Raw genomic sequence first — 461,373 nt, 5'->3', positions numbered from 1 at the left:
TTCTACCGACGTTTTAGCTGAAGGTGTAAACTTACAGGATGCAGATTTACTTATCAATTTTGACCTTCCCTGGAATCCAATGAAAATTGTACAGAGAGTGGGTAGAATCAATCGTATTGGTTCTGAAAATAAAATTAAGGTTTTTAATTTTACACCTGATAAAATTTTAGAGCGTTTTTTAAAGTTACTCGAAATCTTAAGTGCTAAAATAAGCCAGGTAAATACTCTTTTAGGAAAAGAAATGGCTATTTTAAGTTCCGATGAAGAAGAGATCAATCCACAGATTATAGGTGAACAACTTAAAAAGAATTATAATGCCAATTCCGTAAGTGAATATGAAATAAACAGTAAAAGTAATTCTCTTTTTTCCGGTATAGAAGGAGAAACGGAAGAAGATTTCTTTAGAGCGAAGCTATTCGTTGCAGCTAAAGAAAATCATCTCAGGAGTTCTGATTTTAAGGGTGTTCCTAAAAAGAAAGCTGAATATTATACTATTACCAATAAAAATCCTAACACCATCTATAAATTATATGAAATCTATGGAGAACGGAATCAGAATAGAGACCTTCTTTCCCGTGTATTCTTATGTAAAAAAGGAAATGAAAATGTAGAATATGCTTTTCCGGAAGAGTTCTTTGAAAAGGCTAATCTTCAGTCAGAGGGTTTTACACGTGTGGAAGTGGAAAATAAAGAATGGGTGGAAAAGGCAGAAGAAGAGATAAATCTTGCATTTAAAGAAATCTTTATTGAAAGACTTAAAGAAGCCGATCCTCATAAGGTTTCTCAAAAAGTGAGTTCCGTGAAGGGGATTCAGGTTCAACTTATACAGACTTTGCAGGGTTTAAAAAAACAAAAAGCTCTTTTCGTGGAAGAGAACTTTTTTGAGTTTGCTAAAACAATTCGAGAAGATGCAGAGATTGTTTTTAAAGAAATGATGCAAATACTGGGAACGACTCAGCTTTCTTCGGATAAAGCAAATAAATTAAAAGATACTTTAAATAAATATAATATTAACATTAAACAGGTTCCTAAAGTCGCTTTTAATGATTTTGCTTCCGCTCTATTTACATTCTATAATGAAGTGATTTTAGAGGATTCCAGTATGAGAGGAAGTCTTTACAAAAGTTCGGAAATTCATAGCCAGTTAGTATTAAGTATTTATATATAGAAAGGATAGAATATAAAAAAGAGATATATATGATTTCTATAGAAGATGTAAAAGAGAAAATGTTTGCTTATGCAGCAGATAAACCTATAAAAAAAGTTTATTTATTCGGTTCTTATGCAAGAAATGAAATGGATCATGAAAGTGATCTGGATATACTTTTAGAATTAGAACCTGAGCAAAAAGTGGGGCTTTTGTTTTCAAGAATGATTTTGGATATTAAAGAAATGTTTCCCATAGAAGTAGATGTCATTTCCAGCGGTGCATTATACGACAATCATAATGAAACACTTGATTTTGCTAATAGAATAGAAAAGGATAAGATTCTAATATATGAGAAATGAAAAACTTTCAGATATAGATAGGCTAAAACATATTTTAGATAATACTAAAGTTATACAAATATTTGTAAAAGGACTGAGTAAGCAAGATTTTCTGAATGATTTAAAAACAAAATATGCTTGTGCAAAAGCTTTACAGGATATCGGAGAAGCAGCTGCAAGAATTTCAGATAAAATGAGAATAGAATACAATAATATTGATTGGAGAAGTATTGTCGGTGTTCGAAATATCATAACTCATGAGTACTTTGGTATTGATTATCAGGTTGTTTGGAATATCATAACAGATGATATTCCAGTTTTAGAAAACCAGATTAAAGAAATCTTAAACTCTCTTCTTTTATAAATAGGAAAAGAACTCAGCATCAAAGAGTTTATAGAAGTGTAAACGTAAGATATATATAAATATGGTCATAAACCCAGAGGTAATGTAATGTCCAAGGTAGAACAGCTTAAGAGCAAGTTTTTAGAAATTCAATCCATAGATGATGTGTATAACTATTTTTCTTTTTTGGGTTTTCAGGTCAGAGAAAATGATGGAGCATTCATTTTTAATATTGCAGAAGACGAATTTATTGAAATATTCTTCTATGAGGAAAAATCTGAAATAAACAAACGTATCAATTCCTTTACATATAATCGCTATTGTGTTTTAGCCGTTCCGCAAGATTTTTCTTCTATGACTTTTGTTAAAATAGGTTATGAAGGAAAATCAAAAATTGTTCGTTATACAATAAAAAAAGAAGAAATCAGAAATAGAGAAAACCCAATAGGGATTCAAAGGGTTTCTAAATTAAAATACGAGCAGATTGAAACCTTTGATGACCTATTCGATAGAAAAGATGTTTCCAAAAGATTTTATACAGACTATTCCAAAAAAAGACTACAGCTTGTAAAACAAATCCAAGGAGTAGCAGATCCGGATGATAAGAGATTATATGCACAGGTCTTATTGGATAGAATTATCTTTCTGTATTTTCTCCAGAAGAAACATCTTTTAGAAAAAGATGAAAGGTATCTGGTCCGCAAGCTTGCGGAATATGAGAACAAGAAAAGTAACTTCTATGAGAATTTTTTAAAACGATTTTTCTTAGAAACACTCTGTGTCAAATTGGAAGATAGGGATGCTTCCTGGATTCAAGAAACCGGTGAGTTAATTCCTTATCTCAATGGAGGACTTTTTTTAACGCATGAATTGGAACAAAAACATCCCGACATTTCTATTCCCAATAAAGCCTTTCAGGAAATCTTTGCATTTTTAGAAAGCTGGTTATGGTATTCGAGTGAACGTTCTGATACCGATGAAGATGTAATTGACCCTTATATTTTAGGTTATATTTTTGAAAAATCACTGGGTGAAAACAAGTCTCAGGGTGTGTATTATACTCCACCTTTCTTGAGTTCCTTTCTTTCCAGGGAAACAATTGAAAATTTTCTTTTATATTTTATTCAGAATAATCTAAAAATAAAGTGTATAAAAGTATCGGAGTTTCTTTCTTCGGCTTCTGAAAAAGACCTCCTTGCTTATTATGAAAAGCTATCGAATATAACCGTATGTGACCCGGCCTGCGGTTCCGGTCAATTCTTGATTGAAGCTTTGCATGAACTTTCGGAATTACATTTAAACTTACTCGAAGTAGTTAAGACGAATAATCTGGAATCACTGAAAAAAGAATACAAGAAGGATATGGATAGCCCTTCTCCATCTATCTATACAATTCGAAGATTTATAGTCAGTAAAAATATTTATGGAGTAGACCTTCTTCCGGAAGCAGTCGAGATTGCCAAACTTCGTCTGTTTATTGCAATGATAGAGGGTATTACCGATAAGGTAGAAGAACCGCTTCCGAATATTGATTTTCATGTTGTCTGCGGGAATTCTCTTGTCGGTTTTACTTCTTCTCCTTTTGAAAATACGGGTAAAGCAGAGCAACAGGGATTATTTCCGGGAGCTAAGAAACAACAGACCGAAAGACTATTTGATTTTTATGATATTCGAAAGTCCTTTGAAGAGAGAGAAGATTTAATAAAGGCTTACTTTTCAGTGGAGAATCCAAAGGCTGCTCTCAAGAAAAGAGATGAAATTCACCAGAAAACAGGTGCATTAAAACAACTTTTTCATAAGGATTTTAATACCAAGATTTCAGGTGTATGGAAAGTAAAGCCCAAGAATAAAATTGATTTTATAGACTTGAAGAAAGATACTTCAGCTATAAAACAATTTAAGGAATTCAAGATACAGGCAGAAGACTTGAATGCTTTTCACTGGGTGATGGAATTTTCGGAAATCATGAACAAGGGCGGGTTCGATATTATGCTACTCAACCCTCCCTGGGAAACCTGGAAACCCAATTCACAGGAGTTCTTTGAAAAGCACTTAGATGGTTATCGTAAATTGGATAAAATTCAGGCCAAGAAAAAAGTAGAGGAAACACTCAAGAAAGATACTAAGCTGAAGAAACTCTGGATGGAATACAGCATGGGCCTTTCCTCTGTGTCGGAATACTTTAGAAGTTGTGAAGACTATCCGGCGAGAGGCAAGGGAGATATAAACCTCTACAAACTTTTCTTAGAAAGAGCGTTTTACTTATTAAAAACAAAAGGAAGTCTTGGAATTGTAATGCCATCGGGGTTTTATACAGACCTTGGCTGTAAGGAATTACGAGAGTTATTCTTTGCAGAATCTAAAGTTCAGTTCTTATATGGCTTTGAAAATCGAAAGAAGATGTTTGAGGATGTAGATAGTAGATTTAAATTTGTTGCTTATAACACCATCAAAACCAAAGAAGGAACCAAAGACGTTCCCGCTGCCTTTATGATGCTAACAGAAAACGAAATGATGCAAGCACATAACAGGAAAGGAAAATACGTTAGTGTAAACCTCGAAACACTAAAGAAATTTTCTCCCGATTCATTATCACTCATGGAGTTTTCCTCCAAGAAAGAATCCGACATTACAGAAAAAATATATGCAGAGTATCCACTATTGGGAGAAGAAATCGAAGGAACATGGAATGTGAAACTTATTTCTGAATCACATATTACAAATAACTCTTATTTATTTAATAAGAATAAAAATGGAATTCCACTTTTTGAAGGTAAAATGATTTGGCAATACGATTCAAATTATGATAAGCCAAAATTTTGGGTAGATAATAAAATGTTAGAAAAAGTCAGTCATTATAACTACAATTATTATAGATGGGGGCACAGAAGAATAGCTTCAAATACTAATGAACGAACTTTAATTTCGAGTATAATTCCTAAAAAATCGTTATCAGAAGTAAATTGTGCTACTATTAATATAGAAAAATCTAACATTTCTAATTCTCAGCAGTTATTTTTTTCATCCATAATGAATAGCTATATCTTAGACTATACAATTAGACTTAAAGTATCAGCTACATTAAATGTTTTTTACTTATTATCTCTTCCCATTCCGCGGTTTCAGTCGGATAAAGACCATCCTTACTTTTCTAAATTAGTCGAAAGAGCTGCGAAGCTTGTGGGAACTACAGAAGAATTTGACGAGCTTTTGGAAGAAGTGGGTTTGAAAGGGAAAGGCAGTAAGAAGCCTCATGAGGTTCATGGTGTGAAAGTCGAAAAAGAACGACAGGCTTTGAAAAACCAGATTGATGCTATGGTTGCAAAGATTTACAAACTAACAAGAGAAGAGTTGGAATACATTCTCAGCACATTCCCACTGGTTAAGGATGAAGTAAAGCTGGGTGTTTTGGAAGAGTATGATAGGCTGTGAGTTTTTTTTTACTTGATGATTTTAACATACTATATAAATAATAGGTGATAAGGTATAACAATGGCCAGTTCAAAACTTTTACGCAAGATGATTCAATTTGGCACTTCTGGAGATAAAGACTCATTCAAACAGGTTGCAGAGGAAATAATCAATGAGGAAAGAGCTAAAAAGCATCACTTATTAGCAAATGATTTAGAAAGAATTTTATATGGAAAAGAACCAGAAAAAAATTCTTTTCAAATATTGAATCTTGAAATTCCGAATGATAAAGAAAAAGGTTTACCATTAATCCATATAATTACCCCTACCCGCTCAATAGATGAGATTATTCTTTCTGATGAAAACAAGTCAATTATGGAAGAAATTTTATTGGAGCATAATCGAGGAGAGATTTTAAAACTACATGGTTTGAAACCGGTAGACAAAATATTATTTTATGGCCCACCGGGTTGTGGCAAGACAATTTCAGCAGAAGTCATAGCATTCGAGTTAGAATTACCTTTGGCAATCATTAGAATAGACTCAATCGTTTCATCCTATCTTGGAGAAACCTCGGCAAATCTTAGAAAGGTTTTTGACTTCATCAATAAAACAAATATGGTAGTACTATTTGATGAATTTGATGCTCTGGGTAGAGAAAGAGCCGATAATTCAGAGCATGGAGAAATAAAGCGAGTAGTCAATGCTTTATTGCAAATGTTAGATAGTTATCGTGGAAATAGCATATTAATTGCCGCTACCAATCATGAAAAAACATTAGATAGTGCAGTATGGAGAAGATTTGAAGAAGTTTTAAATTTCAGCTATCCTAATAAAGAACAAATAAAAAAACTGATTGAATTAAAACTAAGGGGTGTCAGAAGAAATTTACGTACAGATATAAATGAGTTATCGCAGAAGTTTAAGGGATTATCACATGCTGATATAGAAAGAATTCTTCGTAGAGCAATTAAGGAAATGATAATGCAAGGAAAAGAATTTTTGGAAGATAGATATATAGAAACTTCATATCTACGAGAAGAATCAAGACAAAATATATTAAGAGAAAACAAATAATGCCTGAAATTTACGAACATATTCAATTCCAAAGAGAAACAGTAATTAACGAGCGAAGAGGAAAACCTTTTAATCCTAAAAAATTTACCGGGGATAAAAGTGCACATGCACAAAAATTAAAAGATGAATTAGAACTTATTAAGATAATAAGAAAATCAGAAGAAATATCCGGTTTTGATGATAGACTATTATTAAAATTAAAAACTATGGAAAGTTTTGATCCGACAGGTTTTGAGTCAATAGAAGGTATAACAATTGTAAGCCAAGAAAGTAATGAAATTGTTCTTTTATTTGCTTCTGAAAATGCCTTGGAGGAATTTGAAAAGCGTTTATCTACTTTTGCTTCAACAGGAAAAGTTACTCGAAAAGAATTGATTGAAGCATCAAGGGAATTTAAACTATGGACAGAAGAAGATAGAAAAGGCGAAGTATTAAAAAGAGAAGGCTTACCCGATACTGAAGACTTTTTGTTAGATATAGAATTATGGCCAACAGAAAATAATTATCATAGAGAACAAATGATTTTTGCATTTAAAAATTTTGTTTCTAAAAATAATATTCAAATCTTAGATCAAATTTCTAAAAAATTTCTTACAATCTTACGTGCCAAATGCAATCATTTTAATTATAAAGAATTATTTAAATATCGAGATGTACGTACTATTGACGTACCTCCAAATTTTACCCTAAAGTATTCTCTATTAAATTTTGATATTGAAAACATAGCACAACCAGTTGCTCCAGATGATAAAGCTCCCAGAATTGCTATTTTGGATAGTGGTATTTCTTCAGGACATCCATTATTATCACCTTCTATTGGAGATACAAAGTCATATATAAAAGGATTAGCCTCTGAAGATGAAAGTGGCCATGGTACATCTGTTGCCGGAATTGCTTTGTATGGGGATGTTGCTGCTAATTTAGAAAATAATAGTTTTATTCCAGATTTTTGGATAATTAGTGGAAGGGTGTTGGATCGAGAGAGTGCATATCATCCTGAATTTATAGAAAACCAAATCGAATTTGCAGTAAGAGAACTTCATAATGAATATAATTGTAAAATATTTAATTTATCGATAGGAGATTCCAAAAGACCTTATAAAGGAGGTAAACCGAGTTCTTTATCTATGATATTAGATAATCTTGCTCATGAACTTGGAGTATTATTTATTATATCTACCGGAAATATTGACTCCAGCATTATAAAAGATGAAATTCTTAACGGATATGATTATCCAGAATATTTTTTTAATGGCCATAATATTCTGGAACCTTCAAACTCAATAAATTCCCTTACAGTTGGAAGTATCGCAAGATATGATCAAACGAGATCTTCTATAAAATATCCTAATGATCCTTCTTACCAACCGATTGCACCAAGAAATTCTCTCTCACCTTTTTCTCGAATTGGTTTCGGTATTGCTGAAAGTATAAAACCAGAATTAGTAGCTTATGGTGGAAATTTAGCATTTGATTATAGAACTAGTTTGATTCACAAACATGGACTTGGTGAATTATCACTAAATTCTTCTTTTTTGGATGGAAAAATATTTTCAGAAAACTGTGGAACAAGTTTTTCTACACCATATATTACTAATTTGGCAGGAAAGTTACTGGTACAAAGTCAAATCGAAAATATATTATTAATAAGAGCTTTATTGGTAGGAATGGCGGAGCATGATAATATAGTTTTTTCTGATAGCATTGAAGATGAGAAAAAGATTAAAATGGTAGGATATGGAAAAGTAAATGAAGATTTTTTATATAAATCTGGAAATGATGTTATAGTTCTTTATGCGATAGAAAGTATTGAAAATAATAAAAACCATTTTTTTGAGCTTCCTTTACCAGATGAATTTTTCTCAGGACAAAGAAAGAGAGAAATTACAATTACTTTATCTTACTTTTCTCCAGTTAAAAATACTCGCGTCAAATATCGTGCAGTTAGAATGTTCTTTAAATTAGTAAGAGGTAATAATTTAGAAGAAATAAGCACAATGTTTGATAAATCGACTCCAAAAGATGAATATAAGAACATTCCAGAAGTAAATAATAATCGTAATATCTCTTCAAAATTAAGAGGTAAAGGAACTATTCAATCTTCTACTTGGTCGTTTATGAGTTTTAAAGATTTCTCTAAATATTATGTTGTAGTTACAAGAAATGACTTTCCTTGGGCAAAAGATATTACAAATGAATATGAGAATTATGTATTATCAATTATCATAAAAGATAAGGAAGCTTTAAATTATGATCTTTACAATAGAATTTCAAATTTAATTCAAGAAAGAATACAGAATATTACTTGAAAAAGTTTTAAACAAAATTGAATTACTACTCGTTTAAATATTTTGTAATAGTACTGAATGCGGGGTATATTAAAAATACTTTTTTAAATACAAACAATGGATAATTACTACGAAGAAATAGATTACAGGGAAAGAATAAATATCTTGAGTTCTCAAGTAAAAGAAATGAGAGAGTTAGGATACTATAATTCTTCTATTCTTGCTGATATTGAAAATAGAATTGATAAAATTTCCTATTTAGAATATGAATTAGAAGATAGTGAATGCTCATCACTAACAGAAGAATTATTTGAGAATTTATATCACATGGTATTTAATCTTTGTTCTATAGCATTGGATAGCCAAAGAAATTCGAGAGATATATTAGATAAGCTGAATAAGTTGGAAGAAATTGTTAAGTCAATAGAACGCAATACAACTACATCCGCCAGTATTTTAGAAGGGATGATAGAAGAAAATAAAGATATTGAGGAAGATACTGATAGGCTCCTCTCTTGATTAACTGCGACGGCTGAGAGAGTGAAATGAGCCGAAGCCAGGCTTCCGCTTGAACTGGTTTACTTTGAGGAATGTGATGCTTTTTATCGAGAAAAACAAATACAGGGCTGGAACGAAAGAAGCTCTCATCAATGGAGAACTCAAAGAACTACATCTGCTTGCGGAGTGCAAGAATCATACGCATTTTAAAAATAACAATAGTATTCCCTTCATCTCTTCAGGGAGCGGTTTGCAGTCAATGATTAATGGTGAATTAAGAATTAAGAAAAAGCTACTTAAGGAAGGAAAACCTTTTTAGACAATATCTATTGACAGAAAAAGAGAGTCTAAAATATTAGCATTTACGGATTGCGGGATGTAGCGCAGGGGTAGCGCATCTGCCTTGGGAGCAGAGGGTCGTTGGTTCAAATCCAATCATCCCGATCCATTTGACCCGGTAGCTCAGCTGGATAGAGCATCTGCCTTCTAAGCAGATGGTCAGGGGTTCGAATCCCTTCCGGGTCATAGATATATGGTGGGCGTAGCTCAGTTGGTAGAGCACCAGATTGTGGCTCTGGTGGTCGCGGGTTCAAATCCCGTCGTTCACCCATCTTCACTCCTGTTCTTTCGCCAGAAATCTAATGAGACAGAATCTTTTTTTTTGTTCATAAAAAAATTTATTTTAAAAAAAACCTGTTTCCGATAAATATAATGGTTGTACATTTTTTCTCTATTGACATTATGGATAATCAATTACTAAAGAGATATAATTCCCTGAGATGGAAAGTCCTGAATTAGAAATTAAGCCTCCGGGGAAAAATTGGAATTTTCTCAAGGTCAACGTAATTTTGTTTATAGCTGCTTCCTGCATCTATTTCATTTACGATCTGGCCATGGGAGACAGGATTAAATCGCGAGATTCTGTGGAGAAAATCCTGATTACGGGACATAAGAAGTTAAGTAAAGAAGAGATTATTCATTTATTAGACTTAAAACAGGGTCTATCCATTAAGGATTATAACCTGGATGAAATAGAAGAACGGGTAAAAGAGCATCCCCGGATAAAGGATGCAAGGTTGGTGCAGAGATCGGGAACCAGGCTTCTGCTCTCAATTATTGAGAGAGATGCCAGGTTTATTGTAAATACAGGAGACAACCTCTACGAGATAGATGAGGATTTCAATATCATTTCCTCAAACTTCGTTGTAGATACCTCCGTAATCATTCTCAGTGGTGACTTTAGCTTTAATCCGAAAAACAACAAGGACACGAAATTCCGGGATTTTGCGGAAACTGTCTGGGAAAATTTTGGACAATTTCCTGTTCTTATGGATAGGATTTCGGAAGTTGTTCTCGGTTCCGATGGAGAGATCAGTATCTTTATCTATCGACCTATGAGGATGAAAGTTCTTATGGGAGATACTCTAAATCGGAAACAGGTGAGGAAGTTATATTCCTCTTTGGCTTACTTTGAAAAGAAGAAAAACAAGGTAGGTCTTTTAGATCTTAGGGGAGATGACGCGGTTTATTATTAAGGGATTATGCAAGATTTATACAATGGAATAGCTGCACTGGATCTGGGTTCCTCTTTAGTCAAGGTTGTTGTAGGGAGACCGATTAAGGAAAACGAAATAGAAATCATCGGAACCGGTACGTCTCGATGCACCGGCATTAAAAATGGTGCCATCATTAACCTCGAAACAACTACCAAATCAATTATTGAAGCCATCGATGATGCAGCCCTGATGTCTGGTCAGGATCTGGATAGTGTAATCGTAAACATTACCGGTAAAACTATCAAAGCAGACAATTCAAGGGGCGTGGTGGCCATCACAAACAAAGAACGTACGGTAATTGAAAGTGATGTCAGAAGAGTCATAGAAGCCGCCCAGTCCATTCGCATCCCTACCGACCAGCAAATCCTGCATGTACTTTCGAGGGAATTCGCAGTTGATGACCAGACAAATATTAAAGAACCTCTCGGAATGACCGGAGTTCGCCTTGAAGCCGATGTTCACATTGTTACTGCAGGCATTACTACAATTCATAATATAGATAAATGTCTGGAAATGGCAGGACTTTCCCAGATAGACAAGGTTCTCTCCAGTTTTGCTTCCTCGGAAGCAGTACTTACCAGTGGAGAAAAAGAACTCGGAACGGCTGTAGTAGATATAGGAGCCGGCATTACAGATGTAGTGGTTTATATCGATGGAGGAATTGCCTTCTCCTGTGTAATTCCCTTCGGTGGAAACCACATTACAAATGATATTTCTATAGGTTTAAAAACCCCTGTTGAAGCCGCAGAACTTATCAAAAAGCGTTACGGCCATACTATGATTAATGATGTGGATCCTACCGAGAAGATCGAAGTTCCCGCTACCAGCGGAAGAGTTCCCCGTGTAGTTCTTCGTCAGGATTTAATTCGAATTATTGCCCCCAGGGTAAAAGAAATTTTAGAACTCGTGAATAATGAATTAGAAACCTCCGGTAAAAAATCTTTCTTAGCGGGGGGAGTTATTCTCACGGGTGGAACAAGTCTCTTGCAGGGAATTGATGTTTTAGCAGAAGAAGTTTTAGAATTATCTGTCGGAAGGGCCAAGCCGGCAGGACTTACTGGACTTGCAGAACGAGTGGCTTCACCGGAGTATTCAACTGCGGTAGGACTCATCAAGTATGTGGCCAGAAGTTTACAAATAGATACAAAACGGCCCCAAAAACTATATAACTCACAGGAAAAAGATAGCTGGTCTAAAAAGGTCTGGCGTTGGATGGAAACTAATTTATAAGGTGTTGTCCTATGATGTACATGGAAGAAGAAAGAACCAGTCCGGTAACCATTAAGGTTGTGGGTGTTGGAGGAGGCGGAATGAATGCGGTGAGTCGCATGCTGAACTCCAATCTCAGGGGTGTTGAATTTATTATTATGAATACAGACCAGCAGGTGCTGGCAAAGTCGAGCATAGAAAATAAGCTTCAGCTCGGACATAAAATAACCCGCGGTATGGGGGCCGGTGGAGATCCTGAAATTGGGGAAAAGTCTGCTGCAGAAGATAAAGACAAGATCACCCAGGCCCTTAAGGGTGCAGATATGGTTTTTATCACTGCCGGTATGGGAGGCGGAACCGGTACAGGTGCAGCTCCGATTATCGCAGAAGTAGCAAGGGAATTAAAATGTCTTGTAGTGGGAGTTGTAACCGTTCCTTTTGCTTTTGAAGGTAGAAGGAGAGGCGACCAGGCTAAACGCGGTCTCGAAAAAATGAGACAGCATGTGGACACGCTTATTACAATCAAGAATGATTCGATTTTTAAGGTAGTAGATCGTTCTACTTCCATTGATATGGCTTTTAAAGTTATTGATGATATTCTGGTGAATGCAGTAAAAGGCATCAGTGATATTATTAATAATCCAGGAATTATCAACGTAGACTTTGCTGATGTTCGCACAATTATGAAAGATACCGGTGATGCCATTATGGGCGTGGGTGAAGGTGAAGGTGATAATAAAGTAGCCAATGCAGTTGAGAATGCTATAAACAATGTTCTTCTGGAAGAAACTTCAGTTTCCGGAGCCACTTCACTTCTTATCAATGTGAGTGGTGGAACGGATCTGACTATTCACGATTGGAACGAAGTTTCCCAAATTATTACTTCTCAGGTAGATTCTAATTCGAATATCATCATTGGCTTAAATTCTGATTCTTCTCTTCAGGATAAAATACGCGTAACGGTAATCGCTACCGGTTTTAACCGTAAAACAGCTTCCAATGTTACTCCTATAAAGAAAGACTTTCGTGAAAAAGAAGAAATTAAACACGAAATGCCAAATCGTCAACGTGTAATTGGAATTCCTAAAGAGAAAGAAAAAGAACCCGAAAAAGAAACTATTGAGATTACAAGGTCTATCCGCGGTCAGAGGGCCGGTAATCCTTATAATTTCAATGAAGACTACGACATACCTACATACTTAAGAAGACCTATGAATAATTAGACAGAACTGTCTACTCCTGTGATAAGCTCTCGGAATCGAGAGCTTTTTTTATGTACCCATAATTTTTGAAATATAAGATTTTATTCATTGCTATTTTTTATTTCTTTGCAAAACTGAAAGTTGCGCATTCTTTAGCCGGAGAAATTCATTGAAAAGTGTTTCGTTTAAGTACCAAATCCTCGCATTATTTTTATCCCTTATGTCTTTAGGTGCAATTCTTATTGCTACCTTTTCTTATTTCACCTTTCGGTCAAAGTTGATGGAAAATGTTCATAATAAACTCAAGACAGATCTGGCTCTTGGAAGAGCTTATATCGAAGCAAAGATTCCGGGTGATTGGTCATTTCAGGAAGGGAAATTATATAAGGGTAAGACTCTTATCAATGAGAATTATGAAATTGTTGATAAAGTCCGGGATTTAACGAATGGAGATACTGCTACTATTTTTCTGGGTGATGTAAGGGTTTGTACCAATGTGAAGACTTCTTCCGGGGAAAGAGCTATCGGAACCAAAGTATCCCAAATTGTAAGTGATACAGTTTTAAAAAAGGGTGAGGCCTATATCGGGGAAGCAGTTGTTGTGGGAGTTTTAAACCAGACTGCCTATGAACCCATTCGAAATAAAGAGGGAGAAGTTATAGGTATCTGGTATGTTGGAGTGCCGGCTTCCTCTTTCGAATATCTTTTTAAAGGTTTCCGGAAGGCTATGGCTATATTTATCCTGGCAATTCTCAGTCTTGGCTGTGTATTGGTTTACTTTTTTGTTTCCAGACAAAGCAGGCCTTTATTGTTACTTTCCTCTGAAGTTGAAAAAGTTTCTGGTGGAGTTTTAAAAACTTCTATAGATGTGGAAAGTGCCGTTTTTGAGATACAAAATTTAGCCAGAAGTTTTCGGATAATGAAAGAAAATTTGCATTCTGTCTTACAAAACCTGATGGGCTTAATTGAGAAAAATAATACATTTGTAAGTATGTTGAAAGAGCATTCTAAAAATTTAAACCATTCTTCTTCTGAACAGATGGAAACTTCTCATAATTTTACCCGGACTGCTGAGAGCCTTTCTATTGCTTCAAAGGCCATTTATAGAAGTGTAGAGGATTCAAATCATCAGACTGTTTCAATAAAAGATAATTTGGAGAAGCACCTCGGAACTATTGAAGAAAGTAAATTGATTATAGACAAATTTTCTGAAACTATGGATAAGATTATGCTTAAGATTCAGGATAATGAAAAGAGTATCCAAACTTTAAACCAGGCTATGAATGAGATAAAGGATAGTACAGGCCAGGTGAGTAACTTTATTCAAATTATTACAGAGATTTCAGATAAGACAAATTTACTTTCATTGAATGCCTCGATTGAAGCTGCGAGAGCCGGTGAAACCGGAAAGGGTTTTTCCGTAGTAGCACTGGAGATTACGAATTTAGCAGATAAGACCATTTCAAGCGTAAAGGACATTAAATCTACTATTGATAAAACAGCTAAGTCGGTAGAGAATGGTAAAGAAAAAGTAGAAACTACTTCCAAGTTTTTAAAAAATATGTTAGAAGAAATAAAAGAAGTGAATGATTTTAACATTCAGATTCAAAAAAGTTTTAGCACCCAACTGGAAGCCAGTCATATTATAGAAACTTCTATTCAAAAGATTTCAGAGTCCTCAAAACAAATTCAGGAAAATACTTCCGGACAGGAAAAATATATTCAGTCTGTAAATACATTTTCAGAGAGTTTATTGCAATCTGCTAAGTCTATTTTACAGGAGTCTGAAAAGCTGGAAAAACTTTCTTCGGGACTGGATGATTCGAGCCGTGAAATAGGACAAATTCTGGCTAAATTTGAACTGTAATTTTTTTCTCGCAGGCGAACCACCGGTGGTTCGCCTTCTATGTGCTTCGCCTTCTATTGTACCATTTTCAGTTGAAACACTTCGTAAAACTCTTTAGACTGAAGAATTTCCCCTGGTGTTCCTTCTATTAAGTTTTGGTCTTTATCTATCAGGAAAAATCTGTTTGCATATCGAGCGGCCAGTTCCAATTCGTGACTCGAAAATAATATGGTTTTACTTTCATCCCGGCATAAACGAAGAAGTAAATCCAGAATAAGAATTCTTCCCGGATAATCGATGTGGGCGGTTGGCTCATCTAAAAGAAGCAGGGGAGTGTCCTGAGCAATGGCTCTCGCTATATAGGCTCTTTGTTTTTCTCCATCACTTAATTCATCCAGTTTTCTAAGGGCGAGTTCTGAAATTCCCGTAATTTCCAGAGCTTTATCTATTAAATTTTTATCTTCTTGCTTTAGTTTTCCAAACCAACCTGTGTGCGGATACCGTCCCATAGAAACTAAATCCAGAACATTCATATGTCCGGCATTCCCGTTTGAACTAAAAACGATACTACAAAATCGGGAGAGTTCTGAAATGCTTAATTGCGTTGTATCTTTATTATAAAGATAAATTTTTCCCGAAAGTGGTTTATGTATTCCTAATATAGTTTTAATCAGGCTTGACTTGCCGGCTCCGTTAGAACCTATAAGACAGACCAGTTCACCCGGATAAAGATTTAAGTTTATATTTTTTAATACACTGACTTCTTTACGTCTGGAAGGTTTATAGCCAATATTTAAAGAGATGGTTTTTAATATTTTCTTTGTATAACATATACTCATATACGAAACCTCTTTTTTTTCAGGAGCACAAAAATTAAGATAGGAGCAGAGAAAAGTGCCGTAACTGAGTTGATGGGAAGAACCATATAAGAACCTGGAAGCCTGGAAGCTATATCGCAGAGTAACAATATAGCAGCACCACAAAAAATACTACCCGGAATTACCAGTTTATGATCCGAACTGGAAAACAGTGTTTTTACTATATGCGGAGAAATCATTCCAACAAAAGCAATGGGGCCGCAAAATGCGGTGATGCTTCCGGTCAAGAGAGCGGTTATAAAGAGTATGCCTATTCGCAGAAAAGCTATATTTACTCCGAGGCTCGCAGAATAGTCTTCACCCAAAAGTAGAGAATTTAAGGGTTTAAAAATTAAGAAACTTAAAAATAGTCCAAATATGATGATAGCACAGAGTATGAATAGACTTAATTCCCGGCAGGAACCCAGACTACCAAATGTCCACATCAGATAATCCTGAATGGCCTCCGGATTACTGAAAGATTGCCAGATACTCACAAGGGATAGGGTTAGATTCGAAATTAGAATACCTATAATGAGTAATACAACATTATCTTTGACTATGCTGGAAAATGCTAAAAGTACTAAAGATATACCTATGGCGCCGGCTGTAGCAAAGAAAACAAGGGGGACACCTCTATTTAAAGTTAAAAAACCTTTACTGAGATTTTGTATACTTCCACCCATATATAATAAAAAAAAGGCTACACCGAGACTGGCTCCGGAGCTAATGCCGAGAATCGAGGGACCGGCCAGAGGGTTTCGAAACAGAGTTTGCATGAGAAGACCGGCAACAGAAAGACCGGCCCCTGCAAAAGCTGCTGTGGTTGCTTCCGGTATTCGAACTTTAAAAATAATTCCTGTATTCGAAATGTCTGTAGATTTACCCAGGAGAATATTTAAAATTTCAGAAGGAGATATGTAAACAGAACCCCATATAACTGCTGCTAAATACAAAAAGATACTTAAAAAAATAAAAATAAGTAACCAGCTTCTATGTTGCAAATCTATAATCATTTTACTTTATCGAAATATATCAGTTGATGATCCGGAAGTAAGTCGGGATGAAATATTTTAATAAGATCAGATAAAATTTCATGAGGGTTTATCATACCTCTTTCCCAGTATGCATTTCCTCCATTTTGGTTTGTAAGTTTGTTATAATTGTAAATTCTTCCGGTTTTATAGGAAAGGAAATCCTGAAAACGTTTATCTATTTGTGCAAGCTCTGTACGAGTTTTTACGATACCCGGAGCCAACCAAAATTCGGAACTAAGACCTCTCGGATAGACGGTTTCAAAATCCATTGGAATACTTCCTCTTTCTTTTGTAAAAGACCAGTAATAATTAACTCCTGCATCTTTATAAAATTTTGCCATATAGCTATTGCCTCCCGGCATATACCAGACTCCCTTATAAGGAAGAGAGTGTATAACTCCGGGTTTATCAGTTACAGAGGATACTTTTTGGACCAGTAAATTATATTGATCTTTAATATATTCAAATTGAACAGAAGCCATGTGGTATTTTTGATAAAAATGAGAAACAAATTTAATCCATTCGGCTCTACCAAGAGGAGTATCTTCCAGCCAGTCTGCATTTTGAATAACCGGTATGTTAGACTCTCTTAATACATCATATACACGACTTTCTGCTACAGAAAATCCGGAAACCATAAGCATATCAGGCTTTAAAGAAAGGATTAACTCTATATTAAGATTGTTTGGAAAACCTACTTTCGGTATCCTTGTGTTTTGAATATGGTCTTTAATTTTTAAATCATAAATGATTTCCGGATCGGAAAGACCGACAAGAGTTTCTTCTTCTCCTAAAAAACTAATGATCCCGGCATGTGTAGCTGATAAACAAATTACCCTTTTGACGGGAGTCCTGATTATATGTGTGCGAGGAATGGAGTCCGGAGGATTGGGTTTATCCTTATCTACTAAAATATAGGTTTCAGTAAGATCTTCATTTTGAAAAGGTTTTACTCGAAGAATCGTATAGTCCTCATATTTTTGAATTTGCAACCTTTTGGAATGAGATATCAAAGAATTAGGGTTATAGAATATACTTTTATCCTCAGAGACTGCTTTTTCTTTACAGGAAAAGAAAAAGAGGCAGAGAAGGAACAGAAATTTCAAGTTAGCGAGTTCCCAGGGTTCTGGCAATAACTCCATCTATATCCGGACCTGTTCCAAAAGCACTCTGGTCAGAAGGAAAATATTTTTGTGTAAGGGGGTTGATTCGAGCTGATGCAGACGTTAAGCGAATATAGAGAAAACCTTCTTCCTGTATGGTTTTTACTTCAAGCAGAGTGCAATCTTGCCCTATAGCCGAATTATTTCCGGAGTATAAATCATCCAGATCAAAATGATCACCACCGGACTTTGAAGGGATGAATAAATCTTCTAATGAAAGATTATTTGTACCCATGTTATAGAACACAGGTTGAATTCCGGCAAAATTCGTCCAGGCTGACCTATCGGTATTATAGCTCTCCTGGTTTCCATCCTTCCCTGCATAAGCAGGTAAAAACCCACACCAGTGAATCATATCGCGGCTAACTTCAACCAGCAAGGGTTCCATAAAATAGGTGTTTTCATCCCCGTATTTAAAAGGATTTTCAAAAACAATGAAGTCTGTTCCTTTTGTATTTAAAACTTTTTTATTGTTCCAGGCAAGGATGATACTGGCCCCCTCTCCGCTTGTGTCAAGGGTGAAGACGTCCGTAGAACCGGAGGTTTCTCCTCCTCCGCAAATACCGTTTACAGCTTTAGATGACCTGCGAAAATCTGCATCTCTTGCTGCCGGAGCTGATACAACCGTATCAGCCAGGAATATATTTTCCGGTAAGCGAGCAGGAGGACATTCCGAATTATCATTGTTAACCTGCGAGTTCGGATTGGAAAGATTCGCATTTTGTAATATAGGAATCAGTAGACTTTGTTTCTCTGAAGTAGTTTTTTTTGTATTACAAAAACTGCAAATACTGATAAAAAAAATGATAAACAAAACTCTCATGTTCTATCCTCAGTTTAAACTTACCTTACTCCAAGTAAAGCCTCCGCAGGTTTTGGAACTTTCACTTTCGAAGGTATAGACTTTTGTTGTATCGGATTGAACAGCCTCAAGACTTATTCCATCGTAAATTTCTATACAGTAATAAAATACTTTATTTGCAGGTTTTGTATAGCGTATTCTTCCAAATTTATTCGGATTATAAGTAGCGTTGTAAGCATTCTGGTAATAGAAAACTCCGGAATTATTATTGAATTCATATATAGCATTTCCGGAATACTTATCTCCCAGTAACTTCCAGACCTGCCCGTAGTTGTCGGTTCCGGTTCCGGCTATGCTGATATCTACCTGCATGTATTCCGGAGCCAGGGACATAATCGACCAGCTAAAGCCTCCGCAGTTAGCTGTTGTATCGGAAGAAAAGGTATAACTGGTATTCACCGCTTTTGCCTCTTCTAAACTTTGCTTCCCGTAGGTCTCGATGCAATAACGGAAGTTACCGTAGGTATCCACCGAAGTAAAGCGAATTCTCGAATAGCCGGCTACATAAGCAGTTTCAGTTGTATCTTTTATGTATACAACATTGTTATTCGAATCGATTTCTTCTATAGTGGATAAGCCCCAATTTTTCGTGGTGATCTTGTTAAATCCTCCGAAATTACTTAACCAGGTATAGCCACTAAGACCTGTAAAACCACTTGCTTTGTTGAAAGCAGAGCCAATTCGGATGATGCTCACTTTTAAACCACTCAGATTTTCCGGTTTCGGTTTATCGGAAGCACTATTTACATTTAGAGTGAAAGAGCCTACTTCTGTATCTGAGGAGTTATATACCCGTATCTTGTAGGAACCAGCAGATAATTGAATGCTAAAATATCCCGAGGTATCGCTTGTATAAGATGTTCCCTGTGTAGAAAAACTTGGATTCTCGATCCGAGAAGAAACATTTGTACTTAAAACCAGTTTGTGTGTGGATAAGGCAGTACCGGAAGTATCGCTTAACTTACCATTGATTTCAAGGAACGTAGCCTGGTTTTGTAAAAGAAGGAAAGCAGCACTGAGTGTTTCTTTGTCTTTTTTATCCTGTTCGTCGTTTTTACAATTGGAAAGGGTGATGCCTATACTTAGAAAAAGCATAAGGCTGAACTTTAAAGTTTTCATGTTGGTCTCCATTTCGTGAAACTTCAGATTTTAGATGAAAGAAGTCCACGGATTTATCTATCTTCGGGACCCCGTTCACCTATTTTCAGGTGAGTTTGTATTACACTCAATCCACGAAGCGCGAATACAGGGGAAGATCTGGCTTATCCACTAGGGCATTACAGTTGCGGGACAGCGCAGGAATTGCACCTGACTTCCTCCCTGAAGACTATAGCCATAGTTTTTAAGTCCTGAATTTTTGTCAAAGGTTTTACAATCGATTAGAATCAACAATGATAATATAGGAGAGTGTTTGCAAAAAAATATTGCATTTAGAGTAAATACGGATACCTGTATATTTATGATGACTATTCTTTCTTTGCAGGAATTTTTAAAACTGTTTCCCAATCCTTCTATTTTAGATACACCTTCCCGGCTGGATTATTTCTGGCATCTGGAATTAAACTGTTCCGCCGAAAAACTATGGCCGGAAATAATTGATACATCTAAAACGAATAAGCTTTTAGAGCTTCCCGAGATGCAATTTAAAGAAAAAGGTGGAAAGCTTTATGGAAAAACAAAAAACGTCGGGATTGAATTAGAATGGGAAGAAGTTCCCTGGCAGTGGGAATATAAGCGTTTTATTGAAAACTCAAGGAAGTATACAAAAGGTTTTGCAAAGTATGTTCGAGTCGTGGGTTATCTGCAAGAATTGGGAAATAATTCGCTGCGTTTGTATTTTTATTTTGCCTGGCTGCCTGCAAATCTCAGGGGTAAATTACTTTTAAGAATGGCGATGCCCCGCATGGAAAAAAAATACAGAGTTGTATTTAAAAACATCGCAAATAGTTTGCAAGTGAAATCTCAGATTAAGATAAAAACAGAAAAGGTTCAATTAGAAGAAGGAGGAAAAAGAATATTAGAAAATGCAAAAGTATCACTTATGAAATTATTTCCAAACGAAGTATTCGTTCAAAACTTTTTAGAGCATCTTGAATATGGAACGGAAGAGGAGCTTTATCGTCTGCGTGTAAAAGAATTAGCCCTAAGGTGGCAAGAAGAGGAAAGGGAAGTTTTAAAACTTTTCTTACAGGCTACCCGACTGGGAGTATTACAGATGAGCTGGGATGTCGTTTGTCCGCATTGCAGAGGGGTTCGGGAAGAATTGAAACACCTTGGAGAAGTGCCTCCAAATGCAAGCTGTGAAGTTTGTGAGATTGATTTCCGGACAGGTGGAATGGACATCTTGGAAATAACCTTTCATATCCATCCTTCGATTCGTAAAGTAGCAAAACGTTTTTATTGTAGTGCAGAACCCTCAAAAAAATCTCATATTATTTTACAGAAAGCTTTTACTGCAAATGAGAAATTTAGAATTTCCTGTGATTTTTTACCCGGACTCTATAGGATGCGTACAAATACAAGAAAAGAATACAATTATATGCAGGTTAAAGAAGATGCAGATTCTAAACTTCGAGAATTGACCCTCGAAGAGTTGATGAGTAAAAGAGAGTTTGTTATTTTTCAAAAAGAAAACTTGGGTTTATGGAATCATTCAGATAGTGATAACGTTCTAATATTAGAAAAAACTGAACCTGATACTTTTGCTTTAAGACCTAAAGATTTATTTTTATTACAGGATTTTCACGATATATTTTCGGAAGAAGCAATACAAATTGGAGTAAGTCTCGATGTGGGGGTTCAAACCATTCTCTTTACCGATCTGGTGGGTTCAACGAAATTATATTCCGAGCTTGGAGACGGACAGGCTTTTTCTCGGGTAAAACAACATTTTGTCTGGATATACGAAGAAGTTACTAAGCACCAGGGAGCTCTGACCAAAACGATTGGAGATGCAGCTATGCTTGTATTTCCTTCGCCTGAATTGGCTATGCGGGCGGCTTTTGAAATGCAGAAACGCTTTCATGAAAAAAACGACCTGGGTTTACGTATTCGCATCAGTCTTCATAGTGGACCCTGTCTTTCGGTAAACTTAAATAGTAATATTGATTTTTTTGGAAATACCGTGAATCTTTGTTCGAAGATCCAGAGTCTTTGCGGAGCCGGAGAGATAGTTTTTACAGAGACTGTAAAAAAGAATATAGAAGAATTTTTATATACAAGAAATCTAAAGTTAGAGGAACTCGTTTATGAGAGAAACTGGGATAAAGAAAGACTCAAGGTTTTTAAAATAAAGGTTTCTTAGTAGAATAGAAAGACTTAAGCTTCGCTTTTTTATAGGTACAGGTTTCTTGCTTTACTTTAAAAATAAGAATAATAAGCTGGGTAGATAGAGAATGTGTATCTTTCCGAAAAGGTCAGGATACGAGTTATACAAGGAGTGTTTATGTTCGATAAGGAGTTATCAATTTTTGAAGACCTCGGTGCGAATCTGTTTCCTTTTTCCATCCAGGTAATGGGCTATAAAAATATAGCCTGGGTTCTAAAAGAAACCGCTAAAATATTGCCATTTCCTAAACCGACTTTATTTTCGGGTCCCGGTTCATCTATTGAGCTTTGTAGGGCTATTTCTAAAATGGGAACAAAAAAGATATTTATTGTGACCGATGAAACCCTTGTTAAGATTGGAATTCTAAAAAATATTTTAACTGCCCTCGAAGAAAATGGGGTTGCTTATGAAATCTATGATAAAATTTTACCGGATCCTACTTATGATCAGGTAGAAAATGGACTCGAGATTCTTAAAAATACAAATTGCGATGCCATTTTAGCCATAGGAGGAGGCTCTCCTATTGATGCAGCCAAGGTTTTAGCAGCAAGGGCCACGAACGATAAAAGTATTGCCCAGCTCGCCGGTCTTTTTAAGGTCTGGAATGCAATTATGCCTCTTTATGTAATCCCCACAACAGCCGGGACCGGTTCTGAGGCCACAGTCGCCGCGGTAGTATCTGACCCGGTAACCCATGCGAAAACTCCTCTCATGGATCCAAAGTTAGTTCCGTCAATGGCAGCCCTTGACGGAGAACTCATGATCGGTTTACCTGCCGGGGTAACTACAGCTACCGGTATGGATGCATTGACCCATGCGGTAGAAGCTTTTATTTCCTCCAATGCCTTACCCGATACCGACAGGCATTCATTAGCCGCTGCAAAGCTAATAGACGAAAACCTGAGAGAAGTAGTAAAAAATCCCGGCAATGTCCAGGCCAGACAAAATATGGCTCTTGCTTCCTATTTTGCGGGTCTTGCTTTTACTCGTGCCGGAGTAGGTTATGTTCACGCGATTGCACACAATTTTGGAGCTTTATATAAAACACCTCACGGATTAGCCAACGCGATTGTATTACCCTATGTCCTGGAATTTTCTCTGGACTCAGCCAGTGATAGATTAGCCAAACTCGCCGAAACCTGTGGTTTAAAACAGAATGGAGACTCGGAAATAGTTCTGGCTAAAAAATTCATCCAATATGTAATCGACCTGAAAAAAGAGTTTGGAATTCCGGATAAGTTAAAAGATTTAAAAAAGGAAGATATTCCAAAAATTGCGAAAGCAGCCCTGAAAGAAGCCCATTTCACCTATGCCGTACCCAAATATATGGATCAAACAACCTGCGAAAATTTAGTGGCAAAAATGCTCCCTTAGACTTTTTACCTATCCCCCTCTCCTGGCCTGGCTTCGGCTCAGACTTACGTCATCGCTCAGCCGGCGCGACTACTGAGCGAGCCAACGGCGAGTTGCAGGAAAGGGGGAAGTTTTAAGATATATACCTCACTTTCAATCATCTTTTTTCTTACTTTTGAGTCAGAAAATTCTTTACGAAAGTTTTGCTTTGAATAAACTGAATTTCGAAAGTGAATCCCATGGAAAAGAACGCATTTACGGAATATCGAAAGTATTGGAAAGAACTGGTTAATTTACAAAATGTCATCAGCATCCTGCACTGGGATTCTGAGGTTACCATGCCTCCGGAAGCCAGGCCGGAGAGAGCCGGACAAATTGCCCAACTATCAGCCCTGCAACATAAGAATTTTACCGGGAATCATTTCTTGCGTTTAATTGATGAAGCCGAGGAATTTATTCGCCGAACCAAACCGGAAAAAGAAAGTTTTTATCTTCGTGAAATAGAGGTTCTTCGAAAAGAAAGAAATCGTGCCGTTACCCTTCCGGTAGAACTTGTAGAGAAATTTAGTCAGAAAACGAACCTGGCTCATGGAATCTGGGAGTCGGCAAGAAAGAATAAAAACTTCAAAGAATTTGAAGGAATACTTTCTGAGATTGTAGAACTTTCTATAGAAATGGCTGAGTGTTACGGTTATGATCGCAATCGCTATGATGCACTCTTAGAAGGTTATGAAACCGGAATTAATGTAGAAAAACTGGATCCTCTATTCATGGGTTTGAAAAACTCCCTGATTCCTATGGTGAATGAAGCAAGAGAATTCCCCAATCCTTTTAAATCGGAAATCTCGGAAAGAAGGCAGGAATTATTCAATCGAAGGCTGCCGGCTGCTCTTGGTTTGCCCGAAGATATGAGTCGTTTGGATAAAAGTTCCCACCCCTTTTCTACCAATCTGGGAAGAAAAGATTTTCGGATTACTACACGGTATGATGAAAAAGATCCCATTTCTTCTATCATGGGAGTTCTGCATGAATCAGGACATTCCCTGTATGAAATGGGAGTAGGAGAAATGGAAGATTATCCGAGTCCTCTTACCGCTTCGGTATCTTTCGGGATCCATGAATCTCAAAGTCGACTCTGGGAAAACCAGATAGGTCGTTCCCGTGCATTCTGGGAATATTATTATCCGAGTCTTTGTAAAGATTTTGAAATCAATCACTATGATTTACCTTTTGAGGATTTATACAACTACCTGAATTCATCAGCCAAAACAAAAATTCGGGTAGAAGCTGATCAGTTAACTTATAACCTCCACATCATTCTTAGATACGAGATTGAGAAAGAACTGATTTCTGAAGGCCTGCCTGTGAGAGAACTACCGGAAAGATGGAATGCAGGGATGAAAGAACTATTTGACCTCCAAATTCATAATGATGCAGAAGGAGTCTTGCAGGATGTGCATTGGAGCGGAGGAGGCTTTGGATATTTTCCTACCTATACCCTCGGCAACATCTATTCTGCCCAGTTTTTCCACAAGTTTTTGGAGGATACGCCTGATTTCTGGAAAGGTCTTATGCAACATGGAGACCTTTCTCCTCTGTCGAATTGGCTAAAGAAGAACATTCATTTACAGGGAAAAATTTTAGAACCGGATAAGCTTATAGAGAAGGTATGCGGAGCCAGGCCAAAGCCTGAGTATCTTGTAAAATACTTAAAAACCCGCTTGAAGGAGTTTTTCTGATGTCAGGAGGAGATGAAAAGATTTTAAAAAAGTTTGAGGATCTATCTTATTTTGATAATAGAGCTTTATATTATCTCTGTAATGAAACTCCTCCACCGGTTTTAGCCCTGGCTTTTTTGCATGGCAATGAAAAGGTGGTGGGTTCTATGCTCGGTGTTTTAGAACCAAAAAGAAGGGAGTATATACATCAGTTGATGTCCGCAGGAAAGGAGGAACCTTTGAAAAAAAAAGAGGAAGCGGTTACGGGACTTCTTTTGATTGCCGAAGGTTTAATTTCTCGGAACTTAATTCAAAAAAAAGGGCAATATTACTATGGTTTGGAAAGATCTAAATAACTATTAAATCAACAATGAAATTTATATATAAATTTTTTCTGCCGCCCCTCTTCTTTTTAGGAATCTTAATTCTTAACTTTCTCTTATCTTTTTATATTGTTCACTTAAAAGAAAAAGACGCCCTGGAAATTAATCTTTCCGGAAGGCAAAGAATGCTTAGCCAGAAGATGTTAAAAGAATTGAGTCTCTTTTTACATTCAAATGATGAATCTTATCGAGAAGAACTGGAGAATACGATTCAACTGTTTGATACAAGTTTGAAAGCCCTTAAAGATGGAGGAGAAGCTTCTCTGGATCTTTCCTGGAAAAAGAAGGTGTATTTATTGCCTTCTGAGGGAAAAACAAAAGCTCAATTGGAAATTGTAAGTCAATACTGGTTGAAAAACCAGAGGCTGATTCAGATTACAATAAGAGAAAAGCAGATTAGTAAAGACTTATATCATAGCAATATAGTTCTTCTCAAAGAAATGGATAAGGCTGTTCAGTTGATTCAGGGTGTTTCTGAAAAAAAACTTACTTACCTTAAGATATTGCAGGTATTTGTAATTTTTATTATTCTTACCGGATCTATAGGTGTATTAATATATTACAATAAGCTTATTCTTTTTCCTTTGAATAATCTAATTGCCAGGATGAGTTTATTAGCTAAAAATGAGGGTGACTTAACCCAGAGGATTCCTGTTGTTTCAAAGGACGAAATCGGGAAGCTTTCACAGGATTTTAATTCTTTTTCGGAGGTTTTAAGAGGAAAATTACTGAAAATATTTTATACTTTTAGAGAAATTATTGTGAAGGTGAGTTTAATCATCCGTGAATTATATATTTATTCACAAAATTTTATCTCAATTGAAAGAGACATGGATAGGGGAAAAGAAGAGTTAAATGGTATTGAAGCTACCATTCGTTCACAGGATAAATCGATTGCAAAGAATGCGGCTTTTTCTCGAAATTTGACTGAGGAAATCAACCGGGTAATGTCCTTAACGGAAGAATCTTCGAAAAAAGCTTCATTAGGAGAAGAGAAGATTACCCAGATCAGGAATAGTATGGATCTGGCTATTTCTGCTATGGATGAAATGCTCAGCAAAAATAAAGAATTAACAGATAAGGTGAACCTTATAGAGAGAACCATACAAACCATTCAGGAAATTTCAGAAAAAACCAATCTTTTAGCTTTGAATGCTTCCATTGAAGCTGCCAGGGCCGGTGAATCCGGGAGAGGCTTTTCTGTAGTAGCTTCTGAAATTGGAAAACTGGCAGAAGGAAGCCGGGAAGCAGTTGAAGGTATTAATAAAAATCTAAAAGTTATATTAGAAAAGATTTATTCAAATAATAACAGCAGTGAAGAGGTTTCGCAAAAAATTATTGAGATTTCAAATGATACAGGGACTGCTATGGAGAAGATTTCGGAGGTACTACAGAATATTCATGAAATGAATAAGATTACGGCTACAATATCTGATAGTTCGGTTGTATTAACCGATTCGATTGATGAGGTTTCGAAGAATTCAGAAGTAATCACGAAAAATGTCTTAAATATTAATCAACGCTTTAATTCAATTAATGATTCCAGTAAGAGAATTCAAACCAGGCTTGAATTAATTACACAGGATACAGATGAAGTCATACATATTTCTTCTTCTATGTTTAAGCTGATTTCTTCTGTAAACTTGATGACAGAAGATGATTTTTTCTTAGAAGTCGAATCCGCGATTACCGCACATAACACCTGGATGGAAAAATTAGAAGCGATTATTGAGCATGAGGAAGAAAGAAATATTGAGTTAGAGCATACGCGTTGTCGATTCGGAATTTTTTATCACTCTTCTGCTATTCCTAAATCAAATGAAAAAATATGGAAGGAAATTGATGGAATTCATAAAGGAATTCACAACTCAGCCCAAACCATATATGATTTATTGGATTCAGGCTATAAGGATAAAGCAAGGCAGGAGTTGCAAAAGACCAAAAACTTGAGCGAAGTCTTGAAGAAAAATCTCATGGCTTGTTGTAGTATAAGATAATTCTTTTTACTCGTATCGGAGAGCTGTAATTGGATCGAGGTTAGAAGCTATTCTTGCAGGCCAGATTCCGAATAGAATACCGGTAATACTGGAAAACAGAAAAGCGAAAAAGATAGCTTCCGGGGAAACGGATGTTGTCCACTTGGCCCAGAAGGTTAAGAAATAACTAATTAGTCTTCCCAAAATAATTCCTGCAAACCCACCGAATAAACTGATTAAGACAGACTCAATTAGAAATTGTAAAAGAATATCTTCTTTCTTTGCACCGAGAGCTTTACGAAGTCCGATTTCTCGTGTTCGTTCCTTGACCGATACCAGCATGATGTTCATAATACCGATCCCTCCAACCAGAAGAGATATGGTAGCTACTCCGAAAAGTAACATAGACATAGTTTTACTGGATTCGGAAAGAGCTTCCTGTATGTCTGACATATTCTTAACCTCAAACATTTTTCCCGAATTTTCACTCAAACGATGACGCTTGTACATGAGAGAAAGAATTTTCTCCTCTGCCTGTTTTATTTCTTCGGTTTTTCGGATTTCTATCTCAATCCTATCCACCAGATCCTTTTTGAATAACCTGTGCATGGCGGTTTGGAGAGGAACGAGGATAACATCATCCGGGTCTTTCCAGTTACTCCCTCCTACCTCCGGAAGTACTCCGATTATTTTGAAATGGGTTCTGTTTACCTTGATATATTTTCCTACTGCATAACCTGTACCGAATAGTTCTTGATTTACCCTGTGACCGAGAACAGCAAGCCTTTTCCTGTCTTTGTCTTCTGCTTCGTTTATAAATCTACCTTCAAGCACATTCAGACTTCTCATCGCTGCATATTTGGCTTCTACACCGATGATATTTGTATTCCAGTTTTTATTTTGAAACACGGCCTGGGCTCTACCGCTTACGGTGCTACTGAGCCTTGCGACTTCCGGAATCGAGGTTTGAATGGCCAGCCCATCTTCATAGCTGAGTCGGGTGACAAGTCCCGCTTCCATAGAAACTCCTGCCTGCTTTTTGGCTCCTGATTTTAATATGAGCAAATTGGAACCAAGGGACAATAAGCGTTTTTCTATACTTTTCTTGGCACCTTCTCCGAGTGCCATAACAACAATAAGGGCAGAGACCCCGATAAGGATTCCTATTGTAGATAGGGTAGTCCGAATTTTATTTGCCAGAAAAGTTTTTATTGCATAATAAAGGTGAAGGCGAATCGTTTTGAATATGCCCGGCTTTTTATAGTTGAGGATATCAGTTGTGCCTTTCGGAAGTTTATTATTTGTTTGCTTTATTGTGTTTTTCTTATCTTCTAAAACCTTTCCATCACTGAAAGAAATCATTCGAGAGCAGTATTCGGCTATTTCCTGCTCGTGGGTCACCATTACAATGGTAATGCCACTTTGATTGAGTTTAACTAAAAGTTCCATAATATCTTTCTTACTTTTGGAATCAAGATTACCGGTTGGCTCATCGGCAAAGATGATTTTAGGTGAATTAATTAAAGCTCTGGCTATGGCTACTCTCTGCTGTTGTCCTCCGGAAAGCTCATTGGGTCTGTGTTCAATCCTGTCCTCTAATCCAACAAGAGCCAATAAGGATCTGGCTCTTTCTCCTGCATTTTCCAGACCGGAATAAATCGAGGGAAGGGAAACATTTTCTACGGCTATCGTGCGGGATAGGAGATGAAACTGCTGGAAAACAAAACCTATGCTTTTCGCTCTTAATTCGGCCAACTTCGCATCACTAAATCCGGCTACATTTTCACCGAATAGTTTATATTTTCCTCCGGGGTTCGGTATATCTAATAAACCTAAAATTTGTAACAGGGTAGATTTACCGGAACCGGAAGCACCCATAATAGCTACAAATTCTCCTTCTTCAATACTCAGGCTTACATCATTTAGAACTTTAATTTCTTCGGTTCCGGGTTTATAGGATTTACTTAAGTGATGAACTTCGATAATGGGCATACTTACCTTCTTTTTTTGAAAAAACTGGGGACGAAAGGATTTTTCTCCTTGTCTTTCTTGGACTTTTTCTTTTCTTTGATTACAATTTCATCCCCTTCCTGCAAGCCTTCTATAATTTCTACAGAAGATTCATGTGCATAGCCGGTTTTCACAAAAACCTTATCCATCTTTTTCTTGCTTTTAGAAGAAGGATTTAGTTTCAGAACAAACTTTTCTCCTTTCTTGTTTTCATACACTGCATTTTCCGGAACCATCAGGGTTTTTTCTCTTTCTAAGAGGACGAAGTCTACTGTAGCGCTCATTCCGCTTCTTAGGAAATCAGGTCTTTGTTCCGGTTCAATAAGTACTTCGTATGTAGTAACTGAATTTTCTGTTACAGCTTCAAAGGCAATATGTTTTACCCTGGACGAAATTTTTTCTTCAGGAAAGGAATCGATAGTAATACTGGCCTTTTGTCCGTTTTTTATCCTGGCAATATCTGTTTCATCTACTTTTGCTTTTATAATTAAAGCATCTGATAATACAAGAAGAACATCCTGTTGGGTAACCATTTGCCCCGATTTTATATTGTTAGCAATAATCATTCCTTTTAGAGGAGCAATGACGGGTGTGGGTCTGTACATGTCTTCCCACTCTTTCATTTCTCCTTTTCCCCTTGCTCTCGCAGCATCTAATAAAGCGGCTCTTTCGGTAGAACTCATCCAGGCAAGGATAGAACCTTTATTCACAAATTTTCCTTCTTCGATAAGAACTTTCTCAATCCTGCCGGCTACCGGAGGTTTTATCTCCAAACGATTGGTTGGACTGACCAGGCCGGAAGCGCGGGTGTTAACTTTTAAAGAGGAATAACTTAGCTTAAAAGTTTTTACCTGTTTTTCTTTTTTCTTACCGGGTAAAAAAAAGAGAGATAAAAGAACAAGGATTATAAGGGCAGGTATTATGAATTTTTTCTTCATGGTATAAGGCTTTCTCCTTTATTTTTTTTCCAAATATATTCTGCAAGACTTGCTTCTTTTTGTCCGGTAAGTAAATTCTTCTGTCTTTGGATTACATCACTTTCAATAATGTCCCAGTTTTCAAAGCGTAAAAGTCCATTAGAATATTGAACTCTTGCAATCTTGGCTCGCAAAGAAGAAGCTTCTAAATATTTCTCCAAAACTTTTATTTTCTCAGAGAGAACTAAAAAACTTTGATAAGACTTTTCAAGATCAAAGAGAAGCTGGTTTTTCTTAGAACGATAGGATTGAATAGATTGTCGATATAAAGTTTGATTTATTCGAACATTATAATAATCTTTTCCTCCACGGAAGAGAGGATATTCAAAGCTTAAAGAATAATACATGGATTTCTTTTTGGGAAACCAGTCGGTATCTCTCTGGGAAGCACTGAGGCTCAGGTTTAATTCCGGGTAAAATTGACTTTCCGCTGTATCTACAGCAAGCCTGGCCATTCGCATTTTATATACTTCGGATAAGATTATGGGATGAGAGGACGCCAGTATTTCGTAATCGGGTATGTTCAACTCAGATTTGGGTATTAATTCTCCCTGAAGTTTGAAAGTCCCGCCTGGCTTTTTTCCGAGAACACGGGAGAGATCTGCCAGGTTAATAATGAGATTTCTTTTTGCAAGTTCTAACTCATACTCAGCCAACTTTAAACCGGCCTCACTTAATTCATAGTTTCCCCTGTGTTCCTTGCCGCCTTCGTAATAAAGTTGCACCAGTTTTTTATTGAGTAACCTGCGCTTTTGAATCTCTTCTAATAGATTAATTAGTAATTGTGAATATAATGTTTCAATAAAAGCATTGGCCAGTTCATAAGAGATTTGTAGTTTTTTATCCCTCAGGGTCTGAACCGAAACTTTAACATTCAAATCCAGACTTTTTAGCTGATTTTTATCTCGAAGTCCGGCAAAAAGATTCTGATTTGCATTTACACCGATACTATACTGGTTGGAATAGGGAGAACCGGAGTTACTGTTTGTTGTGCTTGTATTGTTGCTGTTAGAGGTAGAGGAAGTTGAGCTTATAGTATTGGAGAAAGGACTTTGATTGAATTGCCTGCGATAAGTTGTAAAAAGACTGATTTCGGGCAGGAAGTTTGAGTAAGATTTCTTGTATTCAAAGATAGCTTTTTCATAGTCAAGCTTTGCAGATAAAAGATCCGGATTGTTTAAGGAGGCCTCCCGAATGCAGTCTTCTAATTTCAGGGTTTCGAAAGCATTCACAGAAGGAGGAGATAAGCAAATAAAAGTAAAAAAGAAAAGTAAAAGAGGTTTCATAGGTAGTGGAGCCATTGCTCTATAGGGTATATTTTCTATGAAAATCGTAAAATTGCAAGCTTTTTCTGCCCTCCCGGATTTATATTTAATTTAAATAGATTGCGTTCCTTTTTTAAAGACTTTTTGATTATTTCTTTATTTTTCGGAGAATTTAAACCCTATGCTTATTACAAGTCCTTATGAAATATATAAGATATATCTAATAAATTAGTTAAAGGAGGGGAATTTTTCTTATCTAATAATTTAGAAATTAGGTGAAGAACACTTCTTATTGTATTCAATGCATTATTCTAATATATGTTCATTTCGACTTCACTCAATAAACACTTGGCTTCTACTTGTTTCACTCTCTCAGCCAACAGAGTGGCTCCTGAGCGAACGTAGTGAGTCGAAGAGAACTACTGCCTTTATCATGCAGAAGGATAATTTCATCAATACTTTTCTTTAAGGTATACAATAAGAAATTTATACTCTCTCTTAGAGCAAATTGTACATGGGGATTATTTACATATAAACTCTTTGATACTGAGTTCTTTTCCTTTACCCCAGGCTTTCCTGTTGAAATAGGTTTCATACAATCGTTTGGGAGAATACTCCCATTCTTCCTTTGCGGTTTTTTTGGATATATGCATCTTTAGAAGTTCATCAGATGATACAAATACCCGTTCTGAGCCAAAGGTTTTTGTATTTAATGCAGAGTTTTTAAGGCTATTAAAAAAAAGGAATGTAAGCAGTAAACATAATAAATACATAAAAAAGTATGAGACATAATATTTTTACCGAACTCAATGCCCTATAGAATTCTTGTCACAGGGAATGATCGTGGCCATTCCCTGGTGTATAGGTTTGCCTGTTACAAATTCACCGGGATAGCTTTTGGAATCAGGCGGTAGTTAAACTCCTTCGGGATATGTCCTTCTTCTATGTCTCGGATTTCGCCGTCAAGCTCCTGGGTACTATAGCCTTCCGGGATTACCTGAATTTCACTTCCTTGATAAAGGGTAACACCGGACATTTGGGAAACATTTCCCGAATATACCTTGTGTGATTCAAAAAACAATCTCCATTTGGATATAGCTTTTACATGGACAATTTCAAAGTTATCGGCTGTCAAACTTGCGTTTGGAGCCCAGTGCATCCCGCCTCCGCTAAATTGTGCATTACAAACGAAAAAGTTTATCAAACTGGTATTAACTTCTGTCCAGTTTTCTTCTCCTGTTTTACGTATTCTTAATGTACAGGCGGGGGGGGTGTATTTAATCAGCATTTTTATACTGCTATAAAAGAAAGCAAGGGTTCCCCATCTTTGCAGATTGGAAGATTTTAGCGATTTATTTACATCTCCACCCAGTCCTACAGAACTAATATTCATAAAATACTGGGGACTTTTTCCTTCTTCATAATGTGTGATGCCGCAATTTACTTTTGTAAAACGGTTCTCTTTTAGAGCCTGCATATAATCCGGGCTTTCAATATGGAGTGTTTTTATAAAGTCTCCACCGGTACCCAGATTTATGACACCGAAAGGAATGTTGGTATCAATAAGTTTTCCTTCATCAAAATAACCGTTCGTAGCTTCGTTCACGGAGCCATCTCCGCCGGCTATTAGAATCTGGTCATATTGTTTATGAAGAAGACAGGTTCTTACCCGGCTCGTACAGTCTTTGGGAGCTTTGGTTCTGTATACATCAAAATCTCCCAGGTTCTCTCTCAGAGTCGGCTCTATTTTCAGAAAAGCTTTTTCTGCTTTACCATTTTTACTTTTTGGATTAATAATGAGAAGGCGCTTCATTTACTTGCTTCCTTTACTCTTTTAATTACTATATAAATACCTGCAAAAAAACCTACAAAGCTGCACGCTAACAATAGGTAAGGTGCATATCCAAATTTTCTATCAAGGTACTGACCTAAAAAAGCAAAGCCTGCCATGATAACCCCCATCTCAATTCCGAGAGAAGAAAGTTCCCAGAGGGAACGGGCCGATACTTTTTTGGTTCCGAAATTTTCTACTTCAGGATTTTTCCGATTCTCTTCCATCTAAATTCCATCCGGGCAAAGCGGTACCATAGGGTTTTTTCTATCCAGGACTTCAGAACTCGAAAGCCTCTTTCCGGCTCCTGAACATTCAACTCCGAAGGATGGCAGATTTTAAGCAGTTCTTTTTCATCCACATCATCTACGGGTAGTCCGTGAATAGCTCTTGTATACAACTGGCTACATTTACTGTCTTTCCAGTTTATAGAAAGATAAATAACCATAGCTTTTCCTAATATATCTTCTCGTTTGACAAGACCCCAGTACCGTGAATCGCTGGAATCCTCCCGGTTATCTCCCATTACAAGATAATAGTCATCCGGTATAGTCCCTATTCTTTCGTTATTACAATAAGACTTTAAAAATTCAATATTTCCTGTACTATAATCATCCGGTATCGTTTCTTCCCGGATTCCGGCTTTATCCATTTCGCAATGAGCAAATAGAAATCGAAAATTACCCCGACCTTCCCCTTCTAAAACAAAGTGCTGGAAGTTCTGTTTTTTCTCCAAGAAGAGTGATTTGTCCATTGCCCATACGTTATCCAGATCCTTCAACTCATTACCCGGTTCAATAGCAACCGGGCTATAATCTTTAAATTCTTTTGAGCCTTTTTCCTGGTATTCGAGAATCGTATAGTTTATAACTTTTCCTTTTATATCTTTGATACTTCTTGTGCTGAATCGAATTTTGTCTCCCGGCATTCCTAATACGCGTTTCACAAAGCGCTTGGAGAATAAACTCGGCATTATTTTCCGAAGAACCCGTCTGCTAAAAGTTTCTCCGTAGTATTCACCGGGCATAGCGGAGGGAGGAGGAGCGAAAGTAACAATATCCCCCCTTTTAGGGTTATCAAAACGAAATACTTCGTCTTCCGTAAAAGGCATTCGAAACGAATACCGCATTTTATTTACAAAAAGAAAATCTCCAATCTTTAAGGTTGGAATCATGGAACCTGAGGGAATATTATTTGCATCCAGAAAACTGGATTTAAATGCAAAAACCAGAAGAAGCATAAAAATCAAGGAACGGGTCGAACCCCCCTCTTTCTTTTTTTCTACCTTTTCTTCTTTTTCTGTATTGTTGGCTTTATTTTTCATATTGAACCGAGTAAATTAAATAAAATAGGCTATAAAAACGTCCTGAAAGTATTAGTTTTCAGGACTTCTTTTCTGTCAATAGTTTGTAAAAGCCTAATCTGTGAGGAAAAGTGAAGGTTGTATTTCTTCTAATTGTTGAATCGGAATACCGGTATAGGCTTCCATCAGCTCCTTCTGGTATTTTTTTATGATGGCCAGATCCTTATCATTCGTGAGAGGACGCACAAATTTCATCGCAATATCTGCGTATTTTTTATTATTCTTATAACTGTCCTGAAGCTGCTTCAAACTTTTCTTGAGTTCTTCTTTCGTTTCTTGTGGCACATCCGGGTTATGAATTGCTTCTATAAGTTGTTTTTCACTGTCCTTTTGGAGTTTATCGAAACGAAGCATACCGATTTCTCCCTGCGAAACATTCCATGCCCAGGCAATTTTTGCATTGACCCTCACATAATCTGCAAAACTTTTAAATCCACCTTCTTTTATTGCCGTTTCTATTTCTTTGAATAGTTCAGTTCCGCTTTCGATGCCTTCTCCTTTTTTAGCCAGTTTTTCCGGAATGCCTTTTCCAAATTTATGCAGGGCTTTGGTGACTTTTATATAGTTTTTTATGGTTTCATCATTTAGCTCTACACCCGATACATTTTCGTGATAAGTGTCATACAATTTTTTATCCGGTCTATCACAGTATAATAATGGTATTATAAGAGGAAGTATTAGAAATAACTTATTCATGCTTATCCATCCTTATCCTGTCCTGTTTTTCCCTGAGAATTTCAAGGGCCTGGTTTAAAACCAGTGTAAAAATATTTCCCTCTCCTTTTTCGCCCTGTATAATATTGTATCGAACGTCTCCCATATTTTCAGTCATAGCAGAAATAATTTGAGGTAAGGCTTTATCTATAAATTCCCTTTCTAAACTATAGGGGCTGCCGTTCTTTTCTATAGACAGACGTTTTTCGAGATAGCTTAACTCTTCTCCATGTAGAATACTACTGGCTTCTGCTTTTTTTCTCTCGCTGTCTGTTTCAAAATCCAGAACTTTTTTCTTAAGCTCCAGGTCTTTATTTTGCCGAAACTCTTTTAGTTTTTCTTCTTCTTCTGCCCGGTACTGATCCAGTCCAAATTGCTTTTCTTCGTTTTTTCGACTCAGTATAATTTCATTTTCTCTCAATTCGGCTTTAATTTCCTGCTTTTCCAGTTCTGCTGCTTTTCGGTGTTCACCGAGGGCTTTTTCATTGCTCAATCGACGAATTTCCAATTCTTTTTCTGTTTGGATTTCTGCTAATTTGGATTCGCGGATTTTATCGCTTTTATACAGCATTTGCATAGCCTGGAAGATTTCCAGATCCTGGATAAAAATATCCTGCACATTTACTGTGACTATTTCTACACCCCAGCCTTCATTTTCCCTGCTTACTACATCAGAAAGACTCTTTTTTAAAGTTTCAGCTATACCTTCTTTACGTTTTCGAATACAGTCTTCTACGCTTAAAACAGCTACCAGCTCTTTTACATAGGAGCGACACATATCGGCTATCATATGACCCAATTTTTCTTCAGCAAGCGGACGATTGGAAAAGTTAATTAACTTATATATTTTCAGAGGGTTATTGATTTTATAAACTACCATCCCTCGAACTTTTATATCCACATTGTCTGAGGTAAGCTGGTTGGCTTTAAAAACAATCTCTTTCATGCTGGTAGGGATTATAAAAACGGTATCCCTCGGCCACTTAAAACAACTGGCACCCTGACCGCTACTTTTCTCATTCAATTTTCCTTTTTTAAAATGAATCAGGTATTCACTCGGAAGGGCGGTTATATAACCCCAGCGCTTAGAACTTCTGGGATCATCCGGGGAATTGGTAATCATGCTGAATTCTTTATCAAAATCAATCTTGGAATTTTCCTGGTCTTTCATGGGTATCTAAAATCCTTACCCTTAAATACTTTAGTTTTTTTGAATAAAAGTCCAGTATAAAAAAATGAGAGAAAAGAAATCACATAAAAAAAGAGAAACACCGCTATTTCCTTTACAAAAGATGAAAACAAAAAATATTTTGAATTATATGGAAAAAGCAGTTTATAAGATCTTACTGGCAGATGATGACCCATTTTTGCGCTCAACTATGAAGCAGGTTCTCTCCAGCGAAGATCCCTATATTTTCTACGAGGCAGAAAACGGACAGGAAGCTATTCAAATTGCCACTCATAAAATGCCCGACCTCATAATTATGGATTGGATTATGCCCGAAATGGATGGCATTGCTGCTATAAAAAAAATCGCTTCCTATAAAGAAACCAAACAAATCCCGATTATTCTTTGTTCGGCAAGAGAAGTAGATTTGAAAGAATGCAAAGCTTTCCTCGAAGCTGGAGCTGTGGATTTTATCCAAAAACCCGTAAAATTTGCCGAGTTATTTTCCAGGGTTCGAGCCATGTTAAATCTCTCGCAGTCCATTAAAACAATAAAAGAACAAAAATCCGATCTGGAGATTTATCAAAATCATCTACAGGAGTTAGTGGATATGAAAACCCGGGAATTAAAAAATGCAAATGCCAAACTTACTGCTTACCAATCTGCCCTGAATACTTCTGCTGCTATTGTATATACAGACAGAAATGGAACCATTACTTCAGTTAATGATACTTTCTGTAAGATTTCTCAGTATAAAGCAGAAGAAATTATCGGGAAAAATCCGAGGGTGATGAAATCTGATGTTCATCCGAGGGAATTTTTTGAAGATTTATGGAAAACAATTCTTTCCGGTAGGGTCTGGAAAGGAGAAATTTGTAATGCAGCAAAAGATGGTTCCACGTACTGGCTTGATACAACTATCATTCCTTTTGTTGATGAAAAGGGAGAGCCCTTTCAGTTTCTTGCCATTCGTTTTGATAATACGGTACAGAAGAAGGCAAGAGAAGGAATTAACCAGGCTTTGATAAAAGAGATCGAATTGAATAAGTTAAAAACCGCATTTATCTCGACTGCATCGCATGAATTTAAAAACCCCCTCGCTACCATACAATCCTGTGCAGAAATCATTGCCCTGCTGGCAAAAAAGCAGCTCGATGCAGAAACCAGTGGAAATTTTCAGAAATACATTGATAGAATTATATACGGAGTGGAAAAAATCAATACCCTTTTAAATGATATTCTTTTACTCGGCAGGGCTGATTCGGGAAGAATCCAATTCAATCCAATTAAGACAAATTTAGCTCCTCTTATCCAAAAAATAATGGAAAATGATTTCTCCCAGTATGAGAGGGTGAAGGATATTGATTTAGAAGAGGAAGGAGATATTCGGATGATCTCGGTCGATCCGGTTCTTTTTGGTCATATTATTAGTAATCTCTTAAGTAATGCCCTGAAGTATTCTCAGGATAAAAAGGCTCCTGAAATAAAGATAGAGTATCAGGAAACAGAAGTGAAAATTCATATAACAGATTTTGGAATCGGAATTCTCAAATCCGAACAGGAGCAGATTTTTTCTTCTTTTTTTAGGGGAAGTAATACAAAAAAAATTGTCGGAACCGGACTCGGTCTTGTTATCGCCAGACAAATGGTTGAATTACATTCAGGAACTATTTCCTTTGAGAGCTTGCCCGGAGAAAAAACCACCTTTACAGTATCTTTTCCGAGTCTTTAGGTTTTGCGAAGAACACACCATCGAATATCGAAGTATCCGATGGTGATGTACGGAGTATCGTTCTATCTATCTTTCTTTATTCTTATCTGTTAAGCTATTTAAGAAAGTAACAATTTCTTTAATTTCATTATCTTTCAACTCGATTCCTAACTGGTGAGTTCCCATTAGTTTTACAGCATCTTCGAGAGTTTTTACCTTGCCATCATGGAAATAAGGGGCTGTTAATGCAATGTTTCTTAAAGAAGGAACTTTAAATACAAATTTATCTTCTTCCTTTTTGCTTACATTAAATCTTCCGAGATCCTCTGTTTCGTATGGTTTTACCTGGCCTAATTTGCGGAAAGAATTTCCCCCGAAAAGCGGACCGTTGTGACAGGACTGGCAGCCCTTTGCCATGAAAGTTTCAAAGCCTTTGAGTTCTGCTTCAGTTAGAGCCTTAAAATCTCCGCGAATAAAATCATCAAACCTGTCATTGGTTTTCAGAGTTCTTTCAAAAGCAGCAATCGCTTTTGCTATATTATCATAAGAGATCTTTTTCTCATCTTTGGGGAAAGCTTTTTCGAAAAGGGGTTTGTAGTCTGCTATAGAAGTAATTTTTTCTTCTACTACAGCTTCATTTAACATGCCCATTTCAATCGGGTTCGTAATCGGTCCTTTGGCTTGCCCGATTAAGTCAGCTACTCTTCCGTCCCAGAATTGAGCTGTGTGATAACCGGCATTTAAAACGGTAGGAGAGTTTCTGTCTCCACGTTTTCCCAGTGCTCCCGGAGAAGTAGGTTCGTTATCTACTCCGCCTTTCTTATTCAGAACATCATGACAGCTATTGCAGGATTGTGTATCGTTAACCGAAAGCTTCTTCTCAAAAAACAGCTTTTTTCCGAGATCGATTAAATCCTGGGTATCATTTTCTGAACCGGGCATTTTTGCCGGAATTGCCCCGAAAGATTCAGCTTTTTTTTTCAAATCTTTCATCTTTTCTGAGGGCCCGCAATTTATAATAAATACAAAGAGGCTAAAAACCAAAATACTTATTCTCATATTTTCTCCTTTTTCCTTGACCTGAGTTCATTATTTATAGATTAAGAAGAGTTTTCCTGTAAACCTTTCTTATTTTGGGAGTTTTTAGAATGAGTCTAAAAAATCAAATCTTTTTCTTTCCTTATTTTCTTTTTCTTTCTTTTTTTGAGCTTTATCCCCAGAATCTATCTATTGTCGAAAAACCTATTCCCGTTGCTCCGAAAGAAAGACTCAAACTCATCCGGGAATATGCAGATTTACACTACGGAAAGGGCTTTATAAGGGCTGATGGAAAAATAGAACCTCGTTTCATCGTGATTCATTCAACCGAAACTCAGGATTTTTCTTCCACCTATCAAATTTTTAACGGGAATCGACTTCAGGGTAGAGAGGACATTCGTTCCGGTGGAAACTATAATGTGGGAACACCTTTTGTTGTAGATAAAGATGGGACTATTTACCGGATTTTTCCGGAAATTCTTATGGGAAGGCATTGTATTGGCCTGAATCACATCAGTATAGGAATAGAAAATGTCGGATTTCATGCGAAGGGCCTAAGTGAAAAGCAGTTAGAAGCGAACCTGGCGCTGGTCGAACATCTTTTAAAAAAATATCCAAAAATAGAATTTCTCATAGGCCATTATGAGTATACAGACTGTGAAAAAAATCCCTTCTTCAAAGAAAAAATGCGAGATTATCGAACCGAAAAAACGGATCCCGGAAAAGATTTTTTACAAAAGCTCCGGATAAGATTGAGAAATAAGGGAATTACTTTAAAAAGTTGTAGTCCGAAAGCTTGAGTTTCTTTCCTATTATGCGACATCAGGAAAAGGTAATACAGAAGAAGGATGGTAGGAGTGGCGGTAAATACTCCTTAATTCTTTCATCTCCTTACAGGAAAAAACTCCATTGTTTCCCAGAATCCACTGGTCTTTAAGCTCGACTTCAAGTTGAGAAAGAAGAGAATACAGGTTTTGGAATAATTCGAGGTCTTCAGGGCTTGGCAGGCAAGAATGTCCGGGATGGTTATGCGAAATAATAGCAGAAGCAGCCCCATCATCCAGAATAAGTTTTACCAGGTCCCGGCAGTAGATTCCAACCTCTCGAAGACTTCCCCTTGCAATCAGTTCGAGGTTAATCAGTTTATCTTCACAATCGAAAGTTAATAAAAAGAAACATTCTCGAACTTCCCTTCTCGAACGAAGTAATAGAAGTTCTATGATACTATAAAAATCTCCGGACCTGCTTTCTTGATGAAACAAACCAAAGAGTTTGAGACGATTCACGATTTCGCGGGCTGCATAAAGATTGGCAATTTTTGCTTTTCCCATTCCCAATTCTTTTTCCAGTACACTGACCGGTGTATTCAGAAGGTTATAAAGACCATTAAAACGAGCCAGAAGGGTACGAGATAGCTCCTCCACACTGTACCCCCGGCTTCCCTTGCCGAGGAGTATAGCTATTAATTCCCATTCTTCGAGGCTCTCCGGGTTTTTTAATACCCTTGAGCGGGGATCTTTCATAAAAATAATGACTTAAGAAAGCTCCGGTAGTTGAAGATTTCGTCTCATCATTTCAGAAAGATCGGTTGAAAACAGGTTTCCGGTTTGTACCAGTTGACCTTCAAAAAGATCTTTCAGGTAATCTTCAAAGGTGAGTCCCAGAAAGGGAGAATCCATCACTCCCTCAGGGTTTAAACCTCTGCCTTTCAAGCCACCTCTTCTTCTCCTGTATACCGGGCTTTCTATAGCACGAATAATCATCTTGGTCCTCCATCCCTCTTTATATTAGACATAATTCTTTCAAAGTAAATGTAAGCTTTTTGAAAAATAATAAACTACCTAAAAGAATACTAAACATATAACTATCACTAACTTTATATTTAGTTCCTGTCAAGCATTTATCCTAATTTTTCTACTTACTTTCTAAAAATTACTATAACATTTGTGTGGGACAAAATAGAAACTGCGGGCTAATTTTTTTTTATTTTTTATCCAAAAAATCCATCTGGAACCTTCCTTTTTTTACCTATTCAGGTATGAAAGCACTGATTTCGCTTATTCAGTTCCTGTTGATTTTTATATATGCTTTTTGCCTGTACGCAAAAGAAGAAAGAGAACCTGTATCGACCGGAAAATCTATCTATTTTTTCTTTGATTTACCTTCTGTTATAGAAAAGAAGGAGAAAAAGAAAGCACATGTACAGGTAAAAAAGTCTTTTAGTAAAAAGAAGCCCCAAAAAAAATTTTCAAAAAAAGTGTATCCCTTTACAGTTTCAGAACTTTTACAAAAGAAAGTTCCCCTGAGCTTTGCCCTTCGAATCGCAAAAGCCAGTCGAGATTCGAAAAATTACCAAAAGCTAATGTCTACCCTCCCCTTAAAACTTCAAAAGCTTATGAAGGCTTTACAGTATGAAAAACGAAAAAAAGATAAAGCCCTTCCAAAAAAAGAAGAAAAAAAAGTTATTAGACCCGGACAAAACATCCCCAAAAAAACAGGTACAAAGAATCAAAAACCAGGCGAAGAAAAAAAATTTCTTATAGGTCTAAATACCAGCTACTACGATAGTCGATATACCAGTTTTGATAGAAATACTAAGGAAAATTTTTTTGGAGCTTTTCAAAAAAAAGACTACGGTCTCTTTCTCGAAAAAAGAAAAGAGAAAGCTTTATTTTCTTTTTATCATACTTCCCGGTATCATTATCTTTCTATAGGCCATCGCTATAGTCCATTTTCGAACTTTTTATTTGCTCCGGATCCGGACTTTTATTCCAATCTCAAAGAGGCCAAAATTCCTTCTCCCAAAAAAGCTTCCGCTTTTTTTTCTTTATTCCCGGCCCGATTATCACCCGGCGTTTTTCTCGCTTCCGATTTTGCAGAAAAAACCCCCGGTATATTCTTTTCTTTTCCCTCTAATATTCTGACTTTTGCATATTCCTTTGAAACAAAACAGAACTATCTCAATTTAAAATTGAAGGGAGAAAAAAAACAGGGTTTAGAGGCTTACGGACAGGCTGAACTAAAAGGGAATCGGGATCATTATCGAAGTTATGCGATTTTCTATTATCCACTACCAGCCTATAAGCTCGAAGTTTACTCCCTGCACAGGGAAGAGAAATCGAAGGATAGCTTAGAAACCAACAACCCTGATTTTAATACAGGTAGCAATTTTTTGCAGGTTCAATATGGAAAAATATCCTATAACCATTTCACTTCTACATCCTATTTGTTTCAGAGGAATATGGATTTTTTTAGAACTTATGCTTCTTTAGACTTCTTGCTTTTCTCCTTAAGTTTACATACAGGACTGGTTATAGGAACCTTTCAACAACGAAAGCAATCGGTTTATTCTTCTCAGTATCTCAGCACAGAAGGCTATAGTCTTGCCCTGATGTACAGAGATTATCGAGACAAAGCCTCTCTAAAACTGGAAAAATCAATAAGCTCCGAGGCCAGGCTTTATTTCTCTTATTCCTTATATTTCTTAAGAACGTATTCTTTCCATTTTGCTTTTTTATTGGCTCGCGAAAGAAATGCCTTTCTTTCCCCATTTATTGGGGGAGAATCTTTGAGTCCGTATCGCTTAAGTTTTACAGAGAAACCAGTTTTTCTGTCAATACGCCTTTCTTCGGATTTGTTCAGCCTCAATCTGAGTACCGGCAGAAAAAAAGACGGAAAAGGAGATACCTACTTTGCAAACCTGCAATTTGCAAAGGAATTTTAGGAATATCACTTGCGGTCTATTCGAGTGATATTTTTATAATCTTAGTTATTATGAAAAAGATAAAAATCAGTACCATCAGTCTCAAAACGACTCCCCTGGATATAGAGGGAAACCGCAGGAATATTATTAATGCCCTGCAGGATAAGCAGGTGGAAAACTCCGGGATTATTCTTTTCCCTGAGCTCTGTCTCACAGGCTATGGTTGTGAAGACGCCTTCTATAATAGTCATCTCTGGAAAGACGCTATGACTTCCCTTATCAAAATCCTTCCCCATACTGTGGGTAAATTTGTCGTAGTGGGCTTACCCGTATTTTTATCTCCTTACCTGTATAACTGTGCAGCTGTCATTTGTGACGGAAAAATAGCCGGTTTTATCCCCAAACAAAATCTTGCCAATACAGGGATACACTACGAGAAACGCTGGTTCAAAGAAGGTTTTAATGAACATGAACTTGTTTCTTATTATGATATGCATATTCCTTTCGGAAATTACCTCTTTGAACTCGGAGACGTTATTATAGGAGTAGAAATTTGTGAAGACTCCTGGGTAATGAATCGAACTTCCCACCTCCATTCTCAGAATGGAGCGAACATCATCCTTTCCTCCGGAGCTTCTCATTTTTCCCTGGGTAAACATGAAATAAGAAGACAAATTTTCTTAGAAAGCTCCCGTAATCAAAACAATATCTTTGTTTATTCTAATTTAAATGGAAACGAAGCGGGAAAGGTTGTTTTTGATGCAGGTTGCATGGTCTGTCAAAATGGAGAATTGTTATCCGAGGGAAAACGCTATCACATGAGCGATTACGAAATCTTGAATACGGTAGTGGATATTGATTTAAATCATCATAACCGTTCAAGATATTTTAGAGATAGCTATTACGATAAGACAAAACCTATTCGGATTATACAACTGGAATATGAATTAGAGGATACACAGGAAGACTTAAATCGACCGATTGCGGTTCAGGATGAAGATCCCTTCGAAGCATTTTCCGAGGTGGTGAGTCTCGGTCTTTTCGACTACATGAGAAAAACAAAGACGAAAGGCTATACCCTCTCTCTTTCCGGTGGTGCGGACAGTGCAGCCTGTGCCTGTCTGGCTTATATCATGAAACACCGAATCGAAACCGAGTTAATGGAAAGTGAGAAAGAAAAACTTAAATTAGATTTATCTAAATATCTCTGTACTATCTACCAGGGAACGAAAAATAACTCGGATACAACAAAAAATGCAGCGGCCCTACTCGCTAAAGAACTGGGTGCTATTCACCACGATATAGAAGTAGATGCACAGGTTGAACTGATAGTAAAGATGATGGAAAACCTACTCGGATACGAACTGAATTGGAAAGACCATGACATCCCCTTACAAAATGTGCAGGCAAGGGTGCGCTCTCCGAATGTCTGGTTTTTAGCCAATGTGCACAATCATTTACTCTTTTCTACAGGAAATAGAAGTGAAGGCTCAACCGGTTACATGACTATGGATGGGGACTCTTCGGGTTCTGTGGCTCCCCTGGCCGGCGTTAGCAAAGAGTTTGTTCTGGCCTGGCTTCGCTACCTGCATGAGGGAAAGTATAAAAAAATTGGAAAAATAGAGGCTCTCGGTTCCATTATAAATCTGAAACCCAGTGCAGAATTAAAACCTTTATCGGAAGCCCAGGAAGACGAGAAAGATTTGATGCCCTACTGGTTATTGCAAAAAATCGAATATGAATTTGTAGTGAACGGAAGGAATAACAGAGAGATCTTTGAAGCCCTGCATCCTGAAATTAAGAATATGAGTGAGTTAGAACTCATGAAGCATATTGACCGCTTCATTTCTCTTTTTAAACGTTCCCAGTGGAAAAGAGAGAGAGTTCCGCCTTCTTTCCACCTCGATTCTTACGGTCTGGATCCGAGGTACAGTTATCGTTTTCCAATTTTATCGGTATAAGTTTGGTGAAGATAAACCGGGCATTAGCCCGGTTATTATTGTCTCAGGACTTATTGTATTCGGGTTTTTTCCGTTTATGGAATGATTCCATAGCCACATCAAACTCGTGGGAATACAAATAACTCGAATTCCAGAGAGCTACATAACGAAGGCCTTCTTCCAAAGTTTTTGTTGTTAGTTCTCTCATAACTTCTTTTACACCCACCTGAACAAACATTGGGTTTTCAGCAATTTCATTGGCTACTTTTCTTGCATAATCCATTGCTTCATCAAAGCTCGGAAGTATATTAGAAACAAGACCCATACGTAAAGCTTCTGCTGAGGAAATGTCTTTTCCGGTCAAAGCTAATTCCCTCGTATTTCCCTGTCCTATAATTGCCGGAAGGCGATTCAAGCTTCCCATGTCAGCTACAATAGCCACTTTAATTTCTCTCAAAGAAAAGCTGGCATCGGACGTGCAGTAGCGCATATCGCAGGCGGATATCAGATCAAGCGCCCCACCAATACAATGTTTATGTACGACCGCAATCGAAGACTTATTGGAATCATAAACAGCATTGATTCCTTTTTGCATATCAAGTATAAGCTGCATAAGCCTGGCCCTGGAATCGGCAGTTTTACTGTGGAGAATATCTTTGAATTGAGCGGTAAAACTGGCTATGTCCAGACCGGTAGAGAAGGATTTTCCCCTGGCAGCGATAATAAAGGCCCGGATAGAAGGCTCTCCATTGATTTCTGCTACAGCATCCGGGAGTTCCGACCAAAAATCCCAGTCCATGGCGTTACGTTTTTCAGGTTTATTAAGATAAAGGATAGCAATATTTCCTTCCTGCACGATTTCGAAGAAATTGAACTTTGTTTTCATGGTACCTTTATCTTGCAAATAGAAGAACTGAAAAGCCTTTTTCTTCCTGAATTAAGAGAGTCAGCTCTCAATTTTTCCGACAAAAGCAGATCAGTTTCAAGAAGAAATAGATACAATATTTAATCAGGAATTTTTCGATGCTTTACCTGTTCTCCTAAAAAATTAGGCCTGGAAAATTTTAAAAAAACCAAAAAATTATTGTAAAGCTTTTATCCCTATTATAGGCTTATTTTATCAATCAGCCCGGAGAAACTTATGCCTGAAGAAAGACAAAGAGAACGTGACCTTATTTTATCACCCAATGAATATGCCTTTATTTCTGACCAGACCAAGGGTAATATCAATGTTTACGTAGGACCCTATAAAGCGAGCTTATCTACTACCGACCAACCCATTACCTTTGATATGAAATCCAAGCGCTTTGAAAAGTGTATCCTGGAAACATCCATTCTTCCTTTTGCTATTGCACCGGAAGGCTGGTATTTGACCCTAAAAAACCCATCCAAAGATGATTCTCATCCAAAAACCGGTACTGTCAATAGTATGCTGGAACTCAATGTCGGTCATAAGATTAATATACCGGGTCCGGTTTCATTTGCTCTCTGGCCGGGGCAAATGGTGGCTGTTGTAAAAGGGCATCATTTACGCTCCAACCAATACCTTCTGGTTCGGGTATATGATGAAAAAGCAGCAAGAGAAAACTGGAATAAAGCCGTTATAAAAAGTCAATCCGAAGATGAGAGTGGAAGTAGTCAGTTCGATGTTAGTAAACTGACTCTCGGAAAGCAAATCATTATAAAGGGAACCGATATTTCTTTTTATATTCCTCCAACCGGTATTGAAGTAGTGAAAGGCGAAAAAGGGGAATATATTCGTAAAGCTGTAACCCTCGAACGTCTGGAATACTGTATTCTTTTAGATGAGAACGGAAACAAGCGTTATGTTCGCGGACCGGAGGTCGTTTTTCCGGAACCTACCGAGTCTTTTATTGAAACCGATGGAATCCGTAAATTTCGAGCCATCGAGCTGAGTGAAATCAAAGGGCTTTATATAAAAGTGATAGCTCCCTACTCCGAAGGCGGAAAGGAGTATAAAGAAGGAGATGAACTCTTTATTACCGGTAATGATATGATGATCTATTTTCCGCGTAAGGAACATGCTATCATCAAATACGGAACCAATGAAATCCATTACGCGGTCGCCATTCCTGCCGGAGAAGCCAGGTACGTGATGAATCGTTTAACCGGGGAAGTGAGTCTCCATAGAGGCCCGGATATGCTCTTGCCGGATCCGAGAAAGGAAGTCATTATTCGCCGAATCCTCAGTGATAAGCAAGTAAGTTTATTATTTCCCGGTAATATTCGAGCCAAAGAAGTTAACGAAGAACTAAGAAAGCAATTGCAGATTCAGCAAGCCAAGGGTAAAGCTAAGAAGAAAGATTCGCCTATGCAGGAAATGGAAGAAATCCTGGCTGCCGATGATGAAGGCATGGGCACTATGGAAAAATTCTCAGGAGATACCTTCCAGAGAAATAGGGCCTATACTCCTCCGAGAACGATTACTCTCGAAACCAAGTATGATGGGGCAGTTTCCTTAAGTATTTGGACGGGTTATGCCATTATGGTGGTTGGAAAAACGGGAGAAAGAAAAGTTGTGGTCGGGCCCAAAACTTATCTATTAGAATATGATGAAGAAGTTCAGGTCTTTTCTCTTTCTACCGGAAACCCCAAGTCGGACGAAAATCTATTGCAGGATGTGTATCTCAGGGTTCTAAATAATAAAATCTCTGACACTCTTGAGGTGGAAACAAAGGATTTTGTCCGGGTATCTATTGCCCTTTCTTACAGGATGAATTTTGTAGAAGAGCCGGCCAAATGGTTTAATGTTGAGAACTACGTAAAGTTTTTAACAGACCGTTTCCGTTCCATTCTCAGAAGCAAGGTAAAGTCTTACACCATAAATGATTTCTATACCAATGCTTTTGAAATCATTCGCTCTACAATATTAGGAAGTGAATATAAGGGTTATCTTTTCCAGGAAAATAACCTGCATGTCTATGATACAGAAGTTTTGAATATTAAGATATTAGATACAAATATTGCCAAGTTACTGATGGAAGCCCAACAAACTTTGATACAGGAATCTGCAACTCTTACCCGTGAGAAATCACGTTTAGAAATTACCAAATTTTTGGAAAATATCAAGCAGCAAACAGCAAAAGCCCAGTACGGCACGCGTAAACTTCTGTATGATTATGATAAAGAGGAAGTGGAAAAGAAGAAAGAATTAGAAGTATCTAAGATTCTTTCCGAAACAGAAGCAGCCAAATTAAAGTTGAATAATGAGTATCAGGAAGAAGAAATCTATGGCAAAGTAAAAACTCTGCAATTAGAAAGAGAGAAAGTGAGTAACGAGCAGGATCTGTATTTTAGAACCAAACAACAGGAACTGAACGAAAAAGAACTGGCTGCCCAGATTCGTGCTGTTGCAGAAAAAGCAAAAGCGATTTCTCCGGATTTAATTGCAGCTTTGCAATCCTTTTCCGACAAAGAACTCTTACAAAAAGTGGCAGAGTCTATGTCTCCTCTGGCCATACTGGGTGGAGAGTCTGTATCTGATGTTTTTGCAAGACTTTTACAGGGAACGAAGCTGGAAAGCGTGTTCTTAAATATCGGTTCGGAAGGGATAGGAAAAATTATTCAGAAAAAATCAGAATAATCAACTAATAGTTTGTAGCGTCATGGAGAGTCATCTGCCATGACACTACAGATTTTAAAAGTTAGAAAAGTTAGAAAAGTTAGAATATATAAATATTCTAAATTTCTCCCCGGTTTAAAGCGAGAAGCCAGTGTTCAGCTTTCAGCCAGAATTCCAAATCCTTGTTTTGTGGACAGCCTTCCTTTTGCCAGAAGAAATAGGCAACTTCCTGTATCCTCTGTGCATCCGGTCTATCCTCTCTATAATAATCACAGGTACCCGTTTCAGAGTGAAAAGGGGGCTTTCCGAAAAAATCCTGCCTCCCGGCCACAAGCATTGTATAACGCAGACAATGTTCTTTTATTGGACAAAAGTCCCCCGTACATCTTAAAAAATCAGGACTCATAAGCTCCTCCTTACTTCCTTATTCCTTTTTATAGAACTACAATAACAAAATTCCTACAATCCCAAGTCTTTAATTTTCCTATACAGGGTTCTTTCGGAGATTCCCAGAAGTTTGGCTGCCTTTTCTCTGTTTCCGTCTACAAATTGTAGATTGATCTCTATAATATTTTTTTCATATTCGAAAAGACTTATACCCGGAACAATTTGAAGTTTTCCACCCGGCAGAGGTGCATCCGAAAGAAAACCGGGAGGAAGCTCTTTTAAACTGAGAGTTCTTTTGGAAGCAATGGCAACCATTCCTTCTAAAAGATTTTTTAGTTGGGCCACATTGGCAGGCCAATGATAGGTTCGTAAAAACTGGGCCAGATCGTCAGCCAGTTTTCCCAGGCTTTTATTATATTTTTTTGTAAATTCAGTTAAGAAAAAATTTACAAGAATCGGAATGTCCTCTCTCCTTTCCCGAAGTGGTACAATTTCTAATTTATATAAAGCTAAGATACGGAACAGTTCCGGTCGAAACGAATTATCTTTGAGTTTGTTCGCAATTACCGGTTTAGAAGAAAATAAATAGAATATATTTTTAAAGCTATACTCTTTCTTTTTATCTGAGAGAAAAAGCCCCCTATCTAAAAGACGATACAAAACATTCTGCTCTTTTTCGGACATGTTTTCAATACTATCCAAATACAAGCAAAGCGAATCTATAGTCGGGTTTTCCCCCCGTTTCTTTTGGATCTTTTTTTCTTTATCTAATTTCAGAATGAGGAGGTTTAATTCATCTTCCAGAGAGTAAGTATCAATCTTATAAAATATCGGATGGCTGTGTTCAAACCTTCGGTATAGAATTTCAGCCACATAGTCTCTACCCGTACCTTCCTCTCCGTTAATTAAAGTATGCAGGTTCGGAGAGGGATGTTTAATAATTCTCTCTTTCAGATGCCTGATAGAATTTGAAATTCCTAATATTTCTTGCTCTTTTTTCTTATTCCCAGGGTTCTTCATCCTGACTCTCCCAGAGATACCACGAAAGGATACTCCTGTAGGGTGAATATCGTTTTATATGAGTTTCAATTTCCGATTTGTTTTCTCTCGGTATGCCATAGATCTTTTCAACTCCCCGGCGAAGCCCCAGGTCTCCAATCGAAAAAATATCGAGACGGTTCAGGGCAAACATCATCACCATTTCCGCCGTCCAGGGTCCGATTCCCTTCACAGAACAAAGCTCTTTCTTTAGTTCATCATCTGCTAATGTCCGGAGTTTTTTTTCTGTCCATTCCCCGGAATGAAATTTATCCGCAATTCGTTTTAGAGTTCCTGTTTTTGTACGGGAAAGGCCCTGTTTTCTGCAAGTTTCTTCATCGATTGTTAAAAGGCTTAAGGGAGAAGGAGGAGTGTTTTTTCGTTTTACACCGCAGGCTTTAAATAATCTTTCCTGTATGGCTCTTGCTGCCTGTAGAGAGAGCTGCTGGGCAATGACAGATTTAATCAGTGTATAGTAAGCGTTACCTATGGATTGAAAACGACAATCTCCTACCGAATCGATTAATCCGGCTGTAGCCTTATCCCTTGCACATAAAAAGGATAAAGCTTCCTTGAAGTTGTAAACGATACCTTGTTTCAGATTTAGCGGTAATTCTTCTGGAGTTTTTTCTCCATCTGGGATTTTTTCTTATAATAATTCACCAGCTTTTCCAGCTCATGAAGATCCAGACAGCGAATTTTCCCCTGGTCTAATTTTAAAAACTTATTCTTAGCTAAAAGATCGAGAAATATTCTTTCATCCCGGTTTTCGGCCAGGCCAACCATTTTTAGAACATCGCGAACACCTACATCGTAAGTATGGGCGACTTTCGGTCCAACTTTAATACGGTTTTTCTCAACAAGGGTAAGTAGAGTATCGGCAATTCTTCCTGCCGGATCGGTAATCATAAGGTTAGCGAGCTGTTTATAAGCGTGCCAGATACGTTCTGAGAGCAGGGTAATAATCTTGGTCGCCAACTGGGGTTGTTTTTTTACCATTCCCTCGAAGTTTGCCTTATTAATAGCTAAGAGGTCCACATCTCCGAAGGCAATTGCAGAAGCCGAGCGGGGAGCATTGTCCAGAATAGCCATTTCTCCAAAAATATCCCCTTTCTGGAGTACAGCAAGCATGACTTCATTATTATCTACAATTTTAGTAATCTTTACTTTTCCATTTTGAATGATATAGAGTTCTTTTCCGGGCTCATGCTCACAGAAAATCATGGAATTATCTTTATAACGGCGGTTAAACTTGGTTAAATCAATGGGAGGAGTAGCAAAGGGCTGACCTAATCCCTGAAGTTTCATTTTAGCCTGGGTTAAAAACTTCCCATTCTTCATGTATTTCAGGTAAGCTTGAAAGGAATAAGTCGCGTGTTCTGTATTTCCCTGTGAATAGTAGTATTCTCCCATGTGATAAAGCTGGTTCAGGTCATCTACAGGGGCATTTCTAAAAGAAAGGCGTAAAATCGTCTGGTCAAACTGACGTAGCTTCATAGAGAAATAGCGGATAATCTTCATGGCTACCGGAGTATTCCTCTGGATGAGGGTTCCGAACTGGTCGAAACTGACCGCTATTAGAGAAACTTTTGTAAGAGAACGAGCTGTTTCGATTTGAGGGTGTTGACTCATAGCAGCCACCACACCGAAAAAGTCTCCGGGTCCTAAAATCTGGGTAGGTTCCTCACCGACAACCGGGTTTTCTCTTCCTACACCTACCTTCCCTTCCCTGACAATATAGAAATCGTTCGCTTCTTTTTTCCCTTCTACAATAATGTAGGAGTTAGCAGGGAACGCTTGCATGTGAAATGAAGGACCAGCCATTAAAGCCTCTCTTTCTGTGGTTTTATTTGACAGTTAACCATAGCTACTGACGTTTTCTTTGTTTCAGATTCACTCCCAGAATTTTAAAAAACAATGGTATGTAAATTTAAAAAATCTCGGTTCCCTTTTTTTTTAATTTTTTAAGGGAATAGAATCAAGCGTTTTTCCATTTTCTTTTTTCTCATTATCCTGAAAATCATTTACAGGAAATTTTTCTTTTATTTCCTGATTTACCGCCGGTTCAGGAGAGCCCGTAAGCGGATTTTCTACTGTATTTTGTGTAATCTTTTGTTTGTTCTCTAAAATGTCCAGTTGCCTGAGTTCAATGTCGGCGTCTTTTGCCAGTTTAGAGGAAAACATCTGATTCTTTACATATTCCAGAATTTCTCTTCCCTTTTTCGTGTTGCCTATCGTAATCGATTTTCTGGCTGCTTCCAGATAAGCACTTAAACCGGACTCAGTAGTAGAATTATCCTTAAAAATCTTTAAATCGACCTCAATGGCTTTTTGCAGATCATCATTTTTTACATAAGCCTGGCTTAAAAGCTGAAGGGCTTCGAGCTGAGAAGGATGCTTGGGATAGAGCTGGGAATAAACCTTTAATTCTTCTATACAGGCATCAAAAAGCCCATCTTTGTAGTATTCATTGGCTTTATTAAAAGAATAGACCCCCTGCCAGTATCTTTGCTCTCCAAAAATTTTAATATAACCCCTGGTGGAGGAAACAGTGCTATCCTTATGACTTTGAATTCCCGGAAGCTTATTTTTGGCATCAACCCCATCCTGAGAAAACACGGAAGCGGAATAAAATACCAGGATACAAATAATTAAAAAACTTTGAAACATAGCCTTTTTAAATATCGGAAAAAAAATAGAAAACTTGGACTTTCTATCAGGATATTTTTATTTCAGGTTTGGATTTATTGCCCGGAAATGTTTCCATTCCAATCACCCGCGCAACGCTTCGCTTAAAACAACCTGCATCAAGCTTTCTGCATACTTTTCGCGTTTCTCCACTTCCTGTTCCAGCTCCTTCACCTGAGCAAACAACACATCCACCCGCCGCACGATTTCTTCCTGCTCGGCGAGGGGTGGGAGTGGGAGTAACGCATTAATAACTATATCCTGATTAATTTTTGGCATTGTTTTTTGTGCACCTTTAGCATTTGCTCTAAAGTAATTTCTCATATAAGGAGAAGACAACAAAAGATGTAAGCTTTTAGCTGAAATAATAACTGAACGAATTTTCATCATTAAATCCGGATAAATAAATTGAAAATCTTCTCTATCGTATACTGCACTCACTCCGACATAATCTAAAGAATTACTTCTTTGAATTAAAATATCTCCATTTTTTAACCAATATGGAGATTCTTTAGGAATAACTTCATCTATATATTTGTATTCATTTGAATTAAAAGTTCCCCAAGTTGTAGCTCCTAATTTTAAGCTCTTAATTTCTGTTGGATAGCTAACTTCTTTAGGTGAATAACCATTTTTTGGTTTGTCATCAATCACCACCCCCAATCTCGTCCAAACCCAACCCGCTGGCAAGTCAAAAGGTATCTCTTCCTGTTTTATCGGTGGTAACGGTTTCTGTTTTTTTATCTTGCCCTCGGCGATGAGCTTTTCTTTCTCTGCTTTGATTTGCTCCAAGAGTTCTCTGGCATTGCCTGCGTTTTTTCCCGCTTGGGTCTTTCGCCAATCTTCTGTTAGCTTTCCTGTGACAGCATCCTGCAAGATTGCCTGTTTAAGTTGCTTGATATAGGATTTTTGGTTTTGTATTTCGGCGGTAAGTTCTGTGTGCTGTGCTTGGATGGATTGCAATTTGGCTGAGATTCGCTTTTGTTCGGATAAGGGAGGTAGGGAAATTTCTAAAGGTAAAATATGCTTTGGTTTTACTTCTGTTTTAATACCACCGGGAATTTGTTCTTGTAATAATCGTAAAAATTCCGAACTTCGTAAAAAACTTTTAAAATAATCCAAATATAATTCTTTTTCGTTTAATGTATAGGAAGAATAATGAATAGTAGCAGATACTTCTTCCGTTCCATTATAAACTGCTAATGCACCTTTTGCAACATTGATTCCTGAAATTACAAAATCACCCGGTTTAATTAAAATCATATCCGTTTTTGATGGATTGTTTGATAAAAATATATTTCCAGTAAAATCAATTTTATCTATCCTTTGTAACTTTGAAATATAATCGTCATCAGGTTTATACCGTTCATTCCGTGCTGAAATCACATCCCCCAATTTCACCTTTCGCCATTCGTTTTTATTCATTGGATTTTTTCCTGTTTTCTGTCACGGGAATCATACACGGATTGCCATTTTTTTGGATTGTTTTTTATATATTTCCGTGTGTTATGTAATTCCGGTTCGGTTCGGATGACACGATCATAAAAACGGGATTGCCATTCAAATTCACAACCGATTTCTGTATGGATTCGATTGGTACAGGATGATTTAAATCCACGGACAATATGCGATATATTTTGGATATATACGTACGAATAATGCATCATCGTAGAGACGCATTGCAACGCGTCTCTACGATGATGCAACGCGTCTCTACGATGATGTTTATAATCAATTTGGATAATTCCATGAATATGGTTGGGCATGATAATAAATTCATCCAAATATATATTCGGACGCATGGATTGGGTTTTGTACCATTCATCGTGAATGATTTTTCCCACAGGATTTAATTCCATGATTCCATTTTTTATTTCACCAAAATAATGTTTTCTGTCCCTGGTGCATATCGTGATAAAATAATATGCCGGGCTGGTATAATCCCAATTCTTTTTTCGGGCAGATTCGATGCGGTATTTATTTTTATACAAAGACATTTATTTTCCCTTTGATGATGTATTCCCTCAGCCTTTCGGTAGCCCACTGGCGGAAACGAGTCGCAATAGACGATTTAATCCTGTAACCGACAGAGAGAATCATATCCAGATTATAATGGTCAATATCACGCGAAACCTGTCTTTTTCCCTCCTGTTGAACTATCCGGAAATTCCGGATAGTTGCCTCCGGTAGAAGCTCTTCTTCTGAATAGATGTTTTGAATATGTTCATTAACCGTTCTCACATCTTTTTGATACAACTCCGCCATTTGCTTTTGGGATAGCCAGACGGTTTCTTCTTCCATTCGGACATCGATCCGGGTATCTCCCAACTCGGTGGTATAAATGATAAACTGTGATGCAGGGTTATCCAACTTTCAATTCCTTTTGGATTACCTTCAAAATTTTATCGCTTTTGGAAAATGATTCTCCGAGCATGGAGATTAATTCCTTGCTGGTATACTCGTGCTCTTCTTCTTTTTTATTGGGGTTTTTTATATCGAGGTCATAACCGCGAGCTTCGATTTCCTTGATATTGACTTTCCAGCAAACTTCACTCTCTTTGCGTTTATTCCACCACTTCTTGATCGGGTCAAATTCATTCACCTGAATGGGTTTAGTTTTGCTGTAGGACTTTTGACCTTCGGGCAGGGTATGTTCATAATACCAAATATCCTTTGTAGGTGTTCCTTTTTCAAAAAACAATAAATTTGTTGCTACCGAAGCATAAGGCTGAAAGACCGAATTTGGCAGCCGAATGATTGTATGTAAATTGCACTTCGTCATCCAGAGTTCCCGTATCCGCTGTTTAACGCCATCACCGGTAAGCGAGCCATCCGGTAGAACAATAGCAGCCCGTCCACCTTCTTTCAATAGATTGATAAATAGCACAAGAAACAAATCCGCACTTTCTTTTGTCCTGTAGTTCAAAGGAAAGTTCTTTTCGTATCCTTCTGTCACTACTCCACCAAAAGGAGGATTGGCAAGGATGATGTCTACACGATCTTTTTCTTTGTATTCCGTAACTGGTTTGTCCAAAGAGTCCCTTTCTTCAATCGAAGGAAGAGCCACATCGTGCAAAATCATATTCGTAACTGCTAACATATACGGAAGAGGTTTGAACTCTATACCCATAATATTTTTTTGGATAGAGTCTCTCTCCTTTGTAGTCTTTGCTAAAGTTTTCAACTTCTCTACACAGGCAGATAAGAAACCACCGGTTCCACATGCCGGATCCAAAACTTTTTCACCGATTTTTGGGTCTACTATATCGGTCAAAAACTGGGTTATAGCTCTCGGTGTATAAAACTCTCCACTCTTTCCCGCACTTTGCAATTCTTTGAGCATGGTTTCATAAATATCACCAAAAACATGTTTATCCTTTGCTCTGTTAAAATTAATTTCATCCAGTTTGTAGATTACCTTTTTCAAAAGCGTGCCGGACTTCATATAATTATTATTTCCTTCAAACACATTCTTGAGAAGTTTGACTCTTTCGTTTCCGGTGCTTATATCCAACTCTTTTAAATCTTTAAATAATCCCTGATCAATAAAGGTTAAAAAATCTTCCGCTTTTTCGGTATCTGCATATTTCTTAATATTCTCCCAATGATATTTTTCCGGTAAGGGTGACTTATACTTTCCATTGGAAGTGAACTGTAATTCTTTATCCTTATCACTGAAGATTTTTAAAAAAATCATCCAGCCAAGTTGTTCCAATCTCTGTGCATCACCGTTCAAGCCTGCATCCTGACGCATAAAATCCCGAATCGATTTTAAAACACCCGAAATATTAACTGACATTAAGCCACCTCATAAATATAGTTTTCTATTTCTTTAATTGTCTTGTTATAATCCTCAAGTCCACCAAATTCTTCAATGATTTCCATCGGTGAACCGTATTCACTAAAAGGTTCTAAATAAAGAACCTCACCACTTTCCAGATTTTCAAATCCACCATCGGAATATTTATCAATCAGAGCGTCTATCACCTTGCGGGCGGTTTCTCCATACTTGGTAAAGTAGTTTCTTTTCTTGACGTTATTCGCTCTTTCCCTTCTGGTCAATGGAGGCATATCATAAGCTATATGACAGATAAGATCAAAAATATCTACATTCTTATCAACAGCTTTTTTAAGCTCTTCGATAAGGACACCATCCGCTTCGAGTTCTTTGATAATGGCGGTTTTTCTTTCTACAGAGTTCCACTTTTTCAAGAAAGCTTTGAGTGTTTTGAATTTCTTCTGGATGATAGGTTTTGTATAATCCACCAAACTTTCTGTAATAGGCCTTCCTTCTCTATCAAAGAAAAGATTTCTTTCCAAAAGAAGAGTGACGTTAATTCCATTCACATATACTTTTTCTTTTTTGGGTGGTCGTGGTGGTTTAGGCGATTTTGTTGAAGAATGTGCTTTTATAAGACCGGGGTTTTTCTTCTCTGATTCTAAAGAATCCTTATCATTTTCCAAAGAACCTTCCTCTTCAAAATCGGAAAGGTCTTCATTTTCTGTACTAATTTTGATTTTAACAGGTTCTCCATCAAACTCCTCATCTTCAAATAATTTGGTAACATTTCTAAAATCTAATATTGTAAAATATCTCTTATCATAATCTTCATCAATCCTCGTACCACGACCGATGATTTGCTTAAACTCTGTCATCGACTGAATGTTACTATCCAAGACAATTACCTTACAGGTTTTTGCATCTACTCCTGTTGTCAATAGTTTGGAAGTGGTAACAATTGTGGGATATGGCTCTTCGGGATTGGTAAAATTATCCAGTTCCCTTTTGCCTTCCTCATTATCCCCGGTAATTTGCATAACGTATTTATCATTCGATCTACAGATGTCCGCATTTGCGTTGATAAGTGCGGTCGTCATTCCTTCGGCGTGTTCTATATCCACACAAAAAAGGATCGTTTTCGCATAACGTTGTTTATTGCCTTTTAGATATTCGGTGATTTTTTGTGCAACTACTTTCCTGCGTTCTTCTACTACAAGATTTTTATCAAAATCTTTCAGGTTATAGATCCTATTTTTAACCGGTTTGCCTTTTTTATCCAAATAACCTTTCGGTGGTTGCCAACCATCCTTATCAATATTTAACGTTAAACGAATCACTTTATAAGGAGCTAAAAAGCCGTCATTGATTCCCTGTTTGAGCGAATAGGTATAAACAGGATCACCAAAATATTCAATATTGGAAATCTTTTTTGTTTCTTTAGGAGTCGCGGTCATACCGATCTGGGTTGCCGATTGGAAATAAGTTAGTATTTCTCTCCAAGCACTATCAGCTTTGGCACTTCCCCTATGGCACTCATCCACGATAATCAAATCAAAAAAATCTCTCGGAAAATCTTTATAAGCATCTTCGATTCCGTCGGCATCGCTTAAACCCTGATACAAACCGAGATAAATCTCATAAGCCTTGTCGGAAGAATCAATGCCTCTTTTCTTGTTGGAAATTAACCTTTGTTTTCCGCCCTGCTCAATTACTTTTTTCTTGATAACCGTCAGGTTGTCTTTGAAGTGTTTAAAATCTCCCCTGCGTGTCTGATCAATCAATGCGGTTCTATCTGCCAAAAACAAAATCTTTTTCTTGCTACCATTTTTCCAGAGACGATACGCAATCTGAAAAGCGGTATAGGTCTTTCCGGTTCCTGTTGCCATGACAAGCAAAAGCCGGTTTTTTCCTTTGGCAATTTCTCGAATTACTTTGTTGATAGCAACCTGTTGATAATACCTCGGCTTTCTATCGCTACCATCAAAATAAAAGTCCTGCTCAATCACTTTTACCTGTTTTTCTTCTGTTATCCCATGATAGATTTTGTATTTTTCCCAGAGTTCTTTTGGCGAAGGAAATTCATCCATAGATAGTTCTGTTTCGATTTCTCCATCGGCTACAGTTTTATCATGAAAGATAAAGGACTTTCCATTCGTGCTAAAAACAAAGGGCACATCCAGCATAGAAGCATAATCCAATGCCTGCTGCAAACCCTTTCTGGCAGATTGATTTTCTTCCTTTGCTTCAATGATAGCAATAGGAATATTGGGTTTGAAATACAAAACATAATCCGCATATCGGGCATCTTCTCTCCGTGTCAAAGTGCCATTGACTAAAATTTTCCCATCGGTCAGCTTTACTTCCATGCCAACCTGTTTTTCAAAATCCCATCCCGCTTTTTTCAAAGCCGGATCAATTAATTTTTCTCTGGTTCTCTTTTCTTTTGGAGAGGTTTTCATGGTTTGTTTTGTGATTTCCCCTTCTATAGATGTTCCGGAATACTGTACAGCAGAAAATTTTATAGGTGGAACTTTTAAAATTCCAGAATCTGCAATATATCCTTTAGCATCGACATGATAGGGTAATATTATGACAGGTTACTATAAAATAAAAGTAAAAAACATATTTAGAGATTTTTTTTTAAGGATATCTATAACGGCTTTAATTATTCTAATTGCAAGTAATCTATGTTTTTTTGATTTTGGAGTATCCGCTTAAAAAACCTGGTAGACATTCCCTTGACTACCCGTATAAACCGGTAGTCAATAGGAGTTTTCCAGAAAAACCAGTAGTTTTCATCCCCCTTCTTACTTAGTTATACTTCTCAGCTCTTTTGATAAGTTTCTCCAGGTCTTTCTCTTTCTCATCCCAGGGTTTACCCGGATGTATAATGCCTGCGGAACACTTTTCAGCAGCTTTCACCATATCTTTGAAAGGGCCTCCCCTGGGGTTTTTTACTATAGCCTGTTTCTCCGAATTATAAGCAAAGATGTTCCGGTTAATCGTAACACACTCATCACAGGCAGTACAGAGACTTGAGTCTATCCAGAGTTCTTCCTTGGGTTTTTCAGAAGGTCCGGCCTGCGGCTGTTGCGGCTCAGAGGAAAATGCCTTTCCATTTGAAAGGGAAGTATAACTCAGATTGGATACCAGCTCAGTTATGCCGGCTCCATTTTTATTTAGAAGATTAACAACCAGGTTACGAAAGCTCTGACTTAACAACTTTTCTTTTTCTGCATCTTTTTCTTCTATAATTTTGGCAGCCTGCTCCTTTAATGCCTGCTCCTTTTCCAGTTTAAGCTGTATTTTTAAAGCTTTGAGCTTCTCTTCAAATTCAGGATTGGCTATACCTGCCCAATTTTGCATAACTCGCCAAATTTTTGCATGTTCTACAGAAAGTGCAACTATAACCTGAGATACAAGCCAGGATTTTCCTTTACTATCATGAGCAATCGGATAGTAATGTTCCCGGTTCCAGCGATCCAGATCCAGATATTCACTGACATCTATAGGACGCTTTTTTCCCTGGTTCTGTGGTTCCGTAAAATGATCCTTTGCTAAACCTTCCCTGCATAGAAAATCAGCAAAAGATATAGTAGCCCGATGGGAAATACTTCCCTGTCTTGCAATTTCTTTTCCCCAAATTTCGTTTAATTCCAGGTTTCCTTCGAGGCTAATACAAGAACTAAAATTAAAATCTATACCCGGATTATATTCAAAATAAGGAACATAACGACCGACTGCTGCCAGATAAGGATTTTCTTTCCCTAAATAGAGCCTGATAAAGCTTGAATAATGTCCCGACCAGCAGTTCTCTAATTTCTTCTGAAAAATTTCCCTATCTACTTCTACAGGACTTTGAAAATAGTGTATTTTCTGGAGAGCAGGAGCTAAAAGTGCCAGATCGGTAGGAACTAAATGAGCGAAATATTCCTCGGAGTCTTCTGAAGCAGGCGGCAGAACGGGCTCGGTTTCTAAAAACATTAGTTTTATAGGATATTCGGATTTACTAATTTCTCTCAATACAGAGAAAAAATCTACCGGGCTTTCTAATTCTCCCATTTTCCAGACTACAAAACAGGAAGTTAATTCCCATTCCATCTTTGTTAAATTCACACTTTTTAATATTTCTTTCTCATAGAAAGCTTTGTGTTGGTTAAAGCTTGCATTCTTTTCAAAATCATAGATACGGTAGGCGTAAAAGAGTTCGTTAAATGGATGAAAATGCTCTTCTATAGAAGGAAGTAAATTCTCATAATCGGAATCAAAAGAAAACTCTTTAAAGAATGGGGAAGGCAAACCCTGTTTATTATATTTTTCTAAAATATCAATGGCTCTTTGAATCCCTTTCTTTCTTTGTTCGGGAAAGTCTTTGTGTTTTTTCTTATCCAGGATTTTAGAAAGAGAAGAAGTATCAAGAAAACTATCAGCAAATTCTCCAAATTTATCTAAATGGTTTTCAGATTCTACCTGGTTTTTCTCCAGCATCTCTTTGAAAAACAATAAGATTTCCTGGTTTTTTTCTTTCAGGACAGTTTCTTTACTATACCAAATTTTTGTTAACTGTTCTTGAATCATTAAATGTAATTTCATTTTTCCCTCTTTCTATTACACAAGGTATTTATCTAACTCGCGGTTGAAATCTGCAACTTTCTCTTCCGGAGATTTTTGTATAACTTTTGAATGCCGTATTTGATTATAACTGGGAATTTCCGGATTATAATATAATAGCCCCATAGGCTCCTTTTCTTTGTCACCGGCAATTTCCCTGGCATGTTGCAGGTCAAAAGGATTATGTTCTACGACCTCTCCCATTCTTTCGAGGTTAGAACTCACCGAGATACCCTTCGGATTCTTTAAAAAACGCATGGGAACCGTCACCTTATTTCCCTGCATAAACGCATCGGGTGAAAATATGGGGCAGCGTTGTAAAATACGCACAAAAGACAATCCTTCATGATCCCAAGCCTTTTCAATGGTCTCACTCAGGTGGGCCGGTAGCCAGGTAGCTGTCTGGGCAAGAAAGGAAACGTTGGTAACACCGAGTATGGTAGTAAGGGGATTCAAAGCTTCGAGATAAGCTCCTTTAGGACTCGTGTTCGTTGCAACTCCCATCTTTGTAGTGGGAGAAGCCTGCTTCTTTGTTAGAGCATAAATTTCATTATCAAAAACAAGAACCGTTAGATTAACATTATAACGCAAAGCGTGAATCCAGTGACCGGCACCAATACTGAAACAGTCTCCATCTCCCATTACGGTAATAACATGCAAATCTGAGCGGGCAAGGGATACTCCGGTTGACAGGGGCAGAGCACGTCCGTGAATTCCATGAAAACCATACGTTTTTAAGTAATAAGGAAAACGGGAAGAACAACCAATTCCCGAAACGCATACAACCGACTCAGGATTAATTTGTCTTCCTCTCAGGATTTTTTGCACAGAACTTAAAATGGCATGATCTCCGCAACCCTTGCACCAGCGAGCAATTTCCCCTTCGTAGTCTTCTAAATAAAAGCTATGTTCCAGTTCACATTCGTGCTGTAAATATTCATCGATTTCGGCAGAATACATTTATTTTATCTCCTTTAAAAAACCACTCAGGGCTTCTTCAATCTCACCAGGCATAATCGGCCTTCCTAAAACACGGGAATAGCAGTCAATGTCGGTCAAAGTATGTGCTCTTAAATAGAGTGCCAACTGACTCATACGTCTATTTTCAGAGTCGATGTAGGGAGCTATTTTGGGATCACTATAATTTAGCTCAACAGTCATCACTTTTTTAAATTTTTGAAAAACCTCTTTTAAACCGGAAGGAAGAGGACATATAAATCTTAAATGTAAGGAAGATATTTTATGACCTTTTTCTTGTAGAGAACGAACGGCTTCTTCAATGGCACCTTTTGTCGAACCCCAGCCCAGAATCAGAAGGTCTCCTTCTTCTTCTCCCATGATTTCGGGTAGTTTCAAAGATTTTTGTAAAACCGCTAACTTCCTACTTCTCATAGTATGACCGAGTTCATTCGTTTCCGTATCATAACGCACAAGCCCGGCACGATTGTGGTTGAGTGAGGAAGTCATGCCTACTCCATTTTTTTGACCGGGTATAAGCCTTTGAGAAAGACCGGTTTCTGCATCCCAATCAAAACCCAGACTACCCGGTTCCAGGGATTCGCGGGAAGGAGCCGGAGGAATACTCCCTTCTTTTACTTCAGGACGTGGGAATAGTTGAACGCCAGTAGCCAGATTGGCATCGGAAAGAATAATCACAAGCATACGAAAATCTTCCGCAATCTTACGTGCGGTTTTCATTATATAATAACACTCTTCGATGGTAGCCGGTGCAAGAATAACTTTGGGTGCATCTCCGGGAGTACTATACAAAGAAGCTAACAAATCACTCTGCTCAATTTTAGTAGGTAAGCCGGTACTGGGACCTCCGCGCTGTACATCGACTACAACCAGAGGAGTTTCGGTCATAACCGTAAGCCCCAAAAATTCGGTTTTTAAGGCCATGCCCGGGCCGGAAGTAATGGTGAGAGCAGGCTTTCCGGCATAGGCAGCCCCAACAGCTACTCCTATAGCAGCAATTTCATCTTCCGCCTGATGCACAAAACCACCAAAGCTTTCAAATAGGGAAGAAAGAAAATGTGAAGCAGATGTGGCCGGAGTAATGGGATACATAGAGCAGAGTTCAAAACCGGCAGCTATAGTACCGAGAGCAATAGCCTGGTTTCCATTCATGGCTACCATGGGTTTTTCAAGGGGAATCGAGTCGATTTCAAACTGATAATCAAATATTTTTTCAGCGAAGTAATAACCGTTTTCTACAAGAGCAATGTTCTTTTCCTGAACTGAGTCTGACTTCTTCTCAAATGTATCACTTACGCATTGACGTAGAATCTCCAGGTCCCTGGAATAAAGAAAACTCAGGACACCGAGGGCAAACATGTTTTTTCCCTGTCTCGGATCATCCAGTATCTTCTTTGTTTCTTCTTCAATGGGAATCTCGTAGATCCGGGCACCTTTATCCTTCAAATCATTCAGGATTTTTCTATAGCCCTCCCGAATTTCCATTAACTCATGAGTTGCCCACTGATTGTCTATTATAACAATTACATCCTCAGATAAAGCATCGTTCTGAACACGAGAAAGAAGAGACATTTCATTAAAAGCTAATACCACATTGGCTCTATTCCCTCCGTTCGTGATGGTTTTTGTACCCAGCCGAATTCTATTTCCGGAAGCACTTCCCACTGTATGAGGAGGAGGTTGTATTTCAGAAGGAATAATTTCTACTGTCCAGAGACTATTCCCCATCCTGGCGGAGACTTTTGCGAAAGTTACTCCGGCTTTTTGAGCTCCCTCTCCTGCATCGGAAACAAATTCGACTACATGATCTTTTACCGCGATCTTTTTAATTTCTGCCACCTGAGTCATATCGGCCTCCTTATGCAACCTGACCCGAAGCCAATTGCAGTAGTGATTGGGTGAATTTATCTACCATTTCAGATTGCACCTGCTTACGAATATCATTTTCGCTAACTTTTTCTTGTTCAGCACCGGCGAGAAAAGTAATGGTTTTCCAGAAGTTTACCCTGTCCATTGTAGCGGCTACGATTTCAGAAGAAACGAGTAGCCTATCTAAACCTTTTTTGGCATCAATGGCCCAGATATAAGGATATTTATCTTTTTTCTCTTCTTCGTTCAAGTCTATGAATTCTGTAAGAGGAATCATTTTGTCATCATCCCAGGTTTCGTGTGGAGCATGCCGAAAGTGATTCCGGAAACGACCTTCAGTTGCTGCATAGTCAGCAAAAGTCATTTCAATTTTCATATTTTTTTCGACTCCTCTTTCATCCCGGTAACGTAATTCATATTCGGGCCAGAGCTTGTCAGGTTCCGGATTTCCTTCAATATCAAAGCAGTCCTGAATGTTTGCTCCCCGGTCCGGGTTATAACGGAAAACCGGGTAAGCACGGGATTCAAGAGCCAGACGGGCCTGATCAAAAGTCACATCATCTGCGACTCCGTGTTCTGCCGGACAGCTACAGAATACATTGAAAATAGCCGGTCTTTTGGAGCGAATTCCTTCAATAAAACCTTCTATCAGGTGAGTAGGATTGGCAACACTACTTTGCAGGACATAAGAGGTTCTATGAGCAAGGGCGATGAAACCAATTTCTTTCCGGATTTCTTCTTTTCCGTGATTTTTCTTGCCATAAGCCGCCATATCGCTTATCTGACCCGGGAAACCGGAAGTACAGGCCTGGCCTCCTGTATTCGAATAAACCTGGGTATCTAAAATTACGACCTTAATGGGTTTTCCGCTCATCATTAAACGGGATAGGTTCTGGAAACCGATGTCATACATGGCACCATCTCCACCTACAGCGATAACCGGTGGACAGAGATGGAATTCATCATCGGTGAACTTTTGCCAGTTAAAGTATTTCAAATCTTCCTCGGGACGAAGACCGAGTTCCATTTCTGCCTGACGGATGATTTTAAATTGCTCGGCCATTTTTCTCATATGACCTTCAAAAATTCCCATAGCAATAGAAGGACTATCCTGAAACAGATGATTGGTCCAGGGAAATGGGTAAGGGTTAATCGGATAGGTGGAACCCCAGACCGAAGAGCAGCCTGTTGCATTGATCATACCCATGGAAGAACGACCCTTGCCGCTCGTGCCTGTGGCGTAACGCCATTGAATTTGCTTTAATTCATTTACCAGATGGGCAAGGACTTTTAATTTTTCAGAATCTATAGCCACCTTTTGTTCTTCTAATTCGGCAGAAATTTCGGAACGAGTCCAGGCGGTATGGCCAGGGCTATTTAAAATTTTCTCTAAAATCCCCGTATCTTTTAGCTCCGGAGTGAGGCTGGATTTGATTTTTTCTTCTAACTTGAGAGTCAGGAGGTTTACTTTCTCGAGGTGCTCTACTACGCGCTTTTGCATCAGGGCCGTTACTGTTGCCGTAAACAAATGCAGAACTGTTTTTTCCGCACAACCCAGACAGGCTCCGTCCCCGCTCACAATAGAGAGATAGTTATTCTTATTCAGAAGTAAAGTTTCAAGAGCTCCGATACCTTCTTCGAGGTCATCAATACGGATATACCTGGAATTTGTATCGGGTAAATCCTGCCAGAATTCCCAGTTTTGTTGTAGAATCCTTACCGATTCTTCGGTTTGTGTCTGAGGAACAAGTGCCTTATCATTACAAACATCCACACATTCCATGCAACCCTTGCAGGTATAGGGGTTTATATTAATGGTCAGTAAACCTCCTGAACCCTTTTCCGCTTTTTCCATGCGGTTGTAAAAAGGACGGGTAATAGAGAATTGTACATTCTTAATTTCTGACCAGAAATTTTGAAACTCGGCTTCCATGTCTCTTTTTTCTTCCGGTTGAAGCCCTGGTGATTTAGTAATTTCTTTTATTGCAAATTTCAAATGATCCAGAAAGGAGTAGCTTACATCACCGGTATCGATTTTATTACGAACATTTTTTTCCAGGGCCGGTAAAACAGGACTGATATACTGCACAGATTTACCCTGCTTCTTAAGACGCTTAACAACAGTTCCAAAGACCTGTTTTATTTCGCTGACAAGACCGGGAATTGCAGAGTCAGGACACATCGTCCAGCAACTACCACAGCCGGTACATTTTTCTGCAATCCACTGAGGATGCTCAAAACGAATGTTTGTCATGTCTCTAAAAATTCCTGTAGCAGCCGGAATCAGACTCATGCCAATAAAAGGATCTGCAATTACATCATTGCCAAGTCCGTTTAAATAAAAATAACCGGTTTGCTGCCAGAATCTATGTATGTCTGTTTTGAGATTGGAGTTAACAGGCATTTTTTCTAAAAGAGTCGGCATGCCCTGTACTTTTAAAAGAGTTTTGGGTTCTTCGGGCTTCAGGATGAGTTCTGTAATGCTCTTTGTTTCTTCATAACCACGCAGTACAACTCTCAGGTTATCTTCAATAACCCTTTTACCTTTTGAGCCAAATTTTGATTCTATCTGCTCCCGGATCTTTGTAAAAAGTTCCGATTCGCTTAACGTTCCTTTTAGCTTTTCTTCTACGGCAAAAAAACTTCCCTGGAAAGCCATTCCCTGCATTCTGAATTGAAGTTCTGCATCAGTAGCTTCCTCTCTGGCGATTTTAAAGGCATCGATGAAGTATATCTTGATTTTGTTATCAATTATAATTTTTTGATATTTGTGCGGAATCGTATTCCATACTTTTTCCGGATCTTTTAAATCGCTCTGTATGATAAAGGTTCCCCCTTTTTTTAAACCGGCGAGGGGATTGGAATGTTTGAAGACATTCGGGTCCGGTGACAATACCGCGTCAACATAGAAAAATTCACAGTTTACCCGGATAGGTTCGGGCGCCACAGCGAGATAATACGTGGTGGGTTGTCCTTTTTTTTCTGAACCGTATTTCGGATTGGATTTAATGTAATAACCGAGGATATCAGAAAGGGTCATGGTTAAATTTTTTCCCGTAGCCATAGCACCCCAGCCGCCAATGGAATGAATTCTTACTGTGATAGCTCCCTCCGGCATTAAATCAGGGTTTTCAGTACCTCGAATGGCTAGATCTTTCAGGTTCGGATATTTAGAGAGGAGTTCTTTTTGATAATCTTCCTGGTTTTTGGTTATAGATTTTTCCCGAACAAAATCTATGGAAAGATAAAACATCTTTTTGTTTTTACCACCGGGTAAGACATTTTCTACAGCACCGATAAGTGCTTCAGGTTGTGTATCTCTACTTCCCAGTCCGTAAGAAGCTGAATAGAGTTCCGGTGAATCGTTTAACTGATTGTAAGTATCGTATTTCGGATAGGGCTTTTCTCCTTCTGCTCTTCCATTTTCATAAGCCTTATTCAAAGCTGAACGAATTTCTCTCATTAAAGGCAGATCTTCTGCCAGGGGCTGATCTGTTCTTTCAAGAACTATCACTTTTTTCTTATTCTTTAAGACTTTACTTATATAGCTTCCGGGGAAAGGACGGAACATGGTAAGATTGACAACCCCAACTTTAAGTCCCCGGCTATTTCTTAAATAATCACTTACAGCCTCAGCATTCGGGATTACGCTTCCCTGCCCTACAAAAAGAATATCTGCATCCTCGGCCCTATAGGTTTCGATGAGTCCATACATTCTACCTGTAAGCTGGTAAAATTCCTCCATGGCTTTCAGGGTTAATTCTTCTATATGATCAAAAAAGAAAGGACGCTGAGAGGCTACACTTTGCATATAGGAGTCCTGATTCTGTACGACACCTGCCATCACCGGGTTGTCTACATCCCAGAGTTCAGGAATACGTCTCCTCGTTTTACCGTAGATAAGCTCCTGGGCTAGTGTAGGAGTTTCAATCAAATCATCCGGTCTTCCTAAAAATTCCGCGATTAATTCTCTTTCCGGGAGTCGTAAGGACTCGATAAGGTGGGTGGTTAAAAAACCATCCTGGGCCACTATGCCCGGTGTTAGTGCCAGTTCTGCAATTTTATGAGCAATAATATTTAAGTCGGCTACCTGCTGGACGTTCTTTGCGAAAACCTGGAAAAAACCGGTATCATCGATTGCGTGATAGTCGTCATGCCCGGCATGTACGTTTAAGGTAGCTTTGGTCATAGCCCTACAACCCATATTTAAAACATAGGTAAGCCTTTTACCTACGGCTGCATATAACGATTCGTGCATGTAGGCTATCCCCTGACCGGAAGAGAAATTCGTTGAGCGTAAACCCGTCATGGATAAACCTGCGGTTACTGCCGCTGCTGCATGTTCTCCTTCCGGCTCAATAAAAATCAAGGGCTTCCCGGAGATATTCAGATGTCCATTAGCAGATTCATAGGCCCAGTATTCTCCCATCTGGGTTGAAGGTGTGATGGGGTAGGCTCCGGCAGCATCCGATGACTCCCTCTCACACATGATGGCAGCTGTGTTTCCATCCATAGCCTCCGGTATTCCCGGATATTTAACCTTTCTTTCTTCTATCATCCCAAGTCCCCCTTATGTTTCAGTGTTTATTTTGCAAGAAATATGCCAATAGAAAGAGCAGGAAATACACATTCCCTTACATCAATTAAAGCACATTGTTCATATGGTAAGCAATATGATATTTTTGCGTGCTTTTTGAATATTACATTGCCTATATAAGCCGAAAAATTGCAGGCTTTTTTTTGGATAAAATAATATTGTTTACCTTTCCTCTTAGAAGTAATATAGTTAAGCTTACAAATGAACGAGGATTCGGAAGAGTTATATGGCATTATTCGCAGGGCGGTAACGAAAGCGGCTGCAGTCGGTATTTCAGAAAGTGACCTGCGCCCGGACAAACACCTGTACTATACCTACGGAATAGACTCTATGAGCATACAGGTTCTCATTCTGGAGCTGGAAAAGGAATTGGAAATCCAGATACCCGAAGATCACTACGATACGAATTATTTTAGCACGATAGGAAGTATTTATACATATCTCTTAATGGGATTGTATAATAAATAAAAACGGGCGAAAACTTTTTACCGGTCAATGCCTGCGGGTTCTATTCCAGAATAGAACTTGACAAATAGAAGGAGTCTAAATTATTATAGGACAGCCAGAGAAATTTAGAGGCCGGTATCAATTTGTTTATAAAAAGAATGATTCGGATTTTTTTCAGTCCGGTAACAGTCCATATTTTACGAGCCCTGCTCGTTGTTTCTATTCCAGCATCCTTATTTTTGTTATATATCTGGCAAAACGTAAACTACGCAAGCTTAAATGCAAAAGTGCGCATTCTCAACCGTCAGAAAGAGAAACTGGTAAAAAAGAATAATGAACTACGTATCGATGTAGCTTCCTCAACCTCGGCAGAAAGGATAGAAAACCTGTATAAAAAGGTATACAACTACCTTCCTGTTCCCGGTGGCAATCGAATCATTACCATTACCTTACCCACAGAAAAAGAACTTCAAGACAAACAAAAGTGAAATTAGAAGAATTACTAAGTGATTATCCTGAAATTTCGATTCTCAGGACTCAATCCGATCCCGATATTCAATATATATACTCCGATTCACGAGAAACCGGTAAGAACGATATTTTTTGTGTCTATGACTCTTTCGGAGAAAAAACCCGGAGCTATCTCGAAGATGCAATTAAACGGGGTGCTAAAGCGGTTTTAATCAGCAAAAAAAACCTTTCTTTACCAGTACCGAAAGACTTCACAACCGTTCTGGTGTCGGAGTCCGATCCGGCCTACTTCCATGGCCCTCTTGCTTCCTGTTTAAAAGGGCATCCTTCCCAACAGCTCCAGATAGTAGCCATCACCGGAACTAACGGTAAAACCTCGATGACCTATATTCTTTCCGACCTCTTTTCAAGGGCCGGCTTAGAATACGGAATCATCGGTACCATACAGGTAATTTATGGAAACCGGGTTTTACACACTGGTTACACCACTCCCGGACCTTCAGAACTCCAGAGCATTTTAAAAAACATGCTCGATGCAGGTGTGAAATACGTCTTCATGGAAGCCAGTTCTCATGGTTTAAAACTGAATCGGATGAACGGTATACACCTGAAAGCAGCCATTTTTACCAATTTAACCCGCGATCACCTTGATTTCCATGAAAACATGGAAGATTACCTGAATAGTAAATATAAGCTTTTTAAACTTCTCTCCAATTCCTATCATGAGGAAAGACTCGCCCTAATTTCTACAGATACAAAGGGAGGAAGGGACATCCTGGCAAAAATAAAAAAAGAAAAACTCCCTCTCAAAACCCTTGCTTTCGGAAAAGGAAAGGACTACGAAGGAGAAGTAAAAAGTCTGAGTCTGAATGGAACAGAATTTTTCCTGAAACCCAAAAAAGGCAGCCCAATCGACTTACAAACAAACCTTCTCGGAAACTTCAATTTCCTAAACGTGTCCATGTCCTATATCGCGGCCCTGCATTTAGGTCTGGAAGAAGAGCTGATCCAGGATTCGATTAAAAACCTGCACCCTGTAGATGGACGTTTCCAGATCGTTTATAATCGAAGACGAAACCGGCTTGCGGTAGTAGATTATGCCCATACCCCTGACGCTCTTCTGAATGTATTGAAGAGCCTGAAAGAAATTCCTCATAGTCGCCTTATCTGCCTTTTTGGTTGTGGTGGAGATAGAGACCATACCAAGAGACCTATCATGGGAAAAATTGCTGCCGAAAACTCGGATATGGTCATTCTGACTTCCGACAACCCGAGAACCGAAGATCCGGAAAAAATCATCGATGAAATTGAAGCCGGATTTCCTAAGGGTTTTACTTCCTATATTCGTCAGAGTAACCGCAGGCAGGCTATTTTAAAAGGAATACAGGTTCTTCCGGAAGAAGGCTTCTTACTGGTAGCCGGTAAGGGGCATGAAAACTATCAAATCATTGGCTCCTCAAAAGAAAATTTTAGTGATACAATTGAAATACAGAACGCTTTTGAACTGGACGAAGAAAGCAGGAGATAAAAATATAATTACAGATGTTCTTATACTTTTTCCATGATCTACTCGGCCCCGACCCGGGCTTCTTTCGAATTTTTGGCTATGTTACCTTCAGAGCCCTCATGGCGGGACTCACCTCCATGTTTCTAACTTTCTTTTTAGGAAAACGAATTATCGCCTACCTGTATAAGATTCGCTTTAAAGAAAGTATCCGCCCCGATGGTCCGGCTTCCCATGAGGTAAAATCCGGCACTCCTACTATGGGCGGTCTGATGATTATTTCAGGGCTAATTGTATCTACCCTGCTCTGGGGAAACCTGAAGAATCTCAACGTGCTTTTAATTTCTGTTTTCAGTATTCTTTTCAGTGCCCTTGGCTTTCGAGACGATTACGAAAAGGCGATTCTGAAAATAAAAGGAGGTATGAAAGCGAGAGTCAAATTCGGAATCAGCATTCTCCTTGCTTTAAGTTTCTGCCTGCTGTTTTTTTTAGTCACCGGGGAACCCTCAAATTCCAGTAAGGGAATTACCTTTGCCCTGACAGACCTTTTTCTACCTTTTCTCAAAGGCCCGATCCTGTCCCTGGAAATACTCTTTGCCATTCCCTTTTCTATCTGTGTTATTATCGGGACTACTCATGCAGTCAATCTTACAGACGGTCTGGATGGACTGGCAACCGGCACAGTAGCCATCTCCAGCATCACTTTCGGAATTATCGCCTATGTATCCGGAACCCCAGTAGCTGCTAATTACCTGAATATTCCTTACCTTCCAGAAGCCCATGAATACTCAGTTTTCATTTCTGCCCTTACAGGTTCATTAATCGGCTTCCTGTGGTTCAATTCCCACCCGGCAGAAGTTTTCATGGGAGATACAGGCTCCCTCTTTTTAGGTGCTACCCTCGGTATGATTTCCATCCTGTTAAAAAAAGAACTTCTTCTGGTCGTTTTAGGAGGAGTTTTTGTAGCAGAAGCCCTGAGTGTAATTTTACAGGTAGGCTCCTTTAAACTCCGGGGAAAACGAATCTTCCGAATGGCACCCCTGCACCACCATTTTGAACTGGGAGGAATGAAAGAAACAAAAATTGTTATCCGTTTCTGGATAGTGGCAATTATTCTTGCACTCATATCCCTTTCCTCATTAAAGATCCAGTAAGAATGAATAAAACCAATTCTCGCTTATCGTCTTTTCTCAGTCCGGGTAAGTATGAAGTAGACTTACCCCTTCTATATTCAATTTTCATCCTGCTTTTTTTGGGTCTGGGCATTATGTTTTCGGGCTCCTCGATAACCGCAAGCAGAGAGTTTCAGGACCCCATGTACTTTGCCAAAAAACAGGCTGCCTGGACAGTACTTTCTATTTTTGGTTTTATACTGATTGCTAATATAGATTATCGTTACTATAAACGCTACGCCAGCCAACTCATTCTTCTTTCTCTTTTTCTCTTAGTTCTCGTTTTTATTCCGGGTCTCGGAAAATCGGTTCATACTTATTACGGAAGAAGCTTTCATCGCTGGATAGGAATAGGTTCTTTCCAGCTCCAACCTTCTGAATTTGCTAAAATTGCAATCGTTACCTATCTCGCAGCCTTTCTCGTCAAGATGAATGAGACAGTCCACAGAACCTATAGAAATTATATCTTACCCGGTTTCTTAGTCCTTTCAGTAATTGCCCTTATCATTATTGAGCCGGCTTTCGGGACCACCCTCGAAATCATCTCCATGATTATTGCTCTGATTTTTATTGATGGCTTTCCCATTCGAAAGCTTCTTTTTGGATTTATCTCATCGATTCCACTTTTGATGATCCTGATATATAAAGTGGGTTATAGAAAGAAGAGAATCGAAGTATGGTTAGACCCCTATAAATACCGCTACGATGAAGGACACCAGCTTGTATCTTCCTTCCGAGCCTTTAATGATGGAGGATGGTTCGGAACCAATGTGTCTACAGGATATTCTCATCGTTACCTGACATATAGCCACACCGACTTTGTTATGGCCACTTATGTTGAAGACTTCGGATATATAGGTTTTTTATTTTTATTTTTTCTATTTATCTTTTTAATCCTCAGAAGTTTTATGCTCATCCGAAGAGTCAATGAACCCTTCGGATTTTTACTGGGAGTCGGGATTATATCCATGATTGGAGTTCAAATACTGATTAACCTGTTTGTAGTTACCGGTGTTTTTCCGATTACGGGTATCAGCCTTCCTTTTGTTAGCTACGGAGGTTCTTCCCTGCTCACGGTCATGCTCTCCCTGGGGATTTTATGTAATATAACCCGAAAAGAGAATTTACAGGTATGAAAACAATTGTTATTGCCGCCGGAGGAACAGGTGGCCACATTTCACCGGGTGTTGCCCTTGCAGAAGCCCTGATGCAAAATAAAGAGAAATATGGTTTTGAGAAACTTTACATCCACTCCCTGAACCGAAACCGGGACAATCCGGATTTAAAGTCTGCTCCCTGTGAACTCATCTGGCATAACTCTCCTCCTATTACGAAAATGTTTTTTCTTTTTCCATTTCCTTTTATCTATAACCTGATAAAAACGATTCTCCGCTTCCAAAAAGAGAAGGTGGATTGCGTCATCTCCATGGGGGGCTACTCCAGTGTTCCGGCACTTTTATATGCCTTATTTTTCAGAAAGAAAATATTCCTCTGTGAACAAAACCGGGTAATCGGAAAAGTAAACCGAATTTTTCTAAAATATGCGAATAAAATAGCCTTTAGCTTTCCTCCCATAACACAAAAAGAAATAAGAGTTCCCCATATTGTTGCAGGTAACCCGATTCGTTCTAAAATATTACCGGAATCAAAAACAAAAGAGTTTCCGAAATCTCCGGAAGAAAGAATCCATGTACTGGTCATGGGAGGTTCTCAGGGAGCCAGACAGATTAATAATATGGTTTTAAACTCTATGGAAAATCCGGAGATTAGTAAAAACTTTCTCTTTCGAATTTTAACCGGGACAGCTCTGTATGAAGAAACCATTACCAAGATAAGAGGTCCGATAGAAAAGGATAATATTATCTCCTATTCCGTAAACATGAAAGAACACTACGACTGGGCACATCTCGTTATCGCTCGTTCAGGTGCAGGAGTGATTTCCGAGTGCATCGCTTTCGGTCTTCCGATGATACTTATCCCCTACCCTTATGCTTCCGATAACCACCAGATGGAAAATGCGAAGTTCTGTGAAGAATGCTGTGGTGCCAAAATCATTGCCAGCAAGGAAGAGGATAGCAGTATATTAATAAAATATTTATTAGAAATCAACCAGAATCCCGAATTGCTCTCGAAAATATATGCGCAGACCTGCAAAGATGCAAAATTGCAATCTTCCGTAAATACTATAGACTTTTTCTTTTTATCCCAAGATGAAACTTCCAGAAAATAAGAATGCATTCCTACTCGGTATCGGTGGATCCGGTATGTCGTCTATCGCCCACATCCTTTTAGATAGAGGAATCAGGGTTTTTGGCTACGACAAGAACGATTCGAAAGTAGTAAGGGATTTACAGAAGAGAGGAGCAGAAATTAGCCCGGAACCTTCCGATAAGATTCTCTCCGAACAGGATTACTTTATCTACTCCAGCGCTATAAATCGCAAGAACCATCCGGTTTATAGAAAATTAGAAGAAAGAGGAATTCCTTCCTTTCACCGTTCTGAGATACTACAGAACTTATTCCAAGAAAAGAAATGCGTAGCAGTAGCCGGCTCCCACGGGAAAACCAGCACAACGGCTATGGTTTCTCGAATCCTCCTTCATGCTAAAAAAGATATATCGATTATGGTAGGTGGGAATCTACCATTTTTACAAAACCGGGGAGGACGCTCCGGTAATAGTGATTGGGCTGTTTTTGAAGCCGATGAATCGGATGGAAGCTTTTCAATCTATACTCCCAGGATAAAACTACTCAGTAATATTGATAGAGACCATCTCGACTATTATGGTACCGAAGAAAAGCTTACCGAAGCTTTTGCCAGATTTATCGAGAATAAAGGAGATAGCCTCTCCATAGTCAACCTTTCCGATCCCGGTGTGAGGAATATGTTAATAAAAACCGGGCTAAAAAAAAATATCCTGAGTTTCTCCGAGGATGATAAGCAAATAGAAGGAATTCCGCATTATAGGATTTCCATATATACAAATAAACTTATATTTAAAGAGGATGAAAATTCTTACGAATTAAGCTGTCCCTTTCCAGGAAGACACTATTTACATAACGCTTTCTTAGCTTATCTTGCCTGTAAGCAAATCGGGATAGAAACAAAAACCAGCTTAAAGGCCCTTTCCTTGTATGAAGGAGTTGAGCGCAGACTGGAATTTTTAGGGGATTGGAAAGGTGTAAGACTCTATGATGATTACGGCCATCATCCGACAGAAATCAGTGCTGTATTAAATTCTTTAAATATATTAAAAAAAGAGTATTCTTCTCGTTCCATTGTCCTGTTCCAACCTCATCGTTATACCCGGACTAAAGAATTATACCGAGAATTTGCAGAATCTCTAATTAAGGCTGATAAAATTTTTCTTCTCCCTATTTACTCAGCAGGTGAAGAGGCCATAGCCGGCATCCATACAGGACTTATTGCACAGCGCTTACCAACTGAAAAAACGAGCCTTCTCAGCGGAAAGATAGATGAAGATATACAAATACTGCAAAAGGAATTACAAAAAGGAGATATATTTTTAAGTATAGGAGCCGGTAATGTAAGAAGCTGGGCTGAAAAACTGAAACTAATTTCTTAAGTTTTCCATTTGACCCTCAATTCCCTATACGCTAATCTGGCCTGAAGCTTGAATTTAAAGGGGTATTTTCCATGAAACGTATACTGAAACTTTTTGCTATAGCCATTGCGGGTGTTATCCTGGGGATGACACTTATTTTCATAAGCCTTTACTTATATTTTTCAGGAGACTACAAAGTATTAAGTACCGTAGTTCAGGATCCGAACCTTCCTAAAATTACCGTTAACGGTGTAGTTTTGCACGCGGAAGCTTTCGGGAATCCTAAAAACAAAACACTTATCGTCCTGCACGGAGGCCCCGGAAATGACTACCGCTACCTCTTACCCCTACAGGCTCTTTCAGATAAATACTATGTGGTTTTTTATGACCAGAGAGGAACGGGACTTTCCAAACGACTTGATGCTAAAGCTCATACTCTGGAAGAATACATAAAAGACCTCGATGAGATTATAAAGATCTATTCTCCTATAAAAAAAGTCTATCTCATAGGACATTCCTGGGGAGCTATGTTAGCTACTGCTTATATAGCAAAATTTCCCGATAAGGTAGAAAAAGTCGTACTGGCAGAACCGGGCTTTTTGAACCCGGAAACAGGCAAAGAATTCTTAGAGAAGACCAATTATATGGTTCCTGCTTTTACCTGGTCGGTTGTGAAACACACAACAAAAATCATGTTCCAATCTCTTCATGTAGATGGCCCTGATGATCATGCCCCTCAGGACTTCGCCATGTCGCTTCTCTTATCCAATCCCGATATAGAGGGAAACCCGATTGAGTCCTATTATTGCAACAAAGATTTAAAAACAGCCAGTCTTCCCTATTGGAGAGGAGGATTTGTAGCGAACCGAACCATGTTTCGTGCTGCTATGGATGACAGAGGTAATATCAAGATAGATCTTACCAAAGGATTAGAAAATTATAATGGAAAAACTCTCTTTTTGAATAGTGAATGTAATACAATTATAGGGAAAGAAACACAGGAAAAACATAGTAAGTTTTTTAAGAATCCGGAAACGAAGACCATTCCCGGCGCCGGTCATACTATGATAGGAGAAAAGCCGGAAGAAAGTTTACAGGCTATCCGAGAATTTCTCTCTAACAAGTAAGATTTAGACTATGAAAATTGCCATCTTAGGAGCCGGTGCTGCCGGCTTTTTTTCTGCTATAAACATAAAAGAATTCTTTCCGAAACATGAAGTTGATATATTAGAAAAATCAGATAAAGTTTTACGTAAAGTCCGCATATCCGGAGGAGGCAGATGCAATGTAACGCATTCCTGTTTCCAAGTAGAGGACTTAATTAAAAACTACCCGAGAGGTCAAAAAGAGCTTCGCTCAGCCTTTCATATCTTTCAACCCGAAAATACAATCCAATGGTTTGCAAAAAGAGGAGTAAAACTTCACACGGAAGAAGATGGACGCATGTTTCCTGTAAGTAACTCTTCTGAAACAATTGTTAATTGCTTCTTAGAGGAGATAAAAAAGAAACAGATAAATCTCCTGACAGAGATGAAGTTACAGGGAATTTTCAGGGAAGGAGACTCATTTCTCCTGCAATCAGAAGAAGGCTTTCAAAAAAAATATGACCGGGTATTATTCGCAACAGGTTCAGACAGAACTTCCTGGAAATGGCTAACAGCTCTCGGCCACAGCATTATTGAACCGATCCCCTCCCTTTTTTCTTTCCATATCCACGACGAATCCCTGCAATCTCTTCAGGGTCTGAGTATTGACAAACTAAGCCTGAGCCTGGAAGAAAAGAAATACAGGCAAAGCGGAAGCCTTCTTTTCACACATGAGGGCCTGAGCGGTCCGGCGGTTCTCAAACTCTCTTCTTTTGCAGCTCCCTACTTTCATGATAAACAATATAATACCAAATTGTTTATCCACTGGTTAGGAGATAAAAATCTCGAAGAAATCCGAAATGTACTTACTCTAATCAAAATCAGGGAAGGAAACAAAAAAGTGAAAAATACAAATCCTCCTGAAATCCCAACGAGGGCCTGGGAAATGCTCTGCGATAAAGCAGGTATAGAAAAAGATACAACCTGGCCCCATCTTTCCAAAAAGCAGTTCCAGACTCTCCAAGAACTACTCTATAAAACAGAATACAAAATATGCGGAAAAAGTACTTTCAAAGATGAGTTTGTTACCTGCGGAGGAGTCCACTTAAAAGAAGTAGACTTTAAAACCATGCAAAGTAAACTCATCCCCGGAATTTACTTTGCCGGGGAAGTTTTAAATATTGATGGGATAACCGGTGGCTTTAATTTTCAGAATGCCTGGACCGGTGCCTACATCGCTGCTCTTAATATAGGGAAGCCCTGACTCAGGGCTTCTTTCCCACCGCCATAAATACAGGATAGATCTTATCATTTTTCTCGACTTTACAAGAAATTTGAATCTGAATATCCTTAAAACCCACATCTTCCATGATATTCCGAATATAATCCAGGGAAAAACCCTGATGGTGATAATCTGCATCTTCCGGGTGAAAGCTACCATCTTCCTCCTCCAAATCTCCTGTGCATAGATAGCCACCGGACTTCAGGCTAAGAAAAGCTTTTTGGAAATAAACTTCAGGCTTATGAATATGATGCAAAGCCATACTCGAAAACATCAGGTCAAATGTATTAAGCGGTAGAGGATCCGTATCCATATTATGAGTTTCAGCCCTGACATTCAAAATCCCGGCTTCTTTCACTTTTTTTTGCAGAACTTCAATCATCCCTTTCGAGAGATCCATACCCACGACCTCTTTCAAATCTCCGTGCAGGTGTAAAAGAACGAGACCTGTACCACAACCATAGTCCAGGGCTTTCATTTCAGGATGTAAGGGTACAATTTCCCTGATCGCCTTTGCAGCAGAAGAAGAGAGAAGCCGCCTCATCGGGCTTTCGTCCCAGCTTTCTGCTAATTTATCAAAACGGTTTTCTTCTAACATAAAACCAGTTCATAAAAAGGCTTCAAACAGGCTATCAGAAATATTTTAGTTCAAAATCCTGTATATAGTGTAAGCAGATATAGAAATATCCAAAAAGGAAAAAATATTGCTAATTTACTCTCGAGCCTCATAATAGCTGTAGATATACAATTCTTATTCAAAAATAGAATGCAACTGTATCGAGTTTAGATTTTCATTGTAGAAAGTATCGGCACGATGGAGGACTCGTCGAGACAATCGAAAATTGGGATCGAAGGAGTCGGATAGAGATAGAAGAAAAATTTGAAATATTAGATATGATGATTGCAAGCGGATTAGATATCAATCATCAGGACAAAGATGGTAATGCAGTTTCCATTGCCTTTGATGAAGAGAATTACGATGTGGTTAAGTATTTATCCCAAAAAGGATTTTCATTAGATCCTATAAATAAATCAAATTATAGTACCGTCATGATGAAAGTAATGTTCATCAAACCAACCAATGAGGCTTTACTTTGGAGTAAACCACGCTTTACTTTGGAGTAAACCACGCTTTACTTTGGGACAAAGCACGCTTTACTTTGGAGTAAACCACGCTTTACTTTGGAGTAAACCACGCTTTACTTTGGGACAAAGCACGCTTTACTTTGGGACAAAGCACGCTTTACTTTGGGACAAAGCACGCTTTACTTTGGGACAAAGCACGCTTTACTTTAGGACAAACCACGCTCTGGTTTAGAGAAATCACGCTTTGCATCAGAACCAATCAGGCTTTGGTTTGGAGAAATCAGGCTCTGGTTGACTGCCCTCCCTCTTTAGTGTTTAGGTATTAGTGTTTAGTTTCAACGAATTACAAGCCTTATCCCAGCCGGATGGTTTATTGTTCGGCTGAACGGGAAGGGCGAAATTAGATTTCCGAAAGTCTCTTTTTGCAATCAAAAATACTATCTAAAAAATAGCGATGCACCCAAAGAAACACAAATTCCAGAATAAGGCTTTACAAAGAGTAAAAAGACCGTTTAATGGAAGAAGGGTTATCATGGTCTTCTCAATATTTAATCTCTTTGAAAAAAAAAACGAGGGTTTAAAGGCTTCCGATAGAATCGCGTTTATCTATTCGCCCCAGTACAACCTCGCCTTAGAAGCTCATGTGTTCCCGGCTCATAAGTTTGCAAGCCTTCATGATTTTCTCGCAATGGATGAAGAATTATGCGATGTGCCATTTTTTGATCCGGAGCCCGCAACAAAAGAAAACTTACTCCTGGTACACACAGAAGAGTTATTAGATGACCTCGAAGAACTCAAGTACAGCTACAGAACCAAACGCTCCGAACTTCCCCTGACCCATACGCTTATTGAAAACTTTAAATACGGAGTGGGAGGGACCATACTCGCCATGCAAAAGACAAAGGAATACAAATTTGTATTTAACACAGGAGGAGGCTTTCATCATTCCTACCCTGACCATGCAGAAGGCTTCTGCTATTTAAACGACGTGGCGGTGGCTACGAGAGTATATCAAAAAGAAAATCCGGGTAAGAAGGTTCTCATACTGGATCTGGATTTGCATCAGGGAAATGGAAATTCTTTCATCTTCCAGCAGGATGATACCGTATTTACATTTTCTATGCACCAGGAAAACCTATATCCCGTAAAAGAGAAGTCCGATCTGGATATTCCTCTGTATGATGGCTGCGAAGATACCGAATATCTTTCCGAATTAAAAAGAGCTCTGCATAAGCTAAAAAATTTTCAACCCGACCTGATTTTTTACCTTGCAGGTGCTGATCCCTTTGAAGGAGATAAACTGGGAAGTCTGCGTTTAAGTTTTAAAGGCCTGCAAGAAAGAGATAGGATAGTAAAAGCTTTTGCAGAAGAAATGAAGTGTCCCGTTGTCATCGTGACAGCCGGAGGCTATGCTGTGAATTTCCAGGATACCGTAAAAATCCATTATAATACAGCCAGAGTCTTTGCTATCGATACTTAAATTAGGAAGTTTCTCTTTAAAAGCAAGCGACCCTCCGGAGGGTCGCCTGCTCCCCGAAAAAAATGAGGACTTACTAGAGTTTTTACTCTAAATTGATAAACTCTCTGGGATCCATAGAAGGTTCAGAGCCAATATGCACTTCATAATGCACATGGGAACCGGTAGCTTTTCCGGTTGCACCCATTAGAGCTATGAGTTGTCCCCTTTTTACTTTCTGACCTTCCCTTACTTTAAATTCGTAACAATGGCCATACAGAGTATAAATTCCGTTTCCATGATTAATCCTAACACTTCGGCCCAGACCTCCGGGAGTCTCCCTGAGTTCAGCAATAATACCGGGACCGGTGGCATAAATTGGAGTTCTGTAGGATGAAGCAAAGTCTATTCCGCTATGAAACTCTCCTTCTCCCAGTCCAAAGGGGTCATTTCTCTTGCCAAAAAGAGAAGTAATAAATCCCACACCGGGAGCAAGAGGCCTACCCTGAGGCATAGACTGGTAAATTCCTTCCCGTGTTTCTAAAAACTCTATGGCATTCTCAAAACCAGGTTTTAACTGTTTCAATCTCTGGGAAAGCTTCCTTACTTTTTTTACCGTACTTCTGTAAATTTGCATATTGGAAGAAAGTTCTTCCTGTTTCTCCGAAAAAATCGAATTAGGAATCCAATCCCTCCAATTCAGGCTAAAATAATCCAGAGCGGAACTCTGTTTCCAGATGGTACGATGAAGCCTACGGGTCTTTTTTATGAGTATATCTACCGTGTCGTCCATCTCATCTATCATCATATCCTGATGAATAAAATAGAGACGATTGCGACTGCTGCTCTCATAAAGCTCCCTATGATTCTCCGGAAAAGAGATATATTTCAAAGAATAATAAAAACTGGCTAAAAGAATAAAGGCTGCTGTTAAACCCAGAAAAAAAAGTAAATTAATGGAGAGCTCAATTTTATAAATTTTTTCCTGACTGTGAGGGATGAGTAATAAAGAGAGCCTCGTTTTTCCCAGCTCCTGAACGCGCGAAATGGCCTTTTTACTGCGTTCCAGGAATAAAATCAGCTTTTCCTGGGGCTTTAACTTATATTGAAGACTGCTCATACCGCACCTTTGATTATTAAAAAAGAGATATGATATATGTCAATTTGTTGTTGATCTTTTCCAGAAAATAAACACCATAGCAATACCTATGTTTAAGATAATCTCAGATCTTTTTAAGAAAAAAACTCCGACAGTAGATAATATTCTACTCTTTCCGGAGGGAAAGAGATACTATAGAGATTCTCACATAATTCGAAAAAACCATATCGACGAAGACGTTCAAAAGATAATCTATCGGCTTTCGAAGTTCGGTCATAAGTCATTCTTAGTAGGTGGTTGCGTTCGGGATATACTTCTCGGTCGCAAGCCCAAGGATTTCGATATTGTGACCAGTGCGACTCCTAATCAATTAAAAAATATCTTTAACAATTGCAGGATCGTTGGCCGAAGGTTTAAAATTGTTCATGTTATATTCAAGAACAAGATTATCGAGGTTTCGACTTTCCGTTCTCTACCGGATCACCGTTTAGAGAAACCGGAAGGCAACAAAGATTACCTTTTACGGAAGGACAACAACTACGGAAACCCTAAAGAAGATGCAGCCAGAAGGGATTTTACAATTAATTCCCTTTATTTCGACCTCAGAAATGAATCCATTATAGATTTTGTGGGAGGATACGATGATATACAGGCAAAAATTCTAAAAGTAATTGGGGATCCGGACATTTCTTTCAAAGAAGACCCGGTAAGAATGCTTCGAGCAGTCAAATTTGCTAAAATTCACGGACTTGAGATTGACAAAGCCACCCAGAAAGCTTTGAAAAAGAATCGCTTTGAGATCCTCAAAGCCTCAACTTCAAGAATGCTCGAAGAATATAACAAGATATTCAGAACATGGAAAGCCTCCGAGATCTTTAAAGGACTCGCAGAAAACTTTCTTTTAGATGTTCTGTTTTCCGAAGCGTTAGAACACGTAAAAAGGCAAACCAATTGGAGAGAAGATTTCCTGGAGACTTCTGTTGGTAAAAGACTTGCTATTGCAGACCGCCTGCTCAGTGAACGTGAGGAAATAAATTCAACTATCTTCTACTCTATCCTATTCTCAGACATCGTAAATGAAGCTCTAAAAGGTGATAGCTCAAAAAATATGATTCAAACGATTAAAACAACCCTTGAACCCATTTTTTTAAAGCTTGAACACCCCAGAAGGGAAAGGGAAAAAATTGTAAAAGTTTTCGCCAGTCAGCAAAGATTTTTTAAATCAGAAGACCGCAACAAGGCACATTCAGAAGTATTTAGAAATAAAGACTTTTTCTATGAAGCTTTCATGCTCTTCAAGATCAATGCTATGGCAGAAACGGATGAAGATGCACTTCAAAAAGCTCTTTACTGGGAAATCTCCTCTGCTGTAACCTCTTCTTCGGAAGAACAGAGTTCCCGTAAGAAACCCCCCAGAAGCAATCAGCAAAAAACCCATAAATCAAAAACCCATAACTCAGGTCATAAAAAATCTGTAAAAAAAAGGGTTGTGAAAAGTGGAAATAAGCCAAGAAATTCTGCGGAATCCGAAAAAACAGGTGGTGAAAAAAGAGAATCGCATAACAGGTCCCAGAGACAGGGGCCAAGAGAAAAGAGAGAAGATAAAAAAAACAAAGACTCCTTAGCAGCAGCTAAAGAGTCTGAACAGAAATAAATCAGGCTTTTTCTTCGGTATCGAAGTTATGGCCCGCAGTTTCGTCTTCGAGTGAGGAATCGTCTATAGGCTCTGTGCTATAGGTTCCAACTTCATCGTTGGAATCTTCAGCACTTCCTTCCAGACCTTCAAACACTTCCAGGGCCTCCTGCACGGTTACTGTGGAACCTGTAGGAGGTATTAAGACCAGAGTCTTTTTCCCGGCTCTCTTAAATTTGGGAACAACGAAACTTATGTTATTTGGATTTTCAAATTTAGCAGGCACCGGAGAAAGACCCTCAAACATTACCTGAGTTCCATCCACAAAACCACTTCCCACTAAATTTACAGCTATATCCGTTTCACTCAAGTCAACTTTTGGAGGAGTTACGATATTAATTCTCACCGAATCACTCATCACCTTACCACCCAGGTATCCACCCTGACTCACGCCTAAAAGACTTAAAAGTGTAGGTGGCATATCAGGAAGTCCGAGTAATAGATTTGAAGTATATAAAGTATATAGGTAAATGATAATTGAGACTATAGTAAAACCAAACATCTGTAGCCTCGGAAGACTGATAACACCCCCTTCCATAATAAGGTTACTCAATGCCGGAGGTGTATCACTTCTCTCATTCTTGGTCTTTTTATTACCGAGGGTATGAGAGGTTAAAAGCCCACCGTAACTGATAGAAAGTAAGATAAGAAGGGAAGAATTAAAGTCCGGTATCTGCCCGTTTCGAAGCAAAAGTCCGTGACTGATAGCAAGATAAAAATAAGCACCCATCAAAACAATGGTCCAGGAGGCAGCCTGAAACCGGGAAAGACTATAGGTATTCGTAGTGCTTTCCAGTAAAATCATTTCATAGTAATTCCAGCGTTTCATAATAAAGGCAATAATTCCCAGAATAATAAGCATTACTACGATACTTAAAAAACCGGTGCGTATCTTCCAGGTAGGTGGTAAAATACTGAGTGTATTATAATCAGAAGGTCTTCCTTTTACAATTACCCTGATTTTTACCTGGTTACGAAATATAATGACTTTCTTATTACCTCTTGTATCAGGTTGATCCTGTAAAAGATTTCTTCCTACCGGGATAGAAAACTTCAGAGTCTGCACTCCCTTTTCCGGTTTCGAAAGATAGAAAGGTTTCAGATCAGTAATAAAGCGTTCAAAAGTCAGACCATCATCGTTGACATAAGGCTCGTTCTCAACAAACTCAATACTTATATCATCAATATCCTCACCAAAATTTTTCCCCACAACTGTAACGGTAGCACCTTCTGCTCCTCCCTTAGGATCCAGTTTATCAATGAGAGGTTGCTTGTCAGGACCATCATCGCCCGTTTCTACTTCATAGAAAGTTTCGGCTACTACTGACTCATAATCCTTATCCAGTTTATATAGCTGTACCGTTACTCTTCCGGTTTCTTTAATATTATGGTAAGCGATAACCTGAAAATTTACCAGTTCCGGATTGTCCGGATCTGATTCAGCGGTTCCCCTGATTACATCTGTTTTTACTGAACCAATTTGAATACGGAAGGGAATCATGGCTTTTTTAGCATCATGTCCCTCTTTTCCATGATCCCCTTCACCGTTTAATTCTGCGATCATCTTCTTCGGATTTTTACCGAGAACGGAAACCCAGTAGTAGTTTTTTGAAAGATCCCTCACTGCAAAGTATTCAATGGAATAATCACTGGGAACTGTATCTTCCTTTTCATTGGGCTTTTCGGTTTCTTTAGCAGGTGGCTTAGTCCCGGTATCCTTAGGCTCTTCCCCTAAAAGGCCAGACACCATAAAAAAAGTCAAAAAAAGTAAGCCTGTTAGTCTAAGAAAAAATTTCATGTTATCACCTTATCTATCTTGTTTCTTAAATATTTTTATAAGTGTATAGATTGTAAATACAAAAAGAAAAATGTATGATATTGCATTTCCAAAAAGCATATAAAATGTAGAACCGGACTGTAAAACACCTACCTTATGCCTGTATACATCGGAAGATAAGATATCTGTAAACTTATTATCCACAATTCTTCCAAGATGATCGACAAATGTAGAAGTTCCGGAATTTGTTGAACGAACCATCCACCTGCGAAATTCAATAGAACGTAGTCTGGCCAAATCCATATGCTGATAGGACTCTACAGTCCTTCCGTACCACTTATCATTGGTGATATTTACAATAAAATCGGGAGCACCGGCTTTTGCAAACTTACGCACAAACTCAGGAATTATTACCTCATAACAAATAAGGGGAAGAAATTTTCCTTCTTCTTTTAATTCCACATTATTATCCCGGTAGTAATCCTTTAAATACGACATAGTCATCGGTTTTGTTTCTATCCAATTAATATGTGACTTAGAAAAAGAGGTACGCTTTGTTAAAGGTCTGTAATAGGAAATGAGTTCCTGTTTATCGCCGGGTAAAAATCGTCCGACCTGCGGTATAATAGAATACAAAAACTCAAAAGTTTCTCCAAGGGGAATGTATTCTCCGAAAGCAAGTAAATAAGATTTAGCATATGAATTTTTCCGTTCCCCGTTTGGATCATACAAAACTGAATGATTGTAAGAACGATGGTTTTTTGCTTCAGCCTTTCCATTTACAAAAAAGCTATCGATTTCATTGAAATAAACATTTGCCTTAAATCTCTGGTTTAAAAGAAAGATAAGAGCTTCAAAACGATACCAATAACTGGGAAAAAAAGAATTGGTAGCTTTCGTATTATGCGCAGAAAAAAAAGGAACAGCTGATTCAGGAAGCACGATTAAATCGGGATGAGTATCTCCTTCCCCCCCTTTTTTCGCCAATTTTTCAATTCGTTTAAATAGAATTTCCATACTTTCTTCAATGCTTCGTCCATCTCTAAATTCTAATGGAGCATCAGGTTGAATCATCATCACATCCACATATTTTGTGGGTTGTTGTTTTTCCCAATATAGAAACAAACCCGAACCTAAAAGAAAAAAACCGAGCAACATAAGAGGAATACTAAAAGTAAATAATCGATGTTGTTTAAAGAAATTTAGCCAAGTCTTCTTTCTATGAAGTAATCGAAAAATAAAGGGAGAAAAAGTATATAGATAAAAAGAAACGATGAAAACTAAAAAAGAAAGCCCGTAGACTCCGAAAACTTCAACAGTCTGTGCGAATATTAGGTTTCCGGCGATCAGGTTTCCAAAATGCCAGGGGAAAAGCTGATAAATAAATAATTCAGATATTAAAATAGCAAAACCGGCAAGAAAAATATTTCGCCCTATTTTTTTTCTTAAAAAAGAATACAGAATTAAAAAAACTGGGAATTTGAAAGAAGCTATAGAAGCATACAGGAAAAATAAAGGTAAAGCTATAAAAACCGGCAAACCACCAAACACAACAAACATGTATATAAGCCAGTAAAAAGAAAAACTCGTAAAAAAAAGAGAAAAGCCCATCCCCTTAAAAAGAAGTTTCTTATATTGCCCTCTGTATTTAGCCTCGACAGCAAAAAGGAAAAAGGGAACGAACCAGACGAAATGACTGAGTCCATAGGGAGCAAAAGAAAGGGCTGAAAAGAAAGCCAGGCCAGCATAACAAAAATAATCAAAGAGCTTAGTTCGTTTAAAACGAAAAAAAAATGGATAGAATTGTTTCATAGTGATAAATGGAACTAGCTTATACCTGAAAGTATCTGTCCATTCATTCTCTATAGATTAAAGTTTTTTAAAAAAGAAAGGAAGCGAACCTAAAAGTTCGCCTTATTTTCTGGTAACTACTGACTTTACTTTGCTTAATTTTCCGCGCAGTCTCATCACGGCTTTAGTGTGAAGTTGAGAAATCCGGGACTCGGTGACTTCTAAAACTTCTCCGATCTCTTTTAGAGTCAGATCTTCGTAGTAGTAAAGTACGATAACTTTTTTTTCTTTATCAGGAAGGGTCTTGATGGCTTCCACGATAATATTTTTTATTTCCTCTTTTTCTATAATGACATCCGGATTCAGGTTTTGTGGAGATTCCAGTGTTTCCATAAAAGAAACTTCATCATTCTCATCACCCAGAAACCAGATATCATTTAAGGATACTAAAGATGTGCCGCTAATTTTGGTAAGTAAGGATGAATACTCACTCATGGAGACCCCTAATTCGCGAGCAATGGCCTCATCATCTACTGTTTGACCTTCTTTGTTCTCCAGCATTCCGATAATTTGTTCGAGTTGCTTGGCTTTCTGACGAATAGAACGAGGAATCCAGTCTACGGAACGAAGTTCATCAAAAATACTTCCCCGTATTCTCGTCATGGCATAGGTCTTAAACTTAATTTCACGGTTGGGATCGAACTTTTCAATCGCATCTAAAAGTCCAAAGATTCCATAGCTCACCAGATCATCAAATTCAACATTCTGGGGCATTCCAATAGCTACCCTACCGGCAACATGCTTCACAAGAGGAGAATATTTCTCTACAAGATAATCACGTATCTCTCCCCTCTTAGTTGCCCTGTATTCTCTCCAAAGGGACATTTCATCAATCTGGTTATATTTCTCTAATAATTTGGACATACTTACTCTGACTCTCTTATAGAAACCCCGATTTTCTTGTATTTATCTCTTAGAGTGCAGATAACAAATTCACATCTACCTTATTGAATATAAAAAAAAAGGATAGTCTTTTTTTTATATTATGTAGCAAAAATAATCAAAAAATTTGTAGACCTTCCTAATTTTTAGGAAAATCCTCATGTCCTGCACTCAGGTTTTATCAGGATATTTTAATAGTAAATTTAAAAGGTAAATTTGTACAATCAATTTTTTTATTCGGAATCATTTGCCATCATAGTCCGAATCGCTTCTGCCATCAACTTGGGTTCGTTTCGAATTGGAACATTATCAACGATTATATGGTCTCCGTAGTTACCATCCGGTTTTTTAGGTCTTACAGGTTCCGGAGTAGATTCTTCCGAGGAAGCAAATTTTCCTGTTTCTTCTTCAAGATTAAATCCCTTATCTGACTGTGCGGAATAATCAGGTTCTGAATCCTCGGAAGAAAAGGATTCCTCACCCATTCCCCTCGCATGGGAAGTGCCCTCAAAAAAGTCGATAACTTCGGGAACATTTCTTTGCATAAAAAAATAGATTAAAAATCCGAGAGCGGCAAAAATCATAGCAGCCAGGAGAGCCACCATCAAAACATAACCTGCATGATTTCCAACAGAAAAACCACAGAGAGAACTCACGATAAAGGCCAGGACAGAAAGAAATATGATGAACTTAATTTGCAGAATCTTACCTTTATATTACCTTTTTTTTATATTCCTTATCTTTACTATCAAGGAAATTAAAGAATTTTTTAAAAAAATCCCCAATCCTGAATTCGGAATCTTCGTCCTCATCCATTTCTAAAATACGATTTTTGATTGCATTTACACAGGCTGAAGCCTTGCTCTTCGGAAATAGAGAAATAAAAGGTTTTTGTTTTCTTGCACTTAACTCAACCTCATCATCAAGATAAACCATACCTATACAACTTATATTGACTCCTATAAATTTAGAAGTTATATTTATTAGCCTTGAGGCAACTTTATTCCCTTCTTCATCGTTACGAACACGGTTTATCACCAGTTGAATTTTCTTATCCCTATCGTATAGGAGTACCGATTTGATAAGTCCGTAAGCATCTGTAATGGAAGTGGGATCCGGAGTGGTTATCACTAAAAGCTCTTTAGCCGAGGTCAAAAGTCCCATAACATTGGCTCCAATTCCGGCTCCTGTATCGATGATGATGAAATCATAATCCTCACCAATTTCTCCAAACTTTCGGATTAATTGATTTCTTTCAGTTGAATCCAGATCAGCCAGCTGTGTATATCCATTTGCACCGGGAATGATGTCGATTCCCTCGGTAGTTTGTACAATCACTTCCCGCAGGGTTTTATGACCTTTAATTACATGCAGTAAATTAAATCTTGGAATAATCCCCAGTAGCACATTGACATTTGCCAGACCCAAATCCCCGTCAAATACGAGAACTTTTTTGCCCTCTCTGGCCATAGAAATAGCGAGATTGATAGAGATAGTAGACTTTCCTACCCCTCCTTTTCCGGAAGCGATTCCAATCACCGTACTCTTAGGCCTTTCACTCAGAGCGGTATTTCTGGCTTCTCTAAACTCTCTTAATTTTCTAAGTCCTTCTGCTTGATCCATCATACTACCCGGAAATCTTATACTGAAAAAACCTCTCCCTTAATATCCTTCATCTTTTCCGGATGAACTATCACATCTGCCAGAAGTGCTTTTGAAGCGGGAATTATGTCAAAAGGAACTTCCTGTCCGGTGCTGAAATAAGTAAATGCTTTATTCTTTATATCTGCAAGTTCCATAAAGGGACCTACATACTCCGTTTCATCCAATTTTGTTAGTATTAGACGCTTGTAGTCCAAGTTTTCATACGCTTCCATAACCGATTTTGCATTATTATAGGAAACAGTTGAGGATAAAACCAGTATATTCTCAACATCGTCTTTTTCCCCGAAAGCTTCACTGAATGCCTTCATTTTTGCGTGGAAGTCCGGATTTTTATGGCTATAGCCTGCCGTATCAATCAATATCAACTCAGAACCATCTCTCTGTAAGTTTTCCTTAAACTTACGAATATCCTTTACAGTATAAAAAGGTATATCCATTGTATCGGCATATCTCTTTAACTGCTCAATCGCTGCAATTCGGTAATTATCGGTAGAATACAGGGAAACAAGACGATTCTGGTGTAAGAAGTATTTTGCAGCTAATTTAGCGATTGTGGTAGTTTTTCCACTGCCGGTAGGCCCAACAAAAAAGATTATTTTCCTTCTGCCCCTGCCCACTCCGGAAAGTAAATCCGTATCAACACTGACTCTTTCCTCCAGAATTTTAGCTGTTTTCTCAATTACAACAGCATTCTTCGATTTTTCTATAAAAGACAGGTGTTTTTCAGCTTTATGAATAATTTCAAATACATAATCCTGACTCATCCCTTCCGAACAAAGCCTTTCTTTTAGACGATAAAGATGAATCGAATCAAATTCTCTCAGATTATCCAGGTTTCCTGGCTTATTGAGAACTTCATCTTTAAGTGGATGCAGAGCATCTTTTCGAGATTGAAGGTTATTAGAAATATAAAAATGTTTTCCGGGCGCATCCTCCTCTTCTCCAGATCCCGGATCCGTTTCTCTGGCCAGAGGCTTCATATCACCTAAATTTTTTTTCTTTGGCTCAGCACCGGTTTTTTGTCGTAGTAATTCTTTTAGATCCTGTAGTTTCTTCTCTACTCTATCTTTAGAAGTTTGCTGCTCCGGAATACCGATAGCAATTTCATAGGTTTTTTTAGCGAGGAATTTAGTACCAAACAAGCCCCCTTCCGAAATTACTCTCTGGTCATACACATGAGCCTCCGGTCCATATTTCATTTTCATTTGCATGAAGCAATCCTGAATATCCTTGCCTCTAATTTTAACAAAGTCCATTTTTTTCCTCTATATCTCTGAATAAATACTATTGTCCTACATAAGTGGTAGTTGTACTGACCTTTTGTCCGGGTTCCGGTAAATTCATGCTGATAGAAGCATCAATCTGGGTTTTAACCGAAGAATGAATCTCCTCAACCGCCAGAACTGCAAAATTCCGGGGAGGTAATTCTTTTGCTAGCATATAAGAGAAAGGCAAACGAAGCACCCTTCCTACCACAAAAATTGGGAATTTTCCCTCGCCATGACAGCGACTATATTCTTTTATTACCAGTTCCAAAAGCCGATTATGAAACTCAGGGGATATTGAAATCAAGCTCCCCTCTATCGGATCCATTACTATATTTTTACTCAAACGCTCTGTTATTTTATGGTCAAGAGTAACCACATGAAGTTTTCCATCATGATGTAAATAATCGCTCACAATCTGACGGGATATAGCCTGCCTCGCATTTTCAGATAAGAAATACGAATCCCTCGAATCACTATTCGCAATCGACTCGAGAATGGAAACTATATTACGAATTCCCAGGCCTTCTTTAAGTAAATTTTGCAGAACCTGCTGAATAACACCCAGACCCACTTTTTTTTCTTCCAGTTCTCCCACAAGAGTAGGATGAGTAGCCCGAACGTGTTCCAGAAGGTTTTTCACTTCTTCTCTTCCCAGTAAAGAGGCCGCATGGTTGGAGATAAGCTCTTTCAAGTGGGTTACGATTACAGTAGATGGATCGACTACCGTATAACCTGTATTCTCTGCCTCAATTTTATCTGCCGGGTCTATCCAGAGAGCCTTATATCCGAAGGTAGGCTCTATAAACTCTTCACCGGTAATCTTTTCCTGCACTTTTCCGGCAGTATCGAGAGCCATTAATTTACCGGCTTTCACCTTACTACTTCCTACTACAATTCCATTGATTTTAATTGCATAGGAATCGTGATCCAGTTCGAGGTTATCCAGAATTCGAACCGCAGGTATTACAAGGCCTATATCCACAGCAAATCGTTTACGTAGATTGGAAATCTGATCCAGTAAAACTCCACCCTGATTCGTATCTACGAGAGGTACCAGATTAAGGCCCAGTTCCACTTCAATGGGATCTGTACGGAGTTCTTTGTAATAATCCGGTTTTTTCTCTTCCTGACTTTTGGTTTCACTCTTCGCCTTCTCAATGTTGGCAAGGGTTTCTTCTGCGTTTTTCTCAATCGTATAGGCCAGATAAGCAAATGACAGTGCGAAAAAGAGAAGGGTAAAAAAAGGTAAACCCGGAATAAACCCGGCAAAAAATAAGCTTCCCGCGATAACATAGAGAATCTTGGGTTTTGTAAAAAGCTGGTCTTTGAACTCGGTAGCCAGAGCCTTATCCGAACCTGCACGGGTAACAATCATACCGGTCGCTGTTGTGGCCAGAAGAGCCGGAATCTGGGATACGAGACCATCCCCAATGGTAAATTTGCCGTAATTTTGAATGGCCACGACGAAAGATTCGTTGCGGATCGAAGTTCCGATAATAATTCCACCCAAAAGATTAATGGCGGTAATAATCAAGCCCGCACGAACATCCCCCTGCACGAACTTACTCGCACCATCCATGGCTCCATAAAAATCGACTTCTCTCTGAACTTTTTTCCTTCGCTCTTTCGCTTCTTCTTCTGTAATATTTCCACTTGAAAGTTCTGTATCAATGGCCATCTGCTTTCCTGGCAAGGCATCCAGAGTAAACCTGGCAGCTACTTCCGAAATACGAGTGGCACCTTTTGTGATCACGATAATCTGAACGATAGTAAGAATTAAAAAGATAATAAATCCGACCATATACTTGGATAGGCCCGTTCCCCCACCGATTACGAAGGTACCGAACGCATCTATAATATGGCTATTGAAACTGGCTCCCTGGGTTAAAATTTGCCGTGTAGTAGATACGTTCAGGGCAAGTCGAAACAGGGTTGTTATTAATAGTAGGTTAGGAAAAATAGAAAAGTCCGAAGCTTCTTTCACAGACATAGACGTTAAAAGAATCAGAAGCCCCATCGCAAGACTCACCACAATCAGGATATCCAGAAGAAAGCCCGGAAGAGGGATAATCAACATTGCAACAATAGAGATAGCCCCTATCCCCATAATCACATCTGATTGCATATACCATTTTTTATCCATCAAGCAACTCTCCTGTATTTATCCAGTCTCGCAATGATCAAGGAAACTGCACGGAAAAATTTTACCGGAATCGGCATGTCCAGCTCGGCCTCATCATACAACATCCGGGCCTGCATCCTATCTTCAATTATCGGCACATTATTATTTTTGGCTATCCGGCGTATCATCAGGGCAAATTCATCCATTCCTTTAGCTACTACTACCGGAGCATCGTGAACCTTCGGGTCATAACTCAGAGCTACAGAAAAATGCGTGGGATTCACAATCACTACATCAGCTGTTTTTACTTTCTGTAACATTCCTTTTCGAATAAATTCTCTCATCATGTTTCGTCTACGGTTCAGAAGAGTTTTATCCCCTTCTGCTTCTTTATGCTCCCGTTTGGCTTCTGAAGGTGTAATTTTTAAATTCTCTTCATACTCGTATTTATTATAGAAAAAATCAGCAATCCCAATAATAACAAGAAAAATTCCTATGAAAAAAAATAATTTAAAAGAGGAAAAGAAAATTAACTGCATAGCTTCTTTAATCCCCATCTGACCGAGAAGAAGAAGATCCAGAAAATCAAAGGAAATAATGATATACGAAATCCAACCGATTAAAACCACTTTGGCTAATGATTTTATCAGGTTAAAAATGGTCTGTCGTGTCGGGAGAACTTTCTTGAAATTTGGAATGATTTTTTTAAAATTAAAACCTACTGCTTTCGGAGTAAATAAAAAACCTACCTGCACCACATTCCCTACAATAGCAGCCACAAGAGTAATCATAAGGGCAGGTAAAACGAGAGTAATTACATCCAAAGCACCCACTTTCATTAAATTAGCAAAACTCTCCGCGGTGAAAGAATCATAATCTTTGAAGTTTCCAAAGTAGCGGGTTATGATAGCGACAGCATTTATAAAGAGATGTTTTCCAAAAAAATAAAAGGCAATTACAGAAGCGAGTAAAACCACAGCTCCCGGAAGTTCCTGGGATCGAGGAACATTTCCTTTTTCCCTTTCTTCTTTCCTTCTCCTATCAGAAGGCTCCTCGGTTCTTCCCTCATCCTCAGCAGAAAATAATTGGAGATCTATTACAAAAGGATTTAATCCTGCCTGCTTGAGAAACAAGAGGGAATCGTTCTCGAAATCACGAACTATCATACTAACCCGCAGGCCACTCCCGGAGAAGGATATTTAACCTATCAAAAGCAATCACAATAGCATTTTCCATCTGTTTTATAACAAAAGGACTTACAATAATCAAAACAGAAAGACCGATTGCAATTTTTGTAGGGAATGCCAGTTGCAGGATATTTAACTGCGGAGCTGCTTTCCCCATAAGGGCTTCGGCAATAGAAACCAGAATGAGAATTCCCAGAATAGGAAGAGAGATTTGGAAAGCAACTACAAACATCGAACCGATGGCAAGCTGCAAAGCTTTAAAAAGCCCCTGATTAATTTCTGCTGTAAATTGTAAAACCTGCACCTTTTCAAAGGAATAATGTAAGGATTCAATCAAAACTCGGTGAGCACCGAGTACCAGGAATAACATCATTCCAAGAAGATTCTTTAAAGTACTGATAACGGGTAAATTCGATTGGCTGACCGGGTCTAAAACTTCCGTATAACCAAAACCTATAGGAACCGAAAAATACTGACCTGCCATCTGAAAGGAAGCAAAGATGATACTTACCATAAAACCCATAAATAGTCCCACGAGTAATTCGGATAAGATTAAAAGGTAATAGTCACCCATATGAGTAGGAACCCCGGGCAAAAATTTAGCAGACACAGGAAACAGAACCAGAGAAATAAAAAAAGCCAGAATCATCCTTGTAGAAACTTTCATTGCTGCAGAAGCGTAAATAGGTGCGGAACTAAATAGGCCCACGATTCTTGCAAAAAGTAGCATAAATAATTGAAAATGTTCTACAAAGGTTTCTATCATATTTTTTCAATCATCATAAACATAATGGTAGTATAATCCATCATTACCCTTACAATCCAGGCTGCAAAAATTACGATCACAATGAAAATCGCAAAAAGCTTGGGAACAAAAGCGATGGTTGGCTCCTGAATCGATGTGGTAGTTTGTAAAATCCCGATAAAAAGACCCACCACAAGAGCCACCAACAATATGGGAGAAGAAACTTTCATCGTGATAAACAAACTCTCCCGTAAAAGCGTTATTACATCTACATCTGTCATTTATAGCTCCTGACTAACTCATAAACCAAGAGGTTCCAACCATCCACCAGGACAAAAAGAATTAACTTAAAAGGTAGACTTATCATTACCGGTGGAAGCATCATAAGCCCCATAGATAAAAGAGTGGCCGCCACCACAAGGTCAACCACTACAAAAGGTATAAATAAGTAAATCCCGATGATAAAGGCCTTTTTTATTTCTGAAAGCATAAAGGCCGGAACCAGGACATAGGAAGGGACATCATCATAAGACTTAACGTCTTTAATTTTCCCTATTTTCAAAAACAATGCTACATCCTTAGTGCCCTTATCTCCAATTTGTTTTATCATAAATTTTCGGAGAGGTATCATCGTTCTATCAAAGAACTTGCTTGTATCGATTTTACCATCCAGATAAGGCGTCAAAGCTTTTTCATTAACATCTTTCAGGGTAGGTGCCATAATAAAAAAAGTCATAAAAACAGCCAGACCCATCATCACCTGGTTAGGGGGAAGGTTTTGAATCGCGAGGGCTCTTCTTACAAAATCCATCACTATGACTATCTTGGTGAAAGAGGTGACAGACATGATAATGGCCGGTGCTATAGAAAGGATGGTAATAAGAAAAAGAATCATCAAAGAAAGACTGGTTTCTTTGGGATTCTTGGCTTCGTTGATATTAAAATTCAAGTTAGGTATTGGAATCCGGGTACCGGTATCCTGGGGAAAAATAGCCGAGGATAAAAGAAAAAATAAACCGAAACCCACAAGTGGCCAGATAATCTTTTTTGTTTCAGTAAGTGAAAAGCTAAAGTTCATGACTATTTGCCCGGTGTTTTATTTTTCTTTTCAAGCTGGTTCCGTTCTTTCTTTAATTTTTCCAACCTATCCAACTGTCTTTGTTTGATTTCATTCACAACGTCTTCCTCTGATTGAGCCTCTGACCGGGAATAAAAGTCTACAGTTTCCGGCTCTTCCTTTACACGAAACCCTTCCTCTCGCTTAACAACAGGAGTCTCATCTACTTTGGCTTCGGCTGGCAATTTGATACCTGTTTTCAAATTTTTCAACAATATTTCTAAAAAATTTTCTTCTACCGGCTGAATTTCATCGCGTTTCATATAAATTCTTTCTTTAATTTCAGGTGAAGTTATCTCAGTTATCAGGTTGATAGAACCATCTGCCACACCTAAAACCATAAGGATGCCTTCGACATCTACGATCTGCAATTGTTTACCCGGGGCCAGAGGAAGGCTGGCCAGAACCTGCATAGAATCTTTTACCGGAAAACCCGCAATGCGACTTTTGGAGAGAAATTTCAGAGCATAGTACATAACAGCGCTTAGAAAACCGAAAACCAGTATAATTTTAAATAAGACCCAGGTTAAAGAACTACCCTCTTCTTTAGGCTTATAACGCTCTTCTACCGGATTTATTTCTTTGGTTTCTTTTGGGTTTTTGTCTTTGGTTTCTTTTTTGTCCACCGGACTTTCCTGCTTGTCCGGCTCCAATTCTTTTTTTAGAAGGTCATTTAAACGCTCGGTTTCGGATTCAGCCAGGAGAGAAAAACCGAAACAAAGGAAAAAAATAACAAAAAGAGTTCCTTTTTTAAGTGATTTATGTCGCATTTATTAACCCGATATGATTCACAAGCATATTTCCACAAGGGATTTTGGAAAGAATTTTATTTCAGGAATAGAATTTTAATGCGCAAAAAAATTATGTGACAGACAGCTCACCTATTCAAAGCGAGCACATCAGCAAGAGTCCAGCCCTTATATTTCTGTTTCTTCGCGTTTATTTAAAGACTTTGCCGGAGCCTCATCGGTAAAGATTTCACGACTCGAAACCCCAAGCCAGGCCGAGATGATTTTTTGGGCCTCAGGAGGAACCGGTTTCTTCTCTTCTATCCAATCTTCGATAACCTCCGGGCTTTCTTCTACAAATTGACTCAATTCTCCCGGTTTTTTACCTGTCTTCTGCATAGTTTCTTTTAAACGTACCGCCCAGCGAGAAAGTGTATTGGTTTCCGTAGAACTAAAGAAGGACTGACCCGTGCGATAAATTTTCTCATAGGCATGTTCGGATAACATCCCGGAGATAATGGCAAGGAAAGAGACAAAGAAAGGGTTCAAAGCTCCATCATTAACTACATTGCCGGAGGAATCCGTGATAATAATTTGGCCCGACTTAACCAGAACAAATATAGCAATCGCTGTTACCATTCCCAGAAAAGGTCGAAATAAAAACCAGAAGAGGGAACGGTTTTTCCCGGAAGGTCGGAAAAGCTCTCGTGTCAGATAAATAAGACTTCCAAGGGCACCCATAGATAAAGTCAGAATAAGTGTTAGAAGCTGCGTAGGCATGGTAGCAAGTAACTTAAACTTGAGATAGGTTAGATACCTGAGTTCTACCAGTAAATCCTTTACATCTCCTTCGGCGACTTCCCCAAGTGCATTCTGGCTTTTTTCGTGCTGCCTGATAGCAGAAACCAGGGAATCCAGAGTTTTAACCAGGGTCTCTTCTGAACTTTTCTGACTTTTTTCATTTTCAACGAGATTCTCAGTTATCTTTCCGAGCTGTACAATCAATTGACTGTGTTTAGATGTAGAAGTTTCTAATTTTTGAATATACTTATCTACTTCGGTTTTAGTAAGTTCTGAACCCGGTGGAAGATTCGTATCTTTAACTTCTTTAACTTTGACTTCGGTTTTGATAGCATTGCGAAGGCCAAGCCAATTTGTATAGACCTCTTCAAATTCTTTACCGAGGTCGCCGGAAATGGATTTGAAATTAGTAATAATGTCAACTCGCTGTTGTCGGAGTTTCTTTAATCTCTGGTCTTCTTGAGTTAGATAAGTTTCCTGGGTATTGACTTCTGTTTTTAAAGAGGTGAGATTTACAAGACCTGCTTCGTACTGCTCTACAAGGCTCATGAGTTGAGGAACGGAATAGCGTTTTTTGGTCTGAGGGTCCACGTATTTATATACCTTTTCCTGAAACTGTTGGGAACTAAGGGTTCCGAGAACCAACCAGGTAGATACAAGATAAAGAAGGACGAGCCAGAGAATTTTAGTAGAGTATTCAATATTATCAAAAAGTTTTTTAATAAGAGATCGAAGAAAATATTTATAGGTTTGTTTATCGGATTTTACTGTTTGTTCCTGCATAAAAAGATTAAATACAAATAGGAAGTTAGAAAGCAATATTTTTTTTTGCAGTTTTTTCTCTTAGACTCAGTTATTTAAATATAAGATTACTTTGGTTCCCTTATTGGGCTCTTCTTCTCTGGACTGTATATAAATTTTTCCACCAAATTCATCCATAAAATTTTTTATAAGAGGCATGCCATAACCGGTTCCGATTTCTCCTTTTGTACCGCTGCGACTTGTGGGCTTGGAATAATCAAATATATTTTCCAATAAACTTTCAGGCATACCGATACCCTCATCCTTTACTGTCATTTTAACCTTATTTTTTATTACTTTAGCTTTTATTATAATAGTTTTTCCTTCTTCGGAAAACTTAATAGCATTGCTCAGTAAATTCATAAATACCGAATACATAAATACCGTGGGATCTAATTTGATGGTGATATTTTGCGGAACCCGATTTATACAGGTAAGTCGTTTATCATTTATCTTTTGTTCCATTAGCTTGATAGAATTTGCAACGGTTTCATATAATTTTATCTCAGAATCTTTTAATACTAGTTTACCATCCTCTAAAGCTCTCATATTCCTAACGCTATCAATGATGTCAAAGCAGGATTGAAGACTTGAAGATAAATGCGGCATAAACTGTATAAATGCTTTTGGATCTGTTTCTGCAATTTCAAAAGCAGACTTTAATCCGGAAAGCGGATTACTTAAGTCATGCAGCAGAACCCTGAGTAGTTCTAAAATTTTATGCTGTTTTTTTTCTAAATTTTCCTTTTGGTTTTTTAATTCCAATTGAAGTTTCACTCTCAATAATAATTCATAGGTGTCAAAAGGTTTAGTAATATAATCACTGGCTCCCATTTCCAAACCTTTTATCTTTTCTGATTGCTCTGATTTGGCCGTCACGAAGATGATCGGAATGTCAGAACAGGAAGGCATCTTCTTAATTTCCTGAAAAGTTTCATATCCATCCATAAACGGCATATTTATATCGAGTAAAATTAAGTCCGGTTTTGCATTTTTTAGAGTATTGAGTGCTTCTTTGCCACTCATAGCAATAGTTATCTCGTATCCTTTTGCTGCTAAGATATTTCCTAATATTTGAATATTCTGCGGCATATCATCTACTAATAATATTTCCTGTCTTTTTTTCATTCTAAGCCATCCTCATATTAGATCATATTTTTTAGTTTATCCAAGCACTGTGGAAATTTACTCAACTCTTCTTTTAAGGTAACTATATCAAAGGAATTAGCTGCCTTTAGTAGCTCCTCAGACCAGTCTTTCAAAGAAGAATAATCATAATTTATAGAAATTTTTTTGGCTTTCTCGGCAAAACTTATAATCCTTGAAATATTATAATATACTGTAATTTCATTATACTTTTTTGATAACTTTTTTTGTAGAACATCATATATAATTCGTGCCTTTTCTTTATCAAATTTATCTTCAACTACTTGAGTAAGCACTTCTTCCGATCTCAGAAGAATTTTAAGCTGCCTCAGCAAATCACGCATTACAAGAGGCTTATATAAATAAGCATCGGAAAAATGTTCCACTTCTTCTTTTGAAAAATTCAATACAGAAGCAGTTACAGCAATGATAGGAATATTTTTTGTTTTATGTAATGATTTAAGATGTTTAATTGCATCAAAACCATTGATTTTTGGCAGGTTTAAATCCATAATAATCAAATCCGGATAACACTTTTCAGCTTTATCAATCGCTTCTTCTCCATCAATAGCTTCTATATATTCCAATTCAGGGATTTTTTGCAAGTATGTGATAATTAACTCACGATTAATATCATCGTCATCCACAATTAAAACTTTGGTTTTACCAAATTTAGTCACTATTTCTTCTGAACTATTTGAAGGAATTAAGTTAAATTCAGATTGTGAGATGATTGAAACTTTATCTATCTGAAGTGTAAAAATCGAACCAAAATTAGGCTTACTATAAACCCAAATATCCCCTCCCATTAATTTCGCTAATTTCTTTGATATACTTAAGCCCAATCCGGTTCCTGAGTATTTGTTAGAGTCTTTAGTTTTTCCCTGTGAGAAAGAATCAAAAATGCTGGATAATTGTCCTTTCTCAATTCCGATACCGGTATCTATAACCTGTACCTGTAATTTAGCGTTATTATAGCCTTCTTCTTTTCTTCTGATACTTACCTTTATTTTTACACTACCCGCATCTGTAAATTTTATTGCATTACCAATTAAGTTTAATAGTATCTGTCGAATCCGAAACTCATCGAGCAAAAAATTACGAGATAAACTTTTGGGGTAATCCAGACTTAAACGAATTCCTTTTCGATTGACAATTTCTTGAAAGATAAGTAATAACTCATTTATCATTTCTTTTAAGTTAACCGGTTTTAGTTCAATCTCAATTTTATTGGCTTCAATCTTTGATAAATCTAAAATATCATTTATGAGGTTTAATAAAATATTTCCGCTCTTATGTATTCTTTCTGTATATTTTTTTAATTCGGGCTCTCTCGTTTTTTGATCTATAAGTTCTGCAAAACCTAAAATGGATGTCATAGGAGTTCTGATTTCATGGCTCATATTAGCCAAAAATTCGCTCTTTGTACGATTAGCAGATTCCGCAATTTCTTTGGACTTTATAATACTTTCTTCGTATTTTTTCCTAACCGTTATATCTGATACAATAATAAAAATACCGCGATTTTCTCCATTCTCAAAATGAGGAATATAAGTTACTTCTACATCATGGGAAAGCTTATCTTTATCATAAAGTATATTATCATATACAACAATATTTCCTTCAAAAGCCTTTTGTAGATTTATTTCAGAACGCTGGAAAGATTCTTCTCCAATGATCTCAGCAATTTTTTTTCCTATTATATCATTTCTCCCGAAGAAATTTATATAAGCCCGATTCGCAAATTTATATCGATAGTTCCTATCTACGTGACTGACAAGTACGGGAATATTATTATAAATAAGCTCTAATTCTCTTTGACTTTCCTCCAATCTGATACTGGTATTTTTAATATCATCAATGTTTTCGTGTATAGAAATCCATACCCTCCCGTACTCATAGTGATCAAACTCGGAAACCTTTGCCCGACTCCAAAATAAGCTTCCATCTTTTCTCTTATTTAAAACTTCTCCTTCCCACTTCCCACTCTTAATTAAAGAATTGATAATAATCTCATGAATCTCAGGATTATTTGGATCGTTTAAAATACTTACATGTTTTCCTATAAGCTCTCCCTTATCATAACCAAACATTTCTTCCATAACCAAATTTGTATATGCTATCGTATTATCTTTTACAAAGACTATATGAAGACCGATAATCATATTTTGCAATACCTGGCTTTGAAAGCTTAGCTGCTTTTCTATCCTGATTCTTTCTGTTTTATCCCTGGCATGAATACTGATTCCTTTACGATTTGGAAATACATTTACTTCATAAATTCTATTATATGTCTTGAAGGGGATTGTTTGTTCAAAACTGATAGGTGTTTTACAATGAAGGAGTGTGTCTAAAAGCGTTCTAAGCTCTAATAGTTCTTCGGTTAAAGGAAAAATTTGTTCAATCTTTTTTCCTAAAATATCTTTCTCATCTATACCGGATATTCTTGCAGCTTCTTTGTTCCAATACGTAACTATACTTTTATCATCTATAGTTATAACAACATCTGTAAAGCTTTCTAACAAATTCCTGTATTTATCTTCACTTAATTTTGTATGATATTCTTTAGTTTTGAATTTTTGAATATTGAAAATCGAAACATATACGTCATCCCGATTGTTTTGAAGCTTCATATCAACAAATACCCGGAGAGGACCTATTGCAGGACTCTGTATTTTAATTTCAAAACCCGAAACCTTTTCCCCTTGCTTAACTCGGCTCTGCTTAGAAAAAAAAATATTTAAAAACTTTTTATGTATAAAATGAGTAATTTTCCGTTTAATAATTTTGTTTTTTGGAAGTTTTACTAAATCAGAAAATGTTTTATTAACAACAATTATAGAATTATCTTTCAAAATAATACAGGCATTTGGTGCATTTTCAAATAATTCATAATAATCTTGATTCAATTCATCCATCATTTACTATGTTACGAATAATTCTTTATTCGGCAATCTTAAATATTCATTGCTATTTTTAATACTGCTTAATTCTAATGGTATTTCGTATGTTAATGAAAAACAAATTTATACTTCTAATCCTTCTCGGACTATCTTTTCTTTTGAATGGTTGTATGAGCGTTATTGTGTTGCAGAATTATTCTCCAACTCCTAATGATTATTCCTTAATCTATAAAGGTGCCAGAGAAGGCTTAACTATTGGTTTTTCCCCAACACCCTCCTACCACTATTACGGCCCTCCCACTTTCTTTTATCTATTTGATGTCCCTTTTAGTTTTATATTAGATACAATCTTACTTCCCTATTCCGGAACAAAAACTTTATATTACAGATACAAATTCAACAAAAATCAGGATTTATTCAAACTAATCAGAAATAATGATCTTAAAAAACTACAGGCTCTGTTACCCTCAAAAAGAGACATCAACTCCAAGGATTATGAAGGGAATACCCTACTTATGGAAGCTTCCAAAATAGGAGCCGTAGATATAATTAAATTCCTCCTTGAAAAAGGTGTAGATATTTCTACTCCGGATGCGAATGGCAAGACGGCCTTTTCTCTAACTTTAAGTGATACCAGTAATTATGAGGCTTATAAAACCTTCCTCTCCTTTGATGAGAAACTAATAAGTTATAATGATTATGCCTTTTTATTTGAAGCTATCGGACTCAGAAAGATAGAAGTTGTAAAAGACTTACTGACTCGAATTCCCAATATCGAGAAAATTAAAAACCAGACAGGACAGAGTGTCCTGCTATATGCGGTTCAAGCAAATACAGATGGGGAAATAGTTCATCTACTATTAGAGAAAAAATTTAACTTATCAGACAGAGACGATGATGGATTTGGCTTACTCCACTATGCAGTACAAAATAGCGATCTGGCTATGGTATCTTATTTTGCAAAAAACAAGGTAGATATAAATTCCGTAACCAAAAGTAAGGAAACTCCCCTTTCCCTGGCCCTGCAAAACGAGGATGAAGAAAAAAGAAAAATTGCCGCATTTCTTCTCGATAATACTGCAAACATCAATTACAAAAATGCTGATGGACAAAGCCTCTTACATCTAAGTGCACAATTTGGCTATCTTGATATAGTAAAAAAAATTATTCAGAAAAAAGCTGATGTTAATGCAAAAGCAGCAAATGGTTCTACACCCTTAATGCTTGCTCTATATGCACAAAAAAGCAATGTGGTAGATTACCTGAAAGATTTATCCGACCTAAATGTAATCGATGAAAAAGATTCAGGTTTGATTCATTATGGAGCTGAGTATGGAACTGCAAAATTTATTCAATTTTTGATTTCAAAAAAAGTTGATATTAATGCTCGAACAAAATGGGGACAAACAGCTATATTTCTGGCATTGAATAGTTATACAGAATACGGTCCGGAAATAGTTAAATTACTGATTCAGAATAAAGCAGATGCAACATACAAAGACGATTCGGGATGGGAAATGATTCACCATGCCGCCCATCATGGGAATGCAGATTTACTTCGTTATTTAATTTCTCAAGGGATCGATCTTCATAAAAAAGAGCCTGAAAATGAAACTCCCATTATCCTGGCGTTTAAACAAAAACATTGGAAGGCAGTTACAGTTCTGGCTCAGAATGGAGGAGATATTAATAGTATAGATAAAGAGGGTAAGAATGCACTCTGGTATGCAGTCGAAGATAATAACCCGGAAGCAGTAAAAGAACTGGTAGACTTAAAAATAGATGTTCACAGTTCTAAAAGTAAGGACGCCTACAGTCTGGCTAAAAAATATAAGTATTCGGATCTTTACAAATACTTTCAATAAGCTCTCGCCTAAAAGGAAAGCAGGAGTTCTAATTGCTTAACAAAACTTTGCAAATACTTAAACTTTGTTTCTATGTCAGATAAGTTACTCAGGCCATTTGACCCCGAAGAACTTTTGGGTGGAAGAAACTGGGCTTTCTTCGAGGGAAAGCTCATCTTTTTTGATGAGGCTTCACAGCAATTCCTCATGGCCGAGATACTGGAAGGAAATAACTATAACTTCGAGGATTATTTGAGCCTGCCGGAAGGTGCACCCTTCCAACTGATAGAGGGAGAACTTACTTTTATGGCAGCATCGGAAAAACAGGGAAGGTTCAATCCAAAGCCATTGAAGGTTTCTCCCTTGATGTAAGCGAGATTTTTTAAGCTCTCCGGGAAGACGAGCCTTCGGAGTGTCGCCTGCAATTCTCATTGTCTTTCGAAAGAGCAGGTGAGCAAACGCTTTCTGTTAATTTATATATGTCTAATGTTTAAATTATGTTCTCATTTTCTAATACATTATTCATTCGTTCTAAAAGAATTAAAAGTTCTTTAGAAATAGTCTCCAGTTCTTTCATTTGCCTTTTTGCCAGGTCTATATCTGAATTCTTAATGCTTAAAACAGCTGCTTTTGCAACTGCGTGTAAATCTTTATGATGTTTCTCAAATTCTCTTGCAGTATCTGTAGTTTTATTTATCTGCAATTTATTATACCAGACACCCAGTCGACAGGTATTACTATCTGCTATATTATTCGGATCTAATATTTCAAAACCCATCATATAATTATATATTTTCCACTTCCAAAGTAAATGATCCATTTTGGCAAGCTGTAAATATCTCTGAAACCGAATATTTGTATTTTGAGGAAGAATGGATAAACGAAATTCATCCAACAAACAACTCAATCTATAAATAGAAGCCCCTGTATCTTTTGAGACTTTTTTCAGAGTATCTGCCAATGTATTTATCTCGGAAGCGTCATTCGTAACTTTCCTGGACAATTCTAATTGCTGGGTTAATGTTTTCGAAATCCCCTCGTTTGCATTTAGCATAGATCGCGTGATGTCCAAAACTCCATGAACTGCTTTGCTGGAATTAGATACTGAATTTCGATTTTCCTGAAGTGATTTTAAAGAAATACTCCCCTGTTTGGTAATTTCATCGGACTCTTCAAGAAGCTCATTAATTTCATTGTACATTTTCTGTACTGAATTTTGAATTTGCTCTGCCATCTTCTGAATTTCTTCAGCAACCACAGAAAAACCTTTCCCGTAATCTCCGGCTCTTTCCGCTTCTATACTGGCATTTAAAGCTAATAAATTTGTCCTCTTGGAAATCGAAGTAATAAGTTTTACGAGTTTAGAAATATTTTGTAGCTTAATGTTAAAGGTCTGGAATGCTTTTATATTCTCTTCGATTAATTCCGTTGAGTTCTGAAATTCCCGTATAGACTTATTCACTTCTTTTTCACTTTTATAAATAACTGTTTCACTCTCCTCTGCTTTTGCAGTAATAATTTCTGCATGACTATTAATATCCCGGATACCAGAATTAAGAGTCTCAATAGAGAAATGGATACTATGAATCTTTTGATCCTGCTCATCTGAAAAATGAACCAGATCCTGTATGGTATCCAGACCGGTCACATATTCTAATATCTCTGATGCTTTTTCCAGGTTAAGTCCGAAAAATATATCATAATAGTATTCTACTACCAGTTGCATATCCAGAGAAAAACGTTTATTTAAGGCATTCATATAGAGTATAAACTTGTTTCCGGATTTGACGTATTTATAAAGATACTTTAATAAACTCTCTCTTAATACTTCATAAGAACCTAAATAGAAATCTATGGGAAGATTAATTTCATAGTGCTTTCTGGCAATTCTGGAAATATATTGTATATATTCTTTATCTAAAGTTTTTCTATGAATAGAATTTAAGTATTGTACAAAAGTAAATTCTAATTTAGCAATAGATGAATTTTTTTCGATAATTCTCTTAGCTTTTTCAGTTTTTAAAATTTTAGTATAAAAGTTCTTAACTATCTCTTCCTTTCTCATATCTACAAAGGGCTTTAGTTCATTTAGTAACTTTAAATCCTTTTCTGTAAAATCTAAAAAATCCGCTTTCGTCCTCACGAATTCCAGACTGTAAATATCTCTATCACTCTCTTTTTTAAAAAACATGTTTTCCCTCAATTTCTTAGCTTAAAAAGATTCATTGCATTTTCATAATAAAGTTTTTTTAATACTTCCTCTTCAAGACCGATTCCGTGTATCTTCCAAAATCCTTTTCTGGGTTTATGTGACGGAAAATAGTCAAAATATTCATCCTTTGTTTCCAGAAATCGAGTATAAATTTCCAACTTCTTTCTATCCGGAGGACCATCTGTTCCAAAAAGAATCCTGTCCTGATACTTTGTAAAGAATCTCCGGCTCGTATAGGGTTGCCTTCCGAGTTCATCAATTCTTGCCGCTATATCCACATATACATTGGGAAAATTATCCAGTAAGAAAGAAACTTCTTCCAAATTGTGCCCGGATGCAGCCATGTGTACGGCAATAAATCGTAAGCCGGGATGCCTTTTAAATAAGGCATTTCTTTCCTGAATTACAGTTTCTCTTGAAGGGAAATCAGTCCCGGTAAAGGACCACTCAGGCCTTCGTATCAATTCCGGATAACGTTCGTTTGTTTCATCTATAGGCAGGAAAAAACTGGGAGGATCTACCGTATGAATGGCTACAATCAGTTTTTCTTTTTCACATTCCTCAAATAAAGGCTTTAAGGATGGTTCATCGATATGCAAGCGATTTCCATTGAGATCTTTTAAATTAAGACCAAAATTTTTCCAGAGCTTAATCCCCTTAGCTCCATTTTTTATATCTGCCCTCAGGTCAGAGAGCATAAGAGAAACATAATTTTTCTCTTTCTTTTTTAAATGTTCCCAGTTAAAACCAGCAAAAAAGAACATTCTATTATCCTTATATTCATTTTGTAAGTTTAAGAACTCCTCTCCTGTTTGAAAATTCAAATTAGCAAAGCCCTGTATATTGAGTTCATCCAATTGCTTGAAAAACTTTTCAGGCTCAGTTTTGAAAAATTTACCCAGATGCCCGTGTGCCTCGAATACAGGATATTTAGCCAGTTTATTCAATCTTTTATCCCGGTTATCGAGCATAGACACCGGCTCAAAAGAGCTTAAAAGGAGATCGTTCTGAAAAGAGGGTATTTTCCCGGGTGGTTCAAATCCCAGTAGATAATAAGCTACGAACCTGAGACGAATTCGAAAACTAGAACTCTGGTATAAAACTAAAAAAATATTGAGTATAAGGGATAGTATAAGAGCCTGTCTGAAAATGAAGCAGCAGGCTCTTACAGCTTGCTTCTCTTTTATAGATAAGTCTATTTTAAGACACGCTGTAAGAAAAACTTTCAGAATCCCGGGTTTTCTCTCCATGAAAATATACTATAGAGCTTAAGTTTCCTGTCTATAAGAATTCAATTCGTTTCTTTAAAATTCTGATTTACAAAACCAAGTATAAACAATTAACTTGAGCTTATTATTACGGGGGATTTATGAAATTTCACTTAAGAGTTTTACTTTTTTTATTTGCTTTGCTTCCATTTTCCATATACTCAGCTCCGGGCCTCAGCCTGTTTTCTCCAACAGGGGAAGTAAAAGATATTCAGCAGGTCAAAGTTATTTTTTCAGAACCGGTTGTTGCTTTTGGAGATCCATCCGCAAATACTGATATTTTTCAAATTTCCTGTTCTGCAAAAGGTAAAGCACGCTGGGCAGATGAAAGAACTTACCTTTACGAATTTGAAAGCAAACTTGGCTCTGGACACGAATGCACTTTTACCTTAAAAGATTTTCCTACAGCTTCCGGTCATACCATTCGCGGAGGAAAGAAATATTCGTTTTCCACAGGAGGACCGCAGGTTTTATATACATCTCCCTACATTGGCTCTGATGTTTCCGAAGATCAAATCTTCTTATTACAAGTAGATGGTCCTGTAGATATGCCTTCTCTTGAAAATCATATTAATTTTATAGTAGAAGGTATTGCAAGTCCTATAGATACCCAAATCCTTTCTCCTGAAGATATACCTGAAATCATTAAAGCTAATTATGGTAAAAATATACCGGAAAATTTAGTTATCGTCAAAGCTAACAGGACCTTTCCCAGCGGAAAAAAAGTAAGCCTTATCTGGCAATCAGGTATTCGATCCGTTTCGGGAGTTTCGTCTACTTCAAGGCAAGTTTTAAATTACAAAACAAGGGATGATTTTACAGCAAGCATACATTGTTCTTATGCATCTAAAAAAGGTGATTGTATTCCACTCCTACCGATTACTCTATCATTCTCATCTCCTATATCTATAGAAGATGCCTTAAAAATAAAATTTCAAACCGGTTCTAAAATCTGGAAATCCGATCTTGACTTAAAAGCCGAAAAACCTACATCTGTAACAGAGATCAATTTTTCAGGCCCTTTTCCGGAGGAAACCAATTTTACCTTAAGTATTCCGGCTTCTATTAAAGATGATGCGGGTAGAATTTTAAAGAACTCTTCAGACTTTCCCAGGTCTGTGAAAATTTCCTCCTTTCCCCCTTTAGCCAAATTTTCTGCAAAATTCGGTATACTTGAACTGAATGCAAATCCCGTACTTCCCGTTACGGTTCGAAACATTGAAGAAAAAGTAAAACTCAGACTCCTACAGCTAAACCCCCTGAATTCTAAAAGTTTTGGACCTTTAGAAGGAAAAAAGGTAGGAGTGAAACCGGAGAATATAGTTTTCTGGCTTCAAAAATTATATTCCTCAAAGATAAGCCGCTCCGTGTTTAAAGATATAAAGCAGGGCAAGAAGTTTCTCTTACCACGAAAGAACGGTATTAATGCTTTTGAAGTAGTGGGAATACCTCTTAAAAAGCCCGGCTTTTATGTACTTGAACTTACCAGTCCGGCTCTGGGTGTGCATGTAAATAAAACCGGTAAAAGTGCTTATGTTGCAACTTCCGCTCTCGTGACCAATATGGCGGTCCATTTAAAAAAAGGTACTGAGAATAGCCTCGTTTGGGTCACAAGTCTTGATAAAGGTGAAGGCATTGCAGGAGCTACAGTTGAAGTGCGAAACTGTGAAAATAAGGTTTTGATACAGGCCCGAACAAATGAAGAAGGAATTGCTATATTTTCTTCAAAGAATATTAAAGAACCGAAATACTGTTCTTATAAAAACTATGCGAATGGCCTTTTAGTTTCAGCAAGCAAAGGAAACGATTTCTCATTTGTTCATTCTTCCTGGGAAGATGGAATTGAAAACTGGAGGTTCAACCTCTCTTCCGGAGAAATAGATAACAAGGAAATATATCATTCAATCCTGGATCGAAGCTTATTACGAGCCGGAGAAGAACTTCATATAAAGAATCTGGTTCGTTTACACACCGGAAAAGGAATGCGTTATCCGAAACTTGATACAGTACCGGAATTAATGGAAATCGAACATATAGGTTCCGGTCAAAAATTTCGCTTTTCTTTAAAATGGGAGACAAATAGAACGGCTGATGCCAGTTGGAAAATTCCTAAAGATGCAAAATTGGGTGAATACCAAATCTATCTTATGTATCCTAAGGATAAAAATAACTCTTATGAAAGGAAATATAGTACAGAAAGCTTTAGAGTAGAGGAGTTTAGAATTCCCCTAATGAAGGCTGATGTAAAGGTTCCAACGGAAAAAATAGTTTCAAAAACAAATTTTCCTGTGAACCTGAGCATTTCTTACCTTTCAGGTGGAGGAGCCGGAAATCTTCCTGTAAAATTTAAGTATTTTGTTAAAGATGATTATTATACAAGCTTTCCTGATTATGCAGATTTCTCCTTTGATTCAGAAAAAATTATCCCGGGAAGATTCCGTACAGATAGAGCTGAAAATGAAGATGAATTAAAAATTGAGAAGATTCAACAAATCAAACTTGATGAGACCGGTGGAAAAACTATTACAATCAGTGGTTTGCCCACAAAAGATACACCCTATAACGTTTTGACCGAGTTAGAATTTGCAGATCCAAATGGAGAAATCCAAACCGTAAGTAAAAGAATACCGGTTTATCCAACAGAATACGTTATTGGGATTAAACAGGATAGTTGGATTGCTTCCAAAGATAAGTTGAAAATTATTTCCCTGGTTTTAGATCTAAGGGGTAAGCCGGTTCGCGGACAGAAAGTTAATGTGGATATGTATTCCCGGAAGTATTTCTCACACAGAAAAAGACTCGTAGGTGGTTTCTATTCCTATGAAAGCTATAGGGAAATAAAAAAATTAGGAGAGTTTTGCTCCGGTCAGACAGATGAAAAAGGAATGCTTATCTGTGAAGGTAAAACAACGGAAGAAGGGAATATTCTCTTTTCCGCAAATACTATTTCAAGCTCAGGAAAAGAAGCACGTTCAAATACAGAGATTTGGATAGAATCTCCTAATTCCTGGTATGCGGGCAGCGACCATGACAGGGCTGATTTAATTCCTGTAAGAAAAAAATATGAAACTGGTGAAGAAGCTGAATTTCAGTTTAGAATCCCCTTTTCAGAAGCGAGGGTACTGGTTACCGTGGAAAGAGAGGGGATCCTTGACTCTTACATACAAAATGTGAAAGGACGTAATCCGAGCATTCGTATTCCTATAAAAAACAACTATTCGCCAAATGTTTTTGTTTCGGCTATGGCAGTCAGGGGTCGTGTAGGAGGCATACGTCCTACAGCTCTTATTGACCTGGGAAAACCATCCTATAAATTAGGAATTGCTGAAATAAAAGTTGGTTGGAAGCCACATGAATTAGAGGTGAAAGTAGAACCTGATAAAGAAGTTTACGGGGTAAGAGAAAAAGCAAATATTCGAGTAAAAGTATCTCCTTTAATACAATCAAAACTTCCGAAAAATACGGAACTCATTGTGGCTGTAGTGGATGAAGGATTATTAGAATTAAAGAATAACACATCATGGAACGTATTAGAAAAAATGATGGGAACCAGAGGTAATACAGTGCAAACCTCAACTGCCCAAATGCAGGTTGTAGGTAGACGACACTTCGGACTAAAAGCTATTAAGCAGGGAGGTGGAGGAGGTACCCAAAATACCAGGGAATTATTCGATACTCTTCTTTACTGGAAAACCGGTATTAAACCAAATCCATCAGGTGAAGCTGAATTTAGCTTCATCACCAATGATTCTCTTACCTCATTTCGAGTAGTCGTCATGGCTATCGGAGGTTCTTCATTATACGGTAAGGGGCATACGAAGATTCGTAGTACCAGAGACCTCATGTTATTCTCCGGTATTCCGCCCATTATTCGAGAAGGAGACATTTTTCCAGCAACCTTTACCCTGCGGAATGCCGGTAAGGAACCTTTAAGCGGAAATATAAGTATCCAGCTTCAGGATGCATTTAAAGGTTTACAACAGGATAAATTTTCTCTGCAAGCCGGGGAAGCGAAAGAATTCTCCTGGAAGATAAAAATTCCAAGGGGAAAAGAAAAAGCTAGTTACTTAGTAACAGCCAAAAGTGAAAATGGAAAAACAGACACAATTCGGGTATCACAAAAAATATTACCTTATTTAAAACCCACTGTCAGACAGGCAAGCATCGTACAATTAGAAAACACTTATAACCTTCCGGTAGAAAAACCGGAAGGAGCTGAAGAAGGAAAAGGTGGTCTTCGAATTATTTACTCGCGCTCTTTACTCCGCAGTCTATCAGGTGTAAAAGAATACATGAGAGACTACCCCTACTCCTGTTTTGAACAGGAAGTTTCCAAAGCGATAAGTCTTCGTTCAAAAGACCATTGGGAAAGAATCATGGCTAAAGCACCGGCTTATCTTGATTCGGAAGGTTTTATAAAATACTTTCCATCCCTCTCTTTCGGTAGTCCGATTTTAACCTCCTACGTACTTTCTATTGCAAAAGAAGCAGCATACCCGATTCCTCCTGAAGTCTTCAGTCGCATGACCTATGCTTTGCAGGGTTTTATAACAGGTTCTATCCATAGAAATTCGGTCTTATCCACACCGGATCTCAGTATTCGTAAAATAGCAGCCATTGAAGCCCTGAGTCGTTATGGCCTTGCAAAAAAAGAATACCTGGAACCTCTTGATGTAATACACAACCTACTTCCGACATCTGCTTTAATCGACTTATGGAATATTTATAATCGCTTACAGGTTACCCATAAACCGATGCTAATGGATAAAGTAGAAACTATTCTCAGGGCAAGGCTGGATATGCAGGGTACCGTAATGAGCTTCAGTACAGCAAAAACAGATAACCTATACTGGCTTATGGTTTCCTCCGACGTAAATGCAACCCGCTTACTTCTAAGCTTGTTGGAAATGAACACATGGAAACGAGACATTCCAAGGCTTGTAAGAGGAATCGTTTCACGACAAAAACGCGGAGCCTGGGATTTAACTGTTGCAAATGCCTGGGGAGTTCTTGCACTGGAAAAATTTGCAGCCAAATTTGAAAAGGAAAAAGTAACAGGTTACAGTATAACGTCTTATGCCGGAAAAAATAAAAAAATGCCCTGGTCAAAAGTTCGCTCAGCAGCCAGACATGATTTCCCCTGGTCTTCATCAAAAATGAATCTTACTATAAAACACGATGGAAAGGGTAAGCCCTGGGTAAATATTCAAAGCCGGGCAGCTATCGCATTGAAAAAACCCTTTTCAGCGGGCTATAGCATTACGAAGCAACTCATTCCTGTTGAGGTAAAAAACAAAGGAAAATACAGCAAAGGAGATGTGTGGAAAATTCGTCTTATAATCAAGGCAAACTCAGCTAAAGCCTGGGTAGTCTTAAACGATCCGATTCCTTCCGGTTCAACCATTCTGGGCTCGGGACTGGGTAGAGATTCAGAAAGTTTAAGCTCGGATAATAATAAAAGTTGGAGCTTATATTCTGCATTCACAGAAAGAAGGATGGATGCTTACAGAGAGTATTTTACCTATGTCCCGGAAGGAACCCACAATATTGAGTATACAGTCCGACTCAATCAGGATGGAAAATTTATGTTACCACCATCCAGAATTGAAGCCATGTATTTTCCGGAAATGTTTGGAGAGTTTCCCAATGGAGAATTTAACATAGAGTAATTATATTTTAACGAAAGCAACAGGAACATCCAAAAAATTATTGAATTTTTATGAGAATCCTGTATGCTTTCGGTCTGTAAAAAGGAGTAAACATGGAAAAACAAAATTTATTTGCGGGTTTAAAAGGAAGTGTTCAGATAGACCACATGCTGCGTTCTCTATACCAGCAAACCAGTCATTTCAGTTCAATGGCAGACCATAAAGCTAACATCATCTTAGGCGCTTCTTTTTTAATCTTCACTTTAACCCTCAATATGCTACAAAAAGGCGAATATTCTTATAGTCTAATAGCTCTCACATTTTTCTCGATAATATCTTCCTTTTTTGCGATCATAGCAACTATGCCTTCCATACAATATGGAAAAGATTCTTCCTTCAAACCGAATGAAATAAATCCTCTATTTTTCGGTTCCTTTCACCGTATAAACCAGGACGAGTATTTGAAACTTATGTCTGAGTTTTTGCGTTCCGAAGAAAAAATGTATGAAGCTATGGTTAAAGATATATACAATAGTGGTCTCGTACTTCAAAGAAAGAAATTTTTTTATTTAGGAATTAGCTATAGAATTTTTATGGCAGGTCTGATTCTGTCTTTCATTGGTTCTATGTTAGAATACATAACACTCAAGTAAATATTAATTCTACAAGTACCGGGCTTAATCTTACATAAAATACATGCAGTTTTTCTAAAATAAGACCGAAAACCGCCCAGATAGGAAAGTAGTCCCAGCGGATATATTCATTAATCGCAAACCGGCTATAAGAATAATCCCAGGGACAGGAACCGGAAACTTTCTTAATTAAAAAACCGCTAATAAACTCGATTCCTGTAATTCCTAAAGACCAGATAATAAATCGAAGTATTATAGGAAAATTTAAAATAAGCTCATGAACCGGTTCAAATAAAAAAACAGCCGAACCATAGACAAAAAACATCCAGAGATACGTTTTTCCTGTCAAATTCCAGTCTTTCTTATGGTAACTATCGATAATAGCTGTATATACAAGCTCCACACACCAACCGGTAAGACCATATAAGACAAAGCGAACAAAGACTTCCTTCATAGCTGATAGAAAAAGCTTAAGATTTTTCTAATACTATAAGGCATTCAAAGTGTTGTGTTCTGGGAAAAAAGTCAAATAAGAGACAGTCTTTCACTTTATATGTTTTGCTTTCAATTAGAGGCCTTATATCCCTGCTAAGAGTAGCATAATTACAGCTCGAATAAATAAGGGTTTTGGGTTTAAATTTCAGGATCGTTTCAACTATCAACTTGTCCAAACCTGCACGTGGTGGGTTCATTATATAGACATCTCGTTTGGCATCCTGCTCTTTTATTTCTCTATGGTATAAATCAATTTTAGTAAAATCTATATTACTAATTTTATTAGCCTCAGCATTAATGTAAGAGTATTTTACACTATTCTCATCCAGTTCATATCCACGTAGAGATTTTATCTTGTCCGCAATATACAAGCCGATTAGACCGCAACCACTGAATAATTCTAAAACCGCAGCGGATACCGGAACGAAAGATTTTATTTTATCTAACCAGCCCGGAATTAAAAAACGGTTTACTTGGAAAAAACCATTTGCAGGCACACGAACCGATATATTTCCATATTTATATTGAGATTCTTTTTTAGCGTAATTTATGATTCCCTTATCATCTAAACGAAGTTTATATTCGGTGATTTTCTCCTGTCTTTTGGCATAAAACTTATTAAGTTCAACAGGAAGATTTTTACAACCCAGTTCTCTGATGTTTACGAGTTGATTGGTATTATACCTATAAAAACCAATGGCAGGATAATCCACTTTAAGTTGAGCATTATTACGATAGCCCTCGGGTTCTGCACTTATAATTTCAGTAGGCCTGAGACCCGTTTGTTCAATAAAAAGTTGTTTCTTGATTTCTTTTTCTTCCGTGTAGGAAATATGTCGATATGCACAGCCTCCACAGTCAAGAAAAACAGGACAGTCAGATTCAATACGTTTATCAGATGTTTCTAATACTTTTTTAACAACTGCCTGCTTGAATTTTTTTGAGTTATAAATTAATTTAGCGAGAACTTTTTCCCCCGGAATAGCCCCGGAAAGAAAATAGGTTTCCCCTTTATAAAAAGCAAGGCAATAACCATTATGGACCCATTTTTCCGCTTTTAATTCAATAAGATTTTTGGGCTCAGGCATGCATATTACTTCGTTTTACTGAAAAATGATAGCGAACCTTATCCAGGATCGGTAAAGCTGCCTCTTTAGCTTTTTGTTTACCTTTATCTAATACTTCTTCTACATAATCGAGATTCTTAGAAAGGTCTTCTCTTTTTGCACGATACGGAGAAAAATACTCTATAATTTTTTCCAGTAGCTCTTTCTTTATATCCCCGTATCGTAAGCCGGGAGTTAAAAATCTATCCCGTAAAACAAGTTTTTCTTCTTTGTTTAAAAAAAGAGAAAATATAGCATAGATCACACTTTTGTCCGGATCCTTGGCTTCATCAATCCCGGCAGAATCACTAATAATCGACATCACCGACTTTTTCAAAGCCTTTTCAGAATCAAAAATATTGATTGTATTGCCGTAGGATTTTGACATCTTCTGTCCATCGGTTCCGGGTACAATAGCTGTATCTTCATCGATTTCGGCTTCCGGAACAACAAAAACTTCGCCAAACTCAGAATTAAACTTTTCTGCGATATCCCTGGTAATTTCAAGATGTTGTTTTTGATCTTTCCCAACCGGTACTCGCTCTGAACCATATAAAAGAATATCCGAAGCCATAAGTATAGGATACAAAAAAAGACCCGCAGTTGGATTAATTCCTTTAGCCACCTTATCCTTGTAGGAATGTGCTAAGGAAAGTTGATTTACAGTCATATAACGACTTAAATACCAGGTTAGCTCTGTAACTTCCGGAACATCGGATTGGATCCAAAAAGTAGCTTTGTCCGGATTCATGCCCAGGGCTAAAAAATCCAGAACCGCATCATAAGTATTTTCCTCCAAACTTTTCCTTCCGGAAAAAGTTGTGAGTGAATGAAGGTTAGCAATAAAGCAAAATAAATCCGAAGACTCCTGGTAGGCGATCATCTTTTTCATCGCAGCAAAATAATTGCCGAGATGAAGTTTTCCTGAAGGTTGAATACCGGTTAAGATTCTCATTCAGCCTCCACTTTTAATTGAAAATCCTGACCGGTTAGACGTTTATAATCCACATACATTTTCTTTAACTCTTCTTCAATTTTCTTATGAGCGGTCAACTGCCCGGTAATTGTTCTATCTTTAAAAATTACAGAATAGTTAAATAGTAAGCGGGTTAATTCTGTAAATAGATCTAATACCGTATAGGCATTCACCCTATTTTGACTGACAATTTTAGATTCATAATAGGGGATAAATCTCGGACCAATTTTCAAATCGTCTATCGGTTTTTCTTTAGTGAGCAAAACTTTATCATTTAGTCCGTTAACTTTCTCTAAGCGATCTGCTTCCCTGTGATTTAGAAGAATGACATTTAATTTCTTAGCAAACTTTGAAAACAATTCACCGGCATCGGTTAGAATTTTCAAAAGCTGCATCTCAATTTGATCCTGTGAGCCTTTTTGAATCCCCTGGGAAAAATCCTGAAAGGTATACTGAAAACTACTAAATTTTCTCTGAAAAGCTTCTACAGCCCTCAGGAAAGAATTTATTTTATCAAGTTCTGAAAAGAATAAATTATTCTGAATGATCAATACTTCATGAACCTGAACGTCTTCTACTTTTATGTAACCTTCAATAAGAACAAAATAAATGCTCTGTAAATCCCGACATAATAGCTGTAGAAGCCTATGAGGATTCGTCTTGTAAGTAGACCTCATTGTTTCTATTTGACCTTCTGCATAGTAACGACTCACATAATCATCTATAAGGGTCGCAAGAAAATCAAAACTCACTTTTCCCGAATCAGTTAGTTTGAAAAAGTCATTTCGAATTTGGTTTAGTTCTTCTAAAATTAATAGCCTTTCTTTTATCTCATTGCTTAACTTACTAACCTGAAGCTCTATTTGCTTGGATATTTCGGCAGAAGCAATAAACTTAAACTCATCTACCGGAGCTACCTTTAGCATTTTCTCAATTTCAGGCCAGGTCACAAGTTTTTTCTTCATTACTATATAAAAGGCACAGATACAATCAGTAAGACTCGGCCTTCCATTTTCCAGACTCAGGGCATAGTTCAAACCATGCAGAATTTGGTTTCTTCTTATTTTTAACTTATCTTCCTGATCAACAAATTCCATCACATTTTTAATGATTATATCTTTGGAATCCGGTCTGGACAAAAGTCGAACGTAATACATCTGCATCTTTGTTGAACGACCCAGGAAAACCTCAGCGGAAATTTCATCTCGAAAAAGGGAGTCAAGGGAAATGAAAGAGTTGAAAAAGCGACCAAAATTCAGAACCACGTTATAAGTCAAGGGATTCCAGTATTTCCAACCCACCTGCTCGCAAAACTTCAAAGCCTGTATAGTAGAAAGAATTTGTTCTTCCCGTAAACCCCGGAAAAGCTTTTCCACATTTCTGGATATAGTTACTTTTCTCCCGAAAAGACCGATATCCAGTGCCTTCGATTCTTTAGCAAATCGATTTATGACACTGGCCCCTCCAAAAAGCATTTCTAAAAAACCAATTCCTCCGCCGCTTTTTTGCTCAGGAGTTTTTTTGTCTGAATCACCCGGATCTTTTTTAAGAGCTAAATTTCGCTCCTCTGATTCATCAAATTTATCCTGGATAATTTCTTCATTTAGACTTCTTTTTATCGAAGTTTCTTCAGGAGGATCTGCATCATCACCCTTTTTTCTTTCTCCCTCAAAATACTCTTCATCCAGTTTTTTAATGAGGTCGATCCGGATAAAAACATCATTGGAACGGGTGATAATCTCATCGACTTTCTTCTGGTGCTCCGGCGAGCGCTTCTTTCTATATAAGTTCGCAAATACTTTATGGGCATCGGTTCTGGAGGTTGTCATCATTACTCCTTCTGATTCAAAGGATTTTCCACTATCTGTGCACTCGATGGTGGATGGAAATTAAAAAGGTTAGAGGGCAAACCAATATTAGTAGCAGAAATAGATAAATTTATAGTTTTGGAGGACTCGGAACCTTTTCGTTTCATTCTAATTGACCGTATCAGATGATCAGGACTTACGACAACTACTATTTCACTATAAGCTTTCGTATTTGATTTTAGAGTCAAACGGTTTCCGGAAGATGTCACGCTTTCATAACCACTCAAAAGCCCGCTGATTCCACCGGTTCCTCCTCGCAAATCCTGTCTACCTGCTATCATTCTGGACGGAGAATAAACCCAAATTATATTTTTATTCGCAGAAATAATTCTACCATCCGAAAGTTTTACGTGAATATTATAGGGTCTCTGATAATATAACTCGCCGGTCAGGGTACCGTCAATGTTTATTCGGGCTTTCAGGCTCTGAAGTCCATTCATTTTCGCAATAACAGAGGATAAAAGTTCATTACCGGATTGGGCAGCAGTATATTGAAAAAATGAAAAAATTAAGTAAAATAGAAAACTAAAAAAAGATTTTAGGGCCATAATCCAAGATTACAGCCCTAAGATTTGAGGAAAAGTAATTTATCCCAGAACTTTTTTAAATTCTTTTGTAAGTTCAGGAACTACTTCAAATAGGTCAGCCACTACACCATAAGTAGCTACTTTAAAAATTGGGGCATCCGGGTCTTTGTTAATTGCCACGATGTATTTAGAAGATCCCATCCCTGCCATGTGCTGAATAGAACCGGAAATTCCGCAGGCAATATAACAATTCGGAGAAACTGTTTTTCCTGTTTGTCCTACCTGATGAGAGTGAGAAATCCATCCTGCATCCACAGCAGCACGAGAAGCTCCCATAGCTGCACCTACGATGTCACAGAGTTCCTGGAGCATCGGGAAGTTTTCAGGGCCTTTCATTCCACGACCACCGGAAACAATAATAGAAGCTTCAGCCAGTTGAACTTTACTTCCTGCTGCTGCATCTTTACTCAGAGACTTAGTTTTTACATCTCCGAAACCGGCAGAACTACTTTCTACAGTTCCGGCACCTTTACTGGAACCTACTTCCTGAGAATTCGGACGAACGGTGAAAAGCTGTAGATCGGTGGAACATTTAATGTTTGCATAGGCTTTTCCTGAGTATACAGGTTTTTTTGCTACAACTTTAGCACCATCTACTTTCAGTTCTACTACATCCGCAACGATAGCAGCTTTTGTTTTAGCAGCTACACGGGCAGAATAATCTCTTCCGTAACCGGTGTGCGGCATTAAAACAACGGAAGGTTTTTTTGCGTTAATTACTTCACTAATAAGGTTTGCATAACCTTCTGCTGAAAATTCAGAACCGGCTGCTGTGATAACAACATCCGCTCCAGCTTCAGCAAGTTCAGCGGCAAAACCAGCTGCATTATCACCGATTAAAAGCACTTCTACCTGTCCACCAAGAGAAGAAGCAATTTTCTTTCCGGCTGAGGTAATTTCTTTAGAAACTTTTTTTAAAGCTCCGTCTTTTATTTCTCCAACTACAAGTACATTAGCCATAATTATAAGTTCTCCTTCCTTCTTAGATAACCTTAGCTTCTTCTCTGAGGGCTTTTACAAGCTGAGCGGCAAAACCGGCTGCATCACCAGCTTCTAATTTTCTACCGGGAATACGCGGAGGTGGAGGCTCGAGTGAAACTACTTCTATGCTACCTGCACTCACACCAAGATCAGCAGGAGTTTTTACATCGATAGGCTTTTTCTTGGAAGCCATAATACCTTTTAGAGAAGGATATCTGGGTTCGTTTAGACCTTTCTGAGCGGTAAGTACTGCAGGCTTAGGACACTCAACCGTCTGGGTCCCACCTTCTATTTCCTGAGTAGCTTTGAATTTATCACCATCAATCTCTAATTTTATAGCGAGAGAAACATGTGGAATTCCGAGTTTCTCAGCTACCTGAACCGGTACCTGGGAACTATTTGTATCAATGGCCTGTCTTCCGGAAATAATAAGATCGGCGTTCTCAGCTTTTGCAAAATTTGCAATCAAGTCGGAAGTAAACATAGAGTCAAAAGTGTTGTATTCAGGTACGTTAATTTGCACTGCTTTATCAACGCCCATAGCATAGGCAGTTCTCAGTGCGTCTTTTACCCTATCCGGACCAACGGAAACCGCAATTACTTCCCCGCCATTCTTTTCTCTAATCTTAATGCCTTCTTCAATAGCAAACTCATCATAAGGAGAGATGATCCACTTTATACCAGCTTCGTTTATCTGTTTATCCCCTAATTTTAGATTTGCTTCTGTATCGGGGACTTGTTTTACAAGGACGATAACTTTCATTTAGCCTTTTGCTCCTTAAATTTCATGTTTAGACTTGCTCTATTTACTAAAAATAGAAAAGGTATCTAATGAAAAGTGTTTTTTTATCGGATTTTTTTGACCCTAAGAAGGAAATCATAAGAATGTATTTGAACAGACCCTCCTTAACTCTCCTATTTTCGCTTTATTTAGCCATTTCCATGCCCTTTCCTGTGTTTGCAGATTCTTACGAAGAAAAAGTCTTTATGATGATGAGAAAAATCAATAAGCATTCCCAGATACTCAATATGACTTTATCCCCCAATCGAAGCCTATTGGCGATTCTTCGTAGCTTAGAAAATGAGGTTTGGATTGATGTGGTATACACCTGGCCACTGATGAAAAAAGGTTATGAAAAAAGAAAACTTCGAATCGACCCCTTTCCAGGAACGATATTTTTAATGCACTGGGATAAAAAAGGACTCTTTTTCAAATCTGATAGGCTTTTGAGCATGAGAAATGCCTTTCATAACCGGGCAATCCTTGAACTGGCAGAAAGAGAAACCTTCGTGATGGACGTAAGAAACCATAGAATAAAACCCCTGGATAAAAGTCTAAAATATCCAATTTTTTACTATATCAAACTACTCAGTAGCAAACAGAAATGCAACCGACGCCTGGCTATTTCTGAACTGGTAAAGTTTTACCATATTGCCAGGATGAGAAAAAACGAAGCGAGCATTGACTTCGAAGCCGTTCAATCGGCCTTTCCTAAATCCTTTCAAAAAAGTAAGGCCCTATTACAGGAACTTTTACAAAATGCAAGTATAGAGGCGGTAAAAGAAGATCTGGAAAAGGGAAAAAAAATCATCGAGTATATAGAATTAGAAATGGAAAAAAATTAGAAACTAACTTACCGCCCGCTTATCAAGTGTTTTCCAGAATATAAAACCCTGACCCGGAGAAATTAACGAATTGCTTGAAATATAAAGCACTACTTCCTATAATTAATTCATACCAGAGGAGATATCTGCTTATATGGATTTTATAAATGAACTTATTATAGCCAATATTGCTTTATATTTCTTAATTATCGCTCTTCTGGTCTCTAACTACAAAGAAAGACAGGGCTGGTATTTGCTCGGTATTGTATCTATTCTGGCATCCTTTTCTATATTGGGCTTATCTTTTTTAACCTCCGGAAAACTACTTGTTTACTTTCCATTTTTGGTTTTTCCCATCTATTTTCTTCTCGGACCTCTAGTCTTTTTTTATACAAGATCTATCTTATATTTCAGAGAATTTCATCTTCATAAAGATAAAAAGGTTTTCATTCCTGTTATACTCATGTTTCTTATCCATCTGTTCATGTATTTCCTATTTGAAGAATTAAGGGATCCTCTAAGCATTAAAAAACAGGTAAAAGTTGTAAGAATTTATACCTATGCCCTGAGTTTTTTAAATGGTTGTTATAATCTTTCTTTTTATTCTTTATCTTTCAAATGGATAAAAAAGTACCAGTTTCATTACGATAAATTATTACCCCTTATTCGCTTTCATATTTTTTATCTTAAGATTATTATTTCAACACTATCTGTTTGGGCTCTTCTTGCGATCGGAATTTCAATTCTTGACATGTGGAAAAGAACTCCTTTATTTCCCATTAGCTCCCCGGGAGCAGGGATTACATTGTTTCTCAGTTATATTCTGGTTTTCTATTATATTAAAAAGCCATTCATTCCTTCTTCAGAGAAGAAAAGTCAGGCGAAATATGCGAAACAAAGCCTATCACCGGAAAAAAGAACGAGCTACCTCAAAAAATTAGAAATCTATTTAGAAAAAGAAAAGCTCTTTCTCGATGAAAATTTAACACTGGATATACTGGCAAAGCAATTAGATATATCTCCTTACCACCTGACTATGGTCATTAACATAGAAAAACAAATGAACTTCTTTAAGTATATAAATGATTGGCGAATCAGGGAAGCAAAGAAGTTACTCGAAAACCCAGAAAATAAAAATGATACAGTATTGAATATAGCCTTTCGCTGTGGGTTTAATTCAAAATCAACATTCAACCGCGTTTTCAAAGAAAGTTTTGGTCTTTCTCCTTCAGAATTTCGAAAAAAAAGTCCTAACTCATGAGCGAAGACGACAAAAACAGGAAAAGTGGTAAACTATAGATTAATTTAAAAGTTCATAGGAGCTTATGCTTTGAGAATTCTAATCTATTTTCCATTTTTTTTTCTTTTATCCTGTAAGATTACTTCTTCAGATGGGAAGGATTCTTTGATACGTCTTTTCTTTTTGCAAAATGATAATAAGCAAAAAGTATCTATGTCCATCAAGGGCAAGCTAAACGATGCAAATGGAAAACCTATCTCAAACTCTGTACTCATCCTGAACACAACAGGTATTTCCAGCAGTCTTTCCAAAAAGGGAAGGCAGAATTCAAATGATACTATTCGTTGCGTTGATTACTCTTTCAAAAAAAATTATCTACGATGTGTGAAAATCATTCAGCCGGATTTATTTGAGCAGAAGTCTTCAAATGCTTGCTATGAAGTTTATTATGGGAGTAGCACAAATAAAAAAATTCAGTCCATTGCAAAGCTGAACAATATTCGCTCAGGTCAATCTATTGTTTATTATTATAATAATGAGATCCAGGCCGAATCAGATAGATTCACGATTTTCTCCTGTACCGGAGACCTTCTTTCAGAAGGAATCATCACTGATAACACGATAGGAGGCCTAACAGACAGTAATGGAGAATATACAATAAATTTAAAAGCCGGAAAAATAAATACAATTTCGGTTAAAACTCCGATTAAAGATATGGGAGATATTAAAATTGATTTAAGCTCTAAAACAACCAAAGAATCTCTCGAAGAAATCAAAAATGATACTACGAAATTGGATATTACAATTCCTTCTAATATCCAAATAACTTATGAAGTAGCTACAATTACAGAAGATACAAGCACTCCTTCATCCGTAGACCAAAACCCTGATACTACCACAACTACAAACGATACTCAAGTGGATTCAAGCTCATTTATAAATTCCCTAATGGAAGAAATTAAAACAGAAATACTCCTCGGTATCGCCTACCCAAACACAAGTTATAATTTATCCCAGAATATTGCTGTAAGCATAAGTCCGACTTTAGTAGGAGCAATAACTACTTGTAGCGTATCTCCTGCTCTGCCCTCAGGCTTGAGTTTAAATACGACTAATTGCACTATAAGCGGAACTCCAGATACAATTACTGCGAGCCAAAATTATACAATTACAGCAGCAAATAGTTTCGGAAATATTAACACAATTCTTCCTATTACAATCAAAGATGGTGTCTGGATACAGGATGCCTATTTAAAAGCCAGCAATAATGACGCGAGTAATGGTTTTGGTTCCAGAGTTGCAATTGATGGTGATTATGCGGTAGTTGCAGTAAATTCTGAAGACAATAGCTCCACTACTATCAACAATACCGACAATGCCAGTTTTATAGATGACAACTCGGTTGCTGACTCGGGTGCTGTCTATGTATTTAAAAGAGATGCGACTACAGGTGATTGGATTCAGGATGCCTATTTAAAAACAACAAATGCTGAGGCTGTAGATAATTTTGGCTGGCAAGTTGCCATAAGTGGTGATTACATCATTGCTGGTGCACCCGATGAAGATAATGGCTCGACTTCTATCAACAATACCGACAATGGGAGTATTACCGATACCACATTTGTCAACGCTAGCGGTGCAGCCTATATCTTCAAAAGAGACTCTTCCGGCAACTGGATTCAGGATGCTTATTTAAAAGCTACCAATGCTGGACCCGTAGATAAATTTGGTACCGGTGTTACAATAAGTGGAAACTATGCAGCCGTGGGAGCATCCGGAGAAAGCAGCAATTTTACTTCCATAAATAATACAGATAATGCGAGTTTTACAGATGACGATTCAGCTGCAAGTGCCGGTGCTGTCTATGTGTTTAAAAGAGATTCGACCACAGGTGATTGGATTCTGGATGCTTATCTGAAAGCCTCCAACGCAGAAGCAAGCGATTCATTCGGCCAGAGACTTGCTATGAGTGGAGACTATTTAATCGTTGCTGCTATTACCGAAGACAATAGTTCAACTTCTATTAATAATGTAGACAACAGTAGTATTGCTGATGACAACGCAGCTACTGATTCCGGTGCAGCTTATATTTTTAAAAGAGATCCGACTACAGGTGATTGGATACAGGATGCCTACCTGAAAGGAAGTAATACAGCCGCCGGGGATAATTTCGCCAGTTCTGTTGCTATCAGTGGAAATTTCGCTATTGTCGGAGCCCGAACTGAAGATAGTAATTTTACAGGGATTAACAACACAGACAATGCCAGTTTCACAGATAACGACTTATCTACAGACTCCGGTGCTGCCTATATTTTTAAAAGAGATGAAACAACAGGAAACTGGATACAGGATGCCTATTTAAAACCCACCAACACAGGTGTCGGTGATAAATTTGGCGTAAACTCTATCTCTATCAGTGGTAATTATGCCGTAGTTTCTGCCTATTTAGAAGACAATGTATCTACGACTATCAATAATACTGATAATGCCAGTTTTACAGATGATGATTCGGCTACAGATGCCGGAGCGGTTTATGTTTTCAAAAGAAACGTGGTTACAGGAATCTGGACACAGGATGCTTACCTGAAAGCAACAAATACTAAAGCAGGGGATCAGTTCGGCCAAACTGTTTATATCAGTGGTAAATATATCATAGTCGGTAGTTCTCGTGAAGACAATAATTTGAATACAATCTATAACACAGATAATGCCAGTATTACTAATGATAACGCAGCTACTGATTCCGGTGCCGCTTATATTTTTAAATACCAATAGGGCTTTACCGAAATGTAAGGTACATAGTTTTTATGATTTCAGTCTTTTAAAAAACAGGGAAACAATAGGATAAAAGAAAGCGACTTCCTTTTGGACAGTCGCTTATTTTGTTTTTATTTGCCTTCGGTTTTGAGTCGGTCGGTTGGACTCACAATATCCGTTACCCGCACACCGAAGTTTTCATCGATTACCACAACCTCACCTTTAGCAATCAGTTTTCCATTCACAAGGAGGTCAACCGGCTCGCCGGCCAGTTTATCCAACTCGATAATAGAACCCTCTCCGAGACCCAGAATGTCTTTGATATACATCTTGGTTCTTCCGAGTTCCACTGTAAGGGACATCTGTACGTCCATAAGCAGGTTCAGGTTTCCTCCCTGCTGTGGAGCACCTGCTGTAGATAAAGAAGGGAAACCCACTCCCTTTATTGGAACCTGTTGCGCCTGAGACATTCCACTATAAGCAGAAGCTGCCGGATTATGCTGAATATTAATGCCTCCACCTCCCATATTATGAACTTCTTGGGCCTGTTGCTGGGTAACCTGGTGCTTTCGGGTTAATGCAAGAATATTTTCAGCAGTTGGAAGGCTTAAGAAAACATTCATTTTAAAAGTAGGCAGACCATCCACTTCCAGATTAAATATCATCTGAACAATCTGATTACCTTCCGGCATGGGTATGTCATTCGAGGAAGCTGCTATATTTGCATCATACGAAGAAACAGGAAGAATAATCCCAAGTTTCTGTTGTATAACACTATTTGCTGTATTCAAAACCGGTTCCATACAGCTTTTCAGGTCTTTCATTCGGCTTGCTACATCACCTTTTGCCATTCCCCCCATAAAAACACTGGCCAATTTGGAAGCATCATCAGCTGGCATCAATAAGGTAAACTTCCCGCTGACTTCCTGGGAAAGGAATTTGGCACTTACATAGGCGTTATTATTTCCGAGAGAACGAGTTAATTCCGCCGGCTTTTTTACCTGAACATCTATCGGAGAAAACCTGGATTGCTTGGATAAAAGCGAAGAAAGCGTTCCCGAACCCATCTGAAAGGCAGAATTATAGATATCAGCCAGTAGCTCTTTATCTACCGGAGACATAGGAGGTACAATTGTGCTACCGCCACCACCTCCACTTCCCGGATCAGCGAAAGGAGTATCATCGGCACCTGCCAATAGTGCATCTATCTCGTCTTGCGAAAGTGAGCCTTCACCCATAGCATTTAAACTCCAAATTAGATATTCTTCAGGATAATAAATCTAAGAAATTTGTCACCCGATTTTCCGGCCATAGTTTTTTCACGTACCGGTTCGCTATTTAGTATCGTCATTTATTGAAAAACCTTAAAACAAGAAGATAGGTTTCTTTCATTATCCGTATCCATAAGCGCTATGAATACAGCCTTTTTTTTCAGTTTTATTAAATAAAATACGAAAAAAATCAAAACCACCGGTTTCTTTCGGCCTATATTTTTCGGTTCTGTATTCCTCTATTAAATCGGGGGAAAAATCAGGGAGTTCTTCACATCCAACAGGTGAAGACTCCTTAGGAGGATAGGGTTTTACCATATCTGCTTTTCCCGGTAATAGCTTAAAGTTCCGAATCAACTTTTGGACTTCTTCTTCATTGATATCAATTAGGCAGGTGAAAATTCTGCTACCATCTAACATCCTACACTCGAGATTTTTAGTCGGAAGACCGGCCTGTTTCATGAAATTTGACATATCCGTTTCTGCCCCCCTCGCATTATAGTAATCAATAGCCCGAATACAGGAAAAAAGGAAGAATAGAGTTAAAATGAAGAGACTGTAGATTGATTTTTTCATCCTCAAAAACCTCAAAATTATGTTTCATCCAGAACAATTATCTATCGTTTGGGTTTATCCTTAAAAAACCGGAAGTTTTTCTTTAATTAAAAGAGAGTCAGCTAAGAACAGAAGGAATTCGGCCCTATGTGTAAGGTATATACTTATTTCTAATCAAAAATCCCTACTTACACGCTTTTGTAAATTTAGCAATTACTTTAAAATCTACAAGAGGCCAGAGATAACTCAAACCATCCTTACCTTTATGGGTATCTGTACAGGCAATGTTTAGCTTATGAAGAGCTTTTTGAGCATTCCATTCCGTGAGATCCAAAGTTCCGCTTACTTCCAGTTGGTCTTCTCCGATAATCGAATATTTAACCGGGGTCTTGATTTTCTTCTTATTCATACTCAAAACTAATTGGGCTGAGTCTGAATAAATATTTCGAAATGTTCCATAAATCTTTTTTCGTCCTTTCAGGTTTCCGAAGAAATGGCGAAGAATCACTCGATCCCTGGTTTTATTCATTGTATTAATGCTCGCCGGGTCAATAGCAAAAACAATTCCACCAACCGTTTTCATAATGGACTCAGAAGGTCTCAGATTTTTTACTTTAAACCGGCTAAATGTACCATCAACCCCTATTTTCTCTGTAAATTTATAAGCCGTCCACTGTAGATGCGAGTTATATCTATCAAAAAAGAATTTACATTCTTTTGAAAACAAAGGCTGAAGGCTAAAAAACAGGATATAGAAGCTGAAAAAGTATCTCATATTATTCACATTTTTTTTGAAAAGTTGAAACTACTTTGATTTCTACATCCGGCCAGAGTTTTGAAATTCCATCTGTTCCGGTATGTAGATCTTTACAAATCGCATTTAATGAATCAAGTGCTTCTTTTGCATTCCAATCTAAAAGGTTGATTTTGGTTTTTAGGCTTACCCTGGTCTCATTTTCTATACTGTATTCAAGTGGTATTGTTTTTTCTTCATTATTGATTTTCAATACTAAATCAGCTTTGTTTAAGCCGACATTTTGAAATTTACCTTCTAAGGTTTCTCCCTTAAGAAGTTTTGCAAAAAAGTATTTTACAAGCTTTGCATCACGTTCCGGAAGCTTGGTATCAACACCGGAGGTTTTAATGGAAAATGTTAAATCGGTCACCGATTCTTCTATAGTTTTACCTGCTTTCAAGCCCTTTACATCTACATCTTTAAAACTTCCTTTCACACCCAGCATCTGGGTAAATTTATAGGCAGTCCATTCGAGATTAGTAGTTTTAGGTTCGTAAATAAAGGAACAGGTTTTCGTAGAAGGCTTACAATAAGAAAGCAAAAAGACAAGAAATAGAAAAAAAGCAATTTTTTTAAACAAAATTATCCTCCGAAATGAATCTTTCACTCATACTCTCTTTCCCTCTTTGCCCTGTCAAGAAGAGATTCGGATAATTAAACTCACTTTATGCCTACTCAATAAAAAAAGACAGGAATTACCGATTCATTATTTATGAATAGAAGAAAATTAAACTATTTCGATAGAGTCTAATGTAGATGAATAAAAGTATAAGAAAAATTCTATTGTTTACAGTGTTATTCTTATCCGCTCATTGTTCGAGCGTTCCGAGGCAACTGGGGATACGGAATGTCCCTACCGAAGAATTATGCCCCTATACCTTATACAACAAAGATGCAAATGATTGTAAACCTACTCAGGGCTTCTGGCAGAAGGCTCATGAAATTACTTATTCGGAATTTTTAATTGATCCGAATGACATTCACAATCAGGATATTAAAGAGGATGTAAAAAAGCTCAAAGAAGAATCTCATAAAATAGATAGAACAGGTATCTTTGAAAAGTTGGCTAAAAAAGTCTGGTCTAATTATATTTATCAGGTGATTAATAAAAGTGAACGAAGTCGAAATCTTTTTTCCGAGCAACTCGAATACAGATCCTGCCATAGTAGTCACTATGATGAGTTTACAAAATATGCAAGAATTTCTCAGCATCCAAAATCTATCTCTCTTTCCCAGATTTATAAGAAAAAAATAATAACTTCCCTCTCTGCTGATTTCGAAAATACCCTGAAAACTGAAGATAAAACCCTGGATAAAAAACATCTGGCGGAACTCAGTAGTATTTTCCGAATCCAGATAGATAATGAATTGGATGAACAGAGTACCACTAAAGCCGAATTGTTATACATTGAAATCGGAACCCAGACTCAACCTAAAAATATATCGCCAAATTTTCAGGACTATTCCAATTGCGTAAACGAAAGGGGAAAGAAAGAGTTTGTAGGTGTCATTACCGGCTTGACCGGCTGGTTGATTATTAACCTGCACAGAGGCACGGAAGCTATTAACATTCAAACGGTTAAAAAAGTAATAGAAGCTACTCTACAGGGAAAAGAAGAAAAAATCAAAAATGCAACTCTTAGTGCAAGCGTAGTCTGGGTTCAAAAAATAAATGAAGAAATTACAACCTACATCGACATTGATAAATCTAACCAGTTAGGTTTTATTCCGTATTATATAAGGTTGGACTAATGAATACGCCTCGCTTCCTGCAATTTTTTATTCAGTTTGGTTATGTAGGAATAGAGGTTGTCAGAAATATCATCTATATTCCCGGACATATTTTTTAGCTTGGTGGCAAAGCGGTGAAGCTGTTTCTTTCTATCTTCAGAACTCGAAAGCCGGGAGAGGTTTTCATCGGCCAATAAATCAATTTCCCTCGACTCCTGGCTGGAAATATCAAGATTTCTTACTAATTTTGATATATTCTCTTCCTGTCTCTTTACCACTTCCCCAAAAGTAGTGAGAAATTTTTTATCGCTTTCAATAAACATACTGATTTCACTGATAGAATAAGAAATATTTTTAATACTCTTAGAAGCCTCATTAATTGTTTGTATAGAAGAATTGATAATTCCCCCAATTTCTCTCGATGACTCCATACTCTTGTCTGCCAGTTTCGAAACTTCTCCTGCAACCACTACAAAACCTTTTCCATGTACACCGGCCCTGGCCGATTCAATAGAAGCATTCAGAGAAAGAAGATTTGTTCTATCAGCTATTTCATTTATTGATCTCGAAATTTCTTCTATTCGCCTGGATTCCTGTTTGAGTCTATCTATTGTATTTCGAATTTCCTCTAATTTTACAATACTCTCTTTGCCGGCAGAAAAAGCCTTATTCGTTTCCATATTGGCTTTTGAAGCAATCGTGCTGCTGACTTCCAATTCTCCCTGAACAACAGTAACAAAGTTTTTCCCCTCATTGTTTAAGCGGATTTGCTCTTCCGTCTTATCTTTAAACTTCTTAAAAGAAGAAAGTAGGTGTTCCTCGATTTTTTGATTGTCTGCAAATATAAGCATTTGCCTGTCTACCACGTTTTTTAAATCATTAGAAAAGGTAGTTAAAACTTCTCCGCTTACCTTTACTTCCTTAAGCAAAGTTTCAGATTCCTGTATAATTCCTTCTACCATTTCTACACTTTGCTTATAGCGTTCTCTTTGCTGTTTTTCGAGAGAAGTTTTTTTCCAGTGAGAAAAACGGAGTCTATCCATATAGTAAATTAGGAAAAACGCAAATATTACGACTCCAATAAAATCAGCAATCTGGTAAACACTTTCGTAGCCACTTAGAGTAGAACCAAAAAAAAGTGCAAAAATTGAGAAACTTACAAGAGAAATCATAAGAATCAGGTATGCGTGCATTCTCTGAATCGGAAGAATAACAGGGGCAAGGATAACAAAGTAGTAGCCTCCGATATAAACGGGTTTACACTTGGAAATTCCACTTATCAAACCGGTAGATACTTCGAGATAAAAAAGAAGGCAGGCCAGAAGTTTTGTCCTGTGTTTTTGGAGAGAAGGTAAAAATTGCAAACCAAGAATAATTAAACTCACAAGACTTAAACCCAGGCGTAAAAAAGGAACTGAAGGTTCCGAGCTTAAAATAACTCTATCAAGAGAAATATACGGCAACCAGATAAAAGTTCCTACCACACAGGCAATGATCAAAACTTTCTTTGCCTGTATATTTAATTCTTCCGAATAGCTTTCTCCTAAGTCTTCTTCTCGGAGGAAAAAGTCCTTAACTCTCTCTAAAAACTTCGCAACCATTACTTCTATTTTCGAACTATCATTCCATACTCAAGATAGATTTTTAGAGGAAAAAAAGAAAAGAAAGGAACTGCCTATCTCAGGCGAGCCACCAATGGCTCGCTTAATCGACTGAAAAAATGAGGACTTTCTAATTGAGACTAAATCGAATAGGAACCAGGACTTTTACAGTAATCGGTTTACCATCCAGAATAGAAGGAGAGAATTTCTTCTTTCTGTAGGTACGGATGGCTGCTTCCTCAAGACCAAAACCGAGCTTTTTTCCCACCGAGCGCACCCGCAGAACTTCCCCCGAATCGGCAATTATCACCTCCAGAGTAATCGTTCCCGTGATACCGTTTGACCTGGCCTCTGCCGTATACTCCGGTCTTGCCGTAGGACTTAGATCCACAGGAGCAGTTGCACCGGAAAAAACAGCGTCCTGTGCACCGGAGATTCTCGGATCCGGCTCATCTTTTTTTATTATCTTTTTATCTGTCAGCTCTATTTCTCCATCATCCGGGATATCAGGAGCATTGGTCGTAGGTGCCTGTAAATTCACATCTACAAAGGCGATATCTTCCGCTACATTTTTTGTCTTATCTTCCAAACTAGGTTTTGGGACATACCAGAAAAATAGCAACAGGAGCTGTAAAATCAGAGAAAGGCTTAAACCTACGTTCATCCTGTTTCGGTCGATAAACCGATGCGTTTTTTCGAGAGCGGTTCTTCTTCTGCCCTTTTTCTGCGGAACCGGATTAGGTAACTCTTTTTCCATAATGGCTAAAGACATTACTCACCTCCCGGTGCAGTCTGTGTAACCAGAGAGACTTTTAAAGCCCCGGCCTCCCGGAGTAATAAAAAGGCCTTATCCACTTTTTCATATTCGATTTCTTTGTCTGCATGAATTAAAACCCGCAGGTCAGGAGTCGTTGCTAACTTGGCTCTTACATAATTCACGGCTTCCGGCATAGAAACCCGCATAGTATTATAGAAGATAGCACCATCTTTACTCAGATAGATATTCGAAATTTTCTTCTTTAATTGCTTCCCTCCCTTCACTTCGGGAACAGCAATTTGAACCTCCGGATCGGTTTCCAATACCGAAGTCACCATGAAGAAAACAAGCAGAAGAAATGCAATGTCTGCCATAGAACTAACGGGAATGTTAGGTGCGTTCTTTTTTCGTCTTCGAAACATATTATTTCCTCTTTACCGAGATCTTCTTAAACCCCTTTTCTTGAATTGCTGAAAGAACCTCAAGCATATTACCGTAAGGAGTTTTTCCTTCTGTTCGAATCAGGGCTACCTTTTCCGATAAATTAGGAACTTCTATTTTAGATAACTCTGTTTTAAATTCAGCAAAAGTTCCATAGGTTCTTTTCTTACCCAGAAGTTTATTTTCAAGGCTTATCTCTTTATTTGTAACAATGAAGTCATACAAATCTTCTTTCATTATTTTCTGAGCATTGGCTTTCTTTCTCGGAAGGTCTATATCCAAACCTTCTTTCACAAAAAAAACAGCCGTTACCATGAAAAACACGAGAAGTAAGAAGGCGATATCGGACATGGATGCTGCCGATATTTCTTCCATTTCTGTTTTCTTCCTGAGAGAAATCATATTTAACTAACCTTCGTAGCCTGCTTTTTCAGGTATTCTTTATATATACGGTTGGCAGCTTCTTCTACCTCGGCAGCAAATGCATTTACCTTACCTGTAAGATATTGATAAAAGGCCATAGCAGGTATGGCTACAATAAGACCGGTGGCAGTAGTAATCAGAGCTTCTTTAATCCCTCCGGCAACCACCTTTGCATTCACCTGATCGGCATTGGCAATTGCATCAAAAGCATTAATCATCCCGGAAACAGTTCCCAAAAACCCGATAAGAGGAGCAATCGTGGAAACAGAAGCAAGAACTACAAGTCCTCTTTCAAGGGTTACTAAAACTTCTCCGGCTTCTCTTTCTATACCTTTGGCGAACAGATCCGGATCTTCCCTGGATACATCCATTCCATTTACCAGAACTTCCGAAATTTTATCTTTCTTATGTGTCTCAATAAATTCTTTAGCACCTTCCAGACCTTTCTCTTCGATAGCATCTACAAGCCCCTGGTTGTAACCTTTCGAAATAAGGCGGGTAGCAAAAAAGAAATATAGCCTTTCAAAAGCAACTCCGAGCCCGATAATAGAGGCAAGGGCCAGAGGATACATGGACCAGCCACCTTTAAAAAACAGGTCTACAAGACCGGGTGATTTACTTTCAGCCTGGCTTACTTCTTTTTTTTCTTCAGTTTTTTCAGGGGTCTTTGCCGGTGTTTTTTCAGCGGGATTGGTAACCTTATCCTTTGTATCCGGTAAACTCTGAGAAATTAAAACCGGTGAGGTAAAATATAAAGCAGATAATAAAAGGGCTGTATACGCGATTGCCCTCGTTGTCATCTTCGAAAACGGAATTTTCATAAAAAAGATTCTCCTAATAAACTATCTTTATCAGGCAAAATTTTTGTTACAATTAAATTACATTCAAGTTAATATCAAGTAAAGAATACAGCCCTACACGTATCCGCTAAAAAAGATAGTTTTCTATTTTTGTTTATTTCGTCCGATTCTTTCTTAACAATAGATTAGAAATTGCTTATTGAACCGGGTTTCCGTGAATAAGAGTCTTTAAAACCCGGATATTCCTTAGCTTTTCAATGGGGATGCTGAGAGGATTATCATCCAAAAGAATTAAATCTGCATATTTGCCTTCTCGAATAGAGCCGAGTTTATCTTCCATGCCGATTTGCCAGGCAGCCATTGTTGTCAGAGACTTCAAGGCTGTAAGTCTATCAATGGTTTCATCAGGATTTATAACAAAGCCTTCTCTTGTTTGTCGTTGAATGGCTGTTGCCATCAAGGAAAAAGGCTCACTTTCAAACATAGGTTGATCGGCATGTAATGAAAAGGCCAGGCTCGTATCCGTAATAGAACGCAAAGGCAATATTTTTGCAGTCCTCTCTTTTCCTAAAATGGAATCCTGTAGAGCAAGGCCATAGTAGTAAATGTGGTTAATGTGAAGACTCGGAGAAAGGTTTACTTGTTTCATTCTTTCAAGCCAGGTTTTATCCAGAAGCAGGCAATGTTCAAGTCGATGCCGCAAAGGACGAATATCTACAGTCTTTTGTACCTTTTCAAAAGCTTCTAAACTTTCCCGTATAGCCCTGTCTCCCTGAACATGAATCAGAATCTGCCACTTATCCTCGCTATACTGCTTTATTAAATCTTCGAGTTCTTCTTTTTCGAGAAGGGCCTTTCCTCTATGACCTGAAGAAATATGCAGTTCCTTCTCTGTTAGCTGAGAACGAAAATAGGGTTCTTCGAGATACATAGAACCGGTATAGGGAGAGCCATCATACCAGAGTTTTAGGCCGGCTACCCGGAAAAAATCATCTCCTTTTTCAGAAGGAAGGGGAAGAAGTTTTGTTGCATCTTTACGTAAGTAGACGAAATGTCTCGGCATGGGCTTTCGCTTCGGAAAAATTCCAAATAGAGAAAGAAGCGAAGAAGAAAAACTAGGTTTTTTTGCGGAAAGGTGCTCATATAATTTTAGGATAATCTTATCTTTAGAAGTAAGGCCCGCTGTGACTATAGTAGTAAAACCCCTTCTGGCATAGGTGTCCATCACGGTTTCTACATTTTTCATAAGCCTACTTTTCGGAGTAGCTTTTAACATGGCTTCCCGTATAGGACCGAAAGCTTCCTGCTCTACGATCAATCCGGTCAAATTTCCTCTCTCATCTTTTTCATAGAAGCTTGATTGGGAGGGTGCCGGAGTATCTTTTGTTATTCCTGCATCCTGAAAGGCTTTTGTATTTGCCCAGTAAGAATGTAAACTCTGGGATAGAATGACGACCGGATTTTCAGGAGCTATTTTATCCAGATAAGAAATGTGGGGTGTTTTTAAATCCGGAATTAAAATTGAGTCCAGACCCTTGCATAAAATCCATTCTCCCTTCTTATATTGTTTTACACTTTTTTCAAAATGAGCCCAAACTTCTGCATGGGTTTTGTGCTTAAAGCCGGATAAATCCACCATTCCGTGCAGAAAGGCCGAAATATCGGGATGCGTATGAGGATCTATAAAACCGGGTAGAAGAAATTTTCCCTTCATATTCACAAGCTTTGTATTTTTTGTTTGGAGTTTAAGAATATCTTCATTTGTCCCTACAGAGCGGATAAGTCCATCTTGAATTAAAACAGCCTCGGCTTTCGGATTAGAATCTTCGAGAGTAATTACGTTTCCGTTGTAATAGATGGTTTCCTTCTCTTTTGGAAAATCAGCATTAAGGAGTATATAAGAAAGATAGATGATTCCTATAAGAAGTATAAAGAGGGATAATTTTTTTTTCATTTAAGGAGAGATTTTTAAAAACAAGTAGGCGAGAAAATGCTTTCTCGCCTGCATTTATACCATTTTCAGATATTATCTTATAGGCTGGATGGTTGAAAAATAATCCAGCTTAAGGAAACAATAAGAATCCCCAGGATAGAAGTAAAAGAGAGGCCCCAGCTTGCAGGAATACTTTCTTCAACAACTTCTCCGGTTTCTTCTGTCATGAAAGCGTTCACAGTAAGTCTCAAGTAATAGAAAATCGCGATGGCAGAGTTAATAACCCCCGTGATAAGTAAGAAGCGATTTAAAGGACTATCCGACTCGGCAATTTTTTGAAATAGGAACAACTTTGTCCAGAATCCACCTAAAGGAGGAATGCCACCTAAAGAAAAGAAAAGAGCAACAAGCCCTATAGCCGACCAGGGTTTGGTTTTTACCAGGTAACGCAGACTTGAATAGGTAATGATATTCTTTCCGTTTTCGAGATAAGCGATAATCGAGAAGGCCGCTATATTCGTAAATGCGTATATAACCAGATAGTAAACTACTTCCAAGTTCGCTCCACAGGCGATCCCCGCTACCACATAACCGGCGTGAGAAATGGAAGAGTAAGCCAGAACCCGCTTGAGATTATCCTGCTTTAGAGCAAGAATATTTCCGAAAGTCATAGAGAGAAAAGCAAGGCCCCCTATAAGAATATTCCAGGAAGTATTCTGAATTACCGGGAAGAGATACTGGAAGATAATTAGCATAAGCCCCATAGCTGCTGCTTTCGGAGCCGAAGCCATAAATCCTGTCATGGTAGTCAGGGCTCCTTCGTATACATCCGGGGTCCAGGAGTGAAAAGGAACCAGGGCGATTTTAAAAGCCACTCCCACCAATAGAAGTCCGAGACCGATTTTGGAATAGGTAGTTGCGGTTCCATCTATGATGGGTTGAAAAGCGGTTATCATCAAAGTAGAACCGCTTCCTCCGTATAAGAAGGCGATTCCCATGAGCATAAACCCGGAAGTAAAGGCTCCTAAAAGAAAATACTTCAGGCTCGCTTCCAGACAGGACATTTCGTTTCTTGCCATTCCAATCATTACATACAACGCAATAGAAAGGGTTTCCAAGCCTACAAACATCAGGATTAAATCTGAAGCTGAGGTCATAAAGAACATCCCGGTTGTAGCAAAAAGAAGAAGCGGATAAAATTCGGGAAAGTTTACATTATGCTGCTTTAATATTCTCGGAGAAGCAATAACTGTCAGAAGGGCTGTAATTACATAAAGAAGATTTAGCCAGCTCGAAACTGTAGTAAAGGTAATTTGGTCACGAAAATAACGACCGAAGCCCGGATAACCAAAACCACTATCCAGTGTTTTCCAGAGGGCTATAGTAAGAATCAGACCGGTGAAATATCTCGGTAATCTCCTTTCTTCAGACTTAGAAAAAAATTGCAAGACAAGAAGAATCAGACCGCCTCCGCTCAGAATCAGAGCGGGTAAGATTGAAAGTATATCAGCTTTTGCAGGTATAATATTCATAATTACTAATCCTCTTAATGAGTATCCTTATGTACATCCGGAGTTTTTGGTTTTTCCGGCTCGGAATGTCCCGGTTCTTTCTTAGAACTCTTTTCAATTAAAAGAGCATATTTCCCGGTATAACCTTTTAAACGCTCTTCAAAAGAACCGGGTTTTACACCAAGACTTATGTAGTCTTTGTATGTTTTTTCTTCGAAAGATTTAGCATTCCTTTCAGTAATGGCCTTTACCGAAGCCGAGTTCAGGTAAACATTCACAGAAGGCTTTAGATAATCCATAAACGGTTTGGGGTATAAACCAAACCAGAAAATTAGAATTACCATAGGAATCAAAACCCCAATTTCTCTTGCATTTAAATCAGAAAGTGATTTATTGTTCTCATTTGTAACTTCTCCAAAAAGAAAACGCTTGGTGAACCAGAGAAGATAAGCCGCAGCCCAGACAACCCCCGTTCCGGCAAGAATTCCGAGAACCACATTGGCTTTTAAAGTTCCGAGTAAAACCAGGAATTCTCCCACGAAACCATTCATACCGGGAAGGCCTACAGAAGAAAGCATGGCTATCATAAAAAATATGGCGAAAGTTGGAACTACCTTCGCGATTCCACCGTAATCGGCTATCATTCGGGTATGAGTTCTCTCGTAAATCATCCCGATCATAAGGAAGAGCATACCGGTTGAAACCCCGTGGTTTATCATCTGGATCATTCCACCCATAACGCCTTCTTCCGTAAAACTCATAAGGCCCAGAAGACAGAAGCCAAGGTGAGAAACCGAACTATAGGCAATCAGCTTCTTTCCATCTTTCTGAACCATGGCTACAAGTGCACCGTAGATAATGCCGATAACCGCGAGAGACATGATAAATCCTGCATATTCCAGAGAAATGCCGGGAAAGAAAGGTATACAGAAGCGGATAAAACCGTAGGTTCCCATTTTCAAAAGCACTCCCGCAAGAATTACGGAACCGGCAGTCGGAGCCTCGGTGTGTGCATCAGGTAACCAGGTATGTACCGGGAAAACCGGGATTTTGATGGCAAAGCTCAGGGCAAAAGCAAAGAAAAGGAAGAGCTGAAGTTCATGAGAAATCTCGTATAAGGGAGAAGTAGAAAGTTCTTCTATCGTTATAATTCCCGTTTTGAAATACAGGATAAGAATAGCGGCCAGCATAAGAACCGAACCTGCCATGGTATAGATGAAAAACTTGATGGCTGCATACAGTCTGTTCGCTCCTCCCCAGATACCGATGAGAAGAGCCATAGGAATAAGCATGAGTTCCCAGAATACATAAAAAAGAACGAGGTTCCCGGCAGAGAAAACTCCGAAAACTCCTACTTCAAGCAAAAGAAGAGAAATGTAGAATTCTTTCTGACGTTTTTTAATATAGGTCCAGGAAGCTACACTGGAAATAAAAAACAAAAAGGAAGTCAGGACAAAGAGTAGTAGAGCCACTCCATCAAGACCCATATAGTAGTCAATTCTCAGGTTCCCGGAGACAATCCAATCGGGAACTCTGTGGATAAACTGTAAACCGGAATGGCTTTTATCAAAAGCTTTCATTAGGGGTAGACTTATCACAAAACTCAAGAGGGTGATAAGTGCACTTGCCCATTTGATAGCCGTTTCTTTTTTTAAAAAGGCAATGAGGAAAACTCCCAGGAGGGGAGAAAATGTGATGAGGGTTAATATAGATTCTGGCATGTCGAATTAAGCTCCACTGAAGAGTAAATAAGCGATCACAAGTATAGTTCCGATTACAATCGAGAAAGCATAATCTCCAACGATACCCGTTTGTAATTTCCGAACTCTTTCCGAGATAGCAAGAAAAACCTTCCCGGTTCCTTCTACGATTCCATCTATCACTTTCTTATCAAAGAAAGCGGATAACCAGTTAGAAAGCTGGATTAGAGGTTGGATAAAAGCGGACTCATAAATCTCATCCACATAGTATTTGGCATAAATGGTTTTAGGTAGACCCTGCATATCTTCGTCTTTCGGAGGTACCTGTGCACCTGAAATAAACTTCTTATAGGCATAAGCGATACCGATGAGAGCAATTGCAACCGAACCAATTAAAAGTCCCCATTCCAGACCCGCACTGAGATGATGAGGTTCCTGTTTGATTCCCCAGGCAGCTACAATACTTTCTCCCTGTGAAAAAATGGGTTTAAAATAGCTTTCTAAGAGATGGTTTCCGCCAAATAGGATGTGAGGAATCTGAACCAGTCCCATCACAGCTGCAAAGAAAGCAAGAATCATGAGAGGCAAGGTAATGGTAATCGGCGATTCGTGCATATGCTCTTTTGTGTGATGGTCGATTCTTTCTTTTCCATAAAAGGTAAGAAAAACGAGGCGAAACATATAGAAAGCCGTGCAAATGGCTCCGGAAATTCCCAGAAGCCAGATAACTTTTCCGTAATGATGATAGGTAAAAGCCTTTTCTAAAATCAGGTCTTTGGAGAAGAAACCACTAAAAGGCGGAATACCGGCAATGGCCAGGGTTCCGATGAGAAAAGTAAACCAGGTAATTTTCATATACTGTTTCACATTCCCCATATTTCTCATGTCCTGCTCGTGGTGCATGGCGTGAATCACAGAACCCGAACCGAGGAAGAGGAGGGCTTTAAAAAAAGCATGGGTCATCAAATGAAACATTCCCGCCGTATAGGCTCCGACTCCCATGGCAATAAACATGTAGCCGAGCTGGGATACGGTGGAATAGGCCAGAACTTTCTTGATGTCATTCTGGAAAATCCCTATAGTCGCTGCAAAAAAGGCAGTAATGGCTCCTACAAAAGCAATGAAGGTGCTCGCGGATGTAGCAGCTAAGAAAATCGGGTTAAGCCTCGCTATCATGAATACACCGGCTGTCACCATAGTCGCTGCGTGGATAAGGGCAGACACGGGAGTCGGTCCTGCCATCGCATCGGGAAGCCAGACATAAAGAGGAATCTGGGCCGATTTACCCATGGCTCCGATAAAAAAGGCAATCGCTACAAAGTTAATAATTTCTTTAAAACCTTCTGCTGCCGGCATAGCCTGTAAGATTTCGGAGTACTTCACGCTTCCGGTATACCAGTAGGTGAGGATAATTCCTACAGCAAAACCCACATCCCCGATACGGTTCGTGATAAACGCTTTCATTCCGGCATTGGCCGCGAAATCCTTGTCATAGTAGAAACCAATTAGAAGGTAAGAACAGAGTCCCACACCTTCCCAGCCTAAAAACATCAGGACAAGGTTATCTCCTAATACCAGGTTCAGCATGGAGAAAATAAAAAGGTTCAGATAGACAAAGAAACGGTTGAAGCCCTCTTCTCCGTGCATATAGCCAATACTATACAAGTGAATCAGAGAACCGATTCCTGTGATAATCAAAGTCATGTACAGAGAAAGCTGGTCTACCTGATAGCCAATATTAATCTGAAAATTCCCGGCCTGCATCCACTCGAAAAGAGTGAAATAATGTGGTGCAGTAGCCGTAAGAGGTTTATACTCCAGAAAAGCTCCCAGGGTAATAAAGAAAGGAATCGCTACAGCCAGAGTGCCCAGGGTAGCAGCCAGCTTTTCCGGCATCTTTTTATAAAGAAGACCATTAATTAAAAATCCGGCCAGGGGTAAAAGAACAACAAGAGCGAATAGATCTAACATAGGTTTACCACTTTAAGAGATTAATCTCATCCACATTGGATGTCTTTTTCTGCCGGTATATGGCAATGACAATGGCCAGACCCACTCCTGCTTCAGCTGCTGCAATCGCCATTACAAAGAATACGATTACTTCACCATTGATAGAGGACAGTGCCTTGGCAAAGGTAATGAAAACGAGGTTTACGGAGTTCAACATGAGTTCTACCGCCATAAAAATTACAACGGCATTCCGCCTGATTAATACACCGAGTACCCCGATAGAGAAAAGAATACCGGCAATCGCAAGGTAAAAATTCACCGGTACACCGGAAATAAGTGTCTGCAATCTGAACTCCCCTAACTGTTTTCTTTTTGTGTCGGTTCTTTTTTTGCTATGATTACCGCTCCGACAACAGCGGCAAGTAGTAATATGGAAATAAGCTCAAACGGAAGTAAATAATCCAAAAAGGTAGAAGCTCCTACCGAAGCTGTGTTTCCTTTGAGGCTGACTTCCTTTTCTGCTTTTACTTTATATTCGTAATGGATCGAATCCGAAATAAAATGGCTGCTCTTAGGAATCTGAACGACCTCCGAAGAATGACTTCCCCTTGAAAGTAGCACCGAAATCAAAAGGAAGGAATAAAAAGCGACAACGGCCATAATGATAGTCTTTTTTACCGGTTTATCCCAGATGTCTTTCAGGGTTTCTTCCCGCAAACTGAGTAACATCAAAACAAAGATGACCAGAACCATAATGGCTCCCGCATACACTACAACCTGCATGGTTGCAATGAAAACGGCATTCATCACCCCGTAAAGGCCCGCAAGTGAAAAGAAGGACAATACAAGGAAGACCGCTGAAATCACCGGGTTTTTGTGAAGAATCACAAAAAGAGCCGAAGCTATGGTCAGACCTCCGAAAAGAAAAAACAGGACTTGCTGTGGTTGTGTAATTTCTATCATTTCTTAGTTAAAAATCCCTTTCCAGGAATCCCCCCAGTAAACTACATAAGTGGCAGCTAATACTATATTAAAAAGGCACCAGGGAATCAGTTTTTTCCAGCCCAGTTGCATGAGTTGATCATAACGAAACCTCGGAAGCGTCCAGCGTACCCACATAAAGAGAAAAGCAAAAAAGAGGACTTTTACGGTGAAGAAGAGAAGTCCTGCCACATGAACAAATGGACTATTAGCAAAAAGTCCGAAAGGAACATTATAACCACCGAAGAAGAGCAGACTCACCACACAGCTCATGGTGATCATGTTCATATATTCCGCTATGAAAAAGAGAGCAAATTTAAAAGCCCCGTATTCCGTATGGAATCCTACAACCAGTTCCGATTCTGCTTCGGCAAGGTCGAAGGGAAGACGGTTGGTTTCGGCAAACATGGCAACTGTAAAGGTTAAAAAGGCAATAAAACCGGGCAAGGTAAATATGAACCAGAGACCTTTCTGGGCTTCATTTATCTCGGTAAGCCTTAAAGAACCCGCTAATAGTACTACGGCTACTACGGAAAGGCCGAGAGGAAGTTCGTAGCTAATCATTTGGGCTGTAGAACGAATTCCACCCAAAAGGGAGTATTTGTTATTGCTCGACCAGCCGGCAAGAATGACTCCATAAACAGCTAAAGAAGAAATCGCAAATAAAACCAGAATCCCGGTGTTGGGATTGGCTACCATAAGCTGGAGCTGGTTAAAGCCCAGTATTTTCGCCAGACCTTCCGGTAAAGGAATCGTTCCTCCGAGAGGAACAATCGACCAGGCCATAATCGCACAGGTAGCTGAAATCGCCGGAGCTATCAGGTAGGTAATTTTATTTACATGAATGGGAAAAACTTCTTCTTTAGTAAGAAATTTCACTCCATCCGCTAAGGGCTGAAAAATACCGAATGGACCCGCCCGGTTTGGTCCCGGCCTTCTTTGAATAAAACCGGCGACCTTTCTTTCGGCGAGGGTATAGTAGGCACAACCCGTGATGATAATTACAAAAAACAGGACTGTCTTTACAATCCAGACTAAAAGCAGGCTTAAATCCATAAATAATCCTTCGAATATCCCTTTCTATGATGTCGGCTGAAGCCTCTTCTCAAATTCCGGCCTGAATTTTTCTATAGTAGGCCTGACTGCACCCACGCAGGCATCTGCCAGCGGACAAATGGTAGTTCCTCCTTCCATATTCACAGTAAGTGATAGGATGAGCTCAAGGTCTTTCTTACTACCCAGACCATCCCGAATTTTGTGAAGAAGGTCTTTGATCCAGTGCGTTCCTTCCCGACAGGGAGTGCACTGTCCGCAGGATTCATGCGCATAAAAACTGGCCAAGCGATAAGTGGTTTCTACCAGGTTCGTTTTATCAGAAAGCACGATTACCGCACCACTTCCGAGCATGGTTTTATGTTCCATCATGGATTCGAAATCCATATTGGCAGTTTTACATTCTTCTGCGGTTAAAATAGGTACAGAAGAACCACCCGGAATAATAGCTTTCAGCTCATGTCCTTCTGCCATTCCTCCGCAGAGGTTATTAATAAGTTCCATGAGAGGTGTGCCGAGTTCGATTTCATACACACCGGGTTTCTTCAAAGGTCCCGATACACTGAAAAGACGGGTTCCGGTAGACTTGGGTGTTCCCATCTTAGCATACCATTCTCCACCATTATTGATAATATGCGGAACCGCACTGAAAGTTTCTACGTTGTTTACAACGGTAGGGCAATTATAAAGCCCTGCTACAGCCGGGAAAGGCGGTTTTAAACGGGGATGACCTCTCCTTCCTTCGAGAGAATTGATAAGAGCGGTTTCCTCTCCGCAGATATAGGCACCGGCACCGGCATAAAGACCGAGTTCGAAATCAAAACCGGAACCCATAATGTTTTTTCCGAGAAGTCCGGCTTTGTAACACTCGTCTATGGCTGCCTGGAGTATATCATAACTTTTTTTGTATTCACCGCGAATATAGATAAAACCTGTATGGGAATCAATGGCTTTAGCTGCAATTACCATTCCTTCAATAATCTGGTGGGGTAATTGCTCCAGAAGAACCCTGTCTTTGAAAGTGCCCGGCTCTCCCTCATCTGCATTGCAGAGAAGATACTTCGGCTTATCAGTCTGAGGAATAAAAGACCACTTCATGCCGGTAGGAAAACCCGCACCTCCCCTTCCTCTCAATCCGGATTTTTTTACTTCATCAATGAGTTCTGCACCTTTCATGGAAAGAGCTTTTTTTTGAGCGGTGAAACCTCCTACCGATTGGTAGTGTTTTAAAGTTCCGCAGCCTTCTTCTCCAAGGTGTTTGGTTAATAATTTCAATTCCGCCATTCTTTACTCCAGAGAATCCAGAATCCTGTCCACTTCTTCAAGGTTCAGGTGTTCGTAATACGTATCATTAATTTGCATCATAGGACCGTAACCGCAGGCTCCGAGGCACTGCACTTCGCTAACAGTAAATTTCTTGTCTGCCGTAGTTTCTCCTTCTTTGATTCCTAATTTCTTGCAGACATGGTCGGTTACTTTGTCCGAACCCATGACATAGCAGGAAATATTGGAACAGATCTGGATATGAAACTTGCCTACGGGTTTTTTATTATACATTGTATAAAACGTAGCTACACCGTAAACATTCGCCAGAGAAATAGGTGCCCCTATCCTATCCGCGATATATTGCATACTTTCTTTATCTACAAATCCTTTCTCTCTTTGCACGAGGTAAAGGGCCGGAAGTATCATGGAGCGTTTATCGGGAAACATTTCCAGAAGCTTTGTAAATCTCTTTTCTGATTCTTGTGTGAATTGATATGCCATTTTAACAGTCTAACTCCCCGGCGATAACATTTAAAGAACTCATGGTGGCAATGGAATCGGCAATCAGGCCTCCCTTGACCAGCTCAGGAAAAGACTGGTAATACCAGAAACAGGGTCTTCTCACATGCACCCGGTAAGGAGATTTTTCTCCTTCTGATACAATATAAAAACCCAGTTCCCCGTTCGCAGCTTCGGTTGCCATGTAGTATTCACCCGGCGGAACACTGATTCCGTGCATGATGATTTTGAAGTGATAGATAAGCTCTTCCATGCTGCTGTAAACCTTTTGCTTTTCCGGGAGAAAAACAGTCGGAATGTCTGCATGAAAAGGACCGGAAGGAATATTATCGATTAATTGCTCAATAATACGGATAGACTGGCGCATTTCCTCGATTCGAACCAGAGTTCTGTGCAGAGCCGAGCCATCTTCTCCAACAGCTACATCGAAGTCGACCTTATCGTAGAACATATAAGGTTCATCTTTACGAACATCCCAGTCTACCCCGGCAGCTCTCAGATTCGGACCGCTGTAACCGTAGGCTACTGCGTCTTCCGCTGAAATTCCACCGATACCGGCAGTTCTTTCATTAAAAATACGGTTATTAATCAAAAGGTTAACAAACTCATCAATTGCAGGAGTAAGACCCTTGATAACCAGTTTTACTTCCTTTTCAAATTCAGGATACAGGTCTCTTTCCATCCCACCAACCCGACAAAAGGTAGTTGTAAGCCTTGCGCCTGTAAGCTTTTCGAGGATCTGGTAAATATTTTCGCGGTGATGAAATAAATACAGCATTCCGGAAAAAGCACCTAAATCCACCCCGAGAATCGTAGTGCAAATAATATGATCCATAATCCGAGAAAGTTCGGAAATAATCATACGAACATAAGTTACTTTATCGGGCACCTGAATTTGTAGCATTTTTTCTACGGCAAGGATCCAGCCGATATTGTTCATCGGGGTAGAAACGTAGTTCATCCTATCCGTACAGACTAAAAACTGGTTGTAGTCATAACGTTCACCCAACTTTTCAAAGCAGCGGTGAACATAACCGATAATCGCTTCTGCTTCTACGATCCGCTCTCCATCGAGTTGAATAACATTCTGTAAAATTCCGTGGGTTGCGGGATGAGAAGGGCCGAGGTTGATAAGCATGTGGCCTTCCGGGAGGTTTTGAAACTTTCCCTTAAACCGTTCCGCTGTTTTTTCATACATTGCCATACGCTTATATTTCCTCCTGGTGAATCTGTAAAAGATCGGAAATTAAATAATCCTGGCCAAAACCTTCGAGTGGGTAGTCTTTTCGCAGGGGATGACCCTGAAAGTTATCCGGCAAAATTAGCCTTTCCATGTAAGGATGCTCGGAAAACTCGATTCCCATCAGGTCATAGACCTCCCTTTCCGGCCAGTTAGCACCTTTAAAGATGGAAGTGATACTCGGAACTGAATCTCCTTCTTCTACCGGAACTTTTAACATCACTCTTGCATGTTTATTGGAAGGAGAACGAAGGAGGTAACATACTTCAAAGCGAGGCTCCTTTTTTCCGAGCCAGTCTATGGCGGTGAGGTCGTTTAAAAAAGTAAATTGCAGGTCTTCTTTCAGTGCTTTCACAACTTCCCGAATTCCCTCCGGTTTTATAAAAAAGACCGGGATATTAGATTTTACTTCTTCTTCCCTATAGATAGAACTTGAAAATTTGCTTTTTAATAAAGACTGTATTTTTTCTTTCATTTTACGATCTGGGGCCTGTTTCTTTCGTTGATTTCCTGAATTTTCTGCATTACTTCTTTACGCCTTTCTTCAAGGCCCTGAGTTTTTACTTTTTGTTGAAGTTTTACAAGAGCATCAAGGATGGCTTCGGGTCTGGGCGGACAACCGGGAATATAAAGGTCTACAGGTAAAAACCTGTCAATCCCCTGAACCACTCCGTAGGTATCAAACATACCACCGGAAGAAGCACAGGCTCCTACACTGATAACGTATTTCGGCTCGGAAAGCTGGTCGTAGATCTGTCGGAGTACCGGTGCCATTTTGTAGGTAATCGTTCCGAGAACGAGTATCATATCTGCCTGTCTCGGAGAAAAAGAAGGTCTCTCCGCACCAAACCTCGCAATATCATTATCCGAACAGGCAGCTCCCATAAACTCAATTCCACAACAGGCAGTTGCAAACGGATAGGGCCAGAGAGAATAACTTTTCCCCCAGTTGATAAAAGTCTCGAGATTGGCAACCTGTGCAAAGTCGCCGAGGGCCTGACCGGGGTTTTTTAGAACTTCAGCTAATCCCATTCCAGAGCTCCTTTCTTCCAAATATAATATAAGCCTACGACAAGTATAAAGATGAATAGAAACATTTCGAGCATGACAAAGTTGCCGAGTCCCGCCTCTTTAAATTTCCGTAAATTGACAGCCCAGGGATAAAGAAATACAGCTTCAATGTCAAATAGAATGAAAAGAACGGCAACCAGATAGAATTTTATATTAAAAAGTCCTCTCGCATCCCCGTAGTAGGTAACACCACACTCAAAGGTATCATGCGGCTTACTACGTTTTTTTGGGCTGATAAGAAGGGCTAAACCTAAAATTACAACAGAAAATCCTATACCAAAAATAAGCTGAACGAGAAGCGGACCAAGGCCTTCCGGAGCTAATCCCATTAATTCCCCCTGAAACTGACTAATAGGAGGATTTCTGTTTCTTTTTTTCGTGTCAATTAATATTCTTAGAAACTGCGATTTATCATCTTCAAGAACCGAGATTTTTCACTACACCCGGTTCTGACACGACAGGCTTCCATTCAGAGCAACTGTTTTTTCAAGTATTCAATATACTCGTAAAAAGATTCGAGAGATTTCTCTAAAGCTTTTATATCAAAAAGCTCGGCTTCAAATTTTACTCTTTCTGCATATATCTTCAATCTCTGCCAGTGATGAATTTCAGAAAAGTATTGAATCTTATCGGCAAACTTAATAAGCTCATCAAAAATCATTCTCTCCTTAAGTCCCGAAAATTCAGTTTCAAAAATCTTTTCTAAAATTAAAAGTAACTCTCTCCAGGTTTCTTTATTATCTCTTTCATCCGGATTCTCAAGAGTTTCCGCCTTCGTTTCCTCTTCAATATGATGCGGCAAGAAGCTAAATAACTCCGATAAAAGTTCCGTCCTCCGAATCGGTTTTCGTAAATATTTATTAAATAGCTCATTTTCCTCTTCGTTTAAAATCGAAGCTGTAAGGGCAATAAGACAGACATCCTTACTGTGCATACGAATTTTCCTTGCTGCCTCATTCCCATCCATTAAGGGCATACGAATATCCATAAGGATTAAATCCGGATTATGTTTATGAAACTGTTGAATGGCTTCTATTCCGTTTTTTGCCTGGTATAATTTTAAGTTTTCAGGTTTTAAATATCCTATAATCAAATTCCGGTTACTTTCTATATCATCAACCAGTAATATTTTAGATCCCTTAAACTTGTAGTTTATAAATTCATTCGATTTCTCCTCTTCTTTTTGCCAGACCTCTCCGATACGAACCCTCGGAAGATGAATGGTGAAAATACTTCCTTCATTCTCTTTGCTGCTGAGTATGATTTCTCCCCCCATAGTCTTTACCAGGCGATTACTAATTGTTAAACCCAGACCCGTTCCACCATGTTGATTCAAGGTTTTTTGACTCTGCCGAAACTCATCAAAAATCAGCTTTTGCTCCTCAAAAGAAATCCCGATTCCCGTATCCTGTATGGATATAAACAACTCTATATAACCTTCCATATCATAAATAGGCTTATACTTTACTTCTAACTTTATAAAACCTTCACTGGTAAACTTGACAGCATTCCCTACAAGATTAATCAAGACCTGCCTCAAGCGAATTTCATCCAGCATAAGACCCGGCATTTCCGGTTCAATAGATAAGAGGAAATCTATTTTTTTTCGGGTAATTGCATGAAAGAAGATATTTTTAATTTCTTCAAAAATAGAATAAGGGTTTACCATTTCATAAGATAATACTAATTTACCGGCTTCAATTTTTGATAAATCTAATATATCGTTAATGAGAGCCAAAAGGGCCTTGCCACTTGTTTTAATAGAATTCAGATAGTGTTTTTGTGTGGTTTCTTTTACTAAATCTTCCAATAAATCTGTAAATCCAATAATTGCATTTAGAGGAGTACGTATTTCATGGCTCATGTTGGCTAAAAATTCACTCTTGGCTTTATTCGCTTTCTCGGCTTCTTCTTTTGCTTTCTTCAGGGCGAGATTCGTTTCAACCGTTTCCTTTTCGGCCAGCAATCTCTCGGTTACATCATGCACAAGACTTGCAACACCAATAATATTTTTTTTATCATTGAATAAAGTAGTAGAATACCAATCACAGATAATCTTTTTACCATCTTTTCGTAGCGATACACTGGTTGTATTTATAGAATCCTTATCATTATAAATTAATAAATCATCCTGAGGATAATTCCTAAGCTCCGGAACCTGTTTAAAAAAGTAAAAAATATCCTTCCCGAGCACTTCCTCCTTTTTATATCCAAATATTCTCTCAGCAGAAGGATTCCAGGCCTTCACAAGACCGTATTCATCAATTTCGATATAAGCCAGAGGTGTATTTTCTATATGCAAGAGCAATTTGTTATTAACTGTCCTTAGTTCTTCCTGTTTTATAGCAAGAGCCCTCGTTCTCTCCATCACCCTAGCTTCCAGAACTTCATTTAAAGCTAAAAGCTTGGATTCTGCTTCTTTCTTCTGGGTAATATCCATAAAATGGCCCACAATATGTAAAGGCTTTCCTCTATGTTCCTCGATTACTTTTCCGGCAGCATATACCCAGATTAAGTCCCCGCCTTTTTTTCTCAGTCGAAATTCAACCTCGAAACGAGAGGTCTTATTCCGAAAATGTACAAAGAATTCTTTTTTTAGTTTTTTTATATCTTCCGAATCAACAAACTTCTTCCATTGATTATGCAAAGGTTGAATTTCCATCTCGGAATACTCCAAAAACTTCAACCAGTTTTCACTTAAATTAACTCGATTATATTTCCGATTCCAATCCCAGATCCCCTGCCCCGTTGATTCAATAGTTATCATAAGCCTGGCCTGACTCAAGCGCAATTCAGCTTCTGTTCGCTTTTGCATTTCCAGCTTCATTTCTAGGGTACGATTTTTTTCTTCCAGCTCTATTAATAAAAGTTGATTTTTCTTTTTCAAAGAATAGAGTTCAAAGGCAGAATCCAGCGTAAGTTTAAAATCATTCGCAATATAGGGTTTGGTAATATATCGATAGACTTCTCCCCGATTGATAGATTGGATAATGGCATCCACATCGCTGTAGCCGGTTAATAAAATTCTGGGTAACAAGGGATACTGCCTTGCAACTTCTTCTAAAAATTCTACTCCGCTGATATCGGGCATTTTCTGGTCAGCAACTACAATATGGATTTCCTCTTCCTTTAAAATTGCCCTGGCTTCTTCCACCTCATCACAGGTATAAATTTCATAGTACGGACGGAAGAGGGCTTTAAAACTACTGAGGTTCTCAATTTCATCATCGAGATATAAAATTTTAGGAAGTTCCTGCGACATAAATCTACCTTTTTCATTTATATCCCTCTTTTTACTCTTCCTGTAAAGAAAAAAAGAAATTTCAGTTTTGAAATTCCTGCTTGCAGAGAAAACAAAGTCTTAATAATTTCGGAGTATGCAAATCAATATTACAACTCCCGCACTTCTCTTCCCGGCGATCTCCTTATTACTTCTCGCCTACACCAACCGTTTTTTAGCCCTCGCTTCCCTAATAAGAGGGCTTGCCGGTAAAATTCCGGAAAAAGATACTTATATTCAAAAACAAATCGCCAATCTTCGTCTCAGGATTCAGCTCATTAAATTCATGCAAGCCTTCGGAATCGCCGCCTTTACTTTCTGTGTAATTTCCATGATATTACTCTTTCTGAATAAAGAATTAGCGGGAAGATCTGTATTCGGAGTTTCCTTATTTCTTATGCTCATTTCCTTAAGTATCAGCTTCTGGGAAACCCTTGTGTCCGGAAAAGCCTTAAGATACGAATTAAAGCGGTACGAAGATATAAGGTAAGTATATGAATTTTATAAGCAGACGAAAAGAAATGTTGGAAACGATTAAACAATATGGAGTTGTAAATGAATCTGTGCTTAAGGCCATGATGCAGGTTGAACGCCACCTTTTCATTCCGGAAGATCTACTTTCCAAAGCTTATGGAGACTATCCACTTTCTATAGGTTATGGCCAGACCATTTCTCAACCCTTTATCGTTGCCTATATGGCCGAACTTTCAGAAGCTTCTAAATCTTTGAATATATTAGAAATTGGTTGTGGTTCCGGCTATGAAGCAGCCGTATTAGCGAATCTTTATAAACAGGTTTACAGCATCGAAAACATTGCAGCCCTGGCTGAATCCAGCTCTCATCTTTTACAACAATTGAAATATGATAATGTTTCGGTAATATACGGAAATGGTTTTTTAGGCTTAGAAGAGAAAGCTCCTTTCGATAGGATTATTTTATCTGCCTGCCCGCCGGAAACACCCGAAAGACTGATTCAACAACTCAAAGAAAATGGAATTATGGTTCTACCCGTAGGAGAAAAGAAACAGAAACTACTACGAATCACAAAAAAAAAGGAAGGCTTACAAAAAGAGTATTTCGGAGATGTTCGTTTTGTCCCCATGCTCAACCGGGTCTACTGATTCAGCTTAAATTCAAGTATAACCGAATATCGCTTGTAAATTATCCGAAACTATAAGAGATATAGATTTTTAATGCTAAGTTAATTTCTCAAATTTCATCTTTCTTACTTTTTCTACTTTCTCGATAGGTACAGAAAACGAATTATGGAAAAACACCCTTCCCTTCTATTTTACCACAACCCTGTCAAAACCAATGAACACAATACTTAAGGGGTGTATTTCAAAATCACTCATATCTTTAAAAAAGGGATTATGGTTAAGAAATCTCTTCTCCAAACGTTCTTTGTAGATGGACAGTTGTTCATTAGCTTCTTTCAGTTTTGCCTGAATTAGAGGAAGGTTTTCCAGCTCTTCATAAGAAAGTTCTTTTATTTCTTTCTGTGTAAGTTCCAATTCTGAGAGTTTAATAAACTTGAACTCGATTAATATATCTTTTAAACCATATTTCTTTCGAGTATCTCCGCGACCGAGGTAGAAAAGGTCGCAATAGCCACGTAAGATTTCCTTTTCGCTGTCTATGATATACAGCTCTTCCCGCATCATCAGGGAGAGAAACATTATTTTCATAGAAAGTTCATTGGCCTGGATATAGTCACGGTTGGATAGGTAAGGTAATACCGTTTTCTCTAAAAAGGTTTGTAATTCAGACAGGTTTAGATCTATGAAGAAAGATTTGTGAATCTGATTGGCATCCAGCTTCGGAGGAAAACAGGCTGCACGAATTCTATCATAATAAAAACGACGAGAAACAATATTAGGAATTTTCAGAATAATATTAAAAGCATCTACTCCAGCAAAGGTTAAGATGCCATGATAAAACAAATACGACCAGAGAAAGTTATCCGCCTGTTCGTCCATAGTAAGGAGTTCTTTCAGTTTAAATTCTTCGACTATATGTGAAATGCTTACCTTTTCTTCATTTTCTAAAAGAGCAAATACCTTGTTATGCACGGAGCTTAGCTTTGTAATGTGCTCCAACTTATTGATGTCCATATCGAGGTTCTTATCAAAAAACTTTTTAGGAATTTTACGTTCTTTTAATAGGGCCTGAAGATAAAACAAGGTCAGGGTCGGGTTATAAATATGCTCTTCGCTTTCCTCATGAAAAATATAGCCATCATAATAGTATCTCATCTGAGAAAGAATTTCTTCTTTTTTAGGCATCAGATCAATTTCTTCTAAGACCCTTTCGAGCATGGCTTCTACTTCCTCTTCCGTAAAACCCATCAAGGAATTAAACTCTTCTTTAAAAGTGATGTGGGTAGCAATATTATAGGCACTGGAAAGATCAGTTAGAGTGATGGGTGTAACTCCTGTCACAAAGGTTCTATCAATAGCACCTATGTTTCCGGCTTTCAGAACTTTGAAGAAGGATTTCAGAAAGCCATCCCCTGTAACCAGATCCGAATAGTCTTTCGACCTATTGGTGCTGATGAGTTCGTTGGTAAAATTATCATACTCATCTATTAGAACATATAACTTGTGACCGGATAGTTTTACAGAACTTAAAAGTTGATCCAGGGAATGATTTGCTTTTTTGGAACTGAAATCAATTGAATAATCAATCAGGAAATCTTTATAAGTTATCAAAAACTCACGAATAATATTTGTTATATAATCATTAAAACTACTCTCAATCTCTTCTACTGTTTTGCCCGGTTGAATCTTCGAAAAATCGAGCCTCAGGATAAGATAAGAGTTTCGCCTTGATGTTGGATGTTTCCCTACGTGAAGATTTCCGAACAAGTCCTCAAAACGGTTTTTCTTTAGAATATCGTAATAACTGGCCAGGGTATCGAGCCAGAGAGTTTTTCCCATACGCCTTGGTCGAACACAGAAAAGGGTGCTGTTCGAGTTTTCGCATTTCTCTATAAAGGCCGTCCTATCCTGATAGAAATAGCCACCTGTGATAATTTTATCAAAGTCCATGATACCGTAGGGAAACTTTATCATAATAGAACTCATTTCAACCTTTGGATTTTATGAGTCAAGTAGATTTGGAAGTGTTGAAAAAAAGAAAAGATGGTTTCAGGTTTCAAGAGTTGATAAGCACTTCTCCGAACTCTTCCCTTTATTTCACCACTACCCTGTCAAAACCAATAAACACAATACTTAAGGGGTGAATTTTAAAATCACTCATATCTTTGAAAAAGGGATTATGGTTAAGAAATCTCTTCTCCAAACGTTCTTTGTAGATGGATAGTTGTTCTTTGGCTTCTTTCAGTTTTGCCTGAATTAGAGGAAGGTTTTCCAGTTCTTCATAAGAAAGATCTTTTATTTCTTTCTGTGTGACTTCCAATTCTGAGAGTTTAATAAATTTGAACTCGATTAATATATCTTTCAAACCATATTTCTTCCGAGTGTCTCCGCGACCGAGGTAGAAAAGGTCACAATAACCACGTAAGATCTCCTTTTCGCTGTCTATAATATACAGGTCTTCCCGCATCATGAGAGAGAGAAACATTATTTTCATAGAAAGTTCATTGGCCTGGATATAGTCACGGTTGGATAAATAAGGCAATACCGTTTTTTCTAAAAAGAATTGTAATTCAGAAAGGTTTAGATCTATGAAGAAAGATTTGTGAATCTGGTTGGCATCCAGCTTTGAAGGAAAACAGGCGGCACGAATTCTATCATAATAAAAACGGCGAGAAACAATATTGGGAATTTTCAGAAGAATATTAAAAGCATCTACTCCACCAAAAGTTAAGATGCCATGATAAAACAAATACGACCAGAGAAAGTTATCAGCCTGTTCATCCATAGTAAGGAGTTCTTTCAGTTTAAATTCTTCTACTATATGTGAAATGCTTACCTTTTCCTCGTTTTCTAAAAGAGCAAATACTTTGTCGTGAACAGAACTTAGCTTTGTAATGTGCTCCAACTTATTGATGTCCATATCAAGGTTCCTGTCCAGAAGTTGTTGTGGTATATCTTTTTCCTCCAATAAATTATTCAGAAAATACATGGTCAGGGTGGGATTGTAAATATGCTCTTTAGCTCTTCTGCTAAAAGTATAACCGTCATAATAATATTTCATAAGAGATAAGATTTCTTTTTTCTTGGTTATCAGGCCAATTTCTTCTAAGACCATTTCGAGCATGGCTTCTACTTCCTCTTTCGTAAAACCCAATAAGGAATTAAACTCTTCTTTAAAAGTGATGTGGGTAGCGATATTATAGGCACTCGAAAGATCGGTTAGAGTGATGGGCGTGACTCCTGTCACAAAGGTTCTATCAATGGCACCTATGTTACCGGCTTTCAGAACTTTGAAGAAGGATTTTAGAAAGCCATCCCCTGTAACTAAGTCCGAATAGTCTTTCGACCTGTTGGTGCTGATGAGTTCGTTGGTAAAATTATCATACTCATCTATTAGAACATATAACTTGTGGCCGGATGATTCGACGTAATTACATAAACTATCGAGAGAACCTGTACAGCTATCTTTATATAGATCTAATTTATCTGATTCAATAAAATCTCTGTAATCTTCTGAAAACTTCTTAATTGTTCTGTAAATATAATCATTAAAACTACTCTCGATTTCTTCTACTGTTTTGCCCGGTTGGATCTTCGAAAAATCGAGCCTCAGGATAAGATAAGAGTTTCGCCTTGATGTTGGATGTTTCCCTACGTGAAGATTTCCGAACAAGTCCTCAAAACGGTCTTTTTTGAGAATATCGTAATAACTGGCCAGGGTATCGAGCCAGAGAGTCTTTCCCATGCGCCTTGGCCGAACACAGAAGAGAGTCTTGGCTGTATTTTCGCATTTCTCTATAAAGGCCGTCCTATCCTGATAGAAATAACCTTCTGTGATTATGTCAGAAAAATCCATGATACCGTAGGGAAACTTTATCATAATAGAACTCATTTCAAGGTTTATATTCAGTAAGTCAAGCGGGTTTTACTACTACCCTGTCAAAACCAATGAACACAATACTTAAGGGGTGAATTTTAAAATCACTCATATCTTTGAAAAAGGGATTATGGTTAAGAAATCTCTTCTCCAAACGTTCTTTGTAGATGGATAGCTGTTCTTTGGCTTCTTTCAGTTTTGCCTGAATTAGAGGAAGGTTTTCCAGTTCTTCATAAGAAAGTTCTTTTATTTCTTTCTGTGTGACTTCCAATTCTGAGAGTTTAATAAATTTGAACTCGATTAATATATCTTTTAAACCATATTTCTTTCGAGTATCTCCGCGACCGAGGTAGAAAAGGTCACAATAACCACGTAAGATTTCTTTTTCACTGTCTATGATATACAGGTCATCCCGCATCATGAGAGAGAGAAACATTATTTTCATAGACAGTTCATTGGCCTGAATGTAGTCACGGTTAGATAAATAAGGCAGTACCGTTTTTTCTAAAAAGGATTGTAATTCAGAAAGATTTAAATCCAGAAAAAACTTCTCCTGCATTTCAGATATATCTAGTTTCTTCGGAAGGATACTATAACGAATTCTATCATAATAGAAATGTCTGGAGACTGTATTCGGTATTTTTAATTGGACCCTTGTTCTATCTATTCCACCAAAGGTTAAGATGCCATGATAAAACAAATACGACCAGAGAAAGTTATCAGCCTGTTCGTCCATAGTAAGGAGTTCTTTCAGTTTAAATTCTTCTACTATATGTGAAATGCTTACCTTTTCCTCGTTTTCTAAAAGAGCAAATACCTTGTTATGCACGGAGCTTAGCTTTGTAATGTGCTCCAACTTATTGATGTCCATATCAAGGTTCCTGTCCAGAAGTTGTTGTGGTATATCTTTTTCCTCCAATAAATTATTCAGAAAATACATGGTCAGGGTGGGATTGTAAATATGCTCTTTAGCTCTTCTGCTAAAAGTATAACCGTCATAATAATATTTCATAAGAGATAAGATTTCTTTTTTCTTGGTTATCAGGCCAATTTCTTCTAAGACCATTTCGAGCATGGCTTCTACTTCCTCTTTCGTAAAACCCAATAAGGAATTAAACTCTTCTTTAAAAGTGATGTGGGTAGCGATATTATAGGCACTCGAAAGATCGGTTAGAGTGATGGGCGTGACTCCTGTCACAAAGGTTCTATCAATGGCACCTATGTTACCGGCTTTCAGAACTTTGAAGAAGGATTTTAGAAAGCCATCCCCTGTAACTAAGTCCGAATAGTCTTTCGACCTGTTGGTGCTGATGAGTTCGTTGGTAAAATTATCATACTCATCTATTAGAACATATAACTTGTGGCCGGATGATTCGACGTAATTACATAAACTATCGAGAGAACCTGTACAGCTATCTTTATATAGATCTAATTTATCTGATTCAATAAAATCTCTGTAATCTTCTGAAAACTTCTTAATTGTTCTGTAAATATAATCATTAAAACTACTCTCGATTTCTTCTACTGTTTTGCCCGGTTGGATCTTCGAAAAATCGAGCCTCAGGATAAGATAAGAGTTTCGCCTTGATGTTGGATGTTTCCCTACGTGAAGATTTCCGAACAAGTCCTCAAAACGGTCTTTTTTGAGAATATCGTAATAACTGGCCAGGGTATCGAGCCAGAGAGTCTTTCCCATGCGCCTTGGCCGAACACAGAAGAGAGTCTTGGCTGTATTTTCGCATTTCTCTATAAAGGCCGTCCTATCCTGATAGAAATAACCTTCTGTGATTATGTCAGAAAAATCCATGATACCGTAGGGAAACTTTATCATAATAGAACTCATTTCAAGGTTTATATTCAGTAAGTCAAGCGGGTTTTACTACTACCCTGTCAAAACCAATGAACACAATACTTAAGGGGTGAATTTCAAAATCACTCATATCTTTAAAAAAGGGATTATGGTTAAGAAATCTCTTCTCCAAACGTTCTTTGTAGATGGATAGCTGTTCTTTGGCTTCTTTCAGTTTTGCCTGAATTAGAGGAAGGTTTTCCAGTTCTTCATAAGAAAGTTCTTTTATTTCTTTCTGTGTGACTTCCAATTCTGAGAGTTTAATAAATTTGAACTCGATTAATATATCTTTTAAACCATATTTCTTTCGAGTATCTCCGCGACCGAGGTAGAAAAGGTCACAATAACCACGTAAGATTTCCTTTTCGCTGTCTATGATATACAGGTCATCCCGCATCATGAGAGAGAGAAACATTATTTTCATAGAAAGTTCATTGGCCTGGATATAGTCACGGTTGGATAGGTAAGGTAATACCGTTTTCTCTAAAAAGGTTTGTAATTCAGACAGGTTTAGATCTATGAAGAAAGATTTGTGAATCTGATTGGCATCCAGCTTCGGAGGAAAACAGGCTGCACGAATTCTATCATAATAAAAACGACGAGAAACAATATTAGGAATTTTCAGAATAATATTAAAAGCATCTACTCCAGCAAAGGTTAAGATGCCATGATAAAACAAATACGACCAGAGAAAGTTATCCGCCTGTTCATCCATAGTAAGGAGTTCTTTCAGTTTAAATTCTTCTACTATATGTGAAATGCTTACCTTTTCCTCGTTTTCTAAAAGAGCAAATACTTTGTCATGCACGGAACTTAGCTTTGTAATGTGCTCCAACTTATTGATGTCCATATCGAGGTTCTTATCAAAAAACTTTTTAGGAATTTTACGTTCTTTTAATAGGGCCTGAAGATAAAACAAGGTCAGGGTCGGGTTATAAATATGCTCTTCGCTTTCCTCATGAAAAATATAGCCATCATAATAGTATCTCATCTGAGAAAGAATTTCTTCTTTTTTAGCCATCAGATCAATTTCTTCTAAGACCCTTTCGAGCATGGCTTCTACTTCCTCTTCCGTAAAACCCAATAAGGAATTAAACTCTTCTTTAAAAGTGATGTGGGTAGCAATATTATAGGCACTCGAAAGGTCAGTTAGAGTGATGGGCGTAACTCCTGTCACAAAGGTTCTATCAATAGCACCTATGTTTCCGGCTTTCAGAACTTTGAAGAAGGATTTCAGAAAGCCATCCCCTGTAACCAGATCCGAATAGTCTTTCGACCTGTTGGTGCTGATGAGTTCGTTGGTAAAATTATCATACTCATCTATTAGAACATATAACTTGTGACCGGATAGTTTTACAGAGCTTAAAAGTTGATCCAGAGAATGATTTGCCTTTTTGGAACTGAAATCAATTGAATAATCAATCAGGAAATCTTTATAATTTATCAAAAACTCACGAGTAATATTTGTTATATAATCATTAAAACTACTCTCGATTTCTTCTACTGTTTTGCCCGGTTGAATCTTCGAAAAATCGAGCCTCAGGATAAGATAAGAGTTTCGCCTGGGTGTTGGGTTTTTCCCGATATAAAGACTTCCGAACAAGTCATCAAAACGGTCTTTTTTGAGAATGTCGTAATAACTGGCCAGGGTATCGAGCCAGAGAGTTTTTCCCATACGCCTTGGTCGAACACAGAAGAGAGTCTTGGCTGTATTTTCGCATTTCTCTATAAAGGCCGTCCTGTCCTGATAGAAATAAGCTTCTGTGATTATGTCAGAAAAATCCATGATACCGTAGGGAAACTTTATCATAATAGAACTCATTTCAAGGTTTATATTCAGTAAGTCAAGCGGGTTTTACTACTACCCTGTCAAAACCAATAAACACAATACTTAAGGGGTGAATTTTAAAATCACTCATATCTTTGAAAAAGGGATTATGGTTAAGAAATCTCTTCTCCAAACGTTCTTTGTAAATGGATAGTTGTTCTCTGGCTTCTTTCAGTTTTGTCTGAATTAGTGGAAGGTTTTCCAGTTCTTCATAAGAAAGTTCTTTTATTTCTTTCTGTGTGACTTCCAATTCTGAGAGTTTAATAAATTTGAACTCGATTAATATATCTTTTAAACCATATTTCTTTCGAGTATCTCCGCGACCGAGGTAGAAAAGGTCGCAATAGCCACGTAAGATTTCTTTTTCACTGTCTATGATATACAGGTCATCCCGCATCATGAGAGAGAGAAACATTATTTTCATAGACAGTTCATTGGCCTGAATGTAGTCACGGTTAGATAAATAAGGCAGTACCGTTTTTTCTAAAAAGGATTGTAATTCAGAAAGATTTAAATCCAGAAAAAACTTCTCCTGCATTTCAGATATATCTAATTTCTTCGGCAAAATGCTATAACGAATTCTATCATAATAGAAATGTCTGGATACTGTATTCGGTATTTTTAATTGGACCCTTGTTCTATCTATTCCACCAAAGGTTAAGATGCCATGATAAAACAAATACGACCAGAGAAAGTTATCCGCCTGTTCATCCATAGTAAGGAGTTCTTTCAGTTTAAATTCTTCTACTATATGTGAAATGCTTACCTTTTCCTCGTTTTCTAAAAGAGCAAATACTTTGTCATGCACGGAACTTAGCTTTGTAATGTGCTCCAACTTATTGATGTCCATATCGAGGTTCTTATCAAAAAACTTTTTAGGAATTTTACGTTCTTTTAATAGGGCCTGAAGATAAAACAAGGTCAGGGTCGGGTTATAAATATGCTCCTCACTTTCCTCATGAAAAATATAGCCATCATAATAGTATCTCATCTGAGAAAGAATTTCTTCTTTTTTAGCCATCAGATCAATTTCTTCTAAGACCCTTTCGAGCATGGCTTCTACTTCCTCTTCCGTAAAACCCAATAAGGAATTAAACTCTTCTTTAAAAGTGATGTGGGTAGCAATATTATAGGCACTCGAAAGGTCAGTTAGAGTGATGGGCGTAACTCCTGTCACAAAGGTTCTATCAATAGCACCTATGTTACCGGCTTTCAGAACTTTGAAGAAGGATTTCAGAAAGCCATCCCCTGTAACCAGATCCGAATAGTCTTTCGACCTGTTGGTGCTGATGAGTTCGTTGGTAAAATTATCATACTCATCTATTAGAACATATAACTTGTGACCGGATAGTTTTACAGAGCTTAAAAGTTGATCCAGAGAATGATTTGCCTTTTTGGAACTGAAATCAATTGAATAATCAATCAGGAAATCTTTATAATTTATCAAAAACTCACGAGTAATATTTGTTATATAATCATTAAAACTACTCTCGATTTCTTCTACTGTTTTGCCCGGTTGAATCTTCGAAAAATCGAGCCTCAGGATAAGATAAGAGTTTCGCCTGGGTGTTGGGTTTTTCCCGATATAAAGACTTCCGAACAAGTCATCAAAACGGTCTTTTTTGAGAATGTCGTAATAACTGGCCAGGGTATCGAGCCAGAGAGTCTTTCCCATACGCCTTGGTCGAACACAGAAGAGAGTCTTGGCTGTATTTTCACATTTCTCTATAAAGGCCGTCCTGTCCTGATAGAAATAAGCTTCTGTAATTATGTCAGAAAAATCCATGATACCGTAGGGAAACTTTATCATAATAGAACTCATTTCAACCTCTGGATTTTATGAGTCAAGTAGATTTGGAAGTGCGTGAAAAAAGATCGGATACAGAAATACAGAGTCAGGGTAACAGAGTTTCTTTCCTGAATCACAGAGTGCTATTTATTTTCTATCATCCAAGTTATTTCTTACAGCCTGTTATATAGATCTACTTCATCAGGATGTATTTTTACATTAAAAAATATATCAACACTAAATCATTCTTCATTCCCTTCTATAACAGATTGAATCCAATTCTTCATTTCTTCTATCCCCGGTATATGATAGCCTTTTTTTTCCAAAGCTATAATCGTTTCATAAGCTTCTTTTAAATATTCTATTGCTTTTGATTCATCATCTTCCAGTTGAGCAATACTTATTAAAGGAAAAATTATACTTTGCTTATAGTTGTAATTTTCGGGAAATTTTTCAACCAGTGCTCGGCTATAATTTATAGATTTTTCAATTACTTCTCTGGCTTTTTCTGTTTCTTCTTTTTCTAAGTAATCATTGCCAAGCATAGAATAAGCATTCGAAAGCATCATCAAAACATCCGGATTATCTGCTTGAATTTTATGAACTTCCAAAAGATTTTTAATAGCCTTATGTATATATTTTCTCTGTTCACCCGTTTCTAAATTACCAGATAATACAGCTAAGAGAAAATTAGACTTTCCTAATCCATTTAGCACTTGTATATCGATTGTGCCATATTCTTCCTTTAGTTTCTCCCATAAGGAAAGGGCTTCCAGAGAATAACTGAAAATTTTATCAGAATCCTGTTCTTCAGAATCCATCATAGAGACCGTAACAAGACCCTGTAGCACTTCCGCCTTGAGTTTTGTAAAAAATATAGATACATCTATAACATCCACATTTATAAGCGATAAAGCTTTTTCATAACTACTTTTTGCTTTTCCTACATCTCCTTTGAAGATCAAGATATTACCTTTCTTAATTAAACTATGAACAATGTCTCTTTTATACTGAGTGTTATTGGGTTCGGAGTTTGATAATTGTTCTGCAATCAGTAGAGATTCGGTGTAATACTCCAGAGCTTTATCGGTCTCTCCCCTCGATACATACACATCAGCAATTCTGTCATAAGAAACCGAAATGTCTCTTTTATACTGAGTGTTATTGGGCTCCGAGTTTGATAATTGTTCTGCAATCTGTAGAGATTCGGTGTAATACTCCAGAGCTTTATCGGTCTCTCCCCTCGATACATATATATCTGCAATGTTATTAAAGGAAACCGAAATGTCTCTTTTATACAGACTGTTATTGGGTTCGGACTTGGATAATTGTTCTGCAATCAGTAGAGATTCGGTGTAATACTCCAGAGCTTTATCGGTCTCTCCCCTCGATACATACACATCAGCAATCTTATTTAAATAAATCGAAATGTCTCTTTTATACTGAGTGTTATTGGGTTCCGAGTTTGATAATTGTTCTGCAATCAGTAGAGATTCGGTGTAATACTCCAGAGCTTTATCGGTCTCTCCCCTCGATACATACACATCAGCAATCTTATTTAAATAAATCGAAATGTCTCTTTTATACTGAGTGTTATTGGGTTCGGACTTGGATAATTGTTCTGCAATCAGTAGAGATTCGGTGAAATGTTTCAGAGCTTTATCGGTCTCTCCCCTCGATACATACACATCAGCAAGTCTGTCATAAGAAACCGAAATGTCTCTTTTGTACTGAGTGTTATTGGGTTCGGACTTGGATAATTGTTCTGCAATCAGTAGAGATTCGGTGAAATGTTTCAGAGCTTTATCGGTCTCTCCCCTCGATACATACACATCAGCAAGTCTGTTATAAGAAACCGAAATGTCTCTTTTATACAGACTGTTATTGGGTTCGGAGTTTGATAATTGTTCTGCAATCAGTAGAGATTCGGTGAAATGTTTCAGAGCTTTATCGGTCTCTCCCCTCGATACATACACATCAGCAATTCTGTCATAAGAAACCGAAATGTCTCTTTTATACTGAGTGTTATTGGGTTCGGACTTGGATAAAGCCTGTATCAATTCCAAATTTAAGAAATGAAGAGAAGCATTCCAGGTTGTATCATAGCCCTTGTTTTTCTTTTTCTCGATTATCTCAGTCAAAAACAGGAAGTAGCGATAACTAAAGATAGCCGGAATCTGACTTTTTAAAAAAGTCAGCATAAATTCAGTTTCATTATAAGGCTGATTCTCCATCATCCAATAAACCATGGCTTTCAGGGGCTTTTTCCAGAGTCTGTATTCTTCCTCTTCCATAGAAAAAATTTCGGCAAAAATAGTATCGAATTTCTCTTGATAACTTTTCTCGGATTGTGCCCATTCGTAGAGGTGTAAACCGAGGTAATTCTTACAGTAGAGAAAGTGAACTCTCTCCTCCTCGTTTTCTGCATAGTCTCTGTACTGCTTAAGATACCGAAAAAAAGTTGCCCGGAAATCTCGAAGACCTCCTTTTCCCTGATACTTTTCTTCCAGGTATCTTTCATAGCTTCGGTGAAAGATTCGAAAGTTTTGATTTTCATCGTATTCGAGGACTTCCCGGATAACAGGAAGAATGTCGTCCTTTAAAACATCTATCAGGTCGGCCTCTATATCCGTATGATACTCTCTTTCCAATTCCTCGTATAAAATTCGGGCCAGATGTGCAGCCGAAAGATAGTCCTTTGCCAGCACCAGACAAAACAGAACCTGTTTTACAATTTTATTTTTGGATTTTACCAGCTCATCATAATAATCAAATAATTCCCTTTCAAAACCTTCTTTGGAAAAGCTATGCAGCCTCTCTTTCAGTTCCTCCCGCCTCATCTTGGCTGCCCGGCCTTTTTCAGCTACTAAAAGCCTGCGGATAAATTCTACATAAATGGGGTAACCACCGGTTTTTTCATGGAGTAATGCGGCTTCCTCTTCTGTCAGTTCCGGACTCACCTTCCATTCCTGAAAGAGAGCCCGAATATCATCTTTGGAAAACTCTGCCAGCTTATAGGTTTCTGAGCGAAAGAACTGCCTCTGCTCATTATAAAAGCTTTCCCAGCGCGGATTTTGGGGTCTACTCGATAAAATATACTGAAACCGCCCCGGCAGACGGTTGGTCAGGACATAGTGTTCGAGTTCTATAAAATTCCTGTCGAGAGCATCGACTAAGAAAACGACCTGTTGCTTTTTTTGTTCCAGCTCAGGATAAATTTCGTGGCAGAGCCGGATAAAACGGTCGGTGCTTTTTTCTTCCGGTGCTTTATCCACTTTATGAAACGCAGCACAGAGGATTTGGACAAAATAATCGGCTATGTCCTGAAAATTAAGCTCGATGTTTTGTTCTTCTTTTGTCTTCAGTGCCCTGTTGGTTTCTCTTTCTTTTACTTTTGCCTTGTCTTTATCATCAAAAAATACCGGGATGCAAAACACGTTTCCCGGTAATTCACTTTCCGGGATATTATCGTTCAGAGCATCACAGATATAAGCCAGAAAGGAGGATTTCCCCATTCCCGGTGATGATTCGATATAAAGGATTTGCTTATCCGAGTGTAAGAAATCCTTAACTTTTTGTAAGTTATCAGAAAGAGCTATATGGTGATAACGTTTCCTTTCTAAAAGAGCCATCATGGAATCACCGATATGCAGCCTGTCCGATTTGGATTCCCGATAAATCGAGTCATAGTCCAGTTTATCGGTTAGCTCGATAATGTTTTTTCTACAGGTATCCGCAGCCAGAAGGGAGAAATTCCACTTATCTTGAAAAGCTTCTTCCTTATCCATTTTCAAAAAGGAAAAGTAAAACGAAGACAGAGAAGATAGGTAGTTCTGGTATATAAGCTTTTTCTCAATTCCCAGTTCGGCTAAATCACGAAAGACATAGCCTCGAAGCTTGAAAAAGATAGTAAAGATATAGCTAAGAGCTTCATTACTTATAACAGCCGGATCCGCTGAATTGATTTTTACGAGCCTGCCCCTGTTCAGGGCATCTATCAGCCTTTTAAAGGATTGAAAGAAAACTTCTTTAGAATTTGAGCTTTTACTTAAATAGCTGAAATAATACAAAAACATCTGGGCTTCAAAGCGGCTAAAATCAAAAAGCAGGGGAAGCCAGTTTTCTCCCCTTTCATTCTCTTTATACTGCATTTCAAAAAAGTCAATCAGCATAGGACTGATGATTTCATTCCTATCGCTATCTTCCCCGATAGCCAGTAAGATATTGTTAGGATTCAAATCCTTATGGATAGCCACACCGGAGAGTAAAGCCCTGCAATCGGGAAAAGTACTTAAGAAATTTAGAAAACTCTCATATTCCAGACCGGTATCTAAACAGACTTTTTTCAGTCTTTCGGAGAAAGTTCCATTCGGACTGGCTTTTGTTTTATCGTCTAAAACCTTTAAGTCCGTCTTACCTGCATAAAGCCCGCGAAATGAGTCCTGAGAAGTCCAGTGAGCATTCGGCGTATGATACAGTTTATCCCGCATATCCCGGTAGACAATCCCGGTATGATTCGCGAATACTTTGGCATAAAATTCCAGCATTCTTTCGTTCTGCCCGTATTTATCGAGGATAAACTTGATAGCACTGAAAACCGTGATGGCACTCTTACTCTCGATAGCAGAACGCATGGTTAAAAGAGCCATCCCATTTTCAAAAGCCTGGGCTTTTTGGATGTCCGGAAAGACCGACTCTCCTGATTTTATAACCATTCTAAAGTTTTGAGACTCAATTTCTATATTTTCCTTCTCGTCGTATTTACAAACAACCACTTTGGGAGTGGCTATGTCCCCGCAGATATCGACCTCGCAGCGAAATACAGAAGCAGCGGTCAGGCCGGCTGACATAAAGCGAATCGTAAGTGTAAAACCTCTCTCCGGTTTAAATTCTCGCAGATCTTCCAGCCAGAATTCCTTTAGATTCTCTACAAATTCTTTATAAGCTTCTTTGGAAATCTCTCGAAAAAGATTCTTCTCTACTTTTTCTTTCATGAAGCTTTGGGCTGTAGTGTAGTCTTTTTCTGCCAGTTCCTCGATGGAAAAACGGCTATAGTCAAGAATGATTTCTGAATTCATTACCGGCTCCTGTCATCAGTAAAAGTTATATTCGAGTCTTTGTCTACTGAAAATTACTATGATAATTTTCAATTTTACTTAAATAAACATCCACTAAAAAAATTTTCCTATAAGGAAATGTATAGAGTTCGGGATAAATTATCTAAAAAGCAAGGGAAAATCGATAAACTATCAATCTCTCACAGATTTCCTTTTTGCTCTACTATAAGGAATTGCGAATAAACCAGGGAAGGTGTAGAATAAGCTCAAGGTTGTTTTAAAAAGGATAACATTTACTCTTACTGACTGCCGGTTTAAACCGAAAGTCAGGGAAAGGTTTTTGAACGGTTCTGTTTAAAGCAACAAATAAATTTGGAGAAAAGACCATGAAAAAGTCAATCGTTTTATTGATAGTTCCTTTCTTCTTTTTGAACTGTCCGGGAGAGAAGAAAGAAGATTTGGCAAATACATTTATTCATTCTTGCGTTCTGTCTCAAACGGGACCCTGTGCAAAGCCGGATACAGTAGCACCTAAATTTGCTGGAGTTTTGACTTACAAGGCAGATTCAGCCACGAGCGGAATTCTTACTGTGCCGGAAGTCACGGATGATCTTACAAAGAAAGAAGACATTCGGGAGATAATACTCAAAACTTCCGATGAACCCAAATCGACACAGGAACTCAGGACGCTTATAGAAAAGAATACGATTCTCTCCGGGAAAATGTTTGGAAAAGTTCCTTTAGATAAGCTAAAGCCGGGAGACTACATTACTCTTGTTGCAGAAGACCGGAGTAAGAACCTGAGTTTTATTTCAATCAAAATTCCGTCTTATATTCCACCGGTCGGAGGAGAATCGTATGATGAAACTCCGGTAAAAGGTGGAACAGGCACAGGAACCGGCACAGGAACTGGAACAGGAACAGGAACAGGAACAGGAACAGGAACAGGAACAGGAACCGGAACCGGAACCGGAACCGGAACCGGAACGAATCCACCCGTGGCAAATAATGATACCTACACAATAGCCTATAACAGCTCTGTATCAACGAATATATTAGCAAATGATACACCATCTTCCGGATTGAGTATTGCTTCTGTCAATACAGCCGGACTCAAGGGAAGCTATAACCAGGCAAATGGAATCTTTACCGCACAGGCTAATTTTGCCGGCACCACATCGTTTACCTACACAGTTAAAAATGCAAGCGGTCAGATTTCTAATGTAGCAAACTGCTCGTTTACGATAACCTGTCCCCTGGATAGCCACGAGTCAAATAATACCTGTGTTAAAAACGAGTTAGTCTGTCCCTTAAACACACATGAAGAAAATAACCAGTGTCTGCCGAACACAAAAGCCTGTTCGGGCTCGAACGGAACAGGAACCATGAGCTGGTCTAATGGAAGCTGGGGAAATTGTATATTAGATTCATGTAATACAGGACATTACCTTTCAGGAGGGTTTTGCTACCCCTGGGTCTGCACGCCGAACTCTACTACAAGTTTTTCCTGTTATGTTCCCTACGGAACCGGAAGCTACACAAAAACCTGTAACTCCACCGGCAGTGCCTATAGCAGCCAGACATCCTGTCAGGTACTTAGCTGTGATAGCGGACGTGAAATTGTAAATGGAAGCTGTCAGTTAAAGAAGATTTGCACTCCCGGCTCTACAAAACAGGTAAGCTGTTCTGCGAAATACGCCAGCTCCGCCTATAGAACCGATACCTGTTCTTCCGACGGTATGAGCTGGATAAGCGGTACAAAATGTGTAATCTCTTCCTGCCAGTCCGGCTTATTTCATGATACACTATCAAATAAATGTCAGGACATCAGCGTTACATCAGACTCGACTGTATATGCTTATGAGTCAGTAGAAAATACTATCGCCGGAAGATACTATACAGCAGAAAATGATTACCTGCTTCATGTCCTGGTAGAATTGAAAAAGCTCGATGGTACCGGGGTGAAATGTCCGGGAGTCATTAAGGTCTATGAAACCTCCTGCTACTACAGCACAAGCGATCCGGAATTAGTAGGAAGCTATGTTTCAACTAACTCGTACGGAGCCGGCTCTTTTCCCTATGCTTACTTACGCCCCGGAACAGACGGACAAACCAAGTGCTACAGGTTAAAAACCATAGCCGACGCAAATTCCGTTTGTGAAGGTTCAAAAACGTTCTCAAAATATCCTTTCAAAGTAATAGGAAGGTTTTAAAAAGGTAAGTGAAAACGGGACTGTCTTCTATAGGTTGCCGCTCTTCGATACGGTCTTTGACCTACTCAGGGATCGGCAACTCCAGTTCGATATCCGATGGTGTATCGAAACGACTTTTGAGACAGCCCCTTTTAATGAAATAACATGAAACGACAAATTGAGGAAAACATGATAAATCGAATCAGCATTGGTGCCGGGGTTCTTTTGTTTGTAGGAGACAAATTATTGCTGCAATACAACCGGAGATACGAACGCTATAACATCATCAGCGGACACTATGAAAGAGAACTCGATGATTATTCCATTAAAAATACCTGTATTCGAGAAGTTCAGGAAGAACTTCCGGGCCTGCGTTATTTGATTGATTTCAAACTAAAAACCCTGCATTCAAACCGTATTCTCTGGGAGGCAGAGACCATACGGGATGGAAAAGTATATCAGACCCTATACATCTTCAAGTTTTTCCTGGTAAACTTACTTTTTCGGGAGAAAGATTTTCCAGAACGTCTTTTGGCTTCGGAAAAAGAGGCGGAAGAGTTTTTTACGAAATCAGGTGAGAATATCCTTGTACCCAAAAAAGACCTATATTCGATTTTGAACACAGAGGATTTACCGGAAAGTAAGCTAAGCTATTCCGATAAAACGATTACTATCGGGCTTCCGGTAAAAAAAGCCTGGGAAGTGTACAATAGCAGGCATACAGAGAAACAAGAGGATATGATTTTACAAAAAGAACTTTTACATTCCAAAAGTTTTATGCTGAGTAACCCTGAGCCAGCACTAAGATATAGTAGTATATTAAAAAATTCAGATATTCCTCTAAACAAAGAAGAATGGGTGCAGGACATCCAGAATCAGGGAGGCCTTGTCTGTGTGAATTGGGAACCAGCCCATCCTTATTTTAAGAATAGCCCCTTGCAGGTACTAAAAGATTTACAGGAAACCGGGGTGGATATTATTCTCTACCCGGAAAGAGAAATCACTCAGGAAAATTTGGATTTATTGGAACTCTTTGAGTTTATTTACCTGTGTTCCGACAGAAACTTTTTTAGACTCGGACAATAACTTGCATCTCTTCAAGTTTCCAGTTCTTTTTTCAAGGTTTCATAAAGCTCTAAAAATTCCTGAGGAAGCCTTTCTGCTTCATAAAAAGGCTGTAGGGTTTGTAAGGCTTTACTTAAAAACTCATTTTCTTTTGAGAGAGAAAAAAGCCGGACATAAAAACCGAAGAGAAGTATAGCAGACTTGATGTGTTCCGGTTCCTTTTGCAACAGCGATTCAGCTATCATAAGGGCTTCTTCTGTCTTGATTGTCCCTTTTTCATTCTCACCGGCTTCGTATAGAAGGAAGCTTAAAAAGAAGAGCGAACTCGCATAGTCTCTTTTGAAATCGGTTCTATCGGGTTCTAAGGCTATTAATTCTTTCCTAATATTCAGAGAGTCTTCAAAATAGAACAAAGACCAGCTTGATTTAAAACCAAAGTCCTCAACTCTCTTTCCCATACTTCCCAATAATTCTGCAAATTGATATTTAGCCTGAGAAGATAAACCCCGGGTCTTTAAAGAACTCAGAAGATTCTTAAATATGAATTCCTCTTTCCAGTTCCGGTGTAAAACAATAAAATACCCGGATTCGCCGAGCATTTTCTTCCATATTTTATGCTGTTCTTCCTCCAGGTTAAGAACCGAAAGAAATAAGGTATGCAAGGCCTCTTTGTATCTTTCTCCGTATTTTTCAGCCCATTCGTAGAGATGAACACCGCCAAATTGTATACAATACAGGAAGTCTTTAGTCCCTTCGGGATAATCCGCATAGGATAGTAAATACGCACAGAAGCCTTCGATAACCTTTTCAAGGCTCTGCTTATACTTCTCTCTCAGGAACTCTTCAAAAGTCGGATGAAACAAACGATATCTTCCACTCTCATCCTTCAATACAATTTCGGATATTTTTTGAAGCTCGGATCTTAACTCGTCGAGAGCATCCTCTTCAAATTCCGAAAGCTTTGCTTTGAGAGAATGAAGATTAATCCTATAAAGCTGTTCAATACTCAAGGGAGAATGGGCGAGACTTAATGTTAAAAGGAGCCTTTTCGCTATATCTTTTTCCCCAGACTTAGCCCTGATATTCTCATTAATTTTCAAATAGAACTCATAGAGACCGCTGTAGTCGTCCTCGCTTACATGCAAGTTTTGTAAATCCTCCTTCAAAGTTTCCTTATGTAACTTGGCGGGTTTTCCCTCTTCTTCGAGAAGCATTTCATAGATTACTTTTACCGCAACCTGTAAGCCCCCTGTTCTTTGAAAGATAAGCCTGTATACATCTTCCTCCAGGTTCATTTCGTTTCTTTCAAAGAAATGAATAAGTTCGGTTTCCGAGAAATGCTTTATCTCCATATACTCATGCTTAGTGGATTTTAAAAATTTTCTTAGCTTCTCGTTACCGGGACGGGTACTCACGACCAGCCTGACATCTGAAGGGTAAATATTCGAAATCACATTCTTGAGTTCGAGTCCCTCATATTCATTGATAGCATCAAACCAGAAGATAAGCTGACTCTTATCTTTCAGGTGTTCGTGGTAAACAAGATTCAGTATCTTGAAAAACTTTTTCGATTCGTCTAAAGAGTTTTCCAGTTCCTCAGGCAACCTGACAGGAAAGGCCTCTAAAAGCTTCCTCGAAAATACAGGGTAAATTTCTCTTTCATTACAGAGATTTTTATCACTTCCAAAGAAGAAAGGCAGACAAAACGTATCGACTTCTAAACTCTTTTCCGGGATTTCTGCGTTTAAGAAAAGTGACATATATTTGGAAAGAGACGTTTTTCCGACCCCCGGCACACCTTCAAGAATTAAAAACTGTTTTTCTTTTTTCTTCAAAAAATCTAATATAGCTTCAATCTCATCTTCAGGTGGAAGGTAAGTATCTTTTTCTTCTTCCAAAAAACTCAAAAGCGAATCGTCTATAGAAAGTCTGTCCACTTTTCTCATCCGGAAGAGAGTAAAAAATTTCAAATTACTTAAGCTTTCTAAAGTACGCCTGTGTACAAAAGCAGCCTTTAAAGCAAAATGTCTTTTGATTTCCATGCCGTTCTCACTCGTAAACTTTAAAAAGAAAAACGAGAAGGACATGGCAGCATAGATATAGTTTGCATAGTATTCTTCTATATTTTCATCAGGACAATTTTCTATAACAAACTTTCGCAAGGAATATAAGATTCTAAAAATATACTTGAGAGCATCAGAGTTTAGATTTTCCGGCTTAGAAGACTGAATTGCCCGGTATTCTCCTGAATTCAGCAAGACCATCAGCTTTTCAAACTCGCTTAACAGCAGTCGAAAGGACGCTTCCGTTTTGTCTGTCTCTTCTTCGTAAAGAAAATGAAAGTAATAAAAAACAATCTGGGATTCGAGACGGGCAAAGTCATGCAAAAGGGGACACCAATCATCCTTTGAAACAAACTTAATTTCAAAAAAGTCAATGAGCATGGGCCGAATTTCTGTCTTCTTATTTTTCACAGCGAGTAAAATATTAAAAGGATTTAAGTCCCCGTGGATGGCATGTCCTGTTTCAAGAGGCCGGTAGGAAACCTCCGGGTTTAAAAAGGTTTCATAGATGCTAACATCTTCCCCTAAATATTTACAGCTGGCTTCAAAATAGGACCTGTGTTCGTCCGCCTTCGGGTTTAACTTTTTTAGATTAACCTTGGGATAGTAATACTCATACAGACTTTTACCTTCAACAAAATGAAGCCCGGTTTCAATCCGGTAAAATGTGTGAAATAGACCTTCGTATACCTGTTCAATGGCTTCAGCAATCATGCTTCCCCTGTGAAAGAGATGGTTTCTCTCACTCTTATATTTTTGCCAGAGAAACTCAATCACACTGTAGGAACTATCCGCCCCTGAAGAATCGTTTGCTGATTTCATGGGAAGAATCGCTTTTTTACGGGGAAGCTTTATGATGACTTCGAGACCGGGATAAATTTCTTCTCCTTTATGAACGGTATTCTTAAAATTCTCAATTTCCTTTTCAATGTTCTCTGCCATGTCATATTTCATCACCCTGACATGAGACTCGGCTGTGCCTTCAATCAGGGCTTCACAACGAAAAACAAGAGCCGTTGTCAGACCTTCTCCAAAGAAACGTACACGGTTTTCTAAAACCGCCGAACCTCTGGCAAGTTCATAACTCTCCCAAAAAAATTGCAAGTTATCCCGAAAGTCCCTGTAGGTGTCCCTATCGAGTTTAACACGATTTTTAATTTTCTCATATTCTTCCTCTGTATAATCACAATTCGGAATGATAATTTCTTTTGAATGACTCACCGGCATAGCCCCCGCTTTTTAAATCATTGACAATCTGAAAACAAGACAGGTATAAGAAAACTATGGAAAAGGATGGAAAAAAATCTGTAAAGTCGGTTTTAAAAAAAAGTTTTGTTCAGAAATTGAGAACCATACTGGACAATAAAAACATAAGTCAAAAACAATTTGCCGAACAGATGGGAAAAACTACAGCCCAGGTAAGCCAAATATTGAACGTGGAACATGCGGCTTTACCTACATTCGACTTTCTTGTCAAGCTAAAAGAAATCTACACAATTGATCTGAACTGGCTTCTCTCAAACGATGAACTCCAGGTCAAACCCGCTCTACAAAATCCGCACATGTCTGAAATCGTGTTGAGAAATACAATCAATAATGATTGGTTTACTCCCTTTATACCCGGTGAAGTACGCTATATCAAAGAAGAACTGAGTAATGGTATGGATATAAACAAATTCTTTCATAAAATGGAAGAAGTGGAAGGTAGAGTCTACATCAGCAATTCTTTTCCTTCAGGCTTGCACCGGGAAGTAAAGGTCAAGAATAACAAAAAAGACAGTATAGACGAGGAAAGACAGGAAGTTTTAAGAAAAAACCCTGATTTACGCAACTGGGAATTCTATACGGTAGTAAGTCTGTTGCAATTCGGTTTCGGAAGGTTTGCCGAAAGGTTTTACTCAGAAAACACCAAAATTCGGATTTTGAAGAGAATGATGGATTATTTCAAAACGGGGAATAAAAGAGAACTTTATTTTTTAGATAGCAGCCATTCCAATCAACCCGATAACTTCTTTTACGGCTTTCCAATAACAAGGCTTGTGAATCATGACCACATCATTTGTACGGAAACCAATCGTTACTTTCGGGTAGAAAGAAATGAAAAGAGATACAATGAAATCTTAAAGCTTTTTACGGAAAAAAAAGACATTGTCTTTCTTAATTCCAGCAATTCTCTTGAATGCATAGAAGTCCTGAGAAACTGCCTTATAAATAAAAAAGGGAATGTAAAAAGTTTTCTATCAGGACTTTCATCTGAAACCCGGGAAATCTTAGAAAGAAGTTACTCAAATCCATTCTGATTGTTAATTAATGATTTATAAAATATTAATTATTAATTAATCTACATATAAGAATGTGATTAGCTATAAGTTAATGTTGACTTTCGAAATTAACTATGGTAAGTTTGCTTTATCAAGCCTGTAAAGGAGAAAAAGCAAATGAAACGTCAAATAACAAAGACCCTCACCACAGCAGCAATGCTTCTTCTTATTGTTTTCAACAGCCATTGTGCTGATGAAAAAGAGGATGGTTTCTTCGAATTACTCTTCGCAAAAGTAACTTCAGATACGGGAAAAGCTACAGGTACAAATACTCCGGATGGACCCGGTACGAATCCCGAACCTCCACCTCCAAAGGGAGAACAAACTTTCACTAAAACAGCAAGCTTCTACATAAATAACCAAATAATTACTCCGGAATTACAAACGGTGAACCCGGTAAACCCAAAAAGAGTTCTTCCAAACACACTTGCCAATAGCAGCAATACCAAAAAAATAAACTTGAAAGCCATGACCGGCGAAAACATCTACCTTGTGAAAAAAGACGGATATGACCTCGGTCTTTTAAGGTTCAAGCTCGATGAAAATGGTAAGATGGAAAGTCTGGAAAGGAACCTTCTTAGTCAAAGCGGTTTTCAGGTTGTCTTCGATGACGGCAACAAAGCGATAGACGAGTTCTACCAGCCTCTTCGGGAGGGTGAGTATAAATCTACTGACTATGACGGTAACGAAAACGGTTTTCTAAACGATTACAGGGGAAACAAAACCTACCACGATGGTAGAGACTCTTTCCGAGTAAATTCAAATGTCTACCCTGAAGTCTTCTCTTCTTCCAATGGGAAGGTGGTCAAAACCTATTCCTCCTGTAAAGAAGGGGCGCAAACCGGTTGCAATAATGGTCTCGGTAACCTTGTAGTAGTGGAAAGCTACAGCGAAGAGAAAAAGAAAAATCTTTATTTTGTCTACTGGCACCTCTCTGAGCTTAATCCGAGAATCAAGGTAGGTGTTAACGTAAGTCATCAAGATGTTCTCGGTAGAATGGGTTCAACAGGTAGCCGAATATCTTTCAAGTATGGTGTTCATCTTCACTTCAAAATCCAGACAACACTTAACTATGAGGCCTGGGGCTATGCAGACAAAGCTTCTATAGAAAAATACTACATCGACCCCGACAAAATTGGTCTTATTAGCCGAAACGGAAGCTACCGCTCCTTTTACGGAATTGAAACTACAACTCTTTCGGTAAAGTTAGGGGCAAAAATCAACCTTAGCTATAATACCATAGGAAACATTAATTCCGTAATAATTAGCCTGAAGAGAGATTCAGAGAAGGGTGATGTTCCTAATAAAAATTTTTATAGGCACGAAGTAGATCTTTCGAACAATGGAAAAGCAAGTTTTGATGTTCCTAATAATCTTAATCCCGCCAATGACTGGAAACTCTACCTCAGAGATAGAGAAACCGGCATTTTTAACTCATCTCTATTCAACCTGACGGTAGAACCCATAGATACAGGTGATGGAACGACACCTCCCGGACCCTGTAAGCCGGGAGAATCGAAAACTCTTATCTGTGAAGAGCCAATTTCGAATGGCATGATGATAAAAACCCAGAACTGCAATACAAGCGGAATTTGGATACTCACTCCCTGTGCACCAAATTGCAACACCGGCTACCACCTTGAAAATGATATCTGCATTTTGGACGCAGCCTGCTCACCCGGGCAGGTAGATACCCAGAGTTGTGGCTACCTCTTAAATGGTACTTCCACAAAGTCAAGAACCTGTGCCTCAAATGGGCAATGGGGTAATTTCTCAACCTGTATCACCAACTGCAACAGTGGTTACCACCCTGAAAATGGAGTTTGCATTCAGGACGCAGCCTGCTCACCCGGGCAGGTAGATACCCAGAGTTGTGGCTACCTCTTAAATGGTACTTCCACGAAATCAAGAACCTGTGCCTCAAATGGGCAATGGGGTAATTTCTCATCCTGTATCACCAACTGCAATAGCGGTTACCACCCTGAAAATGGAGTCTGCACTCAGGATGGGATCTGCACTCCGGGTCAGCAGGAAAGCCAATCCTGTTCGATAGCAAATGGGAGTGGTTCACAAACAAGAACCTGTGGTAATGATAGGTACTGGGGAAGCTGGTCTTCGGTTTGTTCTCCCACAAGTTGCTACTACAATTACCACAAGGAAAATGATTCCTGCATTCTGAATGAGAAGAGCTGCTCGATCTCAAACGGAGCCGGGAAACAATATTGGCAAGGAAGTTATTGGGGCACCTGCACGGTGATAGGCTGCAATAGCGGATACATCCAATCAGGAAACTCCTGCGTGCAACAGTCTGCTTTGGAGATTATCTCAGGCTCTACAAGCTACGGAAGTATGACAACCTGGCCTTATGATAGCAACGTTTTCAAAGCTGTTTCGGTAATCAATGCAAGTGGAAACCTTGTTGTTACGATAAGCAAAACAAATGGAGCGGGTCTTACAAACCCGGGCTGGTATACTGTCTATGATAACACTACGGGAAACGGCATCACCTCCGGAACATATTCAGGGGGAAGCATTATAAGCATCACTATCTCCAGAAGTTGGTTAAAGATAGGCGACAATCGCTTGAAAATCCGCCTGAATACAGATCCTCCGATTAATGCAGTCAGTGTAAGCGATACTGAAATCAAAGTGAAAAGAAACTACTAAAATACCATTCTATCAGATGGGGTGAGAGATTCTCACCCCTTTTTTTGGCAAGAATAGATAATAATACTCACTCTACCTTAGCCACCTCTCGCTTCGCTTCTTCTATTTAGAATGCCTACTCATTCCTTCGACTTTAGAAACTCCTATCTTCGACTTTTCCTTCAGCTCATCCGGTTGCTGTCCTTCGGCTCAGGCTTCGGCTCATTTCATTCGCTCAGCCAGCGCCGAAGTATTGGCACATCCGGTTGCTGAGTAAACGAAGTGCATCGAAGCACGCTCAGGAGTCGCTGCCGGCTGAGCGAGAGAATCGAGCCGAAGCCAAACAAAAAAGGAGAAAAACATGGCTTTATTTGAAAACACAATTTTTTCTGGCATAAGGGGCAGTATTGATACGGTAACGTTTTACAGGCGTAAAGGTAAAACTTATGTCAGACGAAAGATTATGCGGCGAAAGGCTCCTACTACTCCGGCGCAAACAAAGAATGAAACAAGGTTCGGTCGCTTTCAAAAAACAGTAAAAGCTTTTAAAGAGATTATTCACTTAGGTTTTTCTGATAAAGATGGTAGCCGAAGAAAAGGCCGGTTCAACAGTTTAAACCTGCAACACTTAAAACTCCTTAACGGTCTCGAATGTCTCGATTACAGTTCTCTTCAAGTAAGTGAGGGAAGCCTGGAAAAACTTTCCGACCTACGCTTACAGACAAAAGGAAGAACCATTTTTCTTTCCTGGAAAGTGGAGGAAGAGGTAGCTATAGAACAGAAGACGATTATCTGTATCTTTAACCAGACTCGACATAAAGCTATTTATACAGAAGTTCTAAGTACATCCGGTCAGGCTGAATATACTCTGCCGGAAGACTGGGAGAAAAAGGACTGTCATATATATCTTTTTTCTATGCTGGGCAATAAGCGAAGTGATTCCCGGTATCTAAGTTTTTATTCTTTTTCTCTGCGAGTATCTAAAGATTTTCTAAAAATACCTTTCAGGAAGAGTATAGTCTCTCTTCGTTCTATAAAAGAAACATCTCAATTTTTTGGAACTTCTTTTGTCTTTTACGGACACCAAACAAAAGAGTCACATAAAACAGGTTGGAAAGATATTGTATTCTCAGGATTGGCCTTATAAACATTCTAAAATGATATTTCGGTTGTTGTTTTTTGAGCAATATCAGTTATATATCTTCGGATAAGTTATTCCTGCAAGCTTTAATATACTCTTCGTTAGGATTCAGTTTATTTATAAATAGTTTGATAGCTTTCAGATTATCCATGTTTTTGGAATTTGCTTTCCATTCTTCTAAGGTCTGCATCATTACTCTGAGAAAATGTTTTCCTTCAATCATATTCTTTTTGTTTTCAAATTTCTCTTTTAATGTATTATACCTGTAATTGTTTCTTTCAATTCGTAAACCACGATAGGGTTCTGTAGAAACGATATAATCATCATCTAAAAGCCTTATAGTGGCATAGCCATAGAAATGAGAATCTTCTTTTTTACTTGTGTCTAAAAAATGAATAAAACGTTCCTTTTTTAATTCTATTTCTGCTTCTATTTGTTTTCTTTCAATCTCATTCAATTGCTTAAACTCAGATGCCTGGGTATTAAAGTAATCATTTGCATTTTTCATGATCTCTAATTTCTCATCCAAGGAATAAATTCTATCTCCTACCATTCCAAAGGCAAAGTGCAAAAATGAAGCGAGAGTATAAATTTCTTCATTCATCAAAGACTTGTCTTTAAAAATAGAATTTCTTTCCTTATCTTCCCCTGTTCTTTCCGGTCGGTGGAGTCCGGATGGAAATATATTAGAAAAGTAATATCTACCTTTTCTCCCTTCTAATTCTCTCAAGAAAGGATTCGAATCTTTTTTAGGCTCCTTTTCTTTGAAGTAAGAAACCGTATTCCATTCCAGACCGAGGTTTAATTCTCTATCCGATTCATCAGGAAAATTAATGACTGTAACAAAAGGGCCATCAGAATAAAAGGAAAATCCTTTCGTTTTCGGAATTATATATTTATTTAAATCAATAATGGGATATACTTCTTTTAATTTGGATATAAACTCAAGGCTTATGCTGTTCGTTTTAAAATAGGCTTTGAATGTTTTTTCTTCTATGCCGAATTTACCTGCAAAGCTTTTCACATCTTTGATTTCACTGCCAAATAAGCCGCTTTCTATATCTTTCTCTATCAATTCTTCGACATGTTTTTTTATTTTAATATTCTGAATAAGCTTTATAAACTTACTGATAAAATCTATAGTTTTGTTTGTAAATGTTTCATCTCCTAATAAAGATATAGCTTCTACAAGAGCTTTTTTTCGATCTGAGTTTATCCTTGATTTTAATTCGGGAAGAGAAAAGGATTGAAGGGATTTCAGTTCATCCATACCATAAAATTCTATGTGCTTACTTTTCTCTTTATTAAGTAAGCATAAAGATAAAAATTCAATGATTGCCGATTTTCTCTCTTCTCCTTTCTTATTCAGTTCCCTATGCAGTCTATTCGTTTCAGGAACTTCTATTACCTTGCCTTCGCTTTCGAATATCCACTTAGCCATATTCTGTTTGAATAAAATTTGTTTACTTCCTTTTGATATAGGAGTGTCTGAGTTACCTATAAGTAAATCGTAATTCATAAAATCGATTAATACCAGAAAATGACATTCCTTCATCTCTGAAGGTGTTTTAGAATCGTCTACTGTATTCTTTGGAGAAAGAACAATGGAATTCTTTTGTAGTTGTCTAACATGGTGGTAAGTCCAATAATATACATACAGGAGTTTGATTTCTTTATTTTCTTCTGTACTTAAAAACTTTACAGTTAGGCCTGTATCTTTTTCCAAAAAATATTCTTCCATCTTTTTCTCCGTAGATAAATAGTTCCTGTCGAACTGCATTATAAATTATAAAAAAAATCGAACTTTTTCGCTAAATTATCAATTCAGTAAGAATTTGCTCTTTCCTGATTCCTTTCTACTATCCTTTACATACCGGTATGATAATCTAAGTAGCAGAACAATGAAACTTGTTCTAATTAAAATTTGGAGTAAGATAATGAAAACAACTTTTTTATTTTTATTTATCATCTTTCTCTCCTTCTGCTCAAAGGGTAAGGAGCCTGAGAAAAGCTCAGTCTTCACACTCCTGAATGTTCCAAAAATGGAGGAGTATTCTGAAAGACCGGTTCCTCGTAGCCAGAGAGGTCGAAGCCTCTTTGCCGACGAAAAGGAGATTTCGAATGCCGCAGCGATACAAGCCGCTCTTAGTTCAGGAACGATTCTTCAGACTATTAGTACCGTGTCAAATGGATCGATTCCTTCCAGAGGGAAGCTTCAAATTAAGAACGGAAGTTATTTGAAATCTTCCAAGAGTATAAGATTTCAATCTTACGATGGAAGTCTCAATAAGAAGTTTTCTTGCGAGCTGACAGGCAGCATTCCGGGAAATTACGAGATTCCAGGCTTATCTTTACAGAGTATAGATTATATACACGATTGTTCGTATGATCTGGGTTCCTTTTCAGGGCCAGTGCATCTGGGGGTTTTAAATTACCTTGGGAATAGCGGGTTTCTGTCTTTTATTAGCAGCGGTGCTGTTCCGGCAGGAGCCACTGTGGATGGAACAAAAGGTATGAGACTCAATGTAGTTTCCCTTTCCAGAGGTTATCTACCTGAAGATTTTAAGCCATCGAGCGAAGAAGAACTGATGCAGGGAGGAGTGCTGGTCACTTCTATAACTCACCCTCCGCTTATTACACCTCTAATCAATCAGGTGGTGGGATACACTCTCGAAAGTTACCTACCCATTACTTCGAGTCTCTCTTCTTATGCACCCGATAAGGAGAACAATAGCACATTCCCATCGAAACTTATTTCCACAAAAGAAGGGAATTATAAAATTAAGGAAATTGTTACTAAACAATATACCTTTAAATCTACCTTTTTTGCGACTCCTGATACAGGAACCCATCTTGGTTTCTACAACAACAATTCAGGAATTGCCAATCTTTACAGCTTAATCCCGGAAGGAGTTTACAGCGGTAAAATGGTGGACGATTCAGGTAAACAAATTGATGTATCTCAGAAAAACATCTATTTCGGTCAGGCTTATACTGGAACCTATCAGAATGCAAACTGCGGTGCCAGTGCATCTAAAATGGCCTGTGCCATCCTTGGGGCTTGCGAGAATGTTTCGGTAGCTGATATTCGAAACTACATCATAAGCAAGTCCAATGCCACCGGTTATTTAACCTGGACTCATATAGATTCCATAATGAATAATTATGTGGGTAGTTCCGTCTATTCTCGAAGGACTAAAACTTCAAATATTCTTGAAACTGACATTGATGCTGAAATAGACAATAACCGTGTGGTTATGGCACTCATCCAGACGGTAGAATTGAGTAAGGACACAAGTGATACGACCTTTCCCATTACGAAACGATATTACTCCTTTGAGGGAAATCATTACGTTGTCATTGCAAACAAGACGGAACTTGATGGAGTGAAGTATTATGTAGTCTTAGACCCAAGTTCCTGGGAGACTTACACAGAAAATGGAAAAACTAATTACAAGGGTTATGGGGTTTACTACAAAGCCTCGGAACTCTTGCGGGCCATGAATCACGTTGATGTGACCTGGAGTGCCGGAAACAGAAGCTATGCAACGGTTCAGTACTAACTTACTCGCCTTGTGGGGAATTTGTCCCCACAGGCTTTTGAATTTTATGAAGGAGAAAAAGTCATGAAAAATATACTTGTTTTTATAAACCTCTTTCTTTTTTTGCTTACTTGCAATCAGAAAAAGGAAGATAGTTTTACTTCGAATATCTCTGGTTTTTGTATTATTCTGAAGTCGCCCGCTTGCAACGGAAGCCAAAATCCTGTAGATACAAAAGCACCCGAGTTTAACGGAAATCTGGAATATACTTCTACCGGTATAAATTCAGGAAAAGTAAAGTTTCCAATAGTCAAAGATGATATTACCCCGAATGAAGATATTTATAAAATACTCATAAGGACATCTACGCAGCCAAAAACCATTCAGGAAGCAGAAACTGTTTCAGAAGATAAGATTCTTATCTCAGGAAAGGGAATTGACAGAGCCGATGTGAATTATATACTCGAAGGAGAATGGCTTACGCTTCTTGCCAGAGATAACACAGATAAAAAAGCCATTACTTCTATAAGGGTACCCAAAACAGATACTACTTCTATCCCTGAGGAAATTCCGATTCCGAATGGAGATAATACAACAGACGGGGATACAACAGACGGGGATACAACAGACGGGGATACAACAGACGGGGATACAACAGACGGAAATACAACAGACGGAAATACAACAGGTGGGGATACAAGTACCTCTATTTATCAATTTACAAAAAGCCAGCTCCCCGCTGTCGGTAATCTGATTTCAGCTATAGACACTGAGGGTAATCTTTATGTAGCAGGTTCTTTCTACGGCAAACATAATTTTGCTAAGGCCTGGGGAGGGGAAGTCTGGAAGCAATCCCTTGGCTTTGACGGAGACATCTACCTGCAAAAAATAAATAAGGATGGAAGCTTTGGCTGGCTTAGAAGAATCGGTGGAAGCGGTAGAAACTTTGTTAGAAAAATTATCACTGACTCAGGAGGTAATATTCTCCTCTTTGCTTATTTCAATGGAGATATAAACTTTCGTGCAGATTTTGGAGGCACCGATAGTCGCTCTTCCTATTTCCAATCTGCCTTCATTACAAAGATTGGCCCTGATGGTTCCTACCACTGGACAAAGCTGATGCAGGAAAAGGATGACAACAAAGAGTTGGATATTGTTTCCGCTGTAAGAAGGAATAATACCAATTTTGTATATGCCTGTACAAATTTTTGGGGGAATTATAATCCGAGACAGGATTTTGATTCCACAAGTGAGTCTTTTTCTTCTTATAAGCAGCAGATACTGATTAGTAAGTTTAATGGAGAAAGTTACTATAAATCTTTTAAAATAGGCACGGGCAATACGGAGGTTCTCTGCAAAGATATGGCTACAGATGCCTTCGGAAATATTTATGTTCTGGGATCATTTAATGATACCGGGACTACAGATAAAGTAGACTTTGGTTCTGCATTTGGTTCCTCGGCTATCCGACAGACAAGCGATGGTGAAGACTATTTTCTTTTGCGTATTAATCCGGATGATTCATTAGGTGATGTAAAAGTTTTTAAGGGAGCCCTGCGTTATCAGAAAATGGCGGTAAGCCCCGCCGGAGTTTTGTATCTGTTAGGAGATACAAACGGACTCGTATATCCGGGATTGGACTTTGGGAACGCAAGCCCCTTTCCCGATACCGGTACCATTACCACTAAGATACAGGCGTATTCCCCTATTACAAGCGAAATGCAGTATCTCTGGTCAAAGGAAATTATTCCAGACAGGTTTAGTCTCTGGATGGGAAACCAGATCCATGTGGATGCTTCCGGCAACGTATACATCGGAGGAGAATATGATCACTGGAATATGGGTGATTTTAATTTCGGACAAATGTTCTCTCAAGACATTTACTTCAATAACGATGGTCAGAGTGGTGATGGTGTTTTAGTAAAAATGGATAAGGAGGACAGGCTTATTTATGTGAAATTCTTTGAAGGTCTTAATTGTGAAAGTATAGTGAATATCGAGAGCTTTGAAACTACAACCTATATTATGGGAATTGCGGAAAGCCAGATGATTGATTTCGCTAAGGCCTTTGGAAGTAGTGATCCTATTGATAGGGGTAAAAAAGATTACTATCGTTTTATCACAAAAATAACAGAGTAGGATGTATCCGCTCCCTGATTACCGGCTTAAACCGGTAGTCAAGGAAATTTCTTCCTGTTTTTTTTAGCGAATACGAAGATTCATAAGTAATTTATCAAAAAACTACCTGATTATTTACAAATTATAGAATGTTTTCTATTTCATCTTTTTGCTTCAAAATCCTTGCTGCAAACATTTTGAACTGCCTGTAATATAGACTTATTATTAAGGAGAATGAGATGAAAAAGATTAATTGCCTTGGCCCTGCTTTTAGCAATACCCATATAGCCGGTTTGAATCGATATCCGGATAGTCAATATGAGTTTTTAAGCCAGCACCTCAGTTGTTTGCAACTTAAAAAAGGACTGGCTGATATAGCCATTATCCCGCTTCGAAATAATCATGAAGGTTATGTGGATGACTCGATTAAAGCTATACTAAAAAATAAAGATATTGTTATCTTTGATAGAGTTGAACTAAAAATCAAACACAACCTGATCAGTCGCTCTAAAATTGAAAACATTCAGAGCATTTGCTCTCATCCCAAAGCACTGGCACAATGTGAGAATAGTATAAAGAAACTATATTCGAACTTAAATAAAAAACCAAAAATCGTTCCGCTAAGCTCTACTTCGGAAGGAGTTCTTTTAGCCAGTAAGGATTCCACTGTTGCTGCCATAGGAACTTATGAGGCAGCAAGTTATTACAACTTACCCATACTGGCAGAAAACTTTCAAGACCATGATGATAATGCAACCGAATTTATTTTCTTAAAAAGAGGTAGAACGATTCAGGCCAGTACTGATTGTAACAGTGTCTTCCTTGCTGAGTTGAATAAGCAGTCTAAGAAAATACTGTTCGGAATGTTCGGAAAGCTTTTGATAAAACCTTTCGATTTTTATCCTATTAAAGGATTACAAGACTATTATTTTATTACTATCAGCGGTCATCCGAAAGATATGAGTCATCCTCTAAGTTCTCTATATCACTTTTTTAAGAAGCGAGAGAGATTCGGTTCTAATCGAAAATTAAAATGGGTAGGTACTTATTTACTAAAAAGAGCTTGTTAAAAAAAGCACATACATATATTTTAGTAGTATGATGGACAATTTTCGAGAAGGAATTGCTGGCACTGTCATCATACAATTTAAAAAAATTAGAGAAGTTAGTTTATTAGAATTAAGAAATAATTATCAAAAAAAACGGGGATGATTCTTTTACTCTTTATCGAAGTAAATTAATGGACGCTCTTATGAACCGTGATGTGACCATAGATCAATATGAGAATATTAAAAGCTCTTTTAAAGATAAATATCACCTTACAATTCTTTTCATGTTTCTAAAGCAATTATAAAGTAACAGCATTGGCTTTTTTTAACATTATAATGAATCTTCTTGACAAAGAAAGAATAGGATATTAGTTTCCTTTATTTCACTACTACCCTGTCAAAACCAATAAACACAATACTTAAGGGGTGTATTTCAAAATCACTCATATCTTTAAAAAAGGGATTATGGTTAAGAAATCTATTCTCCAAACGTTCTTTGTAGATGGATAGTTGTTCATTAGCTTCTTTCAGTTTTGCCTGAATTAGAGGAAGGTTTTCCAGTTCTTCATAAGAAAGTTCTTTTATTTCTTTCTGTGTGACTTCCAATTCTGATAGTTTAATAAACTTGAACTCGATTAATATATCTTTCAAACCATATTTCTTTCGAGTATCTCCGCGACCCAGGTAGAAAAGGTCACAATAGCCACGTAAGATTTCCTTTTCGCTGTCTATGATATACAGGTCTTCCCGCATCATGAGAGAGAGAAACATTATTTTCATAGAAAGTTCATTGGCCTGAATGTAGTCACGGTTGGATAGATACGGCAGTACCGTTTTTTCTAAAAAGGTTTGTAAGTCAGAAAGATTTAGATCTATGAAGAAAGATTTGTGAATCTGGTTGGCATCCAGCTTTGGAGGAAAGCAGGCTGCACGAATTCTATCATAATAAAAACGGCGAGAAACAATATTAGGAATTTTCAGAAGAATATTAAAAGCATCTGTTCCAGCAAAGGTTAAGATGCCATGATAAAACAAATACGACCAGAGAAAGTTATCCGCCTGTTCGTCCATAGTAAGGAGTTCTTTCAGTTTAAATTCTTCGACTATATGTGAAATGCTTACCTTTTCTTCATTTTCTAAAAGAGCAAATACTTTGTCATGCACGGAGCTTAGCTTTGTAATGTGCTCCAACTTATTGATGTCCATATCAAGGTTCTTATCAAAAAACTTTTTAGGAATTTTACGTTCTTTTAATAGAGCCTGAAGATAGAACAAGGTCAGGGTCGGGTTATAAATATGCTCTTCGCTTTCCTCATGAAAAATATAGCCATCATAATAGTATCTCATCTGAGAAAGAATTTCTTCTTTTTTAGCTATCAGGCCAATTTCTTCTAAGGCCCTTTCGAGCATGGCTTCCACTTCCTCTTCCGTAAAACCCATCAAGGAATTAAACTCTTCTTTAAAAGTGATGTGGGTAGCAATATTATAGGCACTGGAAAGATCGGTTAGAGTGATAGGAGTAACTCCTGTCACAAAGGTTCTGTCAATGGCACCTATGTTTCCGGCTTTCAGAACTTTGAAGAAGGATTTTAGAAAGCCATCCCCTGTAACCAGATCCGAATAGTCTTTCGACCTATTGGTGCTGATAAGTTCGTTGGTAAAATTATCATACTCATCTATTAGAACATACAACTTGTGGCCGGATGATTCGACGTAATTACATAAACTATCGAGAGAGCCAGTGCAGCTATCTTTATATAGATCTAATTTATCTGATTCAATAAAATCTCTGTAATCTTCTGAAAACTTCTTAATTGTTCTGTAAATATAATCATTAAAACTACTCTCAATCTCTTCTACTGTTTTGCCCGGTTGTATCTTCGAAAAATCAAGCCTCAGGATAAGATAAGAGTTTCGCCTGGGCGTTGGGTGCTTCCCAATATAAAGATTTCCGAACAAGTCCTCAAAACGGTTTTTTTTGAGAATATCGTAATAACTGGCCAGGGTATCGAGCCAGAGAGTTTTTCCCATACGCCTTGGTCGAACACAGAAAAGGGTGCTGTTCGAGTTTTCGCATTTCTCTATAAAGGCTGTCCTATCCTGATAGAAATAAGCTTCTGTAATAATTTTATCAAAGTCCATGATACCGTAGGGAAACTTTATCATAATAGAACTCATTTCAACCTCTGGTTTTTATGAGTCAAGTAGATTTGGAATGTAGGTATCAAGTTCCCTTCCTCCGGCTCTCCGGCTTCGCTACTCAGTCTCCGATGATTCCTCCATTAAAATCAACCAGCCCGAAGGCCGAGTAAAGCCCCACTATCACCTACTTTTTTCTTGTTAAAAAATCAATAATTGCAAAAATACTTGCAAGTACGTTTAAGATGAAAACGATCAGTTGGATATAATCTTTTAAGTTTCCAAATGTCTGTAATAAGGCCAGACCCAATGAAAGATAAAGTGCTCCTATTAGAATATATAATTTCTTATTGCTAATCATTTATTCTTTAGGTTTACTTCCAAATTCCTGATTCTTTCCTCCAAAACAGCGATTTTTCTATTTTTAGAGTCGAACTTCTCTGTAATTAAACCAACAGAGCCAACAACAATGAAATAAACGGCCAGTGTGATACTCCAAACAAATAAAATTAAAGTAAAAATATCCATTGTAAAACTCTCCCTTTTCTTTCGTCTCCCATCAGATAGCGAAATGCTACATCATAGATAGGATTGGCGATCTGCATAATGGTCAATTATGCCGCTTTACAGAAAAAAGAAAAGCTGAAATTGAGGGTCTTAAGACCAATGTCAAATTTATAGAAGAGGTATAAAAAGGCGGCCTGGGTGGGTTCAGGTATCAATAATTGATAAGCACTTCTCCGTATTCTTCATATTCCTGCATATCTTCAATTCCGAAGGCTCAATGGTAGCCATACCAAATTGTAGCTCATCTTCCATGACTATCTTCTTTCATCGAAGATATAGTGTAACTTAATAACTTTGAAGAATATCCTTCTTTAAGAGATTTATAATTTTGATATGGATTATCATTAAAGATTCCTGTTCCATACTTGTTTATACTTTTTTCAAATTCAGTTTCTATTCTTTCATTTTCATTTTTAAATTTATTCTTGAATAACGATTTAATCTCATCTATATAAGTAAGCATTTTCATTTGCAGATATTCTTCTAAAGTGCTGCATGAATATTTCATCAATCGTCCCATAAACTGATCATATATCAAACGTTCATTATTATTATAATCATGGGTTAATCCATTAGGTTCAATTAAAAATAATTTTCTTACTTCAAAATCAATAGATTTTTCAAGATCCTCATTCTTTACTTCGAAGAAAAGACCATATCTCATTAAGTCTCCAGTATAATCTGGATTTTTATCTAAGATATTAAAAAAATCTTTAATATGAATTAGTTCATGTTGGATCGAAATTTCTTGGTTTATTAAGTTTTGAATAACTTCCGGGTGACTGTCAGAAAAGCTTATAACCGGTAAATAAAAGTTTTCTTGTTCATAATCCTTAATAATATTTCTAATATCAATTATTAGACCAAAATATTGAGCAGCATGATAGTAGTCGAAATCACTGGTAAAAAGTATATATGGCATTTCATTTTGTGTAAGTAACTCAACTTTTTTTACTTTAAGAAATTTTAAAATATCTTCTTTTTCAAAAATGTTTTTTAGAATTTCTAAATTCTCTTTTTTTAATAATTGGTAATATAAGTCTTTATAAGCCATTTCTGTATTCCTGTATATATATTCCCTATTATTTTAAATTTCTAATATTCCACCTGTGCTTTTCTTCCATTCCGCCGCTTTTGCGGAAATTTGATACCCTTTATAACCGGATAAAGTTGTATCATTAAACATTTTTTTAAACCATGTAAAAAGATTTTTTGCTGATTCAGTAAAACGTTCGTTTTTTTTTCTCAGTTCACTATTATCATAAAATACATCTGTATAATAAAGTCTGCCTCTTTTTATTTTTTTATCTTCCGGAGCTTTTGATATATATGTGAATTCGATTGCAGGATTTTTATCATTCAATCCAATCAAATGATACCTATGTGTATCAATGTATGATAACTCTATATTTTCCAAATCATTTTTAGAAACTATATATTTTTCAGGACGTATTTTCTCTCCATTGTCTGGAGAATATAGGAGCGAATCTATAAGCTCTATTTTATTTTTGTACAATGGCTGGGGAATAATCACGAATTCATTTTCAGATAAATATTTATCCAATTCTTTTACATCTTCCGGAGTCAAGAAAAAGTTTATTTGTTTTCCTTTCATTGTTTATTCCTTGTTATAAGGATGAAATTGAGGTTTAATTCCTTTTGCTTGGTATACTTCCTCTATTGCATCTCTTTCTCTTTTAACTGGTATCCCAGATTTAGTTTGCTTTCCAATTTGGTGAAACTCTTTTTCATCCAGATTATAATCGAGAGCTGCTACATCCACATACCTTTTTTTACCACTAACTAATTGGATGAAATATTCTAGCCTTGCAAGAAAGCCTCTTTTTTCTATATCTTTTGCCACTTCATTCACTTTTTCTCGATGCTTTGGACTACCCAACTTTCCATGTGGATTCGGAACTTTTTTCTTTTTCACAGCAATCTCTCAATATCAATATAGTGCTTCATAATTTGCCACCTACACCCTTAAACTTTTCTACAAAATCGGATATTTTCTTAAAAACATTTTGCTTTTTGGTTTTGTATTGGGGATTGAGTGGACTCATCTTGGGGAGAGTGGAGTTTAGCTCGGTTCCATGTTCGCTGGCATATTCTCTTTTCAATGATGTTAGGATATAACGTTTAGCCGCATCTTCATTTAGATTTTCTGAACGAATAAGCTCATCCGCTTCCCGTTTTTGTTCTGCCTGTGCAAAGGAAAAGAAAGCTTCAATAATACTTGCCTTATCTATAATTTCATCCAGGTTTGTTTGATTTATAAAATCAACAATTAAACTTTCTTTAGCCCGATTACCTAAACTGGCTCGAATCAAACGACGAACTTCTTCAATTAACTCCGCTTTATTTTTGTTTTTCTTGTTATGTTCAAAAATTAATTCCAGAATGTAATCAAGATTGATTTCTTGGGATTTAAGCAAGTCCACTTCAAAAACCACATCATCCCAATCAATGCTCGAAGGTTCTTTTTCGTCTCCGGCTCTTTGGCGACGTAACCAATCGCGAGTATCGTTATAAACGGAACGATAATCTTGGATCGTTCTTTCTGCCGGTACCTCTATCGTTTGCATCGTATTTAAGTCTTCATCGTTCAAATAATATTTAGCTTTAAATTCTTCAACAGCTTCCGGATCATCCATATCTACATTTTGCAGGGCTTTTAGTCCGGCAAATTCATCGTAGTTTTGTAATACATTTTCAACGCGCAAATATTCACCGAATAATTTTACAAAGTCTTTTTTATCCTGTTCTTTAATGATCTCATCAGGTTTTGGAAAACGTCTTTGCAGTTCTGATACTACTTCCAAATAACCACGACGAGCTTCTCCGGTTACCAAATCAGTAAAACCTTCCATATATTCTTTATAGCTTTTTTCTAATACAATATTTTTCGTATTTTTATCACCAAATAAAGTAATTGCATCAATTGTAGCTTTTTCCAAATCCCGAAAGGTAACGATATTTCCAAAGGTCTTTGTTGCATCATAAATTCGATTGGTACGGGAATAGGCTTGTATTAAGCCGTGGTAACGTAGGTTTTTATCCACAAATAATGTATTCAATGTGGGGGCATCAAAGCCTGTTAAAAACATTCCTACAACAATCAGCAGATCTACTTCCATATTTTTAACACGCTTCGCAAGGTCGCGATAATAGTTTTGAAAGCCATTGCTATCTACAGTAAAATTGGTTTTGAATGCTGTGTTATAATCGTCAATTGCTGCACGTAAAAATTCTTTTGCACTGCTTTCCATAGCCGAGACTTCAAAGCTTTCATCGGATATTTCTCCGACGGCATCCTGTTCTTCATTGGCAACAAAGGAAAAGATTGTAGCAATGATGAGAGGTTTATTTCTTTCAGCTTCCTTTTGGGATTTTTTAAAAGCTTCATAGTATGACTTGGCTGCATCCACACTACTCACCGCAAACATCGCATTAAAACCTTTGCTACCCGTGTGGAGTCGGTGTGTTTTTTGTTTGAAGTGATTTAATATGTATCGAGAAATCTCACGAATACGTTCGGGGTGCAAAAATGCTTGTTTGTTTTCGGCAGCACTTAGCTTCTTCTCATCTTGTTCTGTTTCAATCGTTTTGAACTTTGGGCGCACATCATTATAGTCCACTTTAAACTTCAATACTTTTTCATCCCGAATGGCATCGGTGATGACGTAAGAATGTAGTTCTCTACCAAATACACTGGCAGTGGTATCGGCACCCAAGGCATTTTGTGGAAAAATCGGCGTACCGGTAAAGCCAAATTGGTAGTACTTTTTGAACTTTTTCTTTAGATTTTTTTGTGCTTCACCAAATTGGCTACGGTGTGCTTCATCAAATATAAACACAACTTGTTTCTGATAAATAGGTAAATCATTTTCACTTTTCATTAAGTTGTTGAGTTTTTGAATCGTGGTAACAATGATTTTATTGTCTTCTTTTTCCAGATTACGTTTTAATCCTGCGGTACTTTCCGAACCATTCACACTATCCGGTGAAAAACGCTGGTATTCTTTCATCGTCTGGTAATCGAGGTCTTTACGATCAACGACAAAGAACACTTTATCAATAAAATCTAATTCTGTAGCTAACCGTGCTGCTTTAAAACTGGTTAGGGTTTTTCCTGAGCCTGTGGTATGCCAGATAAAGCCACCACTTTCTGTCTTACTCCAGTTTTTAGCCTGGTAGGAACTTTTGATCTTCCATAATATACGCTCGGTAGCTGCAATTTGGTAGGGACGCATAACAAGTAGGGTATTGTTTACATCAAATACCGAATACTGGATGAGGACATTCAATAAAGTGTTTTTTTGAAAAAACGTGGCTGTAAAGTCTTTTAAGTCTTTAATTAATGTATTATCAGCCTTTGCCCAATTCATGGTAAAATCAAAACTGTTTTTATCGCGCTTGGTTGTATTCGCAAAATAGCGAGTATCTGTACCATTAGAAATTATAAATATTTGTAAATACTTATATAATGAATGTTCGCTGTTAAAGCTCTCTTTGCTGTAACGGTGTACCTGGTTGAAGGCTTCCCGAATGGCAACACCACGTTTTTTTAGCTCAATTTGCACCAGTGGCAATCCATTAATTAGGATCGTGACGTCATAGCGATTTGTCTGCATTCCGGTTTGTTCGAACTGGTTTATCACCTGGCAGTGATTGCGTAAGATGTTTTTTTTATCTATAAGATAAATGTTTTCGATATGGCCATCATCGAAGACAAAGTCATAAATATAGTCATCATGAATTTTTCGGGTTTTTTCGACTATGGTATCGCTCGGCTTATCTAAATATTGTTCTACAAAGCGTGACCATTCACTTTCTGAAAATTGAACATGATTTAAGTTTTGTAGTTGTTTCCGTACATTTGCCAGCATTTTTTCGGTAGAGTTTATTTCTGTTAGAATTTCATAGCCCTGATTTTTTAGATCTTCGAGCAGCTCCCTTTCTAAATCACTTTCACTCTGGTAGCTTTGATTGACCTGCCATTCACTTGTGTATTTGTCTAAGACGATAAAGTTTTTTGATTCTACGATGGGCTTTGTGGATTTAACCATTATTTTCTCCTTGCTGCCAAAAGCCATAGTTACTAATTAAATTATTTAGTAAAAACTTAACGGTTTGCTTTTCCGGTTCGCTTGGTTCGGCAACTTCTTCATTCGATAAGGTGCGATGGCTGGTAAACTGAATGATGCGATTTAAATAAGCTTGCTTGTCACCCGGCAATAATTCAGACCATCTGGGGTAGCCAAGAAAGCTTGCTGTTTTTTCATATAAATTACGTAATAACATAAAATGGTATCTTTGAATTTTATTTCCTTCAATGGCTTCCTCGATGGTCTGTTTTAAATATAAGTGATAAGAAAAACTCTTATTTGAATCCCCATGTTTTTCATCTAACTGAAACGTTCCATCCTCATTTTTTAATAGCATATAACACCCTTTCGTCTTTAGCTCATTGAATAATACATTATAGAAAAGCGGATTATGAGTCGTGATTATAAACTTTAAAGTTGAGCTACTGGATGTAATCAAAGCTCCTAATTGTACCGCCAATTCAATCAAATGGTTTTCATCTAAAGAGCTTACAGGATCATCAACAAAAATGTATTCCAATTGATTGAACTGATCTGTCTCCCGTTCAATGGGTTCGGCAACATTTAAAATACTAATGACCTGTTCGAGTAAGGTAAAAAAAACACTCCAGATAAAGACGCTTTCTTCTCCTTTGGAGATTTTTAGATTTCCTGAACTTGCATCATCTCCGCGTTCAAGAGAAAAACTCACCGCAGTAAAGTCATCAATAAAAAGAGGTGTTAGTTTATCATTTGTATAACGTTGGAAGTTTGTAATAATATTTCGATCTTGTCCCTGATCTTTCAGTATCCAATCGGTAAAGGAATTTGGCTGAATCTTTAATTTGGGTTCTGTATCCTGTCTTAAATCGTTGTCCCAATAAAATAGGTCTTCTGTAAAAGCATTATAATACAGGATTTTTCTCGGTGAAAGTTCTGCTTCATCACCATCACTTGTAGGAGCGATTAACTGCTTAAATTCCCGCGAAAGGCGTGTTTTCCCCGTGCCGTTAAAAGCATAGATGAGCTGCACTTTTTTGTTGTTTGTTTTTAACTTTTGTGCAATTTTTATTAACGTCTGACTCATACTAGGCATTTACCTCCGGCTTGGGGAAACTCAACAGTAAATCGCGGTAATACTCATATTGCTTTTGTCGTAAATCAATTTCGCGGGGTAAGCCTTCGGTGATAGAGTTGGTGAGGGCTTCAAATTTGTCGAGGATAGTGACTATTCGGGCTTGTTCATCTGGTGAAGGTATGGGGATTAGTATTTTGGCTAAATTATCAGCGTTTACTCGCCTTACTTTTGCACCCGTAATATACTGTCTTTTTTGTTTATTAAACTGCTCTGTTTGGAAAAAATAAGACACATATTTGGGGTTCAAAGTATGCCTATAGAAACATGCATCACTACTAACGGCAATCTCTCCTTCACCAATCCAAGCGACGGCTTTACAAACATCATCGTCGTTCTCACTTGTTGTGGCTATAACCAAATCGCCTGATTTTGCTCTGCGAGCTTTTTTAGCAAAATCTTCTGAAACAAATGTTTTAGTTTGATCTGTATATGTACCGTAATATGTGTGAATCTGACCATAATGAATACAGCCAACACCCGTTTTGGTAAAATCTTTTTTCAGTAACCCACTACCTCGAATAAAATCACCAACACCCTCTTGTCCCATTGGTAAGTGTATAACGTCCTCTTTATCAAAAGAAAATAGCTGCTCTCGATAGTAGTTGTATTGTTTTTTCCGCAAGGTAAGTTCGGTGGTAAGTTCGGTGGTAAGTTCGGTGGTAAGTTCGGTGAACGCGTCCAGAATGCGGACGATTTCAGCTTGGATTTTGAGAGATTTTTCGGGATTATCGGGACAGGGAATGGGGATTTGAATTTTAATTAAACTATCTTTCGAAACCCTACGAACTTTCGCCCCATTAATGTACTTCCTTTTTTGTTCTTGGAATGCTTCTGTTTCAAAATAATAGGCTAAATACTTTACATTTTGTTCATGTCTAAACAACATCATATCACCAGAAATAGCAACTTCATCTCCAAGCCATGCTAGTGGTTTTACTACATCCTCATCATTCTCTGATGTTGTTGCAAGCAATAGATCATTGTTAATGGCTTTTCTTAATTTTTTAGCAAACTCATGAGACACACAAGTAAAAGCTTTATCAGCTGATAAGCCATATTTAGTATGAAGTTGACCATAATGAATGGCTGGAAAACCAGTATCAATTAAGTCCTTTTTAAGTATTCCGTTACCACGAATAAATTCTCCTACTTCTCCCAATTGCTTCCATTCCACTTCAACCCCATCCAGCAGCTTTTCCATAAAGCTTAAATTACTCATTTTTTACGGCTCTCTTTTTTGGCCTGCTTTTCTAATGCGGCAATAGTTTTCAGGTAGTCTTTTTCTACGTTTTCCAGCGTTCTGGCCTTGTATTTCTTATATTCCAGTTTTGCTTTTTCTTTGGCAGCATCATGAGAGACGTTGCCGGCATTGTCGAGCAATTTACGTCCGGTTGAACTGAGGATATTGTCCAACTCACGCACATAATCGACCATGCGCATTTCACGTTCTTCGATGGCGTTTAATTCGGCCAAATCGAAATAGGCGGAGACAAGGTTGTTCAGTATCCGTAATTCCTGCTCACTGAGGTAGTTTTTGGCGATCATGGCTTCGGCTTGTGTTGGCTGGCTCCCCTTGAAGTTGCTTAAACCGGCAAAAGGTTTGTCGCTATCAACCCGCAGGTAGATGACTTCGCTGGCAGTATGACCATGGGCAGCGTAGTGCAGTTTGTTTTGTACGATTTTGAAAAACGTCAGGCTCTCTTCGCTCTGGGGGTCGTAATCAGTGGCGGTGGCGTAGAGTTCCAATACCTGGCGGTACATCACTTTTTCGCTGGAGCGAATATCGCGAATCCGGTCGAGCAACTCTTTCCAGTAGTTCCCGCCGCCGAGGTTTTTCAAGCGTTCATCGTTGAGAGCAAAACCCTTTTCGAGATACTCTTTCAATACCGTGGAGGCATAGCGCCTGAATTGAACACCGCGCAGCGAACGCACACGATAACCGATAGCCAAAATCATATCGAGATTATACAAGATAATGCCGCGTGAAACCTCACGTTTGCCTTCTTTTTGAACTGTCAACTCCTGGTTGACAGTTGCCTGCTCATACAGCTCATGATCATCATAAATAGCCTTTATGTGTTTGCTGATATTTTGCTTGCTGGTTTGAAACAGTTCGGCAATTTGCAGTTGCGACAGCCAGACCGTGCCGTCTTCCAGACGCAAATCGATTTTTGTGGAGCCATCATCAGTTGTGTAAATAATGACATTACTCATGCTTCATTCCCCTCAATCTCGGCGACAATTGCATCAATATCCTTTCGCAGCTGGTCTATCTTTTTGACGGTGGTTTTCAGTTCAGCATTCAGCCTGGTAATATCAATCACCTCACGGTTATCTTTGGCTTCTACATAGCTACTCACCGATAGATTATAATCATTAGCGGCAATAGTCTCAAAAGGAATCAATTTGGCTATATTTTCCACATCGTTTTTGCTATCAAACATATCCATAATCTTTTGAATATGGTGATCGGTTAATATATTATTATTGGTTTCCTTTTTATAAAAATCTTCACCGCTCGCATCTATAAACTGGGTGTTGGTGTTGGTTTTGTGCTTGGAAAGCACAAGGATATTCACAGCGATGGTAGTACCAAAAAATAAGTTGGGTGCCAGAGAGATCACGGTTTCCACATAGTTATTGTCTATCAGATATTGACGAATTTTCTGTTCGGCACCACCGCGGTAAAAAATACCGGGGAAACAAACAATGGCAGCACGACCTTTGCTGGAAAGGTAGCTCAAAGCATGGAGCACAAAGGCAAAATCGGCTTTGGACTTGGGCGCCAAAACGCCGGCGGGGGCAAAGCGCTCATCGTTAATCAGGGTTGGATCATCCGAACCTATCCATTTCACCGAATAAGGCGGATTCGAGACTATGGCATCGAAGGGTTTTTCATCCTTAAAATGCGGATCGATTAGGGTATTGCCCAGTTGAATATTAAATTTATCGTAATTGATATTATGCAAAAACATATTCATGCGTGCAAGGTTGTAAGTGGTATGGTTAATTTCCTGACCAAAGAAACCATCTTCAATGATATGATTATCAAAATGCTTTTTCGCCTGCAAAAGTAAGGAGCCGGAACCACAGGCAGGGTCATAAATTTTGTTGACACTGGCTTGCTTGTGCATGGCAAGTTGGGCAATCAGCTTGGAAACGTTTTGCGGAGTAAAAAACTCACCGCCTGATTTACCGGCATTGGCGGCATAGTTTGAGATTAAAAATTCATAAGCATCGCCAAATAAGTCAATTTGATTATCCTGAAATTGACCAAACTTTAGCCCTGCCACTCCTTTTAATACGGAAGCCAAGCGGGTGTTTTTATCTTTAACAGTATTTCCCAGACGGTTACTGGTAGTGTCGAAATCAGCGAATAGACCTTTGATGTCCATTTCTGATGGATAGCCATTTGCGGAGTTTTCTATTGCTGCAAATATAGTGGCTAAATCCGTGTTTAGGTTCTCGTTATTATTCGCACCCGCGACTATCTTCTCAAAAAGTTGACTTGGATAGATGAAATAGCCTTTCGTTTTGATGGCATCGTCTTTAATATCGTCGGTAATAACATCATCAGAAAGCTCAGCATAGTGAATACTTTCATCTCCGCCTTCAATGTAGTTTGCGAAATTTTCACTTATAAAGCGATAAAACAGCGTGCCTAAGACATACTGTTTAAAGTCCCAGCCATCTACTGAGCCTCGAACATCGTTAGCAATTTGCCAGATTTGCCGCTGAAGTTCTGCACGTTGTTGGATACTAGTCATGATTGTATTCCTTTATTACGGTAAGAAAATAATCTATTCAATATAGCCACCTAATTAATTAACTGGAAAGATTCTGTTACTAAGCTCTATTAAGTTTACTTTTTTTCAACCTCAAAAAAGTAAGCCCTTCAATGCTAAAACTATACAGAAAAAGACAGAAACAAAGCAGAAAATGCCCCTCTGACTGCCGATTTATGCTTCGGCTCTGACAAATGCACTCACCGAAACTGCCAGAAGCCCGGTATCCACTCATACGATAAAGCTCCTGATTTAGGGCTTGTCTCTTAAGGCTCTATTTTGAAAAGTGTGTGTTAAGAGTCTATGAAATCCATTACCAGCTATATCTCAGTTACAGGGCTTTTTTGTATGTTTTTCTCCTGCTCTTCGGTTCAGAGGATAAACGGGAAAACCTTTCAAATACCGGCCCTTCCGGTTCTCGAAAAGGCCCGTGAGGGCTTAATCACGGGAAATAAAGGTTCCGGTGGAAAAGATTATAAAGAGCGAAAAAAAAGCAGCGGTATCCCGGTTTATACCTTTGCTCCCATTTTGTTTCCGGAAGGATTTTCTGACCTGGATAAACGCATCATTGAACAGGAACTCAAACTCCTCTGGAAAAATTCTTCCTTTCAAGAAGTGGAACTCCCTTTCCGGGTCTGGGTAGACAGGGATAGTTTACAAAAGGCCAGTATGAAAAAAAATATCGATGCTTATATATATACGAATATCCTAATAGACAAACCGGAGAAAGAAAAAACTGATAAGATAAGTTATACGATCAAACAGGACTTGAAAGACCCGGTAAATGCAAGTCTCTTCGGAAGTCTCGAATATAAGCTGGAGGTTTTAAAAGATACCGAAGAAGACAAGAAACCATTTGAACGTATTGAACTCGTTCGCTCGAAAGACAGATACCGTCTTTTAAGTGAAGAAAAAGTTCCTGAGTTTTCTTTTTCCAGGCAAGCTTCTAAGGAAGAACTAAAAACCCTGCTTTTAAAAAGTATATCCGGTGTTTTACAAATTAATACTGTATCGAGTGACTGTGAATTTTATCTCGATGGTAAGGAAGCCGGAAAGCTTCCGGTAAAAGACTTTCCCATTTTAGAAGGTACTCATAAACTAAAAATCTACAAAACAGGTGCGGAAGAAGTAGAAAGAGAAGTTACTGTTCGAGCTGGCGATTCTCTGAATCTTTTCATCGAATGGAAAGACGATTTCAAACTTTCTTCTATGGGTATCAGTACCTATCCTTCCGGCTTGAAAGTCGCCTGGAACAGTGAAATTCAGGGAGAAAGCCCTCTATACTTAAACAATTTACCTCCGGCTCGCTATAATATAAACATACTGAAAGATCTAAAAGAAAAGAAGAACTCTTCTCTTTTTAAATGGAGTCTGGAACTCAAAGCCAAGGATTCTTCTTATATTTCTTTTCCCTTTTATTTGAAAGATGCTGTGGGTGAAGAGGCACAGGATTTCTGGACAGTTTCGGGTAATGGTTCATTGGAACCTAAACTTGGGGGTGGTCTTTTATTTAAACGAAAAAAAGAGAGAGAAAGTTCCGGCTGGAATGGAGTTTTCTCCAAGCCTTTTCCCCCGGCTTCTCTTAAATTGGAAGCAGCCTTTCCTTTCATGGAAAAAGAAGAGAACCTGTATTTTTGCTTTTTCGAAAAAGATAAACCAAGATTCATTATCGAAACAGTAGGAGAAAGGGTAAGTTTGTATGATACAAAATTTGGTCTTAAAACTATGGACTCCTTTACCTTTAAAAAAGAAAAAGATAAAACCGACAGGGCTTTTCATCTCGAAATTGATTCAGATTCGGCTAAGGCCAAATTGGGTCTTGGTGGCAGGGATCTTCTTTTTGCAGAAGTTGATACAGCTTCCGAATGGCGGCTTGCTGTCCTTGTCCGGGATATGGACTCAGAAGAACTTAAAGCCCTGAATTCTCTCTCCCTGACTTATACAGAATTTACAGACCTATTTATAATCCGGGATAAAGAGGAGGATAAAAATAATGATAAGGAAGACTAAGCTTATCTATCTCTTAATTTCGTTTCTTTTGCTTTCCTGTTCTATGTTTCAGAAAAAGAAAGTTTTCGAATCATACTCCGTTCAAAAAGACAGCATCGTTATTAAAGACAGGAAGAATTATAAAAAAGCCAGAAAATATTTGAGTATAGGGAATCGTTATTTCCAGGAAAAAAATTATGAAAAGTCCAGGGAATACGCGAATAAAGCAATAGGACTCTATCCTGACGGCCCGAGCTATTATCTTCTGGGCATCAATGAATTTGAACAAAAGAAATTCGATAAAGCACTGGAGGCTTTCGGGAAAGCAAAAGACCTGTCTCCGAATTCAGAACAAATTCGCCTTTCGTATGCCTATTGTCTTACAAGCCTCGGAAAAAGTGAAGAAGCTCTTAAGGAATATAATAAACTTCAGAAGGACTTTCCTTCAGAACCTATTTATCCTTTCAAGGCCGGGGTTCTTTTAAAAGAGCTCGGGAAAAACGAAGAAGCATATAAAACCTTTCTTTCAGTTAAAGCCGAATCATTCTCGGAACGCTCCCAGCTTTATATGCACTTAGGAGATGTATGCCTGCAACTAAAGAAATATAAGCAGGCCGATGAATACTTTCTGAAAGCCAAAAAAGAAAACCCGGATTTGAAACAGGTTTCCAACTCCCTGAGCGCGAGTAAGAGAGCGGGTCTTATAGAAAAAGGAAATGAGAGTTTAAAGCGCAAGGATTATGATACGGCGATTCATTACTTTGAAGAAGCTGCTAAAAAATCAAAAGAACCATCCATACCGTATTTACTCATTGCCAATACCTATCTTTTAAAAGAAGATTACTCTAAGGCAGAAGCAAATGCTCTGCGCTCTTTAAAATATAACCCTAAAAATAGGGAAACTTATCTGAGTCTAGCCAGCGCTTATTCGGGGAATGGTTTATACTCGAAAGCCATTCAAACTCTAAAAGAGGCCCTGCAAAAAACGCCGGAACACGCTTCTGTCTATAATAGCCTCGGACTGGCCTATCAGAACATAGGACAGAATAAGCAGGCTATGTTAGCTTTTCTGAAAGTAAAGGAATTAGATCCATCTTCCCAGAGTGCCTATATAAACACGGGAAACCTGTTCTTATTGGAAGGAAGGTATTTAGAAGCCAGAAAAGAATACCTGCAAGCCAAAAAACTAAAAGGGAAAGATAATGCGGATAAATATTTACAAATTTGTGATATTTACATTATCCTTGATGCGGGAGATACACAACTCAGACAGGGAAACTTCAACAAAGCTTTACAGGAATACAATAAGGCCTTACAGTTAGACAAGGGAGAAAATATCATCTATAACGCTTTCGGTAGGGCTTTCTTTTTAATGAACCGCTACAAAGAAAGCGAAAAGAACTTTTTAAAAGCTCTATCTCTACAGGCGGACAGCATTCCCTCTTTACAGGGACTGGTTCGTCTGTATGCCAAAACAAGAAATCCTCGCTTTTCTGAATACAAGGAAAAGCTAAATGTTTTGGCAGGAAAAGATCCACTGGCTGCAATTGCCATAGGCAGGATTTATGAAGACGAAGGAAAATTAGAAGAAGCAGAAACCTTCTATTTAAGTATTTTAGAAGAGGCTAAAAAGAAAAAACAAAATGCAGAAGCCATTCATTACCGCCTCGGAACTCTATACTACAAAATGGCACTGCGAGAAAACTCTCTCAAAAACTATGATTCTGCCCTCGGTTTCTTATCAAAGGCAGAAAAGAATAACCCGGACATTCCGGAGCTTGCCCAGACCAGACGGATTATAGAAGAGAACAAAAGCTTCTTAAGCATTCTTCCTATCATAGAAGAAGCCAATGAGCATTTCAATAAGGAAGATTACGAAACCGCTATGCATCATTATGAAAAAGCGTATAAGCAGATGAAGCGGACCTCCCTGATTATTAAAATTGCCGATTGCCTGATAGGTCTCGGTAGAAATGAAAAGGCTCTGGCACTTTTAAACCACGAACTTCAAAAGAACCCGGAAAGTAAAATTGAACTACAGGAAGCCATTAGCTCTTACTATATTAAAACCAAAGACTATGATAAAGCAAAGGAAATGTTGGATAATATCTTAAAAATAAAACCGGACGCTTACTACAGTACCTACCAACTGGGTTTGTTATTTCTAACAGAGGAAAAAGAAAAGGCCATACAGTATTTGAATCGCAGTATCCTGGTAAGGCCCGGTTTTGCACCTACCTACATTGCCCGCGGCATTGCCTATTACGGAATCGGGGAGAAAGGAAAGGCCAGGGAAGAGTTTGAAAGGGCGGAAAAATTAGATTCAGCGCTCGAATTAGCACCTTATAATATTGGAGTTCTTTATTTTAACGAAGAACTCTACGAAGAAGCAGAGAAAGCCTTTGAAGGTCTGGTGAAAAAATACCCGGATTTTCCTGATCCGAGATACCATCTGGCCTATATAAACTATGACAGAGGCAATTTAGATAAAGCAGAATTGCATATTCGAAAAGCCTTAGAACTTAAAAGGGATGCTAAAAATCTCTTTGCCTGCATCACTGTCCTTGACGCCTTAATCCGGGATAATAAACGAATGGAGTTTAAAGAAGAAGTGGCGTCTTTGAGTAAAGAGTTATTAGAGAAATTTCCTGACAGCAAACAGGCCAGGCAATCAGAAAAGTTTTTGCAATCTTATGAAGACAAACCTGTATATATACAAAAGTATCCTCTAAAGGATCGCTTTCTCGGCCTTCCGATTCTTGTAAATGGAAAATTAATCGTAAACTACGGTCGCTCAATTGCAGTCTATCGAAACACAAACAAATCTTTATTGTGGAGAAAAGAAAGCTCCACTCCTTACAAAAAACTGGCAGTTAACGGAAGATTATATGCCTTTTCCAAAAAAGGGATCGAGCAGATTGATTTGAAAACGGGAAAATCCTTAAGTAGAATCAGTTTAAAAGTTCGAAAGCCTTTACAATTAGAAGCCGGAACCTATATCTATGCCTCTTACATTGATACAAAAGGAAAATACAAACTCCAGAGTTTTAGCTTTTCCTTAAAGACTCTGGCCCGTATCAGCTTAAAGAAAAATGCGAAATGGTCCAGTGCAAAAGATGGCAAGCTCTACATGGTTTTTGATGATAAAGAAAAAACATCCAAATGGCTTATCCTGAACCCCTTACTAAAACCTCAAACTCCGCTTCAAACCCTTGCGGAAATAGGAGAAGGAAGCTCTCATTTATTAAAAAGTACAGAAGAATACTCTATGCTTTTAAAAGGTACAAAACTTATCAGACTAAATACGGACAAAACCTATAAAGTCATAGAGGAGTTCCCTAAAAAAATGGAAAGCCTCGGAGGCTTTGGAGAGTTTTCCTTCCTTCATTCGGATAATGTTATATATGCTTACAACTATAAAGAAAATAGCTTACATACCCTAAAAAGACCGGAAACCTTGAAGGGCAACTTACTTCCCTATAATAAGTATTTTATACAACTTGAAAATAATAAAGAAATTTCTTTTCATGAAGATGATGGAGACCTAATCTGGAAGGAAAATATGCCGGAAAACAAATATAGCTTCGGAATCTATTCTCTTGTATTCAGACGCAAAAATTAAAGGATATTCAAAATGACTAAACGACTCAGTATCTTACTCTTTTTATTTTTTATCTCCTGCTCTTCATTTCAGGAAAAAAAGCTTCCTTCTTGTAGCCGTATCGATGCTATCCCCGGGCCGGAAGACTTTGCCCTCAACGAAGCAAAAGGACTTTTATATATTAGCAGTCATAATAGAAGAAAACCCGAAGAAGATGGAAAGATTTTTCTATTAAATCTCAACGAAGATATGCCCCGACCTACAATATTAAATTCTTCTTACCCTCCTGGTTTTAAACCGCTGGGAATGAGCCTTGTTAAAAAAGATACAGAAGAATTGCTTTACGTAATTTCAAGACCCCTAAAAGAAGAAGAGAATCACAGGATAGAAGTTTTCAAAATACAGGATAAGAAACTTGAATACATAAAACAGATAACAGATCCTTCAATCATTAGTCCGAATGAACTCGTGGCTTTACCTTCCGGAGAAATCTTCGTTTCAAACGATAAGAGCTCGAGAAGCGAATCTTCTATGCTCATAGACGCAATATTCGGCTTAAAACGAAGTCGAATCGCCTACTTTGATGGAAAGAGCTGGACTCTCCTCGAAAACGCAGTAGGAGGAGGAAACGGGATTCACTATCTTAAAGAAAAGGACGAAGAATTTTTATTTCGCACGGCCATGTTTGATAAAAAACTATATAAGTATAAGATAATACGCATAGATGGCAAACTCAAGCTAAAAGAATTGCAGGAGTATGAGCTCGGTGGAGCCGGAGATAATATAACAGAAACCGAGGATAAGTCCTTACTTTTTACTTCACATCCTTCTTTCTCCGAATTTTTATCGCATAAAAAATCTAAAGAAAATATTTCTCCTTCTGTAGTTCATATCCTGAGACCCGGTTCCCAAAAGCCGGAAATCCTGTATGCCAACTCCGGAAAGGAAATTTCTGCGGCCAGTACTGCCCTTATCTATAAAGATAAACTTTACCTGGCTCAAATTTTTGATTCTTTTTTAATCCGTTGTCCTCTATCAGTACAGCTAAAGGAGTAAAGTGCTTGTATTCTTATCACACTGTAATAGGATGAAAATAGATTTGAGAGGAAAGCCATGCGAACAATTTACCTGATTCTTAGTATCCTGCTATATACTTATATAACCGAATTGCGGTCTGAAGAAAAATGGAATGTCCCGGAACTTATGGATAAGGCTTTTTCTCTTCCTGCCGGCTATTATAAACTCAGGCACTATCTGAGGGAAGCGAAACCTATCCCGGTTCGACCGGATGCTCCCTCTACATTAACTATGCGAGATACCTATATCAACAAAGAGGAAAAAATCATTCATCTCTTCGTAAATGCGAAAAAGAGAGAAGCCAATGCGGGTGAGCTATTTTATATCTGGGAAGATGTGACAAAAAAAGTCAAACGTAAACTCTTTATTGACTCTAAAAATCGTATCTATTTATATAATACAGATTCAGGGTCTTTACAGGAAATCAGGGAAGAAGAAAAGATGCAGACTTTTCCGGGTTCTTTCTTCTCCTATCTGGATTTAAGTTATTTCTCCTTTCGCAAACACTATAAGGAAGTAAGGCGAGAAGAATTTGACTACGAGAATGTTGAAAAATGGGACTATCGTTTAGACCCTGTAGAAACGATAGAAGAAGAACAGTCTTATCAAAAACATTTGCTTTTAGGAATCTATCCGTATTTTTCTGACAAACTAAAAGGGAAGAATCCCCTGAAAGCAGCAGAAAAGGGAGATCCGTTTTCCATTTTCGAAACAAAACCTTCAAAAGGTCTAATAGAAGAATCTCCTTATATACTGAATTATAAATTTACCTACCGGCGACTTGTAGCCGCGATTCGTCCGAAAGAGAAAAGTCTATTTCGTATCGATTATTTTTTTCACGACGGAAGGGTCTATAAATCTTTGTACCCGGAAATAGGAGAGATTCCTTTAAAAGAAAAAGGAGAAAAGAAAAAGCAGGTTCTAATGAAGAAATTGAGAATACTCCATCTCGACGATGCAAAAGAATCTATTTTAGAGTTTATAGAAGCCAGTAGGGATATTTCTCTTGTAGAGGAATTCTTCAGTTTGAAGAATATGCGCTAAGTTTTACACTACTCAGCATTTATTACAGTTCTTACCCGTAAATTGCTTTCCGGAATAAAATTCCCCGAATAAAAAATTTATTTCCGATATTAAAGAATAAGAAAACATCCGGTCTTTTTGACAGACTCAAAATATGCTTATTTTTAGAGCAGAACCGGAAGCAAAGATAAAAAGTACGTGCTTTTTTTTAAAATAGGTGTATAATAAGTGAAGGTTGAATGAGAAAATTTTTATTGCCTATTAAGGGACAAAAAAAATACTTTCCCTTGGGCTTGTACCGAGGTGGGATTATGAATACGGAAAAATTAACGGATAGCCAATTAGAAGAAATTATTAATAGTTTTGAAGGTTTGGCCCTTGTTGTAGGAGAATCTAACGAGAAAGCTATACGCTCTTCGTTTAACACCAAGGTAAAAGATAACCATCCGGATTCCACCCAGGACCCGGTTTTAAAGCGCCTTTACGAAGACAAGCTCAAAGAATACATCAACTACCGGGATATTTGTCTAAAATACTGGAACCGAGAAGGTCTGTCGGATGAAATTGAATCCTACAGGCTAAAAAAGAAAATTACCAGTACGTTTTTAACCTATTACCAGAAATCCAGGCCGGTTCGTTATGTGGCCTTAAGTTTTACCCTTTTAGCCGGTTTTATTTATCTTTTTGATTTAAAAGGTGTCTGGAAAGACATTTCGCGTGGAGCCACCTACACTACCCAGGGGAAAACTCCTCCCAAAGTCGAAAAAAATGAAAAAGTGCCCGAATCCAAACCTGAAGTAGCCAGTGCCAGTTCTCATGTTGTACCGGAGCCCAAGGACGATCCGGAAATGTTCCCGGAAGGAGTGGCTTTTATTGAAAAGTTTGTCGTTCATAAAACAGGACTTGCAATAAAGCGAGAACCTACTTTCACCTCTCAAACAGTTACCTTGCTTCCTTTCGGAACAAAACTTACAGTGAAAATGACGAAAAAAGTCATCAAATTGAGTGGAACGTACGCAAACTGGTATTATATCAAGGAAGTAAATGGTTATGCTTTAGGAGAATATCTCGTTGGTTCGGAACCTAAAGATAATTTTCCTTTGAATCTCATAGAAAATACCTTGAACAATACCTATACTACAAATTTACGTATAAAATACGGTAGTAATGTAATTTCCTTATACAAAAATAAAGTATTTTATTATCCCAGCCGTAATGATAGGGATTATACCGAGGTGGGTATTTATCATATCAAAGATAATCAGATCTTTATTCAGTTAGAAGATAGTGAAATTGTCTTGAAATATAAAGCCGCCAATGAATTTGATATAGTATCCGCTAAATATTAGGAGGTTCTGGCTTGGAGCAGGCCGAACTCGAAAAAGTTTATTTCAAAAGTCAGATAATATTTGCTTTAAAGCAATTATTTCAGGAAGCAGAAGATCTTTTCACCTCGTTTCAGGATGAAGATTTCTTCGTAAAGCCCGATTTTGGTTGGTCTCCGGCTCAAAATCTGGAGCACCTTTCCAAGTCGACTTCCATTATTCCTATAGCCCTTCGTTTACCCCGCATCGGCTTGCTGGTTTTTGGTAGTGGAGGTAATAGTTCTCGTGATTATGCCGAAATCCGAAATACTTATATTGATAAACTGGAAAAAGGTGCAGGAGCCGGCGTTTTCTCACCCGGGTACCCCGGCGAAAGTGTAGGCAGAAAACGAATGATAGACCACTGGGAAAAGATCGGCCATGATTTTGATCCGTCTTTAAAAACCTGGAAAGAGGAAGAATTGGACAAATACAGGCTACCGCATCCCATACTCGGTCTCATTTCTATACGGGAAATGCTTTTCTTTACCATGTATCACATTACCCGCCATGTGGACAATGTAAGAAAGAAAAAGGAATCTTAGCCCTGAGATGAACTGGAAAGAATTACTAAAATTTTCTTACAAGAAACCCCAGCTTTCTGAGGAAGAAACCAGGGCTTTACAAAAGCGAGAGACTCTTTATCAAAAAATTGAAAATGCTTATTCAAGGTTGGAATCTATAGAGATTCTAAATAGCAATTCTAAATACGAAGATTCCACTATCCTTTCAGGAAAACTGGCTCTCGATGTCTTGAACATCGGACTTTTTTTAGAAGATGAAGCTCCCATCCGGTCTCTCATGGAAAGGGAAACCTGTAAAAATAAAATAAAAGATACGAAGTTAACCCAACTTATAGAAGATAATGAAATTCAGTTTCAAAAGCTTAGTGGAGACTCTCCTCCCAGCGGAGAAGAAGCTGAAACCTTCGAAACTTTTCTTTCTCAGATTTTATACTATGAAGAAAAAATACTTAAAAAGTTAAAAAACGAAGAACTTCATACTCCTATAGATGATTATAAAAAAAGACTTACCTTACATTCTATTCTCGCGTTGTTAATTCTCGGAATGGGCCTATACATTCCTGCTAAAACCTATTTGAAATACAGGATTCAAGCAGATACTGTAAACCTGTATTATTTTAATGAAAAATTCCCTCTGACTGAAAATCCGGGAACAGAAAACAGGATACAACAGGCCCTCCTTATTGATTCAAACTGGCATGATTACACTTTTGCACTTCCGGCTCCCCTACAGGTAAGTTCAATACGATTTGAACCCCTGCACCAGGATGGAGTTAAGTTTCAAATAAAGTCTTTGAAACTTTTGGACGCTCAAAAAAAGGTTCTTATGCTAAAAGAATTTGTGGTAGGAAATAATAACCTCCTGAAAGAACAGTCTGCTATAAGCAAAGTTAACCACATTATCCCCTCCGGGAAGGCTCTCCCGGATCAACTTGCAACCTTCCAATCCAAAGGAAACAATCCTTTTTTCTATTTACAGATAGAAAAAACCGAGAATGTTGCTTTTATTGAGCTGAAAATGCGCATAACGAAAAGAAAGCAATTCTCGGAGTAAAATACTATGAGGTTGCCAGATGCAAGAATTAACGGAATCGGAATATAAAGCCGAGAAGAAGAAGCTATTTTCTGCTAAAACTCCGGATAAATACATCGATAAAACCATTCAATCCCGCTTAAGTCGGGGGATGAGGGCGAAAATTACAAGGGAATGGTTAGAAAAAACAGGATATACAATAGAAGATATTCAGTATGCAAGAAACAGGCATCCCTACTGGAAAAAAAAGAAAAGTAAGGGAAGTTCGGAAAGGCAGGTGGAAAGGTTAAAGAAATTTGATTTTCGCGAAAAAGGTGCAGCGAACCTTATTTGGACGGATGAAATGCTTAAAGACTTCTTAAGTAAAAATTCTTCTATGTCTGATCATGAGCTGGCAAAGTATTTTCAGACTACTCTACCAGCTATTAACCACATCCGTCGTAAAATTAAGCTATCCGAAAGGATTTTAACCGCTACAAAAAAAAAGGTAAGTGTAAAATCAATTATTCCACTTATAAAGCGAGCTGAAAAAGGCTTAAAAGCAGAATTACTTGAGCTTGAAAAATAATTGGCATGGTTATTGCTAATATATTAGAAAAGAAAATCGGACATTTTGGATCCGGTTGATTGAAAATATAAGCCATCAAAAAAAGATGGGGTATATAGAAGTTTTAATAAGGAAGAAGGAAACAATATGGAGCAAATTACAGCAAGACAGGAAGCTATTTCAATCATCACAAACACTGAAGTAAGGGAAGCGGAGATTGATTACACAGAAATTCCTGTTACGGAACTGTTTGGTAGTAAGGTATTTAATGATGTAGTAATGAGAGAGCGCCTGCCCAAGAATATCTATAAGTCTTTGAAAAAGACCATAGACCTGGGTTTACCCCTGGAAGCGGAAGTAGCTGATGTTGTCGCTACTGCCATGAAAGACTGGGCAATTGAGCATGGAGCTACCCACTATACCCACTGGTTTCATCCATTAACAGGCCTTACTGCTGAAAAACACGATTCTTTTATTAACCCTACCGGAAGTGGTAAGGTGATTATGGATTTTGGTGGAGATCAATTAATTAAAGGCGAACCGGATGCTTCTTCTTTTCCTTCCGGAGGAATTCGGGCAACATTCGAAGCAAGAGGTTATACCGCCTGGGATTGTACCTCACCTGCCTTTATAAGAGGCACTACACTGGTTATTCCTACAGCATTCTGCTCATATACTGGAGAAGCTCTTGACAAGAAGACTCCTCTTCTTCGTTCTATTGATGCTCTATCTCAACAGGCTCTTCGTATCCTGAAGCTTTTTGGAAATACAACCAGCCCTCGTGTAGTAACCACAGTAGGACCCGAGCAGGAATATTTCTTAATCGATAAGAATTTCTACAATTTAAGACCGGACTTGATTGCAACCGGAAGAACTCTATACGGTGCAAGACCGATTAAAGGACAGGAATCTGAAGACCATTACTTTGGTTCTATCAAAGATAGAATCCAGGAATATATGGAAGATGTAGAATCTGAACTCTGGGCCTTAGGTGTAACAGTTAAAACCAGACACAATGAAGTAGCACCCGCTCAGTACGAAATTGCTCCGATTTTTACCACTACTAACGTAGCTATGGACCATAACCAGTTAGTAATGGATATCCTGAAAAAAGTAGCAAATAAGCACGGTCTGGCCTGCCTTCTCCATGAAAAGCCTTTCAAAGGGGTAAACGGTAGTGGAAAACACAATAACTGGTCAATGGCTACTACTGACGGACATAACCTTTTAGAGCCAGGTGATAATCCCCACGAAAACGCTCAATTCCTCGTATTTCTTGTAGCGACCATTAAAGCTGTAGACATGTTTGGTGATTTACTCCGTGTATCGATTTCTAACCCCGGTAACGACCACCGCCTCGGTGCAAACGAAGCTCCTCCGGCCATCCTTTCTGTTTTCTTAGGAGACCAGCTTAACGACATCATCGAGCAAATTGCGGAAGCAGGTGGAGCCAAGTCTTCTAAAAAAGGAAGCTTCATGCAGGTTGGAGTTTCTACAATTCCTTCTTTACCCAAGGATACTACTGACAGGAATAGAACCTCTCCTTTTGCTTTTACCGGTAATAAGTTTGAATTCCGTGCAGTTCCTTCTTCTCTTTCTATTGGCGGTCCGAACCTTGCCCTGAATACAGCTGTAGCTTATACACTGGATCTCATGGCAACCGCTATCGAAAAAGAAATGTCTTCCGGTAAGACACTTGAGAAAGCTGTAGAGGTTGTTCTGGCTGATGAAATCAAGAAGCACAAGAAAATCATCTTCAACGGGGATAACTATACAGAAGAATGGCAAAAAGAAGCAGCTAAAAGAGGTCTTCCTAATTTAAAAACTCTCGTAGATGCCCTTCCTGTTCTAAAAGAAGATAGAATTGTAAACCTTTTTGGTAGATACAGTGTTCTTTCTGCTCGTGAAGTGGAAAGCCGCTATAATATTATCCTCGAAGACTACAACAAGTCTATCGTAAGAGAAGGAATTGCTACTCATGATATAGGAAAGACTAAGATTCTTCCTGCCTGTATCAAGTATCAAAAAGACCTCGCTGATAGTATCAATGCTTCTAAATCTGTTCTTTCGGATGCAGATCTGGCACCTCAAATTGAACTCTTAAAAGAAGTTAGCCTGAAAACCAGCAAGCTCAAGTTGAAATTAGACGAGCTAAATAAAATTCTCGCTCACGAAGATAGTAGTGATGATGTTCTGAAACATGCTACTTATTGCAAAGATAAGATCATCCCTGCTATGAACACAGCAAGAGAGATAGCCGATGAACTCGAACTCCTGGTAGATACAGCTCTCTGGCCTCTCCCTACTTATTCGGAAATGCTTTTCATCGTGTAAAAAACAATCCTCAGAAGGTGGTGTACGCCACCTTCCTTTCTAAAAATCTATTTTCAAAAAAACCTGATATAAAAATCTGTTCAGAGGTATGGAACAGAACACTAAGGTAAAGATCTGCGGCGTAAAAGACCCGGATATAGCCATGGCCTGCCTCGAATATGGAGCTGATTTCATTGGCTTTAATTTCTCTCCCTTTAGTAAGCGCAAAATTGAACCCGATAACTTATCCGAAATCTTTTCTATCTTTACCGGTTTAGAAGAAAGGTCTGCGAAGTTAGTGGCTCTTTTTTACAAAAATTCAGAAGAGGAAATTACCAGCATTCTCTCCGAATTTTCCTTTGACTATGTTCAATATGTTGTTCAGGAATCCTTTGAACTCCCCCTTTTTTTAGGAAGCTTTGGAATTCCGCTTCTTCCTCAATTTCAGGTAAAGGATGATTTCATTGTAGAGGACATAGAGTTATTTACAAATGAATACATGATTCTGGATAGCTACAGTAAAGATGCGGGTGGTGGCACCGGTGAAACTTTTAATTGGGATTTACTGAGAGGTATTCAAAGAAAATACTTCCTGGCCGGCGGTCTAAATCCGGGTAATGTAAGAGAAGCTATCCAAAAAGTTAAACCCTTTGGTGTTGACGTAGCTTCAGGAGTAGAATCACTCCCCGGAAAGAAAGATAGGAATCTTATCAAAGAGTTTATACAGAATGCAAAAAAATGATCCCATGAATACTCCTGCCATGAGGCAGTTTCAAGAAATCAAGGCCAAATATCCTGATGCCATTTTATTCTTTCGGATGGGAGATTTTTATGAAATGTTCGGGGATGATGCAGTAGAAGCCTCTGCTATCCTTGATATTGCTTTAACAAAACGACAGAATAAGATTCCCATGTGCGGCATCCCCTATCATGCAACGGAAAACTATATATCAAGGCTTATTTCGGCCAACCGTAAGGTTGTTATTTGTGAACAAATAAAAGATACAACAGGTAATTCCAAGTTATTACAGAGAGAGGTTGTACGGGTTTTAAGCCCCGGGACAGTAGTTGAAGAAAACCTTTTAAAAGGTTTTTCTAATAATTATTTTTGTGTTATCTATTTTGAGGAAAACTCGGTATTTTTAGGATTTGCCGATGTTTCTACCTCAGACCTGTACTACTGCCACTATAGTAAAGATAATTATCTTAAAGCTCTGGGAGTTATTGCCAAGTTTTCTCCAAGCGAAATTATCCTCTGCCAACACCAGAAAGAAAAATTTCGAGAGTTTTTAACAGAACCTCCCTGTCTCCTTTCTTATATCAATACCAATTTAATTTCTTTTGATGGAGAAACGGAAAGTAAGTTTTATAGATTGAAAAACATTATCCGTTTTGTTCTCGATGAAAACTTTAAAAATCATAGCTTTGAATTTAAAAGTCCGGTTATCATCGATGATAAAGAATATCTGGAAATTGATGAACAAACAGCGAGAAATCTTGACTTAGTAGAAAACCAGATTTCAAGAGACAAGCAATTTAGCCTTTTTTCTGTTCTGAACCACTGCTTTACAGGCATCGGTAAACGTATTCTTGTGAATCGTATTCTCTTTCCATTTCGAAACCGACTCATGATCGAAGATACCTGGGATAAAATCGAAAAACTACAAACCGACAAGAAAACTCGCAAAGCCCTCGCTGAATTTTTATCCTCTTTTGCTGATACAGAACGGATATTAAACCGCTTTCGTGCCGGTAGGGCTTTACCCAGAGATTTTAGGACTATCAGAAAAAATATAGATATAGCTTCTTCTATTCATAATCTTTTAAATGAAAAGCAATATGGTTTTATTTTCCCTGAATCGGAACTTTCACAATTAGACTCTTATATCGCCGAAAGACTTTCCGAGGGAGAACTTCCGGCCATTTTAGGTTCCGGGGGAGAGTTTATACGTAAAGGTTTTAATGAAGCCCTGGATCGAGCCAGGGAGGCCAGGACTAAGGGTAAGGACTGGATCTTAGACTTAGAAGAAAAAGAAAAAAAGAAAACAGGACTCAACACCTTAAAAATTCGATACAATAAGGTAGTGGGTTACTTTGTAGAAATTTCCAGAGCTCAGGCCAAATCAGTTCCGGCTAATTATATAAAAAAACAGACCCTGGTTACATCGGAGCGCTTTTCCTTTTCTGAATTAGATGAGATCGAAAGAACTATTTTAGAAGCAGATGATATTATACTGGAAATTGAAAAAATAGAATTTGAGAATATGCTAAATAAATGTCTCGAATTTTTTCATACACTCCTGAATCTTTCCAAACAGGTGGGAGAGCTGGATTTTATTTTATCTCTCTGTATCTGCAATGACAAATATTCCTGGATAAAACCGGAAATTTGCGAGGATGGCAGTCTTTCCCTACAAGATGCAAGACACCCCGTCGTAGAAGCCTATCTTCCTCCGGGAGAGCGTTTTGTTCCGAATACCCTTGAACTGAATCGCTACGATGCAAGCATTGCCATTCTTACCGGTCCCAATATGGCGGGCAAATCGACTTTCATGAGACAGGTGGCCATTTGCCAGATTTTATTCCAGATGGGTTCCTTTATCCCGGCCAAAAAAGCGAAGTTAGCCCTGGTAGACAAGGTCTTTACACGAATTGGTTCCGGAGACAATTTGACTTCCGGCGAATCTACTTTCTTCCTGGAAATGAAAGAAACAGCTTACATCTTGAAAAATAAAACCAAAGATAGCCTCATTCTTTTTGATGAAATTGGAAGAGGAACCTCCACGTATGACGGGATGAGCCTTGCCTGGGCGATTATTGAATATTTAAATCATAACTCTGAACCGGGAGACAAAACGAAAACTCTATTTGCCACTCATTACCATGAACTCACGGAGTTAGAAAGAGAAACCGGAATTTTTAATTTATACATGGATGTAGTAGAAAAAGAAGATACAATTATCTTCATGAGAAAGGTTCGGAAAGGTAGGGCCAGGAAATCCTTTGGAATATATGTGGCAAGGCTTGCCGGAGTTCCCGTATCAGCAATACAGAGAGCAAAAGAAATTTTGGAAGGTTTAGAATCCCGTAAAAAAACAATACAGTTCAAATCAAATGAACCAACTCTTTTTAATATGGATGCTATCAAGCAGGAGGCAGAAGAAGATACTCTGAAACAAGAAATTCTTTCTTTGGAGATTGAAAAAATGACTCCTCTTGAAGCTATTTCGGTTCTAAACCGCCTCCAACAGGATCTTCTAAAGAAAAAGGGAAACTGATGCAAGACATTAAATCTAATTTAACCACTATCCATGCTCGTATAGAAAAAGCTTGTAGAAAAGCGGGAAGAAAAAAAGAAGAAGTCAAACTACTCCTCGCAACTAAAACCGTCCCGGCAGAAAGAATCTTGATAGCAGGCGAATGTGGTGAAAACTTAATCGGAGAAAATAGAGTCCAGGAAGCAGTAGAAAAGTTAGAAGCTATCGAGCACTTTCCATTTGAAAGGCATTTCATCGGCCACTTGCAATCCAACAAAGTGAAAGATATTCTAAAATACGCACATACGATTCAGTCTATAGATAGGTTAAGCATAGCCGAAAAATTGGAGAATCACCTGCAAAAAGAAGGACGTTCTATAAATGTTTTGATTCAGGTTAACTCTTCATACGAAGAAAGTAAATTCGGTATGGAGCCGGAAAAAGCTATCGAACTACTTCGCTCTGTTTCTAAACTCTCCTGTCTCAGGATAAAAGGACTCATGACTATTGGAGCCAATACGGAAGAAGAAACTCTCATTCGGAAAAGTTTTCAAATTATAAAAAACTTACAAAAACAAATTATAAAAGAAGGTATAGAAGGTGTATCTATGGATATTCTTTCTATGGGAATGTCTTCCGATCTGGAACTGGCCATAGAAGAAGGTTCCAGTCTGATTCGGGTAGGCTCGGCAGTATTTGGAAATAGAGGATAAACTTCCTTTATCCCTGATTAAGTAAAATGTAATGAAGCGAATAATCCTATCTTTTTTATTTTTTTTTATTAGTTGTAATATAAAAAAAGAAGACTCTTTAACTGTCTCGGCTGCCATTAGTTTAAAAGACTCCTTAAAAGAAATTACAATTCTTTATCAAAAAAAGTATCCCCAAAAACTCTATTTTAATTTTGGTGCATCAGGAACCCTTCAAAAACAGATCTCTGCCGGAGCACCTGTGGATATTTATATCTCAGCCTCTGAGAAATTTATGGATATTCTTCAGAATGAAGGTCACATTCTTACCGGTACTCGAAAAATATTACTTGAGAATGATTTAGTTCTCGTTACTCACAAAGGGAGTAGTTTTAAAATATCTAAATTAGAAGATATTTTACAATACCCACAATTAAAAATAGTTATAGGAAACCCGGATACAGTTCCTGCCGGAAAGTATGCAGTAGAAACCTTGCAGTCTTTAAATCTGTATGCAAAAATAAAATCTGATTTAATTTATGCAGAAAATGTTAGACAGGCATTCAATTACGTTTTAACAAAAGAAGTAGATACCGGCTTTGTATACTATTCGGACCTCTACAAATCCGAGAATAAAGCAAATTTGGCATATAAGATTCCTTCACGTTTACATAAACCCATTACTTACCCGATTGCCATTATAAAAGATTCTGCAAAAATTATAAAAGCAGAACAGTTTATAAAATTTCTCGATTCCGAGGAAGGAAAAACCATATTTAAGAAGTATGGCTTCAGGATAAAATAGTATGTTTTTATTTGATGAGTCGACTCTATTTTCCTTAAAACTCTCTTTAAAAGTTTCCTTTTTCTCTACTCTATTCGTGCTGATCGTGGGAATTATCATAGCCTATATTCTGGCCAGAAAATCTTTTTTTGGTAAAGAATTTCTGGATATACTTTTTACTCTTCCCCTGGTTTTTCCTCCTACCGTAACCGGTTACTATTTAATTTTACTTTTTGGTCGAAATGGATACATAGGAAAAAGTTTATATGCTATCAGTGGGTTTAGTTTTATGTTTTCCTGGCAGGGAGCCGTACTTGCCTCTTTTGTTGTTTCTATTCCCTTAATGATTAAAACAAGCAGAGCTGCTATCGAATCGGTAGACAGTCACTTGATTAATGTGTCTTACTCCCTTGGTAGATCGGAGTTTGATACAGCTATTAAAATTATATTACCTTTATCTAAAAAAGGGATTATAGCAGGTGCAATTCTATCCTTTGCACGATCAATGGGAGAATTTGGTGCAACATTAATGATAGCCGGAAATATACCGGGAAAAACCAACACCATGCCCCTGGCTATTTATACATATAATAGCAGCGGAGATTATAGGGAGGCTAATATATTAGTAATCTTCTTTACCCTCATATCGGGAAGCTTTCTTTATCTTGCCAATCGACTCACAAAAAAGGTAATATAAGATGAAGCTATCCGTAAAGGTTCAAAAAAAATTTCCTTCCTTTACCCTCGATGTAAGCTGGGATGCCTATAATGAGATAAGCGTATTATTTGGTTCTTCGGGAGCCGGAAAAAGCATGACTCTTAACCATATCAGCGGCTTTTCAAAGCCCGATACCGGACAGATTATATATGGAGATAAAGTTTATTACGACTCGGATCTAAAAATAGATATTCCTCCGCAAAAAAGACCTTTCGGCTATGTATTCCAGACAAATTCTCTTTTCCCTCATATGACAGTCGAAGAAAATATTTGTTATGGGCTAAAAGACTTACCCAAGAAAGAAAAAAAAGAAAGAGTGATGGAAATTGCTGAACAAATGCAGCTCAAATCGCTACTGCATCGTTCTTCACAGGAAATATCCGGAGGGCAAAAACAAAGGGTAGCTCTCGCACGTTCCCTTGTTCGAAAACCGGAGCTTCTCCTACTCGATGAACCTTTCTCATCTTTAGATACTCCCATACGAATAGAAATGCAAAATTTATTGAGAGATATTCGGGATAATTATAATATTCCTATCGTCCTGATTACCCATGACATTCTGGAAGCTCGTAGAATTGCAGACAGAGTAATAATTTATTCAGAAGGAAGAATTTTGCAGGATGATACGATTGAGGAAGTTTTTCGGCATCCTAATCATGTTCTCGTAGAACAGCTAATACAACCCTATCCTTTTTTAGATATTTCTAAAAAAGGATAAAGTGAAAAACGTCTCTATTACTTCTCAGTTTTTGGAAGCTTATATTTCAGTAACCAGCGATACAGCTCCGGATTCTCATAGGTTTCTTCCCAGGAATTGTGTTTTGCTTCCGGATAAATGGTAAATATAGTATCCTCTTTTCCGCAATCTTTTAGAGCCTTCACCATCTCTTCCGATTTTTGGAGAGGTACTACTGTATCTTTAGCCCCGTGAAACACCCAGATAGGCTTATCTTTCAAAACACAAAGATTCTCTGTTTCTCCACCACCGCAAATGGGGTTGAAGGCAGCAAAACTATCGGGATATTTTTTTGCCATAGCCCAGGTGCCGTATCCTCCCATACTCATGCCACTCAAATAGATCCTGCGGGGATTTATTCGATACGTTTGTTGTATCTCATCTATTAGTTCTTTGAGTTCGTCTATTCTATCCGGCCACCAGGAACCCTTGGGACACTGAGGGGCCAAAATAATAAAGGGCTCATGGAAGTTTTCTTCCCGAATCATCTTTGGAGGGCCATGTTTCTTTAGAAGTTCTAAATCGGCACCTCTTTCACCGGCTCCGTGTAAAAAAAGCAATAGAGGCCATTTTTTCTTGGATGTTTCATAGGTATCGGGTAGATAGAGAATATAAGACAGAGGCTTTTTTTCAAACTTGTTTTCAACAAAGGTTTCGACTTTCATACTTCTGTAAAACAGACTCCTGCAACATTGGAAAAAACTAATTAAAGATAATATGAGAATTACCTTGTATATGAACTTTTTCATTAATGTACCGGTAAACCATTTAATGCTTCGTCAATTTTTTCTTTATCTTCCTCATTACCGGTTAAAGTATTTGCTGAATGAAAATCGGCTTTAGCTTCTTTATATTTTCCTAATTTATTGTATGCCTTTCCCCTGTAGTACAGGCTGGCTGTATGATCCCGTTTCGGATACTGTTCCATGTAATAAGTCCAGGTTTTTACTGCCTCTGAATAGTTGCCGCTTTCAATATCAATAATACCCATGTTATACAAAGAATCGTGTTTTTGTTCCGGATATTGGCTGCTGTCTTTAGAGCCATAGGAATTATAGAAATACTTCTTTGCTTTTTCCTTTTCGCCAGAACGATAATAATATACACCCAGATTGAAGTTATTTACCGTATCATCCGGCTTGTCCTTTAAACGCCCTAAAAGAACCTTTTCCGTGTCCCTGTATTCATAAGCTTCTTTCATCTTTTTAACCAGCATATCCTCAGACGGAAGACCTGTAATCCTGCCGATAAGATTTCCACTTTTATCTAAGAGTAAAACAGTCGGATAACCTTTCACCCCATAATGGCTAACCAGGTTGGGAAATTTTTCAGCATTCAAACGAACGGGAATATATTCTTTTAGTGCTTTTTGCACAGGTTCCTGAGGGAAAATTTTTTTTTCCAAAACTTTGCAGTATCCACACCAGTCTGTGTATAAATCCAATATAATAGGTTGATTTTTTTCTCTGGCTTCCTTCAAAGCTTCGAGAATAGAAGTTTTCCAGGGGATTTCAGCAAAGAGAAAAGAAGGAAACAAAAAGATTGTCAGTAGATAAAATATTTTTTTCATAGTATTAAACCATTTCGTGCAGTTTCTTTATTAGAGTCTTTCTCGCAGGGGTTTATCGTAAATTTTTATTTTTCATCATCGGGAGCAATCATGGATTTTTTATCAGAATTAGAAGCACTTCTACAGAAAAGGAAAGAAGAGTTACCGGAAAATTCTTATACCTCAGGGCTTTTTAAGGCAGGGGTTGATAGAATTTTAAAGAAAATTGGAGAAGAAGCGGGAGAAGTAATTATTGCCGCTAAAAATACGGACAGAAAAGAGCTTACACATGAACTGGCAGATCTGCTGTTTCATATGCAGGTTTTAATGGTAGAAAAAGAACTTCCCTTTCAGGAAATCATAAACGAACTCAAGAAAAGACATTCGAAATAAATTTTCTTTACGGTCGCCAGTCGAGCCCATAACGACTCGCCTGCGATTAAAAAATATTTTTGAATTTTAACTCTGTAATGACAGGTGCTGTGGTAGAGGACTTCTACTCTGATAGTAGATTTTTCTCGCCTGTACCGATACCATTTCTAATTCCGGATAACGTAGGGCCGTAAGTCTTCCACCGTAAACACAACCGGTATCTATATCTATGGTTCTGTTATACCATTCAGGTTCGAGAATAGGTGTATGTCCAAACACTACCCTCGCTTTTCCCCGGTAGTTTTGAACCCAGGAGTATCGAACGGGCATTCCGTATTCATCCACATCATCCGAATTTTCTCCGTACATACAAAAGTTTCGTACACCCATAGAAGTTCTTCCCTGCATTTCTTCTCGCAAGCCCGCGTGGGCTACCACCAAATTTCCATGGTCAAATACATAGTGATCACTCAGACGGCGAATAAACTCAACCACCGAATTTCGAAACTCTGCACTATAGCCTGAAAGTTGTTCTATTGTATCCTGTAAGCCACCCCGCAATCGGCTATCTTTCCCGCGCAGATAATAAAGAAGCTTCTTCTCATGATTTCCCAGAACACAGTAAGCCATATTTTCATTTACCAGATCCATTACAAAGCGTAGAACCCGAATGTTTTTCGGTCCTTTATTTACCAGATCTCCTAAAAAAACGGGAATTCGATTTTCGCTATGGCGTATAGAAAAACTTTCTTCGTTACCATGAATATTCAATCGTATCTGATAACCCAGCCTGTGTAAAAGTTCATATAATTCATCGAAGCAACCGTGTATATCTCCTATAATGTCAAAGGGGCCTTTCTCTTTTCGGCGATTATTTTTCAAGGAAAACTTTTCGAGGCTCAATTCGGAGAGTTCTTCAGGAGAAGTAAATCGATAGATAAACGAAAAACCTTCTTTTTTTAGAACTCTGAGAGAAAATTGCAGATCATCAATTTGCTTGCGTATAACTTCAGAGTCAACAATTCTATAAGTTCTTTCCTGGTTTCGCTGAATACATTTGTCTTCATTGAAATCTAAAATAATCGCAGCCGTTAAAAAATGATACTGACGACTTATTTTCAGTAAAGGTCTTCTGGCTTCCCGTTTTACATTGGTGGCATCAACCACCGTAAAAAGCCCCCGCTTCAGACGCATTTCGACCAACCTGTGAAGAACTTCAAAAGCATCGGTGCTCGCTTCCTGATCGCTCTCATCATTTGAAATAACAGCCCGGAAATGATCGGAAGAAAGGATCTCATAGGGATCAAACAGCTTTTTAGCCAGGCTGGATTTACCGGAACCGGAAGCACCTATGAGAAAAACAAGACAGGTTTCTGGAAGACGGATCTTCATTTTAAAAGAAAATCCTCCACTATTTGCAGAAATTCCGAGCTATGACTATAATGAAGATAATGCTCGGCTCCAGGTATGGTCTGAATTTCCACATTCGGGAAATATCTTTTAATGTTCTGTTTATCGTTTTCTTCTACAAAAAAGCTCTTTTCCCCCAATACAAACAGACTTCTTCCGGAAAAATAGGGTTCGGAAAGCTCTGGAAAAATAAAACGATCCGGAGTATTTCGAATAGCATCCACATTTATTTTCCACCGATACCCCCTGCTTACTTTTTCGAGATTCATCTGCAAAAATTTCCGAATAAACTCAGAACTTAAAACTTTTGACATATCTTTATCAAGAGCCTCGCGGGAATGGTATTGACTCACGTCCATAGAAAGCGCAGTAAATTCAGAACTATAATCCAAACTATAGCTTTTGGGAGCTATATCTACTATAACGAGTTTATCGATCAGGGTGGGAAATTGATTGGCAAAAAGGATAGAAACGAGCCCCCCCATAGAATGACCTATAAGACTTGCCCTGAGAAGCTTTTTTTGGGAAAAAAATTCTTTGAGGTCCAAAACCATATCTTCAAGGCGATGACTTATATCGTGTGGAGATTCCCCATGATTCCGAAGATCCGGAGAATAGACCCGGAAATGATTGGAGAGAGCTTTTGCATTACTAATCCAGTTTCGAGACGAACCAAATAGTCCGTGAAGAACTATCAGCCCGGGACTCTTTTCATCTCCTATCTCCCTGCAAAAAAGCTCCATATTTATCAGTTTTTTTTAAGAAGTAGTTTTTTTTATAGCAAAAAAACTTTGAACCTTTATTTTTCCGGTAAGTAAGCGAACCATCGCTGCTTCGCTTATGATTTGACTACACTGCTTGCGAGGTAAGTCGTATGAATTATAGAAATAAATTCCTGATTTTTTGCCTGTTTCCTTTGTTTTTAGGGGGAATTCATATTGAAAAAGGAAAATTAACCGAGCAGAAACTTCCCCTGCGCTGGATAAAGCAATTAGGAGAAAAGAGTTTTACTGCTTCTAATGGAGACATTTTACAGGCCTGGACAGAAGTTTCGAATGATTACAAACAAATTCGGATTTATGCCCGCTACCACCGCATCCACCCTTCCGATAAACTTGAGATTGTATTCTTTAAATGGGAGAACCTGGAGAAGCCGGGAGATGAGAGAATTCATGAATTTCGGTTTAAACCCCTATTTCGAAGAATATTTGATTATCGATATCTGAGTACGAATTACCGGGATTTTGTTGAGAAAAAATACCTGCGGGATGGGAAATGGAAAATCAGTATATTAAATGAAGAAAAAAAAGTCGTCATAGAAGCTGAATTTCAGATAAAACCCGAAGATTTCCTGCCCGCAGAAAAGAGGGAGAATTAAAGAAGTTTTCCTAACTCGCTTAGCATATCCTCGTGTATTTTTCCATTAGAGGCAAGAATGGTGTTTCCATAATGGTTAAATTTATCTCCAAAAAAATCACTGAGTTTACCACCTGCTTCCCTGATAATTAGGCTTGCGGCGGCTGTATCCCAGGGTTTCAGGTTTTGTTCCCAGAAACCATCAAACCTGCCTTCAGCAAGCCAGCAGAGGTCGAGGCAGGCAGAACCGGTTCTTCTGACTCCTCTCGATTTTAAAAGAAAATGTTTAAACTTATTTCCAAGTCCTTCAATATCCTGCATTAAATTGTAAGGAAAACCGGTGCAAAGTAAGGAATTTATCATTTTTTCTTCTCCGGAAACTGTAATCAATTTACCGTTTTTAAAAGCACCCGAACCTTTTTTTGCATAATATACATCCCCCAGGGCCGGAGTCAGGACAATTCCCAGAACTACTTCTTCTGTCCGGGTGTCTTCGAGTCCGCAGGCTATGGCAAAAAGGGGAAGTCTGTGGGCAAAGTTAGTTGTGCCATCTACCGGATCAATAATCCACTTGTAGCCCCCTTCTCCTCCTATTAAACCAGTTTCTTCCCCTAAAATTTTATCTTCCGGAAAATATTTTTGAATTTCCTCAATGATCCTTTTTTCAGCTCCGAGATCGGCTTCGGTAACAATATCAATATCTCCTTTCTTGGAAATACTAAACTCCACTTTGGACTGTATCTCAAGAACAAAGCTGGCTACGGAAGGTAAAAAAGCGAGCATGTGTTCAAAGCGTTTTTCAATCTCAATACTCATAATTCACCTGTATTTTTAAAAACCGCCTGGATCAATGGAAAAAAACCAGAAATTTCGTAAATTCCTGCTTGTAACATATCCTTAAAATTGAAGAGATGTGCTTGAGGGCTTCAGGAGCGGCTTCTTAGGAGAGGTTTACAACCATATTGTAATTGACAAAGGAGAGCCTTGAAAAAGAGTGGTCGTAAGCTCAATAAAATTAGAGGTAATCAAAATGGAAAAGCAAATTATGGACTTACTAAATGCAGGAATCGGTATCTTTCAATCAGGAAAAGATGGCCTTTTAAACGCCAAAGCTGAATTAGAGAAAATCTATGGTGATATGAAAGCTAAAGGTGAGCAGGATAGTTCTGAAAATGCTGTTAAATTAAGAGATACACTGGATAAAATCATTGCTGACATTAAAGACTTTACAAGTGTTGCCGGCAAAAACTATGAAGAAACCAGAGCCAAAATCGTAGAAAACTTCAATAAAATCACAGAAGAAATCAAAACAAAAATGCCAGAAGGTAAAATAGAAGCAGTGAAAGAAAAAATTCAGGAAGTTTCTGAAAGTATTAAAAAAGCCACTACAAAAAAAGAAGAATCCGCCAGCTAATTTTTCTTGGTTTATACTCAGATTTTTCATTGCCGTTTCTTCCTATTCAGGATGAAGCGGCTTTCTTGTTTCAGGAGCCTGGTATTTTTTTTGTTCTTTCATTCCTTTTACTATACACAAAAACTATCTAAAAAAATCTGTCAAATAAACCTAATTTAAAAGAGAAGATAAAACCATGGCAGAACATTCTTTTCCGGCTCAGGCTAAAAAAATCTACAGAATCACTTTCCTCTTATCTATTCTTATTTTCTTAAATATTCTTTTTGGCCCGCTGGTAAGGGCAACTGATTCCGGGCTTGGCTGTCCGGATTGGCCTTTGTGTTATGGAAAAGTAGTTCCTCCCCCTAAACTCACAGCCTATATGGAAGTCGGTCACAGGTTCTATTCGGGGATCATTTCCTTACTTTTCGCCTATATTCTTTTTTTCATTTTTTCACATAAAATACTTAGAAATAAATTTGGGATTATGGCAGGACTTTCCTTTTTGGCTCTTATCTCCCAAATCATCTTAGGTGCCTTGACGGTTACCAGGCTGCTGGATCCAACTACAGTCAATCTACATCTATTAAACGCAGTTTTATTTTTTTTCTTCCTTGTGAATCTTTCTTTAAAAGCGAAGGATGAAGTTGAGGGAATAAAAGGTCCCAATAAAAATCGTCTTTTCCTTCCTTTTAACTCAGGTCTTCTCCTTACTGTTTTTAGCGTGTATCTCCAACTTTTTATGGGAGGAAGAGTAAGCTCTAATTATGCGGGACTTGTTTGTTACGAATGGCCAACCTGTAACAATGGACTCTGGTTTCCCAGCTTTGCGGGACCGGTAGGTTTTCATGTACAACACAGGCTCATGGCATATTTTATTCTTCTTTTAATTTTCCTTCTTTTTGCATTTGCGAAGAAAAACAAAACCTCCTTTTCTAATCAGAGCCTAAAGTATCTCAATTTTGCAGTTCTGATAGTTGTTCTACAGGTTATATTAGGGATTTTAAATGTAATATTACGCCTACCCATCCTCCTTACAGCTCTTCATTCCGGGCTTGGTGTTCTACTATTTATTATGGTATATATAGCTCTCTATCACAATTTAAAGGAGCAGCAATCTTGATTATGTTACGTTATATCTCTATCTGGAATAAACTTCTAAAACCGAGAGTGTCTTCTCTCGTCCTGATTACCGTTTTACCCGGTATTTATCTTGGTTCCAATACACGACCCGGTGCCGGTTTTATTTCCATTGTTCTTTTTGGAACTTTTTTAATGTCCTCTGCATCTTTTATGTTGAATCAGTATATAGAGAAAGATCTGGATGCAAAAATGGAGAGAACAAAAAACCGGCCACTTCCGAGCGGTGATATACGTCCGACTACAATTGCTATAGTTGCCTTCTTGTTTATTGTATCTTCTTTTTTTCTTTTATATTATTATGTAAACCTCTTAACTGCTATTTGCGCTTTTGTATCGATGTTGTTTTACATTTTCATATATACTATTTTGCTAAAACCCAGAACGGATCAGAATATTGTTATCGGAGGCATTGCCGGTTGCGTGGGTCCTCTTATTGGTTATGCTGCCAGCACAAATAGCCTCCCCCTTCCCGGCTGGATACTTTTTCTTATCATTTTCTTTTGGACTCCTCCTCATTTCTGGGCCCTTGCAATTTTTCTAAAAGAAGATTACGATGCAGCTAACTTCCCTATGATGCCCGTTATTAAGGGAGTTGCCATCACCACCCGTGAAATTTTAAAATACACCCTCTTATATATTGCCTGTTGTATCGGTTTTTATTTTACAACTAATCGAGTGGGCTTCTTGTATTTAGGTTTTTCTATCGTACTATCCTTATACATGTTGTATATGTCGATTGATTTATATAAAAAACAAACCAAAGCGCTGGCAAAAAAATTCTTTTTCTATAGTATTGTACATCTTTTTGCAATCAATATAGTTATCATTATAGACTTTCTTTCATTTCATTCTTAGTGTATGGAGCATACATGAAAAAGCTAAATATTACCTATATATTATTGATTCTTATTTTACTATTTCTGGCCTTATCCTATGAATACTGGCAATGGATAGAATTACTATCTTTTCATAAGGTAAGTTTACCATCCCTGTATTTCCCGGTAAGTTTAAGTATAGCCTATTACCTATTACTATTTGCTTTTTTTCTGGTATTTTTTTCTTCACGCTACCTTATCATTTTTTCATTTTTGCTTCTTCTCTTACATACAATTATATCGACGAGTGAGTTTTTTCATTTTTTTCAGTATGGCGTATATATTAGTAAAGAAGGACTGGAACTTTTTTTACAAAGCCGTGGAGAAGTAAGTCATATGATTAAAACAGGAATAGGAGAAGCGCAGAGAGGTCTTATTATCCAAGTAGTTTTAAGTAACCTCACCTGGTTTTCAGTTTTTGCACTTTATGTTTACTTATCTAAAAAATTCACTAAAGATTTCCAAGAGAAAAGAAATTTTATCTTTCATCAACTTGGCCTGGCTTTCTTCTTTCTTTTTATATGTATAAGTATTTTTTTCTATAACAAAAGTCTTGCCAATCCTACTATAGCAAAAGAAATGAAGACTTCCGGGACAATCGCATCCCATATTTATGTTGCGGGACTCGGACATTTAAAACTGGATGCAAGTGAAAGCGGGAGTACGGATGTTCGTCCGGAAGTTTTTATTGATAAAACAAGCTTCCCAGGTCCAAAGCCAAATATAGTATTGATTCTTATGGACTCGATACGTGCCGATCACCTCCCGGATTACGGTTATCATCGAAACACAACTCCCTTTATAAAATCCATGTCCAATGACTTTATAAAAGTAGATTATTGTTATGCCCAGGCAAATGCCACTGCCAAATCATTTCCTTCTCTTATCCTGAGTAAATATCCGAGAATGGATAAAACAAATTATAACTGGGGAATCTTTAAGCAGGTTGAGAATGCAGGCTATACCGTTGCAGTTTCGAGTTCTATGGACCTGCACTGGGCTTCTATCATTCGTTTGTTCCAGGAGAAAAGTGTAAAACGAGTTTTTCACGCAGGTAAAGTTTCAGAGAAACATTATATCTGGGGGCATAACAAAGAAGCTACCTATAACTATGGTGTTGATGATGGCTTTAATGTACAGGAAGTTAAGAAATGGTTAATGGATCTACCCAGGCCATTTTTCTTGATTGTTCATTTACACTCGGCTCATTATAGCTATGAGGTTCCGAAAAAATATGAAGTTTTCCAACCCCTGCCCCGGTACCGGGCAGCACCGCCCTGGAAGCCCATGGTCAATGCCTATGACAATGCCATCTACAGAGTAGACGATGCCGTTCGAGAACTCTTTGATTCTTTCAAAGAACACAAGCTGATGGATGATCTGGTTGTAGCCATAACAGCGGATCACGGAGAGGCATTTGAAGAACATCCCGGTTCTTTTTATCACCAAACTTCGGTTTATGAATCTCAGGTTCGAGTTCCCCTATTCTTTTATATTGGAAAAAATATGTCCAGAACCAAATATATGGTCTACAAAGGAAGCAAGAGAATTGCAGGTCTTGTGGATCTTATGCCTACTCTTTTCCAAATTTCCGGGATTTCCCTGGCTCCTCAATTTGAAGGAGTGCCTATTTGGGGAGACAGTGCCAAGTCTTTCGAAACTATGATTTCCTATATGATCCGGAGAGAATTTGGAATTCGTATGGGAAAATGGAAATACATTAAAAAGTTCACACAAAACCAGGTAAAACTCTTCGATATAGAAAAAGATCCAAAAGAAGAAAATAACCTATCTAAAGAACATCCGGAACTGGTAAAACAATTTGAAGAAATCTATAAGAAGAGTCGAAAGTTTTAGGTTTAACACGATGTCCACATAAACCTTGAGCTAAAGCTTTTAGATACACCACTTCTACGGTTTATAAGCCATTTTATACTCTCTTATTAAAAGATCTAACTTATAGTTGAAATCTCTCTTAAATGATCATAAGTGTATATCCCTGAATCATGGTTATCAGACCAGGTGAAATTTAGTGCATAGCGCCCTACTTTTCTATAAGCAATCAGGGAAATAGATTCTATATGCCCTGTAGCAGAGCCAATTTCTCCACCATGTCCTCCCCGACAACTTGCACAGGGACAATTTTTTCGTAGTTCCAAAAGTGAATATTCGGAACGAAAACCATCTTTCCAGGTGATATATAACTTCTCTGAATCGTATTTTATATCCTGCGGAATAGTAGCTAACATATTACCTCAACTCTGAATCTTTTTCAAACTCTATAAAATTAGAAGGAAAAGGAAGCTCAATTTCGATTTCTTCTCCCGTAAAGGGATGTTGAAATCTGAGTTTTTGAGCAAAAAGTAAAAGTCCGTATTTCTTAAATTCATCTCCCGAACGGGAGTATAACCTATCACCCACCACCGGACAACCCAAACTCTGAAAATGAACCCGTATTTGATGGGTTCTACCGGTCTCAATCTCAGCCTCGGCAAGGCTGTAATTTCTTCCTTTCCGGGATGAAACTGTTTTTAAGATCTTATAATTCGTAATAGCTTTTCGACCATCTTTTCGAATGCACATTTTTAAGCGTTCAAGCGGATGACGACCTATAGGAGATTCTACTCTTCCACCGGATTCTCTCGGTGCCTGTATAAGCCAGGCGTAATATCGTTTATAAACCGTTTTTTCCTGAAACATACGGGAAAGGGCAATATGAGCCCTATCATTTTTTGCTACAATCATAAGCCCTGAAGTTGGTTTGTCGAGACGGTGGACAATGCCCGGCCTATCCTCTCCTCCCACAGAAGAGAGATTTTTAAATAAAAAGAGAAGCCCATTCACAAGGCTCGGTTCTGAATCACCAGGGCCCCCGTGAGACGCCAGACCTGCCGGTTTATTGATAACCAAAAAATCTTCCCATTCCCGGACAATCGGGATTTGCATTTCTACCGGATTTAAGCCGATTTCTTTTTTCCTGGGAATATGGATTTCAAACTCATCCCCCGAATTGACGATATAACTGGCTTTTACAGCCTTCTTCGCCGGTATCTGGAAAATATTCCCGGATTTAATCCATTTCTGAATACTGGTTCGGGAAATATCATCCCCCGTATAAGCGGAAAGGAAGCGATCCAGGCGCATTCCTGCAAATTCTTCGTTAACTATAGTTTTTAGAATCATATTTTCTATTAAAAAAAATAAAATCTTGAAAGGTTTACCGTATTTCTTTACATTTGATAAGACAGGTACCCGGCTTATTTTTTATGCCATACCTGAAAATATGAGGATAATTTCACATTTTTTCAGGATAAGAAAAATTTTTATATTTTTCTTTTATTCCTCAAAATGGGTATTGTCGAATACACACAGTATTAAGGACGAACATTATGAAACAAAAAAAATATCTTAGTATAATCTTAATAATCTTTATTACTATTTCTCTGGGCTTTTGTAAATCCTCAACCAAAAAAGCAGACAAACCCGGTGAAATTGATAATAAAGAAAATACAGGTACAGAAGGTAAAACCGAAGATTCCAAAGATGGTAATGAGGTTAAAGAAAGAACTAACGAAGCTACTGATAAAACAGATACTAAAGAAGGTACTGAGGGTACAAAAGAAGACGGTTCTACCAAAGAAGGCACCGACCTGACCGATGTCATTCCCGGCAATATCAGTAAAGAAGTTCTTGAAAGAGTAAATACCAAGCTTGAAAAACTGAGATATCCGGATGGTGAGGTAGTAAAAGGTTTTGGATATAAAATGGTAAGCCTTCCCAGTAAAGCCCTTTTAAACCGCTGGGTAAAAGAACATAAAGATGAAATTAACCTTGCTTTAAGTAAATTACCTAAAAAATATAAGCTGCAATTAAAAGGTCATACCGATGCTTCCGGACCCAAAGATGCTGAAGGTTCAAAAAAAGGAAATATTTATTACTCTAAAAAAAGAGCAGAAGCTGTAATGAAAGCTCTGGTAGATGCAGGATTCTCATCCGATAGAATGGTTACAGTTGGAGTAGCCAGTGATGAACTAATTCCCGATGTAGATGATAGAAGCGCCCTGCAAAGAAGAGTCACATTTAAAATTATCGATACAGAATCCGGTGGTGGCGGTTCCGAGTCCGACTCCGAAGGAAAAGAAAGCAATGTAGATGAAGGCAAAGAAATAGACTAAATTAAATATTTCAAGAGGGTTTTCGGCCCTCTTGAATAAGCCTTTTTCAAGTATCCAACAAAAACTCATTCAGGTTTCTTCTGGGTGAATAGAATCTATAATCACTTTTTCCTACTCTCACTATCATCTGGATCTTTTCTTTTTCTTTCACCTCCATAAGGGTATTAAACTCAGAAAAAAGCTTTTCCATTTCCCGGTATTCCTGTAGTATTTGACTCATAGGACTCATGGCAAAACCCATTGCATACGTGGCGAGGTTCAAACGTGCATAATCCCTTCCGGAAAGAACCCAGTCCAGCATCTGATTATTTTTTGTCTTTAAGTAAATAAAAGCAGGACTACTTTCTAACTGGGTTTTAAATGCAGATAAACCGGCCTCGATATTACTCTTGCTGTACCAGCTTTCTTTTCCGGGTTTGAAAAAAAATGTCTCGGCAAAAAATAATTTTAAGCCGCTAATACCACTACCTCTTAAGGAAATGCCATCTTTTTTAGAAAAAATTTCCTCGTCTCCATATCGAAACCAGATACGACTTTCTTCACTTTTTTCCGCACTTATCATTTCTATTTCAAAGGCAGAATACAGGATGCGTTTTAGAACTTCTTTTTTCGACTCATCCAATATCGGCCTGAGCTCTGAATACGTAGAACCCATGACCTGCTTCAAACTCAGGAAGTCGCTCTCAGTAAAATTACCTGAGTAAACAGAGCGATTTGTAGTTCTTTCAGCAATCGCCTGAAAAAGTCTATCCTCTTTGAAATCGATTTCGGATTTTAATAATTTCAGAATTGCCACCGGTTTTTTTCCACAATCTTTTATCCCGTATTCGCCCGTAGGAAAATAATCCAGTTTAACTTTGTAAGATTTTTTTTCGGCCGCCAGACAAAATTGCTCGATAAAACAACCGGCTCCGATATGAATTTGACGTGCAGGAGGGTCCGTTTCGGGCAGGAGTCTCTTTTCATCAATAAAGAGCTCCAATGTATCCTCTCCTATAAGTCGAAACTTCCAGGCCTGGGTGTTATGAGGATTCGGAGCATAGATACCGGAGCGAAGGAAAGAAAAGATATCAGTCTCTGAGTTCTCTTTTTCTATCCGTCTATAACTTCCGGGAGAAGAACAGGAGAGTAGAAAGTCGGATGCTGAAAAGACAAGACCTGTCTTAACTACTGTTTCTATGAAGGCTTTTCGAGAAAGCTTTTGAGAATGATTATGATTTGGCATATTATTGTATGACTTCATACAACAAGCCTAAAAAATAAATAAGTAAAAGACAAACAAAAAGTAGTAAAAAGTTAATAGACAGATTCTTTTTGTAAAAGAGAAAAACTCTTCTTAAGAAAATCCTGCATTTCTTCTTCTTTTCTTTTGTAGTCTTCTTCCCCTTCAAAGGCTACATAATTACATGTAAAATCCCCTGTAAGCAAATTAAGTCGAAAAAAATGATTCATTAATCTCTGCAAAGGCTTTAGTTCCGAAGCATGAAAAAAGTACCTTGCAGAGTCCCTATCCTGCCAGGAAGTAAGACCTTCGCCGATTTGCCCGGCCCTGAGTATCATACGCTTTGTACCTGGATTCTGAGAAGAAGGAAGTAAACCGAGTTTATCTTCTATATATTTCAAAGCTTTTCTGGAAAGTTTCTTTCCTACAGCTTCTACATAATAACCACTGAAATTACCCAGCCCGTAAACAATGATTCCATCCCAGACAGAAGTATAAATCAACTCTGAAAAAGTATTCTTGTAGGAATAGAGTTCATGTCGATTGTCCTCGAGCTGTACGAGAACTTCCGGGTCTTCTTTATGGTTTAGCTTCAAAAACCAGCCTATCATGCCCTGCTGTTCACTGAAAATACTCAAAACCTTCCTTTTCGCAAACAGTTCGTTATAACGTAAAAGGCGGTTATACACAGCCTCCGGAACATCTTCCGGGTCGGGTAGTTCATCCCAGCTGGAATGATTGCCAAATTCCTGTAAACTCTCGGAATAATCTATCAAAGAGTGAGACAGGAGTAAATCTTCACGGTTTTCGAGAGCATACCACTCCCGAAGAGCCTGTGGAAATTGTATATCGAAAAGTGACTCTTTTTCATCCAAAATTTTGAGGTTCTCTTCGTTCCATTCAGGCTTTAGGCCTGCAAGTTCAAATGCGTGTTTATGATACTCTAGTTCCATATCAGGAATATTACCGAATAGTTACAAGAATTACAAAATTTTCATAAAAAGCAAGATTTTTTTCTTTTACAAAAATTTGATTTTTTATTTTTGAAGCAGTTCTGAAAGCGGGATTTCTGTTCGATTTTCGGTAGAGTTTATTGGAATTCCATAATATATGTATTTTATTATATTCACAGAAGATACAAGGCTAAAGTGTTCGAGTTCCACCGCAGTGACTGCTCCTTTTTTATGATAAAACTGTTTATCTCTATCCATACAGAGATAAACAGATAGACAAATAATTTTGTATTCATATAATTTTGTGTAACTTTGCAGCGGTGTCGAATATAGAGTCATTTTTAAATTCCCTAAGAAAATCGGAAAGCGGTTACGTTTCTTCTGACTCGCATCAAAGAGGTTTGTATTTTTCTTGTATCGGAAAAGAGAGGTATTGTCATAGTAATAATAACCCAATCGTTCATCTGCCGGTGGTGGCATGTAGTTATCAGTAAAAGAAGGGATATAGGAAGAAATAAAAAGACCATATAAGAAAAATATGGGATCAAACATTATTTACTTCCATAGACAATGAGAGTGGTTTTGGAGTAGAAAAATAAGATACTTTGAAAACGATACTCTACAGCGGATACGGTTTTTATACCTGAATTCTTGGCGGCTGTAGACACCCTCGTATCCCCGATACAAACAAGGCTCAAATAACAGGCACCTTCAGTAGAACCAACTTCCTCTCCCTGCGGGATATTAAATAATATATGAGTAGAAGAGAAATCATTATAAAAGTAAGTTCCACCGGTTCCGGGCGGTACAGAGACACAGGAACTTAGAATAAAAAAAACAATAAATATTAAATATAATTTCATCATGATTCTGCATCCATTCGTTTCTTATAAAGAATGGGTGTAAAGCGAATCAAGTAAATCATAAAAGCAAGAGTCCAGAAACCACTCGAATAGTGTAAACTCTTAAAATAGATTTCGTTAAAGAAAAGAGGAATGATAGTTCTGAGTATAGCTCCAATTTGCACGCAGGCATACATAAACAGAATCCATTTATCCGCGTGTATAATGCGGCCGCTGTGACCGAGAGCAACTCTCGTCATCATTCCTATGGCAAAAGTACCGAGAGCTCCTGTAGAAAAAAAATGCAGAGTAACCGGACCCGGATTTTGAAAAGCTTTTCCATAAAAACTTAAAAGAAGGTGTAAGATAAGCCATAAATAACCAATATGTAAGATTAGAAGAATCGGAACTTTAATGGTCTTCAAAGGTCTCCAGTAGAAAAATCTTATAGAGTTCATAAGTACAGCGAATAAATATAAAATTGCTTCTGTAAAAGCCGGAAGCACTGTTATATTTGCAAAGATAAGAAAAGAAACGGAAATGATGCTTCCATATTCAAGTAAGAGCGGAACCTTAGGACGAAAGCCAATTCGTTTTTCCATGAAAAAGGGAATAATTCTTCCTGTAATCACAACAATAATAATTCGGAGAGAAGATACAAATAGCTCTTTCGCAAATAAGAGTCTGAAAGCATCTTTATATATTCCGGAATATATATATAAAAACTTGGCAAAAAAGAAGAGGATAAGCCAGGGAAGAAAAATGTTACGATTTTTCGTGTTTGTTTTTAATTGAATCGTTAATATAACTAAAAATAAGAGAGGAAAAGGCAGAGAAGAAATTACATAAACAGGATACGGTAGATGAGGTATCAAAAAGATAATCCTTTCTAAAAGCCAGAACAGGCTGAGAAAGAAAAGAGGATAACCTGATACGGCAGGACTGCCCGACCAATTAGCAGAAGCCGTAAGCAAAAAGCCTGCCACCAGGGCAGAAGCGAAACCCGAATACATCTCGAAACCGTGCCAGTCCATAGGTGAAAAGATTCCACCGGGGAAGGCTGTTTTCCCGGTATAAAAGGAAACCCAGAGAGCCGGCATAATAAACGCAGAAAGGGCAGCGAAAAAAAACATAGAACGAAAGCCGAGAGAAAAGAAAGGATGTGTCTTCAATTTAATAAGAAACATTTTTCTTTTCTTATCCTATGTCAAGAGATATTCTTGTATCCTCGGCTTCTTTCAAATCTATAAAACCCTATCATTCCCTCCGTCTATAGGAATCTGGGCCGCGGTAGTTTTAGAAAAAGTAGGGCCGCAAAGCTCTGCCAGTAACTCTGCCACATCTTTACTTTTTATTTCAGTTTTTAATATATTATTTTTCTTATATTCTTCCACGCTTAAACCATATTGCTCGGCTCTCGCTTTTAGGACTTCATCCGTCCAGATGCCCGTATCAAAAACAGAATTGGGATGAACCGAATTGATCCGTATATTATCCTGTCCCCATTCGAGAGCAGTTACCCGCATGAGTTGATTCAGAGCTGCTTTGGATACCGAATAGGCAGCAGCCCCGGGTCCCGGAGCCGGAACGTTTTTAGAACCCACTATTGCGACTCTTCCTCCCCTGTAAGAAAGTTTCAGGAAGGGATAGGTTTCTCGAAGAATACTGAGGTTGGCATCTAAATTTATGCTCATAGTTTTTTTCCAATCAGCGGTACTTAAGGTTTCAATTCTTGAACTTTTCGGAAATATTCCTGCATTTAATACAAGCATATCAATGCCACCAAATCGTTCCACTCCCTTTTGTAGAGCTTTCTTAAATTGTTCTTCTTCTGTAAGGTCGCAGGCTATCCCGATGTACTCAGGTCTTTTATACAGGGTCTCCACGCTTGCTTGCAGATCGAGTCCGATTACAGCTGCACCTCTTTTTAAAAAAGAATCTATACAGGCTTTTCCGATGCCGGAAGCAGATCCTGTAATTAAAACTACTTCTCCGGAAAAAATAGGGGGAATTATTCCGGAACGTAACTTGGCCTGCTCCAGATCCCAGTATTCCATGTCAAAAATATCTTTTTCGGATAAGGCTTTATAAGCTCCTAATAATTCAGAACGTTCGATTATATCCATAGTATGCCGGTAGATATCGGCTGCTATAAAAGCTGCTTTTGCATTCTGTCCTGCGGTGCAGAGACCTAATTCCGAGTCAAGAATGACACGGGGAGATGGATCCAGCATGGTTTTTCTTTCTTTTGCATGGGGCTCATTCGTTTCAAAATAGGTTTTATAATTCTTTACAAATGAATCCACATCTCTTCCGATAAGAGGAATACGCTTCGTGCGGATAACATGATCCGGGGTTGCAGGTCCCTGTGTAGCGATTTTTTGCAAGTCCGGTCTATTCGTAAAATTCAAACATCTATCAGATCTATCGGAATAAAGAATCATGGCAGAACCCGCGGTTTCGGATACTTTTTTACGCAAAGAGGCCAATTCGAGTCCTATGAATTTCTTTTCATAATTATTGGAAGAACTCAGGTAGTATGCATTTTTAGATTGCAAATAACTCTCTGCCAGAGAAACCAGGTGAATCATCCTTTCATAAGATTCTTTTGCTGTATCTCCAAAGCTAAATACTCCGTGATTAAGAAGTATCATTCCTATAGTAGAACTTTTACTTTCTTTCCGGTAAAGTTCGTTACAAAGCCTTGCAAGGTCAAAGCCGGGCATAATATAGGGAATAATAACAACAGAATCACCATATATATCCTGTATTTTTTCTTTTCCATTCTCTGTATTGGTAATACTTACTACTGCATCGGCATGGGTATGGTCCACGTACTTAAAAGGAAGGATGGCGTGCAGGATAGCTTCTACCGAAGGGGAAGGAGCAGAAGCGCGGGTCATGTGGGTTTTCATTTCGTTGACCATTTCCGGATCGGATAATTCCGAAAGTCCGGCAAGTCGTATTAAATGCTGCAAGCTGACCGGTGAAAAACCGGCTTCTTCGATACTTGCCAGATCCCAGCCGCTTCCTTTTACATAAAGAATCTCTTCTTCTTCGGAAAAAAGATTTTTCTCTTTTATTTTGACGGAAGTATTTCCTCCTCCGTGTAAAACAAGGGTATCGTCCGCCCCTAAGAGTCGGGTTGTATAAACTCGTAAACCCAGGTCTCCCTTAAAATTTTTGGCATCGTCATCATTCCATAGACTTTTCATAGAGTTTATTTCTTTGGATAGTCAATGCCTGTCCAGAAGTTTTTGAAAGAGTTTTTATCCGGGTATGAAAGAAAAAAAATTCCATGAATTATCCCTTTTATCCGGTTTTGAAGAAACTCTTAAAAAAGGGAAAGAGAATTCCACTTCAATTTTTATTCGCTTAAAAAAGAATGGTGAAAAGATAATCCATACAGATTTCTTCGGGAGTTTATGTTCATGAAATTTATTATAAACCTCATCCTTTTGTTTAGCCTTCTGTCCTGTGAACGCTTACAGGATTGGGGAAGAAAACGTACCTTACGAAAACTTCAACCCAAGAAAATAACAGAGAAAGATATAGAAGAGTGGAAAGAACGTCTGAACATGACCGAAGGGGAAATAAAACTCCTCGATAGAGAAATCCACAAACTGATAAAGAAAACAAACAAAGCCGGAAGTCTCTCCTGGAGGATTGCCAGGGCCTATATGCGAATGGGGAATTACGAAATGGGAAGTATTTATTACACCCAGTCTCTCAAAGAAGATGTCGCTAAAAAAGACACGCAGGAAAGCTTAATTCATAAATACGAAACCTCTTTAGCCTACTGGGACAAAACTTTGCTCTATAAATCCCTGAACGAACAGCTTTTATATGAGGCGGGCCTTGCCTATGCAAATGCAGCGAGAGACATGGGTTGGGAACCCAAGCGAACCGAAGTGGCTATTCAAATTTTTGAATCTTTACTGGTAAAAAGTCCTGAAGATAACCGTTATCCATTCGAGTTAGCCCTGATTTACTTCGGCTCATCTACCGGCAGGCAGGTTTTAGGAGAAGCTTACTCGGATAGACCTCAAAAAGCCATATTTCTCCTTGATGGAATTCTAAAAAAGCAACCGGCAAATTTACCGACAAGATTTGCCAGGGCAAATTTCTTATATAAGTTAAATAGGGTTTCGGAAGCCAGAAATGAGTATATGCAAATTAAAACCCTGATTGAAGAATTACACGGTCGAAAGGTAATCAAAGGTAAGTTAGAAGAATATGAGTCTTATAAAAATGTATTAAAAAATCTCGACCAAATAAAAGAAAGAGAAGGAATGAAATGAAAACAAATATGCAAAATCTTTACCCCTTAATATATTCTTTTTATGGAATATACGAAGTAGTTTACAAACAAAATCTACATTTAATTGCCCGGTCAATTGAAGAACTGGCAGAACTGGCCCTATCCCGCTTGCAAAAAATCAAAAGAGAAAAATACTTACAAATTGCAAGTGAAGTCTACGAAAAGTGTAAGGCCCTAAATTTATCTTTTATAGATTACTATGATACGTCTTATCCTCCTCTTTTAAAAGAGATTTACGACCCTCCTATTGTTTTATTTTACAAAGGAAATAAAGACTTATTCCTGAAAAACTATGTAGCAATTGTAGGAACCCGTAAACCTTCCCATATATCCAGACTCGCCTGTCATTTCCTGCCTTCTTACCTCAGGACGAAAGGTTTTGAGGGTCTTGTTTCCGGGATGGCCTCCGGCATAGATAGAGCGTCTATGTTGGCAGCTCTCGAAGGGGACATGCCCGTAATAGGAGTTCTCGGAACGGGTCTGGATAAGGAATATCCATCCTCCAATCGCGATCTGTATGAAAAGATGAATAAGAGTAATTCTTCCTTGCTCATCAGTGAAATGTTCTACGGAGAAAATACAAACCGCTGGTCTTTTCCGAGAAGAAACCGCATCATTACAGGGCTCTGTTCTTCGGTTTATATTATGGAAGCCCCGGCTAAGAGTGGAGCTATTTCCTCTGCTTACCATGCATTATCTCAAAATCGTGATATATACATTTTTACTCATCCGGAACAAAAGAACAATGCAGGAGGAGAAAAGCTACTTTCAGAGGGAGCCAATCGGGTTCAGATTGAAAATATAGGAAGTGGTTCTGAGCAAATTTTACATATCAGTGATTTAGTCGGAGAAGAATACTGTCGGATACCTTCCGAGTTGGCTTCTGTAGTTCAAAAAGAAATGCAGGGGAAACTTCAAAACCTGGGAGATGGATATTATCGAAAAGCATCATAAAACATTTGGTTCACCAGGGATTATGCACGGGCTTTCTATCTTTTAAGAAGGGAAACTTGTTCCGATAGAATTGAAGAGTTTCTTTGGAGATTTCAACGATAAAAATTTCCTCTCTGCCGGTATCCTGTATCAAATTTTTTCCGAAGGGATCATATAGAGAGGTATGTCCCGGAAAATTTTTTACATTGCGCTTGCCGGTATTTCCTACCCGGTTTACTCCGAGCACAAAAGCCTGGTTTTCTATAGCCCTCGCTTTTAAAAGTGTATCCCAGTGTTCAATTCTTTCATCCGGCCAGTTGGCAATTAAAAGGTACAGATCCGTTTGTCCCGCACTTCTTCGGAAAATTTCCGGAAACCGCAGGTCGTAGCAAATCAGCAGACTGAGAGAAAAACCTTTATAGTCAAAACAGCAAAGCTCTTCTCCGGCTGTATAAAACTTTTCTTCGCCTACAAAAGAAAAAGGATGGTTTTTCAGGTAATGCTTGACTTCTCCATTCGGAAAAAAAAAGGAAAAGGTATTTAAAGGGGCCTTTTCTCCATTTTCCTGTATCCAACCACCTCCTACAGCAGCCTTTTTTGCTTCTGCCAGCTTTTTTAAGAAAGTCTCCGCCCTGGCTCCGCGGGGTTCTGCCAGCCTGCGACTATTCATAGTATAACCACTAAGAAAGGTTTCCGGGAAAAGGATCATGTCGACGTCTTGTAATTCGTTCAGAAGTTTTTCCATTCTCCCCAGGTTTTCATCCGGTTTTTCCCAGAGAATGTCGGGTTGAACAGCGGCAATTCTTAAAGTTTCCATTCACCCATACAAGAAGTATTTTTCTGAAAAGACAAGATTTTTTCTTGAAACCTGTTTGAAAAAATCGGTAATTTAGAAATATACTGCAACTAATATAGATAAAAGGAAAATCGGAATGAAATATCTATCCTTACTTTTTTTACTCTTCAGTCTTATTGTTTCCTGTAGTTCAGGAGCAAAGCGCTTAAATGAAAAGAAAGACCTGGTAGCCGATAGCGGAAGCCTAACCAGACTTGAAATGGAGGAGGCTGCTGTCAAATTAGCCTCTTCTATATCCAAACATTTTAAGAAAAATAAACCGGCAGCCGGGGTTTTTGTAGAGCTCTTACGCACTAAAAATGAAACTACAGAAGAAATACCTACTGATATTTTTGATAATGCACTTGTAAATACTTTACTGGCCAAAGGGATTTACACAGTTCGTTCGGAAAATCTGAAAGAAGCACTCGAAAAACTAAAGCAAGATCAGGAATTAGGAGGAAATCTTTCAGCCGGTGAACTAAAATCTCCTAATTATTTTATAAAAACCCAGATAGATGAATCCGTTTTTAGACAGGATGGTGACAAAATCGTAGAGCAGGTGATAAACGTTGAGCTTCGAAGTGTAGAAACCACTCTTGTAGCCTGGTCAGATAAGGTCGCCTTTCGTAAAAAAGCCAGGAGCAATTCGGGTGTAGGCTGGTAAATACTTTGAAAATCTTTCTATCTCTTTTTGTTCTACCTCTTTTTGTTTCCTGTTCCGCTTCTTATCAGGAAAGGATTGCAAAGACCGAAACAGCTTTTTATTCGGGAAATTATGAAGAAGCGATACCTGATATACGCGAAATTGTGCAGGATTCGGAAAACAAGGACAGGCTTTTATATCTTATGGAAGCAGGAATCATTTTTCATACCAAGGGTGATTATGAAAAAAGCGTAATTGTTTTTGAACAGGCAGAAGCCATTGCGGATACTTTACAGGTCAGTGCACTTCGACAGGGTCTATCTTTTGTTATGAGTGATGAAGAAGCAAATTTCCGGGGAGAAGACTTCGAAAGAGTTCTGATAAAGTTTTATCTGGGATTAAACAAGTTGATGCTGAAAGACCATGAGGCTTCCAAAAGATACTTTAAAAAAGTCGAATATGAGCTAAAAGAGATGAAATTTTCAACAGCCAGTTACAGACAAAATCTTTTAGCAAGGTATATAAACGCAATTGTTTCTGAATACCTCGGTAAATATAACGATGCCAGAGTGCAATATAAGCTTATCAGTCAATTAAACCCGGAATATAAAAAAGTATTAGGAGACCGTTACATTCTGGCTCTTAAAGAGAAAGACCTTGCCGATCAGAAGGAATTTGCGGAGGGTCAAAACTATATAGAAGCCTATGATGCCGGTATGCAGCCCATTCCGTACAGAGAAGGGCTTGCGGAAGTAATCATAATACATCAAGCCGGTAAGTCTGCGGTGAAGGTCTCGAGAGGACGATTATTTGAAGATAAGGTTTTCGGACCCATGTTGCGTTCTGCCATAGAGGGTTCCCTTCGTATGGGAGGAACGGGTCTAAGTCTCGGGGGAGTGACTGCCATGTTTGCAACGGCTGAAAACCCGATTCCCAAATATGAAACAAGAGATACGGCTTCTGCAAGAGAAGGAGAAGTATATATAAATGGGACCTCACTCGGTAAAACTACAGTTCTAAACAATTACTCGGAAACGGCTATAGCCAGTTTCGAAGAAAATTATTCAGAAATTGTAGCAAAGAATGTGGCTTCTATTGCAACCAAGTTTGTGGCCTCTGCTGCTACTGCCTATGCAGCCAAAGAAGCGTTTAAAATGTCAAAAAGCAAAGGCGGAAAGAATAAGCGGGACGGAGCTGCTATGGCCGGTCTGGAGCTTGCCGGAGAAGTGGTGGGTCTCGCTGCCGGGCTTGTAGTTTCGGCCACTATGTCGACTACCATAAAACCGGATTTGCGTTGTTGGAGGTTAATACCTTCTAATTTCCAGGTAAAGCGAATCTTTATTGAGCCGGGGACATACCAGTTTAGCCTGAGAAATATGGGAGCAACTGTATCCAATTCACCTTCAGTAACAGAAACGGTAGAGGCGGGTAAACCTACTTTTCTAAGTTTTAGAACTTTCTAATTTTCTGATATAGTTCTATGGATACCTGTCCCGGTGCTTTCGGTTCACCGAGGCAGGCGTAGGTGAAAACAGAAGAAAACTTTTCCGGAAAAATTCTTGCCATCATCCCCAGTTCTCCCATTGAAATAGCGGCTATCTTTTTCTCGAGAGATAGTTGTTTTACCCCCGAAAAGAATTCATAAAACTCAGAAATGTTCCTGGCTTTAACTGCAAACTTATATACAATGCTTCTTCCCCGGATCGCTTCTCTTTCAGAGAGAAGTGTCTGCATTTCCGACAGGGTAATGGCTCTCTCAAAATTGTGATAGGAATAAATAAAGCTATACTTTTCCCCTTTGAAATCGTCAAAGAAGGATTCTTTCAGATTCAGCTCCAGATCGAGATAATTCCTTTCACTATCATTGTCTTTTAAAAGAGACAAAACATCTTCCAGTTTTAAATCCCGGTTTCCCTCTAAGCTGGAATCAGCAGGAACTCTATAGGTAAAGATAAGAGGTTTTTTAATATTTTTTAATATACTCGTAAGTTCTTTTTTGATAAAATCTGTTGAACAGAGGTCAAAACGCACTTCAAGTATATCAACAGATTCTAAATTATAAGTATTTAATATTTTAAGTTCTTCTTCGGAAAGGCTGAGAACTAAAAGAGCCCGGGCTTTTTTTATAAAGCCCGGATCCACTCGTCCACACCTTTGCAGATTTTTTTCACAGTAGGCATGTGAAACACGATTCCTAAGTGCCCCTGTTCGTATTTTACTGTTACCTTATTTTTTGTATTAAAATATTGCAGGTCTTCTTCTAGAATTTCTGCCGGCACAATGGCATCCACCGTTCCTACTACAGAATACAGGGGAAGACGAAAATTTCGTTGTTCAGCGGTATAATTAATTCTACCATCATAAGAAAGAAAAGCCTTCTCACTGCTGAGCTGAGAACGAATAAACTGAAGGATAACCTTGGTAGACTCTTCACAAAAAACATCTTCAATTAAAAAATACCACTCGGAAGGAGAGATCTGTTTGTAGCCCACAAAGTCTTTTATGTTTACAACCTTGGTTCCGATGGTAAAGGAAAACTGACGTAAGGAAGAATGCATATTTAAGAGAAATTTAAAGAACTTATTTAAGTCGATTGTTGTAAAGGCAGTGTGCACAGATGTGGTGGTAAAATTTATAAGAAAATCAAGTAAGAAATTAGGCGGAATCATATTCACACCTTTCTTAAGAGTATCAAAACCCATGAAGTTAGACTTGAGAGTAATATAATTCGGGGAAGTAATGGATACGATTCCTTCGATATACTTTTCCGGATCGGGAAGCGTTGCATCTCTTTTGATACGGCGTATAATATTATAGCTTGAAGTATAAAAGCGAGGAATCATGCCTCCCATACTGTGACCGACTACTACCAGTCTATCATCCGGATGATGTTCCTTTATCCATTTTAGTACAGCCGGGAAATCATCCTGTACATAATCATCTACCGTCCAACCATCGCGTATTCCGTGGGGAGGAAGGGTCTGTCTCGAACGTCCCCTCATATCCATGGAAAAAACTTTATATCCATAACTAAGGCACATCTCTCTTGCAAGCTTATCCATAACAGAACGCCGGCAGAAGAAACCCGGTATCATAAGAAGAACTATATTGGTATCATTCTGCTTTTCAGGTATGAAGCGCTTTAAGCTGACCGAGTAGCCGTTCGTGGTGGGAACAATGAAACTTGCATCGAGACGGTAATTTTTCTTATAGCTGTGTGAGCGAAAGATAATAGAGGTAACAGGTTCCTGTTGATGGGGAATCTTCGTATAGAACAGATAGCGGGACATAGAATTCGAATCTGATTTTTCTATGTTCTTTCTTGCCATATAGGCGTCCTGATTTCCATCCAACTCCTTTGCTACAACAAATTCAATTACCTCAAAAAGAGAACTTAATTGTCGTATAACTTCTCTTCTTTGCAGGTGATTGAGAGGATCTTTACGAATTCCCCAGAGAACACCGATGGGATTATCTTTTACAAAAAGTGGTAGACCTACTGCATAGTTCATAGTAGGAGTTCTGAGAGACTCCATGTTTTCGTGCATTTTCTCATCACGGATATTGAGAAATTCTATTTCGGGTCTGTGTCCGGCTGTAAAATCAATGATAGCTTTTTGCAGGATCTTTGTGGTAATGTTTAGCTCATCTCCAATAGGAGTGGGTTTGGCTTTGGAATTAAACTCCTCTACCGATTTGTCGCCTTTTTTATCAGCAATTTCTCTTAGTTTAAAAAAGGTGGAAGAGGCAACTACTTTTGTATCCGTATTTTGAATGACTTCAAACATGGAATAATGAAACATGGGTTGTTCATCAGATAGGCGAAGAGCCACCATCTTATTTACAAAAGAAGACCATACCTGTTCGAGAAATTTATAGATGGAATTTGGAACCGGGAAAATAAAAATCTCTTCCTGATTCACCATAAATTCACTGTGTATCCTCGCACTGGGTTTAATTAAAGTCTTCTTCATGATCTGCCCCTATCAATTATTTTACTGTATATCCATTATAAGGTAAGGTAATTTTCATAGAAAAAAATGAAGGTGTAGCTATGAAATATATCAGGAAATCTTTTCGTTCAATCTCTTATATAATTCCATTATACTTTATACTGGGATTCACATCTTCTATCCGAACTCATCCGAGAGTGGACAAACTGCTTTTCTTTTCCTGCTTTCAGCAAAAGAAAGCTGTAGACTTAGCTTCGTATATTTTTTTAGAAAAACCGGATATTTACCTTTTTTTGGGAGACAATGTCTATCCAGAAGGAGAGAATCTTGAAGCTTTAAGTCTGGCCTACAAGCAGCTAAACATCCACCCTTTCTGGAAAGGATTAAAAAAGAGAGAAGCTAAAATGTTTGCCATCTGGGATGACCATGATTACGGAATCAATGATGGAGGAGCGGAAAATCCGTTTCAGGAAGCATCCAAAGAACTTTTTTTAGAAACATTTTCATTTCCACCAAAACATCCTCTTCGAAATCGGAAAGGCTTATACTACTCAGAGGTTTTTGGAGAAGGACAGGAAAAACTTAGAATTATTTTTTTAGATACCAGAACCTTCCGAACTCCTTTAAAAAAAGGACCTCTTTTTTTTCGATTCTTCTCTCCTTATATAGAAAATTGGGAAACGGGAGCTACTTTTTTAGGAAATAAACAGTGGGAATGGCTGGAATCGGAGCTTCAAAAAGAAGAGGCGTTTTTGCTTCTCATTTCCGGAATTCAGGTTTTGCCCTATGAACATCATTTTGAACGCTGGGAAAACTTTCCTCTCGAAAGACTCAGGCTTTTAAACCTTCTGGAAAAATACCAAAAAAGAAACCTTCTTATTTTGAGCGGAGACAGGCATTTTGCTGAAATTTCCCGTTTTGAAAATCAGAATGGTTTTCGGTTTTTGGAACTAACTTCGAGTTCTTTAAATAAGCCCTATGGCGATTACGTAGTTTCAGATAATCGATATCGATTAGGAAATTATTATTCCGGAGAAAATTATGGAACTATTCAATTTGATTGGAAAAGACAAAAGCTTACCGGAGAACTCAAGAAGAAAGGAGCAGGTGTAATCAATCGAATTATTCTGAATTACTAATCAACCTGCCCCGTAAAAAGGTACTTAATACGCCCTGATTCCATCGGGAATATTCAGAACAGCTCCTTTTTTAATACCATTTCTATCATACCAACCCTGGTTCACTTCGAGTGCATACATAGCTTTCCCGGAAGATGGATAAACTTCATTGGTTTGCAGGGGTCGCATGTCCATGGTTTCAAATAGAATCCTGTCCTTCCCGAAATAGGCAATGGACAGGGGCAGGTAAGTATTTTTCATCCAGAAAGTTCTGTATTCTTCTGTAGGAAAGATAAATAGCATTCCTGTATTTTCCTCCATAGTTTCCCGAAACATAAGCCCCGTTTGTCTGGCTTCGGGGCTGGCTGCTATTTCTACTCGCAGTCTTTTTCCGCCTATGGAAATATCCAGAAGTGGATTTCGCAGAATATGCTCCGGAACTAAATGAAGTGGAAGAAAGAATAAAAGAAAATAGAGAATTCGCTTTTTCATAATTTTTAGTTTACCTGAATTATTATTTCGTTCTTAGAAATTGGGCGCTCTTTTTTCTAAAAACGCACTTAAGCCCTCTTTTGCTTCCTCTTTTTGAAATAGTGCAGCAAAACTAACTTTTTCCTGGTAAAGCCCTTCTTCCATACTCAGATCCAGTCCTCTATTGATTACATTTTTTGCTTCTCGAGTTGCTATCGGACCTCTTTTTAAGATGGAAGCGGCATACTTCTCACAGGTTTCCATTAAAGCTTCCGGACTGACAAGAGCATTGGCAATTCCCATTTGATAAGCATCTTCTGCGGAATACATTTCTCCCGATAAGACCACTTCCATAGCTTTTCCTTTTCCTACCAGTCTTCCCAACCTCTGAGTTCCTCCGAATCCGGGGATTAAACCAAGACTCACTTCCGGAAGTCCAACTTTGGCCTTTTCGGAGAGAACTCTCATATCACAGGCAAGAGCCAATTCCAGGCCTCCTCCAAGAGCAAAACCATTTATCCCGGCAATAGAAATGAGTGGAGAATGCTCGATTTTTCTAAAAACGGATTGGCCGAGATTGGAAAATACATAGGCTTCTTCTGCTTTGAAATTTTTCATCCTTGCAATATCGGCACCTGCAACAAAGGACTTTCCACTTCCTGTAAGGATAAATAATCTCATGTTAGCATCAGATTCCAGATACTCCACACATTTTTCCAGCTCTTTTAAGACCTCTTCATTTAAAGCGTTTAAAGCTTCCGGTCTATTTATTTCTACTATACTATACTTTTCTTTTTTTTCTATCTTCAGAAATTGAAATTCCATATGGTTCCTCTTATTTATTCTATCTCAAATATTAAAAACATTGCATCATCGGTGAAATCACTATTACCCTGGAAACTGAGTACATCCAGTAGCACATTCCTTTTTATTTCAGCTAAACTTAAATGATTATAAGCATTCAGTATTTTTAAGAGACCTTCAGCCCCGAGTTGTTCTTCTTTATTATTCATACACTCAATAATACCATCCGTATACAAAAAGAAACGATCCCCGGAATTTAATGCAAATTGAAAGCAGTCGGCTACAGGTTCTCGAATTTTAAAACCCAGAAGGGTTCCCAGAGTTTTTATCTCTCTAAACTCCCCCTCTTTCGGACAATAGAGAATATAAGGATGACCTGCATTGGCAATTAAAATCTCATTTTCATGGAAATTTAAGAACATGTAAATAGCTGTAGCATGGTAGCTATTAAAATCAGAATATAATTTATCATCAAGGTACGTCAAAAATCTGTCCGGTGTGAGTTTTAAAATATAGGGCATATTCGATACCATTACTTTTAGAATGGCTGCTACCATGGCAGAAGAAATTCCATGACCGGCAACATCTGTAAGAAATATACCCACATTTCCTTCTCTCAACTGAATAAAGTCGTAAAAGTCTCCACCAATGTGTTTATGGGTTTTCCGAAACACTTCAAAGCGCAGACGATTGAGTTTACGATTAGCCGGGAAAAGACACTCCTGGACATTCCTTGCGAGCTTTATATCTTTCTGCAAGGAAATTTTTTCTTTAAATAATTGTATATAAGATATAACCGCATTTTTTCTGGAGTCATAAACCAAAAATGCAATAAAGCCTGATGCAGAAAAGATAATAAAATTAAATATTACTTCGTTCCATAATATTTTTAAGTTATAAAAATGAAGATTAATAAAGTAAAATATTAGGAAAACTAAAAAAGATGATAAACTGGAAATTATAATACTATTTTTATCCAGACGGGTAGCCTGCATGATGATTACCAGGCAAAAAACGATATAGTATCCATTATTGCTGAATAAATTCTCTCTATAAATTACATTAAAATCAAGTGAATAAAAATAGTAATGCAATAGAACAATCAAGTAAATAGAAGAAGAATATAAAATCGGTTTTAGGTTTCTATTTCCCTTGCTGAAGATAAAACCAAAAAAACGAACAAAACTATAACCGATAGTTAAAAAAATTAAAGAAGGGCTGTGTTCAATTGGAAAAAGAAATAAAGAAGGATAGAAAAGGAAATGCAGGTAAAACCCTATTTTTACTCCTAATCTATCAAGACTAACCTCTTTTTCTTTAAATAATTTTTCTTCTAGAAGCATTTATCTCTGAGTTCCCCGGTGCAAAGCAGAATGATAAACAATCTCGGAACCATTTAAACGAATATAGAGATTCTCTCCAGATTGAAGAAATTTATCCAAATAAGAAACAAGTTTTTGGGCCTCTTCACTATTTTTCTTTCGAAAAAAAAATGGGTAAGACTGGGATTTATAATTGTAAGGGAAACGATCCGAAACTAGAAGAGTCACCCTGTAATGATCTTTTCTACTTTCTATAACAATATGACTAACATTTTTCCTGTTAATCACCCTTTCCGTAATATCCAATCCCCAGGGATGGACTTGTATTCTCTCCTGAGCAAAGCTCAATTCTCCTAAAACAAGGACAATGAAGAAGTAAAAAGCTATTATAGAACGAAAGTTCACAATTCCAAAAAAACTTATATCCATGATAAATGCAAGGAAAGAATAGAACTTAGATTATCAATTTTTTTGTAGGGGCCTTAGTTACATTGAAATGTTTCATCTAACAGAAATTATAATTGTAAGATTGCCTTGGAATAAAATCCTTGTGATATGTCTTTTGAAAAAAGGATTTTGGAACTGGGACTTAATCTACCTGATGCACCGAAAGCTATCGCTTCGTACATACCCGCTCAAAAATCAGGAAATTTACTTTTTACTTCCGGGCAACTACCTGTAAGAAATGGTGAAATGCTCTCCAAAGGCCCTATACGTGCCGGGATGGATTTGAATCCAGCGTTTGAAGCCAGTAAACAGGCCTGCTTAAATGCACTTTCAGCTGCAAAAGCCCTGCTGGGAACCCTCGATAAAGTGGAAAAAGTTTTAAAAATGAATGTTTTCGTTGCCTCAGAGCCTTCCTTTACCGAGCAACACCTCGTTGCAAATTCGGCCAGTGAACTTTTACAATTAATTTTTGGAGAAGATGGAAGACATGCAAGAGCTGCGGTAGGAGTTTCCAGCCTCCCTTTAAACGCCAGCCTGGAGTTAGAATTGATCCTGTTATTGAAGTAATGAAGAATCTTGCTCTGTTTTTTAGCCTTTTTTATCTCTCTATAGTCGGTTGGTTCAGGGCTTCTATTTTTGCAGTTAAATCTTTTTTCACTTTCTGGTGGAAAAAAAGTATTTTAGAGCAGATTTCCATTGCTTCTATGATAATCCAGGTTTATTTCACTTTTAAGCAATGGATAAGCTACGAGGTTAATTTTTTAAACATAAAAGAAACCATTTATATTTCAACCAATGTAAACTTACTTTTTTTCATGATAGCCATTTCTCTTCCGCTTTTGCATTTTTTCTGGAACCATACCTGGTTTAAACATTATTACGTTTTCTCCCAGATCTTTCTGAGTCTGCTGTTTATTGCCGGTTTTTTGTTTCCCAGACCCATTTTTACAGATATGCTTTTAAAAACCGATTACAGAATTAATAATTACGCCTATTTTTTTGCCGGAATTTGCCTTGTGAATCTTTTTCTGGCTATCTGGAGGTATTATTCTTCCAGACCGGAGCCTTCCGGTTCTAACTCGGACAAACCAAAAGAAATCCCTGAAAAATCTTAAAATATTCCCATATCCATTCTGGCTTCTTCGGAGGCCATGGTTCTTGGATCCCAGGGAGGAGACCAGACAACTTCCACTTCCACTTCCTCGATTTCCTCCAATCGTAAAACCTCATTTTCTATAGATGTTTTCAGGTAAGGGCCGGCCGGACAGCCCATACTGGTAAGAGTCATGTCTATAAAAGCTTTTTTTCCTTCGACGCGAATTTCATAAATCAAACCCAGATCCACCAAAGAAATATATAATTCCGGGTCTTCTATAGGTTTTATAGCTTCAAAAACTTTCTTTTCCAGTTCCCCTGTAGGTTCTATTAGCATATTATATCTCCATTTCTACGTATGAAATACTTCTTCTATAGTTTCCCAGGCCAAAAAAACACAACGATGCCGATTCAAATAAGGCCTGGCCGTAAGCAGGGCCCGAAACCGGGAGAGCTCCAGGTCGAGTTCCAGCCTGTTTGAAAAATAAGCTTTCAAATTTTTACTTATCTCGTTTAGTTCCTTAAAAGTTTTTCCAATAGATTCCCGGCAAAGAATCTCTCCGGAAACCGTGCAGAGCATACAGGCCTCTGCCTGAAATGAGGCATCGATTATTCTATTTTCGAGAAGTGTAAAATAAACGGTTATTTCATCACCACAAAGCTGATTCTTTTTCGAGCTGAAGTGAGTATAGCTTTCCATTGCTTTTCTATATACCAGATTCTTATAAATATCTAATAAAGAATCAGAATAAAGCTTACTTTCTAAGGACACGGCCGAAGATCTCCTTCACCGTTTTTAAACCATGAATAAAGGCATCTATATCTTCAAGGGTATTGTACAGATAGAAACTCAATCTGGCCGTACCGGATATTTTGCATTTCTTCATAAAAGGCTGACAGCAATGATGTCCCACTCGAATGGCAATTCCCTGTTCGTCTAAAATACTACCCACATCATGCGGATGAACCCCTTCCATATTAAAGGAAATGACCCCTCCTCTTTTAGAAAGATCTTCCACTCCGTATAATTCAATTCCTCCGAACTTATAAAGTTCTTCGAGGGCATATTGGGTAAGTTTTTGCTCATGTTTTTGAATATTTTCAAGTCCAACCGCCTCAAGATAGTCAATCGCCTCGGCAAAAGCAATAACTCCGGCTATATTAGGCGTTCCGGCTTCCAGTTTAGCGGGAAGGTCGGCATAGGTAGAACGGTCTTTTTCTACATCGAGTATCATATCTCCCCCTCCCATCCAGGGGGACATTCTTTCCAACACATTTTCTTTTCCGTAAAGAACTCCCACACCGGTTGGACCGAGCATCTTATGGGCAGAAAAAGCATAAAAATCTATATCCAATTCCTGAACATTCACCGGTATGTGACAGACTCCCTGGGCTCCGTCTAAAAGGACTTTGGCTCCAACGGAATGAGCTTTTTTTACGACCGTTTTAATGTCATGCATGGTTCCGGTAACATTGGACATCTGAGATATAGCTACCAGTTTGGTTCGATAGTTGATAATTTCATCTAATTGACTGTAATCCAGACTTGAATCTTCTTTTAAGGGTATAAACCGTAAGACGGCTCCTTTTTCTTTTGCCAGCATGTGCCAGGGAACGAGGTTGGAATGGTGTTCGAGTTCATTCAAAACGATTTCATCGCCCCGACCGATATTCTCCCTTCCCCAGGCCTGAGCTACCATATTGATGCTTTCGGTGGCATTTCTTGTAAAAATAATAACCTTTGCACAGCGAGCATTTATGAAGTCGGCAACTTTAATCCTCGTTTTTTCGTAGAGTTCGGTCGCTTTTTGGGATAGATAATAAATTCCGCGGTGAATATTCGCATTTTCCTCTTTGTAATACCGATCCAGGGCATCGATAACCTGAAAAGGTTTCTGGGAACTGGCTGCACTATCGAGAAAAACCAGAGGTTTTCCGTTCATTTTGGTAGAAAGAATAGGGAAATCGGTTCTCAGTCTGTAAGGGTCAAGACTCATATTAATCCTCCAGGTCTACTTCAATATCGGTTCTATTCACCCGAACCGGGAAAAGTTTTATGGGTTCTGTAGCCGGCATACAGAGAGCTTCTCCAGTTTTTAAGTCAAACTGGGCAAAATGTCTGGGACAGGTCAGGATACAATCGTCGAGTTCCCCTTCTGAAATGGGTTCTCCATCATGAGTGCAGACATCTTCAAAAGCAATATAGGTATCTGTGTTTTTAAAAATGCCAACACGAAAAAATTTTGTTTCCACAATTTTCATTTTTATATCTTCAAAATCTGTTGTCTCTGCCAGTTTTACAAATGCCATTTCATCTACCCTTAGAGTTCAATTTTTCGAGTAAGGACTCAAGTATATCGGAGGAAATTTTTTCATTCGGAATTTTGTCGGTTATAGAAGCTAAAAATCCCTCCAGTATCAGGGCGCGGGCTTCTTCTTCATTGAGTCCTCTCGACATTAAGTAAAATAATTCCTCTTCTTTTATCTCTCCCATAGTAGCACCATGAGAGCAACTCACATCTTCCGAAAAAACTTCCAGACAGGGAATGGATTCAGCACGGGCTTTTGGGTCCAAAATCAGGTTATTATTTAATTGACTGGCCTGTACATGTTTTAAGCCGGCAGGAATCCAGAGCTTTCCGGTAAAAATATGGTGCGACTTATCCCGCACGACTGCCTTCATCAAAAGCTTGCTTGTTGTATAACTTTTCAGATGACGAATACTGAATTCCACATCCTGCACTTCGCGTTGTATGGTGCCAATCGCAGCAAAAGAAAAAATATTTGCCCCTTCTCCCCTGAGGTCCGAATCAAAAAAGGTTTTCCCTCTATATCCATCCAGGTTAAAGTAGGAAAGATTTAAATGGGAATTTTGTTCCTGGGAAGAATAAAAGGTTTTAAAGTGAAAGCTTGAATCGGAAAGTTGTTCTAAGCTTATGAAGTCTATATTAGCAGAATCTTCTAAGAAAAGAGCCGTAAAAGGACAGTAAAGTTCTAAATCTTCATTCGCAGGAAGTCTGGTTTCTTCTTTCACTACTGCTTTCGCAAACTTTCCAATTTTAATGATATTTAAAGGAAGAAAGGGGGCTTCGGAATGATTTTCCAAAATTGAAAAAATACCGGCTATATGATTCTTTTCAGAAAGTTCCAAAAAACAGGTCGAGGTGAAAAAACTAAAATTAAGTAAGCTAAAAAAACTCTCCGAATAGTATTCCAGAAGAAAATCGAGTTTTTTCCTAAGAAATTCTTCTTCTCCGGGATTCAATTCAGAGAACCTTTTCAGACAATTTCCTCTGTTTTCCGTAAAATAAGTTTCTGAATACTTCCAGTGCTGGATCAACTTTTCCAGTTTTAAGTTAGATAAGGAAAGCTTCCTCCAGGATTCCAGGCTTGCATTAGGAATCGGAACCCTTTGTAAAACATGAAAAGCATTTCTTCGGAATTCTTTCAACCAGAAAGGTTCCTTTATCTCTTCCGTTCTTTGAAAGAGAACTGCTAATTCAGCATGTAAGGAAGGATTTTTTAGGGTTGCTGTACTCATCCGGGTCTCCTTATTTACTCACCCAATCGTAACCTTTTTCTTCCAATTCAAGAGCCAGATGTTTATCGCCACTCATGACAATTTTTCCATCTACAAAAACGTGGATAAAATCAGGAATCACATAATTCAGCATCCTCTGGTAGTGGGTAATGAGAAGAAGAGCATTATTTTCATTTTTATAACGGTTAATGCCTTCACAGACCTGCTTTAAAGCGTCTATGTCCAGACCGGAATCCAGCTCATCGAGTATACTGAGCGAGGGTTGTAGGAGACTGAGTTGTAAAATTTCATTCCGCTTTTTTTCTCCACCGGAAAAACCATCATTCACATAACGGGAAGTAAATGATTTGTCCATGTGCAAGGCCTCCATTGCTTCGTTCAGTTCTTTACGAAACTCTCGAACCGGTATGTCAGCACCCCTTTTGGCTCGTAAAATGGTTCGCAGGAAATTGGCTACATTGACTCCGGGGATGGCCGTAGGATATTGAAAGCTTAAGAAAATACCTTTTTTAGCCCTTTCATCGGTGCTGAGAGAAAGTATGGACTCACCTTTAAAAAGAATATCACCTCCTGTAATCTTATAAGAAGGATGTCCCAGGATAATATTGGAAAGGGTACTCTTGCCGGAACCGTTTTTCCCCATAATAGCGTGGGTCTCTCCCGCCTGAATCTCTAAATTGACCCCTTTTAAAATTTCCTTACCCTCTATATTCGCATGTAGGTTAACAATCTTCAGTAATTCTGGCAAAACTCCCTCCCGAACAACTTATATTTTTTAGAATCATTCTAATTATTAGACTTTTATACTGGCTTATCGTGACAAGCTTTTCTTAGCATTTAACTTTTGCGATTAGAATTAAATTCGCATTTAAGTTAAACGTGAAAATCACATATTGGAGCTGATGTTCCATATCATAAAATGGCTTGGTTACCCCCCATTTCTTTTTAAAATAATATGCCTCGGCCTTATGTCTCATGAAATAGGGTTTCCAGGCGTAATTATTCCCAATATGTTTAAAATCTTCTTCCCAGGAGTTATCTTCTTTATGAACATAACTGGGAGATAACTGGTAGCCGTGCATATCAACCAGAAAAACCTCAAGAATACCGGATGGTAAACTCGGAAGAATTTTTTCTACCCGGGATACATGAACCTGACTGGTTTCTGTCTCTAAAATTTCAATAGATTCCAGAACTGAACTCAGGTGATCCACCAGATCCTGTTGAGTAGAATAATCCTCTACGAGCTCCAGGAAACGTATTCCACCAAATTTTTCCAAAATAATGCTTAAATCATCAGCAAAGAGGGAAGTGTTCTGAAACTCCGACATGGCCTTGGAAAAATAAAAACCCTGAAGAAGGTTTGCTCCCATGGAAAGGGCCAGGGTTAACTCTTTTTCGGTTTCTATTCCCTCAAATAAAAGCTCACTCCCGAGTTTTAAAGACATTTCTGAAATAGCATCTAAAACGTGCCGAAAAGAAGTTCGGTTCAGGCTTTCTCGCATAATTCTTATGTCTACTTTGATGATATCCGGGTGTATATAACCTATTCTTTCCAGATTAGAAAACCCTGCTCCCATATCATCAATGGCAATTTTAAAACCATAATTGCGGAAAATGTTTACCATCATCAGAAGTCTTTCGGTCTTTCCATCGAATTCATCTTCCGTAATTTCAATTACTATATTTTTCCTGTCAATCTCATACTTCTCAATAAGCTGAATCAGGTGGAAACGTCCGGGGTCTAAAAGCTCATCCTGGTGCACACTGGAGAGAATATTAGGCATAAAATTAAAAAAGAGTTTGGTATTATTGCCGGAATTCTTCAGGTATTTAATGGCTTTTTCCCGAATAATCCTATCCACCTGGACTTTTTGGGTAAGATTAAAACGCTTTCCGTGAAAATAAGGACCTAAAGAAAGAAATTGATCATGGGTTATCGAGTAAAGCCTTCCCAATACCTCATATCCCAGTATTTTGCGATTGATAGCGTTCACTATAGGCTGGTAATGAGGAACATACAACTCTTCGTTGATGATGCTGTTTAAAGATTCAGGTATAAAATTTTCAAGATCCATTCTTTCCATTTCAGGGTTATTCATAAGGAGAATATTTTCCACTTTTATTTCTAAAATAGGATGCTGTAAAAGACTATTTTTTGATTGCTTTTCTTTTACCATTCCCGATATTTTATGGAAACCTACGAAAAAAAAATCCTTTTCTTTTGGAATATATATTATAAAAGTAAATAATCATAGAACTGATAAAAAATTATAGATTCCTGATTTCTGGAAAAAAAGATGTGTTACAGGCACACGGGAATTTTTAAGTGGGTTAAGTTTTTTTGAAAACTAAAATGATTGAACTGAAGAGTTTAAGTAACAGAATTCTTTCTGGTGAAAAAATAGAGTTAATCTATAGCTTTATCACCGATCTGGACTATCAGGATTTATTCTGTTTAACTCAGTATGTTATGGTAGCTCTGGAAAGAGCCTACCTTATCGAAGCAGTATTCATGGTTTTAAAAGAAATCCTCGTTAATTCCAACCGCGCCAATGCAAAAAGAGTTTTTTTCGGTCAGAAAAATCTGGATATAAATTCCCGTGAAGATTACGAAGAAGGAATTTCCCTTTTCAAGAAAGTAGTACTTGAAGAGTGGAAGTCTTTTCAGCCTTTATTAGAAAATTCAGATTTTTACATCAAACTTATCATCCACAGGAAAAATAATTGCCTTCATTTTCAAATAGCGAACAATTCAGAACTGATCGAAATCGAAAAAGATAGGATTCATTCCCGGATCCTCGCTTCAGACAAATATGATGATATTATCACTGCTTACCGGGAAGTGGCTGACTACCAGGAAAGTGCGGGCCTCGGGATCGTGATGATGATTCTATTCTTAAGAAGTATTCATCTTTCGAAAGATAATTTAAAAATCCACTCCGAAAACGGTCATACGACTACATTTTTATCTATTCCGGAAGTTATCATTCCGCAGGAAGTAAGCAACAAAGTCTTAGAATATATCTATACCGGTCTCGGACAGATTTACTGTTTACCGGACTCTCTACAGTCTATTTTGGAAACTCAAGATCCGGTAGAATTTCGGACTCAAGTCAAAGCAGGACTTCAAAAAAATATATCCTTCATGATTGAAGCTTTTCGCTATTTAAAAGATCCGGGCTCTATTAGAAATCTGGATGATATTATAAACTCATATGATGAACAAGAGCTACGAAAGATTATTCGGAACCTTATAAGCGTTCCCTGCTCTCATGAGATAGGACAGGAACTGGAAAAAGAATATGAACATGGTCTGAGATCTGCTTTCATCTCAAAGGAAATTGGCCGCAAAGTTGGAATTCCCAACCTGGATCTCTTATTTATTGGCTCTTTAATACATGACATGGGAAAATTAATTCTAATTTCATTAGAGGGACACGCATTAACAAAAATCCACGAATTGACCAAACCTTCTCCAAATTCTCGTTTTGTGGAAGAAGTCAGTATCGGAATGGGACACGACTACATTGGTTTTAAATTAGCGAAGAAGTGGAATTTCCCTCCCGAATTGGTTTCTATGATTTACTATCATCAGAAAAATGTGTCCTCAAAGGAGGCTTTCGCTGATTATGTAGAAATTGTTTATCTATCTAATATGCTTGTTAATTACTATGAGAAAAAGATCGATTATCTTGCTATAGATAAAGATATTTTATTAAAATATAATATTCCCTCCATCGAAGTACTTGATGAATACCTTGAGGAGTTAGATAAAGAGTTTCGAACAGAATTTTCTTGAAATGGAGAACTCTCTTCAAAAAGTTTCAATATTCTCTAAGGGCTTATGGCAAGAAGCCAAATCCTACTTTCCTATCTCGAACCCGTATTCCGGAGAAATTATTGCAAAAGTAGCAGATACAAAAGACGAAGAAGCAGACGAGCTAATTCAAGTAGCACAGGATGCCTTTGATGATTATAAAAATCTTCCCGCTTTTGAACGTTCTGAAATATTATATAAGCTATCTCGTATATTCGAAGAGAAAAAAGAACTTTTTTCAGAAATAATTAGTATCGAAACAGCAAAGCCTTTACGTTATGCAAAAGGAGAAATAGATCGTTGTATTCAAACTTACCGTTTTTCGGCAGAAGAAGCAAAACAGATTCGGGGAGAAACCATTCCCATGGATGCAGCGAAAGGTGGAAATGGACGCCTGGGCTTTACAATCCGGGAACCTATCGGACTTGTTGGTGCCATTACACCTTTTAATTTTCCTTTCAACCTGGTGGCTCACAAAGTCGGCCCGGCACTTGCCGCCGGTAATACGATTATTTTAAAACCTTCCGAACAGGGAAGCTTATCTGCACTTGCTTTGATAGAAGCTTTGAAGAAAGCCGGTCTTCCTCCCGGAGTAGTCCAATTAGCACCCGGAAGAGGAGATGTTATCGGAAAAAAGTTGGTGGAATCTGATTTAATTCAAAAGATTTCATTTACCGGAAGTTTGAGAGTGGGTAAGGAAATCCAGAAAAAAGCTGGTTTTAAAAAACTTACCCTGGAATTGGGTTCGGACTCTTCCCTTATTCTGGATGAAAATATAGAATTCAGTCCGAGTTTGATGGAGAAGATTGTGAGTGGTGCTTTTGCTTATTCCGGACAGGTTTGTATTTCGATTCAAAAGTTGCATCTACCGAGAAAAAGATTTGAGGAATTTTTAAATCTACTCTGTGGAAGGATAGAAAAACTTGTTTATGGAGATCCACTTAAGGAAGAAACCGAAATCTCATCTTTAATTTCAATAAAAGAAGCTGAGAGGATCCAAAACTGGATGGAAGAAAGTATTCAAAAGGGAGCCAATTTACATATCGGAGGAAAACTTAAAACGAATACCATAATGGAGGCCACTGTATTCAGTAATGTACCAAATTCTTGTCGTATATACTGCGAAGAAGCATTTGGACCTATTCTGATAATTGAAACTTATGATAGTTTAGATGAAGCCATTCAAAAAGTTAATCGCTCTGCTTACGGACTGCAATGCGGTTTTTTCTCTAATAATTTCTCCCATATATTGAAAGTTATCAAAACAATTAAAGTATTTGGAATTCATATCAATGATGTTCCTACATTTCGAGTAGATCATATGCCATACGGTGGGATAAAGAATAGTGGCTTTGGTAAAGAGGGTATACGGTATGCTATCAGGGAAATGATGCAGGAAAAATTCATAAGTTTTAAGGAATATTAGTTCACAAACAGATGGATAATAACTTGGAAAACATAGAAAATTTTCATAACTATCAGCAATATGATTTTTTATTAGAAACCATTTCCGATGTAATCTGGGCTTATGATCTCGAAAAACAGGTATTCTCATTTGTTAGCCCCTCAATCGAAAAAATTTTAGGTTATAGTCCTGAAAATTTTTTAAAATTTTCTCTTTCAGATATTATTCCTATCAAATATTCAAAAAAGATTATATCCCGTTTTAAAAAATACCATGAGTATTTACAAAATAATAAGAAAAAATTAGAATATACAGACGTTCTTCAGGTCCTACACAATGATGGAACTGTTAGATGGATAGAAGTTATATCCTCTTTTAAAAAAAATAAATACACTTCAAGACCTGAAGCCATTGGAACCTTTCGAGATATAACAGAGAGAAAAAAACAAGAATTAGAAATGAGCCGTATGAGACTTTTAATAAATGATGCAGCAAAATTAACCCGTATGGGTGCCTGGGAATATAATGCACAGAATAATTTATATACAGTTTCTCCTGAGTGGTTAGAATTATACGGTCTAAGAAAGGATGAATTTAGCGGAAAAATTGAAGAAATTTTTCAGATGATTCACCCCGAAGACTTAGAGAAAGTTAAAGAACTTTCCTATAAGGCTTTTGTTGAAAAAAAAACAATTCCCGTTACTTTTCGAATCATTCGTTCAGATGGAGAAATACGATACTTGAGAAGTTTCGGTGAGGTAGAATTTGATGAAAGTGGAAAACTTTACCGAATGCTTGGATTTGCCCAGGACATTACTGAGCAAAAACTAAATGAACGAAACATTCACAATGCTTTGCACGAAAAATCTTTATTACTACAGGAACTATATCATAGAACCAGAAATAACTTACAAGTTATTAGCTCTTTGTTACATTTACAATGCTTGTATTCAGATTCTGAAGAATCAAGAAATGAACTCATAGAAGCAGAAAATCGAATTTATGTATTTTCATTGATTCAAAAAAAAATGTATCAATCTCAAAGTCTTTCCAAAATAAACGTCAAGGATTATATAAATGAATTGTTAAATTACTTATTTGAAAGCTATAACGTACAATCGGATAAAATTAAAGTTGAATCTAATATAGAAAATATTGATATACTAATTGATATCGCTACTCCACTCAGTCTGGTATTAAATGAATTATTTACGAATGTGCTAAAACATGCCTTCCCCGACAGGAACGGGACTCTGTTTATAGACTTAATTAAGAAAAATGAAGTTATTTTTGTCACAGTTAGAGATGATGGAATAGGAGTACCGAATAACTTTGATTTTTCTAATATTCCCTCTTTCGGTATGAATACAATCTTTAATCTTGTAAAGAAACAACTTTATGGAAATATTCAGTTTTTCTCTGAGAATGGCTTACACTGCTCTTTCAATTTCCGTTCAGGACTTTACAAGGAAAGATTAAAAAATGACTGGTTTTTAAAGAAGTAATAATAAATTTTCTAATATATTTCATACCCTGATATAAGTTCCTAAAAATCCAAATCAGATTTTGAACTATTTTTTATCCTGACAGTAATCGAAATATTGATTTCCCTATTGACATAAAAATTCCCTCCCGTTATACTCATACTCATTAATACACAGGGGTTTGATATGCAAAAACGAAAAGCTGCAAAAGAAGTCTTTCTCGAACAGCAATCAAAAGCGATGGAAGATACGTTTGAGGAATACGACGAGGCACCGATGCCGGAACCAATGCCCGCTACAGAAGAACCATATTATCAGCAAGCTATGATGGATATGCCTGCTTCGGTAAACGAAAATATCGCTTATTCACCCGCACCCGGCGGTGCTGCGGATTTCAGACTTAGAAATGACATTGAAGAAAAACGTGAAGAGAGGAAACCCATGCCCAGAAAACAAAACTATCTCCCTGACTCAGGAATTAAATCATCCGAAGAATTACAATTAGAAAAAGAACCGATTCGAGTTCGGATTACAGGCAGATGGTTTTGGAGAAGAGTCATAGTTCCTCCCAATGCCTATGTGGTTCATACACGAATTCATAGAAAAGAACCCGTTACACTCGGCCTTGGAATTTCCTTTCGTTATAATCCTCGCACCGATGCCTATTTAGTTATCCCCGCTGCCATGCAAACCATAGGTGTAGTGGCCAACTGCATTAGCAAAGAAAAACAGGGAATTAATATATTAGCCTATGTGCAATGGCAAATTGATGATTTTTCTATAGCCTATAAAAAATTAGACCTGAGTAATTCTAACGATCCATTAGGAATTGTGAATGCACAGTTACGCGAGCAGGCTGAGGCCGCAATTAAAGATAAAATTGCAACGATGAGTGTGGAAGAGGTGCTAACCGATAAAGCTCCTGTGATTGAAGAATTAACTTCTCGTTTAAGCCGAGTAGCCGAAGGAAAAGAAGGTCTGGGAATAAAAATTATAACTGTACAAATCAGAGAAGCCCTTGTTAGTTCGGCCTCTCTCTGGAATGATTTGCAGAGCCCCTATCGTAATGAACAGAAAAAGAAAGCCCGCATCAGTCAATTAGAAATGGATAATGAAATTCATAAGAAAGAAGCGGAAACAAGACAGTTAAAAGAAACAAGAGCAGCCGAAACAAATTTGGAAATTGAAAAAACAAAGCAGGAAAAAGAAACTGAAGCTACACAACTCCGTCTCAGGGAAGATTCCAAGCGGCATGAAGACATAAAGAAAAACGAACAACATAAACTAAAGCTTGAAGAAGAAACCATTACCGCAAAAAAGGAAATGGAAAACAGGTTAAAAAGTAGAGAAAAAGAAATTGAACTAAAACGTAGTCTTGAAGAACTAAAACAACAAGAAGTAAAAGAACAGGAAGAAAAACGTGCAGAAACAGAACGTGAGCTTTTTGTCATAGAAGAAAACCGCAGACTCGAAAAAATTAGGCAAGAAGCAGACTTAGAAAAACTCGAAAGAGAAAAAATTCTACACGAAAAAAACTTGGATTTTGAAAAATTCAAAACAAATTTACTGAAAGACTTAGAACTACTGCAATTAAACCTGAACCTTGAAAAAGAAAAACTCTCAAAAGATGTAGAATTTGAATTCAAGCGCAAAGAAAATGAGCTTAATTATCAATACGAAGAATTAATGGCCAGGGCAGAGAACCTAAAACAAGATGCCCGAAATAAAGTGAATGCAGAACAGTTAACCCTAAGACTGATTAAAGAATTACCCCGCATTGCAGAAAACATGCCTGAAATCAAGGAATTTAGAGTATTACAAACAGATAAAACAGATCCTCTTTTTGATAATATGGCATCGTTTATACAAAAAACCCTGAGCTATATACAGGCTCTAAAAGTAAAAGACGAGGCGTAGATGGAAGCTGTATATTTTGTAGTTTTATTTATCTTTTTTGTAATTCTTCTTTTTATGATAAGCCAACTAAAAGAGGAAATACGAAAACAAAGGGAACAATTAAGGGATATTGAAACCCTGCTCAAAAAAAATGGAGTCTCTATTCCAAAAGAAGAAAAAACGGAAACAAGAAAAGTTCCGGAAGCCAAAATATACAGCCCTCCTTCAGAAGAACCTGTGAGAGCAAAACCACCTGCAGGGCTTGTTAGTTTAAAAGCTGAAGCTACTCCTCAAGAAGAAAAACTTGAAGAGAAACAACCTGAGGTAATAGAAAAATCTGTCTCAAGAGAACCTGTATTCTTTAAGCAGGAAATTTTGGAAGAGAAACCGGAAACCGGTAGTAAAGCTTTATCTAAAATAAAAAGTTGGATATTATACGGACAGGAAGAAGTTCCGGTAGGTTCGGTGGAATATGCAGTAGCTACCACCTGGCTTTTACGCATAGGAATCATTGCGATTGTAAGTGCCCTGGTCTATGTTTTGAATTGGAGTATTGAACGAAACCTTATAGGTCCCTCAGCAAGGCTACTCATAGGTCTTCTTTCTGCTTCCGCGATGCTTTTAGGAGGTATTAAGCTCATTAATAAAAAATACCATCTGATAGCTCAAGGGCTATTGGGTGGAGGTATCGCGACCTTTTACTTTAGCACCTATGCAGCCGGACACTTTTATCAAATGATTCCCGTAGGTCTGGAATTTCTCTTCATGGCATTGATTACAGTAGGAGCGGGGGTAGTTTCGGTCTATACTAATTCTATGCTGGTAGCGATTTTTGGAATTATCGGAGGCTTTTTTACACCCATCCTTTTAAGCACCGGCAATGCCAACCTTCCGACTCTTTATACGTATATGTTACTTCTGAACATTGGAATTTTGAGTATCGCCCATTTTAAAAATTGGAGACTTTTAAATTACCTCGCATTTTTCTTTACCTATCTTTTGTATGCGGGAGGAAGCCATCAGAATCAAAAGGAAAATTTCATTTTAAATATGGTTTTCTTGTGTATCTTTTTTCTAATACACTCTGCTCTTGCGTATTATTACAAAATTCTAAAAAAAGAAAAAAGCACTACCCTGGAAATCATCCATCTTATCAGCAATGCCTTTCTATTTTTTATTCTCGCTTATTCCCATATTAACCATCTCTACGGAAGTAAATATCCCTCTATTGTCAGTAATATTTTAGGAATATACTACATAGCTCATGTCTACTTCTTTTATAAGAAAAATATAGAAGATAAAGCACTTTCACTTTCTCTCTTAGGTCTGGCTGTTTTTTTTACCGGCTTAACTCTGCCTTTATTCCTGGAAGAAAGAGCTTTAACCTTTGCCTGGGCCCTGTTTTCTGCTATTCTCCTCTGGCTTGGAAAAAAACTTGGAAGCTCCTTTCTCTCTACCTTATCTTATATTTCTTATACAATCCTTGGCTTTCGCACTTTTTTTCTCGACCTTCCGGCAAGCTTTGATACTCTACCCGGTAATTACTGGCAGGGTTTTATCGGCAGAATGCTCGGAACCGGTTCGAGTATCCTTTCTTATTTCCTTGGCTTGTATCTTGAACACAAACAATACGGGGAAACAATTTTTGATAACAAAAATGATTTACATACTCTAAAAAAACTGGAAGGTAGGGGGAAACCCATTCTATTCTGGATGGGAATCATTGCTTTTTTCTTATTCTTAAACGCTGAGTTCGATGCTTTCTTTATAAATTCTTCTGTAAAAGAATTATTTATAACTTCCACCTGGTGTATTTTTGGTTTCCTTATATACTTCTATTTTACAGCTACAAAGAATCCTTTATTTTCCGCTATCGGTATTCTACTACTTATTCTTGTATTATTTCGCTTTACAGTTCTTTTCTTTTCCGTCTGGTTCGGAGAGGGGATGGGAATGTATAAGGGTGAATATACTTTCTTTGAATTTATCCTGCGCTGGTTTACTTTTTTCGTAATAGCTTTCAGTATATTCAACTTTCGAAGATTTACTTCTTCAGATTCTAAAGTACGACCATCCTACTTTGCTGTAATCGGTCTTTTATTTTTATTCCAATTTTTATCTCTAGAAGTAAGGCAGTTTTTTGAACATTTCATGCCTCGCTTGCAAAAAGGTGCGGTGAGTGTTTTGTGGTCGGTCTATGCCATTTCCTGTATTACCTACGGAATTCAAAAAAAAGAAAAAGCTCTTCGCTACACAGGACTTGCCCTCTTTTTAGTAGTAGTTTTAAAAGTTTTCTTTGTCGACCTGGCCAGAATGGATGCGATTGTTCGAATATTCGCTTTTTTAATTTTAGGAGGACTCTTAATTTTCGGTTCTTTCTTATATATACGTTCAGAAAAAGAGTAAATTTAATCTCAGGGAGTTTGAACTTCTTCCCTGAGATTCTTTATTGAATATATTTATTCTTCTTCCGAGGAGACTCCCCTTCTTCCCGGAGTACAGATATTCATTTTTGATTTATTAATGAACTCCGCAATCTCTTTTGCGTAAGCACTTCCGGGAAATTTCTCCAGTAAAGGACCTGTTCTATTTTTTATTTTTCCTTTTAAAGAATACAGATACTTGTAAATTTCCCTGATTTCCTGGATATCCGACTTCTTAAACCCATTACGCTTCAAACCGATAACGTTTAAGCCGGAAAATTCATTTGGTCTTTCATGTTCGGATATGGCAAAGGGAGGTACATCTTTGGTGAAGGCTGCTACACCGGCCGTCATGACAAAGCGACCGATATGCACAAACTGATGAAAACCTGCTCTGGCACCAAGAACAACATGGTCTGCAATTTCTACGTGCCCGGCAATACCAACGCTTGCAATAATAGAATGATTACCAATCATAACATCATGACCGATATGAGTGGCAGCCATGATATAGACACTATCTCCGATTACCGTCTGATGTTCGGAATGAGGAGTTCCTGCATGTATGCTGGTATGTTCCCGAACAATAGTCTTTTTTTCCAATCTTCAATTTTCCTTCATACTCCAGGTATTTCAGATCCTGAGCCGGGCCACCTATTATATTAAATGGATATATTTCAGCTTCCTCTTCTATAGTTGTAAACCCGGAAACCATTACATTTTGAGCAATTTTCACACCGTCTTTCAGTACAACATTGGGACCTATAACGGAATAGGCTCCAATCGAAACACCACTCCCTATTTTCGCTCCATCTTCCACTATAGCACTGGGGTGAATTCCTTCTTTAAAGAAAAATTCTTTCATTTCTATCCCTTAACACCTGAATTCATAAATCAGTTGATAACTAATATTTTTCTACGAGCATTAAGGTGTCGAATCATATTTATATTTAGGGCATTTTAGTTTTAAAAATAATTGTCAAAAAAATAGAAATATAAAAAAAAGTATAGTCTTATATGCTATACAATTCAAAGGAAAACTCAATCATGAAATTTATAGTTTTCAATATAATTTTTTTATTCATAATCCACTGTAATCCATTTCTACCGGAAGGCAGTAGCAAGGATAACTTAATACGAATCACCGCTTTTAATACACAAAAAAGTTCTCCAAAACCCGTGTATTCAATAAAAGGTAATTTACTTTCTCCTGGTGGAGAAACTGTAAAGAATGCCTCATTAAATGTGAGTGCCGGAAGTTTATCCACGACAACCTCTGTAAAAAAAGAAATTACTGGTGGAACTTCCGTTGTTAGTGAAAAAGCTCCGGGTAAATTGGACTTTGTGGACATTGATCCTACGAAGGGAAAAATTGCCGGACCAGTGAAAATTGCAAAAGCTGTAGACGAAACAGAAATAAATTTTTACTCCCTTTATTGGGCATCTGCCGAAAACCAAAAACTCTCCCGTATTACAAAACTCTGGAAAACCGGGGCAAGCTCTTATATATATATGCTCAACCTCGGAACCAGTCCCCCGAATGGTGCCAAATACCTTCTGGCAGTCTCCGGTAACAACACGAAGGGAGAAGAAACAAGTGGATCCAATAAACTTATTAATGACACACAGGCCAAATTTCTTACGGATGAAAACGGTCAATATGAAATGAAACTTAATCCGGGAAGTTTTAAGGTTACTATAGTCAGTGAGTCAGGAGTAGAGTTAGGTGAAATTTCGGTTTCTCTGCCTGAAACAATTACAGCAGATACACCTCCACCAACTCCTGTGGCTACCTCAGGAACTATGGTCATGACCGTTACTGCTTTTGGAGAAGATGGAAGCGATGCAAAACCTGTTGTTTTTACTTCTCCGACCCATGCGGCTGAAGCCCTCAACTTCACCGATACAGATGGAAACAAGGGTTATATTGCAGGAAATCTTTCTATTACAAAAGCTTCTGATGAAACAGATGTCACAACCTATGCGGTCTATTTTGGAAGTTCCGCTACAGAAATAATTGGAAACCCCATCGCAATTCTTTCCAAAACAAATCAAAATATTAGCTATACCTTAGCTTCTACTGCTATTCCCGCAATGGCAACTCACCTGCTTGCTTTTACTAAAAATGGAACCGTTCAAATGTCAACAGGAGTCAGTACGGCTATTTCGGATCTAATCAGTCCACCTACTCTAACTGCTTCTTCTTTAAACTTTTCAGACTCGGATGTTTCTGTTGGAAAAATCGGAGGAATTTTAACTATAGGAAAAGCTTCTGATGAATCCAATATCACTTCCTACGCCCTCTACTGGGGAACGAATAGTAGCACGAAGTTAAGTCATATTACTGATTTGGCGGCGACAGGTACAAACCTCAGCTACACTTTCAATACCAATACAAGCATCCCTTCAGGGGCCACACACTTTCTGGTTTTTACTAAAAATTCGGCAGGAGAAAGCACAAATCCCTTTAGTCTTGCTATTACAGATACCAATAGTCTATCGGCCAAAGAAATTATATCGTTTGGTTTCAGTTCCCCCACAGCTACAGGTATTATCAGCGGAACGAATATCGCAATTACCGTTCCTTACAACACCAATGTGACGGCTCTGGTAGCCAATTTTTCTATTTCCGGAAGTAGCATTACGGTGGGTGGAGTCAACCAGGTTTCAGGAACTACAGCCAATAACTTTTCAACTCCCCTGAGCTACGTGGTAACAGCCGCTGATGCCAGCACCCAGAACTATACAGTAAGCGTTACTGTAGCTGCCAATAACCCTCCAACTGCCAGTTTGGTAGCTTTTAGCGGAGGAAGCAACATTGGCTCTGTGCTCAGCGGAACCTTTACTTATAACGATGTGGATGGACATCTTCCCGGAACTCATGCCTACCAGTGGTATCGCTGTACCGATACTACAAGCGGCACCTGTTCTGCTATATCAGGAGCTACAAATACTACCTATACCCTTGTAGCCGGAGACGATGGTAAATACATACGCTTTGAAGTCACCCCCAAAGATCAATATAATCTCGCAGGAACCGCAGTTCAAAGTTCTCCCTCTGCTCAATATGATTTCACAAACCCTACTGTAGCCAACGGATATATATTTACAAGCAATGTGGCATCCACTTCTCTTACCTTAAGCTGGAATGCAGCTTCCGACCTGGCTACCGCAGCGGGAAGTTTAAGCTATAAGGTTTACTATGCAACCTACCCCTGCCTTACTTCGCTTTCTTCAACCGAAACACTCGGAACCCTGTTTAATACGTATACAGGAACTACTTCTGCAAATATTACAGGACTCAGTGCAGAAAAAGCTTATTACTTTAATATAGTCGTCTCGGATCTCAGCGGAAAGAAAACCTTATATACTCAAAAAAGAGAATATACTTTTTCTAATTTATATGCCTACTATCCTTTTGATTCGAATTATGATGATGCCAGCGTTAATGCCAATCATGGAACCGCAACGGGGGTTTCCTTAGGTTCCAATCGATACTCGAATACTTCTACAGTAGCTACATTCAATGGAAGTACTTCGAGCTACATCAGTCTCGGTACCCATTTTAGTTTACCCACGAATATGACAATTTCCGCCTGGATCTACAGGACAGCAGCCGGAACCGATGATGAGATTATTGCCTGGCATGATGCAACTTCCGGACACCATGTTGAATTTCGTATAATGGGAACGAATATATTACAGTTCTTAATTAATACCGGAACCGGTCTTAACGTAGATAGCACAGCTACCATTCCGGCTTCTACCTGGACACATGTGGCGGTAGTCAAGACTTCAGAATCCTATCAACTCTACATCAATGGTGTTGCCGATGGAAATGGAACGATAAGCCCCGGAACGGTTAACACATCGGTAGTAAGAATCGGTCTCAGAGCTGACCTCGGAGGAATCGGCATGAATGGAAGTATCGATGAACTTCGAATTTATGATCGCTCCCTGACTGCGAATGAAATTAAAATCCTTTCTGCCGATCCGGATAAGGGAATGCTCGCTTACTACCCCTTTAATTCAGGAAGCCTTACCGATGAGTATGCCGGAGACGGGTTTAGCGACAACGGGACTCCTGTAAATACTCCTACAACAAGTACAGACAGATACGGCACAGCCAACAGAGCCTACAGTTTTAGTGGAACCAATTGGATCACCACATCTGCTGCACATTTTCCTTCGGCTGCGGAAGCCCGTACTGTTTGCGGTTGGATTAAACCCTCCTCTTTAAGTGCAACCAATCGTGCCATCTTTTTTAGTGGAGATAATAGTAATGCAAACTTTGCAGCTCGTTTATCTTCCACTGAGATAGGTTTAAATCGAAATATTTTAAATGGAACCTGGTATAATTCCTATTCCTGTACCAACGGAACATGGTATCACACCTGCTTTCTATATACCGGAACCAACAGAAAAATTATAGTAAATGGATCAACCATATTTAACAGTACTAAAGATTTTAACTCAGCTGCTACTACTTTCTACATTGCCGGTGACCCGGTGAATACTGATTATTTCATCGGAAGTATAGATGATGTGAGAATTTATAATAGAGAACTCACAGAGGCAGAAATATACTCCCTGTATCAGGGAGAATTATAAAGAGCTAAAATTCTTCTTATGCAGGCGAGAAAATGCTTTCTCGTCTGCATTTATTCCCTTACGGACAGCTATGCCCGATAGGGATATTGTATTTAGAAGAGAGATAACACTCGACGATGTCTTTGTCGGGAACACCGAGTGCCTCTTTAAATAACAGGATCTCGCTAATGAGTCCCTGAAATCTATCTGCTGTGTCTGTTCTCCCACCTGCACGCAAATTACACGAATTATTCCCACTCAGGGAAACATTTGCTCCAGAAGTAGCTGCGTTTCCGTTTTTAGCTAATTTAATTGGCGCGGATGTTCCTTCAAGAATACCGGTTAATATAAGTGATTCATTTAAAGTTGCAGAAATTGTCGCACTACTTGCCGGCCCTTCAAAATAATAATTTGTCGGATTGGTGAAATCTTTTTCCAAATTTACTCTGGTCACACAACCTCCGGAAGCAAGTTCATAACTTAATATCGGTCTACCAATATAATCAGAAATGGAATTTTTCGCCACAGCGAATACTGTTGCACCATTATAAGCTATTGATTGAGCACCGAAATCAAAATATTGATTAGTACCATTAAATTGTATCGCCGGTTTACCATTTAAGCCATTAGCTCCAGTTCTAAAAACTGGCCCGTTGTATTGGGTGCCTAAAAAGCCATTTCCGCTTATATCCGGCCAGTTTCCGACAGTAGTATTATCGGCCTGGTTACTAAAACTATCAGCAGCAACGTGGAACTGTAAACTACTACTGGCAACCGTCGGATTCCAGCTTGTCACCTGCATCGGATGATAGCCGCTTAAAGCACGGATTTCCGATTCGGTTAAGACACGATTATAGATGCGAACATCGTCTATATCTCCATTAAAATAAACCGTACTTAAGCTTTTACCAATAAAGAAATTTCCAGTTCCCGTATTCCAGGATTTTGTTCCATTAATTAATTCCCTTCCATTATAATACAATCTTGCTGTAGACCCATCAAAGGTACCACAAAAGAAATTCCAGGTATTTTGAGATGTTCGATAGGTTAAGCTTAAATCATCTGCATAACCTGCAACAGCCACTTCATAATCAAATGCAAAGATTAAACCATTGGCACCGCTGGTAGTTGCTGTGCCATAATATAAAACAGCTCTTTGAGGATCCGGTGCAGTAGGAGGTAAATTTTGAGGTCTAATATAAGCACATAATGTTCTGGAACTTGAACCGGTAGGTAAAAACAGTTGAGGAGCCTCAATGTAGTTTTGATTATTGTGGTTAAAATTATAAGCTGAATTGCTGTTTCCATACCTGTCACTTGTCAGTGTTGCTCCATATACAGTTCCATTAGCACCAAATCCACTTACATCATTCGCGTCTCCATTGAAATCATATCTGGCCACAAGTCCTGTCGGAACCTGTGTAGCAAGTTGGCGGATTTGCGTTTGGTTGAGTGCATTGTTATAGATGCGAACATCGTCTATCTTTCCATTGAAAAAACTGCTGCCACTTGTATTTGCTCCAATAGTAAAACTTCCCGTTGTTGTATTGATGGATTTTGCAGCAGAATTCAACAACATACCGTTAGCATAAAGATAAGCGGTGCTGCCATCGTAAACTCCGCAAACATGAGTCCAGGTATTCAGTGCCGGATTATAGGCTGCCATAACTGAATCATTTCCAAAATCCAGGGTTAGATTGATGATTCCTGAGTTATTATAAACACCTACCATAAAAGCAGAGCTTGTACTGGTTCCACCATAACCGGCAGCAAAATACCAGCCGGGAATACCACCTCCGGGAGGAGGGTAAGATACAGGATTTATCCATGTGCACAATGTTCTAGGGGCTCCACCAAGAGGAAGGCCGAGCGTAGTTCCGCTAAGTGTATTACTACTGGATATATCAAACATCCGTGATCCATTTGCATCACCATCCTTACCGAGGAAATTACCACCAGTTGAACCCGTAAGACCCAGATCAGGAATAGCACCACTACTATTGTTACTACCACCATCCAGATGGAAGTCTGCCAATAGCCCCGTTGCCCCTGTGCTGTAGGTAGAACCTACCTGTGCGGGTGCAGCATTCTGTGCCAGCTCGTTGATTTCGCCTTCATTCAGCACACGGCTGTAGATTCGAACATCGGCAATATTGCCGTTAAAATACTGTGCATTAGTGATCTGGCTACCTATTCGCATTAGACCGGATAAAGTTGTATTCCAGTTTCCTGTTGTAGTCTGTCCTATGAGTTTTCCGTTTGCATAAACTCCCACAACATTTCCTGCTGAACTGCCGGAATAAGTAGTACAAATATGTGTCCACTGGTTTGTTGCTAAGTTATAAGGTGCTGTAAAATCAGAACCACCAAAATTGGAACTCATAATTCCGGTTAACTTAGTTCCATTTCCTGCTATAGCAATACCATGTCCACCGTAAGCTGTATTTGTTCCATAGGTAAAAACAAGACTCAGTCCATTAATAACTGCCTGTGGATTTATCCAGGCACAACTTGTTCTTGGATTTCCTCCTGAAGGCAAACCGGAGTCAGAACCTTCAATAAATTGGTTTGAGCCATTGAAAGTGATTGCAGAGTTTGCCACAGCAAATCTATCAGCAGCGGTAAAAGCGGGCGAATTATATAAAGTTCCGTTGTTTGTTCCGGCATGGTCAGCAGCACTTGTAGTAAGCGGCCAGTAACCCACAAGTCCGTTGTTGGTGAGCTTGCGGATAGCATGATGCATGACAACATACAGATTCTTTCCATCACTGGTCATAAATTTGGGACTATTAAAAGTAGCTGCGATACCAATTCCATCGGTAGATGTTCCACCTGTTCCCGTACCGGCAAGAGTTGTTACTCTTCCACTACTGATTTCTAGCTGCCGAATCAGGTTATTATCAAAATCGGCTATATAAAGATTAACTTCATCAGATACAATCCCATGTGGATGATTAAACCTTGCAGTGGTACCTACAGCATCGATATACCCGACCTCTCCCGCAGCTCCACCGGCGAGGACCACGGAAACACCCGAAGTTTTATCAACTTTTAGTATATTATGACTATTTAAATTAGCAATATACAAGTAGTTCCCAACAAGTGCGATACCTTCTGCTTGATTTAATGCTGCTCCTGAGACTGTTAGTGTGCTTACAGAAAGTGTATTCAAATTTAATTCTCGAATAGCATTGGAACCTCGTTCCACGATAATCAAAGAATTTCCATCTACCACAATTCCCGCAGGCGTATTGAACTTTGCCGCTGTTCCTATGCCATCAAGAGTTGACGCAGCAGGTGAGACAACGGAATTATCACCCGCAAGAGTCTCCACGTATCCGCTTGAGATTCGCATCCTTTTGATTCTGTTACCACTTGATTCTGAAATATAAAGATAGGTTCCATCGGTAGTAAGCCCTCTTGGACTATTTAAGGAAGAGATGGAAGTCCCGGATCCATCGGTATTACCTGCAATTCCATTTCCTGCTATAGAAGTTACATTTCCACTCGAATCAATTCTTTTTATCTTATGATTACCTGTATCAGCAACATAAAAATAGGTTCCATCGAATGTGATTCCTGAAGGTGTATTGAATTGTCCCGCAGCACCCGTTCCGTCGGCTGTACCTGCGGTTACTCCATTACCCGCAAGGGTAGTCACATTTCCCTGATACAGGTGCATATTAATCGGAGCCGGTGGATTTTGTTGTATATGACCACTCACCAGATAGCCGTTCACACAGTTGATGCCGAAGTTGTTAAGGTTCGAGTTTGTCACAGTCCCGGAAAGTAGGGTCTGCATGACAAATACACAGTACTGTCCCGGAGGTTGTTGCACTATTGTATAGTTGTACGAAGTGCCACTGTTTAGATTTTCCGTATAATTGTAGTCACTCGACTGACCGGTAAGAGTCACATTGGCTGTACCATTATTGATGATTAAAGTCGAAGTATTTGCCTGTCCCGATATAAAACCCGACATGGTATAGGTATTCACAGTGCAGCTAATACTTACATTCGTTATATTCGCATTTGTTAAATTACCGCTACCATTGGTCACCGTACAGGTCTGCCAGGGAGAAGTCGGCTGGGTCGCAATAGTCACACTGTAGCTACTGCCACTATCCCGCAGGGGAAAAGTGAAGGTGCTGCTTCCTGCAGGCAGGGTCAATGTATTACCGGCTCCATCCGTTATACTTAAGTCCGTTCCCGAACCAAAACCACTGATTGTGCCTCCCATCGTATAGGTGTTGGTAACACAACTGACTGTTACATTCGTCACATCAGAAACGGTTAAAGTCCCGCTACCGTTTGTAACTGAGCAGGTCTGCCAGGGATTTGTTGGCTGTGTTGCCACTGTCACGTTATAACTGAGACCGGAAGCCCTTGCCGGGAAAGCCCAGCTACCATTGGCTGTGGGGCTTATCGTATTCGTTCCATCGGAAAGCTGTAAGCCACTTCCCAGAAGACCCGATACGGTAGGCCTCACCACGTAATAGGCAGTGGCTACTTCCAGACTAAAGCTCGCTGTAGTGGAGCCGTAGCTATTAGTAGCCGTTACTGTGTAGGTCTGGCTTACGGCACTGACCTGAGGGTTCCCCGATAGAACCCCGGTCGTTGCATTTAAGGATAAGCCCGATGGCAGAGACGGTGTTATGGAGAAAGACGTAGCAGTTCCTGTGAGTGCAGGTGTAACCGGACTCATGGCCAGGTTCTGGGTTAAGACATAGGGAGAACCCGCATACACAAGCGAACTCGGTGCTCCCTCCGTTACCTGTATGCTAAAGCTATAGGCAGTAGAGCCCGATGGATTCGCAGCCGTTACCGTATAGGTATTCGATGCAGATGCCAGTTCAGGTGTTCCCGATATTACTCCTGTGCTTACGTTCAGAGATAAGCCCTGCGGTAAGGCAGGACTCACCGAATACGAACTCACCGTGCCCGTTACCGTGGGACTCAATGAAGCTATCGTAACTCCCCTTGTGTAGGTATAGGAAGAAGAGCTGTAGGAAAGAGTGGTGGGGGCTCCTTCCACTATGGATAGATTCAGAGAGATACTCGTAGAACCCGCTGAATTAGTCGCGACTACCAGATATGTTGTCGTGCCACTCACAGCAGTCGGTGTTCCGGATATTACCCCTGTTGTCTGGTTGATGCTTAAACCGGATGGCAGGGCAGGGCTCACCGAATACGAAATTACAGTGCCGGAAATCGAGGGGCTTAAAGCTGCAATACTGATACCTTTTGTAAAGATATAAGCAGACTTTGAATACGACAGGGAATACGGGGGGTAGTCGTTCACTGTGAGCTGTAAAGGAAAGCTTACACTTCCATAGGCATTCGAGGCTGTTACTGTATACGTAGTATTTGCAGCCAGGCTTAATGGTGTTCCCGATATTTCTCCTGTCACCGAGTTGATGTTTAAACCCGAAGGCAGAGCAGGACTCACTGTATAGGAGGAAGCAGTTCCCGTTAGATTGGGCTTCAGGGTCTGAATCGGAGAAGCTTTGGTGAAGATATAGGGTGAGCCCGCATAGTTTAAACCCGAAGGGGCTCCCTCCGATACGGTAATACTTAAGGGAAAGCTGATACTTCCTTTCGGGTTCGAAGCTGTCACCGTGTAAGAAGATATGGTTGTGGCTGCTTCCGGTGTTCCTGATATTACTCCTGTTATCGAGTTGATGTTTAAACCCGCCGGTAAAGAAGGTGCTACACTGTAGCGGGTCACCGTTCCCGTTACACTCGGAACTATAGGACTTATGGTCACTCCCTTTGTATACCGGTAACTGGAGTTCACATAGCTCAGGGCCGAAGGAGCTGTATCTTCTACAGTGATATATAAGGGAAAACTCACGCTTCCTTTTGTATTCACCGCGGTGATGGTATAGGTCGTTACAGACTGGGGACTCTGAGGAATACCACTCAGTTCTCCCGTCCTCGTGTTCAGGACAAGTCCTGAGGGTAGTGAGGGCGATACCGAATAGGCTGTGACAGTCCCGCTTACCACCGGGATAATAGAAGAAAGACTTACTCCCTTTGTAAGGCTCAGAGAAGATACGGGGTAGCTCAGCCCCTTAGGTGCTGAATCTTCTACCGTAATCTGGAAGCTATACACACTCGAACCCGATACGTTACTTGCTGTCACCGTATAGGTCTCGGGTGTAAGCTGCAAGGCAGAAGGAGTGCCGTATAACTTACCCGTAGACGGGTCTAACTTCAGCACCGGAGGAAGAGAAGGACTCACCGTATACGCCGTCACCGTTCCCGTTACACTCGGCATTATCGGGCTGATACTCACGTCTTTCGTGAGAAGAAGAGACGAGATTCCATAATTCAATGAACTCGGAGCCGCATCATTCACCGTCAGCACAAGCTCTGTGCTGATAGAACCCCCTGTATTCGTGGCTGTCACGGTGTATTTAGTAGATGCGTTTACGGTAGAGGGAATCCCGCTTATCACACCCGTCTTCGAGTTTAAAACAAGTCCTGAAGGTAGAGCTGGCTCCACTTTGTAGGACAGACCCGAACCCGCTATCAGAGGACTATTCGGCTGGATTAAGGTATTCTGTGTGTAAGTGACAGCCGGTTCTGTGTAGCCCAGATAGGTCGGGGCCTCTTCGTTTACCGCTATCTGGATTTCCGTTTTGGTTTCACCTGCCGTATTCTTCGCGGTCACGGTATACTTTAATAGCTCGGAAGAGGATGTGGGTGTGCCCGTGATACGACCCGTTACCGTATCAAAACTCAAACCCGAAGGTAAATTCGGACTTACAGAAAAACTCAAATTTTCCCCGCTGACCGTAGCAAAGTTCGGAAGAATACTTCCATTTTTAGTATATACAGAACTCGTGCTTGCATAGCTCAGACCGTAGGGTGGCTGAATGATGCGGTAGCTCTTTACCACTTCTCTCGACTCTTCGAGGCTTCCATTACAGGCTATCGCGCTTAACTTGAAGGATACATTCATGCTGATAGCAGCAGAATACTCGGTTCCGGAGCTACCATCACAGGAAGGAAGGCTTCCATCGAGGGTGTAGTATATCTTTGAACCCGCATTCAGGCTTAAAGTTACACTTACACTGTTGTTGTATTCTCCTGCATCCGGTGTTACCGAGGGTTTCGCAATAATGTTTTTGACTATTTTGTAAACACCGCTTCGAATTTTCGATGACTGTGAGTCTTTGCAGGCTATGGCTTTTAGAGTCGTTTCGCCTAACTTATCTAATATTACGGGTTCTGTATATACGGAACTCTTTTCACATACGGGACTCGTTCCGTCTGTTGTGTAGTAGATCTTCTGAGCGGGATCTACACTCTCGATCTTGATTTCCTGCTTGCCGGAAAAGGTAGCAGCCGAGGGAGTAAAGCCGGGTTCTGAAGCATCAAAGAAAGTCACTTTCTCTGCCACTTCTTCTATACTCAGGCTCAAGTCTTCCGCTCCTCCTTCCCTCGCATATTGAATCGTAGCTTCCTGTAACACGTTTTTCAGGGGAGATTCTCCCAAATTCGTCTCGTTCTCATCCAGACCGATTCGAATCGCTTCCCCGTTCTCATCCGTAGACTTGAACTCTCCGCTCTGCATCGACTTCTCAAAAGCCTGTATGACATTTTCCACATCGCCACCGGTTACCGTCGAGGTGTTCTTCACGTTATTCGCTACCTGTGAGATTCCTCCTAAAATAAGCTTCATCTTCTTTGCTTCTTCCGAGTCGGAGGATAAATCCACATTGTAGTTCGAGATTTCCGGAACTGTATCTGAAATGCTTAAACTATTATTTCCTTCTTGCACCTGGAACTTCGGTGCATCTACCCCGCTCGGAGTATTCGTATTGATGCTGCTTGCAGAATTACTGAATAAACCAAAACGAAGCACTACTTCCTGGTTCGCCTGTTTGGAGAGTTTATCTAAATTGTCTCTGGAAGAATTATCTTTTCCCAGGGTTTCCAGCCTCTTACTCGCTATCCTTGTCAGGGGGCTTACATTCGCATAATCTAATTTCGTATTCATCTTGCTTGCGGAACTTAGGTCAGAAGCGTCCGGTTTTACCGTTGCCGGCTCCCTTGTCACCGATTGCAGGTAAAAGGAAGAGTCCGTCCAGGGAATGTCTTTTTTGGATTTTTCGTCATACATGGTGCTACCCCCATCCGGGTGAGGACTCACTACCACGCAGACAGGCTGTCCCGAACGGGCATAAGTCACCGAGTATTTCCCTTCACTGTCCGTGTAGGTCCGGGCTAATACTTTCGCCGAACTCGAACGATCACAGCTTCCATCCACTCCGAGGGGAATGATTCGCACCAGGGCATTCTTAATCTCCCCTTTCATTACCTTGCCCTTTACATTCACAGGGTCGCCGGATATGAGGCTCAGATACGTTAAGAGATTTTGACGAAAATCATCCGCCTTATGTCTACTACAGGATATAACAAACAATAACACCAACACGATTGATAGTATTCGCGCTTTCATCTTTGCCTCTTTTTTTTAAAATAGGGAGGGCATACAGCTAGCCCCTCTCCTCATTTCATGCACTATATAACAATTACTTAAGATAATTTTTGCAGATTATTCTTTTTCGTAAAGATATTTCTTGATTATTTTATAAACTTTTTGTAACAAACAGTTAAAGTAACGGGAATATAATTTTTCTCTATTGACAGAGATACATTTTTATTTACTAAGTAAGGGATGCGCTTTCAGGCTCTAAAGCAGCAATTTTATAACTTAAATATTCGTTCCAAGCTCATCGTAACAATATCTGTGTTGACTTTCATCTTAATCACAACTGTCAGCATAATTTTGACGTATAATTCATCAAAACAGATTGAAATTGCTCTCCTTAAAAAAGGAGCCCTGCTTACCAAAAGCTTATCTTTAGTCTCTGCTAATTTAATTGCCGGTTTTCAATATTCAGATGTAGATAAAGTCATTTTAGAAATTGTAAGAAATGATAATGAAATCGTATACGGATACCTCGAAAGTTCAGAGTCTATTCCAATTATTATTCAGGATAAAATAATCAAGGATATAACTTACATTAAAAGTCATTATAAATCGATTGATAAAGAAATAAAAACCATATTACCCGATGAATTTGGAATTAATGATAACGGAATTATAGTCAAAAAGCTTGTTCACAATAATCAGGAATGCTTTGATATAAAAACAGAAGTTTTGATTTCGAATGTTAAATCCGGCTATATTCGCTTTGGTCTAACTACAAGTATCATAAGAAAATTGAAGTTTAGAGTTTTTCTTCTCTCCTCAGCTCTAAGCATATTTTTTATACTAATTGGAATCGCGGGCAGTGTCCGTCTTGCTTACATTTTTTCCGGCCCTATTTTAGAATTAAAAGATGCTTCCATTAAAATTTCAGAGAAAAACTTTGATTTTCAATTAAACATAAACTCAAAAGATGAGATCGGGATGCTGGCGGTTTCTTTTGATACCATGAGGAAAAATATACAGTACTACCAGAAATCCCTGGAAGATTTCAATAAGAAACTAGAAAATAAGGTAGAAGAAAGAACCCTTGAATTACAGAACTCTCTACAAGAAATAAACCAATTACATGAAAGAAAAAAAGCCGATTACTACCTTACGACGATACTGATTGAACCCCTGATGACAAACCTAAGCCGTGTAGAATCAATTCAAATCGAATTTTACCTGGAACAATACATGCAATTCCAGTATAAAACCAAATCTATACAGATAGGAGGAGATATTTGTATATCGAATAAAATCATATTAGAAGAACAAATTTACGCAGTTCTATTTAATGGGGATGCAATGGGTAAATCCATACAGGGAGCCGGGGGATTACTGATTACCGGAAGTATTTTTCAAAATATACTCAGTAGAAATTTACATTCAGAGGTCTACCAGAAAAAGAAGCCTGAGCAGTGGTTAGAAGATTGTTTTTATGAACTACATAAAATTCTTTCTTCCCTGGAAGGAAATATGCAGGTTTCCGGGCTTCTCGGCCTCGTAAATGTTGAAAATGGTATGCTGTATTTTATTAATTCAGAACACCCCCCTGCTACACTTTACAGGGATAAGAAAGCAAATTACTTAAAACAGAAATGTATTTGCAAAATGGGTAGTGTAATTCCTATCAACAATGTGATTGTTAATACCTTCAGGTTACACAGGGGAGATTCGATTTTTCTGGGCTCAGACGGCAAAGATGATATAGAATTTGAAGACGGAAGAGTAAACAGTGATGAAACTCTTTTTCTTCGTACCATAGAAAAAACACATGGAAAATTGGATTTAATTCCCTCAGAGCTAAAAAAACAGGGTGAACTCATTGATGATATTTCTCTCATGAAAATTACGTATGCTTAAAAGTTTGAATATTCTAAAATTTAGTTTTCTCATTATCTTCGCACATATTTTTGGAAACATTTCTGCAGGTAATGTGGTATATTTTGACCCGGATGGAAACTTACGCAATATAGCAGGAATACAGGCAAATGGTAGTTTTTATTTTCGCTCTATATCGAAAGACAGTCAATTTATAGTTGTTGCAAATCGTAATCTAATGGATTCGAAAGTTTCCCAAATAAAACCTGAGATAATGATTGTCCAGTCTCTATATTATAAGGAAATGCTGAAACAATTAAACCTACAAGCGGTGTATATATTTTCTTATGATTCCAAACTTACCTATCGAAAAAAAATCATCAGCTTGAATCCTGAAATCAAATCCCTATCCTCCCTAAATAAAAAAATAATTGCCAGTTCTCTAAATAAAAAAGATCTTATAAGTCTTATAGGAAAAAAAGCGGAAGAATGGCGAATCCTAAATGTTCCCAAGGATCTGGATGCAATTATGGGATTAAAATTCTTGCAAGCGGATGCTGCAATTGTTTCAGATAACAGCCTTGAGGTTTTTCAAAAAATAGATCCGGTAGACTATAAAAAAATCAATATTCTTCATTCTACTGATAAAATTTTTCGTCCTGTTGTAGTAAGGACCTTGTATTCCGGAGAGGAATCTGAGAAGATTATAAAATCCATGCAAAACATTTCCTCAGACCCTTTAGGAAAGAATTTTTTAAAAACTTTGAATCTTGATTCTATTTCTAACAAAAAGGCAGATTTAAACAGTTTAAAAAGATGAAAGTTTATAAAAAAAGCATATTCCTTTTCCTGATTTATCTTACTTCTCTAATTGTATCCTGTTCGAGTCCCTTAAAACAACTCAGGGAATTTCACTATTCTCAGGATAACAGAAAAAAAATTTTTATTTTATCCTCAGAAAATTTTACCAGCTTTCAAATGGTAAAACAAACACTGCAACATGAACTAAGCTCTAATTACGAAATTCTTTTTTTAAATCTCGAAGGAAACTACGAAGAACCGGAAGAAATAGCCGGGGAAATAAAAAACCTTCATCCGGATTTAATTATTTGTATAGGTTCCCACGCTTTAGAAACTCTCATTGGAAAAATAAAAGAAACTCCGATTCTCTTTTCTATGATCTTAGACCATAAACAATTCAATATATCCAAATATACTAATATTACTGGAGTTTCCCTGGATATACAACCCGAAAGTATATTTTATAATTATAAATCTGCAATTGGTGAAGTTACAAAAGTTGGAGTTATTGTAAGTCAAAATTACTATTATAAAGCTCTACTCATCCAAAAGAAATTAGCACAAATGAATATACAGTTGCTTATTTATAAGTCTTCTGCGAATAAAGTTTTAGAATCCTACCAGGCGATTAAGGATAAAATTGATGTTCTCTGGATGCTCCCTGACCCTTCAGTTATAAATGATAATAATTTCCTATATCTGGCTGAAAAAACAATTGAGGATAAGCTTCCTTTTATCGTATATTCGGAAAACTTTGTAAAAGCGGGTGGTCTTTTTAGCATATCCCCCAATTACTCAACTGTTGGTTCTCAACTTGCAATTATGGTACAAAAAGTTCTGGAGGATTCTCTTTCTCCAAAAGACATTCCTATTTCTCCTATCATAGGAACCTATCTTACCGTAAATCGAACTGTATTAAGGAAAGTAGGGCTCAAAATAAATGAGGCCTTGATTGATAAATCCATAGAATCAAATTAAAACGTCTGGCTTAAAGAAAAAACAATATGTCTGCCGGCCTGGGGGTTGGGCATAATGAGAGCAGGTGCATCGTATTTTCTATCTAAAAGATTTCTTATATGCAAAGAAGCTTTAAAAACCTTGTCTTTCTCAAAACTCAAGCTGTAAGTAAAGCCAAGATGGATTAGAAAATAATCGCCGATTGTATGCCCGTATACGGGAGTATCCCAGCGATTAATAATTTCACAAGTTTTGGATGTATTCACCTGCGAAAGAGCAGAACAAAGCGCATAGGTTTTAAGGTATTCTTTCCTGTCATCCGGATAAACATAGCTGGCGGTATCTACACGACGAATAGGGTCAACTATCACTTTAGTGAAATATTGAGCCGAGAGACTCGTGGCAAAGTTCTTAAAAACTTTGATATAAGAACCAAAGTTACTGCTGTGTCTGGGAATATCCTGTTTTTTCACCCTGTTGTGAGCGGTATAGAACTTTTGTTTATATACAACAAAATATTCTTCCGGGTCTTTCTGAATGGTACTGGCTATATTAAAACCCTCGTATGGAGAGATTTCTCTCATCATGCGGTTATAGGTATGGTTGAGAAAAAGATAGCTTCCCGGTTTAAAGAAAAAGAATTGGGTTTTCTGGTTTAGATACTTTAGCTCAAGCTCATAGGTTTCCATGCTGAGTTCCCCGGAATTTCCAAACCAGCTCCAACCTTCTTCCGCAAAGGTTTGCTTGATTAAATTAGAAACTCTGGAATGGGCAGCATTCAAATTTGTCCTGATATTTTTATTGATGTAAAAAGAAAGTTGCGATTCATAGGCCTCACTCCTTTCCGGTTCCAGCGTCTCCGGGTAACCCCAGTTCGGATGGTTCTTTAAGGTGTTCGAAGGGCTGCGGTTAGCAAAAGATACAGAACCTACCGTACCTTGAGTCGAAAATAGATTATTAAAACTCGGTTCCCGAAAACCCCTTCCGTAAAGCAATTTCAAATTTACGCTTTTAGTAATTTTATAAAGGAAAGCAAATTTTGGGTTTACTATATTACTGCTGTATTGATGCGTATCATAACGAAGCCCGGGTTGCAGGATAATTCGTTCTCCGATTTGTATTTCGTCCTGTAGATACGCTGAGTTTATTTTGGAAACACGCGGACCCTGATCTTTCCATTCGAGTAATCTGTCATCCGAAATGATATATGACAGACTTCGAACCGGTCCTAAATCGTTTCTGGAATAGTACAGGGCCGGTATACTCTGTTCGAAATAAGTAAAACCGAGAAGAATTTTGTTGTACGGAATACCTTCATATTTTACATGTAAATCGTTTGTATAACTAATCATGGGTTCAAGATAATTTCCCTGGTATTGAACATAAGCATCCCTATTGAGAGGAGAACATTTAGAAGAACTACAGTTCAAATTTGACATTTTTTCATCGTTATACAGGGGTGCAAAGCGAGAAAAATGTTCCCATTCCCTTGTATCATAACGCGAGAGGTTTAATGAAAAAGAAAGATTTTTCGTAATATCGTATTGTAGAATATAATTATATACATTGAAAGGATATTCATAATACCCATTTTGATTTCGATTACGAATAGCCCTGTAGCCGCTGACCGGAAAATAAGTTTTATTATTATTTTTCATATAAGAGAATTGCATATTGCCCTTAGGGTTGAATTGCCAGAAAAGCCGACTCATTATTTCACTTACGGTGGATGGGTTACGAAGACTTTTTGTTCCACCGTATGTTCTTTGCCAGGGATAAAGCAGGTTTAACTCCGGGTTATAGACACCCTTTTCCAATTGAGCCTGGTTGTATTCGTCTATCAGGCCGGAACCGGGGTCTGTATAGGGCCTGTAGTCTTCCCGTGTGTTATTACCCACAATATCCTGAGGATAGCCAAGGGAATTTTCATACGCTCCGACAATAGAGAAATAAACCGAATCAGATAACCTTACATCTCCGTTAAAATAAGCTTTTGAGGTATCCCAATTTCCCCTTTTAATAGTCAACTTACCCGAAACTCTTTTTTCCCCGGATCTTATATCTTCTGAATTCCGGGTGATAATATTGATAATTCCCATGAAGGCATTGGCTCCCCAGGTAACAGAACCCGGCCCCCTTATAACCTCAACTCTTTTGACACTTGCGATAGTTATAGGAAAATCATTAAAGCCTCTTACAATATTTTTTTGTATGATAGGAATTCCATCTACAAGGATAAGAGTTGAGTTTTGAATTCCCCGAACAGAAAGGCGATTGGGAACCCGGGTCAAATCATTGGTGCTATAGAAGCCGGGGAGAAAGGTGATTAACTCATTCATCGATTGGATTCCCAGGTCTTCAATTTCCTTATCGGTAAAAACAGTGATAATAGCGGGAGCATCACCTATTTTCTGATTTTTCTTTGAGGCGGTAACTACAATTGTATCTTCTAATTGGAAAAATTTTTCTTCTATTATTTCCTTTGGGGAAAGTTTCTCGGTAGATTCTTTATCTTTTTGAAAAAGTTCCTGTATTTCTTCCGGACTGAGCTTTCGAGAGGTGATTTTAATAATGTCACTCATCCCAATTTCATTCTCTATTTGATCGGAGAGTTGTATTTTTACTGAATAAGGAGTAAGCTCTATTACTTTTCCTTCGATACTATCACCTGATTTCAAAACAATGGTATCCGAAAAAATGGAGAAAAAGATGGAAATACAGAAATATAGGAGGATATATAGAAGATACTTTCGTTTAAATTTAAAGGATAGACTTTGCAAGAAAGAACCTCTTTAAAATCTGTATTGGCTATAATTCTATCATAATAGAGGTTTTGGGAAATAGCAAGGAATATTTCACTATATATCTATAGAATTTTTAAAAATAAGTCGTTCAGTTGAATCTGTATATTTCGGTGAAATCTGCCACCTATTCCGGTTGAAACTTTACCACTCAAATGTTTCCAAAATCATCTTAGTGACATCAGGGAATCTCCTTTCAAGGTAAATGAGTAAGAAGAGTGTAAGATTCTATCACAAACTGCATCAGCGATTGCCTGGTTATCTGCCACATCATGCCAGGATGAAATCGGATATTGAGAAGTTTCCGCAGCTTCATAACCTGGCGGAAATTTTTCATAAGCTCTGTTTGAGGGCTGTTTTTTGAGATATTACAATAAAAGCACCTTTCAACTTCTGGCAAATTTTAATAAGAATGTATAATCTCCCTTATCTGCCATTTTCAAACTCGGTATATAATAAATTCCTAACTTTGATTCTTGAAATAAATCATATTTTCCCCAGCTAAATACTTTTCGATGAAATACATTTTTAGCTATTATATCTGCCATGAGTCTGGAATGCCTTCCGTTTCCGTTAGGAAAAGGGTGAATAGCAACTAAGCGATGTTTAAATCGTATAGCAATTTCATCTTCTGAAAATAATTTATTCTCTATCCAGTAATTACAATCATCAAGCAAGTTTTTGATTTTAATACCAATTTGGAATTTATCTACTCCGATATTTTTATTTGAAAGACGAAATTTACCGGCCCACTTCCAGATATCACCGAACATTTTTTTATGAAGTTCAAGAATAAATTTTTCTGAAAAAACTTGATTCCTTTTAAGCGGTCTGAACAGGTCCCGGAGTCGTATCCTCAGTTAGACGATGAACCGCGCTTTTCACCAACCAGGTTCTGAAGCCCATGGATGGGCACATGTATTTAATCCAAAAATCAAATATCAAATTCCAGCACACTCCTTGTCCCTTTATGATTTTCACTAGTGAATGTGCCGCCTAGTTGTTCCGATAACATTCTAACAATTGTAAGCCCAAGACCAGGTGATTTATTTAAATCATTTTTTTCTTCCATTCCATTTCCATTGTCCTGAATGGTCAGGACAACATGATTTTCTGTCCTATCAAGCATAATTGATATCTGACCACCGTCTCGCCCTTTGAAAGCATATTTATAAATATTTGTTAGAAGCTCATTTATAATAATACCAACCTGAATTATTGTTTTTGCATTAAGATTAAAATCCGCAATCTGTTTTTTAACAGAAACATATTTAATTTCAGGAAACACTGCAACAATCGCATCAACAAGGCTTTCAGTGTATTCTTTTATGGAGATTTCCTGATAACTTTTACTGAACAATAACTTGTCATAGAGGATACGCATGCCTTGAACTCGAGTAATAGCAACCTGTAATGCAGAAACAGCTTCTGGGTTGCTGATAGATTCTAATTGTAATGATAATAAGCCTTCAATAGAAATGATATTGTTTTTTATACGGTGGTGGACTTCATGCAGGAGTATTTCTCTATTTTCAAGAGCTTCTTTTAAGTCCTGTTCTATGATTTTTTGATTGGTAATATCAATAGCCATACCTATGATTGACTTAAAATTCCCAAAATCATCTTTGTTTGGTGCATAAAATATATCGAAATATGTTTCTCCGACTTTAATAATATCCCTGAAAGTTTTGCCTGCCATAGCTTCTTTAACACCATGTATTATTGCAGGATAATCTTTATATATCTCAAAAGCCGACATACCAACAATCTGCCCCGGTTTTAGTCCAAGTGCATCCAGACTTTTGCCTTCTGATATAATAAATCTACCTTCTAAATCAATTGTGAAAATTATAGGCGTTGAGTTTTTTACAATAGACCTGAATTTTGCTTCGCTTTCTTTTAATGCTTGTTCGATTTGTTTTTGAGCTGTTATATCTTGTGAGGTCCCAAACAATTTAATAGGTTGATTCTTTTCATTAAATATAACTTCATTCATCGATCTTATATAACGTATTTTTCTATCATTTTTTCTTATAATTCTATGTTCGAATTCTGCAGGTTTTAGTCCCTTAAATGCATTCTGATAAGCATGATCGATTTTTTGAACATCATCGGGATGAGCTATAGACATAAGTTCTTCCTTTGAATTTATAGGGTCTGATAAGCCCATAATTTTTAACCAATTTTTTGAAAAAATCCATTTATCGTTAATAATATCCCATACACCCGATCCCATATTTGCAATTTCTTCTGCTTTCTCCAAAATATGTTTGTATTTATCCTGGGCTATTTCATTTTTAAGAGTTTGATTTTCTTTTTCTAATTCTTCAATTTTTTTTAATAAATATTCATTATTCAAAATTCTTTCTCCTTTAATTTTTTAGGAAAATGTCCACTATTGTTCTCTGCGTATCCACCGTAGCGATAGATGAATTATAAATGTGACCAAGCCCATGCATTTTCTTTTATCACCAATCATGTCTTATCCCTCTGTTTTATTCCCTCTTCTCTTAGCCGGCACGGACGCCGGCTCTTCAAATCAATTTCGTCTAACGTCCTGAGAATCGTCCGATGTGACGGTGGCTAAAATGGGTCTGTTGGACATTCTCTTGTTAGAGAGCTGTTTTTTGATATACCACTATTAAGCCACAGCATATTCTGTGAACTTTCTATAGGATGGAGGTTGTAATCCTAAAACAATATCTTCTTTTAATACACCAAATTTAACTAAATCTTCTTCTATTGTGTATTACTCAATTACTTCTATCATGCATAGTGTGTATTTTTTTATTTTACCGTTCTGCCTTATTATTTCACCATTTGGAATTTTAATTGTATTAAAATTTGTTCCATTCCAAACTTCAATACCATCTAAAGTTGGATTTGCTTTTATCAAAGTATCTAAAATTGCTTTAACATCATTATAGTGACTTAAGTAAGCAACTTCCCACCAATCCCAGCCTAAAAAACCTTCATTATCATATTGACAAGATGCCAGGTTTGGATACATTCCTGAACCATCACTACTGCTTAATCCTGCCTGTATTAACTGAGCACCATAAAGATTGGATTCGTCACCTGTTCCTTTGCAATCATTTTCTTTTTCTCTATATACCTGTCCTTGTAGACATATCTCATAATAAATTGCTGTCGTACAATTTTCATTTCCTATTAATTTGAATTTTATTGTTCCATTATTTTCATTGGAAATTTCATATCCTGTAGATTTACAACTATATTTTTCTCTATAATCGGCTTCTTTTTTTGTACGAATAAGTTCAAGCCAAAATGTAGTATTCGTCTTTCCTTTATTATATTCTTTATCTTGATCTTCGCAACTTATAAAAGATATAATCCAGAAGGTTATAGTAATAAAACCAATAGCTTTCATCGTGTTCTCCTACTTGTTTATGATGGATTTTCTTTAACTCTCTTTAAATACCAATATCAATATTACATATTGCATTATTAAAGCCAGATAAAATACCGCTTAACGTTTCGAGCGTGTAGTATATATCCGTATGTTACTAAAAATCGTAATCACTTCAACGTCTTATATGCTGGTGGAGTCAGGATTTTTACCGCACTTTAACATCTTAATAACATTCCCTGCAAAAAGACAACAAAAAAAGGAAAGGCGAAAATAGAGATTTGCTTTACAGAAAACTATACATAAAAATAGTATGTGGGATATGAATGAAAGTAGAGATTTTAATAAAAAGGCAGTATTGAGTTTCTTAAAGGCATTTTTGAAGGAACCGCATTTTGTTTCTAATCCGGAGATTTGCTTATTTTTGGAGAGAAATCCTATTTTTCCTTCTTCTCAGGAATTCCTTATTTTAAAAGATTTTGTCATTAATGAATTGGTATTTTTGCTGTCCTACACTCTATCAGGCCTCGGTTTAAACCGAATCGTAACGAAAGGAAGAGATACTTACAGATTTTTTTTAAGTAATTCAATAAAACCTTTTAAGAAACCCATAAGCTTAGGATTTTCACGAACTTCTTTAAATAATACCTTTTCATCTTCGGTCAAAGACTCACTATTTTGAATACCCAACATATCACCAGTTCCATTTACCAGCCATTTGATGCTGATTCCATATTCCTCATTTAGTTTTAGAATGACATCGATTGGAAGATGTTTGGCTCTACCGTTTACAATATCGCTTAAATTTGAAGCTTGGACACCATATTTTTGAGCGAAATCTTTTTGCCTCATACCTAAAAAAGTAAAAAGTTCTTTATAATTTTCTTTATTCATGAATTATTATTTTTCGCAATTTTATTGTTGATTTTTGCGATATAATATATAGTAAATATCAACAACCCAAGCATTTCTCTTCTTCGGTCATGCCGTCAAGTCACTTCGGTGCTTCGATACTAAATTTATTGCAGAAGCAATAAATTTCACTCAGCATCCGAAGGGTAGAAGCCAGCACTCACTCAGTGGCCGAGAAAGTCGATGAAAGCTTGATTTGGAAAATAAAAGGAGCCTATATGCAACACTACGAAGTAGAAGCCACGGTCGCCGAGGATGGAACCCTTACCGCCAGGTTACCGCAGGCCGTAGAACCCGGAACTTACACAGTTGTCGTGGTTTTCACCCCTACTGTAGAGACAGAATATAATCTGTCCATCCGCTTGAAACGTATGGAAGAAAACCCGCATCCCGGTTTTTCAAGGGAAGAAGTAGAAAGGGATCTGGAGGCATTACATGTTTAAAAGCAGCTTTCAGCAATTAGCTACCAGCGGCCAGCATTTTAAAACTGGGAGTCTTCAGGGGGTTTCTCATGGAAAATGAAGCTAAAGCGTTTCCCTTCCTCCCTCTATTACGTTCTCAAAGAAACCCTGATTTCAATAGTCGCCGTCTGGCATGACAGGAGAAATCCGGAGTCTTTAAAGAAAAGAAAACAAAATAAATAATCTACCCACGAAAGCGACCCACCGGTGGGTCGCCTGGTGCGGCGCCCTTTTTTTCCCAGCCGGATGTGGTTGCTGAGCAAGCAAAGCGCGCCGAAGCACAGCGTCCGGCTGTTTAGATATTAGCGATTAGTTATTATTACAGAACTTGCTTCCTTTTGGAAAGTCAGGCTTCCAATGCCGGGCGGCCAGCCTGTATGTTTTTTTCTTTTAAGGAATATCCTTTATTATCGGGCTAAAGCCCTTCTACCTCTCATCCCCCCTTTCCTGCGCACGCGAATTAGGAAAGGGGTAGGGGATAGGTTTACACTCTTCTTACACATTCACGTTGAAAGGAGATTTCCTGATAGAATAATTACATAAGGTTTAAATTAATCTATGTTAGACTTTCACCGAAATATACTTTATAGGGTTAGCTGGAAAAGAAGATGAACATTGACGAAAGCAACACAAAAGAAGAAGCGCCTCCTTTAGAAGAATTGGTGTTTTACAAAGAGGTATTGGAACGGGACAAAGAAACTAATGAAATAAGCCATTGGAATTCCAAACACGGAAAAAAAGGTTCCAGTCCTCTATATTATTATCCATGGATTGACTTCAACCTATTTTCAACTGTGGAACAACCTGTCCTTGAGAATTATGAAGTGAGAGAGCCTCCGGATGAGAATTGGGTGCGTCAATACATGACAAGCCCATCCAGAACACGCGCAGTTCCTTATCAGCATACCGAAGAGGGTGAGCGCTGGCTTGTCCTTGACAACGGAGGTCGTCCCTTCCTGGTCATCGAAAATGGAGTCGATGTATATGTGTATAGCCACGATCCCAACCGATTTTTGCGGAATATCGATCGATATTCCGATCATTGCTGGTATTCCCTTCTGCTGGGACAATTTAAGAACGTGAATAAAATATGGATCGGCAAGAGCGAAAAAACTCCCATGACCGAGTGGAGCGGGGGTTATGGGCCAGAGTTTGACGGGAATTCCATACTGTTAGAAGTATCCCATGGTTCATATGTCTTTATTGGACATGTGGTTTATTCCTTTGATTTTCCTGAATCCATCTCCGCTTTCTATGCACCTGTAGGAAACAATGATGTGCCCTACCCAACAGCAGAAACGGACACATGGTTTCTTTTCATGCTCGACTTAGTTGCTTACAAAAAAGAGCAATTCCTGCGCACGACAGATGAAGATTCAAAAGCAATGAATGATCTTTATTTTGACTTTTATGGTCACGGCGGACACAAGCAAAATGGAGAGAAGATAGATTTTATTAACGTCAGAACTCTGGCTGAGCCGTATTATTAGTCAATTATTAATATTTGCTGAATACTCCTTTATTCTTTTCAGGCGCATACACTCAGGACTTCAGACGAATGTAGCTCTGCTCTGTAATGGAGATTCAATTAAAAGTACTGGCAGTTAAATATAGAGTTACATTTTTATAGATTAGCGGGTGAGCGGGGCTTGAGGAAATAATTCGAGCAGAACCAAATCCTTTTTCATAAATCCCTGTAAGACTTACCGAAGTTTTTGCTGTAGCCCAGGTTAGAGCAAGAGTTCCTCCCCTCAGGTCCACATGTTCAAAACGTTGAGGTGCTTGAATATCTTCCGGAAAATACGAAATCAAAGGATTATTGGAAACACGAATTGTATTCGATTGACTGGCATTTAAAATGAGGAGATCTATAGAACTATCCAACCAATCAATTTTTCGAGTATTCGAATAATTAGAAAAACCTCCTATACGAATTGCAAAATTTTCAAAAAAGAAATATTCTAAGCCAAAAGCAAAATTTAGGGTAGCAAATCTTTCCATCATCGGTTCTTTAGGATTTTTTAAAATAAGATAAGGTCCTGTAAGTTCTAATTGGTAACGGTTGGTAGACATAGAATAGGAGCTCGTATAAATTAGATCAAAACTATAAAGCAAATTTTGATTTACAAAATGAGCTAATCCGAGACGTGTTTGATATATTTCCGGTTTTGATAAAGGGTGATAGAAGATATCGTTTTGATCAAATGAATTTGAATAAGGAGTATAAACACAGAGTCCCAGTTGGTAGTCTCCGACAGACTTCAGGCTTCCTATGAAATTCGGATTAAATGTTCTTGATGTCCTGATATAATCAGTTCCTTTTCCAAATACATTCTGATACCTCTTACTAATCTCACTGTAGGTATTTGCAGAAATAGAAAAATAGTCTCCCTGAGAAAATGCTATACCGGCAGGATTGTATACAATCCCGGATGGATCATCGGAAATGGCCGTATAAGCACCGGAAAGACCGGATGCTCTCTCCCCAACAAAAGAATGTATATTATGAAAATCATCAGCTACAATAGAAGAGGAAAAAAGAATAAACAGGACTATAAAAAATAACATAGAATCATGATTAAGAATAAAAAGAATAGTTCAATAACAAAATAATGGTTTACAATAGTTTTCAGACATTTTAAATCAAATATGACAATGCTATTCTTCTATAATTTTTTATTTTTCTTCCTTCTCATCGCATCAACCTTTCTTTGTTGTGACAAGCCTGCAAGATCTGATAAATCCATCTCCCGAGCTTTATTTATTTCCGGGATGCAACAAGAACTTGAAAGTCCTTTAAAATGCTCTGCAAATAAATATCTTTTAAAAGGGACAATTAAAGATAAGGCCGGAAATCCCATACAAAACCTGACTTTAACCACTACTTCTTCGAGCGGAATCGCCTTATCAAAAAAATCAATCAATACAGATTCTGAGGGGAATTATTCTCTCATTATTTGCGAAGGAGAAAATACAATTACCGTGGTCGACTCACAGGGAAATTTCTACGGCACTGCAAAATTTATTCTGGATGAGAACGGAAATGTAGTTATTCAAATAAGTCCGGCAAATGAAAATGAAACCTTTAGCATTTCTGTAGATTCCGTTGTTTTGCTCGAAAGTCCGGGTAAACCTGAGTTAGTCGGGCTTGACCTTGCGGCCAAACGTATTACTTCTTTTCTGCTTAATTCACCCATTCGACTGGCTACTATCTCGGATTATACAATCACATTGTATGTCAGCACTTCCCGTGATATTACGTCCCTCAGTCCCATTTTTACCTACGACGGGAAAATGGTGAGTGTAAATGGCATAGAACAAATAAGTGGATATACAAAGCAAAACTTTTCAAACCAAATCATTTATGATGTAACCGCAAGGAATGGAACGAAAGTTAGCTACACAGTAAATGTTGTGAAAGTTACTCCTCTCAGCAGTTTAACTTATTCTGAAAATCCGGCAAGATACGGAGTGGATGTAAGTATTACAAATAATGTCCCTACAGTAACAGGAACGGTCAGTTCTTACTCTGTAAGTCCGGCTTTGCCCGCAGGACTCAGCATAAATTCATCAAATGGTATTATTTCCGGAACCCCGACTATCCTTCAGGCAAGCAGCAACTATACAATAACTGCGGTGAATCCTATCGATAGCATTTCCTATAACCTGAGCATAGAAATAAAGGAACCCAGTGCTTCGGATATGGTAGGTACAAGTGCAGGTCAGGTTTTGTTCTATGACGTGGTGAATGATTTAAGTGGAAATGCTTACGTAGTTGGCACTACTTTCGGTAGTATTAACGGCCAGATAATCAATGGTAGTGGAGATGCACTGCTGTCAAAATATGACAACAATGGAAAGCATATTTGGACAAGACTGATTGGAGTATTCGGTAAATCAACTCAAGGGAATTCATTAAGCATTTGTAATTCAGGAAATATATATATATCAGGTTCCAGCACAGGCGGATTATCCGGCCAGGCTTTAAATGGTATTGAAGATGTATTTATCGCAAAATACGATTCTAATGGAAATCTAATATGGTTGAGACAGAGAGGAGGAAGCGGAGTAACCATCCAGCCCTCCGAGAGTACAATTTGTGACTCTTCTGAGAATATTTATATTACTTCCCGCACAAATGGAGCTTTTGATTCTCAGACTTTTAATGGCTCAACCGATGCCTTTATTATAAAATATGATTTGAATGGAAACTGGCAGTGGACAAGATTATTAGCGGAAACAACTGCAAAATCTACATTCGGTAAAGATCTGGAAATTGATGCTTCCGGAAATATTTATCTTATAGGAGTAACTCAAGCAGTACTCGCTTCAGGAACAGCTCCTGCAAATACTAAAGCTAATATAACTAATAGAGATCTTTTTATTGCAAAATATCAGTCAGATGGAACCTTTAATTGGGCCAGACAGACCGAAGGTCCGGTCATAGGAACGGATATAATGACTATGCAGGTTCAGATAGATAAACTCAATAATAAACTTTATCTCGGTGGCTATGCAAGTGGAACTTTTAATGGACAGAGCTTGACTGGTCTTAATGATGCTTTTGTAAGCGAGTATGATGCAAATGGGAACCATGTCTGGACAAAACTTTATGGCCTGGGCTCTAAATCAGTATTCACATACAATCTGAAATTATATAACTCTAAACTTTATCTTATTGGCTCTACCGATGCTCCATTAAACGGAAGCACAGTAACGGGAACACTGGATGGTTTTATAATGACTCTTTCGAATACGGGTATTCTTGAAACTGTAAAATTGTTTGGTTATCCGGGAGGAAGTAATTCTTTTTTAAGTCTGAGTTTTTATCCTCCAAACCAGATGTTCATTGTTGGTTATACTAATACAATTTTTGACGGTATCTCTCCGCTAGGAACCAATAATAACGGACTCTTTTTTAAATATATTCCCAGATAGGGCCCCGGAGGCATAATTGAAATTAAAATTTATTCTTTTTATCATATTTAGTATATTATATAGTTGTAATATATTACATCATCCGAAACAGGATAAAACCTTTTCGAGGATTCTTTTTCTTACGCAAATTCTCGAAAACACAAATCGCTGCCAGGGGGAAACGTATCAACTTAAGGGTAAAATCAGGGATAGAAACGGTAATGGATTAAGTAATGCAAAAGTTACAATTACCTCAAGTACGGGAATTGCCCTGTCTATACGTATGAACAAGCCGCGTACGGAAACCGATAATAGTGGTGAATTTTCTCTGACTGTATGCGAAGGTAGCACGGATGTGAGTATATCGTCTGAGGGAAACGAATATGGAAAAGTTACGATAAACCTTGATAGTTTCGGGAATATTACAATTGATGATACTCTCTCGAATGTCGACTTACTCATTACCTCCATAAGCAATTCTAAGGGAGAGCAAATCCCGATTAATGGTTTTTTACCTCGACCTAAGAATATAATAACTTTTTTATTTACTTCTCCTGCTGCAATCGGAAGCATTAATTTTACAAATATCACACTTACCGTGCCAGGCGGTACAGATAAAACCAGGTTGATTGCACACTATAGCATAAGTGGTGTAAAAATTATGGTTAACGGTATTTTACAACAAAATGGAATCACGGTAAACGATTTTACAAAACCTGTTTTATATACAGTTTACTCAGATGATGGAAATACCAAGACTTATACGGTAAATGTGGAATAGAATTATAGGAAGTATGCTTTTTTTAGATTACCAGTCTCTACATTTAGATAACAGACATAGCTAAGTAATTCATTTCTTTGCTATTAAAAAAGTTGCTTGCTTTGGATATGCTGTAACTACTCAGCTATCGGCCAGCAAGCTTTGTTCGTTTATAATTTCTTTATTTAAAAACCGGGTAAGTAATTCACCGGGTTAAAGTGCTTTTTCCCCAGTCCATCTCTGACTTCAAAATGTAAATGTGGCCCTGTAGATTTCCCGGTATTCCCAACCTTCCCGATTAACTCTCCCTGTTTTACCTTTTCTCCTTCTTTTTTAATAAGAACACTCTGGTGGGCATAATAAGTAACAAGACCGTTCTCATGTTGAATTGCTATGAAGTTTCCATAATTCCCCCAGCGTTTGCTTACAATGACCTTTCCATTTCCGGCAGCATAAATAGGGGTTCCTACCCTTGCAAAAGCATACATGTCCAGACCATTATGAAAACCATTCTTTCCAAAAATTTTTCTTGGTCCGTAAGAACTGGAAATATTGAAATCTCCCTTTTTAAGAGGCAGTGAAAAGGTGGTTTTTTTTTCCTCTTTCTCTTCCTTCTCTTCTTTTGTGGGTTCCGGTTTTTTCTCTTCGGTTTTATTCTTTAAATACCCGGCAAAAACCCAGCCATCCTGCCCTCCTTTCTCGGCTCTAACTTTAACCCAGTAGGACTGTATTCCTTCCAGAGTTTCTTTACGATGATTTATTTTCTCAATCTTAACAGCCGTATTCTCTTTGAGCTTTCCTTTTTTATCACTGAAAGTAGTGGGAAACTCGTATAAATCCAATTCACTCAATCGAATATACTTGGTCTCACCTTCTTTAGGATTATAGTCTGTATCTTTTTTTTCCTCAACAGTTTCTTCCTTTTTTAAAGAGAGATAACCGGAAAATACCCAGGCTTTATCGGTTCCTTTTTGCACGTAGGCCCATTTGGCGGAAATTCCTCCGATTAATTCATCCTTCTCGGAAAATTGTAGAACCTGAACAACATCTCCCCTGTTCAGAGCAAATAATATAGCTCCATTCAAAGAAGGTTTAGAACGTGCATTTAAAACAGAAACAGTAACAAAATACTCGGGAGCACGAAATAGAGCCCTATGTATCATTCCCTTAATTTTAGGCTTTTTATTTTGTAAAAAAGCTTCGGGAATAAAACCTTCTTTTCCATTAGATAGTTTTACCTTGGCCCAATATTGTTCCTGCTTATTTGTAGGTGCGAAGTTTTCCTCTATGTACAATACTTCAATTTTATCTCCGGGATACACCCTATCGATTGTATCCTCATTCGAGGAGTATGCAAATCCTTTTAGTACATACTCCCGGTTAACATAGCGACTATCTTTCGCATCCAGAAATTGAGTAAAAAAGGAAAATATAATAGTAATAAAAATAATTCGAAAACGCATTTGAATCTCCTAAGGAATAATATCTAAATAAAAGATATTATTCTATCAATAAGTTTTTTATTATTTTCTGAATTTTTAAAAAAGAGAAAAATATTTTCCTTTTGTTCTGATAATTCAAATTTCTCATACGTATTTAAATGAAGTAGTTCCGAGAACTTCGTATCCAGAATTAGTTCATTAAGGAGAATAAAATCGGGCTCAATCGAATAGAACATTTTTTCTGCCCATTCTATTTCTTCGGATTCTATAACAAAAAAACCCTTCTCGATTAATTGCTTTTTTAAATTTTGTCTCTTAAGTTTATCCTCGCAAATCAAAAGACAAGATATTTCGGAATTCAGAAGTTCTACATAAAATGTAGTTCCGGAACCCGGTTCCGATTCAAGGCTTATCTTGCCGTTATGGGCTAAAAGAATATCATGACAAAGGGGCAAGCCCAGACCGCTACCTTTTTCCTGCATAGTTCCAAAAGTTGTTGTTTTGATATCTGTTCTAAAAAGATTTGGTATTAATTCTTTGCTGATGCCCATACCGGAATCTTGAAATATAAGGCGTTTATAAATTCCTTTATTTTGAGAGGATATGGAAATAATACCATTTGCTTCAGAAAATTTAATGGCATTGGAAAGTAAATTATTTACAACTTCACTCAGAAGTTGAAAGTCTCCAAATACAAGAGTAATGCGAGCAAGATTATTTATAAGTATCAGTTTTTTTTCTTGAGCCAGCCTCCGGAAAGAATCGAAATTTTGCTCCACGATTTCATAAAGGTTTACTTTTTCATAATATAGTTTTATTTTACCGGATTTCAATCGATTCAGATCTAAAAGTTGGTTTATCATTCGAATTGAGTTAGATATATTCTTGCTAATGTTTACTAAAAAAACCTTAAGCTCCTCTTCATCAATATCCTCATATTCATCAATTATCATATTTATGAGACTATAGATACTGGCTAATGGAGAGCGTAAATCATGTGAGATGAGGGAGATAAACTTATCTTTTAATTGGTTTGCTTTTTCTGCTCGTTCTTTTGCTTCCTGTAGTTCCTTTGTTCGTTCTACAATTCTCTCTTCAAGATTCTCCTTTGCTTTTTCTAAGTCCTTAATTCTCTGATAACTTCGTATCGCGGTTAAAACAGCACTATAAAGCCTGGTACTACTTAACTCTGATTTTAATTCATAACCATCGATGTCATAATTATGAACTACATTTTTCTCGGGGGCAAAGCCCGGTTGTCCGGTTCTTAACAAAATCCGAACCCTATAATTTTTTAATGACTCACGTATAACTTGGACTAATTCCAATCCATCCTGCTTGCTTTGCATAACCACATCGAGAAGAATAACAGCAATGTCGTCCTCCAATTCTAATATATGCAGAGCTTCTTCTTTTGAGTAAGCATGTAAAAATATAAGATTTCTATCATACACTTCAAAACCTTCTAAAGCATATTCTGTAACCTTATGAAGGTCCTTCTCATCATCAACAATGAGAATTTTCCATTCTTCCTGTTTCTTTCTTTTCGACGGAATTTCTTCTTCAGTAAAAAGAAGAGAGTCAGACATTTCATTTTTGGCTTGATTTTTTTTAAATAAGGGTTCACTCATCGCTCTCTTTCCCTTCTTCCATTAAAGGAATTCGTATTACAAAGGCAAGCCCTTTTCCACTCAGACTTTCACAATATATTTCCCCTTTTAATTTCTGTTTCACAAGGTTATAAATAATGTAAAGACCGAGCCCTGTCCCCATTACCTTATCTGTGGTATAGAAGGGTTCAAAAATTTTTTTACAATTTTCAACACTTATTCCCCTTCCATCATCTTCATAGTTTATGAGAATATTCGAATTATCTCTTTTTATTTTAATCCAAATTATACCCTGATCTCTTTCTTTAAATCCATGATTAATAGAGTTGGTTATCAGATTAGTGAATACTTGCGCAAAAACGCCGGGGTAACTATTTATATAGAGCTTTTTTTCCAATTCATAAATAAACCTGATATCCTTTCCCTTAAAAAAAGGTTTTATACTTCGAGTAATATCTTCAAGATATTCATCTAAAGAAAAAACACGTTTTTTCTCCGAAGTTCTATCTATAGAAACCTGTTTAAAACTTTGAACCAATTCAGCAGTTCTATGTAAATTTTCTGCAATTATAGAAGAAATCTCATATATCGATTCAAGATACTTTTCAAAATCTTTTCGCGACATATTACCTGATTCATAAGTTTCTGCAAATTGTTTTGTTTTTTCTTTTAGTCCGGTTGAAGCAGTATAACCTATTCCAATAGGAGTATTGATCTCATGAGCAACACTTGCGACAAGTGCACCCAGAGAAGCCATTTTTTCAGATTCTACAAGTTTGTCTTGAGCCTCTTTTAAATCAGAAAGCGTTTTTTGTAATTCAAGGTTTTTCTCATGAAGATGATTATTTTTCTCTCTCAACTCTTCCGCTTGAATAAAAATTTGTTTTTCTCTTTCTTTTAATATATTTTCCGTATCTCTCCATCTTGATAAAAGGGTCAGCAAAAGTCCCTTCCAGGCTGTAGAGCTTTTTTGTAAAAGTTCGAAAAAAGGTTCCGATTGAATCTGGATTACCACTGAATTAACGAGTGCTCTGGCACCGGCCATCCTCGGAGCTTTATCAAATAGCGACATTTCTCCGATAACCTCTCCGGTTTTCCGTCTGGCAAGAATAATTTCATCTCCGGCGGAAGCTTTAAAAATTTCTATTTCACCCCGCTTGATTATAAATGCCGAATCTCCCTCACTCCCTTCTGAAAATAAGATTTCATCTTTCTTTATCAAACACTCAGGACACATTTCCAGAAGCTTGTTTAAATCGGACTCTTCAAGCTCCGAAAATAAAGAAAGATTTTTTAAAAAATGCAGTTCCTTTTTCGAGTCAGACATAATTACGGTAGACGGGTTTTGAAGTCTTTCGTCAAGGTTATTTCTCTAACTTCTTTTTTCCGGTATCAGAAAAAAACAGGAAGAATAGGAAGTTTTAGAGGGCTCCATTTTTTTAAGACATAATAATATATTATAGTCTTCGTATATTTAAAATAGGTGATGTATTTAAAATACGAGAACCGTATCATATAAAAAATCTAATTAATCTCGCCGAGACATATATAGCTTCAGATAACCTGAAACGAGCTGTTGAGATATTAGGCTATTTGAAACAATTAGATACGGAATTGAAGTTTGAGTTCGGTTCGGAATCAGAAAAAACAAATCCGGCGGCATTCTTTAAATCATAAAAAAAAATCTTTTTTCTTATTGATATGTCTAAAAATAAAAGCTAAAATGTCTAAGTAGTAAGCCTTTTCGGGTAAGGGTATGATGACACAAATAGAATTAGAAAGGCCAAACCTCTCAAAAAAAATTGATATAGGAAAATACCTCGTAAGCCTCTGGAGACACTCTTCGAGTATTGAAGGAGTCTATAGATACGCAGGTAGAAAGTTTTTGGAAGAAATGTTGGATGAGTTATTTGAAGAAGATGGCTTATTTGAAGATTTTACTGAGCAAAAAAAACGTATTAAAGAAGAACTTCAACAATACTATTACAGACCCCTGCCTCTGAAAGAAATTTCTTCCTTTGTGCAGGATAATCCGGAATATGCCAGTATGTTTTATGATGATGCCTGTAGTTTTGCAAATTCCAATGTAAAAATAACTCACCGGGAAAAAAGATTTCTGGATAACCTTTCCAGGGAGCTTCGTATGCTGGATCTGGAAAAGCGAATCATTAATCGAAAATATTTTATACACTAAAACAATCCTTTTTATCGGACATCTAAAATTATTTTTGCTACAATAGTTTTTTTAGCTGTCCGATATACTAAAAAGATATGAATCCTATAATTTCATCTCCAGGTTCTGAATACGTTTGTCCGAGCTGTGGTAGGAAATCAAGACTACCTCAGGATATTCCCAAACACGGAATTTTTAAAGTTGCATGCTTTTACTGTAAACATATCTCGGAAGTAAAATTTGAAACCAGAGACGAGGAAGATCTGGAGCAACAGGAAGCAATGGATCTCATGCAACCTGAAGAAGAAAGAGATTCCCTGGATCCTCTTGCCGAAATGGGGGACCCTTTTGAAGAGAAAAAGCAGGAAATTTCCAGAAATCCTCTTCCACTAGAGTCAGATGTTGAAGAATTGGAACCTGATTTATATCATGAGATCCCGGAGTTTGAACCGGATCTAAATATAACAGCTAAAGACAGGGACGATTTCGAAAATCCAATTGATAATCCTGTATCTCTTGAAGAAGATTTCGAACCTGAACCAGAGAATTTTGAACCTATTCGAGAAAAAGAAAATCATACTGAAAATTCTTCCTTTTTCCTTTCCGGCTCAGAAGATGATTATAATATTATGGATAAAAATGCTTCTGAAGTCGAAGCACTTCAAACTGACAAAGAAAATAGTTTTGAAAAAGAACCTGAACCGGTATCAGAAAAGAAAGTAGAGGAAAAGAACCTCCAGGAACTTCCGGAACCTTCCATGCAATTAATTCCTTATAAGAAAAAAGAGTTCTCAAATAAGATTGTTGGAAAAATAGCTCATGCTCTGGATATAAATAAAATTTCTGTGGAAGGCAACCAGTACGTACCTATTGTAGAAAAAGTCGTAAGGAAAGTCCCTTAAGAACGGGACTCTTCTTCGATTTCAAAATCTTTAAAAAGGCTTTTCTGGTTGGAATAACCATCTGCATTAAATTCAATGGGATAATTACCGGTAAAACAGGCATCACAATAACCCGCTTTATTTCCTTCTGCTACTGCTTTATGCATATTTTCCACGCTTAAATAAGCCAGGGAATCCACCCGAAGATATTTACGTATTTCTTCAAGGGTATGAGTGGCAGCAATCAGTTCTTTATGAGTGGGGATATCAATTCCATAGTAACAGGGAGAAACAGTGGGGGGAGAGGAAATGCGCATGTGGATTTCTTTTGCGCCCGCTGTTCGAAGCATTTTCACGATCTTCCGGCTGGTAGTCCCTCTCATAATAGAATCATCTACTATGATAATCCGTTTGTCTTTTACAACTTCCCGAACTGCATTATATTTAATTTTGGCACCAAAATCACGAATTTTCTGATCCGGTTCAATAAACGTCCTTCCTATATAGTGAGAACGAATTAAAGCAGACCCATACGGAATCCCGGAAGCTTCCGAGTAACCCAGAGCAGCAATATTGGCAGAATCCGGCACCGGAACTACAACATCCGCGTCTACCGGCAGTTCTTCAGCAAGGTAGCGGCCTAAATTCTTACGAATTTTATAAACAGAAGCTCCAAAAATATAGGAATCGGGTCTTGAAAAATAGATATACTCAAAAATACAGAGGCTTTCTCTGGTTTTGGGAAATGGAAAATAAGATTTGATTCCGAATCTATCAACAACGATCATTTCACCGGGTAGGACATCCCGAATATAGCTTGTATCGGTAATATCAAAGGCACAGGTTTCTGAAGCAAATACAATCGAACCATCTTTTTTCTTTCCCATGACCAGAGGACGAAACCCGTTGGGATCTCGAATGGCTATCAGGCTGTCCACAGTCAGAACGAGGAGAGAATAAGCACCCTTTATAATATTCAAGGCCTCTGCGAGAGCAACCAAGAGCTTATTAGAAGAAGATTTAGCCATCAGATGGACCAATACTTCCGAGTCTATAGTTGTCTGAAAAATTGAACCTTTTTGTTCCAGGCTATGCCGAACATCATAAGAATTAACCAGGTTCCCATTATGGGCAAAGGCAATAGAACCCAGTCTCGACTCAACTCGCATAGGCTGTGCATTTCGTAAAAAGCTTGCACCAGTAGTTGAGTATCGATTATGTCCTATAGCAGCTTTTCCGGGAAGTTCTTTCAGTTTGGACTGAGAAAAAACGGAGTTGACGAGTCCCATGTTAGCATAACGGTAAAGATGAATTCCGTCGGTAGATACGATTCCACTTGACTCCTGACCGCGGTGCTGCATAGAGTAAAGACCGAGATATGTAAAGTTGGATGCTTCGTTGCTGTTAAAAATTCCAAAAATTGCGCATTCTTCTCTCGGTTTATCCTCTCCTGAGTTTGGAACTGGATTAGAGAAAGTAGAGCAATTACTCTTGCATTTCATAATTGGATATGTTTTTTTAGGCTATAAATCATGCAAATCAAATCTAAATACCTTCTTATCAATAACAAGAAAAGCCTTGAACTGGCCCTTGTTAGTTTAAAGTCTGCGAAATCGCTTTCAGTAGATACGGAATCTTCAGGTTATTTTACCTATTTTTCCCGTGTCTGTCTGATTCAAATTAACGCATCCGGTCAAAATTTTATTTTTGATCCCCTTTCCAATATAGATTTGGGTCCACTTGGAGAGGTTTTTTCAGATGATAAAATTCTAAAAATTTTTCATTCTGCTCCGGATGATATTAAAGTTCTGAAACGAGATTTCTCTTTTCAATTTAAGAACATTGCGGATACCATGTATTCTTCAAAGCTTCTGGGCTTAGAACACAATTCTTTGCATTTCCTGGTACAGAATTACCATGGTATTGAACTTTCTAAAACCCAGCAAAAATCTAACTGGGAATACAGGCCTCTGCAGGAAAAACAACTGGTCTATGCTGCCCTTGATACGGTGTATCTTGAATCTATCTGGGAAAAAATGCGGGAAGCCCTGGAAAAAGAAAACCTTCTGGAAGAAGCTTATTCAGAATTCGAAAGAATGACGGTAGAAGAATACAGCTTAAGAGAAGACAACCAGGAAGTTCAACTTCATCGTTTTCCTGAAATTCAGAAATATAGTCCGGAAGAAAGACGGCTCATTCTGAATATTCTGCAATTTCGAGAAGAAAAAGCAAAACGGATGAATAAGGCCTCTTTCCGGGTAATGAATAATGAGTATATTGTGAAAATTGTTCAAAAAAAACCAACCGAAGAAGAACTCATTGAAAAACTCGGGAAGAAAGATGGAAAAGCTCTTTTTGAAGAAATACAGAATCCGAAAGGAGAACTCATCGAAACAATTTCTATTCCCAGGGTAAATGCCGATTTAAATCCGGAGGAAGAAGTTATTTTTCAGAGGTTGAAAAAATGGAGGGATAAGGTAATGAAACACAGAAATATAGACCATTCTATGCTTCTTTCGAATAAAAATCTTATTTCTGTTTTACAAAAAAATCCGCAGAATATTCAGGAACTCGAAAATATGAACCTGATGTCAGACTGGAAATTAAAAAACTACGGCCCTATGCTTTTAAAAGCCCTGAAAAATGAACCCTATGAATACCTTCTAAAAAAAATGACTGTTATCAAGGGAAAGAAAAAGAAGAAAACAAAAGGACATTTTCTTCAGAAAAAAAAAGGATCCGGAGAGACAAATCAGAAGGAAAAAAGTGGAACAGATGAAACCCCAAATGGCAAACCTGAGGAAACTGAAAGCACTTCTTGAAATAGATAGGGGGCTTGAACCCCCTCCTTCGGGATACGGAAAGCTTCATTCTTCAGCTGTCATCATGGCTCTTACCGAATTAGAAGATGGAGACATCGGAGTAATTCTGACCAAAAGAACCGAGCATTTAAAAAGCCATCCGGGCCAAATCTCTTTTCCCGGCGGAAAGGTGGATAAAGAAGATATAAATTTTACTCATACAGCCCTTAGGGAGTGGGTAGAAGAAACCGGTGAAAAAGCGGAGAACCTTGAAGTTTTGGGAAAATATAAAGATATTATTACTCGAACGGGCTACCATATCACACCTATAGTAGCTATTTATCACGGCGAAGGCTCCTTCAATCCCTGTCCGAGGGAAGTTGATTTTATTTTTACTTTAAAATATTCTGATTTTTTAAACTATCCATTTTATTCTATTGAGGGAAGAGAAGCTTACGAAAAGCATATATACTATTTGGATCATCCGCGAGGAATTCTATGGGGAGCAACCGCTTATATGTTGGTTAACTTTTTTCGAGAATACTTTGGCTTTGACAGAAAACCAATTATAGCAGAACCCAATCTGAATGTACCTCCGTTTTTTGATCCCAAAAAACTTTGAAATTAAAATTACTATAAGCCAGGAATAAAACTCATGATTAAAATGAATGGAATTAATAAATCTTTCGGAGGACAAACGGTATTTTCCGATTTAAACTTTAGTATTAACCGGGGAGAAAAAGTTGGTCTTGTCGGAAGAAACGGACACGGAAAATCTACCCTTTTAGAAATGATTCTCGGTAGGGTAGAGCCCGACTCCGGAAATATTAGCATTCCAAAGAATTATAAAATAGGACATCTGGAACAGCATCTAAAATTTTCCAAACCTACTGTTCTGGAAGAATGTAGCCTTGGACTTCCTCCCGGAGAAGAGTATGAAACCTGGCAGGTTGAAATGATTCTTTCCGGTCTGGGTTTTTCTGAAGCGGATATGCAGAGGCATCCGGATGAGTTTTCCGGAGGATATCAGATCAGGATGAATTTAGCAAAGCTTTTAGTTTCCGCTCCTGATATGTTAATGTTAGATGAGCCTAATAACTACCTGGATATTGTTACCATTCGATGGCTGGAAGAATTCCTTCGTTCCTGGGAAGGTGAATTTATCCTCATAACCCATGATAGGAATTTCATGGATAGTGTGGTAAGCCACGTAATCGCTATTCACCGAGAAAAAGCAATTAAAGTGGCAGGTGATACGGATAAACTCTATAACCAGATTAATACAGAGGAAGAGAACTACGAAAAAACCCGTCTGAATGAGGCTAAAAAACGCAAGCAGGAAGAACAATTCATTGCAAGGTTTAAAGCCAAAGCCAGTTTTGCCAGCCGCGCCCAGTCCAGAGTAAAAAAATTAGAGAAGATGGGAGAAAAAAAAGCTCTGGATAAAATAGAAGACCTCGAATTGTTTTTTAATAGTGCGAAATTTGAAGCAAGCCGAATGCTTTCTGCTGAGAATATTAGTTTTTCCTATGATGGAAAAGAACCTTATCTGATTCGGGATTTCTCCTTAACGATAGAGAGAAAGGAAAGAATTTGTATCATCGGGAAAAACGGCAAGGGAAAATCTACCCTTTTAAAACTTTTAGCCGGTGAATTGAAACCCGATAACGGAAACATATATAAGCATCCCATTTTATTAGAAGGTTACTTCGGACAAACCAACAAAAAGGTAATGAACGATGATAACACGATCTATGAAGAAATTAAAGCCTCTGATCCGGATTGCACCGACTACAAGGCAAGAACTATCGCGGGAGGCTTAATGTTCCCCGACACCATGTCTTTAAAAAAGATAAAGGTTCTATCGGGTGGTGAAAAAAGCCGTGTTCTTCTTGGAAAAATTTTAGTTAGCCCCTGTCATCTTTTATTTCTTGATGAGCCTACAAGTCATTTGGATATGCAATCCTGTGATTCTTTAATAGAAGCCATCGATGATTTTGAAGGTTCTGTAGTAATGGTGACTCACGATGAAATGCACTTAAGAGCGGTGGCAACTAAACTTATTGTATTCGACAATAATGAAATTCGCATATACCCGGGAACTTATGATGAATTTCTTTCTGATGTGGGCTGGTCGGATGAGAGTATTTAAGGATATTTGAATGAAATCTGAATTCAATTCTAATCAGATCAGTGCATTTACCAATGACGTCCTCGGGAAACGAGATGCTGTGGAGCTTTCCCAGCTTATTTCAAAAAAGGAAATACAAATAAAGGAACTCGTAGAGGCTGCTATACAAAGAGCAGAAACAGTCAATCCTTTTCTCAATGGTATCACAACGAAAATGTATGAGACAGCCAGAAAGGAAGCCGAGGAGAAGTCCGAAGGTTTCTTTTCTGGAATCCCAAGCTTTATAAAAGACAATGAAAATGTAAAAGGCTTTCCTACAAGTTTTGGCTCCCTATCAGTATCCCGAAAGAGTGCCCGGAGGAATAGTCCTTTTGTAGAACAATTAAAAGCTCTCGGTTTTATCAATATAGGAAAATCGGCACTCTGTGAATTTGGCTTAACAGCTACTACCGAATCATCTTTTCATGGACAAACTCGTAATCCCTGGAACAGAGAACATTCTACCGGTGGCTCCTCAGGTGGAGCTGCCGCTCTTGTTGCAGCCGGTGTGGTTCCCCTGGCCCATGCCAACGACGGAGGAGGTTCTATTCGGATCCCGGCGGCCTCCTGCGGACTTATCGGTCTAAAACCTTCACGCGGTCGATTTCAAAACGAGAAAGCACTGAGTGTTTTACCCCTAGATATTGTTCATCAAGGACTTGTAAGTAGAACTGTTCGAGATACAACCACATTTTACTCTTATGCAGAAAAATATTATAAAAATCCTCAATTACCTGAAATCGGTTCTGCTAGCCGCTCTTCCTTGAAACGTTTGCGCATGGGCTTTTTTTACCATCTTCCGTTTTTAGAAACAGTAGATCCGGAGGTAGTAAACGTTCTGAAAGATTCAGCTAAAATTTGCTCAGAATCAGGTCACTCAGTTGAAGAAATACCCTGTCCTTTTTCCAAAGAGGTGGGAGATGATTTTTTCTTATACTGGGGAATGATGGCTTTTTTATTTGAGCATCTTGGTGGGCTTATGACGGAGAACAAGTATCAAAAAGAGAAACTGGAATACTGGACCCGAAAGCTAAGTGAAAATTTTTTTCGTAACCTCTGGCAGGCTCCTTTTATGTTCTATCGCTTAAAGAAATTTTATTATGAATATGAAAAGGTATTTCAAAAATACGATATTCTCCTCTCTCCGGTAATGGCTCACCCTGCCCCAAAACTGGGTTATTTATCCACAACCGACGTGGTATTTGAAGAAGCTTATAGACGGGTAAGACAATTTGTGCCTTATACACCCATTCATAATGTATCGGGCGCTCCGGCCATTTCCTTGCCCATGGGCTTTAGTTCTCAAGGCCTTCCTATAGGTATGCAGTTTTCTGCTGCTTATGGAGAAGATAGGCTCTTACTGGATCTGGCTTTTGAGTTAGAAGAAGCAGCTTCCTGGAAGATGATTTCGGATATAGAAATAAATAATTATAATAGGATTTAAAAATATGGCACATCGGTTTCTCTTTATTTTATTCGCAGTATTATCCTTCCCGGCTTCTGTTTCTGCCTCTTACATGGCACAGTGTAAACTGAAAGTAAAGTTGATTTCTTTAGAAACAGAAATACAACAAAAAGAAAAGTGGTATTTTCGCAAAGCCAACTTTACCGTCCTCAGTGTTAGAGAACAGGATGGTCATTCTGACAATCATTGTACCAATTATCCGGGTAAAGATTTCAAAGGAGAAATATCATCTAAGAATAAAGAACGTCTTGAAGAATTAACAAAAGGAGATAAAGCCATCCTCCTTTTTCGAACCGTTACTTCCGAAATGTTAGACAAGGATAAAGTTGTTAAAATGATTACTTATAAAACCTATAAACTTAAAGCCTTTCGTTTTTGGGATTACTTTTATTAATTTCAAAAGAAGGAAATTAATTGTTACAAAAATTCATTGAAATTCTTCATTATATATCGATAGCGAATATTAGCTTTATCCTTTGTCTGGTTTTATTTCGACACTTTGAAGATAAACGCGGAAAATACGCAGCCCTTTTTTTAATTTCATCTCTCTCTTATCTTCTATTATCACTTGATACTTCGGGAAAATTAAACCTGTATGTTAAACAACTTCTTCATCTTGGAATTATAGGTCTTTCTTTCTTTTTTTGGATACTTACCAGTTCTATTTTTGATGACAACTTTTACTTCGGGAAACGGCATAAAATTGTATTATTAACAAAATACCTGATTTCTTTAGCCGCTTATCCTTTCGCGAAAGGTATGGACTGGGATATTATACATAGGAAGGTGAATCCGAGCTGGTTCTTGCCGGGAATCATATATTCGGTTTTACTTGTAGTCCTGGCCATGATTGAAACCTATAAAGGTAAGTATATAGATCTAATAGAAGAGAGAAGAAAACTCAGAGAAATCCACATTTATTCCGGTGGAACTGTTATTGTTTTTATTATATTTAGTTATCTTCTTCCTTTCAGTGAAAGCTACAAGGATATATTAGTACTTATAAATATGCTATTAATTACTATATTAATTTTTGGGTTTATGTTCTTCTCTATAGATTTTAAAATGGGAATTTTTGAAATTAAGGAAAAAGTTAGGGAAACAAATCAGGTTGTAGATTTGAATAAAAATCCAATCTATCAAAAATTAATAGAAGCTTTTGAAGTCAAAAAGATTTATATAACAGAAGGACTATCTATTCGAGAATTAGCAATAGAACTAAAAGTTCAGGAATATAAACTCAGACAGCTTATAAACCAGGGAATGGGTTATAAAAATTTTAATGATTTCTTAAACCGCTACAGGGTGCAGGAAGCCTGCGAAATTCTACTTTCTGAAGATAAAAAAGATATTCCTATTATTCGGATAGCCATGGATCTCGGTTACCAATCTATCGGTCCTTTTAACCGGGCTTTCAAAGAGCTTACAGGTCAGACTCCCAGCGAATATAGAAAACAGGGAAAAAACTTCAAAAAATAAAATCATTTATTTCTGCAATATCTGAAAAAAAACTTTCCAAAGCCTGAGAATTCTGTATAATCGCAATTCCCCTCAGAACGGGCCGGAGACGTTTTATGATAAAAAAAACAAGTAAAGATGGATATGAAACTATACGCAAACTGGAAGTAAAAATCTTTCCGGAGCACCCCTGGTCACTTAAGCAGATCGAGTCCCATCATGAAAAAAATAATTCGTATCTATACTACCTTGACTATATGCCGATTGCCTATATTCTCTTTCTTGAGAATGTTTATGAAATGGAAGTTCTGCGTTTTGGAGTATTAGAAAACTTTCGCGGTAAAGGATTTGCTACTAAATTGTTTGCTGATTTTTTGAAGAAACATCCGGGCAAAGATATTTTTTTAGAAGTGAGTGAGGTAAATATACCGGCCATATCCTTTTATGAGAAATACGATTTTGAAGAAATAGGAGAACGAAAAAACTACTATACCGATGGAAGTTCTGGTATTTTGATGAAAAGAAGCTTCAACAATCGCTAATTGTTGAAGTAGGCCTACAATAAGTTCTCTGGAAAATTATTAAAACCTGGATGAAAGAATGATGATTCTTACTCATCCAGAGAAGCATTCCTGTTACGAAAAAATAAGAAACATAATAAAGAAAAAGAATTGCAGAAAAGTAAAAACTTCCTAAACTAATTTTCGTAATGAAAATAGACATCTTCGATATTCAACACGGTAATTTTTCTTTAAATGGTGGTATAGAGCATAAATATACCAAGATTTCTCAGTCCGAGCTTATCAAAGATTTTGTTCCTTCTGTCAATAAGGTTGCAGAAACTTATGCTAATGCGATTTATAAAGACGGAAAGCTTACAGGTCAGGAAAAAATGAACCTGATGTACCATATAGAAGATATCATGCAAAAACTTATTCTGGTTCGCACGAATTTCATTAACCAGTATCCGCCCTCGGAAACGGATGAACCAATAGAAGATGTTGAACTAAAAAAGCAAAATAAATTTCTTCTTACAGCTGATTCTTATCATTTTGTAATTAAGGGATATTTTTCCCGTGAAGTATATAAGCTTTCTACGAGTTTTAAAATCTGGCTGGAGGCATTTCGAGTGAAGGTGAAGGAGTTTTACGGTCTGCTGGGCAAGGTTTTGGAAGATAGAGTTATAACAAAGGAAGAAACTGTTGAACTCAGTAATAAAATTGATGAACTGCTTCAATGGATGATAATTGCCTGCTATAAGCTGAAGTTCGAAAACATACCCAATTAACATACAATACCCCCTATAGTATATTATCTTGACAGAAAAATCCTATCCTATAAGCTTGTAAAAGGAGTAACAATGATTATGGAAACAGCAGTTTTAGGTCGTCTGGCTATGGGAGGAATCTTAGGTATGGTAGGAGGTTATGCTTATTATCGGATAATCGGATGTTCCAGCGGAGCCTGTCCTTTAACCTCAAACCCCTGGACAAGTTCTATTTATGGTGCAGTTCTCGGACTTCTAATAAGTGCACAGTAGAAGTAAAAAAATATAGAGTAAGAAAAAGAACGCAGTATACATCTTCACAGCATCACCTCGAATATTCGCTTTCCCCTGACTTCTCTCCAGGCACTGGTGAACTCTTTTTTCTTGTTGAAGTTAAAGACAGCGAGATAGCCTTCCTTCTGTCCCCGACTTTTTAGGTATGTTGCTAATTGTTCCAGACCTTCCTCGTGATACTTCTCTCCATACCAGACTTTCAGTTCAAGAATGTATTCTTTTTCTCCGTAGCTTATAATTAAATCAGAGCGTCTTTCATAGCTATGCTGGCTCTCTACGTAGTAAAATCCATGTCCGTTGATGATAGGCTTTATGAATGCTATTAAAAGCAATCTTCCCTGTCTTTCGTAGAACTTCCCGTCCTTATCTGAATAGTTCCCCTGAATGAAGTCCTGAAATCTTAAGAGAACTTTCGACATATCTAATATTCCTTTTTCATCAAAATACTTATAGGAAGGAGCATAGGGCTTAAAATTGCTATATTTTGAAATTTCAAGTTGGGCTGAATAGTAATTATACAGGCGTATCTCAAAAATTTTATTAGAAATTGCAACTTTATTCATTTCATCTTTTTTTATGATTCCATACATAAAACTTTTAGATAAGGTACTGTGATCCGGATTATAGGTTATTTCGGCATCATCAATCAGGATAGAATGCAGTAGCTCGGATATATCCGAATGATTCTCCACATTCTTTATCAAATCATCGAATAGAGTATTACTTTCTTCTAATAATTTCGATATGGCTTTTTGAATGCCTTTCGAAGTCCAATCCTTCTCCAGCTTCTCATCTATTATCTTACAGATACTACTTACAAGGTAGGGATAACCCGAACTATACTTATAAATCTCCTGAGATAGCTGTAATATATCTATCTCAAGCCCATGCTCACCCGCATACTCTTTCAGCATACTCGATATCTCTTCCGATGAAAAACTCATGTCTACATCGAATTCTGCTGCAATATTCCAGGGACTATTATACTGCTTCTCTTCTTCAGAACGCAAGCTCAACTTGATATTCTTTATATCATGTACACCTGCCAGCACTACACTCTGAAAACTCAAGGTCTTACCTGCATTTCTCTGTAGATACTTTGTTCGCAGCATTCCTAAAAAATGTAAAAACAAACTGTGATTACTCGCCTTATCTACCTCATCTATCAATAAGACTACTTCTCTACCCGACTCTTTTATGAATTTACTAATAAAACGGTTTAAGTCCACAAGACTTTTACTTTTAGGATAGTTCTGAATATACTCCAGTAATCTTTCCTCTTCCATGTATTCAAGGCTTTCCACTAATAAGGATAGAAAACTTTCTGAAAATTCTTCCTCCGAAGAAAAACTCTTATCTCCCATTCCTTCAAAACTGATTGAAAGAAGCAAATATTTCTTCTGTAATTCCTTTTCCAGATTATAGAGGGTCGTGGTTTTTCCATACTGTCTCGGACGGTTGATCACAAAATAGTCTCCATTCTCAACCAGGGAAATTATCTTCTCCAACTTGGCACTTATATCTACCCTGTAGTGCTTTTCCGGAATACAGGTGCCCGTCACATTAAAACGCTTCACAGCATCACCTCGAATATTCGCTTTCCCCTGACTTCTCTCCAGGCACTGGTGAACTCTTTTTTCTTGTTGAAGTTAAAGACAGCGAGATAGCCTTCCTTCTGTCCCCGACTTTTTAGGTATGTTGCTAATTGTTCCAGACCTTCCTCGTGATACTTCTCTCCATACCAGACTTTCAGTTCAAGAATGTATTCTTTTTCTCCGTAGCTTATAATTAAATCAGAGCGTCTTTCATAGCTATGCTGGCTCTCTACGTAGTAAAATCCATGTCCGTTGATGATAGGCTTTATGAATGCTATTAAAAGCAATCTTCCCTGTCTTTCGTAGAACTTCCCGTCCTTATCTGAATAGTTCCCCTGAATGAAGTCCTGAAATCTTAAGAGAACTTTCGACATATCTAATATTCCTTTTTCATCAAAATACTTATAGGAAGGAGCATAGGGCTTAAAATTGCTATATTTTGAAATTTCAAGTTGGGCTGAATAGTAATTATACAGGCGTATCTCAAAAATTTTATTAGAAATTGCAACTTTATTCATTTCATCTTTTTTTATGATTCCATACATAAAACTTTTAGATAAGGTACTGTGATCCGGATTATAGGTTATTTCGGCATCATCAATCAGGATAGAATGCAGTAGCTCGGATATATCCGAATGATTCTCCACATTCTTTATCAAATCATCGAATAGAGTATTACTTTCTTCTAATAATTTCGATATGGCTTTTTGAATGCCTTTCGAAGTCCAATCCTTCTCCAGCTTCTCATCTATTATCTTACAGATACTACTTACAAGGTAGGGATAACCCGAACTATACTTATAAATCTCCTGAGATAGCTGTAATATATCCATCTCAAGCCCATGCTCACCCGCATACTCTTTCAGCATACTCGATATCTCTTCCGATGAAAAACTCATGTCTACATCGAATTCTGCTGCAATATTCCAGGGACTATTATACTGCTTCTCTTCTTCAGAACGCAAGCTCAACTTGATATTCTTTATATCATGTACACCTGCCAGCACTACACTCTGAAAGGATACTTCGAGACCTTCTAATTGGTTCAGATATTTACTTCTGAGCATTCCAAGAAATTGCAAGAATATACTGAAGTTACTCGCTCTATCTACCTCGTCTATCAGGAGAACTACCTCGCCTTCAGAAATCCTTACAAAATCCGAAAGAAACGTACTCAGTTCTATAAAACTCTGAGGAACAAACCGAGTTTCAAAAAAAGAAAGAAGCTTCTCTTTTTTTTGAGATTCAAGAGACTTTTTTAATAAATACACAAAGGAGCTGCAAAAGTTTTTATCAGTACTAAAGCTATCATCCCCCATACCCTCAAAACTAATCCGTATTATAATATAACTATCTTTTAAAATACGGCTCAGGGTAGCGAGGGTCGTGGTTTTTCCATATTGTCTCGGACGGTTGATTACAAAATAATCTCCATTCTCAACCAGGGAAATTATCTTCTCCAACTTGGCACTTATATCTACCCTGTAGTGCTTTTCCGGAATACAGGTGCCCGTCACATTAAAACGCTTCATAATAGCCTTCTATTACCTTTAAACCTCTATGCCCGGTTTAACTCAAGGCGAATTTCTTTGAGCTATAATTTTTGATGAATATAATAAGAGACATAAGGGACTTATAAACCAGGGAATTATTCACCTTTTCCATTTTCTACATAATATTCAATTTTCTGTTCGGTGATATTCAACCTCCAGAGTACAGTTTTTAAGCAATGCAAATGTAAATCTGGATTTTCAGTCAGTAATTTTGTAAAACGGTTATAGTGCATAATAACAACTTTTGCAGAATCAGAACTCACAACTAATTCAAACTTGTGTTCTGCATCAAACTCCATATCTAACTTTCCAAAAAACTCACCCGGTGTCAGGGTAGCGGCTTCTTCTTTCTGCTTAGCATGATACAGATATAAAGACACATTTCCTTCTGAAACATAAAAAATACGTTTTCCCGGATCTTCTCCCTTTTTCAGGATAATAGATTTTTTTAAAAGAGTCTTAGAAGGAAGAGTTTTATCATAAGCTAAAATATCCAGATCGCCTATGCTTACTTTCTCTTCGTTAAACTCAATACCCAAATTTGGATTCAACTCAGCAAGTTTCAGTAATTTTATTTCAGAAAGGTATAAGCGGAAAGCAGACTTCTTTAAAAGCTGAAACAAAAAGTTTCCCTTAGCTGCCAGAACATGAAAATTTTTATCATTTATTGCAATTAATCTTGTTCCTTCTTTTCCGGCAAGAGCTGTTGCCACACGAAATTTATTCAGAAGGCCTATCTCACCAAAAAACTCTTTCGCCGGTATATTTACAAGAAAATGTCTCTTCCCGGCTCTTTGTTTAAAGATGTCTACCGAACCCTGGGATATATAATACATCTTCATCAAGGAAAACTGAGCCTGTTCAAAAATCAAATCCCCTGGCCCGTATTCCTCGACGCTCAATTCATCACCAAATTGCATTATAATTTTCTCCTTGCATCGTATTTAGTTCCTAAGGCTTTAATCATCTATTGGAAATTCATACGGATTATAAGGTGTCAGACCCTGAGGAGAAGGTTCTGAATTACCCTGAGGGGGGCGTTTCACTTTTTTGGTTTCACAAACTTTTCTTTTCATTGACCATTCACAACTTCGTACTGCCCTGCATTTCTGAATCGTTTTAAGTTTATCACAGTCAGGAGAAGCTACAAGAGAAGTTCCAAAGAAAATAAAAGAAAAACAGAATAAAATTATTTTTTTCATTGATTATCCTCCTAATTTATCTTCTGTTATAATTAAAAATCTTATTTTCACAAGTATTTTTTACAATTTTAAAAGCAGGGACTATGAAACCTATACTAATATTTCTCACGTTTTTTTTATTTTTTAACCCGGTACAGGCAGAAGAGGAACTAAAAGAAGGAAATCTAATCAATACAGGTCCAACAGGCACCTGTCCCTACATAAAAACCGATCTTTCTCTAAGACGAATTCAAATCAAAGATCTTTCGGCAGATAAACGTCTCCTCGATGGAGAAATAAAATCTGACTCAAGTAAGGAGGATTTACTAAAAGGTCATATTGTTTTAAAAAAAACAAAAGATAACAAACCCATAGTTAAGCAAAAATTTCCGAATAAGACAGAAGAAGTAGGTGTTATAGGCATTGCAGGTTTGAATATATACTTTGATGATATACCGGCAAGTTATGTTCCCGGTTCCTATAACTATTATAGGCATTCAGAAACAGGTGATTTTTTTTCCAAGATAAAATTTGAATTTCGTTATATAGGAGAAAAGCTTCCTAAAGAAACTACCTGCCTAAGTCTTAGAAGAAAAACAAAAGAAAATATTTGGGAAACCGTATTTTCTATGCCATTCACCTTTCCAGCAATTAAGTCGGGGCCGGATGAACAACCCCTGGTCTTGAAATTAGCACCCGACGGAGGTGTTATAGGTGATACCATGACGGTTACCGGTAAAAATTTTGGTGATAATTTAGATAATATCTATGTGTATCTAATTTCCGATAAACCTAATGAAGAGTATTATTACAAGGAAAAAGAAGTGGCCTTAGCTTCTCCTTTTTATTTATCCAAAGCCGATAAAGACACGGGAATACAGACCCTACATTTTACCCTACCGGATTATCTCTCTTCAGAAATTGAGAATATGAATCTAAAAGAAAGGTTTGCCGGAAAAAAACTCTGGGTAAAACTGATGGTCAACTACAGACCCTCAGCCAAGCAAAGAATCAGCCTACTCCACAAGAACTGGAGACGTTATACGGGAATATTGAGTATTCTTATCACTATCGGTTCCGTAATTATAATGGCCCTGATGTTTCGTAAAAGAAAATTTCTATCCTACGTTCTTATTGATAAACACACTCGAACCTATAGTCTCGTAAACCTGCAATCTTATCTCTGGACAATCGTTCTTATGGGAAGTTATTTTTATGTAGCTATAAGTACAGGACTTATCCTACACAGCTCCGGGCTTCCCGATTTCAATTATTCTCTTGTCCTATTGATGGGTATCAGTTACGGAGGACTGGTAGGCTCCAAGTTCATAGACAGAAAAACAGAAATTGTAAAGAAAGAAGGAAAACCGGAGTGGAAAGACATTGTAACCACACCGGAAGGCTACATAGACTTTCCTAAGCTACAGCTTCTTACCTTTACCCTGATTTCTATCGCGATTTATCTTTTTTATTTATCCAGAGCGAATGTTCTCAATGGACTTCCTAATATTCCGGAAACTCTGCATACTCTTCTAATCACAAGTCAGGGAGGATATTTAGGAGGCAGGGCTGTAACTGAGAACTATATCACTAAAAAAGATTTAAATAAAGCTTCTATATTAGAAGGTATTGTCAGTAAAAAAGAAGACTTAAACGATAAAGAAAAAATAGCCGAAGAAGAAGCAATAGAGGAGACAAAAGAATCAGAAAAAAAAGGCCGAAAAAGAAAAAGCAATCAGGAATAAAAATTTCGGCTTTACATTTAAGAATTTCAAACCCAGGCAAGCGAGTCAATAATGGCTCGCTTTGGATTAAAACAAGCTCTCCTGTTTTTTCGTTAAGGTTTCAATATATTCCAGATACTCTTTTAATTTAAATTTCCTTTTCGTGGAATCCGAGGACATATAGCGAATATTACCCAGCACATTTCTTTCAGGAAACCAGGGTCGATCAAACAGGCCAAAGCACCAGAGAATCCCTCCGTAAGAATTCGGATTTCGTCCGTCATAAGCATAAAGATTATTTAAGTATTCCATGATATTCAGAGCTTCCTCAAAAGAAGAAGACCACTCGATTAACTTCTTACCCCAGAGCATTCGAAGATAATTCTGCATTTTTCCTGTATTTACTAACTCTAACTGAGCTGCATTCCAGATAGGATCATGGGTTTTCGCACTCTCAAACTGCTTCAAGGAGTAAATAAACTCTCTCTTATCATTTTTATGTTTCTCCAAATTTTGCTTTGCCCAATCGGGTAAAACGGAGAAATCTTTTTTTAATCCGGGATTCTTCCAAAAAAGCTGATAAGAAATATCCCTCCAGGTAAGAAGCTCGTCCAAAAAACCATCCACCGATTCTGAGTTAGAGAAGAAGCCCGAATTTTTACCCCTATTTTCCGGGATCAATTCAGCCGGACTCCAATTTTCCTTATAATAAGAAAGTACAGCCCGAACAATTTCTTCAGAAGAGATATGGCCGAAGTGTAAATACGCCGAAAGCCCGCTGACTGCCTGCCTTTCAGGTGGCAGGGGAGGGGAGCGTAAACTTGAATAGTCGATTAACCTGTATTTTAGAAAATTCTTCAAAATTTTCAGAGCCTCCTGTCTTCCACCTATCACCTGCGGAACCGGCAAGACAGAGTATTGAAACTGAATTTGGGATAAAACTTCAGGAATATCCTCTTTTCGAGCGGAAAATTCCCGTAAATCTCGAAGACAATTCTCCCCGGAACGGATAAAATCTGTTTTCTTCAATCTTTTATACACCGCTTGCGATAAAGCCTCAGAAAACAGGTCATGAAGCTTTATCCGTAAAGAACGAGCTGTAGTACTGAGCTTTCCGTATAACTCAAGCGGAATCATAGAATTACTATCCACCGCAAAGACCGGACAGGCGGCTTTTTCGGCAATTGCCCGGTTATGAGAAGGAATGATAAAAGCAGGAAAATCATCCGTTACAATAGCAAAAGCTTCTGATGAAAGCCGTTTCATGAGGCCCCTTCCCGGATTTTTCCCTGTTTCCACAAAAGCATGGTATTCCAGTCCGAGTTTCTTGGCTTCCTGTTTATTGTCGCAGATTCCTTCGAGAATAAAACGGTGCAGGCGAGAAGAATTATAGGGGTAATCGGAGCGGAGAGCTTCTAAAATAACCAGGGGCTTCCCGTATTCCTTTGAAAGAGAAGCTGCATAAAAAAGAGCATGATTATATTCCAGACGACGAAAAGCCTGCATCCAATAAAGGATATATTTTCCATTTACGGAAAACTCCCTCTGATTTAGCTTTTTCAGCCTGTTTCTATGATAACCTGAATATATCTGCATCCTTGCTTCTCCTTATGAAATATATGAGAGTGTAATACTTTTACAAAACCATCTTTTTTCTATTGATAAATTCATCATGGTTTATAAATTAATATGAAACAAGGATAAATGATGGAGATCAAGAGCCGTAAAATTGGAAATAGTTTCATAATAGAACTCATAGGTAGTCTGGATATTTACACAGCTATCGAGTTAAGAAAGTTTATTGAAAAAAACGTTTCCGATAAAGTAAAAAGTGTAGTGCTTGACATGGAAAAGCTGAAATATATAGATTCTTCGGGCATAGGAATGTTAATAAAGGAAATGAATTTCATAAAACAGAAAAACGGGAATTTTGCCATAGCTAACCTAAAGCCTCATATAGAAAAAGTGTTCAATGTAGCCGGCCTAAACTCATATTTTACCATTTTATCGGAAAACGAATTTAAAAAACTTGGTTAAAACCATGAACCGGATACTGGACAGAGAACAAACACTTGAAGAAATCATAGAGGAGATTCAGGATAATTGTCTCGATTTTAACTGGTCGATTTCTCAGGACACCTTGCTTTCTGTCCTTTCCGTACCTAAAGAGGAATATTACAGAACTCTGTATTCTTTAAAGCATCGTTATGATAATTTCAGTATTCTTAAAGATTACACCCGAGAGGATTTCCCTATACTAAAACGAATCATCGAGCATTATTTAAAAGTTAATGGAATCGAAGATAAGTTTATCCGTGCCGGGATTTACATAGAAAAAAAGGAGCTAAATGAGTTAAAAAAAACCTTTGAAAAGATCCTGATTCTTCTTTTGGAAAAACACGAACCGGATACAGAACTCTTACTTTTACTATCTTCTTCCACCCTGGCCTTCGATGATGCCTTTGACTCTTATTTTGCCTCTGTATTCGAAATGGATAATATTATAAAAAAGAGTATCGCTTTTTTCTTAGATGAAAACAATATAAATCCGGATTATGGGATCGATGAATTTCTGTTCAAGTTTTTAAAAGATGCTATAGTAAAACACCGAATATCCTTTTATCGCCTAACCGAACGATTTCGAGATACATACTACTACGAACTATTCGGAAAATCCAGACAGGAAAGTTTTAAAACCGAAACAGGTGAACCAATAGATTCAGAGCTCTATTCCTTACTCCAGTTTTTCTCACTCAAGCCAAATTGCAGCAAGGATGAGTTAAAAGATCGATATAAGGAGCTTTTAAAGAAATACCATCCGGATATAAATAAAGGTGGACTGGAGAAAACGAAACTCATCATACATAATTATAAACGTTTAAATAACTTGCTTTTTGGATAAACTTTTGAAAACCCATAGTCTTTCTTTTCACATTTTCCTTCTCTTACTAACCTTCATTAGTACAACATTTCAGCAGAATACTTTCGTTATATTTTTCCTGGAACCATCTATTGTCCTTCGTCTTTTTTTCCTCGAGCTACCCTATTCTTTCTCACTTCTATTCATTCTTTTTTGCCATGAAATGGGACACTACCTGCCTTCGAGATACTATAACATTCGAGCGACTCTTCCCTATTTCATCCCTTTCCCTCTCGGACCAATAGGGACCATGGGAGCTGTAATTCGGGTTCAAGATCCCATTCCCGATAAGAAAAAGCTTTTTGATATTGGAGCCGGTGGTCCGCTCATGAGTCTTATCCTTTCTTTACCTGCCTGGATAGGTGGACTTTACCTCTCTGAACTGAAATCTGTAGAAGGAATTATTGATAATCCAAACACACTCATTTTTGGAGACAGTCTTTTTACATACTTCAGCGCCAAATTGATTTTTGGAAATTTCGATCCAAGTCAAGTAGATATCATCCTTCATCCACTCGCTAAGGCAGGCTGGGTAGGCTTACTTATCACAGCAATAAACCTGCTTCCCTTCGGACAATTAGATGGAGGACATGTAATCTACTCACTCTTCGGAGAAAAATACAGAAACTGGATTCATTACTTATTTACAATATTCTTATTTATGAATCTATTAAGTTTAACCTGGCTTATCTGGTCTTTGCTTATTTATAAACTGGTAAAAGTGGAACATCCCTACGTGCCCGATAGTTACGAACCTCTTGATTGGAAACGAAAGGTTCTGGGATATACCCTTCTATTTAGTTTTATTCTTACTTTCGTTCCGGAACCACTTAAAGCAGGAGGAGAAAACGTAATTCCCTTATATAAGGATCTCCTGAATATGCTTCAATATCTGTTTTAGCCTTAGATAGGAGTAATTCTTTGTTGTCATATAGAATACTTTGAAAAAAATAGAATCAATTATGAAATCAGAAAAGATCAGGGAATCTAAAGTCATTCAGGATGTAACTAAATTATTGGATTACAAATCCGGTAATTTGATTGATCTTTATTCTGAAGCAAAAGTTAACTGGCTGGACTTAGGAGGTTGGATTGAAAGTGCCAGAGGTATTTCTGGTCTTTCTCATATTTTTTTCGTAAAAAAACACCCTCTAATTTTATTTGGAAACGCTGAGAATCAAATTGAAATCATAGAAATATTTAATAATTCCTGGTGTATGATGCAACCCAAGTTTTTATTTGTTTCCTCTCCGGGAGAACTGAGTCTTTTTGATTTAACCCAACTACCTCTAAAAAATTCGCAAGATATACAAAAGAGAGTTCTAAAAAACACAAAAGCTATTGGTGATATTTTAGAAATCTTTCAAGACTATACCCGAGAGAAAATGGAAAGTTATGATTTCTCGATAACGAATGTTTTCGGTGGAGCTGAATCTCAGTTTATAAAAGATCTAAATACTATTCGCAAAGAACTTATTGATAAGGGTTTAAATGATAAAGAAAATGGAATTAAAAAATTAAAATATGCTCATTCGATAATTGGTCGTTCAATTTTTATCAAGTATTTGGAAGATAGAGAAATTTTAACCAAGAATTACTACTTAAAAGTGGCCGGCAATAATAAGGAATGGATAAAATTATTAAACCGTAAGAATGATAAGCCTGACATTGAATCGAATGAAAATGCATTCTATTCCAAAATACTAAAAAATAAAAAATTTACTTTCACTTTATTTAAACAGCTAAAAGAAGACTTTAATGGAGATATGTTTTCTTTAAATTCTGCTGAGGAGAAAGCTGTAAAGCAAGAGCATTTAAGTTTACTTTCCAAGTTTTTAATGGGGGATGTAAAGGATGATAAATTGTTCTTCTGGGCATATAATTTCAAATTTATTCCAATTGAGATTATAAGCTCTATTTATGAAGAATTCTATCATGAAGAAAATGTGAAGGATACAAAAGGAACCAATTATACTCCAATTACATTAGTGGAGTTTTTAGTTTCCGATACACTCACAAATGATGTTTTAAAGAAAAAGCCTAAAATTTTAGATCCCGCTTGCGGTTCTGGAATCTTTTTAGTAGAAGCCTTCAAAAGAATTATTCGATATAACTATTCCCAATCAAAAAAGAAACTTTCTTTTATGGAACTGATTGCGATTTTAAAGAATCAAATTTTTGGAATTGAAATCAATCCGGAAGCACTGAAAATCACATCTTTTAGTTTATATTTCGCTCTATTGAATCATTTAGAGCCTAAAGATATTTTAGAAAATATATCTCAAAAAAGAAAACTTCCTCCTTTAATCTATTTTAAAGAGAGTGAAAAGAAAGAAAATCACTTTAACACATTGGTGGATTCTAATGCATTCCTAATTTCAGAATTAGAACAAAGTGCCAGAACAAGCTTTTCTAAAGAAAGCTTTGATGTTGTTATAGGAAACCCTCCATGGGGAAGCAAATTAGATTCTAAGCAGAAGAAAATTATACAGGAATGGTGTAGAACAAATGGTTTCCCAATAGGAGATATAGAACCATCACAGGCTTTCATTGGATTATCGCTCTATTTTTTAAAAAAGAGAGGAAGAGCAGGTCTTCTTGTTTCTTCAGGAGTTTTCTTCAAACATGGAATCAGCATTGATTTTAGAAATAATTGGCTACAACAATCACTATTGCAAAAAGTTGTAAACTTTGATCACGTAAGAGCTGTATTTTTCAGCGGTGGTCGAAAAAAAGATTCCATATCTCCTTTTGCCTCTGTAATCTTTACAAAAGATCCATTAGATAAGTCAAATGTATTTGAATACTGGACTGCCAAAATGACAAGCAAGATAAATTCTACTAAAGTAGTTATTCTACATAAAACAGATTTAAAGCTTGTTAGACAGGAAGACTTCATTCAAAATCATAAACTCTGGAAAGTCTATTGGTGGGGAGGACATAGAGATCGAAGTTTGATAGAGTATTTGGAGAATAGTTTTGACAGATTAAAAGATTATGTTGATCCGGAAAAAACAGTTGGTCAGGGATACATTATAAAAGGTAGAAATCAGAAGCAGAGACGATGGAAAAAAGATTATAGAAACTTTTCAATTAAAAAATTTAGAAAATATGGAAATTTTAACTTAAGTTTTTTAAGCAATCCTCCACCACCTATTTTATATAGGAGTGGTTTAGAAGATATTTTTTATGGTCTGCGTTTAATCGTCAGTAGAGGTATAAAGCAAAAGCAAACTGAAACAGGAATGATTATGGCGAGATTAGAAGAAATGGACTTTTGTTTTACAAATTCTATAATAGGTATTAAATTATCAAAACCAAATCTTGTTAAATATAAAATCATCCTTGCTATACTCTGGTCTTCTTTCGGAAAATACTTTCTTTTTATGATCTCTACCGATTGGGGAAGGTGGCATCATGAAGTATTTGTAAATGAATATCTTAAACTCCCAATCCATTTTCCTGAAGATAAAAATTTAGAACAAAGAATCATAGACATTGTAGATGAGCTAAGAAATACAGATGAGGAATATGCACCTGTTAATGGATTATTTGAGAATAAAATTTCTCATATGGAATTAGAGTTAAATAAAGCTATTTATGAACTCTTCGAATTAAGCGAATCCGAAATTGACTTAATTGAAGAAACCTGCGGGCTTCGTCTTGATTTACTTTATAATCATACGAAAAGTTTTGCACTTAGCAAGCTATACTGGAAACATACGTTAAGTTACGGTCTACAAAAAGATCTGGAATTTCATAAGCAACAGGATGAATTGACTGAGTATATTTTAACGTTCTTAAATATTTGGAATCCAAAAGTCGCTTCCAAAGGAGAACTTATCTGGCAAGTGCTCTGTCCTGAAAATTCCCCAATGATCGGTTTTATTTTTTATACACACGAAAAAAATACACCAATACCAAATTTAGATACAAATATTAAAGACTGGAAGGATGTTTTATCTATACTATCAAATGCTTCTCTAAAAAAGCTGGCAAAACAAATTTATATAGATGGAATCTTTCGAATCATATCCGAAAAATACATTGTTATTATAAAAAGAAATGAAAAAAGACTCTGGACAAAAAATTCGGCAATTGAAGATGCTAATGCAATTTTCGTTCAAGCGATTCACGGGCAAAGGAAAGAGAAGAAATGAGTGACTTTTCTCTTTTTGAGTTTAACTACTGGCAGGAATTAGAAAATGACTTATTGGAAATGATATTCCAGGCTCTACTGTTATTAAAGAAAGAGTCAAAAGAAGAGGTAGAGGAAAATTCGATAAATTTTATATTGAATCGGTGTTTTTTAAAAGCAAGTCGAATAAAAATTAAAGATAGATACGGCAATTTTATTAGAAATAGAAAACCGATTTATGAAGCAGAAAGAATTTCTTATGAAGACGATGAAATTCGAAATGGAAGAATGGGCAAAAGACCTGATTTTCAATGGGAAATTCTTGATGACAATGCTCCTGTTGATTCAATAACATATAGTATAGTATTTACGATTGAATGTAAGCGGCTTGGTGAAACATATATGAGTAAAGCCTATGTAGAAAATGGTATATTACGTTTTATAAAAAAGGAATGGTCTTACGGAGAAGGGACTACTTCCGGAGCAATGATCGGTTACATTCAAAACTCAAACCAAATAGATATTTTAAAAAATATTAATAAAATTTGTAAAAGTAAATCGATAAGCAATTTAGTAAAATATCAAAATAAAAATTCCGATGATATTTTTTCTTATACTGAAGATATTAAGCGAAATACAATATATCCTCACAATTTCCTACTTTATCATTTTTGGATAGATTTGAATAATTTTCCAAACGATGAATTGCATAAAAAATAGAGATATTGTTTATGCCTTATCCGAACTTTTCACCGTATAAGATAAGTCTTCTACAACCGAAAGGATTCTATATATCTCACCGGTTTTATTTCTAAGGGGTACCGTTCTATATCTTTGATAGCCGTCATTAATATACAGTTCAAAAAGGCATTCTTCGCCTGCAAAGGTTTTTTTGTATTTTTCTTGAACTATACCGGCAAGCTCACCAAAAACATCACGAAGATTCATTCCTACAAACATCTCCGGATCCAGATTTTTCTTCTTAAAAGCCTGTCCGGAACTAAAGCCAACTGTATAATCTTTTTCTATAATAGAAATATAGGAATTCGGAAAATTTTCTGCTATCGTGAGAAGGAGGCTTTCTTTTTCATAAATTTCCCTTTTGGCTTCAAAGAGTTTAAAAGCCATTTTAATGGAAGCATCTAAAATGGTTATACCCGAGTTTTTAACCACGTATCCATACGAGGTAATCATTTCCGTTTTTTCCACTACCTCCGGTTCCGTATGACTCGAAAGAAAAAGTAAGGGTATATCTACTTTACTGAGTATCTGAGCTGCAGCCTCGGTTCCATCTATTTTTCCATCACCTAAATCGATATCCATTAAAATCAGGTCAAAAGCAGCCGGGGCTTCATCTATTATTTGAATAGCATCCTCTCCACTGTAAACACAGGTAGGAACGTAGCCTCGCTTTTCTAAAAGCCTTGACTCTAACTTGGCTATTAGTAATTCATCCTCAACCAGTAAAATTTTTCGTTTAAAGAGTTGCTGTCTCATTGCACAAAAATAACTACATTTCTACGAATATATCGATAATGGTATAATAACAGTAAAAAAGATTAATGTCAAGCACAAGGATAAAAAATAATATTCAAAATCTTTTGAAAAAGAAGAATGGTAAGAAATAAATAGGATGTAGAGAACGATAAGGGGAACTTATGAACCATCTAAATTCATTCAAAGAAAGACTTTCTACAGATCTTCGAGTCGCCCGAGAAGAATTCCTTGATTTGAATATAGATCCAGAAATCCAACAGAGGTTTAATCATTGAAATTTTTTATAACAGGAGGAGCTGGCTTTATAGGTAGTCATCTTACCGATAGACTACTCGAACTCGGTCATGAAGTAACCTGTTATGACAATCTATCAAGTAGTGTTGAAGCCAATTTAAATTCAGCCAGAAATTATAAAAATTTTTCTTTTATCAAGGGCGATACACTAAACTCAGAAAAGCTCGTAGGAGCTATGAATGGACATGAAGTAGTAATTCATTTATCAGCTTTGGAAGGAAGTTTCCTCTGTCAGCAAAATCCTTCCCGTTGTATACAACAAAATACTATTGCCAGCTTTAATCTTTTAGAAGCTATGAAAAAAAACGAGACTAAATCTCTTTTCTTTCTTTCTTCGGCACAAGTTTATGGTAAGGAAGGCTTTTTAGAAGATCCGGTAAAGGAAAATTGTTTCTTCCCAAGTCAGACTTCCATATATGCTGCTTCAAAAATTTCTACAGAAGCTTTCATGCAGGCTTATTCTCATAGCTTTGATATTCAAACTTGTATATTTCGAACTCCAACAATAATCGGGGAAAGATATTACAGAGGGCTTTTCTTTGATATTTTTAAAACGCTATCTAAGAAACCGGATCATATAAAAATCACGTCTTCTACCAATAAAACATGTTCTTTCCTGCATGTATCGGATTTAGTTCAGGCGATTCTACTGTGCCTTGATTCGAATTTAAGTGGATTTGAAAGTTATAATATAGCACTTAAGGAATTTCTAAACTTTCAAGACTGTATTCAATTGGCTATCGATGAACTGAAGCTAAACCCTAAAATAGAATTCGTATTAAACCCGGAAGAAGAAAGTATTGAAATGGTTTCCTGTGAATTGTTATCAGTAGAAAAAATAGAAAATATTGGTTGGAAAGCACAGGTTGATCTAAAAACCGGAATACAGAGAACCATGCGATACTTGAATGAAAATAAATGGTTATTGGAATAAAATATGTTACGAAGTGTTTATAAACAAAAGTGGTTATTTATCTTTTTACCTTTGCTACTTGCAATTTTTATTATGTATTTTTTATCAAAGACTCCCGGAAAAACCAAGCCCAGTGCTTACCATATTACCCTGAAAAGTCGACACTATTCAATACCATCTGTTGCTTATACTTTCATAGAACTACAGCACTCGGGGCCTAGAGACTTGAGTCCGTATGTCCAATTCTCATCCCGCTCCGATTATTCCAGCATTCATGCAACAGCTCTAAACTTTGGAAATCGCATCGCAAATTCACTGGCCGTATTTTTTTCTCCCTCTTACAAGCAGGAAAACAGTAAAATTATTCTAAAATTAGCCAAATCTTTAGAACTAACAGAACAACTCAGAGAGCATATAGAAAGACTCGGAAACGGTCTTATAGAAGAGAAAAAACCGGAAAGAATTATTTCTATATTCGGAGCTATCCAAAAAGAAATGGAACAGGAATTACGTCATCAAGAAAAAGAAGAACTGGCTTTTCTCGTTCAACTTGGTTCCTGGTTAGAAACAATGAGAATCATTAGCTCTTTTCTTGCAGAAAACTATGAGGAAAAACTTACCCATGTTTTAAGAAAACCTCATATAGCGGATCTATATCTGGGTATATTTGAACAAATGATTCTTGATGAAAAAATTCCAAAAGATCTTAAGTTTATACAAATATTTCAAAGAAGCTTAAAAAGTTTAGAAGCCAGCATGGATTCAAATAAACCCACCCTTAGTAAAGAGAAAGTAATCCAGCTACAGCAAGAGTTATTAAAACTCAAAAAACTTATAGAGGAAGGCTGATGAAAAAATATATCTTAATGGCTTTTTTTTCTCTGAGTCTTATCTTTAATGCAAGTGCTCCGAAAAAAAATCTGAAAGAAGCGGTTCGCACAGCAAGCTTACAACTCAGTGAAAAAGGTTATGCAGTTGATCCGGGTCGTTTTTTTATACATCTTAAAAAGAATAGTAAGGTCAACTATATCTTAACTCCTCCTCACTATATTTCCCGAACAGGCCTTGCAATCCTGAGTGAACCAAAGGCCAAACGATTCAAGATATTAATTTATACTCTTGAAGACAAGTTTTCGAATACAGGAAAACTCATTTTCGGAGAAGTATTAAGTTCTCCTTTTACCTTAATCGAATTGAAGGAATACGCCAACTTTTACCTGGTAGAGATTGAAATGGAAGAGACTTCAGACGGAGAAGAAGCTATGGTTGAATTGGTTCACGGATTTAAATATCCAAGAATTCCTATAGAAATTCCCCACACCACAGAAGGGGATAAACCCGCTCCAAAAGAAAATCGACTCCCATGCTATCACAAGGTTAATTGCTCAGAAGATAGGCGTTATAATCCCGGCTTTGAGAAGAAAATATAGAAGATAAATCTTAATCCTTATTGGATGACCTATAATTACCTGATAAAGAAGAATAATTAGATTCGTCCTGTTTCAATAAGGACTCAACAAGACTCACAACTTTCGTACTATCCGGTTCTATAGGAGAGGGAATTCGAGCCACTACATTTCCTTTCCTATCTATAAGAAACTTTTCGAAATTCCAGCGTATATCACTCTTAAACCTCGAATGATGTATGAGATAGCGATAAAGAGGGTGTATATGCTTTCCTTTTACCCGAACTTTAGACATAAGGGGAAATTCAACTCGATACTGTATATGGGAAAATTTGCGGATATCGGTATTAGAACCAGGTTCTTCGTTTCCAAAATCATTGGAAGGAAAACCTAATATAACAAGTCCCTTTTTCCTATACTTATTATATAATTTCTGAAGACTGTTATATTGATACGTAAAACCACAATAAGAAGCAACATTCACAATAAGTATAACTTTCCCTTTCAATAAAGAAAGGGGGATAGTTTTACCACTGATGCTTTTCAATTTAAATTTATAGATATTTTCTGCAAAAACAGAATTCCCGGCAAAAAATAGAAATAAAACTGTAATAATAAATTTAACAGGTCTTTTCATTCCCAAACAAAAAACCATTTTATTCCCTTATACGCATAGACAAAAACCCAACCCAGAGGACCCGGAATAGATTTTTCGCGTAGATACACATGTAATTCTGAATAATCGATTTGCTTTTGATAAAGATTTAATTTGGCTTTCAACGTCTCGATTTTCTCTGTTACACGGGAAAGCTCTTTTTCTACCTCAACCGCTTCCTGAACATTTTTAGCTTTTTCTAATAAATCCAGAAGGCGTTTTTGGAGTTTTAGAGCATTATCCAGACGAACTTTAGAATCATAAAATCCTTCAGTAATGTCCTGTATCTGTATATTTTCAGCTCTTACTTCTCCGAGGGTTTTCATCCAGTTAAATGTATGAATAAAGTCTGAAGCCGGAATTTTTGCATTTAGATGATTTCTTCCCCTGCTTATTAAAAATCCCTTTTTTTCTTCTATATGCTTATACATCTTATCCATTACATCGGAAATTTCGTTCTCCGGAACTTCCAGAGTTATACTGCCCGTATAGGTAAGAATCCGACCTTCCTGCTTTTGCAGACCGGCCAGACTCCCGTCCGAAACCTTTGAACTCGCAGAAGATGGCTCCATCCTCATTCCCTGGCTCGCTGCACAGGAAATAAGAAAGAGGGCAAAAACTAAAGCCCAAAGCTTTTTCAAGTTATTTTACCACTTTTGTGAAAATCATTTTCCCGGCAGCTGTCTGAATGATAGAAGTTACTCCAACCCGAACATCCTTTCCTAATAGATGCCCGCCATTTTCGATAACAACCATAGTTCCATCTTCCATATAGCCAATCCCCTGATTTTCGTCTTTTCCTTCCTTGATAACCTGAATCGCAATTTCCTCACCCGGCAAAACAACCGGTTTCAGGGCATTCGCCAGATTATTCAGGTTTAATACATCAACTCCCTGTAGTTCAGCCACCTTATTCAAATTAAAATCATTCGTCACAAGCTTGGCATCCAGATCTCGGGAGAGTTTAATAAGTTTAGCATCCACTTCCCGTGTATCTGTATAATCTTGATAGGTGATCTTAACTTCTATAGAACCCTTCCTCTGGAGTTTATTTAGCATATCAAGCCCTCTTCGACCTCTTGCGCGTTTAATCGGATCGGAAGAATCACTAATGAGCTGAATTTCTCTCAACACAAAGTTGGGAAGAATTAAAGGTCCGTCAATGAAATGCGTGTCGGCTATATCTAAAATCCTTCCATCAATAATCACGGAAGTATCTAAAATTTTCTCTTTTACCCTCGGCCTTGTATCTCCAGCCGGTACCTGAAAACCACCCGGAACTACTCCACTTAAATTGGAAGGAAAAATATAACCCTTTTTTGATAACTGAAAACCAATGCGAATCCCCAATAAGCCCAGGAACACAAATAATAGAGCTTTAATCCCCATAGTTCCATCGGGTTTCATGAGAGAAGTAATAAGATAGGCAACACTCAGAGTAATAAGAAGCCCGAAAATCGACATAAATAAACTTTCAGGCTTTATAGATTTTAAAAGTCTTTCCTCAGCGTACAAGAAAATAAGTAGGATAAGGAAAGCTACAAAAGAATAAACTATAGGATCTATAATTATTCCATTATTCGAGTAAACAAGGGCAAAAGTTAAAAGCCCTGCAAACAAAGATGTTAGAATTCTGTATAGATGAGTCATACTCAAATCCTTGAAGAATATAATTTGAGTTTAATCGGAGCTTATTCATCATTGTCGCTTGCATCGGGATTTGCTTTTTCTTTTTGGAGACTAGATTGCACAGAATTTGCAAGAATATCGGAAACTATATTTCCCGCTTCTTCCTGGGGCACGCCCTTACTCAGTGCAATCTCTGTTTTAACCAGATTATAAGCACTTTCATAAAGTTTACGCTCCATGATAGATAATTCCTTTCCATAAGCCCGTCTGAAAAGATTCCTACAGACATCCGCTACTTCGTAGATTGAACCGGACTTAATTTTATTCATGTTATTTTGATACCGAACTTTCCAGTCTTCTTCAGTATCAACTTCATCTTTCATTAAAAGATTCAGAACTTTTTTTATATCTTTCTTGGGTATGATTGCCCTGATACCAACCTCTTTGGCTTTTTCTACTGGAATCATGACTTTCATTTTACTTCCCTGCATTTCCAAGCTGTAACAATCTCTTTTCTGACCCAGGATAACCTGTTTGCTAATTTCTGTTACAGCCCCAACCCCATGCATAGGGTATACAATATAGTCACCGACTTTAAAAACTGGATCTGAAATAGTAGTACCCCTATAATAATAATTATATTATTCCGTATAAACTCGAAGAAAGCGTAGTGACAGCCTTTTTAGCTGTCAAGTAATTTTCCGATATATACTGATTAAATTAAAATCTTACTTTTTTAATAGAAGCATTCTCAAAAGGTGCTTCTTCCATTGTTTTTAGCATTTTTAAAATTCTACGAGCTTTATTTGCAGAATAATAATAACCTAAATAAAGCTTCCCGCTGGATGTACGTAAAAGCCTACCCTGGAAACTCTGTTTTTTACGGATCAAAAAACGCCCCCATTTATTCGCATCTTCTTTTGAAAACTGCCCCACCTGAATAATAAAGTTCAGGCTATCGGCTCTGGGTGGAAATTTCAAACCGGTTGGAACAGAAGTTTCATTCGGAGAAAGTTTCTTTCTGGGTTCAATCTGCTCTTTTTCTTCTTCAAGGGCGGTTTCTGCTCCGGGAGGGCTAAAAGCAGGTTTTTCAGATTGGCCCACGTTTTTGAAGGTATTTACTTCATTTTTAGCAAATAGACTTTCTTTTTGATCAATTTTCATCCCAACAACAAGACCGGATGTAAAGAAAAGAACAGCTCCTACAAATAAATAGATGAAAGACAGGGGCTGGCTCTGTGGATGAGACTTTCCGCTAATAAGATTCATGATAGAGCTTTTTCCAGTTCCTTCTGCGCTGGCAGGTTGTTGATTATAACTGGAATAAGAATGAAGAGATATTCGTGTTTCGTTTTGTGAAATATGTTTTCGATTGTCTAACTTAATCTGTTTTGAATAATCATAATTTTGCATTAATAAACCCCTGTTTGAATATCGTCAGTCTTCTTCTTTTTTTTATCAAAATATTATTCACATTTGAAAGAAGATGCTGAAAGAATATTAAAGAAACGATTTTATTTCAAGTAAGAGCCTTTTTCAGGCTCCTTACTCAATTGAATTAGAAGCTATTTTGGTTTTTACGGTGTTTTTAATAAAGGGTTATTTTATCGAAAGGCTACTAAAATCAGCCTTTCGATAAGTAAGGGTTATTGACCTTTTTTAGCTCCCATATCCCATTCACCTTCATAAATAACTTTTCCGGTCGAATCAGTAAGTTTTCCGTTTCCATTAAACTTATTATCAGCAAAGCCACCATTATATTTAGAGCCGCCTTTGCTTACCAATTCTCCCTGACCGTCAAATTTATTGGCTTTAAAATCCCCATTGTATTTATGGCCATCTTTAAAATCAAAAGCTCCTTTTCCTTCCAGAGCATCTGATTTAAAATCCCCGCTATATTTATCACCACCATTAAAGGAATAAACCCCTTTTCCCTCAAACTTATCACCTACAAAGTCACCCTCATACACATCGCCATTGAAAAAAGTGAATTTTCCTTTCCCATCGAATTTGCCTTCTTTAAAGGTTCCTTCGTATTTATTTCCATCGGGATACACCATAGTGCCTTCCCCATTTTTACAATCACCTTTTTCACAAATTCCGGTAGCTCTTTTGGCAAGTTCTTCCTTTGCTTTATCAGTAGCTGTATCTACCGCTGCATCCGTTACGTCCCCTGCACCCTCTTCAGCCTTCTGGGCACTTGAGCAATTCACTAAGAACAAAGTACCAGCAAGTAGCAAAGTAATGATAAGTGATCTCTTATTTGACATCATGTATTTCTCCTTATTTGATAGAATAATCGTAAATTACCCTTTAAAAAACAACGATTTATTATTTTAAAAAAACCCTTGATTAGTTCAAGCATAGAAAGTGGATTTCTGGAGTAAAATAGAATAAATTTTTTTGATTATTTTTAAATAAAAATAAACGAACCTAAGCAGCACAAACCGATTGCAATTTTTGGATCAGCTCCAGGCATTCCAGGCGGTTTCTATATAATGCAGAACGATTAAAAAACAGTCTAGCAGTAGAAGGTAATATCACTTCAATTTCAGAAAGGCCATTCGCTCTGAGTGTCTCGCCGCTGGATACAAGGTCTACAATGCAATCAGAAAGTCCACAAAGTGGAGCCAGTTCAATGCTTCCATACAACTTGATGATTTCACAACTTATCCCTTTTGAAAAGAAAAATTGTTTTGTTAAATTAGGGTATTTTGTAGCCACTTTTAACTTATAAAAGTCTCTATCCAAATTAAAATCTTTATGTCCCGCCAGGGACAGTCTACAACGCCCAATCTCAAGAGTTAGAGGAACAATCAGGTCATAAGAACCTTCTTTAAGGGTATCCCAACCTGCAATTCCTGCATCAGCAGCACATTCCTCCACATAGGTAGGAACATCCTGTGGCTTTACAAGAAATATTTTTATGTTTTTCAAAGAATCGGTGTAGGTAAGCTCTCTGGAATCAGGATCCGGAAGTTCACGAATCAGGCCGGCTTTCTGTAAAAGCTCCATGCTTTCATCAGCCATCCTGCCTTTAGGTAAAGCAAGGGTTAACATAATTAACCCCTGTTAATTTTTAAAATAAGATAAGTAGCAAACTTTTTGACTTCAGAAAGTTGGGGGTCTGGTGTTTTGGGATCAAGCTCCAGCACTTTTTTTAGATTCTTAAGAGCTTCTTCCTTATTTGCATTCACAAACTGCAATCTACCTAATTGATACAGACTCCAGGCCTGAAAAACAGGCATTTCCCTGTTTTTACCAATAAGTTGAACCACAGTATTGTAGTTCTGCTGAGCCACTTTTGTATCTCCAGCAGACTCACGATGAGAAGCTGCAATGTATAAATAGAAGGCTTTAAGTTCTACAGGTTGATTAATAGAAGTTGAAGCTTTTTCTAAAAGTTCAGCCGCTTTTTTAAATTCTCCCTTTTCAGCTAAAAGGTCGGATAAAGTTTTAGCTGAACGGAGATCAGCAGATGCCACAGAGTATTCAGAACGGAATTTTTCATACATCTGGATTTTATTATTTATATCTAGAGTAGATTCCTTTTCCAGCTTCAACTCCAGCTCTTCTATAGCAAGAGTTGCCGAATTTTCCCGGTGTCTTTGAACTTCAAAAAAAGAGAGAATAAAAATAATTACAAGAAAGAAGCCCAGAATACCAATAACTATATTTTTCCGGTATTTGGACATAAAATGAGAAAACTTGAGTAAATATAACTCAGAGCGAGGACCTTCAAAGTCTTTAAAAGGATCCTGCTCTTTCTCTTCTTGATGCTTGTAATAAAGTTCGTCTCTGTGTTTTTTCCTGTCGAATTTCTTTGACATTGTAATTAAGAACGTAGACTGGAATTGATAATACTTCCGAGGCTTTCACTGGAAGGAGAATCATCAGACTTGATGTATTTAGACATTTCTTCCCTTTCGAGAGCTTTTGCATAGTCTTTAATTGACAGAGAAATCTTTTTATTTTTCGGTTCAATTTTCAAAACTACGGCCTTAATTACATCTCCTACCTTGTAATTCTCATCAAGGTTTACCTCTTTTCCTTCCGGTATCTGTGAAACGTGAACCAGACCTTCATAACCCGGCTCGATTTCCAGAAATACTCCAAAAGAAACAACACTCTTAACCTTTCCATCCAGTATATGGCCTGGAGGATATTTTTTACGAAGAACTTCGTATGGGTTTTCCTGTAATTGCTTCAAGCCACAGGAAATTCTCTGACCGTAGGTGTCTATGTCTAAGATCTGATATTTAACTTTTTCACCTTTCTTCAAAAGTGTAGTAGGATCTTTTACTTTTTCATCCCAGGTGATATCTCCAACGTGAATTAGACCTTCTATGCCATTTTCGACCTCAACAAAGGCACCATATTTAGTAATACCGGTGATTTTCCCTTCCAGAGCATTTCCAACCTGAACATTGGAACTCAGATTATCCCAGGGATTCGGCATAAGTTGCTTGAGTCCCAGAGAAAGTCTTTTTTTCTCAACATCAATATCTAATACGATAGAGTCTACTTCCTGACCCTTTTTTAGGACTTCTTTCGGATGCGGTGGTTTTTTGGCCCAGGTTAATTCAGAAGTATGAATCAAACCTTCCAGACCTTCTTTTAACTCTACAAAAGCACCAAAATTAGTTAAAGAGGTAACAACCCCTCGAACAATCATATCTTTTTCGAGTTCACGACCGGCCCAAACCCAGGGATCTTCAAACATTTGTTTAATTCCGAGGCTTAAGCGGTTGTTTTCCGGTTCCATTTCAAGTATCATCACTTCTACCTGTTGGTCTACCGCGAAATATTGCTTAAAAGGAGCATACTTCTTATAAGAAATATCATTCTGACGAAGTAAACCCTCAATCCCATCAACGCTACAAAAAACACCAAAGCTTGCCACCTTGGTTACAGTAGCGACAACCCGATCTCCAACCTTATGATTGGCCTGAAGAGCATCCCATTTTTCTTTGTTTATCTCTTCAACAAGCTGTTTTTGGGAAATAACACCGGTCTTGCGTTTGTCATAAAGCTTAATGATCTTAAAATCGAGAATTCTCTTTTTTAAGTCGTCCAACTTCCCGCGGGTAACAAGTTGAGAAATAGGTAGAAAGAGGCTTATATCCCCGTCTACTAACATCCTCACATTATAGCCCTTACGCTTAACTTCTGACTCAATTTTCCCCTCTACCTGAAGATTCTTCGTAAAGGCTTCTTTGATAGACTCCCAACCCTGTCGAAGATCCGCTTCTTTTTTAGAAACGTTATAAATTTCAGAGTCACTTTCCTTATTCTTGATGATAACTGCAACCGTATCACCTATTTCAGGCGGCTCTAAAAACTCGCTTAAGGGGGCTTTCCCGTCAGACTTCTGGCCTATATTAATATAGACCTCCTGGTCGTGGACATCCACAACCTTCCCTGTGATTAACGTACCTTTCTTTAAACTTAAATCAGCATCAAACTGGGGTTGTTCCAGTATTTTTGAAAATGCTGCGTCGAAGGTTTCGTTCTGCTCTATAGAAGTTGGATTTTGTGAACTCAATGCTTTCCGGAACTAGAAATAAATTTGCCCTCTACTAGCTATTCTGTTAGTAAGGACAGTGGATTAACTTTTACAAGTACAACTACATAGGGAAATAAGTCAATACCAAATTGGTAAAATTACAATAAAGAAAGCATTTTTTTAAAATTCGGAAAAGATGTATCTATCCAACTATCCTCATCGATCTGAATTTCTACAGGTAGCAGGGTTTTTAAAATATAAAAACTCATGGCAACCCGGTGATCCATGAAAGACTGAATCAGGCAGGGTTTTAATTCTCTTACCTCGTCGAATTCATAACCATCTTGAAATTCATCTACTTTCAAGCCGAGAGCCCGAAGATTTATCACCATAGAATGTATTCTGTCTGACTCTTTGGCCCGCAATTCTTCTGCATGGCGAATGGAAAAACCCCCTTTGCTAAATAGACCGGCTATGCTCAAAATAGGAATTTCATCTATAATAGAAGGGATTAGGGATTTTGGAATCTCGGTTTTTTTAAGTTCCGAAGGAAGAACTCTCAGGTCTCCAATTTTCTCCCCACACTCTTCCCTTTCTTTCTCGATAAAAATTCTCGCATTCATACTTTTTAGCACTGTAAGAATACCTATCCTGGCGGGATTCAAACCAATATTACGGATAAGAATTTCTCCGGATTTAGCCAGAAGACCGAGAACCATGAAAAAAGCTGCGGAAGAAATATCACCGGGAACTTTAAATTTCGCTCCTTCCAATGTAAAAGGAGGAAGTATTTTAAAACGAAGTGGACTTTCATACTGTATACTGCCTCCCAAAAAACGCAGCATATTTTCTGTATGATCCCTCGAAAGTTCCTCTTCTTCGTATTTTAGTTGTATGTCCGAAGAAATAGCCGAGAGCATCAGACAGGACTTTACCTGGGCACTGGCTATGGGGCTTTTATAAAAGAAATCTTTGAGTTTTTTTCCCTGGATATGCAGAGGTGCCCGACCATCACCCTGTTCCGAACGAATGTCCGCTCCCATGGCCTGTAAAGGTTCGATTATCCGCATCATAGGCCTTTTTCTAAGCGAAGCATCACCCGTCAGAATGCAGGAAACTCCTTCTAATCCTGCCACAAGTCCTGCTGAAAGACGAATTCCCGTCCCGGCGTTTCCAAAATCCAATTCTCCTTTCGGGGATTGCAGGGCTTTTTTCCCGGGACTTTTTATTATATAGATGCCTTCCCGGGTTTTCTCATAACTCAAACCAAGCTGCGAAAAAGATTTCAAAGTATTCAAAGGGTCTTCCGCCTCTAAAAATCCATGAATTTCAGAAGTACCTTTTGCAAGAGCGGAAAATAATACACTTCGGTGGGAAATAGATTTGTCTCCCGGCACACTTACTTCCCAATTTGCGGGAAGCTTCAAATTTGATTCAAGCATAAATACAGGGGATTTTAAGCTTAATAAAGGGTAAAGAAGATTCTACCTGAAAGGATGAAGCCCTAATTTTTTCCGATTGCTAAACAAAGCATTTCACGCAATCATGAATTATAACCTGTAGGAGATGATATGAATATAAATTTATTAAGCTTAGTTCTTATGGTTTTCTTGACTCTATCGAATTGTATAGAACCATTAAAATCAACTGATGATAATCAAACAATGAAAGCTTTCATTGTTTTCACTTTTGGAGACACACAAATAAACCAGAAAACAGTTAAAATGGGAGATATTCTAAAAGAAGGAGAAATTATTATTACAGGTAAACAAACTATCTGTGACTTTCAAATTATCTCTCCGAAATCAGAAGTAGTGATTCGCTTAAGAGAAAATTCGGAAGCATCCTTAATTAATAATGGAGAAAACCGTTTCATCTATTTAAAGAAAGGAGTTATGGATATTAATGTACAAAAAAAAGAAGATAAACTTTATTATCGTACACCTACAGCTATCGCTGCGGTAAGGGCCACAAAATTAAGCCTGCAATATGATAAACAAAAAGGTTCAAGCCTGATTGTATATGAAGGCAAAGTTGCTCTAAACGGAAATATAGAGGTATTAAATAAACCGAAGTATCTGGAACTCCCTGCGGTTAAGAACATTCAGCAATACTTTAAAAGTCGGGAAGTAATTTTACAACAGGGGGAAGAAATATCTCTCGAACACTCCAAACTACAATCTTTTCTTCAAAAATTGGAGATTGTCGAGCTTATAAAAGAAAGCCCAGAAGAGAAAATTACTGAAAAACTAAAAATTTTAAATGAAAAACAGGTCAGTGAAATCCTGCAAAAGGAAAATGATCTCAAGCTGCTTACGGAAAAAACCACATTAACTGCAGAAGTTCTAAATAAAAAACTCTCTGAATTTAAAGAACTCCCTGCGATACCGGCAGAAAAGTTAAGCATGGAAGATAAACTTCAACAGTTAATGAAAGACCGAAATTCGCTTTTAGTTGAAGATTTCGAAAAGAGAATTCAGGAAATAACCGGAAAAACCATTCAAACTGCGGTACTGAAGGATGGTACAAAAATTCGTGGAATTATTTATGAGGAAAAAGCACAGTATAAAATTTATACAATTGAAGGAATAAAAGAAATTCCTAAAAATACTTTTGACACTATAGAATTTTAAAATATAAAGAACATCGTATAAAACGAGAAGCAAGGGGGAATGAAGAATCCTAATCCCCCTGTTCGATGGCAGGTTTATCAGCATCCGGGTGCTTTCGTAAATACTCCTGAACCGTTTTTAGTTTCTTTTCTAACCTCGCAATATGGGTATCTATGATATATTCGAAATTTAATTTTCCTGTGGATATATCATAGCGCTCCGTTTCAAGAGTTCCCAGATCAATATCTTTTAAAATTTTATTGGCTTCGAGGGCCTGTTTCTTTGCATCTGCCCAGAACGGCTTGGCCTGCTTATAAAAACTTAAGGCTGTTTGGAAGGATTTATTTAATTCATGAGCAAAATCGAGGTTATAAAAATATAAATGTCGCTTATCGTATAAAGATCCTATCCTCATATAAGACCTCATAATCTGTAAATTCAGGTGCATAAACAAAAGAAGCCTGTATTTATGATATTCCTCCTCAGACTTCACATGACAGAGAGCATTTCTCGGATGCCGGAATCGGCTTTTCAGTCCTATTTTTAAAAAATAAATATCTTTACGAAGTTCATTTTCTCCGTAATGCATTTTTAAACCGTATAGTTCGTAATAATCTTCTAAAAATTTAGGATCCCATTTATGCAAACGATACGGAACCCATTCTTTAAAACGGGTCTCCGTATGATCTTTCATATTATATTGATAATGATAGCGCATGCCGGGAAAACCGACCTGTGCCGAAAGAGAAAAATAAAATAAAAAGCTAAATATTAAAAAAAACTTATACTTCACGTATTTCCATCCTATTGCGGTATTATTTCTTTTGAGGGTTTATACCCGGAACATAATCGAAGGGTTTACCGGTAAGCCGTGTATAATCTTTCTTCATTTTATCAATTTCCGCCTGTAAACGTTCTTCACCGGCAAGCATTCCCATTACAGTTCCATTTTTAAAAACTGCCGCATAATTATATAAGCACTTCGTAAATTCAAAGATCACATTAAATATGGTACTTCCATTTAAACGGTTTCCGCTCACCAATTTGGCTTTAAAATAAGGAATAAAGCGGGGAGTTTGCCTCATATCCGTAACGGGCGTTATATAAGATCGAAGCATTTCATCTGTTATTTTCCCATCTTTTTCAAATTCCTGAACTGCACGGTGATTGGATAATAAAATATCGAGTTTTCGGGCAAATTTCACAAAAAGATCCGAAGCATCCCGTATAAGCTGGAAGGCTTCTGCTTCTACCTGATCATTATCTACATTGGTGAAATCCAGACTAAATTTATCGAATGTAAGTTGAAAATCAGAATAACGCCTGTTAAAGTTTTCTATTACCGATTGTATTTTTGAAATCTGCTCAATCTCATTAAAAAAAACATTTTTATTCGCGATTAAAATACTCTGGAGTTCTCCGCTTTCTTCAACTCCCACATAATCTTTCAAAACCGGGAAAAAAACAGTTTTTAAGTCCGAAGTCGCCAATTGTAAAAACCAGTGGGGGAAATTTTTAAATTTCCATCTCAGGTTTTCCAGAACTTCTTTTGTGAAATAATAGTTCTGTAAATAGTCATTCACCACATTATTAATAAAGCTAAAGACCAGTTTTCCTGAAGAATCAAAAATAAAATAGCTATTCTTAATCCTTTTTTTAGCGTCCATTTCTATGAGTTTTTCTTTTAAATTCCGTTCCAACCTATCGGTCGTTTCCCGGATTTGTTCAATGACCTCTAAGGAACCCTGGTATTCTTTGGTCTCAATGGGAGGAGCTGCCAGTAAAGAAACTACATTCTCCCAGGAAACCATTTTGTTTTTAGCAACTGTATAATAACCGGAAATCACATCTGTCAATCGCGGTCTATTTTTCTCTAATTCAAGGAGATAATTTAAGGTATAAAAAATTTTCCTGATCTTAGAAGTGAATTTCTCCTCATTTTTTATCAATTCCAAAACACTTTGCAGTATAATTTGTCTCGAATCCTTTTCCCCTACATGCCTTGCGTAGTACATTTGAAGCTTTTTGGAAGCATTTAAAAACTCTTCCGCTGTAACTACATTCTCCACCTTATGCTTTACTTCTAAAAACTCCCTTATAAAGCGACTAAAATTCATGACAAGGTTATAGGTTTTGCGATCCCAGAATCTCCATCCATTGGCTTCGCAGTATTGAAGAGCTATCAGGGTATCCAGGATTCCATCTTCCCTCGCATTTGTAAAAAGAGACTCAGCTTTCGGGCTAATTTTCGGGTGTGAACTGAATATGGGGAAAATAATAGCACCACTGTCATCCGAAAAGTTGCTGATTCTTTCATCCACCCCGAGAACTCGCATCATAAAGCGTTTTAAAAATTCGTAGAAAGAAGAATGTTTTTTTTCTTTTGGAACGATCGGAACAATTGCTGTATTCGGCTTTTTCTGGGGAACTGATTTTTCAATATCGGTATATTCCTGAACCGTATTCCTGCCGGTCTCTTTCTTTTCCTCGTTAGAACGGGAATAATTTCTTTCCAGAGCCTTTTTTCTTTCTTTGTCTTCAAATTCTTTGTCGAGTTTTTTGATAAGATCGATTCGAATGAAGACATCATTACTACGGGTAAGAACCTCGTCGACTTTCCTCTGGTGTTCAGGGCTTCGCTTTTTCTGGTACAAAGCAGCAAAAACCCTATGAGCGTCTGTTCTGGATGTGGTAGCAGAGAGAGACATAGGGATATTATACGTAGTTAAGGTTTTTTATCAACAATAAATTATTGACAAAATAGAAATTCATTCCAAGAGACATAAGCACCCCACACGATTCAGATCGTTTTGTTTTTTCCTACCATAAAACAGGCTCTAAAATCATTTGTAAATAAAAAACCTGAATTCACAATGGTGTTTGAGGTAGGTTAATTTTGGAACAACTCACAAGATTAAAACTCATCATGGCAAACCTGAGGGGGGAAAATGGTTGTAACTGGGATAAAAAACAAACCCATGAATCCCTAATACCCTTTCTTTTGGAAGAAACTTATGAAGTCGTTGATGCAATCTACAAAAAAGATTTTCTCCATTTGAAAGAAGAATTGGGTGATCTTCTCTTCAATATTTACTTCCAGGCGAGAATTGCTGAAGAAGAGAAACACTTTTCCATTAACGATGTAGCAAAAGAAGTTTCTGATAAATTGGTTCGCCGACATCCCCATGTTTTTGAAACGAAAAAAAATATCAGCCCTGAAGAAGTTCGAAAGAATTGGGAAGCCATAAAAAAAGAAGAAAAGAAAGCCAAAAAAACAGACCAGGCCCTTCTATTGGATGCAGTTCCTTCAACATTCCCTTCTCTTCTTCTTGCTGAAAAACTACAGGAAAAAGCTTCCCACGTAGGTTTTGATTGGTCTGATATTTCCGGCCCGGAAGAAAAGCTGAAAGAAGAATTAGAAGAATTGCAGGTTGAGCTAAAAAACTACAAAGAAACAGGAACAGGACAGAATAAATTAGAAGATGAATTCGGAGACGTTCTCTTTAGCCTGGTCAACCTGGCCCGGTTTTGTAAAATTTCCCCGGAAAAAGCCCTGCTCGGAGCCTGTAAGAAATTTCGGGACAGATTTAATTATATAGAAGAACAGTCCCAACAAATGAACCAAAGTCTTGAAGAAATGAGCTTAGAAGAGATGGACAAATTATGGAACGAAGCCAAGAAGAAAGGCATCGCTTAAAAGAAAGTGACTTTGCTATTTTAGAAAAAAAAACCGAAGAACTTATACAGCTTCTTAAGGCAAATCTAATATTACAGGAAAAAGATACTTCTTCCTGGCCAAAACGCTACCTCTGGAAGCATAAAGACTTTTCATATGAATGTATCTTTTCCGGTATGGCCTCACTCAGCCTGCGTCCGGAACCGAAATTGGAAGGCAAAAAAAATCCAGCTCCCATTTTTTATATGAGTCTGGGAAAATACGGGGAAGGTGTTTTTTACTGGGAAGGACCCGACAAAGAAAGAATTGAAATAAATACAGAGTTCTTACTGAAATTAGAAGAAAGAGTTTCTTACTTTGAGAATTTGGAAGAAGGGGTATAAACCCTCATTTCTTCCGGAGAAGCAGGCGAGCCAGTGATGACTCGCCTGGGATTAAAAAAAACAATCGAGGTATTAAAAAACAAGTATGACAGAATCGGATGAAATCCTTTATAGACCCTCACAGGAAATTATAGACAATAGTAATATGACAGTCTTCATGAAGCAGGTCCAGAATAAATATGGAATACATTTCCATGACTACCATTCCCTGCACCGCTGGTCGGTAGAAAACCTTTCAACTTTCTGGAAAGAATTTGTTGAATTCAGTAAGATTCTGTTTGAAAACGAAGGAACAGAAGTCCTAAAGGAAGCTGATACATTTCATAATTCGAAGTGGTTTGAGAATAGTAAAATCAACTTCGCTAAAAATCTACTTCGCTTTAGAGACGAAAAAATTGCTATTTATAATGTCAAAGAAAACGGGGAGATTGATTTTCTTAGTTATGCAGAACTGTATAATAAAGTTCATTCTCTTCAGCTTGAATTAAGAAAACGTGGTTTAAAAAAAGGAGATAGAGTCGCTGCTTACATTCCCAATTGCAAGGAAACCGTAATCGCTATGCTCGCTGTTACCTCTCTCGGTGGGATATGGAGTAGTGCTTCTCCTGACTTTGCCACTCAATCGGTAATCGATAGGTTTAGTCAGATTGAACCAACCTTCCTGTTTACAGCCAATGCCTATTCCTACAGGGGCAAGACATTTCCGATTCTTCCGGGTCTTTCTGAAATCCTGCATAAAATCCCTTCTATACAGGAAGTATTTGTTGTAGATTATTTACCTGTAGACTCTGCTTCTTCTAAACTTTCTTATACACCCTTCTCTTCTTTGATTGGAAAAGATATAAAGGAAGAAATTGAGTTTGCTGAAATCACATTTCAGGATCCGGTTTATATCATGTATTCTTCCGGAACAACCGGATTACCCAAATGTATCGTGCAGGGGCCCGGAGTCTTAATTAACCATCTGAAAGAGCATATCCTGCACACTGATCTGAAACGAGAAGATGTGATTTTCTACTTTAGTACCTGCGGATGGATGATGTGGAATTGGTTAGTTAGTGCCCTCGGTGTAGGTGCAAGCCTGGTCTTATTCGATGGAAATCCCTTTTATCCGCAGCCTTCTGTTCTCTGGAAGCTGGCTGAAAAATTAAAGATTACCGTATTTGGAACATCCGCCAAATACATTGCAGCCTTAGATGATAATTCTTACCACCCCGCTGAAGAATGCAATTTGGATTCACTAAGATGTATTCTTTCTACCGGTTCTCCTCTGCTTCCGGAAAATTTTGATTTTGTCTACAAACATATCAAGAAAAATGTTCAGCTCTCTTCGATCTCCGGTGGAACTGATTTGAACGGTTGCTTTGCCCTTGGAAACCCCATTTTGCCTGTTCTGCGAGGTGAGCTACAGTGCAGGGGACTCGGTATGGATGTGGAGGTCTTTGACGAAGAAGGAAATGCCGTCAAGGAGGAAAAAGGAGAACTGGTTTGTAAAAAACCCTTCCCGTCTATGCCCCTGTATTTTTGGAATGATCCGGATAAAAAAAGATACCTCTCCTCTTACTTCTCACGCTTTGAAAACATCTGGTGCCACGGCGATTTTGCAGAACTCAGCAGATATTCGGGGATGAAGATTTACGGTCGCTCCGATGCAACGTTGAATCCGGGTGGTGTTCGAATCGGTACTGCGGAAATCTATCGTGTATTAGATAATTTTAATGAAATAGAAGACAGTCTTGTTGTAGGAAGAAACACCGGTTCCGATACGGAAATCGTTCTTTTTCTTAAACTAAAGCCTGAACAAACATTGGATGGAAACTTAAAACAAAAAGTGTCGAAACTGATCCGGGAGAAAACTTCTCCGAGACATGTTCCCTCAAAAATTATTCAAGCACCGGATATTCCCTATACTTTGAATATGAAAAAAGTTGAACTGGCAGTTAAGGATATACTGGAAGGAAGAGAAGTCAAAAATGCAGCTTCCTTACAAAATCCTGACTGTTTAGATTTTTATAAAAATCTAAATCTTCAATAAGTATATTCCTTTTTATGAATATTTTAATAGCCTCAGATTCTTTTAAGGGAAGTCTCAGTTCGGAGCAATTTGGAAGGATTGCGAAAGAAGCTTTCCTTTCAGTTTCCCAAACGTTTCGGATAGAAATCTATCCATTAGCAGATGGTGGTGAAGGAAGCCTGGATACCCTGCTGCATTATCGGGGAGGAGAAAAGCTTTCTTTACAGGTTAGAGGTCCCTTAAAAAATTCAGTTGTGAATGGAAACGTAGGGGTATTCTCCGACAAAACAACAGGAATTGTTGAAGTTGCATCCGCGAGCGGTTTCAACATGATTTTTTCGGAAAGAAGAGATATTCTTTCTTCCTCCAGCTACGGAACAGGAGAGGAAATCAAATTTTTACTCGAAAAAGGAATTTCTAAAATTCTTCTTTGTCTGGGTGGTAGTGGCACCAATGATGCAGGTACCGGAATTTTACAGGCTCTTGGCTTTCGCTTTCTAGATAAGAATAAAAATGAGTTGCAGATTTTACCGAGAGATTTGCCCGACTTAGCTTCTATTGATACAACTAAAGTAAATTCCAAATTTCTTGACTGCGAATTTCACCTGCTCTGCGATGTTACAAACCCCCTTCTGGGAGAAAAAGGAGCCAGTCGTGTCTATGGTCCCCAGAAAGGAGCTTCCGCAGAAGAAGTAGAGATTTTGGAAGCAAGCCTTCGCCATTATGCGAATATTCTAAAAAAACAGACCGGGATTTTGCTTGAAGAGATTCCGGGCACAGGGGCTGCGGGTGGAATTGCCGCTTCCCTGCTGGCTTTTGGAAAGGCCAAAATTGTTCCGGGCTTACAAACAATTTTAAGTTTTAGTAATATAATAGAAAACTTAGCTTCCGGAGAAATTCAAGTCCTGATAACAGGAGAAGGCAAGCTCGATGAGCAGTCCTTCTACGGAAAAGCAAGCCTTTCATTGTGTAAACTCGCCTATGAAAATAGAATAAAGTCTCTTTGCATAGCCGGTGTTATAGATAAAAATTTCTATAACAAAACAGAACCTTATCCAAATGCTGCATTTTCCTTAACAGATAGACCCATGAGCTTAGAAGAGTCTATAGAAGAAGCCCCCGAGCTGCTACTCTATAAACTCTGTATACAAATTGCCGGATTATTACTTACTCTTCCGTAATACCCAGTTTAGCTTCAACTGCTTTTATCCTCGCTGCCCACTTATTAAAGCTAACAAGGTGCTTGATATTCACCCTTGCTTTTTGAAATTCGGCAAAGGTCATTCCCCAGTCCCAGCCGATGTATACATCCGGCTTTTTAGGAGAGGTTCGCATACCTGTACCTCCGGCCACAATCGTACCTGCCGGTAAATGCAAGTGATCACTAATACAAGTTCCCCCACCAATCAACACATCGTCTTCGATAGTAGTACTACCCGCTACACCGGATTGACCGGCAATAATCACATTTTTTCCGAGAATCACATTATGAGCTACGTGTACCATATTATCAAATTTACAACCATCTCCGATTACAGTATCCGTAAGACCTCCCCTATCAACCGTACAATTACTTCCGAATTCTACATCATCTCCGATAATTACCTTTGCAATTTGTGGAACCTTGTGGTGAATTTTATTAACGGTTACAAAACGAAAGCCATCGCCTCCGAAGCTGGAATTACCAAATACTATAAAGTTTTTTCCGACCTTAACATCATCAAAGAAAACGCAGTTAAATCCTATCATTGCATTATCTCCAATTTCCACATTCTCCCCGATTTTAACTCCATCCTGGATAATACAATTCTTGCCTATCACTGAATTAGCACCTATACTCACGAAATGACCGATACTGCTACCCTCTCCCACTTTAGCAGTAGAATCGATAAAAGCAGAAGGGGCAATTTTTCCATCTGCTTTTTTAGCCGGATACATATATTCTAAAACTTTAGCCAGAGCCAGTTCAGCATTATCTACCAGTATAAGGGGTTTATCTATTTCCAGTTTTAAATCACGGTTAACAATAAGAGCTTTTGCACCCGAAGTTTTGGCTTTTGCAATATGTGCTCTTGCTGAAATAAAAGCCAAAAATTTTTCATTTTTTGATTCTAAAGGGGCAACTGATGTAATAAGGATCGATTCGGGAGAAGTAGTATTTTGGATTTCCGAACCGGGAAGTACTGCCTGTATTTCTTGTAATGTAAATTCTTTCATAACTTATCCTCTATTTCAACCAGTACTATGAAAAAGAATTATTTTGCTATAAATTTTTATTTCTGCTTACAATGGCTCTCCCATAGAGAAATAGGCATTTTCCCAAACTCCTATCATTCTTTGAATTTGTTGCAAAATTTGTTCACGATAGGAAAGATTCAAATCTCTTCTTTGATATTCTTCTTTTCGCAGAAGACAGGGTTTCCAGATTCCATCATTTCCGAATCGTAAACCATATATTCCCTCTCCACATAATTTATCATAAGAACAGGCCCTGCAATAATCAGTTCTCAGGCTACCCTTAGAAACATCCTTAATTTCTATATCTGAATTATTTAATTTATACAAAGCTTTTTTTCCACCAAAAGAATCTTTTTCTACAAACAAAACCGCCCCTTCATTCAAGAGGATAGTTTTTAAATGCTCAGGCCCCATCCAGACTCCCTTATAAAAATTTTTCGCTGTATTATGTCTGATAATAGAAATCACTTTCAGGTGGAGCTCATACTTCAAACAGAAAGATAATATAGATAAAAATTCGGTTTGATTGTATTCTCCTATAGAACAATTTATAAATACAGAGTAAGCTTTTTCTTTTAATCGAAGAATATTTTTCATCACTCCCTGAATAGTCTTTCCTTTTAACTCTTCTTGAAATATTTTATTATCCGTTGTGTGAAGACTGGCAAGAATACCATCTACTACTTCTGATTTCGGTTTTTCTAAAAATTTATCTACCTGCGTAGCATTAGTATTTAAGAATATTTTAGTATTCCGTTTTTCGATACTGTCTAAGAACGGATGAATGTTTTTCCAGAGAAGAGGCTCTCCACCGGTAATATTCAGTTGTTTTCCACCCAGATCCGTGAAAGCATTCGCCACTTCTACTAGCTCTAAAAGCCCCAAGTTTTCACCTTCCACTACTCCCGGTTTTTTTTGACCTTCATTATGACAAAAAAAACAATCCAGATTACAGCGTTCGGTTATAGCCAGACGAAATTTTCCACCTGCTTCATTGAAGATTCGGAACGCCTTTAACTCATTTAGAGAATTCTCTTTCAAATTCATGAACCACAAAAATTATTTTATTCAATTAAAACTGTAAAGTATTTAATTTTTTGTTCGTCTAATAAACAGGTGTAAATATATAAATATAAAAACATATATTACACAAATATTAAAACCTTAGACAATAAAATAACCAATCATATAGTAGTTTAACAATTTATTACTTGATCTTTTTCTCTCTTTGTGATATTTTTAATAAAAATTGGTATTTTTTCATGTCCCTTTTCAAAAAAAAGAAAAAAGTAATCCTTGCTGATGATCATGAATTGGTTTTAAGCGGCTTAGAAGGCCTATTAAACCTTGAGTGTAATTGTGAAGTCTTAGCTAAATGCAAAACAGGCAGAGATTTACTTCAGACAGTTGATGCAATACCCTGCGACCTGGTCATTGCAGATTTCTCCATGCCTGAAATTAATGGACTTGAAGCTTTGATCCATATAAAAAACCGAAAACCTTCCATTAAAACTTTACTTTTAACCGGTTTTGATGAGCATGAATTCATTACAACCATGATTAAAAGGCATAATATCGATGGTTATATCAAGAAAACCGAGTTAAACTCAAACATATCCAAAATAATTGAAGATATTTTTTCGGGAAAGCAATTCTATTCGGCCATCCCTGAAATTGAAACTCCGGCATTCGAACGTATAAAATCCCAGGCAAATAATCCTTTTGCTATATTAAGTAAAAAAGAACTGGAGGTAGTTACACATTTAGCATCCGGGCTGAAATACAAAGAAATTGCAGAAAAACTTAGAATATCTATCAATACTCTCGAAACCCATAGAAACAATATTTCTAAAAAAATGGGTAAGCTGTCTACTGTTGAAATCGTAAGACTCGCTCATGTATACGGAATTGCAAAAACAGAAGGAATCATCGGTCTGCAATCCTAACCCACATTTTTTAAGTGAATATAAGGAGTGAGACTTGTGCTGAGATTACTAATAGACTTGCTATAGCTCACTCAGCAACAACACAAACCTGAGTCGAAGTTATAAATTTTTATTCTTCAATTAACTTGTTTATATCGATTCCGAATTTTTCAAAAATGGAATTTTTTGCCAGTTCGTATCGAAGAAGTTCTATATTAAAATTGATTTTGGCCTGGGTTTCTCCAAGTTCGTTTTGAACTAAAGAATCGAGAGCATTTTTTACAGTCACCGCTGTAAATCTTCCTCTTCTAAAACTACTATACAATCCGTAGTAATAGGCTTCTGTAGACTTACGAGTTTCAACGGAATTGAGTAAAACTTTGTGAGAAGTGCTAAGAGCATCCAGACGGGTTTGAATATCATCCTCGATCTCTCTCTTCTTATCCAGTTCCATTATACTGACCTGTTTCTTTTGAATATAGGCATCCCGAACTCCGGCTTTCACACCGGGATCGCTTAAAGGATACATAAATTCAAGTTTTCCAACTACCGTAGGATATTTTGTGGAGGGAATTCCCCGATTCGAATCGGTAAAATTTTTCTGCGGAGATTCCAAATTTTGTCCCTGGGAAGAATAGGAAGCTGTGGCCCTGAGTACCGGCAGGGCGTTGTTTTTCGCCATGCTGAGTCCCATATCCGACATTTCTTTCTGAATTTGAATCGACTTCCAATCTGCTCTATGTTGAAACGCGTAATCACGGTCTGTTTCATAATTCAAGCCTGAAGGAAGCTTATCTTCGAGATCGGAAAGCTTGGAAATTTCCGAATCTTCCGTAATGTTCAGAGTTCTCATCAGGGCTTTTCTTGCCTTGTCTCTTTCCAGTTTAGATTGCTCTACCTGGCTCTGAGCCTGGGAGACCATTGCATTCCACTGGTTTATCTCGAAACTTTCGGCAAGCCCCAGTCCCATTTTACGACGAGTTAGGTTTCGAATATCGTTGGTATTCTTCAAGAGACGTTCATAGGTTTGAAGAGAAGCGTCTGCAATTAAATACTGCCAGTATTCAATCATGGTATTTACTACCATAGAAGAAACCTGGTAGGATAATTCCTGTTTCTTAATTTCACTCTGGTATTTTAGAATTTTCTGATTATCTCTTTCTAAATAACCAAAAGCATTTTTCAGAAGATCCTGACTCAAAGTAGCGGTTAACTTTCCCGTATAAAGCGGACCTATAGCCAGTGCGGAAAAAGCAGCTGGTGTAGTAGATGCATTCTCAAACGCGTTGCTGTCAAATCGCATGGTACTGGCTTCTAACTTCACATACGTTCCGGTTTCAAAACGTTTATCAATTCCGGCAGAAATCGTGTCGGTAGAAGTTTTTGTTCCGGAAAAAATATTTGCCTGGTTAAAGGGAAGCTTCTGCTTCTGTGCATCCAGATTACCCAGAACCCTCCAGGAATACTGAGATTGACTTTTTAAATATTCACTATCCGAACGCATCAACTCGTAACGGGCACTGCGAATTTTAGCACTGTTTTCCACTGCTAATTTTACAACCTGTTCAATACTTTTTAAGGTAACTTTTTTAGCTTCCTTAGGTTTTTCATTCTCTGAAAGGGAATTTATTTTTTCATCCAGGGTCTTTTCCGCCGAAAGAGGAGAAGTTATAAATATAGAGCTTAAAGTTCCCAAAATGAGAGCATGGAAAATAGTTTTAAATGTCATGTTTTTTGCCTTTTCTGTCATCATTTTTTTTGGGGCTTTTTTCATCATCTATTAATTTTGCCTCCCAGTTTTTTTAGATAGTTCCTTCTGAATCAAGGCCTCCCACTTCAACGGAAATCCCATTTAAAGCTGCATTACCGGAAAGTGTGTCCATACGGCTATCGTCTGTGAGATCATTAATACTCACCCCTGCCTGTTGTCTGGCTACTTGAAGAACAACTCCTTCCCGGTTGTGGCCGTATCCGTGCGGAATACAAATGACTCCGGGCATGATAGAATCACTTAATTCGTATGGAAGCTCAATTTCTCCTATTTTAGATTTTACTTTTATTCTATTTTTTTCGGAAAGTTGTAATCGTTTTGCATCATCCGGATGAAGAAGAGCCGTACAGGGTGTTTTGCCTGAGAGCAGTCTTTCGCTATTATGCATCCAGGAATTATTGCTCTTTAGCATACGCCTTCCAATTAAAAGAAATGTGTTATCGGATTGTCCTTGCTTTTCGCTAAATATATCTTCTAATCTCTGTTTTTCTGTTTTTAAAATTTCCGGGAAAAGAACTATTTTCTTATCTTTCGTTTTTATTCGGTCTAAGAGATTAGGTTTTAAGTCTCCGAGGTCTATTCCATGCGGATGCTTTTTTAGCTCATCCAGGTCCAAAAAGCCAGTTTCTTTCTTCGACTTACCATAAGGTCCTGATTTTAAAAGATAATCGAGCATACTTTCCGGGTTTATTCTCGAAGGAGAAAACTGTGGAGTCTTTCCCTTTCTTATCATATCCAGGGCTTTCGCTAAATCGCTAAAAATCTCCCAGTCATGCCGAAGACTCTCTTCCTTTAGAAAAACTGCCGGAGAATATTTGGCTACATTTCTTACGGCAAAAGCATTAAAAATCAGGTCATAGTGTTCCCTTTCTAAAGTGTGGCTCGGAGGAATTATTATATTAGCAAAACGACTTGTTTCATTAATATAAAAATCTACACTCAACATAAACTCAAGACCGCTCAGAGCTTTTTCCAACTTGTTTCCATTGGGTGTAGAGAGAACCGGGTTTCCGGCAGAAGTGATAAATCCTTTGATTCCTTCCGGATGAAGAATTTCATCTGCCAGGGCGGAAACCGGAAATTCACCGTTAAACTCCGGAAGGTTCCTGGCCTTACTTCTCCATCGATTAAAACCACATTCGCTATCATTCGAGAGAGAAAGTATATCTACAGCAGGCAGGGTAAACATAGCACCACCGGGTTCATCAAAATTGCCGCTGAGCAGGTTAATCGAGTTAATCAAAAACTGGCAGAGCCCTCCAAATCTTTGAACCGAAAGACCGATTCTTCCATAAACAAGGGCTCTTTTAGAAGATGTAAATTCAGTAACGATTTGCTGAAGGGCCTCTTCGGAAATGCCGGTTATCGCAGAAGTTCTCCCGGGTGGATACGCCAAAACAAAGTCTTTCAGCTCTCCAATACCGCTTATGTGGTTTTCAAATCGTTTTAGACGAAGAGTATTTCGTGTAAATAAAATGTATAAAAAAGATAAGAGAAGAAATGCGTCGGTTTCCGGTTGGATGAAAAGATGCCGGTCTGCTATTTCTGCGGTTTCGGTTCGTCTCGGATCAATTACAACTAATTTAGCTCCCCTTTCTTTTAAGTTTTTTAAACGTTTATTGATGTTCGGAGCGGTCATCATACTCCCCTTGGAAGCAAGAGGATTGGCACCCATCATTAAAAAATAATCAGTCCTGTCTATATCGGGAATAGGCAGAATAAAATGATGACCGAACATGAAATGCGCTGCAAAGTGATGGGGAAGCTGGTCCACAGAGGAAGCAGAAAAAAGATTTCTTGTTTTTAATTTGTTAAAGAACTTACTTCCGAATAAGATAGTCCCGTAATTATGTACACTCGGATTTCCGAGATAGGCCCCGATAGAATCATCCCCGTATTTAGTCTGGATTTTATGAATACTTTCTGCCACTTCTATATAAGCGTCTTCATAAGAAATCCTTTCCCATTTGGAACCAATTCTTTTTACAGGAAAGCGAAGTCTATCCTTATCTTCATAAATCGTTTTAAGTTCAGGGCCTTTGGGACAAATGTGGCCTGTGCTGAAAGGGTCTTCTTTATCGGCTCGAATGCTGAGGATTTTATCTCCTTCCATCTCAAAACGGAGACCGCAGATGGCTTCACATAAATTACAGGAACGATAGATTTCTTTCATAGTGTATTCCTTTTTTATAGTTTCATAGAGGACTGACGATTAAAATTTTTCCATCCAGCACTTCTACGACTTTTATTTCTGTAAAAGCGGATATGGCTTTTCTATCTTTTGACATGGCTTTTATATTCTTCATGCTTCCCTGAAAAACAATCTGGATTTCCCCCATTCCTCCTTCCGGTATACTAAGATATACCTTACCTGTTTTACCGATAGCTTCTTCTACATTCCTTTCGTGAACTTCCTGTAATCCTTTTACTTTGGCCAGTATATAGACTTCCATGAAAGCAGCAATGAACCCGAAGATAACCGAGACAAAAACACTCTGAAAGAGGTCGAACTTTAAAACTTCGAGGCAAACAATACCCATCCAGCCACTGGCAAGGAACAGCATCAGGATGGCCTGAACAGAGAAAAATTTGAAATCTACATCCGAGTCAAGGGCATCGGAAGGGTCATCCATTTCCACATCGTCCGAACCAAAAAAAGAAAGAGCCATCTTAATCAGGTAAATAGAGGTTCCACCTATGGCCATATACCAGAAAATTTTATTCGCAAATGCGATTTCAGGATTTATGAGTGTCATAAAAGCAGGAGATAAGAGTTTTCAGAAAGGGTCAAACTTTTTTGGGAAAACAAAGAAAAAAAGCCCGCTTCCGCAACCGGTGATATAATCGGAAATTCTCTTGACTATTAAATTATTATGATATAAACTGGGATATGTTTCAAGGAATAAAATGAATAAAAAAAAATTAACTTTAAGGAAGTATCGAGATATGAAGAAATTTCTTATTTTTATTCTATTTTCATCTCTTATACAATGCCGTACAAAAAAAGATGATACTAAGAAAGAAATGTGGTTATTACTTGCCTTTTTACCAAAAGCGACTTCTTCAAAAGTATCGGATGATGTTTTTACGCCAGATTATTACTCAACAAATAGCTCTCTAAAATCTTCAATCGATTCACTTGTTTTAAATGCGAATTCTATAGTATTTCAGAATCCATTTCAAGATAATAGTGGCAGTAAACCTTCCTATAGCATAGCTCTTAATGGAAATTTTGGAACGGGAAAGGGGCCAAACTCTACAGGTGAACATCACACAGGTACAGATTATCATCTCAATAGTAGTAATTTAACTTCGGTAAATTTATATGCTGTACATGATGGAATCATTTATACTACTAAATCATCCTCTAAATATAGGCATTATCTATCTATAACTAAAACTATAACAGATCCAAATGGAACTACGTTGGGAAAACTAGTTTCTATTTATGCTCATATAGACTTGGACCTGGATGAAACAGCAGGACTTAACTTGAATGGTTCGTCTGTGGTAAAAGGACAACTTGTATCTAAAAACTTGTATTCAGGAACAACCGGAGGTCCTCATTTGCATTTTGAGATTCGTTATTATCGCCCTAATGATAACCCATCTACTGATTTTTATGGTGGTATAGGAACTGATTCTTCCTTTATAAGTAAGTCTACCGGACCCTGGCAATATGGATATTGGAATCCAAATATGGGTTATGGTTTTAGTAATTCAGAGAAAAAGTTTTAATCCTGTTATTCATATTTAATAAAACAAATTTGATTTACTATGCAATAATAGTGTAATAAGCTGTGGCCCTTTATTTTGGTTCTTAAGCTACACTATATATTATCTTAATTTTAGAATATTAGTATTATGCTTTGAATGTATCATTTATTACTTTATTTTTTAACTGAAGATAAAGTCTGTCAAAATCTAAATTTATATAAGTCATTAAATCTGCAAGATAAGTCAAGCCATTTTGAACACTGTCTGAACTGAGTTTTACACCCATTCTCACCCGGTTCAATATGCCGATAATTCCCTCTTTATAGAGATTTAACTCTTCTTTAAACAAGTTCAAATTTATTGTTTTCTCAGGGTTTATGTAATGTTCTTTTGTTAAAAAAGAAGAGAATAGTGTGTAAAATAGACGTTCTATATCATTAGAAATGATATAATTACTGCGTAACCATTGATTATTTCTAAATACGGTACATTGAGATTCAAGTGTAAGAAGGAAAAATATTTTTGTAAAAAGTTCTTGAGCAGAACCTTGAATTATTATTTTCGAATTTACTGCATTATTATACTCGAAAGTTCCAATGCTGTGAGATTCAAGGTCAGAAAAATAGTTTAATATGTTGTTAATCTCAGCGGAGAGTCTACAGTAATCCTCTTCCGGACTCCCCAATGATATATTCCCCGGACATTCCATTACTTCAAAGTGTGACCAGAGAGGAGAGGTATCAAAACTGGAAGTTTCTCCGGTTTCATAATGAAAAATTTCTTTTCCGGGAAAATTCAATTGAATATGAATAGTGGCTCTTGTGGATTTATCGCTCATTTTCAAAACCATAATGCTATATAATTATTTTTTCTTGCAAGTATAAAATTATGCATTCCTTTTAAAAAACGCTGTGGATAAAAGTAGTTTTGTTCGACAGCTTGTCGATGCCGGGAAATATTATTTTCTCTCCCGTTCGAGACGATTTGGTAAGAGCTTATTTGTCGATATACGGAAACCGAGCTTTCTATTTTTCAGGATAGAATGGAAGATGTAAAACTCTGGTATAATGGCTATAACTTCTTAAGCGATAAGATATATAATCCTTATGATATATTATTATTTTTAGATAAAACTGAATACAAAAACTACTGGTTTCAAACAGGAAGTCCTTCTTTTTTGATAAAACTTTTAGAAGAAAGAAAATACAATACAATTAATATAGAACATATCGAGGTATCAGAAGATGGACTCGGTGCATTCGATGTAGATAATATACAGTTAGAAGTTCTTCTTTTTCAAACGGGTTATCTCACCATAAAAAAACGCGAGAATCTATATGGGGAATATATTTACACTCTGACTTATCCCAAGTCAAACGTAGCCTAAATTCCAGTTTTCTAAACTATTTTTTAAATTCCAATCCATTAACTGCTAAAACAAAAATATCCTTATTCAAAACCATGTAAAGTTCGAAGCTGGATATTTTAAGAAATATTTTCCACTCTTTCTTTGCCTCAATCCCTCACGACTGGTATAGAAAGAACACCATAGCTAATTATGAAGGCTACTACGCTTCTATTTTCTACTGCTATTTCACCGCTGTCAGTTTCTACGTGCGAACGGAAGAGCCGACTAACAACGGACAGGTAGACATGACCGTAATCCTTCAAACAAAAGTCTATGTGTTTGAGTTCAAAGTTATCGAGCTCACCGAAAAAGGTTCAGCTCTTAAGCAGATCAAAGAAAATAAATACTATGAAAAGCACCTATCTCCAGAAAACAAGGAAATCTATCTCGTCGGCGTGGAATTTCTCCAGAGATGAAAAGAATATTACGAATTATGAATGGGAAAGATTAACACTGCAGTAGAAAATGCAATCCCAAAAGCAATCAATCCAAAATTTAATTAGGACATTTATCGCTTGTCAATTTTTTTCTGATTGACAGGCAGAGAATAGCAGGGTATTCATTTCCTGTTCCTGTCGGGTAACCGCGCGAACCTTTAGGAAGCGAGGAAAGTCCGGACACCAGAGGGCAAAGGGACCGGGTAACACCCGGACGTTGAAAGACGATGGAAAGTGCCACAGAAAAGATACCGCCCTTTCAGGGTAAGGGTGAAATGGTGGGGTAAGAGCTCACCGCTGATTTCGAAAGAAAACAGGCAGGGTAAACCCTCCCCGGTGCAATCTCAAGTAGACAACCGTTACGAGTTTTGCCTGACCATGGTTGTGGGTAGAGAGCAAAGACCTTTTTTGAAAAAAGAAGGCAAGATAAATGGTTACCGGCCAGCAATGGTTACAGAATCCGGCTTATAGATAGGAACATTGGTATTATTATATAAAGGGGCTATATATGTTTAAAAACATTTTTTTACTGATATTTGTAGTTTTGTTTCTATTTATTCAGCCCATTTTTCCCGGTAAAGAAAATGGGGGAAACAAACAAAGTTCAGCCAAGACTTACTATTATAAAGATAGCCATTTTCAGATTTACTTAAAAGCAAGGAAATTCAAGAAAGGGGAAGTAATGGCCCTCATTCTTAAGGCCAATCCCAGAAGTCAGAATTTTTCCCCTCATTTGCTCCGTATAAAATGGTCCAAGAAGTGGTACAGGCTTCATAAACTGGGTAGCCAATACATCAGTTTTCTTCCGATTTCTCCCGGCATACGTCCGGAAAAGCATATCCTGGAACTTGACTACGGAACCGGGGATTTGAGTTTTCATAAAGAATTCAAAGTACCGGTAGAGAAGCAACATTATAAGCGTTCGAGTTTTAAAAATAAACGAAAAATTGCTCGATTGAAGACTCCTAAAAAGTTTAACCAGGGCTTTTCCAAAAAAACCCTGGCCTTTATCCGTCACTGCACTGAACTGAAAAACCAGGCTTTTCGCTCAAAGGAAAAGCTTCATCTTGAAGGTGACTTTAAATACCCTTTAAAAAGTACGTTTATCACAAGTTCCTATAACGCGGTACGTGCTTATAGTAGCCGAAATGTAAAAGCCCATAAAGGTGTAGATTTTCGCGGTAAAAAAGGAACACCTATCTATGCTATAGAAGCCGGTAAAGTAGTCCTTTCTAAAAAAATGTTTTTTGAAGGAGTTTTTACCATTATCGACCATGGAGGGGATGTTTTTTCTTTATACATGCACCAATCCCGTACCCATGTTAAAAAAGGCCAGTTGATAAAACGCGGTCAATTAATTGGAAGAGTGGGAGCTACCGGACGAGTTACCGGTCCTCACCTGCACCTCGGCTTACGGGTAAAGGGAGAAATGGTAAACCCGCTTTCTTTAATTGCATTAAATTTTTAATGATTGAGTAAGACTCTTCAGAATTTCCCGGATTTCTTTCTGGTGAAAGCTTTCTTTTACCAGATTTTCCCGGATTTCTAAAATAATGAAATTTCCACTGGATAAGGGAAGTAAATAGTATCCGGTTTTAGAATAACGGGGGCGCAATCTGTCGTAAAACGTCCAGAAAGCCCCTTTCCATTTTTTCTTTTTATATTCTCTTTCTCCTATAAACTTTAATTCTTCGATTTCTCCCCGGTTAACCTTTGTCTTCAAGAGGACTTCAAATTCCTTTTGAAGTTTATTAACTTCTGGCTTATAACGGGCCGGAATTAAGAAGAATCGGATATAAGGATATAGGTTTGGATCCACCTGTGAATAGGAAATGAGACCTATAAGGTTCCCTACTCCTGTCCGGCTATCAGAAGAAAGATCCTTTACCTTATGCAGAAACATATCCACGGGCAATTTATAATAAAGAGGGAGATTCGTATTCGCTACAAGACGGTTTTTTTCGTCAAAAGACCATTCCGAAAGACGTTGGTTGGTTTCGCCAAATCTCCATTCCTGTAGTTTTCGATAAGTGTAAAGTTCGGTAAATTGCAAGAAAGCAAAACTCAAGAAAACATTTAAGAAAATCGCGTAACCGCTTAATGCCACCCGGTAATAAAGAGCTTCTTTTAATAATTTTAAAAGAAAAACAATAAAACTATAAGCGAAAATAAATAAAACGGCAGGTCTTTGTTTGAGAAATCCTATAATATACAAAAGCAGGAAAACAAGAGAAACAAAAAGAAACTCCTGCAAAAAGTTAAGGATTCCTGTTTTTTTTTGAAATAAAATCCTGAGAATAAATATAGTAAAAATCAGACATATAGCCGAAAATATTAGAGTAAGAGAAGATAAAAGAGTAATGACGGGCAAGGGTAAATGTGCCTCGTGATAATAGATAAACGGTAATACAATACAAATATAAATCAGGCTTACTCTTAAGGAAAAGCTTTTCTGTCTCCAATAGGTGGAAAGCTTCTGATACAAGGTATTTTCTAAAGAAAGGATTTTCATAATGTCGGTACAAAATGACTTCTTAGCAATATTCAGGGCTGACTATGCAGCTTACAGTAAACTTGCAAAATCGTTTTTAAAAAACTATAGCAAACTCCTCGATATCTATCATACTGTTTTCCATTGGATTCCGGTAGAGTTTTTCATACTGTTGTTCCTATCCGTATTGCTTTTAATTATGTTCAACAGCGTTTCCCCCTTCACTCGAAAAGTAAACCTTATTTTCTCGGTATTGTTCATAGCCGCCGGAATGGCAATTTTAAATAAAATTACCATTGGCAGGTTTAGAGCCATTACAATCGGTAAAGCCTCTCTTTTCTTAATTATTCCCATCTACTTCTACTATTTCCTCGGAGTTTTCAGTGCATTTATCGCTCGTTTCGTAAGAAAAAGAAAACTGGGAAATCCGGGTTCTATAGAAAGGGCCCTTTTTAACCTGCAAATGACTTATAACGAGGCCATGGCCCAGGCTCACCAGCTCTTGAGTGATGGAAATTATGATGCCGCCCGCTTAAAGGAAAAGATTCAATACCTGAAAAATGCAAGTGACGGTCTATTAAATTCTCTTGAGAAATCTCCGGGAAGCTCACAGGATCCGAATAACCCCTAGGGCTATCGCAGGTGCATATTGCAGCACCTGCAGGCTTTACCCTAAAAGTCGAATAAGAGATCCCGGCTATGAGAAACATCGTTCCACACGATTAACTTATAAAACTCTTCTGTTTTTTTAAAGTAAGAATACGCACAATTATCCTGAAAGAGTTGCAGGGTGAAAAGCGGTTCCAAACTTAGAAGAGCCGTTGCAAAGCAACGCAGGAAGTGACCGTGTGAAACGATAAGAATGGATTTTACCGGTAAATTCTCCATTTTTTGAATAAATTTTTCTGCCCTTTGATGTACATGTAAAATTCCTTCTCCACCGGGATAGGTTTCTTTGGGATCCCTTCTTACTCGATTTACTATAATAGGGTCCAATTCTGTCCACTTTTGTCCTTCGAAATTACCACAACTGATTTCTTTCAAAAGAGAGTCTGTGTGAACCTCCTGCTTCAGACTTTTAGCTAATATATCAGCCGTTTCCTTTGCCCGTTTCAAAGGACTTGAAAACATAATGTCTGCTTGAAACCCGGAGCCCTGTAACCTTTGAGCCAGGGCTTCGGCCTGTCTTTTTCCTTTTTCATTCAGAACACTGTCAATTCCTCCACCCTGTACAATGTTATGCAGGTTGAAATCTGTTTCTCCATGTCGAACGAGATAAATATGCTCTACCACGATGTAAAGATTCGTAAGGAAGCTCTTTTCTACAAGCAGAATAAGGGCTTGACTCTAGAGGAAAAGGTTTCATCTTTTCTGTGTGCGTGTCGGGTTTCTTATTTTATTTTTCCTGTTTCTTACCATTTTTTCAAATTTTAGTACAAGTCCCTTACCTACAGAGAGCTTTCTTCGTTTTTGCGAGGTTAAAACCAATCCAAAATTAAAACAGGCAATAGACGAAAAGGAAGACAGTTTCGGACTTTCTCTTTTATCTTACTGTATCTTGAAAGGTCAAACGGGGCAGGTTGATTGGCTTCTAAAACAGAATGCAGACAGAGAATCTCTGGCCTATAACTGGTGGACTCCTATCTTCTGGGCGAGCTTGAATGGAGAATACGCCTCTGTGCGCTTGCTTTTACAGGCCGGGGTTTCGGTCAATATAAAAGGTGATGATGGGAAAACTCCCTTACACCTGGCCTGTCTGGGTTTACATGAATCCCTTTTTATAGACTTTCTGAAGACGAATCCCTCTTTACAGCTTTTACCCGAGTTTATTAAAAAAAGTATTCATCACGGAGAAAAAGAAAACTATTTCTGGATTATTAGAAGCCTGCTTGTTAAAGGAGCCAATCCGGATATACCGGATGAGAAGGGTTTGAGCGTTCTGGATCTGGCAAAGCAAATAGAGGACTTAGAACTTCTAAAGATACTGGAAGAAAGCACGAAACTCTAAGCCTCTACTCTAATTACTAAACCCATACAGGCATAAACTCCTTTGGGATATTAATTATGCTGGATTTTATTTCAGGGATTCTGTATCTTATTTTAGTTTTATGTTAATACGCAGGATCTGGAAAAAGTTAGTCTTTACAGAAAAAATTCAGAACTTACATCATACCGTTCTGGCTAAGAGAGAGATTATCTTTAATAAACTCTTATTCATTGGAATCTCACAATTAGTCCTTGTCATTCTTGCAAGTTTAGTTATAGGACTCATTGCCTATTTATATCTCAATATCCTGTATACAGAACATCTTCTGGCCTATATCTTAACATCCTGTATTCTGATGTTCTTTTTAGCCTTGCTGTATAGATTCAACAACAAAAGTCCTTCCCATATCTTTAAAATTTTGGCCTATATACTTGCCCATATTTATATTGTTATTCTTTGTTTGTATTCCGGTCCCGGTCCAAGAATTGAAATGCTCATCTTTAGCTTATTACCCCTTCCATATTTTGTGATGGATAGGGAGAATAAGTTTTTTATTATAGCGGGAATTTTAATCAGTAGTTTTTTCTTAGGTTTAATCTTTTTTTTCTACTACAAAACCAGTGCCCTGTATCCTCTTCCTCCTATCTTTGATGGAAGCATTTTTTTTATAGCAATACTTTTTAACCTGAGTACCATTTCCATTTGCTCTTATCAATTCTTTTTAGAAACCTTCCGGGCAGAAGAAGCCCTTCAATTCGAACAGGAAAAGTCAGAAGAACTTCTTCTAAATATTTTACCCAGAGAGCTGGCTATAGAATTAAAAGAAGGAAAGAGATCTAAACCAAGACGTTATGATTATGCAAGTGTTTTGTTTACTGATTTTGTTGGTTTTACCCGTGTCTCACAAAAGCTTAGTCCGGAAGACCTGGTCAGTGAGCTTGATGATTTTTTTAGCAAAATAGACAGTATTCTTGAAGAATATGGAATCGAAAAATTAAAAACTATAGGTGACGCCTATATGTGTGCTGCCGGAATCCCAAATCCCTCTCCAAGTCACGCGGTAGATTGTATTTTACTGGCATTAAAGATTGTCGAATTTTCCAGAAGATTAAAAAAAATCAGGATAAAACAGGGGAAGAATTTTTGGGAACTCAGAATTGGAATTCATTCTGGGCCTTTAGTTGCAGGAGTAATCGGTCAAAAAAAATTCGCTTATGATGTATGGGGAGACACGGTAAATACTGCCAGCCGTATGGAATCGACCGGTGAGAGTGGAGAAATTAACATTTCTGACTCTACCTATGAGCTGGTAAAAGATTTCTTTGTATGTGAACCGAGAGGTAAACTATATGCAAAGAACAAAGGCTGGATAGAAATGTATTTTGTAAAAGGCATACACCCAAATCTTTCTTTATCAAAAAGAGGAAAAACACCAAATGAAAAATTTATGGAAAAATATAAAGTGTTAGGTTTTGAAGAAGAAAACATTACAATTTGAATATATGTTAAAGTAGTGAATTTTTCAAAAAAAGGCCGATAGGAGTAAAGTTATTTCCCGTAATACGAACTTAGTATCTTCTGATATAGATAAAGCTCTTGTCTTTTCGTCCCGGAAAAAACTATCCTATCGACCCGAAATTAGGGCATGATTAAAGTAGAAATAAAATTAGCTAACCGTTGAAAGAACCGCAGTACGTAAGATTTCTTCCCATTGCTTTAAACCTTCTTCCAGTCGTTCTGTAACACTTTTTAGCTCATGACGGCTGAGCCGCCTGCCGAGTAAGCGGGTAGCGATAGCATTCGCATCATCTTTGGTTATGAAAAATATAGTATCATCAACTTTTGACATTCATCACTCCTTTATCTATATACATATATACGTATTATATGTATAGTTAGTAAAGCATTTTTTTCTACTCTTCTTATTTTTTTTGCAAAAATTCAGAACAAAATTTTTAATAAAAATGATTTCAGGAAAAAGGCCTGAAAATACCCTGTCCATAAAAACGAAAAATAGGAATAAAAACCTTACATGGCAGAAGATCCTTCTTTTACGAGCTTCCTCCAGAAACTTACTAACCTCGAAAAAACCCGGTTTTTTAATGCATTTCAAAACTACACATTGACGAAACTCGAAGAGGTTCTGGATTATTTTAAGCTAAATCGAGACGAAATCAATCGAGAAAAGTTAATCCGCATTTCGGTTGTAGGAACAAACGGAAAAGGTTCAACCTCTCATTTTATTAGCCAACTGGCGCTTATGTCGGGAAAATTTAAAAATGTTGGCTTATATACCTCTCCGCACCTTGAATCTTATCTGGAACGAATCCAAATAAATTCTGAATTCATTTCGGAAAACTGGCTGGATAACAAATTAAAAAATTTATCCAGGCAAGAAAAAAGTTTAATAGGAGAACTTTCTTATTTTGAGCTTTTAACCCTGATGAGTATTTTATTTTTTCATGAATCTAAATGCGATATAGAAGTTTATGAGGCAGGACTGGGCGGAAGACTTGATGCAACGAAATTAGTATCTTCCGATTATGTAGTGCTTACGAATGTGGGTTTAGATCACACGGAAATTTTAGGTAGCAGTCGTGAAAAAATTCTAATCGAAAAACTAAATATTATCAGCGATTATACAAAGCATATTATTCATACCATCGATAAAACAGACCCTATATTTCCTGTATTGGAAAAGTTCTGCAAGAATAATCGGGTAGAACCCAGTTACTATCGATTAGTTAATTCCAGAGATTATCTCGATAATAATAAAAAGTTAGCTTATTTTGCATTTAATAAAATACTAAAAATGGAAAAAATACCGGAAAGCAGAAACAAAACTTATTCAGAAAACTTAATACCTCCCCCCGGACGAATTGAAACCTTACGAGAAGACGCATCTGTTATTTTTGATATAGGACACAACCCCGCCGGGATAAAGATGTTTTTACACTCAGTATCCCTTCGCTATCCACAAAAAGATTGGGTGTTTTATTTTGCCTGCCTGAAAGATAAGGATGGAAGAGCAATGTTGGAAGAAGCATTACAATATAAAAAAATAAAAGAAATCAAATTGGTTCTGGGTCCGGATTTTCAAAAAGAGATACCGGGATTCTATAACTTACAGAACATACAACTTAGCGATCTTGTCACGGTTCTTCAAAACGAAAAAGAAAACATTCTCATCGCCGGCACTTTTAGATTGTATGAATATGCAAAAAAGGCATTTCCCTGATGGAAGGATATATTTTCTTAAGTCTTCTGTTTCCGTTTTTTTTTCTTACGGTCTGGTATCTTTCTAAAAAACTAAATAAAACTATATCCCTGGAAGAATTAGAATCAAAAAAAACAGAGCTTATCATAAAAGAAGAAAAAATAGAAAACCTCGAAAAAGAACTGCGATATTGTAAAGAAGAAGGAGAGAAGAATAAAGAATTATTAAATCGTTATTCACAAAATCTGGCTTATAAAACAGCAGAAACGAATTCTTTAAAAGAGCAGCTAATTTCAGTAAAAGAGGAAAAAGAAAATATAAGAGAAAAATTAAAACTGGATTTTAAACATATAGCAAACCAGGTTTTACTTGATAGTTCTCTACAATTAAATCAAAAAACCGGAGAAACCCTGGCTACAATTTTACAGCCCCTCGGAGAAAAGCTCGAACGCTTTGAGAAGAAAATTGATTTAAATCGAGAAAAGCAACTTCATGAAACGGTTTCTTTAAAGACCCAGATCAGTAAACTGGAAAGCCTGAACTTTAACCTGGCCAAAGAAGCCGCTAATTTAAGTGCTGCTCTCAAAGGGAATAGCAAGATCAGGGGTGATTGGGGAGAGTATCTTCTGGAACAGGTTTTTGAAAATTCCGGACTCATGAGAGAAATACATTTCAGCAAACAGGTAAGTATGGAAAGTGAAACGGGCCAGAGGCTTCAACCTGATTTCATTGTCCATCTTCCCGCTTCCCGCTCTATTATTGTAGATTCTAAACTTTCCTTATTAGCTTATGAAAGATATATGAGTACGGAGGAGGATGCGGAAAGACTAAAATATTTATCCGAACATATACAGTCCATAAAAAACCATATTAGCTCTCTTAGCAAAAAAAATTATCAAAGTCTATACAATATCCAATCACCGGACTTTGTATTAATGTTTATACCCATAGAACCTTCCTTTAGTCTGGCACTCAAAGAGAATTCGGATTTATATCAATTTGCACTTGAAAAAAATGTTGTTATAGTTACCGTCTCTACTTTACTTGCTACTCTTCGTATTATAAGTAATATCTGGAAGCAGGAAAATCAGTCTAAAAACGTATTAGAGATTGCCAAACAGGGTGGATTACTATATGATAAATTTGTAAATTTTGTGGAAGACTTACAGCGTATAGGAACCTCCCTTGAACAGGGGCAAAAAGCTTATGATTCAGCCCTCAAACGTCTTTCGGAAGGACAGGGTAACTTGATTCGTAGTGCCGAAAAAATTAAGGATTTGGGAGCAAAAGCTTCAAAAAATTTACCGGACTCCCTTATGAAAGATTAAATTATACTTGCCACAAAATCAGGCAGAAAATCCTAATTCCTAGGATTATATGCTTACCGAAAGATACGAAGAGGATCCGTTTCTTGCTCACTTAGAGAAACTGCAACAAGATTCCTACTGTGTTATTGAGAATTACATAAGTCCGGAAGAAGTCAGGATGTTTCGATACGAAATTTCTGAATTAGAAAAAAGAGCCTGTTTTAAACCTGCCGGAATCGGAAGGGGTCAGGATTTACGAAAAGACATTCGGGGAGACAAAATCTATTGGATAGAAGAGAACTCTCCTAGCCCCGTTCAAAAACTCTATTTGCAGAAATTAGAAGAAATTAAAGAAAGGGTGAATCGGTATTTCTTCATGGGTCTTTTTTCGGTAGAACTGCATTATGCCATCTATCCACCCGGAAGTTTCTACTTACGACATCTGGATAATTTTTTAAACTCCAATAAACGTATGCTAACAGCGGTTCTTTATTTGAATAAATTTTGGGAAGAGTTTCATGGAGGACTTTTAAAAATTTATAAAAAAGAAAAAGAGTATAAGGAAACAATAATAGAGGTTCCCCCTTCACCCGGAACTCTGGTTTTATTTTTATCACGGGAACTAGAACATGAAGTTTCAGTCTGTTATGTAAATCGCTATAGTTTGACTTCCTGGTTCAAGGTAAGGTAAAAGGAGTTAGGGACACAAGCTCCCGGAATACAGATAAAATCTACACTTTTATTCTTCCTGTTCCCATTCGTAGAATTATAGGAACCGGAACCAAAGACATCGAAAAAACGCAGAATGTTTTTTAATATGTGGGTATTTATAAGTTCAGAAATATATAGTATTTTCATATATACAGTTTTCATAAAATATCCTTTTATATTAATTGAACTTTATTGTTCTTAAATAATTTCGTTTTTATTAAAAAAGGAATCAAACAAAAAATGAAGATAAAGAATTTAGAATATTCCTTTTTTTTAAATAATTAGGGAAAATATCCACTGATAATTTTTTTGTTCTTCCCTAAACGTTAATAAGCCAGAAGCGAGCTTCGAGCAAGTCAGAAGTAGCCAGATACAAGCTATTTTGAAAAAAATCTCAAAAAGTATCCCAAAAGTCCAGTTTCGGCTTCCCTTCTATAAAAATTTTTTGTTCCATTTGTGCATTTTCAAACCCTTTATAGTAGGGGATCATAAAATGAAACAGAAAGATACGGAAAAACAGAACAGGCTTTTACCCTTATATAGTGATATTGTATTTAAGATATTTTGCATAAAGAAACCTAATCTCTTAGCAAAACTCTTAGATGCTGTTCTCGGATTTAAGGGAAGGAATAGGATCGAAAGTCTACAAATACTCAATCCGGAAATACCCGGTAACACCCGGAATGATAAATTATCTATTCTGGATATACATGCTGTAAATAAACGCAATGAGCATTTTGGAGTAGAAATGCAGGGCTTCCCCCAGGATTATTTTGGAAAAAGGGTATTGTATTACTGGGCTAAGCTCTATTCACAGCAAATTAAAAAAGGAGCTACATATGTTCAGCTGCAACCTGTGTATTCCGTTTCTTTCTTGAATTTTAACCTGCTGCAAATAGACAACTTTCATTCTACTTTCCAGCTATTAGAAAAAGAGAATCCGGAAATAGCCTTGACGAAAGATCTGGAAATCCATATAATAGAACTACCCAAATTTCTGAAACAGGTAGAGGAACTCGATACTGAGCTGGAAAACTGGTTGTATTTCCTTGGAAAAGCCGAGCATTTGCAGGAAAAAGAGATGAAAGAGTTGCAAGAAAGAAACCCGGTCATGGAAGAAGCGATAGAAGCTTTGAAAGATATATCCCTCGACGATAAGACCAGGGCTTATTACGAGATGCGCCTGAAATCGGAAAGGGATTTTATGGCGATGAGGCATTATGCCTACCATGAAGGACTCAAAAAAGGAGTGGAACAGGGCATCGAACAAGAACGCCTGCTGGCAGAGAAAGTAATTGAGAAAGAGAGAAAAAGAGCTGAGCATAAAAAAGCCCTCCGAACCGCGATAAAAATGAAACATGCAGGTTCCTCTCTTGATTTCATTTCAGAAATGACTGAACTTCCGAAAGCCTATCTTGAAAAGTTTTTCAAAAAAGTGCTTAGGGATTAGAGGTTTGGTTTTAGCTGTCAGCGATCAGCTAAACAGCCATCAGCTTTTGTGATAGATAAGCTTTTTCTTATAAAAGGGATGCTTAACTATCTAAGAGCTGATAGCGTAAAATTAGTGGTTTTGCTTGAAAGTATGGCTTTCCAAAAGGAAAACAAGCTCTGGAACTATTACTAATCCCTAATATCTAAAAACTAATAGCTAAGCCTTGAGCGTGCTGATCGCTGAAAGCTAAACATGTAATGCCTCCAGATCCCTTTCCACTTCTTCCCTTGAAAAACCGGGATGCGGGTTTTCTTCCATACGTTTTTAAGTGATATTATTAATGGTAGAGCCAAACACCTCCCAATCGATGTTATTCTTAAACTAAATGAAGAGCATGGATTTAGCATTAAATGGCTAATACAGGGAACCGGACAAATGTTGGATGTGAAAAGCAGCAATTCTCTTAGTGAAGAAGAAGAAATCATTCTTAATGAAGTCCGAAAAGATCCGAAACTATTGCATATTTTAAAAGATTTGATTGTTTCCCTTAAAAAAATTCTGTAAGTATCCTGCGTCATTTTTAGCTTCCTGATTATTTTTTTAGTTGCAGCTTGGACTTATTTGTTATTTGCTATGATTTTGAAAGATTATGGCATTTTTTAGTATGAAGATATTTGTAAATCCTATCTTATTACTCTAAATTTGTGAATCAAAAGGTTGAATCGGCTTATTATAATGACTTCAAATTCATCAAACTTATATACTTCCAATCTGGATGTGCTTCTACACAATTATAGAACTGTTTCCAGAACCGAACGGGAAAAAGGAACATATTTTGAAGAGCTGGCCCTTGCGTATTTTCGATATGAGCCAACCTATAGTGATCTCTATGAAAAAGTCTGGAAATATGCAGATTGGGCGAAGGAGAGCGGCATTTCCGGGATGGATACAGGTATTGATCTGGTAGCAAAAACAAAAGGCACAGAAGAGTATCATGCCATTCAATGCAAGTTTTATGCAGAAAATCACAGGGTTCAAAAATCGGATATTGATAGCTTTTTTACTGCTTCGGGTAAGAAACCCTTTACGCATAGAATCATTATTGCTACAACAAATAATTGGAGTGAACATGCGGAAGACGCCCTTATTGGACAAAATCCACCGGTAACAAAAATAGATCTTCATGATCTAAAGAGTAGCCAGATTGATTGGACAAAATTCCATCCAGATAAAAAGCCTGTTTTAAAAGAAAAAAAGAAACTGCGCAACCATCAGAAACTCGCAGTAAATTCAGTAATCGAAGGTTTAAAAACTTCAGATCGGGGCAAGCTTATTATGGCCTGCGGCACAGGTAAGACTTTTACCAGTTTAAAAATTGCTGAAAAAGAAGCCGGTAAAGGTAAATGGGTTTTGTTTCTTGTGCCGAGTCTTGCGTTATTATCCCAAACTCTAACAGAGTGGACACAGGAAAGTGAAGTCCCGCTGCATAGCTTTGCAGTTTGTTCGGATAGTGAAATTGGTAAGAAAAGAAAGAAAAACGAAGAATTAGTCGAAACATTTTCCCATGAACTGCGCTATCCTGCCAACACTAATCCCGACAGACTGGCTTTTGAAATGAAGAAACGTCATGACAGTGAGCACATGAGTGTAGTCTTCTCTACCTATCATTCTATAGATGTAATTCATGAAGCTCAGAGGAAGCATAAGTTAGGTGAGTTTGATCTGGTTATTTGTGATGAAGCCCATAGAACAACCGGTGCAACCTTTGCCGATCAGGATGAAAGTAATTTTGTAAAAATCCACGATGCAAAATATATCAAAGCTGCCAAACGCTTATATATGACAGCCACTCCTCGAATTTATGCTGACATTGCTAAAGTCAGTGCTGAAAGAGAAAATGTAACTCTCTGTTCAATGGATGATGAAAGCATTTATGGCAAACAACTTTATGTCTTAACTTTTTCTGATGCTGTAAGTCAGGATCTTCTCGTGGACTATAAAGTGATTGTTCTTGCTGTGGACGAAGCCCATATCAGCCATAGATTACAGACCCTTTTGGCGGATGAAGACAATAATATAAAAGTTGACGATGCTGCAAAAATCATTGGCTGCTGGAAAGCATTGAATAAACAGGGAGCAAATGATGAGCTTCTTGATGATGCAGAGCCAATGAAGCGAGCAGTCGCCTTCTGTCAGGTTATTGAATATAATAAAAATGCCAGAACTCATAAGGTCAGTTCCAAAACTATTGCAGGAATGTTTCAGGAAGTTGTAGAAGCCTATAAAGAAAAAGATCCTTTTCCCAATGGTTTAAATTGTATAGCCGAGCATGTGGATGGAAGTATGAATGCTACAGAAAAAGAGTCCAGAATTCAATGGCTTAAAGAAAGTAGCGATGACAACACATGTCGTATACTAAGCAATGTCCGCTGTCTTTCTGAAGGTGTGGATGTACCGGCTCTGGATGCTGTTTTATTCTTAACTCCCCGTAGTTCTCAGGTGGATGTTGTACAATCGGTGGGTCGAGTTATGCGTAAGTCACCCGGTAAAAATAAGGGTTATGTGATTTTGCCTGTAGTGATTCCTTCTGGTGTACAACCGCATGAGGCTCTTAATGACAACAAGACCTATAAAGTCGTCTGGCAGGTTTTACAGGCTCTTCGTTCTCATGATGACCGTTTTGATGCTATGATCAACAAAATGGAACTGGTTGGCCCTGATAAAAGCAAGATGGAAGTCATTGCGGTAACAGATAAGATAGGTAAGAAAACAAAAAGCAGTTCAGACAAGCAAAATATAGCCAGAGGTAAAGACAATCTGGGGAAAACAAAGTCTTCAGTTTCTACTGCAAAAGAAGACAAACAGCAAACTTTAAAGTTTGATATTGGTGAAATTGAAATTGCGATCTATGCCAGAGTAGTTGAGAAATGTGGAAATCGTCACCACTGGGAAGATTGGGCAAATGATATTGCCAGAATTGCCAATACTCATATTACAAGAATCAAAACGATTATTGGTAAGAAGGAAAATACGAAAGAGATAAAAGCCTTTGATGAGTTTGTAGAAGAATTGCGGGATGATTTGAATGATAGTATCAGCCGTGATGAAGTCGTAGAAATGCTGGCTCAACATCTTATCACCAAACCGGTCTTTGATGCTCTCTTTAGCAGTTATGAGTTTGCCAAACAGAATCCGGTTTCTATGGCAATGGATAAGGTGTTAAAGCAATTAGAAAAGCATAATATTCAAAAAGAAGCGGACACTCTCGAACGTTTTTATGCTTCTGTGAAACTTCGTGCGGAAGGAATAGACAATGCAGAAGGCAAACAAAAGATTATATTAGAACTGTATGATAAATTTTTTCGTAATGCTTTTCCACGATTGACGGATAGACTGGGCATTGTTTATACTCCGGTAGAGGCGGTAGACTTTATCATCCACAGTGTGAATGATGTTTTAAAACAGGAATTTGGCCAAACTCTCGGTTCGGATAAGGTGCATATTCTGGATCCGTTCACAGGCACAGGAACTTTTATTACAAGGTTAATGCAAAGCGGGTTAATCAGCCCTGCGGAACTAAAGAAGAAATATAAAAACCAGATTCACGCGAATGAGATAGTTCTCCTCGCCTATTACATAGCAGCTATCAACATCGAAGCCACCTACCACGACATTGTATCGCAAGCTTCCAGCTTGCATAGCTTGCAGGACGATTACATTCCCTTTGAAGGCATACTACTAACCGATACTTTTCAGTTGTATGAGAAAGAGGATCTAATCAGTCGGGTTCTGGTGGATAATAGCGAAAGGAGAAAAAGACAAAAGTCTTTACCGATAAAAGTAATCATCTGCAATCCACCATACTCAGCAGGGCAGAGCAGTGCTAATGACAACAACCAGAACATCAAATACCCGGCATTAGATGCGAGGATAGAAGAGACTTATGTAAGACATTCTACTTCCACAAACAAAAACGCACTCTATGATTCCTACATCCGTGCTATCCGCTGGGCAAGTGATAGAATCGGCAACAATGGCGGAGTCATGGGCTTTATCACCAATGCAGGATTTACTGAATCAAATGCCATGAGTGGAGTAAGAAAATGTTTGCAGGATGAGTTTAGTAGTATCTATATATTTCATTTAAGGGGCAATGCCAGAACATCAGGAGAATTAAGAAGAAAAGAAAAGGACAATGTATTTGGACAGGGTACTCGCACTCCTATTGCTATCACAATCTTAGTTAAAAATCCGAAGGCTAAAAAACAAGGAAATATCTATCTCCATGACATAGGCGACTATCTTAGCCAGCAAGAAAAGCTGGATAAAATCAAAGATCTGCAAAGCATAGAAGGAATCACAAAGCAAAAGCTATGGAAAAAAATCACACCCGATAAATACAACGACTGGCTCAACCAGAGAGACGATAGCTTTTATGAATACATTTCTCTTGGGAATAAAAAAGATAAAACACAAACAGTATTATTTGAGAATTATTCAGCAGGTGTTAAAACCAATCGCGATCCCTGGGTTTATAATTCTTCTCAAAAAGAGTTAATACATTCTGTAAAAGAAATGATAGATTTCTATAATTCAGAAGTAGATAGGTATAGCAAAGCCTGTAAAGGAAAGCAAAAAGATAAATACCCAAAAGTCGATGATTTTATAAATACCAACACTACAAAACTTAGTTGGGTGCGGAGCACTAAAAATGATTTAGCTAAATTTAATAAACGAAATTATGAAAAAAGCAGTTTGGTGAAATCATATTACAGACCTTTTTTTAAACAAAATATGTATTACTCAAGAATATTTAATGATATGGTCTACCAAATGCCACAAATCTTTCCCGAAGCAGATTCGGAGAATTTAGTGATGTACATGAGTGGTTTGGGAAATAGTGGCAAAGATTTTTCTGTTGTAATGGTCGATACAATTCCTGATTTGAATATGCAACATTCCGGTGGACAGGGCTTTCCTCTCTACCTCTACGACAAAGCAGAAGCTAAGGAAGATAATTTGTTCTCTAAATCTTCTTCTAAATCTAATAAGCGTTATGCAATCACCGACGAGGGTCTAGCTCATTTTCAGAAAGCTTATCCCAAAGAGAAAATCAGCAAAGAGGATATTTTCTATTACATCTACGGACTCCTGCATTCTCCCACTTACCGCGAGAAATATGCCGACAACCTTTCCAAAGAATTACCCCGCATTCCCTGTGTGAAAAGAATCGAGGATTTCCAAGCTTTCTCAAAAGCCGGTAGGGATTTAGCGAAACTGCATATTGGTTATGAAACGGTCAAACCGTATCCGGTTTCCATTCATGTAGCCAAAGGTCTGCGAGCTTTGGCCCTCAAGCCGGAGCATTATTATGTAACCCAGATGAAATATGGTAAAACCGGTAAGAAAGAAGACAGAACCAGGTTAATCTACAACGAATACATCAGCCTGAGTGAAATTCCTCTTGAAGCCTACGACTACATTGTCAATGGCAAACCCGCACTTGACTGGATTGTCGAACGCTACTGCGTTAAAACCGACAAAGCAAGCGGCATCACCAACGACGCAAACCTCTGGGGCATAGAGACAGAGAACAACCCCAAATATCCACTGGAACTATTCCAGCGGGTGATTACAGTTAGTCTGGAAACAATGAAGATTGTGAACGTACTACCGGAGATGCTGGTGTGAGGAGGGGGAGAATTATGTCTAATAATTATAATATTTATAAATTAAAACAAGGCTGTAAAGATGATCTGATTGAAAAAATAGAAAGTGTTGGTATGGAGTTACAACAGACAAGAGAAAATGAAGGATATTCATTTGAATTTTACTATTCTGTTACTCCACATAGTAAGCCATTATCATGGTATGAAACATTTGTAGAATTTTTTGAAGAAGATGTAGAAATACCTGAAACAAAATCTTATTTTGCTCTACTACTGATCTCAAAGATAGAAGACGAAAACAATGAGAATATATATATAGTTAGTCTTGGAAAAGCACATTTTTACATTAATAAATATATTGAAAGAAATTTTGGCATTAATGTTGCTGTCAGGATAGCTTCTGAAGAAACAATGGTATTAAAAAAAAGCAGGTACTTCGTAGGAGGTAAGCGTCAAGAAATTACTTCTTATAATGAATTCAGTTTAGGGAACTATAAACCAGGGGAGTCAATAGAACATTTAAAAATGAAATCTGCTGATATAGAGCAGTGGGGAGAAAGTAATATCATATTCGCAGATTCAATACAAATTACTAGTAACCTTAACCCTCTTGGCTTAACTGAGCTTTTAAATAATATTGAAGAGCAATTAGAAAATCAACCAACTATTGAAATCCCAAAATTAGAAAAAGTAATAGAGGAAGATATTATAAATGAATTAAATAATAATCTTCTCGAACAGATATTAAATGAAAATTTACAAACAATTATTGAAGAGTTTACTGTTTATGGAGTGTATTTTTGCTTTAATTATCTTTCATCCAAATTTCAACTTAGCTATAGACGTCAGGATAATCGTTATATAAGAGAAGTAATAGAAGGAGAACTTACGATTAGACATGTTCGAGATTTTTTAAATTCTATTGATGAAAACTATGATATAGATAAAGTAAAGTTAAAACTATTCACTAATGAAAGTAGAGGGTTTACTATTCCCATCAAGGAAGTTTTAGATTGTTTTATGGATATTGATGGTGTAAACTACTTTTTAAAAGAAGGAGAGTGGTTAAAATTTAATAATACTTTCATGGAATATCTTAAAAGGTCAATTAATAACATTACACTTGAAAGAGAACAAAATGATTTTAATGAACAAAATTACCTACAATGGAAGCAAGAAAAAGAAAGACAAATTAATGCTCCAGGTTACATAGGTGATAGAATAACCTATAGGGAGTATTACTTTAATGGTTCACAAGTTAGAAATGGCTATATACTTATGGACAGAGAACTAACACAAATAGAATCTTTACTCCAAGTCAGACGTAACTATAGATTAGAAGTTGCAGACTTATATAAAGATAACACGATATGGTCAGTTAAATTTTTTAAAAGAGATGAAAAAGAAAAAATAATATACAATATTGAACAATCAAAAATAGCATTAGAGTTTATTGTACAGGATAATATTTTAGATAATTCCTACGATGTTAAGAATATTGGATTATGGTTTATTGTAGATGAAGGTCACGAATTTAATGAAATTTTAGAAATAAACTCAATACAAATACTACTGGCTTTAGAGTTTTGGAACCAAAAAGTTATTGAATATGGTTTTAATCCAATTATAAAATTTACAAAAAGGATAAATATTTAATTCAATTATATTCGGTTTAAAATTTGAAAAATAGAGAGAAATAATAAGAGAGTAAAATATGCAAATAGATGAAAACAAGTATGAAGAACCGGAAGAGAACCCGGATGAGAAAAGCGATTATCCTATTGATAGCTTTTTAATCCGTCAGGAATCACGTAGTGTTTTTGAAATTGTTAGAAGAATAAAAAGTGGTCAATACCTAACGATTCCTGATTACCAGAGAGATTTTGTCTGGGATCAGAAAAAGCAAAGTAAACTAATCGAATCTACTTTACTAAGAATTCCATTACCTGTTTTTTATCTTGCTGAAAAAATCGACGGAACCACTGCTATCGTTGATGGTTTGCAGAGACTTACAACATTTGAACAATATTTGAATAATGAATTCAAATTAATAGGTTTAGAACATCGACCTGAATTAAATGGTAAATTCTTTAAAGACCTATCTCCTATCTTTCAAAACAGGATAGAAGATACAAATTTAATTATCTACTTAATAGATTCCAAAGTTCCTCCAAAAGCCCAGTTGGATATTTTTGAAAGGGTAAACAGTGGAGAACCATTAACAAGACAACAGATGAGAAACTGTATTTATGTAGGTTCTGCTACCCAATGGTTAAGAGAACAGGTAAAAACGGAAGTCTTTCAAAAAGCTACAGGTCAAAGTATCAATCCTAAAACAATGAGGGACAGGGAAATTGTAAATCGGTTTGCTGGTTTCTATATTTTTGGAATAGAAAAATATAAAGGAGATATGGATTCCTTTTTAGCGGAAACGTTAGATCATCTTAATACTCTTTTTGAAAATCCAAAAGAGCAAGAAAAACTTTCATCTATATTTAAAATTAGTATGGAATTAAATTATAAGGTTTTCGGACAGTTTACTTTTCGTAAACGCATAGAAGGAGAGAATAGAAAAAATCCAATTAACGTTGCTCTTTTTGATGTATTCTCAATACTATTTACGAAAATTCAAAAAGATAAAATTTCCGGAAGAGAAGAGAGTTTAAGAAAAATATTTTATCAGTTAATGGAAAATCAAGAATTCGTAAATACAATTACCATATCTACAAATAGTACCAAAAATATTACTACCAGATTTAAAATAGTAGAAGAAGCCTACAAGGAGTATTTATGATAAGTTCTTTAGAGCTGGAATATTTTAAATGTTTTAAAAATGTAAAAGTGCCATTTGCACCACTTACGTTAATATCAGGTTTAAACTCTTCCGGAAAGTCTTCTATTCTGCAATCTTTGGCTTTATTAAACCAAACATTTCTTGATGATAGATCAAACGACCGATTACTCTTAGAAGGTAGAAATGTTTCTTTAGGAACTGCCGGTAGTATTGTGAATGATATTTATGGAAGAAATGAAATTGGAATAAAGATTGAAACAAAAGATGATAAGTTTATCCATTGGAAATTTGATATACCTGATGAAAAGAATAAACCCTTTTTCCAATTGAAAGAAGCTCATTCCAATAATATTCAATATAGGTATAAGTCTAATGATTTGCTTTCTTATCTTTTACCTATAGAAAAATATAAAGATGATTCTAATATATTAGAAAAATTGAGAAACTTATTTTTTTTATCTGCTGAAAGAATAGGTCCCAGAGAAGTTTATTCATATCCAACAACTTCGACTAAAACAATCGGTTCTATGGGTGAGTATACTCCATGGTATTTACATGAATTTGGAAATGAAAAGATTTCAACAAAGATACAAAAAAAAGAATATGATAATAAGTTGATTCGTCAGGTAGAAGGCTGGATGAATGATTTTTTTCCGGGATTTGAAATGCAGATCAATGTTGTAAATGATGCGAATGTGGTTACTATGGGAATCCGAACCAACCGAACCAGCAGGTTTCATCGACCGCAAAATGTTGGTTTTGGGATTACACACCTACTACCTATCATTACCGCTTGCATCGGACAGAAAGAAAAAAATGTAGTCCTAATTCAAAATCCTGAATCACATCTCCATCCTGAAGGACAATCTATGGTAGGCTATTTTCTCGCAATAATTGCATCAGCAGGAATTCAAGTTATCTTTGAGACACATAGCGATCATGTACTAAACGGAGTGAGAAAAGCCTTAAAACAGGAAAAAATTAAAGCTCAAGATGTGCTGTTTTATTTTTTCCAAACCAATGAAGAAGGAAATGCAGAAATTACAAACCCTTCTGTAGATCAAAAAGGAAATTTAGATTTTTGGCCGGAAGGCTTTTTTGACCAGTTTGATAAAGATCTTGAATACTTTACTGATTGGGGAGAATAGATATGGACTTTTATATCAATGAACTTTCTTTACACGGTCAATTTTCTAATGAAAATGATTTTATTATAAGTTTAAGAAATCTATACAATATGAACTCTTATTTAAGAAATCATAGTTTTGCTGTATACATTAGTTTAAAATTACAAAACAGGCAAATTTCAAATTCAATGAATTTTTTACAAGCAATTTCAGCTTATAATGACAAAAACTTTAAAAGAGTAATTTTAAATTGGCTACAAAAATCCGGTCATTTTTGGGAATCTAATCCTCCTATTCACAACCCTGATGAATATTATGAAGATAATATTTCTGGCATTATTACAGATTTTTCATTGGCACAGGTAGCTTTTAAAAATGAGGATGGTATTGATTCCTCTACGGTATCTTTTAAACCTTCAAAATATAATTTTACACCTATCGAAGTTACCCATCATCTAAATAGCACTAAAAGTTCTAAAATAAATATAGAAAATTATTGGAACTTACCTCAGGTAAAAATCGCTTACCCTGAAGTTCAACCTGACTCCTGGGAAAAATGGGAAAGTCAAATGAAACAACATAATACAGAAGTAAAATATACTGAAAATACATTTGAGCCTATTAAAAAGTTTCCTTTCAATTCAGCATTAATGAAAAAATTATCCAGCCTATTATCAATTTTAAATGAACTATCTTCTTGTTTTGATTTTCTGGGTGGATTAAACCAAAGAGGACTTGAAATCATAAAACAATATTTTCAGGGAGAAAAAGCAGATTTTTCAGATGAGTCACAAACAAATAAAAATAAGTTTCAAACTGGATTAACTTTTGATATTAATGGAACTCAAGTTTTCTGCCCCTGGCACGGAAAAGCGAGAGCTTTTAATGATCAATACCGAATCCACTTTACCTGGCCGGATAGAATTGAAGATGATGAAGGGAATAAACAAATCTACATTGTATATATAGGAGAAAAAATTACAAAAGCATAATTTATATAACAAAGAAACATTAGCTACCGAGATTGGTTTAGGTAGCCAAATATACTTTCCATCCGTTTTATTCCCGTTTAAATGATATGGAAAAAGTAAGCGTATCATGAACCCACCCCCCGGTTGCACCGGGCCCCGGAGGTAGAATTTAAGTTGTAGCTGCTGAGTCTTCTTTTAGTTTTTTTGCGATAGCCTGAGGAGTCAAATCTTTCGGATCGAAATTGGGATTTCTCACTATCTCATCAAAAACGATTTTAAGATATTGGTAAGGATCCAGACCGCATAGTTTTGCATTTTCAATCAGAGTATAATAAATTGCACTTGCCCTTGCACCACTGGGAGAATAGGAAAATTGCCAATTCTTTCTTCCCAGTTTGGTGATGTTTTCATGCTCCAAGCGTAGCACACTTCCTGGAGCTTGTGAAGGTGGGTTTACCGGAGGGTTACAAAAATTGGAAAAATTCCTCTGGAAGAATCGCTACTAATAGAGCCACCCCGCTTTGCTCAGGATACTCTAAATCCGGAAGTCTTTGAAATTGTCCAAAGTGGCAATAGAAGAAAAGCAACAATAGAAGAGTGTATGGGACTGGAAAGACTTTCTGTCTGGCAACCTGCCGCTGTCGAAAAAAGATTAATAGAACACTATAGCGGTCAAAAATCAGACTGGCTTTTACAAATTATAGACCCTACTATAAGAAAAAAGAATAATAAAAATACCGGGCGTTTGCAGGAGTATTTAAAAGATGCTCTTGAAGTTTGATTTAGACTTAGTTGTACAATAGAGTAGCTGCTGTGCCAACGAGAGAAGATTCGGTGGCCTATTCTTACCAAATCTCCACTCATAGGTCGACAAGGGTTTACATTTTCCAATAAAGTAAAAACTCCCGGTTCCCGGAATTTCCCCGTATCGGGGAATCGGCAATTTGAAGATGCCGCACACCTGCATGGTTCTTTAAAAACCGCCAGATTTTCCGTATGACTTTAAAGTGAACACGGGGATCTCTTACAATACCTTTTTCTAATTCCTGTCCCTTGCATTCAAATTGAGGTTTTAAAAGGCTGATTCCTTCCATTAGTAATTCCGAATATTCTAATTTAAGATTTTGAATAGTTGGAAATACTCGTTTCAGGGAAATAAAACTTAAATCCATTACTATGAAAAGCTCGGATATATCTTTCTCGTCCAGACAGGAAAGACTCAGATTCTTTATATGGAATCTATCATGAACCACTACTCTCGGATCGTTTCGTAATTTTCCGGCCAGTTGTCCGTAACCCACGTCAAAAGCATAAACTTTTCTTGCACCATTAGCTAAGAGGATTTCCGTAAAGCCACCTGTGGAAGCTCCCAGGTCAAGGCAAATTTTATCCTGGACATTCACCGGAAACGCTTCAAAACCCCCTAAGAGTTTATAGGCACCACGGCTGACGTATTCCGGAATTACATGAAGTAGACGAATTTGGACGTCCTCTTTAAATAAGCGGTTTTCACCGTTCACCTTTATTTCATTCACCAGTACCGAACCGGAGAGAATCAAAGAACGTGCTTTTTGTTCGTTATCACAGAGACCTCTTTCTAATAAGAGATCTTTTAATTTTTTCTTTTTTATCTTATCCAAATTTGCATTCGAGCTACAAGATTCGAGTAGATGAAACCGTAGACTTCGAGGTTTTCCCCTTTCATTTTGAGCCGACAATCATATTCTTCTCCGAAAATGGGATCGAGAATGGTTCCTCCCACATAGGCTTCGCCATTATGTCTTAAACCTTTGATAATGGTAAGACCAATAAGAGGCATATTTTTCTCCTCACCTTTGCATTTCGTACAGACTTTTTGTTTTCCATCTTTGTCGTAGGGTTCCGTGAGTCCTACGATTTTACCGTAGAGTTTTCCGTTCTGTTGGAAAATTTTTACTATAGATTTTTGATTTCCTTTTTCATCTATCGTCCTCCAAAAACCAAGAATCGAGGGAGATTTGGAGAAAAGCGGAAAGGGGAAAATAGAAACAAAGATAATGCAGAAAGAGAGCAATCGAGCCGGTTTCTTCAGATGACGAAAAAAAACTCGCATCTATCTTTCACTCAAAATCCTTATACAAATAAGAAGGCTGGATTCCTGTATTTCCCTGGTATTTTCCGGAATCGTATTCAGTAATATTGCCGGTAACGGTGTGATAAAAAATCTGGCAGATAGGAATGCCGGGATAAATAATAAGGGGCTGAATAACGGATATTTCTAAGGTCCAAAAACCCTTAAAACCGACATCTCCAAAACCGGCAGTAATATGTACAAACATGCCGAGTCTGCCGATAGAAGAACGACCTTCCAGCATGGGAACTAAATTATGAGTTTCTGTATATTCAAGGGTTCTTCCGAGATAAAGTCGTCCCGGTTCCAGAATCAAACCTTCCGCCGGAATTTTAAGGAGTTTCGTCGGGTTGGGTTTTTTCATGTCGAGTGGAGTCTGGGTATAAACCATTAATTCCTCGTATAAACGAAGGTTATACGAATTGGGATTCAGAAGTTTTTCATCATAAGGCTGGATGAAAATATCTTTATTTAGCCTGTCTTTTATTTCATTTCCTGTGAGTATCATTATTCTCCCCTGTAAACCGGTTTTCGCTTTTCGGCAAAGGCCTCGAGACCTTCCAGTCTATCTTTTGTCCCGAGAGTTTTCTCATAAAACTCTTTTTCTATATCCAGACCCTTCTCCAGGGAGGTCTCAAAACCTATTTCTATAGCTTTTTTAGCAAACTTTAAAGAAAGAGGAGCTGCCTCATAAATCCCGGATAGGTATGATTCCAGCTCTTTCTCCGTATTGGCTGAGGATAAAACCCGGTTAATTACTCCGTATTCTTTTCCTTCTCCTGCATTTAAAAATCTACCTGTGAAAATCATGTCTTTTGCCCCTGACAGGCCAATAAGCCTTGCAAGCCTCTGGGTTCCCCCGGCACCGGGAATGATTCCTAATTTTGTTTCGGGTAAAGCCATTATAGCGTGTTCTACTGCGAGTCGTATATCACAGGCCAGGGCAATCTCCAAACCCCCTCCGAATGCATCCCCATTTAAAACGGCTATAGTTGGGAAGGGTAAAGATTCTAAAAGTCCGAGACTGTCTCGAAAATCACGCAAAAAGCTTCGTACCTCTTCCGGAGACATCTGCTTTCTCTCTTTCAGGTCGGCACCGGCACAAAAAGCCCTGTCGCCCTCGCCGGTAAGGACTAAAGAACGGATTTCCTCCCTACTTTTGAGTTCGAGAAGAGCGGATTGAAATTCGTTTAATAAGTCCCGGCTGATGGCGTTTCTCAGTTCAGGCCGGTTAAATCTTAGCTCTACGTGATTGTTCTGGATTTTTTTTAAAATAACGGGCATAGTTATTATTTTCTTGCATAATAAAAATCAGGGCTTAAAATTACAACAGATTAGTAAATTGAATAGGACTGTCATTATGAAAAACTTATTATTCCTTTTCATCCTATTTATCTTCGGAGCCTGTAAGGATGACCCGAATCCAAAGGGTGATTTTATGAAGAATGTGATTTTGGAATCCGGAATTCTTGGAGTTCGTATCCCGGTCAATAACGTAGAAATAACGTCTATTGAGCCACAGAGGGTATATCCTGCCATTACGACCGACCAGTATCTCTTTCCTACTTCCGAAAGTGTAAGGGCCAGTACGCGTCAGAGTAGTTCCGGAGGGCTTAATTTTTCCGGTCTGGCTACCATTCCTACCTATTTTACTGCTTCGGTTATCCTGATAAAAGGAAAAAACTTCGAACCCATTGCTGAAAATAATACGGTCAAAATCAATACTCTCAGCGCTGAAATTGTGAATGACTATGGAAATAAATTAAGCTCTACAGAAATACAGGAAAACTACGAGCTTATCCAGAAATGGACATCAAAAGATCTTCTGGTGAAAGTTCCGACCGGGGCCTATTCCGGTCTTTTATATGTATTGAAACCCGATGGGGATTGTGGTGCTTTCCGTAGTGGATTTTTTTGCGCAGCAGAAGATATTTATATAGATTGTTATAAACCGTATAAAAACCAATTTGGAGAAGAAAATTTATTAGAAGCTTCTAAAGGCTATGAAATTACCTATGAAAACCTTGTTGATACAAAAGCATTCAGGGTAGAACTTCCCTTAGAAGAGGTTCTATATATCAATATAGCCTGTGCTACCATATTCAGTGTAAAACAATTTGGAGATAGTTGTCAGACCAGTGCTAATGATACTCTGGTCTATAAGCCGAGTTCAATTTTAATTAATCGAAGTAGTCGAAGGCCGAATACGTTTCAATTTTTTTTAACGGCAGGAAAAGGCACCTGTAACATAACAGTCTCAGATCAAAAATTATTTGATTAATGGTTATCCGAATATAGGAATCTTTGAATATGTCAACTTCATATAAAATCCTTTTACTTCTTTTTTGTATTACCGCCATTATGAGGCTTTCAGAACTTGTTCTGGCAAGGAGAAATCTTCGTAAAAGACAGGAAAATGAAGTATTAACAGAAGAAAAAGAATTCTACTTTCCCTTTTTCTTTTTACTCCACAGCTCGTTTTTAATCGCAGTCCCTTTAGAAGTCTTTTATTTCCAAAGAGAACTTTCTATAATTTTACTTGCTCTGAGTACCGGAATTTTATGCCTTGCTTTTATTTTGAGATTCCATGTTTTGTATATCATGAGGGAGAATTGGAATGTGCGGGTAATTGTGAATCCTGAAAAAACCGATAGTATAGTAACAGAAGGAATTTATTCCTATATACGTCATCCGAATTATCTTGTCGTAATTTTAGAAATTATAGGGCTTTCTTTGTTTCATTCCGCGTTTTATTCTTTTATCATTTTTTCTATTGCTAATTTTATTATTCTTTTTTACAGGATTCGCACCGAAGAGAAAGCTCTTTTCCGAAACCCGGCTTATGCTACCCATTTTTCATCAAAGAAAAGGTTTATTCCCGGAATTTTTTAAATGAGACAAAAGAAGAATTCCCTTTTCTTTACGATTGTTTTCTTCTTTTTAAGTATATCTTCCTATGCCCAGGATATAATTGAACTTGTCCCGGATAAAGATTTTTACAATGTAACTTCCTATTCTGCTTATCTGATAGATACGAAAGGGGAAATCGAACTCGAAAACCTGACTGAACCCGAAGTCGAATCACGCTTCATTCAAAACACAAAACATACTATCAACTTTGGATTTACCACCAACACCTACTGGTTCAAGCTGAAAATGAAATACGTGGGACGTTCCGACCCGGTGAATTTAGAAATTCCCTGGCCCCACATCGACTATTTGGACTTATACATTATAGGAAAACAACAAATTCTTGCTTACCGCAGCGGTCGTTTAATTCCTTATAATGAACGAATTGTAAAACACAAAAACTTTGTATTTGAAATTCCATTTTCTACAGAAGAGTTTAACGTTTATATAAAGGTTCGTTCAGATGAAACTTTAATTTTTCCAATTCTGATTCATGATACTGTAGAATTTCATCAAAAAGATAGAAAAGAAGAATTTATCCTGGGAATCTATTACGGCATTGTCCTCGTGATGTTTTTCTATAATCTTTTCATCTACCTTTCTCTCAGGGATAAAAACTACCTGATATATCTTTTTTATGTAATTGCCCTCGGGCTCTACCAGCTTTCGATTAACGGAATTATTTTTCAATACTGGCCGGATTACCCAATATGGAACAAATTATTTCTGCCGATTTCTCAGATGTTCTTACAGTTCTGCCTTTTATTATTATTTAAAAATGTTTTGAATATAAACTCTAAAGATAAGCTCGATAATGCGCTTGTAAATCTTCTTTTATCTTTGCTGGTTCTTTTTACACTCGCTATTGCTTTTTTAGAGTATTCTTTCTTTATCCAACCTTTAAATGCTCTCGGAATTCTATATATGCTATCTTCCGTAAGCCTTACATCCAAAAGAGTTTTACAGGGGAACCGGACGGCTCTCTTTTTTCTTTTAACCTGGATTACATTTTTCCTGGGAGGAATAATCCTTACTCTCAGGAATTTCGGCATATTACCTCCCAATTTCCTTACAACTTACAGTCTGCAAATTGGCAGCACTATTGAAATGGTACTACTTTCTATTGCTCTTGCTGATAGAATTAACACTATGAAAAATGAGTTGGCTTTTCTTAATGCCAGATTGGAAGAAAAGGTAATTGAAAGAACTATGGAATTGACAGGAGTACTGAAAGAGTTACAGAAAAAAAATGCCAGCATTGAATCTGAATTAGAATTGGCTTCTGATGTACAAAAATGTATCATGCCCGCTACAGAAATTATTCTTCCCGGCATTGAACTGGCTGCTTACTATCAGTTTTATACACAGGTGGGAGGAGACTACTATGACGTGTTTCCTCTAAGCAACGGAGCCTATGGAATTTTAATTGCTGATGTATCGGGTCATGGAATCCCGGCGGCCCTTTTAACCACAATGGCAAAAATTAGTTTTATGAACTCCTTATCTAAGACAAGTTCGCCTGTAGAAGTTTTTCGAGAAGTGGATGCAAATATTGCCGGGATTATTACAACCCAGAACTACTTAACTGCATTTTTATTGGTGATTCATCCGGATGGTAGAATGTTTTACAGTTCAGCAGGACACAGGCCTCCGATTATTTTTAAAAAAAGAACGGATACTTTTGAAGAACTCAGGACGGAAGGGCTGTTTCTGGGTATCCTGCAAAAAGAAGGAGATTTTTTCCGAGAAAAAGAAATGCAACTTTACGCAGGTGATCGAATTCTTTTATATACCGATGGTATTATTGATGCCTGTAACTCTACTGAAGACAGATGGGGAGAAGAAAATTTAATCCATGCATATTTACAGGTAAAAGATAAAACAGTCTATGAAACAAGAGACTATATACTAAAGGAATGGAGGGAATTTATGGGAACAACAAAAATTATTGATGACTCAAGCCTCATCATTCTGGAGTATAAAGGAATTGAAGAAGGAAGATAAACTTGCCGTTTAAAAAAGAAATAAAGCAGGAAATTCGCACAAGACTCTACAAATTTTTATTAAGAAAGCTTGCACTGGTTCTAAAAGAAGAATTGAATAAAAACCAAACAGTGCTTGCTTCGCGCATGTCAGAAGGGAATACCTACAAAGACTTTTTAGAAAACCTACTGAATAGAATATTAGAAATTACAGGACCTATTGAAGACGGACCTTCCTTCTTAAAAGACCTGTATTTAGAAAGTATAGGAGGCATCGGTTTTGAAAATGTTAGTGCGAAAAACTTAATCCTATCGTATTTCTTTCGTTTCAATGCCATTAAAGAAGAAGCTTTCTTTTCTATAGAAGATGCAAGGAAAATTTATTCTATTATTTTAGATCGAATTCAGCAAAACGAGGGATTTATTAATAGATTTAACCTTCAGGAAATGGCCTTATTGCAGAAATTGAAAGAGTCAGTTAAAGAAGAATTTGAGATAGAGTCTGAGTTTTTAAATACCAGTTACTATCTTCTCGAAACCCAATCAGCAAGGGTAACGAATCTTATTAATGAATTAGTTATCGAACGACTCACAGAAAGCTTAGAAAAAGAAAAACTATTAAAACAAGAATTAGCACAAAGGCATAAGTATATAGAAGAAGCTTTGAAGAAAGCAAGAAAAATACAATTAAATCTACTTCCTCAACCAAAAAATCTGGCTAATCTTCTGAATATCGGATTTCGCTATATCCCGGTAGAAAGCGTGGGAGGCGACTTTTACGATGTGATTAATTTGCAATACGAGCATGATTTTGTACAGAGGATAGGATTCATCATTGCAGATGTATCAGGTCACGGAATACCATCTGCTTTTATTGCATCCATGACAAAAATAATCTGGCAGAATAGTTTTTCTTCACAGGAACATCCGGCGGGTATATTAAAGAAAATGAATACAGGACTTTTACCCTTAAGTATTGGAAATTTTCTCACAGCTTTTTTAGCTATATTTGATATCTATACTCAGAATTTACATGAACCAAAGCTTTTATCGGAAGACTGCTTTTGTCCCAGAGGGGTTATGCACTACAGTAGTGCAGGTCATTTCCCGGCTTATGTCATTAGAAAGAAAGATAAATCTTCTTTTTCTGTAAATACAAAAGGCAGGGTAATCGGTGTTTTTCCGGAAATAAAACTGGAGAATAAGAGTATGGATATATTCGAAGGTGACAGAATCATTTTTTATACAGATGGTTTTTTAGAAGCCCGTTCAAAAAGCGATAGAGAAATTTTAGGTGAAAAGAGACTTTTTCAAATCTTTGATTCTTATAAGGACCTCTCTGTAGAAAAATTCTGTGATGAGGTCAGTTCTCAAATCCTTACATTTTCCGGAGGAAAATACGACGATGATATGACCCTGGTTGTTTTTGATATTATTTAAGAATTCGCAGGTAAAAGCTTCGCAAAGAAAAGAGGCTTACCTGTCTTCTACTCCGGCTTCTTCAAAACCTTTCTTCCTGAGAATGCAGGAATCACAGACTCCGCAGGGCTTATCCGCTATAGGACTATAACAGGAATGAGTTAGTCCAAAGGGAACTCCGAAACGTTTCCCGAGTAGCACTATATCTTTCTTGGAGAGTTTGAGAAGAGGAGTTTTTATCTGAATTCCGCTTGATTCTACACCGGTTTTAGTTCCGAGCTGAATCGCTTTTTGAAAAGCCCGGATAAACTGCGGCCTGCAATCGGGATAGCCCGAATAATCGAGGGAATTCACTCCTATATAAATTGTATCGAGACCTTTCCCTTCTGCCATGGAAACTGCATAAGATAAAAATAATATATTCCTACCCGGCACATAGGTATTTGGAATTCCTTCCTCCATGTTTTTTCTTTTTTTGGGAACCCGAATATTCGCATCGGTAAGGGAGGATGCAAGAAAAATACCGGTTTGAATTTTTACAATAGTTTGATGAATATTTAACTTGCTACAAATTTTCTTAGCTTTCTTTAATTCAATTTTATGCTTTTGAGAATAATCAAAGGATACAGCTTCTACGTATTCATTTTCGCTCAGAGCCTTATACAGGCAGGTAGTAGAATCGAGTCCACCGGAAAAGAGAACTAAAGCCCTTGCCATATCTTACTTGATCTCCCTTTTTCCCATATAAATGCAGGCGGAATTACAGGTCTCATAAACCGTAATCCTGTAGAGAAGAGGAAGAGAGGGTTTTAGTTTATTCCAAATCCAGACAGCCAGATTTTCACTGGTTGGATTTTCCAATCCTTCTATTTCATTCAGATAATAGTGGTCCAGGTAATTATCAATCAGGGGTTTTACTACTTCTTTTATATCACCAAAGTCCATAAGCCAACCGCTATCCGGGTCTATGCTTCCTTTCAGATGAACCTTGAATTTAAAAGTATGTCCGTGTAAGCGCTTACATTTATGCCCGTCCGGTACCTTAGGCAGTAAATGAGCCGCATCAAAGCGAAAGACTCGAATTAGTTCAATTTCTTCCATCAAACTCTCCTATTTTTTTGTTTGCATTTTCTTTGAGGTAGGATAAGCCTCTCATTTTTTCCATAACATTAAAAAAGCCTATCAAATCCTGTTCCTGAAAATTCCTTTCCAGAAGTCGATTTACCCTTCTCCATATCTTCTTTGCTTTGGGTGCATAAGACTTTGCTTTTTCTGAGAGAAAGACGTTAATAGAACGTTTGTCATTGGAATCTGTCTTTCGTATCACAAGACCGGCTTTTTCTAATCTATCTACAAGTCTCGTTATAGATGTAGAATCCTGCACGAGCATCTCGGAAAGCTCTTTTATAGTCATACCGTCCCTATCATACAAACCTTTCAGGGCTAAAAACTGTACGGGAGTTAAGCCAACTTTTTTGAGAGTATGTTCCATAACCCTGTTCACCGAACGAAAGGCTATACTCAAACTGAAATAAAAGCAATTATTATTATCCAAATCTTCATTCATTGTTCTCAAGAAAGGGCGAATATTCCACCCTCATATCCATCTAATTCCAGTTCTTCTCCCACAAGGACTACTCCTTCTTTTCTGTGACTTGAAAATAGGATAGCCGCTTTCTGAGCGGAAGTAGCCTTTTTTATAGGATAGGACTGTTTTTTCTTAGAAAAGTTTATGAGAACTAAAAAGCTTTCCTTCTCTGTGTATCTTAAAAAACTTAAAATGCTTTTATGATTTTTTTCAAGTATTTGGATCTTCCCACTTCGGAGAACTTCCTTCTCTTTTCTTAAACGAATTAATTTCTGATAGGTATGAAATAAGCTCTGAGGATCTTTCTGCTGCTCATAAACATTTACCGTTTTAAAATCCTGATTTAAAGGAAGCCAGGGTTCGGTAATAGAAAAACCTGCATACTTACTATCATCCCAGCACATCGGAAGTCTGGCATTATCTCTGCCTTTGTAGAAAGGCCAATATTTCTTGCCGGGAGGATCGTGAATCAGTTTTCTCGGAACATTCTCACTCAGCATTCCCAATTCCTCTCCATAATACAAAAAAGGGGTTCCCCGAAGGCTTAAAAGCAGAAGAGCAAGAAGTCTTGCTCTCGGCAGTCGGTTTCGTTTACTTCCAAAACGGGTAATATGCCGAACAAAATCATGGTTACTAAAAACATTGCAGGGCCAGCGATTTTCTCCGAGCTCGGCTTCCCAGTCTGCAATGATTTGTCTAAATGATTCCAGCTTCCATTTTACAAAAAACACAGAGAAGTTAAAACTCAAGTTTAACTCGTCGTTATTCCCGTAGTAACTCGCAGGTAAAGAAGCAACTCCCGGCGGTTCCTGCATAACCTCTCCTACCATCATCCTCTCACCCGGGTAAGAATCGAGGATCTTTCGAAGCTCTTTCAATATTTCATGGGTTTCGGGTCTATCTCTGTCATAGACATGAACCTGCCGGTCGTAGGCACGCATCCCTCTCAGGCTGAGTTTCATCCTTCTTTTGGGATTATCTCGAAACTCTGAATCTTTAACAAAACAATTAACTACGTCCAGTCGGAATCCGGCTACTCCCTTATCCAACCAGAAGCGCACCACATCAAATACAGCTTTTTTTAGTTCCGGGTTTCTCCAGTTCAGGTCGGGTTGTTCCGGGGCAAAAGAATGCAGGTAATACTGTCCGCGGTTTTCATCAAAAGTCCAGGCTTTTCCTCCAAAAGCAGAAAGCCAGCCATTGGGCTCTTTTCCATTTACCGGGTCTTTCCAGATGTACCAATCACTTTTCGGCTTGTCTTTGGAAGAGCGAGACTCAATAAACCAGGGGTGCTTATCCGAACTATGGTTCACCACCAGGTCCATAATTATTTTAATATTTCGTTTTGCCGCTTCTTTAATCAGAAGTTCAAAGGTTTGCATATCTCCGTAGACGGGGTCTATGCCGTAATAGTCTGAGACGTCATATCCGAAATCGACCATGGGAGAATTATTGACCGGAGAAAGCCAGATAGCATCGATTCCCAGAGAGTCCTCTCTACCATTTAAATAGTCTAATTTTTCAATGATTCCCATGAGATCGCCGATTCCATCCCCTTTAGAATCTTTGAAACTCCTCGGATATATCTGGTAAATAACTCCGTACTGCCACCAGGCCATATAAACCTCTCTAAAACAAAATTGCAGCGGTTACCTGTTTTTCTACGGGCTTTTTCACCGCCTGAATAATTTCAGCCTCTATTTTTTTCAAAAGATTCTCGTCATTTATTTTCCGTCCTTCGGCTGTTTTCAGGTAAAAAGAGTCATAGGCATAGTCCGCACTTGTGGCCACCCGTACAAAGTCTACGATTACTCCGCAGGAAAGTATGGCTTTTAAAAGCCTGTGCAGAAGGCCCAATGCATCCGGAAAACATATCTCCAAAACAGTATATTCCGGTAAAGATTTATTATCAAACTCCACCTTCTCTTCAATCATACCCATAGGGATTTGATTAAAGAATAAAAATTCAGTGGGTGATGAAAGTAGAGATTCAACCGCTAGTTGTCCGCTTAAAACTAAAGTAAGGTTTCGCTTCAAGCGTTCCAGCTTTTCCTTATGAACTTCTCCGCTTCCAAATTTATCTGTAAGTTGTATATGCTGAATACTAAATTTGTCTTTTGTTCGAAAGGATCGCATACCCACAACACTTAAACCTTCTGAAGAAACTGTACCGGTTATATCCGAACTAAGAAGTGAGTAATCCTCACAATATATAACAAGGGTGATGTAGGCAGGCTCCGTTTCAATTTCCACAACCGGGAAACTTAGTTTCTTTTTGATAAACTCCTGGTAATGGATAAAGTGGTTAAAAATTCGAATAGGCGTATAGTAGCGTATATAGGTTTGGGGAACTACAGAATTAATATATTCTAATATACCATCCATAAATTTTTCGGGTATATGCTGCTTATGTATAAAATACTGTTTTAAGGAATGTAAGTTTTGTTCGGTAACATTATGCTGACTGTCTAAGCGATCCTGTAAAAAATTTAAAGTTTTCTTATATAAGTTGTATAAAATATCTTTTTTCCAATTGGTGAGAATCCCGGGTCCGACGGAACGTGTATCGATTATAGTGAATACATATAATAATTTCAATCGATCTACAGTTCTTACGGCAGAAGCAAAATCCTGAATCAGAACCGGATCGCTAATATCTCTTTTAGTAGAAAGTTCAGACATATCAATATGTGCTTCTACAAGGTATTTAAACAAATCCAGTTGCTCTTCCGGCAAGTGAAACCTCTGTCCTACCGATTCGGCCAGTTCTTTTCCATATAAACAATGATCCCCTTCTTTTACTTTTCCGGCATCATGTAATAAAATAGAAAGAACTAATATTTCTATGTCGGAACTCGAATTAAAAATTTCCTGAACTTCCGGATCTTCAAATTGTCCTTCACAGAGTTTATCCAGTTCTCGCAAGATATATAGCGTGTGCTCATCTACTGGATACTCATGGTGATAGCTAAATAAAGAAAAATACTTACAGGCACCAAATTCAGGAATGAACTTCCCTAATATATTACAGTGGTGCATAAGACTCAGGATTTTTCCTATTTTCCTCTTGCGTTTTAAAATATTCAAAAAGATTTCGATAGCTTCTCTTGAATTCTTAAAATCTTCATCTAAAAAACGGGAAGCAGAACGTAGTTCTTCTAATAACAGGGGAGAGATTTCTAAGTCCTGATCTTGACTTATAGAGAAAATTTTAAGGATATCCTTGTTTATATTTTCCGGATGTTGACTGAAGTTTCCAATGAGAGGTGGATACAATCCATTCCCGATTCGGATTAGTTTCAAACCTTCTAATTCAAAAGGAATGCGTTCTTTCTTCTTTTGTATCCTGGCAAAATCAAGATAAGAGGCTATAAAAAAATAAGCATGTTTTTGATGGCTGTAAAGATGATTCATAAGCCTATCTACAGAAGAAATGTCATTTTTAGGACCATAGCCCATAAACTCAGCAAGCTCCGGTTGAAAAGTCAAATCCAACCTATCCTGCTTGGAATGACTCAGGCTATGCAGACTTATCCGAAGTTTTAGTAGGTAGTCATAGGCATTTTCTATTATCCGAATTTCAGCCGGCCTGAAGCCATGTCGAACACCTGGCAAGCGAAACGGGGGGATGAGAGACTGAAGCTTTTCAAGCCAGTAAAATGTTTGTATATCCCTCATGGTAAAAGGTGAGGTTTTTAGATTGGGTTCTGATACCAGATAAGGAGCCGGGAGTTGTAACTGCCTTTCTAAATATTCAACTTTTAGTTTACTAAATTTTTCTACATAATCTTTCGGTAACTTATATAAAAACTCTTCACAGTATTTTTGAAAAAGACTTTCCGAACCAGCAATATAGCGAGAATCTAAAACAGCAAAAAAACTCTCCATGTAATTAGTATAGCTAATACTTTCTTCTATAGTCCTACAGGCATGACCTACCTGCTTTCCTGAATCATACAAGTAGGTGTTAATGTGAGAAATAATCGCAGAAAGAACCTCATCATCGAGCTCATCGTGCAGATATAAAAGATCGATGTCCGAACCGGGGCAGAGTTCCATTCTTCCGTAACCACCAAGGGCTACGATGCTGAGTTTCGACTGGGTTTCATATTTAATTTCGTCTTCTTTATAAATATTGGCAATAGCACTATCTACGATATACGTTAACTGCCTTGCTATTTGCTTCCCGGAAGGAACCGAGCGACTGATGGCAAGAATCCTTTCAAACCGTTTATTCATATCTAACTTGAGTGCCATATAAAACCATCCGAAAAGAGATTAAGATTAAATTATTTCATGGCTTCTTTTTTACAAATGAAATTTTTTCCGGCTTTTTTTGAAGGGATACTATCTTCTTATTTCAAATTCTTTATAATCCCCAAAAGCTTCTCCCATTTTTACTTCGACAGAAGAAACGCGGGCGGCTATGGGGCCTTCTTTTATTTTCTCTATTAGCCTATCAAGTTGAGCGTCCTTACCTTCCACAACTGTTTCAACGGTTCCGTCCGGAAGGTTTCGGGTATAACCGCAGAGACCGAGTTTTTTTGCATTATCCATAACAAAAAAGCGAAACCCTACTCCCTGCACTTTCCCTTTAGCAATTATTTTGGCCCGTTTCATTGAATTCACCTGAAATGCTCCACTATAAATTGAATAGTAACATTTCCATTAAAATAATTTTCTTCCATCCGACCCCAGAGTTCCAGGAAAGACTTTTTAGAAAGAACTGCTTCAAACTCTTTTGCCCTCCCCCAGATAACGGCTTTAAGAGATATATCCGCTCCCAGAATACCAAATCGAGCATGAGTCCCATTTCCCATAGGCCTGTAACTAATGACTTTTACATTTCCCAAAGATAATAAGGGTTGGGGATTTTCCTGTCCAAATGGCTCAAACATCGTAATATCATAATATACTTTTTCATTCAATTCTTTCGGTTCAAAAGAAACGATACTCTTCAATTCTTCCTTTTTGTCTTCCCTCGGAAGATCTAACCAGGGGATAGCCACTTCCTGTAGCCTTTTTTCCAAAACAGGAATTTTTGGAATTTCTATTGAAAATCCACCGGCTTCCGGATGACCTCCGTAGTGAATAAAAAGATCCTCCAGCATCTTCATGAGTTCAATCACATTTTCAGTACCATAGGAACGAATACTTCCCCTTGCATTTCCATGGTCGGGGGTCACAAATACAACGGGTCGCTTATATTCCTGAACAAGTCTGGTAGCCACAATACCGGAAACACCCGGTTCCATATCGGGTTCATAACAGAATAATACCTTTGCTTGAGTACGTTCGGGTTTCCGCTTAAAATAGCGCTCCACCCTATCGATGTTGCGTTTTGTCCTGTCTTTTCTACTTTCGTTTAATTTAATTAGATTTAAAGCTATAGTTTGTGCTTTCTTACTGTCTTCTTCTAATAGAAGTTCTAAGGCTACTTCGGTTTTTCCCATTCTCCCGGCAGCATTTAAAACCGGCCCGATACTCCAGCCCAGATCTTTTGTTACAATTTTCTCCGGATTTAAGTTTAACTCTTTTAAAAGATAAGATAGACCATAGCGTTCCGGCTTCGCTTCTTTCATAAGTCCCTGAAGTGTCTTTAAGCCATTCTTAACTATAACACGGTTTTCTCCCTGCAGGGGCATCATATCGGTAATCGTACCTATGGCAGCAAGATCAAAAAGAGCTTCCGTCTTTTTTTGCAAATCAGGAAAACGCTCATAAAGAGAATAAAAATCCAGGCCTGTATAATCCGGTTTGAGACCCAAAGCATTCTCATAATAGGCCCCATTTTCTTTCTGCAAATAATCATAGGCCAGGTAAGCCTGTATAAGCTTCATAGCTAATACAGAAGTACAGATTCTCTTCTCCGGATAAACCGAATCTTCTCTTTTAGGATTTACTAAAAAACAGTCGGGAAGTTTTAGAGGGATTTCATGGTGATCTAAGACTATAACAGAAATTTTTTCTTTTACCAGGGAATTGATTTCATCGTAGTTTGTACTCCCAAAATCAAGAGTAATTAAAAGGTCGGGTTTTATTTTTTTTACATTTTGAACGGCTGCATCACAGAGGCCGTAATCATCATTTGCAGAAGAAGTTTTAACACTGAGCTTTCCTCCACTTTTTGCATGTATGCCTCTTAAAAAACAATACAACAGAGAAGTAGAAGATACTCCGTCTGTGTCTCTGTCCCCATACAGGAGAATATGTTTTTTTTGATTTATAGAATCTTTGATTAATTCAATAGCACCGATGATGTCGGGTAGGAGAAAGGGAGAATGGAGAAAGCGATAACTATCTCCTAAAAACTCTTCCCCAGAAACTCCTTCCGGTACCAATTTTTGAAAAATGAAAGCCTGAAAACGACTCAGATCTTTATAAGGGGAAGGAGGTAAACTACTAAAAGCAACTCCGTGTTCGTATTCCATCAAATAGTATCAGGAAACCTGGTTCATTACACAGTTGCCTGTAAACTTACCACCCGGTTCAATCGAAATCATCGGAGTTTTGATGTCTCCCACTATTACTGCCGATTTCGTAATATCCACACGACCTTTGGCTTCTACATTTCCCCTGAGGCTTCCGCTTACACCCAGGGTCCCTATCAGTATATCCGCTTCAACTTCTCCGGTTTCACCAATGTATAATTCCCCGTCGGACTCTATGGTTCCTTTAAATTGACCTTTAACTTTAAGAGAATTACTAAATTTTAAACTTCCTTTAAAAACGATATCATCTCCGATAATTGTGTCGATTCTATCCTCGTTCATAGCCTCTCCTGAGAAAACCAGAGTACAGGAATACTATAAAAATAACCAGAATTTTCTTAAAATGCAGCCAGTAAAATTGTTTCGATTTCGTTTTTAGGAAGCTCTCTGGGCATATTTTCGAGAAATTTATAACTCGAAGCAAGGCTGGCTATGGCCGGAAGTCCGATTTTTTTTACCTCGAACTCGGAGAGCTTTAAAGGAACTTTGATTTCCTTGTAGATTTTACGGATGTGGTCAACGGCTTTAATGGCAGCTTCAATTATGGAGATATCAGAAATATCTTCATCCAGAGCCCTCGCTATCATCACGTATTTATTGGCAGAAGAGGTTAGATTATAGTCCATTACATGGGTTAAAAGAATCGACATGGACTGGAAGACATCGAGCCGGGTAAGACTGGAAGCTGCGAGAGAAAGAGCAAAGCAAAGACTCAAAGAACTCACGGACTGGGAAATACCGGTAAGCAAACTGGCTGCATACAGCATATTTTTCGCAGCAAGGTTTTTAGGGTCTCGATAAGAAAGCAGTAAATTCTTAGTGGTTAATTCTATGGCTCGGAGCGTAGAGGCACTGGTAATTTCGTTAGCATATTTGGAAAGCATAGTGTCTACCGATGCTGCGAGAATGGCGGTTCCCATTTTAGCTATCTCGGTCTGGGTCATGTAGAGGCTGATTTTTGCATCCGCGATGACCAGTTCAGGAAATAGACTGATATGGGAGAAATACTGTCGCTTTTTCTCTCTTTGATCCATCACCGTAATAAAAGGGGAACATTCAAGACCCATTAAAGGCATTGTCGGAATTATTACCACCGGAAGAGCTTTTCTTTTAACCGGCTTTTTCCCCCGGATCATCTCTTCTGCTTCAAAGTCATTAGTAGCCAGCACAGAAACAGCTTTGGCTGCATTAATTGACTCGTAGCCTCCGTAGGCTACTATGCAATTTGCCTGGGCCTGTCTGGCGAAATAAGCGGCTGTATCGAGGTTTTTATAGGTGGTTTCTGTTTCTATATCATCGTATAGAATCACTCCATCCGTGCTATTCTCTATGCTGGATTTAATAAGAGAAAGCTCGGCTGGATTCTCCATTTCCGCCTGGGAATTGATAATGATGACTCGATTGGAAATTTCTCTAATAAAATTCCCAATCTTATACCCACAATCAACTTCCAGATGAATCTTGGGAGGGAAGTGAAAACTGACCCAATCGGTTAATACTGGCATATAGTGCTCGGTTTACCGATCTTAAAGGTTTTGGATTCCTCCAAAAAATACCCCCACCATCTTTTCCGCTACCCTATCTATCATTTCCGGGCCGGGGTTATCATAATACCCATTTTTAAGTTTTTCTTTAACTTCCTTTAATTTCTGGACCCTATCAGAGTCTTCTGGCCTGGAAACCGTAATTTTAGTAAAAAATTCAATTTCATTTTGAAGTTTCACTTCTTCTGCACGTTCCCTAGCGGCTTCAGAAATCTGGATATTATCGGCAGCAGATTGGTTAACCTGTTTCTTCAGAGCAGTAGGTTTCTGGGTGTACCCATAACCTATGTTGTTGATCCTTTCTATTGCCATCGAACGCTACCTCTCTTTCTTCTGTATATCGGTTTTAAGTTTTCTGCCTTTAGTTATTTTTTTGACACGATTATTCACCAGGATTGCAAATTCACCCTTCGTCGTAAATTTCCCCGGTTCATCACCGGAAGGGATAAAAATGTATTCCTCGTGTACTTTTGTCATTTCCCTACCCACTAAAATCTCGGATAAAGGAAAAATTTCCCGTATCAAAGATAGAGTTGCCTCTACCCGGTGGACAGATTCAAAGCAAACCAGAACCAACTCCTCTTTTTGGTATCCCTCCAGGAGTTTTCTTTTCTTCCCTTCTTTTGGGGGCAAAAAACCCAAAAAAACGGAAGGATTCGCCTGTGCTCCGCTTACGGAAAGAAGGGTGCTTAAAGCACTCGCTCCCGGAATCGGAACAATGTCTACATCACAGTCCCGCAGGTACTTGACGAGAACAGAACCCGGATCGGAAACCCCCGGAGTCCCTGCATCTGAAATATATGCAAGGTTTTTCCCGGACTTTAGCTCCCGGTAAATCCATCCAAGAGAATTATCGTCTGTATTATTTTTATATAAAGTTTTTGCGGGAATTTTTATTCCAAAATGGTTCAATAATTTTAAAGAATTTTTCTGGTTTTCACAGAGAATAAGATCCACTTCCTGAAGCACCCGGACCGCCCTGTACGTCATATCTTCGAGGTTTCCTATGGGTGTGGATACTACGTAAAACTTTCCCTGTTCTTTCATCCGCGTTTCAAAGACCAGCTTTTTAAAGCCGTTTGTAGTTCCAAGAAGAATTTATTTTCCTTTTTAGAGGAAAAAAGCTTGCTTTTTGTATATACTTATCATATAATTAGTATATGAATGCAACAGCAAAAAAAAGAGCCAGAAATACTTCACAAAACCGGGTCGGCAAAATGCGTTATGAACTCTACCGCAATGCGATTGAGTGGTTACAAAATGCAATAGACCGACAGTATTACATGGAAGCTATTTCTCTTGAAGGTAGCTTAATTTCTGACAGACTAGAAAGCAGGCTTCAGCAAATCAGTGGTGACGATTCCGGTTTTCGTACTTTAGAAAACCTTATCCAAACTTTAAGTCTCGAAGAAAATGATGAAACACTAAAAGAACTTTTGAACCATGATCTGAATAGCTGGCGAATGGAGCATGATTTTGCACTTCATGATATGGTAAAATTCCTCGAAGGAGAAACTCCGAGCTGGGAGAACCGCATAGAACACAATCGAAATATAGCCTTAGAAGGCTTAAGGCTTTTTCGTCAGATCGACAGGGAGGTAAAAAGATTAAAACATTCTAATATTTGATTTTTAAAATATTTTATGATTGCCGAAATCCGATCAATTTTTCCGGGAAACTCTTACTGACTACCGGTGCTCGTGCCGCACGAAGCCGAAGCCAAGCGCGAAGTATAGCCCGTCATCTAAAATGGAACGGTCACGACCGTTCCTTACGCTAGCTACTATACCTCATAGTATTAGTAATAATCCCTAATATCTAAACAGCCGGACGCCAGCAATTCTCGGTGAAAAATAAAGAGCTTTCAGATGGTCTTTTAGCTGCATAAATCATCACCTTCAGGGATATGTCAAAAATAATTTCGTAAAGGAATTACAAAATTATTGTACATATAAACGGTTTTTTCATAGTATCCAAAAGCTTATTTAGGGGAATAGCATGGATACCGGAATAAAAGAAAGAAAACATCTAAACTTTGAATCATTATTTTCTTACATGAAAGAAACTTTTAGCAAAGTAAGTGATAGCAGGCAAGCCGGAAAAGTAAAATACAGTATGGAGGAAATTCTAAGCTCAGCATTTGGCTGTTTTTACTTTCAGGAGCCTTCTTTCTTACAATATCAGCTAAAAATGCAGGAAGGAACTTCTCAAAGTAATATATCCCCTATATTAGGAGTAAAAAATATCTTTTGCCTCTGGATGGGACTACATTTTAACAGCGAAAGAATCATCTCATCAAACTTTATTTGAATATGTAAATCTAAATAAGAAAGAGTTAAAAACATTTACTGAATATGCTGCAAAGTCCAAGAAGACTTTCATTTATGAATGGATGGAAGATGTTCCTTTAACAGGCAAGAAAGATATGAAGTTCTGCAATTATGTATCATTAAAAATATTGGATGGGGATGGAAAAATTACTTTTGCTGTAAATATGATCTACTTTCAGTCATGGAAAAATCTTCTGCTCTTTGTGTTCGACCCGGAACAATTCAAAATGGTGCCGAGGTAGCTTCACCGAGAATTGCTGGTGTTTTTGATGAATGATAAAAGCAAAAAAAACTAATACACTAGAAATAGCTAAGAATTTTAAATTAGCTGGTATTGATAATAAAACTATTTCTACTGCTACAGGGCTAACTATAGAAGAAATTGAAAAGTTATAACTTGCTAGTAAAGTAACATTTTTCAGTGATACACGCTGGCAAAACCTTCCCTTACTGGCGGAACGTTGAACAAAACTGCTTGCGCAGTATGAATATGCCCACATCATCGCATCGATTCGTCTCTGCTTTTCCCTCCCTATCCAATACAAAAACTCCTTGTAAGCCTCCGGTAAACCCACCTTTTCAAATTCCGGGAAGTATGCTATACCAGTTTCATGAAGGCAGCACAAAACTGGGAAGAACATATCAAGAACTGGCAAGCAAGCGACAAAAACTGCGCGGCCTAAACGATATCTGACTTTTTAAAGAATTATAATAAGCTAACAGAGTTTATTGGTAATGGTGAAATTCCTTGTCAGAACGATTTGTTTCTATATGAAAGTAATCTACCTGGGTTTTTAAAAGTTTTGCCATATTGGCTACTCTCTTAGAAGAATCATTTAGCTCGCTAATATGTGAAACATTGGTTTGTATAACTGAACTAATATTATATATAGCCTCTGAAATTTCCTTGAGTGCCATTTTTTGTTCTGTCATCGCCAATTGAATGGAGTCCGTTGCCAGCTTCATCTTCTTTGTTTCTGAATCAACCGTAGTGTTTATTTCTATTTCGGAATTCATGCGGTTTCGCAATGTTTCCATAGATAAATAGATATCCTGAAAAGCTTCTATAATTCTTTTAATCAACTGAATCGTATTAGAAATAATAGTACTTCCTAATTCAATTTCCTCTTCATTTTGTTGGATAATAGTGTTAATATTATGGATACTCGAACCGGTCCTGGCAGCCAGACGCCCAATTTCATCGGCAACCACAGCAAATCCTCTTCCGGAATCACCTGCCCTGGCCGCTTCAATTGCGGCATTGAGAGCCAATAAATTAATCTGCTTGGAAATCCCGTTAATGATTTCAACTACACCAGTGATTTTTTTGGAGCTGAGCTTTATATTCTGAATACTAATATTCATTTTATCTAAAGAATCTTTTCCTTCACTTGCATCTTTAGACATTTTTGTAATTTTATTAGATGTTTCTATAATTTGTAAATTTCTTTCTTCTATTATCCCGGATAGTTCATTTACTTTTCCTGAAAGCATTGTCACATTTTCAGTCTGATGATTTGTTTTTTGATCAATTGTGTTGGCCCCGGCATTGATTTGCTCAATAGCTGCTGAAATTTCTTCTAATGTAGATGACTGATCTTGACTATTACCCAGTACGAGTTCTGCTGACTGACTCATGCTTTCTGAAGCCGTTTCCATATTAGATGATACTTGTTGATTATTTTCTACAATATCCACAAATTTTTCTGTAAAAGAATGTAAGCTAAAAGATATGAGTCCTACTTCATCCAGGCTACTCGGATAATTTATTTTTTTAGTCAATTTTCCTTCTGACATTGATTTAATTAAATTGGAATTATACACAAGGCTGTTTAACTTGTTGGAAAAAATCAGGAAGATAAAAAGTCCGGATAAGACCGCACCTATCACAATTAAAATGATCATATACAGGGAGGTTTTCAAAACCGGTAATTCGATATCATCTATTTCCAGGGTAGTTAAGGAAATGAGGCTAAGATATTTCGAAGAATTGTCTTTGAGTAGAATTTTATTCTTACCTCTAAATGTATATTTTACAATATCACCCGTCCCTGCTTCTACCATCCTCTTTCCAAAAGGAAATTTTTTTGAATCAAATAGAATCAACTTGGGGTCCGGATGGCTTACTACTGTAAAATCCTTATCCACAATTATTGAGTATCCGTTTTCTCCTACCGGAACTTTATTTAAAAACTGGGATGTAAACTTATGTATTTCTATTGAAAAACCTATAAGTCCTATAAGTATATCATTTTCTCGAACAGGGTATGTAAGCAGTACCAATACTTCTTTAGAAATAGAAGAACTGAAAGCTGTGCTTACCAAAAAATTTTCAGAACCGGAATTTTTCAGAACCCTTTCCATTTCTCTTCTGCATGGAAAATCCAGTTGTTCTCTATCTCCACTGGAATATAGAATATTCCCATCTGATGACATAAGCAATATTTCTTCTAAAAATTGTTTTCCCTTGAAATGGTTGATAATAAGTTCTTTTTTAAACCATTTCTTATCTTTTTGTGTAACTGCACTTTTAGTTTCCGGACGCTCGGAAAATTGAATGAGCTGTTCTTTATAGCCCTTCAGGAATTCATCGATTATAGATACATTATTTTTATTTATAGTTAAGATCTGAGAAATTTGTGATTTCTTCAATGATTGATAGTTAATGTTATAAATAATCAGGTTGGTTAAAATGGAAAAGATAATAATGATTAACATGATATTCCCGGAGAGGGAATATATGAGTTTTTTCTTGTATAATTTTTCTTTCTCCAAAGGAATTACCAGAAAACCTTTTTTTAAAAAATCAGACAGTAAAAATTCTGTTATATTGTAATATACAAACAAGCAGATAAAAACAGCAGCCAGGATAGAACCTACCAGGTTATAATATTGGGTTATGGTTACTTCCGGTTCAAAAGAAAAAACAATTACGATAAATAATAAACTGAATAGGTATTCTAAAGCCGGTGAAATAGCATGTAAAGAAGCTAAATTAGAATAACGATGCAGAGCTTTTTCATAAATATCTTTATGAACGGTTCTTCCCGAATCAAGTTCTCGAAAGTAAACTTCTAAGGGTTTCAATAGACGATGATTGGTAATAAATCCGACTGTAAAATTCACAGGGGCTGAAATTACTGTACACTTTATTAAAAGAAGAATCGTTTCATAAGAGAATTCACCAAAAAATACAACAAAGAAAAAAACAATAGGGATGGTTACTAAAAAGCCAAAGCCTTCTGTATAAAGCCAATATCGAGTTTTAAAATTACGATAAACGAATAGTGGATTTTTCGAGTCGCTTTTTTTACTATCTTCCACAATAATCTCCTGCAATTTCTTTCTTTTTGCTTAATAACAGTAAAAACTTCCTGTTAGAAAATGAAAAGTTTATTTCTCATTTGGGAAATACTTTCGAACTATATTTCACTTGACTCTTCTTATCCTTTCTTGAATTTGAAAGTAGGATTATGAACGAAGACCTGCTGCAATACCGAAACCGTATCGATGAATTGGATAAAGAGATTATAGACTGTATCCAGGAAAGAGCCAAACTTGCCGGAAAAATCGGCGAAGTAAAACGGACCAGGGGAGAGCCTATCTATCGTCCGGACAGAGAAAGAGAAGTATACCGGAAAGTGAAAAATTTAAATAAAGGTCCTCTTTCTGATTCCCACTTATTTGCCATTTATAGAGAAATCATGTCCGGGGCTATTTCTATAGAAAAAGGTTTGCATGTCGCTTTTTTAGGCCCGAAGGGTTCATTTTCCCATCAGGCTACGGTTGAAAAATTTGGTGATTCGATCGAAGTAGAGCCGGTAAGTTCTATTCCCGAAATTTTTCGGGTAGTAGAAGCCGGAAAGTGCGATTATGGGGTAGTTCCTGTGGAAAATTCCAGCGAAGGCCTGGTGAATTCTACTCTTGACGTTTTTGTGTATTCTGATTTGAAAATCTATGCTGAAACCTACATGAAAATTTCTCTACACCTTCTGGGTTTTGATAAAGATCTTTCCAAAGCCAAAAAACTTTACGGGATAAAAATTGCAAATTCCCAGTGTAAGGAATGGATTGCTCGAAATCTTCCCCATTGTGAAATTGTTGAAACTTCTTCTACGGCCAGGGCGGCTCAGCTTGTAGCCGAAAGAAAGGATGGTCTGGCTATCGCTTCTACTATTGCAGCAGAGCTATACGGCCTTGAAATTATTCAACGTTCCATTGAGGATATGCCGAATAACTCTACCCGTTTTTTAATTATTGGAAATGCCGAGTGTGAGCCAACAGGCAAGGATAAAACCTCTCTTTATTTTTCTACCTCAGATAGGCCGGGGGCTCTTTTTTCGATTTTGAAACCCTTTTATGATAATAATATAAACCTGACGAAAATTGAGTCGAGACCTACCCGAAAAAACTCCTGGGAATATAATTTCTTTTTGGATTTTGAAGGTCATAGAAAAGATCCCCTCATCAGTCAGCTTTTATTGGAACTCGAAGAGAAAACAACGGTTCTCAGGGTACTCGGTTCTTATCCATCTGCGGAGAGTTTTTAAGAGCTTATGAATGTACTCATTTATGGTCTGGGTCTTATGGGGGCCTCTCTATCTCTCGCGATTCGTCAGAAGAATTTGCCATTCGGTCGTATTGATGGAGTGGTTCGGAGCGTTTCAAGCCGGGACGAAGGTTTGAAATTAAAAGTTGCAGACAGTATATTTCTTGAGTCCGAGTTTAAAGAAAAGGATCTCTGGAATGACTACGGTCTTATTATTTATTCCTTACCGGTAAACCTGACCTGTGAAAAAATTGCAGAGCTTCCCCTTTCTTACAGGGGGATCGTTACCGATCTGGGCTCAACAAAACGGGAAATCATTGAAGCTGTCGAGAAGAAATATTCCTCTTCCCATCGCTATTATTCTTCTCATCCGATGGCAGGTTCGGAGCATTCCGGACTTAAATATGCACAGGCGGATTTGTATGAGGCAAGGCTCTGTATTTTGACTCCTCCAAAAAGAGTAGAGGAGGGAGTGGAAGACTTCATCCGGGATTTCTGGGAAAAAATCGGTATGTATACCCTGAAAATCGAAGCTGAAGAGCATGATAAAGCCCTGGCTTATATTTCCCATTCACCGCATATTCTTTCTTCGATTATGACGAATTGGTGCTGGGAAAATCCCACCGTAAGCGAAAAAACAGGTTTATCTCCGATTCCCCTTACCGGAGGAGGTTTTCGGGATATGTCGCGAATTGCCGGTTCAAATCCGGAAATGTGGGATGCCATTATTGAAACCAATCGGGAGCCAATTCGGCAATCTTTGATAGATTTTCGAGATAGGCTAAACGTTCTAATAGGGGTTTTAGGCTCGAATTCGGAGGTTTCGGGTTTTTGGAAAAAATTTTTTGACAAAGCAAAAAAATCTCGTGACAGAATTTTAAAATTAGAATAATTGTACTAAACAAAGGCTTGGGTAGTAGTCTAATAAGATAGTAGGCAAACACCCGGAGACAAAAAGGAGCTAAACATGGAAATCAGGCCCGTAGACAATTATTATATTAGCACGACTAGTTCTGTGTATAATTATGCTATTTTAAAGACTCCTGCTGACGATAATAAAGTCAGTGAGGTGGACAATACCAACCCTGTAGAAGAAGTGCATGATATTGCAGAAGCTCTACTGGTTGATGTTTTTGTATAAGAATGGCATTAACAAAACAGCAGAAATTAGAGTATAACGAAAGTTTAAAAGAGTTTAAGTCCTATATAGAGGAACTTAAAAAAGAAGTTATCCTTTATAAATCTCAGATGAAGAAGAATAAGGATGCAGAGCCGTACTATATCATCGGCCTCGTCCTCAATTCTATCCGTTTTATCAACACCTGCATCGAAATTAATAAGCTTTCTCAGCATAAATTACGGCTGAAAAGTGAGTTCTACTTGAATTTAGGGCGTAAAGAGATTTATAGCGTATTTACAAACATGGAAAAAGTAGTTTCCATGAATTTTGATGGAAGTCTCGCTGAGAATTCGGAATACCTCGAAAAACTGGATCTTTTCAGTCCTTCTCAAAGGCTCAACTTCATTCATGGATTTCGAGCTGCTATTGAGGGAATTGTGGATGCCTACGGAGACCAAAAACCCTCAGGTCCTTACAGTAAATGGAAATGGAGCTGGCCGGAAATCTACTATAAGCTCGCCATTCTTTCCAAGAACCTCTTTGATTTCAAAGCTTACGAAAAAGAAAGAGACATAAATAATATGCACTACTATGTTCGCAAAGAACATTTCAACCTGATTATTGAGCTTTGCAACTACGCTGCCCAGGAATACCGTACCAAATTTGACTTATCTACAAGTGAAACTGCCGATCTTCGTAAGTCGGTTATTATGTTAGAAATTTTGAAGATGATTTACCAGATAACCGGTATTCGAGACGACCTTGATAAAACCAAGACTTTGATAGAATCTCTGAATAATAAGATTGATACAATTGAGTCTGAAAAAACTAAGAAGAAGAAACTTAAATAGACTGAAAGGCATCCACTCAAAAAATCAGGGAACTTCTTCTTAAATGTAAGCGATTCACCGAGTTCGCCTGTTTTCCTTTCTAAAAAGAAATTCGGACTTTTTTTTCTTATAGATCCACAGGGGGCTTTTTTGATAATCGTTTACCTGTGTTCCTTTGTAAATCAATAGGGGTCGGGAGTTTCTATGAATAAGCAGTTAAGTATTGATAATCCTGAAATTTTTTTTGATAGAGAGCTTTCCTGGCTCGACTTCAACTACAGGGTTTTAGAAGAAGCAGCAGACCCGGTAAATCCCATCCTGGAACGACTCAAATTTCTTTGCATAACAGAATCCAACCTCGATGAATTTTATATGGTCCGGGTGGCCGGACTTCGTGGAATTCTCATGAGTGGAAACGATGGAAAAAGCCTGAATGGTATGCGTTACTCTGAAGTGTTTCAGCGCATTTCTAAAAAAGTTTCTCAATTTGTAGAAGCGCAGTATGAGATTTTGATTAACTCTATTCTTCCGGAATTGAAAGAAAAACGAATTAATATTATTGAGGATCCCGCTTTACTCTTAGAAGAGGAAATTCATCATATTCAAAGATATTACAAAGAGCAGGTTTCCAGCGTCCTCACCCCCCTGGCGATTGATACTTCTCATCCCTTTCCTCATATTTTAAACAAAACTTTAAATCTCGCAATATCTCTTAGCAATGAAAACGACCCCAGAGAAGCAAGAAAGTCCCTGGCAGTAGTTCAGGTTCCTTCCGTTTTACCGAGATTTTTGCAACTTCCACAGAATAATGGAGACAGGAGATTCTTTCCCCTGGAAGGAATAATCAAACTCCATTTGGGGGATCTTTTCTATGGAATGATTGTACATGAGGTTCATCCCTTTAAGATCATCCGGGATTCTGATATGGATTTGAGCGATGATGTTACCGATGACCTTCTTTCCAGTGTTAAATTGGAATTGAAAAACCGTATCTGGGGAGAAGCGGTAAGGCTCGATATAAACCATAATGCCAGTCAGATTTTAAGACAGATTCTCCAATTCTCATTGAAAATAAAAGAACATGAAATTTTTCCAATACCGCATCTTTTAAGTCTCAGTGACTTGATGTATTTTTATGATTTAAGTGATACTGCTAACTTGAAATTTAATTATCTAAAACCAAGAACCGGACTTAAGTTTGAATCTATGAATAAAATTTTCCGCATGATTCGCAAGGAAGATATAATGTTACATCATCCTTATGATTCATTTCAGGAAGTGGAAAACTTTTTAAAAATGGCAAGTACCGATCCCAAGGTTCTGGGGATTAAAATGACCCTTTATAGAACCAGCGGAGGTTCTCCTATTATTGAATACTTAAAACAGGCTGCAGAAAATGGGAAACAGGTTACTGTACTTGTGGAATTAAAGGCTCGTTTTGACGAAGAAAGAAATATACAATGGGCTCAGAAATTAGAGGATTCAGGTGTTCACGTAGTATACGGTTTTATCGGTTTAAAGATCCATTGTAAACTGATTCTTGTGGTTCGAAGAGAGGATATGAAAATAAATCGTTATGTGCACTTAAGTACAGGAAATTATAATTCTACCACAGCAAGATTTTACACAGATATATCCTTATTTACTAATAACGAAGAAATTACAGAAGATGCCGGTTTTTTATTTAATGCTATCACCGGTTTTGCAAAACTTCCGAGATTAAAACAGCTTTCTGTGGCTCCTTATTATTTGAAGGATGATATGCTCCGCTTTGTGAAGCAGGAAATGGAGAATGCAAAGGAAGGGAAAGAAGCGAGGATCATCATGAAGATGAACTCGTTGGTTGATCCGGATTTAATAGTAGCTCTTTATCAGGCCAGTGTAGAGGGAGTTAAAATTGAGTTAGTTATCAGGGGCATCTGCTGTTTGAAACCGGGAATACCGGGTTTATCTGAAAACATTAGTGTAAGGTCTATTGTCGGAAGGCTTTTAGAACATTCGAGAATTTATATATTCTGGAATGGAGGAGATCATCGAATATTTCTTGCATCAGCAGATTGTATGCCAAGAAATTTCAATAAACGATTCGAAACTATGTTCCCTATCCTTGATAAAGGCATTCAAAGCAAGATTCTAAATATTATGGAATTGCAACTTAAAGATAATGTGAAAGCACGCTTACTGAATCCTGATGGTTCTTATACCAAATTGGTTCCGGGAGAATCAATCCCGGTGGATTCCCAGACCGCTATGGTTGAACTTAATGAAGAATTATCAAAAGTCGAGACGATATGAAATATTTCTTTCTTATTGCATTGCTATTTATAGGAATTTTTTCGAGCTTATATGCTGATTGCTCGGTGACGATACCTTCCTTTGATAAACCTATCCAATTAAAAAAAGGCTGGTTGTTTAAAAAGGGGGATAATCAGGAATACAAAAATGTACAACTTGCCAGTACCGGAGGCTGGGAAAATCGCTTACTTCCTGATATAAAAATTGTTTCAGATACTAAGATTTTTGGGTATAGTTGGTATCGATGTCAGCTACAACTTGGACCCGATGCCATCAAGGGAAAAGATTTTTTAGGTATAAGCCTTGGTAAACTCAGAGATGTAGATGAGGTTTATTTAAATGGAACTTTAATTGCGCAAACCGGTAAACTCCTGCCGGGTCTCGTACCAAATCAGGAATTACGCAGAGTTTATTATCTGCCTGCAAACCTTTTTCATTCCGGTAATAACCTGATAGCCATTCGACTGTATTCTTCTACTAATTACCAGGGGATAGCTGTAGTACCTGAAATATCGAATATTATGAGTCTTGTATGGTCCAGAGGCAAACACGATGTAGTAAAAATTATGTTTGGTTTTGTTTTCATTATGATGGGACTTTATTTTATTCTTGCATCTACCGTGAAATCGAGTAACCGCCTGAGTAATCTTTTTTTCTCACTTTTCTCAATTTTCTTAGGTTTTTATATTCTGTTTCGATCTAATTATCGCTTTGTTCTTGTGAATGATTTCGTCTATACAATGAAATTTGAGCTTTTAAGCTTAATTCCTTTACCTCTGCTTTTTGCATATTTTCTGACCTTCTATCTACAAAAAGAGAGGAAGATTTATTTTTTAGCTTATGAGATTCCTGTTTTAATTCTGTTTTTATTCGCTATGTATTCTCATGAACCTTCGCATTGGGATTTGATTATTAAATATAATATTTATCTAATGCTTTTACCCCTAATTTATTTGATTTATTTAATTTATACGAACTATTCCGGACAGAAGACCCGATTGAAATACCTCTTGATAGGTATTCTGGCGATCATTCCAGCGGCCCTGATTGATGCTTTGAATGCTTTAAACCTGACCCACCTTCCGGAATCCTTGCATTTTGGTTTTATGTTTTTCTTAATTATTATATCCATTCAACTTTCTGAAGAAGCAGTTGAGAGTTATAATAACTTCATTAAATTGGAAAAAGAATTAATGAAAATGGAGAGACTCAAGACAAATTTTTTAATGAACATCTCTTCTGAGTTTCGTTCTTATAGCGAGATGGTTCTTAAAAATATTTCGATATTAAGTAAATCAGAGGAGTGGAAAGAGGAATTAGGAAAACACGCTTATCTGAATAATGAAGCTATCCAGCTTATGATTAAAGACGCAGTCTTTTTGGATAAACTTGAGTCGAAACTATATATTCCTAAACCGGAGCGCTTTTCACTTAAAGATAGTATTGAGGAACTTTGCAAGCAATTGGATAAACGCTTAGAACAAAACAGGCAAAATATTACATTAAATATTGAATCAGGTGATATAATTGTATTCCAATCCAAAGAATTATTGATGACCGCGATTTTTCATATACTGGATAATTATTATAAATATACTTCTGAAGATACTTCAATGCGAATAGACACTAAGCAAAATACAGATACTCTTGAGATGAAAATTACAGACAAAGGACCGGGGGTAGATCTTGAAGATCCGGAAAGTCTATTTGATAAGTTTGTTAGAGGGAATACGAAAGTAATCAAGGAAATTCCGGGAACAGGTATCGGTTTAAGTATTGCCCGAGAATCTATTCGGTATATGAAAGGCGAAATGAAGCTTATTTCAAAAAAAGGAAAAGGCCTTTCTTTTGAAATTCAATTTCCAAATAAGAAGTAAATATGAAAGTCATAAAAAAATCCCTAATCCTTCTTCTCTTCCTAATTTCCTGTGGAGGAGGCAAAAAAGATACAAGTCATAACTCAATTGATTTAAGTGCAGGTGATTGGTATATCTCCTATAAGGATGATAAGAACTTCTCATCCCGCAATGTTTCTCATGAGAAGTGGGAGAAGATAAATCTTCCTGTGAATATCAAATTATTAAACAGAACACATACAGGGGGATTCTGGTTACGGAGGGCTTTTGATTCTGACAGTCTTTCGAACCTTCAATCGGTTGCTTTACATTTAGGGAGAACTTTCGGAGAAGATAGGGTATATATAAATGGTGTATTAATAGGGGTGAACGGTCATCATCCGGATATAGAGAGAAAAATAGATTATTATTTCGATGAGGAAAGAGTCTATTCAATTTCTAATAAATTGATTCTTCCGGGTGAAAATCTAATTGCCATTCGAATTGAATCAAATTTTAGAAATGTTGCAGGTATTATAGCAGAACCCGTTTCTATCCGTCCCATTGAGGATGCTACTGAGTCCATTGTCTATCGTTCAACCAACGAGATGATTTATATCGCTCTTTATCTTTTTATTGGAATCTTTTTCATAATTCAATATTTAAAGAAAAAGGATCTGAAAGAATACCTATCTTTTTCTTTTTTCATCATCGTTTTTGGTCTTTATCAATTTTGCAAAAATGAAATCAGGCTGGAATTGTATGATAATTTTATCTTATTTAAATACTTAGAATATTTTCTTTTTCTAAATCTTCCTTACTTTTATGTTCGTTTCTTACATGCCTTTTTTCATTACGAGGAAAATAAGTATTTTAATTATTATTACCTTTTTAATTTCCTTATCCCCATTATTTTTATTTTTATACGAAAGCCCACATTCTGGCACGATTTCATCGCTATCTGGGCGGTTCACTTAATTCTTATCCTCGGATATTCGGTATATAGAACCTATAAGAAGATATTTGAAAAAAATAAAGATGGGATTATACTTTTAGTTTCTCTCAGTTATTTTACATACGCGGTGATTGTTGAGATACTCATCGAAAAGGGATTTGTAAAGAATGAATCTTTAATAGATGGTTCCTTTTTGTTTTTTATCCTCACAACTACTCTTGCTTTACGACTTAGATTCATAGGTTTGAAACGGGGAATTCTGAAGCGCTATAGTCAATTAAAAGAAATTGATAATATGCGTGTAAAGCTCTTTGTTTATATGGATAAGATTTTGGGTTCCTCCTTAAATGAGGCTAAAAATCGTTTGGAGCTTATTCGAGAAACGAAAGACAAAAAAATATTCCGCGAAAATGTTTTACAGATTGAACTGATTTATAAAAATCTACAGGCTTCTATGGATGACATTCAAGAATTATCCAGACTCGAAACTACATCAGAATTGATTTATATCGAAAAGATAGATTTCGTAGATTTCATCAGGGTTGTTATTCCGGAGGGACAGATTACTTATTCTATCAAAGTAGGTCCGGAATACCAAATTGAGAATAATTTAGAACTAATTAATTCTTTAATCATCCGTTTAATTGATTTTTCCGGTTTTAAAGATTTTGAAAATATAGATCTGATTATTACGAATGACTTGAAGCATAATATCCACTTTCGTTTTATGCTATATAATAAAAATCCACAACTCACCCAGAAGCTTTACAAGGAATTATTGGATAGTAATAAAGAAGATATTCAATCAATACGTTGGGAAATTATAAAAGAAACCCTGAGACTTTTAGGTGGGAAATATGAGATAGGTCTTATTAATAAGAAATATTTACGGATTGACCTGGACTTAGAAGCCCTTCCTCCCGAACAACCTAAAGAACAAAAAGAAGATAGGCTGTCTATATCAAAAGAAAAGCAAACCGAGGATAGCGGGGAAGTAAAACTAAAAGCTAATATGGATGTAAAAGATTTGATTTTACTTATGAAGCAAAAACTTCAGTCATTGAAAAATCTCAGAAAGAAGAAGGAAGAATAAAAGTTTCAGATATGAAACTTAATCACTTACTTAAATATCTTTTTTTCCATGATTTTGCTATGATGAATGGAATGTAATAGGGAGAGATAAATCATTTCTTTGATCGTTACCTTATCCATTACCGGGTGGGGCATACTACAGTTAAGCATATCTTTAAGTTCCCAGGTTTGGACTCCTTCTATAAGTCCCTCCATAGATTTGTCCCAGTCTTCTAACAAATGCTCTCGCCTTTTTTTCGGGTTACCCGGGTATTTCTCATGTTTGGGTGTGTAGATACCGGAATCTTTGACCTTAGCTAACTCCAGGAAATATTCGTCCTTTAATTCCAGCATTTCTCTTGAACTTATCTTCTCGTATTTCCCAAAAAAAAGTTGAAATAAAAAAACAGGCAATCGAAGAGCAATACCTAAAACATTTGTAGTAAAGGAAATATGAATCATATTTTCAGCAGCAGACCAACCTCCATAAGCATGACTAAAAAATTGCTCTTCAGGAAGACTCTTGAAGAAATCTCCAATTTGTTTCTGGATATCCCGATTTAAAGCTATAAGCTCTTCTTTTGTTTCTGCATTTCTGAGTGGAAAGTCCAATGAATTCTCCCTTTCTTCTTTACAAGCCAGTACTCCTATTTACTCTCGCTGCTAAGTATATGCCAATTAAAAAAAAATATATATTTCTTTTCTTTAGTTTTTTACTTCTTCTCAGCCTGAATCGCTGTATCTCATATTTATTTCACCTCGGAAAAGAGCAGGCTCGAATATTACACTCGAGGGTTCCTATTGCGGAGATTCTCCAAAAACAAGATCTGGATGAGAAAAAGAAGAAGGGTCTTGAGTTAAGTCAAAAAGCAAGGCAGTTTGCAGTTAAAAGACTCGGACTTAATTCGGAAGGGGGATTTCTTTACTATGTTGAGTTGGACAGGGAAGAAATTGGCTGGCATGTAACCGCTTCCTATCCGCTGGAGTTTAAATCGTATACCTGGTGGTTTCCTATAGTGGGGTCCGTGCCGTATAAGGGGTATTTTTTCAAGGAATTGGCTGAAACAGAAGAAGCTGAGCTGAAAAAGAAAGGTCTGGATACCCGGCTTCGAATTACTGCGGGCTATTCTACCCTGGGCTGGTTTTCTGATCCTGTTTTTTCAAGCCAGCTTCGAGCTTCTGAAGACGAAATAATTGCCCTCGTGTTTCATGAAATGGCACATGCTACCGTTTATTTTGATGGAGATGCCCGTTTTAATGAATCCTATGCCTCTTTTGTGGAGGAGGAAGGGACCAGGTTATATTATGTAGAAGAAAGTTCGGAAGAGTCTGCTAAGATATTACTGGAAAGGCAGAAAAAACAAAAAGAAAGGGATAGGCTCATAAAGCTTTTACAGGAATACGCTCTAAAGCTGGATGCTACCTATAAAACCGATCTTTCCAATTTAGAAAAAGAGAAAAATAAAAAGAGAATTATTACAGAATTTAAAGAAAAGGTAATCCAGATTCTTGAACCGGAAGGAGAGAGATTGCAAAAGTTCCGAGAGAGAGAATTGAATAATGAGGACTTTATAGGAGTTTTACGCTATCACTCCGGAAACGACTTTTTTCAAGATGAGTTTAAAAAAGTGGGAAAAAATTTTTCGCGTTTCCATGAAAATATGAGAAAGCTGAAAAGTTTATCCATAAAAGAAAGAGCAAAACTTTTAGGAGTTCCGGAAGGTATTATCGATCCATAGAAAGACCTACAAACGCAGCTGCTATTGCATCCCAGGAATCATCTATATTTTCCAGTTTTTCTCCGAGTATGAATTCGAGGGCTGATTTTAAATCTTTTTTGGATGCTGTTCCCTTTCCGGTAATTCCTTTTTTTATCTGGCTTACGGTTGGCTGGAGAATCTTAATTCCTGCCTCATGAAGCTGTAAAAGGACAACCCCTCTTGCTTCGTAAACATTTACTGCCGTTTTTGCGTTCTTATGAAAGAACAGTTTTTCTATAGAAGCAAGTTCAGGTTCGAATTTTTGAATCAGCCGGGACAGGCCATTCTTTAATATGAGTAAATTTTCGGGAGAGGGCGTATTTGCTTTTACCTCAAGAACCCCGTATTCTAAAATAAGGGGTCTCGTGTTTTTTTTGCCCTGTTCCAGTATCGCATAGCCCAGGCGATGCGAACCCGGATCGATTCCAAGAATTTTCAAGTTTATAAAAATTCTTTTTTTAGTCTCTTCTCAATGCTTATGGATAAACTTTTAAAGGGTTCATCTTCTAAAAGCAAAAGCATATGGTGGTAACGTGTGGCTGCATCATCAAAAAAAGAATGAAAATGTTTTGAAAATGATTCTCCAAGGGAATAAGCAATTAAAACCCTGCTCTGGGCCTCGCTATTGAGTATTACTTCCGGAAGAGCCTCATATAATAATTCATAGGTTTTCAAATATTGTTTTGCTTGTTCATACCATTCCGCTTCAAGCTCGTTTGCCGATACGGAATTAAGACCTATTGTAATTCTGGTCTTATTACTTTTATTCTGATTTTCCGGTATCATGGGAGCCTCCTTTTAAATTCTTCACTTAAAATGAAAAATTTACTATTAATATTAGACTATTTTTCGCATACTTTTATATAAAATGCAATATGAGATAAATCAGTAGTTTTATCCTACTATGAGGATTCACCCCGGAAACTTAGGGAATAACAAAAGATGTAGTATACAACCTGTATCCATTCCAATAGTTCTCCTGAGGGTAACGTTTTTTTAATTCATCCATAGCCTGGATATACCGAAACTTCAAATCCTGCCGAATTTCTTTTCTTGCCGTTAATGTTTTTAAAAACATAATTTGGTGCAGGTCATTTTGTTGCCCTATAGAAAATACACCGGGTCCTTCAAACATAGTGCTAATATAATATAAGGAATAATTAATATCGTCAGTTATAAAGGAAGTATTATATAAACTGGAATAGTTGATTATCCAGGGACCGGGGCGTTTAGAATAAGACTTCAGGCTAAGAAGGTTTGCATTACCAAATAATATTTCTCTTTCTTCAAATAGTCGTAACTCCTCAGAAGAAATGCTGACAGTACTACGGGAATTTCCGCCGGTTTTGACTTCGAGGCTTTCTACTTCCAGAAGATGCTTAAACCAGGGTCTTTGTATTTTTGAAGGTAAATACCTGCTTATCCTGAATCCCTTCTCAAAATCACTTTTTAGGGAGTGCGGTCGATTTTCGATAAGAGTTCTCGGATTTTGAACCAGGTAAAAGTTGTCATTTTCATGCAATTCCAGAGGAGTTTTTATCAGGTAAGAGCTCAAATATACATAATTAATTTTCTCCCAGTTCTCCTTAGAAAAAATCGCATTCCGAAAAAGACTTTCTATAAACTCTTTCTGCAACAAATTGCTACCGGTTTCTTTTACGGTTCGGTGATAATCAAAAATAAGTTTTTTGAATTTCCTGGCATCCTCATAAGCACCATTTTGAAATAAAATATCAGAAGCAATTGCCTGTTTATTGCGAATAAGAATGTAGCGATTACGTAAACCCTGCTGGGTTACTACTATAAAGGTTTGATTAGCCGGAATCTTCTTCTGTATGTCTGCTGTTAATTCTTCCACCGGAGGTAAATCCTGAAATTTAGGAATTCTACCTAAAAGTCTTTCATTAATAGATAAAACCCTATCTCGATAGAAGATAAGATCTGTAGAAACATCTCCTCCAACATTTTGATCTTTATTTGACTTTTCTAATAAAAAGGTAATGAAATCTAACAGTTCTCTCGTATTTCTATGATCCAGATATTGATTTGCGTTTTCTTTGATTACTCTTTGAAGGTAAGATAAATATTCATTACCTTTAAAAGAAGCAACATACTGATAGTATTGAAACCAGCGAGATGAAGACGGATCGTCTTTCTCTGAGAGGACAAGTTCTTTCTTTATAAAAGAAAGCTTATATTTCAGAAGATAATATTCTGTTAGACTTGCCTCACTGCCTACATAGTTTAGGTACTTATCCTCAAATGTTTTTAGGTATTTAAAAGCGGATTCATAGTCTCCCTGGGAATATAGAGTTGATGCCCAGGAAATTGTCATGTGATATACTATATTTTGATTTCCCAATTCGATTTCTGAATTCACTAATAAATCAAAGATTTGGTTTACTTCATTCTCTACCTGCAGTGAGAGAGAGTTTTTTAAAAGGTAAAAGACCAGACTTTTATCTGTTTGATCCAGAATAAAAAACATAGATTTACCTGTAGAGGTTTTATCCGGAACAAGATATAAGGGTTCATAATCTTCTCCGGTTTCTATTTTTTTCCAAATTTCGAAAACTTTTTTTCTATATAGATCTTTTGAATTTATGATTCTTTCATCCATTAAAGACAATTCAGAATTATACTTTTTCCAATCCCTATTTAGACCATGAACATATATACTCTCTTTATTGAAATTTCGAGATAGACCTTCCATTTGAAGCTCTAAGAGTTCCATATTGACTTTCACTTCATCGAGAAGGGAGTAGACCAATTTACTCTGTGAAGGAGTATTTGCTTTTTTTAAAGCTTCTTTTGCATAATAAATGGCTTTCTCAGGTATATAATTTTGAAAAAAGATAAGAGCCAATTCGTACCGTGATAAAAAGTCAGTGCCGGGTTTCGCAAATTGTTCAAATAGCTCAATCCGCTTTTCTAGAAAAGCTAATTTCCCTTTATCAAGACTCTTATAAAAATTTAAACTGGCAATGATTGCTTTCTTTTCACTTAAACTAAGTTTTGCATCGTTTTTAGCAGTTGTAAGCTCAGCTACATAGTTCTTACAAGAAGAACTGGGGTAATATGTATAACAATACTTTACAAGAGCTAAGAGACTTTTTACGCGGAAATTACTATTGTCTTTATATTTTCCAAGTAATGCTTCATAAAATAAAAAAGGTTTAGTTTTCTTGAAATATTTTGATTTGATTCTCGCCAGATCAATTTGTGATTGTAAACTATTTTTATCTGTCTCGGCTAAAAGGGAATCAGCAGAATAAAATATATCGAGAGCTTCTTTTATTTTTCCTTCATTTTCTTTTAATCTCGCTCTAAGTCTCAAACTTCTGTAGGAGAGAGTATTTCCTTTCGGAATAGAATGAAAACCGATTGTTTTAAGTGATATTTTTTTAGGAAACTCATATATAGATAATTTTTTATTTTGAAGTTCTTCTTGAATATCGGTATGATCCTTATCAAAGAGAGCAACAAGAGGAATTCCTGAGGAGCGGACAATATCAATTATAGAGACTAATTTTTGATAGTTATCTTTTTTATAAGAAATCGATGGAAGAACTAACATCGAAACCTTATGTTCCTTTTGAAATAGTTCTTTTAAGTTTATATAACCTTTTAAAGATTCATTGTAAATATTACTACTTTTAAAAAGAATATTACCTTCAAGTATATCTGTATTGTAAAGTTTATCCTCTAAAGAAGTTTCACTGAGAGATTCGTTCTTTGTTATATTGGTATAATCTTTAAAACGAAGAGATTCCATTTCTGGTTTAAAGGTTATATGAGAACTACGAAAAGCATAATGTATCTGAATAAAATCAATTAAATTTTTTCCGTTTAAGGGAAATGTTTTGAAGTCATAAGAAACAGTTTTGTCGTCAGGAATAATAATAAGGTTGGAAAAATTTTTCAAACTATTCCAATTCGATTGAATGATCTCGGTTAATTGTATAATAAATTTACCTTTTTCTAAATCAACAAAGCCCCTTTTCTTCGATCTGGAAGAGATTATCCAGTATAAAAGATGGTCTTCAACTGTCAAAAAACGTAAAACAACATCTTTATTGGAAAGTTTATTTTGTATATCATCCTTAACTGTGAAATTAAAGAAGTCACTTTTTTCAGGAAAGGATTCAGCAAGAGAAGAAACGTATTTCTTTACCTTTTCATTGAAATTTTTTCGTTCTTCTATGTATTTGGCTACTGCTTCTCTTTTATTAATTCGCTTACCGATTTCTTCTTCCAGTTCCTCCTGTTTTTTTAGCATAGTTTTTAAATGGGAATAAGCAGACTGAAATTTTGGATTTTCGAAGGAAAATTTGTTATAGTTTAAATTCTTAAAAAGGATGATATTTTGAAGTTTTTCATCATATAAATAAAGTGAATCATAATCTTTTAAGTGAAACCTAACGTCTTTAATAGCATTGTAAAGATTTGTAAAAAAAGATACATTCGTATCAAGTAAAATTGTATAGTTATTTAAAATTAACTTTTCGGACTCCAAAAGTTTGGATAAAGCTAATTGATAGTTACGTTTATCTTCCGGAAGCTGTAAAAGATAATCTGCATATAAGAGGTTAATCTTAGCCTGTTCTTCTAATGCTTCAAATTCTACTGCAAAGTCAGATGCTGCCTGGATGGTTTTAATAAAAGCTTTATCTTCTTTTAATTTATAATGCAACCTTGCCAGGTTAATCAGAAGTTTCAGGCGTTCTTTTTTTGAATATAGATCTCCTTTTAAACCTATGAGATCTTCCGGAACTCTACCCGGATTTTTCAGAAAAGCGAAACTCTGTCCGTAATAATAGTATGCTTTTTGTGGTTCTTTTGCAAAGGAGTAGGCATCACCGAGATAGTTATAGTTCATACCCATTAGGGGTTCATAATATTTCCATTCCTTAAAAAACTCAATTTCACACTTTTCTTTTTGTTTAGAGTTGTTTAGATCTATTTCCGTAGTTGTAAAAGGAATCATACACTCTGATATGGCTCTCTTTTTTTCATTTTTTAGAAGTTTTAAATTTTCATTTAATGCCAGGATGGCTTCTTCCCTGGGAATAACTGCAATTTCTATAGTTTTGAACAAAGCATAATTATAGCTTTCAAAATGAATTCTGAATAATTTATAATCCTGTTTTTTTAAAAAATACTCATAAGATTCCTTATAGGTTTTGGCGGAGTTAATAAATTCTCCCTGCTTATACTCATTGTAGGCTTTTCTGGAAATCGTATTAGAAAGAATACTCTGACCGCTGGGCATACTATCGAGTTCATTTTTTTTAATAAAGGCTTCCCTTTCATTTAAGAGTTTAAGAGTTTCTGAATATTCTCTTTGTTCTTCAAAATTCTTAATCTCGATTCCTTTAGACAGAAGATACTGATAAATCGGCGGAAAACCTCCCGGAAAACGACTATCACCATGCACCCTATTTTTTCTGGGCAGAATCAATTCCCAAAAGTAACTTTCTGTTTTTTCTTTCTCATTTTTATCTGTATTTTTTTCTATCGCCAGTTTAACAAAATAATTTGCAGTGCTGTAATCTTCTACCTGTTGATAGCAAATAGCTAAAAAATTATATAAAGAATAATCAGGGATGAGATGAACTTCAGCATTATACGAAACAGCTCTTCTTAAGGAACGTATGGCCTGTCGGAAGTTTCCACCTTCCATTTCTGCTAAACCACCAAGTGCATTTATCAAGACCAACTTCTTTGCTACGTAATGAATGCTTTCCGATTGAGTTCCGGGATTTGCTTCTCCAAGTGCATACGCTTTATAAAATTCATTATTTAAATAGATATCAGCAACTTTACCGAATTCCTCCGAGGACTGTTCGTAATTTCCGAGGTATAGCAGGGTTCTTGCGTAGTTATAATGGAATAGAGCTTTTTGGCGATAGTTTTCAAAACGGGAGGTGTCTATAATGCTTTTACCATATTCTTCTACTTTCGCGTAGTGTTCTTTTGCTTTCGGATAACTATTTAACAAAAGATAATTATTTGCCAGGTTCAAATTTAAGTCGGATAATAGTTTCTTGTCAGGAGCTTCTCCTAAAAAATCCAGGATCTGTCTGTATAGTTCCACATTTTCTTCAAGGTGTCTACCGGGAAAGTGAATATTATATTCGGATTCATATTCTTCTCCTACACTTACAGAATCTGAATAAAGCTTTTGTGTTTTGGAAACATCAACATACTGATATAGCCAGCCGAGTAATTGGTAGGCATCGGCAAACTGAGGATTTGCAAAAATAGCCCACTTCAATTCTAATTCGGCTTTTTTTAAATCATTCAGAATTTTTTCTTTACGGTTCGGGGTCATCATACCCGTTTGATTATAAAAATCTTCATAAATAATGGCTTTTCCTATGAGATAATAGGCATAGCCGTAGATAGCAGCGAGATACAAATAATTCCTGGCTCTGGGAATTCCCTCTTTAAAATGTTGATTGATGATAAATAAGGCGTCTTCTCCCAGTACTTCTTCTATTTTTAAATCTCGAAAATCCCCGAGTACTTTAAGTTTATCTGTAACTTTTGATGTATAGGTATTGGTAGCTACTTTAGAAAGAAAGTTTGTGGAAGTCCCTACGATATTTGTATTTAAAAAATCCAGAACGGCTTTACTATTATGTTCCCGTATTTCTTTTCCATAAATAAAGGCAGAGTCTATCATTTTCTTATAATAATATATCGCATATTGAGAATATAAAGTATTCAGATATAAGTTTTTAGATTTTAAAAGAAACATATTTTCAGTATTATAAAAATAGTGAATGGCAGCAGACCTCAGAATTTTCAGATTATCCTGAATCTTTTTTTCTTTATCGGGGATATTTTTTGCGGAAGCCAATTTTCTTTTTGTCTCAAAATATTGGTTGGTGTATTTTCTGGCCTGGTTTTCATAATAGCGAAAACTCTTCTCAATTTCTTCCTCGGCGATTTCAACACCAAATGTATCGTCATAATTCACAAGAAAAAATTTCATCTGGTTAAAAAAGCCCTCTCCATTATCGCCCTGTAAGGTACCGAGTCCCTCGTAATTTTTTGCACGAAGCCAGAGGCTTTTCAAATAAAGCGGATCATCAAAATCGAACTTCCGATCGAACACAGAAGCCTTATTCGCAGGGTCTATAATTGGCTTTGCTTCATAAACTCCTATATAAGAATTTATTAAACCCAGGCTATTTTGAAAATCTTTACCCTCATATAAGGCTTTTGCCTTTATGTATATAAGTAGTCTGTGAAGCCCGGCGCATTGTTTTTGTAACTCTTCTTTTTGATTCAGTTTATCTATTAGTTGATTAACTTCTACATAGTTTCGATTCTTCCAGATGTTTTTTTCTATATCATTTTGAATTGTGTTTAGTCTGGAACGCTTAATCGCCGGGTTATTAATAAGCTCCAGGTAATAGGCGGGAATTATCTCCTGTTCAGAGTAAAATTTCAAACGGCTAATTTTTTGTTTGATAGTATTTGTGTTATAATACTCCGGAAATTCATTCAAAATCCGGGCATAAGCTTCAATACTCAAAGCCCTTTTATTGATTGCTTCTCTTTCCTCTCCTATCAATTCCAGTATTGCATACTTTTGCTGTAGAGGGATAAGCTTCTCAGCTTTTACGGAATCATAATATTGCTCTAAGGTTTCAAGAGTTCCTCGTTTTCCCTCTTTATGAAAAATACTGGCCAGGGCATAGGGATAAAAACCATCTTTCTGATTCTTTTGCTTCAACTGCTCTTCTATAATTTGTTTCGCTTTATCATGTCGACCTGAGTTTTCATTTAATTGGGCTTTAAACATTTCGGCCTTAGCTTTAAAAATAGGATATAGGGGATCCTCCTCAAAGAAGAGTTTAATAGAATCCAGAGCCAGAACAACTCCTTCATAACTCTGATACTTTTGATAACGTAGTGCAAAATTGAATTGTTCTTCTATTGTTGCTTGTTTGGGGATAGAGCCTTCTGCCGGGATAAAATAAACATTGATTGTATTATAAAGAGAGGCTGAAAAAAGGATACTTCCGCATTCTTCCCTGTACTTCTGTTTTTGAACCGGGTTCATAAACTGTTCAAGTTCATCAGCACAGCCAAAACGGGAATAGCGAGTATCAAAAACGGGAAAGGTTTCCGAACTCAGGTGTTGTTCCTTTTTCTGAGATACATTGTATCGAATAATCATTCCATTATCTGTTATCTCTTTACCTTTTTCTTTTTTTTGCGGATTTCGTACGGAGGTATAAAACAAAATGTTTCCATTGGGAGATAAGGAAGGAGAATATTCGATATACTCGTTATGGGTTAATCGTTCATGCGTATTGGTCTGCAAATCGTATCGATAGATTTCTCCATTCGAATGGTTTTTGTAAGAGATATAACTTATATACCTGCCATCCAGGGCCCAATATGGAGAGGTACCACCTTCAGAGGTGATTTGTTTAATGATTTTTTTGGTTTTCAGTTCATAGATAACAATATTTTGAAGTCCCGGACTAAGGCTCTCTGTGGAATAAGCCAGGAATTTTCCATCAGGAGACCAGCAGGGATCTGTGTCAATATATCGCCTGGCATTTTTTGGATCAGAGTAATTCGGATTACTAATATTTTTAAAATCTGTATTAATAAAACGTTCTCCTTTCAAATAGGCTTCTTTCCATTTTTTAGGGTTCATCTCCAAAAAGAAAATATCTCCCTCTGAATCGTATTGTTCGGATACAAAAGCTAATTTGGTTCCATCCGGACTGATAGCCGGTTTGTATTCCGGTGCCGGGTGAGAAGTAACCGGAACGATAATTGAACTTTTTAAATCCCGAAACCAGATATCATAATTCCCCCGGTTATTGGTTGTATAAAAAAGTGTTTTTCCATCAGAAGTGGTGGAGTTATACAGGTTATCTCCTCTTTGTATGGTAAGAGGGTAAGGGTCTTCATTCGCCGGAGAAAAATAGTTCGTAGAAATTTTAGCATAATCAAAAGTAAGGGGAAGGGTTTTTTCTCGCTTTTGTAAAAAACGACAATTACCTGTATGGATTAAGAAAAGGAGAAGGATGGCTAAAAAGATTTTTTTTGCTATAACAGTACTCATAAATATCTCACTCTTTTTTTATCCATTTTCCTTTTTCAATTTCATAAAACTCTCCTTCTTCTACTTGATTATAATACAGGAGTTTTATTTCATTTTTCTTATGTTCCAATTCTAAAGGAGGAAGTTTGGATTCCTTTTCTAAGAGATGGATTTTCCGCATATAAACTTGATCTCGAAAAGAATTAACCTGCTCAATGACTTCTTTTACTCTTTTTGTTCCTTCTTCATTTGCATATTCACTTTCAGTTGCAAGAATATTTATTAGAGGATTCTGGCTAAAATGACCGTTCAGAGCTTCTCCTGCAATTCCCAACTGTTTTAAACGCCGAATTTCTGGTGTAAAATAGGCCAGACTTCGCAAGATAATAAAAAAATCTCGACTTTCTTCTTTGGTTCCGAGGCTTACTTCTGCATCTTTCTTCCAATCTTCCGATCCGGATGAAGAAGTTTTAATGGAAGAAATAAGCCAGCCATCCGATTCGAGTTGTTTATCACTTCCTATCATCTGTCTTTCGGCTGCAGTTTGGGACTGGGTGAAAGTGATGGGAGGAGGCTTTATCGAACAGGAAATAAAACTAAATAAACTCAGGACGAAGATGATAGAACGCATTTTCTCTCCTTTACTGGTAGCTTGAAATTTCAGATTTTGCCCTATTTAAAAAGTTGGCAAGAGGAACTCTTTCCTGACTAATTTTGTTATCTTCAATACTTATAATAGAAGAAAGAATAGAACGTTTAAATAATATTTTTGCATAAACTAAGCCCTTGGAAAGCTCTACTTCGAGTTTATCCACCGAATAAGAACCAATAAGAAAATCTGTAAAACGGTTCTGGGGGCTTACGACATTAATAGCACTTTTTCCAAAGTCTTTTCCTATTTGATAGACACTAAAAAACAATTCAAGATTACCCAGGGGGTCTGTAAGATTTTTACCGGAGAGGTTTACGTCTGCTTTTATTTTTCCGTCGTCAAATCTATTCTGAATATTATCTGGTAGAAGCTTTTTCAAGTCTATATCTTTTACTTGAAGGGTAGCCGAATATTCCATGTGTAAAGGCTCTGCTGTACCAACATTGAAAAGAATATCTTTTCCATATACAATTCCATCCAGCATACGAATCCTCAGGTTATCCATACTGAAGTAGTTGGCCCTATAATCTATCCTGGCACTTAAACCCGGTTCTCCTTCTATCTGTCCTGCAACAAAAGGAAAGCGCTTCTTTTTATTAGAAATGTGGGGACCGTAAATAGCTCCGATCTTAAAGTTATCCTCCGGGGTTTTTCCATAGGTCTTCACATATCTAGATTTATTTCCTTCGATCAAGCTTTTATGTCCATCAAGCGCAAGATTATGTTCTATGGGAAGTTTTAGCTCGATTGCTTCGAGTTCATATTTATCACAGGAATTTTTTCCTTCGCAATCCCCAATCATTACATGAAGTATGGATTTTTCAATTTTTATCAAACCCTTTATTAGGAAATCTTTAAGCTCAAAATTTGCCTCATAATTTCCTTTAAAATTCACATTCTTAATCAGGCGAATCATATCAGGAGCATCTAGTTTAAAAGATATTCGAAGGTCCGGGAAAAAATCTCCGAGGGGAGCTTTCTTCTCTGCGGGATTTTTAAAGAGCTTTCCTTCTATTTCTCCTGTAAGTTTCTGATTTAAGGCCGTAATCTGGAAAGATTGTATGTGAATGGCTTTCGTATAATTTTTTGATAGAGAGATGCGAATTCGACTTTCTAAATCGTTTAAGGCCAGTGCCGGAATCTGCAAGAGCAGGTTTCCTCCGATAATATCTTTTTCTTTTCCGAGTTTGTATTGAAAACTTTTCAGTTCTAAAACCTGCTTATCTCCAATAATACTTCTGAGAGGAGATATGGTTTCTTTTAAAGAAAGCGGTAGAGCACTTAAGAGATTTTTTATATGTGTTTGTAAGCTTAAATTATCCGCCTTAATACTTAACTCCCCCGGGAATTGAATACTTCCTTTTTGCAAGGAAAGACCCAGAGCCTGTTTTCCTGCACTGTTTTTATATGGAATTTGAATAGAATGAATCTGTAGAGTATCCGGTTTAAAACCTTTTAAAAAGGAAATTGCAGCGTTCAAGTCAAGATCGATACTACCAATAGGAGATTTACTTTTCCCTATACTATAACGGAAACCCGCTAAACCGGCTTGCAAACGTGCATTTAATAGAGAAAAATCTTTAGCCTTTACCTGTAGTCTTGCAGCCGTGACCCCGCTTACTGCTGAAGTGAAAGCTCCCAAATTTACATTCTTAACCTGCAAACCGAGTTGTATTCCATCTGTGTCACGAATGAAACCATTTAGAGATAGAAAAATTTGGTTATAGTATAAACTCAGATCCTCTATATTAAGTTTCTTCATGAAGGGGAGAGGGTCTTTTGCCGTACCTTCTTTTTTTGAAACAAAATCGAAGACTCCATCTGCTTTTAAGTGCAGGGAAGGCACAGAATGTCTCTGTTTACCGCTGCCATAAAAAACATTCTTACCTTTAAGTTCAAGATTCAGGTTTAGATCTGAAAGTGGACCTTTTGCTTTTACAGGTAGAAGTTTCAAGTTTCCACCTATAGGAAGTTCCATGCCGGGCAGACCGGACAAAAAAGAGGATAAGACATCCAAATTAATATCCGACTCAAATACTTCTGCATCAAATTCTCTTGTATCTTTTAAAACATGATTCAAGTTTCCCTTGACACGAAGCCAGGGATTTTTCTGAAAAACCAGGCTTAAATCATTTAGAGAAAGGGTATCTTGGGAGGGACTGTAATTTAAGGAATAGGAAGCCAGAGCGGTTAAGGGGTAAGCTTTTTTGCCTTTAACCTGAATCTGAATATTTTCTCCTCCGAGTTTTAAAGATGACAGCAACTTGAGCTTTTTATCTTTTGCTTCTTCTTTTTCAAATATCAGATTTATATCCAACTTTTCCTTGATAGTATAGGTTTTATCCTGAAAGCTCAGATCCAGTTTTTTAGATGGATTTAAGCGCAGGAAAAAACGCTTTATAAGTTCTAAAGCAGAAAGGTCTTTGGGAATTTTAGAACTTTCTTTTGTTTCTAATAAGGTTTCGAGGTAAATTGGGAAAGCTTTGAGTTCTACAGGTTCCTTGCCTTCTATTTTCATTTGAAAATGTAGATCGTCTATTAGAATATGCAGTAAAGTAGAAACGGAAATAAAGGTTGAAATTTCTTTATTATCTTCAGGTGTTTGCTTATCCTTTTTCTCTTCTTTTTTTTCTGTAGAAGGTTCTGAAGGGAAAAGAGATTCGAAATTCCAGATTTCCTTTTTTTTATGTAAAAGAATTCGAGGTCGAATCAAAAAGAGGCCATCTACTTCAAGTCTACCCCAAAAAACAGATGGAAGCCTGTATAAAAGGGCCAGTCTATCGGCTTCGAAAAAGGTTTCATTATCAAAGTCCTGGTTGGAGATAATTTTTATATTACGAATATCTAAACCATAAAACAGGGAGAACTGTTGAACTTCGAGACTTATTTTCCCGGTAGAAACTTTTGGAAATATAAAAAGGACAAGTTGTTTGGCGGTGTAGGAGTTAAATATTGCTTTATAAAAAAGAAACAAGAAAAGAAAAAAAAGAAAAAGTTTCTTTCGAAAGAAGCCCGTAAACTTTTTTAACTTTTCCTTTCCCTCCACAAAGTTCTAAAAATCAAAGGACTCCAGTGCTTCATCTGCTGTTTTGAATATTTCAAATACACTGGTTAACTTTGTAATCTCCATTAAATTTTCAATGTCTCCATTCAGGTTCGCAAATACCATTCGACCCTTCAGGTTGTCCACATGCTTAAAAATATTTAAAAACGCTCCGAGTCCTGCTGAATTCACAAAAGGAACTTTTTTCATATCAATAATAAACTTGGGTGCTTCACCCTCTTTGATATGCTTTTCTACTTCTTCTCCAAGCTCAAACTCGTTACCGGCCTTGATAGGGCCTTCCAGTCGAATGATGTTTACATTGTTTTTTTGTATTACTTTAATTTTCATAAGGCCTTTGTCACAATCCCTGATTTTATAGTTATTACTCAGTACTTCACTCTTGTAAAGGATTTTTTGAGAAACCTAGAAAGATATAAATCACAGGCTCTGCAAGTATTTTTTAAATTCCGAGACTTCTGCTGATGATTTCTTTCATGATTTCGGTAGTTCCCGCATATATGGTTTGTATTCTTGCATCTAAATAGGCTCTTGCTATCGGATATTCCATCATATAACCGTAACCACCGAAAAATTGCAGGCAATCATCGGTATGACGTTTTTGCATTTCTGTCGTATAATACTTTGCCATAGAAGCCTCAGCTGCACTTAAAGAACCTTCCATTAAGGCTGCCACAGCATTGTCGCAAAACGCCCTGGCCACTTCTACCTCGGTAGCCATTTCCGCCATCCGAAAACGAATATGTTGAAAACTTCCTAATTTCTGACCGAAAGCTTTTCTTTCTCTTAAGTATTGCAGGGTCATATTTTGAACGGTATAGGACGCTTCTACCGCAGCAATCGCAAGAGAAAGTCTTTCCTTGGCGAGTTTGTTCATCAGGTAACGAAAACCCTGACCTTTTTTTCCGAGGAGATTATTTTTAGGAACCTTTACATTTTCAAAGTGAAGCTCGGAAGTGTCCTGGGCCTTTAAGCCAATTTTATCGAGTCTTCTGCCCCTTACAAAACCTTCCATTCCCTCTTCGATCATCAATAGACTCATGGAACTATCGCCGGTTTTAACTGCCGTTATAACATAGTCTGCAAGCTGGCCGTTACTGATAAAGGTTTTCGAACCATTCACCAGGAAATAATCTCCTTTGTCCTCCGCGGTTGTGCGGATAGATTTTAGATCGGAACCTGCATCCGGTTCTGTCATAGCAATCGCGAGAATTTTTTCTCCGCTGACACAACCGGGTAACCAGCGCTGTTTTTGTTCTTCATCCCCGTATTCCACGATATAGGGAGCAATAATGTCATTATGCAGGGAAACGAAAAAGCCCGTGTTTCCTACTCTTGTGGATTCTTCGATAATAATAAGATTATAAAGGAAATCGGCACCCGCTCCACCGTATTCTTCCGGAACATCCGGACAAAGAAGACCATTTCTTCCGGCTTTTAACCAGATCTCTCTCGGCACAATTCCCTCTTTTTCCCAGGCTTCATGATGCGGTTTTACTTCAGATTCAAAAAATCTACGCACGGAGGTTCTGAATTCTTCATGCTCATCAGTAAATGGAAGTGTTCTTTTCAAGCTATTCTCCTATGAATAAATGGCGCTTAATCTCATGTATACGCCCGGATTCTTTTTAATATAATGAATGAGATCTTCTTTGTGAATACAGTATACTTCGATTGGCTCGAGACTTTTAAAACTATAATGGGAAGGAAGACCATTTGAAATAATATAAATCTCTCCAATGATGTCACCAACTCCCAGTTCTCCAATTTTTTTATCGTGCCGATTAATTTCAACCTTTCCACTGCGAAGGATAAACATAGCTCTGGGTACTTCACTTTCCCGGATTAAATATTCCCCGGCACGAAAGGATTGTAAGTTTAGAACCAGTTCTAACTGGGTAAACTGATAGCTGGTTATGGATTGAAAATGCCTCGATTTACTGAAAACTTCCCAGGAATTACTTTCTCGGATGTCATGCAGACGTTTTAAATTCTGAAGTAAATCCGAATCCCGGATGAATTGTAAAAATTGGTCTTTCTGAATCGTTAGAGCGAGTACATCTGTTTCTGCAAAAACGTCCGAGGATCTCGGGATATCCAGAAGAAGTGAGGCTTCTCCGAAGTATTCATAGGTACCGGAACGCTTGATAGGAGAGCCTTCTGTTTCGTTGTTCCGTTTTAAGAAACTTACCTGTCCGGAAACAATAATGTAAAATTTATCTCCGAAGGTGCCTTTTTCGATAATTCTCGTTCCCTTGGGATAGGTTTCTTCGTTCGCAATTAATAAAAATTCCTTGGCTTTCTCTACGGAAAAATCAGCGAAAATATCTATTTGGCTCATAATATCCAGGAGGTTGTATGCCTCAATATACCGGGGAGGGGTAGTCTCCGGGTAAAAGGTATTTTCCATCCCGAATTTTGCGAGAGTCATTTTGGAATTTTCCGGCATATCCTTTTTTGAGATATGATAAACCGTTATCTTCTTTTGTATTTCTTCCGGTAAAGAAGCGAGATAGCTAATTTTGGTGTGCAGGGGAGGAACACCGGCTTCGTGATAGATAATCCGCCTGTGCCAGGGAAAATTTTTTAAAAAACGGTATCTGCTTTCCGGAAGAATCTTCTTCTGATAAAGATCTTCAAAAGTTTCCGGGTCGTTTTTATGGTCTGAAGAATAAATAAAAGACTGATCCTGAAAGAAAAACTCGAATCCGAGAGCCGGAATCGAATGCAGGGCATAAAAAAAGTTAAACTGGGCCCCGTTGATATAAGAGGGCTTTCCTATAATCGCAGGCTGGAATTCGAATAGGTTCACTAATTCTTTTCGAGGAATATCGGTCAGGCTACAGTATTTACGCAGAAAGCTTTCGAGAATCGTAGTGGTGGTATGAATCGTTACCTTGGACTCTTCGAGAATTTTTTGCAAAGTTCCGGCATCATGGTCTGCGTGACAATGCGTCAGAATTACGTGGTTAATAAGCCTTGGATTTACATTGGATTCCCGTAGCCATTCGGTACTATTGACCGGTGGATCTACCATAATCCCTTTATGGTTTAACCAGATAATAAAGCCCGAAGTGTTATCATCCGGATCAAAGCCGTGCGATGGGCCGAGACAGGTAACTCCAAGCAGAGGGGCCTGAAAGGGTTCACTGAGTCTCTGACCGATAGCATATTTTATATTGAAACCTACTTCACCCGGAATCTGTACGGAACTTTCTCCATCCTGCAGAAGGAAATCCCCGCTTTTAGTTCTTTCGATAACAACCGAATCCAGCTCCACTTTTCCATTTTTAAACAGGTGAAATTCTACCAGATCCTCTATTTTTTTATTCCCGGCAAAATGATTCATTTCCGCTTTCATGTCGGGATAACCGAAAGTATTTTCCCCGTGGATAAACTCAGAACTTAAATTTACGTGTTCCGGACCGAAAACAGACTCCTGTAAAACAACGATTAGCTGTTTCTTCTGTTTTTCGGTGCAGACTATCCGGGTTTTTTTATTTCGTATATAAAAATTAAAATAAAGGGGAAATTCCAGTTCTGCTATACTAATTCCTTTATCTACATGGAAAAATTTTCCGGGAAGAACAAATACACAGGGAGTGCTTTTTTCCATGCGCATGGTGTCTTTGATTGTTTCGGGAGGAGAACCAAATTGAATATAACCTATACTGGTATCCACCAGATATCCACCTCTGGGTAATTCAATATACTGTTTCGAGCTCGTAGTCTTCACTTTATTATATCAGGTGTTTTTCAATAAACGATTTTAACTGAGGCTTGGGTAAAGCACCGATTAACTTATCTACCAGTTTCCCATCTTTATAAAGAAGAAGGGTCGGGATAGATTGAATTCCCAGTTTTTGAGCCGTTGTCTGGTTATCATCGACATTGAGTTTTTTAATACTCACTTTGCCTTCGTATTCTTTGGATAAATCGGCCAGAACCGGGGCTACCATCCTGCAGGGTCCACACCATTCAGCCCAGCAGTCTACAAGTACCAGACCGGAAGAAGTTTCGGATTTGAAAGTTGAATCATTAATCTCGGCTAATGCCATACAATACCCTCCTTATTGGGTTTTTTAATGAAATGTTTACAGCGTGTCTTAAAACAGACTTATCTATTAAAGAAAAGCAAGCTGCAAGAGCCTGCAGCTTCATTTTCAGACAGGCTCTTATAACTTTAGCAGTATATGAAATTTCGAGTGAAGGTCAAGCAAATTTAAAAGGGTATTTCAAATAGGCAATAATCGCTAAATCACAGTCATTTTAAGTAGGTTTTTTATCCTGAAAGGTTTTGCTCGGGGAAGGATTCAAGCAAAAAGCACTTCCTTTTTTCATATTTTGAATAAAACCAAGTTGAGCACCATGTATCTCTAAAAACTGGTTTACGAATAAACTTTTACTCTAAAAACTTACATAAATGCAAGCGGAACTTATCTATTCTCAATTAGGGAAATTATTTGGCTTTCAAGAATTTCGTAATTCCCAAAAAGAAATTATCCAACATATCCTTTCCGGACAACATACCCTCGCACTTATGCCTACCGGCATGGGAAAATCTCTCTGTTACCAGCTTCCTGCAAGCATGTTTCCGGGTCTCAGCCTTGTCATAAGTCCGCTTATTTCCTTAATGAAGGACCAGGTAGATAAAATAAAAGCTACAGGCATGTCTGCCACCTATATCAATTCCTCTCTTAGTAAAATGGAAAGGGAAGCGAGATATAAAGCTTTAAGTCGGGGTGAATACAAAATTGTTCTTGTAGCTCCGGAACGTTTTGCTAAACCTGAATTTCTTAAAGCATTAGACAATTCTCCTGTTTCTTTCTTGTGTATAGATGAAGCCCATTGTATCAGCCAGTGGGGGCACGATTTTCGACCTTACTATAAGAAGATACAGGAATTTCGAAAACTATTGAAAGACCCTGTAGTTCTGGCTCTTACAGCAACAGCAACTACCGAAGTTCAGAAAGATATTATTAAACAAATAGGATTACAGGAAAATGAAATTCAAATTTTTAATGAAGGGGTTTGTAGGCCAAATCTTTATCTTTCAGTAGAAGAGCCGATTGATGAAACAGAGAAGTTTGAAAAAATCTATAAAAAATTAAAGGAAGAAAAAGGAAGTAAGATTGTTTATTTCAGCCTGATACAAAATTTAGAAAAGTTTGCTTATTTTTTGGATCTAAAAAAAATACCTTACCTTAGTTATCACGGAAAACTCTCAGCTTCACAAAGAAAACGTAATCAAAATACTTTCATGAAAGAAAATAACTGCATTATTCTTGCAACCAATGCTTTTGGAATGGGAATAGACAAGCCGGACATACGCTATATTTTGCACGCAGAAATCCCGGATTCACCGGAAGCCTATTATCAGGAAATAGGCAGGGCCGGTAGAGACGGAAAACCTTCCGAGTGTATTCTATACTACTTAGAATCGGATCTGGGAGTTCAATTAGAATTTTTAAATTGGAAAAATCCAAAACCCGCGTTTATAAAGAAAGCCTACCATTTATTAAAAAAGAATCAGGAACATTTATATGCTTTGTCTTACGAGGACTTACAGGAAAAACTTGTACATAAGAATAAAGGAGATCACAGACTGCAAACAGTATTAAAGCTGTTTGACTATTACGGAATCAGTGAAGGAAGTATAGAATTAAAAAATTTTACACTTGTAAATGATTTAAGTTCTGAGCTTTTATCTGAGGAAAGAATTCAGGAAAAAATGTTATATGAGAAAAAAAGGTTATACGAAATTCTTCAGTATATAAAAAAAGGAAGTTGTCGCAGGGCATTCTTACACAATTACTTTTCAGCTCCTTTTTCGGGCTGCGATCATTGCGATGTCTGTCTCAGGGCTTAATTTTTAAGTTTGAAACTTTTTCTAATAGTTTTATTTTTATCTCCTTTCAGTTTATTATTTTCCGAGGAAAAAGTATTTAATCTGCAATCGGAAATTGAATATTCCTGGTATTCTGTACAAAGCGAACTTAAAGGATTTAAAAATGTAGAATGGAAGAGGCCTGACAAAAAAAATGTGAAACTATTCTCAAACCAAAAAACGAAGCACCTCCTATTAAAGATTAAACTTCCGAACCTGAATCTAAAAGACCCGGTTTTATACCTGCAAACTGTATATCAAAACTTTGAAATTTATTATTCCAAAAACAAGCTCTACCAATTCGGAGTTGTAGGAGGAGAGTATTGGGGCTCTCCCATACATCTGATTGAATTTCCTAAAAACGAAGATAGATATTTTTATATGAGAATTTCCTCGGATATTTCCAGGGTAGGCATCAAGGAAGATATAGTATTTGGAGAAGGGAAAGATCTGATTTTGTATATACTCAAGAAAGATATCGAACGCTTTGTTTCCGGTATATTATACATTTTTATTGGTATGTTCTCTTCCATTCTGTATTTTCGTAGGAAGTTAAAGGAATACCTGGCCTTCGGTCTACTGGCACTCTGTATTGGCTTTTTTTATATTTCCAGTAGAGCCACCGGTATTCAACAGCTCCTAATTTACTCAGCTTTTAACTGGATGTATATAGCAGTTGTGAGTTTGAATAGTATTCCGGTTTTTGTTTTCTGGTTATTATATATACTGGTTCAAAATACAAAGAAACTAATCCTTTTATTATTGAGAATTCATATTATATTTGATATTTATATAATTCTAATGCTCTTCTTTTTTCCTCCCTATCAAAATCTTATATACTTCTATATTCTTTCCTCTGCAAGCATTTTTATTGGCTTTTTATGTCTGAGCTATGAAACGACAAAAAAGAACATGGAAGCAAGAATTCTCCTTATTGCTTTAGGAATTAATTTCCTTGCCGGCATTCATGACATTATGCGCAATTTCTCTCTTCTTCCTTACGACCTGGTAATTGGCTCAAAAGCCTTCTTCATATTCATCATGAGTATTGTTTATCTTCTGGAAAAACGTTTTTCGGAAACCCATAAGAAACTAGAATTATACTCCAGAGAGTTGGAATATGCAAAAAATACTCTTGAAGAGAAAGTGGAAAATCGAACCCGAAAGCTCAAAGATAGTTATGAAGAGATTAAGCAATTAAAATATGCTCAGGATGGAGACTATTTTTTAACTTCCCTTATCATCAAACCACTTGCAAAATTAAATATCAATAGTAAGAGAGTAAAAGTTTCTTTTTTCACCAGGCAAAAAAAACAGTTTGAATTTAATAGAAAATCACATAGAATCGGAGGTGACATTTCTATTGCCGATGAAATTGAACTGGGTGGCAAGAAATTTATTGTTTTTGTAAATGGAGATGCCATGGGAAAATCCTTACAGGGAGCCGGGGGAGCACTGGTTTTTGGTTCTGTTTTTCGTTCGATTATAACTCAAACAAAAAGTTTAAACACAACAAATATTTCGCCTAAATCCTGGTTAATTGATGCTGTAAGTAAATTACAAACTATCTTTGAGAGTTTTGATTGTTCAATGTTGATTTCTATCGGCTTTGGTCTTATTGAGGAAAAATCCGGTATGGTTTATTATTTGAATGCAGAACATCCCTGGACAGTTTTATATCGGGACGGAAAAGCGGGCTATATTGAGGATGAAAATACCACATCATTAAAAATTGGTTTTCCTTCGAGCTTTATGCAGGGAGAAGTCTATTATATACAAACTCTACAATTAAAAAAATCGGATATTCTTATATTAGGTTCAGATGGAAGAGATGATATAGATGAGTCTTATGGGAGAGAATACAGGATAAATAGTGACCCTCTTTTGTTTCTCAAAGCAGTGGAAGAAGGGAGAGGAGAATTGAAATATATTTATAAATCCATCGTGAGTAGGGGAAGCCTGGTCGATGATATTTCCCTTATCAAAATAAAATATTTATAAAGGGTAAAAAATCCGTAACTAGCTCAATCAGTGTCTTTTTGAGAAAACTTACTCTGGTTATTTTTCCAATCTTCAGGAACTTCATCATTCTTTATTTGTGCATTCTCTTCTTTTGTATTTCGTTGAATCGGAACTTCTATAATAGCTGCATCCATAATAGCTCCTTTTTTGTTTACCTTTTTTTATGCAGGTTTTTAGAGGTTCCCTACAATAATTTTGTAATTCCTTTACGAAATTATTTTTGACATATTCCTGAAGGTGATGTTTTATACAGCTAAACGACCATTTGAATGCTCTTTGTTTTTCACCGAGAATTGCTGATGGTAGAAAAGCGAGAAAAGCTCCCATCCTCTCAAAACAAATTTCTTTGAAAAAGTTCATTTTTTATACTTATACATAATGTAACTATATTCATCTTTTAATTGAATCGGAGAATATTCATAATATTCTAATGTATTAATAAATGATATAATTCCTTCTGAAATACAGGCCTTATCTATTACTACATATTTTACTACCGAAAGGAGACCTAATAAAACTTCATCAATATTATTTAAAGCTGCTGATTTCAATTCAAGAGCAATAGGAATGAAATTTTTATTTTTAAATCTCTTTTTCATATTCCTTACAAACGCCTTATCTGACGATATATGATAAATATATAAAATATACCTTGAAACATCACGATTAATTAAGCTATTAAATTTATCATTTTTTATGTTCATATTTAAAAATTGTGAAAATTCCAGATCATCGGTATATAGAGATAATTTATTATTGTCCTCTATTAATAGATTTTGTTGCATTGAATTTATAACACTTATGTCCGAGATTCCAATCTTATTAATTTTACAATTCTTTATTTTACAATTCCTGATTTCACTTGAAGTTAAATTTAGTTTTTCCAAATTCGAGTTAAGAATAAGGCTACCGGTGAAGCTTGTTTCCTCGGCATTCGAATGAGCCAGATCTGAATCAATAAAGAAACATTTCTCAAATGTTGTAGATGGAATATTACTTGCACGTAAACTTACTTTGGAAAAATTGCATGAGCTAAAAGTTACATATATAAACTCTGCATAGTGCATAGTCGAACCGGTAAAATCGCATTTATAAAATTCAGCATCTCGAATGGAAATATTATTAAAATTCATATTAGTGAAATTACATTTATCAAAAACAGGTATGTCAGTTGGACCTTTTGCATAAGGAAGCTCAATGTCATGTATATTGATACATTTATTTCCCATTTTTTCTTTCCACTCGTTCCAGGTTGAATTATCAAATTTGAATTTGTCTTTTTGTTCTTCCTCGATTCCCATTTTTATTACCTCAAATATGTTCTTAAATAATTTTTAAATATTTTGTATAGATCCATGCCTTTTAAAAGTCTAAGTTCAATCAAACAGTTTCTTATTGGTAAGATAATGAAGTCCTATAAAGGAAAAACAAACCAGAAACAACCATGACCAAATAGATTCTGTATTATCAAAAATATAAGTATGGAAAATACCACCCGTGATAAATACAAACAGGGCTTTCAGGAAATTAATAGCAAATCTACCCACATTTCCATTTATATAAACAAGCAATACAATAATGAATAATAATCCTAATAGGTAATACATTTAATTTTTCTTTTTCCAACTGTCATAAGGTTATTACCAGAGTTTAGAGCTATTTCGATTTTGTCTAATTCTTCAAGGTTGTTATTTAAAAGGATACTCTTTATAATATTATTTTTTTTATAAGAAATTGTTCTTGCTCAAAGTTTTTGACTTCTTTTTCCACTGTATAATTATGGACAAGTATATCTAATAACCCTGATACTTTATTTTGTATCGGCTCCGGTAGTAATTCTATTTTTTCCTGTAAGTTATTCATTTTATATTCCTAATCCTGATCATCCCATACATCCTGATCATCCTGTTCAAGACAGTTTCCTATTTTCTACCCTGTGAAATTTTAATTTTGTTTCTCCAAAATTAATAAGAAGTCCAATTTCTAAATTATATGCTTCCAAATAATTAATCGCCTGTGTCATATGGGCTGGTTCCATTTGACTCACTGCTTTTATTTCCACACTAATTTTATCATAGACTAAAAAATCGACTCTTCTTGTTCCCACGTTTTTTTCTTTATAAAAAATTTCCATTTCCACTTCTCGTCGATGAGGTATTTTACGAAGTTGCATTTCATAAGATAATGCTCTCTGGTAAATTACTTCTTGAAAACCGCTACCTAAATACGAATGCACTTCCATAGCAGCCCCAATAATATTTCCTGTTAAATCAGAATATTTTAAATTCATTTTCCCTCCCCTGTCTTGAACAGGATAGGCAGGATTAATGAGATGGTCAGGATGCTTCGATACAACTTACAACCTACGCAGCACAAAGTATCGGAATAGATAAGAGGATATTTTTTGTAATAATCAATCCTATCATAATCGACAAAAGTAATTTTTTGTTCCAATTTCATATTTTCACTTTTGAGTGAGACGGTTAATGGTTATAAAAATCTTTATACTCAAATAAGGAAGGTTGATTAATATGAATAATATGTTCCGGCTTTACCTGGTTACTTCTTTTTCTTCCACCACTTTTTCCGGTAATTTCAATAAATCTTTCCTCATATAAACCCTGTAAGGCTTTTCCAAGAATTTCACGATTTGCAATTGTATTATTACAAATTTCAGAATATAAATCTTGTACACTTCTCGGTTTAAATACTCCTTTTGCAAATTTATTGTGGATTAAATCTTCTTTAATCTTTTCTATCGTATCTATTTTATTAGTTTCAACAAAATCAAGTCCCTCAATATAATTCGATTCATTGTCTGAATATCTTCGTTCAAAAATATTCAATCCATTACTTCCAAAATGCCTCATGTTAGTTCCATATTTCCAATAAACATCCATCATTGCTGATCTTGCTCTTTCGTGACAGGCAATATGAATCAACCAATATCCCTGTTGATTATGTTTTGTTGTGAAAATATAAAAAGGAGAAAAATAATCTAAGCCTATAGCTGATTTTAAAGCATTGCCAATAATTTTTTCGACATTGTGTCTCCAGAACTTTCCTTCGTTCATCTTATTATGAGTAATTACTTTTGGATCAACATAATTCTCAAGACCGAGATTTTCGATTCTTTTGTTTGTTAGCTTACCATCTTCCATATAAGTTATGAAAGAATACACATTAAAATTAATTAAAAATTCGACTTTGTTATTTAAGTCAACTGAGATGCCTTTTAAAATATCTACAGGAACTTTAGCATATCCACATTGGTCTAAGAATAAAAAAGTGTTTCCTCCACCTCTTGGATGATTTTTTTTTATAATTTGAATGATTGAAGGTATATTGTTTGTAAAAGTTCCCTTACATAAAAAGACATTTTTTTGTAACTCTGATTTATATTCAGAGCTTTCAAAAGTAAAGTTTAATGCATCAAAATGATTTTTATCTTTTTCTATGCAAAAAAGCTTATATTTTATTTTTATCTTTTTGTTTCTATTTTGATTTAACTTGAATTCGGTTTCTTTTATTGCTTGTAAAAAAACAAATGGAGAGCCTAACTCACCACCGTCATATTGTCCTCCACCTGCAAAACCATCAATAAAGTAAAAAGTAGTTTCGCTTCCTCCAGTACTATGACCTATAATGATTTCAAGATAATCCTGAATGTAATCTCTTAAAATATCTAATTTAGCTTTGCTATGCTCTTTGAGCTCAGTAATACTTCCTTTCTCCCAACCTTTCCATGTAAAACTTCTACTTTCCAATTGGTACTCCATTGAATATTTTTCCGTTTAGTTTTCTGCCGTTTTCTTTTTTATTTCTGCGGATTCCATCACTTCCCCATTGTCCCCATTGTTTAAAGAAGAACGGAACATCCTGTCTTTCACATTGCATTTTTATATTCTCTACCCATTCTTTTTGCATGGGTCTTGCTCTATGACCGGATTCGCCACCAACAATTACCCAATCGATACCGGATAAATTAATCTTTTCCAAATCTTCTAAAAGGGGTTCGCAGGATAGAAATTTTATAGAGGCTCCTAGTTCCCTGAGAATATCTATTCTTGGTAAACCATGTTTTTTATCCTCCACACTGACTCCCAACCAAACATTATCCGGAATTGTTCTTATCGAGAAATATTTAGCCATCCGTTCCGGTCGTTTGGTTAGAATTTGAAACCTATGCTTCTCGCTATTTTCGATTGTTTCGAATACTTTATCTAAAAATTCAAAAGGAACATTTTTATGAAATAGATCACTCATTGAATTTACAAAGTAAGTAGTAGGTTTTCTTTTTCTTAATGGCTGTGTAATTCGGTTTTCATGCAGGGTCAAATCAAAACCATCTTCATACCCCTTGACCCCCATTGCTCTTAAACGAAATGCCATTGTTTCCGCATAACAATTTTTGCATCCCGGAGAAACTTTATTGCATCCAGTTGTTGGATTCCATGTGTCTTCAGTCCATTCAATTTTAGATTTGCTCATTTTTATAGCCTACTGCCTTTGTATTTTACCTAAAAATCTTGTCAAGAATAACAACTAATCATATATGTAGTTTGTAAAATCTATAACTCCACTTCATAAATCTTCTCAACCAGACTATCAATCTTCTTTTCGAGAAAGGAAGCGTCTTTGTCTTTGCCCTCTGCTTTCAATTGTAGGATGGTTTTTACGTAGTCTTCAATCTGCTTGCACATAGCAAACTTTTCCCTGTCAGCAGGGTCGGGAATATAGATAGGAAGTTTTTCGATATATTGGCGATTATATGCAAAGTATCCACCACGGAAAGGACTGCTATAAGATTGTAAATAAGAATCTAATAGTTTTGAATTTAATAAACCTAATAAATATTCATAAGATATTTGAAATTCTTCTTTTATTGTGATTCCATAACCGCCACCACCACCTCCGCCAGAACCAACAAAATAATATTTCCCCTCTCTATCAAGAGCAAAACTTGCTCTTGAGGCAATCGAAGGTACTAATATTTTTGTTTGATCAAATTTTGTATGATTTTTTCTATAAACATAACCATACCAATCATTTCCCATATTTCCTTTATTTCTCTTGGATAGAGTTTTTTTATTTAACTCTAAGTAACTCCATGTTTTAGGGTATTTTTCTTTATATGTTTTTACGTCTATGAGTAGAGATTTATTTCCTGATGTATAGTATGGAAAAATCAATCTTTTAGAAACATCCACTAAAGAATATGGTTTAATATTTAAAGAACCTTTTATAAGATATTTTAAATGATTTTGTTCAAATATATGATCTTCCCCTGTTTGTTTTGAGTTACAGATAACCGAATCTTGATCTTGACTGATTTCTTCTAATATGAATATACTATCGCCGTCAGTTTGTAATCCTACAAAAATATTAACTATTTCTGAAAGTTTTATTGGCCATTTCTCTAGCTTCTGGTAAATACTTGCTTTATCACCGACTTGAAAAATCCATTCACCGGAAGAAAGCTCTTCCGAATTTATTGTACCAATTTCAGCAGAACCATTTCTTCTCCATTCTTCTATAGATTTTATTTTAGTTACAGAAATAAAATCTATTGGAGCCTTAGAAAGAAATAAAAGACAAGTATAAGTAGTGGGACCATCAAAAATTTGTAAATCTCCAAAATGTATAATTTTAATTAAATTTTTATTTGAAGATATTATCTCTCTTAATTTTGTTCCGTACGTAGCATTAAAAAATTTATGAGGGAGAATAAAACCACATAAACCTTTTGAATTAATCAAATATAAGGATTTTTCTATAAACAAAATGTATATATCAAAGTTACCTTTCTTTCCTGATTCATATATTTCCTTATATAGCTTTACCTCTGTTTCTGCCCATTTTTGCATTTCTTGAATTCTTATATATGGAGGATTTCCGATAATCGCATCGAAGCCGCCTTTTGTTTTAAAAATTTCTCCAAATCCATCCTCTTCATCTTTCCAGTCAAAGGCTTGAATTCCGGTTTTACCGAACATATTATGTTGAAACAGTGCATCTCTATCGATCAGGCTATTTCCACATTTGATATTACCCGATAAATCGGGAAGAATTCTTTCACCAAATTGAAGTTCATCGATTCCATCTTCGAGCATTTTTAAACAAAGGCTCATGATAGCAACTTCGGTTGCTTCCCTATCAATATCCACTCCAAAGATATGATTTTTCAATAGAGACTTTCTCTTGGAAAGCGTTAGGCGAATTTCACCATCCTGGGCTTTATAATAGTCCTTTTCATATTTCTTGGACTTTCCGGCATTTTCAGCATACCACTTCTTATGATAGTCTATTAAATATTGATATGCTCCCAATAAAAAGCTACCGGAGCCGCAGGCCGGATCTAATATGGAAAGTGGTAAACTATTATTTTTTTCACCCGAAATTTCTTCTGGAGATTTTCCCTCTATTAGCTTTCCAACTGTATTTTCAACAATATGATTCACAATCCATTCCGGAGTATAGTAAACACCACCTGCGTGACGCACTTCATCTTTTTCTTCTACTTTTGCTCTGTGGCTATCTGTTAAGCGAATTTTTGAACCAAGGAACTTTTCATAAATCCGTCCGAGGATTTCCGGTTCAATTAAATCAAATTGAAAAGGAGAATAAGAAGGGTATAAGTTTATTATAATATCGTATAATACTTTATCATCAATAACAATCTTTTCACTTAAATGTTCTTTGAATAGTTCACCATTGTATTGTTTATCAATTTCTCGAAACTTGGGAATGAGTCTTTTATAGATACCATCTTTTGTAGAAGCTAAGTCTAATATTGTATCATGAAAGATTTCTCTATCCTCTAAGTTTCTAATAAAGATTAATCTATCTAAGATTCTTTGCACGCATTCATTGATTTCATCTACAGTTAATTTTTCATTTCGTATCGCAAGATTTCTTGCTACATTTTCTCTCCACTCTACCAAATCAGATAAAAACTCTTTATCTAAAGTTCTGGTATTCTTAGTAATTTTCCCCTGTAGACTCTCAATACTTCCATTTAATACAGCTTCTTTAGAAAAAGTATCATATAATAAGTCCCAGTTATCTATATACTTCTCATAATGTAGATCTAACTTTTTAATAACTCCATGTGAAGGATTATCGAATATAGGTCTTTCTATGGCATTAAAAACCCTAAACTCTTCAAAGTCTGTAAGGATAACAATAGGGGCTTTTCCTGAAGTAGAATAAGCATATCTTTTAGCTTGAAAAACAGGTTCTTTGTCGGTCAGAGGAACCCAGGGAGCCTTGGCTTCTGTAAAGAACTTTACCTTGCCGTTAATCCGAAATGCATAGTCCGGTTTCTTTGTTCTGGAATTGTCTTTTTGGGTAAACTCACGATGAACATCCCATTGTGAGTGAGGAATCCCTGTTTGATCCATCTTCCAACCAAGTGCTTCAAATAACGGGTCGATAAATCTTGATCTTGCTTCAGCTTCCTGAAACTTTTTGCTCAAATATACTGATTGGTTTTTATAAAAATCTTCTACTTTTTGTTCTATTACTGTTTTTCCGTCATTTCTGTTCATGAATATTCTCTTACTTCTTTAAGTATTATATCGATCCTACAGACAAAATTGTTCTACTTTCTTTGCTTTGCTAAAAATGACGCAGGATATTTACAGATTTTTTTTAAGGGAAACAATCAAATCTTTTAAAATACGCAATAGTTTCGGATCTTTTCGGACTTCATTAAGGATGATTTCTTCTTCTTCACTAAGAGAATTACTGCTTTTCACATCCAGCATTTGTCCGGTTCCCTGTATTAGCCATTTAATACTAAACCCATGCTCTTCATTTAGTTTAAGAATAACATCGATTGGGAGATGTTTAGCTCTACCATTAACAATATCACTTAAATTGGAAGCTTGGACACCATACTTTTGAGCAAAATCTTTCTGCTTCATGCCAAGGTATGTAAATAGCTCTTTGTATTTTTCTTTATCCATAATTATATTTTTTCGCTTTTTTATTGACTTGTGCGATATAGTATAACATTCTGGTAAACACCAACTAACCAAGCATTTCTCTCCTTCGGCCATGCCGTCAAGCAGAATCGCTGGGTAGTTAAACAACAAAGGAGCATAGTTATGCAACACTACGAAGTAGAAGCCACAGTCGCCGAGGATGGAACCCTCACCACCAGGCTACCAGAGGCTGTAGAAGGGGGAACTTACACCGTCGTTGTAGTTTTTGAGGACATCACCATCCCTGCTGTAGGGACAGAACATGATCTGTCCAGAGAACATGATCTGTCCATCCGCTTAAAGCGTATGGAAGAAAACCCGCATCCCGGTTTTTCAAGGGAAGAAGTAGAAAGAGATTTGGAGGCATTACATGTTTAGCTTTCAGCCGTCAGCGATCAGCTTTCAGCATTTTAAAACTGGGAGTCTTCAGGGGGTTTATCATGAAAAATGAAAACAAGACTAAAGCGTTTTCCTTTCTCCCTCTACTACGTTCTCAAAGAAACCCTGATTTCGATAGTAGCTGTCTGGCATGACAGGAGAAATCCGGAGTCTTTGAAAAACAGAAAATAAATAATCTATCCTTCGGTGCTTTGACTCGCTCATTAAATAAACCAAAACACCGGTTTTACAAAAAGCTTACAACTACAGTATACCTTTCAGGTTCTCAGGCAGTCAAGTATAGGTACGGGATTAGCTGCCGGTATACGTAATTATAGCTTTTTCGCCTACCTGTACGTATACTGGAATAGTATAGCGGGTAGTATACTGACCTTTACAGCAACCTGAAAGTTGTATCTCAGGTGTATGCTCTGGGTACTAGTGGTTAGGGCTTTTATTTATAAAGCTCCAAACAATCGGGGTTTATAAGTGGCTAACCAGATACTATATAAAATTTGAATCAAGTTTTTTTTCTCTGAAAAAAGGAGGTCTTCCTTTTCTTTCTACCAAAAGCATTTGACCTCTGGTCTAAACGATTATAGACTGGGTCATTATGCTTATCAAAATCATTCTATTTTTCTTAGTTTTTTATTTTGGCCTGAAATTACTGGGTCGTTACCTGCTTAAGAAACTAAATGCGAATTTTTATGTTCACACGAGTTCCGGTGAAGAGAGGAATCCTTTTTCGGAAACTCATCGTCCCGGAGAAATTGATGTTACCGATAAGGGAAGGGTTATAAAAGAGTAAGATTTCTTACTGAAATTCTTTTTTTTTCCGAAGTATTATTTAGTAAGCCGGTAAACGATGAAAATATTGAATTATTTTTTTGTATTCTTCCTTCTACTTCTTTTTAGTCATTGTGGAGTTCCCTCCGGAAATTTTGGATGGCATGTCAGCGATGAAAGAGAAATCGATCTGCTCGAAAAAGAGCTTTTTGTGGTAACAGAGTATACTGTTACCCGTGAGAATCTTTTTTTCTCCCCGAAAGATACTATCCACTTCATGTATATGTTCGATCGAAGTCCGGGTTCCGGAAAAAGTTTTATTGTCACCCTCGAAAAAGAGTCTCTCGGTTTCGTAGAGATAGAAGTGAAAACAAAATCTGTAGAAAAAGATACCAACTACCTGAAAGGAAAGTTTGAGAATCTGGCAGAAGGGAAATACCGCTTAAATATTGTTCATGACCAGAATGTAATCGATACCGTAATGTTTAATATCATTCCTGAAGAAGGTTTTAGCTTTACAACAGACAGACTTTCTGAGGATGCAGAAGAAACCGACGAGATAATTAAATATTCCAGATAACAGGGGTTAAATCGTATGCGAGCCATCGGTGGCTCGCTTGCTTCCAATAAAACTAATCCTCATCCGGAATATCTTCCTGTTCTTCCCCTTTAGGTTTACCCAGGCTGTAGAAATAGGGTTTGGATGGATTCTTAAAGAGCATTCCCGGATGAATCCGATTGACGGTAAAAATAAACTTCATCCTTTCCGCTCCCTTGTGATCTACAAAAAATTGGGAGGTAAGCTTAATTTCAATATAACTTGTCATCCGGTCTTTTATCATTCCATCTGAAATCCGGAAGTCAGCAGTCTTACCGATAACTTCATGGCTTTCTAATTTTAAGTTGGAATCCATTTTTGTATAAACCGACATGCGAGGTGGTTTTACCATGGTAGCCCCGCCCCGCTTCACCAGAATATCGTATTCCTCCGAATCCCTCATTCGCTTAAATTGAAAGACAAGATGGTTTTCTGAGATGGCATCACATTTGGTTGCTAAATGTCCCACTTTTCTGCCTATAACAAAATTACTCATTCTTTCCGTTTCTTTTACTACGAATTCAAAACTAGCTCCTTTTTCTGGAGGAGGAATAATTTCAGCGGAACGAAGCTTTAAATACGGAATTATAAACTGGATATAGAGAATCCAGAGTACGGCCAGAATTAAAAGGGTAAGTATAAACCCTAAAAAATATAGCCATCCATCCTGTATGATAAGTCCTAAAAGTATCAGAAACCACCTCTTAACTTTTTATATCAAGCAATCGTTCTTCTCCTTTCCATTCCATAGGGGTTCTAAGAACCAGCATATGAATCAGGTTGGTGATTTCTTCTGCACTTATCACCTGGTGCCTGGGCTGATGTTTTTCTTCCCGGGCTTTTTGTGATTCATATACATCCTGTATGGGCTCAGGAGCTACATGCTTGAGTTCTACTGCGCTTTCTTTAGGAGAAGCAATCAGATCTTCCTGATACTGATGTGCGGGTAAACCCGTCCTCTCCATGCGACTTACATCCGTGTTAATTGCCAAAGGATCCATAAACCCAAACCTCCGTTTTTAGGTTTAAACTTTGTCATTATCTAAAGTCATTGTACTTATCGACCAAACAAAGTTTCTTCCTTTAAAAATAAATATGAGGAATCCAATTTGACGGAAGAAGGGAGTCTGAAAGGCTTGTCTGGAAAAAGTATGATTATCCAGGGAAAGAAAATTATCCACACGGGAGTGAATTACATCTTTGCTCCTTTACCCCTATTCGATAAAGCACAGTCCCTGCAATTTCAGGCCAAACTGGAAGAGCAAAAAGTGGAAATTACTGTAGCAAACTATAATGTGGCTCAGATTAATCTTTTACGACAGGGGACTTCTCCTCTCGAAATAAAGCTTATGAATCCGGGGCAGAATCTCGGTCAGTTATTAATTATTGTGCCGGAGCCTTCCTATTCCCTTGAGCTTCTGGAAGAGGAAATCGAAAGGATCCTCTTAGCCTTTCAAGAAGTATGGCCCTTAGAAGGAAAACAAATCCTATCGAGTGATATTACTTTTCGGATTCTTGCCGATTCGATTCGGGAACATGCCTTTCAGGAAATCTGGGAGTCGCTATTGGGGCAAAAACCTGAAAAATTATCGGTTCTCGGAAAGCAGGTTCAGGGAGGGGGTTTGCGTCTTGTTTTAAACAACCAGGAACCCAGACAAAACGAAGAACCTATTGTAGAAGTTCGAATCGAATCTTTTTTGAACGATCCGAAGAAAGTTTTTATGGAAACCCAGTTCATCTGGAAAAAACCTGAATCTATTCATCAATCTATCGATACCAGCCGTATTCACCGAGTAGAAGAATTTTTAGAAGAAAAGGTGTTTGCCTTCCTTCGAAGCCGGGAACTTTAATCAAAGGGTGGTCGCTTCGATATCCGAAGGTACTCAAGCGACCACTTTTTAAACACTCAGGGAAGGGTTGGGTAACGGCGTGTGATACTGGTTTCTTTTCGTCTTTTTTCCAGTTCTTCTTCAGATTCCCTGTCTTCTGATTTTTTTAACCAGGCCTCTTTCCATTCTTTGTGCCAGCTCGACCAGGAATTTCGTTCCTCTCTTTTTTTCTTCATTTGCTGGCGAACAAGACTTACAAAATCTTCCAGATTGTCTACCTTTGCTTTTAAATCAGCTAATTTCTGGGTAAAATAGATGGCTGCCTCCTTTCTGGCTTAAGAGTTTAACACAGCCAGGTGTGCTTCTACAGATTCAGATAGGGCGGAAACATCATACCCACCCTCAAGAAATGAAATGATTCTGCCTTTACAAAACTCTTCGGCAGCCTTTTTTACAAGGATGGTCATTTTTTCAAAGGTAGATGTACTGAATTCCAACCCTCCCAGCGGATCCTTTTTGTGGGCATCAAATCCCGCAGAAATAAGTATAAACTCCGGTTGAAATTTTTCAATTTCTTTCAAAAGGCTTTCAGAAAAAATTTCTAAAATTTTATCTTCTCCACTTCCTCTTTGCAGGGGATGATTTTTTGTAAAATCTTTCCCTTTTCCCAGACCGATTTCCTGAAAAGAGCCTGTACCCGGGTAGAAAGGGTATTGATGACTGGAAAAAAAGAAAACCGTATCATCTTCATAAAAAGAACTTTGAGTTCCATTTCCGTGGTGCACATCCCAATCTATTATGAATATTTTTTTCAGGCTTTTTTGTAGATAACGAGCGGTTATCGCTACATTATTAAAAAAACAAAATCCCATAGCCCTGTTGGTTTCCGCGTGGTGGCCGGGAGGTCGAACCAGGGCAAAGCCATTTTGGGCCTTACCTTCGAGAATTGCATCTGCCAGTTCTAAACCGGCACCAGCAGCTAATAAAGCTGCTGAGTAGCTGCCTTCCGAATAGGGAGTATCCGCATCAAAGCTTCCCGAACCCAGACTAAGTCGTTTCAGGGCCTTCGAAACATAATCTGAATCATGAATGAGTTTTAAATCCTCTTCAGTGGCTTCTCTTCCCTGTAAGCGGTTTAATTTGCTAAAATAGGAGGTGCTTTCGAGCCTTTCCTGTATGGCTGTCAGTCTCTGGCTGTTTTCCGGATGATACAGACCCGTATCATGCTTCCAGAATTCCTTTCGAAGAATAAAAGCTGTAGTCATAGTGATTTCCTGAAAAGTTTGGTTCAAACTTACGGAAGGGCAGCGAGAAATAAATCTGAATTTTTTATTTTTTCATAAATTTATTTATTGCAATTCTTTCTTTTTACGTCTAAATTACTATCTATCAATAAATTATTTATAGGGGTCAGCAAGAGATATGTTTACGATTACTAAATTCCTTTTCGTGAGTTCTTTTTTAGTTGTGGGAGTGGTTCTATCTGCACTTTTTTTATTCAACCCTCACCCGAACAGTATAAAAAGCGATAGGGAATACGCTGATAGCAAGTCTTATCAGATGAATTACTCATTGGAGGAAAAAACTCCCTCCAAACCCCTTCTGGTAAATAAAAATTCGGAAAAAAAGTCCGGACTTGAATAGCTCTTATTATTCCTATTTCATGCTTAACTATTCCCTCTCAAATCATTGAAAGGCCACCCGGTGCAATACCGGTTTTTTTTCTTTATAAGTACCTGTGTTTAACCTGGCGGATGTTATCAGATGATTTTAATTTCACAAACTCCAAATGTATCCTGACCGCTTATTGAGAGATGAACCTTTACAAAGTTTTTTATGGCAGTAGAAGTTAAAAGATTGCTTTTGGGGATTTTGATTTGAAAAGGGAGTTCAATGGTTTCTCCAACTTCAAGAGCATAGTCATTAAAGGTAATGGTACCTACTTTCGAGGAAGACTCGTGGGTTTTGCTTGTTTCTACATTTTCTTCGAGAGTCTGCATATATAATACGATTTTTTCAATTTCTACCGGGTATTCGCCGCCGGTGATAGTTGCCATGCCTTTCACACTTTCAAGAACAGCAGCTTCGGTTTTTTTAAGCTTTACTTCTACCTTAGGAAGACCCTTTCCCACCATGCTTTTAAAAGAATCCATTAAACTCATACATAACTCCATTTATAATTTTAGCTCTATAGTTCTTTTTTTGTAAAAAAAGTAAGACTCTGTCAAGTGATATTTATTTTTTGATAATTTCCCCGTTCCTATCTTATAATATTAGATTTTTTATATGTTCCTTAGCTTCGTATAAATCTTTAGCCATATAATCTACAAAACTAAAGTTCTGCCCTGAGGTATAAACATTGGGAATGGCAATTACATACAGGCCCGCTCTTTTAGCCGAAAGAGCCCCATTAGAAGAATCTTCTAATGCGATGCCATGCTCCTTGGATACACAGAGAGATTCCATAGCTTTTTCATAAATTTCCGGTTCGGGCTTTCCCTTTTTAATTTCATCCGAACTTATGAAACTTGAAAAGAAATATCGAATATTCAAAGAAGCAAGAATACTATCTAAAAATTTTTTTGAAGCACCGGTGACAACAGCCATCCGGTATATGCCCTGAAATTCCAATAAAAATTCCATGAGTCCGGGCATCATTTTTAATTCGGAGTGAAGTTTTTGTTCCATAATTTGGTTTCTCTTATGTAATAAGTCTTCAGGCTGAAGGGGAATGCCGGTTTCTTCTACAAGAATTCGACAGGAGTCTATAGGTTTTTGACCCATTATTTTGTTTAGAATAGATTCATCTATGAGTATATTATATTTACCAAATATTTCATTTTGTGCGGCCTGGTATAATTTTTCTGTATCTACCATGAGCCCATCCATATCTAAAAATAATGCTTTCATTCTCTTACGTTATACATATCCGAAAACCAGGAATCGATCATAGAGGTAATATTTTTTTCCCGAATTTCCTCAAACTCTTTTGAGATAGAACCGGAAGCAAGTATCATACCTGTTTTGATGTCCATAAGTCTTCCCGAAAAAGATAGAATTGCCTTTGTTTTCCAGAAGCTACTTACTATTCGTATTTGTAAATGAGCAGTAAAAATACTATCAATCCCTGAGAGTTTTAACTCTTTCAAATCATCGATGACACCTGCCTGTCGAAGAGAATACTCTTTTAGAATTTGCCTGAGTTGTTCTCGCTCTACCGGATAGAAACCTTTATCTAAAAAGTTTTTCAGTATGGTGTCCATTGCCAGATCTTTAAGTTTTTCTTTATCTGGTTTTCCATCTTTGCTATCAGGAAAAACAAGTTGAACTACTCCCCGACTGAGTCTTGCTCCCAGCGTTTCCTGGGTTTCGATTTGAACTTGAAAACCATGTATTCCGACTTTTTTATTGTTCTGTAAGTATTTCTTATCCGTCTGGGAAAGATGAAAGGATTTACAGGAAAAAAGAATGCTAAGGCTCAGAATGAGAAGATGATATACTTTCAACTGAGGTCTGAAATAGTTTTGGTAGTTTAATAAAAGGTTCATACTGGAAATTTACTTGATTTATTTTAAAGATTTTTTATACTCCTACAGGTATGAAACCTATCTTAAAACTTGCAATTTTTTTTTTAATCTATACACCTGCTATTTTTTCTTCCTCTAAAACTCATATCATGGTAGAACCTTTTACCATGTTAAGCGGCAGCAGTAAAGAACATTCTTCCTATTCTTTTGCAATACAGGAATCTATTATCGCGGATCTTTGTATGATTCAGGAAATTACGGTTATAACCAAAACAGATAGAGAAAACGCTTTAAAAGAGGTGAGTCTTGCTCAGCAGGGAATTATAAAAGAAAATTCAGCCCTGCAATTAGGAGAGTTTGCCGGTGCTGAGAAAATTATCCGGGGTTCTTACCAGGTGCTGGGTGATAAAATTAAGATCATCGCTTTTTATGTGGATTTAAAAACAGCGACAACCGAATCCAGTGTGAAACTTCGAGGAGAGCTAACGCAAATTCATGAACTACAGGATAAAGTAGTTCATAATCTACTCAGCGGGAAGAAGTATTCTTTAACTTCGATTCAGAATAAAATACAAAAACAGGAAAGTAAATCACAGGATGAAAAGAAGGTAGACTTAAAGGTTTTTGATTATTTCTCCAAAGGACTGGAAAATTTATATGTGAATAATAATACGGCTTTACATTTTTTCGATAAAGCCATTGAAGTGGATGCTTCGCATGATAAAGCTTTTATGTATGCGGGTTATGCTTCTGCCCTGATGGGTAAATTAGATAAAGCTATCTTTTATTACAATAAAGCTATAAAACTCTTTAAAGCTAAAGACAAGCAGAACACATTAGATTATGCGGAACTTCTAAATTTAGCGGGTTCGGCCAGATATCAACAGGGTTTGTTTATGGATGCCATACCTTTCTTTTTGGAATCACAAAAGGTTTTTGAAAAAATAGGGCAAAGCAAAAGTACAAGCTATGCAAATGTATTATATTCTTTAGCTTCGGTTACCCTGATGCAGAGTGATAGTCCCGGAGCCCGGAAATTGTATCTCGATGCAAAAAAGATTTATGATGCAAAGAAAATGTCGTCCAATAGCGGATATGCTGATCTTATGTTCGGTCTTGGATATTTGAAAATCCTGGATAAAGATTATAAAGCAGCTAAAAATTATTATCTTTTCTGCAAAGATTCGTATGAAAAAAATAAAATGCAAAATACTCGAAATTATGCGGATACTCTTTTTACTCTGGGTCAATTGTATGTTTCAGAAAACCAAAAACAAATTGCATTAGACCATTTTGAAAAAAGTATACTGGCGTATAAAAAATCGGGCTATAAATCAGAAGAAGAAAAAGTGCAAAAAGCTATAGAAAGGTTAAAGTAATGTTTTTTATACGCTTATTTTTTTTCTTAATTACTCTTAGTAGCCTGATTTTTTCGGAAGAAATCTTATATAAGTATAGGGTAAGAATCGGACAGAAGGAAGTTAAAGGAAAAGAAGTCATTCAAGAAAAAATTAATAAAGTCAGCTTGAGTCCGGAAAAAACAGAAGAGGAAAAAAATAAAGAAACGAAAGAAATAGAAAAAAATTTAGATCCCAAAACCATTGATTATGAAGCTGAAAATTTAAAAGATCTGGAATATTATTTAAAGCTAAAGGAAAAATTAGAAGATTATAATTATCATTATACATTGTTTTATGCGAGTACCTTACGTCATATAGGTCTTATATATGTAAAGGAAAAACAATTTGAGGATGCGAAAGACTACTTTTTAACCTCAGATACCGTGTTTCAAAATACGAAATTTAAAAATAGCCGGTACCATCAAAGATTATATAGAGACCTTGCAGTTCTCGAATACCGGCAATTTGATAATCCCTGTGAGGCTGCCGATTGGATGAAAAAATGTCTCGATACAGCTATATCTACCGAAAACGACAGGAATAAAAAGGAATTTTTATATCTTCAAAATAAGTGTAATATTTCAAAGAATAAAGGTAAGTAAGATTATTTATCCCCCGGCCCCCGTTCAGCCGGATGTGCTTTGGCTTACGCTCTGCAACCACATCCGGCTGGGGAAAAGGGAGCCAGATTTCGGCTTAAAAAAAATTCCAAAAATTATCCCAAAAGTCCAGTTTGGCTTCCTATTCCATAGAAAATTTTTGTTCCATTTGTGCATTTTTAAACCCTTTATAGTAGGAGATCATAAAATGAAACAGAAAGATACGGAAAAACAGAACGGACTTCTACCCTTACATAACGATATTGTATTTAAGATATTTTGCATAAAGTATCCGCATTTGCTGGCTGACCTTTTAAACTCGGTTCTGGGCTTTGAAGGCAATCAAAAAATCACCCGGCTAAAAATACTAAACCCGGAAATTCCCGGAGACCTTATGAGTGATAAGTTGTCGGTTCTCGATATACATGCAAAGAATAAAAACAAACAATATTTCGGAATTGAAATGCAGGCCTTTCCCCAGAAATTTTATGGAAAACGAATTCTATATTACTGGGCAAAGCTTTATTCCCAGCAGATAGTTCGAGGAAAAAAATATTCGGACTTAAAACCGGTTTATTCCGTTTCTTTTTTAAATTTCAAGCTTCTGGAAACAGAAAACTATCATTCCATTTTCCGGGTTCTGGAAACATCAGGCAGAGAAATAGCCTTGACGAAAGACCTCGAAATCCACATTTTAGAACTGAAGAAATTCCTGAATACATCCGGAACTCAGGAGTCTAATTTAGAAGATTGGATATATCTCATCCAAAAAGCCGAGAAATTAAAGGAAGAGGACGTGAAAGAGCTCAAAATCAAGAACCCTGTAATTCGTGAAGCGGTTGAAGCCCTTCAGGATATTTCTCTGGACAGAAAAACCCGAAACTACTACGAGATGCGTCTGAAAACAGAAAGAGACCACGAAGCCACCATCGAGTATGCTTTCGAGGAAGGACTCAAAAAAGGAGTGGAACAGGGCATCGAAAAGGAACGCTATCTAACTCAAGAGATAGAGAAGACACAGCGTCTTGTGAGTATTCGTGAAAAAAGAGCTGAGCATAAAAAAGCCCTCCGAACCGCGATAAAAATGAAACACGCAGGTTCCTCTCTTGATTTCATTTCAGAAATGACTGAACTTCCCGAAGCTTATCTGGTAAATTTTTTTAAAAAAGCCTTCAGCTATTAGCTTTTTACCTAAGCCCCTCATTCCCCCTTCCCTAATTCGTTCTCTCGCTTCGCTCATTCACAGGGCAGAGGGAGGTCTTATTTGGCGAGTTTTGCTTTCCGTTCAGCCGGACGTTGAATAGTTTTTACAGTTATACTATTAACACAAAAGGAAAGCGAAATCAAATTTTCAAAAAAAACCTGTTTTCCAAAAAATAGCCTCTTGCATTCTGCCATAAAGGCCGGAGGAAAAGACCCGTGAGTCAAAAGAATTTTCATGCCCATTTTACCTGTTTCAATGAGAATTGTAAAGAAACCTACGAATTAAATGAAATTGTATATCGCTGTAAAAAGTGCGGAGAACTTTTACAGGTCAGCCATAACACAGAGGCTTTAAAAAAAGTTTCTGCCGAAGAATGGAAAGCGACCTTTGATGGCCGTCTGGGTTCGGTTCGCTTTCCGAATACCTCCGGTGTATGGAATAAAAAAGAATGGATTTTGCCCGGCATCAATGAGAACAATATTGTAAGTATCGGAGAAGGTAAAACCCACCTTTTTGTAGCCGATAGATTTGCAAAAGATCTGGGTTTAAAGTCTCTACATATCAAACAATGCGGGGTTTCTCATACAGGCTCTTTTAAAGACCTCGGCATGACGGTTCTGGTCAGTCAGGTGAAGCAAATGCTTTCCGAAGGAGTTTCTATCCGGGCGGTGGCCTGTGCCAGTACGGGTGATACTTCAGCAGCTCTTGCGGCCTATGCTGCTAAAGCCGGCATTCCTTCGATTATTTTTCTTCCCGGAGATAAGGTTTCTACTGCACAGCTCATTCAGCCGGTATCTAATGGAGCAAAAGTGATTTCTCTGGATACCGATTTTGATGGTTGTATGAAAATCGTTCAGGAAGTAACCAAAGAAAGTAATATTTACCTGGCCAATTCTATGAATTCACTCCGGGTGGAAGGCCAGAAAAGTATTTCTGCCGAAATTACCCAGCAATTAGAGTGGCAGGTTCCGGATTGGATAGTGATACCGGGTGGAAACCTCGGAAATGTATCAGCCCTCGGAAATGGTTTTTTACTCATGAAAGAAATCGGCATTATTGATAAACTTCCCCGTATAGCTCTAGCTCAGGCAGAGAATGCCAATCCTCTTTATCGTTCTTATCTCAAGGAATTTCAGACTTTTGAACCCGTTCAGGCCAAAGCTACGGAAGCCTCCGCTATTCGGATAGGAGACCCGGTTTCCGTGCGAAAAGCCATTAAAACTTTGAAAACCTTTCAAGGAGTGGTCGAGCAGGCAAGCGAAGAAGAACTGGCCGATGCGGCTGCGAGAGGTGACCTCTACGGCATGTACAATGACCCGCATACGGGGGTTGCTCTTGCTTCCATGCTCAAGCTTATCGAAAAGGGAGTTATACAGAAAGGACAGTCTGTAGTCGTGATTTCTACCGCTTCCGGTTTAAAATTTACGGAGTTTAAAGTTAAATACCATAAACATGAGTTAAATGGAGTTTCTTCGAGGATGGCCAATGAAATTATTCAGCTTCCGGCCAAACTCGATGCAGTCATGGATGTGATTCAAAAAATTTAGGTTATAAATGACTATGGATTCTTTTTTTCCCGATCAATTTGATTGTATCGTTGTGGGAGGCGGTCATGCCGGTGCAGAAGCCTCTTATATTGCAGCGAGAGGGGGGCTTAAAACTCTTCTAATTACTATGAACCTCGATACTATCGGGCAGATGAGTTGTAACCCGGCTATAGGTGGTATCGCGAAAGGACATATGGTGCGGGAAGTAGATGCACTGGGTGGACTCATGGGAAAGGTGATTGATGCAACCGGAATACAGTTCAAAATGCTCAATACCTCTAAAGGCCCCTCGGTCTGGGCACCGAGAGCCCAGGCTGAGAAAAAAGAATACCAGCTCTGCGTAAAGCATACCCTTGAAAAAACAAAAAATCTTTCCCTCAGGCAGGATACAGTCGAAGAGTTCCTGATTGAAGATAAACAAATACGGGGAGTTAAAACCGGCAGGGGTTTTACCATTTATGCCCCGGCTGTTATTCTGACAACGGGAACCTTTTTAAAGGGTCTTATCCATATCGGTACCTTTCAGAAGGAGTCGGGACGACTCGGAGATGCCGCAGCTATGGGCCTTTCTTCTTCTCTGGCGAAGTTTGAGTTTCGTCTCGGAAGGTTAAAAACCGGAACTCCTCCGAGACTGCACGCCGATACCCTGGATTTTTCTATACTGGAAGCTCAGCATGGTGACGAACCTCCTGTTCCTTTTTCTTTTTCAACAGAAACGATCACCCGAAGACAGGTTCCCTGTTATATTACCTATACGAATTTAGAGACTCATAAGCTTATAGAGGAAAAGCTTAACCTGTCCCCTATGTATTCCGGACAAATTAAATCTACCGGACCGAGGTACTGTCCCTCCATAGAAGATAAAATCGTACGTTTTGCTGAAAGGCAGAGACACCAGATTTTTCTCGAACCGGAAGGGTATCATACAAAAGAAATTTATGCCAATGGAATATCTACCAGTTTACCCGAAGAGGTACAGTGGAAACTGGTAAGAAGTATTAAGGGTCTGGAAAAAGCGGAAATCATTCGACCCGGCTATGCTGTAGAGTATGACTATGTAGATCCAACCGAATTGAAACCGAGCCTCGAAACCCATAAAATAAAAGGCTTATACCATGCCGGACAAATCAATGGAACTACGGGTTACGAGGAAGCTGCTGCCCAGGGACTGGTTGCTGCCTATAATGTTATTTTAGCACATAGAAAAGAAGCTCCCCTGTATTTCAGTCGCAGTGAGTCCTATATAGGAGTATTGGTTGACGACCTGGTATATAAGGGAGTTGAAGACCCTTATCGAATGTTTACAAGCCGGGCAGAACATCGTTTATTACTCCGTCAGGACAATGCGGATAAGCGACTGATGAAATATGCCTACCGGATGGAACTGGTTTCCAAAGAGGATTATAAGAAAATGGAGGATAAATACGAAAGAATCGAGGGAATGCGACAGAAAATTTATTCTACCGGTTTAAAGCCCTCACCTGAACTACAAACACTTCTGGATAAGAAAAACTTGCATTCCATAAAATACGGTGCGAAAATCGATGCTTTCATAAAACGTCCGGAAATTCAACTCATAGAATGCAAAGAATTTATAGAAGGTTTAGCAAGCTTGCCCGACGAAGATATCCAGGTTCTGAATATGGAAATCAAATATGAAGGATATATAAAAAAAGAACTGGAAGCAATTGATTACAGGAAAAAACACTATAGCAAAGAAATTCCGGAGAACTTTGATTATTCCATCCTTACAGGTTTAAAGACGGAAGCATTACTAAAACTACAAAAGCACAGGCCGGTAAATCTTGAAAGGGCAGCCCAGATTTCCGGGGTAGATCCTTCTGATGTGGATATTTTATTATATTATCTATTAGAAAAAGAAAAAAAAGAAGTTAACGTCTAATGTATCATAAAACACCAGGGCTAACTTAATTTGGCCTTTATGATAGAAGAATAAAAAGGGGATACACATGAAGCTTAAACCAAATTGCCTCGAGTTTTATGATATCGGAGAGCTGATAACCTTTATAGAAAGGTTTCATCTGAATAACTGTTTTCAACTGGCAAACCAATTAATCGATAATTCGGGAACCGTTATGGTTAAATCTCATTCCCTGATCAGTGATGCCATCTTAAAACGCCTGATTTCTATACAGGAAGATTTTGAGCCTACCTTTAAAATTCTTATTAACCGTGATCTTCAAAACCGTTTGAACCCTATTCTGGCTAAAAAAATCTATAAAAGAATTGATGTTCAGGATAATACAATAGCTAATTTCTTATTAAATAATTCAGAAAGGAAGGTGGATATACTCAGTCTTATAGAGAATGCCTTTACCGATCCTGCGATTTCCTTAGCTCTTCTATATTTTTATACCACTGAGCCGGAGTTCTTTAACTATATGGCTGACATGGGACTTCTCACCATGTCGATTACCCTGCAAAATCCGGAGTATTTCAAATTCTTAACCCGTTACTCTTTTTTATCAGGTCTTTTCTGTGATCTATCTATGGCCGGTAGTAATTTTTATAAGATTCAGAATTTTACCGAAGCACAATTCAAAGAGCTTTCTTCTATCTCGGCACATTTTTGTGACAAGATAAACCTTCCTTACGAAGTAGTCTCAATAGTAGAGACACCGGTAATAACCATTGTTGATGATGCAAAGCCCGTTCACATAAATATGGATAATTTGAAAGAAAATGTGTTTTTTAGAGAAGTGAGTCGAACCGCTCCTTCTCAGAGAGATGAGTTTTCCGAAGAAGTCATTCGTCATGTATTGGAAGCTATGAAAATAGCCAGATTCATTAAAGAGATGAATCGGAGACTCGGTGAGGATAAAGACCCGGGTTCCAAAATTCTTACTATGTTTTCTTACAATATTGAGAAAGGTTTTTTTGAAGGACAACTTCCTAAAAAAGTAGTTTCACGTTTCAAACAATATAGCGAACTTTTGGACAATATAAAACGGATTGCAGAAATAGAAAAATCCTGTCCTTTTGAATCTGCCTGGGCCTATCCGAAACCCCGTTCTACTCAGGTTCTCTGCCAGAAGAAGTTAGAGAAATGTCCTTTAAGTATTCGGGGTAGGGATATAAATATTGTGAATCCATTAAATCCTTTCGGATATATAGGAAAGCGTATGGAAAAAGGTTATTATCCCAAATGTAAACTGGAAGCCAAATTAGTTAAACCTGCGAAAAATGTAGTGGAACAAATTGAAAAAGAAGAGAAAAGCGAAACTCCCGAAGTAGTATAATTCAAATATATTCTATAAATATTATATATGGAAATTGCAAAAAAACGACCCAAGAAAGCCGGCCTGCCTCCCGGAACCATTATACCGAGTGGAGAAATTAGCACCAGGGATGAGTTTAAAATTATTTCTTACAATCCTGTTGAATTTTTGGAAGAACAATATACTTCTCAAAGTATACCGAAACAACATGCAGAAGGACTTGTTAATTGGTGCTGTATCGAGGATACACAAAATCCTATAATGTTAGAAAATATAGGAAAAGCATTTTCTCTACACCATCTTATTTTAGAAGATATAGCCAATACGGAACAGAGGGTCAAGTTGGAAGATTATGACCAGAGTCTATTTGTTGTAGTAAATATGATCAATTATGATCCTGTGAAGAATTATTTACAAAAAAAACAGATTAGCTTTGTCTTGTCGGACCATGTTCTGCTTTCTTTTGAAGACTCCTCTAAAGAGAGCTATTTTGCGATTATTCAGGACAGGATCAAAAATAGTCGGGGACAAATCCGAAAAAAAGGAATTGATTATCTCCTTTATTCTTTGATCGACTTTGTTGTGGATAATTATTTTAACCTGATAGAAAGTATAGAAGAAGAAATTCGGTTCTTGCAGGATAGTATTTTAAAACAACCTAAAGAATCCGATTTAAATGAAATCAACCGATTGAAAAAACTTCTGGTTCAAGTTCGAAGAATGATTCAACCCCTGGAAAACGTTTTACCGGAACTATCCAGACTCGGAGCGTCTTATATAAAAAAAGAAAATACAGTATATTTTCGGGATATACTGGACCATGTATCCATAGTACTTTCAAATTTGGATAGTTTAAAAGAAGAATTAAATGTTATTCTTGAAATTTATTTAACCCGGATTAGTATGAAGCTAAACGAGGTAATGAAAGTTTTAACTTTAATATCTACCATCTTTATTCCTCTAACTTTTATTGCAGGAATTTATGGAATGAATTTTAGATACATGCCGGAATTAGAAGTTAAATATGCCTACCCCATAACCCTGACTGCTATGGCTGCACTGGCTTTGAGTATGGTATCTTTCTTCAAATGGAAGAAGTGGATTTAATCTTAAAACAAGAAAAGGAGAAAACATGGAAGAATCTATCAAATGCATTGATTGTAATTATATCTATCCTCAACTTGCCTGTGCGTATATGATGATGGAAGGAGAGGAAGTTGCTTTTGTGGAGAATAATACAGCGAAAGCAGCTCCGATTCTTTATGATGAATTGGAAAAAGCAGGGAGAAAACCGGAAGATGTTCGTTTCTTAATTATTACCCACGTTCACTTAGATCATGCAGGCGGAACTTCTGAACTACTCTCCCGTTTTCCTAATGCTACAGTTTTAGCTCACCCAAGAGCAGCACCCCATATCATTAATCCTAACAGGTTGATACAGAGTGCTAAAATGGTCTACGGTGAAGAATCATTTAACGAATTGTATGGAACCATTCAGGCTGTCGATGAAAAACGAGTTCGCATTATGCAGGATGGAGAAGTATTAAAATTAGGAGAAAGAAACTTAAGTTTTATTTACACAAAAGGACATGCCAATCATCATTTTGTGATTCACGATTCAAAAACAAACGGAATTTTTACCGGAGATTCTTTCGGTATAGCCTATCCTGCCTTACAAAAAGGAAACTCAAATTTTCTCTTTCCTACCAGTACTCCTACAGACTTTGATCCACAGGAAGCTCTTCTCTCCGTTGATAAGATACTGGAGACCGGGGCCGATAAAGCTTATCTGACACATTTCGGAATCTGGGAAGACATAGAAGAAGGAGCAAGGCAAATGAAATTTGCTTTAGCTGAATATTCGGATATATTAAAGGAGGCATCCTCACCGGATAAAGTAAAAGAAGACGAAGTGGATAACTTTTGCCTGGAAAAGGTTTACCAATTTATGGAAGAAGAAGTTTTAAGAAGGGAAATCAAATTGAACGAAACCGAACAGGAACTGGTGGGGATGGATATCAAGATGAATGCAATGGGAATCGCGTATTCTGCGAAAAGATTAAGAAAGAGAAAATAAGCTGTCAAGCACCATCGGGACTTCGATCTACCCAGTCTCCGATGGTATACAGCCCTTCCGTAAAGTAAAACTACATCACCATAGATATGGCCTGACCCAGACCGACCATAGCACCCAAAACCGCCCCGATAAGAATGAGTAGAAGTTCGTCTTCCTGAAAAGCTGAACGAAGAACACTTTCAAATTCGGGAGGATCCAGATAACGCATTTTTTCATACATGGTCTTTTCAAAATCCAGAGCCGCACTTACATACTCTTCAATAGTTTCTATAGAACGGGGTGCAATCTCCATCATTCTGTCGATAATTTGCTTCTTCACATTCTGGTATTTCGCAGGTCCGATGGTTAAGGAGATTATCGGTTGTGCAGAAGTGGCTGTGTTTTCTACGGCTTTAATAGCCGCACTCTGAACAATATTGTACACCTCATCAGCAGCTTTACCATAGAAAATTTCTTTCAGAACCGCTCTGGCAGTTAATATCCTTGTGGCTACCATGTGTGCATATTGCTTGGCTACCTCATCCTGACGTTTTAAGAAAAGTCCCTGGTATTTAATAAAACCAAGATATTTCTTTTCATAGAGAGGTCTGAAAATCATATTAATTGCCAGCCAGTTCGTTAAATATCCCACAATAATTCCCTGGATAGGAAGAGTCCACCAGATTGGAAAGAATAACCAGAATATCATTTGAATCAGACCGAGAAGAAACCCAAAGTAAAAACCACTTCTTTCTATAAATTTGAATTCGGGAGCACCAATACTCTGAAACATTTCTACAATAAGCGTCACATTGTCCCCGGTGAGGCTTTTCAAGACCAGCCCTTTTATATCAAAAACCTGGTAGATATTCTTACGAACATTCATGATGATAGTACGAATGCCACCAGGAATTTGGGCTTCTGCTGTTGTATAAATTTCCTGCTTCACTCTATCCGGAAGTATAGACCAGAGGTTAGGGTTTATGTCGTTTACTATATCCTGGGTCACTTCTCGTATCATCTTGGAAAGGATAGGCTTTAATTCACTTTCAATACCTTCCGGTTCTACTCTATCGAATACCTCTTCAATCTTTAAAAGTCTGGTTGTAATAATATCTACAGACTTACTGGCCATTTTATGGGCCTTTCTGGGGATGATCCCCTGCCATCCAATATAAGGAGGAATCCCCCAAAACTTCAAAGGGTAAAAAGTCATTTTTAAGGCTACCCAGTTGGTAAACCATCCAACAAAACCATATGTAAATGGCATCATTAATACGCTTATCAGTTCTCTGTGCTTGGCTAAAAACTCCATCATACCCGTCCCGTTATTGTTCTATATTTTTCAACTTTGCCCATCCAAGTTTAACATGGCAAATACTATTTTCAGAAAGAAGGATATTCACATTTTGAAAACATATACTTTTAACACAAATGAAAAAATAAACCTATAGGAATTTCTTGTAAACCCTCTCTACTTAAAATAGGAAGGTGTATGGCTTTGCATTTTTAAAGGAGAATATATGCTGGAAGAATTGTTAGAAAAACTTCACCTGACAACGAAGAATGCTTATGACTATTCGAGAAAGAATAAATCAAAAAAGAAGAAACTGAAAAAGAAATTCATTTATAAAAATAGGGTTAGAGAGTCTGTCTTTTTTATGCTAAGTCTGAATGGTTCCTATATTATCAGTCTCAGCTGCATGGTATTATTTAGAGACGGGCTTATTAGGAGCGAAACTTATGTAAAAATTTTATTTGCTTATACCTGCCTTACCGTTCTTTTAGGAGTTTTTTATCTACCTTATAAACTCAAACACTATGGGCTGAATAGGAAAAAGTTAATATATAATCTCAAAATGGGAAGCCTTCTGGGTTTAATAGGACTTATACTGGCGGTTCTTATCCGTATTAGCCTTGTAAAATCGGGAAGATTGGAATTTCGGTTTCGAGCCATTCCCGAGTGGGAGTTCTTCCTTTACCCATTTAGCGTAATGGCTCAGGAAACAATGATTCGAGGCTATTTACAATCCTATTTTATCTCCTTATTTGATGGTAGTAAAAAAAATGAATTTGTAGCGATATTTTTGTCTTCAATTATTTTTGGAATAATGCACCTGATGTATGGATTCATACTGGCAGGTCTTGCCTTTCTTTTTTCAATTATTCTCGGTTACTTTTACAGAAAATCTGAATCTCTCGTAGGAGTCTTGATCATACATTTTATGACAGGTACGGCTATGTTCTATTTTAAACATTAATTCTGTTCCAAGAGAAGTGGTTGAAAGAATAGCCCCTAAAAATATGCTGAATCGGGGAGTTTATATGGACAGTTATAAGAATTTAGAAGCGGAAAAACCCAAAGGCATGTACAGATACTTTAAATTTGCCTGGGATTTATTCATGGTCACAGTCGTCCTTGTGAATATAAGCCTTATTTTATTCGGACTTACCTATTTCTGGCTTCGCCCGTTTTATTTTAATTTCTTTCCTAATAGTTTTTTATTTAAGGAAAAGTTATTATCTGCCAAATACTTCAGTAAGGATCCGGATGACGCAAACCGTAAAATGTCGTTTGAAGAAGCAGTCTTTGGCATGGAACCTCACAGAACTACGGATTATTATATCCGCTTTGTCGAAGAATATAAGAAACTCTTAAAACTTCAGGATCCTACGGAAAGAAATAAAGAACGAGAGGAAATCTTAAAGAAAATGAATCTCCTTTTACCCAAAATTCTTTCTGTAAAATCATCCAATGAATTTCAAAAAGCCAGGGAAGATTTTTCAAAAACTATCGTATTAGAACCGGGGGACCTGAAAGATAGAAATCTTCAGGGGATCTTCACCCGTCTGAATATCCATATCGATGGAATCATTAAAAATAAAGATACGGAATCCTATTACGAACTCCTTGATAATTATGAAAAATATGGAAATATGGGAAATGAAAAAGGATCTCAAAAGGAGCTGGATAAGGTTTTAGCCAAGCTCGATTCCCAAATGATTCGGATTACGTCTGAAAATCCCTTTGAAAGTTCGGGTCAGAATCATTTATTTAAAGAAATTCAGCATATTGGAAAATCGAGATATGATAAGGTTAAAACCAATAAACTGGATAAGGAATTAAGAGCGGCTATTGGTGCTGCGAATCCCGGAACTCATATACCCTCTACAGCAGTTGCGTTTCACTGGTTTTGGAAAACGGATAGTATCAACTTACAGGAGAAATTTAAAGTTTTTAATACAGAGATTCGTCCCAGATTGGCTATCAACTATTTTCGACAATTAGATATGTCAGGGAAACCTGTAGACAGATTCATGGTTTTAGACACTCCTTTTTTCATTTTTTTCATCCTGGAATTTCTGATTAGCTGGTTTCATTCGGTTCGCCGAAAAGAATATATCGCCTGGTTTCTTTATCCTCTTTATCACTGGTACGATGTTGTAGGTTTAATTCCTTTTGCTTATTTTCGAATCTTCAGGCTGGTCAGGGTATATACAGCTTATAAAATTCTGAAAGAAAGTGAATTCACTAATGTAGGAGATGATGTTGTTACGAAAACCATCAAAGCTTACTCCGAGATTATTAAAGAAGAACTTTCAGATATGGTTACCATTCAGATCCTGACAGAAGCCCAGGCGGAAGTTCGTTCGGGTAATTCCATGGAAATTGTTACCGACACCCTGAATAATAAACGCGATGAGATAAAAAAAGTTGTGGTGAATAAGCTGGCTAGTTCGGCAAGTAATGATAGGGTTGAGAAAAATACACGGGAATTACTTTCAAAAATTACCTCGACTGTTTCTCAAAAACTCGGAGGACTCTTCCCTGAGAAAATAGTAACCGAAATCGGCATTGCTATTTTTCACTCGGTTTCTCTTACTATCTCCAATATCGTTCGAGATAAAAATTCCAAGCGTGCGATTGAAGACCTCGTGGACCTCATTATCGATGAGATTAATGAAGGAGCCAAAGATGAAGAGCTAAATGAACTCAACCAGAGCATAACCATCGAGTTTATAGAAAATATGAAAAAATCTGTGGCAGTAAAAAAATGGGCACAAAAACACGCAGAGACAGTAGAGACGTGATAATTCACGACCCCTGAGCGAACGCAGAGAGCCGAAGGGCGGCTCTCGGCTCGCCTGCTAAACTTTCACTCAAAAGGTTTTACTCGAATTTTCTTAGAAATAGCTCTTTCATAGACCACCCGGTATTCTTTCACCCGATTTGTCCAGGTCCAATCCTGAGACATTACATTTTGTCTAACCCTATCGAACTTTGGTTTATCGTAATAGAGGGAGTTAGCTCTTTCCATGGCATAATTCAGGGAATGATCCTGTCCCGGTTCAAAGACAAGTCCGGTCTGATGTTCAATCTCATAGCTTTCATGGACTGTATCTTTCAGACCTCCCACTCTCGAAACAATAGGAATGGTTCCATAAGCATGACTATAAAGCTGGTTTAATCCGCAGGGTTCAAAAAGAGAGGGCATGATAAAGAAATCAGAAGCAGCTTCTACTTTTCTGGCCAGATCCTCCGAAAAACCCCTATAAAAATAAAGTCTCTGATGGTTATGGTGGGATTGCTCAAATAGGGCATTTTCCAGATTTACATCCCCGGTTCCTAAAACAAAATAATAAAAAGGTAATTGCCATTTCCAGAAGAAGGAATTTAAAAAAGTTGCAATTCCCTTCTGGTAGGACAGGCGACCCACAGAACCAATAAGGGGGCGGTTTATATCTATATGTAAACCGTATTCCTGGTAAAGTGCCAGTTTATTACGGTGTTTTCCTTCTTTTACAGTTTCTTTATTGTAATTGAAGTAGATCTTTTTATCCAGTTCCGGGTTCCATTCTTTCTCATCGATTCCATTTAATATACCGGTAAGGGAATCCTGTCTTTGTTGCAAAAGCCAGGAAAGAAAATATCCATTGGGCTCAGAAAGGATTTCATCCCGATACCCCGGACTTACCGTGGTTATCTCCTGGGCATGTTGCAGGGCTCCTCTCATGTAATTCACTTTACCCAGATGCTCTAGATTTTCCGGTATCAAAAAGAAAGGATCCGAACGAAGAAAACCGGTCATTTCAAAGGGGTGATCCCCCTGATGGGACATATTATGAATGGTAAAACAGGTGGGAAAACCTTCCGGTCTGGTAGAACTGATTACTGAGCAAAGTGCAGTATGCCAGTCATGAGAGTGGATTAAGCTAACCTCAAGCTGTTCGGCTAAATGGAAGCAGGCATAAGAGAAAACTGCAAAGTTGTAGTGCTCATTTGCATTTTCATAAATGGTATATAAATCCCGAAAAATAGGAGAATCAAAGAAATAAAGCTTTACATCTCCCGCTTTTGCTTCTCTGAATTTTGAATTCTCAAGAATATTAGAAGCATTAGAACCATAAGAGTCATGAGGAGAAATGCAAGAAAGTTCTCTTCCTGTAAACTCGATATGTCCCCTAATATTTCGAATTAGGGGAAGTGCAATGAATACTTCGTTTTCTTTCGCCTGGGTTTTGGATAAGGAGGCCAGCATATCAGACAGGCCTCCAACTTTCACGTAAGGAAAGAGTTCAGCAGTAGTATGTAAAATTCTCATTTAGATTTATTATTATATTCCTGTATTTTTCCTACAAACTTCACGAGGTTATCGGCTTTCGCTTTAAATATCTTGGAGCCTTTTGTTTTTAAATTATTATACAAGGTCAGTCTTTTATTTTTCTTTGAAGTAATTTCTTTTCTCTCTTCAAGGAGAATCTCCCGTTCTTCTTTCTTTA

385 protein-coding genes, 3 tRNA genes, 1 other RNA gene, 1 pseudogene and 1 riboswitch (2 of these 391 cut by a window edge) are annotated in these 461,373 nt (G+C 37.5%); of the genes and pseudogenes, 176 read left to right on the top strand and 214 right to left on the bottom strand.

Features of this window, described 5'->3' with window-relative positions; all coding sequences use genetic code 11:
* The 15 genes and pseudogenes from H7A25_07010 to H7A25_06940 all read left to right on the top strand — a co-directional run.
* Positions 1–1,168 carry the final stretch of a DEAD/DEAH box helicase family protein gene (locus H7A25_07010; GenBank protein MCP5499633.1) on the top strand. 2,219 nt of this gene lie to the left of the window's left edge, so the window shows 1,168 of its 3,387 coding nt (coding positions 2,220–3,387); the start codon falls outside the window, past its left edge; its stop codon occupies positions 1,166–1,168.
* 29 nt (positions 1,169–1,197) lie between these two features.
* On the top strand, positions 1,198–1,509 hold the full coding sequence (locus H7A25_07005; GenBank protein ID MCP5499632.1) for a nucleotidyltransferase domain-containing protein: 312 nt from the start codon (positions 1,198–1,200) through the stop codon (positions 1,507–1,509).
* Positions 1,499–1,852: a DUF86 domain-containing protein gene (locus tag H7A25_07000; protein MCP5499631.1), complete on the top strand. Its 354-nt coding sequence runs from the start codon at positions 1,499–1,501 to the stop codon at positions 1,850–1,852. Before H7A25_07005 ends, H7A25_07000 begins: the two co-directional genes overlap by 11 nt.
* An 87-nt stretch (positions 1,853–1,939) precedes the next feature.
* Complete coding sequence (locus tag H7A25_06995; protein ID MCP5499630.1) at positions 1,940–5,263, top strand: Eco57I restriction-modification methylase domain-containing protein; 3,324 nt, start codon at positions 1,940–1,942, stop codon at positions 5,261–5,263.
* 60 nt (positions 5,264–5,323) lie between these two features.
* On the top strand, positions 5,324–6,319 hold the full coding sequence (locus tag H7A25_06990) for an AAA family ATPase (protein MCP5499629.1): 996 nt from the start codon (positions 5,324–5,326) through the stop codon (positions 6,317–6,319).
* Entirely contained in the window at positions 6,319–8,628 is a 2,310-nt protein-coding gene (locus H7A25_06985) for a S8 family peptidase (GenBank protein ID MCP5499628.1), read from the top strand. The genes H7A25_06990 and H7A25_06985 overlap by 1 nt, the downstream gene beginning before the upstream one ends.
* A gap of 96 nt (positions 8,629–8,724) precedes the next feature.
* Positions 8,725–9,126 (top strand): hypothetical protein, encoded by a 402-nt coding sequence (locus H7A25_06980; protein MCP5499627.1) that lies wholly within the window; start codon positions 8,725–8,727, stop codon positions 9,124–9,126.
* Between the two features lie 42 nt (positions 9,127–9,168).
* A pseudogene (locus H7A25_06975) lies at positions 9,169–9,256 on the top strand (GIY-YIG nuclease family protein).
* Positions 9,257–9,477: 221 nt separating this feature from the next.
* A tRNA-Pro gene (locus H7A25_06970) sits at positions 9,478–9,549 on the top strand.
* Positions 9,550–9,556: 7 nt separating this feature from the next.
* A tRNA-Arg gene (locus H7A25_06965) sits at positions 9,557–9,630 on the top strand.
* 10 nt (positions 9,631–9,640) lie between these two features.
* Positions 9,641–9,713: transfer RNA gene (locus tag H7A25_06960), tRNA-His, on the top strand.
* A 171-nt stretch (positions 9,714–9,884) separates the two neighbouring features.
* On the top strand, positions 9,885–10,640 hold the full coding sequence (locus tag H7A25_06955) for an FtsQ-type POTRA domain-containing protein (protein ID MCP5499626.1): 756 nt from the start codon (positions 9,885–9,887) through the stop codon (positions 10,638–10,640).
* 6 nt (positions 10,641–10,646) lie between these two features.
* Positions 10,647–11,891: a cell division protein FtsA gene (ftsA, locus tag H7A25_06950; GenBank protein MCP5499625.1), complete on the top strand. Its 1,245-nt coding sequence runs from the start codon at positions 10,647–10,649 to the stop codon at positions 11,889–11,891.
* A gap of 11 nt (positions 11,892–11,902) precedes the next feature.
* Entirely contained in the window at positions 11,903–13,093 is a 1,191-nt protein-coding gene (ftsZ, locus tag H7A25_06945) for a cell division protein FtsZ (GenBank protein MCP5499624.1), read from the top strand.
* Positions 13,094–13,241: 148 nt separating this feature from the next.
* Positions 13,242–14,939, top strand: a complete 1,698-nt coding sequence (locus tag H7A25_06940) for a methyl-accepting chemotaxis protein (GenBank protein MCP5499623.1) — start codon at positions 13,242–13,244, stop codon at positions 14,937–14,939.
* A 53-nt stretch (positions 14,940–14,992) separates the two neighbouring features.
* Here H7A25_06940 and H7A25_06935 read toward each other — a convergent pair whose 3' ends face one another.
* From H7A25_06935 to H7A25_06915, 5 genes are read right to left on the bottom strand one after another with little or no spacing between them, the layout of a single operon-like run.
* Complete coding sequence (locus tag H7A25_06935; GenBank protein ID MCP5499622.1) at positions 14,993–15,757, bottom strand: ABC transporter ATP-binding protein; 765 nt, start codon at positions 15,755–15,757, stop codon at positions 14,993–14,995.
* On the bottom strand, positions 15,754–16,791 hold the full coding sequence (locus tag H7A25_06930) for an iron ABC transporter permease (protein MCP5499621.1): 1,038 nt from the start codon (positions 16,789–16,791) through the stop codon (positions 15,754–15,756). Before H7A25_06930 ends, H7A25_06935 begins: the two co-directional genes overlap by 4 nt.
* Positions 16,788–17,918 carry an ABC transporter substrate-binding protein gene (locus H7A25_06925; protein MCP5499620.1) on the bottom strand — a complete coding sequence of 377 codons (1,131 nt, stop codon included), beginning with the start codon at positions 17,916–17,918 and terminating at the stop codon, positions 16,788–16,790. The genes H7A25_06930 and H7A25_06925 overlap by 4 nt, the downstream gene beginning before the upstream one ends.
* A gap of 1 nt (position 17,919) precedes the next feature.
* Positions 17,920–18,798 (bottom strand): LIC_13355 family lipoprotein, encoded by an 879-nt coding sequence (locus tag H7A25_06920; protein ID MCP5499619.1) that lies wholly within the window; start codon positions 18,796–18,798, stop codon positions 17,920–17,922.
* A 9-nt stretch (positions 18,799–18,807) separates the two neighbouring features.
* Positions 18,808–19,956: a hypothetical protein gene (locus H7A25_06915; GenBank protein MCP5499618.1), complete on the bottom strand. Its 1,149-nt coding sequence runs from the start codon at positions 19,954–19,956 to the stop codon at positions 18,808–18,810.
* 110 nt (positions 19,957–20,066) lie between these two features.
* Positions 20,067–20,206, bottom strand: a riboswitch (cobalamin riboswitch).
* Positions 20,207–20,248: 42 nt separating this feature from the next.
* Here H7A25_06915 and H7A25_06910 point away from each other — a divergent pair.
* The 5 genes from H7A25_06910 to H7A25_06890 all read left to right on the top strand — a co-directional run bounded on the left by H7A25_06910 (position 20,249) and on the right by H7A25_06890 (position 27,616).
* A complete protein-coding gene (locus tag H7A25_06910) occupies positions 20,249–22,141 on the top strand; it encodes an adenylate/guanylate cyclase domain-containing protein (protein ID MCP5499617.1) in 1,893 nt (630 codons plus the stop codon).
* 210 nt (positions 22,142–22,351) lie between these two features.
* Positions 22,352–23,539, top strand: coding sequence for an iron-containing alcohol dehydrogenase (locus H7A25_06905; GenBank protein ID MCP5499616.1), 1,188 nt, complete (start codon positions 22,352–22,354; stop codon positions 23,537–23,539).
* 218 nt (positions 23,540–23,757) lie between these two features.
* Entirely contained in the window at positions 23,758–25,257 is a 1,500-nt protein-coding gene (locus H7A25_06900; GenBank protein ID MCP5499615.1) for a carboxypeptidase M32, read from the top strand.
* The gene (locus tag H7A25_06895) at positions 25,257–25,592 is read left to right on the top strand and encodes a hypothetical protein (protein MCP5499614.1); all 336 of its coding nucleotides are present in this window, start codon (positions 25,257–25,259) and stop codon (positions 25,590–25,592) included. Before H7A25_06900 ends, H7A25_06895 begins: the two co-directional genes overlap by 1 nt.
* A gap of 14 nt (positions 25,593–25,606) precedes the next feature.
* Positions 25,607–27,616, top strand: a complete 2,010-nt coding sequence (locus tag H7A25_06890; GenBank protein MCP5499613.1) for a type IV pili methyl-accepting chemotaxis transducer N-terminal domain-containing protein — start codon at positions 25,607–25,609, stop codon at positions 27,614–27,616.
* 6 nt (positions 27,617–27,622) lie between these two features.
* Here H7A25_06890 and H7A25_06885 read toward each other — a convergent pair whose 3' ends face one another.
* From H7A25_06885 to H7A25_06845, 9 genes are all read right to left on the bottom strand, one after another.
* Positions 27,623–29,581 (bottom strand): ABC transporter permease, encoded by a 1,959-nt coding sequence (locus H7A25_06885; GenBank protein ID MCP5499612.1) that lies wholly within the window; start codon positions 29,579–29,581, stop codon positions 27,623–27,625.
* An 8-nt stretch (positions 29,582–29,589) separates the two neighbouring features.
* The gene (locus tag H7A25_06880; protein ID MCP5499611.1) at positions 29,590–30,543 is read right to left on the bottom strand and encodes an efflux RND transporter periplasmic adaptor subunit; all 954 of its coding nucleotides are present in this window, start codon (positions 30,541–30,543) and stop codon (positions 29,590–29,592) included.
* Complete coding sequence (locus H7A25_06875) at positions 30,540–31,868, bottom strand: TolC family protein (protein MCP5499610.1); 1,329 nt, start codon at positions 31,866–31,868, stop codon at positions 30,540–30,542. Before H7A25_06875 ends, H7A25_06880 begins: the two co-directional genes overlap by 4 nt.
* A 500-nt stretch (positions 31,869–32,368) precedes the next feature.
* Positions 32,369–32,620 (bottom strand): hypothetical protein, encoded by a 252-nt coding sequence (locus H7A25_06870; protein ID MCP5499609.1) that lies wholly within the window; start codon positions 32,618–32,620, stop codon positions 32,369–32,371.
* 101 nt (positions 32,621–32,721) lie between these two features.
* Complete coding sequence (locus tag H7A25_06865) at positions 32,722–33,660, bottom strand: hypothetical protein (GenBank protein ID MCP5499608.1); 939 nt, start codon at positions 33,658–33,660, stop codon at positions 32,722–32,724.
* Positions 33,657–33,905, bottom strand: coding sequence for an AtpZ/AtpI family protein (locus H7A25_06860; GenBank protein MCP5499607.1), 249 nt, complete (start codon positions 33,903–33,905; stop codon positions 33,657–33,659). The genes H7A25_06865 and H7A25_06860 overlap by 4 nt, the downstream gene beginning before the upstream one ends.
* Complete coding sequence (lepB, locus tag H7A25_06855) at positions 33,875–35,002, bottom strand: signal peptidase I (GenBank protein ID MCP5499606.1); 1,128 nt, start codon at positions 35,000–35,002, stop codon at positions 33,875–33,877. The genes H7A25_06860 and lepB overlap by 31 nt, the downstream gene beginning before the upstream one ends.
* A 93-nt stretch (positions 35,003–35,095) precedes the next feature.
* The gene (locus tag H7A25_06850) at positions 35,096–35,737 is read right to left on the bottom strand and encodes a hypothetical protein (protein MCP5499605.1); all 642 of its coding nucleotides are present in this window, start codon (positions 35,735–35,737) and stop codon (positions 35,096–35,098) included.
* A complete protein-coding gene (locus H7A25_06845) occupies positions 35,730–36,926 on the bottom strand; it encodes a hypothetical protein (GenBank protein MCP5499604.1) in 1,197 nt (398 codons plus the stop codon). The genes H7A25_06850 and H7A25_06845 overlap by 8 nt, the downstream gene beginning before the upstream one ends.
* 148 nt (positions 36,927–37,074) lie before the next feature.
* Here H7A25_06845 and H7A25_06840 point away from each other — a divergent pair, with 148 nt between their 5' ends.
* Positions 37,075–38,655 carry a response regulator gene (locus H7A25_06840; GenBank protein MCP5499603.1) on the top strand — a complete coding sequence of 527 codons (1,581 nt, stop codon included), beginning with the start codon at positions 37,075–37,077 and terminating at the stop codon, positions 38,653–38,655.
* Between the two features lie 66 nt (positions 38,656–38,721).
* Here the strand turns inward: H7A25_06840 and H7A25_06835 are convergent, their stop codons facing one another.
* Positions 38,722–39,693: a cytochrome-c peroxidase gene (locus H7A25_06835; GenBank protein ID MCP5499602.1), complete on the bottom strand. Its 972-nt coding sequence runs from the start codon at positions 39,691–39,693 to the stop codon at positions 38,722–38,724.
* Positions 39,694–39,782: 89 nt separating this feature from the next.
* On the opposite strand from H7A25_06835, the gene H7A25_06830 reads away from it, so the two are divergent.
* Positions 39,783–40,472, top strand: coding sequence for an N-acetylmuramoyl-L-alanine amidase (locus H7A25_06830; protein MCP5499601.1), 690 nt, complete (start codon positions 39,783–39,785; stop codon positions 40,470–40,472).
* Between the two features lie 12 nt (positions 40,473–40,484).
* On the opposite strand, the gene H7A25_06825 is transcribed toward H7A25_06830, so the two are convergent.
* Both H7A25_06825 and H7A25_06820 read right to left on the bottom strand, forming a co-directional pair.
* Complete coding sequence (locus tag H7A25_06825) at positions 40,485–41,195, bottom strand: DNA repair protein (GenBank protein ID MCP5499600.1); 711 nt, start codon at positions 41,193–41,195, stop codon at positions 40,485–40,487.
* A gap of 12 nt (positions 41,196–41,207) precedes the next feature.
* Complete coding sequence (locus H7A25_06820; protein ID MCP5499599.1) at positions 41,208–41,435, bottom strand: hypothetical protein; 228 nt, start codon at positions 41,433–41,435, stop codon at positions 41,208–41,210.
* A 275-nt stretch (positions 41,436–41,710) separates the two neighbouring features.
* Here H7A25_06820 and H7A25_06815 point away from each other — a divergent pair, with 275 nt between their 5' ends.
* Both H7A25_06815 and nadE read left to right on the top strand, forming a co-directional pair.
* Positions 41,711–43,396: a hypothetical protein gene (locus H7A25_06815; GenBank protein MCP5499598.1), complete on the top strand. Its 1,686-nt coding sequence runs from the start codon at positions 41,711–41,713 to the stop codon at positions 43,394–43,396.
* A 50-nt stretch (positions 43,397–43,446) separates the two neighbouring features.
* Complete coding sequence (gene nadE, locus H7A25_06810) at positions 43,447–45,336, top strand: NAD(+) synthase (GenBank protein MCP5499597.1); 1,890 nt, start codon at positions 43,447–43,449, stop codon at positions 45,334–45,336.
* 43 nt (positions 45,337–45,379) lie between these two features.
* On the opposite strand, the gene H7A25_06805 is transcribed toward nadE, so the two are convergent.
* Positions 45,380–46,201 carry a crotonase/enoyl-CoA hydratase family protein gene (locus H7A25_06805; GenBank protein ID MCP5499596.1) on the bottom strand — a complete coding sequence of 274 codons (822 nt, stop codon included), beginning with the start codon at positions 46,199–46,201 and terminating at the stop codon, positions 45,380–45,382.
* Positions 46,202–46,456: 255 nt separating this feature from the next.
* Between H7A25_06805 and H7A25_06800 the strand changes: the two genes are divergently transcribed.
* The gene (locus H7A25_06800; protein ID MCP5499595.1) at positions 46,457–48,919 is read left to right on the top strand and encodes a hypothetical protein; all 2,463 of its coding nucleotides are present in this window, start codon (positions 46,457–46,459) and stop codon (positions 48,917–48,919) included.
* Positions 48,920–49,016: 97 nt separating this feature from the next.
* On the opposite strand, the gene H7A25_06795 is transcribed toward H7A25_06800, so the two are convergent.
* The 14 genes from H7A25_06795 to H7A25_06730 form a co-directional block, all read right to left on the bottom strand.
* Positions 49,017–49,304, bottom strand: coding sequence for a DUF2934 domain-containing protein (locus tag H7A25_06795; protein MCP5499594.1), 288 nt, complete (start codon positions 49,302–49,304; stop codon positions 49,017–49,019).
* 53 nt (positions 49,305–49,357) lie between these two features.
* Positions 49,358–50,305 (bottom strand): sigma-54-dependent Fis family transcriptional regulator, encoded by a 948-nt coding sequence (locus H7A25_06790; protein ID MCP5499593.1) that lies wholly within the window; start codon positions 50,303–50,305, stop codon positions 49,358–49,360.
* A complete protein-coding gene (locus H7A25_06785; protein MCP5499592.1) occupies positions 50,286–50,966 on the bottom strand; it encodes a DNA-3-methyladenine glycosylase 2 family protein in 681 nt (226 codons plus the stop codon). Before H7A25_06785 ends, H7A25_06790 begins: the two co-directional genes overlap by 20 nt.
* Positions 50,927–52,126 (bottom strand): cyclic nucleotide-binding domain-containing protein, encoded by a 1,200-nt coding sequence (locus H7A25_06780; GenBank protein ID MCP5499591.1) that lies wholly within the window; start codon positions 52,124–52,126, stop codon positions 50,927–50,929. The genes H7A25_06785 and H7A25_06780 overlap by 40 nt, the downstream gene beginning before the upstream one ends.
* 153 nt (positions 52,127–52,279) lie before the next feature.
* Complete coding sequence (locus tag H7A25_06775) at positions 52,280–52,993, bottom strand: hypothetical protein (protein MCP5499590.1); 714 nt, start codon at positions 52,991–52,993, stop codon at positions 52,280–52,282.
* Positions 52,994–53,095: 102 nt separating this feature from the next.
* The gene (locus H7A25_06770; protein ID MCP5499589.1) at positions 53,096–54,436 is read right to left on the bottom strand and encodes a restriction endonuclease subunit S; all 1,341 of its coding nucleotides are present in this window, start codon (positions 54,434–54,436) and stop codon (positions 53,096–53,098) included.
* Positions 54,433–55,008 (bottom strand): hypothetical protein, encoded by a 576-nt coding sequence (locus tag H7A25_06765; GenBank protein ID MCP5499588.1) that lies wholly within the window; start codon positions 55,006–55,008, stop codon positions 54,433–54,435. Before H7A25_06765 ends, H7A25_06770 begins: the two co-directional genes overlap by 4 nt.
* Positions 54,995–55,312 carry a virulence RhuM family protein gene (locus H7A25_06760; GenBank protein ID MCP5499587.1) on the bottom strand — a complete coding sequence of 106 codons (318 nt, stop codon included), beginning with the start codon at positions 55,310–55,312 and terminating at the stop codon, positions 54,995–54,997. The genes H7A25_06765 and H7A25_06760 overlap by 14 nt, the downstream gene beginning before the upstream one ends.
* A 61-nt stretch (positions 55,313–55,373) precedes the next feature.
* Positions 55,374–56,810, bottom strand: coding sequence for an N-6 DNA methylase (locus H7A25_06755; protein ID MCP5499586.1), 1,437 nt, complete (start codon positions 56,808–56,810; stop codon positions 55,374–55,376).
* Entirely contained in the window at positions 56,810–59,251 is a 2,442-nt protein-coding gene (locus tag H7A25_06750) for a DEAD/DEAH box helicase family protein (protein MCP5499585.1), read from the bottom strand. Before H7A25_06750 ends, H7A25_06755 begins: the two co-directional genes overlap by 1 nt.
* 352 nt (positions 59,252–59,603) lie before the next feature.
* Positions 59,604–61,385 carry a ferredoxin gene (locus H7A25_06745; protein ID MCP5499584.1) on the bottom strand — a complete coding sequence of 594 codons (1,782 nt, stop codon included), beginning with the start codon at positions 61,383–61,385 and terminating at the stop codon, positions 59,604–59,606.
* Between the two features lie 15 nt (positions 61,386–61,400).
* Positions 61,401–62,363, bottom strand: a complete 963-nt coding sequence (locus tag H7A25_06740; protein ID MCP5499583.1) for a 2-oxoglutarate oxidoreductase — start codon at positions 62,361–62,363, stop codon at positions 61,401–61,403.
* Positions 62,364–64,229 carry a 2-oxoacid:acceptor oxidoreductase subunit alpha gene (locus tag H7A25_06735; GenBank protein MCP5499582.1) on the bottom strand — a complete coding sequence of 622 codons (1,866 nt, stop codon included), beginning with the start codon at positions 64,227–64,229 and terminating at the stop codon, positions 62,364–62,366. It lies immediately after the preceding gene.
* Between the two features lie 10 nt (positions 64,230–64,239).
* Positions 64,240–68,763: a 2-oxoacid:acceptor oxidoreductase family protein gene (locus H7A25_06730; protein MCP5499581.1), complete on the bottom strand. Its 4,524-nt coding sequence runs from the start codon at positions 68,761–68,763 to the stop codon at positions 64,240–64,242.
* A gap of 285 nt (positions 68,764–69,048) precedes the next feature.
* Between H7A25_06730 and H7A25_06725 the strand changes: the two genes are divergently transcribed.
* From H7A25_06725 to H7A25_06685, 9 genes are all read left to right on the top strand, one after another.
* Positions 69,049–69,315, top strand: a complete 267-nt coding sequence (locus tag H7A25_06725; protein MCP5499580.1) for a hypothetical protein — start codon at positions 69,049–69,051, stop codon at positions 69,313–69,315.
* Positions 69,316–69,452: 137 nt separating this feature from the next.
* On the top strand, positions 69,453–69,782 hold the full coding sequence (locus H7A25_06720; GenBank protein ID MCP5499579.1) for a hypothetical protein: 330 nt from the start codon (positions 69,453–69,455) through the stop codon (positions 69,780–69,782).
* Positions 69,779–71,293, top strand: coding sequence for a UDP-N-acetylmuramoyl-L-alanyl-D-glutamate--2,6-diaminopimelate ligase (locus tag H7A25_06715; GenBank protein ID MCP5499578.1), 1,515 nt, complete (start codon positions 69,779–69,781; stop codon positions 71,291–71,293). The genes H7A25_06720 and H7A25_06715 overlap by 4 nt, the downstream gene beginning before the upstream one ends.
* A gap of 14 nt (positions 71,294–71,307) precedes the next feature.
* A complete protein-coding gene (locus H7A25_06710) occupies positions 71,308–72,423 on the top strand; it encodes a phospho-N-acetylmuramoyl-pentapeptide-transferase (GenBank protein ID MCP5499577.1) in 1,116 nt (371 codons plus the stop codon).
* Positions 72,424–72,425: 2 nt separating this feature from the next.
* Positions 72,426–73,577: an FtsW/RodA/SpoVE family cell cycle protein gene (locus tag H7A25_06705; GenBank protein MCP5499576.1), complete on the top strand. Its 1,152-nt coding sequence runs from the start codon at positions 72,426–72,428 to the stop codon at positions 73,575–73,577.
* Positions 73,574–74,671, top strand: a complete 1,098-nt coding sequence (locus H7A25_06700) for a UDP-N-acetylglucosamine--N-acetylmuramyl-(pentapeptide) pyrophosphoryl-undecaprenol N-acetylglucosamine transferase (GenBank protein ID MCP5499575.1) — start codon at positions 73,574–73,576, stop codon at positions 74,669–74,671. Before H7A25_06705 ends, H7A25_06700 begins: the two co-directional genes overlap by 4 nt.
* Positions 74,652–76,028 carry a UDP-N-acetylmuramate--L-alanine ligase gene (murC, locus tag H7A25_06695; protein ID MCP5499574.1) on the top strand — a complete coding sequence of 459 codons (1,377 nt, stop codon included), beginning with the start codon at positions 74,652–74,654 and terminating at the stop codon, positions 76,026–76,028. The genes H7A25_06700 and murC overlap by 20 nt, the downstream gene beginning before the upstream one ends.
* 71 nt (positions 76,029–76,099) lie before the next feature.
* Positions 76,100–77,134: an alpha/beta hydrolase gene (locus H7A25_06690; protein ID MCP5499573.1), complete on the top strand. Its 1,035-nt coding sequence runs from the start codon at positions 76,100–76,102 to the stop codon at positions 77,132–77,134.
* A gap of 10 nt (positions 77,135–77,144) precedes the next feature.
* Positions 77,145–78,356 (top strand): NAD(P)/FAD-dependent oxidoreductase, encoded by a 1,212-nt coding sequence (locus H7A25_06685; protein ID MCP5499572.1) that lies wholly within the window; start codon positions 77,145–77,147, stop codon positions 78,354–78,356.
* A gap of 1 nt (position 78,357) precedes the next feature.
* Here H7A25_06685 and H7A25_06680 read toward each other — a convergent pair whose 3' ends face one another.
* Entirely contained in the window at positions 78,358–78,972 is a 615-nt protein-coding gene (locus H7A25_06680) for a class I SAM-dependent methyltransferase (GenBank protein MCP5499571.1), read from the bottom strand.
* Positions 78,973–79,268: 296 nt separating this feature from the next.
* Here H7A25_06680 and H7A25_06675 point away from each other — a divergent pair, with 296 nt between their 5' ends.
* Together H7A25_06675 and H7A25_06670 are read left to right on the top strand one after the other, a co-directional pair.
* Positions 79,269–79,499 carry a hypothetical protein gene (locus H7A25_06675; GenBank protein MCP5499570.1) on the top strand — a complete coding sequence of 77 codons (231 nt, stop codon included), beginning with the start codon at positions 79,269–79,271 and terminating at the stop codon, positions 79,497–79,499.
* Positions 79,500–79,992: 493 nt separating this feature from the next.
* Positions 79,993–80,940, top strand: coding sequence for a histone deacetylase (locus H7A25_06670; GenBank protein ID MCP5499569.1), 948 nt, complete (start codon positions 79,993–79,995; stop codon positions 80,938–80,940).
* A gap of 82 nt (positions 80,941–81,022) precedes the next feature.
* Here H7A25_06670 and H7A25_06665 read toward each other — a convergent pair whose 3' ends face one another.
* On the bottom strand, positions 81,023–82,036 hold the full coding sequence (locus H7A25_06665; GenBank protein ID MCP5499568.1) for a M23 family metallopeptidase: 1,014 nt from the start codon (positions 82,034–82,036) through the stop codon (positions 81,023–81,025).
* Between the two features lie 88 nt (positions 82,037–82,124).
* Between H7A25_06665 and pcnB the strand changes: the two genes are divergently transcribed.
* A complete protein-coding gene (gene pcnB / locus H7A25_06660) occupies positions 82,125–83,669 on the top strand; it encodes a polynucleotide adenylyltransferase PcnB (protein MCP5499567.1) in 1,545 nt (514 codons plus the stop codon).
* 1 nt (position 83,670) lies between these two features.
* Here the strand turns inward: pcnB and H7A25_06655 are convergent, their stop codons facing one another.
* The 15 genes from H7A25_06655 to H7A25_06585 all read right to left on the bottom strand — a co-directional run bounded on the left by H7A25_06655 (position 83,671) and on the right by H7A25_06585 (position 102,719).
* Positions 83,671–85,506, bottom strand: a complete 1,836-nt coding sequence (locus tag H7A25_06655; GenBank protein ID MCP5499566.1) for a hypothetical protein — start codon at positions 85,504–85,506, stop codon at positions 83,671–83,673.
* 9 nt (positions 85,507–85,515) lie between these two features.
* A complete protein-coding gene (locus H7A25_06650) occupies positions 85,516–87,297 on the bottom strand; it encodes an apolipoprotein N-acyltransferase (protein ID MCP5499565.1) in 1,782 nt (593 codons plus the stop codon).
* A 102-nt stretch (positions 87,298–87,399) separates the two neighbouring features.
* Positions 87,400–88,200 (bottom strand): RNA polymerase sigma factor WhiG, encoded by an 801-nt coding sequence (gene whiG, locus H7A25_06645; protein ID MCP5499564.1) that lies wholly within the window; start codon positions 88,198–88,200, stop codon positions 87,400–87,402.
* Positions 88,201–88,451: 251 nt separating this feature from the next.
* The gene (locus H7A25_06640; GenBank protein MCP5499563.1) at positions 88,452–88,874 is read right to left on the bottom strand and encodes a hypothetical protein; all 423 of its coding nucleotides are present in this window, start codon (positions 88,872–88,874) and stop codon (positions 88,452–88,454) included.
* A gap of 55 nt (positions 88,875–88,929) precedes the next feature.
* Positions 88,930–89,841 (bottom strand): MinD/ParA family protein, encoded by a 912-nt coding sequence (locus tag H7A25_06635; protein ID MCP5499562.1) that lies wholly within the window; start codon positions 89,839–89,841, stop codon positions 88,930–88,932.
* 17 nt (positions 89,842–89,858) lie between these two features.
* On the bottom strand, positions 89,859–91,139 hold the full coding sequence (flhF, locus tag H7A25_06630) for a flagellar biosynthesis protein FlhF (protein MCP5499561.1): 1,281 nt from the start codon (positions 91,137–91,139) through the stop codon (positions 89,859–89,861).
* Between the two features lie 28 nt (positions 91,140–91,167).
* Complete coding sequence (locus H7A25_06625; protein MCP5499560.1) at positions 91,168–93,294, bottom strand: FHIPEP family type III secretion protein; 2,127 nt, start codon at positions 93,292–93,294, stop codon at positions 91,168–91,170.
* Positions 93,294–94,439 carry a flagellar type III secretion system protein FlhB gene (gene flhB / locus H7A25_06620; GenBank protein ID MCP5499559.1) on the bottom strand — a complete coding sequence of 382 codons (1,146 nt, stop codon included), beginning with the start codon at positions 94,437–94,439 and terminating at the stop codon, positions 93,294–93,296. The genes H7A25_06625 and flhB overlap by 1 nt, the downstream gene beginning before the upstream one ends.
* A 1-nt stretch (position 94,440) precedes the next feature.
* Positions 94,441–95,223: a flagellar biosynthetic protein FliR gene (gene fliR / locus H7A25_06615; GenBank protein MCP5499558.1), complete on the bottom strand. Its 783-nt coding sequence runs from the start codon at positions 95,221–95,223 to the stop codon at positions 94,441–94,443.
* On the bottom strand, positions 95,223–95,486 hold the full coding sequence (locus tag H7A25_06610) for a flagellar biosynthetic protein FliQ (protein ID MCP5499557.1): 264 nt from the start codon (positions 95,484–95,486) through the stop codon (positions 95,223–95,225). Before H7A25_06610 ends, fliR begins: the two co-directional genes overlap by 1 nt.
* Positions 95,483–96,283: a flagellar type III secretion system pore protein FliP gene (gene fliP / locus H7A25_06605; protein MCP5499556.1), complete on the bottom strand. Its 801-nt coding sequence runs from the start codon at positions 96,281–96,283 to the stop codon at positions 95,483–95,485. Before fliP ends, H7A25_06610 begins: the two co-directional genes overlap by 4 nt.
* A gap of 2 nt (positions 96,284–96,285) precedes the next feature.
* Entirely contained in the window at positions 96,286–97,092 is an 807-nt protein-coding gene (locus tag H7A25_06600; GenBank protein ID MCP5499555.1) for a flagellar biosynthetic protein FliO, read from the bottom strand.
* A gap of 147 nt (positions 97,093–97,239) precedes the next feature.
* Positions 97,240–98,634, bottom strand: a complete 1,395-nt coding sequence (locus H7A25_06595; GenBank protein ID MCP5499554.1) for a hypothetical protein — start codon at positions 98,632–98,634, stop codon at positions 97,240–97,242.
* A 66-nt stretch (positions 98,635–98,700) separates the two neighbouring features.
* Positions 98,701–99,780 carry a hybrid sensor histidine kinase/response regulator gene (locus tag H7A25_06590; GenBank protein MCP5499553.1) on the bottom strand — a complete coding sequence of 360 codons (1,080 nt, stop codon included), beginning with the start codon at positions 99,778–99,780 and terminating at the stop codon, positions 98,701–98,703.
* 17 nt (positions 99,781–99,797) lie between these two features.
* Positions 99,798–102,719 carry a PAS domain S-box protein gene (locus H7A25_06585; GenBank protein MCP5499552.1) on the bottom strand — a complete coding sequence of 974 codons (2,922 nt, stop codon included), beginning with the start codon at positions 102,717–102,719 and terminating at the stop codon, positions 99,798–99,800.
* 86 nt (positions 102,720–102,805) lie between these two features.
* Between H7A25_06585 and H7A25_06580 the strand changes: the two genes are divergently transcribed.
* Both H7A25_06580 and H7A25_06575 read left to right on the top strand, forming a co-directional pair.
* Positions 102,806–104,566 carry an ankyrin repeat domain-containing protein gene (locus tag H7A25_06580; protein MCP5499551.1) on the top strand — a complete coding sequence of 587 codons (1,761 nt, stop codon included), beginning with the start codon at positions 102,806–102,808 and terminating at the stop codon, positions 104,564–104,566.
* 72 nt (positions 104,567–104,638) lie between these two features.
* A complete protein-coding gene (locus tag H7A25_06575; protein ID MCP5499550.1) occupies positions 104,639–104,917 on the top strand; it encodes a hypothetical protein in 279 nt (92 codons plus the stop codon).
* Between the two features lie 118 nt (positions 104,918–105,035).
* On the opposite strand, the gene H7A25_06570 is transcribed toward H7A25_06575, so the two are convergent.
* Positions 105,036–106,736 (bottom strand): CZB domain-containing protein, encoded by a 1,701-nt coding sequence (locus H7A25_06570; protein MCP5499549.1) that lies wholly within the window; start codon positions 106,734–106,736, stop codon positions 105,036–105,038.
* Positions 106,737–106,744: 8 nt separating this feature from the next.
* Positions 106,745–108,007: an amidohydrolase family protein gene (locus H7A25_06565; GenBank protein ID MCP5499548.1), complete on the bottom strand. Its 1,263-nt coding sequence runs from the start codon at positions 108,005–108,007 to the stop codon at positions 106,745–106,747.
* A gap of 119 nt (positions 108,008–108,126) precedes the next feature.
* On the opposite strand from H7A25_06565, the gene H7A25_06560 reads away from it, so the two are divergent.
* Together H7A25_06560 and H7A25_06555 are read left to right on the top strand one after the other, a co-directional pair.
* Positions 108,127–113,694 carry an alpha-2-macroglobulin gene (locus H7A25_06560; protein MCP5499547.1) on the top strand — a complete coding sequence of 1,856 codons (5,568 nt, stop codon included), beginning with the start codon at positions 108,127–108,129 and terminating at the stop codon, positions 113,692–113,694.
* 92 nt (positions 113,695–113,786) lie between these two features.
* A complete protein-coding gene (locus tag H7A25_06555; GenBank protein ID MCP5499546.1) occupies positions 113,787–114,326 on the top strand; it encodes a hypothetical protein in 540 nt (179 codons plus the stop codon).
* On the opposite strand, the gene H7A25_06550 is transcribed toward H7A25_06555, so the two are convergent.
* From H7A25_06550 to H7A25_06520, 7 genes are all read right to left on the bottom strand, one after another.
* The gene (locus H7A25_06550) at positions 114,319–114,759 is read right to left on the bottom strand and encodes a hypothetical protein (protein ID MCP5499545.1); all 441 of its coding nucleotides are present in this window, start codon (positions 114,757–114,759) and stop codon (positions 114,319–114,321) included. The genes H7A25_06555 and H7A25_06550 overlap by 8 nt on opposite strands.
* 16 nt (positions 114,760–114,775) lie before the next feature.
* Positions 114,776–115,888: a class I SAM-dependent RNA methyltransferase gene (locus H7A25_06545; GenBank protein MCP5499544.1), complete on the bottom strand. Its 1,113-nt coding sequence runs from the start codon at positions 115,886–115,888 to the stop codon at positions 114,776–114,778.
* Complete coding sequence (trpS, locus tag H7A25_06540) at positions 115,881–116,861, bottom strand: tryptophan--tRNA ligase (protein MCP5499543.1); 981 nt, start codon at positions 116,859–116,861, stop codon at positions 115,881–115,883. The genes H7A25_06545 and trpS overlap by 8 nt, the downstream gene beginning before the upstream one ends.
* Positions 116,858–118,711 carry a hypothetical protein gene (locus tag H7A25_06535; GenBank protein ID MCP5499542.1) on the bottom strand — a complete coding sequence of 618 codons (1,854 nt, stop codon included), beginning with the start codon at positions 118,709–118,711 and terminating at the stop codon, positions 116,858–116,860. Before H7A25_06535 ends, trpS begins: the two co-directional genes overlap by 4 nt.
* Positions 118,712–118,713: 2 nt before the next feature.
* Positions 118,714–119,190 carry an outer membrane lipoprotein carrier protein LolA gene (locus tag H7A25_06530; protein ID MCP5499541.1) on the bottom strand — a complete coding sequence of 159 codons (477 nt, stop codon included), beginning with the start codon at positions 119,188–119,190 and terminating at the stop codon, positions 118,714–118,716.
* A gap of 147 nt (positions 119,191–119,337) precedes the next feature.
* The gene (locus tag H7A25_06525) at positions 119,338–120,297 is read right to left on the bottom strand and encodes an electron transfer flavoprotein subunit alpha/FixB family protein (protein MCP5499540.1); all 960 of its coding nucleotides are present in this window, start codon (positions 120,295–120,297) and stop codon (positions 119,338–119,340) included.
* 22 nt (positions 120,298–120,319) lie between these two features.
* Positions 120,320–121,081, bottom strand: coding sequence for an electron transfer flavoprotein subunit beta/FixA family protein (locus H7A25_06520; protein ID MCP5499539.1), 762 nt, complete (start codon positions 121,079–121,081; stop codon positions 120,320–120,322).
* 122 nt (positions 121,082–121,203) lie between these two features.
* Here H7A25_06520 and H7A25_06515 point away from each other — a divergent pair, with 122 nt between their 5' ends.
* The 3 genes from H7A25_06515 to H7A25_06505 all read left to right on the top strand — a co-directional run bounded on the left by H7A25_06515 (position 121,204) and on the right by H7A25_06505 (position 125,938).
* Positions 121,204–121,944, top strand: a complete 741-nt coding sequence (locus H7A25_06515) for a hypothetical protein (GenBank protein ID MCP5499538.1) — start codon at positions 121,204–121,206, stop codon at positions 121,942–121,944.
* A 133-nt stretch (positions 121,945–122,077) separates the two neighbouring features.
* Positions 122,078–123,184: a helix-turn-helix transcriptional regulator gene (locus H7A25_06510; protein MCP5499537.1), complete on the top strand. Its 1,107-nt coding sequence runs from the start codon at positions 122,078–122,080 to the stop codon at positions 123,182–123,184.
* Positions 123,185–123,253: 69 nt separating this feature from the next.
* Positions 123,254–125,938, top strand: a complete 2,685-nt coding sequence (locus tag H7A25_06505) for a putative Ig domain-containing protein (protein MCP5499536.1) — start codon at positions 123,254–123,256, stop codon at positions 125,936–125,938.
* 113 nt (positions 125,939–126,051) lie between these two features.
* Here H7A25_06505 and fliN read toward each other — a convergent pair whose 3' ends face one another.
* The 4 genes from fliN to H7A25_06485 all read right to left on the bottom strand — a co-directional run bounded on the left by fliN (position 126,052) and on the right by H7A25_06485 (position 129,122).
* Entirely contained in the window at positions 126,052–127,158 is a 1,107-nt protein-coding gene (gene fliN / locus H7A25_06500) for a flagellar motor switch protein FliN (GenBank protein ID MCP5499535.1), read from the bottom strand.
* Between the two features lie 153 nt (positions 127,159–127,311).
* Entirely contained in the window at positions 127,312–127,767 is a 456-nt protein-coding gene (locus H7A25_06495) for a hypothetical protein (GenBank protein MCP5499534.1), read from the bottom strand.
* A 163-nt stretch (positions 127,768–127,930) separates the two neighbouring features.
* A complete protein-coding gene (locus H7A25_06490; GenBank protein MCP5499533.1) occupies positions 127,931–128,521 on the bottom strand; it encodes a YceI family protein in 591 nt (196 codons plus the stop codon).
* A 1-nt stretch (position 128,522) separates the two neighbouring features.
* Complete coding sequence (locus H7A25_06485; GenBank protein ID MCP5499532.1) at positions 128,523–129,122, bottom strand: YceI family protein; 600 nt, start codon at positions 129,120–129,122, stop codon at positions 128,523–128,525.
* 176 nt (positions 129,123–129,298) lie between these two features.
* Here H7A25_06485 and H7A25_06480 point away from each other — a divergent pair, with 176 nt between their 5' ends.
* Entirely contained in the window at positions 129,299–130,294 is a 996-nt protein-coding gene (locus tag H7A25_06480; GenBank protein MCP5499531.1) for a hypothetical protein, read from the top strand.
* On the opposite strand, the gene H7A25_06475 is transcribed toward H7A25_06480, so the two are convergent.
* The 19 genes from H7A25_06475 to H7A25_06385 all read right to left on the bottom strand — a co-directional run bounded on the left by H7A25_06475 (position 130,291) and on the right by H7A25_06385 (position 150,781).
* Complete coding sequence (locus H7A25_06475; protein ID MCP5499530.1) at positions 130,291–131,874, bottom strand: hypothetical protein; 1,584 nt, start codon at positions 131,872–131,874, stop codon at positions 130,291–130,293. The genes H7A25_06480 and H7A25_06475 overlap by 4 nt on opposite strands.
* 130 nt (positions 131,875–132,004) lie before the next feature.
* Complete coding sequence (locus tag H7A25_06470; GenBank protein MCP5499529.1) at positions 132,005–132,631, bottom strand: energy transducer TonB; 627 nt, start codon at positions 132,629–132,631, stop codon at positions 132,005–132,007.
* Between the two features lie 14 nt (positions 132,632–132,645).
* Positions 132,646–133,053: a biopolymer transporter ExbD gene (locus H7A25_06465; GenBank protein ID MCP5499528.1), complete on the bottom strand. Its 408-nt coding sequence runs from the start codon at positions 133,051–133,053 to the stop codon at positions 132,646–132,648.
* Between the two features lies 1 nt (position 133,054).
* Positions 133,055–133,474, bottom strand: a complete 420-nt coding sequence (locus tag H7A25_06460; protein MCP5499527.1) for a biopolymer transporter ExbD — start codon at positions 133,472–133,474, stop codon at positions 133,055–133,057.
* Between the two features lie 2 nt (positions 133,475–133,476).
* Positions 133,477–134,295 carry a MotA/TolQ/ExbB proton channel family protein gene (locus H7A25_06455; protein MCP5499526.1) on the bottom strand — a complete coding sequence of 273 codons (819 nt, stop codon included), beginning with the start codon at positions 134,293–134,295 and terminating at the stop codon, positions 133,477–133,479.
* A 196-nt stretch (positions 134,296–134,491) separates the two neighbouring features.
* Entirely contained in the window at positions 134,492–136,249 is a 1,758-nt protein-coding gene (locus H7A25_06450) for an amidohydrolase (protein MCP5499525.1), read from the bottom strand.
* 77 nt (positions 136,250–136,326) lie between these two features.
* On the bottom strand, positions 136,327–137,760 hold the full coding sequence (locus H7A25_06445; protein MCP5499524.1) for an NADH-quinone oxidoreductase subunit N: 1,434 nt from the start codon (positions 137,758–137,760) through the stop codon (positions 136,327–136,329).
* A gap of 14 nt (positions 137,761–137,774) precedes the next feature.
* Positions 137,775–139,460, bottom strand: a complete 1,686-nt coding sequence (locus tag H7A25_06440) for an NADH-quinone oxidoreductase subunit M (GenBank protein MCP5499523.1) — start codon at positions 139,458–139,460, stop codon at positions 137,775–137,777.
* A gap of 6 nt (positions 139,461–139,466) precedes the next feature.
* A complete protein-coding gene (nuoL, locus tag H7A25_06435) occupies positions 139,467–141,410 on the bottom strand; it encodes an NADH-quinone oxidoreductase subunit L (protein ID MCP5499522.1) in 1,944 nt (647 codons plus the stop codon).
* 4 nt (positions 141,411–141,414) lie between these two features.
* Positions 141,415–141,735: an NADH-quinone oxidoreductase subunit NuoK gene (gene nuoK, locus H7A25_06430; protein MCP5499521.1), complete on the bottom strand. Its 321-nt coding sequence runs from the start codon at positions 141,733–141,735 to the stop codon at positions 141,415–141,417.
* 11 nt (positions 141,736–141,746) lie between these two features.
* Positions 141,747–142,352, bottom strand: coding sequence for an NADH-quinone oxidoreductase subunit J (locus H7A25_06425; protein ID MCP5499520.1), 606 nt, complete (start codon positions 142,350–142,352; stop codon positions 141,747–141,749).
* A gap of 3 nt (positions 142,353–142,355) precedes the next feature.
* The gene (gene nuoH, locus H7A25_06420) at positions 142,356–143,426 is read right to left on the bottom strand and encodes an NADH-quinone oxidoreductase subunit NuoH (protein MCP5499519.1); all 1,071 of its coding nucleotides are present in this window, start codon (positions 143,424–143,426) and stop codon (positions 142,356–142,358) included.
* Positions 143,427–143,450: 24 nt separating this feature from the next.
* A complete protein-coding gene (nuoF, locus tag H7A25_06415; protein MCP5499518.1) occupies positions 143,451–144,707 on the bottom strand; it encodes an NADH-quinone oxidoreductase subunit NuoF in 1,257 nt (418 codons plus the stop codon).
* 3 nt (positions 144,708–144,710) lie between these two features.
* A complete protein-coding gene (gene nuoE / locus H7A25_06410) occupies positions 144,711–145,190 on the bottom strand; it encodes an NADH-quinone oxidoreductase subunit NuoE (GenBank protein ID MCP5499517.1) in 480 nt (159 codons plus the stop codon).
* Between the two features lies 1 nt (position 145,191).
* On the bottom strand, positions 145,192–146,406 hold the full coding sequence (locus tag H7A25_06405; GenBank protein MCP5499516.1) for an NADH-quinone oxidoreductase subunit D: 1,215 nt from the start codon (positions 146,404–146,406) through the stop codon (positions 145,192–145,194).
* A gap of 10 nt (positions 146,407–146,416) precedes the next feature.
* Positions 146,417–146,923 carry an NADH-quinone oxidoreductase subunit C gene (locus H7A25_06400; protein ID MCP5499515.1) on the bottom strand — a complete coding sequence of 169 codons (507 nt, stop codon included), beginning with the start codon at positions 146,921–146,923 and terminating at the stop codon, positions 146,417–146,419.
* Positions 146,920–147,480, bottom strand: a complete 561-nt coding sequence (locus tag H7A25_06395; protein ID MCP5499514.1) for an NADH-quinone oxidoreductase subunit B — start codon at positions 147,478–147,480, stop codon at positions 146,920–146,922. Before H7A25_06395 ends, H7A25_06400 begins: the two co-directional genes overlap by 4 nt.
* Positions 147,471–147,848 (bottom strand): NADH-quinone oxidoreductase subunit A, encoded by a 378-nt coding sequence (locus tag H7A25_06390; GenBank protein ID MCP5499513.1) that lies wholly within the window; start codon positions 147,846–147,848, stop codon positions 147,471–147,473. Before H7A25_06390 ends, H7A25_06395 begins: the two co-directional genes overlap by 10 nt.
* Before the next feature lie 140 nt (positions 147,849–147,988).
* Positions 147,989–150,781 carry a response regulator gene (locus H7A25_06385; GenBank protein ID MCP5499512.1) on the bottom strand — a complete coding sequence of 931 codons (2,793 nt, stop codon included), beginning with the start codon at positions 150,779–150,781 and terminating at the stop codon, positions 147,989–147,991.
* Positions 150,782–150,896: 115 nt separating this feature from the next.
* Between H7A25_06385 and H7A25_06380 the strand changes: the two genes are divergently transcribed.
* Together H7A25_06380 and H7A25_06375 are read left to right on the top strand one after the other, a co-directional pair.
* On the top strand, positions 150,897–151,289 hold the full coding sequence (locus H7A25_06380) for a DUF2721 domain-containing protein (protein ID MCP5499511.1): 393 nt from the start codon (positions 150,897–150,899) through the stop codon (positions 151,287–151,289).
* 4 nt (positions 151,290–151,293) lie between these two features.
* A complete protein-coding gene (locus H7A25_06375) occupies positions 151,294–151,920 on the top strand; it encodes a protein-L-isoaspartate(D-aspartate) O-methyltransferase (protein MCP5499510.1) in 627 nt (208 codons plus the stop codon).
* Positions 151,921–152,085: 165 nt separating this feature from the next.
* On the opposite strand, the gene H7A25_06370 is transcribed toward H7A25_06375, so the two are convergent.
* From H7A25_06370 to H7A25_06345, 6 genes are all read right to left on the bottom strand, one after another.
* Positions 152,086–153,873, bottom strand: coding sequence for an AAA family ATPase (locus H7A25_06370; protein ID MCP5499509.1), 1,788 nt, complete (start codon positions 153,871–153,873; stop codon positions 152,086–152,088).
* 118 nt (positions 153,874–153,991) lie between these two features.
* Positions 153,992–155,779, bottom strand: a complete 1,788-nt coding sequence (locus H7A25_06365) for an AAA family ATPase (protein ID MCP5499508.1) — start codon at positions 155,777–155,779, stop codon at positions 153,992–153,994.
* 34 nt (positions 155,780–155,813) lie between these two features.
* Positions 155,814–157,607: an AAA family ATPase gene (locus H7A25_06360; protein MCP5499507.1), complete on the bottom strand. Its 1,794-nt coding sequence runs from the start codon at positions 157,605–157,607 to the stop codon at positions 155,814–155,816.
* 34 nt (positions 157,608–157,641) lie between these two features.
* A complete protein-coding gene (locus H7A25_06355; protein MCP5499506.1) occupies positions 157,642–159,435 on the bottom strand; it encodes an AAA family ATPase in 1,794 nt (597 codons plus the stop codon).
* 34 nt (positions 159,436–159,469) lie between these two features.
* On the bottom strand, positions 159,470–161,263 hold the full coding sequence (locus H7A25_06350) for an AAA family ATPase (GenBank protein MCP5499505.1): 1,794 nt from the start codon (positions 161,261–161,263) through the stop codon (positions 159,470–159,472).
* 221 nt (positions 161,264–161,484) lie between these two features.
* Positions 161,485–166,320 (bottom strand): tetratricopeptide repeat protein, encoded by a 4,836-nt coding sequence (locus tag H7A25_06345; protein MCP5499504.1) that lies wholly within the window; start codon positions 166,318–166,320, stop codon positions 161,485–161,487.
* A gap of 365 nt (positions 166,321–166,685) precedes the next feature.
* Here H7A25_06345 and H7A25_06340 point away from each other — a divergent pair, with 365 nt between their 5' ends.
* Positions 166,686–168,512 carry an Ig-like domain-containing protein gene (locus H7A25_06340; protein MCP5499503.1) on the top strand — a complete coding sequence of 609 codons (1,827 nt, stop codon included), beginning with the start codon at positions 166,686–166,688 and terminating at the stop codon, positions 168,510–168,512.
* A gap of 144 nt (positions 168,513–168,656) precedes the next feature.
* Positions 168,657–169,577, top strand: coding sequence for a hypothetical protein (locus H7A25_06335; protein ID MCP5499502.1), 921 nt, complete (start codon positions 168,657–168,659; stop codon positions 169,575–169,577).
* A gap of 11 nt (positions 169,578–169,588) precedes the next feature.
* On the opposite strand, the gene H7A25_06330 is transcribed toward H7A25_06335, so the two are convergent.
* The gene (locus H7A25_06330) at positions 169,589–172,846 is read right to left on the bottom strand and encodes an NACHT domain-containing protein (protein MCP5499501.1); all 3,258 of its coding nucleotides are present in this window, start codon (positions 172,844–172,846) and stop codon (positions 169,589–169,591) included.
* 56 nt (positions 172,847–172,902) lie between these two features.
* On the opposite strand from H7A25_06330, the gene H7A25_06325 reads away from it, so the two are divergent.
* The 3 genes from H7A25_06325 to H7A25_06315 all read left to right on the top strand — a co-directional run bounded on the left by H7A25_06325 (position 172,903) and on the right by H7A25_06315 (position 177,733).
* Positions 172,903–173,919, top strand: coding sequence for a helix-turn-helix transcriptional regulator (locus H7A25_06325; protein MCP5499500.1), 1,017 nt, complete (start codon positions 172,903–172,905; stop codon positions 173,917–173,919).
* 138 nt (positions 173,920–174,057) lie between these two features.
* Positions 174,058–176,607, top strand: a complete 2,550-nt coding sequence (locus H7A25_06320; GenBank protein MCP5499499.1) for a peptidoglycan DD-metalloendopeptidase family protein — start codon at positions 174,058–174,060, stop codon at positions 176,605–176,607.
* Positions 176,608–176,947: 340 nt separating this feature from the next.
* Positions 176,948–177,733, top strand: a complete 786-nt coding sequence (locus H7A25_06315) for a hypothetical protein (GenBank protein ID MCP5499498.1) — start codon at positions 176,948–176,950, stop codon at positions 177,731–177,733.
* 46 nt (positions 177,734–177,779) lie between these two features.
* Here the strand turns inward: H7A25_06315 and H7A25_06310 are convergent, their stop codons facing one another.
* Complete coding sequence (locus H7A25_06310; protein ID MCP5499497.1) at positions 177,780–179,468, bottom strand: hypothetical protein; 1,689 nt, start codon at positions 179,466–179,468, stop codon at positions 177,780–177,782.
* A gap of 196 nt (positions 179,469–179,664) precedes the next feature.
* Here H7A25_06310 and H7A25_06305 point away from each other — a divergent pair, with 196 nt between their 5' ends.
* The 3 genes from H7A25_06305 (at position 179,665) to H7A25_06295 (ending at position 184,457) form a co-directional block, all read left to right on the top strand.
* Complete coding sequence (locus H7A25_06305) at positions 179,665–181,290, top strand: hypothetical protein (protein ID MCP5499496.1); 1,626 nt, start codon at positions 179,665–179,667, stop codon at positions 181,288–181,290.
* Between the two features lie 63 nt (positions 181,291–181,353).
* Positions 181,354–183,408: a hypothetical protein gene (locus H7A25_06300; protein ID MCP5499495.1), complete on the top strand. Its 2,055-nt coding sequence runs from the start codon at positions 181,354–181,356 to the stop codon at positions 183,406–183,408.
* Between the two features lie 218 nt (positions 183,409–183,626).
* The gene (locus tag H7A25_06295; GenBank protein ID MCP5499494.1) at positions 183,627–184,457 is read left to right on the top strand and encodes a hypothetical protein; all 831 of its coding nucleotides are present in this window, start codon (positions 183,627–183,629) and stop codon (positions 184,455–184,457) included.
* A 357-nt stretch (positions 184,458–184,814) separates the two neighbouring features.
* Here H7A25_06295 and H7A25_06290 read toward each other — a convergent pair whose 3' ends face one another.
* The 10 genes from H7A25_06290 to H7A25_06245 form a co-directional block, all read right to left on the bottom strand.
* A complete protein-coding gene (locus H7A25_06290; protein ID MCP5499493.1) occupies positions 184,815–186,602 on the bottom strand; it encodes an AAA family ATPase in 1,788 nt (595 codons plus the stop codon).
* A gap of 330 nt (positions 186,603–186,932) precedes the next feature.
* A complete protein-coding gene (locus H7A25_06285; protein MCP5499492.1) occupies positions 186,933–187,103 on the bottom strand; it encodes a hypothetical protein in 171 nt (56 codons plus the stop codon).
* Between the two features lie 280 nt (positions 187,104–187,383).
* Positions 187,384–188,196, bottom strand: a complete 813-nt coding sequence (locus tag H7A25_06280; GenBank protein ID MCP5499491.1) for a hypothetical protein — start codon at positions 188,194–188,196, stop codon at positions 187,384–187,386.
* Between the two features lie 33 nt (positions 188,197–188,229).
* Entirely contained in the window at positions 188,230–188,757 is a 528-nt protein-coding gene (locus H7A25_06275; protein MCP5499490.1) for a hypothetical protein, read from the bottom strand.
* A 3-nt stretch (positions 188,758–188,760) separates the two neighbouring features.
* Positions 188,761–189,078, bottom strand: a complete 318-nt coding sequence (locus H7A25_06270) for a hypothetical protein (protein ID MCP5499489.1) — start codon at positions 189,076–189,078, stop codon at positions 188,761–188,763.
* Between the two features lie 28 nt (positions 189,079–189,106).
* Positions 189,107–192,214 (bottom strand): type I restriction endonuclease subunit R, encoded by a 3,108-nt coding sequence (locus tag H7A25_06265; protein ID MCP5499488.1) that lies wholly within the window; start codon positions 192,212–192,214, stop codon positions 189,107–189,109.
* Positions 192,207–193,319, bottom strand: a complete 1,113-nt coding sequence (locus H7A25_06260; protein MCP5499487.1) for an AAA family ATPase — start codon at positions 193,317–193,319, stop codon at positions 192,207–192,209. Before H7A25_06260 ends, H7A25_06265 begins: the two co-directional genes overlap by 8 nt.
* A gap of 1 nt (position 193,320) precedes the next feature.
* Positions 193,321–194,589, bottom strand: a complete 1,269-nt coding sequence (locus H7A25_06255; protein ID MCP5499486.1) for a restriction endonuclease subunit S — start codon at positions 194,587–194,589, stop codon at positions 193,321–193,323.
* Positions 194,586–195,584 carry a virulence RhuM family protein gene (locus H7A25_06250; GenBank protein ID MCP5499485.1) on the bottom strand — a complete coding sequence of 333 codons (999 nt, stop codon included), beginning with the start codon at positions 195,582–195,584 and terminating at the stop codon, positions 194,586–194,588. Before H7A25_06250 ends, H7A25_06255 begins: the two co-directional genes overlap by 4 nt.
* The gene (locus H7A25_06245) at positions 195,581–197,137 is read right to left on the bottom strand and encodes a type I restriction-modification system subunit M (protein ID MCP5499484.1); all 1,557 of its coding nucleotides are present in this window, start codon (positions 197,135–197,137) and stop codon (positions 195,581–195,583) included. The genes H7A25_06250 and H7A25_06245 overlap by 4 nt, the downstream gene beginning before the upstream one ends.
* 321 nt (positions 197,138–197,458) lie before the next feature.
* Between H7A25_06245 and H7A25_06240 the strand changes: the two genes are divergently transcribed.
* The 15 genes from H7A25_06240 to H7A25_06170 all read left to right on the top strand — a co-directional run bounded on the left by H7A25_06240 (position 197,459) and on the right by H7A25_06170 (position 216,792).
* Entirely contained in the window at positions 197,459–199,165 is a 1,707-nt protein-coding gene (locus H7A25_06240; GenBank protein ID MCP5499483.1) for a PEGA domain-containing protein, read from the top strand.
* A complete protein-coding gene (locus H7A25_06235) occupies positions 199,149–202,766 on the top strand; it encodes a tetratricopeptide repeat protein (protein MCP5499482.1) in 3,618 nt (1,205 codons plus the stop codon). Before H7A25_06240 ends, H7A25_06235 begins: the two co-directional genes overlap by 17 nt.
* A gap of 12 nt (positions 202,767–202,778) precedes the next feature.
* The gene (locus H7A25_06230) at positions 202,779–203,801 is read left to right on the top strand and encodes an arylesterase (protein ID MCP5499481.1); all 1,023 of its coding nucleotides are present in this window, start codon (positions 202,779–202,781) and stop codon (positions 203,799–203,801) included.
* A 57-nt stretch (positions 203,802–203,858) separates the two neighbouring features.
* Positions 203,859–204,866, top strand: a complete 1,008-nt coding sequence (locus H7A25_06225; GenBank protein ID MCP5499480.1) for a hypothetical protein — start codon at positions 203,859–203,861, stop codon at positions 204,864–204,866.
* A gap of 290 nt (positions 204,867–205,156) precedes the next feature.
* Entirely contained in the window at positions 205,157–206,194 is a 1,038-nt protein-coding gene (locus H7A25_06220; GenBank protein ID MCP5499479.1) for a hypothetical protein, read from the top strand.
* A gap of 11 nt (positions 206,195–206,205) precedes the next feature.
* Positions 206,206–206,754, top strand: a complete 549-nt coding sequence (locus tag H7A25_06215) for a DinB family protein (GenBank protein ID MCP5499478.1) — start codon at positions 206,206–206,208, stop codon at positions 206,752–206,754.
* Positions 206,755–206,761: 7 nt separating this feature from the next.
* Positions 206,762–207,787: a hypothetical protein gene (locus H7A25_06210; protein ID MCP5499477.1), complete on the top strand. Its 1,026-nt coding sequence runs from the start codon at positions 206,762–206,764 to the stop codon at positions 207,785–207,787.
* 19 nt (positions 207,788–207,806) lie between these two features.
* Complete coding sequence (locus H7A25_06205; protein MCP5499476.1) at positions 207,807–208,334, top strand: hypothetical protein; 528 nt, start codon at positions 207,807–207,809, stop codon at positions 208,332–208,334.
* Between the two features lie 126 nt (positions 208,335–208,460).
* Complete coding sequence (locus H7A25_06200; GenBank protein MCP5499475.1) at positions 208,461–210,647, top strand: glutamine synthetase III; 2,187 nt, start codon at positions 208,461–208,463, stop codon at positions 210,645–210,647.
* Between the two features lie 88 nt (positions 210,648–210,735).
* Positions 210,736–211,368 (top strand): phosphoribosylanthranilate isomerase, encoded by a 633-nt coding sequence (locus tag H7A25_06195; GenBank protein MCP5499474.1) that lies wholly within the window; start codon positions 210,736–210,738, stop codon positions 211,366–211,368.
* Positions 211,369–211,372: 4 nt separating this feature from the next.
* On the top strand, positions 211,373–213,904 hold the full coding sequence (gene mutS / locus H7A25_06190; GenBank protein MCP5499473.1) for a DNA mismatch repair protein MutS: 2,532 nt from the start codon (positions 211,373–211,375) through the stop codon (positions 213,902–213,904).
* Positions 213,901–214,596, top strand: a complete 696-nt coding sequence (locus tag H7A25_06185; GenBank protein MCP5499472.1) for a YggS family pyridoxal phosphate-dependent enzyme — start codon at positions 213,901–213,903, stop codon at positions 214,594–214,596. The genes mutS and H7A25_06185 overlap by 4 nt, the downstream gene beginning before the upstream one ends.
* Before the next feature lie 31 nt (positions 214,597–214,627).
* Complete coding sequence (gene modA, locus H7A25_06180; protein MCP5499471.1) at positions 214,628–215,377, top strand: molybdate ABC transporter substrate-binding protein; 750 nt, start codon at positions 214,628–214,630, stop codon at positions 215,375–215,377.
* 1 nt (position 215,378) lies between these two features.
* Entirely contained in the window at positions 215,379–216,053 is a 675-nt protein-coding gene (modB, locus tag H7A25_06175) for a molybdate ABC transporter permease subunit (GenBank protein MCP5499470.1), read from the top strand.
* A 1-nt stretch (position 216,054) separates the two neighbouring features.
* Positions 216,055–216,792 carry an ATP-binding cassette domain-containing protein gene (locus H7A25_06170; GenBank protein MCP5499469.1) on the top strand — a complete coding sequence of 246 codons (738 nt, stop codon included), beginning with the start codon at positions 216,055–216,057 and terminating at the stop codon, positions 216,790–216,792.
* Positions 216,793–216,809: 17 nt separating this feature from the next.
* Here H7A25_06170 and H7A25_06165 read toward each other — a convergent pair whose 3' ends face one another.
* Positions 216,810–217,475 carry a prolyl oligopeptidase family serine peptidase gene (locus tag H7A25_06165; GenBank protein ID MCP5499468.1) on the bottom strand — a complete coding sequence of 222 codons (666 nt, stop codon included), beginning with the start codon at positions 217,473–217,475 and terminating at the stop codon, positions 216,810–216,812.
* A gap of 83 nt (positions 217,476–217,558) precedes the next feature.
* Complete coding sequence (locus tag H7A25_06160; GenBank protein MCP5499467.1) at positions 217,559–218,380, bottom strand: thioredoxin family protein; 822 nt, start codon at positions 218,378–218,380, stop codon at positions 217,559–217,561.
* Between the two features lie 90 nt (positions 218,381–218,470).
* On the opposite strand from H7A25_06160, the gene hisE reads away from it, so the two are divergent.
* Positions 218,471–218,752 (top strand): phosphoribosyl-ATP diphosphatase, encoded by a 282-nt coding sequence (gene hisE / locus H7A25_06155; protein MCP5499466.1) that lies wholly within the window; start codon positions 218,471–218,473, stop codon positions 218,750–218,752.
* Between the two features lie 66 nt (positions 218,753–218,818).
* Here hisE and H7A25_06150 read toward each other — a convergent pair whose 3' ends face one another.
* Both H7A25_06150 and H7A25_06145 read right to left on the bottom strand, forming a co-directional pair.
* Complete coding sequence (locus tag H7A25_06150) at positions 218,819–220,123, bottom strand: AAA family ATPase (GenBank protein MCP5499465.1); 1,305 nt, start codon at positions 220,121–220,123, stop codon at positions 218,819–218,821.
* The gene (locus H7A25_06145) at positions 220,120–220,884 is read right to left on the bottom strand and encodes an alpha/beta fold hydrolase (protein ID MCP5499464.1); all 765 of its coding nucleotides are present in this window, start codon (positions 220,882–220,884) and stop codon (positions 220,120–220,122) included. Before H7A25_06145 ends, H7A25_06150 begins: the two co-directional genes overlap by 4 nt.
* 131 nt (positions 220,885–221,015) lie before the next feature.
* On the opposite strand from H7A25_06145, the gene H7A25_06140 reads away from it, so the two are divergent.
* Positions 221,016–221,519: a hypothetical protein gene (locus tag H7A25_06140; GenBank protein ID MCP5499463.1), complete on the top strand. Its 504-nt coding sequence runs from the start codon at positions 221,016–221,018 to the stop codon at positions 221,517–221,519.
* Here the strand turns inward: H7A25_06140 and H7A25_06135 are convergent.
* On the bottom strand, positions 221,516–222,313 hold the full coding sequence (locus H7A25_06135; GenBank protein MCP5499462.1) for an inositol monophosphatase: 798 nt from the start codon (positions 222,311–222,313) through the stop codon (positions 221,516–221,518). The genes H7A25_06140 and H7A25_06135 overlap by 4 nt on opposite strands.
* Positions 222,314–222,527: 214 nt before the next feature.
* Between H7A25_06135 and H7A25_06130 the strand changes: the two genes are divergently transcribed.
* The 4 genes from H7A25_06130 to H7A25_06115 all read left to right on the top strand — a co-directional run bounded on the left by H7A25_06130 (position 222,528) and on the right by H7A25_06115 (position 226,765).
* Positions 222,528–222,911, top strand: coding sequence for a chemotaxis protein (locus H7A25_06130; protein ID MCP5499461.1), 384 nt, complete (start codon positions 222,528–222,530; stop codon positions 222,909–222,911).
* A gap of 175 nt (positions 222,912–223,086) precedes the next feature.
* The gene (locus tag H7A25_06125) at positions 223,087–224,013 is read left to right on the top strand and encodes a COX15/CtaA family protein (GenBank protein MCP5499460.1); all 927 of its coding nucleotides are present in this window, start codon (positions 223,087–223,089) and stop codon (positions 224,011–224,013) included.
* A 2-nt stretch (positions 224,014–224,015) separates the two neighbouring features.
* Positions 224,016–224,888, top strand: a complete 873-nt coding sequence (gene cyoE, locus H7A25_06120) for a protoheme IX farnesyltransferase (protein MCP5499459.1) — start codon at positions 224,016–224,018, stop codon at positions 224,886–224,888.
* Between the two features lie 14 nt (positions 224,889–224,902).
* Complete coding sequence (locus tag H7A25_06115; protein MCP5499458.1) at positions 224,903–226,765, top strand: sulfatase-like hydrolase/transferase; 1,863 nt, start codon at positions 224,903–224,905, stop codon at positions 226,763–226,765.
* A 95-nt stretch (positions 226,766–226,860) separates the two neighbouring features.
* On the opposite strand, the gene H7A25_06110 is transcribed toward H7A25_06115, so the two are convergent.
* Positions 226,861–227,157, bottom strand: coding sequence for a DUF971 domain-containing protein (locus H7A25_06110; protein ID MCP5499457.1), 297 nt, complete (start codon positions 227,155–227,157; stop codon positions 226,861–226,863).
* Between the two features lies 1 nt (position 227,158).
* Positions 227,159–228,091, bottom strand: coding sequence for an RluA family pseudouridine synthase (locus H7A25_06105; protein MCP5499456.1), 933 nt, complete (start codon positions 228,089–228,091; stop codon positions 227,159–227,161).
* Positions 228,092–228,297: 206 nt separating this feature from the next.
* Between H7A25_06105 and H7A25_06100 the strand changes: the two genes are divergently transcribed.
* A complete protein-coding gene (locus H7A25_06100) occupies positions 228,298–229,083 on the top strand; it encodes an OmpA family protein (GenBank protein ID MCP5499455.1) in 786 nt (261 codons plus the stop codon).
* 46 nt (positions 229,084–229,129) lie between these two features.
* On the opposite strand, the gene H7A25_06095 is transcribed toward H7A25_06100, so the two are convergent.
* The 6 genes from H7A25_06095 to H7A25_06070 form a co-directional block, all read right to left on the bottom strand.
* Positions 229,130–230,326: a hypothetical protein gene (locus H7A25_06095; protein ID MCP5499454.1), complete on the bottom strand. Its 1,197-nt coding sequence runs from the start codon at positions 230,324–230,326 to the stop codon at positions 229,130–229,132.
* A gap of 53 nt (positions 230,327–230,379) precedes the next feature.
* Positions 230,380–231,258: a hypothetical protein gene (locus tag H7A25_06090; GenBank protein MCP5499453.1), complete on the bottom strand. Its 879-nt coding sequence runs from the start codon at positions 231,256–231,258 to the stop codon at positions 230,380–230,382.
* Positions 231,259–231,342: 84 nt separating this feature from the next.
* A complete protein-coding gene (locus H7A25_06085) occupies positions 231,343–231,810 on the bottom strand; it encodes a hypothetical protein (GenBank protein ID MCP5499452.1) in 468 nt (155 codons plus the stop codon).
* Positions 231,810–232,124, bottom strand: a complete 315-nt coding sequence (locus H7A25_06080; protein MCP5499451.1) for a hypothetical protein — start codon at positions 232,122–232,124, stop codon at positions 231,810–231,812. Before H7A25_06080 ends, H7A25_06085 begins: the two co-directional genes overlap by 1 nt.
* Entirely contained in the window at positions 232,121–233,287 is a 1,167-nt protein-coding gene (locus H7A25_06075) for an NnrS family protein (GenBank protein MCP5499450.1), read from the bottom strand. The genes H7A25_06080 and H7A25_06075 overlap by 4 nt, the downstream gene beginning before the upstream one ends.
* Before the next feature lie 57 nt (positions 233,288–233,344).
* Positions 233,345–235,315 carry a bifunctional aldolase/short-chain dehydrogenase gene (locus H7A25_06070; protein MCP5499449.1) on the bottom strand — a complete coding sequence of 657 codons (1,971 nt, stop codon included), beginning with the start codon at positions 235,313–235,315 and terminating at the stop codon, positions 233,345–233,347.
* 64 nt (positions 235,316–235,379) lie between these two features.
* On the opposite strand from H7A25_06070, the gene H7A25_06065 reads away from it, so the two are divergent.
* The 3 genes from H7A25_06065 to H7A25_06055 are packed head-to-tail and all read left to right on the top strand — an operon-like array spanning position 235,380 to position 237,375.
* Positions 235,380–235,535 (top strand): hypothetical protein, encoded by a 156-nt coding sequence (locus H7A25_06065; protein MCP5499448.1) that lies wholly within the window; start codon positions 235,380–235,382, stop codon positions 235,533–235,535.
* Complete coding sequence (locus H7A25_06060) at positions 235,532–236,401, top strand: hypothetical protein (protein ID MCP5499447.1); 870 nt, start codon at positions 235,532–235,534, stop codon at positions 236,399–236,401. Before H7A25_06065 ends, H7A25_06060 begins: the two co-directional genes overlap by 4 nt.
* Before the next feature lie 8 nt (positions 236,402–236,409).
* Positions 236,410–237,375 carry a DNA-protecting protein DprA gene (locus H7A25_06055; protein MCP5499446.1) on the top strand — a complete coding sequence of 322 codons (966 nt, stop codon included), beginning with the start codon at positions 236,410–236,412 and terminating at the stop codon, positions 237,373–237,375.
* A 10-nt stretch (positions 237,376–237,385) separates the two neighbouring features.
* Here H7A25_06055 and H7A25_06050 read toward each other — a convergent pair whose 3' ends face one another.
* Complete coding sequence (locus H7A25_06050) at positions 237,386–238,171, bottom strand: carbon-nitrogen family hydrolase (GenBank protein MCP5499445.1); 786 nt, start codon at positions 238,169–238,171, stop codon at positions 237,386–237,388.
* Between the two features lie 115 nt (positions 238,172–238,286).
* On the opposite strand from H7A25_06050, the gene H7A25_06045 reads away from it, so the two are divergent.
* The gene (locus H7A25_06045; GenBank protein MCP5499444.1) at positions 238,287–238,856 is read left to right on the top strand and encodes a penicillin-binding protein activator LpoB; all 570 of its coding nucleotides are present in this window, start codon (positions 238,287–238,289) and stop codon (positions 238,854–238,856) included.
* 5 nt (positions 238,857–238,861) lie between these two features.
* A complete protein-coding gene (locus H7A25_06040) occupies positions 238,862–240,298 on the top strand; it encodes a hypothetical protein (protein ID MCP5499443.1) in 1,437 nt (478 codons plus the stop codon).
* On the opposite strand, the gene H7A25_06035 is transcribed toward H7A25_06040, so the two are convergent.
* Positions 240,285–240,977 carry a type I 3-dehydroquinate dehydratase gene (locus H7A25_06035; protein MCP5499442.1) on the bottom strand — a complete coding sequence of 231 codons (693 nt, stop codon included), beginning with the start codon at positions 240,975–240,977 and terminating at the stop codon, positions 240,285–240,287. The two genes, H7A25_06040 and H7A25_06035, sit on opposite strands and share 14 nt — an antisense overlap.
* Entirely contained in the window at positions 240,959–242,638 is a 1,680-nt protein-coding gene (locus tag H7A25_06030; GenBank protein MCP5499441.1) for an alpha/beta fold hydrolase, read from the bottom strand. Before H7A25_06030 ends, H7A25_06035 begins: the two co-directional genes overlap by 19 nt.
* A 251-nt stretch (positions 242,639–242,889) precedes the next feature.
* On the opposite strand from H7A25_06030, the gene H7A25_06025 reads away from it, so the two are divergent.
* On the top strand, positions 242,890–243,927 hold the full coding sequence (locus H7A25_06025) for an alkaline phosphatase family protein (GenBank protein MCP5499440.1): 1,038 nt from the start codon (positions 242,890–242,892) through the stop codon (positions 243,925–243,927).
* 24 nt (positions 243,928–243,951) lie between these two features.
* Here H7A25_06025 and H7A25_06020 read toward each other — a convergent pair whose 3' ends face one another.
* The 4 genes from H7A25_06020 to H7A25_06005 are packed head-to-tail and all read right to left on the bottom strand — an operon-like array spanning position 243,952 to position 246,872.
* Complete coding sequence (locus H7A25_06020) at positions 243,952–244,398, bottom strand: DUF192 domain-containing protein (protein ID MCP5499439.1); 447 nt, start codon at positions 244,396–244,398, stop codon at positions 243,952–243,954.
* Positions 244,399–244,431: 33 nt separating this feature from the next.
* The gene (locus H7A25_06015; protein MCP5499438.1) at positions 244,432–245,202 is read right to left on the bottom strand and encodes an enoyl-CoA hydratase/isomerase family protein; all 771 of its coding nucleotides are present in this window, start codon (positions 245,200–245,202) and stop codon (positions 244,432–244,434) included.
* Positions 245,203–245,216: 14 nt separating this feature from the next.
* Entirely contained in the window at positions 245,217–246,524 is a 1,308-nt protein-coding gene (locus tag H7A25_06010; protein MCP5499437.1) for a SpoIIE family protein phosphatase, read from the bottom strand.
* Positions 246,525–246,872: a hypothetical protein gene (locus H7A25_06005; GenBank protein MCP5499436.1), complete on the bottom strand. Its 348-nt coding sequence runs from the start codon at positions 246,870–246,872 to the stop codon at positions 246,525–246,527. It lies immediately after the preceding gene.
* Between the two features lie 186 nt (positions 246,873–247,058).
* Between H7A25_06005 and H7A25_06000 the strand changes: the two genes are divergently transcribed.
* Entirely contained in the window at positions 247,059–247,517 is a 459-nt protein-coding gene (locus tag H7A25_06000; protein ID MCP5499435.1) for a RidA family protein, read from the top strand.
* Positions 247,517–248,065: a hypothetical protein gene (locus H7A25_05995; GenBank protein MCP5499434.1), complete on the top strand. Its 549-nt coding sequence runs from the start codon at positions 247,517–247,519 to the stop codon at positions 248,063–248,065. Before H7A25_06000 ends, H7A25_05995 begins: the two co-directional genes overlap by 1 nt.
* Here the strand turns inward: H7A25_05995 and H7A25_05990 are convergent.
* From H7A25_05990 to H7A25_05960, 7 genes are all read right to left on the bottom strand, one after another.
* A complete protein-coding gene (locus H7A25_05990) occupies positions 248,062–248,382 on the bottom strand; it encodes a metal-sulfur cluster assembly factor (GenBank protein ID MCP5499433.1) in 321 nt (106 codons plus the stop codon). The genes H7A25_05995 and H7A25_05990 overlap by 4 nt on opposite strands.
* A 15-nt stretch (positions 248,383–248,397) precedes the next feature.
* Positions 248,398–248,817, bottom strand: coding sequence for an iron-sulfur cluster assembly scaffold protein (locus tag H7A25_05985; GenBank protein ID MCP5499432.1), 420 nt, complete (start codon positions 248,815–248,817; stop codon positions 248,398–248,400).
* Entirely contained in the window at positions 248,801–250,042 is a 1,242-nt protein-coding gene (locus tag H7A25_05980) for a cysteine desulfurase (GenBank protein ID MCP5499431.1), read from the bottom strand. The genes H7A25_05985 and H7A25_05980 overlap by 17 nt, the downstream gene beginning before the upstream one ends.
* Position 250,043: 1 nt before the next feature.
* The gene (locus H7A25_05975) at positions 250,044–250,355 is read right to left on the bottom strand and encodes a non-heme iron oxygenase ferredoxin subunit (GenBank protein ID MCP5499430.1); all 312 of its coding nucleotides are present in this window, start codon (positions 250,353–250,355) and stop codon (positions 250,044–250,046) included.
* Between the two features lies 1 nt (position 250,356).
* Positions 250,357–251,586 (bottom strand): SufD family Fe-S cluster assembly protein, encoded by a 1,230-nt coding sequence (locus H7A25_05970; protein ID MCP5499429.1) that lies wholly within the window; start codon positions 251,584–251,586, stop codon positions 250,357–250,359.
* Between the two features lie 10 nt (positions 251,587–251,596).
* Complete coding sequence (gene sufC / locus H7A25_05965) at positions 251,597–252,334, bottom strand: Fe-S cluster assembly ATPase SufC (protein MCP5499428.1); 738 nt, start codon at positions 252,332–252,334, stop codon at positions 251,597–251,599.
* Between the two features lie 82 nt (positions 252,335–252,416).
* Positions 252,417–253,664, bottom strand: a complete 1,248-nt coding sequence (locus H7A25_05960; protein ID MCP5499427.1) for an EAL domain-containing protein — start codon at positions 253,662–253,664, stop codon at positions 252,417–252,419.
* Positions 253,665–253,942: 278 nt separating this feature from the next.
* Between H7A25_05960 and H7A25_05955 the strand changes: the two genes are divergently transcribed.
* The 5 genes from H7A25_05955 to H7A25_05935 all read left to right on the top strand — a co-directional run bounded on the left by H7A25_05955 (position 253,943) and on the right by H7A25_05935 (position 262,597).
* Complete coding sequence (locus H7A25_05955) at positions 253,943–255,388, top strand: HDOD domain-containing protein (GenBank protein MCP5499426.1); 1,446 nt, start codon at positions 253,943–253,945, stop codon at positions 255,386–255,388.
* Between the two features lies 1 nt (position 255,389).
* Positions 255,390–256,832, top strand: coding sequence for an aldehyde dehydrogenase family protein (locus H7A25_05950; GenBank protein ID MCP5499425.1), 1,443 nt, complete (start codon positions 255,390–255,392; stop codon positions 256,830–256,832).
* An 11-nt stretch (positions 256,833–256,843) separates the two neighbouring features.
* Positions 256,844–258,316 carry a PAS domain-containing protein gene (locus tag H7A25_05945; protein ID MCP5499424.1) on the top strand — a complete coding sequence of 491 codons (1,473 nt, stop codon included), beginning with the start codon at positions 256,844–256,846 and terminating at the stop codon, positions 258,314–258,316.
* Between the two features lie 255 nt (positions 258,317–258,571).
* Positions 258,572–260,212: a hypothetical protein gene (locus H7A25_05940; protein ID MCP5499423.1), complete on the top strand. Its 1,641-nt coding sequence runs from the start codon at positions 258,572–258,574 to the stop codon at positions 260,210–260,212.
* Positions 260,213–262,597: a DUF2339 domain-containing protein gene (locus H7A25_05935; GenBank protein MCP5499422.1), complete on the top strand. Its 2,385-nt coding sequence runs from the start codon at positions 260,213–260,215 to the stop codon at positions 262,595–262,597. It begins immediately after the preceding gene.
* Positions 262,598–262,650: 53 nt separating this feature from the next.
* On the opposite strand, the gene H7A25_05930 is transcribed toward H7A25_05935, so the two are convergent.
* Together H7A25_05930 and H7A25_05925 are read right to left on the bottom strand one after the other, a co-directional pair.
* A complete protein-coding gene (locus H7A25_05930) occupies positions 262,651–263,217 on the bottom strand; it encodes a hypothetical protein (protein ID MCP5499421.1) in 567 nt (188 codons plus the stop codon).
* Positions 263,132–263,479, bottom strand: a complete 348-nt coding sequence (locus H7A25_05925; protein ID MCP5499420.1) for a hypothetical protein — start codon at positions 263,477–263,479, stop codon at positions 263,132–263,134. Before H7A25_05925 ends, H7A25_05930 begins: the two co-directional genes overlap by 86 nt.
* Before the next feature lie 182 nt (positions 263,480–263,661).
* Between H7A25_05925 and H7A25_05920 the strand changes: the two genes are divergently transcribed.
* The gene (locus H7A25_05920) at positions 263,662–267,225 is read left to right on the top strand and encodes a hypothetical protein (protein MCP5499419.1); all 3,564 of its coding nucleotides are present in this window, start codon (positions 263,662–263,664) and stop codon (positions 267,223–267,225) included.
* Positions 267,226–267,283: 58 nt separating this feature from the next.
* On the opposite strand, the gene H7A25_05915 is transcribed toward H7A25_05920, so the two are convergent.
* Complete coding sequence (locus H7A25_05915) at positions 267,284–275,674, bottom strand: putative Ig domain-containing protein (GenBank protein ID MCP5499418.1); 8,391 nt, start codon at positions 275,672–275,674, stop codon at positions 267,284–267,286.
* A 219-nt stretch (positions 275,675–275,893) separates the two neighbouring features.
* Between H7A25_05915 and H7A25_05910 the strand changes: the two genes are divergently transcribed.
* From H7A25_05910 to H7A25_05900, 3 genes are read left to right on the top strand one after another with little or no spacing between them, the layout of a single operon-like run.
* Positions 275,894–277,555, top strand: coding sequence for a SpoIIE family protein phosphatase (locus tag H7A25_05910; protein MCP5499417.1), 1,662 nt, complete (start codon positions 275,894–275,896; stop codon positions 277,553–277,555).
* The gene (locus H7A25_05905) at positions 277,548–278,333 is read left to right on the top strand and encodes a hypothetical protein (GenBank protein ID MCP5499416.1); all 786 of its coding nucleotides are present in this window, start codon (positions 277,548–277,550) and stop codon (positions 278,331–278,333) included. The genes H7A25_05910 and H7A25_05905 overlap by 8 nt, the downstream gene beginning before the upstream one ends.
* On the top strand, positions 278,330–279,292 hold the full coding sequence (locus tag H7A25_05900) for a hypothetical protein (protein ID MCP5499415.1): 963 nt from the start codon (positions 278,330–278,332) through the stop codon (positions 279,290–279,292). Before H7A25_05905 ends, H7A25_05900 begins: the two co-directional genes overlap by 4 nt.
* Here the strand turns inward: H7A25_05900 and H7A25_05895 are convergent.
* The 7 genes from H7A25_05895 to H7A25_05865 form a co-directional block, all read right to left on the bottom strand.
* A complete protein-coding gene (locus H7A25_05895) occupies positions 279,289–281,949 on the bottom strand; it encodes a TonB-dependent receptor (GenBank protein ID MCP5499414.1) in 2,661 nt (886 codons plus the stop codon). The two genes, H7A25_05900 and H7A25_05895, sit on opposite strands and share 4 nt — an antisense overlap.
* Positions 281,950–282,239: 290 nt before the next feature.
* Complete coding sequence (locus H7A25_05890; GenBank protein ID MCP5499413.1) at positions 282,240–282,341, bottom strand: hypothetical protein; 102 nt, start codon at positions 282,339–282,341, stop codon at positions 282,240–282,242.
* A gap of 117 nt (positions 282,342–282,458) precedes the next feature.
* A complete protein-coding gene (locus tag H7A25_05885; GenBank protein MCP5499412.1) occupies positions 282,459–282,932 on the bottom strand; it encodes a mobile mystery protein B in 474 nt (157 codons plus the stop codon).
* A gap of 74 nt (positions 282,933–283,006) precedes the next feature.
* Positions 283,007–284,431: a PAS domain S-box protein gene (locus H7A25_05880; GenBank protein MCP5499411.1), complete on the bottom strand. Its 1,425-nt coding sequence runs from the start codon at positions 284,429–284,431 to the stop codon at positions 283,007–283,009.
* A 282-nt stretch (positions 284,432–284,713) separates the two neighbouring features.
* Complete coding sequence (locus tag H7A25_05875) at positions 284,714–284,815, bottom strand: XisI protein (GenBank protein ID MCP5499410.1); 102 nt, start codon at positions 284,813–284,815, stop codon at positions 284,714–284,716.
* A 6-nt stretch (positions 284,816–284,821) separates the two neighbouring features.
* Positions 284,822–285,463, bottom strand: coding sequence for a hypothetical protein (locus H7A25_05870; protein MCP5499409.1), 642 nt, complete (start codon positions 285,461–285,463; stop codon positions 284,822–284,824).
* A 543-nt stretch (positions 285,464–286,006) separates the two neighbouring features.
* Positions 286,007–286,336 (bottom strand): helix-turn-helix transcriptional regulator, encoded by a 330-nt coding sequence (locus tag H7A25_05865; protein ID MCP5499408.1) that lies wholly within the window; start codon positions 286,334–286,336, stop codon positions 286,007–286,009.
* A gap of 236 nt (positions 286,337–286,572) precedes the next feature.
* Between H7A25_05865 and H7A25_05860 the strand changes: the two genes are divergently transcribed.
* Both H7A25_05860 and H7A25_05855 read left to right on the top strand, forming a co-directional pair.
* On the top strand, positions 286,573–286,797 hold the full coding sequence (locus tag H7A25_05860) for a hypothetical protein (GenBank protein ID MCP5499407.1): 225 nt from the start codon (positions 286,573–286,575) through the stop codon (positions 286,795–286,797).
* Between the two features lie 626 nt (positions 286,798–287,423).
* Positions 287,424–288,305, top strand: coding sequence for a hypothetical protein (locus tag H7A25_05855; protein MCP5499406.1), 882 nt, complete (start codon positions 287,424–287,426; stop codon positions 288,303–288,305).
* Positions 288,306–288,399: 94 nt separating this feature from the next.
* Here the strand turns inward: H7A25_05855 and H7A25_05850 are convergent, their stop codons facing one another.
* Positions 288,400–289,383, bottom strand: a complete 984-nt coding sequence (locus H7A25_05850; protein MCP5499405.1) for a hypothetical protein — start codon at positions 289,381–289,383, stop codon at positions 288,400–288,402.
* 204 nt (positions 289,384–289,587) lie between these two features.
* On the opposite strand from H7A25_05850, the gene H7A25_05845 reads away from it, so the two are divergent.
* Together H7A25_05845 and H7A25_05840 are read left to right on the top strand one after the other, a co-directional pair.
* The gene (locus H7A25_05845) at positions 289,588–291,753 is read left to right on the top strand and encodes a putative Ig domain-containing protein (protein ID MCP5499404.1); all 2,166 of its coding nucleotides are present in this window, start codon (positions 289,588–289,590) and stop codon (positions 291,751–291,753) included.
* A gap of 16 nt (positions 291,754–291,769) precedes the next feature.
* Positions 291,770–292,513: a carboxypeptidase regulatory-like domain-containing protein gene (locus H7A25_05840; GenBank protein MCP5499403.1), complete on the top strand. Its 744-nt coding sequence runs from the start codon at positions 291,770–291,772 to the stop codon at positions 292,511–292,513.
* Positions 292,514–292,677: 164 nt separating this feature from the next.
* Here H7A25_05840 and H7A25_05835 read toward each other — a convergent pair whose 3' ends face one another.
* The 3 genes from H7A25_05835 to H7A25_05825 are packed head-to-tail and all read right to left on the bottom strand — an operon-like array spanning position 292,678 to position 296,871.
* A complete protein-coding gene (locus H7A25_05835; protein ID MCP5499402.1) occupies positions 292,678–293,955 on the bottom strand; it encodes a peptidoglycan DD-metalloendopeptidase family protein in 1,278 nt (425 codons plus the stop codon).
* 23 nt (positions 293,956–293,978) lie between these two features.
* Complete coding sequence (locus H7A25_05830) at positions 293,979–295,565, bottom strand: hybrid sensor histidine kinase/response regulator (GenBank protein MCP5499401.1); 1,587 nt, start codon at positions 295,563–295,565, stop codon at positions 293,979–293,981.
* Complete coding sequence (locus tag H7A25_05825; protein MCP5499400.1) at positions 295,558–296,871, bottom strand: cyclic nucleotide-binding domain-containing protein; 1,314 nt, start codon at positions 296,869–296,871, stop codon at positions 295,558–295,560. The genes H7A25_05830 and H7A25_05825 overlap by 8 nt, the downstream gene beginning before the upstream one ends.
* Positions 296,872–297,300: 429 nt before the next feature.
* On the opposite strand from H7A25_05825, the gene H7A25_05820 reads away from it, so the two are divergent.
* Together H7A25_05820 and H7A25_05815 are read left to right on the top strand one after the other, a co-directional pair.
* Positions 297,301–297,738 carry a hypothetical protein gene (locus H7A25_05820; protein MCP5499399.1) on the top strand — a complete coding sequence of 146 codons (438 nt, stop codon included), beginning with the start codon at positions 297,301–297,303 and terminating at the stop codon, positions 297,736–297,738.
* Between the two features lie 77 nt (positions 297,739–297,815).
* Entirely contained in the window at positions 297,816–298,619 is an 804-nt protein-coding gene (locus tag H7A25_05815) for a hypothetical protein (GenBank protein ID MCP5499398.1), read from the top strand.
* On the opposite strand, the gene H7A25_05810 is transcribed toward H7A25_05815, so the two are convergent.
* Positions 298,616–300,100: an amidophosphoribosyltransferase gene (locus H7A25_05810; GenBank protein ID MCP5499397.1), complete on the bottom strand. Its 1,485-nt coding sequence runs from the start codon at positions 300,098–300,100 to the stop codon at positions 298,616–298,618. The genes H7A25_05815 and H7A25_05810 overlap by 4 nt on opposite strands.
* A 30-nt stretch (positions 300,101–300,130) precedes the next feature.
* On the opposite strand from H7A25_05810, the gene H7A25_05805 reads away from it, so the two are divergent.
* The 9 genes from H7A25_05805 (at position 300,131) to H7A25_05765 (ending at position 308,032) form a co-directional block, all read left to right on the top strand.
* On the top strand, positions 300,131–301,420 hold the full coding sequence (locus tag H7A25_05805) for an HRDC domain-containing protein (protein MCP5499396.1): 1,290 nt from the start codon (positions 300,131–300,133) through the stop codon (positions 301,418–301,420).
* Complete coding sequence (locus H7A25_05800; protein ID MCP5499395.1) at positions 301,374–302,021, top strand: CoA pyrophosphatase; 648 nt, start codon at positions 301,374–301,376, stop codon at positions 302,019–302,021. Before H7A25_05805 ends, H7A25_05800 begins: the two co-directional genes overlap by 47 nt.
* A 33-nt stretch (positions 302,022–302,054) precedes the next feature.
* A complete protein-coding gene (locus tag H7A25_05795) occupies positions 302,055–303,551 on the top strand; it encodes an ABC-F family ATP-binding cassette domain-containing protein (protein ID MCP5499394.1) in 1,497 nt (498 codons plus the stop codon).
* Positions 303,552–303,561: 10 nt separating this feature from the next.
* The gene (locus tag H7A25_05790; GenBank protein MCP5499393.1) at positions 303,562–305,013 is read left to right on the top strand and encodes an amidase; all 1,452 of its coding nucleotides are present in this window, start codon (positions 303,562–303,564) and stop codon (positions 305,011–305,013) included.
* A gap of 4 nt (positions 305,014–305,017) precedes the next feature.
* Positions 305,018–305,428 (top strand): hypothetical protein, encoded by a 411-nt coding sequence (locus H7A25_05785; GenBank protein MCP5499392.1) that lies wholly within the window; start codon positions 305,018–305,020, stop codon positions 305,426–305,428.
* A 20-nt stretch (positions 305,429–305,448) separates the two neighbouring features.
* On the top strand, positions 305,449–306,513 hold the full coding sequence (locus tag H7A25_05780) for an AraC family transcriptional regulator (protein MCP5499391.1): 1,065 nt from the start codon (positions 305,449–305,451) through the stop codon (positions 306,511–306,513).
* Between the two features lie 95 nt (positions 306,514–306,608).
* Positions 306,609–307,034 carry a GNAT family N-acetyltransferase gene (locus H7A25_05775; protein ID MCP5499390.1) on the top strand — a complete coding sequence of 142 codons (426 nt, stop codon included), beginning with the start codon at positions 306,609–306,611 and terminating at the stop codon, positions 307,032–307,034.
* Between the two features lie 167 nt (positions 307,035–307,201).
* Positions 307,202–307,780, top strand: a complete 579-nt coding sequence (locus H7A25_05770; GenBank protein ID MCP5499389.1) for a hypothetical protein — start codon at positions 307,202–307,204, stop codon at positions 307,778–307,780.
* Positions 307,781–307,858: 78 nt separating this feature from the next.
* Positions 307,859–308,032 (top strand): YtxH domain-containing protein, encoded by a 174-nt coding sequence (locus H7A25_05765; GenBank protein ID MCP5499388.1) that lies wholly within the window; start codon positions 307,859–307,861, stop codon positions 308,030–308,032.
* A 44-nt stretch (positions 308,033–308,076) separates the two neighbouring features.
* Here H7A25_05765 and H7A25_05760 read toward each other — a convergent pair whose 3' ends face one another.
* From H7A25_05760 to H7A25_05745, 4 genes are all read right to left on the bottom strand, one after another.
* Positions 308,077–309,630, bottom strand: a complete 1,554-nt coding sequence (locus tag H7A25_05760; protein MCP5499387.1) for an AAA family ATPase — start codon at positions 309,628–309,630, stop codon at positions 308,077–308,079.
* On the bottom strand, positions 309,627–311,180 hold the full coding sequence (locus H7A25_05755; protein MCP5499386.1) for an AAA family ATPase: 1,554 nt from the start codon (positions 311,178–311,180) through the stop codon (positions 309,627–309,629). Before H7A25_05755 ends, H7A25_05760 begins: the two co-directional genes overlap by 4 nt.
* A 116-nt stretch (positions 311,181–311,296) precedes the next feature.
* Complete coding sequence (locus H7A25_05750; GenBank protein MCP5499385.1) at positions 311,297–312,121, bottom strand: cyclic nucleotide-binding domain-containing protein; 825 nt, start codon at positions 312,119–312,121, stop codon at positions 311,297–311,299.
* A gap of 39 nt (positions 312,122–312,160) precedes the next feature.
* Complete coding sequence (locus tag H7A25_05745) at positions 312,161–312,403, bottom strand: hypothetical protein (protein MCP5499384.1); 243 nt, start codon at positions 312,401–312,403, stop codon at positions 312,161–312,163.
* Positions 312,404–312,486: 83 nt separating this feature from the next.
* On the opposite strand from H7A25_05745, the gene H7A25_05740 reads away from it, so the two are divergent.
* Complete coding sequence (locus H7A25_05740) at positions 312,487–314,127, top strand: hypothetical protein (GenBank protein MCP5499383.1); 1,641 nt, start codon at positions 312,487–312,489, stop codon at positions 314,125–314,127.
* A 66-nt stretch (positions 314,128–314,193) separates the two neighbouring features.
* Here the strand turns inward: H7A25_05740 and H7A25_05735 are convergent, their stop codons facing one another.
* Positions 314,194–315,612: a deoxyribodipyrimidine photolyase gene (locus tag H7A25_05735; protein MCP5499382.1), complete on the bottom strand. Its 1,419-nt coding sequence runs from the start codon at positions 315,610–315,612 to the stop codon at positions 314,194–314,196.
* Positions 315,613–315,813: 201 nt separating this feature from the next.
* Here H7A25_05735 and H7A25_05730 point away from each other — a divergent pair, with 201 nt between their 5' ends.
* From H7A25_05730 to H7A25_05710, 5 genes are all read left to right on the top strand, one after another.
* Positions 315,814–316,143, top strand: a complete 330-nt coding sequence (locus H7A25_05730) for an STAS domain-containing protein (protein ID MCP5499381.1) — start codon at positions 315,814–315,816, stop codon at positions 316,141–316,143.
* Between the two features lie 4 nt (positions 316,144–316,147).
* Positions 316,148–317,008, top strand: coding sequence for a DnaJ domain-containing protein (locus tag H7A25_05725; GenBank protein MCP5499380.1), 861 nt, complete (start codon positions 316,148–316,150; stop codon positions 317,006–317,008).
* Between the two features lie 4 nt (positions 317,009–317,012).
* On the top strand, positions 317,013–317,927 hold the full coding sequence (locus H7A25_05720) for a site-2 protease family protein (protein MCP5499379.1): 915 nt from the start codon (positions 317,013–317,015) through the stop codon (positions 317,925–317,927).
* Between the two features lie 61 nt (positions 317,928–317,988).
* Positions 317,989–321,186 (top strand): N-6 DNA methylase, encoded by a 3,198-nt coding sequence (locus H7A25_05715; GenBank protein ID MCP5499378.1) that lies wholly within the window; start codon positions 317,989–317,991, stop codon positions 321,184–321,186.
* Complete coding sequence (locus H7A25_05710) at positions 321,183–321,884, top strand: hypothetical protein (GenBank protein MCP5499377.1); 702 nt, start codon at positions 321,183–321,185, stop codon at positions 321,882–321,884. The genes H7A25_05715 and H7A25_05710 overlap by 4 nt, the downstream gene beginning before the upstream one ends.
* Before the next feature lie 9 nt (positions 321,885–321,893).
* Here H7A25_05710 and H7A25_05705 read toward each other — a convergent pair whose 3' ends face one another.
* Entirely contained in the window at positions 321,894–322,661 is a 768-nt protein-coding gene (locus tag H7A25_05705; protein ID MCP5499376.1) for a response regulator, read from the bottom strand.
* Between the two features lie 271 nt (positions 322,662–322,932).
* Here H7A25_05705 and H7A25_05700 point away from each other — a divergent pair, with 271 nt between their 5' ends.
* Genes H7A25_05700 through H7A25_05690 form a run of 3 tightly spaced genes read left to right on the top strand, consistent with a single transcriptional unit; the run spans position 322,933 to position 325,298 of the window.
* On the top strand, positions 322,933–323,889 hold the full coding sequence (locus tag H7A25_05700) for an NAD-dependent epimerase/dehydratase family protein (GenBank protein ID MCP5499375.1): 957 nt from the start codon (positions 322,933–322,935) through the stop codon (positions 323,887–323,889).
* Between the two features lie 3 nt (positions 323,890–323,892).
* On the top strand, positions 323,893–324,717 hold the full coding sequence (locus tag H7A25_05695; protein ID MCP5499374.1) for a hypothetical protein: 825 nt from the start codon (positions 323,893–323,895) through the stop codon (positions 324,715–324,717).
* Positions 324,717–325,298, top strand: coding sequence for a hypothetical protein (locus tag H7A25_05690; protein MCP5499373.1), 582 nt, complete (start codon positions 324,717–324,719; stop codon positions 325,296–325,298). The genes H7A25_05695 and H7A25_05690 overlap by 1 nt, the downstream gene beginning before the upstream one ends.
* 10 nt (positions 325,299–325,308) lie before the next feature.
* Here the strand turns inward: H7A25_05690 and H7A25_05685 are convergent, their stop codons facing one another.
* From H7A25_05685 to aroA, 10 genes are all read right to left on the bottom strand, one after another.
* Positions 325,309–325,911, bottom strand: a complete 603-nt coding sequence (locus tag H7A25_05685) for a glutathione peroxidase (GenBank protein ID MCP5499372.1) — start codon at positions 325,909–325,911, stop codon at positions 325,309–325,311.
* On the bottom strand, positions 325,908–326,570 hold the full coding sequence (locus H7A25_05680) for a DUF4349 domain-containing protein (GenBank protein MCP5499371.1): 663 nt from the start codon (positions 326,568–326,570) through the stop codon (positions 325,908–325,910). Before H7A25_05680 ends, H7A25_05685 begins: the two co-directional genes overlap by 4 nt.
* Before the next feature lies 1 nt (position 326,571).
* Positions 326,572–327,579 carry a hypothetical protein gene (locus H7A25_05675; protein ID MCP5499370.1) on the bottom strand — a complete coding sequence of 336 codons (1,008 nt, stop codon included), beginning with the start codon at positions 327,577–327,579 and terminating at the stop codon, positions 326,572–326,574.
* Positions 327,580–327,620: 41 nt separating this feature from the next.
* Positions 327,621–328,127, bottom strand: coding sequence for a transcriptional regulator (locus tag H7A25_05670; protein ID MCP5499369.1), 507 nt, complete (start codon positions 328,125–328,127; stop codon positions 327,621–327,623).
* Positions 328,128–328,278: 151 nt separating this feature from the next.
* Positions 328,279–328,971, bottom strand: coding sequence for a hypothetical protein (locus H7A25_05665; protein MCP5499368.1), 693 nt, complete (start codon positions 328,969–328,971; stop codon positions 328,279–328,281).
* 233 nt (positions 328,972–329,204) lie between these two features.
* A complete protein-coding gene (locus tag H7A25_05660) occupies positions 329,205–329,828 on the bottom strand; it encodes a hypothetical protein (GenBank protein ID MCP5499367.1) in 624 nt (207 codons plus the stop codon).
* A gap of 163 nt (positions 329,829–329,991) precedes the next feature.
* Positions 329,992–330,618 (bottom strand): ATP phosphoribosyltransferase, encoded by a 627-nt coding sequence (locus H7A25_05655; GenBank protein ID MCP5499366.1) that lies wholly within the window; start codon positions 330,616–330,618, stop codon positions 329,992–329,994.
* 2 nt (positions 330,619–330,620) lie between these two features.
* Positions 330,621–331,388, bottom strand: a complete 768-nt coding sequence (locus H7A25_05650; GenBank protein MCP5499365.1) for a tetratricopeptide repeat protein — start codon at positions 331,386–331,388, stop codon at positions 330,621–330,623.
* Between the two features lie 5 nt (positions 331,389–331,393).
* Positions 331,394–333,103: a 30S ribosomal protein S1 gene (locus tag H7A25_05645; protein ID MCP5499364.1), complete on the bottom strand. Its 1,710-nt coding sequence runs from the start codon at positions 333,101–333,103 to the stop codon at positions 331,394–331,396.
* 119 nt (positions 333,104–333,222) lie between these two features.
* Positions 333,223–334,506: a 3-phosphoshikimate 1-carboxyvinyltransferase gene (aroA, locus tag H7A25_05640; protein MCP5499363.1), complete on the bottom strand. Its 1,284-nt coding sequence runs from the start codon at positions 334,504–334,506 to the stop codon at positions 333,223–333,225.
* Between the two features lie 129 nt (positions 334,507–334,635).
* Here aroA and H7A25_05635 point away from each other — a divergent pair, with 129 nt between their 5' ends.
* Positions 334,636–335,697, top strand: a complete 1,062-nt coding sequence (locus tag H7A25_05635) for a FecR domain-containing protein (GenBank protein ID MCP5499362.1) — start codon at positions 334,636–334,638, stop codon at positions 335,695–335,697.
* A 49-nt stretch (positions 335,698–335,746) separates the two neighbouring features.
* Here the strand turns inward: H7A25_05635 and H7A25_05630 are convergent, their stop codons facing one another.
* Positions 335,747–336,484: a hypothetical protein gene (locus tag H7A25_05630; GenBank protein ID MCP5499361.1), complete on the bottom strand. Its 738-nt coding sequence runs from the start codon at positions 336,482–336,484 to the stop codon at positions 335,747–335,749.
* Positions 336,485–336,491: 7 nt separating this feature from the next.
* The gene (locus tag H7A25_05625) at positions 336,492–338,384 is read right to left on the bottom strand and encodes a hypothetical protein (GenBank protein MCP5499360.1); all 1,893 of its coding nucleotides are present in this window, start codon (positions 338,382–338,384) and stop codon (positions 336,492–336,494) included.
* A 218-nt stretch (positions 338,385–338,602) separates the two neighbouring features.
* On the opposite strand from H7A25_05625, the gene mazG reads away from it, so the two are divergent.
* The 4 genes from mazG (at position 338,603) to H7A25_05605 (ending at position 342,930) form a co-directional block, all read left to right on the top strand.
* Positions 338,603–339,373 (top strand): nucleoside triphosphate pyrophosphohydrolase, encoded by a 771-nt coding sequence (gene mazG, locus H7A25_05620; GenBank protein ID MCP5499359.1) that lies wholly within the window; start codon positions 338,603–338,605, stop codon positions 339,371–339,373.
* Complete coding sequence (locus H7A25_05615; protein MCP5499358.1) at positions 339,340–339,735, top strand: hypothetical protein; 396 nt, start codon at positions 339,340–339,342, stop codon at positions 339,733–339,735. Before mazG ends, H7A25_05615 begins: the two co-directional genes overlap by 34 nt.
* An 85-nt stretch (positions 339,736–339,820) precedes the next feature.
* The gene (locus H7A25_05610) at positions 339,821–341,770 is read left to right on the top strand and encodes an acetoacetate--CoA ligase (protein ID MCP5499357.1); all 1,950 of its coding nucleotides are present in this window, start codon (positions 339,821–339,823) and stop codon (positions 341,768–341,770) included.
* Between the two features lie 14 nt (positions 341,771–341,784).
* A complete protein-coding gene (locus tag H7A25_05605; GenBank protein ID MCP5499356.1) occupies positions 341,785–342,930 on the top strand; it encodes a glycerate kinase in 1,146 nt (381 codons plus the stop codon).
* Here the strand turns inward: H7A25_05605 and lpxD are convergent.
* Complete coding sequence (gene lpxD / locus H7A25_05600; GenBank protein ID MCP5499355.1) at positions 342,917–343,966, bottom strand: UDP-3-O-(3-hydroxymyristoyl)glucosamine N-acyltransferase; 1,050 nt, start codon at positions 343,964–343,966, stop codon at positions 342,917–342,919. The two genes, H7A25_05605 and lpxD, sit on opposite strands and share 14 nt — an antisense overlap.
* 66 nt (positions 343,967–344,032) lie before the next feature.
* Positions 344,033–345,034 (bottom strand): radical SAM protein, encoded by a 1,002-nt coding sequence (locus H7A25_05595; protein MCP5499354.1) that lies wholly within the window; start codon positions 345,032–345,034, stop codon positions 344,033–344,035.
* Between the two features lie 215 nt (positions 345,035–345,249).
* On the opposite strand from H7A25_05595, the gene H7A25_05590 reads away from it, so the two are divergent.
* Entirely contained in the window at positions 345,250–345,933 is a 684-nt protein-coding gene (locus H7A25_05590; protein ID MCP5499353.1) for a response regulator transcription factor, read from the top strand.
* Positions 345,934–346,042: 109 nt separating this feature from the next.
* Here H7A25_05590 and H7A25_05585 read toward each other — a convergent pair whose 3' ends face one another.
* From H7A25_05585 to H7A25_05575, 3 genes are read right to left on the bottom strand one after another with little or no spacing between them, the layout of a single operon-like run.
* The gene (locus H7A25_05585; protein MCP5499352.1) at positions 346,043–347,689 is read right to left on the bottom strand and encodes a TolC family protein; all 1,647 of its coding nucleotides are present in this window, start codon (positions 347,687–347,689) and stop codon (positions 346,043–346,045) included.
* 25 nt (positions 347,690–347,714) lie between these two features.
* On the bottom strand, positions 347,715–349,856 hold the full coding sequence (locus H7A25_05580) for a molybdopterin-dependent oxidoreductase (protein ID MCP5499351.1): 2,142 nt from the start codon (positions 349,854–349,856) through the stop codon (positions 347,715–347,717).
* A 22-nt stretch (positions 349,857–349,878) separates the two neighbouring features.
* Positions 349,879–350,439 carry a hypothetical protein gene (locus H7A25_05575; GenBank protein ID MCP5499350.1) on the bottom strand — a complete coding sequence of 187 codons (561 nt, stop codon included), beginning with the start codon at positions 350,437–350,439 and terminating at the stop codon, positions 349,879–349,881.
* Between the two features lie 190 nt (positions 350,440–350,629).
* Between H7A25_05575 and H7A25_05570 the strand changes: the two genes are divergently transcribed.
* Positions 350,630–351,421 (top strand): M23 family metallopeptidase, encoded by a 792-nt coding sequence (locus H7A25_05570; GenBank protein MCP5499349.1) that lies wholly within the window; start codon positions 350,630–350,632, stop codon positions 351,419–351,421.
* A gap of 124 nt (positions 351,422–351,545) precedes the next feature.
* On the opposite strand, the gene H7A25_05565 is transcribed toward H7A25_05570, so the two are convergent.
* On the bottom strand, positions 351,546–352,238 hold the full coding sequence (locus H7A25_05565) for a hypothetical protein (protein MCP5499348.1): 693 nt from the start codon (positions 352,236–352,238) through the stop codon (positions 351,546–351,548).
* A 73-nt stretch (positions 352,239–352,311) separates the two neighbouring features.
* On the opposite strand from H7A25_05565, the gene H7A25_05560 reads away from it, so the two are divergent.
* The 5 genes from H7A25_05560 to H7A25_05540 all read left to right on the top strand — a co-directional run bounded on the left by H7A25_05560 (position 352,312) and on the right by H7A25_05540 (position 354,713).
* A complete protein-coding gene (locus tag H7A25_05560; protein ID MCP5499347.1) occupies positions 352,312–352,455 on the top strand; it encodes an AAA family ATPase in 144 nt (47 codons plus the stop codon).
* A complete protein-coding gene (locus tag H7A25_05555; GenBank protein MCP5499346.1) occupies positions 352,443–352,787 on the top strand; it encodes a hypothetical protein in 345 nt (114 codons plus the stop codon). Before H7A25_05560 ends, H7A25_05555 begins: the two co-directional genes overlap by 13 nt.
* Positions 352,788–352,876: 89 nt before the next feature.
* Entirely contained in the window at positions 352,877–353,224 is a 348-nt protein-coding gene (locus H7A25_05550; GenBank protein MCP5499345.1) for a PD-(D/E)XK nuclease domain-containing protein, read from the top strand.
* A gap of 151 nt (positions 353,225–353,375) precedes the next feature.
* Positions 353,376–353,729: RNase P RNA component class A (gene rnpB, locus H7A25_05545), an RNA gene on the top strand.
* Positions 353,730–353,753: 24 nt separating this feature from the next.
* Positions 353,754–354,713 carry a M23 family metallopeptidase gene (locus H7A25_05540; protein MCP5499344.1) on the top strand — a complete coding sequence of 320 codons (960 nt, stop codon included), beginning with the start codon at positions 353,754–353,756 and terminating at the stop codon, positions 354,711–354,713.
* Here H7A25_05540 and H7A25_05535 read toward each other — a convergent pair.
* On the bottom strand, positions 354,702–355,757 hold the full coding sequence (locus tag H7A25_05535) for a hypothetical protein (GenBank protein ID MCP5499343.1): 1,056 nt from the start codon (positions 355,755–355,757) through the stop codon (positions 354,702–354,704). The two genes, H7A25_05540 and H7A25_05535, sit on opposite strands and share 12 nt — an antisense overlap.
* A gap of 1 nt (position 355,758) precedes the next feature.
* Here H7A25_05535 and H7A25_05530 point away from each other — a divergent pair, with 1 nt between their 5' ends.
* Positions 355,759–356,367 carry a hypothetical protein gene (locus H7A25_05530; protein MCP5499342.1) on the top strand — a complete coding sequence of 203 codons (609 nt, stop codon included), beginning with the start codon at positions 355,759–355,761 and terminating at the stop codon, positions 356,365–356,367.
* A gap of 41 nt (positions 356,368–356,408) precedes the next feature.
* On the opposite strand, the gene H7A25_05525 is transcribed toward H7A25_05530, so the two are convergent.
* The gene (locus tag H7A25_05525; GenBank protein MCP5499341.1) at positions 356,409–357,029 is read right to left on the bottom strand and encodes a histidine phosphatase family protein; all 621 of its coding nucleotides are present in this window, start codon (positions 357,027–357,029) and stop codon (positions 356,409–356,411) included.
* 82 nt (positions 357,030–357,111) lie between these two features.
* Here H7A25_05525 and H7A25_05520 point away from each other — a divergent pair, with 82 nt between their 5' ends.
* Together H7A25_05520 and H7A25_05515 are read left to right on the top strand one after the other, a co-directional pair.
* A complete protein-coding gene (locus tag H7A25_05520; protein MCP5499340.1) occupies positions 357,112–357,744 on the top strand; it encodes an ankyrin repeat domain-containing protein in 633 nt (210 codons plus the stop codon).
* A 100-nt stretch (positions 357,745–357,844) separates the two neighbouring features.
* Positions 357,845–359,221: an adenylate/guanylate cyclase domain-containing protein gene (locus H7A25_05515; protein MCP5499339.1), complete on the top strand. Its 1,377-nt coding sequence runs from the start codon at positions 357,845–357,847 to the stop codon at positions 359,219–359,221.
* A gap of 168 nt (positions 359,222–359,389) precedes the next feature.
* Here the strand turns inward: H7A25_05515 and H7A25_05510 are convergent, their stop codons facing one another.
* Positions 359,390–359,572: a hypothetical protein gene (locus H7A25_05510; GenBank protein MCP5499338.1), complete on the bottom strand. Its 183-nt coding sequence runs from the start codon at positions 359,570–359,572 to the stop codon at positions 359,390–359,392.
* A gap of 183 nt (positions 359,573–359,755) precedes the next feature.
* Here H7A25_05510 and H7A25_05505 point away from each other — a divergent pair, with 183 nt between their 5' ends.
* The 10 genes from H7A25_05505 to H7A25_05460 all read left to right on the top strand — a co-directional run bounded on the left by H7A25_05505 (position 359,756) and on the right by H7A25_05460 (position 374,972).
* Positions 359,756–360,961 (top strand): hypothetical protein, encoded by a 1,206-nt coding sequence (locus H7A25_05505; protein ID MCP5499337.1) that lies wholly within the window; start codon positions 359,756–359,758, stop codon positions 360,959–360,961.
* Positions 360,961–362,268: a DNA recombination protein RmuC gene (gene rmuC / locus H7A25_05500; GenBank protein ID MCP5499336.1), complete on the top strand. Its 1,308-nt coding sequence runs from the start codon at positions 360,961–360,963 to the stop codon at positions 362,266–362,268. The genes H7A25_05505 and rmuC overlap by 1 nt, the downstream gene beginning before the upstream one ends.
* Positions 362,269–362,317: 49 nt before the next feature.
* Complete coding sequence (locus tag H7A25_05495; GenBank protein MCP5499335.1) at positions 362,318–362,938, top strand: 2OG-Fe(II) oxygenase; 621 nt, start codon at positions 362,318–362,320, stop codon at positions 362,936–362,938.
* Positions 362,939–363,451: 513 nt separating this feature from the next.
* Positions 363,452–364,408 (top strand): PD-(D/E)XK nuclease family transposase, encoded by a 957-nt coding sequence (locus H7A25_05490; GenBank protein ID MCP5499334.1) that lies wholly within the window; start codon positions 363,452–363,454, stop codon positions 364,406–364,408.
* A 282-nt stretch (positions 364,409–364,690) separates the two neighbouring features.
* Positions 364,691–364,954, top strand: a complete 264-nt coding sequence (locus tag H7A25_05485; protein MCP5499333.1) for a hypothetical protein — start codon at positions 364,691–364,693, stop codon at positions 364,952–364,954.
* A 171-nt stretch (positions 364,955–365,125) separates the two neighbouring features.
* On the top strand, positions 365,126–370,081 hold the full coding sequence (locus tag H7A25_05480; protein ID MCP5499332.1) for a DEAD/DEAH box helicase: 4,956 nt from the start codon (positions 365,126–365,128) through the stop codon (positions 370,079–370,081).
* Positions 370,082–370,095: 14 nt separating this feature from the next.
* A complete protein-coding gene (locus tag H7A25_05475; GenBank protein ID MCP5499331.1) occupies positions 370,096–371,715 on the top strand; it encodes a TIGR04141 family sporadically distributed protein in 1,620 nt (539 codons plus the stop codon).
* 58 nt (positions 371,716–371,773) lie between these two features.
* On the top strand, positions 371,774–372,853 hold the full coding sequence (locus H7A25_05470; protein MCP5499330.1) for a DUF262 domain-containing protein: 1,080 nt from the start codon (positions 371,774–371,776) through the stop codon (positions 372,851–372,853).
* Positions 372,850–374,001 carry a DUF3696 domain-containing protein gene (locus H7A25_05465; GenBank protein ID MCP5499329.1) on the top strand — a complete coding sequence of 384 codons (1,152 nt, stop codon included), beginning with the start codon at positions 372,850–372,852 and terminating at the stop codon, positions 373,999–374,001. Before H7A25_05470 ends, H7A25_05465 begins: the two co-directional genes overlap by 4 nt.
* 2 nt (positions 374,002–374,003) lie before the next feature.
* Complete coding sequence (locus H7A25_05460) at positions 374,004–374,972, top strand: hypothetical protein (GenBank protein MCP5499328.1); 969 nt, start codon at positions 374,004–374,006, stop codon at positions 374,970–374,972.
* Positions 374,973–375,120: 148 nt separating this feature from the next.
* Here the strand turns inward: H7A25_05460 and H7A25_05455 are convergent, their stop codons facing one another.
* Positions 375,121–375,369, bottom strand: a complete 249-nt coding sequence (locus H7A25_05455; protein MCP5499327.1) for a transposase domain-containing protein — start codon at positions 375,367–375,369, stop codon at positions 375,121–375,123.
* 183 nt (positions 375,370–375,552) lie between these two features.
* Here H7A25_05455 and H7A25_05450 point away from each other — a divergent pair, with 183 nt between their 5' ends.
* Positions 375,553–375,732 (top strand): hypothetical protein, encoded by a 180-nt coding sequence (locus H7A25_05450; GenBank protein MCP5499326.1) that lies wholly within the window; start codon positions 375,553–375,555, stop codon positions 375,730–375,732.
* Between the two features lie 97 nt (positions 375,733–375,829).
* Here H7A25_05450 and H7A25_05445 read toward each other — a convergent pair whose 3' ends face one another.
* Genes H7A25_05445 through H7A25_05430 form a run of 4 tightly spaced genes read right to left on the bottom strand, consistent with a single transcriptional unit; the run spans position 375,830 to position 378,345 of the window.
* Positions 375,830–376,582 (bottom strand): TlyA family RNA methyltransferase, encoded by a 753-nt coding sequence (locus H7A25_05445; protein MCP5499325.1) that lies wholly within the window; start codon positions 376,580–376,582, stop codon positions 375,830–375,832.
* On the bottom strand, positions 376,579–377,043 hold the full coding sequence (locus tag H7A25_05440) for a DUF2147 domain-containing protein (protein ID MCP5499324.1): 465 nt from the start codon (positions 377,041–377,043) through the stop codon (positions 376,579–376,581). The genes H7A25_05445 and H7A25_05440 overlap by 4 nt, the downstream gene beginning before the upstream one ends.
* 7 nt (positions 377,044–377,050) lie before the next feature.
* Positions 377,051–377,569: a dCTP deaminase gene (locus tag H7A25_05435; protein MCP5499323.1), complete on the bottom strand. Its 519-nt coding sequence runs from the start codon at positions 377,567–377,569 to the stop codon at positions 377,051–377,053.
* Positions 377,569–378,345 carry an enoyl-CoA hydratase/isomerase family protein gene (locus H7A25_05430; protein ID MCP5499322.1) on the bottom strand — a complete coding sequence of 259 codons (777 nt, stop codon included), beginning with the start codon at positions 378,343–378,345 and terminating at the stop codon, positions 377,569–377,571. The genes H7A25_05435 and H7A25_05430 overlap by 1 nt, the downstream gene beginning before the upstream one ends.
* 76 nt (positions 378,346–378,421) lie before the next feature.
* On the opposite strand from H7A25_05430, the gene H7A25_05425 reads away from it, so the two are divergent.
* The 4 genes from H7A25_05425 to H7A25_05410 are packed head-to-tail and all read left to right on the top strand — an operon-like array spanning position 378,422 to position 383,393.
* Positions 378,422–379,342: a hypothetical protein gene (locus H7A25_05425; protein MCP5499321.1), complete on the top strand. Its 921-nt coding sequence runs from the start codon at positions 378,422–378,424 to the stop codon at positions 379,340–379,342.
* A 29-nt stretch (positions 379,343–379,371) separates the two neighbouring features.
* On the top strand, positions 379,372–379,953 hold the full coding sequence (locus H7A25_05420) for a DUF1295 domain-containing protein (protein ID MCP5499320.1): 582 nt from the start codon (positions 379,372–379,374) through the stop codon (positions 379,951–379,953).
* Positions 379,954–381,975 carry a SpoIIE family protein phosphatase gene (locus tag H7A25_05415; GenBank protein ID MCP5499319.1) on the top strand — a complete coding sequence of 674 codons (2,022 nt, stop codon included), beginning with the start codon at positions 379,954–379,956 and terminating at the stop codon, positions 381,973–381,975.
* A 2-nt stretch (positions 381,976–381,977) separates the two neighbouring features.
* Positions 381,978–383,393, top strand: a complete 1,416-nt coding sequence (locus tag H7A25_05410) for a SpoIIE family protein phosphatase (GenBank protein ID MCP5499318.1) — start codon at positions 381,978–381,980, stop codon at positions 383,391–383,393.
* 36 nt (positions 383,394–383,429) lie between these two features.
* On the opposite strand, the gene queC is transcribed toward H7A25_05410, so the two are convergent.
* From queC to rsmI, 11 genes are all read right to left on the bottom strand, one after another.
* Positions 383,430–384,089, bottom strand: coding sequence for a 7-cyano-7-deazaguanine synthase QueC (gene queC, locus H7A25_05405; GenBank protein MCP5499317.1), 660 nt, complete (start codon positions 384,087–384,089; stop codon positions 383,430–383,432).
* Positions 384,090–384,092: 3 nt separating this feature from the next.
* The gene (gene queD / locus H7A25_05400; GenBank protein MCP5499316.1) at positions 384,093–384,473 is read right to left on the bottom strand and encodes a 6-carboxytetrahydropterin synthase QueD; all 381 of its coding nucleotides are present in this window, start codon (positions 384,471–384,473) and stop codon (positions 384,093–384,095) included.
* Positions 384,460–384,939 carry a MarR family transcriptional regulator gene (locus H7A25_05395; protein ID MCP5499315.1) on the bottom strand — a complete coding sequence of 160 codons (480 nt, stop codon included), beginning with the start codon at positions 384,937–384,939 and terminating at the stop codon, positions 384,460–384,462. Before H7A25_05395 ends, queD begins: the two co-directional genes overlap by 14 nt.
* 5 nt (positions 384,940–384,944) lie before the next feature.
* Positions 384,945–386,579 (bottom strand): alpha-glucosidase, encoded by a 1,635-nt coding sequence (locus H7A25_05390; GenBank protein ID MCP5499314.1) that lies wholly within the window; start codon positions 386,577–386,579, stop codon positions 384,945–384,947.
* Between the two features lie 10 nt (positions 386,580–386,589).
* Entirely contained in the window at positions 386,590–389,217 is a 2,628-nt protein-coding gene (locus H7A25_05385) for an HD domain-containing protein (GenBank protein MCP5499313.1), read from the bottom strand.
* A 90-nt stretch (positions 389,218–389,307) separates the two neighbouring features.
* Positions 389,308–389,580, bottom strand: coding sequence for an acylphosphatase (locus H7A25_05380; protein MCP5499312.1), 273 nt, complete (start codon positions 389,578–389,580; stop codon positions 389,308–389,310).
* A 5-nt stretch (positions 389,581–389,585) separates the two neighbouring features.
* The gene (gene recJ, locus H7A25_05375) at positions 389,586–391,391 is read right to left on the bottom strand and encodes a single-stranded-DNA-specific exonuclease RecJ (protein MCP5499311.1); all 1,806 of its coding nucleotides are present in this window, start codon (positions 391,389–391,391) and stop codon (positions 389,586–389,588) included.
* Between the two features lie 9 nt (positions 391,392–391,400).
* Positions 391,401–391,733, bottom strand: coding sequence for a polymer-forming cytoskeletal protein (locus H7A25_05370; protein MCP5499310.1), 333 nt, complete (start codon positions 391,731–391,733; stop codon positions 391,401–391,403).
* A gap of 56 nt (positions 391,734–391,789) precedes the next feature.
* Positions 391,790–392,956: an iron-containing alcohol dehydrogenase gene (locus tag H7A25_05365; GenBank protein ID MCP5499309.1), complete on the bottom strand. Its 1,167-nt coding sequence runs from the start codon at positions 392,954–392,956 to the stop codon at positions 391,790–391,792.
* A gap of 21 nt (positions 392,957–392,977) precedes the next feature.
* Positions 392,978–393,307, bottom strand: coding sequence for a flagellar biosynthesis anti-sigma factor FlgM (locus H7A25_05360; protein MCP5499308.1), 330 nt, complete (start codon positions 393,305–393,307; stop codon positions 392,978–392,980).
* 6 nt (positions 393,308–393,313) lie between these two features.
* The gene (gene rsmI, locus H7A25_05355; GenBank protein ID MCP5499307.1) at positions 393,314–394,042 is read right to left on the bottom strand and encodes a 16S rRNA (cytidine(1402)-2'-O)-methyltransferase; all 729 of its coding nucleotides are present in this window, start codon (positions 394,040–394,042) and stop codon (positions 393,314–393,316) included.
* Between the two features lie 113 nt (positions 394,043–394,155).
* Between rsmI and H7A25_05350 the strand changes: the two genes are divergently transcribed.
* The 3 genes from H7A25_05350 (at position 394,156) to H7A25_05340 (ending at position 395,602) form a co-directional block, all read left to right on the top strand.
* Positions 394,156–394,623, top strand: a complete 468-nt coding sequence (locus H7A25_05350) for a hypothetical protein (protein ID MCP5499306.1) — start codon at positions 394,156–394,158, stop codon at positions 394,621–394,623.
* Between the two features lie 370 nt (positions 394,624–394,993).
* Complete coding sequence (locus tag H7A25_05345) at positions 394,994–395,305, top strand: hypothetical protein (GenBank protein ID MCP5499305.1); 312 nt, start codon at positions 394,994–394,996, stop codon at positions 395,303–395,305.
* Positions 395,306–395,383: 78 nt separating this feature from the next.
* Positions 395,384–395,602, top strand: coding sequence for a hypothetical protein (locus H7A25_05340; protein MCP5499304.1), 219 nt, complete (start codon positions 395,384–395,386; stop codon positions 395,600–395,602).
* A 449-nt stretch (positions 395,603–396,051) separates the two neighbouring features.
* Here the strand turns inward: H7A25_05340 and H7A25_05335 are convergent, their stop codons facing one another.
* Positions 396,052–398,649 carry a methyl-accepting chemotaxis protein gene (locus H7A25_05335; GenBank protein ID MCP5499303.1) on the bottom strand — a complete coding sequence of 866 codons (2,598 nt, stop codon included), beginning with the start codon at positions 398,647–398,649 and terminating at the stop codon, positions 396,052–396,054.
* A gap of 149 nt (positions 398,650–398,798) precedes the next feature.
* On the opposite strand from H7A25_05335, the gene pheA reads away from it, so the two are divergent.
* The 7 genes from pheA (at position 398,799) to H7A25_05300 (ending at position 408,002) form a co-directional block, all read left to right on the top strand.
* Complete coding sequence (pheA, locus tag H7A25_05330; GenBank protein ID MCP5499302.1) at positions 398,799–399,875, top strand: prephenate dehydratase; 1,077 nt, start codon at positions 398,799–398,801, stop codon at positions 399,873–399,875.
* A gap of 36 nt (positions 399,876–399,911) precedes the next feature.
* Positions 399,912–400,766, top strand: coding sequence for a prephenate dehydrogenase (locus H7A25_05325; protein ID MCP5499301.1), 855 nt, complete (start codon positions 399,912–399,914; stop codon positions 400,764–400,766).
* A 75-nt stretch (positions 400,767–400,841) separates the two neighbouring features.
* A complete protein-coding gene (locus H7A25_05320) occupies positions 400,842–401,015 on the top strand; it encodes a hypothetical protein (GenBank protein ID MCP5499300.1) in 174 nt (57 codons plus the stop codon).
* 2 nt (positions 401,016–401,017) lie between these two features.
* Positions 401,018–401,845, top strand: a complete 828-nt coding sequence (locus H7A25_05315; GenBank protein ID MCP5499299.1) for a hypothetical protein — start codon at positions 401,018–401,020, stop codon at positions 401,843–401,845.
* A 183-nt stretch (positions 401,846–402,028) separates the two neighbouring features.
* Positions 402,029–404,119 (top strand): polyphosphate kinase 1, encoded by a 2,091-nt coding sequence (gene ppk1, locus H7A25_05310; protein MCP5499298.1) that lies wholly within the window; start codon positions 402,029–402,031, stop codon positions 404,117–404,119.
* The gene (locus H7A25_05305; GenBank protein ID MCP5499297.1) at positions 404,116–405,996 is read left to right on the top strand and encodes a hypothetical protein; all 1,881 of its coding nucleotides are present in this window, start codon (positions 404,116–404,118) and stop codon (positions 405,994–405,996) included. The genes ppk1 and H7A25_05305 overlap by 4 nt, the downstream gene beginning before the upstream one ends.
* A 2-nt stretch (positions 405,997–405,998) precedes the next feature.
* Positions 405,999–408,002, top strand: a complete 2,004-nt coding sequence (locus tag H7A25_05300; GenBank protein MCP5499296.1) for a hypothetical protein — start codon at positions 405,999–406,001, stop codon at positions 408,000–408,002.
* A 26-nt stretch (positions 408,003–408,028) separates the two neighbouring features.
* On the opposite strand, the gene H7A25_05295 is transcribed toward H7A25_05300, so the two are convergent.
* Positions 408,029–408,592 (bottom strand): DinB family protein, encoded by a 564-nt coding sequence (locus H7A25_05295; GenBank protein MCP5499295.1) that lies wholly within the window; start codon positions 408,590–408,592, stop codon positions 408,029–408,031.
* Between the two features lie 59 nt (positions 408,593–408,651).
* Between H7A25_05295 and H7A25_05290 the strand changes: the two genes are divergently transcribed.
* Positions 408,652–409,719 (top strand): aminopeptidase, encoded by a 1,068-nt coding sequence (locus H7A25_05290; GenBank protein ID MCP5499294.1) that lies wholly within the window; start codon positions 408,652–408,654, stop codon positions 409,717–409,719.
* On the opposite strand, the gene H7A25_05285 is transcribed toward H7A25_05290, so the two are convergent.
* From H7A25_05285 to trxA, 9 genes are all read right to left on the bottom strand, one after another.
* Positions 409,706–410,179, bottom strand: coding sequence for a crossover junction endodeoxyribonuclease RuvC (locus H7A25_05285; protein ID MCP5499293.1), 474 nt, complete (start codon positions 410,177–410,179; stop codon positions 409,706–409,708). The two genes, H7A25_05290 and H7A25_05285, sit on opposite strands and share 14 nt — an antisense overlap.
* A gap of 2 nt (positions 410,180–410,181) precedes the next feature.
* Positions 410,182–410,526 (bottom strand): hypothetical protein, encoded by a 345-nt coding sequence (locus H7A25_05280; protein MCP5499292.1) that lies wholly within the window; start codon positions 410,524–410,526, stop codon positions 410,182–410,184.
* Between the two features lie 139 nt (positions 410,527–410,665).
* Positions 410,666–418,837 (bottom strand): PD40 domain-containing protein, encoded by an 8,172-nt coding sequence (locus H7A25_05275; protein ID MCP5499291.1) that lies wholly within the window; start codon positions 418,835–418,837, stop codon positions 410,666–410,668.
* A 7-nt stretch (positions 418,838–418,844) separates the two neighbouring features.
* Positions 418,845–419,447 carry a DUF1318 domain-containing protein gene (locus H7A25_05270; GenBank protein ID MCP5499290.1) on the bottom strand — a complete coding sequence of 201 codons (603 nt, stop codon included), beginning with the start codon at positions 419,445–419,447 and terminating at the stop codon, positions 418,845–418,847.
* A gap of 10 nt (positions 419,448–419,457) precedes the next feature.
* Positions 419,458–422,442 carry a hypothetical protein gene (locus H7A25_05265; protein ID MCP5499289.1) on the bottom strand — a complete coding sequence of 995 codons (2,985 nt, stop codon included), beginning with the start codon at positions 422,440–422,442 and terminating at the stop codon, positions 419,458–419,460.
* Between the two features lie 78 nt (positions 422,443–422,520).
* On the bottom strand, positions 422,521–422,862 hold the full coding sequence (locus H7A25_05260; GenBank protein ID MCP5499288.1) for an STAS domain-containing protein: 342 nt from the start codon (positions 422,860–422,862) through the stop codon (positions 422,521–422,523).
* 112 nt (positions 422,863–422,974) lie between these two features.
* Positions 422,975–424,105 carry an acyl-CoA dehydrogenase family protein gene (locus H7A25_05255; GenBank protein ID MCP5499287.1) on the bottom strand — a complete coding sequence of 377 codons (1,131 nt, stop codon included), beginning with the start codon at positions 424,103–424,105 and terminating at the stop codon, positions 422,975–422,977.
* 9 nt (positions 424,106–424,114) lie between these two features.
* Positions 424,115–426,268 (bottom strand): cAMP/cGMP-dependent 3',5'-cyclic-AMP/GMP phosphodiesterase, encoded by a 2,154-nt coding sequence (locus H7A25_05250; protein ID MCP5499286.1) that lies wholly within the window; start codon positions 426,266–426,268, stop codon positions 424,115–424,117.
* Between the two features lie 4 nt (positions 426,269–426,272).
* Entirely contained in the window at positions 426,273–426,590 is a 318-nt protein-coding gene (gene trxA / locus H7A25_05245) for a thioredoxin (GenBank protein ID MCP5499285.1), read from the bottom strand.
* A gap of 365 nt (positions 426,591–426,955) precedes the next feature.
* Here trxA and H7A25_05240 point away from each other — a divergent pair, with 365 nt between their 5' ends.
* Both H7A25_05240 and H7A25_05235 read left to right on the top strand, forming a co-directional pair.
* Entirely contained in the window at positions 426,956–428,401 is a 1,446-nt protein-coding gene (locus H7A25_05240) for a RecQ family ATP-dependent DNA helicase (GenBank protein MCP5499284.1), read from the top strand.
* A gap of 174 nt (positions 428,402–428,575) precedes the next feature.
* Positions 428,576–430,420: a SpoIIE family protein phosphatase gene (locus H7A25_05235; GenBank protein MCP5499283.1), complete on the top strand. Its 1,845-nt coding sequence runs from the start codon at positions 428,576–428,578 to the stop codon at positions 430,418–430,420.
* Positions 430,421–430,797: 377 nt separating this feature from the next.
* On the opposite strand, the gene H7A25_05230 is transcribed toward H7A25_05235, so the two are convergent.
* From H7A25_05230 to H7A25_05190, 9 genes are all read right to left on the bottom strand, one after another.
* The gene (locus H7A25_05230; protein MCP5499282.1) at positions 430,798–431,742 is read right to left on the bottom strand and encodes a pentapeptide repeat-containing protein; all 945 of its coding nucleotides are present in this window, start codon (positions 431,740–431,742) and stop codon (positions 430,798–430,800) included.
* Positions 431,743–431,817: 75 nt separating this feature from the next.
* Positions 431,818–432,048 (bottom strand): hypothetical protein, encoded by a 231-nt coding sequence (locus tag H7A25_05225; GenBank protein ID MCP5499281.1) that lies wholly within the window; start codon positions 432,046–432,048, stop codon positions 431,818–431,820.
* Between the two features lie 100 nt (positions 432,049–432,148).
* Positions 432,149–432,304 (bottom strand): hypothetical protein, encoded by a 156-nt coding sequence (locus H7A25_05220; GenBank protein ID MCP5499280.1) that lies wholly within the window; start codon positions 432,302–432,304, stop codon positions 432,149–432,151.
* Between the two features lie 46 nt (positions 432,305–432,350).
* Positions 432,351–432,731 carry a GxxExxY protein gene (locus H7A25_05215; protein MCP5499279.1) on the bottom strand — a complete coding sequence of 127 codons (381 nt, stop codon included), beginning with the start codon at positions 432,729–432,731 and terminating at the stop codon, positions 432,351–432,353.
* Positions 432,728–432,901, bottom strand: a complete 174-nt coding sequence (locus tag H7A25_05210; protein ID MCP5499278.1) for a hypothetical protein — start codon at positions 432,899–432,901, stop codon at positions 432,728–432,730. The genes H7A25_05215 and H7A25_05210 overlap by 4 nt, the downstream gene beginning before the upstream one ends.
* 23 nt (positions 432,902–432,924) lie before the next feature.
* Complete coding sequence (gene tcmP, locus H7A25_05205; GenBank protein MCP5499277.1) at positions 432,925–434,208, bottom strand: three-Cys-motif partner protein TcmP; 1,284 nt, start codon at positions 434,206–434,208, stop codon at positions 432,925–432,927.
* Complete coding sequence (locus tag H7A25_05200; GenBank protein MCP5499276.1) at positions 434,198–434,932, bottom strand: phage Gp37/Gp68 family protein; 735 nt, start codon at positions 434,930–434,932, stop codon at positions 434,198–434,200. Before H7A25_05200 ends, tcmP begins: the two co-directional genes overlap by 11 nt.
* A gap of 80 nt (positions 434,933–435,012) precedes the next feature.
* The gene (locus tag H7A25_05195; protein MCP5499275.1) at positions 435,013–437,991 is read right to left on the bottom strand and encodes an Eco57I restriction-modification methylase domain-containing protein; all 2,979 of its coding nucleotides are present in this window, start codon (positions 437,989–437,991) and stop codon (positions 435,013–435,015) included.
* A 90-nt stretch (positions 437,992–438,081) separates the two neighbouring features.
* Positions 438,082–438,411, bottom strand: a complete 330-nt coding sequence (locus H7A25_05190) for a helix-turn-helix transcriptional regulator (GenBank protein ID MCP5499274.1) — start codon at positions 438,409–438,411, stop codon at positions 438,082–438,084.
* Positions 438,412–438,552: 141 nt separating this feature from the next.
* Between H7A25_05190 and H7A25_05185 the strand changes: the two genes are divergently transcribed.
* The 3 genes from H7A25_05185 (at position 438,553) to H7A25_05175 (ending at position 440,173) form a co-directional block, all read left to right on the top strand.
* Complete coding sequence (locus H7A25_05185; protein ID MCP5499273.1) at positions 438,553–438,807, top strand: hypothetical protein; 255 nt, start codon at positions 438,553–438,555, stop codon at positions 438,805–438,807.
* Positions 438,808–439,420: 613 nt separating this feature from the next.
* Positions 439,421–439,615, top strand: a complete 195-nt coding sequence (locus H7A25_05180) for a hypothetical protein (GenBank protein MCP5499272.1) — start codon at positions 439,421–439,423, stop codon at positions 439,613–439,615.
* Between the two features lie 57 nt (positions 439,616–439,672).
* The gene (locus H7A25_05175) at positions 439,673–440,173 is read left to right on the top strand and encodes a hypothetical protein (GenBank protein MCP5499271.1); all 501 of its coding nucleotides are present in this window, start codon (positions 439,673–439,675) and stop codon (positions 440,171–440,173) included.
* 52 nt (positions 440,174–440,225) lie between these two features.
* Here the strand turns inward: H7A25_05175 and H7A25_05170 are convergent, their stop codons facing one another.
* Together H7A25_05170 and H7A25_05165 are read right to left on the bottom strand one after the other, a co-directional pair.
* A complete protein-coding gene (locus H7A25_05170) occupies positions 440,226–440,687 on the bottom strand; it encodes a hypothetical protein (GenBank protein MCP5499270.1) in 462 nt (153 codons plus the stop codon).
* Between the two features lie 208 nt (positions 440,688–440,895).
* A complete protein-coding gene (locus H7A25_05165; GenBank protein ID MCP5499269.1) occupies positions 440,896–441,192 on the bottom strand; it encodes a hypothetical protein in 297 nt (98 codons plus the stop codon).
* Between the two features lie 135 nt (positions 441,193–441,327).
* Between H7A25_05165 and H7A25_05160 the strand changes: the two genes are divergently transcribed.
* Positions 441,328–442,041, top strand: a complete 714-nt coding sequence (locus H7A25_05160; GenBank protein MCP5499268.1) for a hypothetical protein — start codon at positions 441,328–441,330, stop codon at positions 442,039–442,041.
* Between the two features lie 56 nt (positions 442,042–442,097).
* Here the strand turns inward: H7A25_05160 and H7A25_05155 are convergent, their stop codons facing one another.
* The gene (locus H7A25_05155; GenBank protein MCP5499267.1) at positions 442,098–442,256 is read right to left on the bottom strand and encodes a hypothetical protein; all 159 of its coding nucleotides are present in this window, start codon (positions 442,254–442,256) and stop codon (positions 442,098–442,100) included.
* Between the two features lie 99 nt (positions 442,257–442,355).
* Complete coding sequence (locus H7A25_05150; protein MCP5499266.1) at positions 442,356–443,285, bottom strand: histone deacetylase; 930 nt, start codon at positions 443,283–443,285, stop codon at positions 442,356–442,358.
* 157 nt (positions 443,286–443,442) lie between these two features.
* On the opposite strand from H7A25_05150, the gene H7A25_05145 reads away from it, so the two are divergent.
* Positions 443,443–443,664: a hypothetical protein gene (locus tag H7A25_05145; protein ID MCP5499265.1), complete on the top strand. Its 222-nt coding sequence runs from the start codon at positions 443,443–443,445 to the stop codon at positions 443,662–443,664.
* A 116-nt stretch (positions 443,665–443,780) separates the two neighbouring features.
* Here the strand turns inward: H7A25_05145 and H7A25_05140 are convergent, their stop codons facing one another.
* The 3 genes from H7A25_05140 to H7A25_05130 form a co-directional block, all read right to left on the bottom strand.
* A complete protein-coding gene (locus tag H7A25_05140) occupies positions 443,781–444,182 on the bottom strand; it encodes a sporulation protein (GenBank protein MCP5499264.1) in 402 nt (133 codons plus the stop codon).
* 103 nt (positions 444,183–444,285) lie between these two features.
* The gene (locus H7A25_05135) at positions 444,286–444,930 is read right to left on the bottom strand and encodes an HAD family phosphatase (protein MCP5499263.1); all 645 of its coding nucleotides are present in this window, start codon (positions 444,928–444,930) and stop codon (positions 444,286–444,288) included.
* Complete coding sequence (locus H7A25_05130) at positions 444,927–445,568, bottom strand: hypothetical protein (GenBank protein ID MCP5499262.1); 642 nt, start codon at positions 445,566–445,568, stop codon at positions 444,927–444,929. Before H7A25_05130 ends, H7A25_05135 begins: the two co-directional genes overlap by 4 nt.
* A 50-nt stretch (positions 445,569–445,618) precedes the next feature.
* Here H7A25_05130 and H7A25_05125 point away from each other — a divergent pair, with 50 nt between their 5' ends.
* From H7A25_05125 to H7A25_05090, 8 genes are all read left to right on the top strand, one after another.
* Positions 445,619–446,926, top strand: a complete 1,308-nt coding sequence (locus tag H7A25_05125; protein ID MCP5499261.1) for a hypothetical protein — start codon at positions 445,619–445,621, stop codon at positions 446,924–446,926.
* Positions 446,926–447,549 (top strand): tetratricopeptide repeat protein, encoded by a 624-nt coding sequence (locus H7A25_05120; protein MCP5499260.1) that lies wholly within the window; start codon positions 446,926–446,928, stop codon positions 447,547–447,549. Before H7A25_05125 ends, H7A25_05120 begins: the two co-directional genes overlap by 1 nt.
* A gap of 205 nt (positions 447,550–447,754) precedes the next feature.
* A complete protein-coding gene (locus tag H7A25_05115; GenBank protein ID MCP5499259.1) occupies positions 447,755–448,729 on the top strand; it encodes an Rpn family recombination-promoting nuclease/putative transposase in 975 nt (324 codons plus the stop codon).
* 236 nt (positions 448,730–448,965) lie between these two features.
* Positions 448,966–450,297, top strand: coding sequence for a threonine synthase (thrC, locus tag H7A25_05110; GenBank protein ID MCP5499258.1), 1,332 nt, complete (start codon positions 448,966–448,968; stop codon positions 450,295–450,297).
* A gap of 7 nt (positions 450,298–450,304) precedes the next feature.
* Complete coding sequence (mnmG, locus tag H7A25_05105) at positions 450,305–452,200, top strand: tRNA uridine-5-carboxymethylaminomethyl(34) synthesis enzyme MnmG (GenBank protein MCP5499257.1); 1,896 nt, start codon at positions 450,305–450,307, stop codon at positions 452,198–452,200.
* A 67-nt stretch (positions 452,201–452,267) separates the two neighbouring features.
* Positions 452,268–453,557 (top strand): hypothetical protein, encoded by a 1,290-nt coding sequence (locus H7A25_05100; protein ID MCP5499256.1) that lies wholly within the window; start codon positions 452,268–452,270, stop codon positions 453,555–453,557.
* 27 nt (positions 453,558–453,584) lie between these two features.
* On the top strand, positions 453,585–454,643 hold the full coding sequence (corA, locus tag H7A25_05095) for a magnesium/cobalt transporter CorA (protein ID MCP5499255.1): 1,059 nt from the start codon (positions 453,585–453,587) through the stop codon (positions 454,641–454,643).
* A gap of 25 nt (positions 454,644–454,668) precedes the next feature.
* The gene (locus H7A25_05090) at positions 454,669–455,613 is read left to right on the top strand and encodes an MBL fold metallo-hydrolase (GenBank protein ID MCP5499254.1); all 945 of its coding nucleotides are present in this window, start codon (positions 454,669–454,671) and stop codon (positions 455,611–455,613) included.
* 70 nt (positions 455,614–455,683) lie between these two features.
* Here the strand turns inward: H7A25_05090 and H7A25_05085 are convergent, their stop codons facing one another.
* A complete protein-coding gene (locus tag H7A25_05085; GenBank protein ID MCP5499253.1) occupies positions 455,684–456,865 on the bottom strand; it encodes a DUF445 family protein in 1,182 nt (393 codons plus the stop codon).
* Positions 456,866–457,115: 250 nt separating this feature from the next.
* Between H7A25_05085 and H7A25_05080 the strand changes: the two genes are divergently transcribed.
* On the top strand, positions 457,116–457,853 hold the full coding sequence (locus H7A25_05080; GenBank protein MCP5499252.1) for a CPBP family intramembrane metalloprotease: 738 nt from the start codon (positions 457,116–457,118) through the stop codon (positions 457,851–457,853).
* Positions 457,854–457,917: 64 nt separating this feature from the next.
* The gene (locus H7A25_05075) at positions 457,918–459,684 is read left to right on the top strand and encodes a hypothetical protein (protein MCP5499251.1); all 1,767 of its coding nucleotides are present in this window, start codon (positions 457,918–457,920) and stop codon (positions 459,682–459,684) included.
* 65 nt (positions 459,685–459,749) lie between these two features.
* On the opposite strand, the gene H7A25_05070 is transcribed toward H7A25_05075, so the two are convergent.
* Together H7A25_05070 and H7A25_05065 are read right to left on the bottom strand one after the other, a co-directional pair.
* A complete protein-coding gene (locus H7A25_05070; protein MCP5499250.1) occupies positions 459,750–461,195 on the bottom strand; it encodes a glycogen synthase in 1,446 nt (481 codons plus the stop codon).
* Positions 461,192–461,373, bottom strand: partial view of a VWA domain-containing protein gene (locus tag H7A25_05065; protein ID MCP5499249.1) — the end only. The gene runs 952 nt beyond the window's last position; 182 of the gene's 1,134 nt are visible here — the last part of the coding sequence; the start codon falls outside the window, past its right edge; it ends in the stop codon at positions 461,192–461,194. The genes H7A25_05070 and H7A25_05065 overlap by 4 nt, the downstream gene beginning before the upstream one ends.

It is taken from the genome of Leptospiraceae bacterium, from assembly GCA_024233835.1.
Lineage (GTDB): Bacteria > Spirochaetota > Leptospiria > Leptospirales > Leptospiraceae > JACKPC01.
Note: the sequence above shows the minus strand (reverse complement) of the source record. Positions and strands in the feature narration are given on the sequence as shown.

Bases quoted from the DNA above. Each gene is read 5' to 3' on its own strand.
- H7A25_07005 (MCP5499632.1), top strand. From the start codon at position 1,198: ATGATTTCTATAGAAGATGTAAAAGAGAAAATGTTTGCTTATGCAGCA.
- H7A25_07000 (MCP5499631.1), top strand. From the start codon at position 1,499: ATGAGAAATGAAAAACTTTCAGATATAGATAGGCTAAAACATATTTTA.
- H7A25_06995 (MCP5499630.1), top strand. From the start codon at position 1,940: ATGTCCAAGGTAGAACAGCTTAAGAGCAAGTTTTTAGAAATTCAATCC.
- H7A25_06990 (MCP5499629.1), top strand. From the start codon at position 5,324: ATGGCCAGTTCAAAACTTTTACGCAAGATGATTCAATTTGGCACTTCT.
- H7A25_06985 (MCP5499628.1), top strand. From the start codon at position 6,319: ATGCCTGAAATTTACGAACATATTCAATTCCAAAGAGAAACAGTAATT.
- H7A25_06980 (MCP5499627.1), top strand. From the start codon at position 8,725: ATGGATAATTACTACGAAGAAATAGATTACAGGGAAAGAATAAATATC.
- H7A25_06955 (MCP5499626.1), top strand. From the start codon at position 9,885: ATGGAAAGTCCTGAATTAGAAATTAAGCCTCCGGGGAAAAATTGGAAT.
- ftsA (MCP5499625.1), top strand. From the start codon at position 10,647: ATGCAAGATTTATACAATGGAATAGCTGCACTGGATCTGGGTTCCTCT.
- ftsZ (MCP5499624.1), top strand. From the start codon at position 11,903: ATGATGTACATGGAAGAAGAAAGAACCAGTCCGGTAACCATTAAGGTT.
- H7A25_06935 (MCP5499622.1), bottom strand. From the start codon at position 15,757: ATGAGTATATGTTATACAAAGAAAATATTAAAAACCATCTCTTTAAAT.
- H7A25_06930 (MCP5499621.1), bottom strand. From the start codon at position 16,791: ATGATTATAGATTTGCAACATAGAAGCTGGTTACTTATTTTTATTTTT.
- H7A25_06920 (MCP5499619.1), bottom strand. From the start codon at position 18,798: ATGAGAGTTTTGTTTATCATTTTTTTTATCAGTATTTGCAGTTTTTGT.
- H7A25_06915 (MCP5499618.1), bottom strand. From the start codon at position 19,956: ATGAAAACTTTAAAGTTCAGCCTTATGCTTTTTCTAAGTATAGGCATC.
- H7A25_06905 (MCP5499616.1), top strand. From the start codon at position 22,352: ATGGGCTATAAAAATATAGCCTGGGTTCTAAAAGAAACCGCTAAAATA.
- H7A25_06900 (MCP5499615.1), top strand. From the start codon at position 23,758: ATGGAAAAGAACGCATTTACGGAATATCGAAAGTATTGGAAAGAACTG.
- H7A25_06895 (MCP5499614.1), top strand. From the start codon at position 25,257: ATGTCAGGAGGAGATGAAAAGATTTTAAAAAAGTTTGAGGATCTATCT.
- H7A25_06890 (MCP5499613.1), top strand. From the start codon at position 25,607: ATGAAATTTATATATAAATTTTTTCTGCCGCCCCTCTTCTTTTTAGGA.
- H7A25_06880 (MCP5499611.1), bottom strand. From the start codon at position 30,543: ATGAAGAAAAAATTCATAATACCTGCCCTTATAATCCTTGTTCTTTTA.
- H7A25_06875 (MCP5499610.1), bottom strand. From the start codon at position 31,868: ATGAAACCTCTTTTACTTTTCTTTTTTACTTTTATTTGCTTATCTCCT.
- H7A25_06870 (MCP5499609.1), bottom strand. From the start codon at position 32,620: ATGTATTTATTATGTTTACTGCTTACATTCCTTTTTTTTAATAGCCTT.
- H7A25_06865 (MCP5499608.1), bottom strand. From the start codon at position 33,660: ATGAAGCGCCTTCTCATTATTAATCCAAAAAGTAAAAATGGTAAAGCA.
- H7A25_06860 (MCP5499607.1), bottom strand. From the start codon at position 33,905: ATGGAAGAGAATCGGAAAAATCCTGAAGTAGAAAATTTCGGAACCAAA.
- lepB (MCP5499606.1), bottom strand. From the start codon at position 35,002: ATGAAAAATAAAGCCAACAATACAGAAAAAGAAGAAAAGGTAGAAAAA.
- H7A25_06850 (MCP5499605.1), bottom strand. From the start codon at position 35,737: ATGAATAAGTTATTTCTAATACTTCCTCTTATAATACCATTATTATAC.
- H7A25_06845 (MCP5499604.1), bottom strand. From the start codon at position 36,926: ATGAAAGACCAGGAAAATTCCAAGATTGATTTTGATAAAGAATTCAGC.
- H7A25_06840 (MCP5499603.1), top strand. From the start codon at position 37,075: ATGGAAAAAGCAGTTTATAAGATCTTACTGGCAGATGATGACCCATTT.
- H7A25_06835 (MCP5499602.1), bottom strand. From the start codon at position 39,693: ATGAGAATAAGTATTTTGGTTTTTAGCCTCTTTGTATTTATTATAAAT.
- H7A25_06830 (MCP5499601.1), top strand. From the start codon at position 39,783: ATGAGTCTAAAAAATCAAATCTTTTTCTTTCCTTATTTTCTTTTTCTT.
- H7A25_06825 (MCP5499600.1), bottom strand. From the start codon at position 41,195: ATGAAAGATCCCCGCTCAAGGGTATTAAAAAACCCGGAGAGCCTCGAA.
- H7A25_06820 (MCP5499599.1), bottom strand. From the start codon at position 41,435: ATGATTATTCGTGCTATAGAAAGCCCGGTATACAGGAGAAGAAGAGGT.
- H7A25_06815 (MCP5499598.1), top strand. From the start codon at position 41,711: ATGAAAGCACTGATTTCGCTTATTCAGTTCCTGTTGATTTTTATATAT.
- nadE (MCP5499597.1), top strand. From the start codon at position 43,447: ATGAAAAAGATAAAAATCAGTACCATCAGTCTCAAAACGACTCCCCTG.
- H7A25_06805 (MCP5499596.1), bottom strand. From the start codon at position 46,201: ATGAAAACAAAGTTCAATTTCTTCGAAATCGTGCAGGAAGGAAATATT.
- H7A25_06800 (MCP5499595.1), top strand. From the start codon at position 46,457: ATGCCTGAAGAAAGACAAAGAGAACGTGACCTTATTTTATCACCCAAT.
- H7A25_06795 (MCP5499594.1), bottom strand. From the start codon at position 49,304: ATGAGTCCTGATTTTTTAAGATGTACGGGGGACTTTTGTCCAATAAAA.
- H7A25_06790 (MCP5499593.1), bottom strand. From the start codon at position 50,305: ATGAAGAACCCTGGGAATAAGAAAAAAGAGCAAGAAATATTAGGAATT.
- H7A25_06780 (MCP5499591.1), bottom strand. From the start codon at position 52,126: ATGCAAGCGTTCCCTGCTAACTCCTACATTATTGTAGAAGGGAAAAAA.
- H7A25_06775 (MCP5499590.1), bottom strand. From the start codon at position 52,993: ATGTTTCAAAGTTTTTTAATTATTTGTATCCTGGTATTTTATTCCGCT.
- H7A25_06770 (MCP5499589.1), bottom strand. From the start codon at position 54,436: ATGAATAAAAACGAATGGCGAAAGGTGAAATTGGGGGATGTGATTTCA.
- H7A25_06765 (MCP5499588.1), bottom strand. From the start codon at position 55,008: ATGTCTTTGTATAAAAATAAATACCGCATCGAATCTGCCCGAAAAAAG.
- H7A25_06760 (MCP5499587.1), bottom strand. From the start codon at position 55,312: ATGGAAGAAGAAACCGTCTGGCTATCCCAAAAGCAAATGGCGGAGTTG.
- H7A25_06755 (MCP5499586.1), bottom strand. From the start codon at position 56,810: ATGTCAGTTAATATTTCGGGTGTTTTAAAATCGATTCGGGATTTTATG.
- H7A25_06750 (MCP5499585.1), bottom strand. From the start codon at position 59,251: ATGAAAACCTCTCCAAAAGAAAAGAGAACCAGAGAAAAATTAATTGAT.
- H7A25_06745 (MCP5499584.1), bottom strand. From the start codon at position 61,385: ATGAAATTACATTTAATGATTCAAGAACAGTTAACAAAAATTTGGTAT.
- H7A25_06740 (MCP5499583.1), bottom strand. From the start codon at position 62,363: ATGTATTCTGCCGAAATCGATGAATATTTACAGCACGAATGTGAACTG.
- H7A25_06735 (MCP5499582.1), bottom strand. From the start codon at position 64,229: ATGACTCAGGTGGCAGAAATTAAAAAGATCGCGGTAAAAGATCATGTA.
- H7A25_06730 (MCP5499581.1), bottom strand. From the start codon at position 68,763: ATGGATGGAAACACAGCTGCCATCATGTGTGAGAGGGAGTCATCGGAT.
- H7A25_06725 (MCP5499580.1), top strand. From the start codon at position 69,049: ATGAACGAGGATTCGGAAGAGTTATATGGCATTATTCGCAGGGCGGTA.
- H7A25_06720 (MCP5499579.1), top strand. From the start codon at position 69,453: ATGATTCGGATTTTTTTCAGTCCGGTAACAGTCCATATTTTACGAGCC.
- H7A25_06710 (MCP5499577.1), top strand. From the start codon at position 71,308: ATGTTCTTATACTTTTTCCATGATCTACTCGGCCCCGACCCGGGCTTC.
- H7A25_06705 (MCP5499576.1), top strand. From the start codon at position 72,426: ATGAATAAAACCAATTCTCGCTTATCGTCTTTTCTCAGTCCGGGTAAG.
- H7A25_06700 (MCP5499575.1), top strand. From the start codon at position 73,574: ATGAAAACAATTGTTATTGCCGCCGGAGGAACAGGTGGCCACATTTCA.
- murC (MCP5499574.1), top strand. From the start codon at position 74,652: ATGAAACTTCCAGAAAATAAGAATGCATTCCTACTCGGTATCGGTGGA.
- H7A25_06690 (MCP5499573.1), top strand. From the start codon at position 76,100: ATGAAACGTATACTGAAACTTTTTGCTATAGCCATTGCGGGTGTTATC.
- H7A25_06685 (MCP5499572.1), top strand. From the start codon at position 77,145: ATGAAAATTGCCATCTTAGGAGCCGGTGCTGCCGGCTTTTTTTCTGCT.
- H7A25_06680 (MCP5499571.1), bottom strand. From the start codon at position 78,972: ATGTTAGAAGAAAACCGTTTTGATAAATTAGCAGAAAGCTGGGACGAA.
- H7A25_06675 (MCP5499570.1), top strand. From the start codon at position 79,269: ATGATGATTGCAAGCGGATTAGATATCAATCATCAGGACAAAGATGGT.
- H7A25_06670 (MCP5499569.1), top strand. From the start codon at position 79,993: ATGGTCTTCTCAATATTTAATCTCTTTGAAAAAAAAAACGAGGGTTTA.
- H7A25_06665 (MCP5499568.1), bottom strand. From the start codon at position 82,036: ATGAGCAGTCTTCAATATAAGTTAAAGCCCCAGGAAAAGCTGATTTTA.
- pcnB (MCP5499567.1), top strand. From the start codon at position 82,125: ATGTTTAAGATAATCTCAGATCTTTTTAAGAAAAAAACTCCGACAGTA.
- H7A25_06655 (MCP5499566.1), bottom strand. From the start codon at position 85,506: ATGAAATTTTTTCTTAGACTAACAGGCTTACTTTTTTTGACTTTTTTT.
- H7A25_06650 (MCP5499565.1), bottom strand. From the start codon at position 87,297: ATGAAACAATTCTATCCATTTTTTTTTCGTTTTAAACGAACTAAGCTC.
- whiG (MCP5499564.1), bottom strand. From the start codon at position 88,200: ATGTCCAAATTATTAGAGAAATATAACCAGATTGATGAAATGTCCCTT.
- H7A25_06635 (MCP5499562.1), bottom strand. From the start codon at position 89,841: ATGGATCAAGCAGAAGGACTTAGAAAATTAAGAGAGTTTAGAGAAGCC.
- flhF (MCP5499561.1), bottom strand. From the start codon at position 91,139: ATGGACTTTGTTAAAATTAGAGGCAAGGATATTCAGGATTGCTTCATG.
- H7A25_06625 (MCP5499560.1), bottom strand. From the start codon at position 93,294: ATGGATAAAAAATGGTATATGCAATCAGATGTGATTATGGGGATAGGG.
- flhB (MCP5499559.1), bottom strand. From the start codon at position 94,439: ATGATAGTTCGTGATTTCGAGAACGATTCCCTCTTGTTTCTCAAGCAG.
- H7A25_06610 (MCP5499557.1), bottom strand. From the start codon at position 95,486: ATGACAGATGTAGATGTAATAACGCTTTTACGGGAGAGTTTGTTTATC.
- fliP (MCP5499556.1), bottom strand. From the start codon at position 96,283: ATGAACTTTAGCTTTTCACTTACTGAAACAAAAAAGATTATCTGGCCA.
- H7A25_06600 (MCP5499555.1), bottom strand. From the start codon at position 97,092: ATGCGACATAAATCACTTAAAAAAGGAACTCTTTTTGTTATTTTTTTC.
- H7A25_06595 (MCP5499554.1), bottom strand. From the start codon at position 98,634: ATGCAGGAACAAACAGTAAAATCCGATAAACAAACCTATAAATATTTT.
- H7A25_06590 (MCP5499553.1), bottom strand. From the start codon at position 99,780: ATGAAAAAAAGACAGGAAATATTATTAGTAGATGATATGCCGCAGAAT.
- H7A25_06585 (MCP5499552.1), bottom strand. From the start codon at position 102,719: ATGATGGATGAATTGAATCAAGATTATTATGAATTATTTGAAAATGCA.
- H7A25_06580 (MCP5499551.1), top strand. From the start codon at position 102,806: ATGTTAATGAAAAACAAATTTATACTTCTAATCCTTCTCGGACTATCT.
- H7A25_06575 (MCP5499550.1), top strand. From the start codon at position 104,639: ATGTCAGATAAGTTACTCAGGCCATTTGACCCCGAAGAACTTTTGGGT.
- H7A25_06570 (MCP5499549.1), bottom strand. From the start codon at position 106,736: ATGTTTTTTAAAAAAGAGAGTGATAGAGATATTTACAGTCTGGAATTC.
- H7A25_06565 (MCP5499548.1), bottom strand. From the start codon at position 108,007: ATGGAGAGAAAACCCGGGATTCTGAAAGTTTTTCTTACAGCGTGTCTT.
- H7A25_06560 (MCP5499547.1), top strand. From the start codon at position 108,127: ATGAAATTTCACTTAAGAGTTTTACTTTTTTTATTTGCTTTGCTTCCA.
- H7A25_06555 (MCP5499546.1), top strand. From the start codon at position 113,787: ATGGAAAAACAAAATTTATTTGCGGGTTTAAAAGGAAGTGTTCAGATA.
- H7A25_06550 (MCP5499545.1), bottom strand. From the start codon at position 114,759: ATGAAGGAAGTCTTTGTTCGCTTTGTCTTATATGGTCTTACCGGTTGG.
- H7A25_06545 (MCP5499544.1), bottom strand. From the start codon at position 115,888: ATGCCTGAGCCCAAAAATCTTATTGAATTAAAAGCGGAAAAATGGGTC.
- trpS (MCP5499543.1), bottom strand. From the start codon at position 116,861: ATGAGAATCTTAACCGGTATTCAACCTTCAGGAAAACTTCATCTCGGC.
- H7A25_06535 (MCP5499542.1), bottom strand. From the start codon at position 118,711: ATGACAACCTCCAGAACCGATGCCCATAAAGTATTTGCGAACTTATAT.
- H7A25_06530 (MCP5499541.1), bottom strand. From the start codon at position 119,190: ATGAATGGACTTCAGAGCCTGAAAGCCCGAATAAACATTGACGGTACC.
- H7A25_06525 (MCP5499540.1), bottom strand. From the start codon at position 120,297: ATGGCTAATGTACTTGTAGTTGGAGAAATAAAAGACGGAGCTTTAAAA.
- H7A25_06520 (MCP5499539.1), bottom strand. From the start codon at position 121,081: ATGAAAGTTATCGTCCTTGTAAAACAAGTCCCCGATACAGAAGCAAAT.
- H7A25_06515 (MCP5499538.1), top strand. From the start codon at position 121,204: ATGTATTTGAACAGACCCTCCTTAACTCTCCTATTTTCGCTTTATTTA.
- H7A25_06510 (MCP5499537.1), top strand. From the start codon at position 122,078: ATGGATTTTATAAATGAACTTATTATAGCCAATATTGCTTTATATTTC.
- fliN (MCP5499535.1), bottom strand. From the start codon at position 127,158: ATGGGTGAAGGCTCACTTTCGCAAGACGAGATAGATGCACTATTGGCA.
- H7A25_06495 (MCP5499534.1), bottom strand. From the start codon at position 127,767: ATGAAAAAATCAATCTACAGTCTCTTCATTTTAACTCTATTCTTCCTT.
- H7A25_06490 (MCP5499533.1), bottom strand. From the start codon at position 128,521: ATGAGATACTTTTTCAGCTTCTATATCCTGTTTTTTAGCCTTCAGCCT.
- H7A25_06480 (MCP5499531.1), top strand. From the start codon at position 129,299: ATGAATAAAAGTATAAGAAAAATTCTATTGTTTACAGTGTTATTCTTA.
- H7A25_06475 (MCP5499530.1), bottom strand. From the start codon at position 131,874: ATGGTTGCGAAGTTTTTAGAGAGAGTTAAGGACTTTTTCCTCCGAGAA.
- H7A25_06470 (MCP5499529.1), bottom strand. From the start codon at position 132,631: ATGGAAAAAGAGTTACCTAATCCGGTTCCGCAGAAAAAGGGCAGAAGA.
- H7A25_06465 (MCP5499528.1), bottom strand. From the start codon at position 133,053: ATGTTTCGAAGACGAAAAAAGAACGCACCTAACATTCCCGTTAGTTCT.
- H7A25_06460 (MCP5499527.1), bottom strand. From the start codon at position 133,474: ATGATTTCTCTCAGGAAGAAAACAGAAATGGAAGAAATATCGGCAGCA.
- H7A25_06455 (MCP5499526.1), bottom strand. From the start codon at position 134,295: ATGACAACGAGGGCAATCGCGTATACAGCCCTTTTATTATCTGCTTTA.
- H7A25_06450 (MCP5499525.1), bottom strand. From the start codon at position 136,249: ATGAAAAAAAAATTATCCCTCTTTATACTTCTTATAGGAATCATCTAT.
- H7A25_06445 (MCP5499524.1), bottom strand. From the start codon at position 137,760: ATGAATATTATACCTGCAAAAGCTGATATACTTTCAATCTTACCCGCT.
- H7A25_06440 (MCP5499523.1), bottom strand. From the start codon at position 139,460: ATGCCAGAATCTATATTAACCCTCATCACATTTTCTCCCCTCCTGGGA.
- nuoL (MCP5499522.1), bottom strand. From the start codon at position 141,410: ATGTTAGATCTATTCGCTCTTGTTGTTCTTTTACCCCTGGCCGGATTT.
- H7A25_06425 (MCP5499520.1), bottom strand. From the start codon at position 142,352: ATGATAGAAATTACACAACCACAGCAAGTCCTGTTTTTTCTTTTCGGA.
- nuoH (MCP5499519.1), bottom strand. From the start codon at position 143,426: ATGGATTTAAGCCTGCTTTTAGTCTGGATTGTAAAGACAGTCCTGTTT.
- nuoF (MCP5499518.1), bottom strand. From the start codon at position 144,707: ATGGCGGAATTGAAATTATTAACCAAACACCTTGGAGAAGAAGGCTGC.
- nuoE (MCP5499517.1), bottom strand. From the start codon at position 145,190: ATGGCATATCAATTCACACAAGAATCAGAAAAGAGATTTACAAAGCTT.
- H7A25_06405 (MCP5499516.1), bottom strand. From the start codon at position 146,406: ATGTATGAAAAAACAGCGGAACGGTTTAAGGGAAAGTTTCAAAACCTC.
- H7A25_06400 (MCP5499515.1), bottom strand. From the start codon at position 146,923: ATGAAAGAAAAAATACAGTCTTTATTAAAAAGCAAATTTTCAAGTTCT.
- H7A25_06395 (MCP5499514.1), bottom strand. From the start codon at position 147,480: ATGGGATTAGCTGAAGTTCTAAAAAACCCCGGTCAGGCCCTCGGCGAC.
- H7A25_06390 (MCP5499513.1), bottom strand. From the start codon at position 147,848: ATGGGATTAGCTCCGGAAGGCCTTGGTCCGCTTCTCGTTCAGCTTATT.
- H7A25_06385 (MCP5499512.1), bottom strand. From the start codon at position 150,781: ATGTCGCAGGAACTTCCTAAAATTTTATATCTCGATGATGAAATTGAG.
- H7A25_06380 (MCP5499511.1), top strand. From the start codon at position 150,897: ATGCAAATCAATATTACAACTCCCGCACTTCTCTTCCCGGCGATCTCC.
- H7A25_06375 (MCP5499510.1), top strand. From the start codon at position 151,294: ATGAATTTTATAAGCAGACGAAAAGAAATGTTGGAAACGATTAAACAA.
- H7A25_06370 (MCP5499509.1), bottom strand. From the start codon at position 153,873: ATGATAAAGTTTCCCTACGGTATCATGGACTTTGATAAAATTATCACA.
- H7A25_06365 (MCP5499508.1), bottom strand. From the start codon at position 155,779: ATGATAAAGTTTCCCTACGGTATCATGGATTTTTCTGACATAATCACA.
- H7A25_06360 (MCP5499507.1), bottom strand. From the start codon at position 157,607: ATGATAAAGTTTCCCTACGGTATCATGGATTTTTCTGACATAATCACA.
- H7A25_06355 (MCP5499506.1), bottom strand. From the start codon at position 159,435: ATGATAAAGTTTCCCTACGGTATCATGGATTTTTCTGACATAATCACA.
- H7A25_06350 (MCP5499505.1), bottom strand. From the start codon at position 161,263: ATGATAAAGTTTCCCTACGGTATCATGGATTTTTCTGACATAATTACA.
- H7A25_06345 (MCP5499504.1), bottom strand. From the start codon at position 166,320: ATGAATTCAGAAATCATTCTTGACTATAGCCGTTTTTCCATCGAGGAA.
- H7A25_06340 (MCP5499503.1), top strand. From the start codon at position 166,686: ATGAAAAAGTCAATCGTTTTATTGATAGTTCCTTTCTTCTTTTTGAAC.
- H7A25_06335 (MCP5499502.1), top strand. From the start codon at position 168,657: ATGAAACGACAAATTGAGGAAAACATGATAAATCGAATCAGCATTGGT.
- H7A25_06330 (MCP5499501.1), bottom strand. From the start codon at position 172,846: ATGCCGGTGAGTCATTCAAAAGAAATTATCATTCCGAATTGTGATTAT.
- H7A25_06325 (MCP5499500.1), top strand. From the start codon at position 172,903: ATGGAAAAGGATGGAAAAAAATCTGTAAAGTCGGTTTTAAAAAAAAGT.
- H7A25_06320 (MCP5499499.1), top strand. From the start codon at position 174,058: ATGAAACGTCAAATAACAAAGACCCTCACCACAGCAGCAATGCTTCTT.
- H7A25_06315 (MCP5499498.1), top strand. From the start codon at position 176,948: ATGGCTTTATTTGAAAACACAATTTTTTCTGGCATAAGGGGCAGTATT.
- H7A25_06310 (MCP5499497.1), bottom strand. From the start codon at position 179,468: ATGGAAGAATATTTTTTGGAAAAAGATACAGGCCTAACTGTAAAGTTT.
- H7A25_06305 (MCP5499496.1), top strand. From the start codon at position 179,665: ATGAAAACAACTTTTTTATTTTTATTTATCATCTTTCTCTCCTTCTGC.
- H7A25_06300 (MCP5499495.1), top strand. From the start codon at position 181,354: ATGAAAAATATACTTGTTTTTATAAACCTCTTTCTTTTTTTGCTTACT.
- H7A25_06295 (MCP5499494.1), top strand. From the start codon at position 183,627: ATGAAAAAGATTAATTGCCTTGGCCCTGCTTTTAGCAATACCCATATA.
- H7A25_06290 (MCP5499493.1), bottom strand. From the start codon at position 186,602: ATGATAAAGTTTCCCTACGGTATCATGGACTTTGATAAAATTATTACA.
- H7A25_06285 (MCP5499492.1), bottom strand. From the start codon at position 187,103: ATGGATATTTTTACTTTAATTTTATTTGTTTGGAGTATCACACTGGCC.
- H7A25_06280 (MCP5499491.1), bottom strand. From the start codon at position 188,196: ATGGCTTATAAAGACTTATATTACCAATTATTAAAAAAAGAGAATTTA.
- H7A25_06275 (MCP5499490.1), bottom strand. From the start codon at position 188,757: ATGAAAGGAAAACAAATAAACTTTTTCTTGACTCCGGAAGATGTAAAA.
- H7A25_06265 (MCP5499488.1), bottom strand. From the start codon at position 192,214: ATGGTTAAATCCACAAAGCCCATCGTAGAATCAAAAAACTTTATCGTC.
- H7A25_06260 (MCP5499487.1), bottom strand. From the start codon at position 193,319: ATGAGTCAGACGTTAATAAAAATTGCACAAAAGTTAAAAACAAACAAC.
- H7A25_06255 (MCP5499486.1), bottom strand. From the start codon at position 194,589: ATGAGTAATTTAAGCTTTATGGAAAAGCTGCTGGATGGGGTTGAAGTG.
- H7A25_06250 (MCP5499485.1), bottom strand. From the start codon at position 195,584: ATGAGTAATGTCATTATTTACACAACTGATGATGGCTCCACAAAAATC.
- H7A25_06245 (MCP5499484.1), bottom strand. From the start codon at position 197,137: ATGACTAGTATCCAACAACGTGCAGAACTTCAGCGGCAAATCTGGCAA.
- H7A25_06240 (MCP5499483.1), top strand. From the start codon at position 197,459: ATGAAATCCATTACCAGCTATATCTCAGTTACAGGGCTTTTTTGTATG.
- H7A25_06235 (MCP5499482.1), top strand. From the start codon at position 199,149: ATGATAAGGAAGACTAAGCTTATCTATCTCTTAATTTCGTTTCTTTTG.
- H7A25_06230 (MCP5499481.1), top strand. From the start codon at position 202,779: ATGACTAAACGACTCAGTATCTTACTCTTTTTATTTTTTATCTCCTGC.
- H7A25_06225 (MCP5499480.1), top strand. From the start codon at position 203,859: ATGCGAACAATTTACCTGATTCTTAGTATCCTGCTATATACTTATATA.
- H7A25_06220 (MCP5499479.1), top strand. From the start codon at position 205,157: ATGAATACGGAAAAATTAACGGATAGCCAATTAGAAGAAATTATTAAT.
- H7A25_06210 (MCP5499477.1), top strand. From the start codon at position 206,762: ATGAACTGGAAAGAATTACTAAAATTTTCTTACAAGAAACCCCAGCTT.
- H7A25_06205 (MCP5499476.1), top strand. From the start codon at position 207,807: ATGCAAGAATTAACGGAATCGGAATATAAAGCCGAGAAGAAGAAGCTA.
- H7A25_06200 (MCP5499475.1), top strand. From the start codon at position 208,461: ATGGAGCAAATTACAGCAAGACAGGAAGCTATTTCAATCATCACAAAC.
- H7A25_06195 (MCP5499474.1), top strand. From the start codon at position 210,736: ATGGAACAGAACACTAAGGTAAAGATCTGCGGCGTAAAAGACCCGGAT.
- mutS (MCP5499473.1), top strand. From the start codon at position 211,373: ATGAATACTCCTGCCATGAGGCAGTTTCAAGAAATCAAGGCCAAATAT.
- modA (MCP5499471.1), top strand. From the start codon at position 214,628: ATGAAGCGAATAATCCTATCTTTTTTATTTTTTTTTATTAGTTGTAAT.
- modB (MCP5499470.1), top strand. From the start codon at position 215,379: ATGTTTTTATTTGATGAGTCGACTCTATTTTCCTTAAAACTCTCTTTA.
- H7A25_06170 (MCP5499469.1), top strand. From the start codon at position 216,055: ATGAAGCTATCCGTAAAGGTTCAAAAAAAATTTCCTTCCTTTACCCTC.
- H7A25_06165 (MCP5499468.1), bottom strand. From the start codon at position 217,475: ATGAAAGTCGAAACCTTTGTTGAAAACAAGTTTGAAAAAAAGCCTCTG.
- H7A25_06160 (MCP5499467.1), bottom strand. From the start codon at position 218,380: ATGAAAAAAATATTTTATCTACTGACAATCTTTTTGTTTCCTTCTTTT.
- hisE (MCP5499466.1), top strand. From the start codon at position 218,471: ATGGATTTTTTATCAGAATTAGAAGCACTTCTACAGAAAAGGAAAGAA.
- H7A25_06150 (MCP5499465.1), bottom strand. From the start codon at position 220,123: ATGAAGATCCGTCTTCCAGAAACCTGTCTTGTTTTTCTCATAGGTGCT.
- H7A25_06145 (MCP5499464.1), bottom strand. From the start codon at position 220,884: ATGGAGCTTTTTTGCAGGGAGATAGGAGATGAAAAGAGTCCCGGGCTG.
- H7A25_06140 (MCP5499463.1), top strand. From the start codon at position 221,016: ATGAATTATAGAAATAAATTCCTGATTTTTTGCCTGTTTCCTTTGTTT.
- H7A25_06135 (MCP5499462.1), bottom strand. From the start codon at position 222,313: ATGAGTATTGAGATTGAAAAACGCTTTGAACACATGCTCGCTTTTTTA.
- H7A25_06130 (MCP5499461.1), top strand. From the start codon at position 222,528: ATGGAAAAGCAAATTATGGACTTACTAAATGCAGGAATCGGTATCTTT.
- H7A25_06125 (MCP5499460.1), top strand. From the start codon at position 223,087: ATGGCAGAACATTCTTTTCCGGCTCAGGCTAAAAAAATCTACAGAATC.
- cyoE (MCP5499459.1), top strand. From the start codon at position 224,016: ATGTTACGTTATATCTCTATCTGGAATAAACTTCTAAAACCGAGAGTG.
- H7A25_06115 (MCP5499458.1), top strand. From the start codon at position 224,903: ATGAAAAAGCTAAATATTACCTATATATTATTGATTCTTATTTTACTA.
- H7A25_06110 (MCP5499457.1), bottom strand. From the start codon at position 227,157: ATGTTAGCTACTATTCCGCAGGATATAAAATACGATTCAGAGAAGTTA.
- H7A25_06105 (MCP5499456.1), bottom strand. From the start codon at position 228,091: ATGATTCTAAAAACTATAGTTAACGAAGAATTTGCAGGAATGCGCCTG.
- H7A25_06100 (MCP5499455.1), top strand. From the start codon at position 228,298: ATGAAACAAAAAAAATATCTTAGTATAATCTTAATAATCTTTATTACT.
- H7A25_06095 (MCP5499454.1), bottom strand. From the start codon at position 230,326: ATGAAGTCATACAATAATATGCCAAATCATAATCATTCTCAAAAGCTT.
- H7A25_06090 (MCP5499453.1), bottom strand. From the start codon at position 231,258: ATGGAACTAGAGTATCATAAACACGCATTTGAACTTGCAGGCCTAAAG.
- H7A25_06085 (MCP5499452.1), bottom strand. From the start codon at position 231,810: ATGTTTGATCCCATATTTTTCTTATATGGTCTTTTTATTTCTTCCTAT.
- H7A25_06080 (MCP5499451.1), bottom strand. From the start codon at position 232,124: ATGATGAAATTATATTTAATATTTATTGTTTTTTTTATTCTAAGTTCC.
- H7A25_06075 (MCP5499450.1), bottom strand. From the start codon at position 233,287: ATGTTTCTTATTAAATTGAAGACACATCCTTTCTTTTCTCTCGGCTTT.
- H7A25_06070 (MCP5499449.1), bottom strand. From the start codon at position 235,315: ATGAAAAGTCTATGGAATGATGACGATGCCAAAAATTTTAAGGGAGAC.
- H7A25_06065 (MCP5499448.1), top strand. From the start codon at position 235,380: ATGAAAGAAAAAAAATTCCATGAATTATCCCTTTTATCCGGTTTTGAA.
- H7A25_06060 (MCP5499447.1), top strand. From the start codon at position 235,532: ATGAAATTTATTATAAACCTCATCCTTTTGTTTAGCCTTCTGTCCTGT.
- H7A25_06055 (MCP5499446.1), top strand. From the start codon at position 236,410: ATGCAAAATCTTTACCCCTTAATATATTCTTTTTATGGAATATACGAA.
- H7A25_06050 (MCP5499445.1), bottom strand. From the start codon at position 238,171: ATGGAAACTTTAAGAATTGCCGCTGTTCAACCCGACATTCTCTGGGAA.
- H7A25_06045 (MCP5499444.1), top strand. From the start codon at position 238,287: ATGAAATATCTATCCTTACTTTTTTTACTCTTCAGTCTTATTGTTTCC.
- H7A25_06030 (MCP5499441.1), bottom strand. From the start codon at position 242,638: ATGTTTCATTATTCCATGTTTGAAGTCATTCAAAATACGGATACAAAA.
- H7A25_06025 (MCP5499440.1), top strand. From the start codon at position 242,890: ATGAAATATATCAGGAAATCTTTTCGTTCAATCTCTTATATAATTCCA.
- H7A25_06020 (MCP5499439.1), bottom strand. From the start codon at position 244,398: ATGAAAAAGCGAATTCTCTATTTTCTTTTATTCTTTCTTCCACTTCAT.
- H7A25_06015 (MCP5499438.1), bottom strand. From the start codon at position 245,202: ATGGAATTTCAATTTCTGAAGATAGAAAAAAAAGAAAAGTATAGTATA.
- H7A25_06010 (MCP5499437.1), bottom strand. From the start codon at position 246,524: ATGCTTCTAGAAGAAAAATTATTTAAAGAAAAAGAGGTTAGTCTTGAT.
- H7A25_06000 (MCP5499435.1), top strand. From the start codon at position 247,059: ATGTCTTTTGAAAAAAGGATTTTGGAACTGGGACTTAATCTACCTGAT.
- H7A25_05995 (MCP5499434.1), top strand. From the start codon at position 247,517: ATGAAGAATCTTGCTCTGTTTTTTAGCCTTTTTTATCTCTCTATAGTC.
- H7A25_05990 (MCP5499433.1), bottom strand. From the start codon at position 248,382: ATGCTAATAGAACCTACAGGGGAACTGGAAAAGAAAGTTTTTGAAGCT.
- H7A25_05980 (MCP5499431.1), bottom strand. From the start codon at position 250,042: ATGAGTCTTGACCCTTACAGACTGAGAACCGATTTCCCTATTCTTTCT.
- H7A25_05975 (MCP5499430.1), bottom strand. From the start codon at position 250,355: ATGGCATTTGTAAAACTGGCAGAGACAACAGATTTTGAAGATATAAAA.
- H7A25_05970 (MCP5499429.1), bottom strand. From the start codon at position 251,586: ATGAGTACAGCAACCCTAAAAAATCCTTCCTTACATGCTGAATTAGCA.
- H7A25_05960 (MCP5499427.1), bottom strand. From the start codon at position 253,664: ATGGATCTTGAAAATTTTATACCTGAATCTTTAAACAGCATCATCAAC.
- H7A25_05955 (MCP5499426.1), top strand. From the start codon at position 253,943: ATGATTGAACTGAAGAGTTTAAGTAACAGAATTCTTTCTGGTGAAAAA.
- H7A25_05950 (MCP5499425.1), top strand. From the start codon at position 255,390: ATGGAGAACTCTCTTCAAAAAGTTTCAATATTCTCTAAGGGCTTATGG.
- H7A25_05945 (MCP5499424.1), top strand. From the start codon at position 256,844: ATGGATAATAACTTGGAAAACATAGAAAATTTTCATAACTATCAGCAA.
- H7A25_05940 (MCP5499423.1), top strand. From the start codon at position 258,572: ATGCCGGAACCAATGCCCGCTACAGAAGAACCATATTATCAGCAAGCT.
- H7A25_05935 (MCP5499422.1), top strand. From the start codon at position 260,213: ATGGAAGCTGTATATTTTGTAGTTTTATTTATCTTTTTTGTAATTCTT.
- H7A25_05925 (MCP5499420.1), bottom strand. From the start codon at position 263,479: ATGAAAGAATTTTTCTTTAAAGAAGGAATTCACCCCAGTGCTATAGTG.
- H7A25_05920 (MCP5499419.1), top strand. From the start codon at position 263,662: ATGAAATTTATAGTTTTCAATATAATTTTTTTATTCATAATCCACTGT.
- H7A25_05915 (MCP5499418.1), bottom strand. From the start codon at position 275,674: ATGAAAGCGCGAATACTATCAATCGTGTTGGTGTTATTGTTTGTTATA.
- H7A25_05910 (MCP5499417.1), top strand. From the start codon at position 275,894: ATGCGCTTTCAGGCTCTAAAGCAGCAATTTTATAACTTAAATATTCGT.
- H7A25_05905 (MCP5499416.1), top strand. From the start codon at position 277,548: ATGCTTAAAAGTTTGAATATTCTAAAATTTAGTTTTCTCATTATCTTC.
- H7A25_05900 (MCP5499415.1), top strand. From the start codon at position 278,330: ATGAAAGTTTATAAAAAAAGCATATTCCTTTTCCTGATTTATCTTACT.
- H7A25_05870 (MCP5499409.1), bottom strand. From the start codon at position 285,463: ATGAAAGCTATTGGTTTTATTACTATAACCTTCTGGATTATATCTTTT.
- H7A25_05865 (MCP5499408.1), bottom strand. From the start codon at position 286,336: ATGAATAAAGAAAATTATAAAGAACTTTTTACTTTTTTAGGTATGAGG.
- H7A25_05860 (MCP5499407.1), top strand. From the start codon at position 286,573: ATGCAACACTACGAAGTAGAAGCCACGGTCGCCGAGGATGGAACCCTT.
- H7A25_05855 (MCP5499406.1), top strand. From the start codon at position 287,424: ATGAACATTGACGAAAGCAACACAAAAGAAGAAGCGCCTCCTTTAGAA.
- H7A25_05850 (MCP5499405.1), bottom strand. From the start codon at position 289,383: ATGTTATTTTTTATAGTCCTGTTTATTCTTTTTTCCTCTTCTATTGTA.
- H7A25_05845 (MCP5499404.1), top strand. From the start codon at position 289,588: ATGCAACAAGAACTTGAAAGTCCTTTAAAATGCTCTGCAAATAAATAT.
- H7A25_05835 (MCP5499402.1), bottom strand. From the start codon at position 293,955: ATGCGTTTTCGAATTATTTTTATTACTATTATATTTTCCTTTTTTACT.
- H7A25_05830 (MCP5499401.1), bottom strand. From the start codon at position 295,565: ATGAGTGAACCCTTATTTAAAAAAAATCAAGCCAAAAATGAAATGTCT.
- H7A25_05825 (MCP5499400.1), bottom strand. From the start codon at position 296,871: ATGTCTGACTCGAAAAAGGAACTGCATTTTTTAAAAAATCTTTCTTTA.
- H7A25_05820 (MCP5499399.1), top strand. From the start codon at position 297,301: ATGATGACACAAATAGAATTAGAAAGGCCAAACCTCTCAAAAAAAATT.
- H7A25_05815 (MCP5499398.1), top strand. From the start codon at position 297,816: ATGAATCCTATAATTTCATCTCCAGGTTCTGAATACGTTTGTCCGAGC.
- H7A25_05810 (MCP5499397.1), bottom strand. From the start codon at position 300,100: ATGAAATGCAAGAGTAATTGCTCTACTTTCTCTAATCCAGTTCCAAAC.
- H7A25_05805 (MCP5499396.1), top strand. From the start codon at position 300,131: ATGCAAATCAAATCTAAATACCTTCTTATCAATAACAAGAAAAGCCTT.
- H7A25_05800 (MCP5499395.1), top strand. From the start codon at position 301,374: ATGAAACCCCAAATGGCAAACCTGAGGAAACTGAAAGCACTTCTTGAA.
- H7A25_05795 (MCP5499394.1), top strand. From the start codon at position 302,055: ATGATTAAAATGAATGGAATTAATAAATCTTTCGGAGGACAAACGGTA.
- H7A25_05790 (MCP5499393.1), top strand. From the start codon at position 303,562: ATGAAATCTGAATTCAATTCTAATCAGATCAGTGCATTTACCAATGAC.
- H7A25_05785 (MCP5499392.1), top strand. From the start codon at position 305,018: ATGGCACATCGGTTTCTCTTTATTTTATTCGCAGTATTATCCTTCCCG.
- H7A25_05775 (MCP5499390.1), top strand. From the start codon at position 306,609: ATGATAAAAAAAACAAGTAAAGATGGATATGAAACTATACGCAAACTG.
- H7A25_05770 (MCP5499389.1), top strand. From the start codon at position 307,202: ATGAAAATAGACATCTTCGATATTCAACACGGTAATTTTTCTTTAAAT.
- H7A25_05765 (MCP5499388.1), top strand. From the start codon at position 307,859: ATGGAAACAGCAGTTTTAGGTCGTCTGGCTATGGGAGGAATCTTAGGT.
- H7A25_05755 (MCP5499386.1), bottom strand. From the start codon at position 311,180: ATGAAGCGTTTTAATGTGACGGGCACCTGTATTCCGGAAAAGCACTAC.
- H7A25_05750 (MCP5499385.1), bottom strand. From the start codon at position 312,121: ATGCAATTTGGTGATGAATTGAGCGTCGAGGAATACGGGCCAGGGGAT.
- H7A25_05745 (MCP5499384.1), bottom strand. From the start codon at position 312,403: ATGAAAAAAATAATTTTATTCTGTTTTTCTTTTATTTTCTTTGGAACT.
- H7A25_05740 (MCP5499383.1), top strand. From the start codon at position 312,487: ATGAAACCTATACTAATATTTCTCACGTTTTTTTTATTTTTTAACCCG.
- H7A25_05735 (MCP5499382.1), bottom strand. From the start codon at position 315,612: ATGCAGGCTTTTCGTCGTCTGGAATATAATCATGCTCTTTTTTATGCA.
- H7A25_05730 (MCP5499381.1), top strand. From the start codon at position 315,814: ATGGAGATCAAGAGCCGTAAAATTGGAAATAGTTTCATAATAGAACTC.
- H7A25_05725 (MCP5499380.1), top strand. From the start codon at position 316,148: ATGAACCGGATACTGGACAGAGAACAAACACTTGAAGAAATCATAGAG.
- H7A25_05715 (MCP5499378.1), top strand. From the start codon at position 317,989: ATGAAATCAGAAAAGATCAGGGAATCTAAAGTCATTCAGGATGTAACT.
- H7A25_05710 (MCP5499377.1), top strand. From the start codon at position 321,183: ATGAGTGACTTTTCTCTTTTTGAGTTTAACTACTGGCAGGAATTAGAA.
- H7A25_05705 (MCP5499376.1), bottom strand. From the start codon at position 322,661: ATGAGACAGCAACTCTTTAAACGAAAAATTTTACTGGTTGAGGATGAA.
- H7A25_05695 (MCP5499374.1), top strand. From the start codon at position 323,893: ATGTTACGAAGTGTTTATAAACAAAAGTGGTTATTTATCTTTTTACCT.
- H7A25_05690 (MCP5499373.1), top strand. From the start codon at position 324,717: ATGAAAAAATATATCTTAATGGCTTTTTTTTCTCTGAGTCTTATCTTT.
- H7A25_05685 (MCP5499372.1), bottom strand. From the start codon at position 325,911: ATGAAAAGACCTGTTAAATTTATTATTACAGTTTTATTTCTATTTTTT.
- H7A25_05675 (MCP5499370.1), bottom strand. From the start codon at position 327,579: ATGACTCATCTATACAGAATTCTAACATCTTTGTTTGCAGGGCTTTTA.
- H7A25_05670 (MCP5499369.1), bottom strand. From the start codon at position 328,127: ATGCATGGGGTTGGGGCTGTAACAGAAATTAGCAAACAGGTTATCCTG.
- H7A25_05665 (MCP5499368.1), bottom strand. From the start codon at position 328,971: ATGCAAAATTATGATTATTCAAAACAGATTAAGTTAGACAATCGAAAA.
- H7A25_05660 (MCP5499367.1), bottom strand. From the start codon at position 329,828: ATGTCAAATAAGAGATCACTTATCATTACTTTGCTACTTGCTGGTACT.
- H7A25_05655 (MCP5499366.1), bottom strand. From the start codon at position 330,618: ATGTTAACCCTTGCTTTACCTAAAGGCAGGATGGCTGATGAAAGCATG.
- H7A25_05650 (MCP5499365.1), bottom strand. From the start codon at position 331,388: ATGTCAAAGAAATTCGACAGGAAAAAACACAGAGACGAACTTTATTAC.
- aroA (MCP5499363.1), bottom strand. From the start codon at position 334,506: ATGCTTGAATCAAATTTGAAGCTTCCCGCAAATTGGGAAGTAAGTGTG.
- H7A25_05635 (MCP5499362.1), top strand. From the start codon at position 334,636: ATGAATATAAATTTATTAAGCTTAGTTCTTATGGTTTTCTTGACTCTA.
- H7A25_05625 (MCP5499360.1), bottom strand. From the start codon at position 338,384: ATGTCTCTCTCTGCTACCACATCCAGAACAGACGCTCATAGGGTTTTT.
- mazG (MCP5499359.1), top strand. From the start codon at position 338,603: ATGGCAAACCTGAGGGGGGAAAATGGTTGTAACTGGGATAAAAAACAA.
- H7A25_05615 (MCP5499358.1), top strand. From the start codon at position 339,340: ATGGAACGAAGCCAAGAAGAAAGGCATCGCTTAAAAGAAAGTGACTTT.
- H7A25_05610 (MCP5499357.1), top strand. From the start codon at position 339,821: ATGACAGAATCGGATGAAATCCTTTATAGACCCTCACAGGAAATTATA.
- H7A25_05605 (MCP5499356.1), top strand. From the start codon at position 341,785: ATGAATATTTTAATAGCCTCAGATTCTTTTAAGGGAAGTCTCAGTTCG.
- lpxD (MCP5499355.1), bottom strand. From the start codon at position 343,966: ATGAAAGAATTTACATTACAAGAAATACAGGCAGTACTTCCCGGTTCG.
- H7A25_05595 (MCP5499354.1), bottom strand. From the start codon at position 345,034: ATGAATTTGAAAGAGAATTCTCTAAATGAGTTAAAGGCGTTCCGAATC.
- H7A25_05590 (MCP5499353.1), top strand. From the start codon at position 345,250: ATGTCCCTTTTCAAAAAAAAGAAAAAAGTAATCCTTGCTGATGATCAT.
- H7A25_05585 (MCP5499352.1), bottom strand. From the start codon at position 347,689: ATGATGAAAAAAGCCCCAAAAAAAATGATGACAGAAAAGGCAAAAAAC.
- H7A25_05580 (MCP5499351.1), bottom strand. From the start codon at position 349,856: ATGAAAGAAATCTATCGTTCCTGTAATTTATGTGAAGCCATCTGCGGT.
- H7A25_05575 (MCP5499350.1), bottom strand. From the start codon at position 350,439: ATGACACTCATAAATCCTGAAATCGCATTTGCGAATAAAATTTTCTGG.
- H7A25_05570 (MCP5499349.1), top strand. From the start codon at position 350,630: ATGAAGAAATTTCTTATTTTTATTCTATTTTCATCTCTTATACAATGC.
- H7A25_05565 (MCP5499348.1), bottom strand. From the start codon at position 352,238: ATGAGCGATAAATCCACAAGAGCCACTATTCATATTCAATTGAATTTT.
- H7A25_05555 (MCP5499346.1), top strand. From the start codon at position 352,443: ATGGAAGATGTAAAACTCTGGTATAATGGCTATAACTTCTTAAGCGAT.
- H7A25_05540 (MCP5499344.1), top strand. From the start codon at position 353,754: ATGTTTAAAAACATTTTTTTACTGATATTTGTAGTTTTGTTTCTATTT.
- H7A25_05535 (MCP5499343.1), bottom strand. From the start codon at position 355,757: ATGAAAATCCTTTCTTTAGAAAATACCTTGTATCAGAAGCTTTCCACC.
- H7A25_05530 (MCP5499342.1), top strand. From the start codon at position 355,759: ATGTCGGTACAAAATGACTTCTTAGCAATATTCAGGGCTGACTATGCA.
- H7A25_05515 (MCP5499339.1), top strand. From the start codon at position 357,845: ATGTTAATACGCAGGATCTGGAAAAAGTTAGTCTTTACAGAAAAAATT.
- H7A25_05510 (MCP5499338.1), bottom strand. From the start codon at position 359,572: ATGTCAAAAGTTGATGATACTATATTTTTCATAACCAAAGATGATGCG.
- H7A25_05505 (MCP5499337.1), top strand. From the start codon at position 359,756: ATGGCAGAAGATCCTTCTTTTACGAGCTTCCTCCAGAAACTTACTAAC.
- rmuC (MCP5499336.1), top strand. From the start codon at position 360,961: ATGGAAGGATATATTTTCTTAAGTCTTCTGTTTCCGTTTTTTTTTCTT.
- H7A25_05495 (MCP5499335.1), top strand. From the start codon at position 362,318: ATGCTTACCGAAAGATACGAAGAGGATCCGTTTCTTGCTCACTTAGAG.
- H7A25_05490 (MCP5499334.1), top strand. From the start codon at position 363,452: ATGAAACAGAAAGATACGGAAAAACAGAACAGGCTTTTACCCTTATAT.
- H7A25_05485 (MCP5499333.1), top strand. From the start codon at position 364,691: ATGCGGGTTTTCTTCCATACGTTTTTAAGTGATATTATTAATGGTAGA.
- H7A25_05480 (MCP5499332.1), top strand. From the start codon at position 365,126: ATGACTTCAAATTCATCAAACTTATATACTTCCAATCTGGATGTGCTT.
- H7A25_05475 (MCP5499331.1), top strand. From the start codon at position 370,096: ATGTCTAATAATTATAATATTTATAAATTAAAACAAGGCTGTAAAGAT.
- H7A25_05470 (MCP5499330.1), top strand. From the start codon at position 371,774: ATGCAAATAGATGAAAACAAGTATGAAGAACCGGAAGAGAACCCGGAT.
- H7A25_05465 (MCP5499329.1), top strand. From the start codon at position 372,850: ATGATAAGTTCTTTAGAGCTGGAATATTTTAAATGTTTTAAAAATGTA.
- H7A25_05460 (MCP5499328.1), top strand. From the start codon at position 374,004: ATGGACTTTTATATCAATGAACTTTCTTTACACGGTCAATTTTCTAAT.
- H7A25_05450 (MCP5499326.1), top strand. From the start codon at position 375,553: ATGGGACTGGAAAGACTTTCTGTCTGGCAACCTGCCGCTGTCGAAAAA.
- H7A25_05440 (MCP5499324.1), bottom strand. From the start codon at position 377,043: ATGCGAGTTTTTTTTCGTCATCTGAAGAAACCGGCTCGATTGCTCTCT.
- H7A25_05435 (MCP5499323.1), bottom strand. From the start codon at position 377,569: ATGATACTCACAGGAAATGAAATAAAAGACAGGCTAAATAAAGATATT.
- H7A25_05430 (MCP5499322.1), bottom strand. From the start codon at position 378,345: ATGCCCGTTATTTTAAAAAAAATCCAGAACAATCACGTAGAGCTAAGA.
- H7A25_05425 (MCP5499321.1), top strand. From the start codon at position 378,422: ATGAAAAACTTATTATTCCTTTTCATCCTATTTATCTTCGGAGCCTGT.
- H7A25_05420 (MCP5499320.1), top strand. From the start codon at position 379,372: ATGTCAACTTCATATAAAATCCTTTTACTTCTTTTTTGTATTACCGCC.
- H7A25_05415 (MCP5499319.1), top strand. From the start codon at position 379,954: ATGAGACAAAAGAAGAATTCCCTTTTCTTTACGATTGTTTTCTTCTTT.
- queC (MCP5499317.1), bottom strand. From the start codon at position 384,089: ATGGCAAGGGCTTTAGTTCTCTTTTCCGGTGGACTCGATTCTACTACC.
- queD (MCP5499316.1), bottom strand. From the start codon at position 384,473: ATGGAAGAAATTGAACTAATTCGAGTCTTTCGCTTTGATGCGGCTCAT.
- H7A25_05395 (MCP5499315.1), bottom strand. From the start codon at position 384,939: ATGAATGAAGATTTGGATAATAATAATTGCTTTTATTTCAGTTTGAGT.
- H7A25_05390 (MCP5499314.1), bottom strand. From the start codon at position 386,579: ATGGCCTGGTGGCAGTACGGAGTTATTTACCAGATATATCCGAGGAGT.
- H7A25_05385 (MCP5499313.1), bottom strand. From the start codon at position 389,217: ATGGCACTCAAGTTAGATATGAATAAACGGTTTGAAAGGATTCTTGCC.
- H7A25_05380 (MCP5499312.1), bottom strand. From the start codon at position 389,580: ATGAAACGGGCCAAAATAATTGCTAAAGGGAAAGTGCAGGGAGTAGGG.
- recJ (MCP5499311.1), bottom strand. From the start codon at position 391,391: ATGGAATACGAACACGGAGTTGCTTTTAGTAGTTTACCTCCTTCCCCT.
- H7A25_05370 (MCP5499310.1), bottom strand. From the start codon at position 391,733: ATGAACGAGGATAGAATCGACACAATTATCGGAGATGATATCGTTTTT.
- H7A25_05365 (MCP5499309.1), bottom strand. From the start codon at position 392,956: ATGCCAGTATTAACCGATTGGGTCAGTTTTCACTTCCCTCCCAAGATT.
- H7A25_05360 (MCP5499308.1), bottom strand. From the start codon at position 393,307: ATGGCAATAGAAAGGATCAACAACATAGGTTATGGGTACACCCAGAAA.
- rsmI (MCP5499307.1), bottom strand. From the start codon at position 394,042: ATGAAAGAACAGGGAAAGTTTTACGTAGTATCCACACCCATAGGAAAC.
- H7A25_05350 (MCP5499306.1), top strand. From the start codon at position 394,156: ATGAATGCAACAGCAAAAAAAAGAGCCAGAAATACTTCACAAAACCGG.
- H7A25_05345 (MCP5499305.1), top strand. From the start codon at position 394,994: ATGGATACCGGAATAAAAGAAAGAAAACATCTAAACTTTGAATCATTA.
- H7A25_05340 (MCP5499304.1), top strand. From the start codon at position 395,384: ATGGATGGAAGATGTTCCTTTAACAGGCAAGAAAGATATGAAGTTCTG.
- pheA (MCP5499302.1), top strand. From the start codon at position 398,799: ATGAACGAAGACCTGCTGCAATACCGAAACCGTATCGATGAATTGGAT.
- H7A25_05325 (MCP5499301.1), top strand. From the start codon at position 399,912: ATGGGGGCCTCTCTATCTCTCGCGATTCGTCAGAAGAATTTGCCATTC.
- H7A25_05320 (MCP5499300.1), top strand. From the start codon at position 400,842: ATGGAAATCAGGCCCGTAGACAATTATTATATTAGCACGACTAGTTCT.
- H7A25_05315 (MCP5499299.1), top strand. From the start codon at position 401,018: ATGGCATTAACAAAACAGCAGAAATTAGAGTATAACGAAAGTTTAAAA.
- ppk1 (MCP5499298.1), top strand. From the start codon at position 402,029: ATGAATAAGCAGTTAAGTATTGATAATCCTGAAATTTTTTTTGATAGA.
- H7A25_05305 (MCP5499297.1), top strand. From the start codon at position 404,116: ATGAAATATTTCTTTCTTATTGCATTGCTATTTATAGGAATTTTTTCG.
- H7A25_05300 (MCP5499296.1), top strand. From the start codon at position 405,999: ATGAAAGTCATAAAAAAATCCCTAATCCTTCTTCTCTTCCTAATTTCC.
- H7A25_05290 (MCP5499294.1), top strand. From the start codon at position 408,652: ATGCCAATTAAAAAAAAATATATATTTCTTTTCTTTAGTTTTTTACTT.
- H7A25_05280 (MCP5499292.1), bottom strand. From the start codon at position 410,526: ATGATACCGGAAAATCAGAATAAAAGTAATAAGACCAGAATTACAATA.
- H7A25_05275 (MCP5499291.1), bottom strand. From the start codon at position 418,837: ATGAGTACTGTTATAGCAAAAAAAATCTTTTTAGCCATCCTTCTCCTT.
- H7A25_05270 (MCP5499290.1), bottom strand. From the start codon at position 419,447: ATGCGTTCTATCATCTTCGTCCTGAGTTTATTTAGTTTTATTTCCTGT.
- H7A25_05260 (MCP5499288.1), bottom strand. From the start codon at position 422,862: ATGAAAATTAAAGTAATACAAAAAAACAATGTAAACATCATTCGACTG.
- trxA (MCP5499285.1), bottom strand. From the start codon at position 426,590: ATGGCATTAGCCGAGATTAATGATTCAACTTTCAAATCCGAAACTTCT.
- H7A25_05240 (MCP5499284.1), top strand. From the start codon at position 426,956: ATGCAAGCGGAACTTATCTATTCTCAATTAGGGAAATTATTTGGCTTT.
- H7A25_05230 (MCP5499282.1), bottom strand. From the start codon at position 431,742: ATGGGAATCGAGGAAGAACAAAAAGACAAATTCAAATTTGATAATTCA.
- H7A25_05225 (MCP5499281.1), bottom strand. From the start codon at position 432,048: ATGTATTACCTATTAGGATTATTATTCATTATTGTATTGCTTGTTTAT.
- H7A25_05220 (MCP5499280.1), bottom strand. From the start codon at position 432,304: ATGAATAACTTACAGGAAAAAATAGAATTACTACCGGAGCCGATACAA.
- H7A25_05215 (MCP5499279.1), bottom strand. From the start codon at position 432,731: ATGAATTTAAAATATTCTGATTTAACAGGAAATATTATTGGGGCTGCT.
- H7A25_05210 (MCP5499278.1), bottom strand. From the start codon at position 432,901: ATGAAATTGGAACAAAAAATTACTTTTGTCGATTATGATAGGATTGAT.
- H7A25_05200 (MCP5499276.1), bottom strand. From the start codon at position 434,932: ATGAGCAAATCTAAAATTGAATGGACTGAAGACACATGGAATCCAACA.
- H7A25_05195 (MCP5499275.1), bottom strand. From the start codon at position 437,991: ATGAACAGAAATGACGGAAAAACAGTAATAGAACAAAAAGTAGAAGAT.
- H7A25_05190 (MCP5499274.1), bottom strand. From the start codon at position 438,411: ATGGATAAAGAAAAATACAAAGAGCTATTTACATACCTTGGCATGAAG.
- H7A25_05185 (MCP5499273.1), top strand. From the start codon at position 438,553: ATGCAACACTACGAAGTAGAAGCCACAGTCGCCGAGGATGGAACCCTC.
- H7A25_05180 (MCP5499272.1), top strand. From the start codon at position 439,421: ATGCTTATCAAAATCATTCTATTTTTCTTAGTTTTTTATTTTGGCCTG.
- H7A25_05175 (MCP5499271.1), top strand. From the start codon at position 439,673: ATGAAAATATTGAATTATTTTTTTGTATTCTTCCTTCTACTTCTTTTT.
- H7A25_05170 (MCP5499270.1), bottom strand. From the start codon at position 440,687: ATGAGTAATTTTGTTATAGGCAGAAAAGTGGGACATTTAGCAACCAAA.
- H7A25_05165 (MCP5499269.1), bottom strand. From the start codon at position 441,192: ATGGATCCTTTGGCAATTAACACGGATGTAAGTCGCATGGAGAGGACG.
- H7A25_05155 (MCP5499267.1), bottom strand. From the start codon at position 442,256: ATGAAGAAAAAAAGAGAGGAACGAAATTCCTGGTCGAGCTGGCACAAA.
- H7A25_05150 (MCP5499266.1), bottom strand. From the start codon at position 443,285: ATGACTACAGCTTTTATTCTTCGAAAGGAATTCTGGAAGCATGATACG.
- H7A25_05145 (MCP5499265.1), top strand. From the start codon at position 443,443: ATGTTTACGATTACTAAATTCCTTTTCGTGAGTTCTTTTTTAGTTGTG.
- H7A25_05140 (MCP5499264.1), bottom strand. From the start codon at position 444,182: ATGAGTTTAATGGATTCTTTTAAAAGCATGGTGGGAAAGGGTCTTCCT.
- H7A25_05135 (MCP5499263.1), bottom strand. From the start codon at position 444,930: ATGAAAGCATTATTTTTAGATATGGATGGGCTCATGGTAGATACAGAA.
- H7A25_05130 (MCP5499262.1), bottom strand. From the start codon at position 445,568: ATGAACCTTTTATTAAACTACCAAAACTATTTCAGACCTCAGTTGAAA.
- H7A25_05125 (MCP5499261.1), top strand. From the start codon at position 445,619: ATGAAACCTATCTTAAAACTTGCAATTTTTTTTTTAATCTATACACCT.
- H7A25_05120 (MCP5499260.1), top strand. From the start codon at position 446,926: ATGTTTTTTATACGCTTATTTTTTTTCTTAATTACTCTTAGTAGCCTG.
- H7A25_05115 (MCP5499259.1), top strand. From the start codon at position 447,755: ATGAAACAGAAAGATACGGAAAAACAGAACGGACTTCTACCCTTACAT.
- mnmG (MCP5499257.1), top strand. From the start codon at position 450,305: ATGACTATGGATTCTTTTTTTCCCGATCAATTTGATTGTATCGTTGTG.
- H7A25_05100 (MCP5499256.1), top strand. From the start codon at position 452,268: ATGAAGCTTAAACCAAATTGCCTCGAGTTTTATGATATCGGAGAGCTG.
- corA (MCP5499255.1), top strand. From the start codon at position 453,585: ATGGAAATTGCAAAAAAACGACCCAAGAAAGCCGGCCTGCCTCCCGGA.
- H7A25_05090 (MCP5499254.1), top strand. From the start codon at position 454,669: ATGGAAGAATCTATCAAATGCATTGATTGTAATTATATCTATCCTCAA.
- H7A25_05085 (MCP5499253.1), bottom strand. From the start codon at position 456,865: ATGATGCCATTTACATATGGTTTTGTTGGATGGTTTACCAACTGGGTA.
- H7A25_05080 (MCP5499252.1), top strand. From the start codon at position 457,116: ATGCTGGAAGAATTGTTAGAAAAACTTCACCTGACAACGAAGAATGCT.
- H7A25_05075 (MCP5499251.1), top strand. From the start codon at position 457,918: ATGGACAGTTATAAGAATTTAGAAGCGGAAAAACCCAAAGGCATGTAC.
- H7A25_05070 (MCP5499250.1), bottom strand. From the start codon at position 461,195: ATGAGAATTTTACATACTACTGCTGAACTCTTTCCTTACGTGAAAGTT.